Source organism: Actinoalloteichus sp. GBA129-24 (assembly GCF_001941645.1).
Lineage (GTDB): Bacteria > Actinomycetota > Actinomycetes > Mycobacteriales > Pseudonocardiaceae > Actinoalloteichus_A > Actinoalloteichus_A fjordicus.
In genome coordinates, this window is the sequence record NZ_CP016077.1 from 4,653,936 (window position 1) to 5,115,308 (window position 461,373).

Consider the following 461,373-nt stretch of genomic DNA (forward strand, 5'->3'; position numbering starts at 1 on the left):
GGGCGGACCCGGCCTGGTCGGACGCACTGCGCGACCTGGTCGTGACCGTCCCCGACGGCGGCGATGCCGAGACGGGCTTCCTCCGGGACGCCGATCCCGAACGCGGACTCGGCCTGGTCACCCTCGACGGTGACACCGTGCGGCTCCGCCCCGAGACGGTGTCGATCCCGCATCCCGTCCTGCTCGACGACCTCGCGGAGCTGCGGGAGTTCGGCGCCGAACTCGGCGTCGAGCAGCGGGTACAACAACTGTTCCGGCAGACCTTCGAACGCCCCGCCGCGTTCCCGACGGGCCGGACGTCCGTCGACGACTATTCCGGTGGGAAGTTCGAGCAGGTCAACCACGTGCTCAGCCGTTGTCGCACGCTCGGGTACCCGGTGCGGGGCGGCGACGCGGTGTACTCGGCGTTCGAGGGCGGCCGCACTCTGGAAGCCCGCTACTGGATCGGCGTGGAGTACCCCGAGGGCGAGGCCTGGACCGGGGATCTGCGCTGGATCGCCGACGGAGCCGAGGTGCCGCTCGCCGAGGTCGGCCCGGTCGCCTGGTCGGAGGGCCTCCGGATGGCCGCCGCGATCTACTCCGCCCGCGTCGTCGAGGAAGCACAGGTGTCGGCATGAGCACGTCCAGTACCGAACGCGACCGGACCACCGCGCTGCTGACCGCAGGCGCGGTGCTGCCCGGCAGGGCCGACCTCGGCGCGGATCGCGACGTCCTCACCGCCCGGCGCTACACCCATCCCGCGCTCGGCGATCGCGCCGTGGTCCGACTGGTGCCCGCCGTCCTCGGCCGCGCGGAGGACCTCACCTGCGAGTATCTGGGATTCGACGAGCCAGAGCGCACGTCAGAAGTCGGCACCGCGCGCCGCAGCGCCCTCGGCTTTCCCGCCTGGGCACTGGTGAACGACCCCGCCAACGGCCATCACGCGCTCAACCTGGTCAAGCAGGTCGAACGGCTCGCCCGCACCGCGAAATCCCGCGCGGGTGCGGCCAAGGACGGATTCACCGAACTAGGCGCGATGCTGGGCCGCTCCGCTCCGCACTTCTTACCGACCTTCTACGAACAGGCCGCCCGGATCTTCCTTCAGCACGGCAACACCGCCTATGCCGCCACCATGTTCGGCAAGGCCCGCGAGGCCGAAGAGGTCCATGATCTCGCCGTCGACCCCGACCGCACCCGGGAGGTGTTCCTGGAGTTCGCCTTCGCGGGCGCGTTGACGGCCAAGGCACTGTCCGCCCAGGCCAAGGCCCTGGCCCGCCGGACGGACCCCGACGGCGCCTATGAACTGTTCCGCACCCTGTGCGTCGAACGCACCCGAGGCGGTCTGCCGCCGTACACCGGGATGCCCGAGGATCTGCGGCGGCTGGCCAGGGCCGCGAAGCGGGACCTGCCGACCGAGGACGAGCGGCTGCTGCTCGACGTCCTGGGCACTTCGGCGATCAGCCGGGCGAGCATCTCCTTCTGGAAGTCCTATCGGGTCGCGTTGACCACGCTGGCGCGGCGGGACGCCGCCGTGCGCGGGCTGCTGCTGTCCTTCGTGCCCGGTTCGACCGGTGCGCTCGACGTCTGGCTGGAGATCCTGCACGACTGCGGGTCGACCCGTCTCCTCGTCGATCCGGCCGAGACGATTCCCGAGGGGACGCGGTCGGCCGCCGCGTGGCTGTCGGCGGTGCTCTCGGTCCGGTTCGGCGGCTGGCGCTCCGTCGACCGCTCCGAGGCCCTGCTGGACCTGGTGGAGGCGATGGCGGCCCGGCTTCGCGCCGACGGCGAGCCGGTGGCCGCACTGCGGGGCAGCAGCCAGGGTGAGGTGGATCTCGTCGATCTGCTCGTGTCGCACGACGTGCCGATCGTCGTCGACGGCAGGCTCCCCGAGCAGTTCGACGTCACCGACTGGATGTCCGACGAGGCACCGGGTCGACGCGATCTCACCGCTCTCGCCGAATCCGAACAGTTCGGTCCGGCCCTGGGCCAAGGGTTCGCGCAACATCTCCGAAGGCACACGCGCGGCGCGGTCGCCGAGGCCGACGTCCTGCTGACCGGGATGAGCGTGCCCGGTCTGCGCGACGCGCTGCGCCGTTGGGTCACCGATCGGGCGTCCGCCGTCACCGCCATCGGGCTGCCCGGTCTCACCGACAGCCTCAAGACGCTGTCGGTCGTGCGGCTGCCCGAGGCCTTCACCGACGTCCCCGAGTCGGCCGAGGCGCTCGCCGACGTCGACGTGGCCGCCGCCCTGCACGGGACGCTGCGGGCCGGTCTGCTGGACGAGCTGGGCTGGCCCGCGTTGGACGAGGCCGTCACCCGCCTGTACTCGGCGGGCGGCGCGAAGGACGACGACGTGGTGGTATGCGGGGAGGGCTGGCCCGCGCTGGTCCTGCGCAGGGGCGAGACGTTCGTGGTGGTCGGCCCGGACGGCGTGCTCGCCGAGCACGTCGCCCGGATACCGGCCGATGCCCGACCACGCTGGCGCCTCGAGCCGACCGCGTCCTGGTTCGACGGGGTGTTGCTGATCCGCTGGGACGGACCCGACGGAGGGCTGGCCTACTGGAGTGACGCGCCGGAGCGGATCTTCGCGCCCGGCAGCAGTCTGCGGCACTACCGACACCACCCGATCTCGCCGTCCATCGCGCTGTCCGACGGATCTCGGTTCGAGGGAGTCCGTGCGCTGCGGCCCGGCGACTCGGACGTGCCGCCGCCGACCTCGGCGCTCGGCGACGGCACGACGGTGTGGTCCAGGACGTACTGGCGCGGGGCTACCCGATGGGTCGAGGTCGATCCGGCGACCGGTGAACAGGGCCGGGTCAGCCTGCCGAGGTTCCTCGACGACTTCGCCGCCGACGGCACCTCCCTCGCGTTGAAGAACTGCGACCTGCGACCGGCCGTGCTCGCGACCTCGGCGAGTCCGTTGGGCACTGCCGACGGACTGCACGGCTGGCGAGTGCGGCAGGAGGCCGACGGCTCGTGGCTCGGGGAGGGCGTCGACGGTCGTCGGGTGCTGCTGGCGCAGGGAGGTCGGCGCCCGACCGGTGTGCTGCGGCTGCCCGGCGGGGCGGAACTCGTGCTCGCCGATGGCGGGTACCTTCTCGCGCTGCTCGACGAGAACGGCGCCGACCTCGGCAGGTTGTCCACCACGGCACGTCACCCCGAGTACGCCGCAGGCACGCCGATGGTCGCGCCGACACACTGGTGGCACCTGCTGCGACCTCGGGACGAAGCCGGGTCCGCCGCACTGCGCGGCGTGACCAGGCAGACGGTCGAGGACCTGCTCGCCGCCGCAGCAGCCGAGCCCGCGGCGGCCGAGAAGACCCGAAGCGAACGGCTGATCGCCGTGGCTCGGGGGGTGCGCACCGGTGAACAGGACGGCCTCGTGCGTGCCGTCCTCGCCGCGCTCCCCGGCCTCAGCCATCCCGGCCTGCTCGCGGGCGTGCTGAGTCTGGTCTACCGCGCCGCCGATCTGCTGCGCGAGTTCCGCGGCTATGCCGAGATCGCCGCGAGCGCGCGCACCGTCGACATCGACGCGCTGACCGCCACCGGTCCTGTCGTGAGCGAGGGGGTCCTCAACCTGGCGCTCGACTGGTTCGGGGGCTATCGCTCGCGTCGCGCTGCGGCGGAGGGTGCTCGCCAGACCAGGCTGCCTGCGCTGGTAGCCGCGCTCGGTGTGGCCGCCGTCGAGGCGGACCCCTCGGGTCGGGCACTGCCCGAGTCGAACTGCCCGGACTGGTTCGAGTCGCTGCCGTCGGTCGCCGCGTTGGCACACCGCGCCGCGTCCCCGCTGATTCCGGACGACCAGCGCGCCGCACTGCTTCTGCTGCTGCGATCGATCGCCGGAGCGGGCCTCACCGACGGCGGCGGGCACTGGCGAGTGGTCGACCTGCTGGTACCCGACGGCACCCCGCATCCGAGGCATCGAGTCCTGCCCGTGGGAGACGGCTTCCTCGCCCTGTTCGAGCATTACCGGAACCACCGCATCGGCGATCAGTACGAAGGGCTTCAGTTCACCCGAAACCCGGGCAGGTTCGCCGTCCCCGACGGCTGGCGGCTCCGAAAGTCGACGGAGATCCGCTCGTCGTTCGGTCCGGAGCGCATCACCCGGTTCCTCGACACGCTCGCCAAGGAAGGTCCCGCGCCATGGTTCCCCGACGCGGTGTCCGAGCTGGTGCAGCGCACCGGCCTGGGCACCGCCGAGGCGACCGTGCTGCTCGCCGGGATGCCCGGCGTGCAGAACTGGGGGGCGAACTACCTCGGCGCATCCGAGCGGCAGTTGCTCGGTCTGTCCGGCGCGGGAGCCAAGGCCGCGCGGGAACGTCTCCGGCCGCTGCCCGCCCCCTTCCGCCGTCGGCTGCTCGCGGCGGCGCTGCCTGCCGACCCCGCCGAGCTGTGGACGCGCGGGGCCGACGTGGCCGCCGTCGCCGAGGTGTGGATCGCCGAGCACGGGCAGCGCACGCCCGTCCCCGACGACGTCCTGCTCGACGCCTCGGCGCAGCTGCCCGTGCGGCAGGCGAGCGACGTCGTCACCGGTGTCGTCACGCCGGGCACCTCGTGGCTCACCACGGACGCCGACATGCGGCTCAACGGCACCACGTTGGAGACTCGGCGCAGCGAGGGATTCGACCAGACCGCGCTCGTGGCGGTGCCTCAGGCGCTGCTGTGGCTGGCCCACCGGCTGCCTGCCGCCTCGCCGCTGCGGGCCCGTCTTCCGGAGGCGCTGTCGGCCGTCCGCAACCGGGCGAGTCATCCCGGCTTCGCCGTGGCGATCGGCGGCATGATGTCTGCCGACCAGCTGCGGGCGCTGCTCGGCGTCGAGATTCCTCCGAAGGGGACGGCGGTCAAACACCAAGGGTGGCTGACGCTGCTGAGCGACCACGAGGGCTGGGCCCGCCTGATCGTGCGGCCGGGACTCGTCGGCCCGCAGGATCGTGATCTGCTGCGCGCGGTCCTCGCGGAAGGCCACGATCGGCGGCTGCTCCCCGCCTTGGCCCTGCTGGCCGAGGACGGACTCACCTCGGCGTGCGCGGTGAGGGCGCCCGAGGACACCGACCCGGCGGCCTGGTTCCAGGACCCGACGGTGTCCGTGCCCGCCCTGGTGGCCGAGGTCGCCGAGCGCCTCGGCCTCGACGCGGACGCCGCGACGCTGTACCTGCAACTGCTCGCGCTGCCGGACCCCACCGATGCCAACGTCACGCGGTGGACCGGTTGGAAGCCCGCCCGGCTGCGCAGGGCGCGGGCGGCGCTGGCCGAGACCGACCTGGTGCTGACCGCGAAGCGGGCCAGGGCCGGGCGTTCGCTGTTCCTGCCCGGCGGCTGGCTGACGCTGAAGGCCCCGCATCTGCCGCTGGAGTCGTGGAAGGCGCCCATGTTCGGCTTCAGCACCACGCCCGACGTGGTGATCGCCCCCCGCGAGCCCGTCGCCGAGCTGTTCGCCCGCGCCTGGCGCCGGGTGCTCGACGGCGACGCGCCCGCTTACGAGGAACTCAAGACCGGAGGACGTCGGTGACCGCCACCGTGCGCAGGCAGGTCGAGCCTGCCGAGGATGCCCACCGCGAAGAACTCGCCTTCCTCGCCCTCCAGGACGCCGGGGCCCGGCCGCCGGGCTGGCGGCTCACCCCGCGCGCCGTGGTCACGTTCGTGATCGGCAGCGGCGGCGAGAGCCTCGCCCTGCCGAAGGGCGTGTCGGCGGACGGCGTGCCCGCGCGCATGGTGATCAGCCCGAAATTCGTCGGCGAGCGGGCCCTGGTCGAGCGGGCGGTGGTCACCCTCGCGGGCGAGCGCGGCCTGCTGCTCGTCGGCGAGCCAGGCACCGCCAAGTCGATGCTGTCGGAACTGCTGGCCGCGGCGGTGTCCGGCAGCAGCGAACTGGTGGTGCAGGGCACGGCGGGCACCACCGAGGATCAGCTCCGGTACGGCTGGAACTACGCGCTGCTGCTGGCCGAGGGCCCCAGCCCGAGGGCGTTGGTCCCCTCCCCCGTGCTCACCGCGATGCGCACCGGCGGCGTGGTGCGGGTCGAGGAGGTCACCCGCTGTCTGCCGGAGGTGCAGGACGCGCTCGTGTCGATCCTGTCCGATCGGCGGATCGCGGTACCGGAGCTCTCGGGCACCGAGGGCGCGACCGTCCCCGCCGCGCCGGGATTCACCGTGATCGCCACCGCGAACCTGCGGGACCGGGGCGTGTCGGAGATGTCCGCCGCGCTCAAGCGACGCTTCAACTTCGAGGCGGTCGGGCCGATCGGCGACCTCGACACCGAGACCGCGCTGGTGCGCAGGCAGGCCCGTGCCGTCCTGGACCGGGTGAACGCGCCGTTCGGCATCGACGACGTCGTGCTGGAGGTGCTGGTCACCGCGTTCCGCGACCTGCGTAACGGTGTCTCGGCGGAGGGCTGGGCCGTCGAGCGGCCGTCCACCGTGATGAGCACCGCCGAGGCCGTGTCGGTCGCCGCAGCACTCGGTCTGGCCGATGCCTACTTCCCCGGCGACCGCGATCCGTTGTCGCTGCTGCCCGGCCACCTGTTGGGCGTGGTCCGCAAGGACGATCCCGGCGATGCGGCCCGGCTGCTGGGGTACTGGGACGGTCCGGTCCGCAGGCGGGCGGAGTCCGGCGCGCACACCTGGCGGCGGCTGTGGGAGCTTCGGGACGGCCTCGATGGATGACGGCGATCTCGCGGTGGTCCGCCGCCTGGCCGACCACCGCGAGCCTTACCTGATCGGGGTGCGGCACCACTCCCCCGCGCTGGCCGCCGCCATGCCCGCCCTGCTGACCGCCGCCGACCCCGAGGTACTGCTGGTGGAGCTGCCCGAGGAGTTCGGCGACTGGCTGGGACACCTGGCCGATCCCGGTCTCACCGCCCCGGTGGCCCTGTCCGGCGCCGCCCGCGACGGCGGCGGTCTCGCGTTCTACCCGTTCGCGGACTTCTCGCCCGAGCTGGCCGCCGTCCGATGGGCGTTCCGCCACGGCGTGGAGGTCCGGCCGTGCGACCTGCCGCTGGCCCGGCGCGCCGAGCGCGAGCACGCGGCGGGCGACCGGGGCGGTTCCCCGCTGACCGACGCGCTGCGCCGCGCCGCCACCGGGCGGGACGGCGACGACCTCTGGGATCGGCTGGTGGAGGCCGCCGCACCGGGCCAGAGCGCGGAGGCCGTTCGCCGCGCCGGTCTGCTCGTCGGCTGGGCGATGCGGCGGGACGCGACCGGCCCGGCAGGCGACGGTTCCGAACGGGACGGCTCGGCACGGCCTGTCTCCGGAGCCGAGCGGGACCCGGCCGGGGACCCGGCGGCCTGCCGGGCGTCGCCGGGCCGGCCCGGCGATCCGACCGAGGGCCTCGACCTCGGGATCGACCCCGTCGATCTGCGGCGGGAGGCCTGGATGCGGCGGAGGATCGCCGAGGCGGGCGAGCGCCGCTGCGTCGCCGTCGTCGGCTCGTTCCACGCCTCGGCCCTGCTGCGCGGCACCCGACAGGACGCCGCCGACCCGGTCGGGCCTGCGGAGACCGGCCGGGAGGTCGTCACCTCACTGGTGCCCTACGGCTTCGCGCTGCTGGACGAACGCTCGGGTTATCCGGCGGGCATCCGCGACCCGGAGTGGCAGCAGGCCGTGCTGGCGGCGGCGGGCGATCCGGTCGCCGTGGAGGCCGCCGCCGCCTCGGTGATCGTGCGGATCTGCGGCCGGATCAGAGAACTCGGTCATCCGGCCGGCCCCGGCGAGGCCCGCGAGGCGCTGCGGCTGGCCGTCGACCTCGCCCGCCTGCGTGGCCTGCCCGCACCCGGCCGAGGCGAGATCGTGGAGGCGGTGCAGACCGTGCTCACCCATGCCGAACCGCTGGGACGCGGCCGGATCGTGGCCCGTGCCGCCGGGGAAGTCCTGGTGGGGCATCGCATCGGGCTGCTCGCGCCGGGAACTCCTCGGTCGGGGCTGGCTCCGGCGGTGGAGGGTCTGCTGGCCGAGCTTCGGCTGCCCGGCCCGGACGCCCGCGAGCCGGTGACGCTGCGGCTGGACCCGCTGCGCTCGGCGCTCGACGGCAGGCGGGAGATCACGCTGCGACGGCTGTGCGTCCTCGGCGTCGCCTACGCCGAGGCGACCGACACCGCAGGCGTCGGCGCCGGTGAGGCGCTCACCACCCGCTGGCGGGCGGCGTGGACTCCGTCGACGGCGGCGACGCTGCCGGTCGCGGGGCGGTGGGGCGCGACGCTGTCTCTGGCCGTCCACGGCCGCCTACGGGCCCGCCGCGCCGAGCGCGATCAGCGGGGCGGCCCCACCCCGGCGGACCTGTCGGCCGACCTGGTCGACGCTGCGGAGTGCGGACTTCCGGAACTCCTCGGCGAGGTGTTGAGCGACGCCGGGACGGTGCTGCCCGCCGCCGCGACGCTGCACGAGCTGCTCACGGCACTGGAACTGCTCGACCGTCTGCGGGCCGGGCACCTGCCCGGCACGCCCGGCGACGTCATGGACGCCCATCCGCTGCTGGTGCGCGAGCTGACGGACGCCGCGATCGCACAGCTCGACGGGCTGGGCGGTTCCGACGACCCGGCCGACGCCCGGTCGCTCGTCGAGCTCGGACTGCGGCAGGACACCCAGGGCACCGGGCTTCGACTCGCCGCGATCCTGCGGAGGCTGGTCGACGACGGCGCCCCGATGATCGCGGGCGCCTCGGGGGCCGCCCGGGTCCTGCTCGGGCTCGACTCGCCTGCGAGCCTCGGGGAGCGGATCGCCTGGTGGATCGACGATGCAGGCACCCGCGAGCGACGGGAGGTGCTGCGGCGCGGGCTCGTCGGCGTACTCGCGGCGGCCGGGGCGCTGGTGGAGACGCCGGAGGCGTTGAATCCGCTGTTGGAACGGGTGGAGGCGCTGGACGATCAACGGTTCCTGGACCGGCTGCCCGCGCTGCGCGGCGCGTTCACCTCGATCGGGCCCGCCGCGCGGTCTCGCATCCTGGCGGTGGTCGAGGAGCGGACAGGTGATCGGGTCGACGCGGTCGGCGCACCCGATCCCGAACTGCTTGCGGCATGGCTGGCCGCCGACCGCGCGGGTTCTGCGGTGCTGGCCGCCCACGGCCTCGGGCCTGCGGGCGCGGCGGCACGGCACGACGGTGCCGAGGACCCGGCCACGGGCCCGGGCATCGCCTCGACGGAAGACTCGGCCGCCGGAGACGGCTCACGTCGATCCACTGTGGACGCGGGTCAGGAGTCGGAGGACGCCGTGCCGGTGACGTCCGCAGGCAATGGGAGCCTGTCGGCCGCCGTGCGGTGGCGACTCGTGCTGGGGGCGCGGGGTGAGCGGCCCGCAGGCGCGGCCCGCTACTCCGCCGCGCTGGACGAGCTGTACGGACTCGATCACGGCGAGGGTGCGCTGCGCGGGGACCTCGGCGCCGACCGCTCGGCCCCGTTCCCCGATGTGCGGGAGTGGTCGACGGAACTCGCCGAGCTGTTCGGCGAGCGGGTCCGCGAGGAGGTCCTGGCCGCTGCGGCCGAGGGCGGCAGACTGGAGGCCGCCCTGGAGATCGACCCCGCCTCGGTGCGGCCCTCGGTGGAGCTGCTGCGCACGGTGCTGTCCCTGGCGGGCGGGCTGTCGGAGAGCGCACTGGCCCGGCTGCGGCCCCTGGTGGCCCGGCTGGTGCGCGAGCTGACCGCGCAACTGGCCGATCGGGTGCGGCCCGCGTTGACCGGCCTCACGCTTCCGGTCCCGACGCGACGGCCCGGCGGTCGGCTGGACCTGCCGCGCACCCTGCGGGCCAACCTCGCCACGGCACGACGCGACGCGGCGGGCCGGGTGCTCGTCCTGCCGGAGCGACCGGTGTTCCACACCCGAGGCCGCCGCCGATCCGACTGGCGGCTGGTGCTCGTCGTGGACGTATCCGGGTCCATGGAGGCCTCCACCGTGTGGTCGGCGCTCATCGCCTCGGTGTTCGCGGGCGTGCCGTCGCTGTCGACGCACTTCCTGGCGTTCTCCACGGAGGTCGTCGATCTCACTGAGCGGGTCGCCGATCCGCTCTCGCTGCTGTTGGAGGTGCGGGTCGGCGGCGGCACGCACATCGCGGGCGCACTGCGGCACGCGCGCTCCCTCGTGACGGTGCCGGAACGGACGATGGTGGTCGTGATCAGCGACTTCGAGGAGGGCGGCCCCGTTGCGCCGCTGGTCGGCGAGGTGACCGAACTCGTCGCCGCCGGCGTCACGGTGCTGGGCTGCGCGAGCCTGGACGACAGCGGCGTCGCCCGGTACTCGGCCTCGATCGCGGGGGCGCTGGTCGGCGCGGGCATGGACGTGGCCGCGCTCAGTCCTGGTGAGCTGGCCCGCTGGGTCGGAGAGAAGGTGCGCGGATGACCGGACTGCCCGCCGTCGCGCCCGCCGTGCCTGCGGACGTGCTCGACGCGCTCCCGCCGAGGCTACGCAGGCGGGTCGACACGGCACTGAGCCGCGCCGCCGAGTGGGCGGTGACCCGCGACAGGGACACCGCCCGTGCCGAACTGGACGAGGACACCGCGCTCGGCTGGACGCTGCGCGGCGGCGTGCTGGCGACGGCCGACGACCTGACGTGCAGTTGTCTGCTCGCTCCGAGATGTCTGCATCGCGGCATCGCCGTCGCGGCAGCCGAGGTCGTCGAGGTCGCCGAGGTTCTCGACGGCACGGGGGAATCCGGCGACGCCGAGATCCCCGACGGCGTGAGCGCCGTGGAGGCCTCGGCGGACGGCGCCGCTGGGACGGCCGAGCCCGGCATGCCGGCCGGCATCGCGGCCGGGAGCATCGAAACGAGCGGCGTCGCCGCCGAGACGGCCTCGGCCGCACGGTCCGCCGTGGACACGTCGAGCACGCCAGCGCCGCCGTCGGCCGCCTCGCTGCGGACGCGCGATCAGGAACACGCCGCCGTGACCGCGCTGTGGGATGCCGGTGTGACGGTGCTGCGGTCGGGTGCCACCGGCAGCGGCACGGTAGTGCGGGCGGAGCTCCTCCGGGCGGTGCACACCGCGCGACTCGCGGGTCTGCATCGCGCGGCCGCCACCGGCCTGCGCATCGCCGCCGCGCTGGTCTGGGCCCGGACCGGCGACTCCTCGTTCGATCGCGCGCAGCTCACCGCCGAGCTGGTGGACCTGCTGCTGCTGTGTCACGACCTGCGGTCCGGGACCGCCGTCGCAGATGCGGCCGAGCTGCGGGGCACGGCTCGCCGCGAGTATCGCCCGGTCGGCACGCTGCGGTTGTTCGGTCTGTGCACCGAAGCGGTGGTGGCCGCCTCCGGGTACGCCGGGGTCGTCACCCATCTCGTCGACGAGACGGGGGTGCTGTGGACGGTCCCGGCGATCCTGCCCGGCGGCGTCGAGCGGGTCACGGCCGCCGCGAACGGGCCGGTCGCCGTCGGCGAGTCCGGTCTCTCGCACCGCGAGCTGGGCAGGGCCGGGCTGCTGCTGTCCGGCGGCACGGCCTCGCCCGACCATCGGCTGGGCGCGGGCCAGGCCGTGCGGGCGGTGGCCTCGGCGGGCGGTGCGTGGACCGACGCACCCCTGTCCGGGTTGTGGGCGACGCCGCTGGCGGACCAGACGGCGCGCGCGTTCTCCGCCATCACCCGGCCGGAGACGCACCGACCGGCGGGCGGCGACCTGCTCTTCCTCGACTGCGTGACGCTGGGCGCTGCGGGCGACGCACTGCGCGTCTCCTCGGCTCAGCCGGACGGGCCGGACGTCCAGATCGACCTCGTCGGCGAGGGGGATCGGGCGCGGGAGAATCTCCGGGTGCTGAGCGACGCCGCAGGCCTGCGGCTGCGGGTCGTCGCCCGGCTGCTGCCCGACCGCGCGGGCACGGCGGTGGCGCTGGCCGTGGCCGGGGAGCCCGAGGAGCTGACGCTGCCCGCCGCGTACGCCCACCATGTCGATCTCGGCCTGGATCGGCTCCAACACTCCCATGTCGTCGGCGGCCGGCCGGTGCGGCTGCCGCCGAGAGCGGGCGGGGGCGATCGGACGCCGAGCCCGATGCACGCCGTGGAGTCCACGCTGCACCGGGTGACGCTGGGCGGGCGGGCCGTCGGCGCCGTCGCCGCCACGGACCGCGCGGCGGCCTCGCTGCGTAGGACCGGTCTCGCCACCGCCGCAGGCCTGCTCGCCGACCTCGCCGCCGCCTCGCGGGATCGGGAGCGAGACGCCTTCGGCCGGGTGGTGCGCGAGGCGGGCGACGACTTTCCGCTGGCCTGGCTGCGGGCGGGCGTCTACGTCCGCGAGTTCGTCCACGCCTCGGCCCGCCGGGCATGGCTCCAGCCGCCGGACACGCACTGACCCCGCACCGCCGCTCAATCGCGGTCGGGATGCGATCTTCCGACGGGGGTGTGCTTGCCGGCCCGAGCTTCTGCGGCGGGCGGTCCAGCCTGCGCCCGATCGACCGGCCGCCGGGCTCCTGTATCCAGCCCCACACCCGAGCACCCAGTGCCCGAGCACCCCAGCTCGACCGGCTAGGGCGCCGGAGCCCGGCGTCCGGCCGGGCCCGCTGAGCCGCGCTGCACGCGAGCGGCGCACTCTTCAGAGCCCATACCGCGAGACCGACGCAGCGTGTCCGGCCAGGGCGGCAGGCAGGCCGGGCGGTACACGCCCGTGCTCGGCCCCAAGCACGAATGAGCCCGCCCGCCGTGGTCAGAGTTGCCCTTTCGCCGGACAGGCCGCAGTTTGGGCTGGTCACAGTCGCGCTCAGACGCGAGATCGGCGCACGCGCCCCGCCGTGCCCGCCTCGCGAGGGAAAGCGGAGGCAGACATGACCGAGGCGATCCGAGCCGACGGCCTGGTGAAGGTGTACGGCAGCGTCCGCGCACTGGACGGGCTCGACCTCGTCGTCCCGACCGGCACGGTCCTCGGGCTGCTCGGACCCAACGGCGCGGGCAAGACCACGGCGGTGCGCATCATCACCACGCTGCTGCGGCCGGACGGCGGTCGGGCTCGAGTGGCGGGCGTCGACGTGCAGACCGACCCGCAGGGCGTCCGACGGCGCATCGGCCTGTCGGGGCAGTACGCGGCCGTCGACGAACACCTCACCGGCTTCGAGAACCTGGAGATGGTGGCCAGGCTGTACGGGATGGACCGACGGGCCGCCCGGGTTCGGGCGCGGGAGCTGCTGGCGCGCTTCGACCTGGCCGACGCGGGCAACCGGCCGTCCAAGACGTACTCCGGCGGGATGCGTCGCCGCCTGGACCTCGCTGGGGCGCTGGTGGCATCCCCGCCGGTCCTCGTCCTCGACGAGCCGACCTCCGGACTCGATCCCCGGAGTCGCCTCCAGATGTGGGACGTGATCCGCGAACTCGTCGCGGGCGGCACGACGCTGCTGCTGACCACGCAGTATCTCGACGAGGCCGATCAGCTCGCCGACAGCATCGTGGTGATCGATCACGGACGGGCCATTGCCAGAGGCACCTCGGGCGAACTCAAACGGCAGATCGGCGGCGAGCGGATCGAACTCTCGCTGGCCGAGGTGACTCAGAGCGACGACGCGGCGGCGTGCCTGGCGGAGGTCGCCTCCGCGCAGGTCCAGCGCAGCGAGGACGGCCGGGAGCTGACGGCCGCCGTCGACGGCGGCTCGCAGTCGTTGATGGCCGCCCTGCGCTGCCTGGATCGAGAGCAGGTGGACGTGGTCGACATCGGACTCCGCCGCCCCACCCTGGACGACGTGTTCCTCGCGCTCACCGGGTACTCCGCCGAGGAACGACCACCCGACGACGCGTCCTCGGCCGGTTCGGAGGCATCCCCATGAGCGCGATCCCGCGTGCGCTGAGTGACGGCTGGGTCATCGCCAAGCGCAACACGATCAAGATCAAGCGGGTGCCGGAGGTACTGGTCACCGTCCTCATCTCGCCGATCATGTTCGTCCTGCTGTTCGCCTTCGTCTTCGGCGGAGCCATCGACCCCGGCAGCGGAGTGAACTATCGGGAGTTCCTGATCGGCGGCATCTTCGCCCAGACGGTGGTCTTCGGCTCCACCTTCACGGGGGCGGGCCTCGCGGAGGACATGCAGAAGGGCATCATCGACCGCTTCCGATCGCTGCCCATGTCTCACTCGGCGGTCCTGGTGGGGCGGACCGCGTCCGACGTGATCTACAACGTCCTGTCGGTGCTGATCATGGCGCTGACCGGCCTGCTCGTGGGCTGGCGCATCCGAGGCTCCGTCCTGGAGGCCGTCGCCGCCTTCCTCCTGCTGCTGCTCTTCGCCTATGCCTTCAGCTGGGTGATGGCCTACGTCGGTCTGATCGTGCCCAGCGTCGAGGTCATCAACAACGCCTCGTTCATCGTCATCATGCCGCTGACCTTCGTCTCCAACGCCTTCGTTCCGCTGGAGTCCTTCCCGGCCGGGCTGCGGCATGTCGCGGAGTGGAATCCGGTGTCGGCGCTGACGCTGGCCGTCCGCGAGCTGTTCGGCAACACCAACTCCGCCATCCCGGCATCCGATGCATGGCCGCTCCAGCATCCGGCGCTGTACACGCTGATCTGGATCGGCATCATCCTGCTGATCTTCGTGCCGCTGTCGACCCGACGGTATCGGCGGACGGCGAGCTGACCAAGCAGCGGCATCCGACAGGTCCGGGGCCACGACCTCCGGCGGCGAATTTGCGGGCCACACCCGGTTCCGGCCGCGGCCGAAGCGACTGCGCACCGCATCGACCATCGAGTCGACTGACAGTCCGACCGCCCCCGTGCCATCGGAGCTTCCGCTGCGCACAAGACGGTCCTGCCGCCTCGACCTCGGCAGTCGAGGTCCGCCCGCGTCATCGGGTTCGCGGCGGAGTCGGCATCCCACGCCGGTCAGGTCACTCGAGCCTGCCTCGGCAGGGCCGATCACGCGGCTCGACGATCGAGGTGTCGGTGATGCTCGGCGATCTCGTGGCTGGTGGTCAGCCAGAAGTCCGGCTGAGCTGCCAGCCAGCCCAGCGCCTCGTCCAGGTATCGGTGCCGGAACGGCTGGTTGACGACGAAGGGATGCAGCGCCAGGTCCGGAATGCTCAGAAACTCACACCAAGGTGAAGGTCAAACTCGAGCAGCGTGCAGCGGATCACCATCTGCTGTCGGGCCCGCTCAACCCCCGGTCGTCCGGCGGCGGCGTTCGGCGCGGCACGGGAACGGGGTCGAGGGTCACGAACGCGGCGCCGTGGCGCCCGACAGCTCCACGACACCCGAGGCTCCCGCATCACCGGCCGGGCGCTCGGCGAGCCTGCCCGCCATCGCGACCGGCTCGATCCCTTCCCCGCCGGGTCCCGGTCGCCTCGGCGAGGTCGGCGGCCCCGAAGGCCCCGGCGAGGCCAGCGATCTCGGCGATCTCGGCCGCTCCGATGTCGTCGGCCACCTCGGCGATCTCGGCGCGGAGATCCGGGGCACGGGTGTCTGCGAGGGCACGCCGCAGATGCGTCCGCGCCGCCGCCCGGTCGCCGTCGTGGTGGGCGAGGCGAGCCAGCCCGAGCTCTGCCTCCGCCCGGCCACGGGGGTAGCAACGCTCGATCGCCACTCGCAGGGCCCGCCGATACAGCAGACCTGCCTGGTCCGCGTCGCCGCCTGCGAGGCAGGTCGCGCCGAGTCTGCACGACGTGTCGACGACCTCGGTCCACAACCCCAGGTCCTCGGCCGTCCGCACGGCCTCCCGGTGCAGGCGCGTCGACCGGGGGCGGTCTCCGTCGCGCTCGGCCGCCGACGCGAGGGCGCGGAAGGCGCGCAGCAGGCCCCAGCGGTCCCCGAGGTCCTCGAACAGTGCGGCGCCCCGTTCCGCATCAGACCGCGCGCCGCCGAGATCGTCCCCAGTCTGCCGATCTCCCGCCTGCTCGACGAGCACCGCGGCCTCCGTCCAGCGATCCCCTTCCGCACGGGCACCGGCGAGGCTCCGGGCCAACAGCCGTCGTCCCGCAAGGCCCCGGCCGTCGGCGATGAGGGCGGCGCCGAGGAACCAGCGGAGCCGGGCGCGCAGCGCAGGATCGTCGACGGCGGCCGTGGGGTCGTCGTAGCCGGCCTGATCGTGATCGGTGGTCCCGGCCTCGCCGCGCTCCTCGCGGTCGGTCCGGTAGGAGGGCGTCCCGGCCCTGCAGCCCGCCGCCGACGAGGTCCCGGCTCGGCCGACCCTGTCGCGGCCTGCCCCGGCGCGACCCGGTCCGACCGGTGGCGTACGAAGCTCGATCCCGGCGAGCCAGGCCCGCGCCGTGGCCGACAGGTCCGCCGGGCCGCCCTCGACGGCGAGGGCACGCCGGAGGGAACGGTCCGCCTCGACCAGCCGACCGCGCAGGACCCAGTACCAGGCCAGGGCGGTGACCAGGCGCAACGCCAGGCCCGCCTCGCCGATGCGCCCGGCCGTCTCCAACGCTCGCCGCAGGCTCACCGTCTCGGCGTCGAGCCGATCGAGGTGGCGCCGCTGCTGCGGACCGCGTAGTCCGCCGTCGGCCGCCTCGGCCAGCGCGACGTGGGAATGCACGAACCGTGCCGCCACGGCCTGCTGCTCGCCCGCTTCGGCGAGGCGTTCCGCTGCGTAGGCCGAGACCGTCTCCAACAGCCGGAACCGGTCGCCCTCTCGGACCACCAGCGACCGATTCACCAGGCGTGCCAACAGGTCCAACACCCGTTCGCCGGGGAGTTCCTCGTCGGAGCACACCGCCTCGGCGGTCGTCAGCGTGCCGCCGTCGGCAAGCACCGACAGCCGTCGCAGCACGATCTGCTCGGCCTCGGTGAGCAGCTCCCAACTCCAGTCGATCATCGCGCGCAGCGTCGCCTGGCGGGCCGATCGGCCGCGTCCCGATCCCGTGGGCAGGCCGAATCGATCGTCCAGGCACTCGAGAAGCTGCTCCGGAGCCAGCACCCGCAGTCGGGGTGCGATGAGCTCCAGCGCCAACGGGATGCCGTCGAGCCGACGACAGATCGCCGCGACGGCCGCCAGGTTCTCGACGTCGAGCACGAACCCGGGAACTGCGGCGGCGGCGCGGCTCACGAACAGCTCGACCGCGCTGGAGCGGGCCGCCGTCGCCGCGTCCGGGGCGTCCGAGGCGTCGGCGTGCGTGGGCAGCGCCAACGGCGGCACCGCCAACACCACCTCGCCGGGGATGTCGAGTATCTCCTGACTGGTCACGAGCACTCGCGCCTCGGGGGCGGCGGCCGACAGCGTGTCGACCAGCTCGGCGACGGGCTCGATCACGTGCTCGCAGTTGTCCAACAGCAGCAACAGTCTTCTGCTCGCCACCGCCTGGCAGAGCCAGCCGAGCAGGTCGACCGCGCAGGCCTCCGACGCCACCGTATCGCAGAGTCCCAGGGCGGCCATGACCCGGTCGACGACGTCGTCCACCGTGCTCCGGCAGCTCAGGCCCGCCAGCTCGACCCACCACACGCCGTCGGGGAACGACCCGTCGAGCCCACTCGCCGCCGCCACCGCCAGCCGGGTCTTGCCCACTCCGCCGGGCCCGGTCAGCGTCATGACCCGGGGGTCGGCGGCGGTGCTCAGCGCCTCGCGCACCTCGCGGACCAGCGCGTCGCGACCGATCAACGGCGTCGCCGGGGTCGGCAGAGGGGGACGAGCGGGCGCGCGCGACGTCGACACGGGCGCCGCCAGGGCGGGTTCCTGGCGCAGCATCGCCTCGTAGGTCGCGACCGTCCCCGGCCCTGGTGTCGTCCCCAGCTCCTCGGCCAGCAGCCGCCGCAGTTCGTGGAAGCTGTCCATCGCCTCGGTCTGGCGGCCTGCCCGGTACAGGGCCCGCATCCGCGCCGTCCGCAGCCGTTCCCGCAGCGGATGCCGGGCGACCAGGTCGGCCAGTTCCGCCGCGAGCGCGTCGTGCTCCCCGAGTTCCAGCCGTGCCTCGGCCAGATCCTCCAACATCGTCAGCCGCAGTTCCGTCAGCCTGGTGATCTCCCCCTGCGCGAACGGGGCGTCGGCGACGTCGGCGTAGGCCGGTCCCCGCCACAGCGCCGCCGCCTCGGCCAGCAGCGCAGCCCGCGCTCCGGCGTCCTCGGCCTGCCTGGCCCGGTCGAGGAGTCGTTCGAAGTCCCGCGCGTCCAGGGCCTCGCCGGCGGCCACCAGGCGGTAGCCGGCGGGCTGGTGGACGACGGCGTCCCGGCCCAGGACGCGCCGGAGCTGGGAGACCTTGGTCTGCAGCGCGTTGAGCGGCCTGCCGGGCGGGTCGCCTGCCCAGAGGTCCTCGACGAGGCGATCGACCGACACCGGGCCACCCCGGTGCGCCAGCAGGTTCGCCAGCAGCGCCCGCACCTTCGCCTCGGGAACCCTGATCTCCCGCCCGTCGGCGGCCCAGACGGCCATCGGGCCGAGCACGCCGAACCGCATGCCGTCAGCGTAACCACAGCGAACCGTCAACGACTCGTGCGTGCCGAGGGACAGGCTGACCCCGAACCGTCCGCGACCTGTTCGCGGGCGAACGCCTCTCGCCCGAAGTGAATGGAGCCCCATGAGCACCCCGATCGCCCACCGAGCAGGCCCGCGAGAATGGGCTGGCCTCGCGATCCTGGCACTGCCCACCATGCTGCTCGGCCTGGACGTCACGGTGTTGTACCTGGCGCTGCCCGCGTTGGCCGCCGACCTGCGCCCCGACGGCATCGAGACGCTGTGGATCATGGATTCCTACGGCTTCCTCATCGCGGGCTTCCTGATCAGCATGGGCACCCTGGGCGACCGGATCGGCAGGCGCAGACTGCTGATGATCGGGGCCGTCGCCTTCGGACTCGTCTCGATCCTCGCCGCGTATGCCACCAGTCCGTTGATGCTGATCGCCGCGCGGGCCGCGCTGGGGATCGCAGGCGCCACGCTGATGCCGTCGACACTGTCCCTGCTCAGTGCCCTGTTCCTCGACGCGAGACAGCGCGCGGTGGCGATCGGCGTCTGGGCGACCATGTTCGCGCTGGGCATGGCGGCGGGCCCCGTGGTCGGCGGCATCCTGTTGGACCATTTCTGGTGGGGCTCGGCGTTCCTGGTGGCCGTGCCGATCGTCGCCGTGCTGCTGGTGCTCGGACCGCTGCTGCTGCCGGAGGCCCGCGATCCGCAGGCGGGCCGGTTCGACCTGCTCAGCGGGGCGCTCTCGCTGGCCGCGATCCTGCCCGTGATCTACGGCGTCAAGCACGCCTCGGCCTACGGCGTCGACCTCGTCACGATCCTCTCTCCTGCGGTGGGCATCGCCTTCGGCGTGCTATTCGTCCGACGTCAGCGCAGGCTGGCCGACCCGCTGTTGGACCTGACCCTGTTCGCGAATCGAGGTGTCGGCGCGGCGCTGAGCCTCCTGCTCGTCGGGCTGATGGGCGTGGGCGGCGTGATGTACCTGGTCACCCAGTACCTCCAGTTCGTCGAGGGCCTCACCCCCTTCGAGGCCGGGCTGTGGATGGGGCCGCCCGCGCTCGCGATGTTCATCGCGGCGATCGCGTCCCCGCTGCTCGCACGGCGGATTCGGCCGGGACTTATCGTCGCCGCCACCCTGGCGGCCGCGACGGTGGGATACCTGCTGCTCACCCAGGTGGATGCCACCGGAGATCGCGGTCTGGTCGTGACCGGGTTCGCGCTGGTGTACCTCGGACTGGGCGCCATCGCCGCGCTGGGCACCGACCTGGTCGTCGGGTCCGCCCCGCCCGCCAAGTCGGGTTCGGCCGCCGCGATGTCGGAGACCGTGCAGGAACTCGGGGTCGCGGCGGGCGTCGCGATCCTGGGCAGCCTCACCGCCGTGATCTATCGCGATCGGATCGCCGATCACCTGCCTGCCGACCTGGCAGGCGAGGTCGCGGCGACCGCGGGCGACAGCCTCGCCGGGGCCGTCGCGGTGGCACCCGACCTGCCCGAGGCGGTGCTGCACGAGGCAACGGCGGCGTTCACCCGTGGCATGAACGTGGCCGCGCTCATCGCCGGCGTCTGCATCCTGGCGCTGGCGATCGTCGCCGCCACGGTACTGCGCCACGTCGGAACGATCGGCAGCGCCGGATACGCGGAGGTCGAGCCGCCGGAGCGGGCGGCAGGCTGAGACCGCCGCGTGCACGGGGAGCCCGTCGGCCCGAGCGGCCGATCGGCTCCCTGGCCTGCGGCGCCCCTGCGGCCAGCGGAGATCCGCACCGGGGCGAACCCGGTCCTCGGTGCCTGCGGCTGCTCACGTCGCCGCAGGCATCGGTACGACGCCGTGCGTCCGCGAGATCGACCGGACCGCGCAGCCCGCCGATCCGGTTCCCGCAAGCCTCGGCCGGGGCGGCCTGCCGACAGACCGTCCCGGAACGAGCCGCCAGCGTCGATTGACATGATCATCGATGTCGGTCGATAGTGAGTGTCGTGACCGCTCCCGCCGCATCACCGGCCACGCTGCCCGCAGCGGACGCCGCCACTTATGCCGACTGGTTCGCCTGCCTTGCCGAGCCGACCAGGGTCCGGCTGCTGCACACCGTCGCGATCGCCCCGCGTCCGATGACCGTGGGCGAGCTGACCACGACGCTGGGCATCAGCCAGTCGACCTGCTCGCACCACGTGCGCAAACTGGCCGAGACGGGCTTCGTGACGCTCGTGAAGGAGGGCACCGCGACGCGTGTGGCGGTCAACCAGGCCTGCTGCACGGGACTGCCCCATGCCGCCGACGCCGTCATGGGCCTGCTCGCCCCGCGCCCGTGCTGCCCGGAAGACGTGCCTGCCGACGTCGACGTACGGCCGCTGCGAGACGAGGACTGGCCCGCCGTGCTGCGCATCCTCGGCGAGGGCATCGATTCCGGTGACGCGACCTTCGAGACCGAACTCCCCACGGCGGCGGCGCTGGACGCCCAGTGGCTCGCGGGCCACCGCTGGGTCGCGGTGATCGACGGCGCCGTCGTCGGCTGGGCGGCGGCGAAGCCGGTCTCGTCCCGGCCCTGTTATGCAGGCGTCGCCGAGACCTCCGTGTACGTCGCCGCAGATCACCGAGGCCGGGGCGTCGGCAAGGCGTTGATCCGCCATCAGGTGATCGCGGCCGATGACGACGGACTGTGGACCTTGCAGACCTCGATCTTCCCGGAGAACCGGGCAAGCCTCGGTCTGCACCGCTCAGCAGGCTTTCGCACGCTCGGCGTCCGGGAGCGCATCGCCCGACACCACGGAGTCTGGCGCGATACCGTGTTCCTGGAACGCCGCCGCGACGTCGATCCGCCCGTGGCGCAGGGTGGGACCGACGACGCCCCCGGCGGCGATACCGCCGGGGGCTGAGGCCGACGGCGCGGCAGGCGGGCCGGGGCTGCCCGACGGCGGGACGCCCGCCGCGCGCCCGGCCCATCGAACATCCCAGCCTGCCGAGCTGATCTCGGCGGACTCCCGCATCGTCGGAGCAGCTCACCGAGACGACCGCGCCCCGCTCAGCTCCCCGTGGCCACCAGTTCGGCGAGCAGCGCACGGACGCGGGCATCGATGTCGTCCCGGATGGGCCGGACGGCCTCGATGCCCCGACCGGCCGGATCAGGCAGCTCCCAGTCGAGGTAGCGCTTGCCGGGGAAGATCGGGCAGGCGTCGCCGCAGCCCATCGTGATGACGACGTCGGCGGCCTCGACCGCCTCGGTGGTCAACGGCTTGGGGAACTCCTGCGTGAGGTCCATGCCGATCTCGGCCATGGCCTCGATGACGGCCGGGTTGATGGTGTCGGCTGGGGCGGACCCTGCGGAGCGGACGGTCACGCGGCCTTGGGCGTGGTGGTGGAGCAGGGCGGCGGCCATCTGCGAGCGGCCTGCGTTGTGGACGCAGACGAAGAGGACCTCGGGGATGCTGGACACGATGGCTCCTCGGGTGAGTGCGACGGCGCGCAGCCTGTCGTGGGCGAAGCGAGCGGACAGTATCGGCAGGTGGGTGCGGACGGTGGCGTGCGCGGCGAGCAGGTCGTAGGACTCCCGCACACACGCCAGTACGGATTCAGGCGAGAAGACGCCGGGAAAGGTCTGGGTCAGTCTGCTCGCGGCGTCGCGGAGAAGTCGGTCGACTGGTGGCCTGTCGAGCCGACAGTCTTCCCAGTCCTGGCAGGAACGCTGGTCACGTGGTTCGGGTCGCGGAGTCATGCGCGTCCTTCGTGGAGGAGTCGTCAGGTTCGGGATCGCCTGCTGCTGGGAAGAACCGACGGGCCCAGAGCGAGACGTAGACCAGGCCCACCAGGACGGGAACCTCGATGAGCGGCCCCACCACACCGGCCAGGGCTTGTCCGGACGTGACTCCGTAGGTCGCCACCGCCACCGCGATGGCCAGCTCGAAGTTGTTGCCCGCTGCGGTGAACGCCAGGGTCGTCGCCCGCGCATAGCCGAGGCCGACGGCCTTGCCCATCAGGAACGATCCCGCCCACATCACCGCGAAGTAGACCAACAGCGGCAGGGCGATGCGGACCACGTCCCACGGACGCGAGGTGATCTGCTCACCCTGCAGGGCGAAGAGCATCACGATGGTGAACAGCAGCCCGTAGAGCGCCCAGGGTCCGATGCGGGGCAGGAACCGAGACTCGTACCACTGCCGCCCCTTGGCGCGCTCCCCCAGCCTGCGCGTGAGGTAGCCCGCCACCAGCGGAATGCCCAGGAAGATCAGCACCGAGCGCGCGATCTGCCATGGCGAGACGTCCAGGCCGTCCTGGGACAGGCCCAGCCAGCCCGGCAGGACGTCGAGATAGAACCAGCCCAGCCCGGCGAAGGCGATCACCTGGAACACCGAGTTCAGCGCCACCAGGACGGCGGCGGCCTCCCGATCGCCGCAGGCGAGGTCGTTCCAGATGACGACCATCGCGATGCAGCGGGCCAGCCCGACGATGATCAGGCCCGTCCGGTACTCGGGCAGGTCGGGCAGCATCAGCCAGGCCAGTGCGAACATCAACGCGGGCCCGAGTACCCAGTTGAGCACCAGCGACGAGACCAGCAGCCGCCGGTCGCCGGTCACGGTGTCCAGCCGGTCGTAGCGGACCTTCGCCAGCACCGGATACATCATGATCAGCAGGCCGAGGGCGATCGGCAGTGAGATCCCGTCGAGCTGGATCGACTCCAGCGCCACGTCCAGGCCGGGAATCCACCGCCCGGCCAGCAGCCCGAGCACCATGGCCGCCCCGATCCACACCGGCAACAACCGGTCGAGCGTGGAGAGCCGAGACGCCACACCTCCGTCGAGGGTGTCCTGGGCGGCGCTCATACGCCGGCCTCCGACAGATTCGTAGGAGCCAGGACCTCGGAGAGTCGCGTCAACATCTCGGGGCGAACGCGGTAGTACACCCACGTCGCGCGCCGCTCGCCGGTGATCAGCCCGGCCTCCCGCAACACCTTCAGATGATGCGAGATCGTCGGCCCGGTCAGATCGAAGGCGCCGGTGAGGTCACAGACACAGGCCTCGCCCCCGGCATGGGAGGCGATCAGGGACAGCAGCCGCAGCCGGATCGGATCGCCGACGGCCTTGAAGACCTTGGCCAGTTCCGACGCCTGTTCGGCCGACAACGGCTGCCCGATGACGGCCGACTCGCAGGTCGGCAACACATCGAGCAGCCGTCCCGACAGCTCTTGGTTTGACATGCATCTATCTTTACAGACATCAATCCAAGCTGGCAAGCACCGTGTCCTCACCGGAGGAGGCAGCACGCCACGCCCTAAAGAGCCTGTCTGTGATCCCCACTCTCCTGTTGCGCGGGGCAGGCAGCGGCGATCTGCGACGTTGTCGTCAGTCGACATGACTCCGTCATGTCTCCTTCCTCCGCCCGGCAGCTCATCCACGCCGATCCCCGCTCACGACTCCAGGGGGATCAAAGACAGGCCCTAAGGGCCGATCTCGGCGCAGCGCCGGACGGGCCCGCCGTACCTGCATCCCACGTAGCGTCGTCGATGTGCCACCCATGGTGATGCGCGCTGCCTGCGGGGCCGGTGCTCACCGGATGCCGCAGCCTGCGCCTGCCCAGCCCCGTGTCGGCGAGCGACAGGAGCAGCGGACGTCGCAACAAGGCGTGGCCGCCGCGCTGCCCCCCGGTGAAGCGCCGAGCCTTCGAGTCTGGTGAGCGTCGGCGCCCGCTCTCCTGCCATGGTCGCCGACACCTGGTGGTCGGCTGCCGCTCTCGGCCCGGGCCGCCTAGAAACCCACCGTCTTATGTGCTTGGCGGACGTGCGCCGCGAGAACGGGGACGACGTGGTCGACATCGTGACGAACTCCCCGCAGGGTGTTGGAGGAGAACGAGCGTTGGAGCTCCAGCCCCACGTAGACGAGGCCTGGGCAGGCGGTGGAGATTCCGCCGATGTGGAGCGGTGACCCTGATGCGTCCAGGGCGCCGATCGGTTCGAGATATCGGAGGTCGGGCCGGTACCCGGTGGCGAGCAACACGGCGTCGATCTGTTCGGCGGTGCCGTCCGACCACCTGACGTGGTCCCCGTCCAGGGCCTGAAACATCTCCTTCCTCGCGATCCGACCCGACTCCAGCGCGGCCCGGTAATCACCGATGTCCACGACCAGCGTGCCGCCGACGACGGGAGCGAGCCAGTGCGCAGGAAGCAGGTCGAAGCCGCTGGCGGCGATCCAGTCGTGGAAGTCGCGGCCGTCGCGAATCTGTGGCAGGAAGGCGAGCGGTGCGCGGGTAGCGAGGGTGACTGCGGCCGAGGCGGAGAGCTCGAAGGCGATCTGGACCGCCGAGTTTCCGGCGCCGACGATGACGACCCGCTTGCCCGCATACCCTGCGGGGTCCCGATAGTCGGCGACGTGGCTCAGCTCTCCGGTGAAGGTCTCCTGACCGGGCAGTTCGGGGCGATGCGGGTTGCCGAAGGAGCCGCTGGCGGCCACGACGCCTGCGGCACTGATCGTCTCTCCCGCCGTCGTGTGCAGGACGAATCCGCCGTGTCCGTCGGGGTGGACCGCCTCGACCCGCGTCTGGGTGCGGATCTCCACGTCGAGCCGAGCGGCGAACCGACGCAACTGTTCGACGACCTCGTCTCGGTGCGGATAGCGGTCGCCGTCACCGAAGAAGGGCAGACCCGACAGGCCGCTGTGCCGGGCGGGGGAGAACAACGTGAGGCTGTCGTAGTAGTGCGGCCAGGACCCGACGGGTTCGGTTCCTGCCTCGAGGACCAGCGGCGTGACGCCGAGGTCTCGCAGGGCGGCGGCGGCGGACAGACCAGACTGGCCTGCGCCGATCACGACGACGGTGGTGGTCATCGGTTCTCCTCGGCGAGTAGTGGTGTGCTGATTCGTGGTGTGCTCGCCAGGCTGAGTGCCGAGGCGATGATGCTCATGACGGCGAGCAGAAGGAACATCGGTGCGTAGCCGCCGAGCAGCTCCGCCATCGCCGCGCCCGCCCACGGTGCCAGGGCGGCGGCAATGGTCAGTGGAGCGGATAACAGGCCGGTCAGCCTGCCGTACTGAGCGTGCCCCCATCGATCACTGACGGCGGAGGCCTGCACGAGAGTCAGAACGCCGCGGGTCACCCCGGCTGCCACCGACGCTGCGATCAGCGCGGCTGCAGTGGTGAACACGCCGAACAGAGCAGTCGTGACCCCGCAGGCCAGCAGAATCAACGCGGTCCGCATCCGCACGCCGACATGCCGACTGAGCACCGAGTATCCGAGGCGGCCCGCCACCTGCCCGACACCGCCCAAGCCGAGTGCCAGTGCCGCGAGAGTCGTGTCCACTCCCCGTTCCACCAGCAACGGCACCAGGTGAACCACCACCGCGAAAGACCCGAAGGTCGCGAGAGCCAGCGAGGTCGTCAGCGCGAGGAACGCCGGGCTACGCGGAACCGACGATCGCACCTGGCCGTCGGGTCGGGGATCGGCCACGTCGGGCCACCGGCCGCGTAGTCCGGCCCAGTGGCCGGGGACCGTCACGACGGCGAGAATCAGCCCGAGCATTAGATAGGCCCGCCGCCAACCGAACTCCTCGGCCAACACGGCAGTCAGCGGTGCGAACACGGTGCTGGCACATCCTGCGGCCAGGGTGAGGATCATCAGTGCCCGGACACGATCCCGCCCGTGCCACCGCGTGAGCGCCGCGAAGGCAGGCGGGTACAGGACAGCCCCCATCGCGACACCGGCGGCGAGCCACGCCACGACGAACCACGACAGGCTCTGGGCCGTGGCGATCCCCGCCACCGCCACGGTCGCCAAGATCGATCCCGCTGTCATCACGGCACGGGGGCCGTGCCGATCAAGACGACGGCCGACGGGAATCCCGATGAACGCGGCGACAAGCTGCCCCACGGAGAAGGCCGCCGTCACCGCAGGCATCGACCACCCGGTGGACCGAGCGATCTCGGCGCTCATGACCGGGAACGCGTAGTACAACACTCCCCAGCTGGTGGTCTCGGTGACGCACAGAGTGATGAGCACGCGGCGCAGGCCGGATGGTGTCAAGGCCTCGGCCTGAGTCGATGCACCGGCGGCGGCCCGTCCGTCGTATGCGGTGACCACGCCGTCAGCACGACGTCGTGAGCGGCACCGCAGCATCCTGCTCCGAGGTCGGCGGCCCGCAACATCCCTGCTCCGCCTCGGGAATCGCCTCGGAGACCGTCTCGGGTTCGTCGAACAGCCCGGCGCCGCCGCACACCCCGGTCTCGGCGGTCGTCATCTCGACGCGCGCGGCGGCGGCGTGATCGCCGGCGAGGGCGGCGACGACGCTGCGGGCCTGTTCGTAGCCGGTCATGGCGAGGAAGGTCGGCGCCCGCCCGTAACTCTTCATCCCCGCGAGATAGACGCCCGACTCCGGGTGCGCGAGTTCGGCGGCACCGTGCGGGTAGACCGTGCCGCAGGAGTGCACGTTCGGATCGATCAGCGGGGCAAGGGCGAGCGGTGCCTCCAGCCTCGGATCCAGCGCGATCCGCAGTTCGGAGAGCAGGCTCAGATCGGGACGGAAGCCGGTGAGCGCCACGACCTCGTCGACGGCCGCAACCCGTTCGCCCGCCGCCGAGACCAGCGTGAGTCGACCCTGCGGGTCGCGCTCGACCGCCTCGGTCCGGAAACCGGTCACGATCCGGACCAGCCCCGCGTCCACCGCCTCCTGCGCCCGCAGTCCGAGTGCACCTCGGGCGGGCAGTTGGTCGGCCGCGCCGCCGCCGAAGGTCGTCCCGACGGCAGCGCGACGGAGCGCCCAGGTGATCCGAGTCGGACCGGCGTCGGGGTCGCCGGAGTGGTCGGCGGCAAGGCGGGCCAGCGTCGCCAGGGCCGTCAACGCCGAGTGTCCGCTGCCCGCCACGACGACGTGCCGCCCCCGGTAGCGGGCCCGCACCGCCTCGTCGGTCAGGTCCGGAAGCCGATAGACGATTCGATCTGCCGCCGCCCGCTCCCCCATCGCGGGCAGGCCTTCGCCGCCCAGCGGATTCGGGCTGGACCAGGTCCCGGATGCATCGATCACCGCACGGGCCGTGATGCGCTCCTCGCCGCCCTCGTCCGTGCGGACATGCACGGTGAACGGCTCTACGTCGCGGCCTGCGTCGACCACCCGGTCCCGGCCCCGCCGGGCCACGCCGACGACCTCGGCGCCGAACCGCACCCGCGAGCCCATGGCCGCCGCCAGCGGGCGCAGGTAGCGCTCGACCCAGTCCAGTCCGGCCGGAAACGCGTCGTCCGCAGGCGGGGACCAGCCCGTCGTCGACAGCAGCAGGCGGGCCGCGGGATCGACCAGCTCCGACCAGGGGGAGAACAGCCGGACGTGGCCCCACTGCGCCACGCTCGCACCTGCCGTCGAACCACGCTCCAGTACGAGCGGTTCGAGACCGCGCTCCAAGAGCCGGACCGCCGCGGCCAGACCGACCGGGCCCGCGCCGACCACGACGACGGGAGACTCGTCCATACCCACACCTTTCATCGATTTAGATCGATCAATGGGCAGGACTCTATCGACGGACAACGATGAAGGCAACCATCGATTTCTATCGATTATCGCCGGGCGCGCAGGGACGGTTCCGCGCGAGATCCCGCATCGCGAGCCGGTGCGGGAGGGCACGAGGACGGGAACGGTGGTCGCCGGACCGACCCGCCGCGACGGCCGAGCGGGCGACCGTCGTGCCGCGACGTCCGCTCCGGGTCCGTCCCGCGACGGAGACGCCCGTTGCCGCCCCACGGCAGATATCCGTGGCGGGCAGGGTGGCGGCTGCCCAGCCCCCGAAGAGCGAGCAGCCGCCCGTTGCCGACGTCGACAGCCGCTGCCGACAGCCGCCGCCTCAGCCGCGCAACGCGGCGTCCAACTCCGCCAGCAGCTTCGCCTTCGGCCGTGCGCCGACGAGGGCCCGCACGGGCGTGCCGTCGACGAAGAGCAGCAGCGTGGGCAGCGACATCACCTGATACGTGCGGCCGACCACGGGATTCTCGTCGTGGTCGATCTTGCGGATGCTCAGCGAGTCGGCACGCTCCTGCGCGATCTCCGCCAGCACCGGGGCGATCATGCGGCAGGGCGGGCACCAGGTCGCCCAGAAGTCCACCAGGACGGGCTTGTCATGCCGGAGGACCTCCTGTTCGAACGTCGCGTCGGTGACCACCGACACCGCACCACTCAGTTCTGTCGACGACATCACGTCTCCTTCGTCTCGGTCGCCTCGACGGCGGGCCGATCCGCCACCCGGCAGGGATCGGGCTGTCGGGCCAGGGCCGTGTCCAACTTGGCCAGCAGGCTCGACCGCACCGCGCCCAGCCGCGCCAGGCAGGCGTCCACCTCGGCGAGCTTGCGTTGATAGACCTCGATCGAATCGGCGCAGGCATCCCCGGCCTCGTGACCGGCCCGCAGGCATTCGACGAACGGCCTGGTGTCGTCCAGCGTCAGTCCGACCGCCTGGAGGGTGCGGATCTCCTCGAGCAGGCGCACGTCATCCTCGCCGTACTCCCGGTAGCCGTTGGCCGCGCGGGGCGCGGCGAGCAGCCCCTGCGACTCGTAGAAACGCAGGGCACGTGTCGTCGTTCCGGCCCGCCTGGCCAGTTCGCCGATTCTCATACCACCGACCGTAAAGCTTGACCTTGACGTCAAGGCAAGCCTCACCGCCCGGTGAGACGTCACGCGCGCGGCGATCCGCCCCCGCATACCGCGCCCGGACGGGGGCGCCTCGACGCCGCACCCGGCGGCGACGCCCTACGCCCTACGCCCTACGCCCTACGCCCTACGCCCTACGCCCTACGCGATGATCGTCGGGGGCGATGCCCCTGGCCTTTCCGCGACGCCGTGCCGGGGTGCGGCTGCGGCATCGGAACACGGAGTTCCGGCGATCGGGCTTCGACGGACGTCGTACCTCATTCTCATTCTCCGCGACCTTTCGGCGCTCTCCTCGGCTCGATGATACGACGGTCCGCGTTCCTGCTCAGAGCAGCAGTCAGCAGCGTCGCACAGCACGACCGTGCAGGTCGGCGGGCGCGAACCGAGTCGTCGCCGCATCCACAGACGTCTCGATCGTCGTCACCATCGGACGGCCGCCGAAATCGGCATCGAAAATGTCAGGGTGTCCCATTAGCCTGGCGAGGGACTCACCACAAAGGCCTGACACCACCGAACGTGGGGGCTGCGTCATGACGACTCGGGTGATGTACACACCACAAGATCGCGTGCTGGACCTGTCGAGACTGACCGCCGACGATTATCAGGTCATCAGTTCGCTGCATTCGAAAATTCAGCGCCGAGATCGCGTTCTGCTGTGCTTGGAGCCTGCCGTTCCGGGCGAGGACGAGATGTTCGTCCGGGAGATCCGAGGACGGTATTTCGCGGTGCACTTTCCCGGCGGCGGGCACGGCAGCCACGAGATCATGCGGGAGAGCGACGAGCATCGGCGACAGAAAGAGTACTGGCAGCGCGCCGCCGAGGACGCAGGCTATCCCGTGCAGCAGGAATTCGCCACGGATTCCGGCACCGTTCTCGACGTCGCCATCCACGGCCCACGAAGGACCGGTGTGGAGGTACAGCGGTCGCATCTGACCGGGCGAGCGGCGGCGACGCGCACGACACGATCGTTTCGGGCAGGCTGGTTACCGGTCTGGTTCGCCGACTCCGACCGGACGCCGCAGTGGTTTCATCGGGTGCCGTCCGTCGGGTGCGTCACCATCCCATGGCGTGATCTACCGCCGCGACGCGCGGCGACGGCCACCGGTCTGCGCACACTGGAGGCCGAACGGTGCACCGCAGACACCTCGACAGGCTGCTACGACCGCAGACGGCGCCCCTGCGGGCGGTATCACCCGAAGCCGGTCCCCTGGCGAGGTCTGACCGTCGATGACGTCGCCACCCTGGTGCCCGCCGAAGAAGCCGTTCCCTTGACGATGCGTGGCGGGTCCGTCTATCTCGTTCCGCCACCCAGCGTCGAGCTGTTTCGGGAACTCACCGGAGACGAAGGCGAATATCGTCCCGGCAGCGGACGACGATCTGTCCCTCCGTCTCGATCAGGTGTACGGGACTGTCGCAATCCGTCCCATGTCGGCGACCCGCCCCCCGGTCGATGGCCTCGCTGCCGACAGTGCGGTAAGGAGATCTATCTGATCCGGGAAGGCCGCGATCATTGCGAGGGCTGTGTGCCGATGCCGCGAGCCGCTCATTGGCCGTTTCAACCAGTCTGGCCCGCTGGCAAACGGCGCTAGGCCCACCAAATCATCTGGCCGGTGAGCTGTCTCGGGGGTGCGACGGACACCAGGCAGGCCCGGAGGTCAACCGGCCTTGCACCCTGTCTCTGCCCCAACCCCTCACCCCGCCATCGTCACCAGGATCTTGCCCTGGCCCGGCGTGGGCGTGCAGGCGGCGTCGAAGGCGCGCTGGGCGTCGGCGGCGGGCAGCACGTGGGTCACGAGGTCCGCCGCCAGGCGGGGGAACTCGCTGAGCAGCGTGAGTGCCCGGCCGAGCACCTCCCGCCGCCGCAGGGTCATCCCGCCGGTGATCCGCAGGTTGCGGCGCACCAGGGCGTGCACGTCCACCGGATAGGCCTCGGTGAGCGGGATGCCGAAGCAGTAGACGGTGCCCTCGTCGGCCACCGCCCGCACGGCGTCGGCCGTCGTCGCGGCCTGATGTCCCACCGCCTCCACGACCACGTCGGGCCGATCGCCGGTCAGCGAGTCTGCCCAGGTCCCGCTGTCGGCCACCACGATCTCGTCGAGGCCGAAGTCGGTGGCCGCCGCCCGCCGGTCCACCGGATCGACGCCGACGACCCGCGCAGCACCGCGTCTGCGCAGCTCCCACCCGAAGAGCAGTCCGATCGGACCCAGCCCGAGCACGGCCACGCTCCGGCCGCGCAGGTCGCCGAGCTGATCGACGGCGTAGAGGACGCAGGCGAGCGGCTGGGCCACCACGAACCCGGCCTCGGGGGCACCGCCGTGGCGGGGCCGGGGCAGCGGGTGCAGCGCGGTGTCCGAGGCGACGACCTGTTCGGCCAGTCCGTCGGAGGCCGCCGCCCAGCCGACGACCTCGTCTCCCGGTTGCAGGCTCCCACTTCGGGACACCAGCACCCGGCCGACGATCTCGTGCAGCGGGAAGCCCGGCCGCGCGGGTCCGGCCGCGCCGGGCCTGCCACCCGCCCGGAAGTACGGGAGGTCGCTGCCGCAGACGCCGCCGTGTCGCATCGCGAGGATGACCTCGCCTGCCCGCAGGTCCGCCGGGTCGGGCGCGGCGACCTCCGCCATTTCGATGACGCCGGGCGCGACCAGGCAGCCCGCCCACATCGACCCGCCGCCATGGGGGCTCATCCCTTGACCGAGCCCGAGGCCATGCCCTTGACCAGGAAGGGCTCCAGGAAGAAGAACAACACCAGCATGGGCCCCATCGACATGATGCCCGCCGCCATCAGTCCGCCCCAGTCGACGCTGAACTCGCCGATGAAGGACGCGATGCCGACGGTGATCGTCCAGTCGTTCGGGTTGGGCATCAACGTCCTGGCGAAGAGGAAGTCGCCCCAGGCAAGGATGCACGCGTAGGTGAACGTCGTCGCCAGGCCGGGCCGCAGCAGCGGCAGCACCACCTGACCGAGGGCGCGGAGTCTGCCGCAGCCGTCGATCATCGCGGCCTCCTCGATCTCGAAGGGCACCCCGTCGACGAAGCTCTTCATCAGCCAGGTCGTGAAGGGCACCGTCGCCGCGACGTTGACCAGGATCACCGACCAGAGGTTGTTGATCATCCCGACCGAGGCGAAGATGACGAACACCGGGATGATCAGCAGCGTGCCGGGCAGCATCCGGCTGAACAACAGGGTGAAGCCCATGACCTGCTGGGCGCGGGTGCGGAACCGGGACAGGCTGTAGCCGCCGAGGGTGCTGACCACCAGCGAGATGATCGCCGTGCCAAGGGTGACCAGTGTGGAGTTCCACATCCACCGACCCACCGGCCTGCTCTCCAGCACGGCGCCGTAGGCGTCGACGTTCGCCGTGTCCAGCGGCGGCACCAGCGGCGGCGAGGAGGTGAGCAGCTCCCGGGAGGGCACCAGGGAGGTCATGATCATCCAGTAGACGGGGAACAGCAGGACGAGGAGCACGGCCCCGCTCAGGGCGAGCAGCCACCACTGCCCCCTCGTCACGGGTGGCCGCCTGCGGCGTTCTCGGGGGGCGCGTCGGCCTCGGGTGGGCGGAACGGCGGTGGGGACGGTGACCATCAGCGCACTCCCTGTCCGATGGCGCGGTTGGCCGCCAACAGCAGCGCGCCTGCGATGAACATCGTGACGACCCCCAGTGCCGCCGAGACTCCGAAGCTGAAGAACTCGAAGGCCTCGTTGTAGATGCGGACCGCGAGCGTGCGCGTCGCGTTGTCCGGGCCGCCGCCGGTCAGCGGGAAGATGAAGTCGAACTCGCGGAACACCCCGACGCCGGTGATGACGATCGCCAGCGCCGCAGGCGCCCGCAACGCGGGCCAGGTGACGTGCCGGAACTGCTGCCAGCTCCGCGCGCCGTCGATGCGCGCCGCCTCGTAGAGGTCGTGGGGAATCGCCTGGAGCGCGGCGACCAGCACGATCGTGAAGAACGGGTAGAACTTCCACACCGTCGGGATGATCACCGCCGTCATGGCGGTGCTGCTGTTCGCCAGCCAGGCCACGTTCTGCTCGATGAGCCCGACCGATCGCAGCAGGTAGTTGATCACGCCGAACGACCCGTCGAGCATCCAGCTGAACGCCGCGCTGACCACGACGCCGGGCACCGCCCACGGCAGCAGGGCCAGCGGTCGCACGATGCGCCTGCCGGGGAACGTCCGGTTCAACAGCAGCGCCAGCCCGAGCCCGATGGCGAAGGCGGGCGCAAGTACCCCGACCGTGTAGACCAGGGATCGCCAGATGTCGGCGAGCAGCTCGGGGTCGGTGATGACCTCGACGTAGTTGGCCAGCGTCAGCGGGTACCGGCCGAGGTTCTGGAGGTCGGCGATCTCGCCGCCCCGGAAGCTCAGGTTGATCGCGACGTAGATGGGATAGGCCGTCAGGAGTCCGACGACGGCGAGCGTCGGCGTGAGCATCCCGTAGGCGAAGATCTTCTCGCGGCGCGCGCGGGTGCGGGGGCTGCGATCGCCGCCCCGCCCCGGGGTCCGGGTGGCGGCGTCGCTCGGGCGCACCTCCGTGTCACCGGCCATGGCCGACTCCTTCGAGTTCCCGTTGCAGGTTCCGGGCCACGTCGTCGACCGTCGTGTCGGTGGCGAAGAGGCGGACGGCGGCCGAGGCGACCGTGTCGCCGACGCGGCCGTACTCCTGGCGCAGCCCCGGTGCCGTCGGGAAGATGTCCACCGCGTCGTCGGCGAGCGTGCCGAACAGCTCCAGCTCCGGGACCTCCGCGAGCGCCTCCTCGGTGACCGAGCCCTGTCGCGGCGCGGGCACGGCGGCCAGCTCGGTGTAGCGCTCCTGCCATTCCGGTCTGGCGGCCAGCTCGATGAGGTTCCAGACGGCGTCGGCCGTCTCGGGGTCCGCGTCGGCGGGGACGTGCAGGCCGTTGCTGACCCCGCCCGGCACCACGTCGAACGGCGGCGCGGCCACCTTCAGGTCGTCCCGGACCTCCGCCGGGGCGCCCCTGACCTCCGACAGCAGGAAGGGGCCGTCGATGAGCATCGCGATCTGACCGTTGAAGAACAGCTCGTTGCGCTGCTGAGACTGGATGCCCGGCGGCGCGGTGGCCAGCACGTCCCGATACTGCTGGAGGGCCTCGCGGGCGACGGGCTCGTCGGCGGTGATCGCACCGTCCGGGTCGGACCAGGAACCCCCGCCGCCGACGACGAACGACGTCAGCTCGGTGTAGTTGTCCGGGTTCTGCACGGTGGTGGCACCGAAGCCGAACACGTCGTCGGAACTCGCCGAGACGGCCTCGGCGGCGGCGAGCAGCTCGTCAGGGCTCGTCGGCACGTCCACGCCCGCCTCGGCCAGCAGCGCCTCGTTGTAGAAGAGCGCATAGCCGTAGCCGAGCAGCAGGACGCCGTAGTAGTCCTCGCCCCACTTCATCTGCTCCTGCAGCGGCGTCCACTCCTGGAGGATGTCGGTCTCGGCGAGCCGCTCGTCGAGCGGTTCGAGCCAGCCGCGCGTGGCGAAGGCGACCGCGTTGCTCGATGGCAGGTGCACGACGTCGGGCGGGTCCCCGGCGGCGAACCGCGTCGTCTGCTGGGCGACGAAGCTGTCGAAGGGCACCTGATAGAAGTCGATCTCGACGCCGGGATTCTCCTGCTCGTAGGCGTCGATCAACTCCAGCCACCACGCGGAGAACGACTCGTCGGCCGCCTGCCAGGACGGGAATTCCAACACCAGCGTCCCGTCGAGCTGCTGGGGTCCGCACGCCGAGCCCGCGGCCATGGCGAAGGCCGCCGCGGCGGCCACGGCGAATCCTCGGTGTGGCCGCATCAGGGTCTCACCTCCATCGGGGCCGCAGGCCGACGCCGGGCGGCTCGCCTGCTGCGCTGCTTCGTTGCTCTGTCTGCGAACACATTCACTCCGTTGTGGAACGTGGGGTCAGGGGGCGGCGGGCTTAGGCGACGGCCAGGCACGGACGAAACGGTCGGCCCGCTCGGTGAGGGCGGCCCAGTCGCGGGCGGCCGCCAGGTCGGCGGAGACCAGGGCCCCGCCCGCCGCCACCGCGTGGGCCCCGGCCGCCGCCCACTCCGCCACGTCCTGCGGCCGGACGCCGCCCGTGGGCACGATCCGGAGTTCGGGCATCGGGGCGAGCACCTCCCGCAGGTATCGGGGCCCGACGGCCGAGGCGGGGAAGAGCTTGAGGTAGTCGGCACCCGCCTCGGCGGCGGAGTCGAGTTCGGTGGGCGTCATGGCTCCGCAGACGACGGGCACGCCTGCGCTGCGGGCGACGTCCAGCACGGCGGGTCGGAACGTCGGGGTGACCAGGAAGCGGGCGCCCGCCCGCACGGCCGCCGTCGCGTCCGCCGGGGTGCGCACGGAGCCCGCGCCGACCACGCGGCCGTCGGCCTCGTCGTCGCGCAGGGCCCGGATCGCGTCGAGCGCGCCGTCGGTGGTCAGGGTGATCTCCATGGCGCGGACGCCGCCCGCGCGCAGGGCGGTCGCGACCGGACGGACCGTCCTCGCGTCCGGCAGCCGGATGATGGCGATCACCGGAACCGCCGCCAGCGCCTCGGCCAGTCCGGCGGCGCTCGGCCGGGTGGCGCTCGCGGGCGTCACGGCGTCTCCTCGCCAGGGTCGGTTCGATGGCTCGGGCCGATGTAGCCGAGGCCGTTGCTGATCGAGTCGGCCGCCTCGATGACCCGCCGCCCCAGTTCGCCCTCGCGGGAGGCCAGGTCGATCGCCGACAACGGGCCGGAGATGGAGAGCGCGGCGACGACCGAGCCGGTGTGATCGAGCACCGGGGCGGCGACGCAGGCCCGGCCGAGCGCCAACTCCTCGTGCTCGGTGGCGTAGCCCCGCGCGGCGACGGCCTCCAACGCGGTGTCGAGTTCGTCGTGCTCGGTGATCGTGTGCTGGGTGAACCGGGAGAGCCTCGGCACGAGTTCCCGGCGCTGCTCGGCGGACAGCCCGAGCAGCAGACACTTGCCCAGCCCGGTGGCGTGCAGCGGGTTGCGCTGTCCGAGCAGCGTGAACGACTTGGGGGCGAGGCTGCCCTCGAAGTTGCACAGGTAGAACAGCGACGCGCCTCGGCGCACGGCGACGTTGGCACCGAGCCCCAGCGAGCCCGCGAGGTCCTGGGCTCGCTGCCGCGCCTCGCGATGCACGGGGTGCTGGTTGACCGCGACGCCCGCCAGGGAGATGACCGCCGGGCCGAGTCGATACAGCGAGCTGACCTCGTCGCGTTCGACGTAGTCGAGCTGTTCCAAGGTCGCCAGCAGCCGCGAGGCCGTCGACTGCCCCAGCCCCGCACGCTGCGCGACGTCGGAGACCCGTAGGTCGCCTCGGCCGTCCAGGAAGGTGGCCAGCACCGCCATCGCCCGCTCGACGCTCTGGTTCGTGCCCTGCTCGGACGCCATTACCACCCCACGGATCTCGAAATATTGCAATCGTCATGCAGCATGTGGAAGTCTCACCCACATGTCGCATGACGTCAACCACATGGTGAATGCCACATGAGAATCTCGGCCGTGGAGACCTACGTGCTGAAGCTGCCCGCCGAGGCGGCCTACCTGGGCGCGCTCGCCGACGGGAGCCCGCCCGCGCGCGGTTACGCCGTCCGGCCGCCCTACCGCAGCCTGTACTCCGACCGCTACGAGACGCTGCTGGTCCGGGTCGTGGCCGAGGACGGCACCGCAGGCTGGGGCGAGGCACTGGCGCCGGTGGCACCGGAGGTGCCCGCGCAGGTGATCGACCTGCTGCTGGCTCCGGTGCTGATCGGCTCGGACGCCCTGTCGCCCAGGCCGAACTGGACGATGCTGCGGGAGCTGATGCGGGAACGCGGTCATCTCGTCGGGCATCAGGCCGACGCGCTCGCGGCCGTGGACATCGCCCTGTGGGACCTCGCGGGCAGGCTGACCGGGCGGCGCGTCGTGGACCTGCTGGGCGGCGCGTTCCGCGAGCAGGTGCCCACCTACGTCTCCGGGCTGCCTCGACCCGACGACGCAGGCCGGGCCGAGCTGGCCGAACGCTGGGCCGCCGACGGCGCCACCTCGGTGAAGCTGCATCTCGGGAACGGCGTCGCGGCCGACCTCGCCACGATCGACGCCGTCCGGTCCGCCGCACCGGGGCTGCGCCTCGCGGTGGACGCCCACTGGGCCTACTCCGTCGACGACGCCCTACGGCTCGCCGACGGCCTGGCCGAGCGCGGCTGCTGGTTCCTCGAGGCACCGCTGGCCCCGGAGGACCTGACCGGACACGCCGAGCTGGTCTCCCGCGCCCGGCTGCCGGTGGCCGTCGGCGAGACGCTGCGCAGCCGCTTCGAGTTCGCCCAGTGGCTCGCCGCTCGCGGCCTGCGCATCGCCCAGCCGGACGTCGCGCGCACCGGCATCACCGAGGCGGTCACGGTCGGCGAACTCTGCTCGGCGCAGCACGTGCCCGTCGCCCCGCACCACTCCGTCGGCCTCGGCATCTCGCTGGCGGCGGGCCTGCACCTGAGCGCCTCGATCGCCGACCTGACCGCCTTCGAGTACCAGCCCACCTCGGTCGCCGTCGGCGAGCGAATCCTCGCAGGCCCGCTGGCGGTCGAACCGCACTCGATGTCCCTGCCCACCGGCCCCGGCCTCGGCGTCGAGATCGACGCCGAGGCGGTCGCCGCACTCGCCAAGGAGTCCTGACCTGATGCAGCACACCGTTGCGGGCCTCGTGCCGATCCTCGCCACGCCCTTCCACGCGGACGGCTCGCTGGACCTCGCGGGTCTCGCGCGTCTGACCCGCTTCCAGCTCGACTCCGGGGTGGACGGGGTGGCGACCTTCGGCATGGCCAGCGAGGGCTTCGCGCTGACCGCCGAGGAGCGCGAGCAGATCATGACCACCATCGTCGACGTCGTCGCCGGGGCCGTGCCGGTCGTGGCGGGGGTGAACGGCACCTCGACCGTGACCGCCCTGGAGCAGGCCCGCGCCGCCGAGGCGCTCGGCGCGCAGGCCCTGATGGTCCTGCCGCCCTTCATGGTGAAGCCGAGCCCCGCGCAGCTGGTCGACTTCTACGGCGACCTCGCCTCGGCCGTGTCGACCGAGATCATGGTGCAGGACGCGCCGGGGGTGACCGGCGTGGCGATGGCCCCCGCACTGGTCGCCCAGCTCAGCGCGCTGGACCGCGTCACCTCGGTCAAGGTGGAGGCTCCGCCGACCGCGCCGAAGACGAAGGCGATCGCGGACCTGGTGCCCGCCGAGTTCGCGGTGCTGGGCGGCCAGAACGCCCAGTTCGTCATCGAGGAGTACGCCCGTGGCGCGGTGGGCACGATGCCCGCCTGCGAGTTCCCCGACCTGCTGCGTCCGGTGCTGGCCGACTTCACGGCGGGCCGACGCGCCGAGGCGCGGGCCGCGTTCGCGCGGCTCACGCCGCTGATCCTCTTCGGACTGCAGCCGGGCATCGCCTGGGCGGTACACAAGGAGGTCCTGGTGCGGCGCGGGATCATCGAGCACACCACCGTGCGCTCCCCCGCCGCCGTGCTCGATGAGGCCAGCCGCGAGAGCCTGCACGCGATCCTCGACGAGCTGGCGCTGCCGTCGGTCGCGGTCGGGGCGCGCTGATGGACACGGCTGCGGCGACGGGACGACGCCGATGACCGAGCCGCCGCGTCTCGTCGCCGCAGCCGAGGCCCGACCCGACGTCGTCGGTTTCGGCGAGGCGATGGTGCTCCTCCAGCCGCCCGCCGCCGAGACGCTCGATGAGGCCGCTGCGCTGGAGGTGCACTCGGCGGGAGCCGAGCTGAACGCCTGTGCCGCCATCACCGCCCTCGGCCGCCGAGCCACGCTGGTGACCCGGCTGGGCGACGACGCGTTCGGCCGCCGGATTCGGCGGGCGGCCGGGCACCGGGGAGTCGGGCTGGCCTGCGAGACCGACCCGACCAGGCCGACCGGCGTCTTCGTGAAGGACGTGCGGCCGGACGGCGCCCGGCGAGTGAGCTACTACCGGGCGGGTTCGGCGGCGTCGGCGATGGACGAGGGCGACGCGGAGCGGGGACTACTGCTCCGGCCGCGCGCCGTCCTCGTCTCCGGACTCACCGCCGCGCTGGGACCGGGGCCTGCCCGGCTGGTCGAGCACATCGGTCGGCACGCCGCCGACCACGGATCGGCGCTGGTCCTGGACGTCAACCTGCGCCCGGCCCTCGGCCGTCTCGACTCGACCGTGCGTCTCCTGCTGGCGATGCTGTCCCGCGTCGACCTGCTGGTCCTGGGCACGGACGAGTCCGAACCGCTGTTCGGCACCTCGGACCCCGCCGAGATCGTCCGCCGGGCACGCCAGGCCGGCGTCCGGGAGGTCGTGGTCAAGGCGGGCGAGCAGGGCTGCTGGTGGACCGACGCCGACGGCGAGAGCAGGCCGATGCGGAGTCTCGCGGCCCGCGTCGTCGATCCGGTCGGCGCCGGGGACGCCTTCACCGGCGGCTATCTCACCGCCCGGCTCGCGGGCGCGGACACCCGACAGGCCGCCGCGCTGGGCTCTCGGCTGGCGGCGGGCGTGCTGGCCGACGTCGGCGACACCACCGGGCTGCCGCGCCGCGCGGAGGGCGTCCGACTGCTCGCGGCGGCAGTGGCCGACTCCGCAGGGGCCGGGGTCGCGGCTCCCTTCGGCGTCGGCCGATCGCGTGCCGACTGAGCCGAGCCGGACGATTCGGCGAAATCGGATTGTTCGCTTTTCGGCGGAGCACGGTACCGTTCTTCGTCGGCGATTCGGCGCACTTCATCGATTCCGGAGCCGGGGCGCGGAAAACGAACCGCAGTGCCGATGTTGAAATGCAGATCATGTTCCGTGGCACTACAGCGATTCTCCACGCCGGACCGGCAGAATCGGCGCTACTCGACCAATGGAGGTCCGAGTTTCACACGAGGAGCAGCCGTCATGCGACGAATCATCATGGTGATCGCGGCGACGATCATGGCTTCGGGTCTCGCGGGGGCGGGGGTCGCCCACGCCGGATCGGATCGGCACACCACGGGGTCCGTCGAGCAGGCCGTCGTGCAGGAAGTATCGAAACAGGACGTCGGCGTGCTCGCCGTCGCACAGAACGGTCTCTGCGAGGTGGGCGAGGTCTGCCTGTTCTACAACGCGGGCTGCTCCGGCTCGTTGGCGGACTTCAGCTCCTTCATCCCGGACTTCGCCGGATACCGGTTCCTCTCGCCGGGTTCTGGTCAGGGCCAGGCAGTGAAGAACAATGCGGCGTCGGCGCGTAACCGGGATGCCGTCTGGATCGCCAGGATTCACTACAACGAGAACTACGGGAGCGTCTACGACGACGTGCTCCCCGGCAACGCGTCCAGCTGCCGGAACCTCGTGAACACGCTGAACGACAACGCCTCGCTCACCTGGCGTCAGTAGCCGCCATCGGATCGTCCGACCCGCCGGACGATCGGGGAGCGCCGCCGACGTGCACACCGTCGGCGGCGTCTTCCTGTGTCGACAACGTGTTGTTCGGCGAGCCCGCCGACGAATCGGCGCATCATCCCGGATCGGCATGCCCGCGCCGGCGGACCGGGACGCACCGATCGCAATCGGATCCGGAATTCCCATCTGCGGTCGGATCTTCGATCCTGCGATGCGAGATCCCCCGACGCGGGAGCGGGTGCTTCCACCTCGGCTCGCGCTCGAATGAGAACGGCATCGAATCCGATCGACCGGCCGGTCGAATCGATTCCGACGCGCGCACCTGAGCCGTTCCTCGGTTCGAGTCGCCCGCCGCACCCGGCTGGTCCGCATCGACTGATTACCGGCGTAGCAGACGCATCGTCGTGATCGGCGGTCCCACTGGCACCCGCAGAATTCTCCTCGATCGGCCGGGCAGCCTCGGAGCCGAGAACCGAGAACAGCGAATCCGCCCGATCCCGAGAAAAAGCAGCACCGGCCTGCGCACGCAACCGGCCGTGATAGTCAAGCCGACGAACGGCTGCCCACGAAATGCCCCCGCGTGCCGTTCGTCGTCCCCACGACGCACGCGATCGAGTGATCGTCTCGCGCTCGGCAGGCTCTGCTACCGTGGCCCTCATGAAGCGCGCTGGTCTGACGACGACGCCGGAGACTCTCCCGGCGCGCTGAAAGTCGACTTGGTCGAGAAGCCCCGGGGCGAGTGCCCCGGGGCTTCTCTCTGTGGTCACTCGCCTCACCACTCGTGAGGAGACCACGATGCACGATCACCGCAGGCTCGGCCGCGAACTGCGGCTCTTCGACACCGACCCCCTGATCGGCGCCGGTCTGCCGTACTGGCTGCCCGACGGCGCCGTCGTCCGGCACGCCCTGGAGGAGTACGTCCGCGACGCGGAGCGCCGGGCGGGCTATCAGCACGTGTACTCGCCGGTGCTGGGCAAACGCGAGCTGTACGAGATCTCCGGCCACTGGTCGCACTACCGCGAGGACATGTTCCCGCCGATGGATCTGGGCGGCGAGCAGGTCGTCCTGCGCCCCAGTCTGTGCCCGCATCACGCCGTGATCTACCGATCACGGGCGCACAGCCATCGTGAGCTGCCGCTGCGGATCGCCGAGCTGGGCGGCATGTACCGCGCCGAGCTGTCCGGCGTCCTCGGCGGGCTGACCCGAGTGCGGGCGATCCAGCTGAACGACGCACACGTCTTCTGCACCCCCGATCAGGTCGCCGAGGAGGCGCGGGCGGCCCTGGCGATGATCGTCCGGGCGTATGAGGTCCTCGGCATCCGCCCGGCCCGCTACCGGCTCTCGCTGCCGGGACCCGGCGGCAAGTACGTCGCCGCGCCGGAGATGTGGCGCCGCGCCGCCGCCATGCTGACCGAGGTGCTGGACCGCTCCGGCCTCGACTACGAGAGGGCCGAGGGCGAGGCGGCGTTCTACGGGCCCAAGATCGACGTGCAGATCGCCGACGGCGCGGGCCGGGAGGCCACCCTGTCCACCGTGCAGGTCGACTTCCACCAGCCTGCGCAGTTCGACCTGCACTACACCGGTCCCGACGGCGCCCGGCACCGCCCGGTCATGATCCACCGCAGTGTCATCGGCAGCGTCGAGCGCGCGGTGGCCCACCTCATCGAACTGCACGGCGGCGCCTTCCCGAGCTGGCTCGCCCCCACCCAGGTCGTCGTCCTGCCGATCTCCGACTCGGAGCTTCCCCAGGCCGATGACCTGGCACGACGCTGCACCGAGGACGGGCTGCGCGCTCGGGTCGCCGGTCCGGAGCAGGGCAGCCTCGGCGCACGCATCCGAGCCGCTCGGCTCGTGCCCTACCAGGCGGTGATCGGCGCGCGGGAGGCCGAGGTCGAGAACGTGGCCCTGCGACTGCGGGACGGGCGGCGGCTGGACGCCCTCCCCGTCGTCGAGGCAGTGCGCCGGATCAACGCGCTGGTGACGAGCCGACGCGCCGAGCTGTGGGAGCAGGCGGCCCCCGGCTGATCCGTTGCAGCGGGAGCTGCTGGGCATCCCGTCGGGATGCACCACGAGAATGCCCCGGCGGGGCGGCCCCTCGCTGGCCGTCCCGCCGCCGCACCGCGACCCGGTCAGGGAAAGATCAAGCGCAACCGACCGTCCGCCCTGTCCCCGTCAGGAGATGTCATGCCCTTCGCCGACCAGCTCATCGGCCCCGAGGTCGCCGCCGACCTGGTGCAGGCGGTGCGGGCCGCCGCGCCTGCGGCACCGCTGTCCGCACTCAACGCCGCGCAGCACGCCCTGACGCCGCTGCCGCTGCGGGAGCGCAGCGATCTCCTGCGCGATGCCCTGATCACGGACCTGCCGGGCGACTACGACCACTTCGCGGGCGTCGTCCGGGCCGCCCGGGACGCATCGCCCCTGCTGCGCGGCTGGATGATCTGGCCGGTGACCAGCGCCGTCGCCGCCAAGGCCATCGCCGAGGGCACCGAAGAGGCCTTCGACGACGCGCTCGCACTGCTGGCCGATCTCACCTCGCGGCTCAGCTCCGAATTCGCCATCCGCGCCCTGCTGGACCACGACCTGGACCGGGCACTGACCACGATCCAGGGCTGGACGGCGGCCGAGGACGTCGACGTGCGGCGGCTGGCCTCGGAGGGCACCCGCCCGTTCCTGCCCTGGGCGACCAGGGTGGCGGGCATCCTCGAGGCACCGCATGCCACGCTGCCGATCCTCACTGCGCTGTACCGCGACGAGAGCGACTACGTGCGCCGCTCCGTGGCCAACCACCTCAACGACCTCAGCAGGGAGCAGCCGGAACTCGTCGTGGCGACCGCCGCCGAGTGGCTGGCCGATCCGGACGAGAACACCGAGTACGTCGTCCGGCACGGCCTGCGCACCCTGGTCAAGAAGGGGGATGCCGACGCGCTGCGGTTACTCGGGTTCGGCCCCGCCACCGTCGACGTCACCGGCCCCGACCTCACCGAGGTGGACGTCCCCTTCGGCGGCACGGTGAGCTTCGCGGCGACGATCCGCAACACGGGGCCGGAACAGGCCCGCCTCGTGATCGACTACATCGTGCACCACACGAAGGCCGACGGCCGTCAGACCGGGAAGACCTTCAAGCTCACGACCAAGACCCTGGAGTCCGGCGAGTCCGTCGACATCGCTCGTGACCACTCGTTCCGGGAGATCACCACCCGGCGGTACCACCCCGGCGCGCATGCGATCGAGCTCCAGATCAACGGAGTCCGCAGCGGCCGGGCCGACTTCATGCTGCTGCCGGGAGACTGAACGAGCGAGGCGGCGGGCCGGCGCGCGGCGGTTCGTCGCAGCCGACAGCACCATGCTGCTCCCGACGTCCGTGCAGACCAGATCAGCAAGGCGTGGCTGCACGCCTTGCTGACGGCTTACCTCGGACAGCCCGCCGCGACATCTCTCCGGAGGCGGTCTCCTGCCGGGCCGTCGGCTGTGTCGCGATCGGCGCTGTCTCGACGGGTGCCAGACGGCCGCAGGCATCGACGGTTACCGCAGCGGCAACCCGTTCTCCCTCTCCGGTTGGGCCGTCCAGGCCCGACCCGCGAAGGCCCGCGCCTGAATCACTGCCCGCTCTCTCAATCTCGCGGGAGGCCTCGGGCCGCTCACGGCGGCGGAGAAGACGGAGACCCCGAGACGGCGGACCGGGATCACCGCTGTCAGCCTGCCGTCCCCAACAGACAGAACTCGTTGCCCTCTGGGTCGGCGAGGACGGTCCAAGACACGCCCGACGGCTGCCCCACGTCCACCCGACGGGCGCCGAGATCCAGCAACCTCGCCAACTCGACCTGAGCGGGGACGCCCTCGGCACGCAGGTCCAGGTGCAGCCGGTTCTTCTGCGTCTTGGCCTCGGGGACCGCGAAGATGTCGATCCGCGATTCGGACTCGCCCTTCGGGGCGATGCCGATGCCCTCCTCGACGTCCTCCACGATCTGCCAGTCCAGCACGCGGCACCAGAAGTCCGCGACGACTCCGGGGTCGGCGGCGTCGATCGAGATCACCGCGATTCTGCTGGTCATGGCGCGACTCTAAACGAGATCGATGCCGACGGCGTGCCGTTATTCGCCGAGCCGTACCCCCCTGCGCCTCGGCGGCTGACCGGAGGTCAATGGGCGGGTGTCGACGAGAACGGCGCTCGATCGCCGCAGCCCGCTCCGTATCCGGTGGCCCCCGAGAAAGCAGCGCGCCCCGGCTCGGCAGGGCCTGCACTCAGACTGCCGGTCTCTCCGTATTCCGACACCCAGACCTCACGATGCAGCAGTCGCCCACACCACCAAGCACAAACCGGCGGTGTGGGCCCCATGCATGCGGACAGCAGACAGCCTTCGGCATGGACCGGTCACGGCGGCAGGGGCAGGCGGGACGACGGTCGGCCGACGGGCCGGATCGCACCGACGTCAGTCGCCCATCCCCAGCAGGCAGAACTCGTTGCCCTCCGGGTCCGCGAGCACGGTCCAGGAGGCATCCGACGGCTGTCCCACGTCCACCCGACGGGCGCCGAGTTCCAGCAGCCTCGCCAACTCGGCCTGGGCGGTGATGCCGTCGGCAGACAGATCCAGGTGCAGTCGGTTCTTCTGCGTCTTGGCCTCGGGGACGGCGAAGATGGCGATCCGCGACTCGGACTCGCCCTTCGGGGCGATGCCCACGCCCTCGTCGACGTCGTCCATGATCTGCCAGTCCAACACGCGGCACCAGAAGTCCGCGAGGCCACTCGGGTCGCGGGCATCGATGGTGAGCACGGTGATTCGGCTACTCATGGCGCGACCCTAGTAGAGATCGACGACAGGACGCGGTCGCCGAGCCCGGCGGCCCGCGTACCGACGGCTCGGCGCCGCGGCCCGGCCGCCGAGGTCGGCGGTGGGCGGCTGTCTCGTCCGTGCCGAAGCCGGCCGAACACCGGGGGACAGGCTCGACGCGCGCGGAGACGGCGGTCGCCGCGATGATCATCCGGCAGGCACAGTTCTGGGCTTCGCTCACGGGCGTCCTCGCGAGACGAGCGATGCTCGGCCGCCGTCGCGGCTCCGACGCCCCCGCCCACGCCGCAGCCGCGCCGTCCTCAGATCACCGGCGCCGAAGCGGTCCGCACCGTCCTCCTCGGCCCGAAGAGGACGGTGCGGACCCCCGATGTCACCCGCCGCGATGCGGCGTCGTCAGCCCAGCACGCCGCTCAGCTCGTTCGGTGCGGCGTCCAGCGAGCCGGTGGCGGTCGTCGTCCCGGTGGCGAGATCGACGGCGTGGATCTCATTGCCGCTCGGGTCGCTGACATAGGCGACGTCGTCCCGGACGAAGATCGACGGGCGAGCCTCCTGCCACTCCAGCGGCTCCTCCCAGGAGTCGATCACCGGGATGGTCTCGGTGACCTCGGCCGCCGCCGGGTCGATCACGTGGATCTGGCCGTCGGTGCCCAGCACCAGCGCCTCCCCCGCAGGACCCCTGGCCAGCGAGCGGAACGTGTAGCTGGTGCCGATGTCGAGCAGCGTGATCGTCTCGGCCTCGGTGTCGATCAACGACACCTGGGTGGGCCGCTCCAGCTCGGCCTCGGCGTCCTGCTTGTAGTCGCCGAGGGTGATCGGCGAGGCCTCGGAGCCTGCCTGGTTGCCGATCCGCCCGTACTCGGTGGGGCTGTCGACCTTGGTGATGGCCCCGTCCCGGTAGATGAGCACGCCGGTCTCACAGCCGATGACCACCGCCTCGCCCTGAGCCGTAGCCTCGCCGTGCACGCCGGGGCAGTCCTCGTTGCGGGCAATCTCCTCGCGGTCGGCGTCGAGCACGATCATGCCGGGACGCTCGTCCTCGTTGCCGATCGTCGTGACGAGCTCACCGTTGGACAGCTCGACGGCCACGCCGTGGTGCGCCTCGGGCGTCGTGTACTGCTCGGTCGCCGGCAGCTCGGTGCCCAGCGCGTTCGAGTCGAAGATGGTCACCTCGCCGGTTCCGTCGGCGAACAGCACGGTCTTGCCGTCGTGCCGCACGACGTGGCCTGCCTTCTCGGCGGGGAACTCCAGGTCGGTCAGGGCCGGGCCCGCCGCGTCGAGGACGCGGAAGCCGGTTGACGTGGAGACGAAGAGATGCCGGTCGTCCCCAGCGGGGTTGAGGCGGTTGAAGCCCTCCAGCGGGATGTCCTCGACGACGTCGAGGGTCTGCCCGTCGAGCACGTAGATCCCGCCGTCGTAGGTGGCGGCGATCGGGTCGGTCACGGTGGCGGGCGGCTGCTCCGAGGAGCCGGACGAAGCCGACTCTGGCGCGTTCTCGGCGGCGGTGTCCTCTGCGGCCGTGCCACAGCCGCTCAGCGCGAACGCGGCGACGGCGGCGGCTGACATCGCGACGCCCCGGCCCACGCGCCGGGACAGGAATGGCGATTTCGCCATGGACGGTACCTTCTGTTCTTCTCGATTGATCAGCGAGACATCACAGGCATCTCGCTGATCGCGGGTGATCATTCAGGTCGGATTCGCGGTCCTCAGTACTCGCCGAGCAGACCGTCGCTGATGGCCTCGGTATTGCTGCGCATCATCTCCAGATAGGTGGCCGCGCCCTGGTCGACGGCACTCAGGGACTCGGAGAACAACGGGATGACCGCGACGTCGACTCCCGCCTGATCAGCGAGGACCTGGGCCAGGCGGTCCGGTTGCGAGGAGTCCGCGAAGATCGCGGGAACGCCTGCGGCGTGGATCGTGTCGGCGAGCGACGCCAGATCCGAGGCACTGGGCGAGGCCAGGGTGGTGCCGCTGGGAATCACCGCACCGACCACCTCGAAATCGAACCGTTCGGCCAGATAACCGAAGACGTGGTGATTCGTCACCAGTTTGCGGTCCTCGGCCGGAATGCGCTCGAAGGCCGCGTTCATCGCCGCGTCGAGTTCGTCGATCTCGGCACGGTAGTTCTCGGCGTTCTGCCGGACGGCCGCCTCGTCCACGCCGTCGACGTGCGCGATCACCGCGTCGGCGATCGTCTCGACGGCATCGCCGACGCGACGCGGGTCCGTCCAGAAATGCGGGTCGGGCTGACCGGCCGACTCGTCCGAGGTGTAGTTCAGCGGGTCGGCCTGCTCGCCGACCGCCAGCGTCGGGACGCTCGCCTCCTCGGCCGCCTCGACGTTGCGCAGCACACCCTCCTCCAGGCCGAGCCCGTTGTAGACGACCAGCCCTGCCTGCTCGATCTCGGCGGCCTGCTGGGCGGAGATCCCGAAGGAGTGCGGGTCGGCATCCGGCTTCATCAGCACGGTCACCTCGGCCTCGTCGCCGACGATGTTCCTGGTGACGTCGCCGAGGATGTTCGTGGTCACCACGATCGCCGCGCGGGGGCGGTCCGCGCCGGCACAGGCGGTGGCGAGCAGCAGGACGAAGGCGAGGGAGGCGGTCAGTGCGGTGTGGAACCAGCGTCGGGTTGATACCCGGCCTGCACGGATGTCGGTCATCGTCCGGTCTCCACCATGTGGTCGGCCCTGCCGTCGACGGCGAAGGTCCTGGCGAGCCGTAGGTCGTCGCCATAGTCGATCTCGTGAATCTCGCCTGCGGACGGGTCATTGACGTAAGCACGTGTGGTGTCGACCTGGATCACGGGAGCGGGCTCGGCCGTTGCGGCCTCGGCCGACAGCAGCGCGCTCTGGGCGGTCTCCTCCCCCGTCTCCGGGTCGAGCGCGTGCAGGACGCCGTCGTTGGTCAGCGTCAGCACCGGAGCGCCCTCGCCGACCGCGTTCACCGCGACGACCGGGCCGGTCGCCAGGTGACGCCACTCCCGCTCCGTGACGTCCAGGACCCACACGCCCTCGTCGCCAGCCGCCCCCACGAGCGTCGTGCTCAGGGGCCGATGGTGGAACTCGACGGCCCGCTCGGCCGCCGACTCCGACTGGGGATACGGGATCTTCTCCCCTGCGAAGGCGCCGTCGTCCTCCGTCACCAGCAGCGCGCCGTCCGCGCAGCCGAAGACCACGCCCCGGCGGGTCGTCGCCTGCCCCCGGAGGTCCGGGCAGGGCTCCTCGATCCTGGCGACCGGCTCGCCGTCGCGGCTGCGAACCTCGACGCCGTCGGCGACGCCGGAGCCCGCCTCGGCCTTCGAGGTCAGGAGGTGTTCTCGGTAGGCCACCGTCGCGGCGGAGTGGGGCTCGCCGGTGATCGTCTCGAGCCGGTCGACGGCACCCTCGTCGAGCCGGGCCCGGTCGAGCAGCTCGGCGGTGCCGTCGGCGAACGAGACGGCCGAGACGACCGGATCGCTGGACACGTTCGTCGGCTCCTCGCCTGCGATCGGGCCGACGTCGCGCGCCTCGGCGCGGTAGTAGTGCACGTGGTCGCCGTGGTCGACCATCCAGGAGCCGCCGTCCACCACGTGGACGGACTCCTCGCCGGTCAGATAGCCGAATCGGCCGTCGCCGAGGATGCCGCGCACGCCCTCGACGCGGCCGACGTCGAACACCTCCTCGGTGATGAGGTCGACGACGCGGACCGCGCCGGTCTCCTCGTCGGCGACGATCAGGCGGGACTGGGCCTCGGCCGTCTCCTCCGCGCCTTCGACGTAGCCGTGCGGGACCTCCTCCTCGGCTGCGTCGGTGGCGGTGGTGACGTCGTCGGCCGGGCCGCCGCCGCAGGAGGCGATGAGGGCGGCCGAGGCGACCAGGGCTGCGGCCCGGCCGATGACCCGGTTGATTCTCGATTTCACGATGCGTACTCGATCTCGTCGTCGTGGCGGACGGTGGGCAGCGAGGGGTCCGGGCGGCCGCGCCGGAGGAGGCGGACGGCGAGCGCCGAGACGAAGAACAGTGCGACGGCGACGGCGGCGATGGTCGCGCCTGCCGCCGTGCCCCAGTGCCAGGAGACGAGCAGCCCGATCGCGGTCGACGCGCTGCCGAGCAGCGCCGCGCCGAGCATGATCATCGGGATTCGCCTGGCCCAGAGCGTGGCGGTCGCCGCAGGGGCGATGAGCAGACCGAAGACGAGCAGCGTCCCGACCACGTGGAACGAGGCGACGATCGCCAGGGTCACGAGGCCCAGCAGCAGGCCGTCCGCGAGGCCGGGCCGCAGGCCGAGGGTGTGCGCCTTGCGCCGATCGAAGGTCAGCGCGACGAAGGAGCGGTACCCCAGCCACGAGACGACGACGGTGATCGCCAGGGCGACCAGCAGGCCGAGGAGATCACCCTCGCGCACCCCGAGGACGTCGCCGAACAGGAAGCCGGTCAGGTCGACCGCGAAGGACTGGGAATGCGACACGATGATCACGCCGGCCGCGAGCATTCCCACGAAGAGCAGTCCGATGGTGGTGTCCTGCGAGAGCCTGCGGGACCGCCCGAGCGCCGTGACCCCGAACGCCATGAGGCCCGCGCTGAGCGCGGCGCCGATGAGCAGGTTGCCGCCCAACAGCGAGGCGAGCGCGACGCCGGGGAGCATCCCGTGCGACATCGCGTCGCCCAGGAAGGCCATCCCACGCAGCACCACCCAGGTGCCCGCGAGCGCACAGATCAGCGAGACGAGGACGCCCGCCGCCAGCGCGCGCTGCACGAAGGACACCTCGAAGGGAAGCAGCAACCAGTCCACGCCGGGGACTCTATAGTGACAACGATTCTCATTGTCGACACCAGTGGAAGGTTGTTCGATTCAGTGTCTGAGGTCACCATGCGCGACGTCTCCGCGAGCTACGGCAGCCGCCGGGTCCTCGTCGACGTCACCGCCCGAGTACCGCGATCGCAGGTCACGGCCGTGGTCGGCGCGAACGGGGCAGGCAAGTCGTCGTTACTCAACGTGATCGCCGGGACGCTGCCGCCGACGTCCGGGACCCTTCGGCGGACCGGTTCACGTCGCCCGGCCTACGTGGTGCAGCGCAGCGACGTCTCCGATGCCCTGCCCATCACCGTGCGGGGCACGGTCGAGATGGGGCGCTGGGCACACCGTGGTCCGTGGCGGAGGCTGACGGCGCGGGATCACGCGGTCGTCGCGGACTGCCTCGCCAGGCTGGACATCCGGGACCTCGCCGAGCGGCAGCTGGGCGCGCTGTCCGGGGGGCAGCGGCAACGCGCGCTCGTCGCGCAGGGCCTGGCGCAGGAGGCGGAGCTGCTCCTGCTCGACGAGCCGGGCGCGGGCCTGGACCTCGCGGCGCAGACCCGTATCGAGGACGCGCTGGCGCAGGCGTGTCGAGACGGAGTGACGGTGCTCCGGGTCACCCACGATCTCGACGTCGCCAGGCGTGCCGACCACTGTCTGCTGCTCCGCGACGGACGGCTTGTCGCGGAAGGCCTGCCCGAGGCGGTGCTCACGCCGGAGCGCGTGCGGGCAGCGTGGGGCGTGCCCGACCTGGCTTGAGCCTGCCTACGGGTCCTGACGACGGGTTGCGCCTCGGCTCTGGCGGACGTCGCGGCGCGAGGTGCCGTCGAGCCGGGCACGCGTGGCCCGACGCCTCGGGCGCGATCGGCGAGGCGGCCCGGTCCGGCCGGACCGGGCTCGGGCGACCCGCCCCGCCTGCACCGACCCGCCGCCCCCGAGGGCGAGCGAACCGGTAGGTCGCCGGACCGCAGTCCGCTCGGCTGCCGGCCGCCGAATCAGTCGAACAGCCGCCGGAACACGTTCGTGCCCGCCAGGTCGACGAGTTCGTCCCCGCGTCCCGACATGATCGTGCGCAGCGCGTAGAGGGTGAAGCCCTTGACCTGGGCCGCCGTGATCGCGGGCGGGACCGAGATCTCCTGGCGCGCGGTGACCAGGTCGACCAACGCGGGCCCGTCATGCGCGAAGGCGGTCCGCAGGGCGTCCGCCACGTCGTCGGGCTGCTCGACCCGCTGCCCGTGGATGCCGAGCGCCGTGGCGAGGGCGGCGAAGTCCGTCTGCTCCAGCTCGGTGCCGAAGTTCACCAGCCCGGCCGCCTTCATCTCCAGCTCGACGAAGTTCAGCGAGGAGTTGTTGAAGAGGACGATCTTCACCGGCAGCCGATGCTGACGGATCGTCAGCAGTTCGCCGAGCAGCATGGCCAGCCCGCCGTCCCCGGCCAGCGCGATGACCTGTCGTCGGGGGAACGCCGACTGCACGCCGATCGCCAGGGGCACCGCCGCAGCCATCGTCCCGTGCGCGAACGAGCCGATCAGCCTGCGGGAGCCGTTCATCTTCAGATAGCGGCAGGCCCAAACGACGGGCGACCCGACATCCGGGATGACCACGGCGTCTTCCGAGGCGAGTTCGCTGACGAGCCTCGCGACGTACTGCGGGTGGATCGGGGTGCGGTTGCGGTCGTTGTCGGCGAGCGCGTCGAGTTCCCTGCGCGCCTTCGCGTAGTCCGCCAGCGAGGAGTCCAGGTGTCGTGAGCTGCGTCCGTCGGCGAGCAGGGGCAGCAGACCGTCGACCGTGTCTCGGATGTTGCCGACGAGCCCGACGTCGATCGGGGTGCGGCGGCCCAGCTGCTCACCTCGGATGTCGACCTGCACGATCTTCGCCTGCGGTGGGAAGAACTGCTGGTAGGGGAAGTCGGTGCCGAGCATGAGCAGGGTGTCGCAGTTCTCCATGGCCTTGTAGCCGGAGCTGAAGCCGAGCAGTCCGGTCATTCCGACGTCATAGGGGTTGTCGTACTCGATGAACTCCTTGCCGCGCAGCGCGTGCACGATCGGGGCCTGGAGCCGTTTCGCGATGGCCAGCAGCTCCGGGTGGGCGCCCTGCACGCCCGCGCCGGCCAGGATGGTGACCTTGCGGGCGGCGTTCAGCACCTCGGCGGCGGCGTGCAGCTCGCGATCGGTCGGGCGCGTGATCCTTGGAACGGCCCGGATGGGTGCCGAGCTGCGTCGATCGGGGGCGTTCCGGAGGAAGACCTCGCCGGGGATCACCAGCACGGCGACGCCGTGTCGTTCGACGGCCGTCCGCATGGCGATCTCCAGCAGCCGGGGAAGCTGATCGACGCCGCTGACCAGCTCGGTGTAGACGCTGCATTCGCGGAACAGGTCCTGCGGGTGCGTCTCCTGGAAGTAGTTGCTCCCGATCTCGGCCGCCGGGATCTGTGCGGCGATGGCGAGCACCGGGACGCGGCTGCGGTTGGCGTCGAAGAGACCGTTGATCAGGTGCAGGTTGCCCGGTCCGCAGCTGCCCGCGCACACCGCGAGCTCCCCGGTGACCGCCGCCTCGCCTGCTGCGGCGAAGGCCGCCGCCTCCTCGTGCCGCACGGGCTGCCAGGAGAGGGTGCCCGCCCGTCTGATCGCGTCGGTGAGTCCGTTCAGCGAGTCGCCTGCGAGTCCGTAGACCCGCTCGACCCCCGATTCGTGCATGATCTCGACGACGCGGTCCGCGATGGTCGGCATCTTCAGTTCCCTCCTGCGTGTTTCGACGGCTCTCGGGCGGCGAACGGCCGGTTCCCGCCTGCCTCCGGGCAGCCCGCCCTCGGTCTGCACCGTGCAGAGGGGGAGTGCCCGGCAGACCCGGGATCGGAACCCGCCGAGGCAGGCGTGTCTCGCTGCGATCAGCAGCCGCAGGCCACGGTGGCCGTATCCGTGAGCGACGCGACCCGGTCTGCGGCTATCGCAGGTCCGCCGGAGGCTCCACGGCCGACCTGCGGTCCGAGCACTCCCGCGTTCTTCAGAACTCCTGGTAGACGGCCGGGTCCTGATCGGCCAGCCTGCCGTCGGGACGGCCCAGCCCCGTGATCGCGGCGATCTCGTCCTCGGTGAGGCCCACTCCGGCGATGTCGAGATTCTCGCGTTGACGTTGCGGTGCGGCCGCCTTCGGCAGCGGGATCGCCCCGACCGCCACGTGCCAGGCGAGCACCACCTGACCCGGGGTCACCTGGTGCGCCTCGGCGATGCCGGTGATGGTCGGATTCCCCAGGAGGTCGTTTCCCCTGCCGATCGGACTCCATGCCTCGGTGCGGATGTCCTGATCGCGGTGGTAGGCCAGCGCGTCCTGCTGCGGGAAGTAGGGGTGCAGTTCGATCTGGTTGACGACCGGGGCCACTCCCGTCTCCGTCTTCAGCCGCTCGATGTGCTCTGGCAGGAAGTTGCTGACGCCGATGTGCCGCACCAGCCCTCGGCGCCGCGCGTCGATGAGCGCCCCCCAGGCCTCCACAAAGCGGTCCTCGCGGGGGTTCGGCCAGTGGATGAGGTAGAGATCGAGGTGGTCGAGGCCGGTGCGGAACACACTCTCCTCGATCGTGGTCTTGGCCTTCTCGGCGGCGTGATGCCTGCCCGGCAGTTTCGAGGTGATGATCAGCTCGTCCCGGGGGACGCCTGCGCTGCGGGCCGCCGCTCCGACCGCGCCTTCGTTCTCGTAGTTCACCGCCGAGTCGATGAGCCGATACCCGTGCCGGATCGCGGCGGCGATCGTGTCGACGCCTGCCGCGCCGTTCAGGCGATAGGTGCCGAAACCCACGGCAGGCAGTGGTGCGCCGGAGGCGGCGGTCAGCTCGGGAATGGTCATCGGGACGTCCCTTCCGGTCTGCGTCGTCAGCAGGCAGGCCCCGCCCGGGGTCGAGCGGGGCGACCTGATCATGACGATGACAGACGGGGCGACGGCGGGCAGGACGAGCGACCGGCGTCGGGCTTCGCGGGCGGGGTGTTCGATCCTCGGCCGTCGGCCTCGGCGGCCCGGCTGCCTGCGCGGACACCGCCCGGTGTTCCCGCCTTCGCCGCCGCCACGACGGCCTCCCCCGGTGTGCCGGGCGGACGTGGCCGGAGTGACGACGCCACGCCCGCCGCCGGGGTCGCAGGCGCCGACCGGTGCTGTCCCCGATCCCGAGTGTCGTAGGCGACGACACCCTGCTCAGGTCGCGGTCTGGCGGTCCCGAGTCGCCCGCAGCGCCTGCACCAGGTGTCGGACGCCGAGAGACTGTGCGCTCACCTTCGCCGACGAGGTCCGGCCGATCGCGAGATCGCCCCTAGGGTCGGGTCGTGCAGGCCTCGACCCGCCGAGCGAGCCCCGCACCGGCGGCGGTGGTCGGCGTCTCCTCCGACAGCAGGCGCGAGGTCCGTTTCCGCACCGTATTCCGGCCTGCCACGGCGAGACCGTCTTCGGCGACGACGCGGGGCGAGGAGGTCAGCAGGCCCGATAATCCGGCTTCCGCCGTCCACTGTCGACTCCTAGCGGCCGCAGGCGACCGGCGGGAAAATATCGAACACAATCCACGATTCGTCATTCGCCGTCCACCGACAACGGGCTGATCCCGGCGCGGCCGGCGCCGACACGGCCGCGCCGGACGCCATTCGCGAGGCGTCGGCGCGGCTAGGCCGATCAGGTGGAATCAGCCCTCGACCGTTGGTGGAGACCACTGCGTCGACTTAGGTTTTCCAGGAGATCAGAGTTCTGATACGACTGGGGAAATCGTATTCACGCCGTTGCAACGTGGCGCTGATCCGTGCTGGTGTAATGATCTCGTCGATCCGACCAGAAGGTGATCGGATGTTCATTGCCGGGCCGCGAAAGACGTCGAAGCGCACTTCCGTGAATACCGTCGGATGGGCGCGGCTTTCCCATCGCAGTTCGCCCGTGATCGGGGTTCCCGCATTCGCCGCGCACGACTCCGGTCGCGCCGCACAGATCCGGGAGGTCGACGGCAGACCGCAGGCCGTGGCCTGGGACGTGCGTTCCGATCGGCATCGCATCGTCACCGCCGCCCCGCAGGGCGTCGACCTGTGCGAGATCGAGCCCGACGGCAGCCATCTGTGGTGGTTCGACGCGGCGGAACGCGGCGTCGGCCGGTGGCTGCGGCAGCCGTTCGGCGGCGGGCGGACGACGCCCGCGATGTCGGACGTGCCCGAGGGGCGGATGTACGGCATCGCCTTCGACCATACGGGCGCCACCAGCGCGGTGACCATCGGCAACGGCGAGCAGTCCCAGTGTTACCTGGGCGTCCCCGGCAGGCAGGCCCGGCTGGCGATCGCCGCCACCGGCTTCCTGGGGCTGGTCGACATGACGCCGTCGGGCGGAACGCTGGCGATGGCGGGGCGGCCGGACGGACCGAACGCCGTGTGTCTGCGCACGCCGGAGGCGCTGGTCCAGCTGCCGGGCGAGCGCGGCCGCGCGTTGTGGCCGCTGGAGTTCCAGCCGAATCCCGACGTCGAGCCGGAACTGCTGCTGGCCGTCGAATCGGTAGCGGGCTACACGGTCGCGACCTGGCAGCCCGACACGGGCGTCCGTCGTCACGACTGGCTCACCTTCGACACCGAGATCACCGCCCGCTGGCATGGTCCCCGCACGGTGCTCGTGCAGCAGGACCGGGCGGGCCGGAGCACGGTCTGCACGGTGGACCTGGACACGAGGAAGATCCGCCCGGTCCCCACCCCCGAGGGCACCATCCTCGATCTGACCAGCTCGCCGGACGGACGACTGCACTATCTGTGGAGCCGCACCGACCTGGCCCCGCGCCTGCTCGTGTCCGATCCGGACAGTCCGGCGACGGTCCCGGAACCTGCCGGCCGGCAACGGGAGATCTGGACCGGCTCGATTCACAGCTTCCTCGCCACCCCGACCGGAGCAGGCCCGTGGCCGACCGTGTTCCTGGTGCACGGCGGCCCGGCCACCCACGACCGCGACTGCCACGACCCCAGGGTGCGGGTCTTCACCGAGGCCGGGTTCGCGGTGGTGCGCACCAACTATCGGGGCTCGACCGGGTACGGACCGGCCTGGCGGCGCGACTTCGGCCATCGCGTCGGGCTGGCCCAACTCGACGACCTGGCGGCGGCGCGGGCGCACGTGATCGAACTCGGCGTCGCCGATCCCGACCGCATCGGGTTGGCCGGGTATTCGTGGGGCGCCTACCTCGCGCTGTTGGCGATGGGCGTGCAGCCATCGGAATGGGCGGTGGCCATGGCCGCGTTTCCGGTGGCCGACTATCCGGCCGCGCACCAGGGCACCACGCCCGCGCTGCGCGAGGTCGACGAGGAGCTGTTCGGCGGCACCCCCGAGGAGTTCCCGGAGCGCTATCGGGCGGCCTCGCCGATGACCTATGTGAACCAGGTGCGCGGCTCGGTGCTGCTGGTGTCCTCGCCCACCGACGAGAAGTGCCCCGCCGAGCAGGTGGAGCGCTACGCGACGGCCCTGCGGCGACGTCGAGTCCCGCACGAACTGGTGTGGGTCGGCGGCGGTCATCACAGCCGCGACTCCGCCGACCACGCCTCCGTGATGGCCACGATGCTCCGGTTCGCCACCGAGGTGCTCACCCCCCGAGTTCCGTCGCTCCCCGAGGACAGCGGGGACCGATCGAGTCCTTGACCGAGTCGAGCAGCAGAGAGGAGGTGTACGTCATGAAGAGACGCAGTGTGCGAAACGACCCGATCAACACGCCAGAGCGCGATCGCGGCGCGGTGGTGGTCAACTTCGCCGTGAACATGGACACGGCGGTTCCCGCCGCCCAGTCCACGCCGCCCGGCAGCACCGGCACCAGCACCACGCCCGCCGCCGAGAAGTGACCGCTCCCGCTCGACGCGCGTCGTTCCGGGGCGGTCGTCACACATCCGCCCTAGAACGGCGCTGCGGCGGCGGGCCGCCCAGACGACCCCGCGGCGAGCCGCCCAGAAGATACGACGGCGGGCCACTCAGAAGACACAGCGGCGGACCACCCCGGCAGCTTCAGCGGCGAACCGACCGGACCCGGTGGACTCGGCGACGACCGTTGTCCGCAACCGCGCCGGGATCACCAGAGCAGGCACCGGATCGACCATCGAGAACCGAGGCGAGGCGACCATGCGAATAGTCCTGGTGCACATGCCCTGGGGCGCGATCGACGTGCCCTCCCTCGCGTTGGGCATCATGCGCACCGCCGCAGAACGAGACGGGCATGACGTCGAGGTGCGGTACGCCAATCTCGACTTCGTGGACTGGGTCGTCGATCGCGCCGAATTCGGCGTGACTCAGTACCAGTACTACTCCGAGGAATCGTATTTTCAGGGCGCGGGCGACTGGGTGTTCTCCAGCGCCCTCTACGACGGCGAGATCCGGGAGGGCGGCGCCGCCGACTATCTGCGGTTCCTCACCGACAGCGGCGCGAGCCAGGCCGAGATCGCCACCACCCGCGCGCTGCACACGCTCGCCCCGGAGTTCATCGAGTGGCTGGCGGCCGACATCGCGAGGCTGCGACCCGATCTCGTCGGCTTCACCAGCACCTTCCAGCAGAACACCGCGAGTCTCGCCGCGGCGCGGGCCCTGCGCAGGCTCCTGCCCGGGGTTCGCCTGGTGCTCGGCGGCGCGAACTGCGACGGCGCGCAGGGCGCCGCGCTGCACCGCAACTTCCCGTTCCTCGACTTCGTGGTGCGCGGCGAGGGCGAGGCGGCGTTTCCGCTGCTGCTGCGCGCGCTCGCGGCCGACGAGATCGACCTGTCCTCGGTGCCCGGCCTGTGCTGGCGGGAGGGCTCGCTCGTCTCCCAGGCCAACCCGATCTCGCGGCATCCGCTGCCGCCCTCGGCGATCCTGCCACCCACCTACGACGGGTTCTTCGATCGGATCGAGGACTCGCGGGCGGCGGGCTGGGTGGAGCCCAAGCTCGTGGTCGAGGGCTCCCGAGGCTGTTGGTGGGGCGAGAAGCACCACTGCACGTTCTGCGGGCTCAACGGCTCGTTCATGGAGTTCCGCAGCAAGCCGCCGCAGGCGTTCCTCGCCGAGGTGCTCGGGCTGGCCCGCCGCCACCAGCTGCTCGACTTCTACGTCGTGGACAACATCCTGGACATGGGTTATTTCGACTCGGTGCTCCGCGAGCTGACCGAGACCGAGGTGGATCTGCGGCTGCACTTCGAGGTCAAGTCCAACCTGCGCCGTCATCAGTTCCAGCTGCTCGCCGACTCGGGGGCCGTGCAGGTCCAGCCGGGCATCGAGAGTCTCAGCACCCATGTCCTCAAGGTGATGGACAAGGGCGTGACCGGCTGCCAGAACGTGCGGGCGTTGCGGGACGCGCAGAGCGCGGGCGTGACGGCGAGTTGGAACTATCTCTACGGCTTCCCCGAGGAGACCGACGAGGACTACCACTCGGTGATCCGCCAACTGCCGATGCTGCATCATCTCGACCCGCCGATCGGCACCTCCCGCATCGTCCTGGAGAGGTTCAGCCCGTACTTCGACCGACCGGAGCTGGGCTTCGCCGAGCGGGCGCCCGCACCGCAGTACCGCGACATCTATCGGCTCCCCGAGGCCGAGCTGGCGGACCTGGCGTACGTGTTCGCGGCGCCGCCGAGGGGCATCGGCCGGGACCTGGCGGGCGAGCTGTCGGCGGCGGTGGACGAGTGGGTGCGGGCGTTCCCGGTGAGCAGGTTGAGCTGGGTCGACCTCGGCGATCGGATCGTGCTGGTCAGCGAGCGGGCCGGGTACGACTGGTCGGTGCTGGAGTTGGCCGATCCGACAGAGCTGCGGCTGTTCCGCCTGCTCGACCAGCCTCGGTCGGCGCGCACGCTGGCCGAGCGGGTGGACGGCGGCGCCGACGTCGTCGCCGAGGTGCTGGCGCGGTGGGCGGCGCTGGGCGTCGTCTTCACCGACGCGGGGATGTTCGTGCAGGTCGCCGTGGAGGCCCGGAATCAGGTGTTGATGCGGGTGCACCATCGGCATTCCGCCGCCGCCGAGGAGGTGTCGCATGTCCTCGTCGGCGACTGAGCGGACGGCCGCTCGGGATCGGCGGTCGGGCGCGGCAGGCGAGGCCGTTCCCGATGCGCAGGTTGGGCGCGCGGCCGACGACTGGGCCGCCGCGACCATCGAGATCGAGTCCTGGCGGGACTACTCCCCCGTGACCCGCGCAGTGCCGGGCATGGCCCTGGGCAGGCTGCGCATCGAGGGCGACCGGCGGGACCTGGCCCGCCGTCTCGACGCCGACGGCGTCCGCGCCGTGCGGATCGCCGAGCCGATCGAGCTGTGCGCGGGTGCCCGCGCGCGGTCCGCGCGGGCGTTGGTGCTGATCAGGGAGCTGACCGCTCGGGGTGTCGCGGTCGACTGGACGGCCAGCTGCGACGACGGGTGCGCGGCCGCTCGTCGTTGGGCGCACCTCTTCCCGCCCGTGGCGGTCCGGGGCGCCCCGGCGTCGGTCGCGACGGACTGGCGGCGGACGTTCTTCCCGTGCAAGTGCGTGTATCGCCGAGGCCCCGGCTTCACCGAGGTGCGCGACCGCCGGTTCGGCACGCTGGAGATGTTCACCATCGACGATCCCGAGCAGCTGACCGCCATCGAGGCGATGGCCGAGGGGACGCCCGTCGCGGCGGTGCCCGCCCACGTCCGGCGTGACCTGTCCGAGGCGGGCCTGGTCGCCGCGCAGGCCGGGCATCTGTGGTGGCTGCCCGTGCGGGTCCATCGCTGGCCGTTCCCGCCGTTGATCGTCTGAGCCCGCAGCGCCGCAGCCGAGCCACCGCCGAGCGAGGAATTCGGGAGAAGAGGCCCATGTCGAGCACGGAACAGGCCACGCCTTCGTTCGTCACCGACCCGTATCCGACGCTCGCCCGGCTGCGGGCGGCGTCTCCGGTGTCGATCCTCAACAGCGAGGGCGGCGTGCCGCTGTGGCTGATCCCGCGCTACCGAGACGTGCGAGCCGCGCTGGTCGATCGGCGTTTCGGCCAGGACGTGCGGCGGGCGCAGCGGCTGGCCGACAGCCGGGTCGCAGGCCTCGAACTCGGCACAGACGTCGTGCACATGCTCAACAGCGACCCGCCCGACCACACCCGGCTGCGCGGGCTCATCCAGGGCGCCTTCACCCCGCGCAGGCAGGCGGCGATGCGCCCCACCGTCGAACGCATCGCCACCGGCATCCTCGACGACCTGGCCGACCGCGACACGGTGGACCTGGTGCACGACTTCGCGTTCCCGCTGCCGATCGGGATCATCTGCGAGCTGCTCGGCTTCCCCACCGAGGACCGCTACGTCTATCGCGAGTGGTCGACGGCGATCCTGACCCACGGCTCCGACGGCGACTTCGCCAGAGCCATGGCGGAGATGACCGCGTACCTGACCGAGCAGCTGGACCGGCGGCGCGTCGAGCCCGGCGAGGACATGCTGACCGACCTGCTGCACGCCAGCGAGGCGGACCGACTCACCGTCACCGAGGTCGTGTCGATGGTCTTCCTGCTGCTCATCGGCGGCCATGAGACCACAGTGAACCTGATCAGCACGGCGGCGCTGGCGCTGTTGCGCAATCCCGATCAGGCGGCCTGGCTGCGAGCGAACCCCGCCGAGATGCCCACGGCCGTGGAGGAGTTCCTGCGCTTCGACTCGCCGGTGCGAATGGCGACGCTGCGCTTCACCACCGAGGAGGTCGACGTCGACGGCGTGCGCATCCCGCCGGACGAGCTGGTACTCCTCTCCCTCGGCAGCGCCAACCGCGATCCGGAGCGCTTCCCCGAGCCCGACCGGCTGATCCTGAACCGGGGGGACGCGGGACACCTGGCGTTCGGCCACGGCATCCATCGCTGTCTCGGCTCCTTCCTCGGCAAGCTGGAGGCCGAGGTGGCGATGACCGGTCTGCTGACCCGGTTCCCCAAGCTGGCTCTCGCCGCCGACGAGCGCGAGCTGACCTGGCGGAACACGATCATGCTGCGGGGCCTGGAGACGCTGCGGGCGGCCCTGCATGGCTGAGCAGCCGCCGGTCGCCGAACAGGAGGGCACCCGCCGGGGCTTCCGGCTGCGGATGAGCGTCGCGCCGCTGCGGGTCCGGGGCTATCGCCTGCTGTTCGTCGCCCAGGCCGCCTCGGAGTTCGGCAACGCGTTCCACTTCGTCGCGCTGCCCTGGCTGGTGTATCAACGGGGCGGCGACGCGGCCGAGCTGGGCCTCATCGTCGCCGCCTACGGGCTCTGCCGGCTGATCACCACGCCGCTGGGCGGGGTGTGCACCGACCGGTTCGGTGCCTGGCGCGTCATGATGGTGTCGGATCTCGGGCGGACGACCCTGACTGCGGCGCTGGCCGTGATCGCCGCGCTGGACGTCGGCGGCTTCGGCCTCATCAGCGCGCTGGCGGCGGCGACCGGCCTGTTCGCCGGGCTGTTCCAGCCCGCGGCCTGGGCGATCACCCCTCGGCTGCTACCGCCGGAGCAGTTGCAGTCGGGCATGGCGCTGCTCAGCACCGCCACCTTCGCGGCCGGGCTCGCCGGTCCCGGCATCGCCGGGCTGGTGGTCCTGGTGCTCGATCCGGCCTCGGCGCTGGCCGTGGACGCGGCGACCTTCGCGGTGTCGGCGGCGTTCCTCGCGGCCGTCGGCAGCGCCCTGCGCGGCGCCGCCCCCGCCACCGCGCGATCCTCGACGGACGGCGGATTCCTTGGGCTGCTGCGGGAGTCGCGGCTGCTCCGCGACGTCCTGGTGGTGACCGCCGCCGCGAATCTGACCATGGGCGGCATGTCCCGGGTGGGGCTGCCGTCCCTGGCGGAGGGGGAACTCGGCGCGGGCGCCGTCGGCCTCGGCGGGCTGCTGGCGTCCTTCACCGGCGGCTGTCTGGCGGGCGGGCTGCTCGCGGCGGGCGTCACCGGCCTGCGTCGTCGCGGCCGGGTGGCGATGATCTCGGGGCTGGTGCTGGCCGTCTCGGTGTTCGCGGTGCCCTTCGTCGGGCTGTTCGGCGCGCTCGCGGTGCTGTTCGTCGCGGGGGCGGCGAGCACCGTCACCAACGTCATGATCGTGACCGTGATCCAGCACGGCACGCCGGCCCCGTTGCTGGGCCGGGTGATGGCGGCGGTGCTGTTCTGCGGGCTCGGCCTGTTCCCGGTGTCGGTGGCGGTGTCCGGGTTCGTCGTCGAGCGTTTCGGCACCACGAGCATCTTCGTGATCACCGGAGTGCTGCTGCTCGGCGCGTTCTCCTTCGGTCTGTCCCGCCGGGAGATCACCGGCCGGTGACGGCGAGCCGGAGACCGCTTGCGGTGCGCTCGGGGAGGGCCACGGCGGGGCGGAGCCGATCCAGCGTGGCTGCCCGTGCTCGCGCGCGGGGGCGTCCGCACGCTCCACACCGCCCTGCGGCACCATGCATCGAACACGAACAGTAAGGAGTCGAGCATTGTCGGTCACCGAGGTGATCGCCCAGCTCCGCCAGGCACACGCCCTGCTCACCCAAGCCCGCCAAGCCGCCCGCTCGGCCGACGCCGCGATCACCGACGGCGCAGACGTGTTCGCCGCCGCCACCCTCGGCTCGACACAGCCCGAGGTCGAACAGATCAACCACCTGGCCCGTGCCTCCGGCGAGGACGTCCGCACCGCACATGATCTCCTCGGCGGAGCACAGGAGATCATCGACGGCTACTGCCACCACCTCGCCGGACCCGGCATCGGCGACGCCGGCGGGCCGCCGCTGGTGGCACCGTCCACCGACGACACGACCACCCGACCACCGCCGTCCACTGGACCGCCGCCGACGGCCGACGAGCACACCGACCCGCAGATCCGCTACGCCGAGGAAATCGCCGAACTCCGACGGCGAGGGTCAGCGGTCAATCCTGACGACGTCGTGCGAGCGGAACGCCTCGACGACGGACGGATCACCTGGATCGAGAACGGCAACGACAAGACCGGGATGAGACATATTCTCCTGCCGAAGCGTGTCCGAGACTTCGAAGGGGTGCACATCCCGCGGGAGGAGATCGAGAACCTGCTCTTCGCGGCCATCCGACGCGGTACCGTGGTCGGTCACTGCGGAACCGACCGCCCGGTATATGAGGTGGAGTACCTCGGCGAGCGGCGTCGAGTCGCAATCAGCACCACGTCAGAGGGGAAGATATACGGCGCCAACCCCGTCTCCCGTAAACAGAAGATCCGCCGTGCTCTGCATCGAAAGTGAGCTGAGATGACCGTTGACGTCGCCATCCTCGTAGGATGGCAGGAGAATTATTTCTACTACGAAAGCGGGTACGAGGACGACACACTCAACCACGACGTCGAGGAGGCCACAGAATTCCTTGATCTCAATGCAGACCTCGTTCGAGACCTCGAAGCCTGGGACGCGGAATACCAGGCCACCTATAACCCGATAGACGATCGAAAGTCCGGCTTCGCCACGGCCGAGGCCGAGCGCGACTGGATCGAGCGAGGCAAGGAGTTGTCGGCGCGACTGAAGCGGGAGTCTCCGATGGTCGCCAGCGTGGACTACCTGGCCTGGGGCAACATCCCGGAGGGCACCTGCGTCTTCTAGGGCCGTGTCCTCGCGTAGGCGGTTGCCGCCTTGGCGCTCCCGCCTTGGTACTGGCAGGACGCGCCCCGTCCCCCGACAGCGGTACAGGTCGACCAGCACGCCGATCCCTCGGCGGCGGTGCGCTCAGGCCGAGTTCGAGCCCCCCCCCGACGCCGCCCCCGCACGCCTCAGCGCTGGAGGAACTCGAGCACCAGCGGGCTCGCCACGGCCCGGAACTCGTCGAAGTAGGCGTGCCGAGCACTCTCGATCATCCGCAGCTCGGCGCCCGGGATGCGCTCGGCGAGCAGCGGCGCGTTGGCCGCCGGGTTGAAGACGTCCTGATCCCCGTGCACGACCAGCGTCGGCGCGACGATCTCGGTCAGCGCGTCCCAGGCGTCATGATCGGCGCTGGCCACGAAATGCCGCTTCTTCGCCCGCGCGGACATGTCCGGATCGCCGAGCACCGTGTACGGGCCGGGATGCGCCGCCAGCCACGCCGGGGTGTACATCAGCTCCAGCAGGAAACGGCGGGCCTTCGCCGGGTCGGGGTCGGTCAGGCCCGCGTGGACGGCCGCGTCCCGTTCGAGGCTGTGCGCCCCGCCCGGCGAGGTGCAGCCCAGGACGAGCCGTCGCACCCGGTCGGGATGCCGGGCCGCGACCCACTGGGCGACCCGGCCGCCCATCGAGGTGCCGTAGACGTCGGCGCGCTCGACCGCCAGCGCGTCGAGCACGGCGATCACGTCCTCGGCGAAGCCCTGGGTGCTGTAGCGGTGGTCGGGCGCGTCGCTGTCACCGGTTCCCCGGTAGTCCAAAGTGATCGTCTGTCTGGCGGTGTGGAAGTCGTCTCGGACGCCGTCCCACCAGTGGTGATTGTTGGCCTGCCCGGTCAGCAGGACCAGCGGCGGCCCGTCGCCCTGGACCTGGAAGGCGATCCGACAGCCGTCGACTCCGTTCGCGTGTCGCACCGGGTCATGCAATCACGCCGACGAAGGCGACGGCTGTCGGCAGGCGGGAGTCAGCCTCCGACATGGCCCGCGATCCAGTCGCGGAACTGCGCGACGTCGGTGTAATTGGAGGGCGCGGTGCCGCACACGCCGGGGCCGCTGCTGGTCACGCCGACCAGTTCCCAACCGCCGCCCACGGCACGGATCGCGGGTCCGCCCGAGTCGCCGAAGCAGGCGCCGCTGTTCCCGCCGGGATTGTCGATTCTGAGGTAGTACCCGTTGAAGCCGACGATGGAAGTGTCGAGCTGCTGGAGGACGGGCGGCGGCGGGCAGCTCTCCGGGGAACAGGTCGCGCCCCAGCCCAGCAGCCGCAGCGGCGTGCCCACGGGGCCTGCGGAGGTGGCGGGGGCGATCGGCGCGGCCGAGACGGCCCGGTCGAGTTCCAACAGCGCGATGTCGGCCTGCGGATTGGGGATCTTGCGAACGACCGCCGCCGTCTCGCCGCCGCTGGTGTTGCTCAGCGAGCCGACCCGCACCCCGTCGATGGGTCCGAGGCAGTGCTCGGCGGTGACGACCCACGTCGGCGCGATCAACGTGCCGCCGCAGTAGGGGCTGCCGCCCGCCGTCGGCGAGACCATGAACGAGTAGACCTGGTCGGCGTCCTCGCCCCCGACGATCAACGTCTCGGCGGGCGGCGGGCTCGCCGGGCTCGGGGCGGCCGTCGTCGGCCCCGCCCAGGCCGTCGCCGCGCTCGCCGCCATCATGACCCCGGCGCACAGCGCCGCGATCAGTCCGGCCTGCCGTCGTGTGCTCGTTCGACCCACTGCTGGTCTCCTTCTCGACGAGAGCGGCCCTCGGCCCGCGTCCCGACGGCAGGCCGATTCGTTGGAATCGAACGTAAAACGCGACAAGACGGTGAGGCACCGCCGAACGGCCCTTCCCGATGCGCCTTTCCCACGGCGTCGCGTAGGCCGGGCGCCGCACCGGACAGCACGCCGGTCCGGTCGAGTATCGAAGGGATTCGCGCGGCCGCTGGCCCCTTGGTAGGAACGGCTTCTTCGCGATTGCGGACCTCCGCGCACGAACGATCCGATTCGTTCGCATCCCGGTTAACGTGGGTTCGCCGAATGGCCGGTCTTCGGCGAAACCGCGTCCGACGAAGAACACCGGTCACTGTTCTCCACCGGGCGAGCAGGCATTCTCCACATCGGTCTGTCCGCTGCTGCCCGCACATCGTCGACGGCGCCGACCTGGACCGATCCGATTCCTCCCGAGGAGACAAGGATGGCGCAGTTCGGAACGTCCCACGATCGCCCTCCCCCGAAGGCGGCGGCCACCTCGACACTAGTCAACGGACATTTTCCCCGCCCGTCGCGAGATCATCCCGTGGTATCCCGTCGCACCGTGGGCGGGTCAGGCGCCGATTCGCGCCGAAGAACAGGTCCAGCCCACCGTGCGGCACCCGGAGGTCTCCCGATCGGCGCAGAAGCCATCGGGAGGTCTTCCGGCGGCAACACGGTCGACACGAGCGAGTGATGCCATGCCGTCGCGGCGGGCACCTCCGTCGCAAGTCGACGAGAGGGCAGGTGTACTCATGTCGCGGATCGAGGGTGCGCGGGCGGACCGAACACTGCGCGACGGCCTGGGACGGCGGACCTTCTTCCTGGCCACCGCTGGTCTGGCGGCGGGCGCGGGTGCGTCGCTGGCGAGCCCGGCGGCACTCGCCACGCCCGGCGACCCCGCCGGGCCCGACGCCGCCCGGTCGGATCTGACGATCCTCCAGCCCGGCGGACGCCACCAGGGCACCTACGTCCCCGCCGACGCGGACTCCGTCCTCTGGGGACGACTGCCCAACCGCGCGACCGCACCGGTCGCCACGATCGACTCCGGTTCCGTGGTCACGGTGGACACCATCTCCCACGAGGGCATCCTGGCGGACCAGGGCCGGGACCCGCGCGGCTACTTCGGCGAGTTCGGTGTGTCGTCGCGGGAGGTGCTGCGGGACGCGGTGGAGATCGCCCGCCGGACCCCGCAGGACGGTCCGGGGCCGCACGTGATCACCGGACCCGTCGCCGTGCGCGGCGCGGAACCCGGCCAGGTGTTGAAGGTGGAGGTGCTGGACCTGCGACTGCGGGTGCCCTACGGGGTGATCTCCAATCGCCATGGTCGCGGCGCGCTGCCCGGCGAGTACCCGGAGGCCTGGGTCGGCGACCCTGCCCTGCGCCGCTATTTCAATCAGGGCGGCGAGATCAGCATCTTCGTGCGCGCGGAGCGCCGAGGGAAGGGCCTGGTCGGCGCGCTGCCCGGACCGGTGTCTGCCCGGTTCCCGCTGCGTCCGTTCCTCGGGGTGATGGGGGTGGCTCGGGACACCGGGGACGTCGTCGACTCGGTGCCGCCGACCGATGCGGGCGGCAACATCGACGTCAGCCTGCTCGGCGTCGGCAGCACCCTCTACCTCCCGGTGCAGGTGGCGGGCGGGATGTTCTTCACCGGCGACCCGCACATGGCGCAGGGCGACGGCGAGGTGGCGCTCACCGCGATGGAGGGTTCACTGCGGGCGACGCTGCGCCTGACGGCCGTGTCGCCGGGCGGACCGGCCCCGAAGGCCGCGTTCGGGTACCCGTTCGCGGAGACGGCGGAGCACTGGATTCCCCTCGGCCTCAGCGACGCCGAGGGCGGCGCGGATGGCGGACTCGACGCCGCGATGCGCACCGCCGTCCGCCATGCGATGCAGTTCCTCACCGAGGATCTCGGCATGGCGGGCCCGGTGGCCTACGCCTATCTCAGTGCGGCGTCGGACTTCGCGATCTCCCAGGTGGTGGACCGCACCACCGGCGTCCACGGCCTGATCCGCAAGGCGGACTTCGACTGACTTCCCGGCCGGGCCTGCCCGACGACGTCCGCCGGGCAGGCCCGCCCTTCTCGCGCGCTTCGGGCTCAGCGGGCCTCGCGGGCGATCTCGGCGAGCAGGTCCATGCCCGCGCTCATCGTCTCCGCCATCCCGGGCTGCACCCAGGCGTCCCGTTGCTCGACGGAGGAGAAGACCGAGACCTCGCGGTAGGCGGTGCCGCCGTCGGCAGCGTCGAAGGTGAAGACGCCGAGTTGCACGGCTGCGGGCATCCCCTCCATCTCGCAGGTCTGCACCAGGCGTCTCGGGGCGTCGACGGCGTGGCAGACACCCCGGAAGACGAACTCGCCCGCGCTGTCCGGGTCACGCACGATGTAACGCCAGAGTCCACCGGGCCGGATCTCCAGCGTCTCGACCTCGGTGGCGAACCGACCACCGCTCCACCAGCGGGGCACGAGCGTCGGATCGGTGACCCCCCGGAACACCGCCTCGGGCGGGGCGTCGAAGAAGCGGGTCATGATGATGTCCTGCCGTCCCGGCGCGATGATGATCTCCGCCTGTGTCACGGTGTCCGTCCCCTTCCGCTCGTCCGGCACGACCGGGCCCGGTCCGGGAGATGCGATCGACGGCGCCGCCCGAGGACCGGGCCGCAGCACGGGTCCTCCAGCGGTGGTCTGCCGTCCGCACCCGCCCGGCGGTGCTCGCACCGGGAGGCCTGCCGGGGCCGCCGGGGGCGGCCTTGAAAGTCATCGTTCCCGAGGCGACGCGGCAGCCGGGCGAGGCGACACCGGCACCATCAGGTGGTTCGCCCGCCGCGTCGCGGCACGATCATCGGCCCTGCCTGCCAGAGTGGTCCGATGACGTCTTCTGTCGAGGGAACCGTCGCGGCCGGGTACGAACGCGTGGCCGAGGTATTCGAGCAGTCGCTGTCGGCCGACGGCCCGGAGACCGCGCAGGTGTGCGTCCACGTGGCAGGCGAACCGGTGGTGGATCTGTGGAGCGGCGCGGCGACGGCGATCGAGGTCGTCTTCTCGGCCACCAAGGGCGCCACCGCCGCCTGTGCGAACCTCCTCGTCCAGCGCGGCCTGCTCGACCTCGACGCCCGCGTGGCCGACTACTGGCCCGCGTACGGCGTCCGGGGCAAGGAGTCGACGCTGGTCCGCTGGGTCCTCAGCCATCAGGCGGGGGTGCTCGCGCCGAGGGAGCGCCTGACGATGGACGACCTCGCCGAGTGGGACACCGTGGCCGCCGCGCTGGCGGCGCAGACGCCTGCCTGGGAGCCGGGCACCGCCTACGGATACCACGCGCAGAGCTTCGGCTGGCTGGTCGGCGAGCTGGTGCGCCGGGTGGACGGCCGCCCGCTGGGGACGTTCTTCCGCGAGGAGCTCGCCGGACCCGCGGGCGCCGACTTCTGGATCGGCCTTCCCCAGGACGAGGAGCCGAGAGTCGCCGGGGTGGTGGCCGAGGAGCCGCCGCTTCCGCCGGGAACGGACCCGGCCTCGATCGACCTGTCGTCCTTCTTCGGCCCGCACCACCTCGACGCGTTCACCCTCGGCGGCGCCGTGCCGGACGACGTCGTGCAGGCCTCGGCCGACCGCCGCTACCGCGCCGCCGAACTGGGCGCCTCGGGCGGGGTCGCGAACGGGCGCGGCCTGTCGCGCCTCTACCGCCTCCTGCTCGACATCTTCACGCCCGCCACGATCGCCGACGTTCTCCGGCCGGAGACCGACGGCGCCGATCTGGTCCTGTCCAGCCCCGCCATGACGATCAGTCAGGTCTTCGGCCGAGGCTTCGAGGTCTCCCCGCCGATGGGGACGCCGGACGGCGTCCGGGCCTTCGGACACGGCGGTGCGGGCGGGACGGCCGCGTTCGCCGATCCGGACCGGCGGCTGGCCTTCGGCTACGCGACCACCCGCCTCGTGCCCGGCCCGCCCGGCATGGACCCGCGCACCGCCGCCCTGGTCGAGGCGGTCTACGCGGCGAGCGCCGCCTGACGGGCCTTAGAGCCTGTCGTTGACCCCCTGGAGTCGTGAGCGGGGGTCAGCGTGGCTGAGCTGCCAGGCGGAGGAAGGAGGCATAACGAAAGTGATGTTGACTGGCGACAACGCCGCAGATCGCCGCGCTGGCCCCGCGCAACTCCGAAAGTGGGGATTAAAGACAGGCTCTTACGGCGTCGGCCAAGGATCGAACAGAACCGACACACGTGATCTGGGCAGCCCCAATGACCGTCATCCTCCGTGGCGGCTGCCCGTTCTCCGCACTCGACCATCCATGATCCCGCTGCCCGCCCATCCGCGATGACGCCGAGTCGACTGGCCGAGGGAAACGGGCTGCGGTACCGCCGCAGCCGGTTCGCATCCGCACCGGTCCGCGTCGCGGTCACCGCGCGGCGGGCACTCCGAGTTCCACCGCCAGCGCGGCGAGCCAGCTTCCGGTGCCCTCCTCGCGCCAGGCCGCGTCCTCGTGACCGTCCAGAAAGGTGCCCTGTTCGGTGAGCAGCAGCCGGGTCCCCCGGCCCTCGGGCCGGAACTGCACGGTGGTCAGGGAGGCCGTCACGGGGTTCTCCTCGACGGACAGCACGGAGCTGTAGACGATCCGCTCCCCCTCGACGATGTCGTGATAGCGAGATTCGAAGGTCAACAGAGGACCGTCCGCCCGGCGGCCTCGGTTGATCTCCGACCCGCCGGGCCGGAAGTCGAGTTCATGGTGCTCGGCCTCGTCGCCTGCGAACCAACGCGCCTTTGCGGCCGGATCGGCCCACGCGGCGAACACCCGAGCGGGCGACACCGGATAGTCGCGCTCGATGCTGAAGCTGGCATGGATGACCGATCGATCAGTCATGGCTGGCCTCCCTCGGTGGCATGGTCGCCCTCGTCGCGCAGGCTCTCGTCGAGGCGATCGAGACGACGTTCCCACCCCGTACGCTGCTGCCCGAGCCAGTCCTCCGCCAGCCGAAGGCCGGCGGCCTCGATGCGGCAGGTGCGAACGCGGCCGATCTTCTCGGTGCTGACCAGCCCGCTGTCCACGAGCACCTGAAGATGCTGCATCACGGCGGGCAGCGACAGCTCGAACGGCCGGGCGAGATCCCCGACCGACGCAGGCCCGCGCCGCAGCCGCTCGACGATGCTGCGTCGGGTCGGGTCCGACAGCGCCTGGAACACCCTGTCCAGCGACCCGGAACGGCGGCATCGTCGCCGCGGATTCCGGCTCGGACTGGTCAGCAGCCCGCGCCCCCGTCAGAGTGTCCTTCGAGCACCATCGCCCGCCGGAGAGGATCAGACCGCCGTGTACATCAGGATCGTCGGGGCAGGCGTGATGGGCCGAGGCATCGCGCAGTGGGCCGTCACCGCAGGACACACCGTCGAGCTGGCCGACGCCCGGCCGGAGTCGGTCGACGAGGCCGTGGCGTTCGTCGAGTCGATGCTGCGGCGGGCCGAGGACAAGGGCAGGCTCACCGCCGACGAGGCTGCGGCGGCGCGGTCCCGGCTGTTCCCGCTGGACTCGCCGTGGGCGGCCGGCCGCGACGTGGAGCTGGTCATCGAGGCCGTCCGGGAGGATCTCGCCGTCAAGTCCGAGGTCTTCACCAGGCTGGCCGAGGTGCTGCCCGCCTCGACGGTCTTCGCCACGAACACCTCCTCGATCCCGGTCACGCAGCTCGCCGCCACCCTGGCCGATCCGACCCGGTTGGCCGGTCTGCACTTCTTCAATCCCGTGCCGCTGATGCGGATCGTCGAGATCGTGCCGGGCAGGCTGACCCGGCCCGAGATCCCCGCGCTGCTCTTCGACCTGGTGCGCGCCACCGGCCACCGGGCGGTCGTCGTCGCCGACACCCCCGGATTCCTGGTGAACCACGCCGGCCGCGGGCTGATCACCGAGGCACTGGCACTGCTGGAGGAGTCGGTGGTCGAGGTGCCCGACCTCGACCGCATCGCCCGCGACGTGCTGGGCCTGCGCATGGGCCCGTTCGAGCTGACCGACCTGACCGGCCTGGACGTCTCCGCTGCGGTGATCGACTCGGTGTGGACGGGGTTCCGGCACTCCGATCGGCTGCGGCCGTCGTTCCTCACGCCCAACCGGGTGGCAGCGGGCCTGCTCGGCCGGAAGACCGGCCGGGGCTATTACGACCACTCCCCCGACGCGGCGCCGCCCGCCGCCGAACCGCCGATCACCGGCGATTCCGGCCGCGCGATGCGGGTCGTCGGCGCCGGGCAGGGTGTTCAGTCCGATGTGGACGCCGTGCGGCGGGCGGTGCTCGCGGCGGGCGGGATGCTCGGCGAGGAGGACATCGAGGGCGATGCGAGTCCGGTGATCCTCGTCCCCACCTGGGGGACCACCGTCGCCGCCGCCGTCCACGAGCAGAGCCTGCCCGTCGATCGGACCGTCGGCGTCTGCCCGCTCTCGCTCGACACCCGGCGCGTCGTGCTCGCCGCGACGCCCGCCGTGTCACCGGCTGCGGTCGCCGACGCCCGTGCCGTGCTGGCGGGCGGCCGGGAGGGCGGCGAACCACGAGCGGTGTCGGTGGTGCGCGACACCGCAGGCTCGGTCCCGCAACGTCTGCTCGCCTCGATCATCGGCGTCGGCGCCTCCATCGCCGAACGCGGCCTCGCCGCCCCGGGCGACGTCGACCTGGCGGTGACCACCGCGCTCGGCTATCCGCACGGCCCGCTGGCCTGGGGCGACCGCATCGGTGCAGGCAGGCTGCTCGCCTTGCAGGAGGCGCTGCTGGCGAGCACCGGCGATCCGCGCTACCGGCCGACGCGGTGGGTGCGGGAACGAGCCCAGCTCGGGCTCTCGCTGACGGCGCCGCCGTTCGAAGCGCGGTGAGGCGGTCCGGCGCGTCATGGGTGCGTCCCGCCCCGGCGCCGTATCGCCCCGGCGCCCCGGCGCCGTGCCGACATCGCACCCGCCACAACCGGGCGCCGCCGCGACCTGCTGCTCGGCGGCCGTGCCCCCTGCGTGACAAGCACGCCGCACTCGTCCTCGGCCCCTCCCCGGCCTGCCGCAGACGCCCCCACTGCTGATCGGCACCGCCCATCCGGTGAACGCCGGCACCGCCCCCGCCGCCGCCGCCGGACTGCTGCCTGTCCGAGGCCGCGCCGAGCACATCCGAGGTGCAAGGCAGGGGCGGCTCGACGCGGTGCGCGTCCGGCTGTGGCGGGCGTGGCCGCCGCCTCGGTCGCGGCTACCAGTAGCGCTGCTGCCTCACGTCGGTGTCGGCGATGAAGACGACGGCATCGGCGCAGGCCAGCTCGGCGGGCGCGAGGGGGAGATGGCCGGGCACGATCGGGGCGTCCGCGCCGATCGTCGTGGGCAGCGCCGCGCGCAGTTCCGGTGCCGGGAACAGGGCGCGTCGGGTGGTCGCCCCGGCCAGCACGCCCTGGAGGGTGGCGGGATCGCAGGCCGGGCTGCCGTCGGCCGCCACGAACACGTAGCGCTCGCCGAGGGTGCGCGCGACGAGCGCCCCGGCGCCGTCCCAGCTCGCCTCCTGCCCGTCGACCGGCATCCGAGCCTGCGCCCGCCGGAGATGCACGTTGTGCGCGAACACCAGGCTCGGCCCGCGTCGCTGCTCCCGAGCGAGGATCGCCAACAGGTTCTCGGCCATCATCTCGGCGCGCAGGCTGAGCAGGGTCACGATGCGATCGGGCGTGTCGCGCGCCATCGCCGCGTGATAGCGCAGCAGCCCCAGAGCGGTGCGCGCGTGCGCGACGGCGTGGTCGTAACCCGCCGGGTCGGCAGGCCGCAGGGTCGGTGCCGCCCGGCGCAGCGTGCTGGCGAGGTCGTCGGCGACGATGCGCAGGGCGCGTGCCCGGTCGGAGTCTCCGACGGAGGCCGAGGGCTCGAACATGGCCGCCGGATTCGACCAGTCCTCGTCCGCCCCGAGCAGCGCGTCGAGGTCGCCGAGCGGTTCGGGCCGCAGCGCGGCGGGCAGGTGGTCGGCCACCGAAAAGAGCGCATGTCGCGGGCTCGGCGCACCGGCGAACTCCAGCGGCGCGTCGAAGCCGTAGCAGCGGATTCGGTCCTGCGGCGCGCGGCCCGCGTTGTGGTCGCGGAGCTGGTCGAGGAGTTCCCGATTGCCCGGCACAGCGCCGAATCCGTGGCTGAACCCGGCGGCGAGCACCGTGTCGATCTCCGTCTCCGAACCGCTCACGTAGTCGTCGACGATCGACGCGGCGAAGAAGTCGGTCTCCAGCACGATCGACCGGTAACCCCGTTCGACGAGGTGGCCGAGGATCTCGTTGCGCAGCAGCGGGAACGCCGCGATGCCGTGGGTCGGCTCCCCGAGGCCGAGCAGGGCAGGCGGTTCGGCCCTCGCGTCGAGCAGTGCGTCGAGGGCACGGCCCAGGCCCGCCGGGTCGTCGAGCGGGCGGGCGAGGGCCCGTAGTGCGGTGGCAGTGGACATGGTCGATCCTTCCTGAGGAGGCTGCCCTCGACAGTATCGTTGAAGGATCTGGTGAGACTTTCCTCGAACACTCGCTGATCACGCAGATCAAGCCTCAATCGGAGGTGAGGGGTGCGCCCCGTCGACCTTGCCAGGGAACACGGCTTGTCCGCCCAGGCGATCCGCAACTACGAGGAGGCAGGCGCGCTCCCGCCCGCCGAGCGCAGCAAGACCGGCTACCGGCGCTACACGCCCCGGCATGCGCAGGCGCTGCGCGCCTTCCTCGCGTTGCGCAGCGGCCACGGGCATCAGCAGGCGCTGGAGATCATGCGGGCGATCCACCGAGGCGACACCGAGTCCGCCTATCGCCTCATCGACGCCGCGCACGTCGCACTCCTCGCGGAACGCGACACCCGCGCCGAGGTCGCGGCGTCCCTGGACAGCCTGGCCACCACGACACCCCGGCCGATCAACGGCCGATCGCTGACCGTGGGCGAACTCGCCCGCAGGCTCGACCTGCACCCGGCGACGCTGCGCACCTGGGAGACCGAGGGCATCCTGCACCCCGAACGCGACCGGGCGACGGGCTACCGTCGGTACGGCCCCGACTGCGTGCGCGACGCCGAGATCGCCCGGCAGCTGCGCCGGGGCGGCTACCGGCTGGAACAGGTCGCGCAGTTCCTCGATTCGCTCCGCGAGGCGGGCGGAGCAGAGGCGTTCGCGGCGTTCCTGCGCTCCTGGGCGGACCGGCTGACCAGGCGCAGCCGCACCCTGCTCGCAGGCGCAGGCAGGCTCGACGGCTACCTGACCATGCTCGACGAGGCGCGACAGGACCAGCAGACGACCGAGCAGGCGGGCGGACGACGCTGACGGATCCCCCCGGACCGTGTCCCGTCCGATGTCGATGCCGGGCAGGCACTACACCGACGTCGTGGCCGGAGATCCCGCCGACGGGCCGAGGCTCGCGGCACACCCCCTGAACCGCCGCGAGCCTCGGCCCGCCTGCCGAGCTGCGCACCGCCCCGACTACGGCGACGGTGCGCTGGTCCCACCCGGCCGAGTGGGAACCGGGGGCAGGCGCGATCCGCGCCTGCCCGTGCCGATCAGTCGCAGAGCGCTGCATCCAAGACCGCGTCGGCCCTCGTCGTCGCAACCTCGCTGGTCACGAAGGTGTTCGTGACCAGCGAGGCGAACCGGCCGTCGTCGGTCGCCGCCGTCACAGACGTGTGCCCGGTCGACAGGGCGCCGTGCTTGAACCAGGCAGTGCCACCGCAGGAGAGTTCCCGTTCGGTGAGGCCGAGGCCCATGCCGAAGTCATCCAGGTACGGCACGGTGTCCCGCATCTCCGCCAGTGCACTCTCCGAGACCACGTCCCCGTCGAGCAGCGCCCGGAAGAACGTCGCCGAATCCTCGAGCGTGGACTCCATCCCGCCTGAACCGGACCAGACCGACAGCTCGACCGCTGTCGTGATCTCCGTCCAGAACACGAGCGGCGGAATCCGGACGATGGCGTACCCGGGCACGAACGGTGCCCGCAGCGCACGGTCTCCCCGCTCCGGGAACGACGTACCCTCGAGCCCGAGCGGTTCGATGATCCGTTCGGTGACCGCATCGCCGATGGAATCGCCGGTGACCTGCTCGATCAGCAGAGCGAGCACCAGGTAGTTGACGTTGGAGTAGTGCACCCCTTCGCCGGTTGCGCCCTGCGGAGGCTCGTCCATCGCGGAGCGGACCAGCTCCGCCAGCTCGTACGTGCCGTCCGGGGCCTGCTGCGCGTCGCGGACATCCCGCACCATGCCACTCGTGTGCAGGAGAAGCTGCCGCGTCGTGATGACGTTGCCGTCGTAATTGCCGGTCACCACGCCGGGCAGGTAGGTCTCGATCGGCGTGTCCAGCGCGATCAGCCCCTCGTCGACCAGCTGCATGATCACCGCCGCCGTGAACGTCTTCGTCTGGCTCCCGTGCCGGAAGTGGTCGTTCGCCGTGATCGGCTGCTGCTGCCCGAACCTCGCCGTTCCTGCGGTCAGCGTCCACGCCGAGTCGGCATCGCCCGCATAGACGGCCGCGCCCGGCCCGCCCACCGCCTGGTACTGGTTGAGCGCCTCCTGAGTCGCCGCGTGCTCGTCCTGCGCCACGGCTGCGGGCGATAACCCGGTCGCACTGAGCACGAGCGTCAACGCGCCCGCGACTCCGATGAGTGCCCGTCGATTCGTCGTCACGCTCTTCGCCTCCTGATGAATGATCAATTCGGTCAGGCCACGGTATCGACGACGCCGTTCACCGAGGAGATCATTGAGCGGTCATCGGGCGGTCATTGATGACCGGTGGCCCTGACCAGTGGAAACGCCGGAGAGGTCGGACTTTTGGAACCTTGCAGGCCACTGTGGTCAGCTGCTGTCGGGATTCCCCGGACGGATGCACACAACGGGATTACCGGCATTTCTCCGCCGATCGACCGCCCGCTTATCGGCTTTACAAGACGGTTGGCGATCCCGCCCTCACCATGCCGGTATGGCGCCAGGTTGAGGTGGCACACTCGTCAAGCAGTACATCGACGGCGTCCGTAAGGTGGTCGCTCGTCACCACGAACTGAAGGAATAATTCAGTGATCGATACCGCACTCGTCACCGAGCTGACCGATCAGGCCGCAGCCGATGGCATCCTCCAACTCGTGGTCGGCGCCGTCGTCGACGGTAAGAAGGCACTGGTGCTGCGCAGGCCGCAGGACGACTTCATGGGCGGCATCTACGAGCTGCCCGGCGGCAAGGTCGATCCCGGCGAAGCACTCGACGACGCGCTCACCCGCGAGGTGCAGGAAGAGACCGGGCTCGACGTCACCAGCATCGACCGATACCTCGGCCACTTCGACTACACCTCAGGCAGCGGCAAGCCGAGCCGCCAGTTCAACTTCGCCGTCACGGTCAAGGCAACCACGCCGGTGGAGCTGACCGAACACGACGATCATCGGTGGGTACTCATCGATGGCGACCTGCCGGTCACCGAAGCGGTCAAGGGCGTCTTCGCGACCTACCGGAGGCAGGATCTGTCGTAGTCCGCACGATGAGCCCTGGTCAGAACACGCGGGTGCCCTGCGGGATACTGCCGTCGGCCTGATAGTCGACACTGGCAACCCTCGGACACTCCCGACTCATCCGAGCGGCCAACTCCTTGCCGCGATCCACCCATGCCTGCGCTTCCTCACGGGACGGGAACTCCGACCCCATGGGGTCGGCTGCGTTGTAGATGGCTTGGAACTTGGCGGAGTTCTGATTCTGCAGTGCGAGGTGCCGAATAGGGAAGCTGCACGGACTGTTGAAGACTTCGTGCTGAGTGCGGTGCGGGGAGTTTCGAGCGGTTGCACGGCGCAGCACTTCCCGCAGGGGTATAGATGGTTCGTCAACCCAGTTAAGCTAGCAGACACTTCCAGATTCTGCCATTGGGGCAAATGGCCTAAACCTCTACTCCATGCGACAGATAATCAACGTGACTCCCGTCACTATTCCCTCTTGTCACCCATATGGCTGTCGAGCTCATCGTCGCTGAAGATATTGTCTCAATAGACCCTGGATGCGGCGCCGAAGCAAGCAAGTCGCCGTATCGTCATATATCAATCCGACGAGGAGAGACATTGGAACCGAGAATTCGTTCAACCATCGGCAGGACCATTACCATCCTGACACTGCTCCTTGCCTCACTGCTTGGTTTAGGGATCACCAGCGCGTCAGCCAGCCCCCAGCCAACGGTTCTGGGATCTCAGCCGACCCCTGTCATCACAGAATCCACAGCCACAGTCCAGGCTGAATACGCAACGGATGAATCCGATTTAGTAGTACCCTTAAGGACACTACACTCCATCTGGCCATCGATTGAGGCCTGCGCAACGCACGGGGCTGTTGGTGAGGCAAACGGGGGTTGAGTCGATGAACGGTGCTCAGGGCTTCATCAATACTTACTGTATCGGCATTGCCGGATACGGACTCGGTGACTCGATGGCACTAGACGCCGAAGATGCGATCACGCCTGGTGCGGCTGAGCGTCTCGCACACGACGACATCGACAGGGAATCCTTCTCCGATGAAGAATGGATAGCCAGGGTACGTCGAAGCTATCCCGATGTGGACCCATCCGCCGTGGTGCGAATCAGTCGCGACCGTGATGGCCGACCTGTCCGATTGGAAGACAAGACTGATCGAGAGGGCGTCGGTCACATACTGGGAAAGTCGCGGATCGGCGACTTTGAAGCGATGGGAGTACCTGCCGAGCGGGTCGTCGATCTGATCTTCGCTGCGCTCGCCTATGGAAAAATCGTCGGGTATGTCGCTACCGATCGGCCCGTGTATGAGTTGGAATTCGATGGTCGAATCCATAGGGTGGCTATCACGGTGATTAACGGTGCTATCGTGGGAGCCAACCCGGTTCCCGTGAGGCGAAAGATTCGCCCGAACCGGTATCGTTTCGACTCGCCAAGGAGGCGACATGGCCGTTGATGTGTCCATCGTAGTCGGGTGGGAAGAGGACTTTCTTTTCTACGACAGTGGAGTGGAGGACGAAGCCTACTGTCACCCTTTGGACGAGGCGCGGGATTTCCTAGGGATCAGTGGTGACCTGCTGCGAGAGCTGGAAACTTGGGATGCGACGTTTCAATCCATCCTGGACCGTACGGACCTGGATGCTTCGGGATTCTCCACTCCAGAAGCCGAGCACGCCTGGTTTGAGCGAGGAAAGGAGCTGGCTGCCCGGATGAAACGAGAGTGCCCGAGCGTTGCGAGCGTCGATTACCAGGCAGACGGCAGTATTCCGGCGGGCACGTGTGTTTTCTGAACGTGTCCATAGCTCAATCGGCCGGGCAAGAATCCGGAGCTGTGATCGGTCAGTCGGGATCGACTCTGTGGTTGAGGGATAAGTTTACCCGAGTCGGTGCAATGGTTCGAGGGAAAATTGATCGTGATGGGGTGCTCTCTTCAAGGAAGGCGTTCATGGGTCAGGGAGGCGAACCTGTGAACCTCGCCATCCTTACGGGGTACACGATGCCGCCGATGTACTTCGACGCCAGGGATGGTGAGTACTACAATCGAACCGTCGATGAGGCGGCTGATTTTTTCGGCCTCAGTAGGGAGCTGGCCCGAGAGCTTAATGATTGGAATAGGGAGTACCAGAAAACCTTCAATATCGATGTTCCGCAGGATTCAAAATTCGAATCCGAAGAATTGTTTGTCGACTGCATGTTCTTCTGACCTCCCGGCGGCCACCTTGGACCTCGGGCCGTAGCGCGGTCGGTGGTTCCCGGGAGCCGAAGGATTTGCCGGAACCGCTATCGTTTCGACTTGCTGGGGAGGCGACATGGCAGTTGATGTTTCTATCGTAGTCGGGTGGGAAGAGGATTTCCTCTTCTATGACAGCGGTGTGGAGGGCGAATCGTACTGTCATCCGTTGGAGGAGGCGCGGGAATTCCTGGGAATCAGTGGTGACCTGGTGGCGAGAGCTGGCAGCGTGGGACTCGATGGTTCAGGACATTCTCCGACCGTACGGACGTGCGTGCCTCGGGGTTTTCCACTCCGGAGGCCGAACGCATCTGGTTCGAGCGCGGGAAGGAACCGGCTGCCCGGATGAAGCGAGAGTGTTCGAGCATTGCGAGCGTCGATTATCAGGCGGACGGCAGCATTTCGGTTGGCACGTGTGTTCTCTGAAACAGATCCAGATTTCACGGCTGAAATGCCCCCTATCCTGCCGGCTGGGCTGCTGCTCTCTAGGACTTACTGAAGTCTTCCGGACCCGGCTTGGATATTACTGAGGCTTCTGAGTCATGCTCGATGGAAAACGGATGCGGTCGAACAGTGTCCAGCGGTCATATATGACGCTATCTGTTATGCTTAATGCAACGTATGGAAGTGAAACTGGCGGCGTTGTGAATTCCGTGACAGTGCAGGGCGGAGTCTGGTGGGTTTTCCGGGAATCTCCCTGCGGGGTCGCAGCCATTGCTATCGTTACGGCAGGGGCTGCTTCCTGGATTTTTCCGGAGAAATCTTTCGTTTTAAGCGTGGCGTCCAAGGAGGATGCTAGTGTCTTCCTCAGGTTGGTTATCGCTAAGGGGTCTTTCAGGATTGCCGCCACCGATCGTGTCGTATGTCGCAATTCTTTGAATTGAACAATCGGGTGCTCCGTGTAGTTTTCCGATATTACGAATCGGACCGTGTCCATGATTCTGATAAGATTGTGATGGCAAAGTCCGGAATTGTCTGATATCTCAAGTAGGGGAAGGTGCAAGTGGGCGGGATCGAATAAATCCAGGTCAGCTGAGTTTCGAATATCGTGAAGGTGCTTCGCTATTGAAGGATAAAAATTTTCACTGTCCGATAGCGGAAAATGGAGGATGTAAGAACGACTTGTCATGTGTTACCTCGGTGGGTCGATGGTGGTAGTCGGCGCAGCTTCCATGATACACGCCTTGGTGGCAGAGGTGATCTCCTGCCACCAAGGCGACGATGCTCAATCGCAGCAGGGCGAGGCTTATCTCGCCTCAATCGGGTCCAAGATGTAGAGGCCGACGGACGTTCCCCAGGAGACACATTCCCAGCGATCCCAGACTCCCGAGTCGCACGTCCTCAGCAGCGTCGGCCGCGCACTGACGGGCAGCCGCCACTTGAGGCCAGACCGACGTTCTGGTCACGGCATCGAAAATCTCGGCTCCATCGGAAAGCGCCACTATCGCCCGCGCTGCCGCTGCCCGCGCCTCGTCCAGTTTTGCATTGGCGATCCTGAGGCGCTCGACCACATCGGTCACTGACAAGATCCACCTCCTCACCCTCCGTGCTCGATCCATGATGGCACAGCGCCATCCGGCCTAGACCACGGAGCGCGATCACGGACCCGGCGTCCCGACCGCAGAAGAGCCGGGACACCTGGTGCGTGCTCGGAACACACACCACGATAGGGGCGACCAGCTCAGCCGAGTCGATCTTCCTTCACTCGGCCCAGGAACGCATTGAACGCCGTCCGCCCGACGACGAGCGTGCCGCCGTCGCGGTTCTTGGTGTCCCGGATGCCGACTAAGCCGGGGGCAGCACCGATCTCGACGCAGCCGCCCTGCCCGCCGCTGGCCGTCGCCTTCCGCCATCCGGTGAACATGGTCATCCCGCCTGCCTCTCGTGCTGCTGTTGGTGGTGTGCGATGACCTCTGCGGACTTGTCCGAAGGCAGCGCCACATCGTGAAGACTAGCTAGTACAGGCCCGTAGGGGTCGGTGTCCCTAGGCTTGTCGAGGTAGGTTCCAGTAGCGAAGTGCTCCAGATAGACGACTGGGTCTGCATCGGGAAACGAGAAATGGCTGAAACTCGACACCATGCTGACGTAGGGACCTGCGGAGACTGGAATCACCCGAATCGTGACTCTCGGACGGGTCTCAGAAAGTCGACGAAGTTGAGCCGCCATCACATCGGGTGAACCCACTGGCCGTTGCAGTGCCGATTCATCCATGAAGGCCGTGTAAGCGGGCACGTCCGACGTCGAAGAACCGAGTACGCCCTGCCGGGCCAACCGAGCCTCGACAAGCTCTTCCACATCGTATCGACCGGGGCCCGATGATTCGACCATGGCTCGGGCGTAGTCGCGGGTCTGGAGCAAACCAGGGACCACCCGAGACAGCTCGGTGATCGCTGTGGCCTCACGCTCGTACCCGATCAGCGTCGAAAGCTGATCTGGTAGATCTGTTCCGGGAGTGAACGGTGAAGCGCCCAGATCTCGCGCCCGCTCGACCAAGCGCTCGCGTTCGGCATGCGGCAGTCCAATCGCGACAGCGGCCGCTGAGACCACATCCGGCGTGATCAGGAGTTCTCCGCGCTCCAGCGTCAGGACCCACGGCGCACTCCGGTCGAGTCTCCGACCGAGTTCTCGGTGGACAGACCCGCAGCCTTCCTCGCCGAGCGAAGCGCATTGCCCAGCGATCGGGCACCCGGCGTGCGAAGTCGTCCGCTGCGTGGTCTAGCCATGACCAGAGCATAACCACAGCTCGATCACTCGATTGGCGGATGTTGCTTGTTAGGCCTAACACTGCACCCTACCGTTAGGCCTAACACTATCCCGCCATCTGAGGAGGTCACTGTGGACCACCCGTTGATCATTGCTGGGGCCGCGCTCTGCGCAGGAGGCGTGGCGCTCCATCGCTGGTGCAACCGCACCTGGACGAACCGCCGCCGCCCGCCCTCTCGCCGTCGCATGGCCGAGATGCAGGCCATCACCGCCGAGGCGATCCGGCAGGCCGCCGACTCGACACCGTCCACTTCGGCCCCGGCCCGGCGCGCGCCCGTCCCCTATCGGCCGGCGCCGCCCTGCCCGCCGCTGATCGGCACGCTTCCTCGGCATCTGCGGGTCTCGCCGTGAACGCGGCGGACTCCGTGTCGGCGGAGTGGCTCAGTTACCTCGGGCGGCACGTCGTCGCGCTGTCCATCGAGGTCGCCGGGGAACGGATCGCGGTGGTGGGCGGCCGTACCGGCTCCGCCGAGGCGGTACGGGTCGAGTCGGCCAGGACCGACATGACGGATCTGCTCGACACGCTGGGGCGGGGCCGGTTCCTGGAGGTGCCCGCCATACAGGACGGCGAACCGCGCCGGATGCGGCTGGAGCGGCAGGCCACGGGCATCGAACTCGCCGTGCTGCGGCTCCGGGGCGTCGACCTGGTGGCCCGGTGGTGGATCGCCTCGGCCGACGTGCCGACGCTGATCGCGGCGCTGCGCCGGGCATTCACCGAGCTGGACACGCGGGAGGCCTTGGCCGGAATGGAGGCGTCATGACCGAGCCGCGCTCGCCGTCGGGCCCGTGGTTCGTCCGGTCGGTCTCCGTCGGCGACACCCACCTGTGCAGCGCGGCGAACCTGCCCGCGCCGCAGGTCGCGCCTCGCTGCGCCCCCGACGCCGTCTTCCACCCGCTGAACCGGCGGCCCTTGGAGTCCTGCTTCTTCGACTGGCAGACCTGTCCCGACTGCCTCGCCCCCGTGCACCACCCCCGCGCCATCCGGTCGCTGGTGGTGACCCGGTGATCGGCGGCAGGCGACGCCCGTGGCTGCGGCTGGTGTCGGGCCGTGCCCCGCGACTGCGGGTGGTCGCGCAGGCACCTCGCCTTCGTGTCATCGGGACGGCATCGAGTCCGACCCGGACGTCGTCACCGCTTCGGACGTCGGCGCCGCCGATGCAGTGGTGGCCGATCGGCGCCGTGCGCCACCTGCACGCCGCGCGGGTCCGGCCGTATCTCGGCCGTCCATTGTGGCCGGTCGGCGGCAAGTCATGACGGCCTCCTGCGTCGCGGGCGTGCCCGCACGGGCGGCATCCGGACAACCGATGACGCTGGTCCTGGTCGCCGACCGGGCGAGCCGCTCGGTGTCGTTGGCCTGTCAGGGTCGCGGATTCGCCGCGCTGAGCGCCCGATCGACGGGCCTGCTGCTGAGCACGGTGACCACCGAACGCCCGGCGGCGGCCATCGAGTTCGGCGTGGTCGGCCGGTCGCTGCGCACCTGCGTGCTGCGGGTGAGGGTCCTCGGCCCGCAGGCCACCGTGACCCTCACCGCCGATCGCCTCGTCCTGCACCGCCTCACCGTGGTGCCCCGCAGCGCCCTCGCCACCGCTGCCGCCCGCGCCGTCGCCCACCTGACCGGACCCGACATCCGCTGACGACCTCGCGTCCGTCACCTCGGAGTGCTGCCCGCGCCGTCGCAACGCTGTCGATCGCGGTGTCGCACCGCACGACCGCCCCGTGTTCCACCCCGCAACCCGACACGTCGCCGCTGGAGACCCGCCATGTTGAAACCCTGGATGAAGAAGCGCCCGGACGAGACCGAACAAGAAGCCTTCAATCGCCGATCACGAACCTGCTATTTCTGCCCGCGAGAAGACAAGACCGTCGCGGAAAGTCTCGAACACGAGAAGGAACACGAGACGCCCCGCAATCAGAAGACGGATCACCACCCGGAAGCCTGATCTGCTCGACAGCAGCACCTACCGGTCATTCCGCACCGAATCCGCACCGTCATCAACCCCAGTGGACACCCGGCGGCCGCTCGGCTGCGGGATCACGCTGCCCGCACCCGCCGCCGGGCCACCGGAACCTTTTCATTCCCCGACACCTCAGGACATCCGCATGTCGTATCGACATCAGGTTCCGCGACCCGACCTCGACGACCGAGAACCCGACCCGGCCCACGGCAGCGCCGCCGCACCGGGGCGGCTGCCGATCCCGCAGCACGCTGGCCGCGACCGCCCCGACGCCGAGAGGAGCATCGATGTCCCGATGCGATGACGCGACGACCCTCGGCGCGGAGATCATGACGCACTGGCCCACCATGCTGCGGACGGCCAGAAGCCTGGTCGCCGACACCGCCACCGCCGAGGACCTGGCCGCCGAGGCGGTGGCCCGCACCCTGCGGCGCTGCCTGAACGAGGGGCCGCCCATCCGCCACCTGCGGGCCTACCTCTGCACGGTGGTCCGCGCCATCGGCATCGATCACCACCGCCGCGAACAGCACATCACCTGGGTGGCGGAATTGAGCGACGCGACGCATCCGCGTGCGGTCGCCGCAGACACCTCCCTGCTCGATCGCGTCGTCCGGGACGAGGAGTACGCGAATCTCGCCCGCGCATTCCACGGCCTGCTGCCAGGTTGGCAGGACGTCCTGCACCGCGTCCACGTCGAAGGACACCGGCCCAAGGAGGTGGCGACCGATCTCGGCCTGACACCCACCTCCGTCTCGGCGCGCGCTTGGCGAGCGCGCCGGGCGCTGCGCGAGGGCTATCTCTCGGGTTGACGGCGGTAGACGGCACGCGGCTGAGGCCGGGGTCCGGGGTCACGTGCGTGGCGGGCGGCGCAACGGGCTCGGCGCTGCGAGACAGCGACTCGGCGGGGTCAGGCACCGCCGACTCGTGATTCGAATCCGGCGAAAACTCGAAGCTGCGGTAGCTGCCCGCGCACGCGGCTCGGCCGGGAAGCAGTCGAATCAGGCGGAGATTCGACCCGGACACCGGACCCGAGACGGCGTTCTCCGCCGACCGGACGCACAACGACAGTACGGCCGAGCAGTAGGGGCACTTCGATCACGCCCTGCGACGAGGTGGACAGCCGTCGACCCACCAGGCAGGGCCGCTGCCGTCGACAACCGGTTTCACGCCACCTCAATCGTGATCCGGCAGGCCGTGAAGATGGTGGTCCGCCGCGTTGGCCGCCTCGGCCAACAACCGTCCAACATGGCCGCCTCGGGCCTGGTAGAGGACACGGCGGCCTTCTCGCCGATGGGTGACCAGGCCCGCGAGCCGGAGCTTCGCCAGGTGTTGGGACACCGCAGGACGCGCGGCGTCGACCAGGCCCGCGAGGCTCGCGACGTCGAACTCACCGCCGCAGAGCAGCCAGAGCAGCCGCATCCGGGTCGGATCGGACAACATGCTGAAGGCGGTGACCGCGACGTCGACGTGGTCGGGCGAGGGAAGCCGGTCCCACTGCCCCGTAGAGTTCTCATGTGCGTACACAAGCACCTATAGTGCCGCACGGGTACTCGAGACGGGGGAAGTGGTGCGGCATGACGTCGTTGTTCGCGCAGCGGGACTACCGACATCTGTTCGGCGCGCAGCTCGTGGCGCTCTTCGGCACCGGCCTGACGACGGTGGCGCTGGGACTGCTGGCCTACGAACTCGCCGGGGCCGATGCGGCCGCCGTCCTGGGCACGGCTCTGGCGATCAAGATGATCGCCTACGTGGTGGTCGCCCCCGTCGCGGGCGCCTATGCCGGGCGGCTGCCTCGGCGGGGAATGCTCGTGACGCTGGACGTCGTCCGGGCCTCGGTGGTCCTGGTCCTGCCGTTCGTGGATCAGGTGTGGCAGATCTATGTGCTGATCGTGGTGTTGCAGTCCGCTTCGGCCGCGTTCACCCCGACGTTCCAGGCGGTGCTGCCCGACATCCTGCCCGACAAACGCGACTACACCCGTGCCCTGTCCGCCTCACAGCTCGCCTCCACGATGGAGAGCCTGCTCAGCCCGCTACTGGCCGCCGCGCTACTCGGCCTGCTGAGCTTCCACTGGCTGTTCACCGGCACCTCGATCGGCTTCCTGCTCTCGGCGCTCCTGGTCGTGACCGCCCGCATCCCCCGCGCGGCACGCAGCGGCCGGGGCGGGGTGTGGCGTCGGACCTTCGCAGGCATGCGCATCTACGCGGCCACGCCGAGACTGCGCGGCCTGCTGGGCCTCAACCTGACCGTCGCCGCCGTCGGTGCAATCGTCATGGTGCACACCGTCAACTACGTCCAGGACGCCCTCGCACGCCCGCAGGCCGACGTGGCGTGGCTGCTGGCCGCCAACGGAACCGGCACCATCCTGGTCGCGCTGCTGCTGCCTCGGGTGCTGGCGCGACTCGGGGAACGCACGGTGATGCTCGCAGGCGGCGGAGTCCTGCTGTCCGGGGTCGCGTGCGCGATCGCGCTGCCCTATGACGGAGGCGGCGCCGGACGCTGGGCGGCGACGCTGGGCGTGTGGGCGATCATCGGCGTCGGCACCGCGCTGGTCCTCACCCCGGTCGGCCGCGTGCTGCGGCGGTCCAGCCGTCCCGAGGACCGACCGGCGGTCTTCGCCGCGCAGTTCTCCCTCTCGCACGCCTGCTGGCTGATCTCCTACCCGTTGGCGGGCTGGCTGGTCGCCGACGCGGGCTTCACCGCGACGTGGGCCGTGCTGGCGGGACCCGCGCTCGCGGGCTTCGGCATCGCGCTGCGGTGCTGGCCACGGCACGATCCCGAGCTGCTCGAACACGTCCACACCAGCGCAACCGCCGATCCTGACCACCTCACCGACGCCGTCGAGACGTCGACCGGCACCCACCGCCACGCCCATGCCTTCGTCATCGACGAGGACCATCCCCGCTGGCCGACGCCCGTCCTGCCGGGCAGGCCCTGATCCTGACGCCCACGCGCGGCACGCGGTCGTTCACTCCCCCGGATCATCGGCTCCGCGCGCGAGCAGTTGGGCCAGGTGGACGCCGCGCACCCCGGCGAGCTGCTCGGCCTGGGTCCGGCAGGAGAACCCGTCCGCCAGGAACACGGTGTCCTCGGCGCGCTCGCGCAGCGCGGGCAGCAGGGCGTTCTCGGCGACCGCCACCGACACGTCGTAATGCCCGCGTTCCATGCCGAAGTTCCCGGCCAGCCCGCAGCAGCCCGCGAGCCTCGTGGTCTGGGCGCCCGCCTTCGCCAGCAGGGCCAGATCCGTCTCATAGCCGTAGACCGCGTGCTGGTGGCAGTGCGGCTGCGCGAGGACGGTGACGCCGGTCAGGTCCGGCGGCTGCCACGGCTGCCCGCCCGCCGATCGGTGGGTGAGCAGCTCGGCAAGGCTGATCGCGGCCTCGGCGACCTGCCGGGCGCGCGGGTCGGTGGGGAGCAGCTCGACGAGGTCCGATCGCAGCACGGCCAGGCAGGACGGCTCCAGCCCGACGATCGGGACGCCCTGGGCCGCATAGGGACCGAACACCGACAGCAGCTCCCGCAGTCGGCGCCGGGCGCCGGTCAGCTGGCCGGTGCTGATCCAGGTGAGCCCGCAGCAGGCCTGCCGCGCGGGCACGATCACCCGATAGCCCGCGCTGCCGAGGACCTCGACGGCCGCCTTCGCCGCCTCGGGGCTGAATCCGTCGGTGAAGGAGTCGGCCCACAACACCACCGGCGGCCGGGCGTCGTGCTCGGTCGAGTCGACCGATCCCCGGCGGCCGCCCTGCCGACGCTGCTCGCCGCGCGACTCGACCGACTCGCGTGCCGAAGCGGACCGGACGGGGCTCGATTCGACCGGGCCCGATTCGACAGAACTCGGTTCGCCAGAACGGGATTCGCCAGGGCCGCCTTCCCTGGTGCGCGATTCGGCAAGGCCTGCCCCGGCAGGACCAGACCCGACAGCCGAGCCGGGCGCACCGCCCGAATTCGCCGCCCCGGCCGCCGTCGAGCCCGCCGCCGCACCGAACCGCAGGGCATCCCCGGCCTTCCGCCGCCACCACCGAGTGAACGGCATGGCGGCGAATCGGGGAACCCGCCGACGGCCGTCGACACCGGCCAGCGCCAGCAGCGGGCGCCGCAGCGGCCTCGCCTGGAACACCGCATTCGCCAGCGCGGGGCCGATCCGACCCAGCCTGCGCAGCAACGACATCCAGAGTGGCAGCCTGCCGAGGCTGTAGTGACTGATCGGCCGCAGCCGCCCGGCATACCTGCGGTGCAGCACCTCGGCCTTGTACTGGGCCATGTCCACCCCGGCCGGGCAGTCGCTCGCGCAGGCCTTGCACGACAGACAGAGGTCCAGCGACTCGTGGACCTCCGGCGCGGCCCAGCCGCCGGTGACGAGCGAGCCGTTCGCCAGGTCCTGCAAGACCCTGGCCCGGCCGCGCGTGGAGTCCTTCTCGTCCCGGGTGGCCAGGAACGACGGGCACATGAACCCGCCCGCCGCGCCGTTGTCCGCCCGACACTTGCCCACCCCGACGCAGCGGTGCACGGCGCGGGTCAGGTCGCCGTCGTCGTGGGTGAAGGCGAAGCCGTCGGCGGCGAGCAGCGGCATCGCCCGGGGCCGACGCAGGTCGGCGTCGAGCGCACGGGGTCGGACGAGCACGCCCGGATTGAGGACGTCCTCGGGGTCGAGCAACCCCTTGAACGCGGCGAAGGCGTCGATGGCGCGCTCGGAGTACATCAGCGGCAGCAGCTCGCCTCGGGCCCGGCCGTCCCCGTGCTCGCCGGAGAACGACCCGCCATGCGCTGCGACGAGCCGGGCCGCGTCGGTGACGAAGGCACGCAGCACCGCACCGTCCCGTTCCAACGGCAGGCCGATCCGTACGTGCACGCAGCCGTCGCCGAAATGCCCGTAGGGCAGGCCCTCGACGCCGTAGGAGTCCATCAAGGACTCGAACTCGCGCAGGTAGGCGCCGAGCCGCGCCGGCGGCACTGCCGAGTCCTCCCAGCCGGGCCAGGCCTGCTTACCGTTCGGGGTCCGGCCCGCCAGCCCCGCGCCGTCCTCCCTGATCCGCCACATCGCCGTCGCCTGTGCCCCGGAGGGCAGCACGACGGCGTCCACCGCGTCGGCATCGGCGAGCAGCGCGCGGGCCGAGGCCTCGGCGGCGGCGTGGTCCGCGCCGCCGACCTCGACCATCAGCCAGCCGCCGCCGCGCGGGAGTTCGGGCACGTAGGCCTCGCCCCGGTGTCGACGCACGACGTCGACCAGTCGCGCGTCCAGCCCCTCCACGGCCAGCGGCCGATGGGCGAGCAGACGCGGCACGGCGTCGGCCGCGTCGGGCATGGTCGGATAGCCGAGGACGAGCAGGATGCGGGCCGGGGCGATCGGAACCAGGTCGACGGTGGCGGCCAGGGTGAGGGTGACGGTGCCCTCGGTGCCGACGAGCGCCTTGGCCAGGCTGTGTCCGCGTTCGGGGAGCAGATGTTCCAGCGAATAACCCGAGACCTGGCGGGGGAAGCGACCCAGTTCGGTCCGCAGCACGTCCAGTCGGGCACCGACCAGCCCGCGCAGGCCGGGGACCACGTCGAGGTCGTCGGCGGCGGTGAAGTGTCGCCCCGCTCCGTCGACGACGTCCAGCGAGCGCACGTTGTCGGCCGTGCGCCCATAGGCCACCGCGTGCGGGCCGCAGGCGTTGTTGCCGATCATGCCCGCCAGGGTGGCGCGGGTGTGGGTGGAGGGGTCGGGGCCGAACCGCAGGCCGTGCGGGGCGGCGGCCCGTTGGAGATCGGCCAGGACGAGACCGGGCTGCACGGTCGCGGTCCTGGCGTCCGGGTCGAGCGAGAGGACCCGCCCGAGGTGGCGGGAGAAGTCGAGCACGATGCCGGGACCGATCGCGTTGCCCGCGATCGAGGTGCCGCCGCCGCGCGGGGTCAGCGGCACGCCCTCGGCCCTGGCGATCTCCAGTGTGGCGAGCACGTCGTCGACCTCGGCCGGGAACACGACGACCTCGGGGACGACCCGGTAGTTGGAGGCGTCGGTGGAGTACTCGGCGCGACGACGGCTGCCGTCGTCGACCTCGCACGTCACCGCGCGACGCAGTCGGGCCGCGAGGTCGGTCGCCCGGGTCCGATCCTGTCGGGCCTCGCTCACCGGCCCGCCCTGCCGGCCAGCGCAACGCGACGGGGGCGAGCAACTCGCGCGGCCCCGGGCAGCTCGTCATGGCTGAACATGTTCTCCAGACAGTAGTCCAGGTCCACGGGCGCTGCCGAGATGCGCGAGGACGGAACCGGCGCCGGGGCTGCCGCCGTCGGCGCGAAGGCATCCACCGTTCGAGGGCCGCCACAGCCGTCTGCTCCTCCTCTCCTGGATCAAGCTCGACGACCGATCACGCCTCGAAGGCCGCACCCCTGCGGGCAGCGCTGGGAGGCTTGGGACAGCTCTGCTCATCGTCTTTCCAGGATTACCGGCAGCTTTCGCGCGAGCACCACGCGGTTCGGCGACGTCGATCCGAGCCGCTCGCCGCGTGAATGACCATGCCCGCGAGTTCCGCAGCGGGGGTCGAGACAGCCCGTGCCGAACGGGGGAAATCCCCGGCCGTCGGCTGCCGTTCGGGCGGTACGAACGGCCGGGGCGAGGCGTTGAAGTCCTGTCCTGACCCTACTACGCTCAACACTGAGCGTGTCTGATCGAACACGAAGGGCGTTCGATGCCGAACGATGGTGAAGGTGATGGACAATGAAAACGATGCGTTTCTATGACGACCCACTCGCCCCGGTGAGCGCGCAGTTTCCGCTGACCAGGCCAGGATTAGCGGCGGTGGACAACCCGGAGGCAGCATCCGGACCGGCCACGCGGCCGTTCGGACTGAGGCACATCCGTGCCATGCCGGAACAGGTGGTTCCGGCATACGCATACAGCCACGAACAGCAAGTGTCGGTGGCCGACGACGGCAGCGAAATCCCGATGGTCACACTGTCACCGAACATGGAGTGGTCGTCCATCAGCGACAACGACGGCGACGAGGGTCCATCCGAGGACTGGGGAAACGACTTCGCTCCGGACTACCCGGTGCAGGTATGACGGTCCTCATCTTCGCTCAAGACTTCGACCGAAGCGCGGATCAGGTTGTGCTCAAACTCAATGAGCGCGAGGTTCCGGTATTGCGGATTGACACCAGTTGGTTCCCGCAACAGCTCACCATGGACGCCGAGTTTGACGGCGGCCGATGGGTGGGGGAACTTCGGACTCCACACCGGTCGATAGCACTGGAATCGCTGCGGTCGGCGTGGTATCGGAGCCCTACGGCGTTCGAGTTCCCGGCGGGCTTGAGCCGGGCCGAGCGCGAACATGCCAACCGGGAAGCGAAACTGGGATTGGGGGGTGTGCTCTCCTCCCTGCCGTTGTGCTGGGTCAACCACCCAAACCGGGCGGCTGATGCGGTGTACAAGCCGTTGCAACTTGCGGTAGCCGCCCGATGTGGACTCACCGTATCGCGCACGTTGATCTCCAACGATCCCCACGCCGTTCGTAGATTCGCCAGGGACAGCAGGACCGGAGTCGTCAACAAGGCATTGGGCACTAGCCGAGTTTTGGAAGAGGGTGTTCGGAAGATCGGATTCACTCGTCGGCTGACCGACGAGGATTTCTCCGACCTTCGCGGAATCGATGTGACCCTTCACCAGATGCAGGATTGGGTGGAGAAAGACCATGAAGCACGTGTAGTGGTCATCGGTGACACGATGAACGCCGTCGGTATCTACGCGGGCAGCGAGGCCAGTCATACCGATTGGCGGTCCGACCACGATGCGCTGACCTACAAGGTTCTCGACCTGCCGCCAGGAGTGAGAAGAGGACTCCAGGCGTTCATGGCCGAGTTTCGCATCACGTATTCCGCGTTCGATTTCGTCATCACGCCGTCCGGGCAATGGGTTCTGCTGGAGTCCAACCCCGGCGGGCAGTACGGGTGGTTGGAGGCCCGGACTGGTGTTCCGCTCACGGACACGCTGGTGGACCTTCTCATGCACGGTGTGCCGACGTGATCGAGGAATGGCAGACCCGCGCGGAGAGGTTGGCCGACAAGCTGGCCGCAGACGGCGACCTGCACTACGACGAGTGGCGGGCGGCCGTCTGTGCGGTGCCGAGGCACGAACTGGTCCCCCGGTACTACGAACAGGAAGGCCCGACATATCGACTGGTCACGCCCGACGACGATGCATCGCGCCGGGCGTGGCTCGACCTGGTGTACTCAGACACCACGTTGACTACCGCCGTCGTGGCCGACTCGTTCGGCCGTCAGGTTCCGGTGTCGTCCAGCACGAAACCGGACCTCATGGTGCGGATGCTGGAAGCGCTGGACGTGCACGATGGACACACGGTGTTGGAAGTCGGCACCGGCACCGGATACAACGCGGCCTTGCTGTCCCACCGGCTAGGGGCGGATCGGGTGTTCTCGATCGACCTTCGCCCTGAACTGGTGGACGCAGCGGCCGACCGGCTCGCCACGATCGGCTATCGGCCCGTGCTCCGCGCCGTAGACGGAAGCGGCGGCCTAGCCGAGCACGCACCGTATGACCGGATCATGGCCACGTGTTCGGTGGCCGCCATTCCCGGCGCGTGGATCGAACAGGCCGTACCTGGTGGTCTCATCCTGGTGGACGTGGAAGGGCAGCTGAGCGCGGGCAACCTCGTTCTCCTTCGCCGGGGCGACGAGCTGATGGCGGAAGGAAGATTCCTCGACTGGTACGGGCGGTTCATGCCGCTACGGCACGACGCGACAGGTGTCGGACAGCCGTGGCCCACGGTGGACCGGTCCGGCGGCGACGAACGCACCACGGCCGTGAATCCTGCGGAGTTGGACGGCGAGTTCCGTTTCCTGGCTCAGTTCCGGCTGCCTGCGGGCACGCGACACACCCTCACGGTGGACGACGGCGCGCCGACCGCAACGTGCCTGACCCACCGTGACGGCTCCTGGTGTTCGGTGGACCGCACAGGCAGCGAGTCGGGACGGTATCGGGTGCATCACGCCGGATCGCGTGATCTGTGGGCCGATGTGGAACACGCACACGACGAATGGGCGACGATGGGTGCCCCCGCGTGGCACCGGTTCGGGCTCACGGCCACGCCGACCACCCAGCGGGTGTGGCTGGACAGTCCGGACAGCGAACACACGTGGAACCTGACGATCTGACCGGGACCGCTGCGACACGGCCGGTAGTCATCGCATTCGGCGTCTCGGTCGCCTGTTCGATCAACTCGACGACAATCGTGAACAGAATTGTCGATTGATTCGACTGCACCGCCGAGAACGGGGCTGATTGGGTTCTTGTCCGGCTGCCGGTAATTCGCTATGAATAGTCTTTCACGGATCACTCTTCGGCTCGCGCTGAATCGCGCGGTCGGCCGACGGCGATCCACCCCGCCAGCATCGTGAGAAGGCACCACTGTCGTTTTGTGTTCCTCGGCGGGAACGACAGCCGGATCGACAGCCCGTGCAGCGTCGCAGGGAGAAGACCGTGACATCACTCAGGAACCTTCCGAGAGGACGACGGCGGGCCGCGATCCTCCTCGCCGCCACGCTCCTGGCAGGCAGCACCACCTCGACCTTGCCGCCTGCCGCGACGGCGGCCGTCGTCGATCCGGCCGCGTCCTACGTCCTGGTCAACCGCCACAGCGGCAAGGCACTGGACGTCTACGACCTGGCCACCGGCGACGGCGCCCGCATCGCGCAGTACACCCGCAACGACGGGGCCTGGCAGCAGTGGCAGTTCGTAGACTCCGGCGGCGGCTGGTACCGGCTGAAGTCGCGCCACAGCGACAAGGTCGTGGAGTTCACCTCCACCGCCGACGCGGTGGACCTGGTGCAGTACACCGACGCGAATCGGGCGAGTCAGCAGTTCCGATTGGCCGACTCCCCCGACGGGTTCGTGCGGCTCGTCAACCGGGCCAGCGGCAAGGCCGCCGACGTGTGGGAATGGTCCGCCGAGGACGGCGCGCGCGTGGTGCAGTGGCCCGACACCGGCGGCGCGAATCAGCAGTGGCAGCTGGTCAGCGTGGGAGCGACCCCACCCGGCACGGTCAGCAACCCGATCAAGCGCAACGGCCCGGACCCCTGGTTGCAGTACCACGACGGCTACTACTACCTGGCCACCACGACCTGGAACTCCACCATCACCATGCGCCGGTCGCGCACGCTCGCCGGGCTGTCGAGCGCCGCCGACCAGGTGGTGTTCAACCTGGCGGGCCGTCCCGACGGCTGCTGCAACATGTGGGCGCCGGAGTTCCATCTGATCGACGGCCGTTGGTACCTGTACTACGTGGCCGGGCAGGACGTCGAGGACTTCAACCCCACCCAACGCCTGCACGTCCTGGAGAGCGCAGGCTCCGATCCCCTCGGGCCCTATACCTTCAAGGCCGACCTCGGGAACACCTGGGAACTCGATCCCAGCATCCTTCGGCACGGCGGCAGGCTGTACCTGATGGGCAGCGCGACCGACGGTACGCAGAGCCTGACCATCACCCCGCTGAGCAACCCGTGGACGATCAGCGGCGCCCGGCGCACCATCTCGCAGCCCACGCTGTCCTGGGAACGGCAGACCCATCCGGTCAACGAGGGCGCGGAACCGCTGTACCACGACGGCCGCACCATGATCGTCTACTCCGCCAGCGCCTGCTGGGGTCCGGACTACAAGCTCGGGCTGCTCACCCTCACCGGTTCCGACCCGCTCAACCGGTCGCACTGGACGAAGTCGCCGAACCCGGTGTTCCAACGACACGACGGCAACGGCGTGTTCGCCCCCGGCCACAACGGATTCTTCACCTCGCCCGACGGGACCGAGGACTGGATCGTCTACCACGCCAACGACTCCGCGAGCGGCGGTTGCGACATGAACCGCTCCACCCGCGCGCAGCGGTTCACCTGGAACGCCGACGGCACCCCGAAATTCGGCGTCCCCGTGCGGCTGGGCACGACGCTGCCCGCGCCGTCGGGCGAGCCGACCTCCTGATTCGCCCCTCCGACTCGGGCGGCCTGCGGGCACGTGCACCGCAGGCCGCCTGCCGCAGACCAGAGCTGTTCTTCGGCCCGGGCTTCGACGTCCTCGACACCCACGCCGGGACGCACTGCCTGTACGACCGGAGCTTCGTCGACGGCCGGCTCGCCACCGAGACCGACCGGCGCGACGCCGCCTTCCGCATTCGGGCACTGATCGAGCACCCCCGACAGGACCGGCACACCTCGCCACGGCGGCGCCGCCCGCCGGTCCCGCTCTCCTCGGAGTGCCCCCGCCGGGTCTCGGCCGCGCGGTACATTGCCGGGACTGACGCGGGTGCGGCGAGGGGTGGACGCTGGTGGATCGGCACGAGCGGCTGAACGCGCTGCTGGACATGGTGGGACAGCGCGACAAGATCGACGTGGACGCCACGGCCGCCGAACTCGACGTCTCCCCCGCGACGGTGCGGCGCGACCTGCACCATCTCGCCGAACGCCGCCTGCTCACCAGGACGCGCGGCGGCGCGGTGGCCAGCAACGTCGCCTACGACCTTCCCTTACGCCACAAGGCCGCCCGCAATGCGCCGCAGAAGCAGCGCATCGCCGCCGCGGCGGCCGACCTCGTCGAGCGCGGCATGGTGGCCGGTCTCAACGGCGGCACCACGATCACCGAGGTGGGCCGGGCCATCGCCACCCGACAGGATCTCGCCGACCGCAGCGACTCCCCTGCGTTGACCGTGGTCACCAACGCACTCAACATCGCGGGCGAACTCGTCGTCCGGCACAACATCAAGACCGTGGTCACCGGCGGCGTCGCCCGCCAGCAGTCCTTCGAGCTGACCGGTCCGCTGGCCGTCCCGATCCTGGAGGAGATCACCCTGGACCTGGTGCTGCTCGGTGTGGACGCCGTCGACCCGGTCCGGGGCGCCTACGCCCATCACGAGGGCGAGGCCAGCATCAATCGACTGATGGTCTCCCGCGCGCGGCATGTCGCGGTGGTCGCCGACAGCTCCAAGCTCGGCGGCTACGCCTTCGCCAGGATCTGCGCGACCGGTGAGGTGCACACCCTGGTCACCGACGCCGAGGCCGACCAGTCCGTGCTCGACGCCTTCGAGGCGGAGGGGCTGCGGGTCATCACCGCCTGAGGCCGCGCGTCCGGCTCGGCGATCCCCACGGCGCGCGGAGCCGCCGCGCGTCGATGCGAGTCCGCTCGGGCCCGGCGGGAGTCGGCTCGGCGGCCAGGGTGATCGATGCAGGACGATGGCGGCGGGCTGCGGGCGGTGGCGCATCGAGGAGCGCGCCCGCCTCCCCGGACTCCCCTACCGAACCGCTCGCCCGGCCCATGGGGCTCGACCGGTCCACAGCGGACCGACGACGTCGGGTCGTGGTGCGGAGACAGCGCGACTCGGCTCAGCGTGCGCCGCCGTCCCGGCTGCCGACCGCCCCGTCACACCCGGATCGAGAGCAGCCCCAGCAGCCGGGAGACCTCGGCGGCCACGCGCTCCCGACCGGCGCCGAGGTACCTGCGCGGGTCGATCGCCTCGGGCCGCTCGGCAAGGTACCCGCGAACCCCCTCGGTGAAGACCCGGTTCAACTGCGTCGCGATATTGATCTTCGTCATGCCGTGGCGGACGGCCTCGGTGAGGTGCTCGTCGGACACCCCGGACGAGCCGTGCAGCACCAGCGGCACGCCGACCCGCGCCCGCAGCGCGGTGATCAGGTCGAAGTCCAGCCGCGCATCACGGGTGGTCATCGCGTGGGAGGTGCCGACGGCCACGGCGAGACAGTCGACGCCCGTCTCGGCCACGAACGTCTTGGCCTCCTCGGGGTCGGTGCGCACCCCGGGAGCGTGCACGCCGTCCTTCCCACCCACCTCGCCCAGTTCGGCCTCCACCCACACCCGGTTCGAATGGCAGTGCTCGACCACCGCTCGGGTGGCCCGCACGTTGTCGGCGTAGTCCAGCGTCGAGGCGTCGAACATCACCGAGGTGAACCCGAGCGCGACGGCCTCCCGCACCAGCTCGGCGGACTCGGCGTGATCCAGGTGCACCGCCACCGGAACGCGGGCCGCGCGGGCGGCGGCGACCAGCGCGCTGCCGATCGGACCGAGGGCCCCGTGATAGCGGACCGCGTTGTGGCTCACCTGGAGGATGACGGGGGTCCGCACCGCCTCCGCACCCGCGATGATCGCGCTCACGTGCTCGAGCGCGACGGCGTTGAACGCCCCGCAGCCGGTGCCCTCGCCTGCGGCCGGGATGACGATGTCACACGTCGACACGAGCGGCATGGATCTCCTCCACGATGACGGCGCCGTGCTCGCGCCGATGGTGATCGAGGTCGACGTCACCGGCGTAGGCGCCCAGCACCGAGGCCGAGGACACCGAGACGGCACTGCGCAGCACTTCCGGCCAGGGACTTCTGGCGGCCAGTTCCAGGGCGGCCCCCGCGACGGCCGCGTCCCCGGCTCCGGTGGTGTTGCCTCGCAGCCTGCGCGGGACGCCTGCCCGCCACGCCGCGCCGTCAGTCACCGCGAGCATCCCCTCGGCGCCCAGGGACACGAACACCGTGCGGGCGCCCAGCGCCCGCATCGCCAGCGCGCCGGTCAGCGGGTCGGCCGTTCCGGTGACGGCCCGCAACTCCTCCGCATTCGGCTTGACCAGCGCAGGACCAGCCGCGATGCCTGCCAGCAGGGCCGCACCGGAGGTGTCCAGCACGGCAGGCACCCCGGCGCGCCGGGCGAGGTCGATCAGCTCGGCGTAGCCGTCCGCCGGGACGCCGGGCGGCAGGCTGCCCGCGCAGACCAGCACCGAGGACCGGCTCACCCGCCGCCGCACCGCCGAGACCACCGCATCCCACTCGCAGGCGGAGACGACGGGTCCCGGTTCGTTCACCAGGGTCACCGTGCCGTCGGCGGCGGACAGGATCGTCACGGTGCGGCGGGTCGGTCCCGCGATCGTCGACAGTTCATGGGGCAGCCCGGCGGCGGCCAGATCGGCGCCGACGAGTCTGCCGTCGGCGCCGCCGCAGGGGGCCAGCGCCAACGTCGGCGCGCCGAGGGCGTGCAGGACCCGGGCCACGTTGATGCCCTTGCCGCCCGCGCGGCGGTGTACGGACGAGACGCGTGACATCGCGCCGGGAATCAGCGCGGGCACGGTGTAGGTGACGTCGAGGGCCGGGTTCGCGGTGACGACCAGGATCACGGCAGACCTCCAGTGGAGGGGTTCGCGGCGGCCGACGCCACGCCGACGGCCGGGTGGGCCTGCGCCGTCGCGACTGCGGTCCGCCCCGAGGGGCCGGGCAGGAGAAGCGCCGATCGATCCGATTCGGACGGCGCGCGGCGAGCCGGTGCGCGTTCGGCCACGGCACTCGTCAGCACGGCCGCGTGCACCGCGACCGAGCCGGTGCGCCCGGACTCCAGCAAGCCGTGTTTCGCCGGGCTCTCCTGCCCCGGCGCGGAGCGGACCACGTCGGATCTCGTCCGATCCCGCAGGAGGCCGCTCGGTCGCCGCAACCTCGCCCTCGTCGAACCGAGCCTCATCGGACCGGACTCGACCGGACGGTGTCCGAGCGCGACACCCGGCCGAACCTGACCCGCCGCAGGCCCCTGCCTCGCCGGTCCCACGACGTCCGATCCCTCCGTGCGCGGCGTCATCGCGGGTCGCTAGGCCAGCACGACGGATCGACTGAGGTGACGCGGGGCGTCCGGGTTCAGCCCGCGATCGGCGGCCAGCGCGCTCGCCAGCCGATGCACCCGCACCAGATCGGCCATCGGATCAAGGTCGTCGTCCACCACGACCGCCCCGGTCCGGCGCACCTCCTCGACCAGGCCTGCGGGCGCGGAGCCGAACACCCAGGTCACGCGGCCGGGCTCGGCGATGCTGATCGGCCCATGCCGGTACTCCAGCGCCGGATAGGACTCGGACCAGCACACCGCGGACTCGCGCAGCTTCAGGGCGGCCTCGGAGGCGATGCCCACGGTCCAGCCGGTGCCGAGGAAGGTGAACTGGCCTGCCGCGCGGACCTCGTCGGGCACCGGGGCCGCGAGCGCACGTTCGGCCTCGGCGGCGACCGGCGTCAGATCATGGCCGAGATGAGCCCGCAGCAGGGCCAGGGCCGATGTCGCGAACCGGGTCTGCACGACGGACAGCTCGTCGCAGAAGGACAGATCCACCACGGCGTCGGCGGTGTCCCGGATCGCGGCGGGCACCCCGGTGACGACGACGCTGGGCGTGTCGACGAGCTGCGTCAACAGCCGGTGGATCTCGGTGGTGGTGCCGGAGCGAGTGATCGCCAGCACCCGGTCGTAGCGACGGCGCGTCGGGAACTCGGAGGCGGCGAACGCATCGGTATGGCCGAGCCCCTCCGCCTCCCGCAGCGCCGCGTAGGCCTGCGCGATGAACCAGGACGTGCCGCAGCCGACGACCGCGACCGTGCTGCCGTGCTCCGGCAGCCGATCGGCGAAGGCGGGCACGAGTTCCGCCGCCTGTCGCCAGTGCTCGGGCTGACTCGCGATCTCCGCATCCATCATCGACGGCGACATGCGCGACTCCCCATCTCCCGCGTGGTGTTGACGTCCGCAGCGTGATCACGCGACGTGACCACCAGACCATCTGGCGAGTGATCCTGATCGATACTAGTCATTCTCGATCAGTTCTGCGCAATACCGATCACATCGGATGATCGACCGGCGAGCCGCCGCGAGGTCCCGTCGCAGGCCGCCGCCACGTCTCGATGCGACGCCGAGACGGGCAGGAGACCGGCCGAACACGGGCGCCTCGACAGCAGGCAGCAAGGATGTCCACCCGAACAGCCGAATGCGGTCGATACCCACCGACCAGTCGGACGAATCGATCCAGGTCCACAAGAGCAGCAGGTAGATCCGTCTGCGGTGGCCGGACCGGCGATCGGCTGCGGCGTCGCCCGCTCGACGTGCCCGACGGAACCGTCCACACGGGAGACCGAGGCGGACCGACCAGAAGGACCGCCTGCCGCTGCCTCGATCAGCCGAGCGCCGTGGTGCCTCCGGCCGAACAGGACCCGGAATCCGCCGAACACCGGGGAACATCCACGAGCCGCACTGATCATTCATGCGCATAACTCGCGTTGACAGCGCATGATTGATCACTTAACGTCAAGTGACGATCAAAGTACTCCGCGGTGGGCAGGAGTGTTGATGACTCAGTCGTTCGTCCCGGCGCGGATCAATGGTCGGTCTGTCGAGGACAGGCGACATTCCGGACGATGGTCGGCAGCCGACAGCCCGGCCGTGATCAGTCCGCACTCGACATCCCGTCCTCGGGCGCGGCGGACGGCTGCCCGGCCGAACTCGGTCGCCCCATTCGACGAGCGGTCCACGACCCTCTCGACCGGCGCGACGCCGATGGGGCGAGGCACCGAGCAGGCAGGCGTCGCCGCCGGGACGGGACGACCGGGCGGGCCGTCGGCCGAAGCCGGTTTCGCGGACGCCGCTCTCCCCACCCCCCGCAGGACACCTCGGCCCCGTCCTGCCGTCGGCGCGAACGACGGATGCGGACCCGGCGATGGCTGAGCCGTCGACCCCCGGCCCGTCGATTCCCCGCCCGCCGATCCCCCGCCCATCGATTCCCAGCCCGCGACGACCCACCGGCTCGAAGGCCGATCCGAGGGTTCGAGGCAGGTCCCCGCATCGACGCCGAGGAACGGACCTCCCAGGTCCACCGCGTTCCTCCCGCGTCCGGCCTCGGCGCACGCCGTGGCGGGCCGAGTTCCGGCCCTGAACGTCGACGAAGATCCCCTGACGTCCCGATTCGTCCACGGGCATCCGCGCCCAGCCTGCCTGGCAGTGCGAGACGCGGCACACGATGAGGAGAGAGTGCCATGTCTCCATCCCCTGCACCCCCGAGAACCTCGGCCGTCGGCCGCAAGATCGCCATCGCCGCCGCCGCGATCGGAGTGATCTACGGCTACGACATCGGCAACATCGCGGGCGCGCTGCTGTTCATCGGTGACGAGATGGACCTGTCCACCGCGGAGCTGAGCAGCATCACCACGGTGCTGGTCGCCGGGAACATCGTCGGCGCGCTGGTCGCGGGCAAGCTGGCAGGCGCCATCGGCCGGCAGAAGTCGATGGTGCTCGTCGCGATCGGCTACGCGGTGTTCGCGGCGGCGTCCGGCCTGGTGTCCGACGTGGTCAGTCTCGACATCGTGCGGTTCTTCCTCGGCGTCACCATCGGACTCTCCCTGGTGGTGGCCCCGGTGTTCGTCGCCGAGTCGGCGCCCGCCGCCATCCGAGGCGCGCTGGTGGTCTGCTACCAGGTGGCCACGGTCACCGGCATCCTGCTCGGCTATCTGGTCGACTGGTCACTGGCGGGCTCGGGGAACTGGCGGCTGATGCTCGCGATGTCGGCGCTGCCCTCGGTGCTGGTGCTGCTGTTGCTGATTCGACTGCCCGACACCGCGCGCTGGTACCTGATGAAGGGACGCCGCGAGGAGGCCAGGGCCACGCTCGCCCTCACCGATCCCACGGTCGACGTCGACCGGGAGCTGGCCGAGATCGACGCCGACATCGCCTCGCAGCGGGGCGGCGTGATCCGGGAGATGTTCCGCAAACCGTATTCGACGGCCACCGCGTTCGTGCTCATCCTGGGCTTCCTGGTGCAGATCACCGGCATCAATGCGATCACCTACTACAGCCCGATGATCTTCCAAGACATGGGCTTCACCGGCTACGGCGCGCTGCTCGGACTGCCCTCGGTGGTGCAACTGGCCGCGTTGATCGCCACGATCGGCGCGGTGTTCGCCGTCGACCGGATGGGTAGACGGCCGATCCTGCTCGGCGGCATCGGCGCGATGGTGGCCTCCTGCGTGCTGATGATGATCGTCTTCGCCTCGGGGTCGTTGTCCGAGGACGGCTCGCTGTGGGGCTTCCTCGGCATCCTCATCTTCACCGCGGCCTTCAACTTCGGCTTCGGCTCGCTGGTCTGGGTCTATGCCTCGGAGAGCTTCCCCGCCCGGCTGCGAGCACAGGGCGCCTCGCTCATGCTCAGCGCCGACCTCGTCGCCAACATGATCGTGGCGCAGTTCTTCCTGCCGGTGATGGACGGCATCGGCGGTACGGGGACCTTCGGCATCTTCCTGGCCCTGTCCGCCTTCGCCTTCGTGTTCGTGTTCCGCCTCGCCCCCGAGACCAAGGGGAGGCCGCTGGAGAGCATCCGGCACTACTGGGAGAACGGCGCGCAATGGACGAAGAAGGAGCCCCATGGACATGCATAGATCGATAGCTGTCGTGCTGGTGGCGAGCCTGCTGCCGCTCGGGCTCGACGGCCGGACGGCCTCGGCGGACGGCGGATCTGCCCAGGACGCGGTGAATCCCGCGCCGCTCACCGTCCCGGCGATTCAGCAGTGGGCTGGCAATCGAGGCAGGCTGCATCTCACCGAAGGCTCCTCGATCGTGATCGAGAGCCCCGAGCTGCGCGCCCTCGGCGACCAGCTGGCCGAGGAGCTGGCCGACGACGGACTCCCCTCGATGGAGGTGACCGACGGTCCGGCGACGGCAGGAGACATCGCGCTGCACGTGGAGCCGGGCTGGGGCATCCAGGAGGACTCCTATCGGATGGAGATCAGCGACCGGGTCTGGATCTCCGCAGGCCACGAGCGAGGCGTCTTCTACGGGACGCGCACGCTGCTCCAGGCATTGCGCAGCTCGGCGGAGTTCGGCACGCTCCCTCGGGGGCGGGCGCTGGACTGGCCGCTCATCAGCGGTCAGCGCGGCCAGATGCTCGACATCCGCAAGTTCTTCTCGCTGTCCTATCTGAAACAGCAGATCCGACAGATGGCCTGGTACAAGCTGAACACCTTCCATCTGCACCTGACCGACTGGAACTCCTTCCGCATCGAGAGCAAGCGGTTCCCCGGTCTGGCATCGCCGCAGTCCTACAGTCAGGCCGAACTCCGCGAGTTGCAGGACTACGCGGCGCGATACCACGTCACGATCATCCCGGAGATCGACATGCCGGGGCACGCCTCGCACATCGGCTCCTACCGGCCCGACGTCGCCTTCGCCTGCCGCTCGATGTCCTATCCCGCGAACATGCCGTGGGAGGGCTCCGGCACCGGGAACTGGACGATGGACGTCACCAAGCCAGAGACCATCGAATTCGCCACCGAACTGCTGGAAGAGATGATTCCGCTGTTCGACGCGCCGATCTTCCACATCGGCGGCGACGAGATCCCCGACGTGTCCGACCAGGAACAGTGTCCCGAGCTGGTGGCCTACCAGCACGAGCAGGGTTACGCCTACACCACGGACGTGTTCGTCGAGTTCATCGACACCCTGAACGAGGTGATCCGCGCGCACGGCAAGACCACCGAGGTGTGGCAGTGGTGGGACTTCAACCGCGAGACCAGCATCTCGCCCTCGCGGGACGTCATCGTCGACGAATGGCTCAACGCCCCCGACGGCCGCGTGGCACAGGGCTATCCCACGGTCGGCACCGAGGAGGCCGACCTGTACGTCAGCCCGGGCTTCGGCACCCGACCCGGCCAGTACGCCTACTTCGATCCCCGCGAGGTCTACCACTACGAGTTCAAGAACGACCCCGGATTCCTGGGCTACAAGGTCTCCCGCTGGGCCGACCGCGCCCACGAGCACACCGAGAGCTGGTTCGACTTCTACGCGCGGCGGCCGCTGGCGACCCTGGGCGACCGGACCTGGGGTGCCCCCGGTGACAACGTCGTGGCGTTCCTGGACCGGTACGACCAGGTCGGCGACTCCGATCCCGGGGCGATCGGGTTCGGCGAGAACACCGGAATGCACAGCCACGTCGGCTGGCGGGCGGTGCAGGGCCGCAACAGCGGACAGCGAGCCGTCGACGGCGACCCGTACACCGGATGGGAGGCGTTCCCCGAGAGCGAGCCGCTGTTGGAGATCGACCTCGGCCGGGAACTCGACGTGGCGGGCATCCGCTATCTCCCGCCGCCGGAGGGCGAGGGCAACCCGGTGCGGGACTATCGGGTGCTGGCCTCGGACGACGGCACGAACTGGGAGCCGGTGGCCAGGGGACGCTTCGACGACACGGCGGTGGAGACCGTGGTGCGCTTCGATCCCGTCGTGACGCGGCATCTCGGCCTGGAGATCCTCAGCGGGCACGGTCCGGTGCCCTCGGCGAAGTCGGCGGTCAACGAACTCGACGTGCTCCGGGTCCGGCCGTAGCCCCGACGTAGGCGGCTCGACGCGCGCGGGACACTCGGGCGCCCCGAGGGGACGGGGACTTCGGTCTCCTCGGGGCGTCGGTCTGCCTGCGGGGGTGTGGTGCGGCGGGCGGGGCCGCTCGGGTGCGGGGCGGGCGTTCTCGCCGGGATCGGGCCGGCTGGATCGGCGTCGACTGGACGGGTCGGCTGGATCGGCGTCGAGGTCTGCTGGGCCAGGCTCTTCGGGGTAGCAGGCGCGGTGGGGTCGCGCGGCAGTCTGTCCCGCCGCGGGCTGCTCCTCGGCGGCATCGGCCCATCGGGACGGGACGGGACCGGCCGCCGGCATCGCCGGGCACTGGCCACCGGCCCGGCCCGGCAACGGGATCAGGCCGGGTCGTGCGTCTCGGCGAGCCACCGCGTCCACGTCGGGATCTCGGTGAGCGAGGTGTGCAGGTCGGCGAGGAGTTCCAGGGCGTGCTCGTGGGCGGCGGCGCGCTCGGGCGGCGTGACCGGGCGGTGGCCGAGCGCACGGAAGAGCATCCACGCCGCACCGCCGAGCTGGGTGCGGAGCAGTCCGGCGAAGGCCTCGGCCGTCGGCGCGATCCGCCGCCCGCCAGCTGCGGTGTACGACCGCAGCACTCGGCTGAAGACATCGACGTTCCCGGCGGCGGCCGATCTCATGGCGGCCGATCCGGCGAGATGCGAGCCCGCCGAGTCCGACCCGGTGGAGTCCAGCCCAGTGGAATCCAGCCCGGCGGAATCCAGCCCGATGGCGGAGCCGCCGGAGTCCGGCCCCGCCGAAGGCAGGAGAGCCGGGCCCGCGCCTGCGGCGGCGCGCCTGAAGGCCGAGGCGGCCCGGACCGCCTCCCATTCGGCGACGTCCAGGCCCGCGCCGTCCCAGTCGACCAGGATCGGGGTGCCCGAGGTCCGCAGGACGTTGTCGGGTTTGAGGTCGCGGTGGGTGAGAACCGGGGTCGGTCCGTCGCCCACCCGCACCAGTGCGGCAGCCACGATCTCCGTGGCCCGCGCGACATCGGGCAGGTGTACCCGGACCGAGTCGACGAAGTCCGGCGCGGTGTCCCCAGCCGCATCGTCAAGCCAGTCACGCCACTCGTCGACCGAGTGGACCGCGTCCGAGGGTGCCTCGGCGGGGCGGACGTCGAGCGGCAGCGAGTGCAGGGCCGCCAGGGTCCGCCCCACCCACTCCGCCAGTTCGGGCGTGATGTCGGCGGCGGTGAGGGCGCTGCCCGCACACCACTCGTGCACGAGGAAGCTGACGGACCCGCCCTCGATCGGCAGGTCCGCGAGCAGCGGCGCGGCGGGACTTCGGGGCGGCACCGGACGCGGCATCGAGATGCCCTGCCGGAACGCAGCCTGCTCGATCTCGGCCGCGATCCGATGATCATTCAGCCACCACGACTCCCGCGAGCGGTTCAGCTGTTTGACGATCCATTCGCCGTCGGACGTCGAGAGCCGCCACGACCGATGCGACCGACCACCGTGGACCGGTGTCCATTTCGTCGAGCACCGTACCCAGGTCGAAGGCCTCCGCGACGGCGCGGGCGGTGTGCGAGGCATCAGCCATCCGTTGAATCCCATCCGCGCTGCCGAAGGCCGTTCACCCGCGAGGCACGCGGGGTCCCTTCGCCTGAGCACGAGGTCATCGCAGGCAGGGAACTAAGCGGTCGGCGGACCGGAGTAGTCCAGCGCGAACATGGCGGACAGGTCGCGCAGGCATTCCTCGAAGACGGGCTCCAGGTCGGAGTAGGCGAAGTCCAACTGGTGCAGGACCTCCATACACAGCAGGCCGTACAGCCTGACCCAGGCGGCCAGGAAGACATGGACGGCAGCAGGCGGTAGCCGTCCGTCGATGGCGGCGGAATACGTGGTCAGCTGCGCTCGCAATGACTCGGGCAGGCAGGCAGGCTCCGGCACCGGAAACGGTCGGGTCTGCCACAACTCGACGGTCAGGTCCAGCAGGACCTGTTCGAAACGGACCGCCGCCTGATGACGTTCCGAGTCCTGCTGCCTGTTCGGCGGCGCGATCGGGCTGGCGAAGATCCAGCCGAACTCGGCGGGATGAGCGACTGCCCAGGCGCGCATGGCACGGCAGGCGGCCAGCAGCCGATCGCCGACCGGCGCGTCGGCCTCGCCTGCCTGCTCCATCGAAGCGGCCAGCTCACGAAAGAAGCCCGCCGTCACCGCCCCGACCAGGGCGTCATGACTGGCGTAGTAGTGGTACAGCGCCGGGCCGCTCATGCCGATCTCCCGAGCCACCGCGTTGATGGTCACCGCCGCCGATCCCTGCGTGACCAGCAGGTTTCGCACCGCCGCGTGGATCTCCTCCAGGGTGGACTGACGCAGCCTCTCCCGCCTGCTCGGGACCCGTGCAGCCATCGTCAGCTCCTCACTCGGTTCTCGACTTGGACACCGTTGACATCCTAGACCAACTATGATTACTTAATAGCTCTAAGTAAACCGAGAGGCAATAGGAGTTAGCATGAGGTCTCGCTGGTGGATCTTCTTCGCGGCAGCGCTGCCCGTCACGGCCGTCTGGTGGGGGCTGTCCAGGTCCGCTCACGTGCAGCGCGGAATGCGCTCGCCGGACGGCGAACAAGGGCAGGCCTGACATGCCGTCCACGACACGCAATCCGCTCGCCCGGATCTTCGGCAGGTACGCGATGGACGCGGAGATCACGCTTGTCGAACCGGTCACGCCGACGATGCGACGGATCAGACTGGCGACGGACGAGCCCATCGCCTTCCCCTACACCCCCGGCCAGCACATCCGAATCCAGCTGAGGGACCCCCTGTCGGTGTCGGGCATCCTGCGCCCCGCCGAGACACTGCGTACTTACACGATCTGGGAACTCCGTCCCGATCGACGAACTCTCGACGTGTACGTCCATCTGTATGCGGGCGACGGCATCGGACTGACGTGGGCACGCGAGGCGCGTGTAGGCGACGCGGTGACCTTCTGGTGGCCGCAGGGCGACTTCTTCACCCGCGAGGCTCCCTATCAGGTGTTCATCGGCGAGGAGACCGCCTGCGCCGCCTTCGCACCGATGATCCGGGCCTTGGCCCCCGCCACCGAGGTGTACGGGGTCCTGGAGAGCGAAAGCCCCGAACACGACGTCCCCGTGCCGGGAGACCACGCCCTGCGCCGCGTTCACCGCCGTGGCGCTCCTGCCGTCTCCTCACAGGTTCTGCTGGCGGCGGTGGCCGAACTCGATCTGCCGGGCACCACCGGGGCGGTCTACCTGGCAGGCGAGGCGAAGACCTGTCAGCTGGTGCGGAACCTCCTCGTCCGCGAGCGCGGCTGGCCGAGGACCGCCATCAAGGTCAAGCCCTTCTGGGCGCCGGGGAAGCGAGGGCTGCATTGAGCAGGTCCGCCACGGTCACACAGCAGACTGGACGGCGACGGTGATCATCGTGGGCCGGCACCGGCAGGCTCACCGCCACGTTCCGGCAGCGCGGCAGGCAGACGAGTTCTCGACGGGCTTCCGAGTTCACCGAAGTGGGCGCGGGAGTGGTGATCCAGCCGAGCCGCTGCGCGCCGGACGCCTCGACGACCCGCCACGCACCCACGGGCAGACCGATCGCTCCCGGGCATCCGGCATCAGCGCGGACGCTGATTGACGTGTCCCCCCACGTCGACGGCCCGGAGTTCCGGTTCGGCCACGGGCCATGCGCCGCGGCACATCGGGCAGAGCCAGGGTTGATTTTGTTCGACACTGAAGCAACAGTGGACTCCGTTCCGAGAGTGAAGGTCGGCCGTCTCGCCCACGGTCGGTTCACGACATCGTGATCAGCAGACGACGGATCCGGCGAACTCGGCGTCCCGCGCTGTGCCGGACGGCGAGGAGCCGTCGCCCGGCCTGCGACCGCAGGAGTCTGCGCCTGGCGCGGGCGAGCGGCCGGGCGTCGGAGGGGCAGCCTTCACCCGGTCGCACTCGGCATCCATGCCGACAGCGTGACGATCTGGGCGGACGGTCGACCGGCGCCGGTCTGGTGTCGGCTCGACCCGTTAACCTGCCGGGCACATTGATCGACGAGCCGGGGATCATGAACGCCCTCCCGCCGGTCGGCCCGCCCGAGCGAGAACGGGCGCCGGTCGACCGCCTCGGCCGCCCCGCGGCAGCGCCGGGCCCTCCCCGCCCGACAGCCGAGGAGTCGCCATGGCCGACACGACGCCACCCCGACGAACCGACGAGGACGAGTTCGTCATCCCCCGTAGCTGGTATTCGATCCCCCGTGGCTGGCAACCGCCGATCACTCCTCGCCGGGGCGGCGAGCCGCGTGCCGTCACGGTCGACGCCGACGCGTCGGCCGACCTCAGCCTGCGCATCACGAGGGCGGGGAGGCTCCTGGATGTGGCGCTGAGCGAGCCGGGAAGCCCCGGCGAACTCGTCGAAGCAGCCCGCGCGACGCTCGCGGGACGGGCCACGCCGCTGGGCGCTGCGGTCGTGGCCGCTGTGGTGACCAGGTTCAGCATCCACGGAACACGGGGCGCCTACGCCGAGATCGCCGATGCCTGGACCCAGGAACACGGGATCGTCTTCGCCGCCGAGGCCGCCTGTCTGCTGGCCCGCATCGCCGTCAGCGACGAGGGTGTGCCGCTCCGGCTCCGCACGGCCTCCTCGGAGCCTGCCGAAGTGGAGGCAGCCGTGGACGACGCGCGGTCGGTCCTGCCTGTCCTGGTGCGGATGCGTGCACTGCTGGCCGGTGCCGAGGACGGGGACTATGCGAAGGTCGTCGAGACGCTGTCCGTGCTCCGGCAGGAGGAGGCGGCCCGCGTCCTCGTCTCCTTTCTCGTGCCGACCCTGCTCGACTGGGTCGACGCAGACTGCGCGGCGAGCGCGACCTCGTGGTGGCCGCTGCTGATTCGCGCGGTCTCGACCAAGGAGCAGCTCACCACGCTGGCAGCCCGCGTCGACCCCGCCATGCTGTTGAGTGACAGGAGCAGCCTCTTCACCGTCGTCTCCGCCGTCGGGCCTGCCGCGGCCTCGGTGATCGCGGCGGCATTCGACAGCGGCCGCCGACTGGACCAGCCCGACCGACAGCGGCTCGTCGACACGCTGGCGCTCCTGCCCTCCGACGAGGCATTCGATCTGATCTTCGCGCGCGGAGACCAGCGCCGGACGCACCCTGCGCTGTCCGCGATGATGCGGCGGTTCCCGGCACGCGCGGTGCGGCGTCTCGCCGCTGCGGCGACGGGCGAGTCGACGAGGGCGGGCGACGCCACGAGGCTCCTCCGACGACATGTCGTGACGGCGCGGTCCGTCGTCGAGTCGGTGCTGCCGGAACTGCCTGCCGCCGGCCGTGCTCTGGTCGAGTCCGTCATCGCGGCCGTCGCGGCGGCGGAAGCCGCCCGTCCGGCGGCCGCGCCGGACTCTGCGCTGCCCGATCTGCTCATTGATCCGCCGTGGCGCCGACAGCGCGACGCCGTGGCACCGGTGGTGCAGGTGAGCCTGACATCTCCTGCGCCCGCCGTCTCCTGGGCCGACGGCGAGCAGCAGGAGTGGGCGGCCACACCCCTGCCTGCGGACGAGCGACGGTGGCCGCCCGACACCGACTGGGCTCGCGAGATCGAGACGCTACGGGCCGGGAGACTCGACCGCAGCGAGGTGGCAGCCTTCTTCGTCCAGGCGCCACGGGAACAGGTGGCGCCGCTCCTGCCGCGCTGGGACTTTCGGTGGCGGATACGAATCGGCACGCTGCGTCTGCTCGCCGCCGCATACGGCCCGGCCGCCACCACGCATGTCGTCCACCACGCCCGAGGGCGGCCGGACTTCGACTCCGGTCTGCTCCTCCTGCCCTTCGTCAGCGGGCAGGCGGCCGAGCTGGTGGCGGCCTGGCTGTCCCGCACCGAGATGCGCCCCCATGCCCTGACCTGGCTTGATCGGCACGGAGCGGCCGCCGTCCTCGCGCTGGTGCCCGCCGCACTCGGCCCGGCAGGCACCCCACGCCGCCAAGCCGAGCAGGCGTTGCGCATCGCCGCCGCCGGACGGATCGAGGAGTCCGTCACGATGGTCGAGGCCGAGTTCGGCGCGCAGGCGGCCTCGGCGGTGCGCACGCTCATGGAGATCAGCCCCCTAGACGACCTGCCCGACTGGCTGCCTGCTCTCCCCGGCTGGCTGCACCTGCCGTTGCTGCCCCCGATCCTGCTGCGCGGGCGGGCCGATGCCCTCCCCGCGTCGGCGGTCGAGCACGTGCTGACCATGCTGGCGATGTCGCACTTCGGCTGGATCTATCCCGGTGTGGAGGAGATCCGCCGAACCTGCGATCCCGTCTCGCTCGCCGAGTTCGGCTGGGCGGTCTTCCTGGAGTGGCAGCGCACTACGCAGCCAGGGGAGGGGAGCTGGGTGCTCCCCGCGCTGGGTGCGATCGGCGATGACGAGACGGTGCGGCAGCTCGCGCCGCTGATCCGCGAGTGGCCCGGCGACGGCTGGCACCTCAGGGCGGTGGACGGCGTGAACGTGCTGGCGGGCATCGGCACCGACCTGGCGCTGCTGCACCTGCACTCGCTGTCGCAACGGCTGCTGTTCGCGAAGCCACGCGGCGGAACGGACTGACGAGCGTGGACAGCGTGCGGGCGCCAGGACGGAGCAGCGATCAGCGCCCGGTGCTCGGCCGATCACGCACTGGCTGCGCACCCCGGCAACGGGTTCGGCCCCGGCCACGGCTCTCGCTGCCACCGTCGGCGTCAACGGGGCGCTCGTCGGCGTTCGTCCCCGCCGGACAGACTGCCCGACACGTCACCGCGTGAGTCCGGTGCTCACGACGGATCCGTCGCCTCGGCCTGCCGCGCCCGAGCAGCCGCTCCGGCTCGACTCGATCGAGCCCGTCGCCCACGCCCGGACGCATGGCCGCGATGACGGAGACTCGACCGTCACCGGTTCGTGTCACAGCACTCTTCTAACCTTCACGACGACTCACCGGCTTCGGCGACCACCGACATGCCCCGTATGACGGCGAATGCCCCCAAGAGTCTGTCGTTGGTCCCGCTGGAGTCGTGAGCGGGGATCGGCGTGGCTGAGCTGCCAGGCGACAGGAGCGAGCCATGACTCCCGTCATGGCGACCGACGACGACGCCGCAGATCGCCGCGCCTGCCCCGCGCAGCTCCGACAGCAGGGACCGAAGACGGGCTCCGTAGACCACTAAGGAGCGGCAATGCCCGAGACGGCTCTCGCGCAGCCGGACGACGACACGTTCGTCGTACCCGATTCCTGGCACGCGTCGATCGATCCGCGTCGCGGCGCCGTGCATCGTGCCGCCGAGGTCGATCCGCGCAGTGCCGAGCAGGCCCGCGGGCTGATCGAACGAGCGAGCAGCAAACTGGCGACCACGCTCGACGATCCGAGAAGCCCTGCCGACCTCGTTGCGGCGGCCCGCGCGGCGCTGGCGGGAGAGCCGACCCCGTTGGGCGTCGCCACCGTCGCGGCCGTGGTGAGCAAGCCCGAGACCTACATTCTGGGCACCACCGCCGACGCCGCGTTCGCCGATGCCTGGACCCACGAGCACGGCATCGTCTTCGCCGCCGAGGCGGCGTGCCTGCTGGCCTGCATCGTGGTCGGGGGCGGCGGTCCGCGGCGGGAACCCCTCTACCTCAAGGGGATCTCCTTCTCGATGACGGCGGAGGAGGCGGAGCACAGCGTGTGGCGGAGCGTGTCATCCGCCCTACCCGTCCTGGCGCGGGTGCGCGCGTTACTCGCCAGTGCCGATGAGCGGGACTACGAGACGGCGACCGAGACGCTGTCCACACTGCGCCGCGACTTCCCCGGCCGCGACACCACCGCCTATCTTCTGCCGACCCGAACCGACTGGGTCGACGAGGCCTGCGCGGCGACCACCCGGTCGGAATGGAAGCTGCTGATCCGATCGGTCTCCACCGAGCAGCAGCTGACCACGCTGGCCGCCCGCTACGCCCCGGCCATGCTGCTGAGAGACGAGGTCGACCTCACGACCGTCGTCGCCACGGTCGGGTCAACGGCGACCCCGGTGCTCGCGGCAGCCCTGGCGAGTGACAGCAGGCAGACCGAGAAGGAACGGGAGCGCCTCGTCGAGGCGGTGGCACTCCTGCCCACGGATCAGGCCTTCGATCTGGTGGCGCTGCTGGGCGAGCGGCACAAGCCGCATCCCCGGCTGCGCCCGATGATCCGCCGAGCGCCTGCCCGCGCGCTGCGCAGGCTCGCTGCGATGGCGACGACGAGCGAGTCGCCGAAGGCGGACATCGCCGAAGAGCTGCTGCGACGACATGTCGTGACGACGGGGTCCGTCGTCGACGCGATGCTCCCCGAGCTGCCCGCCGCGAGCCGCGCCCTTGTCGAGTCCATCCTCGCGACGACCGCGCCCCGACCGGCGGTCGCACCCGACTCGGCGCTGCCCACCCTGCTCGTCGACCCCCCGTGGCACCGACGACGCACCACCGATGCACCGGTGGTGCTGAAGAATCTGACACCGCCCGACCCCGTCGTGTCCTGGGCCGACGGCGAGCAGCAGGCGTGGGCGGCGACCCCGTTGCCGCCAGGAGAACGACGCTGGGACCCCGACACCGACTGGCCCCACGAGGTCAGGCAGCTGCGGACCGGGCGACTCCGTTCCGATCAGGAGGCGGCCTTCTTCGTTCAGGCGCCCCTGGAACTGGCGGCCCCGCTGCTGCCGCGCTGGCACTTCTCCAGACGGCTGCCAATCGACATGGTGCGGCTGCTCGCGGCCAGATTCGGGCAGGCCGCCGTCGGGCACGTCGTCGACGAGATGCGTGGGCGCTCGGAGTTCGACTCGACGCTGCTGCTGCCCTTCGTCGACGTGCGAGTCGCCGAAGTGGTGGCAGGCTGGCTGCCGCCCCGCACCTCGATGCGCGCGTTCGCCCTGACCTGGCTGGACCGGCACGGCCTGGACGCCGTTCGTGCCCTGGTTCCCGCCGCTTTCGGCAAGGCGGGGACGAGACACTCCCATGCGCAGGAGGCGCTGCGGGTCGCCGCCGCAGCACGGATCGAGGAGGCCGTCTCGGCGGTCGAGGCCGAGTTCGGCGGGCGGGCGGCCTCGGCGGTACGCGGGCTGCTGGAGACCAGTCCGCTGGACGAACTGCCCGACCGGCTGCCCGTGCTCCCCGACTGGCTGGAGCCCGCGCTGCTGCCTCCGATCCTGTTGCGCGGGCAGGCAGGCGCACTGCCGACCTCGGCGGTCGAGCATGTGGTGACCATGCTGGCGCTGTCCCCGCCGGGCAGGCCGTACGCAGGCGTCGAGGTGGTCCGGCAGGCCTGTGATCCGGAGTCGCTCGCGGAGTTCGGCTGGCAGCTCTTCCGGGAGTGGCGACGAGACGGGATGCAGGCGGCGGACGGCTGGGTGCTCACCGCACTCGGCGGGATCGGGACCGACGAGACGGTGCGGCGGCTCACCCCGCTGATCCGGGTGTGGCCCGGCGAGTCGCTCCATCACCGGGCGGTGGACGGCCTGGATGTGTTGGCGGGCATCGGCACCGACCTGGCACTGACGCACCTGCACGCCCTCGCGCAGAAGGTGAAGTTCAAGGGGCTGCGTGCCAAGGCGGAGCTGAAGATCGCCGAGGTCGCGGCGGCACGTGGGCTCGGCATCGAGCAGCTCGCCGATCGGCTCGTCCCCGACTGCGGGCTGTCCGCCGACGGCAGCCTGGTCCTCGACTACGGCCCCCGGCGGTTCACCGTCGGCTTCGACGAGTCGCTCACCCCGTTCGTCCTCGACGAGAGCGGGAAGCGGCGCAAGTCCTTGCCCAAGCCCGGTGCCCGCGACGATGCCGAGCTTGCCCCCGCCGCGTACGCCCGGTTCGCGGCGATGAAGAAGGACGTCCGGACCCTGGCCGTGGACCAGCTCCGCAGGCTGGAGCGCGCGATGGTCGCGGGGCGGCGGTGGAGCACGGCAGAGTTCCACAACCACCTGCTGACCCACCCGCTGGTCTGGCACCTGGTGCGCAGGCTGCTGTGGCTGATCGAAGAGGGCGGAGCGGTCACCGGATTCTTCCGCGTCGCGGAGGACCGGAGCCTGGCCGACGTCGACGACGAGGCGGTCCTCCTGCCGGCGGGCGCGACCGTCGGCGTCGCCCATCCGCTGCACCTGGCCACGACCGAGGCCTGGGCCGAGGTGTTCGCCGACTACGAGATCACCCAGCCGTTCCCGCAGCTGGGCAGGCCGGTGCATCGGCTGACCGAGGCGGAACGGTCGGCTCGGGAGCTGAGTCGATTCCAGCGGGGGCGTGCCGTGCCGCCCGCCACGATCCTCGGCATGGCCTCGCGCGGCTGGGAGCGCGCCGAGCCGCAGGGCAACGGGGAGATGCCCTGGATCTCGCGACCGGTGCCGGGCGGCAGGCGGGTGGTGATCGAACTCGAACCGGGGCTCTCCGCCGGAGACCCGGGCGCGATGGGCGATCAGACCCTCGAACGGATCTGTTTGACCGAGGGCTCGCCCCAGCACTGGTTCCACGGTCGGGAGGGCAGCCTGCCGTTCGGGGAACTCGACCCGATCACGGCCTCCGAGCTGGTCACGGAGTTGACGGGCCTCACCGAGGTGCCCGAGTAAAGGGAGCGGGTCGGCCTGACGGGGGCCTCGATCAGCCTGATGTCGGCATCGTCCGCGTCCGGCGGTCAGGCCGCCGGGGGCGGGCGCACCGGGTGTGCGTCGCGGATCGCGCCGTCGGAGTCCACCGTGACCGCCACTCGACGGCGCGTCTGCTCGAAGTCGACCTCGAGAACCAGCCTGCCCGGGGCGCCGTCGCCCGGCCGAGGCGCGACCATCCCGAAACCTGCGGCACCGAAACCGTCCACATCGGACCTATCGGCGTCGGGATCGGCGACGGTATCTCCTACGTCGAGCGCGCGGAAGACCAGGTCGACGATCCGATCGGCACCGACACCTGCCTGCTCGAACTCACGGATCTGGTCGGCGTCGAAGCCGTTCCCCGAGCGGGATTCACCGTCCCTGGTCCGCAGCCAGACGATTCTCCCGTTGCGCAGTCGAGTCATCCGGAGCACGCGCTCGGGGTCGATCGGCGTGCCGTTGCGACGCACCTCCGCGATCCAGCCGGGATATCTGGTCTCCGGATCGATCGTCGTCCCGGCAGGCACGGCGGGCGGGGACGGTGCGGGCTCCGTGGACAGGCCCGCGACGGCGGCGGCCGACACACCCGCCTCGCCGATGCCGTGGCCCGCGACGACCTGGCAGTAACCGTCGATCAGCTCCCGCACCTGATCTAACAGCAGGTGGGCGGCTCGGAGGTCGTCTCTGGCCGCGTCGGCGTGCTGCGCGACCTGCTCGACCTGAGGTTGTGTGGAGCCGATGGTGGCGGAGCCGAACAGCGTGGCACCCGCGACGATCGCGGCATCGGCCTCGGTCGTCGCCTGGAGGGCCTCGGTCAATCGGGCGTGCGCCCGCCGAAGCTGCTCGACGACATCGGCGACCCCCAAGTCAGCACTCCTCACTGCTCGCGCTGCCCCCATGGTGCCGTAGACCCCCTGGTCCACGCCGGCCTTCCGGCCGGTTCGGCACCGTAATCGTGTGATCTCGTTCGTCTCGGCGTGACCATCTCAGCCCGCGACAGCCCGGTGATGAACCCGAATCGGACGTCACCCGTCTGGGTTAACGTCTCGACATCGTTGACCAAGGAGGACCCGTGAGCACCGCTGAGACGCCCACACGAGACGACGAGGCCTTCCTCGTCCCCGAGGAATGGGCGACGCGGATCGACCCGCGTCGAGACGGCAGACTTCGGCCGTCGGTGGCACTGGATCGGGGCGCACGGGCGAAGGTCAAGCGGCTGCTCACGAAGGCGGAGAACGCCCTGACCACGACACTCGACGCGGCGGGGCAGGGTGACGCCGAGCTGGTGGCGGCGGCCGTCGGGCAGCGGGCGGGCGAGCCGACCCCGCTGGGCGCGGCGGCCGTGCTGGCGATCGTCGCGACCACTGTGGAGTACAAACGCATCGCGAGTCTGACCGCGTTCGCCGACGTCTGGACGAAGGATCACGGGGCCGCCTTCGCCGCCGAGGCGGTCGTTGAACTCGCAGGCATCCGGGTGGCATCACGTGACCAAGGTCGCGGTTCCTCGTCGTCGTGGGACCTCCGCCGCCGCTGTGCTGACTTCGCGCTCGCGGCTGCCTGGCGGGGCGAGCCAGTGGCACGCCGGGTGCGGGCGCTGCTGTCCGCGGCCTCCGACGCCGACTACGCGGCGGCTCGAGACGCACTGGCGACACAGCTCGGAACGAAGTCCGACGCAGCCCTCGCCGGGGAGTGTTCCGACGCCGCCGCGCCTGCGGAGGTTCGGCCGGCGGACTGGATGCGAAGCCTGGTCGCGGCCTATCTGCTTCCGAGCGAGGTGGATCGCGTCACGGCACTGTGCGCCGCACCGTGGATCGCGGTGGCGCTGCCCACGCAGTGCGGGCTGGTGCTGCGCTCGGTGAGCACGGCGGAGCAGCTCGCGGCGCTGCCGCTGACGGACCCGGGGGAAGTGAGCGTCCTGCCGATCAGTGCCGAGGACCTCACCACGCTGGCGGAGCAGCTCGGGCCGGGCGTGGTGCCCCTGGCGACGACGCTGTTGGACGTCCCGGACAGCACGGGTCCCGACGAGCACGCCCTCCTCGACCTCCTCGCCGGGCTGCCCGGCGACGCGGCGTTCGACGCGGTGGCCGCCCGGCTCGGCCGCAGGCACGCCTACGCGGCCGCGCTGGCCGCGACGCGCCGAGACCCCGAACGGACCTGGCGGCGGCTGCCCGTGATCGCCGCAGGCGGCCCGATCGTCATCGACGGCGAGGAACACGACCCGGCGGCAGGCGCGGCCCGCCTGCTGTGGGATCTCGCACCGGCCGAGCACACCTCGGCCGAGGACACGGCGACGGGCTCGGCGGACCCGTCCCTCCACGAGGCTCGCCGCGCCGCGCTCACCGCCGTGCCTCGGCCTGCGGACCATCGACCGTCTGCCACCGACGCCGAACTGCCCGCTCTCCTCGCCGAGCCGCCGTGGCGTCCGGGGGGAACGGCCGTCGAGCCTGCCTGGCTGCCAGTCCATGCGCCTGCCGATCGCGGCCCGATCTGGCGGCCGGGCGAACGCGAGGAATGGGCCGCGACGGAGACGGGGCCCTCCCCGCTGGGGCCGGACCCGGACTGGGAGGCCCTCATCACGTCCTTCCGCAGCTATAAGCTCGAGCCCGGCTCGGCCGTCGCGCTGTTCACGGAAGGTCCGATCGAGTTACTGAGCCCACAATTGCGGTGGTTCCGCCCCCAACCGGCCGGGGTCGACCCGGGGTGGCTGCGGCGACTGGCAGCCCGACACGGGGGCCTCGTGGCCACAGCAGTGCACAGAGGGGCCGAAGCCGCACCGCACACCCACTCGCCCGCCCTGCTGCCGTATGTCGATGTCCGCACGGTGGGTCATTTCACGAAGATCGCGGCGAGTGGTCCTGCGCTGGCCGAGGCCTACCTGGATCGGCACGGCACGGTTCTCGTCCCGTTCCTGACGTACCTGGTGACCACCCAGTGGCACTCGGAAGGGCATCCAGCTCGACCTACCGCCATCGAGTGGCTGCGCCGCCTCGCCGCGCGCACGTCGACGGCCGAGGTCGTGACCCAGGCGCAGGCGTGCGGTGATCAGGCGGCGGCGGCGATCGGCGAGCTGCTGGCCCTGCACCCCCACGACGTGCTTCCCCGTCCCGTGCCGGTGATCGGCGGCTGGGTGGACGCCGCGCTGCTACCCCAGATTCTACTGCGCGGCGGAGACCACGCCCTGCCTGTCGATCTCGTTCCCGCGCTGCTCGCCTGTGTCGGTTCCGCCGGTCTCCGCCGGGAGTACGCGGGCCTGAAGGTGATCGAGGAGACCTGCGATCCGGCCTCGCTGACGCGGTTCACTCTCGCGTTGTTCCAGGACTGGCTCCCGTCCCGCCGATCGTCCGACTCCGGCTGGGTGTTCGCCATGCTCCGGTACTTCGGCGACGACGAGGCGGCGCGGATGCTCGCCCGCAGGCTCCCGCACTGGGCGAGCTACGGCGAGCCCACCCTGGCCGAGGGCGGATTGAGCGTGCTGTTCCGAATGGGAAGTGACACCGCGTTGCGGCTGGTCCGAGAGATCGCAGAAGCACCGAAGCCCGCCTCGCTCAAGAGGTCGGCCGGGTTCACGTTGTCGGCGGCGGCACGCGATCGAGGTCTGGACACCGAACAGCTCGCCGATCGGCTGGTGCCGGACCTCGGGCTCTCCGAGCAGGGCACCCTGGAGCTGGACTACGGCTCCCGCCGGTTCCTGGTCGGCTTCGACGAGGCGCTCACGCCGTTCGTCACCAACGCCGACGGCACCGCTCGCAAGTCCCTGCCCACACCGGGCGTGCAGGACGATGCCGAGCTGGCGGCCGCCGCCCGGCGGCGGTTCACCGAGCTGAAGAAGTCGGTGCGCAAGATCGCCGCCGAGCAGGTGCGACGGCTGGAGTCGGCGATGATCGGCGGGCGCCGGTGGCGACGGTCGGACTTCGAGGCGCTGATACGGCATCCGGTGCTCGTGCACCTGGTCCGCAGGCTGGTGTGGCTCGTCGAGCGAGACGGCCGGGTGGTGGCGACCGTACGGGTCGCCGAGGATCGCACGCTGGCCGACGTCCACGACGACGTCGTGGCGATCACGGCGACGCCCGCCGAAGCCGACGGCGTCGCGTCCGTCGGGACTGACTCCGACGGCGAACCGAGCCTGATCGCCGTGCCCGCCGACGTATGCTTCGCGATCGCCCATCCCCTGCACCTCGGTGCGGCGGCTGCCGACTGGGCCGCCGTCTTCGCCGACTACGAGATCACGCAGTCGTTCCAGCAGCTCGGCAGGCCGGTGTACGAGCTGGCCGAGGAGGAGCGGGCGGGCTGGGACCTGTCGCGGTTCGAGGGCAGGCAGGTGCCGACCGGCCGAGTGCGGGCCTTGGAGCGGCGCGGTTGGACCTTGGAGAAGCCCGAGGCGGGGACTCGCGGCTCTCGAACGATCATCTCCTCGACGATCGGTCGGGTCGGCGTGAGTCTCCGGCTCGATCCGGGCTTCCCCATGTTCGACACCCCGGAGCCGGTGCAGGAGCTCAGCAGAGTCTTCGCCTGGGCAGGATCCGGACTGGGCACGGCGGGGAAGCCGACCCTGGGCGATCTCGACCCGATCGAGGCCTCGGAGCTGCTGGGTGCGCTCACCGACCTGACCGCAGTCGCAGGCTGACCTCGGCGGCGCCGCGCCGGCCGCAGCGGTCCACCGCCGATCGGCGGCTGCGGCCGGCAGGCAAGGTCACTCACCGCCGATTCGCCCGACCACATCGACCGACCCGAGAGAGACCCCCGACACCGATGTCCCAGGACAGCCTGCAACGACCGCCCGCCGAGATCCGGCACGCCGACGAACTGACTCGGCTGCGCGCCGAGGACACCAGGCATCGGCCGCCCGGCTGGGCGCTGAGCCTGTCGGCCGCCCGCCGGTTCATCGTGGGCGACGAGCGCGCCCGCATCAGCCGCAAGTTCGTCGGTGACCCCTCGCTGATCGATCGCGCCCTGGTCACACTGGCCACCAGCCGAGGCCTGATGCTGGTCGGCGAGCCGGGCACGGCGAAGTCGCTGCTCTCGGAACTGATCGCGGCCGCGGTCTGCGGCGAGTCCACGCTGACCATCCAGGGCGGCGCGGCCACCACCGAAGACCAGATCAAGTACTCGTGGAACTACGCGATGCTGGTCTCCGACGGCCCGTCGCCCCGGTCGCTGGTGCCCGCGCCGATGCTGCGCGGCATGGCGGAGGGGAAGATCGTCCGCTTCGAGGAGATCACCCGCTGCCCGCTCGAAGTGCAGGACTCGATGTTGTCGCTGCTGTCGGAGCGGGTGGTGGCCGTCCCCGAGCTGCCGGGGGCGGACTCGATGGTCTTCGCGCGGGAGGGTTTCAATGTGATCGCCACCGCGAACACCCGCGACCGGGGCGTCAACGAGATGAGCGCGGCGCTCAAGCGTCGATTCAACTTCGAGACCGTGTTCCCGATCGCTGACCTGCGCACCGAACTGGACCTCGTCGAACGCGAGGCCACGAACCTGCTGCGCCGATCCGGTGTCGAGATCGTGCCCAGCCGGGACGTCCTCGAAGTGCTGGTGACCACCTTCCGCGAGCTGCGCAACGGCAAGACCGCGCAGGGCCAGTCGATGGACCGGCTCTCCACCGTGATGAGCACGGCAGAGGCGGTGTCGGTCGCGCACGCCGTCGGCCTGCGCGGCTGGTTCCTCCGAGGCGAGGAGGGCAACGCCGCCGACGTCGTCGAGTGCCTGGCGGGCACCGCCGCGAAGGACGGCGGCGAGGATCTGGCTCGGCTGCGACGGTACCTGGAGCAGCAGGTGCCGAAGAAGTCCGGCGGCCCGCAGTGGCAGGCGTTGCACGACGCCCGGCACCTGCTGCCCGGCTGATGCCCGCCACCTTCCTCGGGGTCCGCCACCACAGCCCGGCCTGCGCCCGGCTGGTCGCGTCGACCATCGCATCGCTGCGGCCGGCGATCGTGCTGGTGGAGGGGCCTGCCGACGTCAACGACCGGCTCGACGAGCTGCTCCTCGGCCATCAGCTGCCGATCGCGATCTTCAGCTACTACCGGGACGCCCACCGAGCGCAGTCCTCGTGGACGCCGTTCTGCGAGTACTCGCCGGAATGGGTGGCGCTCACCGCCGGTCGCGCACAGGGCGCCGAGGTCCGGTTCATCGACCTGCCCGCATGGCACTCGGCGCTGTCCGACCGCCGCAACCGCTATGCCGACGCCGAGACCCGCTACTCCGCCGTCGTCGACGAGCTGTGCCGCCGGTTCGCCGTCGACAACGTCGACACGCTCTGGGACCACCTCTTCGAGGCCGAGGCCGACGACGGGCTGGCAGACCGGCTGGCGGCCTACTTCGACCTGCTGCGCGGAGAGCCCGCCCTCGGCGCGGCCGCCGACTCGGGCAGCGGTGCTGCCGAGGCGGGCGGAGTGGATGCCGCCCGCATCGCCGAGGCGGGCGAATCGGACACCGCCCGCGAGGCGTACATGGCCGAGTGGGTGCGGGCGGCGGTCGCCGAGGCGGGCGACCGACCGGTGCTGGTGATCACCGGCGGCTTCCATCGGCCCGCGCTGGTCGCCGCCGCCGCGACGCCGGGCACGAGCACCGAGCCGCCGGAGATCCCCCGCCCGGCCTGCGACGCGGTGAGCGGCAGCTACCTGGTGCCGTACTCCTTCACCCGGCTGGACTCCTTCGTGGGCTACGAGGCGGGGATGCCGTCACCGGAGTACTACCAGCGGCTCTGGGAAGACGGCCTGGATCGGGCGGCCGAGACGGCGATGGCGGCGGTGATCGAGCGGCTGCGGAAGCGCAGGCAGCCGGTGTCCACCGCGGACCTGATCGCGGCCAGGGCGGGGGCGGACGGGCTGGCCCGGCTGCGCGGACACCGCTCCCCCACGCGGACCGACATGCTCGACGGGCTGGTCACGGCGCTGGTGTCGGAGGACCTGGCGCATCCGCTGCCCTGGACGACCCGTGGCCTGATCGCACCGGGAACGCATCCGGCGGTGGTGGAGATGGTGGCCGCGTTGCGCGGCGACCGCGTCGGCGTCCTGCACCCCGACACCCCGGCGCCGCCGCTGGTGGCCGCCGTGTTGGCCGAGCTGGAACGGCACGTCCTCGTCGACGGCATGGTCACCCTGAACCTGGTCGAGGACGGTGACCGGGAACGCAGTCGGGTACTGCATCGCCTGCGGGTGCTGGGAATTCCCGGCATCGAACGGACCGCCGGGCCTGCGACCGGGGCCGATCCGGTCGCCGAGGAGCGCTGGGAGCTGACGGACGGCGAGCAGCGGCTGACCGCGTTGATCGAGGCGGGCGCCTACGGTGCCACGCTCGTCGACGCCGGGACCGCGCTGCTGACGGAGCGGGCGGGCTCCGCCGGGTCCGATGTGGACGAGCTGGCCGCCGTGCTGTTCGACGCGGCGCTGTGCGGGCTGGCGGAGTTGACCGAGAGCGTCATCTCCTCGGTCGAGGCCGGGGTGGCGGGGGCGACGGATCTCGGTGCGCTGGGCCGGGTGCTGGCCACGGTGCTCGGGCTGTGGCGCCATGACCGGCTGTTGGGCTCGGTGCGCAATCCCTTGTTCGGCGCGGTCGTCCATGGCGCCCTCACGCGGGTGTTGTGGCTCGCCGAGGGAATCCAGGCCGGTCCGGCGCCCGCCGACCTCCCCCGGATCGCGGCCGTGGCCGCCGCCAGGGACGCCCTGCGGCACGCCGAGGTCGAACTCGACCTGGACCGTGCCTCCGCCGTGGCGGTGATGCGCCGGATCAGCGTGGACGACGCGGCGCCACCGGACCTGCGCGGCGCCGCCGTCGGCTTCTGCTGGTCGGTGGACGGCGGCGTCCGCGATGCGGGCGGCGCGGCCAGAGCGGCGGCCCGGCCGCACACGCTCGGCGACTGGCTGGCCGGGCTGTTCGTCCTCGCGCGCGACGAGGTGCTGACCGACGGCGAGGCGGATCGAGGATCCGAGGTCGATTCCGCCGGAGCCGACGGTGCAGGCCGCTCCGATGTGCTGAGCGTCCTGGACGAGATCGTCGCCGCGATGACCGAGGACGACTTCCTCGTGGCACTGCCCGCACTGCGCGGTGCCTTCGAGTTCTTCCCGCCGAGGGAACGGGAGACGATCGCCGAGGGTCTGCTGGCCCGGCGGGGAATGCGCGGTTCGGCACGGGGGCTGCTGCGTACGACGGCGGACCCGCTGGTGATCGCGGAGGCCTCGGCCTTGGAGGCGCGCGTGTCCCGGCTGTGTGCCCGCGAGGGCCTCGTCTCGGCGGAGGGGCGACGATGACCGAGGAGAACCCGGATCTCCAGCGCTGGCGGCTGATCCTGGGCGCCCCGGCCGAGAAGCACACCGGGCCGCCGATCGGCGACGGTGCAGGCCGCGACGAAGCACTGAACTGGCTGTACGGCCGCGACCCCGAACTGGCCCGGCGCGGTGTCCGGCGCGGCGGCTCGCCAGGGAGCCGGGAGGGCGGCGACGGACCGTCCGTGCTGACGACAGTGGACTGGCTGGACGCGGTGCACCGACTCTTTCCCCGGGAGACCGTCGAACGACTACAGCGGGACGCCGTGGAACGCTTCGAAATCCTCGACGTCGTCACCGACCCCGAGGTGCTGGCACGGATCGAACCGAGTCAGAGCCTGCTTCGCGCGGTGCTGCGCACCAAGCACCTGATGAATCCCGACGTCCTGGCCCTGGCCAGGAAGCTCGTCGAGCAGGTGATCCGGGAGCTGATGGCGAAGCTGGCCACCGAGGTGCGGCAGTCCTTCACGGGGACCAGGGCTCGCAGGCCCAGCCGCTTCAAACAGGCTCGGAACTTCGACTTCCGGAGCACGATCCGCGCGAATCTGGGGAACTACCAGCCGGAACAGCGGAGGGTCTCCATCGAGGAGCCTCGGTTCTACTCTCGCACCCGCCGCGCGATCGATCAGTGGCAGTTGGTCCTGCTCGTCGATCAGTCCGGCTCGATGGCCGGATCGGTCATCCACACCGCCGTGACGGCAGCCTGTCTGTGGGGCCTGCCGGGGCTCAGGACGCACCTCGTCGCCTTCGACACCTCGGTGGTCGACCTGACCGACGACGTGACCGATCCCGTGGAGCTGCTGATGAAGGTTCAGCTCGGCGGCGGAACCGACATCGCCAAGGCGGTGCGCTACGGGGCGGGCCTGGTGGACAACCCGCGTCGCTCGATCGTCGCGGTCATCACCGACTTCTACGAGGGCGGGGACGCGCATCAGCTGATCCGCACGGTGCGCGCCCTGGTGGAGCAGGGCACCGTGGTGCTGGGCCTGGCCGCGCTCGACGAGGACGCGAACCCGAACTACGACCGGACGACGGCCGGCCGGCTGGCGGACGTCGGAGCCCAGGTCGGCGCGATGACACCCGGTCAGCTGGCGAACTTCGTCGCGGAGAGGATCGGCCGATGACCCGCTCCGACCTGCTGGCGCTGTCCACCGAAGCACTGGCGGCGCTGGCCAACCGAGGCCTGGTCAAGCGCGCGGCCAAGGACTTGGACGCGGGCGTCGTCCCGGCGGTGACGCTCGACGCCGACGGCACCGTGCACGGTCGCTTTCCCGACGGCGTCGGGACGGCGCTGCCCGGTGGCGTCGGGCTGGACGGCGCGCGCTGCGACTGTGCCTCGATCTCGATCTGCCGACATCGGATCGGGTTGGTGCTGGCGTATCAGCGGCAGGCGGGGGCGGGCGACGACGGGGCGGCGGGGGCCGAGCCGACCGGGGCCGGGGTGGCGGCGGCTGGTTCGGCCGGCCACGGCGGCGCGACGACCGACGTGGCGAGCGAGGTGGGCGTCCTGACAGCGCAGGCGGTTCCCGACGCTCCGACCGCCACGGAAGGCCCGACAGCTGGCGGAGACGCACGAGAGCAGCCTGCGTCTCCACGGTCGACGACATCCGGAGACCCGAGGGCTCGGGAGGACCCGGGAGATCCGGTGGCCGGGGACGCCGACCCGGCGGGCTCGGTGTCGGCGACCACCGCGCCCAGGCGCGCCCAGTGGTCCCCCGGCGACTTCGAGGACGAGGCGGTGCGCGAGCTGATCGGCTCGCGGGCGATGACCACCGCCCGCCGCCTGCACCGGGCGGGCTATTCGGCCAGAGTCCGCCGGTCCACCGAATCCGATCCGGTGGCTCGGGTCGAGCTGGCCTCCTGCACCGTGCGGTTCCTGGTTCCCGGCGAACCTGCCTATGTGCACACCGACGCGGCCGGGGCAGACCGAGGCGAGTTCATCGCGCTGGCCGTGTGGGCCTTCCGGGCGGCCGACGAGCGAGGACTGACCGAGGACGACGTCCGGCTGGACGTCGGCGACCGGGCCGACACCGCGACCTCCGGGATCGAGCCCGCCCTCGCACTGACGGACCGACTGCTCCTCGACGGTGCCATGCACGCGGGACCCGCCTCCGTCGCCGAGCTGCGTCGCGCCGCCGCGACCCTGCAGAGCGGGAATCTGCACTGGCCCGCCGCCACGCTGAGCGAGCTGGTGGAGCAGCTCACCGCCTATGCCGATCGCAGCGCTCACCATCGGAGCCTGCGGGTCGCCGAACTCCTCGTCGAGCTGCATGCCCGGCATCGGGCCGTCGTCAACGGCGGCGCCAGTCCGCGCTCGCGCGTGCTGGGCACCGACGAGCCCGCCAAGACTCCGTTGCGGCGAGTCCGCCTGACGAGCCTCGGCGCCAGGGTCACCGGAACGGCCGCCGACCGCACCGTGGAGGTGTTCCTCGCCCACATGGACACCGGTACGGTCCTGGTGCTGCGCCGCCGGTACGAGGTCGCGGAGGGCGAAGATCCGACCGGACACGATCTGGCGCCGCGACGGGTCGCGCGGGCGTCGCTACGGGCGCTGGCCGCCGCCGAGATCGTGTCGGAGACGGCATCGCGGACCGCGGACAGGCTCCTGCACATCGCGGACGGCCGGGTGGCCAGGACGACCGTGCTGCCGCTGGGCACCGCGTGGAACCGCCTGCCCGATCCGCTGCTCATCGACGACTTCGCGGCGGCGGCACGGGCGCGCGAGGGCCTGCCGCCCCGGCTGATCCGGCCGCGGGTCGAGGCCGAGGACGTGCACGTCGTCCGGGTGGCTCGCGTGGTCGAGATCGGCTACCACCCCGGCGACCAGCGGCTGGATGCGGTGATCGCCGATGCGGCAGGCACACCGATGACCGTCTCGGCGACCTACCGCACCTCGGCCCCCGGTGCGCTGGACGCGCTGGCCGAGGCGCTGCGCAGGCAGGACGGCGACGACCTGTCGATCAGCGGCCTGCTGACCAGGGTGCGGGGCGGGCTCGTCCTGGAACCGATCGCCGTGCTGGTCGGGCCGGACGTGGTGCTGCCCGATTTCGCGCCGGGCGACGGCGGGTCCGCGCTGGCGACGGCGATCCACACGCGGCCCGCACCACTGGACTCGGCATTGGAGACGGCGCTCCTGGTGCTCGCCGAGGCCGCCCATCGTGGTCTACGGCATCCCACGCCGGGCCTGCGCCGCCGGATCGAGGATGCGGCGACCGGTCTGAACCGGGTCGGCCTGCGTACCGGAGGGGCGTTGACGGCCGAGTTCGCGACCTCGCTGGCGGCCGAGGATCTTGTCGCCAGGGCCGAGTCCTGGCTGGCCGCGCACCTTCGCCTGCTGGTGACGACCGAGATCCGGTGACGACGGGCCGGATCGTGCCCGGTGCGGGTTCCTCGCCGAGCCTCTTCTGGTCGTCGCCGGGCGGGGCTCTCTGGTGGCGGACCGGGACTCGGACGAATCGCGCAGCCGGCCGGGCCGCCTGCGCGGGGCAGGAGGACCCGACCGCGTGCTCGGTTTCGCGGCGGCCGTGGTTCCCCGGCCGACCTCCCGCCAGGCGACGCGCGCCGGCTGTGGCACCAGCTCCTCCCGCGCTTGATCGGCACCGCCGAGGACGGAATGCGCGACACCGGGCTCGTGCTCCACCCTGTCCCGAGGCGATGTCGGGTCACGACAGGCGAACTGAGCGATCCCGGGCACGTCGAGCGAGCGCGGCGACGAGGACCGCTGCACAGCCACCGGCTGCGAGGGCCGCGTAGACGAGGATGAAGGCGACACCGGCAGGCGAGGTCGACGTGAAGATCAGCGCTGTCAGTGCGGACCGCCCACTCAGGTGATCCGCGCCCGCTGATCGACCAGCACCGCCTGGGTTCGATTGGCGCAGTCGAGTACGAGCAGGATGCGCGAGACGTAGCCCTTGATCGTCGGCTCCGAGAGGTGCAGTCTCCGCCCGATGGCGGCGTTGGTGAGCCCCTCGCCCATGAGGGTGAGGATCTCCCGTTCTCGTTCGGTGAGTCCGTCGAGCAGCCGCACGGCGGCCCGTCTGCGCTCGTCGGCGGCGGCGGTCGGCCGGAGCAGACCATGCATCGCCTGCGAGGAGAGCACCGCGTGTCCGTCGGCGGCGACGCGGACCAGGTTGAGCAGGTCCTCCGGCGGAGTGGTCTTGGCCAGGAAGCCCGCCGCGCCCGCACGCAGCGCGTCGAGGACATGGGCGTCCGAGTCGAAGGTGGTCAGGACGATCACGGCGGGCGGCTCGGGGAGGGCGCGCAGGTGCGGGAGCGCGGTGAGCCCGTCGACACCGGGCATCCGCAGGTCGAGCAGGACGACGTGGGGCCGTCCCCGTACCGAGGCCTCCACGGCCTCGGCCCCGTCGTGCGCTGGCGCGAGGACCTCCACATCGGCGCCGTCGGCAAGGATCGCGCCGAGATAACCACACACCATCGGCTCGTCGTCGACGACGAGGACCCGGATCACCCGACCACCCTAGAGCCTGTCGGTGCTCCCTGTTGTCCTGTTGCGTGGGGCAGGCGGCGATCTGCGGCGTTGTCGTCGGTCACCAGGACTTCGTCCTGGCTCCCTCCGGGCGCCGTGCAGCTCGTCCACGGCGATCCCCGCTCAGGACGGAGCGGGATCGACGACCGACTCTCAGCCGGCGGTTCCGACCCGCCGGGTGTGGCCGATCCGGCTGTCGGCAGGGTTGCCGACACCCGGAAACCGCCGTCGGGCAGCCTGCCCGCGCGGAGCGTGCCGCCGAGGAGCCCGACCCGGTGCCGCAACGCGGCCAGGCCCCGGCCCGACCCGGTACCGGCCAGCCTCGCCTCGGCGTGCTGGGCGCCGGTCGGCTCCGCAACGGCCTGCCCGGCGCAGGCTCGCCCGGCGCCGTTGTGGTCCGCCCCTGCCGATCCACCGCTACTCACCTCGACAGCGCCGGGTTCGGCACCGCTCGACCCGACGCCTGCCCGCCCGGCGTCACCCGGCTCGACCTCCGCCCGGCCGGTGCCTGCCGGGCTCGCATCGGCCTCCTCGACGCCGGGCCGGACCCCGCCCTCAACGCGGGTCTGCTCGACGCCGGAGCACCCGACCTCAGCCCACTCGGCGTCGCTCGACCCGACTGCAGTGTCCCTGCCTGCGGCCGCCGCGCCGAGGCTCTCGCAGGCGGAGTGCTCCCCGGCACCGCGCTCCGCCGCGCCTGCCGCCTCGGCATCGCCCGGCCCGCGACGATCCGGCTCGGCGAGCCTCGGCGTGCCTGCGGCGGCGAGGTGATCCGGCGCAGTGGCGACAGCGGTCCGCCCCGGCGCGGCGGTGCGGATCTCGACCCGCACGCGATCGGAGTCGTACCGGAGTTCGACCCGGACCGCCGCGCCCGCCGCGTGCTTGCGCGTGTTGGTCAACGCCTCCTGCACGACGCGCGCCACGGCCCGTCGCACGGCCAGCGGGACCGCCCTCGGCTCACCGTCTCGGTCGAACCGCACCGACGTCCCCGCCGACTCGGCAGCCGCGATCAGGTCCTCGACGTCCGGGTCCGGTGCGACGCCGCCCGCCCTCGGTCGAGGCTCGACGGCCGACCGGGCAACGACGTCGTCGGCCGCCGGATGTCCACTGTGGTCGAAAGCCGTGTCGGGGCCGGAATGCCGGACTTGATCGGCATGCAGCAGACCGAGGAGTTCCCGCAGCTCGTCGAGGGCGGCCACCCCGTGTTCCCGGACCACCCGAGCCGTTGCGCGGCTCCGCTCCTGGTCCGGAGCTCGCCGCAGCGCGTCGGCGGCCAGGACCATCAGGCTGACGCGATGCGTGACGAGGTCGTGCATCTCATCGGCCAGGCGCGTCCGTTCGGCCTGCCGGGCCGAGGCCAGCGCACGACGGTGGTCGCTCTCGACTCGACGGGCCTGCTCACGCAGCGCGGCCACCAGCCGCTCCCGCGTCGCGAGGAACGCTCCCAACAGTCCGGGCAGCACGGTCCGCAGCACCCCGGAGACCACGGTGCTCGTCGACGGCTCCCAGACCCGGACCGCCGCCAGCACCGCGACACCGATCACACCCCAGGCCACCAGGACGTCCGTACCCCGGCCGCCCTGCCTGGTCGCCATCCCCGACGCGATGAGGATCGCCAGGGGCGGCCATGGGTTGATTCCGCCGAAGTAGCCCGCCGTCTCACCCATCTCGCCGGTCCAGATCGGGAGCAGCACGGCGACCGCGGCCGCCAGGGTCGCGGCCGCGACCGCCCGAGGTCGCAGCAGCACGGCCAGGCTGCCCGCCAGCTGGACCGCCGCCGAGTACCAGCACACCAACGCCTCGGTGCTCTCTGCCGCGCCCGCCGCCGCGGCGAGCGGAACGGCCGGAGCAGCGGCGGCGACCAGGATCAACGCGGCGACGACCCGCGTCCGGGAGCGGGCGAGCCAGCCCCCGAGCCCGGTCGGTCGCCGCCGGGCGAGCAGACCCGTCACTTCCGGTTCCTCCTCATCGGTGTCGGTCGGCCGATCGGTGGCCCGGCCGTCGTCGATCGTCGCGCCGAACAGGCTGTCACCCGGCGGCCCACTCGCGGCAGGTCCACCTACGGCAGGCCCACTCCCAGCGACCCCATAGCCGGCAGGTCTACCCGCAGCAGGCCCACCCAAGCGAACCCATAGCCCGCAGGCCCACCTCCAGCGAGCCGGCAGGCGTCCGGTCCACCGACAGCAGTCCACTAAGGACATCCTTGTCCACTTGGGACGGCTGGCGGAGAAGCCGATCCTCCCCGATGAGCCCGCAGGCGGCTGGTTCATCGGCTGATCACCGCGACCCGGCCGACGTTCGGCGGCCGACGAGCCGGCTCACCGTGGCAGACCCGCAGGCGGCGGGCCGCACTCGGACGTCGTGATCCGGACGTGCGACTGCCGGACACTGGGCGACCACCCGCGATCGACGCCGGGGTTCCTCGCACGCCGTCACCCTCGCCCGACACCCCGCCGACCAGCCGAGCACACCTCGTCACCCGGCCGCTCCGCAGGTCCGGAACGGCTGCTCCCCGCGACAGTCCGTGGTGCGGCCGCCAAAATCCGCCAACCGAGACACGAGCATCACAGACGCCTCGCCCGATCCGACAGCCGCCGAAAGGTCCCGAACACCCGGACGAAGGTCGCCGCCTGCCGCCGTCCGTCATCCGATCGTCGGGCCTCCGGTGACCGATCGCCCGGTGCGGCGGACGCCCGGCCTGCGCTGCACTGAACGGGCTGTCCGTCCGCCGGTCGAATCGACCGCGCCGCCGAGAGGAATCCCCTTGTCGAACACCCGTCTTCACCCCGATCGCCGACGTCGCCGCCTCGCGGCATTGACCGCCGGGCTGATCCTCTGCGCGCCCCACGCCACCGCGAGCGCCACGACCGAGGCAGGCGCGCCTGCCGACCGCGCGACCATCGAGGCCGAGCTGGCCCGCATGGTCGAGGCGGGCGCACCCGGCGTCGCGGTCACCATCGCCGACGGCGCGCGACGATGGCAGGCCGCCGGCGGCCTCGCCGACCTCACCTCGGGCACGCCGATGCCTGCGGAGTCGACGTTCCGCGCGGCCAGCCTCACCAAGAGCATGGTCGCGGCCGCAGTACTCCGGCTCGTGGACCAGGCCAGGCTGTCGCTGGACGACACCCTCGACGAACTCGTGCCCGGCCTGGTGCCAGGAGAGGACGTCATCACGGTCGAACACCTGGTGCGGCACACCTCAGGACTCGCCGACTACACGGTCACGCTGGAACAGGAGACGCCCGCCGAGTACGGGAGTCGCACCTTCGCGCCTGCCGACCTCGTCGAGATGGGCGTCGCACTCGGTGCGGTCAGCCGCCCCGGCGAGGCGTTCCACTACTCCAACACCGGATACGTGCTGCTCGGCATGATCGTGGAGGCGACCACCGGACAGCCGCTGCCCGAGGTCCTACGGGACGAGGTCTTCACACCGGCGGGGATGGCCGACACCTTCCTGCCCGGCACCGAGCCGCGACTGCCCCAGCCTCATCCGACCGGCTACGTCGTGCTCGACGGGCAGCGGCACGAGGTCACCGAGATCAATCCGTCCTTCGCCTGGGCCGCCTACGGAGCGGTGTCCACCGCCGAGGATCTCCAACGGTTGTTCGCGAGCCTGCTGACCGGCGGGCTGCTCTCCCCCGAGCTGACCGCGCTGCTGCGCGACACCGTGCCCACCGGCCACGAGCTGTGGCCCGGTTACGGGCTCGGCATCGAGGAGATGACCACCACCTGCGGCGTTCGGCTGTGGGGGCACACCGGCAGCATCCCCGGCTACACGACGATGTCCTTCGCGACCGACGACGGCGCACGGCAGGTGAGCGTGCTGTTCAACCAGCAGGATGTGAGTCCCGACGCGGCGCTGATCGCGATCGGCTCAGTCAACATCGTCAATCTCGAGATCTGCGGCGAGCCCGCCGTCGACCTGTCGGAGTCGCCGACGACGTGATGCCGCCCGCTGTCCAATAGGCGCGGCGGACGCTGGCCGACAGCCGGTATCCGCCGCATCGCCGGACCAAACCCGGCTCAGGACGATCGACGCAGCGGCAGCATGGTGGGCACCGGATCGCAGGTGAGGAAGTCACGCACGATGCCGGTGCCCACCGCAGGCTTCTCGACCAACAAGAGGTGCGAGGTGCCGGGGACGACGGCCAGTTCGGACTCGGCGACACCCCGGTACAGCGCAAGCGTGTGCTCCAGTGCCACCAGGTCGTCGTCGCCGGTCATCACCAGGGTCCGGCTGCCGACGCCGCCGAGGTCGGCCGCCGTGAGCGTCGGGCCGGCCGCCGAGCAGCGCGCCATCTTCTCGGCCACCACGGGAAAGTGCTCGATGCCGTCGGGCGACACCTCGCCGTAGGAGTCGACCACGTCCTGCGGCATCTCGCCGTCACCGTCGAACGACACGGCGAAGCCGTCGCGGTGGAACACACCACTGACGAGGACCAGCCTGCGCACCAGGTCGGGACGACGCAACGCGACCAGCAGTGCGACGGCGGCGCCGTCGCTGTAGCCGACCAGGTGCGCGGGACCGCCGACGACGGTCGACAGGAAGCCGATCGTGTCCTCGGCCATCAGCTCCAGGGTGATGGGCCCCTCGACGTCGGGGGTGTGTCCGTGACCCCGCCGATCCGGGCTCAGGACCCGGAAACCGTCGGCGAGCGCGTCGAGGTTGCCGTGGAAGTCCCGTGAGTCGCTGAACCCGCCGTGCAGCAGAACCACCGGCTCACCACTGCCGTGCTCGTCGTACCAGGTGCGCACGCCGTCGATCTCGCTGTACTCCGCCATGTCGTCGGCGATCCTCTCGTCGTGGGGGGTGCGGGCTGACGTCGCGCCGGTTCGGGGCACCGACTCGACAGACACCGCAGCCGAACAGGGCTGCCCCGGCGGGCAGACACCCGATGATCGGCACCGACCGTCGACGTCGCAGTTCGACACGACACCGACCGCCGCCGGGATCGGTCGGCGGCGCAGAGCGGCAGCCGCCCGACGCGGCGCCGTCATCCAACCCGAGGCCACCGACAATCGGCCGGTCGCATCGGGCACACGACAGCCGGCCAGGACCGCCGTCCCCGTCGTCCGCCTCCGAAATTGCTCCCCACCGGCAACGGATCTGCCGTGCGGTCAGATCACGGGATCGGGGCGGACCGCGCGACAGAACGAGTCCGCAAGCTCGGTCGCGGTGCGCAGCCGGGCAGCCTCATCGGGGCGCCCGCCTGCCGCAGCCTCGGCAAGCACCTGCACGGCGATCGGCCCGATGAATAAGACGATCGCCTGCCGCAACCGCATCGGCCGAATGGCGCCTGCCAGCCGATGCCCCGCGAGCCACCGGGCGAGGAGCAGGCTGACGGCGCGGACGCAGCCGGTGCGCACGTAGCGGGCCAGCCCGCTGTCCGGCCGGGCGAGCGCCTCGGTGAGCAGCGCCGGAATCACCGGCATTCCCAGCACCGCATCGACCACGGCCGAGTAGACGCGCAGAACGGCCCCGCCGAGGTCGGCAGGCGGTTCCACGAGTGCGACGGAGATCCCGGCGAGCGGGCTGTAGCGGGCGAACGTCTCGATGAGCACCGCGTCGCGTCCGCCGACCTGCACGTGAATGGACTGGACACTGCACTGTGCCCTGGCTGCCACATCGTCGAGCGTCACCGCGCCGACGCCCCGTTCACTGATCAGCACGGCGACGGCGTCCACGACGCGGTCGGCCACCGGAGGCCGCAGCACCGAGCGTGCCCCCAGTTCCATCAACGCGGCATCCAGTTCACGTCTACTGCCGATCCGGCGAAGCAGCGTCGACCTCGACACGCCGAGCAGCACGGCCAGTTCGGTCAGTCCGAGAGACGACAACGGACCTGCTCGCGCCACGTCGGCGCGACGCAGCAGCTCCACTGCGGTCCTGACGAGCTGGCTCATGCCGTGAGGGTAGGAGAACGCCGTCACGAAAGTAGGCGAACGGGGGAAGCCGAACGGCCGAACGGCCCACACCTCATCGTGCAGCATGCGCACGGCCGTCAGCCCGGTGGCCGGGGCGCGGCTGCTGCTGATCATCGCGCTGCGCATCGCCCCGAGACACGACAGACTGCGCTTCGCAGGCAGCCTGTCGCGGCGACGACGAGCGCATCCGAGAGACCAGGAGGAATCGTGAGCAGACCGACTCTGGTGACCGGCGGGACCGGCACACTGGGACGCGCCGTGGTGCGACGGCTGCAGGCCCGAGGCCACGCGGTGCGGGTGCTCAGCAGGCGACCGCAGTCCCCCGATCAGCCTGCCCACGACCGGGTGGTCGGGGATCTCGCGACCGGTAGTGGCATCGCCGAGGCCGTGGCGGGGGTCGACACGATCGTCCACTGTGCGACCACCTCGGGCCGAGGCGACGTACAGGCGACCCGGCGGCTGACCGAGATCGCGCGGGACTCCGAGCATCCCCCGCATCTGATCTACGTGTCCATCGTCGGCATCGAGACCGTGCCGCTGCCGTACTACCGGATCAAGCTGTCCTGCGAGGGCATCGTGGCAGGCGCGGGGGTGCCGTGGACGATCCTGCGGGCCACCCAGTTCCACGATCTGGTGGCCCGACTGGCCGCCGTGCAGGAACGGTCGCCGGTCGTCCTGGCTCCCGCCGACGTCGCATGTCAGCCGATCGACGTCCGCGACGTCGCACGCAGACTGGTCGAGCTGGTCGAGACCGGGCCCGCCGGGCGGGTGCCGGAACTGGGCGGTCCGGAGGTGCTCGGTCTGGCCGAGTTCGCTCGACGCACCCTGACCGCCGAGGGCAGGGCTGCCCGGGTGGTGACACTGCCGGTGCCCGGCGCGCTCGGGCGCAGCCTTCGCGCGGGCAGGCAGCTGACGCCGAGACATGCCGTCGGAGAGATCACCTTCGATCGATTCCTGGCCGACCGTACGGCCTCGACACGTGAGGGCCCTCGCTGACCGCGCCTCGGTCGGCGGCCATGGTCGGACCGCGGCCCCGCTCGGCAGGCCGGGTGCCTGCATCGGCGCGCTCGCGTTCCCCCCGCACGTCGGGTTCGCCCTGCGGCGGCCCAGACCGGGCGGCGGCCGAGGGCGCCATCGACCCAGCAGTCGGACCAGGCCGCGAATGATGCGCAGCGCCCGACTCGACGGCGTCGCCAGGCGGCGGCACTCGGCGGCGACGACCGCCGAGCCGTGGTCGGCGGGTCGGTTTCGGATCGCTCCGAGGCCGGGCGAACGGGAAGTCTGCGTCTGCGTGGTCATGTCGTAGATCCTGCGCCAGCGCTGATCATCGGCGGTAGTCACAACTGTCATGACTTCTTCTGACAACTGTCATGGATTTCGGATGACAAGTGTCACTGATCGCAGCCATGAGTCACGCCGACGAGGCGAGCGCCAGGCACGCGTCGCGAGCCGGTACCGGCGTACGCCGCGCCAACTCTCGGACGCGGCGCGCACGATCTCCTCAGAAGTGGCGATGCCGCCTGCCGGGCCCTCGACGGGCGGCCACCGCACGAGGTCTCCCGCGCGGACCGGGTGCGGTCGGCCGTACAGCGGCCGCCCGACGACGGAGGACGCCGAGGACGCGTATGCGCGGGACGAGGCGGGTGCGGTCAGCGCCGAGTGGGTCGTCCGGAGAAGCGGCGGGCCAGATTGTGGCTGGGTCGCTCCACGAAGCGGTAGCACAGCTCCACCGCCACCGCGGTGGCGGCGACGCCCGCGAGCAGGGTCACCCACAGCGGCGTCACGTCCACCAGTGCGCGCAGCACCGGGAACGCCACCACGGCGTGCATCAGGTACAGCGAGAAACTGCGTTCGGACAGCCAGGTCCACACCGCCCGCTGCCGGAGCCGATTCTCCATCCCCAGCCCGACCAGCATGATCAGCAGACCGAAGGCCAGCGGGGCTGGTCGCAACACGAAGTCGTCGGCGAGGTCGAGGTGCGAGGACCAGACGTAGAGCCCCCAGCAGATCGCCAGGAAGAACCCGGCGAGCCACCCGTGGATCTTCTTGTTCCACCCGGCCCAGATGGCCTGTCCCATGACCGGGATCAGCAGATACGGCAGCTCGGAGGCCACCACGCCGAAGGTGCCGCCGAAGTGGTTGCCGAGCAGGATCAGCACGAGCAGGATCTCGATCTCGACCGCGATGGCGACCCAGATCCAGCGACGCAGCAACGGGAGCATCGCCGCGAGGAGCAGGCAGAACAACAGCTCCACCGCCAACGTCCACCCCACTCCGACGAAGGCGCCGAGCGGCCGTTGGAAGAAGTTGATGAGGGTGATGTTGGTGAGGATGTTCCCCAGCGTCACGTCGGGCTCGCTGCGCAGGACCAGCGGATGCAGGCCGACCGCCACGGCCGCAGCGCCGATCAGCACCGCGACGATCAGCGGCGGATAGAGCCGCATCAGCCGGTTCAACGTGAACCGGCCGGTGCCCATCTTCAGTGCGATCGGCGTGATCACGAAGCCGCTGACCAGAAAGAACAGCGGGACCGCCGCAGCGCCGATCCCTTCCTCCCCCAGGTGCAGCGGCGGACCGATGAAGTAGTTGAACGCCGTGGTGAACCACGTCGGCCCGACCTCCTCCTGGAGAAAGAGGATGTCGACGTGTCCGTAGAACACCCAGAGGGCCGCTATGGCGCGGACGATGTCGATGAACACGATCCGGCGGGGACGCTTTGGTGCCGGGGGCGGTTCGGCGCCCTGCGCGGTGCCGGTCTCCGAGGGCTCTGGGACCGCCTTGAGCTGGACCGTCTCGTCGGCGGGCTCGGGCGGGGCGGGCTTGGGCGGGGCAGGCTTCGGCGGCGGCGCGGGCGGCGGATTCCTCGACTGCGGCGGCGCCTTCGGACCCCCGTTGATCTCCTGGGTCTGGTCGAACTGCACGGTCTCCTCGACCGGCGCAGGCCGGGGCGGCAGCGGTTGTCGGCCCGCGCCGGGCGACGACGGCGGCACCACGCCGGGCTCCCGCGCCAGGCCGGGTGATCGAGACTCGCCGAGGCTTCTGGACGTGTCGGGCGCGTTCGGAGTCCGGGCAGCGGCGGGATTCCGGGGCACGTCAGGACCTCGAGGCGGCCCCGGCGGCGGAGCCCCACCGGGCTGCCGTAACGCCTCGGTCTGCGGCGGGCCGGTCGCCGCCCGGGGGCCTGCGGGTGATCTGCTCGCGCCGGTTCGCGCGTCGCCCCCGCCCGGTGCCGGTCCTCGATCGGGAAGCAGGCCGTCCGGCCGAATCGTCTCGACCCGCTCCGGCCCGTCGCCACGACGGGAGGCGGCGCCGCCCGGCCCGGCCTCGGATTCGGCGGGCCAGGGCACCCCGTCGAACTCGCGCACCGCACCGAGTTCGCGAACCGCCGGAGGACGATGGGCGCCTTCGGGCACGGAGTCCGGTCGGCCCGGTTCGCGAGGCGCGGCCCGTCGCCGAGTCCTGGCAGGCGCGGCTCCGTCCGGTTCGCCCGGACCGCCTGCGGTCTCCCGTCGTCCCGACGACTCCGGCCCACGCGAGGCAGCCTCGCTCGGCCAGGCCTGCCGGTCGATCTCCCGCCGTCCGACCCGGCCGTTGCCACCGGAGTCCGGCGCCGGTGCCCGTCGTCGCCGTCCCCCCGTCTCGCCTGCCGAGACCGGATTCGGCAGTACGGCCCCGCCGGGCAGCAGCGGGTCGCCGGGCTCGACGAACCCGCCCGGCCCCGCCGAGCCTCCCGACGGACCCACGGGCTCGCCGGGCGGAACGAACTCGGCAGGCGCGACGAACCCGCCAGGTGCGACGACCTCACCGGGCGGAACGAACTCACCGGGCGGAACGAATCCGCGCGGGGCGGGCTGCCCGTCCCGACGGGGTCTGCCGCCCGATGCCGTCGAGGTGTCCGTTGCGCCTACGACGTCCGGTTCAGGCCCATCGGGTCGACCACGGTCCGCCGTCTGCCTGCGCGCCGATCCCGGCAGGGGTCTGTCAGCCATCTCAGCCATTTCGGTCTTCTCGGCGGGTGGGCCTGCACGAACGACCGTCACGGTAACCCATTTCGACCATTCCGTTACCCCGAACGTCCGACGCCGTCGGAGCCCGTACGGTGCGCGATCACCTCAGCCGCACGCGGGTTCGACGCTCGATCACAGCTCCACGTAGACGCGGCCTGTCTGGTCCGCCGGGTGCCCGTGGGAGGTGAGGAAGTAGTTCGGTCCTCGACGCCGCACCTCGGCCGGTGCCGGGAACCGCCCGGCCTGATCCGCCCGGACGAAGAAGGCGTTCACGCCGGCAAGCTCGCAGTGCACGAGGCGATATCCCTTGCGCTCGGCCAACTCCACAAGCGCCCCGAGCGAGGCGCCGAAGTAGTCCGTGCCGTCCCAGCCGGGTGCGTCGCGCGGCTGCACGAGCGCGCGATCCGGGTCGAGCGCGGAGTTGTACTCGATCACCACGACGCGCGGCCGATAGTCCGCCATGGCGTCCCACACCCAGTAGTCCCCACCGTCGATGTCGATCGACACGACGTCGGGTTCGGCCGGAACCTCGCCCTCGCGGAACAGCTCCTCGATCCGCTCCGGGGTGACCATGGCGTGCAGGGTTCGGACGCGGTCGTTCCAGCGGTATTTCTGGTGCAGGTGGTGATTGTGCGCCCCGTCGGCCTCCATGAACAGGCCGCGCCAGCCCAGGACGTCGGCGAGCGCGATGCAGTTGCCCTCGCGGCCGGTCTCGACCCCGAACTCGACGAAGAAGCCGTCGGTGACGCCGATGCGGCGCAGGATCTCCAGGATGACGCCGTCCTCGCCATTCTGGGAGAGCAGCTGGAACTCGTGTTCACTCAGGTCCGCCGAGCCCTCGACGACGCCGGGACCAGTGTCCAGCTCGCGAAGCCGTCTGCGGTACTCCGGCAGTGCCGCGTAGACCTGCGAGCGCCGAGCAAGATCGAACTCGGTCAACATCGAACGAAGATAGCAGCAACATGGTGGCCGGGAACCGAGTATGGACCACTACCCGCCTGCATCGCGCGGACGCGGGCGGGCGGGTCCCGGCTCTGCCGCAGCCGGGGCGAGGAGGCAGGACTCGTCGCCCGTCGCGTCGACGAGGCACATCGAACCGGCCCGACGGCTCGCCGGTCGGCGCACGTCTGATCCGAACAATCGCGCCACCGTGCCCGGACAGATCGGGGGCGACTTCACCTCGGTCTGAGGACCGGACGAGGACACGCTCGCGGCCCTCAGTCGAGACAGAACTCGTTGCCCTCGATGTCCTGCATCACGATGCAGGACTCGTTCTCGCCGTCGGCAAGCAGCGTGCGCACGTGTACCGCGCCGAGCGCGACCAGCCGGGCGCATTCGGCATCGAGGGTGGCGAGTCGCTCTGCACCCACGAGTCCGGCGCCTGCCCGCACATCGAGGTGCACCCGATTCTTGACAACTTTGCCTTCGGGAACGCGCTGGAAGTACAGCCTCGGCCCCACACCGGTGGGATCGATGCAGGCGAACGACGCGCCCTGCTGTTCCGGCGGCGACGAGCGGTCGAGATCGTCCCCGGCAGCAGGCTCCTCCGTCGGCGGTACGACGTACCCGAGCACGTCGCACCAGAAGCGAGCGAGGCGCTCGGCTTCTGCGCAGTCGAAGGTGACCTGGAACTGTCGGACCGCCGCCATCGGGCCATCCTAGGGACGCCTGCTGGTCACCGAGACCGATCCTCGGTGATCATCGGGGCAGGGGCTCCCGCGCGATGAGTCGGCGATGCACTCGACCCGGGTCGCATCCGGTCACGGCATGTCGCGGGATGCCGGGCGGCCGCCGACGGAACGGGACTCCGCGTGGCTCACCGGGATGGAAGGCCCGTCCTAGCCCGGCTGATCTCCGGTCGCCGCAGCGCCTCCGGCGCCGACTCCGGGGGCCGTGCCTGCGGGCGTGATGGCGTTCGCGACGCGGCGACCCGCCGTCCGCATGTGCTCCCCCATCGCCGCCGCTGCGCCGTCGGGGTCGCGGGCGGCCATCGCCGCGAAGACCCGCTCGTGCTCGGCGACGGCGAGGCGAGCGTGCCGCCCGTCCCGCAGCGCCCGTTCGACCCACACCCGCAGCAGCGACCGGGTGCTCTGGAGCAGCTCCTGCAACACCAGGTTGCCCGCCGCCTCGGCGATCTCCAGGTGGAAGAGCATGTCGGCCTCGACGAAGGCCTTGAGGTCGCCATCATCGTCCTGGTTGTCGCGCATCACCGTCAGCCTGCCACGCAGCCGTCCGACGCCCGCGTCGTCGATCCGTTCCGCCGCCAGGCGGGCGCAGTAGACCTCCAGGCCGTGCCGCACCTCGATCAGCTCACGGGTGCGCGGTTCGCCGAGCATCAGGCCCCAGCTCAGCGTGCGCGGCAGCAGTTCGGACACACTGCCCCGCAGGTAGGTGCCCGACCCGGGGCGGACGATCACGATCCCGAGGATCTCCAGGGCGGCCAGTGCCTCGCGGACGGCGGAGCGCCCCACCCCGAGCGAGGTGGCCAGCGAGCGTTCCGGGGGCAGTCGCGTCCCCGGCTCGATCTGGCCGCTGGTGAAGAAGTCGAGCAGCCGCTTGGCGACCTCGGAGACGACCGATCCCGTGGGCATGGCGCCGAGCGTGGTGCTCAGGTGCGCGGCGGAATCGTCAGGGTACGAGGGCACGAGCAACGATGCTACCAAGATCGATCCGCTCGGCTGCGCCTCCGTGGACTCCGTGGGCGGCGACGGCGCGCAGACACCGCACCCGTCGAGAAAAATTGGTCAACCGGTTGACAGGTTGACCGGAGCGCTCCAATACTGGCTCCCAGCACGCCCCGAACCGTCTCCCCCGGCCGCAGGCACGGGTGAACGGGAGCACGGCGGCACGCGAGAGCAGACAGCGTTGTCGGAACTCACGCGCGCTTCCTCCTCGCCCGAGGCATCTCGTCGCCGGGCCCGATCTCGATCGGGTTCGCCTCGGGACTCACCCGGCGAGAAGCGCGCAAAAGGAGTCAGTGTGGACACCATGAGCACCGCGCGTCACGGCGAGAGCGACGTGGCGAGATCGGCGATCCGCAAGGTCGCCGTTCGACTTGTTCCGTTCGTCGCCCTGATGTTCTTCATCAACTACCTGGATCGCACGGCGATCGGGTTCGCGGCGCCGAACGGCATGAATGACGATCTCGCCCTCTCGGCGGCTCAGTTCGGCTTCGCCTCCGGCGTGTTCTTCATCGGCTACATCATCTTGGAAGTGCCGAGCAATCTCGCCCTGCACCGCTTCGGCGCCCGCCGATGGCTCGCCAGGATCATGGTCACCTGGGGCATCGTCGCGCTGCTCTTCACCTGGGTGCAGAACTTCACCCAGCTCGCCGTGCTCCGGTTCCTGCTCGGCGTCGCCGAGGCAGGCTTCTTCCCCGGCGCGATCCTGTTCCTCAGCCTCTGGGTCCCCGCCCGCTATCGCAGCCGCATCCTGGCGCTGTTCTACCTGGCCCAGCCGCTGACCACGGTCATCGGCGCCCCGCTCGCCGGCCTGCTGATCCAGCAGGACGGGACGTTCTTCGGCCTCGAGGGCTGGCGTTTCATGTTCTTCGCCGTCGCCCTGCCCGCGATCATCGTCGGCGTCATCGCCTGGTTCTACCTGGCCGACCGCCCCGCCGACGCGAAGTGGCTCACCAAGGCGGAACAGACCTGGCTGACCAGGGAGCTGGAGGCCGAGCACAAGAGCAAGGCGCCCTCCGACGGCAGGCATCCCGGCATGCGGTCCGTGTTCGGCAACGGCCGGGTCTGGCTGCTCTCCCTGATCTACTTCGGCTTCATCTACGGCCTCTACACGCTGGCCTTCTTCCTGCCCGCGATCATCGCCGAGTTCGAGGCGCGGTTCGGAACGACGTTCAACGTCCTGCAGGAAGGCCTGATCACGGCGATCCCGTACCTGCCTGCCGCGATCGTCCTCTACCTGTGGTCGAGGGACGCGACCCGACGCGGCCTGCGGACCTGGCACATCGCGGTGCCCGCCTTCGCAGGCGCGGTCAGCATCCCGCTCGCGTTGTTCGCGGGCTCCCCGGTGCTGACGATCGCGATCATCACGGTCACCGCCTGCGCGATCTTCGCGGCACTGCCCAACTTCTGGACGCTGCCGACCCGGTTCCTGACCGGGGTGGCCGCAGCCGCAGGCATCGCGCTGATCAACACAATGGGCAACCTCGCAGGCTTCGCCGCGCCCTACATCACCGGAGCGCTCTTCGACTGGACCGGCGGCTACGTCCTGCCGATGTTCGTCGTCGGCGGATTCATGCTCCTCTCCGGCGTCCTGATGGTGGTCCTGGCCCGTCGAGGCCAGATCGACGAGCCCCCGAGCGTCGCCGCGTCGTCGCACGCGGACGGGCCGACGGCCGACCGGTAGCCGCGCGACCGCCCATCCGACGTCTCGCCGTCCCGACGCCGCCGTCAGGAGATCATCGTCATGACCCGTCTCTTCAACGACCCGACCGACTTCGCCGAGGAACTCGTCGACGGCCTGGTCGCGGCGCACCAGAACCGAATCCGCCGCGTACCCGGCGGCGTGGTGCGCGCTGACCGCGCGGCGCCGGGCACGGTGGCCGTCGTCATCGGCGGCGGCTCCGGGCACCATCCCGCGTTCGGCGGGCTGGTCGGCGCCGGGCTCGCCCACGGCGCGGCGATGGGCGATCTCTTCGCCTCGCCGTCCGCACGCCAGATCCGGTCGGTCGCCGAGGCCGTCGACTCCGGCGGCGGCGTGCTGCTCTCCTACGGCAACTACGCGGGCGACGTCCTGCATTTCGGCCTGGCTCAGGAGCAGCTCCGCGCCGCAGGCATCCCGTGTCGCTCGGTGGCCGTGACCGACGACGTCGCCAGCGCCGACGAGGCGCGGCGAGCCGATCGGCGCGGCATCGCAGGTGACCTGGTGGTGTTCAAGGCGGCATCGGCCGCCGCCGAGGCGGGCTACGACCTCGACGAGGTCGCCCGCGTCGCCGCCCACGCCAACGACCGCACCCGCTCCTTCGGCGTGGCCTTCACCGGCTGCACCCTGCCCGGCGCCGCCGAGCCGCTGTTCACCGTTCCGCCCGGCCGGATGGCGGTGGGGATGGGCATCCACGGGGAGCCGGGCATCGGCGAACAGGACGTCCCGACGGCGGACGAGTTGGCCGAGCTCTTCGTCACCACCCTGCTCGCGGAGATCCCCGCCGACGTCACCGAGACCGGTGATCGACGGGCGGCGGTCCTGCTCAACGGCCTGGGCTCGGTCAAGTACGAGGAGCTGTTCGTCGTGTATCGGCGGGTGGCCGCGCTGCTGGCCGAGGCCGGGGTGGAGATCATCGAACCCGAAGTCGGCGAGCTGGTGACCAGCTTCGACATGGCCGGGGTCTCCCTCACGCTGACCTGGTTGGACGACGAGCTGGCGCGTTTCTGGCAGGCACCCGCCGACGCGCCCGCCTATCGCAAGGGCGGCGCGACGCAGGCGGGCGGGACGGCGCCGACCGGCCCGGCCGCCGGGACGGCGGTGCACGTCACCGGCTCGGCCGCGCAGGCGGGGACGACCGACTCCGCAGGCTCGGCCGGAACCACGCCGGGCGAGCAGGTCGGGGCCACGGCCGCCGAGCAGGCAGGCTCCTCGGTGCCCGCCACCGAGGAGTCGCGCGCCGCCGCCGTCCGGGTGCTCGCCGCGCTCACCGCCGTCCGCGACGCGATCGAGGACGCCGCCGAGGAGCTGGGGCGGATCGACGCGGTGGCGGGCGACGGCGATCACGGCATCGGGATGACCCGAGGAGCGCGAGCCTGCGTCGACGCCGCCGAGGCCGCCGTCGACTCTGGCGCAGGCGCGGGCACCACGCTGGGTCGGGGGGCCGAGGCCTGGGCGGACCGTGCGGGCGGCACCTCCGGCGCCCTGTGGGGGGCGGCCCTGACGGCGCTCGGCGCCGCACTCGGCGACCAGTCCCGGCCCGACGGACCCGCCGTCGTCACCGGGGTGACGGCAGCCGAGACGGCCGTACGCCGGTTGGGCGGCGCCGAGGTCGGCGACAAGACCATGATCGACGTCCTCACGCCCTTCGCCTCGGCCCTGAGCAGCCAGATCACCGCCGGAATTGCAATGCCGGACGCCTGGGGAAGCGCGGCCGTCATCGCAGACCAGGCCGCCGCCGACACCTCGGCTCTGCTCCCCAGACGGGGCCGTGCCCGGCCGCTGGCCGAGAAGAGCCTCGGGACGCCCGACGCGGGAGCGGTGTCGCTCGCACTGATCGTCCGGGCGGTGCACGGCGTGCTGACCGACCGCTGACCCCCACACCGTCTCATCGCGAAGGAGGAAACGATCATGACCGACAGGCTCCGCATCATCGTGGGATCGGACGACGCGGGTTTCGAGTACAAGGAGGCCCTGAAGCAGGATCTCGCGGCCAGCGATCTCGTCGAGTCCGTCCAGGACGTCGGCGTGGACGCCGAGAGCCGGACGGCGTATCCGCATGTCGCCGTCGCGGCAGCGGAACTCGTCGCGTCCGGGGCGGCGGATCGGGCGCTGCTGATCTGCGGCACCGGTCTCGGTGTCGCCATCGCCGCGAACAAGGTCTCCGGCATTCGCGCGGTCACCGCTCATGACAGCTTCTCGGTCGAGCGGTCGGTGCTCAGCAACAACGCCCAGGTGTTGACCTTCGGGCAGCGCGTGATCGGCCTGGAACTCGCACGCAGGCTGGCCAGGGAGTGGCTGACCTACCGCTTCGACGAGGACTCCGCCTCGGCGGCGAAGGTCCGGCTGATCTCCGACTACGACCAGGGCGGGTCGGCCGCCGGGAGCCGGGCGTCATGACCACGGCGGACGAGGCCGCACCGCTGACCATCGGCATCAGCCTCAAGATGTACTTCGGCCACCGGCACACGCTGGCCTGGAGTCGCGAGGTCGTGGCGATCGCCCGCCGTCATCGTGCGGTGCGGGACGGGCTCGCGACCCTGGTGCTGCTGCCCTCGTTCCCCGCTCTGACGTCGGTGCTGGACGAGTGCCGGGACTCCGGCGTCCAGGTCGGCGCCCAGGACCTGTCCTGGGCTGATGCGGGTGCCTTCACCGGCGAGGTCAGCGGGACGCAGCTGCGCGAGATCGGCTGCACCCATGCCGAGGTCGGCCATGCCGAACGACGCAGACTGCTCGGCGAGGACGAGGAGATGATCGCCGCCAAGACCGCCGCGGCACTGCACAACGGGCTCGTGCCGCTGCTGTGTGTCGGGGAGGCCGAGCGAGGCTCGGCGCGGGTCGCGGCGTCGACCTCGGTGGCGCAGGTGGAGTCGGCGTTGAGTGCGGCCCGCCGCGCCGAGATCCTCGGCCCGATCACGGTGGCCTACGAGCCGCAGTGGGCGATCAGCGCCGCCGAGCCCGCCGACCCCGCGCACGTCCGAGAGGTCGGCACGGCCCTGCGCCGCCAGCTGGCCGCCGACCCGATGCTGACCGGGAGCCGGGTCGTCTACGGCGGCAGCGCGGGCCCCGGTCTGCTGACCGAGCTGGCCGACGGGGTGGACGGGCTGTTCCTCGGACGGTTCGCGCACGACCCGGCGGCGGTGGAGTCGATCCTCGACGAGGCGGCGGCGCTGGGAGCCGGGCGGGGGGTGCGGGCATGACGATCGGCCTGAGCACCTACGCGTTCTTCTGGCGGCTGTCCGATCGGATGCCGCGACCGCTGTCGTTGACCGAGGCGCTGGCGGAAACCCGCGCGCTCGGCGTCTCGCTCTTCCAGATCTGCGACCATCCGGAGCTGGAGCGGATGTCGACGGCCGAGCTGCGCGAACTGCGGACGGCGGCCGACGGGCTGGGGCTGACGCTCGAACTCGGCACCAGGGGTCTGCATCCGGATCACCTCCGCCGATACCTGGAGATCGCCCGCATCCTCGGCGTCCGGCTGCTGCGCTCGATGATGAACTCCGGCGAGGACCGACCGTCCCTCGAGACGGCGGAGGACCGGCTGCGCACGGTCCTGCCCGAGTTCGCGGCGCAGGGCGTGACGCTGGCGTTGGAGACCTACGAGCAGGTGCCCACCGCCACCCTGCTGCGGCTGATCGAGCGCATCGACAGTCCGAACCTCGGCGTCTGCCTCGATCCCGCCAATGTCGTCGCCGCCCTCGAACACCCGGTGAGCGTCGTCGAGACCACCGCGTCCCGCGTGGTCAACGTGCACGTCAAGGACTTCGCCTTCAGCAGGCAGGACGGCTGGGTCGGCTTCACGCTCGCAGGCGCCCCGCTCGGCACCGGCCTCTTGGACTACGACCACCTGATCAGGACGGTCGACCCGGAGGCACGGGGCGTCAACCAGGTGATCGAGCACTGGCTGCCCTGGCAGGGCGACCCGGCGACGACCCGACTGCTGGAAGAGCAGTGGACCAGACACAACATCGAGTTCCTCAAGGAGCGGACATCATGACGGCAGCACCAGCAGGACCCTTGACCATCGCCGTCATCGGCGCGGGCGGCAAGATGGGGATGCGCGTCTCGGACAATCTCGTCAGGACCGATCACCTCGTCCGCTACTGCGAGACCTCGGAGGCGGGCAGGCAGCGCGTGCAGCAGGCGGGCCGGGAGGTCACCGACGCGGTGACCGCCGTCCCGGACGCCGACGTGGTGATCCTCGCGGTACCCGACATCGCGCTGGGTCCGGTGTCGGCGGACCTGGTTCCGCAGCTCAAGGCGGGCGCAGTGGTGCTCACCCTCGACCCGGCTGCCGCCTACGCCGGGCTGCTGACCAAGCGGTCGGACCTGGAGTACGTCGTCGCCCACCCGTGCCATCCCTCGGTGTTCCTGGAGCGCACGACGCCCGAGGAGTACGCGGACACCTTCGGCGGCATCGCGGCCCCGCAGGACGTGGTGGCGGCCATCGAGTCCGGCGACGAGGCCAAGCGGGCGCTCGCCGAGTCGGTCGTGCGAGTGATGTACGCCCCGGTGCTGGACGTGCACTGGGTGACGGTCAAGCAGCTCGCCTACCTGGAGCCGACGCTGGTCGAGACGGTGGCGTGCATGGTGGGCGACCTCCTCAACGAGGCGCTCAAGGAGACCGTGCACACCGTCGGGGTCCCGGAGGCCGCCGCCCGCGCGATGCTGCTCGGGCACACCCAGGTCGCGCTGGCCAACACGCTCAAGGGCGACAACCCGTTCTCCGACGCGTGTCTCATCGCGATGGACTACGGACGCGAGACGATCATCAAGGACGACTGGAAGAAGATCTTCAACGACGAGCAGCTCGACACCGTGATCGCCAGGATGCTGCATCTGAACGACAAGGGCTGATCGTCGGATGTGCAGGCGCCCGGCGGGCCGAGCGGTCTGCCGGGCGGCTGGCGTGTTCGGATCGTCGGCGACCCGCGTGGTGCGCGCGTCGACGTCCTGCGGTGTCGCCGATCTGTTGAGCAGCGGCGGGATCACGGTCACCGCTCGGCTGGTCCGCGAACCCGACGAACGGTGGGATCGGGTGCCGCAGGCGTATCTGCCGGCGACGAAACCGGACGGCCGTGATCGACCGTTTCGCGCCCGTCCGTTCGCGACCGGGATCTGGGCCGGGCACCGGGCACCGGGCACCGGGCACCGGGCACCGATCGGAATATGCAGGCAGCCGGGAAGGCCGCCGTGGTCGGAAAACGGCCTGGAGACGGCAGCGGCGCTGCGGCAAGAACGGCGCTGCGCTGAGAAAGGGCAGTGCCCGAGAACGACAAGTGCCTGCGAGCGGCAGTACCCGCCACCGCGACGCCGATCGGCGAACAGCAGGGCACGAGCCCCCGCAGCGCCCGGCCCCGTGACCCGGAGCCGGGCGCAGGTACGGCCTCAGGCTGCCGGCTTCACAGCCGATCGAGGACCCAGGTCGCGAGTTCCTCGGTGATCACGCAGTGCGGGGTGTTCATGCTCGAGTAGACGAAGTCGTCGAACGCGCTCTGCTCCCCGGGGAGACCGGAGACGTCGACGAACAGATCACCGGCGCCGTCGAGGTCCCCGAAGCCGAGAGCGCTCAGGGTGGGCACGAAGTTGACCGAGCGGTGGAAGACCTCCGCTGCGCCGTATCGGTTGAGGACGTCGGCGAGGATGCCGAAGGACTCCAGGGTGCCGCCGGGTGCGCCGTCGATGGCGGGGAGGTCGCTGGTGACGATGTCCTTCGGCTTGCCGAGCGCCGCACGCAGCTCCGCTACGAGGACGTCGCTGCCTTCCGCCTGGGTCAGGAGATTCGTGCCCTTGAACAGCGGACCGGTGACCTTCAGCGCCACCTCGCCCGGCGGGACCCCGTTGCCTGCGCCGTTGCCCGCGCCGTTGGCGACGACGAGCTTGCGGGGGCGGGCGGGCCAGGCACCGAGGCGATTCAGATCAGCGAGGAGTTCCCTCCGGAGGGCGCCTGTGGCGGGCACCTCGTCTTCCGAGCCGATGTGGCGCCACAACAGCTGCCGGGCGGCCGGACTGTTGATCTGGTCGGCGAAGGCCGGGCTGCGGTAGTGCGCGAAGGCCTGGAGGGCGATCGGGATGGCGGCACCACCGTGCGGGCCGTCATAGGAGAGATAAGTGGCGGTCTGATGGTCCAGCCGCATGTGATGGCGTTCGCAGGTCGAGCTGCTCACGCCGCGGTCGTCTCCACTGTGGACCGCCGTTCTCCCGGGACGTCGACTGCGCGGGAAGCAGCTGCCCACAAAGGATTCCTCGGCCACGGGTGCGGCACCGAGACACCGCGCGAGGACGCGACCGGCAGCGGGGTCCGGCACCCCGACCGTCCGAGCGGACCGAGCCCGATGCCGAGGATTACCCCGATATGGTCTATACCACTGCGGTCTCCGCTGGACACACTGACCGGGCACTGACAACGACGACGATGGCGGTGGATCACGATCATGCGAGACAGCGACACGACGCGACGCCGGTTTCTCGCGGCGCTGGGCATCACCGGGACCACGGCGGTGCTGGCCGCCGCGACGGGGGCGGGTGCCGCTGCCGCGACGACCGCAGGCGGCGGGCACCCCGCGGGCGGCCCGGGCGGCGCGGCGTCCGCGGCCGCAGCGTCCGCAGGCGCGACGGGCAGGCAGCCGCAGCCGGTGTACCTGGGCAGCTTCGGGTGGACCGATCCGCCGGGGCGCGGCCTCGACGTCGCGAGCCGGGACTCCGACGGGCGGATCACGCTGGTCGGGACCGTGGCGGACGTGCCGGACGCCTCCTCGCTGGCGTTCTCGGCCGACCGCCGGTTCCTCTACACCGTCAACGAACTCATCCCCACCGGTCGGGTCACCGCACTGAGCCTGGCCGACCCGTTCTCGCCCACGATCGTCAACAGCAGATCCACGCTAGGCGCCGGACCCACGCACCTGAGCGTGCATCCCGGCGGGCGCTTCCTGCTCACGGCGAACTACACGGCGGGTTCCGTCGTGGTGCATCCGCTGGCCGAGGACGGGTCGATCGGCGAGGCCACCGATCTGGCCCAGCACGTCGGCGCCGAGCGGGACCCGCACGCCCACCAGGTTCTCGTCGACCCGTCCGGCGAGCATGTGATCGCGGTGGACCTCGGGGCGGACTCCGTGTACGTGTACTCACTGGACCTTCAGGCAGGCACCCTCGCCGAGGAGCAGCAGCTCGTCCTCGCCTCGGGCAGCGGGCCGCGTCACCTCGCCTTCCACCCCGACGGCGGACACGCCTACGTCCTCGCCGAGCTGGCCTCCACGATCACCGTCCTCGACTGGGATGCGACCACGGGGCGCTTCACCGAGGGGCCGACGCTCAGCAGCCGCGCGGCGGACGCGACCGGCGAGAACTTCCCGGCCGAGATCGCCGTCTCCGCCGACGGCCGCTTCGTCTACGCCTCCAACCGAGGGGACGACGACATCGCGATCTTCGCGGTGGCCGAGGACGGTGCGTCGCTGCGGCTGCTCGAGACCGTCGCCACGGGCGGCGCCTGGCCCCGACATTTCGCGCTGGACCCCGGAGAAGACGGGCTCTTCGTGGCGAACCAGAACTCCGGCACCCTCACCCGGCTACCGCGCGATGCGGCGACGGGGCTCCTGTCGCCCGCCGAGACGGTCGTCGAGGTGCCGGGCGTCTGTGTGGTGGCCTTCCTCGGCTGATCCCGCATGCCGGCCGATCGTCTGTGGGGCGAACGGAGGGCCGTCCGCGTTCGGACGCCGCTCCGTTCGCTCCCCGCGCGAGGTCGCCTGCCGAGGTATCCAGACGAGGTCGGCGACGGCCGGAGGCTGCGAGTCAGCTCCGGCGCACCGCCACGGCGTCGATCTCGACCAGGATTCCCGCCAGCGTGCTGCCCACCGTGGTCCGCACCGGATGCGGTGCGGTGAAGCGCCGCCCGTAGACGAGGTCGTACGCGGCGAAGTCGCGGTCCAGGTGTTGCAGGTGGACGGTCGTCTTCACCACGTCGGACAGGCCGAGGCCCACGGCGGCCAGCGCCCGCTCGACGTTGTCGATCACCTGCTCGGTCTGGGCCTCGACGCCGTCGGGGATCTCCCCGGTGGCGGGGTCCTGTGGGCCGAAGCCCGCCGTGAAGACGAGCGTCCCGGTGTCGATCACGTGGCTGTAGGCCCCGGCGGGCTTGGGCAGGTCGGGACTGGTGATGGCGGTCCAGGTCATGCAGGCACTCCACTCTCTCGATGGTCGGTTCTTCGGCGCGGTCATCGGGCAGTTCAGCAGGCGACGCCCCGGATGTCGACCTGTTCCCGAGCTGCCTATCGACCGGGGCTCGGCGACCGAGTCCGGCGATCCCCCGCCGCGAGCACCTCCCGCACCGCGTCGAGCACCAGCCGGTCCTCCCCCGGTTCCAGGGTCTGCGGATTCAGCGCGACGGCCTCGCCCGCCACGCCGACGGCGATGTGCGGATCGCGATCCCAGAGCGCGTCGACGAGCGAGTCCCTGGTCCAGCCCGATGCCGGTTCCAGCCAGAGCAGGGCCCGGCCGTGCGGCTGGCCCGCCTCGCTGGGATAGCCCCGCACCACCCGCACACCCGTGATCCCGGCCAGACCGTCGATCCAGCGCCGCACCGACTCCTCATACGCCGCCAGCAGCGCCGTCTCGTCCTGGGCCAGCGTCCACTCCAGGGCGGCGAGCACCCCGAGCAGCTCCTCCTTGCCGACCTTCATGCCCCGGCCGAACGCGTGGTGCGGACTGCCGTGCAGGCGAGCCCCCTCGACGATCTCGCGGCGCCCCAGCACCAGGCCCGCCGACTGCGGGCCGCGCAGTCCCTTGCCGCCGCTGAGGATCACCGCGTCGGCACCGAGTTCCGTCGTGTAGTGCCACAGCGAGGCGACCGGCGGAAGCTGGGCCGCCGCGTCCACGATCACCGGCACCCCCGCCGCCTGCGCCGAGGCGATGACCTCGGCGAGCGGCGGGGCGCCCGAGGCGTAGTGCTCGCCCGCGAACCACAGCAGGCAGGCGGTGTCCGGCCCGAGCGCCCGCCGGAGCGAGCCCGAATCCGCGCCGAACTCGACGACCGCCACGCCGAGCTGCCGGACGGCGTAGTCGTACGGGTTGCGCTGACTCGCACAGATCGCGACCCGTAGGCGCCGCCCGCCGACGGGCGGGAACGACTCGCGGGCCGTCGGCTCCGGCCCGGTCACGCAGCCCGCGACGCTCAGGGTCAGGCCCGAGGCGGCGCCGGAGGTGACGTAGGCCGCCTCGTTCCCGGTGAGCATCGCCAGCCGCTCACCCACGCTGCGCTGCAATTCCGTCAGGTCGACGAACTGTCGAGACGCCAGGGCCATCGCGTCGATCACCGGCGGCGCCAGTAGCGAGCCGCCGAGCCGGGTGAGGGTGGCCGCGGCATTGATCACCGGCCGCAGCCCGAGTGCCCGGTAGACCGAGGCGGCCTGCCCCGGCGAGTCGACACCGGTGCAGGCCGGGGCATCGACCGCCGGGAGCCCGCCCGGCCCGGCGCCGCCCGGCACGCTGCCCGCTCGCCCGCTCACGGCAGCTCCGAGACGAAGCGGGCCAGCGTCTCGACCCCCAGCCGCTCGGCCAGCCAGCCGTCCATCGCGACCGCGTCGGCAGCGTCCTCATCGGTGAGTCGGTAGGTCTCCACGTCAGGCCCGAGTGCCCGCACCAGCTCCGCCGTCCAGGGTGCCGCGCCGCTGGGCACGCTCAGCAGCGTCGCCGCCCGGACGGACTCGGCGTGCCGGGCGGGATCGAACAACGCCAGCGTCCTGGTCACCAGCGGCTCATCCTGCGGACGGAGGCGGAGCAGGTCGTTGAGCTCCTCCAACGGGTATTCGCCGGTGGTGTGCCGCCGGGCCTGCGCATCGTGCAGCAGGGCGCCGGTGACCCGCGCGGCGGTGAAGACCGGCCTGCGTGCGGCGGTGGTGAGCACCAGGTCGTCCCCGGTGATGCCGATGCGCGCCGGATCGACCTCCGGCCGGGCGGCGAGCACCTCGGCGGCCCGCAGGCAGTCGGCCAGGATCGCGCGGTAGACGAACGTGATCGGGTCCTCGATGCCGAGGGTGAACAGCCCCGGATACCGGGCGCGGAAGGGACTGTCGGCCCGGCGCTGTCCCCGATGCATGGGGGTGAGCACCACATAGCGCAGTCGGTCGTTGTAGTGCGGGGCGTGGTTGACGCTGCCATGACGCGGCAGTTCCAGCAGGCCCGGGAACGGGCCCGGTCCCGTCGGCACGCTGAGGTAGCCGAAGAGCCGATGGGAGTCCAGGCTGCTGAACCGGATCTCGTATCCGGTGAAGTGCTCGGTGGACCTCGCCGGGACCGGGTCGAGCACTGGTCGGGCGGGGAAGCCCGCGAGGTCGGCGTCCAGTTGCGTCCAGAAGGTGTCGAACTCGCTCACGCGTGGGCTCCGTCCCTCGTGCCTGCCGGATTCAGGTGTCCGTCGAGGAACCTCTCCACCTCGGGGATCACCCAGCGCAGTCCCGCGTCGTGTCCGCAGCGCGGGAAGGTGTGCAGCTCCTTGACGCCGCCGAGGGCGCGGTAGACCGCGAAGCCGGTCTCCGGCGGGCAGACGTCGTCTTCCAGCCCCAGATACACCAGCGAGGGCGCCTGCACGGCGGGGGCGAAGTTCATTCCGTCGTAGTAGGCCACCGTCTCGGTGACGGCGTCCGTCAGGTCGGGGTGGACGCGCAGGAACTCGGTGATCTCCTCGTAGGGATAGGAGTGCGTCAACCGGGTGGCGTCCATGATCCCGCAGAGGTAGGGAGCACCGGCGGCGAAGGCCTTGACGACTCCCGGCCGCAGTGCGGCGGCGATGATGCCGAGGCCGCCGCCCTGGCTGGACCCCCAGATGCCGATGCGCTCGGTGTCCACCTGCGGAAGCGCGGCGACCACGTCGAGGGCTCGCACCACGTCGAGGTAGAAGCCCCGGTAGGCGTAGGCGAATCGATCGGTGATGTCGGCGGTCAGCAGTCCCGGATAGCCGGGATTGACGACCTCGTTCGACCGCAGCTTGCCTCGGGGCGCCAGGCCGAGGGTGAGGTAGCCGCGTTCGGACCACGACTTGAGGATCGAGGGCTCGGAGATGTAGCCGGGAATGTGCACGACGGCGGGCAGCGGGCCGGTTCGGGCCGCGTCGACGGGCATGGTGCACCAGGCCGCGACGCGCACGTCCTGGAAGCCGGTGTAGTGCAGTTCGTAGACGTCGACGCGGTCGGTGGAGCGCTCCGGCAGGTGCGTCAAGGCCGGTCGGGCCGGGACGTCGTCGAGCAGGCGCAGCGTCTCGGTCCAGAAGTCCTCGAAGTCGGCGGGGCGTGGCACGTCGACACTCGCCGCCTCGAGACCTCTCGATCGGCTGTTCCCAGTCATGGTCAGGATCGCCTTCCTGTAGTCGGTCCGCACGCGTGGCGGTCGGTTCGCGGATCGGCCGCCTCGTGGGGTCGAGCGGTTCGTGGGGTCGATCAGCAGGCGGGGATCGGCGCCGACACGTGCGGTGCGTACAGCGAGGTGCCGGTGTCGGCTGCGAAGAAGTGCGCCCGCTCGGACCGCAGGACCACCGAGACGGCGTTGTCGATGCCGACGCGGAACGGCGCGGGCACCCGGGCCTTGAGCAGCTCACCGCCGAGATCGACGGTGACCAGCACGTCGGCGCCCAACGGCTCGGCGACGAACACCGTGCCGCGCAGGCCCGCATCCTCCGGTTCGTTCTCGGCGGCCGAGGCGGGGCGAAGCAGCACGTCCTCCGGCCGGATGCCCAGCACCACCCGACCGGCGGGGAAGTCCGACGCGGCCCGCGCCGCCTCCTCGGTGAGGACGACGGCCGCTCCGGCGCTGTGGAAGACCCGGTGCCCGTCGACGTCGCGCAGCTCGCCGGTGACGAAGTTCATCGGCGGCGAGCCCATGAAGGAGGCGACGAACATGTTCGCCGGCCGGCCGTAGATGTCCTCCGGCGGGGCGCACTGCTGGAGCACCCCGCCCTTCATCACGGCGATCCGGTCCGACATCGTCATCGCCTCGACCTGGTCGTGGGTGACGTAGATGAAGGTGCGCGAGAGATCGGCGTGCAGGCGCTTCAACTCGACGCGCATGTCGCCCCGCAGTTGCGCGTCCAGATTGGACAGCGGCTCGTCGAGGAGATAGGCGCCCGCGTCGCGGACGATGGCCCGGCCCAGCGCGACCCGTTGTCGTTGACCGCCGGACAACTCCCTCGGCTTGCGGCCGAGCAGCTCGGAGATGCCCAGCGAGGCGGCGGTGCGGGCGACCCGTTCGCCGATCTCGGCCCTGGGCACCCGCATCATCTGCAGGGCGAAGCCGATGTTCTGCTCGACGGTCTTGTGCGGATAGAGCGCGTAGCTCTGGAAGACCATCGAGACGTCCCGTTTGTTGGCGGGCAGGTAGCCCACCGGCTCGTCGTCGAAGTAGACCTCGCCCGCGCCGACCTTCTCCAGGCCGCAGATCATCCGCAGCGTGGTGGACTTGCCGCAGCCCGACGGGCCGACCAGGGTCAGGAACTCCCGATCCTCGATCGTCAGGTCGAGGTCGTCGACGACGACGTTGTCGCCGAAGGCCTTGTGCAGGCTCTCCAATCGGACCTGAGCCATCTCTCGTCTCGTCGGCGTCGCGTCGGCGGGCCCGGAGGCCGCCTGGCCGGTCATCCCTTGACGGAGCCCGCCGCCATGCCCTGCACGATCAGCCGCTGGAAGATCAGCACCAGGATCAGCGGGGGCACCACGGCCACCACGCCCGCCGCCGCCATCAGGGTGAACTGGGTGTTCATGTCCGTGGCGAAGTTGGCGGCGACCACCGGGATCGTCTTGGCCGCCTCGGTGGACGTCATGAACAGGGCGAACATGAACTCGCTCCAGGCGGTCATGAACGAGAACACCGCCGCCGCGACCAACCCCGGCGCCGCCACCGGGAGGAACACCGACCACATGGTGCGGAACCAGCCGCAGCGATCGACCCTGGCGGCGTCCTCCAACTCACGCGGCACCGCCCGGAAGAAGTCCTTGAGCACCCAGATCGTCACCGGGAGCGAGAACGTCAGGTAGGACAGGATCAAGGCCCAGTAGGTGTCCAGCAGGCCCATCGAGCGGATCATCAGGTAGAACGGGATGATGATCGCGATGCTCGGCACCATCCGGGTGATCAGGTAGCCGATGAGCAGCAGCCGCCCGCCGATGAAGCGCAGCCGGGAGAACGAGTAGGCGGCGGGCACCGCGAGCACCAGGTTGAGCAGTGCCGTCGCGGAGGCCACGATCATGCTGTTGCCCAGCGCGAACGGCGTCTCCCTGATGGCCCGACCGCCGACCAGCGCCTGACTCTCGTCCGGTCGCAGGAAGCTCAGGTAGTTGTCCAGAGTGGGGTGCGGCGGAATCCAGTTCGGCGGCACCGAGATCGCGTCGACCTCGCGCATGAAGCTCATCGCGAAGATCCAGTAGAACGGCAGCACCAGATACAGGACGAAGAACGCGGCTAGCGTGTAGACGACGATCTTCTTCCAGGGGACCCGATATCGGAGCGGGACGGCCCGGCGCGGTCGGGACGGCCGCGGGCGCGGCGGCCGCACGTCCGGCGGCGGCACGTTCGGCGTGGTCATACCTCGAAGCTCCCCTTCCGATAGAGGGCCGCGACGTATCCCACGGAGATGATCAGCGTGAAGGCGGTGATCACCCAGGAGTAGGCGCTGCCGAGGCCGAAGTCGGTGTAGGTGAGGGCGGTGCGCACGTTGAGCACGGCGATGATGCTGGTGGCGTCGCCCGGCCCGCCGCCGGTGAGCACGTAGATCGTGTCGAAGGCCCGGAAGGCGTTCATCGTCTCCAGGATCAGGACGATCAGCAGCGGATGCAGCAGCCACGGCAGCGTGATCTGACGGAAGCGCTGGAACGCCCCGGCGCGGTCGACCTTCGCCGCGTCGTAGAGATCCGACGGGATGGTGGACAGCCCGGCGAGCAGCAGGATCACCGCGAACGGCAGTGTGTTCCAGACCTGCGCGAAGGCGGTCAGGAAGAACGCCCCCGACGGCGAGGACAGCCACGCCTGATAGCTGTCGATCAGGCCGAGGTCGGTGAGCAGGCCGTTGAGCGCCCCGGTGTTGGCATCGAAGATGGTCCGCCACATCAGGCCGTTGACCACGCCCGGCATCGCCCACGGCAGCAGCGCCAGACTGCGCAGCACACCCCGCCCGAGGAAGCTCTCGTTGAGCACCAGCGCGAGGATCATCGCCAGGACGACGGTCATCGAGACCACCAGCACCACGAACAGTCCGGTGGTGCGCAGGGAGCTCAAGAACGTCGGGTCCCGCCACAGCGCGAAGTAGTTCTCCAGCCCGATGAACCTCGTGTCGTCGGGCCGCTTGAGGTTCTGCTGGTGCAGGCTCACCCAGAACGAGTAGCCGATCGGGTAGGCGACCAGGGAGAACAGGACGATCAGCGCGGGGCTGTTCATCGCGTAGGCACGCAGCGTGTCACTGGCGGCGTTCCCGAATCGGCGGCGTCGTCGCCTGCCCGCGGGGGCCGGTGGCGCTGCCGGTGGCGCGGGGCTGGCCATCATCGCCTCCTACTCGTAACGGCGGGCGAGAGATCGGGCGGCTCGCTCCAGCTCGGCAGAGCCCTGGGCGGGGGTGCGGTCCCCGGTGAACACCTGCTGCACGGTGCGCTGCAACGTCGCCTCGAACTCCGCGTACCAGGGCACCGCGACGACGCTGCGCGCCCGCGCGACGCTCGCCAGGTAGGCGTAGATCTCGGGATCGGCGAAGGCGCTCAGGGACTCGACGATCTCGGGATCGTCGGCCAGGTCGGTGAAGGCGAACCCGAGACCCCGCTCCAGGAACCAGAATCGCGCCGTATAGGGCGATCCGTCGTCGTCGAGCCCGCCCATGTAGTGCAGCAGGCGCTCCGCCTTCTCCTGGACGTCGGTCTCCAGGTTGAGGCAGTACATCCGGGAGTTGCTGACCGTGCCCTCGGTGCGGCCGTCGATGCTGGGGATCGGGGCGAGTCGCATCGCCCCGGCCGTGTTCGACACCGCAGGATCGTTGTAGTTGCGCAGCGAGTACCGGGGCTGGATGGTGAAGGCGTACTGGCCCGCCATCATCGCGTTGTCCATCGGCACCGGGAGCGTCTGCACGGAGGCCGGGTCGAGCACCTGGGAGTCGGCACTCACCCGCAGCAGCCAGTCGAGTACCGCCGTCGTCGCCGAACCGGGCAGGTTCATCACCGGCTGGAAGTCCTCGTCGAACAGGTCGGCCTCGTTGGCGTAGACCAGCGCCCAGATCCACATCAACGCGGTGTCGGAGAGCTGCGCAGGCAGGCCGATCGGATGTTCGAGCAGCCCGGCCCGTTTGACGGCCAGCGCCTGCTCCTCCAGCTCGTCGAGCGTGGTGGGCGGGGTGTCGTAGCCTGCCTCGGCGAGGATGTCGGCGTTGTAGATCAACGCCTGGGAGTCGGTGTAGTAGGGCAGTCCGTACCGCCTGCCCTGATACGTCATGGCCTGGGCGACCGACGGGTAGATCGCCTGATATACCTCGTCGATTCCGGCGAGTTCGTCTAATGGCTGGAGATATCGCGCTTCCACCGAACTGGCCAACGAGTCGTCGTACATGTAGAGCACATCCGGACCGCCGCCGCCCATGAACTCGGCGGTGAGCTTCTGAATGAACTGGGCACTGGTGATGGGGGCATAGTCCACTTCGACATCCGGGTTCAAGCGGATGAATCGATCAACGTTCTGCTGCACGAGCTGCGCCTCGTAGTCCCAGCCCTCGAATCGGACGGCACCGCGCCGGGTCGGCCCCGCGCAGCCCGCCAGCGGCACCATCGCGGGCAGCGCGAGCCCCAGAACAGCTGTTTTCAGCAGACTTCTTCGGTCCATGCCACCGCTCCTCCTACGAGAGTCCGGCCGAGGGAGGTGACCGACTCATCGATAACGACCGAGGTTCGTTAATGGTCCGTTTGTGGGTTGCGAGTGACGATGCCCGATGGTTCGAGACAAGTCAACGGGGCAGGGCGAATATGTCCGATAAAGTCGGGGCAGGGCGAGCTGCCACGATTCAGCCGAAACGGGACGGTCACTCCCGGGCAACCGGACCGTTCATTCACTAGACCATTCGGGGCGGATCGAGCATTTATGTCACCCGGTTCGTATCGTCCGCCAATGACGAGTCGCGAATCCGGTATGCGGGAGTCCGGGAGCGCCCGGGCTGTCCGTACCGCCGCTGGCGCACGGGTGCCGGGCTCGCTGCGGGCGCCCACACTCGTGGGCGGGCCGGACCTCGTCGACCTCAGTCGAGGTCGTGGCGAGGATCGACGACGCCGGAGCTGCCCGCGCCGCTGTCGGCCTGTTCCTCGGGAATGGACGATGCCTGCGCAACGCCCCGGGCCGCCAGAGGCGAGGCGACGCTCTCTGGCGCGGTGAGCGCGGCCGTGCCCTCGATGACCGCAGCAGGCGGGGCCCCGGAGTCGCCGGGCGTTTCAGCTCGGCCGGGCCGCTGGCGCAGACGGCAGCGCCTCGGCCGGGGCGGGTGGTCCGGGCTGGTCGGACGTCTCGGACGTCTCGGCAGGCGCTGGCTCCTCGGCATCGATGTCGGCATTCGCGCCGTGTGCCGCGGCGGCGAGTGCCGCGTCGATGCCCAGCCGATAGAGCCGGGTCGGCCTGCCCTTGCGGTGGGTCTGCGCGGTGCCGTCGGCGGTGACCAGTCCGCGCTCGCTGAGCCGACGGATCAGCCTGCGGCCGCTCGGATCGGTGATGCCCAGGACGTTGGCCAGCTCGCCCGGCGAGACCGCCTGTCCGTGCAGCGTCCGCTCCACGGCGGCCAGCCGGGAGATCGTCGCCGGGCTCAGCCCGACGCTGCGCGCCAGCCGCTCGATGTGCACGCCGTGATCGCGATAGGTGAAGGCCACCGGGCTGCCCTCCTGCCCCATCGGGCCGATGATCACCCCGGTGTCCTCGATGAGGTATCCGCAGGGCCTGCCCTCCGCCTCCGCGCGCGAGGCGGCCCGCTCGGCCAGGGAGACGCTGGTCCGCGCCGATCCGCCGATCCCGAAGCCCGCCGCGACGCGGACCCCCAGCAGTTCCTCGGCCTGGCTCAGCACCGGCACGCCGATCCAGTTGTTCGTGATCCGTTCGAATAAAGCCTTGTGCGCGAAGACGACCAGCCCGCGCCGTCCCCGGTTCTCCACCCAGGCCTCCGCCAGCTCCGGGGTGTTGAGCAGCAGGTTCATCAGGCCGACCCTGGCCCGATCGACGTCGACCTCCCTGGACTGTTCGGCCACCACGAACACCCCGGCGGCGAACCGGGAGGCGTTGGCCCGGTGAGACTGGATGCGCAGGGCCAGCTCGTGCAGCTCCGCGCGAATCGTCGACGGGACGGGTTGACTGCTCAGCACCTTGATCTCGCCGTCGAGTCGTCGCCGGACCTCCATCCGCATGGTGATGACCACCCCGTTCGCGTCGTCGTCGAGGACGCGGCGGTGGTGCTCGACGATGTCCGAGGTGCGCTGGCCGGGGGCGTAGGGCAGCGCGGTCACGTCGTCGGCGGTCAGGCCCAGCGCCGTGCGCACCTCGATCACGGCATCGAGATCGAACGTGTCGACGCTGACTCGGCCCATTCCGGGAAATCGGGACCGGGCGGCGGAGAACGCCAGGGCCAGATCCAGCGCCGAGGGCCGGATGACGACCACGGGCAACGACTCGGGCAGCACGTCATGGCTGGCGTCGTAGGGCACCGGCCCGAGCAGCACGCCGTCGAGGTGCCGGGTGGCGATCAACGCGGCGACCAGACCGCGGATCTCGGCCTCCTCGTCGTAGATCACCCATTCCCAGGACACGCCGGTGAGCATCCGAGTCGCCTGCTCGAACACGGCACGCCGCTTGACGTGCACGATCAGACCGAGGACCACGCTCATGCCGCCACCAGAGAAGAGATCGTCGGGGGACCAGGACCGAAAATGGTTCGTTGACCCTACGCGGGTGTGCTTGCGGGACGAAAGGTCTGACCGAGGGACGCGGGGTCGGCGGCGACCGGTCACGCCGCAGGAAAGGCGTGCCGCGTCGCTCTCGGAGCGGGCTCGTCGCGAGTGGTGTGCCGGTCGGAGTGGACCAGGATCGCGAGCGGCCCGGTGCGGCGCCGACGACGTGGGCAGGCCTGCACTGCGAGCGCGCCGCCGTGTTGATTCGCCGCTCCGGCATAATCGCGCGCCCGCGCGCGGAGACACGACCGCAGCGTCAGATACCTCGCGATCCGGAATGTGAACATGATCGCAAGGAGTCACGCGAAGGCGACACCGCGTGAGCCCACTGTTAGCTTGCCGATCATGACTTCTCCGCCCTTCCGCGCAGGTGACCCGATCGCCGGGCTCCGACGTTCCCTGGAAGACACCGTCGGCGACCTGACCCGGATGCAGGAGACGATCGACGCCCAGCTCGCCGAGGTCCGCTCCCGAACCGAACTGCTGCGGACTCGACGATTGGAGGGCACTTCCGACGCACGCCGCGTACACGCGGTCGTCGATGGTGAAGGCCTCCTTCAGGATCTGCGGATCGAGCCGGGAGCACTGCGCTCGTCGCATCCCGGACGACTCGGGGGCGAGATCGTGCAGGCCGTCAGCCGGGCCCGTGCCGCAGCCTCGGAGGAGAACCGGAAGGCCTTCCACGATCTGATGCCCGCGATGTTTCCCGCAGAAGGAGAATCCTGATGGCCGCGAGCGCCGAGATTCGCGCCCTGGTCGCCGAGATCGAGGCGGCCACGGCGGCCGCCCAGGCCCGAGCCGTCGAGCGGCAGAACGCCACCTACTCGGAACCGATCGGCTCCGAACTGGGCACCGTCACCGTCGGCGGACAGGGCGAGCTGCGAGCGGTCGACCTCGACACCCGGTCGCTCCGCTACACGAACGAATCGGCCCTGGCCGACGCGGTGAAGACCGCCGTCCAACGCGCCGAACGACGAGCCAGAGGAATCTAGGAGAAACACGATGGTCGACTTTCAGGTGGTGCCGGAGGCACTACGAGATAATGTTCGAAAGATATATGATATCGCCGACTCATGGAGCGGGGCGAAAGATCTCGCCACTGGACAATACATGGCCGCCAGGGATCTCGGATTCCTCGGCGAGCATGAGAACGTGCCAAGCACATACAACGACGCAGTTGATACGATCATTGAAAAGTTAACACTCGGCTTCGAGGCACTCAACAACGCTGGCGACGCACTCGGAGACGTGGCCGACGATTACGAGAGCCGGGACGCCGAATTCTACCAAGAATTCGGATACATAAACGAATCACTCGACGAGAGATGAAGACCAATGGGCATCTTTGAAACTGAAGTTCCCGGATATGCCAAGCCCATCGACGCCGACTCGTCTTCATTTCCCTACGAATCGGCTGCGATTGTCAACAATTGGGGAAGCCTGGCCGGAATGATCCTGGTCAAGGAAACCCTCCGGAAGATTGAGGATTGTCTCGGAGACACAGGGAGGATGTCCGAACTAGCTGAAACCTGGTTAGACGCATCAGCGCCAATCGAAGACGCCAGAAATGGCATACTGTCCACAAAGGGAGACCTGGCCGCCTACTGGGAGGGCCGGGCGGCAGATTCATTTCAATCATATATTGAGCACGTTATCAGCATAATGAATGACACCAGTAAAACTTTTGTCGAGATGTCACAGCTTGTCGTCGGACTTCGCGAATTGGTCACCGGTACATATATTTCCGGCATCTCGTTAATCGGAACCTGCGCAGCACGCCTCATAGAGGCAGCTGGAAACGCGGCGATGAACTGGTACAAACTTTGGGGAGCGGTGGCCGGAGGAATCCTCGAAGCACTTGCTGGATTCATTGACGCCACCACCGAGCTGATCAACAATGCGCTGCGGACGATGGACCGGTACGCCCGAACGGCCCTCGATATCAAGCGGCACGCCATTTCAATGCAGGTACCAGACCCAATGCCGAAATCTGCCACAGAGCCCGGGAACTGGAAGGTGAGCCCGCAGTGACTGACCAGTCGGTCATGAAGAATGAAACTACCTCGGTAGGCAACCGCCATCGACAGCCTCCGAAGAATCAGACCAGTCATCGACTGATCCCTGCTATCATTACAGTGGTTGTACTCTCAACCAGTGCGTGCACATCCGAAGTCGGAACCGGGCCGGTTGACACATACCAAGCGATACCCGGGCCGTGTTTTGAATCGATCGAGACGTCTTTGGCGGAGGTCGTCGGAGACCTTTTCGAACAAATACGATTCGACAATCAGGCCGGTCCGAACATCGCACCGGGTGGAGGCATCACCACGACCTGCTCCGTTGACTTCAGTCAAGAAACCTCGGGATCACCCGGCAACCCCGCGAACAGAAGCATCACCGTAAGATACGATCTCCGGTCCGATCCGAACAGTCCGGCAACATCGGTGCGGAACGCACAAACAGCCTACGAACAGGCGGCCAACCTTGCCACCGGTCCTACCGAGCAGTTGTCCGCCCCTATTGGAGTCGAAGGCATCGCCTGGTACAACGACGCTCAGATGCGAGGCGGGCATGTCCTCTTCATCGACCGCAATTTGCTGGTGACCGTGTCATTGGATGGCAGGAATAATTCAACGAACGAAACGAAACAGCAAATCTCCCGCGAGGATGCTATTGACGAAGCTATTCGAATCGCCGAAGCCATCGCCGAGGACTTGTGAAGCGCGTCCAATCGACAGCTGGACCTGCGAGAGAATCAGCAGCATGCGCAGCCCGACTGGATCTACCTCCTTGAGAAACAAGGAAATAGTTGCCTCGGAAACCCAGACCGCGTCATGGAGTTAGCCGAAAAATGGGACCCCCGACGCGTGTACTCCCATCCAGGACTCCAAAAGCGGACTACTGGCAGCCAAAGCGGATCTCTCGGCGTACTGGGAAGGTCCGGCCTTCGAGTCGTTCAAGACCTATGTGGACCATGTCGCCGACATCATCGACAGCACCCATGGAATCCTGGAAGAGATGGCAGACCTGATCGCAGGAACCCGCGCCACCATCACCAAGACATATCAAGCCGGGGTCACGTTCATTGGAAACTGCGCGCAGAGCATCCTCAACGCTGCTGGCTCCTTCGCGCAGAACATAGCAAACATAGTGGGAGCGGTCTGTGGCGCAATACTTCAGGCCGGATTCATCGGCGCCACCACCGATACCATCAATAGCGCGTTAGGCGCCATGGAGGACCACGCACAGAATAGCACCGAAATCAAGCAGCGGGCGACGCGTTTGAGGATCCCGGACCCAATTCCGGCATCCGCGACGGAGCCCGGGAATTGGCAGGTAGTCCCCAAATGAAGAAGTCGGCGACACCTCTTATCATTCTGGCTCTATTCGTCACGGGGTGCACCGGAAGCGATGACCTCGCGGCTCTCGAACTACATCCGGCCACTCCCGCACCCTGCTTCGTCGACGTCGAGGAAACGCTGGCTGACGTTGTAGGGGTTCTGTTCGAACAGCGGCGCACGGACAGCGGCCTCGGTCCGATCGATTCACCCAGCGGTGGAAGTGTAGCGACCTGCTCGGTCAGGTTTGTCAGCGAGCGGCTGGAGGCACCGGGTGAACCCTGGGAGCGGAGCATTTCGGTGCAGTATTCGCTCGCCTCTACGGCAGGCTCACCGGCAGAGTCTGTCGAGGAGGCTCGACAGAGCTACCGACGGGACCTCAACGCCGCACCGGAGGCAGCCCAGCTGCGCACGATCGCGGCAGGTGACGAAGGAACATCGTGGAACCAGGACGGAACCTTCGCAGGCGGACATGCCGCCTTCGTCCACCGCAACCTGGCCGTCAAGATTCACATCGAAGGCAGTGACAGCGCCGACAGCGCCGACAGCAATCTACGGCCGATGTCGCAGGAGGACGCCCAGGGCGACGCGACACGACTCGCGGAGGCTATCGCCAACAGCCTCTCGGAAACCCCTCCACGCTGACGGGGTGTTCGCGAAAAGCGAAAGATCGATTGTGAGCAGTGGTTCAAGGGCACAGATCTCGCTCTCACCTACGAATTCCACACCGACGCCGCATTGACAGGTTCCCTCCCATTGAGCAATCAGGCGAAGAAGAGACAAGAGAGAAAGAATCGCGCCGAAGATTCTCGGCACAACATCGACCGATCTACTCTCGGTTGAACTCCGAGTAGCGGAACGAGTTGCCCGGCTCCCGCCGGGCGGCGAGCACGAAAAACCCAGGAGAAACCGTGGTCACTCTCATGTACCGAAGAGAGAATCTAAACAGCTCGGAAAGGTAAAGTCAAGACAAGCAACCAATATCCTAAAGAAGACATTCGCAGGAATCGCGATCCTCTTCGCAAGCTCTTGTTCAGGAAATCAATTCCAGCTTGACGAGAACTATCATGAGAGCCTTCCGGACTCCTGCTCAACCCAACTGGAAGAAGCCACCGAATCGTTCGCCGGAGAACTTTACAATCAGACACGATATGAGACCGACAAGGATACCGCCGACCGGGATGACGACCTGCGAACCCTCGGACTAGTGCATTGCTCGGCCACCTTCTTCGCCGAAGATTTCCTAGGCGCCCATGGTCCCTTCAGTCGACACGCAAGTTTCTCTTACCGGATCGTCACAGATGAACAGAGCATCATCGGAAACCCAACGGAAAAGGCAGCCGAAAGCTATGCCGATCAAATCGACAGCGTACCGAGTGCCGCAACCGTGCTACCTGCGCCAGAATTGGGGCCGGACGCACACTACTGGTATCAGGAACAGACACCCAGTGGAGCGCACGCCACCTCGCTCCAGCATAACCTCATAGTCCAGGTCATCGTAGACGGAAAGGACCGTAATGAGAACGGCGAAGAAGAGCCTATGACGACAGCGGAGGCCGAGCGAGAGGCGCGCAAGCTCGCCGAAGCCATGATTGAAAACCTTTAAGCAGGGCCGGATGTCGCGGGGAACGGCGTCACCGAGCCGGTCTTCCCCGACCACATCGCCGAAGCAGCTCGGATTTCCGGGGTCGCGCGGAGGCCGGTGCGCAATCCCGTCGATCGGGCCGGCCCAGTCGACTGCTCCCCCAACGCCTCCCCCACCAGCCGGCGCAGGCTGCTGGGCCACGAGCTGACCGGCGTGCGGGTCGGCGTGCCCCGCGACTTCTTCTTCGATCACGTGGACGTCGAGGTCGAGCGCGCGGTGCGGGCCGCCGTCGAGACCCTCGGCGAGCTGGGCGCCACGCTGGTGGAGGTGACGATCCCGATGGGCGAGTATCTGCGCTCCGTCCACTCCGGACTGTTGTTCACCGAGGCGGCCGCCTATCACCGGCAGCTGCTGCGCACCCGCGCGGCGGATTACGGCGAGGACGTCCGCACCGTGCTGGAGGCGGGCGAGCTGATCCCGGCCACCGACCACCTCCGGGCCCAACGGGCCCAACGGGCCAGGCGACTGCTGCGGCAGCGATGGGCGACGCTGTTCGAGTCGGTCGACGTCTTGGCCGCGCCCACCGTCCCGGTCACGGCCGTCGCGCAGGTTCGGGGCGGACCGCCGAGCATGCAGGACCAGATGACCCGTCGGCCTCGGGACAGGTCGTTGCGGGGGCGGGATGCCCGCAGCTCCGACCCCGCCACCCGACCAGGCCGGCGCGCTCTCGCCTCGGTGATCGCCGGCCCGGAGTTCGGCTCGGCGCGGAGACTCGGACGAGGGACCCGGCTGGGTGTGCGGCCTGCGGATCTCCCGTGCAGGCGGCAGACGCCATCCCCTCGGCCTGCCGGAGGACACGGCAACCGGTTGCCCGGTGATCCGTCGAGGAGCTCCGCTTGCCGGCGGGTCTCACGGCTCTCTCGCGGCGCCGATGCGCCGATCGTGGTGGTCCAGCAGCCTGGCCAGCAGCCCGGTCAGCCGCCGTCGCTCCTCGGCGGACAGCGGTTCCAACAGTTCGTCCTGGGTCTCGGCGAGCCGCTTCTCCAGTCGCCGCAGCTGCCTGCCGCCCTCGGCGGTCAGCGAGATGATGTTGCGCCGTCGATCGGCGGGGTCCGGCGCGCGCTCGACCTGCTCACGGTCGGCCAGCTCGTTGATCGTCGCGACCATGTCGCTGAGGTGGATGCCGCTACGCCGCCCCAGCGCGGCCTGACTGGCCGGGCCGAACTCGTCCAGCGTCGCCAGCAGTCGGTAGTGGTAGCCGCGAGCGCCCGCTGAGGAGAACCCGTCGGACACCAGGCGGTGCGCGTGGCCCGCGGTCTGGGTGAGCAGCCAACTGGGCAGGCCCGTCCACCTGGCGGGCGGCTCCTCTGCCGGGCTCGTCATGCGGGAAGCCTATCGAACCGTTGGGACCACTAACGATTCTGCTATCGTTTGGAGCATAAACGTTAGACGGACGAACGTTCAGTCGCCGAATCAGTCCCGGAGGGCAGACCATGATCACGCCGTTCCGCATCGCCATCCCCCAGGCCGACCTCGACGACCTGACCGATCGGCTCTCCCGCACCCGCTGGCCGAACGAGATCGCCGACGCAGGCTGGGACTACGGCTTCCCGCTGGCGCGACTCAAGGAGCTGGCCGAGTACTGGCGCACCGGCTACGACTGGCGGAAGCACGAGGCGGAACTCAACGAGCTTCCGCACTTCACCACCGAGATCGACAGCCAGAACGTCCACTTCGTCCATGTCTCCTCGGCGCGGCCGGACGCGCTCGCGCTGATCCTCACCCACGGCTGGCCCGGCTCGTTCCTGGAGTTCCTCGACGTGATCGAGCCGCTGTCCCGCGACTTCCACCTGGTGATCCCGTCCATCCCCGGCTTCGGCTTCTCCGGGCCTACGCACGAGCGCGGGTGGGACGCCGTCCGCGTCGCGCGGGCCTGGGCCGAGCTGATGCGCCGCCTCGGGTATGAGCGCTACGGCGCGCAGGGCGGCGACTTCGGCTCGGGCATCTCCACGGCGCTCGGCGCGGTGGCCCCCGAGCAGGTCGTCGGGGTGCACGTCAACTACCTGCCGACCAGGCCGGTCGCCGACGCCGACATCGCGCTGTCCGAGACGGACGAGGCCCGGCTGGACAAGGTCCGGCAGCTGATGGCGAACCGTCCCCCGTACCAGGCGCTCCAGGCCCGCACCCCGCAGACCATCGGCTACGCGCTAACCGACTCGCCGGTCGGCCAGCTGGCCTGGATCGCCGAGCGCTTCGCCCAGTGGACGGATCCCCGCACCCCGATCGACGACGAGCGGATGCTCACCGACGTCTCGCTGTACTGGCTGACGGCCACGGCGGCCTCCTCGGCGCGGCTGCACCGCGAGACTCCTCGGCGGGTCGAGCCGTGCCCGGTGCCGCTCGGCGTCGCGGTGTTCGCGCACGACATCACGCAGTCGGTGCGACCGCTGGCCGAGCGGCTGTACGACATCCGGCACTGGTCGGAGTTCGAGCGCGGCGGCCACTTCGCCGCAATGGAGGTGCCGGAGCTGCTCGCCGAGGACGTCCGGAGGTTCTTCCGCTCCCGCATCACCGACGAGGACCGGGGCGCCGCTCGCTAGGCGACGTCGCCTGCCGCGCGCTACCGGGAATCCGACAGCTCGCGACCGGCGGACCGGTCCGGTCCCCGATCAGCCGAGAGCGCATCGCGAGCGCGCGTCCCCGGCTCCGCTCCGCCGATGCCCGCCGGCCGCTGCCGCCCTCGCGTCCGAGGTCGACGACCAGTCCGCGTTCTTGATCACGTCCATTGCGGACGAACGGCTGCCGTCTTTCGGATGGGATTGGCCAGGGTCTCCCCGAGTCGCCGAGGGTTCGGCGGCTCGGGTGCTTCGCCTGCCACGCGGGGTGCGGACTCGACGCGCGCTCAGCCCGCCTCGTCCCCGGTCGCCCACTCGACGAGTTCGACGGAGACTCCGTTGGGGTCGGTGATCATGAAGAGGCGCTCGCCCCAGGGCTCCTGCCGCAGCGGGAGGGTGATCTCGACGCCCTCGGCGCGCAGGCGGTCCTGCTCGCCCGCGAGGTCGTCGACGACGAAGGCGACGATCGTCCCGGCGGCCCGCTGCGCCCGCAAATGTGCGGGCAGCACCTCGATGCCTCGGCGCAGGAACACCAGGTTGACGGCGGCGTCCTCGCGGGTCAGGGACACGAAGCCGTCGGCGGCCATCGCCTCGGTGAACCCGAGGTGGCGGCGGAAGAAGTCGCGGGACGCGTCGACGTCCTCGACGGTGAAGGAGATGGCGGTGGATGAGATCTGCACGGCTGCTCCCGATGTCGTTCGCTGATCGCGAGGGGCGACGCCGCAGCCTCAGCAGCGTGGCACCATGACTACGTACAAAGTACACTATACCTTGTACGGAGTATGCCGTGAGAGGATCGCGCCATGGCCGAAGATCGCAGCGGCACGACCGATCCGGCCCGGACGCTGGCACTGCTGTGGCGGGAGCCCGGCACCGGGCGGCCCGCGCGGGGACCGCGGCAGGGGCTCACCGTCGACGCCGTGGTCGACACCGGGATCACCCTCGCCGACGGCGCCGGGCTCGACGCGCTGACCATGCGCCGCGTCGCCCAGTCCCTCGGCGTGGCGCCGATGTCGCTCTACACCTATGTCCGCAGCAAGGCCGAGCTGCTGGATCTGATGCTCGACGCCGTCTACCTGGCGATGCCGAGGCCCGACCACGTGGACCGGCCGTGGCGGGAGCGGGTGACGGCGGTCGCCGAGGGCAATCGCGCCCTGCTCGCCCGGCATCCCTGGGTCGCCGCCGCCTCCACGACCCGGCCGGTGCTGGGGCCGGGTCAGATGGCCAAGTACGAGCATGAGCTGCTGGCCTTCGAGGGCATCGGTTTGACCGACGTCGAGATGGACGCCGCCCTGACCTATCTGCTGGGCTTCGTGCACAACGTGGCGCGGCTGGCCATCGATCGAGAACTCGCGGCCCGCGACACCGCCATGAACGACGAGCAGTGGTGGGCGGCCAACGAGCCGCTGCTGGCGAAGGTCCTCGACCCGAGCCGCTTCCCGACGGCGGCGCGGGTCGGCACCGCAGCGGGTGAGGAACATCAGGCCGCCGCCGATCCCGACCACGCCTACGACTTCGGTCTTCAGCGGGTGTTGGACGGCTTCGCGGCGCTGCTCGCGGATCGCTGAGGCCGCTGAGGCCGCTGAGGCTGGTGGGGCTGGTGGGGCTGGTGGGGCCTGAGTCCGCTGAGGCCTGAGGCCTGCCAGCGGAGATCGGCGCCGGGCGGGCCAGGGCCGTGACACCGCGGGCCGGCCCGGCCCGCCCACACCGTCGGAGCGGGCCGCCGCCGGATCTCGGCTGAGAAGGCGGCCGACGCGGGCGAGGCGGCAGCCCGGCCGCCACCTCGGCGACCGGACGACGACCGGCCCGCGGCCGCTGCCGCCCTGCCGCGATCTGGAGGTGAACTACCCGTCCCGCAACGATTCACAGCGGCCCGAAGACGACCTGGCAGCGACCTACCATGACTGGCAGCGAGCTGCCACGACCTGACGGCGACCTACCGCGACCTACCGCGACCTCCGGCGACCTGCCGCCGCACCGCCGCACCGCCGCACCGCCGCACCGCCGCACCGCCGCACCGCCGCACCGCCGCACCGCCGCACCGCCGCACCGCCGCACCGCCGCACCGCCGCACCGCCGCACCGCCGCACCGCCGCACCGATCAGAGCATCACCAGCAGCATGGCCCCCATGCCGATGCTCATCACCGCATGGCAGCCCGCGTCGAAGGCCTCGAACCGCAGCACCCGCGCCGAGCCGGTCGCCGCGCCCGCACCGTCGGACCTCTCCCCGGCGACCGTGGCGAGCCCGCCCCCACCGGCCCCGGCCGTGCCGTCCCCGCCGTCGACCTCGGCCGTCGCCCGGCCTGCCCACTCGGCACGGACCCACCCTGCGGCGGGCCGGGTCCCGGATTCCACGGCGAGGACGCCCTGCGCGGCGTCGACCGCTCCGGCGATCCAGCGCAGCGACGACAGGATGAGGTACAGCCCGATCAGTCCGGTGAGCACGGCGACGAGGGCGGACAGGCCCAGCCGCTCGGGGGCGACCGACACCGCGCCGAGGGTCGTGATGCCCTCGGCGGGCGAACCCAGGGCGGCGAGCGCGTGCACGTGGCCGCCGCTACTCGAGGGTGCCGTCATCGCGGCGGGCATGATCGCCAGCATCCACACCATCGCCGCCGCCATCAGCGTGTGATGGACGTGCGCCGACGGCCCGGCGGCCTGCTCACGGCCCGCCCGCAGCCGCCCCACGGTCAGCGCGAGGAACCACGCGGTGGCGAGCGAGAACACGACGAGCTGTGGAGTGAGGGGGATGCTCATCCCCCACGGCCAGGCCATGGCGACCATCGCCGCGCACATCAGCACGTGGGCCAGGGCCGAGATCCGCGCGGGCAGACTCGGGCCGTCCGCCGGGCGTCCCACGAGCTGCCGCAGGAAGCCGAGCAGCGCGACGGCGAACCCGATGGTGAACAGCCAGCGCAACAGGGGTCCGTCGACCATCAGGCACCTCCGGCGGTGTCGGTGTCGGTGCGGCCGGTTCGACCGGCCCCCGTGGTGGCGTGGTCGGCTGCGACCCCGCTCGGCGCCCCGACCACGGCCGAAGCCGCGTCGGCCTCCGCGAGCGCGCCGATCTCCGTGCCGTCGTCAGGACCCGGTGGCGCCTCGATCGGCGCGGCGCGACGGCGGTCTCGGCGGCCGAGCAGGATGTCGATCAGCAGGAACACCAGCAGCGAGGCACCGAGCAGCGGCAGGAAGTAGGCGATGACGACGCCGAGGAGGATCACCGGCGCCAGCACTCGGCCGGGAATCCGCCGCCAGGCGCCTCGGGCGGGCGGCCTGCCGAAGGAGGACGCGGCGGCCCGCGTCGGCCTGCGCAGCCACCACATCCGGTAGCCCCAGAAGATCACGCCGAGCAGCGACCCGGCCAGCAGTACCAGCACGGCCTGGTTCACCCAGCCGAAAAGGAAGCCCATGTGGGCGTCGATCCCCCAGCGGGCCAGCTTGGCCGCCAGCGGATAGTCGTCGAAGCGCAGCACCTCGAGGACCTCGCCGGTCGCCGGGTCGACGGCGGCCGAGTCCTGCTCGGTGGGCCAGACGCGGCCCTGTTCCGCCACCCGGTAGGCCGTGCCGGGCTCCTCGGGCGGGGTGATCTCCACCGGCCCGGTGAGCCCCGCCGCGACGACGGCCGCCCACACCTGGTCCACGCCCACGTCGGCGCCGCCGCCCGGCGGGCCAGACGTGTCGACGCCCGAGGCGGGCAGCTCGGTCGACACGGCGGGCGTGTCCCAGGACAGCGCCGCCCGGAGCTGATTGACGTTCTCGCCCGCGAAGGTCGACCAGGTCAGCCCGGTGGCCGAGAGCAGGACGAGCCCGCCCGCCGCCCAGATGCCCACCGAGCCGTGCCAGGACAGGGTGCGGCGGCGGCCCGCCGGACCACCCGAGGGCGCCAGGACGGCACGGGCCCGCCGGTCGGACCGCCTGCGCAGCACCCACAGCACGGCGCCCACCGAGACGATCAGCCACAGCCAGCTCGCGGCGAGTTCACTGTAGAGCCTGCCAACGTCGCCGAGGTGCAGTCCTCGGTGCAGCCAGTCGATCCAGCCGCGCACGGGCAGGGCCTGCCCGCTGCCGTAGGTCTCCAGGACTCCCCGGACCTCGGTCGTGTAGGGGTCGACGAAGACCGTGCGGTGATAGCTCTCCGGCAGGTCGGGGGCATGGAAGATCACTTGGGTGGTGTCGGTGGCCGTCGGGCCCGGCCGGACGGATCTCATCTCGTCGTCGGGGCGGACGAGGCGGGCGGCCTCGACCTGATCCGCGAGCGGCTGCGCCGTTCCGGCGGGGGACACGTGCAGTTCTCGGTCGTAGACGGCCTGCTCGATCTGCGGGCTGAAGACGTAGAGCAGCCCGGTGAGCGAGGCGATGATCAGCAGCGGCGCGACGAAGACGCCCGCGTAGAAGTGCAGCCGCAGCACCAGGGGACGCAGGTGCGACCAGGCCGACGTCGTGGCGTCGCCGCCGCTCGCCGCCGCTCGCGGGCCCGAGCCCGCGTCGAGTGTCCCCGGCGGTTCGCCCGGCGGCGCGGCATCGGCGGCGGCCCGATCCGGCCCGCCGCCCTCCGACGCAGACCTGCCACGCCCGATCCCCGCTGAATTCGTGCTCATCGACGCTCCGTCCGCCTCGCGACGCCGACCGCCGTCGTCAGACCGCACGGACCCTCGTCGCCGGGCGGACTCGATCTCGAACGGCGGGAGATCGTCACCGCACAGGTCGTCGAACGGAGCCGGTTAGTTCCCGACGACCGATCGAGCGTGTCGATGACCCGCCGCCGAGGCGGCCGAACGACCGACCGGACCCCCACGCCGGTCGAGTACCGAGCACGGCCCGACGACGGCGGATCGACGACGGCAGGCCCGGACGAGCCCACGGGCAGGCGTCCGAGGGCCGGGCGGCTCAGCCCAGCGAAGCCTGGGCGCGCGCCACGGGCTCCCGCTCCGCGACGACCTCGCGAGTCCGGTGGCCGATCACCGCGACCACGACGGTGGCCACGACGGACAGCATCAGGGCGGCGGCGATATGCCACAGCAGCAGGGCCGCGCCGACCAGCGCACCGAGCAGGATGAGGCCGACGGCGCCCACCCGGCGGGCCCACAGTCGCCCGTCCCCGCCCGCGAGTCGGGAGTCCGACGCGAGGCCGGTCAGCGTCGAGGTCACCACGACCGTGGTGACGTCCTTGACGGCGAGCCGTCGGGCCGCTGCGGCCTGGATGCCCATCACCACGGCCGTGCCGGTGGTGATCACGGCGCCGAGCGGGTCGGCCGGGTGCGCCCCGGTGAACAGCAGGGCGCCGCTGAGCACCAGCAGGACGCCTGCGACGACCCCGAGCAGGGCGGTGGTGTGCGTCGTCCAGCCGGGTGCGGCCCTGCGCAGCACGCGGCCCGCGATGACGGCGCCGACGAGGTAGCCGACCAGCGCCAGCGCGGGCCGCAGGACGGGCAGCGGCTCGCCGCCGACGGTGACGCCGCCCTCCCCCGCGACGCCGTCGACCACGCCCATGCCGAGCAGCACGACGTTGCCGGTCATGTTGCCGACGAAGACCCGGTCGAGGCCGAGGTATCCGACGGCGTCGACCACCCCGGTGGAGAAGGTGAGCACCAGCATCAGCATCAGGTGGGTGCGTGCCCGACTGTCAGGCGTGCGACTCGTCAACTCGGTCGTCCTGTTCTCGTCTGCTCCCGACGGGGCGGGAGGCATGGATATGCTTGTCCTCTGCCGTGCCGGACGTCCGCCGTTCCAGGCATCTGCCCGCAGGAGGGTGCTGCCGTTCCCGACGGCCGCCGTGGCAGGGGAATGCCGCATCAAGGGTCAGGAGCGCACCGTGACCAGCCTCAGCGAGCGGGTCGCAGGCCGAATCCGGCGCGACATCATCCGGGGCACCCTCGCACCGGGAACGCGGGTCACCGAGGCCGCGCTGAGCGAGGCCTACGGCGTCTCGCGGGTCCCGATCCGAGAGGCGTTCCGGGTCTTGGAGACCGAGGGGTTCGTGGTGTCCCGCCCCTATGCGGGCTCGACTGTCGCGGCCCTGGACACGGCGGACGCCGACGACCTCTTCGCGGTGCGCGCGACGGTCGAGGAACGCACGGCGCGACGGGCTGCGGGCCGGGCCGACTCGGCGGCCGTGGCTCGGCTGATGGCCGTCGTCGACGCGGGAGACTCCGCGCTGGCGGCGGGCAGGCGGCAGGATCTGACCGATCTGAACACGGCGTTCCACCTCGCCATCGCCGAGATCGCGGCGAATCCGAGCCTGACCGGGATGCTGCGCCAACTCGCGGGCAAGATCGAGTGGATCTACGCTGCCGACGTGGCGGTGCGGGCGGAGAGCTCGTGGATCGAGCATCGACTGATCGCCTCGGCGATCGAGACGGGCGACGTCGATGGTGCGGCCCTCCTCATGCGCCGTCATGTCGAGAACTCCCGGCACGGATACCTGCTCCGCCACGGCTGACCCCGACGCGGTTGACCCGGCGAGGCGAGTCGCCGTCCTGTGACGTAACCCGGCACCGACCGGTCTGCCACGACTCCCGCTCGGCCGCGCCGCCCAGGCGATGACGAGACCGGCACGAAGCGGGCGCTCCCGTAGCGCAACGAATCGTATACAAAGATGACGCAGTCGGGAAGTCGCCGTCCAAATGGTGCGACCGAACCCATTGCACCTGCGGAAACATCATGGAAACATCGTCCACCTAAGGTCTAGGATCGTATACATTCCTGATGTTGTAGCGAGGTCCCCACATGACTCACCCGGATTTGCGCCCCGCCGCGCCTTCGTGGCGTGACGGCAGGCGTGCCCGGCGTCGAGGCCGCGTCTGCGCGGCGGTCGGCGCGGCGCTGGCGACCCTGGTCGCGAGCGCCTGCGTCCCGGTTCAGCCGCCGCCGCCCGCAGGCGAGCGTTCGGACGTCACCGGGTCGCCGGTGGGCGACACCCCGGTGCGCGAAGGCGGCGATCTGGTGATGGGCCTCTCGGCCGAGCCGGACCAGCTCGACCCGACGACGTCGACCTCGCTCTACACCCGGTATGTCATGAGCAGCGTCTGCGAGAAGCTCTACGACCTCGACGCCGAGGGCGAACTGATCCCGCAGCTGGCCACCGAGCTGCCGACGGTCTCCGACGACGGACTCAGCGTCACCATCCCGCTGCGCACGGGCGCCGTCTTCGCCGACGGCGCGCCCTTCGACGCCGAGGCGGTCCGCACGACGCTGCTCCGTCACCTGGAGAAGGAGGACTCGGCCCGGCGCGCGGAGCTGGGGCCGATCGAGTCCGTCGAGGCACCCGACGCCGAGCACGTCGTGCTGCACTACGCCGAGCCCTTCGCGCCGATCACCGGCGCCCTGGCCGACCGGGCGGGCATGATCCTCTCTCCAGAGGCGCTCGCCGAGCGCGGCGACGACTTCGGCGGCCACCCGGTCTGCGTCGGCCCGTTCCGCTTCGTCGACCGCATCCCGCAGACCTCGATCCGGGTGGAACGCGATCCGCTGTACTACGACGCCGACCAGGTCCGCCTCGACACGATCACCTACCGGATCATGTCCGACGCCTCGATCAGGGCGGCGAACCTGCGCTCCGGCGATGTACAGGTGATCGACCGGGTCTCCACCACCGAGGTGGACGCGCTCTCGCTCGAAGACGGCATCGACGTGCTCCAGATCGGCTCGCTGGGCTATCAGGGCGTCACCTTCAACGTCGGCAACGTCGACGGAGTGGGCGCCGAGACCGGTGAGATCGACACGCCGCTGGCCGCCGACCCTCGGGTGCGGCAGGCGTTCTCCCACGCCGTCGACCGGGACGCGCTGGTCAACTCGGTGTTCAACAACTGGTTCGAGCCCGCCTGTTCCCCGATCTCCCCGGCGAGCCCGTTCACCAGCGAGGCGAGCGAGGCCTGTCCGGAGCACGATCCCGAGGAGTCGCGCAGGCTGCTCGCCGAGGCGGGCGTCGAGACGCCGTATCGGATCAGGCTTCAGGCCGCCAACAACCCGGACACGCTGCGGTTCTCCCAGGCCTTGCAGGCCTCGGTCGGCGAGGGCGGCTTCGAGATCGAGATCGTGCCGGTGGAGTACTCCACCCTGCTCGACGTCCAGGCCAACGGCACCTTCGACGCCGTCCAGCTCGGCTGGTCCGGGCGGATCGACCCGAACAACAACATCAGGACGTTCATGGAGACCGGCGCGGGCAGCAACTACGCAGGCTACAGCACGCCGGAGGTCGACGAGCTGCTGGCCGAGGCGGCCGAGGTCGACGACGTGGAGCGACGAACCGAGCTGTACGGGGAGATCGTGACGATCCTCCAGCAGGACAACCCGATCGTCTACCTGTATCGCGAGCGCAACCTCACCGCGCACAGCGAAGACCTCGTCGGCGTGGAGGTCTACGCCGACGGCGTCGTCCGGCTGGGCCGCGCCGCCTTCCGAGCTGAGGAGGACTGACGTGGGCCGCTATCTGCTCACCAGAACCTGGCAGTCATTGGTCACCCTGCTGTTGGCCTCGATGGTCGTCTTCCTCGGCGTCCGCGCCCTGCCCGGCGACCCCGCGCTGGCCATGGCGGGCGAGGAGGCGAACCCGGAGCAGCTGGCCGCCATCCGGGCGAACCTCGGGCTGGACGACTCGCTGCTCGTGCAGTACTGGCGGTTCCTCACCAACACCCTGAGCGGCGATTTCGGCGAGTCGGTCCGCACCGGCACGCCCGTCACCGAGCTGATCGCCACCACCCTGCCGGTGACCATCGAGCTGTCGGTCTACGCACTCATCGTGGCGATGCTGTTCGGCATCGGCGCCGGGGTCGTCGCGGCGGTGTTCCGTGGTCGCTGGCCGGAGTGGACCGCCAACGGCTTCGCCCTGGTCTCGCTGTCGGTGCCGAACTTCTGGCTGGGCATCCTCGCGATCCTGTACCTGGCGGTGGGCCTGGGCTGGTTCCCCGCCTCCGGCTACGTCTCGCCGTGGGAGGACCCGCTGCGCGGGCTGCTGCACCTGACGCTGCCCGCCATCATCCTGGGCACCGGCATCGCCGGGGTGGTGATGCGGCAGACCCGCGCCTCGATGCTGGAGACGCTGACCGCCGACTACGTCCGCACCGCCAGGGCCAAGGGCCTCAAGCGCGGCACCGTGCTGATGCGGTATGCGCTGCGCAACAGCCTCATCACCGTGGTCACGATCGTCGGGCTTCAGCTCGGCGGGCTGATCTCGGGCGCCGTGGTCACCGAGCGGATCTTCGGTCTGCCCGGCTTCGGCAAGCTCACCCTGGACTCCGTCTTCAGCCGGGACTACCCGGTGATCCAGGCCGTGGTCCTGGTGGTGACGGCGGCCTACATCCTGATCAACCTCGCCGTGGACGTCCTCTACACGCTGATCGACCCGCGAATCCGAGTGGGAGGCAGGGCCTGATGTCCACCGTTCCCGAACCCGTGCAGGTGGACCTCGCCCAGGTGCGAGGGCGCGTGCTGCGCGACATCCTGCGCAATCCGCTCGGCGTCACCGGCGGTGTGCTGCTGCTCGTGGTGATCGCGGCGGCGCTGCTGGCCCCGTGGATCGCGCCCTACTCACCCGCCGAGGTGCACTTCGACGCACCGTTCCAGCAGCCGCTGACGATCGGCTACGCGCTGGGCACCGACGATCTCGGCCGCGACATCCTCTCCAGGCTCCTGCACGGCGCGCGGACGTCGTTGCAGGTCGGCGGGCTGTCGGTGCTGCTGGCCATCGTGATCGGGACCCCGCTGGGGCTGCTGGCGGGCTTCTGGCCCGCGCTGGACGCGATCGTGTCGCGGCTGACCGACCTGATGCTGGCCTTCCCGTTCCTCGTGCTGGCCGTCGGCCTGGCCGCCATCAACGGCCCGAGCCTGACCAACGCGGCGATCGCGCTGGGCGTCGCGCAGATCCCCACCATGATCCGAGTGGTCCGGGCCGAGACGCTGCGGTTCAAGGGCAAGGACTTCGTGCTCGCGGCCCGAGGCCTGGACGCCTCGGGGCCCCGCATCCTCGCCCAGCACATCCTGCCCAACGCGACCTCGGCGATCATCGTCCAGGCCACCGTGATCATGCCCGTGGCGGTCATCGGCGAGGCGACGCTGTCCTTCCTCGGCCTGGGCATCCAGCCGCCCACGCCGAGCCTGGGCGTGATGCTCGCCGACGCCCAGCAGTACCTGGTCCGCGCCCCCACGGCGGCGATCTTCCCCGGCCTGGTGATCCTGCTGATCTGTCTTGGCTTCAACCTGTTCGGCGACGCCCTGCGCGACGCACTCGACCCGACCACTCGACGCTGAGGACCTACTCGTGACCTTCGTCCCCCCGCCCGCGATGACCAGCCGCCCCACCCTCCAGGGCACGTTCGGCATGGCGGCGACGACCCACTGGACCGCCTCCGCCACCGCGCAGGCCGTGCTGGAGCGGGGCGGCAACGCCTTCGACGCCGCCGTGGCCGCAGGCTTCGTCCTGCACGTGGTGGAGCCGCACCTCAACGGTCCCGGCGGCGACCTCACCGGGGTGTTCACCACAGCGACGGACCCGAGTCCGCAGGTGCTGGTGGGTCAGGGACCTGCACCGCAGGGCGCGACGATCGAGCACTACCGCGCGGAGGGGCTCGATCTCGTCCCCGGCGCCGGGGCGTTGGGCGCGGCGGTGCCCGCCGCCGTCGACGCCTGGTTCGTGCTGCTGCGCGACCACGGGACGTGGGAACTCGCCGACGTCCTGGAGTTCGCGATCGGCTACGCCCGCGACGGCCACCCCGTGCTGCCGCGGGTGTGCGCGACGATCGCCGGGGTCTCGGAGCTGTTCGCCAAGCACTGGCCGACCTCCGCCGAGCTGTGGGCGCCCGAGGGCCGGGCTCCCGAGCCCGGTGAGCTGGTGCGGCTGCCCGCCTATGCCCGCGTGCTGCAACGGCTGGTCGAGGCCGGTGCCGACGCGACGGATCGAGTGGGGCGCATCGAGGCCGCCCGGTCGGCATGGCGAGAGGGCTTCGTCGCCGAGGCCGTCGAGGAGTTCGTGCGCACCCCCCACCGGCACGCCTCGGGCACCGACCACGCCGGGGTGATCACGGCGGCGGACTTCGCCGGGTTCTCGGCGGGCTACGAGCCCGCCGTGACGGTGGAGTTCCGTGGCCACACGATCGCCAAGACCGGCTTCTGGGGCCAGGGGCCCGCGTTGTTGCAGACGCTGGCCATCCTGGAGGGCTTCACCGACGACGAGATCGACCCGAGCACCGCAGCGGGCGCCCACCGGATCGTCGAGGCGATGAAGCTGGCGCTCGCCGACCGCGACGCCTACTACGGCGACGGCGAGGGCGCGCTCGCCCCGCCCGCCGAGACACTGCTGTCTGCGGAGTACGCCGCCGAGCGGCGGGCGCTGATCGGCGAGACCGCCTCGGCCGAGCTGCGCCCCGGCGTGCTGCCCGGCCGCACGGCCTACCAGCCGCCGCTGCGCGTGACCTACGACGTCTCCGCAGCGGGAGCCGCCGCAGGCGAGCCGACCGTCAGCCGCGCGGGCGAGACGAGAGGCGACACGTGTCATGTCGACGTCGTCGACAAGTGGGGCAACCTGGTCTCGGTGACGCCGTCGGGCGGCTGGCTCCAGTCCTCCCCCACCATCCCCGAACTCGGCTTCTGCCTGGGCACCCGGCTGCAGATGACCTGGCTGGACGCGGACTCGCCCTCAGGCCTGCGCCCGGGGCAGCGGCCGCGCACCACGCTGACGCCGACCCTCGTGCTGCGCGACGGCGTGCCGGTGACCGCGCTCGGCTCGCCCGGCGGCGACCAGCAGGATCAGTGGCAGCTTCTCTACCTGCTGCGGACCATCGTCGGCGGCTACACGCCGCAGCAGGCGATCGACGCCCCGGCCTTCCACACCACCTCGATGCCCGGCTCCTTCTGGCCGCGCACCTGGACCCCCGGCGAGATCGTCGTCGAGGACCGCATCGGCGAGGAGGTCATCGCGGAGCTGACCCGCCTCGGGCATCTCGTCACCAGGGCCGGTGACTGGGCACTGGGCAGGCTGTCCTCGGTGTCCAGAGACCCGGCCACCGGAGTGCTGACGGCGGCGGCGAACCCCCGCGGCATGCAGGGCTACGCCGTCGGACGCTGATCGAGGCGCGCGGGCGGACGAGGGGCTCCGCCCGCACGCACCGGTTCGACGGCACGACGGCACGAGGCCGTGGCGCGAACACCGAGAGCCCCACACGACGGCAGCCCACCGGGCAGCGGCGCCCCGCGGAATGCGACGCAAGAAGGCAGTCGACCCAGAAGCCGGCGCACCAGAAGACTCCAGGAGCTTGAGGACGATGACCGAGACCGACACCGCCGCACCGCTTCTCGAACTACGCGACCTCGAGGTGTCCTTCTCCACCGCACCGGGCGCGACGCCCGCCGTGCGCGGAGTCGACCTCACGGTGCGGCCCGGCGAGCGGGTCGCCATCGTCGGCGAGTCCGGCTCCGGCAAGTCCACCGCCGCGATGGCGGTCCTGGGCCTGTTGGCGGGCCGGGGCCGGATCACCTCGGGCAACGTCCTGTTCCGAGGCGAGGACATCACCACGGCGAGCGAGTCCCGACTGCGCAGGCTGCGCGGCCGCGAGGTGGGGCTGGTGCCGCAGGACCCGATGTCCAACCTGAACCCGGTGCGCCGGGTCGGGGATCAGGTCGCCGAGACGCTGCGCGCCCACGGACTCGCCACGGGCGCGGCGGCGCGCAGCCGGGCGATCGAGCTGATGGGCGACGCGGGCATCCCCGACGCGGCCCGGCGGTCGCGGCAGTATCCGCACGAGTTCTCCGGCGGGATGCGGCAGCGGGTGCTCATCGCGATCGGGCTGGCCTGCCAGCCGCAGCTGCTCATCGCCGACGAGCCGACCTCCGCACTCGACGTCACCGTGCAGCGGCAGATCCTGGACCACCTGGAGACGCTCGTGTCGTCCCTGGGCACCTCGCTGCTGTTCATCACCCACGATCTCGGCCTGGCCGCCGACCGGGCGGACACGGTGTTCGTCATGTCGCAGGGCCGGGTGGTGGAGTCCGGCTCGGCGCGCGGCCTGCTGGAGGGCCCGCAGCACGAGTACACCCGGCGACTGGTGGCCGCCGCGCCGTCGGTGGTGACCGCCCGACGATTCCTCGGCGGCACGACGTCGACCGCGACCACCGTCGCCGAGCGGGAGACACCGGCCGAACTCGGCGCGGCGGACCGCTCGGCCGCACCGGCCGACCCGGCTGCTCGGAAGGACGATGACGTTCTCGTCGTCGACGGGCTGGTGAAGGACTACCGCCTCCGGGGACGGCTCTCGGGGACGCTGCGCGCGGTCGACGACGTCAGCTTCGGCGTGCGTCGGGGCTCCACCACCGCGATCGTCGGCGAGTCCGGCTCCGGGAAGTCCACCATCGCCAAGATGGTGCTGGGCCTGGAGACGCCCACGGCGGGCACGGTGCGGCTCGACGGCCGCACGGTGCAGACCGCGCGCGGCGCGGAGCGGCGGGCGATCCGCCGAGCGATGCAGCCGGTGTTCCAGGACCCCTACGGCTCGCTTAACCCGATGTTCACCATCGAGCGCATCGTGGACGAGCCGCTGCGGGTGTTCCGCACGGGTGACCGGCAGAGCCGCCGGAAGCGGGTCGCCGAGCTGCTCGATCACGTCGCGCTGCCCCGCAGCGTCGCGCAGCGCCACCCCAACGAACTCTCCGGCGGACAGCGGCAGCGGGTCGCGCTGGCCAGGGCGCTGGCGCTGGAGCCCTCGGTGGTCATCTGCGACGAGGCGGTGTCCGCATTGGACGTCCTGGTCCAGGATCAGGTGTTGCGGCTGCTCGCCGGGTTGCAGCGGGATCTGGGGCTGACCTACCTGTTCATCACCCACGACCTCGCCGTGGTGCGGCTCATCGCCGACGACGTCCTGGTGATGCGCGCGGGCCAGGTCGTCGAGCGGGACACCGTCGATCGGGTCTTCGAGAACCCGGAGACCGACTACACGCGCAATCTGCTCGACGCGATTCCGGGGGCGGGGTTCTTCGGCTGAGGGCCCCGAGTCTCGGGCAGGGCGACCGGACGGTGGGCAGTGCGGGCCGTCGCCGGTCGCGGCGGGGCTCGATGTCGCTCCGGGGCTCGATGCTGCTCCGTCCGATGCTGCCCGACGCCCGGTCGGCGAACCGGCTCGTCCAACGTCCGTCCGGCCGATGTGCACACATCGGCCGGCGGCGCGACGCCCTGGGCACCGGGTGGCGACGAACTCACGGAGCAGTCCTCTAGGCCGTTCGGGCGATAGAACGGGGAATTCGGGGGATCGAGGTCGGCAGGTCTGGTCATCGCGCTCGGAAGGGCCTTAGCTGACCGGGCGCGAGAGGCGCACCGCAGCGGCAAGAGGTGGCAGCCCAGTGATCGACCAAGCCGGCATCGAGGCGTTGAAATTCCACGGCGACCCGCTCGCGGACGACGTGATCACCGATCTCGTGGCCACCGACCAGGTGGGCGCGGTGAACGAGGTCCTCGCTCAGTTCCGCGCCAACGACCAGCCCGTCCCCGAGGAGTTACCGCCGTCGGTGCGGGCGTATCTCCTCGCCACCGACACCGTGCCCGACTGGACTGACCTCGATCGCGTGGCGGGCGCGTACGACTTCTTCATCGACGACGGCGTGCACGTCGCCTCGGTCCTGTCGTTCGGTGCGATGGTCAACTGCTACGCCCAGCCGAGACCGTCCAGGGTGCTGGCGCTGACCCACAGATTGAATCAACCGCATCGACGGCTGTCGGAGACCTCGCAGTTCGTGCTCAACATGATGGGGCCTGCACCGTTCGGGGCCGGTGGAGCCTTCATGCCCACCATCCAGAAGACCCGGTTGATCCATGCCGCCGTGCGGTACTTCATCACCCACTCCGGTACCTGGGACGTCGAGGCCGACGGGGTACCCATCTGCCAGCAGGATCTGCTCGGCGCGCTGCTCATCTTCTCGGTACAGGTGATCGACGGCATGCGGCGGATCGGGGTCTCGGTGACCGAGAAGGAAGCCGAGGACTACTACTACGTCTGGCGGGTGACCGGCGCCTTACTCGGAATTCCCGCCGTTGCGATGCCGGAGACACTGGCCGAGGCACAAGAACTCAACGCGACGCTCGTCGAAGCCTCGTACGCGCCATCGGCCGAAGGTGTGGAGCTCACGCGGAATCTGCTCGACCTCTACGAGAAGATGGTCCCCGGCAAGGTTTTCGACGGCGTCGTCGCGGCGATGGTCCGCCAGACGGTTCATCCGCACGTGGCCGACTGGATGGGCGTGCCGCATTCCCGAGGCTGGCGCCGTGCCGTCCGCGCCGGAGCCCGGTTGATGCGTGTCCTGGAACGGGCGGAGGACCGCAGCAGGCTCGCCACGACCGTCCTGGACAAGGCGGGCAGCCTGCTGCTCAGTGGCAGCGCCCGCGTCCTGTGCGACGGGCAGCCCACCACGCTGAACATCCCCGCCGGGCTGAAGGAGAAGTGGCTCGCGGCGGGTACGTGCCCGGCCGGTCGCGGGTGAACGGATTAACGCTGCCCCGGTGACGACGGGCTGACTAAGCGCGTGGCGGCTGCGGGCGCGGCGCCGACTGCGTCCTGAGTCCTGACGTCTGTCGCGCTCTGGCCTCGCACCCACTCGACCGGCGAAACTCTGTGTCCGGCATGATCGGACGATCACCGATAGTGAGGAGTCGAGCCGTGTCGGTCACGGACGTGGTCGAGCAACTGCGTCAAGCCCATGCCCTGCTGACCGAGGCCCGGCGGGCGACGGCCGAAGCCGACGCGGCGATCACCGACGGCGCGGCCGTCTTCGCCACCGCCACCCTCGGTTCGGCGCAACCCGAGGTCGAGCAGGTCAACCACCTGGCCCGCGCGTCCGGTGAGGAGGTCCGCGCGGCCCACGCCCTGTTCGGCCAGGCGCAGGACCTCATCGACGGCTACTGCCACGAAATCGCCGGACACGGCGTCGGCGACGCCGGGCCACCGGTGGTGGTGTCGCCGTCCGCAGACGAGACGGTTCGGTCGCCGTCGACAAGCTCGCCGCCTCCCGACCGGGTCGCGCCCGAAGTCCGCTACGCCGAGCAGATCGCCGAACTCCGCCGCAACGGCGTCAAGATCAGCGTGGAACGTATCGTGCGCATGACCCGGCATCGTGACGGCCGTATCGTCTGGTTGGAACTGGGCGATGAGGGGTCCGGCCTCGGCCACATCAATCGGCCCTTCCGGAAGGGGAACTTCGAAGACCTCGGCACGCCACCACACCGCGTGCCGGGTCTGATCTTCGCCGGTATCGAGCGCGGCGACCTGATCGGCTATACCGGCAGGGATCGAGAGGTCTACGACGTCGAGTTCGACGGGTCGATGCGCCGATTCTCGGTCCTGTTCGGCAGCAACGGCTACATCGTCACCTCGCACCCCATGAACCGGGACGAGCCCGGCCGCGTCCGCCCGCACCTCCGCAGGAAGTGAGACACACGATGAAACCCGTACAGGTGGGCATCCTTGCCGGATTCGATGAGGGCCCGTTCTATTACCACGTCCAGAAGGGACGCGGTACGAACTGGACGATCGAGGAAGCCGCCGAGCACCTCGGGTTCAGCGCCGACCTCGCCCGCGAGCTGACCGCATGGGACGACGAATACCAGGCGACCTTGAACCTTGCCGTCCCGCAGGACTCCGGATTCCCGACCCCCGAGGCCAAGCAGGCATGGATCGAGCGCGGTAAGAACCTGGCCGCCCGGCTCAAGCGCGAGTGCCCGAACGTTGCCAGCGTGGACTACCAGGCCAACGGCGCGATCCTCGACGGTGAATGCGTGTTCTGACACCCCTGGACGACGAGAAGACTGTGATCAGGCGAGGGTGACCCATGCGAGGTACCCGGCGTTGTGGGTAGCAGTGAGGGCGGTCGCGTCGAGCGTGGTCGGCAGCAGGCGGCTCGCCCAGTCGGTGATCGCGCCCGCGCAGAATTGCGGGCGTACCGGCGCGGCGTCGAGGTACAACGGCCCCGATGCCAGCGTGAGCGCTACCAGGACTACGACATGCGCCCCGACCGGGATGGTGATCGACCCGCCCCCTTCGGCGGAACCGCCCGGTGCGGAGCGGGGTGCCGGTGCGAGCGTCGACACTGATCAGCGAGTGAGACGGGTCTCCCTCGCGTGGTGCCGGGTCTGACGAGGGCGATGCAGACCGTCTGCCTGCTGGATTTCACTCTTCTTCTGGCAGATTTCTTGGTCGACACCTCCAAGGCGCTATGTAGGCGCGCTACTCCTTGACGCTAGTTGATCACAGCCAGGTACGGCGAGCCACCCGCGAGATATGCCGGTGCCGGTGAACACCGGGTCCGAGAGAAGGTCGCCGTGAGCATGGGGTGTCGTGACTGCCAGTTCTACACTGGGCCGGGCATCGTCCAGTCGGGTCGGCGGTTCGCCTTCGGCGCCCGGATCATGGCCGCGCAGGCGCGCGACAGCCGGGCGGTTCACATCGCGGTCGGGTGCACGGGCGGGTGGCACCGATCGCCCGCAGTGGTCCTGCTGCTGGCCGATCTCCTCGGCGCCGCGCACCCGCGCTGCACGCTGACCATCACCCACCGCGATCTCACCCGTTGTGGGATCGGCGTTTCCGCAGTCTGACGTTCCGCCCCCGTGCCCCGGCCGCGCACCCGTGCGACCGGGGCATGGGGGCGTCCGGCATCATCACACCCATCACCGGTTACCAGCAGTGAGGAGTCGAGCCGTTTCGGTCACGGACGTGGTCGAGCAACTGCGTCAAGCCCATGCCCTGCTGACCGAGGCCCGGCGGGCGACGGCCGAAGCCGACGCGGCGATCACCGACGGCGCGGCCGTCTTCGCCACCGCCACCCTCAGTTCGGCGCAACCCGAGGTCGAGCAGGTCAACCACCTGGCCCGCGCGTCCGGTGAGGAGGTCCGCGCGGCCCACGCCCTGTTCGGCCAGGCGCAGGACCTCATCGACGGCTACTGCCACGAAATCGCCGGACACGGCATCAACGACGCCGGCGTACTGCCCTCGGTGTCATCCTCCACCGAGGAGACGACGACTCGGCCGCCGTCCACCAGTCCCCCGACGGACACCGACCGGCAACCCGCACCGGAAGTCCGCTATGCCGAGGAGATCGCCGAGCTTCGCCGCAAGGGAACGAAGATCAGCCCCGAGAAGGTCATTCGCATGGGCCGCCACCAGCAAGGCCACCTGGTATGGCTGGAAACCGGCGACATCGACTCCCGCGGAAACGCCCACATTCTGCGGCCGAAACGGGCGCGGCAGTTCGCCGATAAGGGTGTGCCCCAGCATCGCGTGGTGGACCTGATCTTCACGGGCATCGAGCACGGTGAGCACGTCGGCTACGTCGGAGTAGATCGTGAGGTCTACGAGGTGGAGTTCGACGGTGAACGGCGACGGTTCGGCGTTTTGATCTCCTCCAATGGCTACATCGTCACCGCCCATCCCCTCAGTATCGAGGATCAGAGGAAGATCCGCTCACACAAGCACCGGAGGCAGACACCATGACGCTCGATATCGCGATTCTCGCAGGCTATGAACAGGGCCCCTTCTTCTACACATACGAGGGTGCCATGGAGAACTGGTCGGCGGAGGCAGCGGGAGAGCATCTCGGACTCAGCGCTGGTCTCGTTCGCGACCTCACCGTCTGGGACGACGAATGGCAGAACACACTCGACCTCGCCGACGGCCGGAACTCCGGCTTCGACACCGATGAGGAGAAACACGAATGGATCGAACGGGGCAAGGCCCTGGCCATCCGCATTAAACAGGAATCACCACTTGTCGCCAGCGTGGACTACCAGGCCAACGGCTACTACGAAGACGGCACCTGCGTGTTCTAGCTGCCACACGACGGCGGCGATGAGAACAAGATCCGCCCGCACAAACACCAGAGGAAGACAACATGACGATCAGAATCGGGATACTCACTGGATGGTTCCAGGGACCCTTTTACTACAAGCGCGACGACAGCGAGGGATACAACTGGTCTATCGAGGAGACGGGAGAATACCTCGGGCTCAGCGAGGGTCTCGTCCGCGACCTCACCGCATGGGACGACCACTGGCAGGCCCAAATCGACCTCGTCGAAGGCCAGAACTCCGGCTTCGACGACAAAGATGAAGAACACGCCTGGATCGAACGCGGCAAGAAACTCGCCGCCCGCATCAAACAGGAGTCCACGATCGCCGTCAGCATCGACTACCAGGCCAACGGCTACTACGAAGACGGCACCTGCATGTTTTGATCAGCCGACGACGAGAGGTCGTGTCGGCAACCAGGAGACGGTGATCCGCTCGGGAATTAGAAGACACATTCGCCAGGCTGGTACTCGCCTCGGGCCTGGTAGCCGACACGGCCGACGTTAGGGGATTCGCGCTTGATACGCGAAGCGAGCTCTCTCCCCTTATTCAGCCAAGTATGATAGGCATTTTCCGAGGGGAACCTTGATTCCCTGGGGTCGTCGATATTCAGCGTATCCTGATATTCATGGTCCCATGCTTCAAGTTCCCGAACCAGGCCTTCGCTGAGGTGGAAAAAATCCCCCGCTTCTTCCGGAGCATGGTACCAGGCGTCATCATCCTGCGCATCGAACAGGAGCGGATCTTGACTGTATCCCACAAGTATTTCCAGATCAACTTTTTCAGAATTCACGCGACAGCTTCCTTTTTCTTCCGAAGAAGTAGGCAGTTACAAGACACCCGTTGCTACCCACCACGATGGCGATACGTCGAATTTCACCATCGCGCTCAAACTCGTACACTTCGGCATCCTTATGGCGCCCCACGCATTTTTCCCGTTCGAGACAGCTGAAGACAAGATCGGTGATATCTTCACGACTTATCCCACCTTTCTCAAATTGCTCAACTCGACTTGGCTTCAAGATATGCGCTTGTCCCGAAAAATCCTCGTGTCCAAGTTCCAGCCACACCAGGTGGCCGCGTTGGTGCCGGGCTACTCGGACGACTTGGTCGGGGCTGATCTTGACGCCGCCGCGTTGGAGTTCGGCGATCTCGGCGACGTAGCGCTCTGCGGGGGTGCGGGGGCGCTCGGCTGGTTCGGCGGGGATGTCGCGGGGGGCGGTGTGGGTTTCGTGCCGGTTGGGCCGGTGATCGTCGTGCCGTCGATGATGCCGTGTCCGGCGATCTCTTGGCAGTAGGCGTCGATGACGTCTTGCGCGGCGACGAGGGCTGCTCGCGCGGCGCGGATGTCGTCGGCTGCGGCGAGGGCACAGTGTCGGGCCGAATCGACTGCGGGTTGAGTCGAGCCGGTGGTTGCGGCGTCGAAGGTGGTGGAGCCGTCGTCGATCGCCTGTTCGGCATGGGCGGTGGCGGCGAGGGCATCGACGAGTAAGGCATAAGCACGGCGCAGCTCCGCGACGACCTCGATCACGGACACGATCCGACTCCTCACCATCGGTGACATTGCCTATGGTGTCGGACCGCACGACGCCCCCGACAGCCGGGGCGGTGCATGTTCTGCGCGAAGCAGCGAACGGGCGGTGTCGAGCGAAGGGGTCACTCGACACCGCCCGTGGGCACGATGGTCAGCCGAGCCTGTCGGCCTTGACCGCGCGGAGGAAGCTGCTGAAGTCGGCGCGACCGACGATGAGGGTGCCGCCGTCGCGGTTCTTAGTGTCGCGGATGCCGACTCGGCCGGGGGTGCGGCCGATCTCGACGCAGTTGGTTGTGTTCTGCGATCGGCTCGACTTCCGCCAAATGGTTGGCTGCTGCGGTCGCGTCATGACGTCCTTTCCAGTGCAGTGGCGATCTCGGCGATGAGCGTGACGGACTCGGCCGGGCTCATCGCCACGTCGGCGACGACGTCTGCGGCGTTTTGATAAGCCGCGACGTCATCAACCTCGTGGAAGAACAGGCCGCTTCGTCGGTTCTCGACGTGTATGAGGGCCTGCCCGTCCGGACGTTCATAAAGCTCGAATGGTCCCTCCAGCCCAGGGTGCCACCCAGACCCGAGCGGAATGATGCGGATCTCAATGTTGGGCCGCTTGGCCATGTCGAGGATCACCCGTAGCTGGTCAGCCATCACCTCGCGGTCCCCGATGCCTCTGTGTAGGGCACTCTCGTCAATGAGCGCGAGGTAAGCGGCTGGATGTCGGCGACGCGTGAGGACGTCTCGGCGGCTGACCCTCGTTGCAACTCTGGCACGAACTTCGTCGGCACCAAGCCCACCCCCACCGATGATGGCCTGGGCATACTCGCGCGTCTGGATGAGTCCAGGAATGAGGGTGAGCGCCAGGCTCGTGATTCGGGTGGCCTGCTCCTCGGTCTCCAAGATCGCGGCCATCTGCCTCGTCTGCTCAGGCAGCCCGACGGCGACCCATTTCGTGCCGTCGGTGTCGCGTGCTAGTTCGACTAGTTCGTCTCGCAGTGCGCTCTCAACATCGAGGATCGCCAAAGCAGCAGCTAGATCGACGGGCTTCGGCGCACGCTCGCCGGATTCCCAACGTCCGACCGTCGTATGCGCTTTGCCGAGGCGAAGCGCAAGCTGTCGGGCCGTAAGCCCGGCATCTTCACGGGCACGGCGGAGTTCTCGCCCAATCGCGGCTGCACGTGGTGTGGCACCGACCATGTGCCAGAGGGTAGCCGGGACTGCACGCCTGAGTGTCCACCCGATCAGGGCATTGTGCCGAACGGTGCGCCATGCTGATACTCAACCGGCACAACTTTGCACCACTAGTCCTTCTTCCCGCTAGGGAGGCTACTCATGTCCCTTAAGTCCCTGATCATCGATCTGCCGACCCCCACTGCTGTCCTCGTGGCGGTCTGGGCGACCACGCCCGACTCCCGGCGCGAGAAGAGCGCGTCAGGGAGGTCGCCGGTTCGGCTCCACATTGCGACAGTCACGGGCTGCGGCGAGAACAAGCAGCATGCGGCCGCTTTCGACCGGACGCGGGCACTCGGTCATCACCGCCAAACGCAGGGAGGTGGTGTCGTGTGATCGGCCTCGTCGCGCTCGGCATGTTCCTGTTGGCCACCGGGTTCCCGCTGACCGTCTGGGGTTACCGCACTCCCCCGACCCGCGAACACGCGCACCTCCGCACGGTCGCGCTCTCCTCGATCCTGGCCCGGCTGGCCGAGGAACGACTCGACGCCGTGGCGGTGCGGCCATGACGACTCTCGCCGCGTTGTTCCTCGACACCCATACCCATACCGACCCCGACACCGACGTCAGGAGCGGCATCATGTTCGTCACCTCGGGCGCGCACGGTGTGCTCGTCGAGGGCGTCCGACCCGGTCACGATCCGATCCGGGCCGCCATCAGCCCGACCGACGCGGTCGACGTCCTCGACGCGCTCTGGGCCGGGCGCGCGATCGACCTGCCCGCGATCGACGGCATCACCGGCATTCGACGGCTCCAGTTCCGTCCCCGGCCGGACGGCGTGGAAGTCTCCATCCGCAGCCGCACCTCGACACGGGGCCGCTGGCTCGTGCATGCCGATCGCGTCCCCGAGCTCGGCGACGCACTTCGCCGGGCGCTGGCCGCCGCCCGCGCGGCCACCGACACCGCGATGGGCGGCTCGGTCGCCGAGGTCAGCCGCGACGACGTCGGAAGCGCTGCCGACCTCGGTACCGACGTTCGCGCCGGGAGTTCCGCTCTCGCCGCCGCCCTCCAGGTCATCCCCGGCGGCCGCCGATGACCGGGCTCGGCCCGTGGTTCGTCCGCACCGTCGACGACGGCGGCACCCACCGCGCCGACCATGAGCACTGGACGGCCGACGGGCGCGCTCGCATCCGTCCGATCTGCGAGCCCACCGCCGAGTTCACCGCGATCAACCGGGAGCCGATCGCGGTGCCCTACTTCGACGAACACCGCTGCCCGCGCTGCCTCGCCGACGCGCTCGACCCCGCCGCACCACGCCCGCGACACCTGGTGCTCGTGCGATGAACACCCTGACCACGCGCAAGGTCGTCCGGGTCGTACACCGGTTGCAGGCAGCCAGAATTCGGCCTTATGTCCTGGTGATCACCGGCGGCAGGACATGAGCGGCGAGCGCGAGATCGCCGCCGAACCGATGCTCGTCGAGCAGGACGTCCTTCCCGCAGCGGGGCTGTTCCTCGACCGCCATCAGGTCCCGGTTCCGGCGGGCGATCCGATGCCGGTCGACGGCGAGCAGGTCGCCGCCCTCTGCGGCGCGCTGGTGGTCATCGGGCCACCGCCCGCCGAGGTCCTGCTGGGCATCCCCGCCACCCACACCGCCGACTGTCTCGACTGTCGGGCCGTGATCATCGGCGTCGACACCGCTCCGATGACGGAGGACGACGCCGAACCCGTTGCGCGGGCCTACGTCCGCCGGCCCGGCACCGTCCCGGTGCACGTCATCGAACTCGGCCCCGCCGCCGAGCCGCCCGCCGCGCTCATCGCCCGGTGCGGGCAGGTGTTCCACGTCGGTGACCCCGTCGACCACCTCCGGCCCGGCGACGGCGCTCCCTGCACCCTCTGCCTGCTCCGCACGTCATCGAGCCCGTTCGGCAGGTCGGCTGTCTGCTCCGCCGATGCGACCGAGGACGGCACGACACCCGAACCCACCACGGCTATCCGAAGGAGAGAACGGCGAATGTCCGTCACCAGGCCGACCGATGTTCCAGTGCTGTCCGGCCCTCCGGCCCACGGCTCGACATCCGACGGGACGCGCTCGACACCGGCGGCGATCACGCGGGCGGGAGCAGCCTCGCCGCCGCCGATCGCGCCCGGTACGGCGAAGCCCGCAGGCCCGCCCGTTCCGCCGGTTCCCCTGGATGTCGCCGTCGGCGCGGGCACCGTGGCGGCCGAGCCCTGGGTGATGTGGGAGACGCTGATCGCCGCCGTCCAACGCTGGACCGTGCAACCCGCCGACGCCCTGCGCAACAACCACGGCATCACCGTCTACGACTACCGACTCCTGCGCCTGCTCGCCCGCGCACCCCGACCCATGCGCAAGGCCATCACCAACACCGCACTCGACCTCCCACCCCGCAGCCTCGACCACAGCGTCACCCGCCTCGCCGACCGCGGCTACCTCACCGTCACCGGCCGAGGCAACGAGAAACGACTGGCACTCACCGACCCCGGCATCGCCTTCCTCGAAGAGGTCATCGACACCCTCCGGACCGCGACGGCCGACAGCCTCCCCGCCACCGCACTGGCACCCCGAGACCGCACCATCCTCGTCACCCTCCTCAACCGACTACGCCGCTGACCAACGAGTCGGGTCCACGTACGCGGGCCGATGTCGGTGCGGCGATGGGTGCTGCGGTCGACTACGAGACATCCCCGCATGCGCGGGGCCGATACTTGTTGACCAGGGAGTTTAGGGCGTCGGAACCCCGCTTTCGACCACGTGATCCAGGTCACTCCAGAGTGGAGGGTCTCCAGCCCGCCCTCGGCCGGAGCGGCGAAGTCCGTCACGGGGTTGACCTGCCGCCCCCGCACCGCACTCCGCCGGTCACACCGACGACGAGACGACCGCCCGCAACCCGCCGAGGCGAGGCAGCGAAGTCCTCAGCTCCGGCACGGCACAGCCTCCGGCAGACTGCCCGCCGCGAAGCGGCCCGGCGTCACCTGCATGACCTCGCGGAACTCCGCCGTCAGGTGCGACTGGTCGTAGTAGCCCGCGTCGGCGGCCAGCCGGGACCAGGAGCCCACGCCCGCGCCGGTGGCGGCCAGGACCGTCCGCACCCGGGTGACGCGGGCGAAGCGACGCGGGGAGAGGCCGACGGCCCTGGTGAAGACGGTGCGCAACTGCCGCTCGCTGAGTCCCAGATCGCGGGCGGCGTCGCCGAGTCGCTCAGGGGTCCGGCGCAGCCCGCCTGCCAGTCGGGCGGTGGCCTCCCGCAGGAGACCCGCCCGATCGAGCCCCGGCCCGGCCCGGCTCGTCAGGCGGCCGAGCAGCGTCGTCTCCAGTCGATGCAGCACGCCGGGCGGGTCGACGCCGAGTTCGGTCAACTCCTCGGCCAGCAGCGCGGCCTGCCTGCCCCACAGCGTGCGCAACGGCACGGTGCGGTCGGCGATCTCGTCGACGGCCACGCCGAGGAGCGTCTGAGCGTGGCCGGGCCGAATGCGAAGCTGCACGCACAGCGGCAGCTCCTTCCCTGCGCGGTAGGCCGCGTGGGTACGCGGGCCCAGCACGAGCAGGTCGCTGTCACCTTCGGCCGTGATGCGCCACACCAGGGCGGTGGCCGGGTCCGGCGGCTGGGTGCGGCGGCGTCGCGGGCCCGTCATGCCGCCGACGTCGTCGAGGCTGACCGACTCGATCCACGGGCGCAGCGCCGAGTGCACGGGCAGTGTCTCCCGGCGACCCGCCTGCACCGGAGCCGCCTCGACCACAGGCGGCGCTGGCATCGCGCTCATACCGGCACGTTAACCGCCCCGGCCCGGACGCGGCACCGCAGCCGACCGCCGAATCTTCCTATAGTTCCTCGCTCCTGCCCGACAGGGTCGTCGCCATGATCCTGATCACCGGTGCCACCGGCACCATCGGCAGCCTGGTCCTGTCCGCTCTCCGCCAGCACGGCGCCGAGGTCCGTGCGATGACCCGCGACCCCGAGCGGCTCGCGGCGACGTCCGCCCTGTCCGCCGAACAGATCGTGCGCGGCGATCTCGACCAGCCCGAGTCACTGCCCGCGGCGCTGGCAGGCGTGGACACGGTCTTCCTGCTCACCGCCTTCGGCCCTCGCCTGCCGGAACAGGAGCAGAACCTCGTCGCGGCGGCGACCACGGCGGGGGTGCAGCGCATCGTCAAGCTCTCCGCGATCAGCACCGGCGAGGACCCCACCGGGACCCGCCCCGCCGACTGGCATCTTCCCGGCGAGCAGGCGGTGCGGGGCAGCGGGCTGGCCTGGACGGTGCTGCGCCCGGCGGGCTTCGCCTCCAACGCCCTGCAGTGGGCCGAGTCCGTTCGCGCGGGACTGCCGGTGCCGAACATGTCGGGCACCGGCGCCCAGGGCGTGGTCGATCCCCGCGACGTGGCCGAGGTCGCGACGACGGCGCTGCTGTCGCCCGAGCACGACGGCACGGTCTACACCCTCACCGGCCCCGAGACGCTGAGCGTTCCCGACCAGGCTGCGGTGCTCGCGGCGGAACTCGACCGGCCGGTGCCCGTCGTCGAGGTCGACCTGGCGACCGTTCGGCAGCAGATGCTCGCCGCCGGGATGGACGAATCTATCGTCAAGGTGACCGAGTACGGCCTGGATCAGTTCCGCCGGGGAGACGCCGACTTCGTGACCGACGACGTGCAGCGGGTCCTGGGGCGGCCAGCGCTGAGTTTCGCCGCGTGGGTCCGCGAGCACCGCGCGGCCTTCGAGAACGGCGACTGAGGACGTCGAGCAGGCACCCGCCGCGATTGATCGGCCCAGAACACCGCTGCCGATGCCGTCCGCACCTCGCCGACCGGACGGCATCGGCAGCGGCACGCTCACTCCACGGTGACCAGGTTCGCCATCATCATCATGTCCTCGTGCTCCAGGTTGTGGCAGTGGAACACGTATCGCCCCGCATACCGCTCGAAGCGCACGATGATCGCGGCCTCCTCCGCCGGGCGCACGTCGATGGTGTCCTGCCAGCCGTGGTCGTACGGGCCGGGGCCGCCGGTGCCGCGTGAGAGCACCTGGAACGGGCTCAGGTGCAGGTGCACGGGGTGATGGAAGTCGGAGATCAGCCGCCAGATCTCCACAGTGCCCAGCCGGGGTTCGGCGTGGACCTCGTCGGGGTGGAACGGCCTGCCGTTGACCGTCCAGCCCGACATCCCGTGCAGTCGCGTCGACTGGAAGCGCAGGGTGCGGGTGACGACCGCCTCGGCCGGGTCCAATGGAACGATCTCGCTGAGCCGCTCCGGAATCGCGGTGTCGTCGGCAATGCGCTCGCCGACGCGGAACCGCAGCACCGACGCCGTCGACCCGGCGCCGAACTCGTTGATCAGCGTCACCTCGGTGCCCGGTCGATACCGTCCGAAGTCGACGATCACGTCGCAGCGTTGGGCCGAGGCCAGCTCGACGGCGTCGTGCCGGACCGGCGCGGCGAGCAGGCCCGCATCGGTGCCGATCTGGACGAGGCCGCCGCCGCCCGGCGGGGGCGGGTCCAGGGCCAGCCGATAGCGGCGGGCGTTGGAGGCGTTGAGCAGGCGGAGCCGATACCGGGCCCCGCGCACCTCCGCCAGCGGCCACGGCACGCCGTTCACCAGGATCACGTCCCCGAGCACGCCGCCCGCATAGGGCTCCTGGACGCCCGGCCGGCCGGACAGCGTCGGGTCGAGGCTCGGATAGTGCAGCGTCCCGTCGGCCGCGAAGGACCGGTCGGCGATCATCAACGGCAGATCGCGCTCGCCACGGGGCAGCGGGAGGGCGTCCTCCTCGTCGTCGGTCACCAGGTGGAAGCCCGCCAGGCCACGCCAGACGCTCGGCGCGGTGAAGTCCATCCGATGGTCGTGGTACCAGAGGGTCGCGGCGCGCTGGTCCAGCGGATAGTCGTAGCTCCGTTCCCCCTCGGCGAGCACGCCGCCGCCGCGATGCGGCTCGGCGGACGTCCCGACCGGCAGGATCAGGTCGGTGGGGTAACCGTCGTGCTCCGGCGGGGTGTGGCCGCCGTGCAGGTGCACCACGGCGGGCACCGGCAGCTCGTTGCGATGCCGGACCACGGTCCGCCTGCCCCGCCGGGAGACGATCGTGGGGCCGGGGAATCGGCCGTCGTAGCCCCAGATCTCGGTCGAGACGCCCGGAATGATCTCCACCCGGGCGGCGCGCTGGGTCAGCTCGTAGTGATCGGCCGCCGCGTCGACCCGAGTCGGAGCGAGCACGGGCGGGATCACGGCGGGCAGGGTGAAGGGCGTGGGCAGCGGGAGGCGGCTGGTCAGCAGCAGGCCCGTCGAGTCGGACCCGGCGATCCCGGCGACGAGCGGCACGCCGATCGCCGCGCCGACCGCCCCGAGTCCCAGACCGCGCAGCAGATTCCGTCTGGTCAGCGAGGTCATGCGCTGCTCCTCGCCGTGGTCGGGGCCGGGGCGGTCTGCGCCGTGGTACGGGGCCGGTCGGCGTCGGCCGGGGTCTCGGCAGACGCGCCCGTCTCCGGGGCAGGCCCCTGATGCGGGACGAGCCGCCAGGACCGCACCGCCAGCAGCGCGGCGAGCAGGATGATCGTCACCCCGAGCGGGATGTGCACGGTGAGCACCCGTTCGAAGCCCGCCACGTTCTGGGCGATGGTGAGACTGAGCAGACCGAGCGGCGCGAAGATCGGCCAGCGGGGGCCACGTCCCGGCCACCGCAGCGGGATCGCGACCAGGATCGCGGTGATCAGCAGCATGTCGGTCAGCGCAGCGCCGTCCTGATGTCGTTGCAGGGAGCCGAACGTCCCGGAGAGGAACTGTCCGGCCAGCACCGCCTGGAGGAAGACGGCCACGGCGACCGCGCTCGTCAACAGGCCGTAGGGCAGATACATCCAGCGGCGCAGCGCGCCCCGCACCCCGGCACCTCCGTCCCGGTGCGCCGAGGATCGTTCCGGCCTGTCCCGCGTCCCCATCCGAGCCCTCTCGTTGATTTCTACGCCGTAGAGTAATTTTCTACATCGTAGAACACGGCAGACGCCGCAGGACGGACCGGCCGAGAGCAGGCGGCCCGCCGCTCCGACAGCGCGACGGCGGCGGGCCCGCATGGCAACTCAGGACGCGCAGGGGACTCGGACATGGCGAACAGACCGGACATCGACGTCATCGAGGTGGACGGCGGTGTACTTCACGTCGAACGACGCGGCAGCGGGCCCGCGCTGCCGCTGATCGCGGGCGGGGGCGGCGACGCAGGCTCTTAGAGCCTGTCTTTGATCCCCCTGGAGTCGTGAGCGGGGATCAGCGTGGATGAGCTGCCAGGCGGAGGAAAAAGACATAACGGAGTTATGTCGACTGACGACAACGCCGCAGATCGCCGCGCTGGCCCCGCGCAACAGGACAGTGGGGATCAAGGACAGGCTCTTACTCCGCGGTCGGCGATCGTCTCGCCGAGACCCACACGGTGCTGACCTACGACCGGCGCGGCAACTCCCGCAGCAGGCTCGACCGGGACGACGGGGCGCCCCTGAGCCTGCCCCAGCAGTGCGGCGACGCCAGAGCCGCACTGACCGCCGCAGGCGCCGACGCAGGTCTGGTGTTCGGCAACAGCTCCGGCGCGACCATCGGCCTCGAACTGGCGCTTCGGCATCCGGCGTCGGTCAGCGGTCTCGTGGCCCACGAGCCGCCGATCATCACCGTGCTGCCGGACGCCGAGGAACAGGCGGCGTTCTTCGTCGAGATCGATCGCGTGACCCGCGAGGAGGGGGCCCTGCCCGCGTTCCTGTTGTTCAGCTCGACGATCGGCAGGCACCGGCCGCCCACGCTGCTCCGACATCCGGCCGGACGTCGGACGGCCGCCGCCGCGCTGCCCGTCGCCCTTCGACTCGCGGACCGGTGGTCACGCAGGCGGTCCGCCCCCGCCGCCGAGACGCCGGAGGGCAGGCATCGGGCACGGCTGCTCGGCAACGTCGAGTTCCTGATGGCCAGGGAGGTCGCGCCGCTGGTCTCCCACGTCCCCGACGTCGCCGCGCTCCGCGCCTGCGGCGTGCCGATCCTGTTCGCGGGCGGCCGGGAGAGCAGATCCTTCTACTACCACCGCGCGGGCGAGGTCCTGGCGGGACTCCTCGGCGTCGAGTTCGTCGACTTCCCCGGTCATCACACGTCGTTCCGCACCCATCCCGACTCCTTCGCCCGCGCGCTGCGCCACGCCGTGGCAGCGCTGCCTCCTCGGGGCACCGGGAGCAGGCCGGACTCTGGTCGGTAATCTGGCGGGCCATGGCCACCCGCAGGCCCGTGCTGAGCCGCGAGCGCATCATCCACACCGCCCTCGCCGTGATCGACCGAGACGGACTGGACGCGCTGTCCATGCGCAGGCTCGGCGCCGAACTCGGCGTCGACGCGATGGCCGTCTACTACCACCTGCCGGACAAGGCCGCCCTCTTCGACGGCGTCGTGGAGGCGGTGTACTCCGAGGTCGACGTCGACGCGGCCGCCCTCCCCGGCCCGTGGCCCGAGATGCTGGCCGTCTACCTGCGACGACTGCGCGAGGTGCTGCGGCGGCATCCCCATGCCGTTGCGGTGATCGCGACAAGGCCCGCCTACACGGCCTCGGTGCTCGGGCCCGCCGATCGGGCCGTCGGCAGGCTGCGGGAGGAAGGCCTCACCGCCAGGTCCGCCATGGAGATCACCCACGCCTGCCGCGCGTTCACCATCGGCTTCGTCCTCGCCGAGGTGGGGGCGCCGCTGGGCGGGCCAACCCGGGCACCGCGCGAGGCGATCAGCCCGGCCGACTATCCTCATCTCGTCGAGGCGATGGCCGAGGGCTACCGACCAGACGAACAGTACGAGGCGGGACTGCGGGCGATGCTCGACGGCTTCGCGCGGCAGCAGGCCGCCGCCGGCCACGTACCGTAGTACCGGGGCCGACGATGCGGTGCGACCGTCCTCGTCCGGCGCGCGAGTCGCCGGAATGCCCAGGGCGGCACGTGCGACGCGGACTGCGGCCGGGCCAGGACGACGACAGCCCGACGCAGGCACGGCTCCTCCGACGACCGGTCGAGATCAACGGGGTCGGGGCACGCACGGGGCTCGGCCGGAAGATCACGGACAGGCCACACCAGTGATCGACGCCGGATCGCCTCCTGTCAGACTCTTCGAGCCGATCGACCCAGGGCGACCCCCTCGGGTGCGAGTCGGGACACGGCGAGAACCAATGCGCTTTCGTGGTCACGGAGCGACGTACGGAGGAACGGGTGGATCAGGAAGGGCGGCTGGTCGCGGGACGCTACCGCCTGCTGGACCGTATCGGCAGCGGTGCGATGGGCGTCGTCTGGAAGGCACAGGACGAGCGGCTCGGTCGCGTCGTGGCGGTCAAGCAGCTTCTCCTGTCGCCCGGCCTGGAGGAGTCCGCTGCCGAGGAGGCTCGGGAACGGGCCTTCCGCGAGGGGCGGATCGCCGCTCGGCTCCAGCATCCCCATGCGATCTCGGTCTACGACGTCGTCGAGCACGACGAGCAGCCGTGCCTCGTCATGGAGTACATGGCCTCGCGCAACCTCTCGGCCACCATGGCCGCCGAAGGCCCGATGGACATCCGGGAGGTCGCCAGGATCGGCACCCAGGTCGCCTCGGCGCTGCACGCCGCACACGTCGCGGGCGTCGTGCACCGGGACGTCAAGCCGGGGAACGTGCTGCTGGGCGAGGACGGCATCGTGAAGATCGTCGACTTCGGGATCTCGCGCGCGGCCGGTGACGTCACCGTCACCAAGACGGGGATGCTCGCGGGCACCCCCGCGTATCTGGCGCCCGAAGTGGCCAAGGGACGTCCGTCGCTGCCCGCCTCCGACGTCTTCTCGCTCGGCTCCACGCTCTACGCGGCGATCGAGGGGTTGCCGCCCTTCGGCACCAGTGACAACGGCCTGGCCATCCTGCACGCCGTCGCGGCGGGCGACTTCAAGCCGCCGGAGCGGGCAGGCGAACTGACCCCGGTGCTGATGCACATGCTGGCGGCCGATCCCGAACAGCGGATCACCATGCCCGAGACGCAGCGTGTCCTCGCCGAGGTGGCGGGCGGCGGCACCGCGACCGGGCTGACGCCGCTGCACGACTCCGGCGACGGTGGGCACACCGTCTTGGCCCCCACCGGGCCGACCACCCCGCCCGGAGCGCAGGCGACCACCATCGCCGCCGGGTCCGCCGCAGGTGCCCAGGCAGGCGCGACACGGCTCGACGCCCGCCCCGCCCGCACCCACGCCGGTCAGTCTCCGCCCGGCCACACCCACCCCGGCTACGCAGAGCCCGGCGAGGTCCGACCGGGAGCGGCCCGGCCGTCGAGGCGTACCCCGCCCCCGCCGCCGGAGCCCTTCTGGCGCAAGCCCGCCGTGCTGGCAGGCGGCGGCGTGCTCGCGGTCGCGGCGGTCGTGCTCGTCATCAGCACGCTGCTCTCCGGGAACGACGCCGACGATGCCCGGGTGCCGTCGGGTTCAGATCCGGATCAGACCACGGAGCAGCACACACCCACCAACACCACCGAGTCCAGCACCCCGATCGACGAGGGCGCCGATCCGGGCGGTGCTGATCCGGGGTATCAGCCCGCCCCACCGCCGCAGAACGGCCGGCCCGACGGGAGTGACGCCACGACCGTCCCGGAGCCGCCCCCGTCTGAGCCCACCGAGCCGCCGGAGACCACCACGCCCGCCGCCCCGACCCCGTCGCCCACCGAGGCCCCCGCTCCGACTGACGACACCCCACCAGGCGGCGGAGACGACGACGGTGGTGGCGACGACGGCCAGGACCCGCCGCCGGACGAGGAGACCAGCGGCTGAGGCAGGCCGATCGGGGCAGGCGCCGATCCGTCCCGGACGTCCGTCGCGACGCTCGGGCCGGGATGCGGGCAGACCCCGCCTGGGCGGGGGATCGCAGTCGCGCGCTCGTCCGTCGGCCGGACCGCCGACCGGAGCGTCATCCGTCGTTGCGGCCCGGCAGGGCGGCCTGCGGCGAGCACACTGCGGCGAGACCTGCGGCGGCCTGATCGCCTGAGCACGTCACCGCCGAGTTGGCAGGCGGACGGCACCGACGCGGATCTCGGGCGGGTTCGGCCCACCTCCTCCTTCGTCTGCCACGCCGGCGCCTGGTATCGCCGCCGAGGCATCGCAGGACGACGGCTGAACGACCGGCAGCGGGCGTCCGCGTCGACGACGCCGGGTTGATTCGAGCCTGCCGACGACACGAATGACCGAGGCGCGAAATCGACGCGGCGAACCGACAGTGAACAGTGGCTCGCCGAGATTCCCGTCGGCAGTCGGAGCGACCTTTCGCTCCACTCCGCCTGCACCCTGGAAATGCATACGCACCGTGCAATTCCGGTGACCGGACCTTCGGTGACCGGGCGCCTCCGTCGCGTTCCCCAAGCACCGAACCGGGTATCTCCATTCCCGTCGCCCGATCCGCTATTTCCCCGGATCACCCCCGGTCCAGCGGGGCCGTGTATCTACTTTTTCGGCGGGGACCGAATCGGTTATGCCGCCAGCCCGAGTGACCACCCGGCCCCGATATCCGCACGCAGCCGGAACACGCACGGTGACGACATCGACCACCCGTCGCCAGCCGCCACGCACTGGACCCGACACCGCCGTTCGGCGCAAGCCCCGTGAGGCTCGCGCAATCCGATTCAGCCGAATGGGTGAAGTTGGTTGTCACGCTCCGCAATAGTCTCGGGCGTCTCGCACCCGGTGGCACCACATGAATGTGACGTCGATCGCCTGCGCGTACTGAATCGACTCACCTCCGACGCCATTCACCTCGATACGACAGCGTCGACCGGACGCGGGACTTCGATCCGAGCCCGGCCTGGCGGTGATCAAATCGACGCCGAGGACACGTCGAGGACCGAAGACGAACACTCCGTGGGCAGTCGGAGATATCTGTGGCAGTATCAAGCGCGCTCGACGCGGCTGACCCGAGGGCAGTGCACGGCACTGGGCGATCGCCGCTGGTCAGCATGGTAGGAGCGGCGTTGTCGACGCGGGAGGGAGATCCGCCGATCATTGACCGAACCGGCGGCACGGCAATGCCGATCCTGCCCGCTCCCTATCGCCCCCGACCTGCGCGGCACTTCGCATCGACCGCCGCCGTGATGCTGGTGAGATCCGAGAGAACACTCGACCGAGAATGGAACACGGCCGATGACCCGGAAGCTCGACGGCACCGAGCCTGCCAATTCTCCGACCGAGGACGACGGCCGGAATCAGGCCGCACGCCGACGCCTACAACCGGCGGAACTAGTGATCGATCTCGGCGTCGTCGCAGGACAACGGCCCGGCCGCGCGTCGATGCAGTCGGCGACGACGGCACAGCGACCCGCGCGGCCGACGCGCGAACTCCGCACGGTCTGCGGCACCGGTCCCGGCTGCCCCGTCCCGGGAGCGATATCCGGGGTGGAGCGATCGAATACTCGGGCCCCGAGTCTCGGCGCTTCCACTTCAGTGCGGCGACGACTCGGTCGACTGCCACAACGAGTGGCAAACCTCGCGGGCGTACATTCGACGGGCTCCGATCAGCGGCCTCGGAAGGTGCTGCCACACCGCAGCCTTGCCCGACCTGTGATACGTGCAACAATCAACGGGCGCACCCCCTGGGCATTGACACCAATGTGCGGCTGTGTAGGGTCCCAGAGGAGCTGATCATGAAACAGGAGAAGACCAGCAAGAACTCGCGGATGCCGCCGGCATGACGCAGGGAGGCGCACCAATCCCATAAGTCGTCATCGATCGAAGCGCAATCGTGCAGCCGGGTGAATATCCGGCGGGCTCGATGGCGCGGTCCGTTCCCATCCGCCCCGTTCACGAGGATCTCATGGAACAACAAGTGCTGTTGACCATCGCGTTGTGGTGCTTAGTCGTCGGCGCGCTCGCGCTGGTGATCCTGCTGGTCCGCCAGCAGCAGATCTCCACGCAACTGCGCGCACGCAACACCGCTCTGGAGGACGATCTGCGGGCGCGCGACGAGGAGGCCCGACACCTCGTCTCCGCTCGGCTGCCCGCGCTGGTGGACGCGCTGAGCCACATGGCCGCCGACGTGCCGGGCCCCCTGCACCCGCACCTCGCGAACACGCCGTACGGACAGAACCTTCAGCTCGTGGTGGCCCTGGTCACCGAGTCCGTCGAGAAGGCGATGAGCCGGGTCGACCAGTCGGCCAGGACCACGCTGAAGGCCATGATGCGCACGGTCCAGAGCCTGGCCAACGAGCAGCAGCTCGCGATCTCCACCATGCAGGACCGCCACGACGACCCCGACGTCCTCGAGGACCTGCTGCGGATCGACCACGCGAACTCCCAGCTGGGCCGCCGGGTCCAGGCCACCGCCGTGCTGTGCGGCTCCTGGCCGGGACAGCAGCGCTCCGCGTCCTCCCTGACCGACATCGTGCGCGGTGCGACGTCGCGGATCAGGGACTACCGCCGGGTCGACGTGCACGCCCAGATCGACAACGCGGTCATCAGCCGCGCCGTGGAGCCGGTGGTCCTCACGCTGGCGGAGATCCTGGACAACGCCGCTCGACACTCGCAGCCCAACACCTCCGTCGAGGTCAACTTCCGACACGCCCACAACGGCACCGCGATCGTGATCGACGACGCGGGCGTCGGCATGAACGCCGAGGAGATCCGGCGGGCCGCAGGCCTGCTGGCGGGCCGAGAGGTGGCCGACATCAACCGACTCGGCGACCCGCCGCAGATCGGCTTCGCCGTGATCGGCGTACTCGCCGCCCGGTACGGATTCACCGTCTCGGTCGACACGACCTCCCCCTTCGGCGGCGTTCGCGCCGTCGTCTTCCTCCCCACCGCGCTGCTCACCCGGATCGCACCGCCCGCTCCCGCACGGCAGGAGCCTGCGCCGACACCCGTCGTGACACAGGCTCCCTCGCTCACCACCCCGTCGCACACCCCCGCGTCGACCGCGGGCGGACTGCCCAAGCGCCGTCGGCACGCACCACGCACCGGCGTCCGTCCGCCCGCCACCGAGCAGACCCTGCCGCCGTCCGCACCGTCGGCTCGCCCGGCGAGCGAGACCGCGGCGGGCATGGGCGCGTGGCAACGCGGCACCCGGTCCGGCCGTGACACCGAATCGTCTGACAGTGAAGGGAACCCCCAGGCATGACCGACCCCGTGCAGAACAAGCTGGGCTGGATGCTCGACGATGCGCTGAGAGTCCCGGAGACCCGTCACGCGATCCTCCTCTCGGCGGACGGCCTGCTCATGGCCCACTCGGAGCGCATCGATCGCGACGATGCCGAGCGTCACGCGGCCGGGATGTCCGGTCTGCAGGCGCTGGCCCGCAGCACCGCGGAGTTCTGCGGCGACCCGAACACGCCGTGGCAGCAGACGGTGAACGAGTTCCAACACGGCTACGTGTTCCTCGTCGCCGCGGGCCCGAGGGCCTACCTCGCGGTGTCGACCACCGAGAAGGTCGACATGGAGACGGTGTCCTTCCGCCTTCAGGAGCTGGTGCAGCGGCTGGGCAAGGAGTTGACCAGCCCGCAGCGGTCCGATTCAGGAAGTCCGGTGTGAACCCGCCCCGCAACGAGCGGGCGCTGGTCCGGCCCCATGTGGTGACCGGTGGTCGAGCGCACCCGACTCGAAACACGTTCGGACTGATCACGCTGGTGAGCGCGGCTCGGGACCAGTTGACCGGACTCAGCCCCGAGAAGCGCCGCCTGATGGAGCTGTGTCGGGGCGGCTCGCTGTCGGTCGCCGAGATCGCCGGTCACCTCGAGCTCCCCGTCAGCGTCACGAAGGTCCTGCTCAGCGATCTGGTCGACAGCGGCCACATCCAGACGACGGCGCCCGTCCCGACGACCGATCTGCCCAGCATGAAGCTCCTTCAGGAGGTGCTTGATGGACTCCGCGCTCGCCTCTGATCGCGTCTATCTGCGCGAGACCGTGCGGACCGCGGTCAAGCTGCTGATCGTGGGCCACTTCGCAGTCGGCAAGACGACGTTCGTCGGCACGTTGTCCGAGATCCGCCCGCTGCGGACCGAGGAGACGATGACGCAGGCGGGCGCGCTGGTCGACGACCTCGCCGGGGTGCAGCAGAAGAAGACCACCACGGTCGCGATGGACTTCGGCAGGCTGACGCTCAACGAACAGCTTGTGTTGTACCTGTTCGGCGCGCCCGGCCAGCAGCGTTTCACCCCGATGTGGGAGGACCTCGCCTCCGGTGCGCTCGGCGCGCTCGTCCTCGTCGACACCCGCCGACTCGAACACTCCTTCGAGGTCATGGGCCTGCTGGAGGAGCAGGGTCTGCGCTACGCGGTCGCCGTCAACCACTTCGACGACGCGTCCTCCCATTCGGAGGAGGAACTGCGTGAGGCGCTGGACCTGCTGCCGTCCACTCCCCTCGTCATGTGCGACGCCCGCGATCCGGCGTCCTCCACCAGAGCACTGATCACCCTCGTCGAGTATCTCCTCGCCAGTACTGCCCAGGAGCAAGAGTGACCACACCGGACACGACCGACCTCCAGCCGCCGCCGGGCTGCCCCGCACACGGCCGGACTCAACCGGGAATGCCGCTGTACGGCGCGGATTACGCCGCGAACCCCATGCGCACCCTCGAAGCACTGCGCCGCAGCGGGCCGATCTCGCAGGTGGAGCTGGCTCCCGGCGTGTCGGCGTCGTTGGTCACCGACTACCGCATCGCGCTGGAAGTGCTGCGCGACTCCGACACGTTCCGCAAGGACGGCCGGACGTGGCAGGCGACGGCGCCCCAGGACAGCCCGATCATCGGCATGATGATGTACCGGCCCAACTGCTATCACGCGGACGGGCCTCGCCACGCCAGGCTGCGCGGCGCGATCACCGACAGCCTGGACCGGATCGAGCCGAACACCCTGCGCAACCACATCGAGCGCAGTGCCGACCGGCTCATCGACACCTTCGCCGGCGAAGGTGAGGCGGATCTGCTCAATCAGTACGCCAAGATCCTGCCGCTGATGGTCATCCAGCTCCTCATGGGCGTCCCCGAGGAGCCCGGCAGCAGGATGATCATCGCGATGACCAACGTCTTCGACGGCATCGAGCCGGAGAAGTCCAATGAGGAACTGCTGGGCATCCTCCTCGAGCTGATCGCCGCCAAGCGGGCGGAGCCCGGCCAGGACGTGACCTCGTGGCTGTTGCAGCACAGCGCACAGCTCACCGACGAGGAGATGATCCATGAGCTGGTCCTGTTGCTGGGTGCGGGCGTCGAGCCCACCCAGAACTGGATCGCCAACGCGCTGCTCCTGCTGTTGTCCGACGATCGGTTCGCGGGCGACCTCGCGGGCGGCAGCATGCCGGTGGAGGACGCCCTGATCGAGGTCCTGTGGACGACCCCGCCGTTCTCGAACTTCTGCATGACCTACCCGACCCGGAACGTCGAGTTCAACGGAATCGTCCTGGAGCAGGACAAGCCGGTGCTGATCAGCCTCACCGCGGCCAACACCGATCCGGCGCTGGCCTCCGAGACACGCTCCGGGAACCGCGCCCATCTGGCCTTCGGCGGCGGCGCCCACGTCTGCCCGGCACAGTCCCCGGCGCGACTGATCACCTCGGTGGCCATCGAGAAGCTGCTCGACCGGCTGCCCGACCTCGAACTGGCCGTCCCGGCCGATCAGTTGGCGTGGCGGCCGGGACCGTTCCTCCGAGCGCTGACCGCGCTCCCGCTTCGCTTCCCCTCGGTACCCGTCCGATCCGACGAGACCACTGGAGACAGCAGATGGAACGACAAGCCGGTTCCACCGTCATCGACCCCACCGGAACCGACATCCAGTCCGAAGCAGCAGCACTCCGGGCGGTCGGGGCGCCCTCGCTGGTTGAACTCCCTGGTGGGGTGGTGGCGTGGGCAGTAGCGGGGCATGAGCAGATCCGGGATCTGACCACCGACTCTCGGGTCTCCCGCAACGCCAGGGCGCACTGGCAGGCGTGGGCGGACGGGGAGATCACGCCGGACTGGCATCTGTACACGTTCGTCGCGGTGCAGAACATGATCTCCGCGTACGGTGCCGATCACACCAGGTTACGCTCGTTGATCTCCAAGGCGTTCACGCCTAGACGGGTGGCCGCGCTCGCGCCCAGCATCGAGAAGCTCGTCTCCGGGCTGATCGACGACCTGGGCGCCGAGGGCGGGAACGGTGCCACGGTCGACCTCCGTGCCGGGCTCGCCTACCCGCTGCCCATCGCGGTGATCAGCACCATGTTCGGCGTGCCTGCGGACTGGCGTGACGAACTGCATCACATCGTCGACGGCATCTTCGACACCACGCTGGGCCCCGACGAGGCACGGGCCAACCAGATGCAGCTCTACACGCTGCTCAACAAGCTGGTCGAGCTGAAGCAGGGCACGCCGGGCGAGGACATGACCAGCGCCCTGATCGACGCTCACGAGCAGGACGGAACCCGGCTCCAGGAGCACGAGCTGGTCGACACCCTGCTGCTGATGCTCGGGGCGGGCCACGAGACGACCACCAATCTCCTCGACCAGGCCATGACCGCGATGCTGACCAATCCCGATCAGCTGGCCATGGTGCGCTCCGGCGCGATCACCTGGGACGACGTCATCGAGGAGGCCTTGCGGTGGAACGCGCCGATCGCGAGTCTTCCGCTGCGCTACGCGGTGGAGGACCTCGAGATCGCGGGCGTGACGATCCGCAAGGGTGACGCGATCCTGGCGTTCTTCGCAGGCGCCGGGCGGGACCCGGCGCACTACGGCGAGGACGCCGATCGGTTCGATGCCACCAGAGCCGTCAAGGATCATCTCTCCTTCGGGCACGGGGTGCACTACTGCCTCGGCGCTCCCCTGGCCCGGCTCGAGGCCAGGATCGCGCTGCCCGCCCTGTTCGACCGGTTCCCCGACATCGCCCTGGCCGGCCGGCCTGACGAGCTCAGGCCGGTGCGGTCCTTCGTCTCCAACGGTCACCTCGGCCTTCCCGCGACGCTCGTCGCCGCGAAGGGCTGATCCGACCCGCACTTGGAGGTTTGCGCGCGCGGCTTCCGCGCGCGACGAGAGAGACCCTGGCGCGACCGCCCGGTCGCCCCACCAGGGACTGCGTCTGCGGTGCACGAGAACGCCGCCGCCGCCATGGCAGGTCGTGCGGCGACGACACCGTGATCCGGTGTCGTCGCCACGGCAGCGGCCACCCTCGTCGGACACCGCAGGCATCCGGCTGGATGCAACGCAGTAGGAGCACCGAATCGTGATCTCACCCGAGTCAGCGGCAGGCCCGGACTCGCCACCGCGGATCCGGGTGTCTCGCCGGGAGACGCCCGTCGTCGACGCGGGGCCCCGGGGCCAATCGACGTCGGCAGCGGAGCCCGGAGCCCGCACGGCGACCGCTGCGGCGGACGGCACGGTCTCGGCGGCTGCCACGGCGTGACCCTGCACTCCGAGGCGGGAGCCGGAATCACCCCGTCTGCCGCGATCTCGAGCGGCCTCGCCGTCACCTGCCCGCCGGAGGATCTCCGCCCGGTGACGTCATCTCTCTCCACCGGGGTCGCGGATCGTCCCTTGTCCTGCTTCGGACGACGACGGTTCGGGCTCGACCCTGCGCTGAGTGCTGGCGGGACGGGGGTGGAACCCGCTCTCGGCCAGGGTCGGCGTGTCCCGGTGCCGCTTCGGCGTTCGTCGACGCAGGCGGCGGTGTCGAGCCCGTCTCGTAGTGCACCGTCGGCCCGAGCGCCGGGCGGACACCGCCGGGCCGTCCCAGTCGAGACCCAGCCACGCGATCGTCGGCCGAGCAGGCACTCAGCTGCGCCGGGCGTGTCTCACCCGACGGCGCACCGGGTCCGCCGGGCCTGCCTTCGCCGTCACGAGTCCGACGACCAGATGCCCTCGCCACCGATGACCCCGGCAGGTCTCGGCGTCGAGGGCCTGTCCCGACAGCACCATAGGAGCACCCTGTGACCACCACCGATCCCGCGAGCCGCGACGGCGGTCCCCCGCCCGGCTGCCCGGCGCACGCGCCGTCCGCGCCCACCGGGCCGATTGCGATGCCCGCGCGCATCCGGACCGACACCGTCGCAGCCACCGCGCTCTACTCGGCCGCGTTCGCCGAGGACCCCGCCGCGATCTACACCGAGCTGCGCAGACAGGGCACGGCAGGCCTCGTCGAACTGAGTCCCGGGGTCACCGCGAGTCTGGTGATCGGCTATGAGGCCGCCTTGGCGGTGCTGCGTGATCCGGAGAACTTCCCGAGGGATCCCCGCCGATGGCAGCAGACGATGGCGCCGGACTGTCCTGTGCTGCCGATGATGCAGCACCGGCAGAGCGCGGTGTTCAACGACGGTGAGGTTCACCGCAGGCTGCGGTCCTCGGTGACCGACAGCCTGGACCGGATCGATCCGACCACGCTGCGCAAGTATGTGGAGCGCAGTGCGGACACCCTCATCGACGACTTCGCCGACAAGGGGGAGGCAGATCTACTCGCCGAGTACGCGCGGCTGCTGCCGATCCTGGTGTTCAACCAGCTGCTCGACTGCCCGCCACACCTGAGCGCCTCCCTCGTGCGCTGTCTCGCGGCGATCTTCGAGGGGGGTGCGGAGGCAGCCGAGGCCAATCAGGAACTGGGCCGCTGCATGCTGGAGCTGATCACCCTGCGACAGCAGAATCCCGGCAACGACCTGCTCTCCTGGCTGATCTCCCATCCTCACCGACTCGACACCCAGGAGCTGATGGACCAGCTCACGATGCTGCTCGCGGGCGGTATCGAGCCGGTGCAGAACCTCATCGCAAACGCCCTGCGCCTGCTGTTGTCGGACGCGCGGTTCGCCGGTGACCTCTCCGGCGGCAGCCTGCCGGTGGACGACGCACTCGTCGAGATCCTCTGGACCGACCCGCCGCTGGCCAACTTCGGACCCGCCTATCCCACCGAGGACGTCCGGCTGCCGGACGGGACGGTGCTGCCTGCGGGCAGGCCCGTGGTGGTCAGCTACGCCGCCGCCAACATCGATCCGAATCTGGCTGGGGATCGAGGCACCGGCAATCGGGCGCATCTCGCCTGGAGTGCGGGCCCGCACACCTGTCCCGGTCAGTCCCAGGCCCGGATCATCGCCTCGCTGGCGATCGAGAAGGTGCTGGACCGGCTCCCCGACGTGGAGCTGGCGCTGCCCGAGGAGGACCTGCGGTGGCGGCTCGGTCCCTTCCAGCGAGCGCTGACGGCGCTGCCCGTGCGGTTTCCCCCGGTGGCGGTTCCAGAGGACCCGGGCGGACCGGTGCCCACCGCGCCCATCGAGGCGCGCGCCGTCGGCGGCAGCAGCAGGCAGGCGGCAGACCCGCCGTCGGGCAGGCCGACGGCGACCGCACCGCAGGCGGGGGCGCCTGGCGGCCGCGCCCGCACCACCGGGCCGCGCTGGATGAGCGCGCTCGTCCGGTGGTGGCGCGGCCAGTGACCGCCGACCCGCCGCGTCGGTCTCGGCTCCTTCCGACTCCCGACGCCCGGTCGACCGGAACCAGATCGACCCGGCGGACCGGCACCGACGTCGGAGTCGGCAGGCCCGCTGCCTGCACACGAACACTTCCCGCCTGATTCTCGTCCCGTCCCACACCGACGACGCTCCAGGAGAACGTGTGACTCCCACCGATCCCCTCGGCCAGGACCACGTACACCCGCCGGAAGGTCGGCAGCAGCCGATGCCGCCACCCGGCTGCCCGGCGCACGACGGCGTGACTCGGTTGTACGTGCCGGAGTTCGCGGCCGATCCGAACGCGGTCTATGAGTCGCTGCGGGCCCAAGGGCCCGTCGCACCGGTCGAGATCGCCCCCGGCGTGCCCGCCACGCTCGTGACGAGCTACGCCACGGCGTTGGAGGTGCTGCGCGATCCGAGGAACTTCCCGAAGGACCCGCGACGCTGGCAGCAGACCATCCCGGCGGACTCCCCGGTGCTGCCGATGCTGATGTACCGGGAGAACTGTCTGTTCACCGACGGCGAGCTGCACCGCAGGCTGCGGAGCGCGCTGAACGACGGTCTGAGCGGGGTCGACTCCGGGACCCTGCGGGGCTATGTCGAGCGCGGTGCCGCCACGCTGATCGACGAGTTCGCTCCGGTCGGCGAGGCGGACCTGCTCACCCAGTACGGCAGGCTCCTGCCGATTCTGGTCTTCGACCAGATGTTCAACACCCCTCCTCATCTCAGCGAACGACTGACCAAGGCGCTGGGGACGATCTTCGAGGGGGTCGCGGCGGACGCCGAGCAGGCCAACACCGAACTCGTGCTCTGCACCGTCGAGCTGGTCGAGATGCGTCGTGCCGAGCCAGGCAGAGACATCGTCTCCTGGCTGATCGCCCATCCCGCCGAACTGACACAGGAGGAGCTGCTCAGCACGATCATGCTGCTCGTGGCGGCGGGCATCGAGCCGACGCAGAACCTCATCGCGAACGTGCTGCGGCTGCTGCTCTCCGACGACCGGTTCGCGGGCGGGCTGACCGGGGGCAGTGTCTCGGTCGACGACGCGCTGGTGGAGATCCTCTGGACCGACCCGCCGATGGCCAACTACGCGACCACGCACCCGATCCACGACGTCTACCTCGCAGGCGGCGTGCGCATTCCCGGTGATCGGCCCGTCCTGATCAGCCTGGCCGCCGCGAACGCCGACCCCGCGCTGTCCTCCGCCCGTGCCTCGGGAAACCGGGCGCACCTGGCGTGGAGCGCGGGCCCCCATGTCTGCCCCGCCCAGTCCCAGGCGATGACCATCGCCGCGGTGGCGGTCGAGACGCTTCTCGACCGCCTGCCGGATCTGGAACTCGCCGTCCCCGTCGATGACCTGACGTGGCGGCCGGGGCCGTTCCACCGGGCGCTCAACGCGCTGCCCGTCCGTTTTCCCGCAGTTCGTCCCTCCGCCCAGACCGACGAGAACCCTGGAGACAACAGATGGAACGTCAGTCCAGCCCCTACGTCATCGACCCCGCAGGCGCCGACATCCAAGGAGAGGCCCGGCTCCTCAGGGAGCGGGGAGCCGCGACGCTGGTTGAACTCCCTGGTCCGGTGGTGGCGTGGTCTGTGAACAGCCACGACCACCTTCGGAAGCTGCTGTCCGATCCTCGGGTGTCCAAGGACCCCAACCAGCACTGGCCCGGTTACGCCGAGGGCAAGGTGGTGCTCAGCTCGGTCCTGACGACCTGGGTGGGCGTCAAGAACATGTTCAACGCCTACGGTGACGATCACAAGCGGTTGCGCTCGCTGGTCTCCAAGGCATTCACCGCCCGGCGGGTCAACGCCCTCCAACCGTGGATCGAGTCGATCACCGAGCGACTCATCGCCGAGCTGGCGGCCGGCCCCCAGGACACGCCGGTCGATCTGCGCGAGGGCTTCTGCTTCCCGGTGCCGATCGAGGTCATCTGCGCGCTGTTCGGTGTTCCGGAGGAGCACCGGCCGGAGCTGCGTCGGGTGGTCGACGGCGTGTTCGACACCGCCGCGACCCCGGAGGAGGCCATGGCGCTGGGAGAGGACCTCTACAAGCTCATGGGCGCCTTCGTCGCCGACAAGCGGGCGAATCCCGGTGACGACCTCGCTTCCGCGCTGATCAACGCGCGCGACGAGGACGGTTCGCGGCTGGACGAGATCGAACTGCTCGACACCCTGGCCCTGGTGCTGTCCGCCGGTCACGAGACGACGGTCAATCTGCTGGACCAGGCGATCACCGCGCTGCTCACGTATCCCGACCAGTTCGAACTCGTCCGATCCGGCGAACGGTCCTGGGACGACGTGATCGACGAGACGATGCGCTGGCAGGCCCCGGTGGCGAACCTGCCGCTGCGGTACGCGGTGGAGGACATCCAGATCGGCGACATCCTCATCCGCAAGGGGGACCGGATCCTGGCCGCGTACGCGGCCACCGGCCGGGACCCGGAGCGGCACGGGGCCGACGCGGACCAGTTCGACCTGACCCGCGCGGCCAAGGACCACCTGGCCTTCGGCCACGGCGTGCACTACTGCCTGGGGGCGCCGCTGGCTCGCATGGAGGTCAAGACCGCCCTGCCCGCCCTGTTCGCCCGGTTCCCGAACATGAGGCTCGCGGTGCCTGCGGACGAGCTGGTGCCGATGTCCTCGTTCATCTCCAATGGACACCACGAGCTGCCGGTGATCCTGAACCCCGGCTCGGCGGGCTGATCGCCGCGACGGCGTCCGAACAGCAGCGCACGGCCTCGGGCCGGGTCCGTCACCTGGCGGACCCGGCCCGATCCGGCGGCGGCTGGTGGGATCGGATCTCGGTGACTGCTCAGGTCTGCTGCCTACGCCGGGTCTTGACGAACAGGTAGATCAGGTAGGGCGCGCCGAGGATGGCGGTGAGGACCCCGACCGGCAGGTGGGACAGGCCCGGGGTGATCCGCACGGCCAGGTCGGCGCTCACGGTGAGCAGCGCGCCGAGCACCATCGACGCCACCAGCGGAGGCTGTGCGGTCCCGACGAGCCGCATCGCGATCTGTGGAGTCGCCAGTGCGACGAAGGAGATCGGGCCCGCCGTCGCGGCGGCCACGGCGGCCAGGGCGGCGGCGAGCAGCAACAGCGTGCCGCGCGCGGCGTCGACCCGGATGCCCAGTGCCCGGGAGGTGTCGTCGCCGAACTGGAGTCCGCCGAGTACCCGAGAGCACACCAGCGCGGCCGGGATCAGGATCGCGACGGCGATCGCGAGCGGTCCGACGGCGTCCCAGCCTGCGTTGGTGAGGCTGCCGACCAGCCAGACGGTCGCCCGGCTCGCGTCGTCCACGTCTCCCACGGTGAGCAGCCAGTAGACGATGTTGCCGCCGATCGCCGACAGCCCGATGCCCACCAGGACCATCCGGTACCCGTCGATGCCCTGCCGCCAGGACAGCAGATACAGCAGGAAGCCCGCGGTGAGACCTCCGACGAGCCCGGCGGCGGGGACGCCGAGGGCGGCGACACCGCTGATCGTGCCGCGCGACCCGCCGAGCACGATGACGGCGACGGCGCCGACGCCCGCTCCCCAGGTGACGCCGAGGATGTCGGGACTGGCGAGCGGATTGCGGGCCAGGGACTGGAAGATCGCCCCGGACAGGCCGAGGGCGGCGCCGACGAGGATGCCGGTGAGGGTCCTGGGCATCCGCAGGCCGAAGATGATGCCGTTCTCCCGACGATCACCGCCGCCCGCGAGAGTGCGCAGCACGTCGAACACCTCGATCTGCGAGGTGCCCCGGCCGATGTTCAGCGCGGCGACCAGGACGAGCAGGGCGAGTGCGACGACCGTGACGATGACGACGCGCGGCCGCAGGATCATCGAGACCGGTCCGACGCGCAGTGAGCGGATGATCGGCTGATCGGGCTCGGCCGAGTGCTCGCTGCCCGCCGCGCCGCCGTCGGGGGCGCCGGGGCCGCCGGGCGCCTGCTGAGGCTGCCCGGGCTGCTGAGCGGATTCGCCCGCCCCGGCGGTCTTGTCGGCCGTGTCGAGGTGTCGATCGTGGACGGTCACAGCCGGATCAGTCCCTTCCGCCGGACGAGCCAGATGAAGACCGGCGCGCCGAGGACGGCGAGCATGATGCCCACCTCGAAGCTGTCGGAGGACACGACGCGACACAGCACGTCGGCGGCAAGCAGCAGGACCGCGCCGGTCAACGCCGAGACGGGCACGATCCAGCGGTAGTCCGGACCGGTGATGAACCGGGCCAGGTGCGGCACGACCAGGCCGAGGAAGGCGATCGGGCCGCAGGCCGCGACGACCGCGCCCGTGAGCAGCGTGATCGCCGTGACGCCGAGAATCCGGGTGAGCCGGATGTTCTGTCCCAACGCCCGCGCCATGTCCTCGCCCAGCGCGAGCACGTTCAGGCCCCGCGCGTTGAGCAGGGCGAGCACTATCCCGACCAGCAGGAAGGGCGCGACCTGCCCGGAGACGGAGTACTCGCGGGCGGCGATCGAGCCGACCTGCCAGAAGCGGTAGATCTCCATCCCGGCCCGGCTGCCCAGCACCACGGCGGCGACGAGGCCGCTGAGGAGCGCGGTGACGGCCGCGCCCGCCATCGCCAGCGTCACCGGCGTGGAGCCGCCGAGCGAGCCGAGGACGAACACGACCACGCTGGCGATCAACGCGCCCGCGAAGCCGAACCAGATGAAGCCCTGGAGGTCACGAATCCCGAAGACGACCACGGCCAGCACGGTCGCGAAGGCGGCGCCCTGCGTCACGCCGAGGATGCCGGGGTCGGCCAGCGGATTCCGGGTGTGACCCTGCATCAGCGCACCCGCCGCGCCGAGGCCTGCCCCGGCCAGCAGGCCGAGCACGGTGCGCGGGAGGCGTAACGACCGGATGATGTCGTCGAACTCGGTGCCCTGCGGGTCGACCAGTGCCGCCCACACCAGATCGAGCGGGATGGTTCGCGACCCGATCGAGACGCTCGCGGCGACGGCCAGTACCAGCGCGACGCAGAGCAGCGTCAAACCCGCCGCCCTGCGGCGGGCCCACCCGTCGGGCGCACGGCGCCGAACGGCATTGCTGGTCGCGGTCACCTTGGTCTCCTCACGACATCCGTCGGGATCGTCCGATCGCAGGCGGACCGTCGATGATCGTCTCGTGTCACGGCCCGCGGGCGAGGTCGACTCGGCATCTCCGGTCCGGCCTGCCCCGCCGCGCCGGTCCGTCCCCCCAGACGTCCCCCGGCCGCCCAGGCTGTCCGCCCGCGCGGAGGGATCTTAGAGCCTGTCTTTGATCCCCACTTTCCTGTTGCGCGGGGCAGGCAGCGGCGATCTGCGGCGTTGTCGTCAGTCGACACAACTCCGTTATGCCTCCTTCCTCCGCCTCACAGCTCAGCCACGCTGATCCCCGCTCACGACTCCAGAGGGATCACAGACAGGCTCTGAGGCTAGCCTTACCGATTCCTGCGGCGAGGCCAGCACCGCGATGCCTCGGCGCAGCCGTCGCATTCCTGCCGGGTCCGTCGATCGCGGTGCCGATTCCGGCAGGCTCGCCGGGCTCCTGCCGCCCCAGAGCCCCGGCCGATCAGCCGTCACCGCCGTTCACCGCCCGCGTCGCGCGACCAGGGCGGCTTCGCTCGCTCGCCACAGGCGACGCCGACGCCGTCCCGCCCGCCTCGTACCATGCTGAGGCAAGGCTAACCGAACAAAGGACGAGTGAGATGCCGAGTGCCGTACGTCATCGCTCCAGGGGGGCGGCCATCGCCGTTCCACTCGCGATCTGCCTGTTGGTCAGCGCCTGCGGGGGCGGGGAGGAGCCCGCCGGTTCCGCGCCGGAGGGCGCGAGCCAGGACGGGTTTCCCCGGACGGTCACCCATGCCATGGGCGAGACGACCCTGGAGACCCAGCCGGTGCGCGTCGCGGCACTCGACACCAGTTACATCGACGCCGCGATGGCGTTAGACCTGGACGTGGTGGCGCGGATCAACTACCACACCGCCGACGGCGCGCTTCCCGGATACCTGTCGGAGGACGAGCAGGCCCAGGCCGAGGCGGCTACCGTGATCGGCGAGATCACCGCCCCCGACGTCGAGATGTTGTGGGACGTCGAGCCCGATCTGATCGTCTCGGCGCGGGTGCGGCACGAGGAGATCTACTCGGAGCTGAACGAGGTCGCGCCCACTGTCTTCAGCGAGACCACCGGGGCGACCTGGAAGGACAACATCCGGCTCCTCGGCGAGGCCACCGGGCGTGAGGAGCTCGCCGAGGAGCGCATCAACGCTTATGAGAAGCGGGCGGCGAGCATCGGCGAGTCGATCCGCGAGGAGTTGGGCCGGGACGCCACCGTCACGATGGCCCGCTTCGTCGAGGGCGAGCCGACGGTCCGGCTCTACACCAGCGCGTCCTTCCCCGGCATCATCCTGGCCGACGCGGGACTAGCCCGGCCTGCGGGCCAGGCGGACTCCGAGGACGAGATCATGGTGAACCTCAGCCAAGAGGACATCACCGAGCTGGACGCGGACACCATCTTCGTGTCCACCTACACCGATCCCGCAGCGGAGGCCGAGAACCCGCAGGAGCAGTTCGAGTCGAACCCGCTGTGGGGCAGACTGGAAGGCGAGATCACCACGGTCGACGACGAGGTCTGGGTCACCTCGGTGAGTCTTCAGGGCGCCGAGCAGATGCTGGACGAGCTGGCCGCCGCCTTCGGCGTGGACGACGGCCGATCCTGATCGACGACCGCCCGACTCCGGTGCCCTCGGCCGATCGGTCGAGAAGGTGCCGGAGGCCGGGTCCGTCCACCGCGTAAGGGCCTATTGGTCGGCGAAGTTCGGCCGCGCGCGGGCCGAGTGATCATCGGGTGAACAGCCGAGGAACTGACCTTCGGCTCTGGTCGGACGCGCGAATGATCGAATAGATTTCTTCTCCGCAGAGAGAACGGCCGCGAAGGAGAACCCGGTGGCACGGACACTTCTGTTCAGAACGGGACGACGACGACACTCACGCGGGGTCGTGCTGGCATTGGCGGGCGCGCTGGTCGCCGCCGTCTCCACCTCTGGCGCGGCCATCGCCGCCGACGGCCCGGCCGACGTACCCCCACAGCCGATCGTGGCAGAGGCGGCAGCCGTCGCCGAGGCGGAGATCGCCGCCGCGCCCTCCCAGTCCGCACGAATCCTCTTCAACGGCGGCAATGAGTCCTTCAACGGACTCACCTACCACTCGTTCCGCATTCCGGCGCTGATCCGGACGAATCGCAACACCCTGATCGCCTTCGCCGAAGGACGCGCGGCGAACAATCGCGACTTCGGCAACATCAATCTGTTGTACAAGCGATCGACGAACAACGGATCGTCGTGGTCCGGACTGAGCGAGGTCGTCGGCCGAGGACAGGGCACCTGGGGAAACCCGACGCCCGTGGTGGACCGTACGAACAATCGGATCTGGCTGTTCATGAACCACCAGCCCGAGGGCAGCGGCACCGTGAACTCCTGGGACGACCGACAGGTGTGGGTGTCCTCCAGCAGCGACGACGGGGTGAGCTGGACCGCCCCCGTGAACATGTCCGACACGCTGAAGCCCCGAACGCGGGCCAACGGCTCCAGCTGGAACTGGGATGCCGTCGGCCCCGGCGTCGGCATCCAGACCACGGTGCGCAATCCCGGCAGGCTCGTCATCCCGGCCCAGCATCGCAACATCTACAGCGACGACCACGGCGCGACCTGGCAGGTCGAGGTCATGCGCACCACCGGCGGCGCCGCCATGGAGCAGACCGGCGAGTCCACGATCCTGGAACTGGCCGACGGCAGTCTCTACCGCAACGACCGGCCGACGACGGCGACTGCGGAGCGAGGGAAGCGCCGCTGGGTCTCGCGCGGGTCGATCGAGTCCGGTTTCAGTCCCTTCGCCCCCGCGAGCTGCCTGCTGGACCCGATCAACGAGGCGTCGACCATGCGCTACAACTCCGATGCACCCGCCCGGCTGGCCTTCGTGAACTCGGCCAGCACCGAGACGCGCACCAGGATGCGCATCCGGATGAGCGAGGACGAGGGACGCACCTGGAGCTACAGCCGACCGTTCTCCGACGCCCCACTGTCCGGTGAGAGCTCCACCTACCGCGAGGGCGGTTACTCCAGCATCGCCAAGACCGCCGACTATCACGTCGGCGCGCTGATCGAGGTGAACGAGAACACCGGGAGCAACTCGACCTCGAACCGCTCGATCGCCTTCCGCAAGGTGAACCTGCCGTGGATTCAGGGCGGTGTAGACGAACCGGGCTGCTCCGGCGGGTTGTGACCGGGGCACTCTCGGGCACGCTCCCGGTCGGGACGCCGTCGGCTCGGCGTTCCGGCCGGGGCGAGCGGGCAGCTGGGCTCGCCCGATGCATGCGCGTCCGCAGGCCGACCAGGGCCGGACCACCAGAGGAGATCGGGTGCTCGGCGGTGGCGGGCATTCCGGCAAGGACCGGTGCGACCCGCTGCGGGTCATCGCGGAGCACATGATCGAGAAGGCCGCCCGGCACGCCGGTCACGCCGACATCCTGCGGGAACAGGTCGACGGCGTGACCGGGAGCCGACGTACTCGAACCGGCCTCGCCCAGGGCAGCGCCGAGCGCCGCGACCGCCGGGACGGACTCCCCCGAACCTCGTCGCGCTTTCAGCGACCGGTGTGATCGGCGGACGTCTCCCCTGCCCCGGCCCTGCCCTCCGCCGCGCGGGCGGTCAGGCCAGGACGCCGCCGTCGATGGTGAGCACGCTGCCGGTAATAAAAGAGGCGCCGGGGCTCGCGAGGAAGACGATGCCCGCCGCGATCTCCTCCGGGGTGCCGAACCGTCCCAGCGCGACGGTGGCCCGCTGCTGGTCGGCCCACCCGCCCTGCGGTGGGTTCATGTCGGTGGCGACCGGGCCGACCTGCACGACGTTGACGGTGATCTCGCGCGCGGCGAGATCTCGTGCGGCGCCTCGGCTGTAACCGGTGACCGCCGCCTTGGTGGCCGCATAGTCGGCCAGGTTCGGGAACCCGGCGCGGGCGGCGAGCGTCGAGCCGACGGTGATGATCCGTCCGCCTCGACCGAGCACCCTGGTCGCCGCGCGGATGGCGGTGACCACCCCGCCGAGGTTGACGACGACCTGGCGATCGAAGGCGGCCGTGTCGGGCTCGGGATCGTCGACGGCGCCGTTGACCGCCACTCCCGCGTTGTTGACCAGGACGTCCAGCCTGCCGAACGTGGCCGCCACGGTGTCGACCAGCTCGGCGACCTGACGGGAGTCGGACTGGTCCGCACGGTACGCGGCGGCGCGGACTCCCCTGCTCTGGAGGTCGCGGACGACCTCCTGCGCCTTGTCTGCCGAGGCGGCGTAGCTGATCACCACATCCAGGCCCGCATCGGCCAAGGCACGGGCGGTGGCCGCCCCGATGCCGCGCGAGCCCCCGGTCACCAACGCGACCCTGGCTGCCTGCTGCGTCGTCATGAGTTCTCCCTCTCGACTTAAATACCGCTCGGTATACAACTGCGACGGTAGCCTATCGAGCAGTACAGAAGTAAGGAGGTCGGCCATGGCCACCGGACGCCCCCGCGAGTTCGACGTGGACGAGCGGCTGGACCGCGCACTCGAGGTGTTCTGGCACCAGGGCTACGAAGGCACGGCGATCACGGACCTGACCGAGGCGATGGGCATCAGCAGGCCGAGCCTGTACGCCGCGTACGGCAACAAGGAGTCGCTGTTCCACAAGGCGGTGGACCGCTACCTCGACGGACCCGCCCGCCACATCAGGGACGCGGTCGAGGCCCCCACCGCGCTGGCTGCCGCGGAGTGCCTGCTGCGCGGCGGCGCCACGGTCGCGACCACGATCCCCGGCCGAGGCTGTCTGGTCGTGCAGGGCGCGCTGGCCACCGGCGCGAACTCCGAGAGCGCCCGGCTGGAGCTGATCTCCCGACGCCGCGCAGGGGAACTCAGCCTCCGGGCCCGGTTCGAGCAAGCCAAGGCCGACGGCGAGTTGCCTGCGGAGATCGATGCCGCCGACCTCGCCCGCTACATCGCGATCATCTCCTACGGCATCTCCGTTCAGGCCACCGGCGGCGCCACCCGCGAGGAGCTGGATCGAGCCGTGGACGTGGCCCTGCGCGCCTGGCCGGTCGCACCGGCCCCGTCCGCGACCGCGTGACCGGCGGCCACCCACCCGGCGCATCGGTCGGCCACCGGACGGACCGGGTCGATCAGCCGGGCAGCATGTCCCGGCTCGCCTCCGCACCGTGCTTCGACGGCGGCTGCCCGGGGAACGACTGCTCGGGGACCGGCGGCCCGGACAGCGGCGGCCCTGGGTAGAGCAGCTGCCCCGGCGACTGTTCCGGCAGCGGCTGTTCCGACGGCCCCGGCCCCGGCGGCGGCGCGGCGGGCACGCGCAGCGGAACGAACCAGGGGATGGCGAGCAGCAGCATGGCGGCGGCCAGGAACGGCGCCCGGACACCGAAGGACTCCGAGATCAGGCCTCCGATGATCGCCCCCAGTCCGGTGGCCGCCAGCGTGCCGAGCCGATAGACGCTGGTGATCCTGCCCAGCAGCTCCGGCGGCCCGACCTCCTGACGAACGGAGGTCGACGTGATCACCCAGACCAGGAACGCCGCATTGCCCACCACGATGATGAGGAAGATGAACGGCACGCTGCGGGTGGAGATCTCCAACAGGTAGGTCAGCGCCATGACGACCGGCAGGATCCGGAACACCGACCGCCGCCCCACCCGATCCCGCAGCCGCAGGGCGACCAGGCTCCCGAGCAGCGCACCGAGGGACTCGCTGACCAGCAGCACTCCGTAGCCCACCGGCCCGAGCGCCAGGTGCCGGGTCGCGAAGAGGACGAAGATCCCGGTGACCATCCCGACCGAGAACGACACGGTGATGCCCAGCAGCGTCACCGAGCGCAGCACCGGGTGCCCGGCGGTGTAGGCGAGGCCTGCTCGAATGTCGGCCACGACGCCGGACCGGGGTGTCCGCCGGTCCGGCGGCTCGTCGAGCCGGGTCGTCGAGGATCGAATCCAGAGGATCAACAAGCCCGAGACGACGAAGGTCAGCGCGTTGACGAAGAACGGCAGGCTGTGGTTCCAGGAGAACAACACCCCGCCCAGCGCGGGCCCGACGAACGAGAATCCCAAGGTCAGCGCCGTCGTCAGCCAGCCGTTGGCCTGCACGAGGGCGCCCTTGGGCACCAGCTGCGGCAGCAGGGCCTGCGCCGAGCTATCGAAGAAGGTCTGGCTGGAGCCCAGGACGATCACCACGAGCAGGACGAACCACATCGACTGGACCTCGGCGCCGACCACGAGGGCGAAGGCCAGGACGGCCGCCGCCCGGACCGCGTCGGCAAGGATCATCAGCCTGCGACGGCGCATCCGGTCGGCCGCCACGCCTGCCAGGAGGATGAACAGCACCGGAGGCAGAGTCATCGCCACCCGGACGCCCGCGACGACCCGATCGTGCTGCGCGATCTCGGTGGCAAGAAGCTGGATCGCGGGAAGATACATGCCAGAGCCCAACGCCGATATCGCAGTGGAAAGCATGAGAAGAATGAAGCCTCGATCGCTCCGAAGCGCCGTGGAGGACCGCGCCGGTCTGTTCGTCATGAATTCGCTCGCCCGGTGGTTCGCAGGAGTTTTGATGATCTTGCGGTGGGAAGGTAACACAGAGACAGGCCCGGGGAACCCGATCAGCAGGGCCACTTCCTGCCTGGTCACAGCGTCGCGAACGGCGAGATCGCAGGCCGCGACCGGACTCGACGATCGCCGAGAAACCGGCAGCTGCCGCCCGATGACGAGCGCGGCACGGACTCGAGCAGGAATTCCGAGAACATCTCGATAGCAAGTTTCCGGCAGAAAAGGTGTTTCGATTTCCGGCAACTGCCGATCAGCCATTGTCGCCCGCGACCATGCCGGTCTTTCCCGGCCGGACGGCGGCCCGAGCTCGGCACGGGAAGCCCTCGCCCCGCCGGGTCTCGCCGGGCCCGGCGGGGCACCGGACAGTGGCGACGCGGGCACGGCCCCGCTCGGCAGGGTCTCTGCCCTCGGGAGCCCTCTCCCTGCTCGGCCCGACGCCTGCCGAGTGGGCACACCGGGCTGTCCCAGGGTCACGACTCTCGACCACGCCACCCGCCGCCACCAGCGCCGATGTCGCTGCTCACCCTGCTCGCCCGGCACCTTGGCACGCACAGTGCGCCTTCCCGTCGGCTCGATCGCCCTCGTCGGACTACCCGAGGTCGAACGGGGAACTCCTCTCCCGGCGGGTAACCGACCGGGTCCCGCCACCGACGTCGGCCCGACGGTCGGCACGGACGTCGGCCGGACGGCCACATGGCAGAGGGGGAGTCGGCGGATGACTGGCATCGACGTGCGGCGGGTGGACGCGGCGCTGTTCGACCTGGACGGCGTCGTGACCGACACCGCGCGGGTGCACGCCGCCGCCTGGCAACGACTGTTCGACGACTTCCTCACGGCCCGTCCCGCTGCTCCCGGTGAGGACCACCGGCCGTTCAGCACGCAGGACTATCTCCGCAAGGTGGACGGCAGGCCGCGAGAGGACGGGGCCCGGGCCTTCCTGCGGTCCCGAGGGATTCGGCTGCCAGAAGACCGCCCGGAGAGCGAAGGCAGCCGTGCGACCGAGGACGGCCGTGCCGACGAGCCCGAGACGCTGCGCGGCCTGGCCCGCCGCAAGGACGCCCACTTCCAGGCCGCCCTGGCTCAGGGCGTGCACGCCTATCCCGACGCCTGTCGGCTGCTGACGACCCTGCGCGGCTGCGGTCTTCGCACCGCCGTCGTCTCCGCGAGTCGCAACTGCGCGGCGGTCCTCGCCAGGGCCGGGATCGACGGGCTCTTCGACACCAGGGTCGACGGCGTCCTGGCCGCGCGGCGCGGGCTGCCCGGCAAACCGGCGCCCGCCGCCTTCCTCGCCGCCGCCGAACTGCTCGGGGTCGCACCCGCCAGGGCCGTCGTGCTCGAAGACGCCGAAACCGGTGTGATCGCAGGCAGGCGCGGCGAGTTCGCACTGGTGGTGGGCGTCGACCGGACCGGAGACGGCTCCCGGCTTCGCGAGGCGGGCGCCCACGTCGTCGTGACCGACCTGGACGGGCTCGCCGTCACCGGCTGTCCAGCGGCCGACCGGGCCGCATCCGGGCCCGAAGATCGGCAAGGCGGGCCCACCGAGCCCCAGCCGCCGGGCGGCCTCGGCAGCCGAGAGCGACCGGGCCGATCCGGCGTCGACGGATCGACGGCGACGGCGGCGGGGGCAGGCCCGGGCCGGGCCCGTCTCGGCAGCGCGACCGGCAGGCGGCGGCCATGACGGCGTGGGAACTGCTCTTCGAGGGATTCGACCCGGCCGACGAGGGCAGGCGAGAGGCATTGTGCGTCGTCGGGAACGGGTACTTCGCGACGCGCGGCGCGGCGCCGGAGGCCGTCGCGGACGACGTGCACTATCCGGGAACCTACATCGCAGGCTGTTTCAACCGCGTGACCAGCCGGATCGAAGGCCGGGACATCGAGAACGAGTCGATGGTCAACCTGCCGAACTGGCTGATGCTGACCTTCCGGATCGACGACGGGCCATGGTTCGCCCTGGACTCGGTCGACCTGCTGGACCACGAGCAGGAGCTGGACATGGAACGCGGCCTGCTGCTGCGCCGACTCCGCTTCCGGGACTCGCGGCACCGGACGACCCGGCTGGTCCAGCGCCGCTTCGCCCACCTCGGCTCGCCACATCTGGCCGCCCTGGAGACGACGATCGTCGCCGAGGACTGGTCCGGACGGCTGACCTTCCGCAGCGGCATCGACGGCCGGGTCACCAACTCCGGCGTGGCCCGCTATCAGGCGTTGAACGGCCGCCACCTGGTCGAGCACCACACCGAGGAGGTGCGTCCCGACACGGTGCTGCTGCACGCCAGGACCAGCCAGTCCGGCATCCTCGTCGCCGAGGCATGCCGCGCCACCGTGTGGCGCGACGGCGACGTCCTCGAACCGACGCGCTCGCTGGTCCGGCACGACGACCTGATCGCCCAGGACGTGGGCGTCGACCTCACGCCGGGCGGCCAGACGCGGCTGGAGAAGATCGTCTCGCTGCACACCTCACGCGACCTCGCCGCCACCGAACCGAGGGAGGAGGCCCTCGGCGACCTTGAGAACGCCGCGGACTTCGAGGAACTGCTGACCGCGCACATCATGGCCTGGGATCAGGTGTGGTCGCGTTACCGCTTCGGGCTGTCGCCCGACGTCGACGCCCGACAGGCGGTGAACCTCAACCTGTTCCACCTGGCGCAGACGCTGTCGACGCACACCGCCGATCTCGACGTGGGCGTCCCGGCACGCGGACTGCACGGCGAGGCCTACCGGGGACACGTCTTCTGGGACGAGCTCTTCGTGCTGCCCACGATCACGTTGCGCACGCCCAACCTGACGCGTTCGCTGCTGCTCTATCGCCACCGACGGCTTCCCCAGGCGCGCCTCGCCGCCCGGCACGCCGGGCTGACCGGCGCGATGTATCCCTGGCAGAGCGGCAGCAACGGCCGGGAGGAGAGCCAGTTCGTGCATCTGAACCCGGAGTCGGGTCACTGGCTGCGCGACAACACCCATCTGCAACGCCACATCGGCATCGCGATCGCCTACAACGTGTGGCACTACTACCAGGCGACCGGCGACGAGGAGTTCCTCAGTTCCTACGGCGCGGAGATGATCCTGGAGATCACCCGGTTCTTCGCCGCGCTCGCCGAGTACGACCACGGACGGGACCGGTACGTCATCCACGGCGTGGTCGGACCGGACGAATACCACACCGGCTATCCGGGCACCGATCGTCCGGGGATCGACAACCACGCCTACACCAACATCATGACGGCCTGGCTGTGTCGCATCGCGGTCGAGGTCGTCACCGCTGCGCTGCCCGCCGAGCGCAGCACGGAGCTGACCGAGGCGCTGCGGCTGGGGCATCAGGAGATCGACCAGTGGCGCTCCATGTCCCGCAAGCTGTTCGTGCCGTTTCACGACGACGGCGTGATCAGCCAGTTCGAAGGCTACGAACACCTCGCCGAACTGGACTGGGACGGCTACCGCCGCCGCTACCCCGACATTCGCAGGCTGGACCGAATCCTGGAGGCGGAGGGCAAGAATCCCAACGACTTCCAGGCGTCCAAACAGGCCGACGTGCTGATGCTCTTCTACCTGCTGTCGGCCGAGGAGCTGACCACCATCTTGGGGGATCTGGGCTACGACTTCACCGGCGAGCAGATACCGAAGAACATCGACTACTACCTTCGTCGCACTTCGCACGGCTCCACCCTCAGCTCCGTGGTCCACGCCTGGGTTCTGGCACGCAGTCACCGGGCACGGGCCGTCGAGTTCTTCGACCGAGCCGTCGTGTCGGACCTGCACGACGCCCAGAAGGGGACGACGCAGGAGGGCATCCACCTCGCGGGGATGGTCGGCGGCGTCGACCTGCTGCAACGGTGTTTCGCGGGGATCGAGGTCCGGGAGGGGATGCTGCGGCTCGATCCGCACTGGCCCGCCGAGCTGGGCGTCCTGGAGCTGACCATCCGCTACCACCATCAGCCGGTCCTGATCCGAGTGAGCGGCCGTACCGTCACGGTCCGCACCGCGCCCGGCCCGCGCAGGCCTGCGATCCGGTGCGTGTGCGGACCGGAGAGCGTCCTGCTCGGCCCCGGCGAGACCGCGCACTTCTCGACGAAGACCACCACCGACCCCGGCCTCAAGCCCACGGCGGCGCCCGCCGACGAGCTGTGACGGCGGGCGCCGAGCCTCCGCACGGCGCGACGAGCCGAGCCGCTCGCCGCGTCGTCGGGCTCGGGGCGGCCGGGCAGACGGGCCGGGTCGTCACGGTCTGCTCGGAAACCCGGAAGGGCGAGGGCTGCCGGTATCGGCATCGTCGAGCCGAGGCGGACACCTCCGGCCGAGCGGTAGGCCCGGTGGGCGCAGCCGTCGATGCCGTACTCCCCCGCCCCGATCATCGGCAGACCCTCCGCGATCACCGCCGTCCGCCGGGTCGAATCGCGGCGGGCACTCCGCTTCAGTCGGGTGCCTGCGCCGGGGCCTTCTCTCCAACCCGGCCGAGTTCGCGCAGCGCGGCACAGGTGAGGGTCGCCAGGCCTGTCGGCGACACCACGCTCAGCGCGATGTCCACGGCCTCGGCTCGCTGCTCGTCGTCGAATTTGGTGGCGGGGTCGAGGACCTCGGCGGCGGGGACGGCGAGATCCTCCAGCGCTCTGGTGCAGCGGTGGTAGGCCAGCCGGACGGGGTCGATCTCGACCGGACCGTACCCGTCGAAGAACCAGGACTGCTCCTCCGGCGTGACCTGTGCGAAGGGCAGCACCCCGCCGAGCACGAAGAGCAGGTCCAGCTCGCGGGGTGCCAGGACCGCGTCGTCCCAGTCGAGCAGCCAGACCTCGTCCTCGCCCGCCACCAGCATGTTGCCCAGATGCGGATCGCCGTGACAGACGACGCGGGGCGTCGACCGCGTGCGCAGCTCCGCAGCCAGGGCGTCGGCCTGGTCGAGCAGGGTCGAGATCAGTCCGGCCGAGGCACGCCAGCCTGCGGCCAGCGCGCGGACGAGCGGGTCGTCTCGGCGGTGGTCGGCGGCGATGCCCGCCTCGGGTACGGGACGGACCCGACCCGAGTCGGTGTCCGCGTACTCGGCCGCAGGCTCGCCGGAATCAGGCCCGCCGGACGCGGCAGGCGATTCGACGGTCCTCGCCACCGGCTCCGCGTGATCACCCGCCACGACGCCCAGCCTGCGGCCGACGGCCCGCGTCACGGCCGCATACTGCTCATGGGTCCGATGGTCCTCCTGCCGCAGCACCTCGGTCAGGGTCTCGTCCACCTCGATGGCGTGGGTCCGCCCGAGCAGTTCCCCATAGACGACCCACTGCCGTCGGGTCATCCCGCCGAGCGCAGGCTCGTGGGAGATCCACGGGACCAGGGACAGCCTGCGCCCCGCGCGGTCACTCCACCACCGCCCCGCGCGGGTCGGCACCGGCCCGACCACCCCGGCGATCCCCTGCTCCGCGAGCCGCGCCGAGAGGATCAACCCCGCCGGGCTGCCGCCGCCGCTCCATTTGACCGCATACCGTGCGCCGTCCGAGGCCACGGCGTGCCACACCTGCGCAGCCGCGTCCGCGCCTGCCGTGACGGGGTCGATCACCGTGAGGTCGACGGCGAAGTCCTCGCGGACCCAGGCGCGCAGTCGAGGGAGATCGATCTCGGTCCGTTCTTCCGCAGCGCCCTCGCGCCGCTCGGCACCCTGGTCCACTGAGCCGACCCCGCTCTTCTGCTCGCCCGCCGCACCGCGTGGGACCGGCGGCGGCTCCCGTCGTCCGACGCGCCGCGAGACGGTCCACGGTCGCGGTCTGGCGATCTTCGTGGCCGACCGCGCTCGGCGCAACCTGATTCCGCTCGCCCACTCGTCCGTGCGGTGGGTCCGCGTGCCGGTGTCGCGCGGCTGCGGCCGCATCGAGCGGTCGGCGTCGGCTCGCCCGGCAGCGGAGATCCGCACGACTGCGAGTCCGCACGCGTTCGAGTCCGCCGAATCTCGATCGGGTTCGGGCGACGAGGGTCCACCCCCGACCAGAGCACGGTCGCCCGCGACCCAGATCGCAGCCAGACCCTCTCGAGGCTGACGCCGGAAGCCCGCCGACCAGTCGAGTCGCCGACTCCGGCCGGCCGGAATCGGACATCGTGAAACACCCGATCCAGCGACGACCTGGTTACGGTCCGAAATGGACTCTGCATCGACGGGCGCGCTGGGACATGGCCAGCCGGGTCATCGCGGCCCGTCTTCCTTCTCTCCTCAATCAATGACGATCTTGGAGGAAGTCGATGGGCAAAGGCATGAATCGGCGGGGATTCCTGCACACGTCCGCGCTGGGGACCGGGGCGGGGGTGGCGGCGTTGTCGCTCTCCTCGGTGCCCGCCGAAGCGCAGGACGGCCACCACGACGACGAGCGGCGCTCGGCCGGGGGCAGGCCGGGGAGCCTGCGGGTCGAGCGCACGACCGTCGAGTACGCCGAGACCCTGCTGGGCACCGACGTCACGACGCCACGACTGTCCTGGGTGTCCGCAGCCGACGGCCACGGCGCGCGGCAGTCCGCCTACCAGGTCCAGGTCACCACCGACCCGGCGAACTGGGCGAGCGCCGACGCCTGGGACTCCGGCCGCGTCGAATCCGATCGCTCGGTCGGCGTCGACTACGCCGGGGAGCCGTTGCGCCCCCGCACCAGGTACCACTGGCGGGTCCGGGTCTGGGACGGCCGGGGCCGCCGATCGGACTGGAGCGCCGAGCGCTGGTGGGAGACCGCGATGCTCGGCGAGGACTGGCAGGCGCAGTGGGTCGGGGCGGCGACGCCGGAGGCTCCGCTGGAACTCGACGGCGCCTCGTGGATCTGGTCGGCCGACGCCTCCCAGGAGACCGCACCGCCCGGAGCACGCTGGTTCCACGGCGAGCTGCGCCTGCCCGCCGATGTCGAGGTCACGCGCGCGCGGATCGTCGCCACGGCCGACGACGACTTCACCCTGTATCTGAGCGGGGAGCAGGTGCTGCACGCCCCGGAGGAGGTGGACACCTGGCGGCGGGCGCAGCTCGCCGACTGCACGGCGGAGGTCCGCGCCGCAGGCGGGCGCGTGGTGCTCGCCGTCATCGCCCACAACCGGCCGGGGCCGTCGGTCAATCCGGCGGGCCTGCTGCTGCGGCTGCTGGTGGAGCTGGCGGACGGCCAGACCGCCGAGCTGACCAGCGGCCCGGGATGGCGGGTCACCGATACCGAGCCCGAGGGCTTCCCCGATCCGGACGTCGACGACGGAACCTGGACCGACGCGGCGGTGCTCGCGGCGTACGGGGCGGGGCCGTGGGGCAACGGGGTCGACGTCAGCGGTCCCGAACAGCCCGCGCCGCTGCTGCGCCGCGAGTTCGCCCTGCCGAGTCCGGTCACCCGCGCCCGGCTCTACCTCAGCGGCCTCGCCTACTACGAGGCCGAGATCAACGGTCGCCGCGTCGGCACCCAGGTGCTCGATCCCGGCTTCACCGACTACGCCGAGACCGTGCTCTACGCGGTCCACGACGTCACCGACCTGCTTCGGGCCGGTGACAACGCCATCGGCGTCACCCTCGGCCGAGGCTTCTTCGGGATGACCACGGGCAACGCCTGGAACTGGAACGACCCGCCGTGGCACGGGGAGCCGCGACTACTCGTGCGGATCGACGTCGACCACGCCGACGGCACGCAGACCACCGTCGTCTCCGACGCCGACTGGCGGATCACCGACGGCCCCACGGTGTCGAACTCCCAGTTCGCGGGCGAGACCTATGACGCCAGGCTGGCGCAGCGGGACTGGTCGTCACCCGGCTTCGACGACGGCGACTGGCAGGCCCCGGCGGTGGTGGCGGCACCAGCGGGCACGCTGTCGGCCCAACAGCACGAGCCGATCGAGGTGCTCGCGACCATCCGTCCCACCGCGATCACCGAGCCGAGTCCCGGCGTCCACGTCGTGGACATGGGTCGCACGATGGCAGGCTGGACGCGGCTGTCGGTCCGCGCGCCCGAGGGCACCCGTATCGGGCTGGAACACGGCGAACAGCTCGACGATGCCGGGCGGGTGATCGGCTCGAACGGACTCGTGCCGGGCAGGCATCAGTTCGACGAGTACGTCTGCGCGGGTGCGGGCACCGAGGTCTGGGAGCCGAGGTTCTCCTACAAGGGCTTCCGCTACGTCGAGGTGACCGGGCTGCCCGAGGCGCCCCACCCCGAGCAGGTGCTCGGCAGGCTCGTACACAGTGCCGTGCCCGAGACCAGTCGGTTCGCCTGCTCCGAAGGGTTCTACGAACAGTTGGACCGGGCGATGCGCCGAACGCTGCTGAACAACTTCCACGGCCTGCCCACCGACACGCCCATGTTCGAGAAGAACGGCTGGACCGGCGACGTCCAGGTGGCCGCCCCGACGATGCTGTTCGCCTTCGACCTGTCCCGCTTTCTCGGCAAGTGGATCGACGACATCGCCGACAGCCAGGACGCGGCGGGCCAGGTGCCGGTGATCGTGCCCAGCAGCGGCTGGGGCTTCACCGACCTGGCGCCCACGCCGGAGTGGACGACGGTCTATCCGTTCCTGCTGCGGGAGATGTACCGGGTGTACGCGGACGACCGGCTCGCCGCGCAGCACTGGGCGCCGCTGGTCCGGTACCTGGACTGGGAGATCGGTCGGCTGGTCGACGACCTGGCGATCACCGCGCTCGGCGACTGGCTGCCGCCCGGATACCAGGCGGGCATCCCGCCGGAGGACACCAGGCTGACCGCGACGGCGTACCTGTGCCGAGCACTGCTGAACACGGCCGAGCTGGGCGAGCTGCTCGGACACCACGAGACCGCCGCGCGGTATCGAGCGACGGCCGAGCGATGCCGGACCGCGCTGAACGCGACGTTCCTCGGCCCCGAGGGCCACTACCGCTCCGACCGCGACCCCGAATACCGGCAGGCCTCCAATGCCGTGCCGCTGGCCTTCGGGCTGGTCCCGCCCGAGTCCGAGGCGTCGGTGGTCGCCTCGCTGGCGGCCGACATCCGCGACCGAGGCGACCACCTCAACACCGGCTGTCTGGGGACGAGCGTGCTGCTGCCGGTGCTCAGCGCGCACGGGCATGCCGACCTCGCCCACGCCCTCGCCACCCAGCGCAGCTATCCGAGCTGGGGCTACTGGTTCGACAACGGCGCCGACACGATGTGGGAGATGTGGGAGGCGGACTCGCGATCCCGCGACCACTACTTCCAGGGCACCGTGGCGCAGTGGCTCTACGAGAACGTCGCGGGGCTGCGACCCGGCGACGCGGGGTATCGGGACTTCGTGGTGCGGCCGGACGCGCGAGTCGGGGTGGACTGGGCGCGCGTCTCGCTCGACACGGTGCGCGGGACGGCCGCCGTGGCCTGGGAACGGGCGGGCTCCGGGCTACGCCTGAGCGTCGGCGTCCCGGTCGGGTCCGTCGCCGAGGTGCACGTGCCCGCCGAGTCCGCCGATGACGTCGTCAGCACGCCCGAGGCCGAGTTCCTCCGCATGGAGGCGGGCCACGCGGTGCTGCGCGTCGATCACGGCGACTGGGAGTTCACCAGCCGCGTCGGCTGAATCGGGTCCGTCGCAACGTCGGGCGCGAACGGCTCGGCCGGGCTGGTCGGGCCGCCGGATCGGAGGAGATCGCGGCGGGCCGGCCCGGCCTGGCCGAGAGCCCGGGACTCGAGACGTCTGCACGACAGGACGGCGCGCCGTCTCGAGGCCGGTCCGCCGAGGTCGGGCGAGCACCGTGCCCGCCGAATGATCCGCCCGTCCCCGCGTCGGGCCGCCGACCGGCGCGGGGAAGCAATCCGGGCCCGGCCGCGTTGTGACAGGCGTCCGCCGCCCGAGGAACGACGAGTTCGGCGCCGGTCGCCGCGTCGCCCCGTGCACCGAGGCGATGCAGGCGTCGGCAGGCTCGCTCTTCCCGCCGGGTGCCCGCGATCGGTCCAGCGCCGGGACCGATCGCGGCCAGAACCGCAGCCGCGCGCACCGTGAATGGAGTCGCACCGTCCATGAGTGAGCCCATCCCCCCGAGTGAGCCCATCAAGGTCGACATCTGGTCCGACATCGCCTGTCCCTGGTGCTACATCGGCAAGCGCCGCTTCGAGACGGGCGTGGCGAAGGCGGGCGAGAACGTGGTGGTCGAGTACCACAGCTTCGAACTCGCCCCGGACACCCCGGTCGACTTCGACGGCAGCACCGTCGAGTTCCTCCAGCGCAGGATGGGGACGTCCGCAGCGCAGGTCGAGCAGCGGTTGCAGCAGGTGACCGACATCGCCGCAGCCGAGGGACTCGCCTGGGACATGGCGGCCGTCCGGCACTCGAACACCCGCAAGGCACACCGGCTCCTGCACCATGCCAAGGCGGAGGGACGACAGTCCGAGCTCAAGGAACGGCTGTTGCGTGCCCACTTCGAGCAGGGCCGCAACGTCGGACGCGACGAGGAGCTGGCCGAGTTGGCCGTCGAGGTCGGCCTCGATCGCGATCGGGTGCTGGCGGTGCTCTCCGGTGACGACTACGAGGACGCCGTGGAGCGGGACGTGCAGCTGGCGCGGCAGTACGGCATCCAGGGTGTGCCGTTCTTCGTGATCGACGGCAAGTACGGCGTCTCCGGGGCACAGGAGGCCGACTCCTTCGTCCAGGTCCTGCGCACGGTGCGAGCGGGCGGTGAGTGAGGGCATGGACGTCGAGTTGACGCGGGAGGACACGGGCTCGGCCGAAACGGCCCCGACCGGCCTGACGACCATCTCAGCCGCGCCGGGGCCGCTGCGGCTGCTGGGCGACTCCGATGCGATGGCCTGCGAGGGCGACGCCTGCCTGATCCCCGGTTCGACGGAGCCCACGGCGGGCGGGGCGGGTACCTCGACACGGTGATCGGGCGGTGGCCGTCCGGTGCGCCGAGCGCGGCCCTCGGGATCGGGCGGCCGCCCCGCCGTCGATTCAGGCCTGCGCGGCGAGATCGGGCGGGACACCCATCGGCTCGGCGGTGATCCCGCCGACGAACGCCCTGCCGCCGGTGCCCGGTCACCGACGGGATCGCAGCTGCCGGGAGTCCAATCCGTTCGCCTTTCGCGCGGCGACTCCAGCCCCGCGTCCGAACCGGAGGATTCCGGCCCAGGGGATCGAGACGCCGGCACGTCGAGCCGCTGATCACGCTGCGACACCGTCGAGAATCACCCGACTGCCTGCGCTCCGCCCTGTGTGGACCGTCGGGATGATCCGCTACCTTCGGTGCATGATCCGATCCGGCATGTCCTGGTCCGACGGTCCGTTGACGGCCTTCGATCTGGAGACGACGGGGGTGGACACGGCGACCGACAGACTCGTGACCGCCACCGTCGTCGCCATCGTTCCCGGCGCTGAACCGGTCGTGTCGACCTGGCTGGCCGATCCCGGCGTGGAGATCCCGGCCTCGGCCGCCGAGGTTCACGGGATCAGCACCGAACACGCCCGCACCCACGGTCGGGACGCCGCGACGGTCGTGGCCGAGGTCGCCGAGACCCTGGCCCGTGCCTGGTCTCCCACCACGCCGCTGTGTGTCTTCAACGCGAGCTTCGATCTCTCGCTGCTGCATGCCGAGCTGCGCCGCCACCACGGCCGGGATCTGGTGCTCGCCGGTCCGGTCGTCGATCCGATGTGCATCGACAAGCACCTGGACCGCTACCGCAGGGGCAAGCGGACGTTGGGCGCCCTCTGCGAGCATCATCAGGTGCGGTTGGAGGACGCCCACAGCTCCACCGGCGACGCCCTGGCGTGTGCTCGGCTGGCGTGGCGACTCGCCAGGAGTCATCCCGAGCAGGTCGGCACCGTCGACCTCGCCGAGCTGCACGACCGCCAGGCAGGCTGGTACCGGACGCAGACGACCGGCTTCGCCGACTATCTGGACAGGCTGGCCGATCGGGAGGCGGACCCCGCCGAGGCCGAGCAGCTTCGCGGTCGGGCGAAGGAGGTCCGCACCACGGCCGACCACTGGCCGTTGCGCCCGACCGCGATGCAGGCCGAGGTCTCGATCTCCGCAGGCTGAGCGCGGCGGGCGAGGGCGGGATCAGTCTGCTGTCAGCCCTGATCCGTCCGCCACGCTCGGGACCTCACCCGCCCTGGCTGAAGAGCTGCCCGAACCGGATGCGGTTGCCGAACGGGTCCCGTAGCCCGCAGTCGATGCCGTAGGGCCGTTCGGTCGGCTCGTCGGTGAACTCGACGCCCTTGGCGAGCAGCTTCTCGTAGGTCGCGTGGCAGTCGTCGGTGGTGAACATGAGCCAGCCGCCCATCGCGCCCTTGGCGACCAGCTCCCGCACCTGCTCGGCGGTCGCCTCGTCCATCGACGGCGGACCGGGCTTCTCCAGCAGGATCTGCCTGCCGGGCTCGTTCGGCACCGTGACGGTGAGCCAGCGCATGAAGCCGAGGTCGGTGTCGGTGTGCAGGTCGAGGCCGAGGACGTCCACGTAGAACGTACGGGCCTCGTCCTGGTCGAGGACGTAGATCTGGGACTGAGTGATCGCGGTGAACATGAGAAGGACGTTAATCAGCGGGCGTGGCGGTCGCTTCTCCGAAAGAACTCGGTCGCAGCCAGGACCTCGCGAAGCACGTCGGCACCGGGAGCAGGGCGACCCGACGCCGGTAGAAGGTGGGCGACTCGCCGACGATGTCCCGAAAGGTCCGGCTGAAGGTGCCGAGACTGGTGAAGCCCACGTCGAGGCAGACGTCGGTCACGCTGCGGTCGCTCTCCCGCAACAGGGCCATGGCGCGCTCGACCCGCCTGCGTTGCAGATAGCGGTGCGGCGTCTCACCGAAGGTCGCCCGGAAGGTGCGGATGAGGTGGGTCTCGGAGACGTGTGCGATCCGAGCCAGCGCGGGGATGTCCAACGGCTGTGCGTAAGCCAGGTCCATCCGGTCGCGGACCCGCAGCATCCGGCGGTTGGACTCCTCCACGGCACGACTCATGCGCGGATTCCATCACGCGCGTCGGACGAGGAGGGCCGTTGACCTCAGGGACTGGTTGAGCCGATCCGGTCCGGCCGAGCAGAGATCGATCTCCGATGGAGGAAGGTCGCAGGACCGTCGTGCTCGACCACACCATCGTCTGGGCCCCGGACCGACGGGCCTCGGCCGACATGCTGAGATCCGTGTTCGGCTTCGCGGCACCGGTCAAGCAGGGCCCGTTCCTCCCCGTCCGCACGGACAGCGACGGCATCCTGGACGTTCGCCGCCGGACCCGACGGCATCGGCGGCCGCAACCCGCAGCCCGCATGACGTAGGGTCAGTGCACCGAGACATCTCGTGCGTCGGCATTCGGTCCGACGCCGTCTCACGGCCCGCCGGTCAGACCGATCACGGATCGATCGACGGGGCACCGGAGACGGTCTCGCTCTCGTCGCCGTCGGGTGTGCGGGGCCGTCGAGCCCGCGCCTGAGACACCATCGGTCACCATGCCTGCACCGCCGGGCGCTCCTCCCGTCGGAGAGGCGCCGGACGCGCGATCAGCACGCACGACACGGCCGGAAGGCCGGTGTGTGAGCGCCGAGTCGAGCGCGGCCGAGCGAACGATGCACTCGAGTACGCGGGCCTCGGCGAGCCGTTCGACGGCACGATCCGTCGTCTTCGGGCCTGACGGCAGGCCGGCCTCGACGCGCCCGCACGCGGAGCCGGGAATCAGATCGGCACCGAACGGTTCGGATGAGCATCCCGACCGAGATGACGTGCGGGACGCACGGCGGGCCCACGGGCGCCGACAGCGGTGCCCGCGCCCGCCGACAGGCGTCGACTTCCAACGCCTCGCGGCGGAGCGAAGGCAGCGGACCGTACGTCGGGCCTGCCGCCCCACAGACCAGGGATCGACCAGCAGGGAGCACCGTGAGTCAACTCAGTCTCGGAGTCATGTCGGGGTCGCGCAAGGAGAACGAGCGCAGACTGCCGATCCATCCGCTGCACGTAGACCGGATCGAGGCGGGCCTGCGGGACCGGATCTTCCTGGAACAGGGCTACGGCAGCCGGTTCGGCGTGTCCGACGAGCAGCTGGCCGCGCACATCGGTGGAGTTCGGCCCCGTGATCAGCTGCTCGCGGAGTGCGACGTCATCCTCCAGATCAAGCCGCTCCCCGCCGACTTCGCCGAGCTGCGACGCGGCCAGGTGCTCTGGGGCTGGCCGCACTGCGTCCAGAACGAGGAGATCACGCAACTCGCGGTGGACGGCGGACTGACCCTGATCGCCTTCGAGGCGATGCACCACTGGCAGGCCGACGGCGGGTTCGGCCTGCATGTGTTCCACAAGAACAACGAACTGGCGGGCTACTGCTCGGTGCTGCACGCGCTGGAGATCATCGGCAGCACCGGCGACTACGGTCGCAGGCTCCGGGCCGTCGTCATCGGCTTCGGGGCGACCGCCAGGGGCGCGGTGACCGCCCTGAACGCCCACGGCGTGCACGACGTGGACGTCCTCACCAATCGCGGTGTCACCGCCGTCGGCTCGCCGATCCACTCGGCACGGATCGTGCACGTCGAGCACGACGGCGACGACCCGCGCGGCAGCCAGGCGGCGACCGACGGGGTCCGGGTGCCGCTGGCGGACTTCCTGGCCGAGCACGACATCATCGTCAACTGCGTGCTCCAGCAGACCGACTCGCCGCTGACCTTCCTCGTCGGGGAGGATCTGAGCGCCTTCGCGCCGGGGAGTCTGATCGTCGACGTCTCGTGCGACGAGGGGATGGGCTTCGACTTCGCGCGGCCGACGAGCTTCACCGAGCCGATGTTCACCGTGGGCGACGGCATCCGGTACTACGGCGTGGACCACAGTCCCTCGTATCTGTGGAACTCCGCCACCTGGGAGATCAGCGACGCGGTCCTGCCCTATCTGCGGACGATCCTGGCCGGGCCTGCGGCCTGGGAGGCCGACGAGACCGTGCGGCGGGCGGTGGAGATCCGGGACGGCGTCATCCGCAACCCCGGCATCCTGTCCTTCCAAGGACGGTCGCCGGACTACCCGCACGCGCGCAGCTGAGTAGGCGAGCCGCGCGCCGAGCCGACCGCAGACCCGTGGACTCATCCGCACGCGCGCGGCTGAGCCTCGGGGCGGCGGCAGGTTCGCGGCGGCAGGGGGCAGGGAGCGAGCCGCCCGGCGCCGAGTTCGGACGCGGCGATCGGCCTCGGGTCCGAGGGCACGGACCGCCCCTGCGGACGCGCTGCCCTGGGCGTCGAGGCGACGTCTAGGGCCTGCCGCCGAGAAACCCCGGAGCCCGCCGTGGCCGCGCAGGCACCCGGGGGAACACGCTCGAGGAGAAGTCGCCGTCCCGATCAGGGGAATCGATCCGCCCCGGGCCGAACACCCCGGCTGAGCTGCGCCGTCACCCCCTCGCCCCGCATCCGGCCGGGGCTGGCTCACGAGTTCTTCGCCCGCGCCGCTGCCGAGATGATCGTGACGTGCGACACTCTACGGCGTCGTGGGGAACTAATAGGCTGTCGATCGGGTTGGACAGGGTGGTCGTCAGCTTTGTGTTCGTGTTTCACCACGCTCGCGGAAACGATGTTGCGGGCGCGCCGTCTCTGTTCTTGCAGGCCAAGCTGGAGAAGTCGCCGTCTGAGACCCGACCCGGGAACCGCACGGTGCGGACCCGTTCTGGCCCTGCGAAGGAGCAGACATGGCACAGGGAACCGTCAAATGGTTCAACTCGGAAAAGGGCTTCGGCTTCATCGCTCAGGAGAGCGGCCCTGACGTGTTCGTGCACTACTCGGAGATCAGCGGTGACGGCTACCGCTCGCTCGAGGAGAACCAGCGCGTCGAGTTCGACATCAACCAGGGCCCGAAGGGCCCGCAGGCTGTCGCGGTCCGCGCGGTCTGAGAACTTCCTTCTTAGCTCCGACCAGCGGTTTCGCTGACGCGGACTTCGAAGTGCCGATGCCCCCGACCCGGCTGGGTCGGGGGCATCGGCGTTTCCTGGGGCCGGGTGCGCGGCGTTGGTCGCCGGGCGGTGCACCGGACGACGTCTGCCATCACGACTACCGGCGCATGGCGCGAGACCCGCCGCCGAACGGGCGTGCTCTAACCCGCCGCTTTCGCCCTCTTCGTCTCATCAGACCGGCCGCGCCGGTCGGCCGGACATGACGACCCGCCCGTCGGTGATCGGCAGTGCCGATCTGACGGACCTTGCCGACGCCTCCAGTGCGCAGCCCCATGGTCGCCTCCTGACCTGCGCCCCATGAGCAGGAGGAACGACCCGCGCGCTGGGGAACCGCCCAGCACAAAAAAATAATACCGTGTTATTTTTACCCCATGGCACGAACCGCAGACACCGAAGCTCGACGCAGGCAGGTGGCCGAGGCCCTCCTGCGCGTCATCGCCCGAGACGGGCTCGCCGGGGCGAAGCTGGCGAGCGTCGCCGCCGAGGCTGGAGTGTCGATCGGGTTGGTGCAGAGCTACTTCCGGTCCAAGGACGAGCTGCTGCGTTTCGGGATCGAGCACATGTGCACGCGGGCCCTCGAACGCATCGCAGAGACGCCCCACGGGCAGACGGTCCGCGAGACGCTCCTCTCGGTCATGGACACGCTGCTGCCGCTGGACGAGGACCGCAGGCACGAGCTGGCGGTCTGGCTCGCCTTCCTCCCGACCACGCTGATCGATCCCGAGATGCGCCGTATCCACCAGGCCAACAGCAGGCAGTTGCTCGACGCGCTCGCCGCGGGCTTCGCCCACGCCCAGGAGATCGGCGAACTCGACGAGCGACGCGATCCGCACGACGAGGCCGCCGCGCTGGCGGCGTTCACCGACGGCCTCGCCGTGCACCACCTCGCCACCGGTGACGACTTCGACCGCGACCGCATCCAGCGGCTGCTCACCAACCACCTCGACCGCGTCTTCTCCGAAGGAACCCGCACGCCATGACCACCGCACTCGCCTTAGGGCTGATCGGCCTCGCCCTCGTCGACAGCACCAGTATCGGCACGCTGTTCATCCCCATCTGGCTGCTGCTCGCGCCCGGCCGGGTCCGGCTCGGCCGCTTCGCCGTCTATCTCGGGACCGTCGTCCTCTTCTACTTCGCCGCCGGGCTGTTCATCATGCTGGGCGCCGATGCCGCCCTGTCCCTGCTCGACACGCTCCTCGCGGGCATCGATCAGACGGTCCTGCGCAGTGTCCAGCTTGCGGCGGGCATCATCCTGCTGATCCTCAGCTTCCGCATGACCTCCAAGCGCCGTCAGGAGAAGGGTCCCGGCCGTATCACCCGCTGGCGGGAGCGCGCGCTCACCGAGGAAGGCCACGCCCCGTCGCTGATCTCGCTCGCCCTTGCCGCCGCAGGCATGGAACTGGCGACCATGCTGCCCTACCTCGCGGCCATCGGGCTGATCGTCACCTCCGGTATCGGCTGGGGCGGCATCACGATCAGCCTCGCCGTGTACTGCCTGGTCATGGTGCTTCCGGCCGTCGTGCTCGTCGTCGCCAGGCTCCTCGCCCACGAGCGGATCGATCCGCTGTTGCAACGGATGAACGCCTGGATGACCAAGAACGGGAACGAGACCATGAGCTGGATCGTCGGGATCGCCGGGGTCCTGATCGCCCTGAACGCCGTCGAGGCGCTCTTCGGCGGGTGAGCGGCCTGCCGCGAGGTCACGGGCACCGTCGGCGCCGGTGGAGCTCCCTGCCGGACCGCCGTCGGATCGGCCTAGCCATGCCGTCGGGCTCACCGCATGCGCCGCCTGCTGTCTGTCGCCGACGCCCGAGACGCGCGATGAGACACCCGCAGGCGGCGCATCCGCCGGGCAGCCCATCGACCCCGGCTCCTTGACGCCGAGTTAAATGCAGTGTGCGATATACCGCATGCCGGTACCCCAGGTTCACCACGTCATGGCGAGATCGCTGCTGCGCGACGAGGCGTACCGGGCGATCCGCGACGCGATCGTCGACGGCACCCTCGCCCCCGGCGAGCGTCTGCTGGACACCGAGCTGATCGACTGGCTCGGGGTGAGCCGCACGCCCATCCGGGAGGCGCTGGCCCGGCTGGAGCAGGCCGGACTCGTGCGATCCAAGCCGGGCCGCTACACGATCGTCGCCCCGCTGGACGTCCGGGCCACCCGCGAGGCTCAGTCGGTCGCCGCGGCCCTGCACGAACTGGCCGTCCGCGAGTCGGCGGCCGCGCTGACCGACGTCGAGCTGTCGCTGATGCGTGCGGCGAATCAGCGACTCGCCGACGCCCTGCGCGCCGAGGACGTCGACGGCGCACTGACCGCCGACGACGAGTTCCATGCCGTCCCGGTGATCGCGGCGGCCAACGAGACGCTGCGCTCGATGCTCGACCAGGTCACCCCGCTACTGCGCCGGGTGGAGCGGGTGCGGTTCTCCTCGTTGGCGGGCCGGGGCTCGGTCGCCCAGCACGCCAGGATCATCGAGCTGTGTGCCTCGGGCGACGTCGAGGGCGCGGCCGCCGCCACCCGCCACAACTGGGAGACCCTCGAACCGCTGCTCGCGGCCCACGAGGACGGCGAGGACGCGGCGATGTCGTGATCGGCACGACGGCCCTGGCCGCCCACGATGCGCCGCAGCCGACGCCTTCGCAGCCGGGCCGCCGCCTGCTGCCCGGTCCGGCGATCGATCGGAAGGCCCGGCGGTCCGGCGGCAGCACCCGACACTCGTCCTCGACGCCGCAGGAACTCCCATCGGGAACAGCCCCGGCGCCGCCAGCCCGCTCACACCCTCCCCTGTCCCCGTCCCGTTCCCCACGAGACCGTCATCGACCCGAGGAGCGTCAGCCATGTCCATCGAGGACTTCCCCCGGTATCCGCTGCTGTTCGGCCCCAGCCCGGTGCACCCGCTGGAACGACTGACCGAGCGGCTGGGCGGGCCGAGGATCTGGGCCAAGCGCGAGGACTGCAACAGCGGGCTGGCCTTCGGCGGCAACAAGACCCGCAAACTCGAGTACCTGGTGCCCGACGCGCTGGCGCAGGGCGCGGACACACTGGTCTCGATCGGCGGCATCCAGTCCAACCACACCCGCCAGGTCGCGGCGGTCGCGGCGCGGCTCGGGCTCAAGGCGCGGTTGGTGCAGGAGAGCTGGGTGGACTGGCCGGACCCGGTGAACGACAAGGTGGGCAACATCCTGCTGTCGCGGGTGATGGGCGCCCAGGTCGAACTCGTGACCGCCGGGTTCGGCATCGGGTTCAAGGAGAGCTGGGAACAGGCGCTGGCGGACATCCGCGACCAGGGCGGCACGCCGTACGCGATCCCGGCCGGGGCCTCGGATCACCGGCTCGGCGGGCTGGGTTTCGCGAACTGGGCCGCCGAGGTGCAGCAGCAGGAGCGGGAACTCGGGGTCTTCTTCGACACCGTCGTCGTGTGCAGCGTGACCGGCTCGACGCAGGCGGGCATGATCGCCGGGTTCGCCGGGCAGGACCGCCCACGTCGAGTGATCGGCATCGACGCCTCGGCCAAGATCGACGCGACGCGGGCCCAGGTCGAGAAGATCGCCCGCGCCACGGCGGAGCTGATCGGGCTCGGCCGCGAGCTGCGCGACGAGGAGATCGAGGTGCGGGCGGGCTGGGCGGGCGAGAAGTACGGCATCCCGGTCGACTCGACGCTCGCGGCGATGCGACTCACCGGCAGCCTGGAGGGCATGATCATCGATCCCGTCTACGAGGGGAAGTCGATGGCCGGACTGATCGACCTCGTGCAGGAGGGCGACATCCCCGCCGATGCCACCGTGCTCTACGCGCATCTGGGCGGGCAGCCCGCCCTTAACGCCTACAGCGGACTCTTCTCCTGACGCCGGGCAGGCCCGATCGTGCCTGGGCCGTCGGCTCCCGGCGAGCCGTGCCGCAACCACTTAACGCCGCACGCCCCGTGATCGGGGCTGGGCGGGCCCGAGGCCGTCGAACTGCGGTGCAGTCATCGGTCTCGGTCAGCACCGGTACCCGGACAGCGTCGATCCGTGTCATGGGAGCCGAGCAGGATCGCAGCCGCCGCCCCTACGGTGATCGGACGCCGTGGGACCGGTGATCGCCGGATCGCCCGATTGCCGCCTTGTGGGCCTCGGGCGGGTGATGTTTACCTGCTGTGAGGTCGAGTAGGTGAACAAGAACCTTTCTAGCCGGGGCGCCGAGTGGCACATCGCGACGACGTGCGCACCGCCGCCGCACGGAAGGGCACAGCGCGGGCAGGGAAACGCGTGCGAGGGCGGAGCGGCGCGCGGGTGCGGCGGCGCGTCGTCAGCCGAGCCGACGCACGGGAACGCGGTTCGACGTTGTCCACCGATTCACCCACCTGGGGCTTCTTCGAACGGAATACCGCACGGGGCCTCGGGGTTGCCGTACCCATGACGGACATCGGGTTCATCGGAGCGGGCCACATCGGCGGCGGCCTGGCGCGACGCGCGGTGGCAGCCGGCTACGACGTGGTGATCAGCAACTCGCGGGGTCCGGAGACGCTGCGCGACCTCGTCGCGGAACTGGGCGAGCACGCCACGGCAGGCACCACGGCGGAAGCCGCGGCGGCACCGATCGTCGTGGTGAGCATTCCCCTGAAGGCCTACGTGGCGGTGCCGCCCGCCGCCGTGGCAGGCAGGATCGTGATCGAGACGAACAACTACTACCCGCAGCGCGACGGCCGGATCGCCGAGCTGGAGGCGCGGGAGCTGACCAGCTCCGAGCTGCACGCCAGACACTGGCCCGCCGCCAGGGTGGTCAAGGCCTTCAACGCGATCCCGGCGGCGGAGATCGCGACCGACGCGAGTCCGACAGGCGCGCCGAATCGCCGGGCGATCCCTATTGCGGGCGACGACGCGGCGGCCAAGGCCGAGGTCACCGAGTTGATCGACCGGCTCGGCTTCGACGTGGTCGACGTCGGGACGCTGGCGGAGAGCTGGCGGATCGAGCCCGGCACCCCGTGCTACGGCGTCCGCGAGAACGCGGCACAGGCCGAGGCGAGCATCGCCGCCGCTCGACGACTCTGATCGTCGCCCGCCGGGCGAGTCGACATCGGACAGTCGTCGACACGCCCCGGCAACACCGCGCCGGATGCGGACGTGGCAGCGGGGCGACGGGCCGGTGCACCCCCAGAACCTGCACCGGCCCCCCGCAGGCGCGACGACTCAGGAGGCGGGCAGCAGCAGGCCGTTGCGGCCGGCACGAGCGTCGACGAACCGGCGCTCGACCTCTGCCCAGTTCACGACGTTCCACAGCTTGGCGATGTAGTCGGCCTTGACGTTGCGGTACTGCAGGTAATAGGCGTGCTCCCAGATGTCGAACACCAGCAGCGGTGTGGTGGTGATCGCCAGGTTGGAGTGGTGGTCCTTGAGCTGCTGGGTGATCAGCCGCTCGCCCACCGGATCCCAGGCCAGCACGCCCCAGCCGTTGCCCTGGATGGAGGCGGAGACGGCGCTGAGCTGGGCGCGCAGGCCGTCGAAGGAGCCGAAGTCCTCGTCGATCGCGGCGGCCAGCTCGCCGGTGGGCTTGTCGCCGCCGTCCGGGCCCAACACCTTCCACCAGATCAGGTGCAGCGAGTGGCCCGCGAGGTGGAAGGCCAGCGTGGTCTGCAGGCCGACGATCGAGCTGAAGTCGCCCTTGTCCCTGGCCTCGGCGATCTTGTCGATCGTGTCGTTGGCGCCCGTGACATAGGCGGCGTGGTGCTTGCTGTGGTGCAGCTCGTTGATCTCGCCCGCCACGGCGGGTTCGAGGGCCGCATAGTCATAGTCGAGTTCGGGCAGTACGTAGCGGGCCATGGAGAAGCTCCAGTCTCGTGGTGTCGATTCACCTCTCAGCCTCGAACCTCTACCGTTGTGGAGGTCAAGTCCGCAGGCATGTGAAGCCGATCACCGGCCTTCGGCGGCACGCAGGGCCGCCGTATCCGCCTGCGGCGGCTGCTCCCCGGTGGCGGCTCTCCCGGCGTCCGATCCTTTCGGCCGCCCCGGTCGTCCACCCCGCAGCCTGCGGCGGACGCTGCCGGCTGCGGACGGCGACCACCGCGAACAGTAGGCTTCCCACCTGCGCCTGGGCCGTCGTCTCCATCGCGGCCGAGGGGTCCCAACGAGGAGGGAGCCGTATGAGGGCCGTCCCCGACGTCTCGCTGACCCAGCTCCGATACTTCGTGCGGGCGGCCGAGCGGGGCAGCATGACGCGCGCCGCCCAGGACCTCATCGTCGCGCAGTCGGCCGTCTCCACCGCCGTCGCCGCGCTCGAACGAGAACTCGGTGTCCAGCTCTTCATCCGCCAGCATGCGAAGGGACTGATCCTGACCCGCGCGGGCACGCTGATGCTCCGACACAGCAGGCTGCTGCTCGGCGGGCTCGCCGAGGCGTTCGAGGAGGTCAGCGGGGAGGCGGCCGCCGTGGCAGGTCCGCTCGCCGTGGCCTGCTTCAGCACCCTCTCGCCGTTCTACCTTCCCTCGCTGCTCAGCGATCTGAGCGACGCCTACCCCCGGCTCGACGTCAGCGTGCACGAGATCGTCGCCGACAAGGTGGAGGAGTCGCTGCGGTCCGGTGCCGTGGAGATCGCCTTCACCTACGACCTGGCGCTGGGCGACGACGTGGCGAAGGAGGTGCTCACGACGATCGCCCCGTATGTCGCCCTGCCGATCGATCATCCGCTGGCGACCGGTGCGAGCGTCGCCCTCGCGGATCTGGCCGAGGAGCCGATGGTCCTGCTGGACCTGCCGCACAGCCGCGACTACTTCCTGTCGATGTTCTCCTCGCTCGGTCTGAGCCCGACGATCCGCTACCGCTCGCAGAGTTTCGAGACGGTGCGCGCGCTGGTGGCTCGACGGCACGGCTTCGCCCTGCTCAATCAGCGTCCACAGTCCGACCTGTCCTACGACGGCGAACGGGTGCTGTGCGTCCCGGTGGCCGACGACGTTCCCGCGCTGCACATCGTGCTCGCCTCCCTCGGCTCGCTTCGGCAGACTCGGCGAGCGGCGGCCTTCGCCGAACGCGCCCGCGCGGTCGTCGCCGCACTGGCCGATCGCGACGGCACCACCCGGTGATCACCCGTCCCCACGGGAGGTGACCGGCAGGCAGGCGAGGTCGTGGCGCAGGCCCGCGCCGGAAGGACCCCGGAGCGCGTCCGCGTCCCGCAGGCTCATCGAGCCGGGCCACCATCGTGACTGCGCTGGCTCGGCGAACACGGCCAAGACGTGACATCGCGATGAACAATGCATCTGGCTCGCAGATTCAATGATTCGCATTCCTGTTCTTGCATCGAATCCTCGCTGAATCAAGGATGAGAAGAGAACACCGCCGCCGGACCCAGCCGACAGCCGATCGACGCGAGACCGCCTTGACCCTGACACCGAGATCCGAGACGTCGATGCAGGTCGGCAGGCCGACATCGCGTTGGTCGGTGGGCGGCGCCGCTCCGGCGCGTAACCGCCGTCTTCGCCGACCCCGCCCACGAAAACAGCCGGGAATGGCGGCCGGATCGGGTCCGACGACCACCGGGACGACGACGTCCCCGAATTCCCGCGCCGGGCCGATTCCCTCGGCCACGCCGCTGCGGCAGAGAGGACACCCGCACTCGTGATCCCGGAAGCGTTCCGCCCCGCCTATACGCAGACCCCGGTCGGGCGGGTGCACCACGTCGCCTACGGCGAGGGTCCGCCGCTGGTGCTCATCCACCAGACCCCGAGGTCGTGGACGGAGTTCGGCCTTCTCATCCCGGAACTGACCGGACACACGCTGATCGCGCCGGACCTGATCGGGTTCGGCCAGTCCGCTCCCGCAGGCGAGCACTCGATCGCCCGCTATGCCGCAGGCGTCCTCGGGGTGCTCGACTCCCTGGGAATCGAGCGATTCGACCTGCTGGGACACCATCTCGGCGGACTCGTCGCCTACCACCTCGCGGGCACGCACCCGGATCGCGTGCGCCGTCTCGTGCTGTCCTCCACGCCCTACCTCGACGCGCCGGAGCGCGAGCGACGCGCGAGCAGGCCTGCGGTGAACTACGTGCCGCCCCGCGAGGACGGGGGACACCTCGCCGACATGTGGCGCCGACGTGCCGCCTACTCCCCCGCCGACCGACCGGACATCCTGACCGCCTACGTCCGCGAGGCGGTCGAGCACGGCGACCGCGCCGAGGTCGGGCATCACGCCGTCACCGCCTACCACTCCGAGGACCTTCTCGGCCGCTTCCGAGGCCCGGTGCTGTGTCTGGCCTCGGCCGCCGACCCGTTGGCCTTCCCCCGGCACGACCGCATCCTGGCCGCCTTCCCCCAGGCACGGGAGGTGATCTTCCCGAGCGGCACCGTCTCGGTGATGGAGCAGCTCCCCGCCGAGGTCGCCGACGTGGTCCTGCCCTTCCTGGCCGAGTCGGCCTTCGACGGCGACCCGGCGTCCCAGGGGGAGGCGCTGCCTGTCGGGGACCCGACGGCTGCCGACGACGCGGTGCCCCTCGGCGACACGGCACCCCTCCGCGACACGGCGCCCGACCGTCGACAAGGGACGGGAGCGGAGCCGGGAGACGCTACTCGGCCCGAGGTCCCACGGTCGGCGCAGGCGAGAGCCGCGTACGGCTCGGCGGGCGTCTCATGAGCATGATGCGCGCGGTCGTGGCCACCGGGGCGGGCGGCCCGGAGGTCCTGGAGATCCGGGAACTGCCCCGCCCCACCCCCGGACCGACGGACGCCCTGATCGAGGTGATCGGGGCGGGGATCAATCGGGCGGAGATCCTGCAGCGCTCCGGCGTCATGCCGTTGACGGGCCCGAACGCCGTGCCGGGGTTGGAATGCGCGGGCGTCGTCCGGGCGCTCGGCGCCGAGGCGGCCCGCGAGGGTCGGCTGCGGATCGGGGACCGGGTCGGCGCGCTGACCGCGTCCGGGTCCTATGCCGAGTTCGTCAGCGTCCCCTCGGGCGCCTGCCTGCGGCTGCCCGCGTCCCTCGAGGACACGGTCGCCTCGGCGCTGCCGGAGGCCGCCGCCGCAGCCTGGTGGAACCTGATCGCGCGGGGGCGGCTGCGGGCAGGCGAGTCGGTGTTGATCCACGGTGCGGCGGGCGGCGTGGCAAGCCTCGCCGTGCCGCTGGCCTGCTCCGTCGGAGCCCGCGTCCTCGCGACGGCGCGGGGTGCGACGCGACGTGCGCACTGTCTGCGGCTGGGCGCCCAGGCCGCCTTCGACCCCGACGACCCCGAGCTGGCCGCCCAGATCAGGGCTGCGGCACCGGGTGGCGGGGTGGACGTGATCCTGGACAACGTCGGCGGACCGACGCTGCGTACCAATGTGGAGCTGCTGGCCTCGGGCGGCAGGCTGGTGGTGCTCGGAGTTCAAGGGGGCGGGATCGGCGAACTCGACCTCGGTGCGCTGATGGCCCGAGGCGCCGAGGTCTCCTCGAGCAGCCTCGGCAGGCTCTCCTCGCGGCAGCGCGCCGACATCTGCGCACGGGTCGAAGACGAGGTGATCCCGCTGGTGGCGTCGGCCGAGGTGCGCCCGGTGGTAGCCGCCGAGTATCCGATGACGGCCGTCCGGGCCGCGCACGAGCACTTCGAGCGCCGGGATCGCGTCGGCAAGGTCGTGCTGCGCATGCGGTGATCCGCACCGACGCCCACGGCGGCGCGGGCCGGGGCAGGCACGGCGGGCGGCACCGCACAGCACCCGCCGAGCCGAACCCCCGCGACCCATTGAATCTGAATTTCAGATCTACCAATACTGAAAGACCTCTTTGCTTTATCCAGCGAGGCCGCACACAGTCGTTTCGACACCGCGAGCAGCCCATCGCGGGCCAGTCCCAGCTGAGGAGTGAGCCGGTTGACCGAGATGCTGACGACCGATGCACCAGCGGAGACGATCGCGGCGGCGTTCTCCCGCGCGATGGGGTGCTCCGCGACGCCCGTGACGATCGTGACCACCGACGGACCCGCAGGCCGCTTCGGCCAGACCGTCAGTGCGATGACCAAGGTGTCGGAGGCCCCGCCGATCGCGATGATCTGCCTGCACCGCAGGAGCCCCGCCGTCGACGCGATCCTGCGCAACGGCACCTTCTGCGTGAACGTGCTCGCCGACGACCAGGATGCCGTCGCCGACAGCTTCGCGGGCAGACCCCGGGCGGGCGCGGGACGCTGGGACTTCGACTGCGCCGAGTGGGCGTCGAGTCCGCAGGGCGGCCCCCGGCTCGTCGGCGCGCTGTCCGCGCTGCACTGCACGGTCCACCGCGTCACGGAGATCGGCTCACACCGAGTCTTCTTCGGCGAGGTGGTCGACGTCGCCCGTGCTCAGGCCGACCCGCTGGTCTACCTCCGGCGCGGCTATCACCGAGTCGCCGAACTGGACACCGCGATCGGCGACCCGCGCTCTCGGCCGACGTCGCACTGACCCCTGGCAGGGCCGACCGCAGCCCCGAGAGGGCCCGCCCGCGCCCCGCCGCCCCGGCCCACGACCGAGCAAGGTCGGCCACCCGACCTGCCGCCCCACCTGATGAGGAGAACTTCGATGATCCGCACCGGCGACGAATACCGGGACTCGATCCGGCAGGGTCGCGAGATCTGGATGGACGGGGAGCGTGTCGACGACGTGACCGTGCACCCCGCGTTCAAGCCGATCGTGGACCTGCGCGCCCGCATCTACGACATGGCGCACGAGGAGGCGACGCAGGACGTCATGTCCTATGTCGACCCCGAGACCGGCGACCGCAACTGCATCGCCAACAAGCTGCCGTTCACCCGGCAGGACTGGCAGGACAAGCGACAGGCCGTGGACCGGGTGCTCGACGAGGCGCGCGGCGTGATCACACGCGTCGGTGACGAGACCATCGGCGAGATGTGGTCGCTCTACGACGGACAGGACGTCCTCAACGAGGTCAACCCCGACTTCTCGGAGAACATCCGAAGGCACATCCGTCGCGCGGTGACCGACGACCCGTTCCACATCTCGGCGAACACCGATCCCAAGGGCGACCGCTCCAAGCGACCGCAGGACCAGGACCCGGACATGCTGCTGCACGTGGTCCGGGAGACCGACAACGGCATCGTGGTGCGGGGGGCCAAGTACGAGACGGCGGCGCCGTATGCCAATCAGGCCTTCACCAAGCCGACCATCGCCAACTGGGGTGACAGCGCGCTGTCGGACTACGCCGTCGGGTTCGTAATGGACATGAACTCGCCCGGCCTGCGGTACATCTGCCGGACCGGATTCGCGGGCCGCCGACCCGCCGTCGACTACCCGCTGGCCAACCGGGTCGACGAGGTCGAGGCGCTGGTGATCTTCGACGACGTCGAGGTGCCGTGGGAGAACATCCTGTTCTACCGGCACACCGCCGCCGCGACCTTCATCCGCAGCACCCTGCACCGCTACAGCGCCTTTCCCTACGTGCAGCGCAGCGTCCGCATGGCCGATCTGATGATCGGCGCGGCGCTGTGGAACGTGCGGCAGACCGGACTGGAGCGGAACCCCGCCGTGCAGGAGAAGCTCGCACAGCTCGCCTGCTACCGGGAGGGGATCAACGCTCACCTGACGGCGGCGATCGCCAACGCCGAGGACAGCCCCGGCGGCCTGCTGATGCCCAACCAGTCGCTGCTCTACGCCGGTCGGGTCTGGGCGCAGACCCAGCTCCCGCAGATGATGCACCACGCCCGAGAGCTGTGCGGCGGCCAGATCTGCATCACCCCCGACGCCGCGTCCTTCGCCGAGCCGGGTCCCGGTGAGTGGCTGGACAAGTACTACTCGATCAACGACGACTGGAACTCCGACGACCGTCGCAGTCTGCTCGCCTTCGCCCGCGACCTGCTGAACAGCGACTACGCCGGACATCGGCTGACGTTCCAGCTCTTCGCCCAGGCGCCGCCCTTCGCCCACTACCAGGCCGTCTACCGGAACTTCGACTTCGACGGGCCGCTGGACCTGGTCAAGAAGGCCGCCGAGCTGTCAGAAAACGTGCTGGGGTCGGGGGCCGCCCGATGAGCGTGCATCGACGAATCCGCCCGTTCAACACCCGCGACACCTATCCGGAGCAGGATCTCGACAACGACCTGTGCCAGGCGGTGGTGGCGGGCGACACGGTCTACGTGCGCGGCCAGATCGGCCAGGACCTCGACACCTCGGCCAGCGTCGGGATCGGCGACGTCACCGCGCAGACCGAGCAGGCGATGCACAACATCGACCTGCTGCTGCGAGAGGCAGGCTCGGAACTGAGCCACATCGTCAAGATCACCGTGTACCTCGTGGACGTGCGTTATCGGGAGTCGGTGTACCGCACCGTCGGACGGTGGCTGACGGGCGTCTTCCCGGTCTCCACCGGAATCGTGGTGCACGCGCTGGCCCGGCCGGAGTGGCTGGTGGAACTCGACGTCACGGCCGTCATCCCCAGAGAGGATCGCGCATGACCTTCTCCCTCGCGGCGTTCGACGCCGACACCGGCGCCTTCGGCATGGTGATCTGCTCGTCCTCCCCCGCCGTCGCCGCCCGCTGCCTGAACCTTCGAGTCGGGGTGGGCGCGGCGGCCTCGCAGAACGTCACCGATCCCCGGCTCGGCCGCGAGCTGCTGGACCAGCTTGAGGCGGGACGCTCCGCGTCCGAGGCGATCGACGCGGTGACCACCGGACGCGTCGACATCGAGTATCGGCAGCTCACCGTCCTGGATCGGACCGGTCACGCGGCGGCCTACTCGGGGGCACGATCGCTGGGCAGCCACCAGCATGCCGTCGGCCCGGGTGCCGTCGCCGCAGGAAACATGCTGGCGAGTCCGGCGACCGTCACCGAACTGCTGCACGGCTACCTGGAGTCCGAGGGGGCCGGGCTCGAGGACCGGCTGTTGTCGGGCCTGCGCGCCGCCATGGCCGCAGGCGGCGAGGAGGGCCCGGTGCACGCGGCCGGGTTGGCCGTGGTCACGGACGTGGCGTGGCCGGTCACCGACCTGCGGGTGGACTACGCCGACGACCCCGTGACCAACCTGACGACGCTGTGGGACCGGTGGCGGCACCAGCGGGACGACTACCGTCTGCGGGCGTTGAACCCCGGTGCGGCACCCTCCTATGGCGTGCCGGGCGACCGCTGAGGCGCGACCGGGACCGTAGGGCAGCAGGACGACGGTCCGGGGCCGGGCCGCCGTCGCGATGGTCCACGGCCCGGCGCCGAGCCGCCCGTGACCGGGATCGACGGGCGGCTCGGCGGACGCAGGGCAGACGACACAGTCCATCCGAATCAACCCGAAAACGGGTTTCCGTCGTGTTTCCAAGAATGACCGGACAATGAATTACGGCAATGTTTCCCATGGATCGCCTATCGCGATGGACTAGCCCGGAAATCTCTGTTTGACAGGCGCGACCAGGTCCGGAAAAGATGAAGTCACCAGCCGCGATCGGCCCGGCAATACCGGACACACACCACGACGCCTCGACCACTCGCGCAGCCGAATGAATTCGTCGATCAAATTCGGAAAGTAGCCGGTCGAATACGCCGAGGACAGCGGGTTGACCCGTGCCGTCGCCGCCCGGCGAGCCCGGATCACCCGCGATCCGACCGAACGAAAGAGAGTTGAACGTGACTGTCGTCTCCGCCCGGTTGATCCGCGCCGTCGTGCCCATGAGCGTCGGAATGCTTGCCCTGAGTGCCTGCGCGACCGCAGCGCCGAGCGGACCGCTGGAGGTCAGCGCCGAGAGTCCGCTGGAGATCGTGCTGGCGGTCGAGACCACCGCAGGCGATCCGCTGGCCGACATGCTGAACCTCTTCGCCGACAAGCTGGAGGCGGAACTCGGGGACCAGGTCGAGGTCACTCGGCATCTCGGCGGCGCGGTCGGCAACGAGACGGCCACCCTCGAGGCGCTGCGGGCAGGCACTCTCGACGTCGTCGTGGTCGGTTCAGACATCAGCAACCTCGATCCGACCTTCGAGATCATGGAGATCCCGTTCCTGTTCTCCGATCGGGCGACCGTCGGCGAATTTCTGGACGGCGAGTTCGGCACCGAGCTGAGTGAATCACTCACCGAGAGCACCGGCCTCCGAGTGCTCTCATTCGGTGAGAACGGATTCCGACACGTCACGAATAATCGGCGTCCGATCGAGACGCCCGCCGATCTGGCAGGCTTGAAACTCCGGGTGCCGGAGGTGCCCGCCAGGGTGACCACGTTCACGAGACTGGGCGCGGTGCCCACCCCGATGAGCATCAATGAGATCTACATCTCGCTCGATCAAGGGGTGCTGGACGGGCAGGAGAATCCCTTGAAGGTCATCGACGGCTTCTCCTTCGATGAGAAGCAGCAATACCTCTCGCTGACCGGACACATCTACAGCCCCGCCTATCTGACGATGAATGCCGAACTCTTCACCGCGCTGCCCGAGGACGTCCGCGCGGTCGTGCAGACCGCCGCCGACGAGGCCGCACAGGAGAGCCGGGACCTCGGCGAGGCGGCCGACGCGGAACTGATCACGCAGTTCGAGGCGGGGGGAATGACGGTCAACGAGATCGACACGGCGGCCTTCCGATCAGCGGCCGAGGAGATCTGGACCGAGTTGCAGGCGGGCATTCCCGGCGACTACGCGGGCCGGGTCCTCGACGCCTACGCCGCCGAGTGAGCACGTCCGCCACTTTCACGTCAATCGATGTCAGGAGAGAACGCGTGAGACCAGTCTTCGCGCCGGACGCGATCCCGGCGCACCATCGGGTCGGACTCGTCTACATGGCGTCGAGCACGGTGATGGAGCCCGAGATGTACGCCATGGCCGCGCGGGGCGTCTCGATCCACACCAGCAGGCTGACCCTGCCCGCCGTCACCGTCGAGGGCATCGACGCGATGATGCGATCGCCAGAACTCGAGACCGCCGCGCGACTGGTGGCACAGGCTCCGCTGGACGCACTCGTCTTCGGCGGCACCAGCGCGTCGTTCCTGCACGGCACCGCCTGGGATCGCGCCCTGGTGGACCGGATGACGGAGTGGAGCGGGCTGCCCGGCCGAACGACCACCACCTCCACGGCGAGCCTCGCGGCGCTCAAGGCCGTCGGCGCGGGCCCGATCACGCTGGTCACGCCGTACGTGCCCGAGGTCATCGCCCGCGCGGAGCGCTTCTTCGGCGAGAACGGCCATCCGGTGCTCGCCAGCCGAGGCCTGAGCGTCACCGACGATCACGCCCTCGCCGAGATCCCCTTGGAGCAGGTCTTCGAACTCGCCGTGGAGGTCGACGTCCCCGAGGCGAGCGCCGTGTTCATCAGCTGCACGAACCTGCACAGCGTCGGCGTGATCGCCGCGCTGGAGGCGGAGTTGGGCAAACCGGTGATCAGCGCCGTGCAGGCGTCGTTCTGGCACTGTCTCGAACTCGTCGACGTCGACGGGGCCGCACCCGGCTACGGCAGCCTGTTCGACGGCAGACTCGCTCACGGCGCGGACGGCGCGCCGTGAGCGGCGACCGCGCCGGGTCGCCCGAACTCGTCGAGACCGAGGCGGACGCGGTCACCCGGCCCAGCCGGTTCCGCACGGTGCGGATCATCGACCACACCGTGGAGGCGCTCGCGGCGGCCTGCCTGGTGGTGATCACCCTGATCCTCTTCTGGAACGCCACCAGCAGGTACCTGTTCGACAGCCCGATCGGCTGGGCGGAGGAGATCGTCACCGGGATGCTGCTGTGGCTCACCATGCTGGGCCTGGTCATCGCCGCCCGCCGCAACGATCTCATCGTCGTCCGCGTGGTCGTGCGTCGCTTCAGCACCTCGGTGCAGGTCTGGCTGAAGCTCGCGGCGGACACGGTGTCCGCCGTGGTGTTCACCCATCTCGCCTGGGTCGGCTGGCAGTACCTGCTGGTCTTCGGCTCCGATCGCAGCGCCTACCTGCGGCTGCCGAGGGGATTCTTCGTCGCCGCGCTGCCGATCGGCGCGCTCGCGGTCGCGATCGTGCTGCTGCTGCAACTCCGCTCGGCACACGAGGCCGTCGAGCGATGGACCTCCGAGTCGGCATCGGAACCGCGCGACGGCGCCGGGATCGACCGGAGGACAGGCCGCCGCGCAGGAACCGGGAGCGGCTCCGACCCCGGCGACGGGGTACAGCCCGACGCGCGCGCCTCGTCGAGCCCGGCAGGTCCCGCCGCCCGTTCCGACCCGGCCGCCGGCCCTGCGCCGAACCCGGTTTCGGACGGCGCGGGATCGACCGCCCGGCAGGCGGCCGACCCGCCGCAGACCTCGCCCCCTGCGTCATCCACCGGATCGGCAGGTGACCCCGAATGACGGTCCTCATGGTGATTCTGCTGCTGCTCGGGCTGGCGGCGCTCGGGGTGCCGCTGATCGTGTCGGTCGCGGGCAGCGTCGCGGTCTACATCGCGCTCGAAGGCGAGTGGATGCTGTCCTATCCGCAGCAGGTGATCGCCGGAATGGACGGGTTCATCCTGTTGGCGATGCCGCTGTTCATCCTCGCCGGGGTGGTGATGAACTCGGGCGGGATCTCCACCAGGATCTTCGAGTTCGCCCGCGCACTGGTCGGCCCGCTGCCCGGCGGCCTCGCCCAGGTCAACGTGCTGACCAGCGTCTTCTTCGGCGGCATGGTGGGCACCTCGGTCGCGGATCTGGCAGGCACCGGCTCGGTGGTCATCCCGCAGATGAAGCGCAACGGCTATCCGGCGAGCTTCTCGGCGGCGGTCACCGCCTCGTCCTCCGGCATCGGCCCGCTCCTGCCGCCGTCCTCGCCGATGATCCTCTACTCGGCGGTCACCGGGACCTCGCTCGGCGCGTTGTTCCTGGCCGGGATCATTCCCGGCGTGCTGCTGGCCGTCGTGCTGATGATCCTGGTGGCCGTCCAGTCGAAGCGGCACGGCTGGGGTTCGGTACAGCACTTCCGCCTCCGCGAGGTGCTGCGCACCCTGCGCGGCTCGATCCTCGCCTTCGGCACGCCGCTGATCATCGTGGGCGGGCTGACCCTCGGCGTCTTCACGCCGACCGAGTCCGGGGCCTTCGCGGTGATCTACGCGGTCGTCGTCGCGATGTTCGTCTACCGCTCACTGAGCCTGCGCAGGCTCTATCGAGCCCTGGTGTCCTCGGCGGTCCTGACCGGCGAGGTGATGCTCATCGTTGGCGTCTCAGTCGCACTGGGCGCTGCGCTGTCCCGCGCCGGAGTCCCCCAGGCCCTGAGCCGGCTGATCACCTCGATGGCGCCGGACGGCTCGCAGATCGTGGTGCTGCTGATGCTCGCCGCGATCTGTCTGATCGCCGGGATGCTCCTCGACCCGCTGATCCCGGTGATCATGCCGGTCCTGCTGCCCACCCTGCTGATCGCGGAGATCGACCTGATCCAGTTCGGCGTCATCGCGGTGCTGACCGTCGTCATCGGTCAGGTGACCCCGCCGGTGGCGATGTCCCTGGTCGTCGCGGGCAAGATCGGCAAGGTCGACGCCTGGGACGTCTTCCGCGCCAACACCCCCTTCCTGGTCGCCACGCTCGGCCTGCTCGCGCTGGTGATCATGCTGCCCGGCCTGTCGACCTGGCTGCCTTCGCTGCTGGGGAGTTAGGCGGCCTGCCGCGAGAAGTCACGAACACGAACACCCTGACCGACGCGCTCGCTCCGCGTCGCCCGATGTCTGCCGTCGAACGGCATCGACGGCCCTGCCGCCGGTAAGGCCTGTTCGCGACCGCCGGTTCCCACCCCAGGATGCCGCCGGGCGTCGCGGTGGCGACGACACCGGCGATCCGGCTTTTTCGCGGTGCATCGTGGGACTACCGCGATATTCGAGAGCCGAGCCGAGGCCACGAATTCGACGGCCCCGGTGCCGGTCATTCGACGCACCATCCCGGCGGGCGTGCCTCGGCAGGCCCGCCGGGAAGGCCGCGCTCGAGCCGGGCGCCCCGATTCATCGAGACGACGGCGGCGAAACCGCTGCTCAGAGAACCAGGGGCCCCGGATCGAGCAGCGAAGACCCGGTGAATCGATCCCTGGAAAGCTCTCACCCACTGCGGCAGCACGGTATTTCGGTGACGTTCCCCGGAAAGCGTTACAGGATAGAGACATGGATCACGACCATTGTCTTTTACCGCGATCATCCGACTATCTTCACCGGCGATAAAGAAACGCCAGATCGTCATTATCGCGTACCTCGGGCGGCATTCATCGAATGGCGAGCCCGCGCGCTCGTGGTCGCCCGCTCGCGGTGGGGAGAAAGATGCAGACAAGCACAAGAAAGGCCGTCGGGGTCGCGCTGGGCATGACCCTGTGCGCAAGCCTCGCCGTCGGGGGGCCGGTCACGCCGAGCCCGCGACAGCCGCGCCGACGGCAGGATACTTCGGCGCCACATCGACGATCACCCTGATCACCGGGGATCGCGTGCGGGTGCAGGAGACGCCGGACGGCCGATCCGGCGTCACCGTCCTGCCCGCTCCCGGCAGGGAGGACCTGTCGTTTCACCAGATCGCCGACGACGGCGAACTCTCCGTCATTCCGACCGATGCGTGGCCGCTGGTCCGACAGGGCCGATTGGACGCGCGTCTGTTCGACATTCCCGGCCTGATCGAGCAGGGCTTCGGCGACGCGGGCCCGCCGTCCCTGATCGTCTCCTATCGGGACGACGTCGAACGCCCACTCGAGGCGGCATTCCCTGCCTCGACGGCACAGATCGGCCGAGAGCTGCCCAGCGTCAACGGCGTCGTCGTGGAGCCCCCGGACGATGCCGTCGAATTCTGGTCGACGCTGACCAACCCGAACACCACGCTCGACGCCGGGGTGGACCGGATCTGGCTCAACGGCCGCGCCAGGATGCTCGACGCCGAGAGCAACGACCAGATCGGTGCTCCCACTGCCTGGGCGGCCGGGTTCACCGGCGAGGGCGCCACCGTCGCGGTGCTGGACTCCGGCTATGACCCCGACCATCCGGACCTAGCCGAGGTCGTGGTGGGCGCGCAGGACTTCACCGACAGCGCCGGCGGCGTCCGGGACGTCAACGGCCACGGCACCCACGTCGCGTCCACGGTGGCAGGCTCCGGAGCTGCATCCGACGGGGCACAGCGCGGTGTCGCGCCCTCGGCGAAGATCCTCGCCGGGAAGGTCTGCGACGACACCGGAGCCTGTCCGGACGATGCGATCATCGCGGGAATGGAATGGGCGGCCGAGCAGGGCGTGGCCGTGGTGAACCTCAGTCTGGGCAGCGAGCCGACCGACGGCACCGATCCGTTGTCGACAGCGGTGAACCGTCTCACCGAGAGCACCGGCACGCTGTTCGTGGTGGCGGCGGGAAATTTCGGCGGTCCCGAGACGGTGTCCGCACCCGCCGCCGCCGATGCCGCCCTCGCCGTCGCGAGCGTCACGAAGGACGACGAGCTCAGCTACTTCTCCAGCCGGGGTCCCCGCGCCGGTGACCAGGCGATCAAGCCGGATCTCGCCGCGCCGGGCTCGGACATCGTCGGCGCCCGTGCAGGGCACGGGGGCGAGCCTTACACGACGATGAGCGGCACCTCGATGGCCGCGCCACACGTCGCGGGCGCCGCCGCGCTGCTCGCCGCACGGCATCCTGACTGGACGCAGGCAGACCTGACCTCGGCCCTCCTCGGCTCGGCAAAGACGATCACGGGCCTGAGCGTCGCCGAGCAGGGCGGCGGCAGGCTCGACGTGGCCGCAGCCGTGCGATCACAGGTGCGGGCGCACCCTGCCTCGGTCGACCTGGGCAGGCTCGCCTTTCCAGCGGAGCCCGACCCGGTCGCTCAGACCCTCACCTATCGCAACGACGGCGAGCAGGAACTGGTTCTCGACCTGGTGCTGGACGCGGTCGACGAGACCGGACAGCCGCTGCCTGCGGACGTGTTCACGCTGGACGCCGACCAGATCACCGTGCCCGCAGGCGGTGCGGCCGGGGTCGAGGTCGCCATCGACCCCTCGGCAGGTGATCAGACGGGCTTCCTCAGCGGCTCGATCACCGCTACCGCGATCGGCGACGGCGACGGCGACGGCGACACCACCGTGACCACCGCCGTCGGCGCGTTCGTCGAGCCGGAGAGCTACGACCTGTCGATCGAGGCGGTCACGCACTCGGGCACCGTCGACGACGACCCGCTGGTGTTCGTGATCAACAGGGATACCGGCGAGCCGGTGCAGGCGAGCACCGGCCCCGACGGATCAGCCGTCGCGCGGGTTCCCGTCGGGCGCTATCACGTCCTGAGCCACCTGTCGGAGTACACGATCGAGGACGGGGAGATCACCAGCGAGAACCTGACCACGGCCGCAGCACCGGACGTACTGGTGACCGCCGATGCCCACATCACCTTGGACGGAACCCTCGGCGAGCCGCTGCGGGCTCAGACCGAGCGGGAGACCGTCTTCGACTCGGCCATCATGCGGATCTCCACCGACACCTTCGAGTTGTCCGCAGGCGCAGGCCCCGAGACCGCAGTGTATGCAGTGCCCACCGGCGAGGTCGACGGCCTCGGCTTCGCGGTCAAACCGACGCTTCGAGCCCCGGAGGGCACCGAGGAGGACTACCGCTACCACCTCGTGTTCGACCACGACCGGGGCATCCCGGACTCGCTCGTGTTCCCCGTGTCCGATGCGGATCTGGCACAGGTTCGGGCCGAGTATCGCGGTCAGGGAGTGGCGGCATCGGCGTACAAGGAGGCCACGGGCATCCTGCCGAGCGACCTCGTGCCCGGAGGCATCTTGCGACCGCTGGCGGTGCCCGGCACCCGCCTGGAGCTGTTCACCGCCGCCGGAGTCGAGTGGCGGGAGAACCTGAACCTCGGCGACCGGATCGACACCGACGAGGACTACATCCGGACGACCCGTCACGAGCCGGGGCGGTCCGAGACGAGCTGGAATCGTGCTCCGTTGGGGGTGTCGATCGGGTCGGCCGCGCTGCCGGGCGCGGTTCGCGTGGACGACATGATCTTCATCCAGATCGGGGCGTTCGCGCCCGCCGACGAGGAATCCGACTACGTCCACCTCAGCACGTCGCTGATCACGGGCAGCACGATGCTGTCGCGCGACGGCACCGTGCTCGGCACCTCCCCGGAGGTCGGATCCGCACAGTTCGACGTGCCGCAGGCGGAGGGCGATTACACCCTCGAGGTCACCGGGACCCGAGAGGTGCCCTGGTCGACGCTGGGCCGTCGAGTCGACGCGAGCTGGTCCTTCTCCACCGACACCCCGCAGGGGGGCGAGGAGGCGCTGCCGCTCCTGGCCGTCCGATTCGACGGCGAGTTCGACGAGCTGGGCCGGACGCAGGCAGGCATCGAGCAGGAGTTGGAACTTCGGGTGGACCGGCTTCACGAGGCCGAGATCAGCGAGTTGTCCGTCGAGGCGTCCTACGACGACGGGGCCACCTGGGAGCCGGTGTCGGTCGACGACGTCGACGGCGGGCGGCGTGTCGCGCTGGACCACCCGGCCGAAGACGGCTTCGTGTCGCTCCGGGCCGCCGCCGTGGACGCGGACGGCAACAGCGTGGAGCAGACCATGATCCGGGCCTTCGAGATCGTCCTGGACTGACCCGGCGCATCGAAGCGGCGGGGCTGCCTTGCACCGGTAGTCCCGCCGCTCAACCGCGCAGGCTCGGCGACCCGCCGACCGGTTCCCGACGAGAACCGGTCGGCGGGTCACTCCGGCCCGACGGGCTCCGCTGTTCGCCCCCGAGGGACGGTCACCCGACCCGGTCACGGGGACGTCATCCGACCCGGTCGTTCGACCGAGTGGCCGCCGGACCCGGCGAGAGATCACGACGACGCCGCGCGGGGAATCCGATCGCGTGACCAGTGTGAACGCCCGCCCATGGCAGGCCTTTAGCAAGGACGCCCAGGTCCGGCAACATGATCTTCACGTCATCACCGGATGGTCAAGGAAAGACAACGTATCGGGTGTCAACGGCGTTTTACCTGATGTGAAGAAGACAACGCATCGCGTCACCCTGGCCCTGGCGGCGCTCGGCATGGCAGCCGCCACCGCTCTGCCCGCGTCGGCTGCCGAGCCGGCCGAGACGACCAACTGGGTCGGCGAGTCCGTCGTCGTCAGCATCAAGCCCGTCTCCGAGGAGCGCCTCGGGGCGAGCTACCGCGAGGGCTGTCCGGTCGGCCCGGAGGATCTCCGGCTGGTCTCGTTCCCGCACCTCGGCTTCGACGACCGGACTCATCGGGGCGAGCTGATCGTCCACGCCGACGTCGCCGAAGAGGTGCTTGGCATCTTCATCGACCTGTATCGAGGCGGCTTCCCGATCGAACGAGTCGAGACCGTCGAGAAGTACGACGCGGACGACGACCTGTCGATGGCGGCGAACAACACCTCGGCGTTCAACTGTCGGCCGATCACCGGCGGCGGCGGCTGGTCGAACCACTCCTACGGCAAGGCCATCGACATCAACCCGGTGCAGAACCCGTACGTCAGCTCCAGCGGGCTCGTACTGCCGCCCACCGGGGCACCGTATGTGGACCGGGATCAGGATGCTCCCGGCATGATTTACGCGGGCGACCTCGTCGAGCAGAGCTTCACCGAGAACGGCTGGGAGTGGGGCGGCTTCTGGACGACCCCGCTCGACTACCAGCACTTCGAGAAGCCCTGACCGGAGGCAGCAGGCAGGGGCAGGTCTGCTCGCCGCGCGCGTCCGGATTCCGGGCGCCACCGGAGTCACTCGCGCGTGGCGGGCGGGCGGAGGCCTGCTGAGCTGACGGCCTCCGCCGGGATTCCGCATCGGCGATCAGGGCGGGGGGCTGCCGTCGCCGGGCCTGCGGGCGCGGCCGTCGATCACGGTGCCTGCGATCGTCGCCGACGAGCCGGGCGCACTGCCCGACCGTCGGTGACTGCGGAGTTCGACGCGGGGAGCGGAGAATGTCCTCCGCTCCCCGTGCCCGCCATCGCTTGAGGAGCGGCCGACAAGGGTTCCGGGAGATCCGCCGAGATCCCCGGCAGGAGACGTCCCGGGCTGAGACGTCCGAGATCAGCGGGAGACCACGGTGGACAGCAGCGTCGATGAGCGCCAGTCGCTGGTGACGATGCTCGCGTTCGCCGCCGCGAGCTGCGCCACCCGATCCAGCGCGGCCTGCTCGTCCGGGGCCACGGCGTCGATGGCCGGGGCCACCTCGTGCGCCGCTGTCATGATCAGCAGGTAGTTCTGTTCGCGGTACCAGTCCGTGTCGATGCCGCCCGTCACATAGGCGTTGGCGCTGCCGTCGTAGACGACGAACCACGGACGCAGGCTCTCGTCCTCGTACCGGTCGCGGGGGTCGCCCGACTCGGCGCCGAGCACCGACGGGAAGGCCTGTGCGGCGGCGATCTCACCGGCGGCGGCGAGGTCGCGAAGGTGCCGCGAGTACTCCTCGTCGGTCCACAGGGTGTCGAAGGGATTGCCCTGCTCGAAGGTGCCGGGAATGAGTTCGATCAGGATTCGGCCCGCCAGCGCGTCCCGGCTGGGCCAGCCCGCCGAGGTGACGGCCTCGTCGAGGTCGGCGGCACCACCCGCATGGGCGAGCAGGTCCGAGGGCGTGAACACGGCGTCGCCCAGGCGACCGGCCACCAGCGCGTCGAAGGCGGCGGGGCCCATGCCGCCCCGGTCGTAGAAGCCGTCCTTCATCTCGACCTTGAGCACGATGGGCCGGTGGCCGGGATTCACCTCATGCCAGGTCCGCAGGTCGGTGAGACACCCGAGAAGATCCTGATCACGGTTCCCGGTGCGCAGGTTCGCCGGGTCGGTCGCTCCCACGCAGTTGCTGCTCGCACCGAACAGGTCGTGGCTGACCCGCCACCGCCCGATCAGCTCGTCCGTCCACACGTCGAGTTCGACCAGGCCCGCGCCGGAGTCCAGCACGTCGGCGAGATAGGGGAACCCGCCCTTCTCGTAGGCATTGTGCAGGCCGACGCTCGTCGAACTCGTGAACGCCTGCGGCGCATCGGGATCGGCTTCGGCGACCGCCGAACCCGCAGTGGCCCCCGTCATCAGCGCCGCCGCCGTCACCGCCGCCGTGGTCAGGGCAGCCGCTCGCTGCCCCGCCGTTCGCCGCCCGGCTGTTCGCCGGGCCCTCGTCGCCACGGCCGCCGATAACCGACCGACCGCTGATACCGGATGAGAAGACACGTCGCCTCCGTGATCTCCGTGGCCCGGCGACCTCCGTTGTTCAGCCGTCGCCGAACCGGCGAAACCTCAACGGAGGGAGTGTAGAAGCGGATGGTGAATTTCCGAGATCCACTGGGGGAAGCGGGGGCACGTCTCCGGTGGAATTGCGATGGCCGACCGGGCAGGGCGATCGGCCGCACCGCCTCTTTCGTCAGAAATAGCCGAACTGCTCCAGGCGACGTCGAGCCGTCTCCACCTCGACGTCGGGGAACCACCTGCGATGACCCGGCTCGATGATCAACGCCTCCACCGTCAGGTCCAGCCTGCCGCGCTCCCACATCGCGGCGAAACCGTCGGAGACGGCGGGAGCCCGCAGGATCTTTCGCGCCGTGGCGACGCCCCCGTACTCCGAGATCATGCGCAGGAGATGGGACGCGTGGTAGCCGGCTTCGCTGCGGGCGCGTTCGTACAACCTGCGGATCGCGGCGTCGAAATCGGCGGCGTCCTCGACGCCGTCTATGGCGGCATCCGCCGGTCCGGAGACGATGTGATCCACCCCCGATGCGCTCTCATTGCGACGGGTCACGAAGCCACGCAGGGCGTCGACGGAGGTGAACACCTCCATGCCCAGTTCTTCCAGTCTGGGGATGTCCGCCGCCTCGTGGTCCAGTTCGAGGACCACCGGCCTGCCCTGACCGGGTTGCAGGCCCGCAGGCCAGTAAGCCTCGGCGACGGCCAGCTCTCGCCCGGTGTCCGGGTCTGAGATCGCGGCGTCGAGGTCGGGCTCGACGCAACCCGCCGTGAGAAGCTCGTCGATCAAGGATCGAACCTGGATCGCGCGGGGATCGTTCTCCTCCGCTGCGACGACCTGGATCGGGGCAAGGTCGTGCTCGACGTCTCGAGCTCCCGTCCGCAGGCCGGTCAGGAAGGATTGTGCCGATTCCGCGAGGAGCTCCCGCCGGGCGGCCAGGAAGTCCTCGTATCTGTCGACCTCCCACAGGGCCGGATCCTCCGGAATCCACTGAGAGGCGAGCACACCGGGATGACGTTGCTCCGCCTCGGCGAAGTAGTCCGACGGCTGTCGCTTACCGATCGCCAGGTTCGTCTCCTGAGTGAGGAAGCAGAAGTTGGCGATGGCATTGACGATCCCACGATCACGACCAGCCTTGTACAACAGTGCCTTGGGGAAGATGTGGTGCACTTGAAGCGAGGTGAGCCTGCCCAGCATCTCTGACTTCAGCTCCAGACCGCTGCCCAGATCGCGGGCCCCCTTCGCCCTGGTGAGCAGGTACAACAACGGATAGAACCGAGATCCCGTCGTCGCTCCCTCGAAGTCGTGGGATGCGACGTCCAACCGCCCGCCACGCCAGCGTTCCAGGTTCGCGATGAGACCGTCGATCCCGGCTCGTTCGACGACCTCGTAATCCTGTTGCAGGACGGTCTCCGTCGAGCCGGCGAAACGTCCCCATAACGCACAGTGCACGTACCAGAAGAGAACCTTGTCTCGTTGAGCCGCGTCGGCGAAGCTCCCACCCATCAGGTGGAGGAGTCGAGTGATCACCGGAATGCCGCCGCGCCCCATCAACACTCGATCGTGATCGAGACCGAGCCGCGCGGACACCGCGTCGAGGAACGTCGACACATGATTCCCCGCCGCCTCGACGCCGTCTCGAAACACGTCCGGGTCGACCTTGTCCAAGGCGGTGAACACCGAGCGACCCGAGGCGACGGCCGTGGCATTGCGCAGCATCCAGTCGAGACTGAACTTGAAGCCTGCCTTCTCCCACTGGTCGAGCTTCTGCCGCATGACCTGGCGAGCCGCAGGCCACTGGGCACAGATCTTCGCCAACGCCAGGTCGCCCTTGGACAGCACCGTTCCACCCGAGTTCACCCGGTTGAAGATGTCCACCACGACATCGATGGTCTTGTCCCGCCCGGTGATCTTCTCCTCGTGGAACTCCCGACCGGTGATCTGGTGAACCCGGTTCAGCCGGTCCAGATAGGCGTCGGCCTGGTCATCGGCGAACCGACGCAGGTAGGGAACAAGGCCCTTCTGGAACAGTTCGGTCACCCGAATCCAGAGGGGGTCGCCTGCCTTCGTGCTCGGTGCATGGAACTCGAACACCTCGTCCTCGACGTGGAAACACAGGTCGGTGAACGCCTGTGCGTTGCCCTCGAAGAACTGTGGGGCCCGGCCTCGGATGACCCCGTAGAGCGAGGTGATGCGTTGCTGGCCGTCGAGTAGCAACAGTCGGGCGCCGCCGCCTGCCGTCGATCCACGCACATCGGTGCCCTCGCCTTCGGTCTCCCAGACCAACAAGCCGCCGACGGGGTAGCCCCGGTACAGCGACAGCATCAAGCCCCGCACCTGATCTCGGTTCCAGACATAGCCGCGCTGGAACTCCGGGAGCAGTAGCGCGCCCGTGTCGATCTGGTCGAGCAGGGTGGAGAGCTTGGTCACGACGACCTCTTTCTGCGAGTCATCATCACTGCACTGCGGTCAGGAATCGGCTGGGTGTCCCGGTCCAGGAGACGTAAAGCTGTTCGCGTGCTCGGGTACAGGCCACGAACAACAGGCATCGTTCGCGCTGAAGGTCATGCCGGTGCGCGACCTCGTCTTCGGACTCGGGAGTGACGGCGGGCTGGAGAGGCATCTGTTGATCACGAACGCCGACGACCGCGACGCAGCGAAACTCCAGGCCCTTCATCCGGTGCATCGTTCCCACGGAGACCGCGTCCGGGGCGGGCGGTGTCTTCCTGTCGAGCAGTCGGACCGGGACGCCCGCCGTCGCGAGCGAGTCACGAACGCCCTCGCCTGCAAGCTTCGACCTGGTGGCGATGCCGATCTCCTCGGGTTTCACACCCGCCGCGTGCCACTCCTCGATGACCGAGCAGAGCTCGGCCAGCTCGACGGTGCGAGAGGAGTGGCCCGCGAGAACCGGCATAGCGCCGTGCACCTGCGAGCGATAGCCTGCGATCGTCTCCAGGCCGTCGTCCATGTCGTCGATGCGCTCGCCACGCAGCATCCCCAGGCTCCAGGCGAGGATCTCGGCAGTCGTCCGGTAGTTCACCGTCAGCCGCGTGGAGCGTCCCGTGATCTGCACGCCGAGCTCGCGCAGGGTGACCCGGTGTTGATAGATCCGCTGATGGGTGTCACCGGCGATGAACAGGTCGTTCGAGGCGACCGGCACCGCCGCGCGCAGCAGTCGCCACTGCATCGGGTTCAGGTCTTGGGCCTCGTCGACGATCACGTGACGGTAGGGCTTGTCGGCGCGCCCGGCGAGGATCGCGGCCGCCGCCGCGCACACCGTCTCGTAGGTGTGCACCCGGCGGCGGCGGAGCTCCTCGGTGAACTCGTGCATCGCCTGCCAGACCAGCGCCTTCTGGATGTTCCCCAGCTTGCGCCCCCTGCCGTCTCGCTTGGCGCGGAGGTAGCCCTGCGCGTCGAGCACCTGTTGGCCCAGGACGACCTGTCGCCACTCCTCGGCGAGGAAGGCCTCGGAGAACGGCAACGACAGCGTGGTGATCACGTCTCGCCACAGGTTCTGCTGCTCCTGCGCGTCGATCATCGTCGGCCTGCCATGGGTCTCGGCGAAGATCCGATGGGCCAGGCTGTCGATGGTCTGCACGTCGACGTGACTCTCGCGCGGTCCCAGATCCGGCAGCTGCCGAAGTCCCTCCTGAAGCGAGTCGGTCAGCGTCGAGGTGAAGGTGGTGACCAGCACGCGCCCGACGCCGCCTGCGGCCAGGTGGTGAGCGCGGTGCAGGGCGACGACGGTCTTGCCGGTGCCAGGGCCGCCGGTCACCCGCGCCGATCCGCTGAAGGAGCCGTAGGCCATCCGATGCTGCGTGGGGTGCAGGTAGATCCGCCAGTGCGCGAGCGACTCCTGGAAGACCTTCATCAGTTCATCGGGGCCGTTGACGAGGACCAGCCGGTCCCCGCCGCGTTCCACGGCAGCCACGACATCGTCGGTGTCGTAAGGCTCCGCCGTCGCGACGGCGCCGAGTTCGGTCCAGACGCTCTCCACCGTCATCCCGGCGGCCAGTCCGTAGAGGACCTCCCACTGCCGCTCGGGCAGGAAGGCCTTCGAGGCCTCCAGAGTCAGCACGTCGGTGAGGGTCCTGGCGAAGGCCAGTGTCTGGTCGTCGATGCCGAGCCTGCCGAGATCCGCGTCGTTGACCTGGGCAAAGAGCCGCTCGGGACGGCGCTCCGCCATCCTGCTCAACTCGGGATAGGTGGCGTCGATGGCAGCGACGTCGCGCAGCTCGATCGAACCGGTCGCCGAGTTGACGCTCGCCCGGTGCCGGACGGCCCACGTGTACGCGTCATCGTGCGGGAGCACCCGGAGCAACGTGTAGAGGTCACCCCGTTCCGGAGCGAGCACCACACCGCGCCAGAACAGGTCGATCCTGATGGTGTGCATTCGACGATCCCGAGCGTTGCCCACCCGCTCCAGATGCCTGCCGGTGTGCGTCGCCTGCCGGAACCGATCGAGGACCTCGATCACCTTGGTCTGCACCGAGCGTTCCAACCGGGCGTATTCCTGCATGAAGTCGGCGTGGATGGCCAGCCGTGCCATCAAGAGTCCCTTCGTGAGGTGGTGTCGTCGGCGTCCGGCTGCGGCATCAGCAGCCTGCGGGCCCGCGCGACCTCGGGGTGACCCGCCCCGTGAATACGGACGAGGTCGGAGAGCAGTGTTCGGAAGGTGGCCCGTGCCGCCTCCTCCCGGCCCGCGCCGCGCTGGAGGAGTCCGAGCTGTCGGCGGAGATCCAGCGGCCGGGGGTCGTCCGGCTGGAGTTCGGCTCTCTCTCGGACGAGCAGTTCCGTCAGGCGATGCATCGCGGCGTCCAACTCGCCGACGAGGCCGAGGCAGACCGCCTCGCGACGCAGACACTCCAGGGCGTCGTCGAGCCTGCCGCCCACCCGATCGAACTGCTCCGCCAGCTCGCGGTATCCGGGAGCGGCTCCCCGATAGTCGCTGCTCGCGAACAACTCGGTGACGGCGGCCAGCTTGTCGTCGAGATTCTCTCTCGATTCGACAACCGGCGTCGGGCGCTCCGGTCGCGGCGGGTCGCTCTCCGTCGAGCCCCACGAGGTATCCCCCGCAAGATCAGGGGTCTCGATCCAGGAGCGCGGGTAGGCACCCGACGTGTCCCGGCCGCCCGTGCCCGAGGGGTCCGACACCTCCGACGCCCGCATCGCCCGCCCGACATCGGTTTTTCGGACCGGCGACGCCGTTGACGCGTCCTCCTGCTTCTCGGCGCGGTGCACCGAAGTGGAATCTGACGACTCCTTCGGCGGAAAGACCCGGCTGAGAACCCTGGCGTACATTCGGACGTGGTTGGGCAGGACCGGGGGATTCACCATGCCGGGGAGCTCGGTGAGATCGGTGACGAACGGCAGGAGCCGACCGAAGACCGCCTCGGCATCCGGCGGCCGATCCGCGGGAGACTTGGCCAGTAGATGACGCACCAGCTGATCGAGTTCCGGGGGAACATCGGCACGGAGTTCCCCGGTGGGCATGGGTTCCTCACGCAGGTGTCGCTCCATCACGCTGAAGTTGGAGCCGCCCGCGAAGACCTGCCGCCCGGTGAGCATTTCGTGCAGCGTGCAGCCTAAGGAGTACAGATCGCTGCGCGGGCTGCTCTTGTTGTCCTGCACCTGCTCGGGAGCCATGTACGCCGGGGTGCCCAACGGCTGGCCCGTGCGAGTGATCCTGGACTGCTCGGGAAGGTCCATCGCCACCGCGAGTCCGAAGTCGAGCACCAGGACGGTCCCGTCCGGGGTGAGCATGAGATTGCCGGGCTTGAGATCGCGGTGCACCAAGGAGGTCTGGTGCGCGGCCGACAACACCGCACAGGTCTGCGCTGCGACGGCGGCGGCCCAGCCGATGGGAAGCGGCTCGTGTTCGACGATCAGGTCGGCCACCGTCACGCCGCGCATGCGCTGCATGACCAGGTACGGACGCGCACCGTCCGTACCCACGTCGTAGACGGCGGGGACGCCCGGATGCTCTAGCCGAGCCGCCATCCGCGACTCGCGGGTGAACCGCCGGATCAGCTCCTCGTCCGGCTCCCCATCGGGGAACCGGATGAACTTGACCGCGACGTCCCGTTCCAGTCGAGTGTCACGCCCGAAATAGACCTCCCCCATGCCCCCTTTGCCTATCGGGTGCCGGTCCAGCACATATCGGCCGTCGCCGATCACTCGCCGCCCTGCCACGGCCTCCCCTGTTCCTGTCGTCCGTGAGCCTCACCGGGCGGACCGGAGAGTGCCGTCGGCAAGTCCGGTGAACCCCCGTCGCACCAATGACTCGCCCAGCCTTGCAGTCTGACGCAAGGCATCCTCGAATGCCGTCATCCGATCGAATGCTTTTCCATACTGTTGCTGTTCCTGCAACGATATCCGGGGAATCGGCGTGCGCCGGACCTCCGGCCTGCTTCCCGTCGTCCCGGCCCGGCCTCCTACGGTGTTAGCAGCGAACCGCAGGTGGGCAGCGAGAAAACCCGGAACGATTCGATCCTGATTCGCCCGGAACAGCAGTAGTCGCGGGCCGAGAGCGGCTCCGGCCTCGACTGCCAGCCGAACGAGCGGTTCCCTGGGGATCATCGGGACGATCACGTCGCCGGGCTGGATGAGGACGGTGTCGCCCGTCTGTTCGCAGTGCCCCGACGGTACCGTCCCCCTGTTGAGGTCGTCGAGAGTCAGGACGGGCAGGCTGCCTGTGTCGGTCGGCATTCTCGTCGGGGCTTGGAACATCGTGATCAGCCCCGATCTCACGAGCTCGCCGACCGTGGTCATCGCGCGCTCCGCGGTATCCGAGTGGACGTCGAGATCGGGAAGAGCATCGGTGAGTCGGCCGAGGGCGGCGCGCAACTCTGCGACCACCGGAGTGAAGCTCGCGGCGACGGCGGTGTCCGGTTCGACGGGCAGCCACCGGGTCGGGGTCAGATCCACCACGTCGTCGAGCAGGTCGATGATCCGGACGGCCCGACAGGACTCCGGCAGATCCGCCGCCGGATCTTCGGCGAAGGCCTGCCAGGCCTGTTCCGCGTCCTGGGACCGGCCGACCATCAGCACATGGGACGGCGTGGTCGACTCCGTCCCCTTCCGGAACACCCACAGGTCCGGTTCCGTGGCAGTTCCGTCGGCCGACATTCCGAGTTCGGCAGAGCTGATCACCGCGCGGAGCACTCCGGCGCGAAGCAGGTTTCCTCGAATCCGCCTGCCCGATCGACGATCCGCCACCGCGCCCGGCATGGCGGCGACCACGATCCCGGCTGAATCGACGTGTGCGAGGCAGTGCTGCACCCAGGCGAGCTCCGACTCACCTCGGGGAGGTTGACCGTACTCCCAGCGCAGATCGCCGACGAGTTCGTCGTATCCCCAGCTGCGTTCGTTGAACGGCGGGTTGACGACCACCGCGTCCGCCCGTCGGTCACCGTGGGCGTCGGCGCGAAGTGCGTCGCCGACGACGATGTCTGGTGCCGCGCCCCGCAGCAGAAGCCGGATGCGAGCGAGCGTCGCCACGACGTCGTCCGGCTCCTGACCGAGAATCTCACTCGCCCCGCAGTCATACGCGGTGAGCAACAGGGTGCCGGTTCCGCAGGAGGGGTCCAGCACGGTGCCGCCGTCGATTCCTGCCACTCGGACCATCAGCTCTGCCAGTTCGGGACTGGTGTAGACGGCACGGCGGGCGTGCGCGTCGCGATGTCGTTCGTAGAGGAAGTCGAAGGCAGCGACATGGCCTTCGCTCTCGACCAGTTCGACGAGAGTCCGCAGCACGTCCTCCTGCGGTCCCTGCCAGAGCGCTCGCACCGTCTCCGACAGCTCGGGTGCATCGGCCAACACCGCGTCGAGCAGACCGACTTCGTCCGTCGGTCGCCAGGTGTGACCGGCTCGTTGGTGAAAAACCAGGAAGGCACCGAGCGAGGCCACGAACGCCCCGAGCCGAAGATCGTCGGCGGCGCCGCGCACCCGAGGCCAGAGCTGTTCCCGCAACGGGACCTCGAAGTTCTTCCCGTGTCGTCTCAACCAGTTCTCGACGTCGGCCAGCGCGTACAACGGGCTCGCCGCGCTGCCGCCGACGGCATCGGGGAAGTCGTCGAACCGCCGTCGCCAGTTGCTCACCGCAGCCTTGCCCACCCCTGCCAGCCGGGCGATGTCGCCTGCGGCGACGGTGGCGGCCTCCGGCGGCGGGGCCCCCGCATCGCCGGGCCCGACAGCGGGTTCCGACGAGTCTCCCGCCGGATGTCGGCGCCTGGGCGAGATGTCCTCGGTCATGTGCTCACTCCGGTCTCCAACCGGGTCAAGACCCCGTTGGCCTGCAACTCGGCGATGTGCTCTGCGGCCCTTCTCGGCGGGGTGCCACCCCGGACGACTAAACCTGCTTCGATGTTCCCGGCCGCCCCGGAGTGGGTGAGGTTGGCACTGGAGAGCAGCAGTATCCGCCGATCGGCGATGACGATCTTGGCGTGCATCTTCGCCCGTCGATCTGGTCGCAGGCCGCTCGGCCAGTGCCAGAGTCGCGCGGTGGGCACGGCGGCGAAGGCCGCCGCAGGCTCGTCCCCGCCGAGGGCGCCGCCCGCCCCCCGCAGAGTCTCGACGACGACGGCGATCCGCACCCCGCGCCCGGCGGCTGCGGTCAACGCGGCGATCGCGGGCGGATAGGCCTTGGCCGAGTAGGTGACCAGCACGAGTTCGGCCTCCGCCTCGTCGATCACCTCGACGAGAGCCTGCGCGGTGGCCCGGACCGGGACGGAGTGCGTGGTGGGCCCGCTCCACACCGACTCGACTCGCATCAGATCAGCCTGCTGCACACAGCCTGCCGCCACGCCACGCAGATAGGCGGCGGCCTCGACGTCCGGCACCGCGTCGGCGGTCTGCGCGGCCAGCACCGCGCGGGCCGCCTCGGCGAAACCCGGCACCGGGACGAGCCCCGGCAACGCCGCCCGGGGGCCGCCCTCGCGAATTCCGGCCGCCAGCGACCGCAGCCGGACCGCGCCGAGTTCGCTCGCGGCGGCGGCCACGGCGCGTTCGAAGCGTTCGGCGGTCACGGCAGCTCGGTGAACAGCGCGAGCCTCGGATCGTCGATCGGCACGACGAAGCGGCGGTCGAGGAATCGATTGCCCCGCTCACACGTCGTCTCGGAGACGAACAGGCAGACGTGGCAGGCGGCGCCGTGCAGGAAGTCGGCCGGGGCGTGCGGCAGCCGCTCCGCGCACAACGGATCGGAGGAGCAGTGCACGGCCTCGGCCAGCGCCCGCCGGGTCAGCCGGACGAGCTGATCCGGCTCGGCCAGTGCGGACAGCCCGCCGAGGGTGCCCTCGGCGTCGGGGACGGCGGTGTAGATCAGGATGCCCGCACGCGGGTCGTCACCCCCCGAACTGGCGTAGATCCGTTCCGACAGGCTCGCCGAGTTGTACCCGCATTCCAGCGCGATCGTGCGGATCAGCAGGTGCGACAGCGTGTGCAGGGCGAGGTATCGCACGCCGGGCCAGTTCTGCATCCGGTCGAACGGTCCCGCGATCCGATCCGAGTAACGGTTCTCCCGGAACCGGCCGTAGGCCTCGCGATGCTCGGCGACCGCCGCCGAGCCGGCGACCCGCCGTTCCCAGTCGACGAGCGCCTCCTCGGGAACCCGCAGGAAGATCCCCTCCCCGCGCACCTCGCTGGCGGGCACCCAGGTGGGGTCGGAGCGGGACAGCGCAGCCCTGGTGACCAGATCTGGATCGTCCGGATCGGGCGCGTCGAGTCTGGTGAAGCCGATCAGCGCCCGCACCTCGCGCAGCCGCTCCGCCTGCACCACGTCGGAATAGCAGCCGCGCAGGGCCTGCGGCACGCCCGCCGGGTCGCGGCGCAGGGTGAAGTCGGTACTCGGTTCGGGGAGTTCGACGGCCGAGAACGCCTCCCACTCCGGGGTGCGGAGATCGGGGTAGCCGTCGTCGTCGTCCACCTCGGTCTCAGCGGTCCGGTGCCGTTCGATCGCGGCCCAGAGGACGTCGTCGGAGTAGCTCACGAACTCGGCGAGCGACGGCGCGACCTCGCGGGTGAAACCCAGCATCGCCTTGCCGGGGATCTTCTCCAGGACGACCCAGTTCCGATCGACCTTCTCGTCCAGCTCGCCTCGGGCCGCGCCGGGCGGGATGTGGAGCGCCGAGAGGGTCTGGGCGAACCACTGATTGGAGGCGCCGACCACCAGCAGCTTGTGCCGTCGATCGCAGCCTGCGGTGAAGGTCCCCAGATGCGGGTTCCGCCCCCGGCAGGCGGGCAGGAGCTGTTCGCCCCGCTCGCCCTGTGCCTCCCGGATGTTGCGACGAGCCCGACACACCTGGCAGATGATCTGCACGTCCGCCCCGAGGTTACCGCCGCGATCCTGCATCTGAAGTCGGGGATGGGTGGCCTTGGGGCACGGTCCGCCGCGATGGACGAAGAGCGTGTACGGAAACTCGTCGAGGTGACCGTTGGTGCAGGACAACACGAAGCGGGCGGCCACCGCGAGCGGTTTGCGGCCCGACTTCTTGACACCGCAGTCCCGGTGGAAGAACCGGGCGTCCTGGGGCCTGCGGACCGCGTTGTTCTCGAAGCCGAAGGCGGAGCCGCCGTGGATCGACGCAAGCTCGTCACAGGCGGTGCAGCGCAGCCAGCTGGGAAACGGTGCGGTGGGTACGCCGACCGTGGAGGCGAACCCACCGGGGTCGCTGTTGTCCTCCGCCAGCCACGGCGCAGGCCGCAGCCGCTCCACCCCGCGCAACAGTGTCGAGACGGCCCGCAGCAGCCGAGGCTCGGTGATGTCGTCGGCGACCACCTGCCGGTGGTCCCAGTCGTCGAGGCCGCTGACGAGCACGGAGAAGTTGGGCAGGTCGACCAGTGAGCCGACACCGCTGGTGAACATCAGGTGGCTCGGTCGCACCGATCCCACCCGAGGCCGATACGACTGACTCATCCGGTCACCTTCTCCAGTGGGGGCGGGTATCGGAGCGGGCTCGGCGCTGCGGCCTGCCTTGGCGTGGGCACGCGGGAGACGACCCCGCCTGCGACGTCGGGGAGAGCAACGCCCGGACCCGAGCCGCCATCGGCTCGGCTCGACGCGGTGTCGACAGTGGACACGGTGCTGCTCCTCGGCGCCGTCATCGGTCGCCGCCTCGGCCTGCGGACTCCGCGCCCGTGGCGAAGCCGGAGCCGCTGTCTGCGCCGTCCAGGTCATCGGGGTCCTCGCCGCCTGCCTGCGTCGGGGCGAAAGACCAGGCGGGCTCCTCCAAGGACTGGCGGAAGAGCCGGTCCTCCCTGGGCAGCAGCAGGTTGATCTCGTGCTCCGTCTCGCGCATGGACATGCCGACGGTGCGATCGGTCCACCGCCCGTTGCCCGGCCGTTCCAACAGGCCGACCAGGTTCTGGGTGCGGTCCTTCTTCTCCTCATAGGCCAGCCGCGCCGCGCCGGTGGTGTGCCGGGCCCACTCGTCCTTGAGTCGCCGGATGCGTTCGGCCAGATAGTCGCGGGCGCGCTCGCCGCCGATCGCCTCCGCCCGCCGCAGCAGCCGCTCGTCGATCCGACGCACCGCCTCGCCGCCCAGGGCGACGTCGTGGGCGTCGACGTTGCGGGAGTGGGCGTCCACGGCGTGTCGGACGGCCGCCACGTACATCGCGGCCGTGGAACGGTCCAGCGATCGACGCGCGTACGGCGTGACCGAGAGCGCCTCCACCTGCCGATAGAAGGTCGCGTGGTAGTGCTCGAAGTCCTCGAAATGGGCCAGGTCGCGGGGCCGGGACCAGTTGTAGAGGGTGACGACCAGGCCTGGGCGATCGACGGAGCGGCCGACTCGGGAGGAGGCCTGGATGTACTCGGCGGTGTTCTTCGGCTGGCCGGTCATCACCATCAGCCCGAATCGGGAGACGTCGACGCCGACCTGAAGCATCGAGGTCGCCAGCACCGCGTCCACCGGCATCCGCCCCTGCCGCGCCCGCTCCGCCGCCCGCTCGGCCAGCGGATGTCCCGGCTTCCTGCCCGATCGGGAGGCGTCGCGGGCCTTGGCCGCCGCCTTGTTGTCCTTGCCGACGGCGTCGTGCCTGCTCGAGGTGTCGATCTCGGGGTCGAAGCCCAGCTCCAGTCGCTTAAGGACCTCGCTGATGTCGCCGGAGGAGATGCGCGAGGTCAGCTCCTGAACGGTCAGCAGCCGTGCGTTGCGCAGCACCCGGTCGGACAGGCCCTTGAGCCTGCCGTTGCGCTTGACCCTGGTGGCGACGTCGTCGTCCAGGTAGCGCCGCATCCCGGCGAGTTCGCGGGTGGCGTTGAAGTAGCCGACGAGGGTGAGGTACGGATCGGCGGCTTCGCCGTGTCGGTCCAGGAGGGTCTGCGCGGCGATCAGGAGGATCTCGGCCAGCCGGATCTCGGCGGACTTGAACCGGGTGCCGTGCGCGCACACGCCGAGGTAGCGCCTGCCCGGCGTCTGCGGTGTCACGGGCACCTGCCGGGAGAAGAACGTGTCGGCGACGTCGACCACCTGGGGCGGGAACACCTCGAGGCGCCTACCGAACACCCCCAGCACCTGCTGGCGGGCCCGCTTGGTGGTGGCGGTGGAGGCGACGATCTTGGGGCCGGTGTCGCGATCGAGGGCGGGCTGCCAGGTGCACAGCTCGTCGACGGCCGCCTCGAAGACGCCGACGGTGGTGCCCAGTGCGCCGGAGATCAGGTGCAGCTCGTCCTGAATGATCAGGTCCGGCGGCCGAAGCCTGCCGACGACCGTGGTGGCTGCGGCGGGCAGCGGGCCCTTGGCGTTGTGTCGATCGGCGCACTGCGTCTTGGCGTCCATGTCGGGGTGCCGGAAGCCGTGCCGGGGACACCAGCGGGTGGTGCGGCCGAACAGCAGTCCGGCGAAGCCGCGCCAGGGCAGTTGCGCGAGCTTGTCGACGGTGGCGATGACCAGGCTGGGCGTGTACCGGTAGATCTCCTCGTCCACGGTGTGGATCGGCAGCCCCTCGGCGCACCGGCGCTCGGAGAACGGGCAGGCGTCCGGCCCTTCGCCCTCCGGGCAGAACAACAGCACCCGCCGATCCGCCGCCCGGGAGCGCAGATCTCGTTGTGGTCGCAGTGTCGCTCCGCACCACGGGCAGCTCAGCGTCTGCAAGACGTTGGTGCGTCTGCCGTCGCCGTTGTCCCGTGCCTCGCCGATCTGCTTGTCGGCGTCCTCGAACCAGTTCGGCGACACGCCGCTGCCCACCCAGAGACCGATGCGAAACCGCTCCCGACCCCAGACGGTCTCGTCTTCGGTCCGCAGCACCTCGGCGGCGCAGACCAGCGCGGCGGCGCGTTGGAACTGCTGCGCGGTCAACAGCCGGAGCGTGTAGCGCATCAACACGGCGACGCCGCCCGCCCCGCTGCGGGCCTGGTCGCCGTCGCCGAGGATGCCCTGGAGGCGGCGGATCGCGAAGGTGTAGGCGGTCAGGCCGAGATAGGCCTCGGTCTTGCCGCCGCCGGTGGGGAAGAACAGCAGGTCGACAGTCGCGGTGTCGTCGGCGGCCCGTTCCGGGTGCAGCGGGTCGGTGATCGCAGGCAGATTCAGCAGCACGAAGGCCAGTTGGAACGGCCGCCAGGATGCGGCGGCAACACCACGATCGCGCACGGCGTCGGCGGCCTGCGCGGCGGAGAGCCCGTGCTCCTCGCGGAGCGCGGCGGCGGTGGTGTTGCGGCGTTGGAGGGCCATGGCCCGGTTGGCGAACCGGAAGGCCCGCAGGGCGGTGTCATGGCCAAGGCTCGCCGAGTCGGCCAGCAGCGCGATGCCTGACCGCAGCCGCTCGGCGGCGCGGCGGGCGGTGTGCAGGGCATGTTCGGCGATCGGCCGCAGCGACTCGGGTACCAGCGTCGGGTCGGCGGCCTCGGCGTCCCGACCGTCGAGCCACGCGGCGTATCCCTCGACCAGCGGGGACAACCCGGCCGCCAGCTCCGCAGGCTCGGCGACGGCGAGGGCGTCCATGGCCAGCATCGCCTCGGCGAGCGGGGTGCCCGCGCCGACGGGAGCGACGGTGGCGGGCACGTCGTGGACGGGCAGCCAGGTGGTGGCCAGCCGATGGGCGTGCCTGCTGTCCTCGCGGCGCTCGGCGTGCACGGCCACGTTGCGGCCCGCGGCGTAGCGGCGTTCGTTGCGGTAGAGCAGCCGCAGGTGCAGTTCCTCCACGTCGTCGTGGTCGCGGCCCTCGCGGTCGTCGAGCGGATCGTCGATCGGCAGGAAGACCTCGGCGGCGCCGTCGGCGGCCGTGACCTCGAGTGCGGTCTGGAACAGCCAGGCGGTGTCGCGTTGGCTGGCGGGCTCCGGCTGGGCGTTGATCAGCGTCAGTTCGACGATCCGATGCCCGGCCCGCTCGCGGACGTCGACGGCCAGCAGCACCCCCGCCTCGGGGGTGCCTGCCAGCACCAGCCGGGTGGTGCGCCCGCCGTCCAGCCGGATCTCGGGTTGGTGTCGGGCGGGCTCCCTGGTCCAGGCCCGGCGCTTCCGGCCGTCCTCGGCCTCCACCTCCGCAGGCCGGTAGGCACCCCAGGAGGCGGTGACGGCGAGGACGTCGACGTCGAGCGGCACCGCGAAGGACAGCCCCATCGAGGAGGCCCAGATCCGGCCGAGGTTCTGGGGGGTCGACACCTCGGGCAGCTCGCCGTCACCGCCGTCGTTGATGCCCGCCTCGGTGTCCGGCAGCTCGCTCGCGGCGGCGGCCACCGACCGAGGCAGGCGCGTCGGGCCGAGCATCCCGACCAGATACCGCTCCCGGGGCCCCGCCGCGCCGGGCCGGAACTGCTCCGTCTCGCCCTCCCACGGGCCGAGCAGGTCGTCCCGCACGATCCGCTCCAGCTCGTCCCGCACCTCATAGGAGGTGGCCGGGATGAACTGTTGGGGGATGTCCAGCGGGTGGATCGGCGATTCGGCCTGGTGATCTGCGTCGGGGGTGTTCGCGGTCCCGCCCGCTTGTGCCGCACCGCCGGGCAGCCGGAGCTGCTCGCCGTTCGGATCGGAGAACAAGCCGTCCTGGTCGGACATCAGAACAGCCCCTCTTCCTGCGGCGGTGCCTGCTTCTTCGCCTTGGCCGTCTGCTTCTGCTTGGCCGACTTCTTGTCGTGCAACCCTTCGGCGACTTCCTGGGCGTACCGCTCGTGATTCAGCTCCAGCAACCGATCCAGGACCTCCCGCTGCGCGGCCGGGCCGATGGTGTAGCGGGTGTCCTTGCCCGCCGGGTGGAAGCCGTGGTCGAGCTGATCGAGCAGGTCGTCCCAGCCGTACGCGCGGACGGTGGCCTCGTCGATGGCCCGGTGGATGCGTCGCAGCTCTGTCAGGTCGTCGTCGACGTAGTCGGCGCTGAAGACCTGGTTGTACAGCTTGGTGAGCCCGAGCTGCCTGCCGAGCATGACCGAGCGCCGGAAGGTGTCGAGACGGTCGCCGAGGTCACGCATTTCTTGCGTGAGGGTGGGGAGGGGGAGGGTCTCGAAGACATCGGAGGGGGTGTAGCGGAGATCGGCCTTCATCGACGAGGCGCGGGCGACGGCCCACCAGTAGTGCGGGGCGCTGCTGAGCAGGGCGAGCATGGCGGTGTCGTCGGTGGCGAAGACGACGATTGCATCACTAATGACCTGGCGCGCAGACACAATAACCGGCACCACCGTACTGCTAACACGAGTAATGACCACTATTCGATCAAGTTGATTAATTGCAGCATACAAATCACCCCTAGGCCTCCAATAGCGCCACCAGTTAACCGCAGCGTAATCAGAACCCGAAGCCAAACGATCAGATTTTACATGATCAACCAACCATTGGTAACAGGACTCATAGCTTTGCGCCCTCGCCTCCGACCAGTCTCGGAAATTAACAGCCCACCGACTCGCCAATCCGCACGGACTCGAATTCAGATCCTTTCCATTCAAATAAGGGAAAAGAACATCGGAGCTCGCCGGGTCAACCTTTACTATCTCGGCAGCAATAGCAGGCGCCATGGTGAATCCGGTGCCCAGCAGAGTGGAACCCTGAAAAGAACGACCCGCACTCTGCGCCAACGTGAACGCCGGAAGACTGCCACGGGACTCTACCGCAAGAGAGGATGTGATTCCATCAACCCTTCTTCCGTCTAGCCACCTCTCAAATTTCATTGCATGACTGGAGCGACTCAGCCAAACAACAGAATACTCAATTGCAGCCGACTTCGACGGCCATGGGCGCCCCGTCACCGCAGCACGAATAGAGAACCTTGCGTCAACAATTTGATCCAATCCCACCTCCCGAGTCTCCCCCTGAGCCAGGGTATTAGTGCCTATCAAGCCACTTTGCCCAGGATCACCCAAGATCGAGTGAGTGCGAAGAAAGAAATATGCGATAAGATCGGCGTTTCCCTTTCTTCCCGATGCAAGATCAGCTACCAGATACTCGCGGTATGCACCTCCCGACGCACCACTGATCTTTTTCCCACCCAAAAACGGCGGATTCCCCACCACCGCGTCGAACCCGCCCCCCTCGAACACCTCCGGAAACACCAGCGGCCAGTGAATCGGCTCGCGATCGAACGACCCCGGAACCTGATCCGTCGCCAGCCAGTCGGATCGCTGCTGCTCGGCCTTCTCGAGCGCGCCCGGCTCCCCCGCCGCGACGCCCGCCGCCAGCTGGGCCGCTGCCACCGAGGCGGCGGCCACCGCCCGGTCGCCCTTGCCCGCCCGCGACAGCGCGGCACCCACCGTCAGATCCGCGAACAGCCGGACCTGCTCGGTCCGCCGGGCGGCCTCGGCCAGTAAACGCCGCTTCTCCGCCAGCGCGGCCAGGGGATCCGAGCCGAGTTCGATCTCGGTGAGTCGGCGCCGGGCCGCCGCGATCTCGGCGACCAGTTCCCGCACGCCCGCCGTCCAGCCGAAGACGTCGTCCTCGTGGATCTCCCGGCCCTTCTCCGGGTCCAGGTGCAGGTATTCCAGCTGGTCCAGGCTGGTGATGCCGAGCAGCGAATCGCCCGCCACCAGCCGGTCGTCGAGGAAGGTGAACGGCCGGGTGGCGTCCATCGAGACCAGCCACAGCGACAGCTTGGCCATCTCCACGGCCATCTCGTTGATGTCCGCCCCGTAGAGACAGTGCTCGATGACCAGCCGCCGGGCCGTGATGCGCACCGGGTCGGAGTCCGGGTCGGTGACGTGGTCCTCGGCGCGGTAGTCCCGCACCAGTTCGTGGCCCTCGCGCGTCCAGGCCTCCACCAGTCGGTCGCCGAGGTAGCGGGCGGCGGCGACCAGGAAGGCCGCCGAGCCCATCGCGATGTCGGCGACCCGCAGGCGCAGCAGCTCCGCGCTGGTCTTGGGCTGCCAGGTGCTCTCGTCGGCGGTCTGCAAGGGCCCGTGGGTGTAGACCAACGGCTGCAACGCGCCCTCCACGACCTCCTCGGCGAGGAACCGCGGGGTGTAGTGGGTGCCGGTGTTCTTGCGCAGCGAGGACTCGGTGACGAACAGCGCGCCGGGCAGGATCACCGTCGGCAGGCCCCGCAGGTCGGGCCGGATCAGCTCGGCGAAAGGCAGCAGCCGCTCGGCGAGTTCGTGATCCTTGCCGTTCACCGCGAGTAGCCGCTTGCGTTGTTCCTCTCGCGCCACCCCGGTCACGGGCGCCAGCTTCTTCGCCAGCGCCGCCGCCGAACCGATCTTGGAGGCCTTGAACAGCTCGGCGAGCATGGCTGCCAAGGCAGACACGTCCTCGCTCTGGGCGGCCAGCTCCTCCAGATCGCTGAGGGCGACCTCCTCCTCCATGCCCTCCTTGCCGATCAGGCCGATGACGACCTCGTCGGCGCGCAGGCCCTCAAAGGACAGCAGGCCCTCGTAGACGTAGCCGATCTGCTCGACGTCCAGCGAGCGGAAGCTGACCGACCGGGTCTCGGCCTTGCGCCCGCGCCCGATCGTCACCTCCTGCACCGCCGAGAGCATGTGCAGCACGGTGCGGTCGTCGATGCGCCTCGGCAGGGTGGCGTAACCCGCCGGGTCGAAGATCGAGCCGTCGTGGGCGTGCATCGTCAGCCGGGGGTGCTCCACCCCGGAGTAGACGGCTTCGAACAACGCGAGCAGCCGATGCCAGGCCGCATAGCCGTGCTCCAGGACGTTCTCGCCGCTGTCCCTGGCCCGCTCGGCCAGTTCGGCCCGCAGGCCCCCGGCCGAGTACGACTTCATGTACAGGTCGTTGTCGGCGGGCAGCAGGCCGCGCTCCTCGGCGAAGAGCAGGAACACGATCCGCATCATCACCATCACCGAGGCCCGATAGACCTCCTGCGCCGAGCGCGGCTCGACCTCCCCGGTCCGGCGTTCCTCCAGCTCGGCACGGCCGACGGCGGCCACCAGCAGTTCCACGGCCTGGCGGACCTGGACGCCGAGCCGGTCGGTGATGTCCTCCTGGTTGTCCTTGCTCCGCACCAGCAGGGGGATCAGCTGCTCGCCGTCGGGGACGCCGAAGAACCGGCGTCGACACAGCAGCGAGCGGAAGGCCCGCACCACCTGGCGCTCGGCGGCCTCCGCCCAGGGCACGGCGTCGAAGACGGCGGTGCCGGTGGCCCCACCGCGCGGCGCCCACACCAGCGCCCACCAGCGGCCGTCGGTGACCAGGCCCAGTTCGACGCCGTGCTTGCGGCACAGCGTGGCCACCCGGTCCACCGGGGTTGCGGCCCACGGCGAGCCCGCGATCCGCGAGGTCGGCACCTGGCCGGGCGCGCATCGCAGCCCGATCAGCCGCACCTGCTCGCCGCGCGGCTCGGCACCGGGTTCGGCGAGCACGAAGTCGGGGGTCAGGGTCGTGTCGTGCTCGCCGACCTCCATCCGCAGCGCGTCGAGTTCCTCGGTGTGCAGGGCGTCGCCCCAGCCGAGCAGGTCCCGCAGTACGTAGTCGATCCAGTCCCCGGCGCCCGACGCGCCGTCGGCCTGCCAGCGTGTGTGCCGCTGCCGCAGGACGGGGAGCTCGGTCTTGTCCAGGGCGTCCAGGGTCGGCCAGGTGTCGATGAGCACCGGCAGGCTCAGGAAGGGGCCGTTGACCTCGACGAGGCTGAGCCAGTCGCGGTGCTGGGCGGCGCCGTCGACGGGGCGAGGGCCGCGGAATCGGGTGTTCATCGGGTGGCCTCTCGCTTGGGCACGACGAAGACGACGGCGACGGGGAACAGCTGCGGGCGGGGGTCACGGTAGCGCTGTTCGACGAGCGCGAGCTCCCGGTCGCGCTCGTCGGTGAGCCGCTGCAGGCGGTCCTCTCCCGCCTGTCGGTCGCGCCGATACTGGGCCAGCTCGTCGGGGCTCTTGATGTCGGCTTCACTGAACAAGGTGCCGTCCTCGGGTTCATCCTCGGCGGACAGCGCCTTACGCAGGGAGTGGGCGAACTGATCGAGGTTGGTGACGATCCGACGCTGCTCGGCCTCCCGCCGTTCGCCCAGGATGCGTTCCAGCGACTCGCGTCGGGTTGCGGCGCGGGCGTCCACCGAGGCCAGCAGCGCGTCCCGGGCCTTGGCATCCCACCGGTGCCGTAGTCGGTCCTCCACCACCCCGGAGGCCCGCCGCCCGCCGTCGAGCGCGGTGCTCAGGTGGTTGCGCAGCCTGCTGAGGCTCTCGACGCGGCGGAACCGGCCGCCTGCGGGCAGCCAACCGCCCGCGAACAGCACCTCCTCGTGCAGCCGGACACCGTCGCCGCCGACCAGGACGAATCGGGAGTACGCACCGACCAGCACCTCCTCCATCGCGGGGTCGTCGCTCACCACGGCGGTGACCCGACTCAGCCCGATGTCCTCATTGGACACTGCGGCCCGCAGCAGTTCGGTGGACATCGACACCAGCGGATGATTCAGATGGGCGAGCACCACGTCGTCGCGGCCCTTGGCCACCGCCTGGTCGAAGGTGATCGGCAGCTGCCGGGGTTCACTGTCCGGTTTAGGGAACCGCTCGGTCAGTCCGGCGGTCGCGCGCGACCACGACCCGCCGAGCACCGGCACCTCGAACAGGCCGTCGGCGTGGTGCAGCTCGTCGCGAACGGGCCGAAGCGGGCGCTCGCGAGACAGTTCCAGCGCGGTGTCCACCACGCGACGCACCGAGGCCGGAGTGATGCCCATCGACTCGACGGTGGCGTCCAGGTTCGACCGCAGCCGGGCGATCTGCTCCCCGAGGTCGGTCTCCGTCGCCGAGAGTCGCTCCTGACCTCGGGCGGTGCCCTCCCCGGCGTGATCGACGTCGATCACGACGTGCCTGCCCAGCATCTTGTTCTGGACGGCGTCGGCGAGTACGGCGTTGACCGTCCCGAGGTCGGCCTGCATCGCCGAGACCTTGGTCGCCACCCTGGACAGGAACTCCAGGTCCGCCTCGAAGGCGTCGACCTCCCGGCCGAAGCCGGTGCCGACGAAGTGCCGGACGTCGGGGGTCTCGGTCTGCCCGTATCGGTCGATGCGCCCGATCCGCTGTTCCAGTTTGTTCGGGTTGAACGGGATGTCGTAGTTGACCAGCCGGTGACAGTGTCGATGCAGGTCGATCCCTTCGCTGGCCGCGTCGGTGGCCAGCAGGATGCGCACCGGGTACTCCGTGGGCGCCTTCTGGAACGCCTCGCGCAGCCGCTCGCGGTCGGCGGTGGCCATCCCGCCGTGCAGCAGTTCCAGGCGGTCATCGCCCAGGCCCTCCTGCCGCAGCAGTGCCGCCAGCCAGAGCTGGGTGTCGCGGTACTCGGTGAACACCACGACCCGCTCGTTCGTCCAGTGCTCGTCCGGACGGCAGACCGACCGCAGGTAGTTGACGAGCTCGCGGGCCTTGGCATCGGGGCTGGCCTCGTGTTCCCGCGCCCAGCGGTGCATCCGCTCCAGCAGGTCTGTCTCCTGCGTACTCGGGTCGGGCTGGAGCGGGCGAGTCCGGTCCAGGATGTCGTCCTCGGCCTGGGCGAGCTGCTCGTCGTCGTAGGCGTCGATCGAGTCCTCATAGTCGTCCAGCCACTCCGGCTCGTCGAGGTCGAGGTCGACGTCGACGGGCGCCGATCGGGAGCGCAGGGTGTTCAGGTAGACGCCGACGGTGTGGGCGAAGGCGGACGGGCTGGAGAAGAGCCGCTTCTTCAGCAGCAGGGTCACCAGGTCGGTGGCGCGCTTCCCCCGCCGAGTGACCAGCTTCTTCTTCCGCAGCGTGGCGAACTCGACGAGCAGCGCGTGAATCTCCCGCTCGTCGTCCGGGTAGTGCACCGGGATCGCCCCGGTATGCCGCTCCGGGAATCGCGGAGTCCCGTCGGGATTGCGGATCTGCCGCTTGAGCCTGCGGATGACCGTGTCCTTCACCGCGGCCCGGTCCGGCTCGAACCCTCGAAGGAAGCGCTGGTCGTCCAGGATCTCCAACAACGCGGTGAACGAGGCCTGATACCCGTTGTGCGGGGTGGCCGACAGGAACAGCCGGTGGGTGAAGTGCGGGGCGAGCCGCCGGATCAGCTTTGTCTGCTGCGAGTCCACGGCGTAGACCTGTTTGGGCGCGGCCGGGGCGACGTGGTGCGCCTCGTCCAGGATCAGCAGGTCGAAGGTCCTCGGGTAGGTGGGGCCGTCCGGCGGCAGGATCTCGTCGAGCAGCCGCTGTGCCTTGGCGGTGCGCAGCCAGGGCAGGCTGACGATCGCCTTGGGGAAGACCTCGAAGGGGTTGGCCGAGGAGCCGTAGGTGCGGCGGACCTCGGCACAGCGTTCCGAGTCGATGATGGTGAAGTCGAGACCGAACTTGGCGGCCATCTCGTCCTGCCATTTCAGCGTCAGCCCCGCCGGGCAGACGATGAGGACGCGGTGTCCTCGGTGTCGCAACAGGAGTTCCTGAACGACCAGCCCGGCCTCGACCGTCTTGCCGAGGCCGACGTCGTCGGCGAGCAGCAGGTTCACCCTCGGCGCCCCGATGGCCCTGGCGACCGGCTCCAGCTGGTAGTCCTCGATCGCCACCCCGGACCGGAAGGGCGCCTGGAGGGTCTTGACCTCCGCCGAGGTGATCGCCGACCAGCGCACGGCGTCGAGGAAGGCGGCCAGTCGTCCGGGTTCGTCGAAGCCGTGCCGGGCGACCTCGGGCAGGACCCCGCTGGGCAGGGTGCGGCGGCCGGGCTCGATCTCCCAGATCACCTCGAGCGTGTCGCCGAAGCGGCCGTCCTCCACGCTCTGCAAGGTCGTCAGCGTGTGTCGTCCGCCGGGCTCGATCGCGCTGACCACCCATTTCTGGCCTCGCACCGACACCAGCGCGTTGAGGACCGGCTGGTCCGTCGTCGAACTCGACACCGCGAGCTCCCCCTTCTCCGTGTTCCCCGGTTGTGCGTTGTTCCGTGGTGCGTGATTCCCCGGTGTGCATCGTCGGCTACGGGCGGTTCATCACGTTGTTCGGGGCTACGCAACCGGACCGTAAGCAACGACGGGAACGGTATCACTTCCGGGATCGTAGTTGTGTACCCGGTTCACATGTGCTTTGATTCTCGCAGTGCCTGGCGAGTATGTGAACCAGCTCCCAGGTCATGGGGATTCACTCGCTTGGCGTGGCTCGGGGGCCGCCGCTCGGTACGACCCACGAGCCGGGGCCTCGTGCACTTCATGTCGACCCGGCAATCGGCCGCGCCGTCGGCAACGACGGACGAACCGCCTGCCCTCTGCTGCCTGCCAAGACACCGACGCGAGCGCAGCCGCCGTGCTCGTTGAAACATCCCGGCCCGCCGTCGACGGTCCCCGTTCCGATATCCGTGCGACGGCCCCACCTCCACCGAAAGGCCCACCATGACCTCCCGCCGTCCCCGACTCCTCGGCGCGCTCGCCGTCGCCGCTCTCCTCACCGGCTGCGCCACCGAAGACCGCGCAGCCGACGTCGCCGCCGCACACTCCGCCAACCTGGTGGCGCCGACGACGACCGGCACCACCGCCGCGCCGACGTCAGACACGGAGGAGGACGACCGGTCCGCCGAGGACGACTCCTCCTCGGAACTCACGGTCTCCGAACGGGGCCTGGGCGTGAAAGAGATCGGCGAAGCAGCAGGTTTCGGCGAGCCGGACCGACTCAAGGCGACCTTCACCGTCGACGCGATCACCGTCGACGCAGGCTGCACCGACGAGTGGGCGACCGCTGCGGAACACGGCCGCTTCGTCATCCTGGACATGACGATCGCCACGACGGCGGAGTTGACCGCCTCCGACTACTGGGCGATCAGCACGCATGACTTCGGGGTCATCAGCCCGGACGGCGTCGCGGCGCCCAGCCCGAGCACGGTCGCGGCGTACAGCTGCCTGACCTCTGCCGAGCAGTTCCCCAGCGGCCCGCTGCTCCCCGACACCCAGTACCACGGCCGCATCGCGCTCGACACCGCCCATGAGTCCGGGATCATCACCTATCGCCCGGCGGGTCTGATCGTCGGAAACGGCGGCTGGGAATGGGAGTTCTGACGACCGTGCACCATGATCGGACGCCGTCGCCTGCCACACCGGCGCCACCGTCTGCTCGCTGCTCGCCCGCGGGGACGGATGACGGCGGCGCTGATCCCATCGATCAGTGCACTGGGTCGGGAACAATGACGTGGTGACATCGGAAGCCGCCCCGCGTCGACGACCTCGGACCCGGCCGTCGCCGAAACACCCAGCTGAGACCCACCTACGCCCGCTGCGCTGGTGGGTGGTGGCCTGCTGTGCCGCGCTGGTGCTGGCGGCCGGGTTCGGGCTGGGCGGCTGGGGCTGGCAGCGAGCGGCACAGTTGACCGGCAATGATCGGGTCGCCGCGCAGAACGAGGCCGTCCGCACCGGACTCACGGCGGCGGGCGGTGTCGGGGCGGCGCTGGCCCTGCTGCTGGCGTTCCGGCGGCAACGCGCCACCGAGGCGGCGGCCGAGGAGACGCGCTACGACGCCGCCGAGCGCCGGGTCACCGAGTTGCAGCTCAAGGCCGTCGAACAGCTGGGGTCGGACCAGGCGCCGGTCCGGCTGGGCGGGCTGCATGCGCTCGACCGGCTCGGCGACGGCAGTCCCGAACACCGCCAGACCGTCATCGACCTGCTGTGTGCCTACCTTCGGATGCCGTTCCTCGAACCGGGCCTGCTGCCGCCGGACCCCACCGCCGAACAGATCGCCGAGGATCAGGAACGGGCGCAGGAGCGCGTGGTCCGGCTCACCGCCCAGCGGCTGCTGGCGGATCGGCTTCGCGGGCGCGACCGTTCAAACGCCGCGGGGCCAGCAAATCCTCGGCACTGGCCGGGAGAGTTCGACATCGACCTCAGTCGGGCGAACCTGATCAATCTGGACTTCGAAGGCTGCGTCTTCGGCCGGGCGAACTTCTCCACGGCCCGGTTCCTCGGGCAGGCCCGATTCGGCCGGGCCGTCTTCACCGGCGATGCCTGGTTCACCAAGGCCGAGTTCACCAGCGATGCGGCTTTTCCCGATGTCGTGTTCGCCGGCTTCGCTTCCTTCGACACGGCATCCTTCCGTGGCGACACTCAGTTCGTCCGAACGCGATTCACCGGCAGTGCGGGGTTCGCAGGCGCCTCGTTCCACAAACCTGTCTCGTTCCTGAGCCCGACATTTCAGGGTGCGGCCTCGTTCTCCAGCACCGTGTTTCCCACACACGAAGAAGTCAGCAGGTCGTTCCCCAGGACGGTGCAGCCCGTCGAACCGGTCGAGTTCCTCGACGCCTCGGTGCGGCTCGACGGACGGAGGCACGCCGTCTGGTTGGAAGACGTACCCGACGAGTCCCCTGACAGGGGCCGATGAACGGGGCGGGATCTGGGGAACGCTGCTCGTCGCGGAGAAACCGAGCGACGCAGGCTCCACGATCACCAGGCAGGCCGACGGGGACGGGGAGTCGAAACCCTGATCAGGCGCTCGTTCAGCCACCGAGAATGCTGACGCACACCTGCGCCGACACCGGCACCGACGGGCGACCACCACGCCGGAGGCCGGGGAGTTCGGGTGACCACCGCGCAGTCGGACCCCCGCCACGACACACTCACACAGGCGCCAGGCACGCCTCTTCCGATCGAGGCCTGCGGCATCAGCACCGACCCCCGATCCGCCGCCGCCGACCCCGGCCGACCCCGACGACGGTGCCGCCCCGCCACCCCCGTCCGGCAGGATGGCCCCGGTGAAGTGGACCCGTGCCGTCTGGCATCTCGAGAGCCTCGCCCAGAGCTGCGCCGACATGGCGACGCGCCCCGCGTCGATCTTCCCGCTGCGGGTCGAGCAGCTGTGGGTGTTCGGGGAGGTCCTCGGCGCGGAGCGGGATCTCGACGACGTCTCCGTCGCGCTGGCGGTCGACCTGCCCGTCGAGGCGGTGCCGTGGCTGGACGAGCCGTCCGGTTCCCAGCACTGGGGCGGGGCCGTGCGGCTGCCCAAGAGCCCGATCGTGGCGCGCTGGCGCTCGGTGCACGCCCCGGTGTGGAATCACCGCATCGACCGGCCCGCGCTGCTCTGGGACTCCGCGAACGGAATCGCCGAGGAGACCCTGGCCGCGCTGCGCGAGGGGCGGGGCGAGTCGGTGCGTACGGCGGCGGAGTCCGCCGAGGCGGTGCGCGCCCGGCTCGACGCGGAGCTGGCGCTGAGTCTGCGCGCCCTGCGGGATCGGAGCGAGGCCTATGCGGATCGGCGGTGGAAGCCGGGAAAGCTCGAACCGGTCTCCGACGCGTTGTGGCGGGTGGGCGCCGGGTATCTCGACGTGCTCGACGCGGTGCGGGCCGCCGACGGGCGTTGATCGCACGGTCGCGGAACCGCCGCAGCCGGGAGGAGCGTCGATCGCCTTGATTAGAGTGCGAAACGTCGATCGCACGAGCCGGTGAGGCGGTGATTCTGGTGACCATCGGCGGAATCGGTCTCGGCACCGCACCACCGCCGCGCTCGGCGAGATCGGGACGACCGGCGGAGTCTCCCCCGGCCTGCCCCCTGCGCCCCGCAGTCGATCACCTCGAGGCAGGACGGCGGGCGACGGGTCGGCGGCAGCCCGGTCGCCGCGACGCAGGGTCTCGGCGCGGCGAGTGCGGCTCGCCGGGTTCCGACGCACTCGGCAGGGTTGTGCCGCCCCGAACCGACCCGCCTGCCGGCACGAGGACCGCGCGCAGGCACGTCCCGCGCCCGGCGGACCGCCTCGCCACCACCGCACCGCCCGCCCACGGCCTCAGGCGGGACCGTGCCGCGCGTTGATCCCCGGCACGGCCCTGCGGCGGCGGACGGCGCGCGCTGGCAGACGTATCGCCCCTGCCGCACCGTCCTCGCGGTGGCCCGCACGCTGACCTCGGCCATCCGGCTGTTGGAGGCCACGACCGTCTTCCTCGGCGACCCCCGCGTCCAGGTGGTCTTCACCGTGCACGCGGGCTCCCGCTTCTCCACCGGGGTCGCCGAGCTGCTCCGCGCGCTGCCGGTTGCGGTGGTGCCCTGGGACGCCGTCCCCGAACTGCGGTGCGACCTGGTGATCACGGCCAGCGAGAAGGTCGACCTGGCGCAGGTCGGCGACGCCCCGGTCCTGGTGCTGCCGCACGGGATCGGCTTTCACAAGTACGTCCCCGAGGTCGACGCGCCGACCAGCAGGCTGTCGGGTCTGGTGCCTGCCGACCTGCTGGACTCCGGTCGGGTCACGCTGGCGATCACCCACCCCGACCAGGCCGAACAGTTGGCAGCGGCCTCGCCCGCGACGGTAGGGCGAACGGCGCTGATCGGGGACACCAGCCATGACGCGGTCCTCGGCAGTGTGGGACGGCGGGACCGGTATCGGGAGCTGTTGGGCGTGTCGCCCGCGCGGCGGCTGCTGGTGGTGTCGTCGACGTGGGGCGAGCAGTCGTTGCTGGGCACCCGCCCCGAGCTGCTCGATCGCCTGCTGGCCGAACTGCCGGTGGACGAGTACCGGGTGGCCGCCGTCGTGCATCCCAACGCCTGGACCTGGCATGGCGGCTGGCAGCTCGACCAGTGGCTGGACTCCGCGATGCGGGCCGGGCTGCTGCTCCTGCCGCCGACGCGCGGCTGGCACGCCGCGCTGGTGGCCGCCGACCTGCTGATCGGCGATCACGGCTCGGTCAGTCTCTACGGCGCCACCGTGGGCAGGCCGGTGCTGCTCGCGGCCTTCGGCACCGAGGTCGTGCCGGGGACTCCGCTCGCCGAGTTCGGGCGGACCGCAGACCGGCTCGATCCCGCGACGGGGCTGCGGGAACAGGTGGACAAGGCGATGGCCGTGCATGATCCGCTGCGGTTCCGCCCGCTCGCCGACGCCGCCTTCGCCGCGCCGGGTCGCGCCGTCGACCTGCTGCGGACGCTGTGTCACGAGCTGTTGTCCCTGGCCGAACCCGCAGCCGAACCCGTCCTGGACGCGGCGCCGGACCCGCTCCCCGCTCGTCGCCCGGTTCATTCCCTGGAAGTGGCCTCGACCTTCGTCGCGCCGTCCACCGTGGTCCTGCACCGCGTCCCCGCAGCGGTGCGGGGTCGCCGAATCGACGTGCCCCACAGCGGATCGCGACACCTGCTGGTCGATGCGGAGGAGCCGAACCTGCGGCTCTTCGGCGATGCGGCCGTCCTGACCCGCTCGCGGGCGCCCGAGGCGGCCGAGCCGACGGCTGCGCACCCGAGCGGTGGGGCGGAGGCGGCGGTCGAGGCGGCGGCGGCGGCCTGGCTCGCCGAGGCACTGCGGCGCAATCCCGGCGCCCGACTCGCCGCGACGGCCGTCGCCGGGGGCACGCTGCTGGGGCTGCGCGACGGACGCCGCCTGCGGATCGCCGCCGACGACGGTGGCAAGCCGGACACGATGCTCGCGGCCTCGGCCGCCTATGCCGCATTGCTCGCGGGCGTTCTCGGTGCAGGCAGGCTGTTCGTGCGCGTCGGCGCGGCCGAACGGGTCCTCACGATGACGCTGGTCGAGCCCGCCTGATCGGCGGCGGGCCGCCCGGCCGGCCCAGCGGCGGCAGGACGGCCCGACGATCGCGCGACGCGGGCGAGGCCCCGCCTGCCGAGGATCGGCTCGATCAGTCCTCGAGCGCCGCCAGCCGCTCCCGCAACTCGGCCACGGCAGGCCCGCCGGTCTCGACCTCGACGGCCAGCACCCGGCTCAGCTGAGCCCGTGCACCCTGCCGATCGCCGCGCGTCTCGGCGAGGTCCGCGAGCGCCCGCCGCGCCTGGGCCTCGTAGTGGATCGCGCCGCGCTCCTCGAACAGCTCGACCGCCTCGCCGAGCTCCTCGGCCGCCGTGTCGTGCTCGCCGAGCAGGCGGTGCAGCGAGCCGAGGGCGATGAGCACCCGCCCGACCATCCGCCGATCGCCCAGCGCAGCCAGCTGGTCGGCGGCCCGACGCAGCTCGGCGAGCGCGTCGGCAGGCCGGTCGGCCGCCGCGAGGGCGCAGCCGAGGAAGTAGGCGCCCAGCGCGGCGCCTCGGGACTCGCCTGCCTGCTCGTTCAGCTCGATCGAGCGGCGGTAGGCCGTCAGCGCGCCGGGCGGGTCGACGACGTCGCGATGTCGGCCGATGAATTCCCAGACCGAGGCGAGCAGCGCCGGTCGGCCCGCCTGCTCTGCCAGCCGCAACGCCGTGTCCAGCTCTGCCCCCGCCCGGTCGTGCTCACTGAGCTCGGTGTAGGCCCGAGACACCAGGCTGCGCAGTCGCGCCTCGGCGGCGGGGTGGCCGGCCCGCCGCGCGGCGGTGGCGCCGAGATCACTGGCCTCGATCCAGTCCGCGAGGTAGCGACGGTGCAGGTAGAGCGGGACCATCGCCTCGGCGAGCTGCCACGTTCGCTCATCCCAGCCCTGTTCCGCGACGGCACGCAGCAGGGCGAGCAGGCAGGCGCGTTCGCCGGTCAGCCAGTCCAGCGCGAGCGCGGCGCCGCGCGGTCCGGTGAAGGGGTCGTCGACGTCGGTGAGCAGTGCCTCGTGATCCGCGATCCGGGTCCTGGCGCCCATCACGGCGCGGTCGGCCGCCGCGACCAGCCCGAGCCGCTGCCCGACCAGCCTGTCCAGCAGCTCCGCACGCGCCGAGGCGGGCTCCTCCCCCGCCGCGCGCTCCCTGGCATGGAGTCGGACGAGGTCGTGGAGGCGGTATCGCTCGCCGGGCTCCTCGGTCACCAGGTTCGCGTCGACCAGGACGGCCAGCGCCGATCGGGCCGTCGACTCGTCGACGTCGGCGGCCAGGGCGGCGGTGTCGACGGAGGCGTCCGGGCCGGGCAGCAGCCCCAGCCTGCGATACACCAGGGCCGCCTCGGCGGGCAGGCTCCGGTAGGCGTGGTCGAACACGGTGGACACCGTGCGCTCTCCTCTCGACGACAGGGCGCGCAGCCGACGACGCTCGTCGGCCAGCTCCGCCACCAGCGAGGCGACGGTGGCGTGCGGCCGGGCCGTCAGCCGAGCGGCGGCGACCCGCAGCGCGATCGGCAGGCCGCCGCACAGCCGGACCAGCGCGGTCGAGGCCGAGGGCTCCCGGCCGATGCGCTCCTCGCCGCAGAAGCGCGTCAGCAGCTCCGCACCGCCCGCGTCGTCGAGCGGATCGAGGACCACCATCCGGGCGTCGGTCTCGAAATCGGCCTCGGTGAGCCTGGCGTTGCTGGTCACGACCACGGCACTGCCCGGACTGTTGGGCACGAGCGGTTCGACGTGAGCCGCCTCGGTGACGTCGTCGAGCAGCACCAGCACCGGCTGCGTCGCGGTCCGGGTCCGGAACAGGGCCGTGCGCTCGGCCAGCTCCGCCGGGATGTGCTCGCGGTGCACGCCCAGTCCCCGCAGGCATTCGGCCAGCGCGTCGCCGACGGCGGTGCCTGCCTCGGTGCGTCGTGTCGAGTAGTCGATGTAGAGCTGCCCGCCGGGATACCGGTCCCCGGCATCGCGCGCCCAGCGACGCGCCAGCGCGCTCTTGCCGACACCGGCCAGCCCGGTCAGGACGATGATCCATGTCGAGTCTGCGCCCGCATCGCGCAGCAGCTCGTCCACGGCGGACAGCTCGGCGACTCGATTGACGAACCGGCCCGGCCCGGCGGGGATCTGATGCGGCACCGGGCGCTGCTCGGTGGGAAGCAACCACGTCACGTCGCCGTGCACGGTGCCCACCTGCACCACCGAGCCGCCCACGTCGGCCGCGTGGTTGCCGACCGCAGGGTCTCGTCCCGATCGGTCCGACCAGGCTCCGCCCATCGCCGACTCCGCCTCCGCTCGCCCTCGCAGACTGTGATCGAAAATACTCTACGGCGCGAACTCGACGCCCGGCACCGGATCGGCGGAGCCCGCGCGAGACCGGCAGGTCCCTGCCCGCCGTGGCGCTCGCGCCGTCCCTTGCGGGCGGCGGAGAGCCCGCCCCTGCCTGCGACACGGGGCGCCAGCCGTCTCCCGGCCCCTGGGCGACGCCGGACGCCTCGGCTCAGCGGAAGTCGGCGACGTGATCGGCGACCCACTCGCGATAGGTACGCGCGGGACGACCGACGATGTCGGACACGGTGGACTCGATCTTCTCGACCGAGGTGATCGTCTCGGCATGGGCGGCGAAGATTCCGTCGACGACGTCGACCGGCCAGCCCTGCGCGACCATCTGCTCGCGCGCCTGGGCAACGGCAAGCTCCTCGAACCGGGTCGGCCTGCCGAGCACCTCGCCGATGATCGCGACCCGCTCCGCGTTGCTGAGCACCTCGGGACCGGTCAGGACCGGCTTGGTCCCCACGTGTCCGTCGTCAAGGAGCGCCCGGACTCCCACCGCTGCGATGTCGGCCTCGTGGAGCATGGCCCCGGCGGCCTCGGCGAAGGGCGCCCGGACGACTCCGTCCGCCCGGATCTCCGCCGCCCATTCGAGATCGTTGCCTGCGAAGCCGCCCGCACGGATGAAGGTCCACGCCAGATCGGTGCGCTGGATCTCCTGTTCGACGTCGGCGTGGAACTGGTTGATGGGATCGGACTGCCGTTCGGCGTCCTCGCGAACACCGCTCGACGAGAGATAGACGATTCGATCGGCCTCGGCGTCGATCGACGAGATCACGGCGGGCGCCAGCTCGGCCGTGAGAAGCGGCCAGACCAGGAACACCGATCGCACCCCGGCCAGCGCGGCCGTGAGGCTCGTCGGGTCGGCGAGATCGCCACGAACGACGTCGACGCCGTCGGGCAGTCCCGCCGCCTCGGGAGCCCGCGTCATCGCCCGCACGGCGACGCCCTCCTGATACAGCTGGGCGACGACGTTCCTGCCGACCTTGCCGGTGGCGCCGATCACGAGGATCGGATGCTGCGCAGTCATCGTGAGCTCCTTCGTCTGTCCCATCGTGGTGGGACGTCATCGTCGATGACCGGGACGCTAGAAGCTCAACAACAGTCAAGGTCAAGTCCGCCGAGGCGCAGGTGATCGAAGGAGACACCGCCGGGCGGGCGGCACCCGTGACGTCGGCCGGGGAGGCCGATCGGCTCGCCCGGCGGCGAGAGCGCGCAGCGGGCGGCCGCTGCGCCCAGACTCACCCCAGATGGTCGGCGCGCTCCGGCTCGCTCACTCGGCGGGACCGGCCCGCGACGGTGACCTTCACCGGCGAGGTGATCCACGGCGTGGTCGACGTGTCGGCCGGGCTCGCCAGCCGCCGTCCCTCGCCGGACGGGGCGGGCAGCTCCACGCCTGCGGCGACGGGGCTGCCGAAGTCGGGGGTGCCGTCCCGGTTCCACTCGAAGGGCTGAGCCCGGATCGTACGGCCCTGGCCGCACCCGCCCGACGCGGAACCCTGAGCGTGATAGACGATCCAGTCCTCCCTGCCGTCGGGAGAGGTGAAGAAGCCGTTGTGGCCGGGGCCGAACACGCCTGCGGAGTCCGATCGCTCGAACACCGGGTCCCGATGCTTGGTCCAGGCGCCGGGCAGCATCGGGTCGCTGCCGCGCAGGGTCAGCAGGCCCAGCTTGTAGTCGGGCGTGCCGCAGTAGCTGGCCGAGTAGACGATGTGGGTCTGACCGTTGCGCTGCAGGGCCACCGGTGCCTCGTTCACCCGCAGGCCGCTCGTCTCCCAGGGGTGCTCCGGGGTGGACAGCAGCCGCTTGGCGCCGCTGATGGTCCAGGGATCACGCATCGGGGCGATCCAGTTCTCCTGGGCGACGTCACTCCACTGCGACCAGAGGAAGTACAGGCCTCGGCCGGGGATCTCCAGGTAGCTCCCGTCGATGGACCACTGGTCTTCGCCGGGCGGGTTGAGCTGCGCCTTGTAGGTGTAGGGGCCCATCGGGTCGGTGCCCGCGCTCTCCAGGACGTGCATCCGCTGGTGGTCGGCCGAGCCGCTGACCCCGGCGCTGTAGTGCAGGTACCAGCGGCGCCCGTTCGGCCCGTTCAGCAGCCGGAACTCGGGCGCCCAGAAATAGCAGCATCGGGAGGGATCGTCACCACGCCACACGACCACGGGTTCGGCCTCAGCCAGGCCCGCCAGCGTCGGGGATCGACGCATCACGATCTCGGAGGAGTGATAGGTGCCGGTCAGGTAGTAGTTGCCGTCGTGGTAGGTCAGCCACGGGTCGGCGCCGTCCTGGGCGTACAGCGGATTGCGGAACGTCCCGTCCGCGCCGAAGGCGGGCACGCCGCCGAGCAGCAACGCGACCATGGTGCAGACCGCAAGGCCCGCCCGACGAATCCAGCGTGATCGACCACCACTCATCCCCGACTCCCTCGGTCCCCCACCACCGCAGCCGAGATCGACACGACGGTGCTGTGATCAGCCGCCGACCAGCGGCTTTCCAGCACCGTATGCGAGGGCCGGACGACTCGCCGGGAGTCGGTCACCCGATCAGACGGCCCCCGATCGCGGGTAGACGATCACGAGATCCGTCCCAAGCGGAGAGATCGTCGATCACCACCGCACGCGGCGGCCGACCCACGAGCCTGCCCGTTCGACGCCGTGCGGGCGGAGCGGAGTCGTGTCGCCGTCGAGTCGCCGCGACGGGGTCGACCTCAGTACCCGCGCGGTGCCGCCACGCTCGGCACCCCTCGGCATGCGGGTGACTCGAGGCGAGACGACGGTCGGTCGCCCGCACCGATCCAGCGGGTCGACGGCGGGCAGCCCTTGATCGTCTACAACGGATCGGCCTCATTTGCCGTCTGGCATATCAGATCCAATTCGCCGCCACGCACGATGGAAAGACGGGAGACAGCCGCGAACAGGCCCCCGATCAGCACTCCCTCATCGAACCCGAATCACCCCTTCGGAGCTATTCGTCCGACATATCGGACGTCACGGGCCGGAATCAGCCATTCCGACACAGATCGACGTCGATGAATCTTGACTGTGACCCGGGTCTCTCAATAATGGGCGAACGCTTCCGGCTGCAGACCGACCATCGAGGCCGGTCGTCGGGGGCCGGGCGACATCCACGACGGGGAGGAACGACAGTGACGTCGACTTCGCAAGGACCGAGACGCCGGAGGTCCGCAGGCCTGACAGCCGGGCTGATGAGCGTGGCGCTGGTGGCGGCGGGTTGCGGAGGCGCCGCGGGCGATGACGGCCCGGTGAATCTCACCTACACCTTCTGGGGCAACACCGATCGTGGTGACCTGACCACCGAGGCGATTGCGATCTTCGAGGAGAAGAACCCGGACATCACCGTGGACATCACGTTCGCCGACTTCGAGAGCTATTGGCAGAAGCTGGCGACCGAGGCGGCGGGCGGCAACCCGCCCGACGTCGTGCAGATGGACTACACGTACCTCCGCGAATACGCCGATCGCGGCGTCCTGCTGGATCTGGCCCCGTTAGTGGGCGAACAGATCGACACCGACGACCTCGTGGGCGGGCTGAGCGAGGCGGGCCGGGTGGACGACGGCTACTACGCGATCCCCATCGGCAGCAACATGATGTCCTTCCAGTACGACGCCGCCGTCTGGGACGCCGCAGGCGCCGTCCGGCCCGAGACGGGCTGGACCTGGGACGACTACGCCGCCGCGGCGGCCGCCGTCACCGAGGCCAACGGGGGCGACCCGTGGGGCGGCATGGACATCGGCGAGCATCTGCACATGCTCGACGTGTGGCTGCGGCAGAACGGCGGCCAGGTGTACACGGACTCCGGCGAGCTCGGCTTCACCGAGGCTGACCTGATCGAGTTCTGGGAGCTCAACGAGCGGTGGCGCGACGCGGAGAGCGTCATCCCGCTCTCCGCCGTGGACCAGGCCATCGCCGACACGTCGCTGGCCGTCGGCGCCACCGCCTCGGAGTTCGCCTGGGACAACTTCCTGCCCAGCACCGAGAACACCTACGGCAGCGAACTGGCCCTGGCGCCCTTTCCCAGCGACACCGACGAACTCGGCCTCTACGCCAAGCCGTCCATGCTGATGAGCGTGACGACCCGCACTGATCATCCTGAGGAGTCGGCGCGGCTCATCGACTTCATGATCAACGATCCCGACGCCGGGCGGATCTTCGGCGCCAACCGGGGTCTCCCCGCCACCACCACCCAACGGGAGACCGCCGAATTCGAAGGCGTGAACGCCCGGATCGAGGAATACGAGAACAGCATGGAGGGCTTGCTGGGCGAGACCCCCGCCCCGCCGCCGCCCGGCGGCGCAGGCGTCGAGCGGTTGATGCAGCGGCTCAACGAGGAGGTCGCCTACGACCGGGCCACCGTGGCCGACACGGCCGCCCGCTTCATGACCGAGGCCGAGCAGATCCTGGCCGACGCCGCCTGAGCAGCTCCTCGCCGCGCAGGCCGGGGCGGTCGGTCGATCGACGAGGATCGTCCGACCGCTCCACCGCTCCCTCGCCGACGCGTGGCCGCCGACGGACGGCCACGCCCCGGATCTCCGCATACCCGCAGATCCCGCGAGAGTCTGCCTCGGTCGGGGCACCCACGGCCGTTGATCATCTGCTCCGTCGGCGCCCGGCCGCATCACGTGCGAAGGCCACGGCCGCAGGCGGCCAGCGCGCCGTCGGCCGTCCCGCCACACGAACGGTCGGTCCCTGGTCGCCTCGGGCCCGGACCGGCTCTCCCCCGGCCGTGTGATCGCACCGTCTTTCGCCCCCTTGCCACTCGCCCGGCGGTTGCCTGCCCATGGCCCGGTCCGCTCCACTCGATGAGGACTCGACGATCTTCGTCTCGACGACTGCGGGCAGGGGCTTGGCATGGCCGATCCAGTGGCAGGATCTCCGGGCAAGGCGGCAGGCGGGCAGCCGCCGCCCGCACTCGCCCGCACCCCGCCGATGGGCTGGAACAGCTGGGACTGCTACGGCGGCTCGGTCCGGGAACACGAGGTGCTCGCCAACGCCGAGTACCTCCGCGATCACCTGCTGCCGCACGGCTGGGACCACGTGGTGGTCGACATCCAGTGGTACGAGCCGACCGCCGACACCAGCGGATACCACGAGGGCGCGATGCTGGACCTCGACGAGCACGGCAGGCCGATGCCCTCCCCGAACCGGTTCCCCTCCTCGGCGGGCGGTGCGGGCTTCGCACCCCTGGGCGCACGAATCCATGCGATGGGGCTGCGCTTCGGTCTGCACATCCTTCGCGGCATCCCCCGGCAGGCCGTCGCGCTGCGGCTGCCGATCCTGGGCACCGAGTGGACGGCCGCCGACGTCGCCGATCACGAGAACGTCTGCCCGTGGAACCCCGACAACCTCGGGCTGAACCACGAGCATCCCGGCGCGCAGGCCTACTACGACTCGCTGCTGGCCCGCTTCGCCGAGTGGGGCGTGGACTACGTCAAGGCGGACGACATGCTCGTCCCGTACCACCGATCCGAGATCGAGGCCTTCTCTCGGGCGATCGAGGCCAGCGGCAGGCCGATGACGCTCAGTCTCTCCCCCGGCACCGACCTGGCCGTGGAGCACGTCGATCACCTCACCCGGCACAGCAGGCTCTGGCGGATCTCCGACGACCTGTGGGATCGGTGGCCCGACGTCCACGCCCAGTTCGACCGCACGGCGCGCTGGGTCGCGCACGCAGGCCCGGGTCACTGGCCCGACGCCGACATGCTGCCGCTGGGCCGGATCGGCATCCGGGCCCACGGCGGCGACGACCGCGCCTCGCGGCTCACCCGCGACGAGCAGCGGACCCTGATGACGCTCTGGGCGATGGCCCGCTCGCCGCTGATGTTCGGCGGCGACCTGCCCTCCACCGACGAGTGGACGCTCGGCCTGCTCACCAACGACGCCGTCCTGCGCATCACCAGAGACAGCGTCGGCAACCGCAGGCACCGACAGGACGGCGACCTCGTCGTCTGGACGGCGCAGAGCACGGACGGCCTGCTCCGCTATGTCGCGCAGTTCAACCTGGGCGACGAGGCCGCCGAGTCCCGCGTGACGGCGGCCGAGTTCGACATCGAGCCCGACGAACTGGTCGTCGACCTGTGGTCCGTCGCCGAGCCTGCCCGGTTCGGCACGACGCGCACGGTGTCCCTGCCCGCGCACGGCTGCGTGCTCTGGTCGATCACGGCGGTCCCGTGAGCCGGGGTCTCGGCCCGGCGGGGCCGGACAGGGACCCGGGCCGCGCGCGGCGGGCCCGGCCGACGCCGCCCGGCGTCGATCCGACCACGCGGCGCGGCGGCTCCTTCGATCGGGTAGGTGGGGTCGGTCGACGGGGTGAAATCCCTGGCATCGCGGCGGGAATGACGAGAAACCGGGGGTGGCGACGAGAAAGTCGGGGGGATGACCGATAATGACGACGCGTCCACGGGCGCAGTGTTGCGTTGGCTGCTCCGTTGAGTGGCCGGGGGTCGCCTTCTCTTCCGGCGGCCCCTTTTCCCGTAGAGAGGGCTGCTGATGGATCGATGTGCGATCTTCGTCGACGCAGGCTATCTCTACGCGGAGGGGGGCAGACTCTGCCGACAGACCACGTCGCGCTCGGCCCTGCTGCTCAAACCCGAGCCGTTCCTCAGCCTGATGACCTCGGTCGCCGAGGAGCTGACCGGCATGCCGGTACTGCGGACCTACTGGTACGACGCGGCGCGGGGCGGCCATCGGACGAGCGAACAGCGGGCCATCGCCGTGCTGCCGGACGTGAAGCTGCGGCTGGGCAGGCTCAACGGCAGCGGCCAGCAGAAGGGCGTCGACGCCCTCATCTACCGCGACATGATCATGCTGGCCCAGTTGGGCGCGGTGAGCGACGTGCTGCTGGTGAGCGGGGACGAGGATCTGCGGGAGGGTGTGCGCACGGCGCAGGATCACGGCGTGCGCGTCGTGCTGGTGGGCATCGAGGCCGAGAGCGGCAAGTACAACCAGTCCGAGGAGCTGGTGTTCGAGTCGGATCGGCTGCACAGCCTCTCCAAGGACGAGCTGACCCCGGTGTTCGACCTCCGGCCGCCGTTGCCGCCGCCCACGGTGCTTCCGATTCCCGTGCAGATCGAGTCGGGGGAGGACGCCGACGGTGAGCAGGCGACGCCCAGCCCGATTCAGGCGATGCTGACGCCGAGGGCCGCCTCGGCCGAGTTCACCGCGCGCTGGCTCGCCAACAGCTCCAGCTCCGAACTGGCCGACCTGCTGGCTCGTCGACCCAGCATTCCGCACGCGTTGGACCAGGGGCTGCGCGCCCATGTCGAGCAGGCCCTCGGCATCGACCTCCAGGAACAGGAGCAGATCCGCCGCGACGTGCGGTCCGCGTTCTGGGGCGTCGTCGCGGCGAGCGTCGACTCTCGGCAGCTATGAGAGCCGGTCGGTGCTCCCTGCCGTCGGAGTTGCGCGGGGCAGGCGGCGGCGTCGGTCACCATGACTCCGTGCAGGCGCCCTCCGCTCGCCGTGCGACTCGTCCACGCCGATCCCCGCTCACGGCGGAGCAGGGCCGAGGACAGGCGCTGAGCAGGCGGCATCGGCTCGCAGCACGGAGCGCGGGCCGAGCCTGCCTGCGACCTCGGCACGACGAGCCGGGCGAGCGGGCCGCCGACGGGCCTGCGGTCAGCCGCCGGTGGTCGTCAGGTCGATGATCACCTTCACGTCGTCCTCGTGGTGTTCGAAGGCCTCGTGGAATCGCGCCAGCGGGACGCGCCTGGTCACCAGTCGGGCGAGCCAGTCCCGGTTCGCCGCCGCCAGGGCGTCGGCGGCAAGCGTGTAGTGCCCCAGGTTGGCGTTGACCGAGCCGAAGACGGCGTCGTTCTCCAGGACGATGCTCCGGTTGAGGCTGCCGAGGTCGGTGGGCAGCACCCGACCCGGCGAGGAGACGCCGGTGAGACAGACGATCCCGTAGGCGGCGGTCACCGCCATCGCCTCGCACACGAGCTGATCGACGCCCGTGGCCTCGATGACGATGTCCGGGCGCAGTCGCGTGCCGAATGCCGACACGCCGTCGTGGTGATAGGTGGCCCCGAGGTCCCGGACCAGGGCGACCTTGGGTCCGTCGACGACCCGGTCCAGCACGTGGACGTCGAGGCCGCGTTGGACGCCGATGAGCGCGGCGAGCAGGCCGATCGGCCCGGCGCCGGTGATGAGGACGCTCTTCGGCTCGTACCAGGAGCGCTGCCCGATCCGCTCGATCTGATCCCAGGCCTTGGCGACCACGCTGGTCGGCTCCAGCAGCATGCCGACGTCGGAGAGCCGGGGGTCGAGCCGGACCGCGTACTCGGACTCCACCGTCCAGGCCTCGCTCGCGTAGCCGTCCAGGCCCTTGATGCCGCGCTCGGTGTAGCGGCCGTTGCGACACATGTCGAAGTACCCGCGCGCACAGGCGCCGCAGGGCTCGGGGTCCGGTCTTCTGACGACGCCCACGACGAGGTCGCCTTCGGCGAAGTCGGAGTCCGCGGGCGCCTGCCGAACCCGGCCGAGGGACTCGTGCCCGATGATCAGCCTCCTGCGGCCCGGCACGGCCTCCCCGAACTGGGCGTCCACGATCTCCCGGTCCGTTCCGCACACCCCCACCGCGAGGCCGTCCACGAGCAGCTCGCCCGGTCCGGGTGTCGGGTCGTCCACCTCGTCGACTCGCAGCGAGTCCTGCTCGCCCGGCGTCACCGTCAACGCACGCATGTCCGGTCCCCTCCCGCTGCCACGGCTCGTTTCGAACCCTGATCAGACAAGACCATGACACGAACGGCCCTCGCCCCGCTGCCGTGCCACCCACACCCGTCCCACTGCCACCATCCGACTCGCTCGACTCGCGCGGGTCTGCTCGGCGTGGGAGGGAGGGAGCCTGCCCACGAACGGCCCGTGGTGCGCTGAGACGATCCTGATTGCGACGAGACCGGCCGAGCGCGGAAACGGCGGAATCGGGCGCGGGCGACGCCGCCGGAGCAGGCACGGCGCTGGTCGGCGAGGACACCGCCGGGCCTGCCGGCCGGTTTCAGCCGTCGATTTCCGGCTCGGGGTGCACGCATCGCCCCGCCCGGTCTGACAAGCTCGGAAGCACCGGCATGGCGGCGGAGGAACAAGGGGGCTGGTGGTAGTGCGGGTGGCGCTGTTCGCGACGTGCGTGACCGACACGTTGTACCCGCGCACCGGGCAGGCCGTGGTGCGGCTGCTGGAGCGGCTCGGCTGCGAGGTCGACTTCCCGGCGGCCCAGACCTGCTGCGGGCAGATGCACTACAACACGGGATATCCGAAGCACGCGGCGGCGCTGGCCGCCGACTACGAGCGCATCTTCACCGAGTACGACGCGGTGGTGGCGCCGTCGGGCTCGTGCGTCGGCATGGTCCGGGAGATCTACCCGAAGCTGCTCGACTCGACGCAGGCCGCCATCCGCAGCCATGAGCTGTCGGAGTTCCTGGTGGACGTCCTGGGCGTCACCGACGTCGGCGCCTACTTCCCCCATCGGGTCACCTATCACCCCACCTGTCACTCGCTGCGGATGCTGAAGGTCGGCGACCGACCGATGCGGCTGTTGCGCGCGGTGCGGGGCCTGGAGCTGGTGGAGCTGCCCGAGGCCGAGTCCTGCTGCGGCTTCGGCGGCACCTTCGCCATCAAGAACGCCGACACCTCCAGCGCGATGCTGACGGACAAGATCAAGGGCATCACCGAGACCCGCGCCGAGGTGCTCACCGCCGGGGACAACTCCTGCCTGATGCACATCGGCGGCGGGCTGTCCCGGCTCCGGGCAGGCGTCAGTCCTGTTCACCTCGCGGAGATCCTGAGCAGCACGGAGGAGGAGCCATGGCAGGCCGTGGCGTGACCTGGCTGGGCACGCCGACCTTCCCCAAGGCGGCGCGCACGGCCCTGGCGGACACTCAGCTGCGCACCAATCTGCGCAACGCGACGACCACGATCCGAGGCAAGCGGGCAGGCGCCGTGGCCGAGCTGCCCGACTGGGAGCCGCTGCGGCTGGCAGGCGAGGCGATCAAGGACGAGGTGCTCGCCGACCTCGGCACCTACCTGGAGCGACTGGAGGCCGCGGTCACCGCGCGCGGCGGGGTCGTGCACTGGGCCCGCGACGCCGTGGAGGCCAACGAGATCGTCCTGCGCCTCACCCGCGAGGCGGGCGCCGACGAGGTCGTCAAGATCAAGTCGATGGCGACCGCCGAGATCGGGTTGAACGAGGCGCTGGCCGAGGGCGGCGTGCAGGCGGTGGAGACCGACCTCGCGGAGCTGATCGTGCAGCTGGGCGAGGACCGTCCCTCCCACATCCTGGTCCCCGCGATCCACCGCAACCGCTCGGAGATCCGGGAGATCTTCCGGCGGGAGATGCCCGACGTGCCCGAGGACATCACCGACGAGCCCAGGGAGCTGGCCGAGGCGGCCCGCAGGCACCTTCGGCAGAAGTTCCTCACGGCGAAGGTGGCCGTGTCGGGGGCGAACTTCGCGGTGGCCGACAGCGGATCGGTGGTGGTGGTCGAGTCCGAGGGCAACGGTCGGATGTGCCTCACCCTGCCGGAGACGCTGATCACCGTGATGGGCATCGAGAAGGTGGTGCCGACGTGGTCCGATCTGGAGGTCTTCCTCCAACTCCTGCCCCGGTCGTCCACTGCGGAGCGGATGAACCCCTACACGTCGGTGTGGACCGGGGTGACGCCCGGTGACGGGCCGAAGAACTTCCACCTGATCCTGCTGGACAACGGTCGCACCGACACGCTGGCCGACACGGTGGGCAGGCAGGCGCTGCGCTGCATCCGGTGTTCGGCCTGCCTGAACGTGTGCCCGGTCTACGAGCGCACCGGCGGCGCGGCCTACGGCTCGGTGTATCCGGGTCCGATCGGCGCGATCCTCACCCCGCAGCTGCTCGGGGAGGACGTCGACAAGCAGGCGAGGTCGCTGCCCTATGCCTCCTCGCTGTGCGGCGCGTGCTTCGAGGTCTGTCCGGTGCGGATCGACATCCCCGAGGTGCTGGTGCACCTGCGGGCCGAGGCGGTTCAGGCCAAGAACAAGACCTCTCCGGAGGCGGTGGCGATGGCCGCGCTCGCCTGGGCGATGGGCGACGCCCGCCGCTGGGCCGCAGCCCAGAAGGCCGCCGGGATCGGCAGGCTGCTCAGTCGGGGCGGGCGGATCACCAGCCTGCCGTGGCCGGGATCGAAGTGGACCTCCTCGCGGGACCTGCCCGCGCCGCCCAAGGAGACGTTCCGCGCGTGGTGGAGGAGGACCCGTGGCTGAATCCGAGCGCGCGGCGGCCAGGCAGGCGGGGACCCGGCAGGTGGGCTCGGCACGCGAGGCCGTGCTGGGCCGCATCCGGGCCGCGCTGGCCGACCGGCCCGGCCCGGTCACGGTGCCCAGGGACTACGACCGCACCCGCGAGGCGGCCGATCCGCTCGCGCTGCTCGCCGAGCGGATCGAGGACTACCGCGCGGTGGTGCACCGGGTCGACGCCGCCGGACTGCCCAGCCGGATCGCGACGTCGTTGGCGGCACGCGGCGCCCGGCGGATGGCCGCCCCCGTCGACCTGCCCACGAGCTGGCTGGCACCCGAGGTGACCTGGCGACTCGACACGGATCAGTCGTTGACCATCGACGAGCTGGACGGCATCGACGGCGTGCTCACCGGCTGCGCCGTGGCCGTGGCCGAGACCGGCACGCTGGTGCTGGACGCGGGCGAGGCGCAGGGCAGGCGAGTGCTCACCCTGCTGCCCGACTATCACCTGTGCGTGGTGCGGGCCGATCAGGTGGCGGTCTCGCTGCCCGAGGCGCTGGCCCGGCTCGACGGCACCAGACCGCTGACCTTCGTGAGCGGCCCGTCGGCGACCAGCGACATCGAGCTGAACCGCGTCGAGGGCGTGCACGGCCCCCGCACGCTCGAAGTCGTCATCGTCACGGGCGGGTAGATCCCGCCCCCGCAGGGATCTGGGCGAGTCGTTAAACGACCGGAGGAAGATCTGCCAGCACCGCGGAGCGGTTCTCCAGCACGAAGTCACGCAGAACGGTGGGCTTGAGGTCATACTCGGCCAACTGCTCCAGCGGGATCCGCTCCATCTCGTAGCCGCCACGGCTGACGTCGGTGTGCTCGTCGCCGGTCCGCGCCGACTCATCAAGGCTGACAAGGGTGGCGGCGAAGAAGTACTGGACGCTCTGCCCGCCCTCGGCAACGGAAGTGATTAGGGTCAGCTGCTGCCCGATAACTGCCTTCGCGCCGAGTTCCTCGAGCAACTCGCGCTCCAACGCGGCCTCACGGCTGGGATCCCCGGGTTCGATACCACCGCCCGGCGTCGTCCAGTACGGAGCTACCCCAGCCTTGGTGCGCTTGATCGCCACCAGCTGACCTTCATGATCGATCAGCACAGCACGAGCCGACCGCCGCACGATCGGCACCACCGATGACGTCACGATGATCTCCCTGGCTGAAGAAACAGTCCACCCCCATTGTCATCGGATGCCGCGAAACCTCCAGCACTGCCCACCGGGCCCTCGCGTCCCGATGGGGCGAAGCGCGCGCGGTTCCCTCGCACAACTGCCAGCGCGGAACGTCAACGGACTGGATGAGTCGCTCCTCCACCCGACCACACGGGCCGTCCGCACCCGTCTGTCGATTCGGTGTCCACTGACGACTCTGGTCGCCCGGCCGCCGGTCTTTCGGATCGTTCCATCAGGCAGAGCGCCGGCACCTCAGCCCCGGCAACCGGTCCGCCGTGGGCAGGTCTCCTCGGGCGTCCGGACCACGGCGCCGCCTGCGGCGAATGCCGACCGCGGGCCAGGTCCGCCGACCGCGTGCGGTGTACGTTCACACAGTATTGACATGAAGGACCGGCTGTACTTAACTGATTATGCTATCCGCCATCTTCCCGGGCAGGCGGCGCCTGGGTGTTAGCGGTCGTTTGATTAATGACCGACGACGCACCACGTCGCAACAGCACGATGACGCCCGTCGGCGTCGAATCATTCGATTCGACGCGGGTTGATCATCGGGAGAGGTTGGCCGATTTGTCAGTGCATCGATCCGGCAGCCCGAGGCAGCGGACCACCAGGCCCGACGCAGGCTGACCGCCTTCCACGACCGCTCGTCCCCCGACTCCTCCGGCTGGGACCCTTCGCGGCCGATCCGAATCCTGACCTGCACCGATCGACCAGCACCCCTGCCTGAATCGTTCTAGCCCGGCAGGGTGAGGTCGCTCGCGGAGACGGCCGAGGATCGCGACTGCGACGGTCGTCGAGCACCGATCCCGCAACCGACCGTCCCGGCGGTCGGCCCCTGACGCCCGACCGACGGGAAATCCGGCGGCCGGCCATCGACCCTGCCCTGACGAGTTCCTGCCAGCACCTCGAATCGTGTTCGCGAGAACGCGGGAAGGAGCCTGCCGAAAGAACCGGTCGCAGTGTGCCGACCGACGCATTTTGCCACCCGCTGAACAAGGAGCAACAAATTGCATCGCATCAGACGCGCGATGGGATTACTGATCGCATCCGCTCTCGCCGTTCTGCTGACCGGGCCGGTGCCCCAGGCCCTCGCCCAGGAGTCCGAGCAGCCCGAGTTCCGTGCCCTGCTGTTCACCAAGGCCGTCGGATACGTGCACAACTCGATCCCGAACGGGATCGCGATGTTCGAACGGCAGGCCGCCGAAGAGGGCTTCGAGCTGGTCGAGACCGACGACTCCAGCGTCTTCAATGACGAGGACCTCGCCACCTTCGACGCGGTGATCATGCTCCAGAACTCGGGCATGGTCTGGGAGACCGAGGAGGAGCGGGAGGCGATTCAGACCTACCTGCGCAACGGCGGCGGCATCACGGCCGTGCACAACTCCCTGGACATGGGCATCGAGAACGACTTCCCCTGGTGGGACGACACCATCAACGGCGGGGCGCACATGCCGACGCACTCGCCGGGGACCCTGGACGGCACCGCGTGGACCCTGGACCGGGTGCACCCCTCCACCGAGCATCTGCCGCAGGTGTGGGACCGGGCCGAGGAGTGGTACAACTTCGACCCCAACCCGAGGGGCAACGTCCACGTCTTGGTCGCCGCCGACGAGCGGACCTACAACCCGGGTAACGACGCGATGGGGCCGGACCACCCGATCTCCTGGTGTCACCGGCCCGAGGGCGGGCGCGTGTGGGCCACCGCGATGGGCCACGAGCCCGACTCCTACGACAACGAGCCGCTGTTCCAGCAGCACGTGCTCGGCGGTCTGAAGTGGGCGGCGGGCGTCGCGGAGGGCGACTGCGGCGGCACCGTGTGGAACAACTTCGAGAAGATCACCCTGGACGGCGACACCGACGACCCGATGCAGCTCGACGTCGCCGACGACGGCCGGGTCTTCGTGGCCGAGCGGGGCGGCGACCTGACCGTCTTCAAGCCGGACACCAACACCACCGTCACCGCGGGCTCGCTGGACGTCTACACCGGCGGCGAAGACGGTCTGGTCGGCATGACGCTCGACCCGGACTTCGCCGAGAACGGGTGGGTGTACCTGTACTACTCCCCCGCCGATGCCGACGAGGACATCAACAGACTGTCCCGCTTCACCATCGAGGGTGACACGCTCGACCTCGCGTCGGAGTCGGTCGTGCTCGACGTGCCCGCCTACCGCAGCCGGACCTACCCGGAGCCGGGCCACACCGGCGGCGCGCTGGACTTCGGCATCGACGGCTCCCTGTTCCTCGGCGTCGGCGACGACGTCCCGCCGAACCTGTCGTCGCACTGGCAGGGCTATGCGCCGATCGACTGGCGGCCCGGCCAGGAGATGCTGGACGCGGCGCGCACCTCGGGCAACACCAACGACCTGCGCGGCAAGATCCTGCGGATCACCCCGCTGGACGAAGGCGGCTACGCCATCCCCGAGGGCAACCTCTTCGAAGAGGGCACCGAACTGACCCGACCGGAGATCTACGGCATGGGCTTCCGCAACCCGTTCCGATTCCGCGTCGACCCGGAGACCGGTCACCTGCACGTCTCCGACTACGGGCCCGACCGGCACGGCCAGCCCGACGAGCGGGGACCACAGGGCTTCGTGGAATACGACGTGCTGACCGAGCCGGTGAACTCCGGCTGGCCGTTCTGTCACGGAAACAACGAGCCTTACGCGCCGTACAACCCGGACACCGGCGAGGTCGGCGAGAAGTTCGACTGCGACAACCTGGTCAACGAGTCGCCGAACAACACCGGCCTGACCGAGCTGCCGCCCGCCGAGATGCCGCAGGTCTGGTACGACTACGCCATCTCGCCGGAGTTCCCGGAACTGGGTTCCGGCGGCAGCGGGCCGATGAGCGGGCCGGTCTACCGCTTCGACCCCGACAGCGAGTCGGAGACGAAGTTCCCGGAGTACTTCGACGGGGTGCACTTCTTCTACGAGTGGACCAGGGACTACATCAAGGAGTTCCACCTCGACGAGGACAACCAGTTCCTCAAGAGCAACGACTTCCTCGCCAACGAGACGTTCAACAAGCCGATGGACATGGAGTTCGGCTCGGACGGCTCGCTCTACCTGCTGGAGTGGGGCAGCGGGTTCGGCGGCGGCAACAGCAACTCCGGCCTCTACCGGATCGATTACAACCAGGGGCAGAGCCGACCGGTCGCCGTGGCGACCGCGAGCGCGACCAACGGGCCGACGCCGCTGGAGGTGACCTTCTCCAGTGAGGGCAGCGCCGACCCCGCCGGTGGTGACATCACGCTGGGCTGGGACTTCGACGGCGACGGCACGGTGGACTCCACCGAGGCGAACCCGACGCACGTCTACACCGAGCCGGGGGTCTTCACCGCTCAGCTGCGGGTCACCAACGTCGCGGAGCAGACGGGGTACGCGAACATCGAGATCACTGTGGGCAACACCGCGCCGACCGTGGTGTTCGACGCCCCGCCCAACGGCGGACTGATCGAGTTCGGCGAGGACGTCTCTTACGAGCTGACCGTCACCGATCCCGAGGACGGCGAGGTCGACTGCGCCGAGGTGCTCGTGCGGCCCGCACTGGGCCATGACGACCACGAGCACGACACGAGCGACATCGCGGGCTGTTCGGGGACGGTCGACACCGCCGACCTCGGCGGACACCCGGAGGGCGCGAACCTCTACTACGTCCTCAACGGGCGCTACACCGACGGCGGCGGCGAGGGTGTCGGCTCGCTGACCGGCTACGACCGCCGGGTGTTGCAGCCGAAGAACAAGCAGGCGGAGTACTTCACCGACTCCTCCGGGGTGCGGGTCGTCAACGACGCGGGCGCGGAGAGCGGCGCCAGAATCGGGGACGTCAGCGACGGCGACTGGATCGCCTTCGATCCGCTCAGCCTGGAGAACATCGACTCGGTGAGCTACCGGGTGTCCTCGATCATCGAGGGCGCCTCCATCGAACTGCGGGCGGGCTCGCCGGAGGGTGAGCTGGTCGCGACCACGTCGGTGCAGAACACGGGCGGCTGGTCGAACTACGAGCAGACGGAGTCCGTCGACGTCGAGCTGGCGGGGAGCCACACCGTCTATCTGGTGTTCCGTTCGCCCGCGAACAACTCGCTGGATCTGGACTCGGTCCGCTTCGAGGGTGCGGGCTTCAGCACGCCGCCCGGCGGCGGTGAGGACACGACGGCTCCGGTGACCACGGCGAGCACCACGCCGAGCGAGCCCGACGGCCAGGAAGGCTGGTACACCACCAGCCCCGTCCAGATCACCCTCGAGGCCACCGACGACGCCGGCGACGTCGCCACCACCGAATACCGCATCGGCAACGGCGACTGGACCACCTACGAAGAACCCCTCACCCTCACCGACGACGGCACCCACACCGTCGACTACCGCTCCACCGACACCGCAGGCAACACCGAAGACACCCAGACCCTCGACATCGCCCTCGACACCACCGCACCCACCACCGAGGTCGTGCTGCCCGAGAGCGGGGGGCAGGGTTGGCATGACGGGGAGGTGACCGTGGAGCTGACCGCGTCCGATGAGGGCTCCGGGGTCGCGAGAACGGAGTGGAGCCTGGACGGCGGCGACTGGACCGCCTACACCGAGCCGGTCACCGTGACCGGCGAGGGCCCGCACTCGGTCCTCTACCGGACCGTCGACGTGGCGGGCAACGTGGAGGACGAGAAGGCCGCCACCATCCTCATCGACCCCACCGCACCCACGCTGCTGGTGGCCGGGGTGGCCGACGGACGGGTCTACGGCGACGCCACCGACCTCGTCCTGAGCTGGCACGCGGAGGACGCGACCTCGGGGATCGACTCCGTGGTGGGCACGCTGAACTCGACGGAGCTGGCCTCCGGGGAATACGTGCCGCTGCACCGGCTGTCGCTGGGCATCCAGGAGCTGTCGGTGACCGCCACCGACCGCGCGGGCAACACCACCGAACAGTCGGTCTCCTTCGCCACCACCACCTCCACCCGCGACATCAGCCAGCTCATCGACCGATTCCGCGCCACCAACCGACTCTCCCTCACCGCCACCACCCAACTCCGCACCCAACTCACCACCGCGCGGCTGGCCGAGGCAGGAGGCGACGACTTCGCGACCATCGCGGAACTCCAGACGCTCCAGACCCTCGTCGGCGACACCAGCCTCGTCACCGCAGGCGACGTCCGCAGCACCCTGGACCGCGACATTCAGGCCGTGATCGACGCGATCGAGGGAGGGTGAGTACGCATTGATCCGTTGATCCGTTGATCTTCGGACCCATCACGACCTCGGGGTCGGCGGCCGCGCAGACCGGGCCGTCGACCCCGAGGCGTCTGAAGGACAGCCCCGGAATCGACAGCTCTCGTGGTGCACAGACGACGTCGAGTGGTTGCCGTGGGACCGGTGGCCCGAAACAGTGGCCGTCGGCATGAGCGCTCAGACGCGAGGCCGGTCGGCGCGCACCTCGCCGTCGGCGTCGCCACGGCGGTCCAGCACTCCACCGTCGATCAGCGTCGGCATCGCCCGTTTCACAACCCGACGGGCAAGGCAGCTGGTCAACAGGCCCCGAAGTGCCCGTCCGCGGACCAGCCTGCGTTGGCCCAGTCCTCGGCGGCTGCCGGTGTGAAGCCGGGGAACTGATCCGCCAGTTCGGCAAGCAGCCAGGCGGTGAAGCGAGCGGCGCCCTGCGGGCAGGTATGGATGCCGTCGGCGTTGCGGTCGGCCGTGCCGTCCCGGATCTCCGTATAGGCGGTGCCCCATACTTCGCCCGCGTCGAGCACCCTTGCCTGACCGGACGACTCCGCCGCGACCGCCCTGGCGGCGTCGGCGGTGCGATCGAGATCTGCCATGTGCGGTTCGTAGAAGTCGTCGGGCCTGATCGGCGGCACGGTGACGAAGACCAGTTCCGCGCCTGCCTCGGTGACCGTGGTCGACAACCGGTCGTAGCCTGCCTCCTGCTCCGCCTGGGTGCCCCAGTCGTAGGTGGTGATCTGGTAGACGACCGCGTCTGCCTCAGCAGTGGCGATCTGCTCGGGAAGCTCCGTCCAGTGCTCCTCGGCGAACGGCCCGACGACATTCCCGCCGCCCTCGGAGGCCAGGGATTCGAACTCGACGCCGCTGGCCTCGAACGCGGCGGCCAACGGCAGCGCCTCGCCGACCGCGATGGAGTCGCCGATGAACAGCACCTTGGACAGTCCGGGCTCGGTGGCGGCGTCCGCCGCCGTTGCGTCGGTCGCCGCCGTTGCGTCATTCGCAGTGGACTCGCCGGAGCAGCCGGCAGCCAGCAGGAGCAGGCCGCTCAGGCCGAGGACGAGGCTCGGTGTCTTGGTCATGGCGTCGACTGTGCCGAGGCCGTGTCCTGCCGCCGCCCCCGCTGTGTCCCAGTTGCGTCGCAGGGGACCCGTCGCAGGCGCGGGGCCGTCGCTGCCGGGTCGATACTGGGCGGGTGGCCACGCTTCTGCTCATCGAGGATGATCCCCTGGTCCGACGCGGGTTCCAGCTGGCGCTGAGCAGACACGGGCATGACGTCCGCACGGCGGACTCCGGCGAGGAAGGGTTGCGAGAGTTCCACTCGGCCAGGCCGGACCTCGTGGTGCTCGACCTGATGCTGCCGGGCATCGACGGATTCCAGGTGTGCCGCCGTATCCGGGCCGTCGGTGATGTACCAGTGATCATGCTGACCGCGATGGGCGACGACTTCGACGTCGTCGGTGGTCTGGCGGCAGGCGCGGACGACTACGTCGTGAAGCCCGCCCAGCCCTCCGTGCTCGACGCGCGGATTCGTGCCGTGCTGCGCCGCAGCGCGGGTCACGACGGCGTGCGAGTCCATCGCGACCTGCACATCGACACCACGGCGTTGACGGTGTCGCTGCATGGCAGGCCGGTGCCGCTCTCACCGACGGAGCTGCGACTGCTGCTGACCCTGTCGCGCGCCCCTGGGCGGGTGTTCAGCAGACAACTGCTGCTGGAGGAGGTCTGGGAGCACGACTACCTCGGCGACTCCCGCCTGGTCGACAACTGTGTGCAGCGGCTGCGGGCGAAGATCGAGGACGTTCCGGCCGCCCCGGAGTACATCCAGACCGTGCGCGGGTTCGGGTACCGGTTCGGGCCGGTATGACGAAGAGGGCGCGGGCAGTGCCGAGCAGGCAGCGAACGAGGGAACTGCGGCGGACGCTGTGGCCGCGTGGGCTTCGTGCGCGATTGCTGGTCGCCTTCGTACTGGTCACGGTGCTCGGTGCCGCTGCGGCGGCCTGGTCGAGCGCAGGCTCGGCGAGCACGGCGCTGGTCACCTCGACTCAGGCGCGGCTCGCCGAGACCATCGCGGGCCAGATCGGTGCGATCACCCCGGAGCTCACCTATCCACCGGACCAGGAGTCGCTCGACAGGCTGCGCGCGGCCGTCGGACCGAACACGCTGGTGACGTATCAGAACCTCCGATCGGTGAGCGGCGACGGCACCGAGCTGATCACCGACGCAGTGCGCACCGAGGTGCGCGGCGGGAACCGACTCGTCACACAGCGGATCGTCGCCGAGGGCACGCCATGGCTGCTGGTCGGCACCCCGGTCGTGATCACGCAGCCGGACGGGGACAGTGCGCCTTCCGGCATCGAGGTGTACGCCGTGCACGACCTCACCGATGTCGAGCAGCAGATCGAGGGCTTCACCAGATCCGCGGCAGGCACCGCCGCGCTGGCACTGCCGCCTGCGGTGCTCCTGGCGCTGGTGGCCGCGCGCAGCGTGCTGCGCCCGGTCCGCGAAGTCCGGGACACCGCGCGGCGCCTGGCTGCAGGCGACCTCGACGCGCGGTCGCCGCCCAGGGGCGCCGACGAGTTGGCGGAACTGACCGTCACTATCAACGAGATGGCCGAGTCGGTGCAGACGTCGATGGCGGCGATGCAGCGAATGCAGGCCGACGCCAGGAGGTTCGCCGCCGACGTCTCGCACGAGCTGCGCACGCCCCTGAGCACGCTGACGGCGGTGGTGGAGGTGCTGGCGGCCACGGCCGACGAGATGGCGGCGGATTCCAGGGAGTCCGCGCAGCTGGCGATCACCGAGACGCACCGGCTGGTTCGGCTCGTCGAGGACCTGATGGAGGTCTCGCGATTCGACGCGGGCAGCGCCCGACTGCACAGCGAGGAGGTCGACGTCGTCGGTGCCGTTCGGGACTGCCTGCGCGTCCGTGACTGGCTGAACCGGGTCGAACTGGTGGCGCCGGAGGAGATCCGGCTCAGTCTCGATCGACGCAGGCTGGACGTCATCGTGGCGAACCTCGTCGGCAATGCGCTCCGGCACGGCGCACCACCGGTGCGGGTGCGGGTGCTGACCTCCCACGAGCAGGTGTGGATCGAGGTCACCGACAGCGGGCCAGGCATACCCCAGCGGGTGCTGCCGCATGTCTTCGACCGCTTCTACAAGGCCGATGCCGCTCGCACCCGTACTCCAGGCAGCGGACTGGGGCTGGCGATCGCGCTGGAGAACGCCCGTCTGCACGGCGGCGAGCTCGCTGCGGACAACATCGACGGTGGCGGTGCGCGGTTCGTGCTGCGACTGCCGGTCTCCATTTCGGCGCCGTGAGCGACGCTTGCGGAGCGAACCGAAACTACCGCGCGACACCTGCGGAGCGAACCGACACCACAGAGCGACACCTGCACAGCGAACCCACACCACCGAACGACACCTGCACAGCGAACCCACACCACCGAACGACACCTGTGCGCCGAACCAGCCCATAGCACCACGCTCGGGGTCGCCGAACCAACCAGCGCGAACACTGCGGACACCGTGATCAGCTGAGCGGATTCGCGCATCGAAGACAGGCGCAGGGCGCACCGAGCCGAGCGACCAGCGTGCGCCGACCGAGAACACCAGGCGACCGGGAACGGCGCCGCCGAGGCATTCGAAGGGACGTCGTGAAGCGGATCTGGTCGGCGGCAGCGGTTCTGCTACTGGCGGGCTGTGGAGTCCAGCCTTCGGGGGTGGTCGATGGAGGCGAGGCCCCGACCGGCCTGGCACCCGGTGTGACGCTGTACTTCGTCGATGCGAACGATGAGCTCCAGCCGCAGCAGCGAGACACGGGCCGCCTCGGGACGATCGCCGAGGCGATGTCCCTGCTGCTGTTGGGGCCCGGACATTCGGCGGTGTACACGGGGATCGCGCCGATCTCGACACCCCGCGTCGTGGTGACCACCACGACGGAGCTGATCGAACTGACGGTGCCGTTCACCATCGACGATGTCACCCCGGTGGGCCTCGACCAGATCGTGTGCACGGCGCTGGGCGTCCACGTGCAGGGCGGCGGGTCGAAGACCACCCAGGTGCAGGTCCGCTTCGTCCAGCCGACCCCGGAGTCGGCTGAGCGGCGGACCTGCCCGCTGATCAACTGATCAGATCAGCTTCGTGATGTCGATGGCGGGCGGGGCCGGGGCGGGCAGCGCCAGCCACAGGGCGGTCAGACCGATCACGAGCGCCACGAGCGCGAGCAGCCCGCTTTGTCCCTTCGCCCACCTGGCGTGGAACCGAATCGGGTCCTCGACCAGGTATTTCGACAGCGCCGCCATGCCGATCGACACGGCGAACACCACCGCCGTCCCGGCCCACCCGTCCAGTCCCGTCCGCTCCGGGGAGAGCAGCACGATGACGGGCCAGTGCCACAGGTACAGGCTGTAGGAGATCAGTCCCAGCCAGCGGAGCGGCTGCCAGGCGAGCCCCGTGGCCACCCAGGAGCGCGGCGTCTGCGCACACAGCACGATCAGCAGTGCGGAGGCCGCCGAATGCACGAAGAGCCCGCCGGTGAACAGCCACGAGGAGCCGACCCCGTCGACCAGCAGCCATGCCATGCCGAGCCCGACCGCCAGCAATGCCGAGAGGACACCGCCCCATCGGCCGACCACCCTGGTCAGCAGGGCCCGTACCGGTCGCGCGGCGACCACGGCGCCGAGCAGCAGGGAGAACGCCCGAGTGTCGGTGCCGGTGTAGACCCGCGTCGGGTCCGCCGGGTCGAGCAGCGTGATCATCACTACCAGCGACAGGACCGAGGCCAGCGCTGCGGCCACCGCGACTCGGTGGTCCACCCGCCGTGTGCACCTGGCGATGATCAGCAGGAGCATCGGCCAGACGAGGTAGAACTGCTCCTCGACCGCGACGCTCCACAGGTGCTCGAACACCCGGGCCGCCCCGAATCGGTCCCAGTAGCTCGCCGACTCGGCGAGCAGATGCCAATTGACCAGGTTCAGCAGCACCCAGGGGCCGTCCGCGAGCGTCGTCCGGACCAGGTCCGGCGGCCCCACCGCCCAGACCAGCACGGTGACGCAGGCAAGCATGACGGCCAGCGCCGGCAGCAGTCTCCGGAGCCGCCGTCCCCAGAACGGGACCAGCGACACTGCGCCGGTCGCCTCGATCTCCCGCAGCAGCAGGTCGGTGATGAGGTAGCCGGACAGTGCGAAGAACAGGTCCACGCCGAGGAAACCGCCGGACAGGTGGCCGGTGTGGAACAGCAGTACCCCCAGGATCGCGACACCCCGCACGCCGTCCAAGGCAGGCACGTGGGACGTGCGTCCCGTGGCCGACTCGGCGGCCTTGATCGGTTGAACTTCCGTCATGGCGCCGACTGTGTCGAGCCCGTGTCCGGGCGCCTTCCGAGTCTTGTCGCAGCCGGGTCGTGACCGACGGGCCGGACCCGGATCGCCACCGCCGACGACGTTCGCTGGGATGTGGCGGACGTCGATGGCTGCCCACCTCGACGACGACAGCGGAAGTCCTGGGCGAGACGGCGTGGTCGGTGCGGTCGGTGCGGTCCGAGCCGCTGAACCGCGAGGTCTGTTCGTGCCGGTGCAGGCCGACCGGTCCTGCGCGGGCGGTCGGGTCCGTCCAGACGGTCACCGTCGCTGAGACCGACACCGTCATCCGTTCGGCCCCGCAGCCGGGTCGGCAGGTGCCCAGCGCTCGGCCGCCTACAGCGCACGGGGCCCGAGAACCCCGCCGCCGAGACCGGTGATTTCGCCGATGCGGTGCGTACCGAGCCGCGGCGATGATGGCCGCGGAACGTGATCGATGGCATCGCCGGAGTGCACCGGCCCTCCCCTCTCGACGCGGGCGTTCACCAGGACGCCGACGTCGACCGTGCGCACTCCCGGCGGTTCCGCTTTCGATGAACAGGAGTACAACGACGTGCAGTCATCGAGCATCACCTCCCGCAGCGGCCGGTCCGCCCGCCGCACGACCCGATCGCGGCTGGCCGGACTGGTCACGGCGCTGACCATGGTCGCCACCGGCCTGGCGGTCGCGCCCGCCGCCTCGGCCCAGCAGAATCCGCACGAGCGGGGTCCCGCCCCCACCGAGAGCAGCATCGAGGCGGTGCGCGGCCCGTTCGCGGTCGCCGACACCCGCGTTTCCTCGCTGGTGTCCGGCTTCGGCGGCGGCACCATCTACTACCCGACCGACACCAGCCAGGGCACCTTCGGCGCCATCGCGATCTCGCCCGGCTACACCGGGACGCAGTCCACGATGGCCTGGCTCGGCCCGAGGATCGCCTCGCAGGGCTTCGTGGTCTTCACCATCGACACGATCACGACCCTCGACCAGCCCGACAGCCGGGGCAGACAGCTCCTGGCCGCGCTGGACTATCTCGTCGAGGACAGCAGCGTCCGAAGCAGGATCGACCCGAACCGGCTCGGCGTGATGGGCCACTCGATGGGCGGCGGCGGAAGTCTTTCTGCGGCGCAGAACCGGCCCGCGTTGCAGGCCGCCATCCCGCTGACCGGCTGGCATCTCTCGAAGAACTGGTCGCGGGTCACGGTGCCGACGCTGATCGTCGGCGCCGAGAACGACTCCGTCGCCTCGGTGCGGACGCACTCGATCCCGTTCTACGAGAGCCTGCCGTCCTCATTGGACAAGGCCTACCTGGAGTTGGACGGCGCGTCGCACTTCGCCCCGAACGTCTCCAACACGACGATCGCGAAGTACAGCATCTCGTGGCTCAAGCGCTTCATCGACGACGACACCCGCTACGAGCAGTTCCTCTGCCCCGCACCCGACGACCGGGAGATCTCGGAATACCGGGACACCTGTCCGCACTCGTAGGGCGGCGGTCGCGCGCTGCACCGATCCGGCACGCGCGACGCGAGAGGCCTCGCCGCCGACGGCGGTCGCCACCAGGCGGCCGCCGTCGGCGTCTGCGCGGTTCCGCGGCAACGACCGGTCGTCCGGGACGGAGACCCGGCCCTGCCGCGAAGTCGGTCCGGCGGCGGACGGACCCGGCGGACCGGGTTCGGTGTCCGCCGGGAACGCAGGCAGGCCGCCGAGAGGCAGGCAGGCCCCGGTCAGCTCGACTGGGCCGACCGCAGGAAGGCGAGCCCGTCGACGGCGATGGCGTCCTGTGTCTCGGCCAGCGGACGCCAGACCGAGGCGGCCACCGCGATGGCGTCGTTGTGCGCGGTGAAGGACTCGATGCACAGGGTGCCGCGATATCCCGCCGTCCGCAGCGCGCCGAGGAAGGCCTGCCAGTCCAGGTGATCGGTCCCCGGCGTGCCCCGGTCGTTCGCGCACACCTGGACGTGCGCGATGCGTTCGCCCGCCGCCAGGATCGGCGTGACGAGGTCGTGTTCCTCGATGTTGAGGTGGTAGGTGTCCAGCATGAGCCCGACCGAGGCCGAGGGCAGCCCGTCCACGGCGGTCATGGCCTGCTCGACGGTGTTGATCACGCTGGTCTCGTAGCGGTTGAGCGGTTCCACGGCCAGCCGCACGCCGCGCTCGCCCGCATAGTCGGCGACGGGGGCGAGGTTCTCGCGGAACTGCCGGAACACCGAGTCCCGCTCGGCGGAGTCCATCCGCCAGGCGCGACCGACCTCGGCGTACATCGGCCCGCCCACCACCCGACTGCCCAGCCGCACCGCCACGTCGACGCAGTGCCGCAGATAGTCCTGGGTGGCGGCGATCTGCTCGTCGGGCGCGGCGACGAGGTTGCGGCCCGCCGAGGTCACGACGCACACGCTCGCTGCGGCCAGCCCGTGTTCGGCGAGCAGCTCGGCGGTCCGACCCACGTCGATGTCGTCACGCTGTTCGACCGGCAGCTCCACCGCGTCGAATCCCCAGGCCGCGATCCGGGGCACCAGTCTCGTGAGCGCCGCATCGCTCAGCGGCGACTCCCAGACCCAGGTGTTCACTCCGATCGGGAACATCGATCTCCTTCACTCACGACGTCGGTCGCGGCAGCCCTGCGCCCGCCCTCGGCGCCGCGACGTCCACCCGCTGTCGCGGGCGTCGACGAGGGCGCGGGATGCGGGCGGTACGAACGGGGTCGGGCAGGACGGCCGCGGATGGTCTTCCTCGGGGCGAGCGGGCCGGACGTGATGGCGGCAGCGGTCACGTCCGGCCTTTCATCGGCGCACGGCGGTCCGACACACGGGAGCCGGGCCGGGGCACCGCCTACGGCAGCGCACCGGCCGGGCAGGCCCGCGGTCGGCTGGTCGGTCGAAGGAATTCAGCCGGTCCGGCCTGCTCGGCCGAGCGGCGATCGTCGACGGCCAAGACGGCCGCCGGATCGGCCCGAGCGAGCGGGTCAGTCCGGGCAGCGGTCGTCCCCCAGCAGCACCTCACCCCCAGGACGGCGATCACGGCGCGTCGCCCGCCGACGCCGACAGCGGTCGGACTCGGACGGTTCGCGTGCGCACGTGGTCACAGGCGGCGTGACGACGATCGGCGAACCGGCGACGCGGTCTGAGAGCCTGTCTTTAATCCCCACTTTCCTGTTGCGCGGGGCCAGGGGGATCAAAAACAGACTCTGAGCGTCGGCGCTACAGCGGGAGTGGTCGCCACGGCGGCGGTGGGCGACCACTCCCGCTCCCGCGCCCCTACGTCAGCCTCCCCACTCCTCGGGGAAGCCGGGCAGGTCCTCGCACCCGCAGAGGGCGTAATGCTGTGGCGGCATGCCCTCCTGCAGGTAGGAGTCCAGGTTGTCCTCGGTCACGACCGGCTGCGGCAGCCGCCATTCCCGAGGAACCTCCTCGCCGTTCAAGATCCGCAGGGCGGCGATCACGGGCGTCCGCCACTGGAAGGTCGGGTAGCCGGGTGCGATCGCGGTCAGGTCCTTGTCCTGCCAGGCCTGGAGGAAGTCCTGCTGGTCCTCGCCGACGATCGGCGGGATCTCCATCCCGGCGTCCTCGAAGGCCTCGGTGACGGCGACCGACGTGGCGCCCGCGTCCATCCACACCCCGTCCAGGCCGCCCGTGCGCTGGATGTAGTCGGAGACGATGTTCTTCGCCGTGGCCGGGTCGTCCTCGGTGAACTGGACGCCGACGATCTCCAGGTCGCTGTCCTCGAAGACGCGCTCGGCGGCGGCCCACCGATGCTCCAGCACGTCCACGCCGGGTGCGATCCGCAACGCCAGCACCGAACCGCCGGGCTCGACCTCGTCCCGCAGGAACTCCGCGCCCGCCGCACCGTAGGCGTAGCCGCCGATGGGGCTGATGAAGGTGACCGGGCAGTCCGTCTCCACTCCCCGGTCGAAGACGATGACCGGGACCTCGCCGCAGGCGGCCTCCACCGCAGGGGTCAGCGTGGCGGTGGTGTTCGGCGAGACGATGAGCGCGTCGCAGTCCTGGGCGGCCAGCGAGCCGATGTCGGAGATCTGCTTGTCATCCTGGCCCTGGCCGTCGAGAGCGGTGAAGTTCTCGATCTCCGGGTGCAGGGCGACCTCGGCCTGCATGGTGCGCCAGCCGACCGCGCGCCAGGAGTTGAACAGTCCGGCGTTGGAGAAGCACAGGTTGTGCGGGCCGTCCTGCTGATACTCGCTGGTGTCGATCATCTCCGGATCGATCATCTGTTCCCAGGGCCGGTCGTCGGGGCCCTCGGGAGTGGCCTCGCGCAGCGCCATCTGGGCCTCGTAGTCGGACTGGACGAAGAACTCCGACTCACCGGCCGCGTCGGCTCCCGTGGTCTCCGTGCCCAGATCGGTGTCGGCGGGCACCTCGCTGGTGCACGCGCCGAGCACGAGCAGGGTCGACACCGACATGATCGTCAGGGTCGACCGGATTCTGGCTCTCATCGCCTCTCCTTCGTCGAGTTGGGAACGCGTCGACGCCGCGACCACGAGACCGCCCCGAGGGCGACGGCGGCGATGACGATGACGCCCTGCACGGTGGACTCCAGTGCACCGGAGACGCCGAGCATGGTGAGCAGGGTGAAGAGGGTCTGGAGGGACAGCGCCCCCGCCATCGCGGCCACCACGGAGCCTCGGCCGCCGCCGAGGGCGACGCCGCCGAGGACCACGGCAGTGATGGCCTCGAACTCCATGCCGTTGCCCGCCTGCGCCGAGATGCCGGTGAAGCCGCCGACGAGCACGGCGGCCATCGCCGCCGCGAGTCCGGACAGGACGAATGCCGACACCCGCAGCCGGTGCACCCGAACGCCGGACAGCGCGGCGGCGGCGTCGTTGTCGCCGGTGGCGACCAGGGTCCGGCCGGTGTCGGAGCGCATGAACAGCACGGCGGCCACCGCGATGACCACCAGCACGACCACCGCCCACGGGAGCCAGGGCAGGCCGGGCACCATCCCTCGGCCGAGGGTGCGGTACCCCTCGGACAGATAGCCGCGCGGGGCGCCCTGGGTCCAGAAGAACACCGCGCCCTGGAGGATCAGCATCATCCCGAGCGTGGTGATGAACGAGGGCACCGCGAGCACCGTGGACACCAGGCCGTTGAGGAGTCCGACGACCATGCCCGCGACGAGCAGGATCAGGACCGCCACCGGCCACGGCATGTCGGGGACGATGTTGAACAGCTCGGCGGCGACGACCACGCCCACCGTGACGATCGAGCCCACCGAGAGGTCGAAGCCGCCGGAGACCATGACGAAGTACTGACCGGCCGCCAGGATGATCAGCGGGGCGGCCCGGCGGATGAAGGCCAGCAGTCGATCCGGTTCGTAGAACCCGATGTCGACGAAGGCGAGCACGATCAGCAGCACGCCGAGCAGGACGAACACCGGGGTGCTCGCCGACAGGGCGGCGGGCAGGCGGAGTCCGGCCCGCCGCGCCTCGGGGGCGACGGTGTCACTCATCCCGACCTCCGTTGGTCCTGCTGCCTGCGGCGGGCGACGCTCTGCCTGGCGTAGAGGGCCACCGCAGCGATGATCACCACGCCCCGGACGACGTTCTTGAAGAAGGGATCGACGCCGAGCTGGTCGAAGACGTTGTCCAGGACCGAGAGGATCAGGACGCCGCCGATGGTGCCGATCACCCCGCCTCGCCCGCCCGCGAGCAGACTGCCGCCGAGCACCACGGCGGCGATCGACACGAGGTCGTACTGGCCGTCGGTGCCCGCCAGCGGCGCCCCCGCGCCGAGCCTGCTCGCCAGGAAGACCCCGGCCAGGCCCGCGCACAGGGAGCACAGCACGTGCGCGGCGATCACCGTGCGATCGGTGCGGACGCCGGAGAGCCTGGCGACCTCGCGGTCGCCGCCGACCGCGTAGATGTGATGTCCGAGGCTGGTACGCCGCAGCACGAACCAGGTGAGCGTCGCGACGGCGGCGACGAGGAAGACCGACACCGGCAGCGGCCCGATCCGGTCGTAGCCCAGCCGCTGGAACTCGGTGGGCACGTCGCCTGCGGGCCCGGTGTAGGTGTTCTCCAGATAGCCCCGCAGGATCAGTGCCACGCCCAGGGTGGCGATGAAGGCGTTGACCTTGAGCTTCGTGACGATCAGCCCGTTGCCCAGGCCGACCAGGCCCGCCAGCAGCAGGGCGGCGGCGACGCCCGCGACGATGCCCGCCGCCTCCATCACCTGCGCGGTGATCAGGGTGACGAGGCTGATCAGGTAGGCCACCGAGAGATCGAGGGAACCCGCGAGGATCGCGTAGGTCTGACCGATCGCGACCAGGCCCAGCGCGGCGGAGTTCTGCAGGATGGTCACCGTGTTGGCGACGGTGACGAAGTCCCCGCCCCGCATGCCGACGATGATCCAGCCGATCAGGTAGACCGCCACGAGTGCGAGGTAGACCAGCACGACCGGATCGGCGAGGCCCGCCCGCGATCTGGCCGGGGCGACCCTCGATAACGGCGGCGGAGCGGTCGTGCCGCTCAGGGGCGTCATGCGGCGCTCTCCGCGCCGGTGCTCAGTCTCATGATCTCTTCCTCACCGACGCCCGGAGGCAGCTCGCCCGCGACGGCGCCGTCTCTGAGCACCACGATCCGATCGCTCATCCCGATGAGTTCCGGCAGTTCCGAGGACACCATCAACACCGCCATGCCCTGTCGGGCCAGGTCTCGGACGAGTTCGTGAATGGCGGCCTTCGCGCCGACGTCCACGCCTCGGGTCGGCTCGTCCAGCACGAGGACCCCCGGGCGGACGGCGAGCCACTTGGCGAGCACCACCTTCTGCTGGTTCCCGCCGGAGAGCAGCCGGACCTCCTGGCCGCTGCCGCGCGCGCCGATCCGCAGGTCGTCCAACAGCTCGGTGACGTCCACGGTCCCGGCCCGGCGGCGGCCGGTGAACACTCCGCGCACCACCAGCAGCGCGTTGTCCCGAATGGACTGGCGCAGGGCCAGGCCCTCGGCCTTGCGGTCCTCGGTGACCAGGCCGATGCCCGCGCGGATCGCGGCGCGTGGCGAGGCCGGTCGCAGCGGCGCATCGTCCAGGGTCATCTCGCCCCTGGTGAAGGGGTCCGCCCCGAAGACGGCGTGTGCCAGGGAGCTGCGGCCGGAGCCCTGCAGTCCGGCGACGCCGACGATCTCGCCCGCACGAACCGCCAGGTCGATGTCGCGCAGCCGGGCGTTGCCCGCGCCGCGCAGTCGCAGTCGCACGGGGCCGAGGTCGGCGGGCTCCGCCCGATCCGGGTAGTAGTCGCCGAGTTCGCGACCGACCATCAGCCGGATCAGGTCGTCGGCGGTGACCTCGTCGGTGGGTCGGCAGGCGGTTCGTCGGCCGTCCTTGAGCACCGTCACGCGGTCGGAGAGGTCGAAGATCTCCCGCATCCGGTGGGAGATGTAGAGGATTCCGATGCCGCGTTCGATCAACCGTCGAACTAACGAGTACAGCAGTTCGACCTCGTGATCGGCCAGCGCGGCGGTGGGCTCGTCCATCACCACGATGCGTGCGTCACCCGCCAGGGCCTTGACGATCTCGACGACCTGCTGCTGGGCGACGGAGAGCCTGCGCACCGGTGTGTGCGGGTCGATGGACATCTCGCCGATGTCGGCGAGCAGCGCGGCGGTCCGGTCCGCCATCGCCCGGCGATCGACGACGCCCGTGATCCTGCCGAGCAGGCCGCCGCGCCTCGGTTCGCGGCCGAGGAAGACGTTCTCGGCGACGGTGCGATCCGCCAGGAGCGTCAACTCCTGGTAGATGATGGCGACGCCCGCGGCCTGCGCCTCGACGGGGTGGGCGAAGGAGACCTGTTCGCCGTCGATGCGGACGGTGCCCGCCTCCGGTTCGTGCACCCCGGCGAGCACCTTCATCAGGGTGGACTTGCCCGCCCCGTTCTCACCGACGACGGCGTGCACCTCGCCCGCGCGGAGCTCCAGGTCCACTTCGGTCAGCACGGGGACGCCGACGAAGCTCTTCGAGATTCCTCTCATCTCCAACAGGCACGGCGACTGGTCCCCCACGCTGCCCTCCGATACGCCGATGTAATTCAGGTCACTGTATGGACTTTCGCCCACTTTGACCAGAAGGTTGTTTGGCCGGAATGAAAGTTGTCCGACTTGAGACAAGTCCGGTACGTACCGTAACGATCACCCTGCCCGACGGACACCACCGTTCGCCGGGTCGTCGACACGCCGTCCGGCGCGACGAGACCCCGGCGTGGCGCGTGCCGTCGGCCAGTCGCCGCAACCGGCGCGGGGCATCGGTCGCGCGGGTTCGGGACGGCCGTTCGCCGTTGCCTGCATCACCGATGCCCTGCGCCGCAGGCGATCCGGCTCGAGCTCGGTGGTCCGATCCGGTAGGCACGGCAGGGCGGATCGTCCGGGCCTCGGGCCGATCACGGCCGGGCCGTCCGGCGGTCGGGGACTCGCCTCGCTCGACCGCGGCGGGGGACGTCGCGAGCGCGCGACGGCCTGCCGCGCCGGAGCCGTTGGGCTACGAGGCGAACGCCGCAGGCAGCGGGCCCGAGACAACCGGGAACACCCTCGGCGACCCCGAACCCGTGCCACCGCCGAGCCGAGCCGATCAGCGTCGGGCGAACAGCTCGATCTCCCCGAGGGCGACCGGGTCACCGTCCGTCGCGCCGTGGGCGCCGCGCACCGTGACGCGCACGCGCTCGACGTCGCTGATCCCCGTCCTGGTCTCCTGTGGACCAGGCCGGTCCGCGAGCGTGACGTCGACGGTCTCGGTCTCGCCGGTCGAGCTGATCGCGGTGATCTCCAGTTCGGCCGCCCTGGCCTGGCAGGCGAAGTCCGCAGGCTCGGCCGAGCAGCCGGTGTGCGCGATGACGGCCAGCAGCCGGACCGGACCGTCCAGCGTCAGCTCGACGGAGTCGCCTACCCGCGCCGACCAGAACTGGTTGCTGACCCCGTCGGCGACAGCGGACGGGGGATGCTCGGCGTCCGCCCCCGCCGAGCCGGCCACGCTCACCACGACCACGGGGAAGGGGGTGGCCAGCCGGTCTCGGACGTCGTCGACCGCCGCCCGCCCGAGCGGATACAGCAGGACGCCGCCGATGATCAGGGCGGCGACCACCAGCAGCAACAGGGCGATCCGGCCGAACGGCGCGCCGTCGGCACGGCGGCCCCGCCAGGGCAGCCGCAGCCAGGACCACCGCGAGCCCCGCCGCGCCTCGGGCGCCGGGGTCAGCGGCAGAGCGCAGCGCCGACAGAAGCTTCTGGTGGGCGGGTTCGCCGTGCCGCAGCGCGGGCACGGCTCGCCGTCGAACTCCTCCTCCGTTCGTGGCGTGTCGGCGGGCAGCGGTCGGCGCGGCACCGCTCGGCCGGGCTGCACCGGCGCGGGCTGGATCGACTCCGGCGCCGGGCGGGACGCCCCGGCCGCTCGCCTGGTCGGCTTCGGCGCCGTGGAGTCCGAGGCCGTGGCGTCCGAGACAGTGGCGTCCGGAGCCAGGAGGCCGGGCGCCACCGGGCCCGGCGCTGCGGGGGCCTGCCCGATGGGATTCGGTGCTGCGGGATTCGCTGCACCGGACTTCGGCGCGGCGCGTTCCGGCGCGGCGCGTTCCCGCACAGCAGGGTCCGGCACAGCAGGCCCCGGCACAGCAGGCCCCGGCCCCGGCCCGCCGGGTTCCGGCGGTGCGCCGCCGGGCATTCCGATCGGCGGCGCCTGCGTCCCGGGCCGGGCGGTGGTGTCGGTCGGATCGGACGGCGGCACGTCGGCGAGCCCGGCCCCCGACGGTGCAGGCTCCGACGGCCCGGAAACGGACGGCGGCCGATCGGATCGAGCCGGGTCCGCCGCCAGCCGCCGGAACAGTCCGGGTCGCGCCGGGTCCGCTGGGGCCGAGCCCGCCGCCCCCGGATCGGAAGGCGGGACCTCGGGTGCCGCCGTCGGCGTCGAGGCGGCACCGGGCTCGGGCTGCCCGGCGGTCCGATCCGCTGCGGCCGGGGTGTCCCAGGCCAGGTAGGCGCCGCAGGCGACGCAGAACGTCTCCTCGGGTCCGTTGAGGACCCCGCATTGCGGGCAGGCACGCACTCCCGATCACCCCTCGTCCGGTCGCGGTCCGCCGACCGGCGGGCCTGCCCGATCCGGCGATCCCGGCCGCCCGCTCGGCTCGACGCCTCGATCACCGGCCGGACCGGCGGGCACCGTCCCGACGGCCGCACCGCCGCCCGGCCCGACGGCCGCACCATCACTCGGCCCATCACTCGGCCCGCCGCCCGGGCCCCCACCGGTAGGCGGCGGAACGACCCGCACGGTGCAGACCAGGTGCGCGGGCCGGACGGACTCCACCATCGAGCGCACGCGGTCCACCGGTACCTCGCCCCCGTCGGGCCGCCACACACTGATCAGCACGCGATGTCCTCCGGTACCCGGCAGTGCCGCGCCCGTGGTCGTCGACCAGGCGGCCCCGCCGCCGTCGGCGATGTCGGCGCGGACGCCGAGCAGCAGCCACAGTCGCTCGGCCAGTCCCCGACCGGTGCCGCGACTGCCGTGCAGCGCGACCGCCCTGGCGACCACGGCACGCCGCAGCGGCTCCGGCCAGCTCGGCTCGATCTCCACCGCCAGCCACGAGGCGAGCCAGTCCAGGAAGTCCGGCGGAGCCAGCTCGGGGTCGAAGTAGGCGGGCAGGTTGTCCAGCACGGCGAGCACCGGCGCGAGCACCGAGTCCAGCCCCTGCGTGAGTCGCTGCGCGAGATCGTCGTCGGCGTACATCGCGGGGAGCAGGTCGCCGAGTCGATGGCGGGACGCGAGGCCGGGCAGGGCCCGGCGGCTCACCGGGCACCGCCGCTGCGGTGGACCACCGTGACCTGATGCTCATAGCTGAAGACCAGCGCACCCTCGTCGAGGTCGATGCGGTCCACCGGCGTGCCGCGACGGCCGGTGATCGGGTCGGCGGGCAGCAGCCGCACGTCCTCCACCAGGTTCACGCCGGGCACCCGTTGCAGGACCGAGAAGACCTCCCCGAACTGCACCGGCCTGCCGAAGGGCCAGCCCGTCCCGTCCGGGCCGCCGCGCAACGGGTCGAGATGCCGATGCAGGGCACGCAGCGCGGCGCGACTCACCTCCTGGACGTCCTCGGCGAGGCTGACCAGCCTGGCGACGACGGTGAGGCCCTGGTACCTCGGCGGTTCGACGATCAGCCGGGTGCCCAGCAGCCTGCGCTCGTCGAGCCGCCGGGTGATCACGGCCAGCAGGGCGGGCGCGGGGACGAGCTGTTCGAAGCGCAGCCGGTCGTCCTCGTCCGCGACGGCGTCGGGCACCACGAGGACGCGAACGCCGCCGAGGTCGGCGGCGGCCGATGCGGGCGCCGACTCGTGATCCGGATCGCCCGCGGACAGGCAGCGCACTCGCGCGGTGGGGGCGGCGAGGCGGGCGATCTGCTCGAAGTCGGCGGCGGTCACCGCCCGGTCCTGGGTACGCAGCTGGTTAGGGGCGCGCAGCCGTGCCTCGGCGACCGTCTCGCCGTCGACGCCGCCCGCCGCGGCCGCCCGGTTGACCACCGAGGCGATGTAGGGCACCGAACTGCGCAGCACCGTCAAGGCGCCCGCCGCGAGGTTGCCCGCCCGGCCGCCGCCCGTGCGATAGCGCGGCACCCGGATCGGAGCGCCTTTGGGCGGCACGGCACCGAACTGGCGCAGGCTGCCGTCGGGCTCCCGGACGGCGGGCGGGAAGGTGAACTCGCCGGTGGTCGCGTCGAGCACGACATGCCGGTCCGTCGGCGAGGAGCGGCCGAAGTGCTCCACGACCGTCCAGTCCTGCCAGTCCCGACCGTCGTGGACCTGCACGATCACGGGATCGGCGTCCAGCAGCACCGGCACCTGATCGAGGCGGAAGCGTTGGCCCGCAATGCCTTCCGACCGACCGAGGAGGACGTCGGTGACGAGCTCGGCGTGCTCGGCGGTCCCGGTGCCGCCGATGGTGACTGCCTCGGCCGAGTGCACCGTGGGCGACTCGGCGTAGAACGGCTGGCCCGGCGCGGGCTCGGTGACCCGGCAGCGCAGCCACCCCGCTCGCACGCCCGCCACCACCGAGCGGCGGTGGCTCGTCGGCACGTGCAGCACCACCTCGCCGGGTCGGTTCAGGCCGCCGGTCGTGTCGTGGTCCACCTCGCACTCGGCCCAGTCCGCGCCGTCCCACGCCTCCCAGATCAGCGGCGGCTGCCGGGGATCGACGCCGACGCCCTCCACCCGGCTGTCCAGACCCACCGCGACCGCGCAGCCGGGCACGGCGTTGGACAGCCCCAGCAGCATCGTGTCGCCGACGGCAGGCGCGGGCTGGAAACAGCGGACGTCCCGCCCGGCGGTCAGCTCCGGGGTGTGGTCGACGGGTTCCGCCCCCACCGCGCGGGTAACCAGCCGGTCCAGTGCGCAGGGCACGATCGCGAGGTCGGCGACGGTGGCGAAGAGCATCGCCTCCTCGGTCTCGGTGCGCACGGTGGCGACCTCGGTGCCCGCCCGCAGCGCGACGACGTCCGGCTGTGGCGCCGAGAGCCAGAAGGTGATCTCGGCGCGGGCCGGGGCGGGCGGGAACAGCGTGATGCCCAGCAGGTCCAGGAACGCCAGGTAGTTCTTCTCCGGCACCCGGTTGAGCCGGTAGACGAGCTGGTCGACCATGTGGGCGAAGGTCTCGATGAGGGTCACGCCGGGGTCGGAGACGTTGTGATCCGTCCACTCGGGACAACGCTGCTGGACGTAGCGCTTGGCCTCGTCGACGAGCTGTTGGAAGCCCCGGTCGTCCAGGTTCGGTGCGGGCAGGGCCATCAGTCGCCGCCTTCCGCTCGGTCGGAGCCGGTCAGTCGGCCGGGGTCGCCGTCACCCGCCTCCCCGGCGGGGATGACGTAGAACGGGAACACCAGGTTGCGGCGGTCGTTGGTGCTCCGGATCCGATAGCGAATGTCGATGTAGAGGGTGCCGTCCTCCACCGCGTCGAAGGCCACCACGACCTCGCCGACCTCGATGCGCGGCTCCCACCGCTCCAACGCGGCGCGGACGTCGAAGGCGATCCGGCCCGCCGTGGCACCGTCGGCGGGCGCGAAGACGTGGTCGTGGATGCCGCAGCCGAACTCCGGGCGCATCGGCCGCTCGCCGGGCGCGGTTCCCAGGATCAGCCGGACGGCCTCCTCGATCTCCTGTTCCCGCTCCACCATGCCGATCCCGCCCGTCGGCCCGATCCGCAGCGGGAAGCCCCAGCCCCGTCCGATGAATCGGTCACTCATCGCGCACCGCCGAAGAAGACGTCGGGTGAGCCGCCCGCCACCGAGGCCTTGCAGGTCGTCTGATCGCCGACGCGCGCGGCGGGAACTCCCGAGATCAGCACCGGGCCGAGGAGCGCGCCCGGCGCGGGCAGCACCACGTTGCCCGGCCCGAGCGCCGCGTGCGGGGGCGGCGTCGTGCAGACGTTCAGGCTGCCCACGACGGCGGCGGGTCGACCGTTGATCAGGACCGTCGGCAGGCCCGCCCTCGGCGCGGGCGCCAGCGTCCCGGTCTTCACCGGGGGCGGCGCGGGCACGCCGGGAACCGACGGCGGCACGGGCAGATGCGAGGTCGGATCGCCGATCCGAGCGGCTGCTGGCATCGCGCTGACTCCTTGGCCGGTGGGTCGAGGCGGGCGGAACGGGCGGACGTGGGCGGATGCCTGCGCACGGCGGACCGCAGGCCGGTGGCGGGCTGCTGCGGGGACGGCCGGACGCGACGCCGGGCCTGCGGCGAGGGGACCGATGCTGAGCAGGCCGCCGACGCGAGATCGGACCCGGCGACGACCGCCCCGTCGGAGACGGCCGGGCAACGCGGCGACGACGGGGCGCCCGGCAGGACTCGGCGTGGAGGCCGACCGGCGACACGGCGCCTCGGACTCCCGGTCGTATCCGCTCAATTGAGCCGCACCACCCGTCCGTTGATTACGGCCTCGGTGCCGCCGTCCATCCGCAGGCCAGCGGTGGCGTCGATCGAGACCCGGCGTCCCTTCATGGCGAGGTCGCCCCGGCCCGCGTCGAGGGTGATGCCCTGACCGGACACGGTGACCTCGCCCTTGGCCTCGATGCTGACCGTTCCGTTGCTGTGCACGGTGATCTGGGTCTGCTGCTGGTCGAGATGCACCTCCAGCCGTCCGTCGCCGGTCCGCAGCCGGACCCCGCGCGGGCCGCCGGTCTTGTCCAGCAGCTCCAGCCGGTTGCCGCCGCGCGACACGAGGGACCGTCGATCGACGGTGCCTCGGGTGCCGTCGACCAGGGGCACGTCGTGGCGGGCGGGCAGGTCGACGCCGTTGTAGAGGGTGCCCAGCACGTAGGGCCGGTCCAGGCAGCCCTGCTCGAAGCCCACCAGGACCTCGTCGTCGACCTCGGGACTGCACACCCCGCCGCCGCCGAGCTGCGCGGTGCGGACCCAGTCGGTGACGTAGTCGTCGGACAGCCACGGAAGCCGCAGCCGGACCTCGCCGCGCCCCCGGCCGCCGGGCTCCTTGGTGTCGGTGACGATGCCGACGGCCAGGCCGTTGATCCGCTCGCCGCGCGCCGGGGCGTTGGCCCCGGTGACCAGGCCCGCGAGCGAGCGATCCGAGGAGGCGCTGACGACGACGGTGGTGCGGTAGCCCCCGCCGGGTTCCAGGACGTGCTGAGCGGCGGTGACGGTGAACCGACCGGAGAACGCCGGGCCGACGTTGCCCAGGGCGACCGGGACGCCCGCGCGCAGCCTCGGGTTGCCCAGCACCACCGCCTCCAGCTCGCCGAATCCCGCGCTCGCCGAGGCGGCCAGCGCGCGGACCGCCGCGCCGGTCTCGGCCTGGGTGCGATACGGGGTGTCGGTGACCAGCAGCCGGGGCGACCCGCCGAAGGCCGCACTCGCCGTCGCCGGACTCAGCCCCGGCAGGACGGTGTCACTGGTGACGGCGGCGGCACGGCCGACGAGCGCGGTCTTGGTCTTGACGTCCCAGCCTCGGACCTCGACCCCGGTGACCTGATCGGCGCTGGTGACGGCGGCACGCAGCGCCACGAGGTTGCGGCCGTACTCCAGCACCAGCGGGTCCCGCAGCGAGGACGTGGTGGGCGACGGAGCGCGAGCAGCCGGATCGAGCCGGACGAACTCCAGCCGCTCCTCGTCGTCCATGGTGACCATCGCGCCGTGCTCCCGCGCGAGATCCTGGAGGAAGTCCCAGTCGGAGACGCCAGCCTGGCTGAGGTGCGGATAGGTGATCGAGTCGGCCTGGATGCGGCCGACTCGCAGGCCCGCGCCCCTGGCGACCTTGCGGATGATGTCGCTCGCGGTCATGTTGCGGAAGGCGACGACCTTGCGGCCTCGGAACAGCCGGTGCACTCGGCTGGTGGCGCGGACGACGGTGAACGAGCCCGTCTCGTCGCTGTCCAGTTCCAGTGCGGTGACCTCGCCCGCGAACAGGGTCGTGCGACCCCGGTCCCGCACGGTGCTGACCGAGACGGTCAACCGGGTGCCGATGGTGATGCCGGTCTTGACCAGCAGTTCGTGGTCGGGGTCGCGATAGGACAGTTCGGCGGTGTCGGGCAGATTGACGCTCTCGTCCACCACGCAGCGCACCAGCTGAGCAGCCCAGGCGGGCGGCAGCTCGTCGGGCGCCGCGATGATCGGGTCGGCGGCGAAGGAGCGGCCGGAGGTCTCCTCACTCGTCCCCATCAGGCCGCGCTCCCGTCGCCCGTGCGCGGGCCTTCGTCGTAGGCGGGCAGCAGCAGCTCGGTGCCGGGCGGCAGGACCATCGGATCGTCGATCTCGTTGGCGGCGGCGATGACCCGCCAGATCGTCGCGTCGCCGTACTCGCGCCAGGCCAGCAGCGGAAGGCTGTCGCCCGCGACGACGGTGTGGGTCCGGCGGGCCGCCTCGCCGCCGGAGGTGGGGTTCTGGCCGGGAGTCTCGCCTGCCGCCTCCTCGATGCTCAGCGAGCAGGTGGCGCGCAGCGGAGTGCCGTCGACGTCGAACAACGAGTACTCGACGGAGAAGCCGGTGAGCACCCCGTCGAAGGTGGTGGTGCGGGCGGTGCCCCACTCGAAGCGCACCCACGGGCTGGCGGGCTTCCTGCTGCCGAGGCTCTTGGGGGTGGGGACGCAGGCCAGCATCAGCTTCTCCACCCGGTCCTCCACCGACTTGTCATGGGTGGCGGTGGCGTCCATGAACACCGCCACGGAGAGGCTGCGCGGGCCGCTGCCGACGAACTCGGGCAGCGCCGACTCCCCCGCCATCCGCGAGGGCGTCCGCCGCCATTCCGTGCTCTTGGTCAGCGAGAGCCGATTCGGGTTGAACTGGAACGGAACGCGGGCGATGGTGCCGCCTGGTCCGGCCCCCACCGAGGCGGGCGGCTCCATGATCAGCAGGACGGCGTGCACCAGGTTCACCCCTGGCGTCGACGACATGGCGGGTCCTCTCCTCCCCTCGATCAGCTCGCCAGCAGGCCCTGGTGCGCGATCTCCAGGGTCTCGACGGCCGGTTGCGAGGTCGACGGATCGAACGACGGCCCCGCCCAGCGGACCGGGATCGCGCCCTGGACCTGCCAGCGGGCGATGGGAGTGCGATCCGGGCGCAGCGCGACGATCTCGCCGTTCTTGGGCACCACGCGGCGCACCAGATCCGTGATCCAGCGGGTCACCTTTGTCGTGTCGGCGGTGACCGGCCTGCTCAGCGTGATGTTGGACCAGGTGATCCTGGTCGGCAGCTGCCAGGTGTAGCCGTTGTTGCCGCCCTCGGCGAACTGCTCCACCTCGACCTGTGCGCCCAGCCCGGAGCAGGTGTGGAAGGCCCCGAGGTCGTTGCCGCCGATGCTGAGGCGGAAGAAGACGCTGGTGGCGAAGATGCGGTCCGTCATCGGATGCCTCTCTGCGGTGTCGACCGTCTCGGCCGGAGCGCTCGGCTGCGGCCGAGACGATGTCGGCCTCGGTGGCCGGGGCGGGCGGCGCCGTCGGCGTGGGGCGGAGGTGGCGGTGGCGAGGTCGGGGTGCCGTGGTGGCAGGTCGGTGGTGGCGAGGTCGGGGTGCCCGTGGTGGGGGTCGGCGGTGGGCGTTGCGGTCGTCACGGGTCGGCGGCTGCGGGTCGGCGGTCGGCGGGTGGTCAGCGGGTGGTCAACGTCGGCGGTCGTGCAGGCGGCCGATGCGTTCTCGGCCGTGGCGGAGTTCGGCACGCAGCAGCCGGCTCACCGGGTCGAGCAGTCGGCGCGCCAGGTCGTCGAGTTCGGCGCCGGAGCGGGCGGCGGAGCCGCCACCGGGACCTGAGGCCATGCCGAGCCCCGAGGCCACGCCGGTGCCCGACGCCGCTCCGGTGCCCGCGAGGCCCGGCGGGGCCGCCGGTCGCCGGTCGTCGGCGACGTCGGGCCCGACGTCGGGCCCGACGTGGCGCGCGAGCTGCGGGCTCCGCGACACGGTGATCGGCACGCCGGGGATCGGCACTGGCTGCGGGGGCGGCAAGCCTGCAGGCACGGCGCGGGCGCGCGCCACCGGAGCCGCCGGGCCCGACTGGTCGGCAGGCGGGGCGGGGAGGACCACCGCAGGACGAGACACGGTCGTGCCGTCCACGGCACGAGTCTCGACCGGTGCGGTGCGGAGGGCCTGCGGCGCCGCGCCTGCGCGAGCGGCGGAGACGGTCGCGGCGGCCTGCGCCGAAGGCCGGGCCCACGCCTCGGAACGCCGCTGGAGGATCGAGCCCGGTCGACCCGGCGAGACCGGCGAGACCCGCGAGATCGGGGCCTGGGAGATCGGGGCCTGCCGAGTGAGCGGCGGCGTGCCTGCTCGCGCAGACCCGGCAGCGCCGCTCGCGTCGGGCGGCTTCGTGCCCTTCACGGCGGGCGGTTTCGCGCCCCGCTCAGCGGAAAAACCTGCACCGCCTGCGGTGGAAGAACCTGCGCCGCTCGCGGCGTTGGAGTCTGCACCGCTCGCGGCGAACGCATCTGCTCCGCGCGCGGCAATAGAGTCTGCACCGCTCGCGGTGGTCGCCCCCGCGCCCTCCGCTCCGGGCCGGAGGTCACGAGCACCGGCCCGTCCGCGCCGAGCCGCCCTTCGTCTCTCGGCTGACGACGAGGAACGCCCCGAGGGGCGGGCGGGTGCGGGGTCTGCCGTCGCGTCCGCGACCGGATCGGCAGGCACCGCAGACTGAGCCGATCGCGTCCACCGCAGCGGAACCACCGGGGCGGGCGGCCTCGTCGCCGTCTCGTCCCCGCGTCCGTCGCCGGTCGGGCCCGCCACCGCGCGCTGCACCGCCGAGGGAACGGCGGGCCGCAACGGTCGATCGCCCAGGAGGCCGACCCGCCGGGTTCGGGAGACGGCGGGCCTGCCGAGTCGAGCAGCCTCTCCCGAGGCGGCGGAGGGCGGCGCCGCGCCGTGGTCGGGCGGCGCGGGCGGCAGCGTGGCCTGGCCGGCACTCGGCCCGCCGGGCCTGCGGCGACCGCCCGATTCTTCGCTGACGGCGGTCGGCCTCGGCTCGCCCGCCTGCCCGCCCGCAGCGCGGTCGGCCGCGGGGTGCGACGTCGAGGGGCCTGCGGCGGTGTGGAGCGGCAGACCTGCTGCGGTGCGCACGGCCGATCCGGTGGCGATCTCGCTTCGCTGGACGGGCTGGACCACCGGCAGCGACGCGGGCTCGGTTCCCGACTCGCGGCCGAGAGGCTCGGCGATCGGCTGCCCGGCGCCCGCTGCGCCGACGTCGGCACCGAGCAGCGACCGGTCTGTCTGCAAGGCCCCCGAAGCTCCGGAGGATCCCGAGTCGACAGTGGACGGATCAAGGGGAAGACGGTCGCTCACATCGCGGCGGCCGTCCGAGCGCCGAGGATCGGAGCCCGCAAGCCGGGCGGAAGCATCCGTGCCTGCAGTCTGCTCCGGCGTCGGGCCCTTCGATGATCCGCCGTCGGCCGGGACGGGCGCGAGCCCGGAACCCTCGCTGCCGGTCGGCGCGCCCCGTGCCGGGCCTCGACCGTGTCGAGCACCGTCCGAGGCCGAGCCGCCCGCCTCGGCCCCGGCACGCTGCACGATCGGGCCGGGGCCGTCGCGGTCCGGCGGGCTCGCGGCGGACCGGTCCTCGCCACTCGGTCGTGGGTCGGGCTCTCGGCCCAGCAGCGCTGCGGTCGGCCCGTCGGCGGCAGACTCGATCCGCGGCGCAGGCGACCGGGGCGAGTCCTGGGTCTCGGCCTCGTGGGCAGCCGTCCCCGACGTCTCCTGCCGGGTCGGCCGTCGGTCGGCTCCCGACCCGAGCGGGGCGGCCTGTTCCGACGGCCCGGCGCTCGATGACGTCGGACCGGTGCGGCCGGGCTGCGGCAGCTCGGCGGCGTGCTCGACTCCGGACGGTCGCGGCCCGCGCTGATCCGCCGTGGCAGCCGGCCTGCCTGCCGAGGTCGGGCTCGACGTGACGGGCAGCGCCGAGGGCGGCAACGCGGTGAGCGGCGACCCGAGACCGACCCGCGAACGGGCAGGCGACGACGGAGCCGCGAACCGCCCGCGCACGGCGTCCGCTGCCGTCCCCGACGGTCCGAGGCGCCCCGAGGTCCGCTCGGCACGCTGCACCGCCGTCGGCGGATTCGACAACGGGGCACCCAGCCCCCGGCGCGTTCCGTCCGCCGGGCTCGCCGAGCGCGCCCGCACGACAGGCGTCGAGGGCAACGGGTCCGAGTCATCGGGCCGACCGCCGGCGCCGCCCGAGTCGGTCGGTGGGACGGGGGCCGACCCGGCGTTCGCGTCGGCAGCGGTCCTCGGACCACCATCGCGGCCGAGGGTCGGGGCCGCCGCCCGGTCGGGACGGCCTACCGCCGGCGGCTCCGCCGACCCGCGAGCCGCCGCGGCGGTCGAGGCCGAACGGACCGGGACGTCGACGGCAGGCAGGCTGCGCAGGGGCCGGATCGCCCGCGCGACGATCAACGACGGCCCGACCGGCCGGGCCCGGACCGGTTCGGCCGCGACCGCGGAGTCGTACCGCGCAACGGATGCAGCGTCGCTCGGTGAACCTACGGACACCGCAGGACCGGACACCCCAGGGTCGGACACCGCAGCGTCGGACACCGCAGGCCCGGCCGGCCGCCGGACGACGGCCCCGGCCGAAGGACCGGACTCCCCCGAGGTGGGCGCCCGCGACAAGAGCGGCGCCGAGCGAGCGGCTTCGGTCGCGTCCCGTGGCACGGTGGCAAGCCGCACCAGCGGCGGTCCCCCGGCGGTTCGCTCGGCCCCGCCCTCGGCGCGGTCCACCGGACGCAGCAGTCCGCCGATCAGCCCGGCGGGCGCCGCAGGCGAGACGAGATGACCGAGTTCGCCGCCGAGGCGGGGGTTCTGCCAGGCCGCGAGACCGGTCCGGAAGCGAATCCCGTCCGAGACGCCCGCCGGGGAGCGCTGGATCACGCCGGACAACGGGGCGAGCGCCCGCCAGCCGCCGTCCCAGGCCGCCGCCGAACCCGATTCCACCCCGGCCGGGCCCGCCGAGGCGAGATCGCCCGAATCAGCGCCGGAATCGGCGACGGAGCCGACGTCCGCCGCGAGTCCCCGAGCGGGCTCCCAGGTTCGGTTCGACGCCGCCCCGGTCTCGGCGGTCCCGCTCGACCGCCGACCGGCACCGTCGGCCCGCGCCCGGCTGCGCAGCAGCCTGCTCCACCACGCCACCCGGTCTCACCCGCTCTCGTTGATCCTGGTGTTGATCCGCGCGATCTCGTGCACCCAGCGCCGACGCTCGTGGTGTTCGAGATCGAGGATCTGAGCGCGCGACCAGTGGAAGTGGTAGGCGATGTACGCGACCTCCTCATGCAGGCGGTCGGCCGCGTACGTCACGATTCCCCCAGGCGGCCGCCCGCGAGGTCGACCTCGAAGCTCGTCGAGCAGGCGGGACAGGTCACGCCCGCCCTGGTGTGTCCCTCGCTGTTGATCCGGCGGTAGAAGTCCTGGAGGAAGGCGACGTCGGTGGCGTACATCTGCTCCACCACCCCGGCGTGGATGTCGGTGACCGTCCCCAGCTCGGTGATCACCAGGCTGAGCAGGACCACCCCGAGGTACGCGGGGTTCTCCTTGACCCGCAGGTCGGTCTGCGGGCGCAGTTCGTCGCGGGCGGTGGCCAGCCGCATCCGGCCGTGCCGGTGCAGGACGCCGTCGCCGTCGAGATAGCCGCGCGGCAGCTCGAACTCGAACTCGGTGCGCAGGCCGTCCCCCGCAGGGGTCCGAGGGACGGCCCGCGCGGGCTCCGGTTGTCGATCGGCGTCCTCGATCAGCTCGTCGAGGGCGCCGATGCCGACGGTTCGGCGTCTCATTGGACCTTGATCTCCTCGAACACGATGGTCACTCGTTCGGTGGCCGCCGCCGACTCGCCCGCCTTGAACGAGGGCCCCTCCCATTTGCTGGCCCAGCAGCCGAAGAGGTTGATCCGGCGAACCGTCTCCTTCTTCGTGTCCTTGATCTCGATGGTGAGCTCCTTGCGCGCCTCGTCGACCTGCCCCTCGTTGAGGGTGAGGTCGATCCACTTGGTGAAGGCGTCGCTCTTGTCCAGGCCCCGCGTGATGACGACCTCGCCGCTGCGGCGGGCGCCGGGCTGCTTGCGGATGACCTGGATGCCCTGCGTGGTCACGAAGTTGCTCTCGACGACGTCCTCTTCGACGGACAGCCCGCTGACCTCCTGGACCGACTCGACCTGGATGCCGCCCATCTCGAGGCCGAAGATGTGGGTGGAGAGTGAATCGCCTTGTGCCATCGGGACTCAGCCGCCTTTCTCATCGCCGAGGTGGGTCGCGGCGGTCATTCGTCGACCACGCTGGTGCTGTCGGAGAACTGGGCGAGCCGGAAGACGACGAACTCGGCAGGCTTGACCGGGGCCACGCCGATCTCACAGATCACCTGGCCGAGGTCGATGGACTCCTGCGGGTTGTTCTCCGCGTCGCACTTGACGTAGAAGGCCTGTTCCGCCGTGCGGCCGAACAGCGAGCCGCGCCGCCACTCCTCGGTGAGGAAGGCGGAGACGTTGCGTCGGATGCTGGCCCACAGCCGATCGTCGTTGGGTTCGAAGACCACCCACTGGGTGCCGAGCAGGATCGACTCCTCCAGGTAGTTGAAGAGCCGACGCACGTTGAGATAACGCCAGGCGGGGTCGGAGGACAACGTCCTGGCGCCCCAGATTCGGATGCCCCGGCCGGAGAACGCGCGGATGCAGTTCACCCCGATCGGATTGAGCAGGTCCTGCTCGCCCTTGCTCAGCGGGTTCTGGAGATCCACCGCGCCCCGGACGACCTCGTTGGCGGGCGCCTTGTGCACGCCGCGCTCGACGTCGCTGCGAGCCCACACCCCGGCGACGTGTCCGCCCGGCGGGACGGGGATGTTGCGCCCGCTCACCGGATCGAACACCCGGATCCACGGGTGGTAGAGCGTGGCGTGCCGGGAGTCGTAGCCCGCCTCGTCCTGTCGCCAGGTCCGCACCTGCTGTGCGGTCAGGTCGGGCGGGGCGTCCAGGACGGCCACCCGGTCGCCCATCTGCTCGCAGTGCGAGATCACCGCGAGCTGCACGGTCCGCACGCCCTCCGCGTCGACGAGGCCCCGGCGGTAGGCGCTCATCAGGTCGGGGACGGCGACCATGGTGATCTCGTCGACCGCCTCCAGACCGCCGAGGCCGGTGCGATCGCCCGCGTCTCCGACGTACTCCTGCGGCGACACCGTCGTGGGCGGGTCCTCGGCGGGCGGGAGCAGTGCGGCCTTCGTCCGCTCTGGACGCGCCAGCGTGCCGGCGGGCTCCACGACGCCGATCAACGCGGAGCGTTCCCTGACCTGGGCGACGACGTAGTTCTTGGTGTTCTTCTTCGTGGAGACGTCGAAGGTCTCGGCGATGCGCCCGCCCTGGCGCACCACGAGCTTGAACCGGTCGTCGGGCGGATTCTCCCCGTCGGCGTCGGCGATCTCGACCTCGATGTCGCCTGCCACGTCGGGCAACGCCTCGATGCGCAGGCCCGCCACCTCGGCGGCCGAGGTGCGCGGCGGTGCGGCGTCCCTGGACGGGACCCCGCCGACCCGCACGACGTAGGCGAGGCCGCCGCCGTTGGCGAAGTAGCCGTAGACGGCGTGCGCCAGATAGGCGCCGTCGACGAAGCCGCCGAAGTGCTGAACATACTGGTTCCACGAGGTCACCAGCGTGGGAGTGTGGAAGGCGCCCTTCTCGGCGAAACCGACGAAGGCGGCGACGGCGGTGCCCACTCCCTCGATCGGTCGAGATCCGCCCTGGACCTCCTCGACGTAGACGCCAGGGGAGAGGTACGTCGGCATGCTCGCTCCTTCGCCGTCCGTGACCGCGTGATCACTGATGAGCGTTCTCTCGCCTGACCGACCCTGCCAGGCCGCACACACCCGACACGGGGGCAGCACGGGTGCCCGAGTGGGCAGCGCGCCGCCCGGTGCCGGCCGTGTTCCGCCGCCGCCCCGGCGACTCCGGCTCGGTCGGTCAATTCATCGGGTTCCTCCTGCGCGCCGTCTTCATCACGACGAGGTCTTCCGGCCTGCCTGGCTGCAGGAATGGTGAGCGGCTGTACGTCGCTGAGCGCGGCGCCCGGACCGCCCCAGGTGGCGTGGAAGGACTCCGTGCTGCTGCCGACCGTGTAGACCCGTGGCCGCCCACTCTTCGAGGGTCACGCGATCGTTGCCGTCCACGCCCACCACGGCGGCCGCGTGGTACGGGAAGAAGTCGAAGGTGACCTCGTCCGCCATCTTGGTGCTGATGATGAGGAAGCCCTCGCCGAGGCCGGGGGCCGCCGCGTCGTCGCGCGGCCCGGCGAAACTCCGGGCTGCGTCGATGTTCTGTCGGTCCCCGGCGACCCCGGCACGGGTGGCCGATCGGCCGAACGGCAGGCGGCGCAGGCCTCGCCCACCCCGACCCGGTCCCCGGCCGACGATCACCACGGCCGCCCTCGCGTGGTCCCGGCGCCGCAGCCCGCCGCGCGTACGATGTGTGCTCGCCTGGGCAGCCGAGTGACGAGCGGGCAGCCCGCCGTGCCGGTCACGTCGAGCCCGTCGCCACATCCAGAGTCATCGAATGATCGAGGTGCAACCCGCGTGCCTGTGAACACGCCGAACATGCCGGAACGGCCGTCTCTGGACGGTCTCGAGGCCAAGTGGACGGACCGATGGGAGCAGACCGGGGTATACCGGTTCGAGGCGCCCGGCGATCGGGCCTCGGTGTTCTCGATCGACACCCCGCCGCCCACGGTCAGCGGCTCGCTGCACGTCGGCCACGTCTTCTCCTATACCCACACCGACATCGTGGCGCGGTTCCAGCGAATGCGCGGCAAGCACGTCTTCTACCCGATGGGCTGGGACGACAACGGCCTGCCCACCGAACGCCGCGTGCAGAACTACTACGGAGTGCGCTGTGAGCCCTCGCTGCCGTACGACCCGGAGCTGCCGGTGCCGGAACCGGTGGTCAAGAAGGGCGCCCGGCCGATCCTGAACGTCTCGCGACGCAACTTCGTCGAACTGTGCGAACGGCTGACCGCCGAGGACGAGCAGGTCTTCGAGCAGCTGTGGCGACGGCTGGGTCTGTCGGTGGACTGGTCGATGACCTACACGACCATCGGCCGCGACGCGCAGCGCATCTCGCAGCTCGCCTTCCTGCGTCTGCTGACGAACGGCGAGGCGTACCAGAAGGAGGCGCCGACGCTGTGGGACGTCGGTTTCCGCACCGCGGTGGCGCAGGCCGAGCTGGAGGACCGGGACCACGCGGGCGCCTGGCATCGCATCGCCTTCACGGGCCCGGACGGCGAGCCGGTGTTCATCGAGACCACCCGGCCCGAGCTGCTGCCCGCCTGTGTCGCGCTGATCGCGCACCCGGATGACGAGCGGTACCAGTCGTTGTTCGGCCGCACCGTGACGACGCCCGTGTTCGGGGTGGCGGTCCCGGTGCTCGCCCACCCGGCCGCTGAGCCGGATCGCGGCGCGGGCATCGCGATGTGCTGCACCTTCGGCGATCTCACCGACGTCCTGTGGTGGCGGGAGCTGAACCTGTCCGCCCGCACGGTCGTCGGCCGCGACGGCCGCATCCTGCCGGACCCGCCGGCAGGTCTCGACGACCCCGAGGGCCGCAAGGCCTATGCCGAGCTGGCGGGCGCCACCGTGCACACCGCGCGGGAGCGGGTCGTCGCGATGCTGCGCGGCAGCGGCGATCTCGACGGCGAGCCGCGTCCCACGGTGCGGCCGGTGAAGTTCTACGAGAAGGGCGACAAGCCGCTGGAGATCGTCTCCAGCAGGCAGTGGTTCATCCGCTCCGTCGATCACCAGGAGCGCCTGCTCGAACGCGGCGCCGAGCTGACCTGGCACCCGTCGTACATGAAGGCCAGGTACGACGACTGGGTGCGCGGGCTCACCAGCGACTGGCTGATCAGCAGGCAGCGCTTCTTCGGCGTGCCGTTCCCGATCTGGTACCCGCTGGACGAGCACGGCGAGCCGGACCTGTCGGCGCCGATCCTGCCCGCCGAGAACGCCCTGCCCGTCGACCCCTCCTCGGACACGCCGCCCGGCCACACCCCCGACCAGCGCGGCGTGCCCGGCGGCTTCGTCGGCGAGAACGACGTGATGGACACCTGGGCGACGTCCTCCCTGAGCCCGCAGCTGGTCTGCGGCTGGGAGTCCGATCCCGAGCTGTACGCCCAGACGTTCCCGATGGACCTGCGGCCGCAGGGTCACGACATCATCCGCACCTGGCTGTTCGCCACCGTGCTGCGCGCCGAGCTGGACGCGCACACGCTGCCGTGGCGGCACACCGCGTTGTCCGGCTGGATCCTCGACCCGGACCGCAAGAAGATGAGCAAGTCCAAGGGCAACGTCGTCACGCCGATGGGACTGTTGGAGCAGTTCGGCTCCGACGCGGTGCGGTACTGGGCGGCCAGCGGCAGGCCGGGGACGGACACGGCCTTCGACGAGGGCCAGATGAAGATCGGCCGCAGGCTCGCCATGAAGCTGCTCAACGCGGGCAGGCTCATCCTCGGCTTCCCCGCCCCGGCGGCGGACGCGGTGGTCGACCGGCCGTTGGACCGGGCGATGCTCACCGCGCTCGACGAGGTGGTGCGCTCGGCCACCGAGGCGCTGGAGGACTTCGAGTACACGACGGCGCTGGAGAAGACCGAGCGCTTCTTCTGGTTCTTCTGCGACGACTACCTGGAGCTGGTCAAGCAGCGCGCCTACGGCGATCTGGCGGAGGACGGGGCGCCGGGCGGCGCGGAGTCGGCCCGGCTTGCGCTGCGCACGGCGTTGTCGACGCTGCTGCGGCTGCTCGCGCCGTTCCTGCCGTATGCGGCGGAGGAGACCTGGTCGTGGTGGCACGACGACTCGGTCCACGCCGCAGGCTGGCCTGCGGCGGACGCGGCGGGCGCCGCCGTCCGGTTCGGCCCGCCCGCCGCCGGGCAGGAGGGCTCGGACGCGGCCGAGGAGGTCTCCGCCGACGAACTGCTCACCTCGGCGAGCGCGGTGATCACCGCGATCCGTCGGGCGAAGTCCACGGCGAAGCGGTCCATGCGCACGCCCGTCCGGCTGGTCCGGGTGCAGGGACCTGCGCTGTCGCTCTCGGCGCTGCGCGCCGCCCAGGACGACGTCCGGGCGGCGGGCACGGTGCGGGTGCTGGAGATCGGTCCGGCCGAGGGCGCCGAGCTGAGCATCGAGGTGACGCTCGAAGCCGAGGAGTGATCGGCCTCGCGCCGACCTCGGATCGCGCCGGGACCTGACTCGACGTCGGGTGCCGGCGCGGCTCCTCGACCGGTGGCCGTCTCCCTGCCGGGGCCTGGCTCGGACGCCGTGATCGCGTCGGCATCAAGGGGCGACGGAAGCGAGACGAACCGCGCCGGGGAGTCGCTGTGGCGGTGTTCCGGGCGATCCCCGGCCCACGCCACGGGCGCCGATCGACGGCGGGACCGAGCAGGCTCGGCGGGCCGAGACCGGGCGCTCTCGATCGACGAGCCGGAAGCGGCGGAGGCGGGTCTCCGGACGAGTGGTCCGGTCCTGCGTTCGAGCGGGTCGGTGTCCGATGTGGACGGCGGTCCCGCTCATCGGCCGCCGATCCGACCCGGGCGGCCTCCAGACGGCGTCGACGCGCCGCCGCCCGGCCCCGGGCCTGCTCGTCGGCGCTCGTCGACGCGGAGGCAGGTGCATCCCGGCATCGCCTCGACATCAGCACCCGCGAACACCGGCTCAGACGCGGACGATGCCCCGGCGCCGAGGGCGGCCGGGGCATCGTGCGACGAGCGCTGCCGTCAGGCGCGCATCACCGTGGCGATCGGGATGCGGGCGGCCCGGATCGCCGGGATCAGCCCGCCCAGAATGCCCGCGATCAGCCCCGCGACGACACCGGAGACTCCTGCCTGCCAGGGGAAGGCCAGATCGGCCAGCGCGGGATTGCTGCCGCCCATGATCATCGAGATGGCCTGGATGCCGACGGCTCCCACACCGATCGCCGCAGCTGCGGTGATGAGCCCGGTCAACAGGGTCTCCGCGAGCACGATCCCGGCAAGCAGCATGCGGGAGGTGCCCACCGCTCGTCGGAGCGCGAACTCCTCGATCCGCTCCCCGACGGTCGCCAGCCCGACGTTGAGGATGCCTGCGATGCCGATGAGCAGGACCAGCGCCGCGAGTCCCAGGAACACCATCTGCATCATCGCCAGCTGATCCTCGGCGTCGGCGCGCGAGGTGATCACCCAGGAGCCCATCTCGTCGGTGTTCGCACCGGCGGCCGAGAGCCTGCTGCGCAGCAGCTGCTCGACGTCGGCGGCCGCGGGCGACAGGTACACCTCGACGTTGCCGGGCTCGGTGCCCGCCGCGTCGTCGCCGGTCGGCTGCCAGTTGAACATCTCGTCGGCCCGGACGTAGGCGGCGGGGCCCCAGCCGCCGTCGTCGACGACGCCGACGATCTGCGGGGTCAGGTTGGCGGTCGCGCTCGGCACCCGCATCTCACCGGGGATGTCGTGCATCTCGAAGCCCTCGGCGGCGTGCTCGTTGAGGACGATGCGCGGCGCGAAGGAGGGTTCGCCCTCGAAGTCCAGCCAGTCGCCCGAGATCGGCCGGAAGGGCCGGAACGTGGTGAGGTCGCCGGACAGCGAGGTCAGCATCAGCTCGATGGCCTGGCCGGTGGGCAGACCTGCGTTGGGATCGGGCTCGTCGTAACAGCCGGAGGCGTCGCAGTAGGTCATGCCGCCGTAGGAACCCGGCATGTCGAGCGGGGTGGCACCCGGATTGATCGGCGCGACGCCCGGCTCCCCGATGATCGCGCTCTCCGAGCTGACGGCCACGGCGTCGTCGCGCCCGGCCAGCAGGTCCTGCGCGATCCCGGTGCTGCTCTCGTGCCGCGGCAGGTAGACCCGCGTCGTGCCGTCCACACCCTCCAGCAACTCGATGTCGGCGAGCATGGCTCGCTGCGCGATCTCCGCGCCTGCCTGCACGGCGACGACGGCGAGCACGCCGAGGAACAGGCTGACCATGGACAGGAAGGTGCGCAGCTTGCGCGCCCGGATGCCCTGCCCGCCAATGATGAGCGACGACCGCAGCCGCCCCGACGTACCGATCACGCGACGGCCTCCCCGCTCGACTCGACGAGCCTGCCCGAGTCGAGCTGGACGATGCGCCCCATCCGGGCGGCGTGCGCGTGGTCGTGGGTGACCAGGACGAGGGCGCAGCCTCGGTTGGTCGTCTCCAGCAGGGCGTCGATGACGATGCGTCCCGTCTCGGTGTCGAGGGCTCCGGTCGGTTCGTCGGCCAGCACGATCCTCGGCTCGCGCACGAGGGCCCGCGCGATCGCCACCCGCTGCTGCTCGCCGCCGGACATCCGGGGCGGCTTCTGCTTGGCCAGATGCGCGATGCCGACCTGTTCGAGCGCGGCCTCCACCTTCGCCCGCCGCTTGCGACGCGGCAGCCAGCCCTGCCCGTTGACCAGCGCCATCGCGACGTTCTGGGCCGCAGTCAGGTGCTTGAGCAGGAAGAAGCGCTGGAAGACGAAGCCGAACTCGGCGCTGCGCAACGCGGCGGCCCTTCGCTCGGGCAGTCTGGTGATGTCCTGATCGCCCAGGTGGTAGGTGCCGCCGTCGGCCCGGTCGAACAGGCCGATGAGGCTGAGCAGCGTGCTCTTGCCGGAGCCGGAGCGGCCGAGGATCGCCACGCTCTCCCCGCCGTGGACCGTGAGGTCGACGTCCGTGAGGATGTTGCGCGGCTCGCCCTGCCCCTTCAAGGTCTTCGTGAGGCCGGCGAGGTGGATCAGTCGGGGGTGGAGCTGCCCGGTCAACGGTTCCACTCGCGGCAGCTGCTGGGTCACGTCGTCCGTGATCACGGCTGCGGCGCCCCGCTCTCATCCGGGCTCGCACCCTCGCCACCGGGCAGGTCCTCGCCGGGCGGGATGCTCGGTCCGGGCACGGCCAGCGTCTCGTCACCGGTGAGACCGGAGACGATCTCGATCACCTCGCCGTCGCTGAGCCCCAGCTCAACGTCGGTGGTCCGTCGTTCGCCGTCCGCGTCGAGCACGTCGACGCGCCCCCGGCCCTGCGCACCCGCGACGGCCTCGACCGGAACCACCAGGGCGTCGGTGACTCGCTCGCTGATCAGCTCCAGCGTCGCGGCGGCGCCGTTGATCAGCTGCACGTCGTCGGGGGCCGCGCACACGACCTGCATCGGCGTCGCCTCGGACGGCTGCTGACCGGGACGCAGCTCCGGGGCGCCAGCGCCTGCACCGGCGCCCGCACCCGCGTCGTCCCCCGGCGCCTCGGCGTCTCCGGTGTCTCCGCTGTCCTCGGTGTCGTCCGACTCCGGCTCCGGGATCGTCCCGGCGGGCAGCGCGGCGATCGTGCCCAGCACCGTGCAGGGAAACGGGCCGGGGCCGTTCTTGATCTGTGCCTCCACCGAGGCGAGCGCGTCGCTGATCTGATAGGCCTGCTCACCGGTGACCTCGGCGACGATGCCGTAGCCGCCCAGCCGCGCCGACACGATCGGCATGTCCGCTCTGACGTCGGCGCTCTCCTCCACGAGCCTGCCCGCGAAGGCCGCGCCCGCCGGGATGTCGACCGGCGTGGCTCCGTTGCCGTTCCAGATGTTGGCCACCCGCGTCGCGATGGTGGGCGTTCCCGTCACGGGGACGAGATCGAAGAATCGCACCTCGCCGTCCACGGGGGCGACCAGACCGAAGACGGGATTCATCGTGACCTGAGCGTTCAGGCTGAGCTGGCTGGTGAGGTCCTGTCTACTCGGCGTCGCAGTGGTCATGATCGTGCCGCGCTGGGCTAAATCGGGATTCTGTGCGTCCGGTGTGGACGACGAGCATGCCGTCGTCACCGTCACCGTCACGACTCCGAGCGCGAGAGCGCTGAAGAAGCTGTGCTTGCGCACCATCTGCCCCCAAATTCATGGATGGGTATCGCTCACCTAGACGCCTGTCTCACATCGCACGTTGCATGACACCGCGAGGAACAGGCCGGAAAGACGATCTTTCGCCGATGCCGCCGCCGTGATCGAACCGTGGACGGCATCGGCCGTTCGGCCGCCAGAGAGAACCGCAGGCCACCGCGGTGTTTCGCCGGGGATGCCTTCGCCGCCCCCGACGGTTCCGAACTAGCGTCGAGCTGACTATACACCTGAGTTATACACCGGATTCACAGTGCCCGTCCGAGTCCGTTCTCGGCAGAACGCGACCGGGCGAGGATCGACGACGGTGTGGCAGTCCCAGAACAGGCTGGCGGGGTCTTTGCGGTGCCTGGCTGGGATTCCCGGCTGGGATTCTCGGGAGAACGGCCTGCCACACGTTCTCCGAACGGCGCGCGGACGCGGTCCCCGCCGACATCTGCGCGAGGCCGGGGCACGAATTCGACGTCGGCGACTCGAGGTCAGCGGGTCGGGAACATGCCGGGATCGACTGGGCAGTCAGCACAGAACGAAAACACGGACGCTGCTTTGTCGAGCCCGGCAGCAGCACAACCGGAACAGCCCCGCGTACGCGGGGAGGACTGCCCTCGATCAAGGTTCGAGAGCTTGGTGTCTGGAACACCCCCGCGTACGCGGGGAAGACCAGACGCTGACCGCCTCGACCACCCAGGCCGACGGAGCACCCCCGCGTACGCGGGGAAGACATGTTCCGTCAGCTCATCCCTGCTGGCGCAGCGGGAACACCCCCGCGTACGCGGGGAAGACACCGCCGGTTCGCGGACGCGCACCTGCTGATCCGGAACACCCCCGCGTACGCGGGGCAGACAAGCCGGAGCAGCGCGAAGGGATCGAGTACGAGGGAACACCCCCGCGTACGCGGGGCAGACGCTTCCTGACCAGGCATTCTACTGGCCGGTAACTGAATTCTCCTTCACTTGCGATCAGTCTAGGCCGCGATCAGCAGATCGATCTCGCGGTCGTCCGCCCACGACCGCGCAAGCGGACGAACAGAGAGCCGCCGGATTCAGCTCAGCCGCCCCGCACGATCAGCAGCACGCCCAGCGTCAGCATCGTCGCCGCCACCAGGGAGTCGAGCACCCGCCACGACGCAGGCCTGGTGAAGAAGCCGCGCAGCAGGCCCGCACCGAAGCCGAGGGCGACGAACCACAGCACGCTGCCCGCCATCGCGCCCGCGCCGAACCACCAGCGCTGGTCCTGCCAGCTGTTGCCGACGGTGCCGAGCAGCAGCACCGTGTCCAGGTAGGTGTGGGGGTTCAGCCAGGTCACGGCGAGGCAGGTCAGGACCGCGACCCGCCAGGACTCGACGGGGGCGGCGTTCGCGGGATCGAGCGACGCCGGGCGCAGGGCGCGGCGGGCGGCCAGCAGGCCGTAGCCGAGGAGGAAGGCCGCGCCCAGCCAGCGGACCACGGTCGCGGCGGCGGGGATCCGTTCCAGCACGGCGGTCACCCCGGTCACGCCGAGGGCGATGAGCACGAGGTCGGAGGCGATGCAGATCGCGACGATCGGCAGGACGTGCCTGCGGAGAATGCCCTGGCGCAGCACGAAGGCGTTCTGCGCACCGATGGCGACGATGAGGGACAGGCCGGCACCCAGGCCGGCGACGACGGGAGTCACGACGGGCATGGGTCGACGCTAGGTCGACGGCTCGCATCAGTACAGCTAAGGATTCTTCAGTATCATCAGCGTTCGTGATGCCTGATCTGCCCGCCGAGCTGGTGCACACGCTCGTGACGGCCGTCGACGAGGGCACCTTCGACGCGGCGGCGCGGGTGCTGCATCTGACGCCGTCGGCGGTCAGCCAGCGGATCAAGCTGCTGGAGCAGAAGACCGGCCGAGTCCTGCTCATCCGGTCCAAGCCGGTCCGGCTGACCGAGTCGGGCGCGATCGTCGCCCGGTACGCCCGGCAGCTCACGCTGCTCGCGGGCGACGCACTGGCCGGTCTCGGCACGGCGGGCAGCGGTCAGCCGACCACGATCTCCGTCGCGGTCAACGCCGACTCGCTGGCCACCTGGTTCCTGGACGCGCTCGACCCCGAGCCCGCCGGGATGCGCATCCGGTTCGACCTCCGCCGCGAGGATCAGGACCACACGGCCGAACTGCTTCGGCAGGGGGTGGTGATGGCGGCGGTCACCTCCTCGGCCCGGCCCGTACAGGGCTGCACGGTCCGGCTGCTGGGGCACATGCGGTATCAGGCCATGGCGTCCCCCGAGTTCGTCGCGCGCAGGCTGGCGCACGGGCCGCTCGAGCAGGTGCTCCCCGAAGCGCCGATGATCGTGTTCGACACGAAGGACGACCTCCAGGACGGTTTCCTGCGCAGGATCACCGGACAGGAGATGCGGGGTCCGGTGCGACACGTGATCCCGGAGTCGGCGGTGTTCTGTCAGGCCGTGGTGAACGGGATGGGCTGGGGGATGCTGCCGACGATGCAGGTCGCGGCACTCCGCAGGCCTGCGGCGCTCGTGGAGCTGGCGCCTGAACACCCGGTGGACGTCGCCCTGTACTGGCAGCACTGGCGGCTCGACTCCCCGCCGCTGGCCGCCGTGACGGACGCGGTGGTGCGCGCCGCCGCCCGCACGCTGGTTCCCGGCCGCCCCGCCGCGCCGGGAGCCGACGTGCGGCGGGACTGATCCACGACGGCGGCTCGTCCGCAGGCCCGGAGATTCGGTCCCTGCCCTCCTGTTGCGCGGGCCCGCGCGGCGATCTGCGGGGGCATCGTCGGTCACCATCACTCCGCCATGGCTCTCGCCGGTCGCCGTGCAGTTCGGCCACGCCGATCCCGCTCCCGACGGAGCAGGATCACGGACCGGCCCTCAACTCGACAGCCACGGCCCGAACTCGGCGTCCAGCAGCAGCCTGCCGAGTTTGCGGTACTCCCGGCGGACCGCGTTGATCAGGTCGGCCATGCGCACCGGCCGGTCGGCCTCGGCGGCCAGATAGGCGGCGCTGATCGCGCAGGCGCGAATCGAGCCGCCGGACAGTTCGAAGGACTCCGCGCAGAACGGCAGGTCGATGTCGTCGGCCCTGGGCAGTCGGGTGCCGAGGCAGCGATCCCACAGGGCGAGCCTGGCGCTCGCGGCGGGCATCGGGAAGTCGGCGACCACGTCGAGTCTGCGGATGAAGGCCTCGTCCAGGTTCGCTCGCAGGTTCGTGGTCAACACCGCGATGCCGTCGAAGGACTCCATGCGTTGCAGCAGATAGGCCGATTCCATGTTGGCGTGCTTGTCGTGCGAGTCCTTGACCTCCGATCGCCTGCCGAAGATCGCGTCGGCCTCGTCGAACAGCAGGACGCCGTTGACCCCCGCCGCCTCGGTGAAGATCCGCTCCAAGTTCTTCTCGGTCTCCCCCACGTACTTGTCCACCACCGTCGCCAGGTCCACCACGTAGAGGTCAAGGCCGAGCTGCGCGGCGAGCACCTCCGCCGACATCGTCTTGCCGGTGCCGGACTCGCCCGCGAACAGGGCGAGCACGCCGCGCCCGCGCCCGCCGCCGGGGCGCATCCGCCAGCGACCCAGCACCGTCTCGCGGTGGGCGGCCCGCAGCGACAGCTCGTGCAGCCTGCTGCGGGTCGAGTCGGCCAGGACCAGATCGTCCCAGCCGACGTCGGGAGTGATGCGCCGCGCCAGCCGTTCCAGCCCGGCGGCGTTCTGGGCGCGCACCCCGGCCCGCAGGTGCGCCGGGGTCAGCGGGCCGCCGTCGACGACGGCGAGCCCGGCGGCGGTCCGCGCGGCCTGCCGCACCTGCTCGGCGCCGAGTCGGTAACCCGCGAGCAGGCCGCCGGGCACCTCCGCTCCGGTGAGTCGGCCGCCCGTGATCTCGGCGACGGCGTCGCGCCACAGTGCCGCCCGATCATCCGAGGTCGGAACCGGAACGGCCACGGTGATCGGCGAATCCTCCGTCCACTGCGGGTCCCAGCCTCGAACACCGTGCAGCAGCACCGGAATCCACTCGGCGAGGGCGGCGAACGCGGGCAGCAGCGGGCGGCGCTCCGGGCGGGCGGGGTCCAGCGTCTCGACCGGGCCGAGGATCAGGCCCGCACCCCGCAGCCGCGCCTCCCTGGCGACGAGCAGCAGCAGGTCTCGCAGCGCCGAGGACTCGGTGACCTGGATCAATCGCGTCGCATCGATCACCAGCGCGTCCCGGCGGGCTGCGGCGAGCGTGGCGACGGCCGATGCGGCACCGTCGCCGTCGGGGGCATGCAGGTAGAGCAGCCGCGTTCCGGTGGCGAGCACGGCGGCCAGCCGGGCGGGCAGCGCATCGGGTTCACCGCCGCCGGTCCGGCGCGAGTCCGTGGCGACGAGCCGCAGCAGCCCGGCGAGGTCGGCGTCCAGGGCATCGTGCCCGAGCAGGTGGGCGACCACCCGGTCCGGCACCCGCAGCGATCGGCTGAGCATCGGCCGGTCGGTCTCCTCGACACGGAGCAGCCCGCCCGCGATCAACGGCGCGTCGGGGGCGAGCCGGAACCGGCCGCGACCCGCCTGCGGCAGGTCGGCGAGCTCCAGCGCGAGCGCGACGGTGGCCCGCCTGCGGGTGACGTCGTCGTTGAGGTAGGCATAGAGCCGCTCGAACCGACCGTCCAGATCGGGGGCGAGCGCGATCAGCAGCAGGTCGACGTCGAGCCGGGAGAGGCCGAATCGCCGGGCCAGCACTCCCAGTCTCGTCGCCGGAAGTTCGTCGTCCACAGTCGACGGCCGATCGTCCCCGTTCGTCCCGGCGGGCGGTGCAGGCCGGTCGGCGAGGATGCGCAGCACGGCCTCCTCCGAGAGATACAGCCCTCGGTACGGGTCGGCGGGCTCGGGGTCGGCCGCGCGTCGAGCTGCCACCAGCCCTCGGACCTGCTCCTCCACGGCGGCGAGTCTGCGCAGCAGGTCGCGCAGTCCCCGCTGCTCGGCCGCCGCCGAGCCTGCCCCGTCGTTCGGTGCGGGCTCGGCGGCGGCGGACCTCGGCGTCCCCGCGTCCGCGTCGCGGCCGATCTCGGCCGAGGCTCCGTCGTCGACCGCAGGCGCGGCCGCATCGGGCAGCTCGCGAGCCCGCACCGTCGGGCCAGCCGCCTCGCCCCGGCCGGTCACGGGGCCGCCGCCGAGCAGGACGCGCAGGCCCGATCGCCGCCCGCCCCGGTCCGGTCCGGGGCCTGCCCGGTCAGGTTGCGGGCCGCATCGCCGTGGCAGCCGGGCTCGCCGGGCGGGATCCCGGTGCAGGCTCCGCGAATCTCCGGCACGGTCATCGGAGGCGGCCCCTGCGTCGCCTGCTTCGGGAGCCTTCCGGTCGGGGTCGGGTCGGCCCGAAGCCGTCGCCCTGCTCGACCGGCGTGACGACGTCGGGTTCGGCCATGTCCTGGTAGCGCAGCCTGCGGATGCGCGCGGAGTCGGTGTCGCCGTGCACGTCGCGGGTGCGGATGATCAGCCCGTCGGTCACCGGCGGCGCCGTCGTGGTCTGCTCCCCGGCCATCGGAGCCAGGACGCGGAGGTCGACGGCGGCCTTGAGCTCACCGCCCAGTGCCGACCAGAGGTCGGCGGCCGATCGGTTCTCCCCCACCGGTCCCGCCGCGTCGAGCGACACTCCCAGCCCGAGTTCGGCCAGCGTCCCGCCGAGGTGCGCGGCGGGGAGCACGTCGTGTCGGATCAGGCAGCCCAGCACCGCCGACAACAGCCGGTGCTCGTCCTGCGGCCGGGTGGTCCACGCGCTCACCAGGTAGGAGAGCTGGAACCAGCGCGGCGGTTCTCGGCGGGTGATCGTCAGTCCGTCGGCGGCGAACTCCGCCGTCGGGTTCGATCGACGGCGGGTGGCGTCTTCGCGGATGTCGTAGAGGAAGACGTTGATCGTGGGCGACGTCCGGCGCGCCGCCCAGTCCCGCGTCGGCGCGTCGAAGGCCACGTCGATCTCCCCACCGGGGAAGACCTCGGCGGTCAGCAGCCTGCGCAGTCCCTCGTCGACCTCGTGGATCACCGTCGCGCCTCTCCTGCCCTCGGCGAGGCGGGCGGTTCTGCCTGCACTCGCAGTGCCGCCGACCCGACCGCGGCCCGGCAGGCACCTCGGTCCCGCCACCCCGCCCCGCCGGGCGAGTCGCCGGGCAGGTCGGCGGACGAGCTGGTCACACCGCGCCCGACCGGCAGCCGCCCGGTGATCGGACTCCTCACCGCCGCCTGCCGAGGTCGGGCGGACTCATCGTGCTCGCCACGACCAGGAAGTCCGTGGTCACCGAGCCGAATCCCGCCCCGGCGGCGGTGATGACCCTCGGCCCGAGCAGGTCCTTGGGCACTACGAGAAGCTGAGCGGCGAACGTGCCGTCGCCGCCGGGGACGGTCGGCGCCGCAGGGGCGGTCTGTCCGGGGTCCCAGGTCAGCTCGACCGGAGTCCCCGGTGGGAAGTCGACGCCGCGCACCGAGGTCACGAAGCCGGGATCGCCGACGTCGGGCACCGCGACGATGCGCGGCTGCAGCACTCGCAGCAGGGCGTCGTCTCGGTTGTCGGTCGGGTCGTCGTCGGTGCCCGTGGTGGTCAGCACGGCCGCGACGGGGGTGCGTATCGCCTCGGTCGGCGCGAGGGTCACCCGGACCATGATGGTGACGCCGGGCATCAGGTCGCCGAGCAGGCACTCCGTAGCCGAGCAGCCGGGCCAGCCCCGCTCCAGCGGAACCGAGGCGGGCAGGCCGAGCGCCAGCCGCAGCCCGGTGGCGGGGATCGGACCTCGGTTGCCGACGGTGTAGGTGACGACGGCCGTACCGCCCACATAGGACGGATCGGGGTCGATCGCGACGGACACCCGAGGCCCGGCCGCCACGGGCGCCGACGGCGGGACACCCGACGGCGGCCCCGACGGCGGGCCAGGGGGCGGTGCAGGCGGCGGGCCGGGCGGCGGCTCCGGAGGCGGCTCCGGCGGCGGCGAGGTGTCGGGCGGCTCGACGACGACCCAGACGCCTGCGGTGTCGTCGGCGGGATCGGCGTCGAGCACGCTCCCGCCGACCGTCCAGTCGACGCGGTGCGTGCCCTCGTCGAGCCCCGCCACCTCGACGACGACCGGCACCGACTCCCCCGGCCCGAGCAGCCCGAGATCGCAGCGAGCCGTCACGAGCACGCACTCCCCGCGCGGGGCGGTCAGCCCGACGGGGCGCAGTCCGGGCGGGATCGTCACGATCAGTTCGGTCGTCGGCGACGGCGACGGGCCCTCGTTCACCACCGGGACGAGGATCTCGACCTCGCCGCCCGCCTCGACGGGTCCGGGCGGCGGCGGCGCACTGGTCGAGAGGTTCACGCTGCGCCGCCAGCCGGGCTCCTTCTGTCTGCCCGGCAGATCCCAGGCGAGCGGGGTCAGCTCGCCGGTGGTCAGGCTGAGGATCTGCAGGCCCTCCGGCGTCTGCGGATCGCCGTCCCGCCTGCTGGTGAGCACCAGCGCCCCGCCGTCGGGCGAGAAGGAGGCGTCCCTCGGCTGGAAGGGGCCGGTCGTCGGCCCGGTGACCAGCTCGGTCTGACAGGTGGCGCCCGCCGCAGGCAGCAGCACCGCGCAGTCCGTGCCGTCGACGTCCACGGTGAGCAGTGCGTCATGCTCCCGGTTGAACACGATCCGCGAGCCGTCCGGCGAGAACGCGGCGCTGTCGTCGGCGACGTCGCAGTCGAATCCGCAGGCGAGTGCCGAGAGATCGGTCTGTGCGTCCGGATCGGCGACCGAGGCGGTCCAGATGTGCCCGTCCCGCTCCTCGTCGTCGAAACCGCCCGTCACCAGGCCTCGGGTGAAGGCTAGCGTGCTGCCGTCCGGGGACCACGTCGGCTGGGTGTCGTCCTGGTCGGCCTGCTCCGGCGGCGGTGTCACGACGAAGCGCACGGCGCCGGTGTCCACCGCGACGACGACGATCCTGGCAGGTCCGGCATCGGGGCGGAGGCCGCCGGGGCTGCGCCGGGCGAAGGCGACGAACCGACCGTCCGGGGAGAAGGTCGCGTCGGTCTCCCAGTCCGTCGCGGCGCGGTCGGCCACCGGGAGCGGCCGAAGGTTCGTGCCCTCGGCGTCGACGAGCCAGAACCGTTGGACCCGTCCGGCGGGGCCGTCCTCGAATCGAGTGAGGACGAGCTGTCGACCGTCCGGCGAGTAGGCCTGCCGATGCGTCCACGGATCGAAGCCCGGGTTGGGATACCACATGCGGCGAGCGTCCTCGGTGATCGCCGGGTCCTCCCGCAGGACGGCGACGCCCAGGTCACGGGGGTCGGCGCCGGTCGGCCGGACGTCCTGGAGGGTGGCGGTGTGCTGGTCGACGGCGCTGGTGCGGGCGACGACCAGCCGGGGTCCGTCCGCCCCGCCGAGCCAGGCGGGCGAGTCGGCGGCCCGGTCCTCCTGTAACAGCAGCTCCGGCGCTTCGCAGACGGGCAGGCAGCCGCCGAAGGGCACCCGGTAGACGCGGTCGACGTCGTCGAGCTCCGGTTCGCCCGGCGTGTCGGGCACCCGGTTGCGGCTGACGAACAGCACGGCGCCGCCGTCGGAGTCCCAGGCGGGCTCCCGGCTCGTCCAGGATGCGTAGTCGCCGCCCAGCAGCGGAATCACCTCGCGCTGGGTCACCTCGACGAGCCGGACGCTTCGATCCTCGGTCGGGGAGTCCAGGGTGTAGGCGATCACGTCGTCGACGGGATGCCAGCTCGGTTCGACGGCGGCCCCGGTCGGCTCGTCGGTGACCGGCAGGACCGCCCCGCCGGTCGCGGGCAGGCGATGGATCTCCCGGCCGCGCCCGTCCCCGAGGTCGGCGCTGAACGCGATCGTCGCACCGTCCGGCGAGAAGGTCGGGCCGGTCTCGTCGGCGGGCGTGTCGGTGAGGCGACGAAGGCCGCCGCCGTCGGTCCCGACCACCCACAGGTCACGCTGGACGCCCGTCCCGTCGCCGGTCGGCTCGGCCGACTCGAAGACGACCCGGCCGAGATCCGGCGACAGCTCGGGCGCGGCGGCGTCCCGACCCTGGGTCAGCCGCCGGACGCCGCCGTCCGGTGCCCGCAGGTAGACCTGCGGCCGGGCCTCGTCTCGTCGGCTGGTGAACACCAGCCACTCGCCCCGCGCCGCCGGGTCCTGATCGAAGTGGGCCGGGCCGGGGCCGAACAGAGGTTCGGAGGCGGCTGTGCCGCCGGGCTGCGGATCGAGGACCGCGCCGAGGCTGCGGTGGTCGGTGCCCGCGAATGCGATCCGGTCGACGAGGTCGTCCGCAGGCGGTTGCTGTGCCTGGGCCGGGCGTTGCGGCGGGGCCACGGCCAGGCCGAGCAGCAGCAGCCAGATCACGGGCACGACTCGACCGCGAGATCGGTCGCGTGCACGGGATTTCCGGATCACCGTCGCCGTCCTCTACCGATTCGAGCAGGCTCTCGTCACGATCGATTCTCGTCCCGGCGGCACTCGGCCGCCGAGACGCCGCAGGCAGGGCACGGGGTAGTCATGTCGAGACTTTCGGGCACCGCGAGATCAGATCAGTCCGTGCCGCATGACATAGGCGACGGCGTGGGTTCGATTGCGCAATTGGAGTCGCGTAGTGACCTCGTAGAGGACGTTCTTGACCGTCCGTTCCGAATAACAGAGCTTGGTGGCGATCTCGCCGGTGTCGAAACCCTCCGAGATGAGTTGCAGAACGTCGATCTCCCGAGCGGTCAGCGCCGACATGGTCAGTCCGCGCGGATCGAGGACCTTGCGCTGCAGCTGACCCATCTGTTCGAGGAGCCTGCCGAGGAGGTCGCCGGGCAGCACACCCTCGCCTCGGGAGGCCGCCGTGATCATGTCCACCAGTCGGTCCTGGCTGGCGTCGACCCGCCGGAGCACGCCCGCCACTCCGCACTCGATGGCCAGGGACAACGCGTTCTGCTCGACCTGACCGACCACCAGGCCGGTTCTGCTCGTCCCGGACTGCCGCAGCCGCCGCAGGAGTCGGGTGGCGCCGTCGTCCAACCGGTCGACGACCACCAGGGACACCGCCGCCCGCGACTCCTCCTCCGGCAGTCGCAGCACCTCCACCTCGGGGCGTGACCGCAGCTGAGAGGTCACGCCCGCCTGGGAGATCGGGTCCTCCGCGTACAGGGCCACCGGGACTCGTTCGATGCTCATCGGTCTTCCTCCTCATGAGGGTCCTTCGGCGCCGCGACGGGTCGCCCGGGCTGATCGACGTCGGCAGGCGGCCTTCCCGGCCGCAGGGGGCAGGGCCGGGCGGCAGAACGGGCACCATGAATGCCCGGCAAGCAGCGCGATCTGCCCTGCCAAGCACGCGACCTGCGGCCTAGCGTCGGCACTGTGACCACCTCAGCGGAGTTCGAACCACTCATCGTGGTCGTCACCCCCGGTGAGGAGGCGACCGCGATGCTCACCGTGCGCAACGGCGGCGACATCGTCGAGGCGTACGAGTTCGAGGTGGTCGGAGCGTGCGCGCCGTGGACGACGGTGGAGCCCGCCCGGCTGTCGCTCTATCCGGGGACGTCGGAGACCGTGCGGATCGTCCTGCGTCCGCCCCGGTCCTCGGAGGTCCCGGTCGGCGAGATTCCGCTCGCCGTCCTGGTGACCCCGGCGGAGCGGCCGGAGACGAGGGCCGTCCCGGAGGCGACGGTGGTCGTCCGGGCCTTCCGGGAGCTGACCGCCGAGTTGGTGCCGCAGGTCCGGCGGGCCCGTCGCCGCGCTCGTCACCTGGTGGTCGCCCGAAATCGGGGCAACACGCCGCTGCTGATCGCGCCGGACGATCTGCGGTTCGTCGATGGCGAGGAACAGCTCCGGTTCGCCACCACGTCGGCGCCGACGACCCTCGACGCGGGAGCGAGCGCGGAGATCGCGCTGCGCGTCTCGGCCCGGCGGCTGAGGTGGTTCGGCCGACCGGTCGTCCGACCGTTTCAGGCCGTGGTGACCGCATCGGACCCCCCGAGCACAACGGAGGCAGCGGACACCGCCGAGACGATCGTCGAGACCGCCGACGCGGCTGAACCGGTCGATGCGCAACCGACGTCGGTCACGATGGACGGCCAGTTCGTGCACCTCGCCGTACTGCCGCGCTGGCTGTTGTGGCTGTTGGGCGCGCTCCTGGCCCTGCTGCTGCTGTGGTTCGGCCTGGTCCGGCCCGCCGTGCAGTCGGCCGCTCGCGAAGCCGCCCGGGAACGCACCGAGGAGATGGCGGAGGCGGGCGAGATCCCGCAGGCGCCGCCCGGCCCCGACGCGGGTGACGAATCGAGCCCTGGCACGGGCGGCGATCCGGACTCGGAGGCTGACAGCGGGTCGGAGACCGACGGTCGGCCCGGCGGGTCCGAGGACGGCGACGACGGGCGTGGGCCCGGTCTCGGCGAGGGCGAACAGCTCTCGGTCACGATCGAGGTCGAGACCGACGAGGGCGACGTCGAGACGGGCGTCCACACCGTCGCGGCGGACCGATTGTTCCGCGTCACCGACGTCCTGGTGTCGAACTTCCAAGGTGACGAGGGGATCGTGACGATCACTTTCGACGAGACGGTGGTCGCGACGATCGCCCTGGAGACCTTCCGCAATCAGGACTACCACTGGGTGACGCCGATCGACGTCCCCGAGAGCGCCGACATCGCGGTACGCGTGGAGTGCGACCAGCCCGGCACCCCCGCCTCCGGCGAGCAGGCAGCAGGCTGTGTCGAACTGGTGCACGTCAACGGAAGCGTCGTGATCCTCGACGACTGACCGGACTCGCCGCGACGACGCCGAGCCGATTGCCAGGTGAATCGCTCGCATCCTCGCTCCCGTCCGAAGGCACCGTCTCCGCGCCGTCGCGGGGCGGAGGCTCCCACCCCCCACCCAACCGCCCCGACCGCCCGCAGGCCATGAAGATCCACCTGCGGAACTGTGTACTTCCGCCGGTTCTGCCGGACTGTCGGTCAGGAACCCACATGATCGCGCCCTTCGTCGTGGCTCAGCCGAGATCCGCCCAGCCCGGCCGGGCAGGCGTCCCACGAGCCCGACTTCGGCCGCACCAGCGCGGCAGGCGCGTCGCAGACAAGTTCGAACAGCAGATGGTCGACCTCGATCTCCACCGCGGCGCCGTTCACCAGGGCGCGACGCGGTGCCGCCTCGGACGCCGCGATCCGCAGGCGCCAGCCGTGTTCGGCGGCGAGATCGCCGAGCACGGCCCGACCGCCGATGTCGTCGAACCCGAGGAACGCCCGGCCGCCCTGGGCAAGCCGGGAGCGGACCCCGCCGACGAAGGCACGCACGCCCCGCAGGCCGGGGTCGAAGTAGGCCGCGCTGAGCGCGCCGTCGTGCACATGGTCGTCGGCGACCTCGATGAAGGGCGCGTTCCAGAACACCAGGTCGAAACGATCGTCGGCACCCAGCGGCTCGAAGACCGAGCCGCGCAGGACCGTCAGCTGCTCGGTGACCCCGTGCAGTTCGGCATTCAGTCTCGTGTTGGCGACGGCCTGCGGACTGATGTCGACGGCGACGGCGGTGGCGAGGCCGTGGAGCAGTCCGTGCACGGCGGTGATGCCGCAGCCGCTGCCGATCTCCAGCAGGGTCCCGCCCGTCGGATACGGCAGCGCGGCCGTACTGACCTCTGTGGACGGTGAACAGGCAGGCGAGTACACCTCGTCCTGCACCACCCACGTTCGTCCCAACAGGACGACCATCCGTTCGCCCGCCGTTCTCGATGCGACCAGCGATTGTCTGCCGATCGCCTGGCCGAGTCCCCCCCAGGACGGCTTCATCCGCTCTCCTCTCCCTCGTCGCCGTGCATTCGGACTCACCCCTCGGCACGCCGAGGGCCGCCGAATGCCGAAGTCTGCTTGCGCTCGCAATCACGTGACTGCATCGCATTACGCTGACTGCCGCATCGGAATGAGCCCGATGGCGGCGCTAAAATGGGTTCCATGCAACTCGGTGGCTCCCTGAATGACCAGGAAGGAGGACCGGCAGAACTCCGAGGGCACTTCTGCCGGTGATCCACGCCGCAGAAGTGCGCGAGACCGAACACCGACCATGCTGCCGACACCGCTGCCGGCAGGATCATCGGCGGCGGCCTCGCGTCGGAAAACGCCGAAGTCTCCGTCCGCGGGGATGTCCACGAGAGTCGAGCCGACACGAGCAGCCCGTACGTGGCGTCCGGATGGTGAGCGAAGAATGCCGAACGCGGGCGCGTCCGCGGCAGGTCGTCCTGCCGTCTTCGGCGACCTGCTGATCAGTCGTCGCCGCGCCGCACAGCTCACCCAGGAGGAGCTGGCAGCACGCTCGGGGCTGAGTGTCCGCGCGATCAGCGACATGGAACGCGGGCGGGCCCTGGGCCCGCAGCGTCGCACCGTCGCGGCGCTGACCGACGCCCTCGAGCTCGATCCGGCGGCCGCCAGGGAGTTGGAGGCGGCGGCCAAGGCCGGGAGACACCGGTCCTCCGGTGCCGCGACCACCGGCTCGGCGACCGCAGGCGCCGCCGTGTCCGCAGGTGCGGAGGGCCCGGCGACGACGGCTCCGCCGACCGGGCGTTCCCGCCGGACGTCCGGCGCCTCGGCGGACGACACGGCGGGACAGCAGTCGACAGTCCCCCTGCAGACGACCGAAGGCAGGTTCCGCTGTGATCTGCCACCCGAGGTCGGCGACCTGACCGAACGCGGCACCGAACTGCGCAGACTGCGGCGGCTGGCGGCGGCCACCGCCGCGGAGACCCATCGGGGCGCCACGATCGTCGTCCTGTTCGGCGCACCGGGCGTGGGCAAGACGACCCTGGCCGTGCGGGCGGGCCACGAGCTGGCCGAGGAGTTTCCCGACGCCCGCTTCTTCGTGAACATGCGAGGCATGGACGCCGAGCGGCTGACGCCGGGGCAGGCACTGGGCAGGCTTCTGCTGGCGCTCGGCGTGGAGCAGGCCCGGATTCCCGACGACACCGACGATCGGGCGGGTCTCTATCGATCTCTGCTGCACGACCGCCGAGTGCTGCTCGTGCTGGACAACGTCGGCGACGAGGCACAGATCCGGCCGCTGCTGCCCAGCGGCCCCGGCTGCATGGTGCTGCTCACCAGCCGTCGGGTGCTCTCCGGGCTGGAGTCGGTGCACCGGCTGCTCCTCGACGTCCTCTCGCCGTCGGGCGCCGTCGAACTGCTCGAATCGATCATCGGACCGGAGCGGGCCGCACGGGAGCCCGCGGCGACGACCAGGGTCGCGCAGCTGAGCGGCTGCCTGCCGCTGGCGCTGCGGATCGCGGGCAATCGACTGGCCAGCAGGCCGCGATGGAGCGTCGGCTACCTGGTGTCGGCGTTGTCCGATCAACGGCGGCGGCTGACCGCGCTGACGGCCGGGGATCTCCAGGTGCGGGCGGCATTCGAGGTCTCCTATCGGCAGTGTCATCACTCGGTTCGCCGGGTCTTCCGCAGGCTGTCCCTGCTGTCGGGGTCGGACTTCGACGTCGATCAGGCCTCGGTGGTGGCCGAGACCGACCCGGATGTCGTCGAGGTCGTCCTGGAGGAACTGGTCGACGCGAGCCTCCTCGGCACGGCACCGGTCGGCGACCGCTACGTGCTGCACGACCTGCTGCGGCTCTTCGCAGGCGAGCGGCTGGCCGAGGAGGAGGCGCCCGGCACCGTCGGACGGCTGGCGGGGCTGGTCACCGGCTGGTTCCTGCACAGCGGGGTGCTCGCGGGGGGATTCTTCGTCCCGGAGGGTTTCGACGGCCATCCGGCCCCGAAGGCGCCGCAGCCGGTGGCGGTGATCCACAGCCTGGACCAGGCACGGAACTGGCTCGACGCCGAACAGCCCAACTGGCTCGCCGCCCTCCGCCACGCGACCGACACGGGCAGGCACGCCGAGGTACTGGCGTTATGCCGCGCCCTGCACTGGTATTCCGACGTCCGTTCGGAGAGCGGCCTGTGGCAGGAGGTGTTCGCGCGAGGAGTCACGGCGGCCCGTGCGCTGGGCAGCAGGCTGGACGAGGCGGTGCAGCTCAACTACCTGGGCTGGGCGCTCAATCGAGTGCCCGGCAAGCAGAATCAGGCCTACTCCGTGCATCAGGAGGCGTTACGCGCCTCGCGTGACGTCGGCGACGAGCGGGAGGAGGCCTGGTCGCTCCAGTACTGCGGGCGGACCAGGCTCACCGCCGACCGGCCGATGGCGGCCGTCGAGTTCTTCGAGTCCGCGATGGCCCTGTTCCGCCAGGTGAACTATCGACTCGGCGAGCACATCACCGCGTCCTTCCTCGGACTCGCCCTGCGCAGGCTCAAGCGGCTTCCCGAGGCGATCCGGCTCCTGCACGAGGTCACCGAGTACTTCCGCGAGGCGGACGACGGGACCCAGGACAACTCCCTGGCCGTCTCCCTGATGCGGCTCGGCGACACGCTGGAGATCGCGGGGCAGTTCTCCGAGGCCTATGACGCCTTCCGGGAGGCCGAGGCATTGTCGACCCGACTCGACGTCCCGTTGTGGGCGGCCGAGGCGGCATTCGGCTGCGGCCGGACGGCCGCCGAACTCGGCGAGCCCTCGGCCGCGCACCGTCATCTCGTGGTGGCCGCATCGGGCTTCGCCGCGTCCAACGACGACACGAGCCGAAACCAGGTCCTGCGTCGTCTCGCCACGCTGATCGAGACGGCGGACCCGCCCGTCGGCTGGACGGCGAGGCAGGACACGCTGGCCCTGCTCGACGGGCTGGACGGCGCGGCGGCTGCGGAGCTGACCGCGCTGATCTCCGGGAATCGGACGCAGGCGGCGGCACCACACGAATCGGCCGACGTGGAGACCGGCGAGGAGACGGCGAGCTGACTACGGGGCGACCGGGCTGACGGCACGGCGAGCAGGCACCGGCTGCGGAGGCGGCAGGCCTGTGCGTGCCGTACACCCTGGCACGGTCGGTGCCCGAGTCCGCCGACGTCCGCTTCCTTGGCGCCGCTGGACCGGGCCCGCTGCTGGGGCGTCTCCCAGGCCGGGGCCTGTCCTCGACTGCGCGGCGCCGCGCACCGGGCCCGCGATCGACCCGAATCGGTTCCCGGCACCGGGTCGCCCTCGTCCCGGTCTGCCTGCGCCGATCCCGCTCCACAGCCCGACTCGGCTCGACATTCGGTGGGAAGGCGCATTCCCGCTGAGCAGCCAGGACGAGTACCCTCCTCGCACATCCGGCCGATCCGGGCCGGGTGCGCCATGCCGACGCCGGGTTCCGCCCGGCAGGCCGAGACCGTCAGGACGGCGGTCGCCCTCCCCACGTCAGTGGGGGTGTTCCAGGGTGGGTCGGGGCTCTCCTCGACGTTCCTCGCAGACCCTCTCCCCACTGTCGTGGGGGTGCTCCGGTCTCGCCGAGCGCACCGTGGATCCGTCCACACTGCCCTCCTCACGGCGGTGAGGGTGCTCGGCGGGCGACGAGTTCGTCGCCCGCCGAGCCGGTCGGCACGACGACGCCGGGCAGCCGGGCCGTCTTTCGCCGACGCACCTCACGAGATCGCGGCCGAGGGCGGCCGAGCGTCGGTCGATCACGGCGGCCTGCCTCGCGGTGGTCGCGAGCGCGGGCGGCCGTCGCCGCACGGGTCTCGCCGCGGGCACCGGTGCTCGCCGACCGGCCTCGGCGCGCAGTCGGCCACCACCGTCCCTCATCGGGCGAAGTTCGCCCTTAACCCGGTCGAGGAGCCGGATTGACCGGGCTGCCGTCGACAGAACCGGACATCACCGCCGGACACACAACGAATCGGGGCTCTCCGGACGTGGTGATCACGGGTTTCCGGCGCACCGCCACGCGGCACCGAATGCGAGGGGCGCACCCGTGATCGCCCCCATCGCAATCGACGCTGCGTCACGAAAACCCGGCTAGGCCATTCCCCCGAACGAGCACTGGCCCGGAAGGACCACAATCAGTACCCTCCGTGACAGAACATCATCAGGAGGTCACCGTGAGCAAGGTTTCACCGAGCTGGCGCACGTCCACGCGAAGTGGCCAACACAACTGCGTCGAGGTGCGACACGGGTGCGACGCCATCGTGATCCGCGACACGAAGAACCGCCGAGGCGGCACCTTAGTACTGGGCACGGCGGCCTTCCACGCCTTCCTCACCACCGTCAAGAACGAGCAGATGCACTGAATCCGACTTCGGTCCTCGCGGTGCAGGCGACCGGACTGCCCGAGGAGCCGACGCGACCTCGATCGGCGGGTCACCGAACGACGGACACGGGTTCGGGTTCCGGCACACCGCCGAGGAAACGGACATCACGATGACTTCGCGCTCCACCATCCGGCAACCTCGCAGGCCTCGGACAGGGCCCGCCGTCTGGGCCGCGCTGGAGGTCGACGACCGAAGCCTGTTCGAGCACGAGTTCCGCGCCGCCCTGGAAGAGGTCGCCGAGACCTTCGATGTCGGCAGGCTGACCGAAGTGGTCCACCGCTGGCGGCCGCACACCGTGGTCACGGGCTGCCCGCCGCCGAACACCGGGCAGCGCCGAGCACCCGTCGTCCAGCACGACGAAGCCGACGGCATCGACTGGCCGCCGGAGGCACCGGACCGGGCCTGAGCCCGCCCTGTTTGCCCAGGCCGCCGGGCCGACAGACCACCGCCCTGCGCACCGAGGCCGCCGCAGGTGACCGCTGCGTCACGGCCCGGCCGAACCGATCGAGGGCTCCGGTGTCCGCCTGCCGTGGCGGGCTGCCGTCTCCCGCCGAACTGATCTCCGGCCGAGGCCCGGCAACGCTGTCCGCCGACCACGTCCCGTTGCGTGTGCTCGCCTCGGTCCGCTGGCTCCGCCGGGCTGACGGTCCTCGGGGCTCGGCCCGTCCGACGACGACCCCGGCTGCGGCCCACCACGATCGCCCTCGCCCTCGCCGTTCCCGGGGCGATCAGGGCGTCGGTGGTCCGGAGTCGGACCGCCGATGGACAGCCCAGGACAACGCGTACGGCGCACCCTCCGGGCCGGCCCGCCGGGTCCGAAACTCGTCCACGAGCGCCGCGATGCGCAGGCGCATCTCGGCCAGGTCGGGCTCGGTCAGCCGGAGAGCGAGCCGCGCCTCGCCGAACCGATCCGCCGCCGGGGCCTCCTGGTACTCGGCATAGGAGGCCGCCGTCATCGGACTCGGCAGGTGCGCGTCGCCGTCGCTGAAATCGAGGACCCAGCTCTTGCCCGTCGACAGATAGGGCACCTCACGCGAGCCGCGCGTGCCTCGGCGAACCCCGGTGGACTCCAGGAAGCCGTGTTCGGTGAGCAGCCGGACATGATGCAGGGTGGTGCCGGGACTCACGTCCAGACTCTCCGCCAGCTCCCGGTTGGTCTTCGGAGTGTCCAGCGCAAGCCGGAGGATGCGCAGCCGGAGCGGATGGCTCAGCGCCTTGGCCTCCTCGACGGCGGTCATCCGGCTCCTCACTGACGTGGGAGTAGCCGCAAGGATTCGCGCCACTCCTGTGCCAGCTTCTTCTGCAACAGGGCATGACGAAACTGGTACACGGGCCCTTCCGCCCGGAGAAGCCGGTGGCGGTAGGCCTTCGCGAGAAAGCGCATGCCTCGGGCCGGGAGCAGGCCGCGGCGGCTCAGCTGGAGGAAGACCAGGGTCGTTCGACAACTGTCGGAGACGGCGGCCATGCAGGCAAGGCTGACGAGCAGGGCGATGCCGAGGACGACCGCCGGAAGGCGCAGGCCGTCCAGATTGCCGTCGAAACCCCAGGCCAGTCCGAGGCACAGGCCGGGCCCCACTGCGAGGACGGCCGCTCGCCGGAGGTCCTCCCGCCAGGCCGTCGCCGGGTCGATGAGGCTTCTCGCGCGGGGCGACGGACGGGTGGCGCCGACTAGAAGCCCGATCGCGAGGGTGCTCACACATCCCGCCCACAGCCCGTCGGCGAGGGAACGCTCGTACCAGAAGGCCAGTCCGACGGGCAGCCCGGCGGCACCACCGGCGACCAACGCGAACCGCACCCGCAAGGACGCCCACCAGCCGGTTCCGTTCGGAAGCCCGCGGACCGGGACGGCAGTGACGGCGGCGGTGCCACCAGCCGCCAGCCCGGCGAGCAGGCCGAACCAGTAGTTGCTCAGGTTGGCGACTGTGGGGGTGACAGCGAGGCCGACGACGAGTCCGATTGTCGGGTTGGTCCGGCGTGGCCGTGTCTCGCCGGAGGGCGTGAAACGTCGCTCGCTGGAGGCGCGGAACTCGTTGACGGCTCCCGCCGCGAGGCCGAACAGTAGGCCGAGTAGGCCGAGGTAGGGGACCCCGAAGGCCAGATCGTTCCGGCCATGCACCCTGTAGTGGACCGCAGGATTGAAGAGCGCCACGCCGCAGAGGGCGGCGGCGAGCATGCCGAGGGCGCCGAAGGCGGCGATCCGGGGTAGCCGAGGCGCCCACTGGTGCAGGAGCCGCCAGTCCAGGGCGGAGGAGCGCCGATCGTCGAGACCGGCGGCCAGATAGCACAGCCACCGCCGGGCCGGCTCCGGCTGGTCGGTGCTCGGTACCTTCCCCGAGACATCGCGATAGGTGATGTCCACCAGCCGGTCGAGGAGATGAGCAACGATCTCATCGCGGGTCGCGAATCGGCCCGGTTCGAGTAGTTCTTGCACGCCTGCGGGGTCCTGCCGGAAGCCGTCGCGGACGAGCGTCAGGGTGAGCGGTGAGTCCAGGGCGTTGGCGAGCGGCCCGTCCGGCTCCGCACCCAGGTGAACGATCAGCCGATGCCAGGGCTCGGGGGCTGGTTCAACCTGGCAGTGTGCGAGGAACGCGGCCGCGTCGTCCCCGCTCACCGGCAGCAGTTCCAGGGCGGCGGCCCCGTTCAGGGGGCCGCAGGCACGTACCGTCTCCGCGTAGTACTCGGTGCGGGAGAAGATCATTACCCGGTGGGTGGCGTGCTGGTCGATCTGGTGGAGGACGGCGGTGCGTAACCCGAGCGTCAACTCGTCGAAGCCGTCGAGGAACAGGGCGATGCGCCCCTCCTCTACCAGCCGAACGGCGGCGTCCCGACCGTAGACGTTCGACCGCAGGAAACGGTGGTCTGCGGCGAGCCGGACGGCCAGCCAGTCGCTCAGTCGCTGGCGCGCCGGGTCCCAGCCTTCGACGCTGAGTAGCACGGGCACGGGAACCCGGACCCGGTCGGCGACGTCGAGTGCCGCCCGGTGCTTCAGGGCTTCCAGCACGGTCAGGGTCGCCGTGTCGGACTTGCCCCTGCCCGGACCGCCGAGGACGATCACCCGCCCCGATCGCAACCCCGCGTAGACAGCGAAGAGTTCGGGTATGCCGCCCGCTGCGGAAGAGGTGGCGTCCGCCGCGGTCACGCCGGGCAGCGGTTCGAATCGGGTCGCCCGCCGGGCGTCTCCGAGCGCCGCCGCGATCGGCACGGCCACCCCTCGGGCGACCGACCTGCGCCACCGGACCGGAATCGGCGCCGGAGAGTAAAGCAACCGTTGTGTCGCGGTCTTCGTTCTCTGTAGTGACATCGCCGCCGCCAGGCGATCGGCCGCCAGGTCGAGCGGTGACTGCGGGCCATCGGCCCGAGCAGCCACCGCGATACCCGGCCCGGGGGCGGGAGGCGGCTGGACCCACGTGCCGGGCCCCGAGGGCTGCAATCCGATCCGCGCCCGCTCCGGTGGCAGCGTGGAGGCGCCCCGGCCGCCGAAAGGGTTGCGCGCCAGCCAGATGCGGCCCTCCCCGCTGATCAGCGACCGCTGCGGGTTCTGCTCCCCGTTCCTGTCCTGCACATGGCCGCGGGCGTGCTCGTAGGCGTCGTCGACCGACACCAGCCCGTCGTGATCGGTGTCGGCGGCCCCGGTGGCCAGCCCGTGGACGAGCCCGGCGGTGAACACCGAAGGCAAGGCGCTGCCGTCGTCGACAGCCGCCGAGGAATCGCCTTCGAAGGCGTACTCCCCGGCCCGGGAGGCGGTCAGGATCGCCAGCCCACGCCCGGCGTCCGCCGCTCCCAGCCCGAGCGGTAACTCGTCCACGCCTGCTTTCGCACCACTGATGAAGGCACCGGAGAAGCAGCAGTCCAAGATCAGCACCTTCTGCCGGGATCGACACTCCTGGAGCAGGCGCCGCAACCACTCGTCCTCGACCCCGGTTGACGCCAGCCTGTTCTTCCGCGTGTCCTTGGCGGCGTAGAACAGCCGCCCGCGCAGGTCCCGCACCCCGTGGCCGGACAGGTACACCAGTACCAGCTCCTGAGGCTCACGGTCGTGCAGAAAGTTCTCGAGGCGCTCCCGCAGTTCTTGCACAGGGGGATCGTCCAGACTCTTCACCCTGAACCCGCCGATTCGCGGATCCGCCAGCACCGACGTCAGTTCCCGGACGTCGACAGCCGGCGACTGCAACGGCGGCAGCGCGGGATCCTGGTAGGCGGTGGTTCCCACCACCAGTGCGGAGCGTGGCCCGCTGGGCAGTTCAGGAATCGGAATGGTGGCGTCGAAGCCAGACATCGATCAGCTGCTCCTGCCGTTCGGCCGAAATCCCCTACACCTGGAGAACGTGGTCGCCGAAGCTGATTTCCACCGAACGCGCCGTGTCCCGGGCAGCCCACCGGCGCGCGGCATCCACCAGCTTGCGCAGTACGGCGGTGGCCGGCACCCGCACCGCCGGCATCCCGGCGATGCCCCCAACCCCTTTGCCCCTGCGGCCGACTCCGACGCAGCCACCTGCTCTACTGCCGCTACCTCGTCCAGTTCAAGCAGGTCTGTGTGCAGTTCGCGGGTCAGCGAGTCCAGTTCCTCGGCGTCAAAATCCAGATCTGTGCGCACACGCACGAGAACGACGTCCATGCGATCAACCCAGCCCTTCCGGCCCCCACCGGGCACACGGCCGACACACGATATTGTGGACCGAAATTCTTGGACAGCAAAGGCCGTTACGAATCTGGGCATCCTGCGAATGAAGAGCCCGGACCACACCGGCACCCTGGAAACTGCGCTACGACCGGACCGATTACTCCACCCGCAGGCAGAATCCCGCACTGTTTGTCGCAATCCGGCAGCGCATCAGCACCGTGAGCTCCGAACGCCCGCTCCCCACCACACCCTGATCCCTGCGGCCTTCGACCGGCGCCGCGTGCCGCCGAGGCGCGCGACTGCGAGCGACAGGCGAGGTGCGTGGTGTGCCGCACCGCCAAGCGGCCCTCGCCCGCTGACATCCCACCTGTCGGCGCGCGCTGGTGGAGTTCGAATCGGGACCGCGCTGGGCAGCGGCGTCGTGCCGCTGATCGAGCCGCCCCCGGGACGAGAACGGGCGCTGCGGGCACCGAATCCGCTGGCAGCATCGGTCTGTCTGCTGCTGATCACCGCCGGGCTGCGCAGCCTGAACACGCAGGCCGTCCGGGCTGCCGAGACTGGCTGCCGAGAGGGATCCGGTGGTGCGGCGGGGGGCCGAACACGCCGAGGATCTGCTCTGCCAGACTCGACGGCGACGATCGCGGTGGTTGAGGTCGCCGCCGTCGCCACCGCCTCACGCCCGTGGGGTATACGGACGAGTCCGCTCTCCCCACGACAGTGGAGGTGCTCCGGGCTGACGCGCTCGTTGCAGGGCCGACCGCGTCCTCCTCACATCCCCGTGGGGGTGCACCGCCATCGGGCTCCGAGGAACTCGGTCACCCCTGGGCCTCCCCACACTCGTGGGGGTTCACCCACCTAGGTGTGCGCGAGCCGGCTGGCTCGGCCGTTCTCCCCACCCGCGCCCGTGGGGGTGTTCCACACTGCTCGCCTGGTTGCCGCTAGCGATGAGGACCTCCGACCCCGTCGGGGGTCGCCTGCCGAGGAGCACGACGTCCATCGTGTACCCGAGGACGCAGCCCTCGGGTACACGATGGAGCTGCGCTCGTCTCGGCGGACCTGTCCGCGATCCCGGCCACGTCCGGGTGGGATCACGGATCTTTCGGTCGGTGACCGCCTGGCCGACCTCGCTCATCAGCAGGGCCGCATCCACCACCGGACCGGCACACCCGTCGACCTCAGGCTCAACGACTGCAACGCCTCGTCGACCGCGACCACCTCAGGACCACGACCCCAGACGAAGCACGCGCTCACCGGCGGGTCCTCGGTCGTTGCAGGCGATACCAGGTCGGGCGTGCTGCTGACCCGCATCCCCGAGCCTTCGGCCGAGGACGGGGCGCATCCCGCCAGCGCCAAGGCGGAGAACCCCAGGACGACCAGTAATCGCCTACGCGAGGACACGGCTCTAGAAGACGCAGGTGCCCCTCGGGATGCTGCCGTTTGCGAGGTAGTTGACGCTGGAAACCAACGGAGACTCGCGCTTGAGCCGCGCCGACAGTTCCTTGCCTCGCTCGATCCAGTCACGCTTGGCGTCGGGAGTGGCGAAACCAGACTCATTGAATCTCACGGGGTTGTAGGTCGCCTGGTATTCCGCGTCCCAGGCTTCGAGGTCCCGAACGAGGTCTGCATTGAGGTCAAGGAACTCCGTGGCCTCCTCGATGTCGTGGCTGAGCGTATCCCCCTCGTACCCGGTTCGGTAATAGAAGTAGTCCTCTTTCCATCCGACGAGGATGGTCACGTCCACAGTCATCTCAACTCACTTCCGATGCAGGTCACGGCGAAGCTTTCGTCTACGGGAGATGGGGTTCGCACCGTAGATCTTCCCCTCTGCGGTGGTGTTGATCGCGACGCGGCGTCGCTCGCCGAGGTATTCCACTTCATACACTGGCCGGTCTCTTCCGCAGTGCCCGACCACGGTACCGCTCCGGATGGCTGCAAAGAGCAAGCCCTCGATCTCCTCTCGTGGGATGTGCACCTCTTCGAAGTTCCGGACACGGTCCGGCAAGAAGATGTGATTTCGCCCGCTATCGTCGTCGCCGTTCTCGATCCAGATGATCCGTCCGTCGTCGAGGCGTTCCGCTCGCACGACGTCGTGAGGTTTGACCGCTGCACCCCGTCGTCGGAGTTCGGCGATCTCGTCGGCGTAGCGGATCTGTGGGTCGGTGTGCTCGTCGACCGTCGTCGGCGGTCCGGTGGGCGGCGGCGGCCGAGTAGCCGTGTCATCGGTGGCCGGTGCCGCCAGCAGCGGCCCGCCTGCGACGCCGATCCCGTGTCCGGCGATGTCGTGGCAGTAGCCGTCGATGATCTCCTGTGCTCCGCCGAGGAGAGCGTGTGCGGCGCGGACCTCCTCGGCGGACCGGGCTGCAAGATGGTTGATCTGGTCGACCTCGGGCTGTGTCGAGCCGAGGGTGGCGGCGGCGAAAACGTCCGCGCCGTCGGTGATCGCGGCGTCAGCTTGGAGGGCGGCCTGGCGTGCTTGGGTGATCAGGGCGTGTGCCTGGCGTAGCTGGGCGATCACCTCGGTGACCGACAATGCTCGACTCCTCACTGTGTGTGTTCGACCATGGTGACGGAACAGCGCCTCGTGGTCGAATGAGTTCTCGTCAGTTCGTCGGGACGCTGTCAGGCGTGGCGGCGTGCTGTGCGTGCTTGCGACCAGGTGTGGGCAGCGCGGGCCATGTCTCGCGTCCAGGCCCGGTGGTGGTCCTGGTCGGCGATCTCCTGCCACAGACGTGTGGAGGCGACGGCGAAGGCGTCGAGGTCACGTGGTGTGGCGGTGTGCCAGGCGGGAGCGCGGCCCACCCAGTGTTCTGCCGAGGCGGGGCTGTGACCGGTGGTGATCATCCGGAGCAGCAGGCAGCACGGGTCGATCCAGGGTGCCCCGCGCGCGGCCCAGGCCCAGTCGATCAGCCGTGCAGTTCCGTCCGCGCCGATCAGCACGTTCTCCGGGTTGTAGTCGGTGTGCAGCAACGCATCCCCGGCCAGCAGGGCGATCTCGGCACCGTCCGGGAGGTACGGCCCCCATCGCCGGACGGCATCGGTGACGGCTGTCTCCTGCGGTGGGCAGGGGATCTCGCCGACCGTCTGAAGGAGTTCCACGACGGCGGGCAGGTCGGTCGAGTCCGGTCGGTAGTCGGCGTGCCGCGCGTCGAGGGCGTCCAGGCCCAGCACGTCCCACCCTCCCGTATCGGGCAGCCGCCACCGCAGCGCGGGCGCGACCTTCGCGACGTGCGGGGTGACGGCGGCTTCACGTCGGTGAGCGGTGATGCCGGGGTGGGCGTGGCGGACGCCCTTGACGAAGACTCGCCCTCCGTCGCTGTCGAGCAGGGCGGCAATCGCGGAGTTGCTGCCACCGGAGGGGATGCGGACGCAGGTGATCGGCCCAGTGCGAGCCTCGATCGCGGCCCGGACCTCGGCGGGAATGTCATGCCACTCGATCCGTTGTTGCATGGGGCCTCATCGTCCGTGCCGGGCAGGTCGTCGAGGACGGTAATTCTTGAGAAATCGACTGGCCATCAGGGAATGCATGGCGCTACCTCCGAGGTAGGCGAGACCGAGGACCATACCGGGTCGTCAGCGCCCCATCATTGCGGACGGTCTCGATTCGCACAAAGAGTCTGTTCAGGTGAGGGCAACCGAGCATTGACGAACTCGAATACGGGAGACGACAGAACACATTCGACATTCCGGATCGAACCGCTGTTCCAGGTGACTAGTTGACCTCCCTGACCGTGGCGACGTCGCCGCACACTGTGCGGAGCGCGGCGTGTGCTCCGGCGGCGGCCTGGGCGTGGACGGGGGTCGTGAGCGGCGGCGTCACGGGTTCTCCGGCGGGTTCCGGGCCGTCGCGGTGAGCACGCGGTCGAGACCGGTGAAGGGGCTCGCGGGGTCGTCGGGCAGGGCGAAGGGCGGGATGTCGTAGGGGATGGAGATCGTGGCGACGATGGCGGTGATGCAGTCGCGGCGCAGTCGATCGCCGGTGGGAGTGACAGCCGCATGTCGTCGCCTCGATCGGGAGAGGGTGATCAGACCGTGCGCTCCGAGGCCGAGTGCGCCGTCAAGGGTGTCGGCGGGGTCGCTGCGGACCTCCTCGGCGAGATCGGTGAGGCGTCGCTCGGCGCGTCCGCAGGCGAGCAGCACCGCGTAGGCGGTCCGCGTCAAATGCTCGGGCCGGGCGCCCTCGATCACCGCAGTCGACACCAGGTCGGGCGTGCTGCTGACCCGCATCCCCGAGCCTTCGGCCGAGGACGGGGCGCATCCTGCCAGTGCCAAGGCGGAGAGCACCAGGACGACCTAGAAACCGTCCACGCGTGGACATGGCTCTAGAAGACACAGGTGCCCTCCGGGATGCTGCCGTTTGCCAGGTAGTCCACGCTGGCGACCATCGGAGACTCCCGCTTCAGTCGCGCCGCCAACTCCTTGCCCCGCTCGATCCAGTCACGCTTGGCCTCGGGGGTGGCGAAACCGGAATTATGATATTCCACGGGGTCATAGGTCGCCTGGTACTCCGCATCCCAGGCTTCGAGGTCCCGGACCAGGTCTGCGTTGAGGTCAAGAAATTCCGTAGCATCTTCGGTGGTGTGGTTGAGCGTGTCCTCCTCGTCCCCGTTATCGTAGTAAAAGTAATTTTCCTGCCATCCTACGAGGATGGCGACGTCAACGGTCATCTCAGCTCACTTTCGATGCAGAGCACGGCGGATCTTTTGCTTACGGGAGACTGGGTTCGCACCGTATATCTTCCACTCTGAAGTGGTACTGACCGCCACCCGGCGTCGCTCGCCGAGGTACTCCACCTCATACACCGGCCGGTCCGTTCCACAGTGCCCGACCACGGTACCGTTCCGAATGGCGACGAAGAGCAGGTCCTGAATCTTCTCTCGCGGGATGCGTACCCCTTCGAAATCTCGGATACGTTTCGGCGAGAGGATGTGGTCTAGCCCGCCGTCCTCGTCACCCCTTTCGATCCAGGTGATCCGTCCGTCGTCGAGGCGTTCCGCTCGCACGACGTCGTGAGGCTTGACCGCCGCCCCCCGCCGTCGGAGTTCGGCGATTTCCTCGGCGTAGCGGATCTGCGGGTCGGTGTGCTCGTCGGCCGTCGGCGGTGGTCCGGTGGCCGGCGGCGGTCGGGTGGTCGTGTCGTCGGTGGACGGTGAGACCGAGACCGGCGGTCCGCCCTCGCCGATGCCGTGTCCGGCGAGGTGGTGGCAGTAGCCGTCGACGATCTCCTGCGCGCCGCCGAGGAGAGCGTGTGCGGCGCGGACCTCCTCGGCGGACCGGGCGGCGAGGTGGTTGATCTGCTCGACCTCGGGCTGTGTCGAGCCGAGGGTGGCGGCGGCGAACACGTCCGCGCCGTCGGTGATCGCGGCGTCGGCCTGGCGGGTGGCCTGGCGGGCTTCGGTGATCAGGGCGTACGCCTGGCGGAGTTGGGCGATCACCTCGGCGACCGACAATGCTCGACTCCTTACTGTTCGTGTTCGACGCCATGGTGCCGTATCGCCGGTGTCAGGGTGCTGGCCGCAGGAGAGATCGGTGCGCCCCGTGAAGAACACGGGGGCACGGTGGTCGCGTCTGCTCCGAGTCAGGAGGGCTCGAGGAGGCAGTGGGTTCCGTCAGACCGCACGTGAACTCGGTGACGTTCCGGTGCGGGGCGCCCTTGGTAGTCCCAGCGTTCGAGGAAGGCGGTGATCTCGGCCCAGAGCGCCTGATCGCCGGTCACCTCTACCGTGCCGTCGTCGCGTTCGGCGGCCTGGCATTGCGTTCCGTCGGCGGTGTCGGTGAGCAGGTGGACGAGGCGTCCTTGCTGGTCGCGCCGTGAGGCGCGGTGCAGTCCTGGGCGCGAGACGGAGAGCAGAGCCCGTCCGTCCGGGAGGTCCAGGGCAGGCGGCAGTGTGGCCGTCGACGTCGGCGCGGCGGTGATCGTGGTGGCGTTCTGTTTCGGGACGGCGGGCGCGTCGGGTGACGGGCGTCGGGACATGAACCCGGCCTGCTGCGGCAGGATCGGTCCGTCGGCGGTGCCGTCGGCGTGCACGGTGAGGCGGGCCAGGACGAAGCCGAGGTTGATCAAGATCATCCCGCCGGGGCGGACTTGGTTCAGCCAGGCGGTGGGGATGTGGTCGAGGCCGCACGTGGTGATCAGTCGGTCGAATGGGGCATGGTCGGGAAGGCCCGCAGCCCCGTCTCCGGCGGCGAGCACGGGGGTGAGGCCGAGCGCGGCGAGTCGACGTCGGGCCGTGGCGACCAGGCCGGGGTCGACGTCGACGGAGAACACCCGTTGGTCGCCGAGCCGGTGGCTGAGGAGGGCGGCGTTGTAGCCGGTTCCGGTGCCGATCTCCAGGACTCGGTGGCCATCGTGGATGTCCAGAGCGTGGAGCATGAGGGCCATCAGTCCGGGGGCGGTGCTGCTGGAGATCGGGCTGCCGTCGGAGTCGAACTCGGTGATCAGTGTGGTGTCGCTGTAGATGTGGGCAAGCCTGTCGGGGTCGTCGGCCGCGACCGGGGTGAGGGTGGCCGAGCCGGGACGGGCCACGGAGAAGTCGGTGACGAAGGCATCGCGTGGCACGCTGCGGAAGGCGGTCTGCCACGCGGGCTCGATGAGGTGCCCTGCGGCGGTCAGATCGGCGACGAGTTTCTGTCGTAGGTCGGTATCGGTGTGGGTCACGTAGTCGTCCTTCGAATGGTGAGTGCGTCGACCAGTGCCGACGTGAGAGGCAACCCGGTGTGTTGTTCGAGCCAGGCCCACTGACCGTTGGGGTTGTTCTCCAGAAACGTCCACGTGCCGTCGGGGGTGACGATCCAGTCGGAAGCCGAGTAGACCAGGCCGAGTTCGCGGTTGAGTGCCGCGAGGCCGGCGGCAGCCTCGGCGGGTATCTCGATCGGCGAGTAGGACAGCCGATCGTGGTCAGCGCGCCAGTCCAGGATCTCGGAATCCTGGGTGTCGATGCGCACTGCGAAGACGCGGTCACCGATGGAGGTCACCCGCACCGAGAAGGCACAGGGCACCCGTTCCTGGAACAGGTGAGTGGTCGTCCGCACCCCGTCGTTGATCTGGTCCACAGTGACGAGTTCGGTGTGCAGCAGGAGGCGGTCGCCTTCTGGAGTGCGAGGTCCTCCACGCAAGGGCTTGTAGACGGCTCCGTTCGTCTGGCGTGCAACAAAGATTCGAGCCGCAACAGGGTCGTTGGTGATCAGCGTGGCGGGCACGGCGAGTCCGGCCTTAGCCGCAAGGCTCAACTGGCGGGGCTTGTCGTCGGCCAGACGGTTGCGGTGTGGATGGTTGATCCACCTCACGTCAGGCAGCGCCGCGAGGAGACCGCCGAGGCCGAATTCAGCCTCGGCGGTCATCCATGCCTGCTCCGTGCCGTCGCGGCTGCCATAGTCGCTCGGCTTGCGCCACCACGCCGCGCTCACCGAAGAGAGATCGGTATCGCGGTGCCCATCCTGAAGACTGCCGATCCACCGTCGGCCCGTGCCGGCAAGCTCGGCGGTCACCCGAAGCGATCCGGCACGCAGGTCCGCGAGATCGAAGCGGTGTACCGGAACGCCCCGTTCGTCGAGCTGTCGGATGACGAGATCAGCGGTGATGTCGCCGACCCTGGTGATCACGAGTACGGAGTCAGGCATCTCGGCGGAATCCTCAGTCGTCCTGGTCGACGAACCACTGGTTGTCATGCTTGGTGTCGCACGGGGTGGAGGAGCGCATGACCGCCGGGTCGTCGATCGCCGCGAGCCCCTCCCCGGTGAGGCTGATCTGCCGGACCGGGTCGTAAGAGAGGACAGGAAGTACCGGAGTCGCACCACTCGGCGAAGCCGCGCGCGCCAGGCCCAGTGGAAGAACATCGGGTGACATGATTTCTCCATTCCAGTCGATCGAAATCACATTCGAGGCGAGAAAGGGAAATCTCGCCCTGGCCACCTTGCCATGCGAACACCCGACAGGAGAATGATCCAATCGAGTGACAAGGAATCAGGCAGTTGAAAGAAAAAGGCGTGGCCAATTCGGCGATCCCCTTTCTCGGTGGAACGCCGTTTCATCAGGTTTGATTGCCTCTCTCTTTACTGCACCTCCCCGACCGTGGCGACGTCGCCGCACAGCGTGCGAAGTACTGCGAGTGCTCCGGTGGCCTGTTCATAACGGCGCAACGTCGGCGTGCCGACCAGGGAGACCGGTCCGTCGATCCCGGCGGCGATGGGGGCCAGTGTGCTGATGATCTCGGTGGCGGCGGCACGGGCGGTGGCGGTGGCGGTGTTCTGAGTGTGCTGGAGTGCAGAGGGGAGGTCGACGCGGGTCACGGTGGGAGTCCTCCGGGGTTGCTGGTCGGTGTCTCGCGGATGCGGGTCGCGAGGGCGATGAAGAGTCGGCGTTCGTCGTCGGGCAGGTGTCCGATGCGTTGGGCGAGGAAGCTGCGGATCGGGCGTTGCACGGACCGGGTGCGGTCTCTGCCGTTGAGGGTGAGCGCGCAGTCCTGGTGGTCGGGATCGGTGAGGAGGAGGCCCTTGTCCTGCAGTGCGCGCACTGTGGCGGTCAGGGTGTTCTCGGGTACGGGGACGGAGAAGCGCAGGAGCCCCAGCGAGCAGCGGCCGAACTCTCGGTCCACTGAGGACAGGATCATGTACTCGGTGACGGAGAGGTCGGCATCCGACAGCGTCGCCGCCACGCCGTCTTCGAGGAGGGTGGTGAGTTGGAACAGCAGTCGCCACATCCGATCGGCGTCCGTCAGTCTGTTCACCGCTCACCGGCCGCAGCCCTGGTGCTGGCGAGCAGGCGATCGAGGTAGTTCGTGGCGTCATCGAGTCGTCGGGTCAGGCTCGTGGGGCTGGCACCGACCGGGGCGGGGGTCGTTCCGGTGAGCTGCGCAGGCAGCGTGAGGGCGTGGGCGATCCTGACCTGGCGTTCGGCGTCACCTCGGGGGGTGGTGGCGGTGGTGCGCCACCGTCGTTGCCGCCTGCGTCGTCGGTTGGCCGTGCCCATGGTCACTCCTCGATGGTGAAACGGACCTGTTCGGTACGAGGTGGCACGGACGCGCGGGCTGGTATCGCGCGCCCGTGCCACCCCTGATGACCGGCCGATCCCGTCGGGGGTCGGTGATCGACCGGCCGCCCCGAAGACACCACCGTGTCGCGCGCGGTGCCGTCTGCGGGGAGTCGGATCAGCCGGTGCCCGCGCCGGTCAGTTGATCGGCGTCGGTACGGGGTTGGGCGGTGCGAGTCGGGGCGAGGTCCCAGGCCGCCGTCACGTAGTCGTGGTCGGAGACGGCCTCGGCATCCGACGGCCGGTGCACCTGATACGAGCCGGGCACGAGCGCGCCGGGAGTGGCGTAGGAGGCCATGATCCGGTCGATGCGCATCGAACAGTTCTGCTCGTGCGTCGTGGGTGTCGGATCGTCGGCCAGCTCGCCGAAGTCCCGGAACTGCAGGTCGTGGCGCAAGTAGTCAAGCTGGGCGGTGTCGACGACCCACCGCCCGGACGTGGTGTCGTAACGGCCCTTCTGCAGCGGCTTCCACCACGATCCGCGCTCGAGATGCGCGGCGCCCCAGTCGGCCGGGCGGATGTCCTTCTCCCACGAGCTGGTGGCGTTGAAGTCCCCGGCGATGATCGTGGGCTTCACCGACCGCTCGGTCAAGATCGCGGCCTGCCGGTCGAACTCGGCCCGGCCGGCGCCGCCGGGCCAGTGGATCGACGACAACCACATCGGCACGCCGAGCACCCGAGCACGGAGGAATCCGGCCACGGAGTAACCGGTGTCGGCCACCATCGGGTCGTGCCACTGCACGGGCTCCACGACATCCGAACTCACCAACAGCATCGAGTGGTTCTTCCGTCCGACGCGCTGAGAATAGAACGGCAGATAACGAGCCGAGCCGCCGAGGAGTTCCGACAGTCGGTTGGTCGCCTCCCACAAAGGCCGCTCCCCGTCACGGCGGTACTGAGGACACTCCCCGAGCATCAACACATCCACCGGATGTCGAGCAATCGTCTCGATCAACGGACCAAGCTCGATACGGCCGTCCTCCCGCAACCCGCCGTTCTCGTAGTTGAACGTACCGATGCGGACGACACCACTCATAACGTTCCTTTCTTCGATGAACCCGAGGGGCGGTGGTGCGGGCGGTCGTATACCGCCCGCACCACCTCGTGACCCGACCTACGCGGTATCCCGCGCCGGGAGTGGATCGGGCCACCCGTCCCGCGCGGCGTGCTCCGCGCGGGACGGGAGTTCAGAGACCGGCACCGCCTGGTGCGGGTATCTCCTCGGATGACAGCGACTCGCCCAGACACGCCCCGCACACCGGAACCAGACCGACGATCAGCTGCCGATCCAGACACAACCCCGCTTCCGGAACGGTGTCCTGCGTGAACCACGGCCACCCGCTCACCGGACAACCGCCAACGGCGGGCGGGCGAGGTGCCCAGGCACGCCGACATCCGCCAGACAGTCAGTACACGGCTGATCCTCGTAGTAGAGGTCGACCAGCGGATTCCGGTTCATCGGAACGAACAACGCCGCAGGGGCACAGACCGGCCGGACGCGACCGCCGTCCCAGTCGGCATCGGCCAGGTGGGTATCCCCCATCCGCACCGACTGAACGAACCACGCCAGCCCGTTCACGACCCCGCTCCCGTCGGGAAGCACGTGCGGCACGACGGGAACCTGCTGTACTCCTCGGCGGGCTCGACCGCACACCCGCATATCGACACCGCCGAATCCCGATAATCCGGATCACGCCGATGCTCGATCCGCCGAAACCGACCCACCCACCGAACAACCGTCGGAACCGGCTGCTCCGACTCGTCCACCGGCCAGTCCGGTGCCTCCACCGCCGTCACAAGACCACCGCCTCGGAGGCGACAGCGGCGGCGCGCTGCGGAACCCCACCGGTCAGCACCGACCGGTCCACGGTCCACGACCCGGTAGCCCGTGATCGGCACTCCGCCTCGCGAATCCGCGCCCAATCTCGACGTGACGGCGGGCGGCGCCGGGGATGCCGCACACGCCACCGGGAGGCGATATCACACACGGCGATTACCAGAAGCGCCAAGCCGGCGCCCATCAGGACGAGCAAGACCTGGCTGCCCTGATTGCTCGGGTACTCCATGGCTAGGATCGCCACGGAGTGTGATGCGAAGGCCATTCCTTCGCTCCTCTCCATTGTGAGGGGCTGGGCCGACCGGCCAGTCGGCCCAGCGCTCCCTCTTCTCCCAGTGCTTTTCGTTGTGTTGACTACGACCGCGCGCCAAGAGCCGCAGGCAGTGATGACTCCCGCTTGCCTCCAGTGCCAACGATCGGTGGCTTCCTAGACGACCGCCGCAGAGCCGTGGCAGATGCATCAGAGCCTCGGGCTGCGGAACAGTGCCCTGCGATGCCCGAGTGGTGATCGTTCGAGGGGCATCTCCACCGTCTTCCGCGTGCCAGTCTCAACCCAACCTCCGCGAGCCGTAGGAAGTGAGCGTACAAGTTACATGTAGGATTTACGATGACTCTTTTGGGTGACTTGTGTGGTCGGTGTTGGCGATAGGGTCACCTGACACATCAGGAACCGCGCAGGAGATGCAGATGTCGCTTGGTCCCACAGCTCGCCGACGAAGGCTCGGGTCGTTGCTCACGGAGGTGCGAACTGCGGCGCACCGCAGCGTCCAAGACGCTGCCGACCAGTTGGACTGTTCGGAAGGAAAGATCCGCAACTGGGAGACTGGCCGCTCCGGAATCAAGAAGGTCGAGCTGAGCGCCCTACTGGACTACTACGGAGCGCCTGAGGATGTCCGGGGTCAGCTCGAAGAGCTCCGACGCGAAGGCGCAAAGCGCGGATGGTGGTCGACGTACCGCCTACCTGATTGGTTCAAGCCCTATGTCGGTCTCGAACAGGCAGCGTCAGAAGTGCGGAACTTCGAGATCGAACTTGTCCCAGGGCTGCTCCAAACTGAGGCTTACGCTCGGGAGATCCACTCGACCGGTCGGCACATCACCGACCCTGCCGACATCGACAAGCGTGTTGCGGCGCGGATGGCACGACAACAACGGCTGACAGCGGAGCCGCCACTAGAGCTCCGAGCCGTCGTCGCTGAGGCCGCACTACACCGCCGCGTCGGCAGTGCCGACGTCATGGCGGAGCAGCTCGATCATCTGATCGCGCTGAGCAAGCTGCCGAACGTGATCGTCCAGGTCTTGACCTATGAAGCAGGCACCCATCCGAGCATGACTGGCGGGTTCACCGTGCTGTCGTTCGCTGAGCCGACCGACCCCGACGTCGGCTTCGCGGACAACCCGCTGGGCGGGCATGTCATCGATGAGGCAGCCGACGTAGCGGCCCTGAACTTCATGTTCGATGAGCTTCGGAGTCTCGCTCTACCGACGCAGGACTCACTGCGGCTCGTGACTACGATTCATGGTGAACACGCATCCCGCTGAGAGTGGAAGGAGACGGCATTGGCACGCTTGAAGCACTGGCGAACCAGCAGCCGCAGCGGCAACGGCGGCCAGTGCGTCGAGATCGGTCACGCTCCCGGCCTCGTCGGCATCCGCGACACCAAGAACCGTGACGGCGGCACGCTCGTCGTGCACCAGGCGGCCTTCGACGCGCTGCTACACACACTCAAGAGCGGCCGGGCTGTTCGCTGAACACGCTTTGAGGAGCCCTTCCCCGCCACCGGGCGGGGAAGGCCCCACAACCTCGCACGATTCCCGCAGGTAAGCGGGCATTATCCTGAGTACCGTCTGTCGGAACTCGACGTCGGTCACGCTCGCCCGGCTGCCGCCGCGCCGACGGCGGCGGGTCCGGCTGTAGTCCAGGCAGCTCGCCCGAGGTCGTCGCGCCGCACTGACGGCGGACGGTCAGCCCTCGCCCACCAGCTCCGTCAGGCCGCCCGCGAACGGCTGGGCCCGCCACTGGTCGACGCCCTCCTTCACGGCATCGACGAGCATGGGCAACTCCGGCGAGAGCGCGAGGCACGCGATCGTCCTGGACATGCCGACGGCGTTGACGAAACGCAGCATGCGCTCGTCCAACGGACGCAGGCCCCGACTCCGGGCGGCCTCGTCGTACGCGGACTCGGACTCGGGCCCGAAGGCCGCCAGGTCCCATTCGACCGGCCCGAGGGTGACCAGTTCGAAGTCGGAGTACAGCACGCCGTCCGTGGTGGCGACGATGTTGTACGCGGGTGCGTCGCCGTGGATCGGCTGAAGATCGATTCCGGGGAAGGCCGCCTCGAACTCGGCACGGGAGCTGACCAGTGGTTCCAGGATCGCCCACTCCCGCCGCGCGCGGTCGAGATCGGCGGCGTCGATGAGGTCGGGCCGGGTCGCCAGATCCGTCAGCGCGTCGCGCACCATCCTCGGTTCGGCCGCCGACAGGAAGGGCAACTCGCCCGGATAGTCGCGCAGCGCCGCGTGCAGGTCGGGGACCAGGCGCGCGTTGTCGACATAGTCGGGCACTGCGCTCTCGTCGATCGCGACGAGCTGCCAGAACGTCATCGAGAAGCCGTTCCGGCGCACGGGCTCTCGCGGGACGAGCGGGCTGGGCGGGATCACCGGGGTGCCCTGCTCCGCGAGCCAGGCCACCACGTCGAGTTCGATCTGCTGCCGCGCCGACTGGATGTCGAGATCGGCGGAGGGCGGCACGACGACGGGCACCCGGACCACCACCGGCGCAGGCGCCAGGTGCACGACGACGGAGAACATGTCGTGGAGCACGGCCGGTTCGGTCACCGTGAGTCCGAGGTCCCGGCCCGCGGCGACCGCAGCGGCGACGGCCCTCGACGTGCGGTCCGCAAGCTGCTCGGGCGTCATGACTCCTGGCATGGCGGGCATCGTGCCACGGCGGGCAGCACCGCGCGACGGATTAATCGTTCTCCCCTGTCTCTTCCCCGCGTCGCCGGGGGCTGGCGCACCGGAGGTCGAGTGCGTCCCGGAGTCGCAGGCGCCCAGCCCCGAAACCCGCCCCGCTGATCGTGGTCGCGGGCGGCAGACGAGTGCGTCGCCTGCCGCAGGCGGGTCGTCGAAGCGGCCCGGACCACCGCGCGACGCCGCCGAGGCCCCGGCCGCCTCCGGACCGTCTCGGGTGCGCCGAGGCTCCCGACCGCGACCGGGAGAGGAGGGTCCGTCGAGGTCCGGTGGATCGCGCCCGCCGCCCGCCGCCCGCACGACACGGCAGGCCGGACCCGCTCGCTCGCCGTCGCAGCAGGGTCGCATCCGCGCCGTCGATGCGGGCCGAGAGATCGTCTTCGCTGGTCACGACGTCGATCCTGCGTTCGATGCCCGCCTCGCCCGCACCATGGACGACGGACGAGCGCGGGGCGGCAGCCGTCGCGACCTCCGATCGCCGAGACCGGGTCCGGAGCGAGACCTGGCGTAGGGTAAGCGCATGTCCCGGCCGACACCGACCCCTGGGCACGGCATGGACGGCCTCGACGGGCCCGATGCCACTCCCGCGAACTCCCTTGCCGAGACGAGGCGAGGTGAAGCGGGGCGTCCGGCTCCACGACGTCGGACGCGCGAGCGAGCCGACGCGGCACGCAACCGTGCTCGGGTGCTCGCCGCCGCCGAACGACTGTTCTCGACATCCCGCGCCGACCCCGTGACCATGGGCGAGATCGCGTTGGAGGCGGGTGTCGGCCGCGCCACGCTGTACCGCAGATTCCCCGATCCGGCCTCCATCGCGGTCGCCCTGCTCGACGAGCACGAGCAGGCGCTACGAGACCGATTGTCGACCGGCGAGCCGCCGTTGGGGCCGGGCGCGCCGCCTGCCGAACGGCTGGCCGCCTTCTACGCGGCGATGATCGACATCCTGGAACGTCATCTGTACCTGGTGCTGGGTGCGGAGGCGGGCACGGCCCGCTTCGAGGCATGGTCCTACGAGTCGTGGCGCGCCCATGTGCGCGGGCTGCTCGTCGACGCCGACGCGGCAGACCCGGACGCCACGACGGACTCCCTCCTCGCCCCGCTCGCCCCCGAGGTCTATCAACACCAACGACACCAGCAGGGAATCAGTCAGCAGCGGATCACCCAGGCGTTGGAACGTCTCGCCCGGCAGGCGCTGGCCAGGCGCTGACGTCCTGAGTGGACGGTGATCCCTGCCGATCACCGGCGGCCGGGCCGCAGGCCGCCGCAGGACACGGCAGGCCGATCCGCACAGCACACGGCGGGTTCCTCCACCGAGTCGACGGGATCGGGCCGAGGGGCGGCGCCGGTCAGCCGCAGGCGGGAGACGCGAGCAGGCCGGCCGCCGAATGAACGGTCAGCGTCGCGGGCTGCCCGGTCGCGGAGGCCGCGGCCGTCTGAATCCCGGCGGGCCCGTCGGCGACCAGCACGGTGAAGGACTCCGGAGTCGGGAGCGCGGCGGCGTGCGGCAGGTCTGCTCCCCGGCCCAGACTCAGGACGGCGGGCGGGGCGCCGGGGCCGCTCACCACGACCTGGTCCATCGGCATCGCCAGTCCCACGCCCACCGCCTTGAGGACGGCCTCCTTCCGGGTCCAGTAGCCGGTGACCAGCTCAGCCCGGTCCGCGGGCTCCGCCTCGTCGACCCTGGCCCGTTCTCGGGGCGCCAGCGCCGAGTCCATCAGCGGCCCCCAGTGCCGCCCGCTCGTCGGGGGCTCCGCGTCGATGCCGATCGGAGCCGAGGTCGATAGGGCGAGCACCGCCCACTCCCCCGCATAGGCCAGCGAGAACTCCAGTCCGTCGCCGGGCCCGACGGCACGGGGCTTGCCGTGCGGACCGCCGCAGTGTCCGCAGTGTCGGGCGAAGCGGAGTTCCCCGGCGGGCAGGCCGGTGTGCACGGCGAGCAGCGTCCGGACCAGCGCCCGGCCCAGGAGATAGCGCCGCCGATCCTCCACTCTGCGCAGGGCGTGATACCGGCCGGTCTCCTCGACGTCGAACAGACCGGTCGCCGTGTCTCCGACGTCGGCGGTCGTCGCCCACCAGAGCTGCACCTCGCCGTCGGCGGGGGCGGGCACGCCGACTCCGACGGCGCCGTGCCGAGGCGAACTCGGCTCCGGCCGCCCTCGGATCAGACCGCCACCCCGGAGTGCGGGGGCGGTTCGAGGCAGGTCGGCGTCCGGCGGGACGCGGCCCGCGGCGGCGAGCAGGGCAGCCGCGCCGCGCTCGACGGCACGGAGTTCCTCGACGGAGAGTTGAGCCAGGAGCACCTGACGATGGTCACGGCCCGCAGTGGCAATCTCGTCCAGAAGGGTGACACCTGCCGGTGTGAGCGACAGGCGTCGGACCCGGCGGTCCCGAGTATCGGTGACCCGGCTGACCAGTCCCCTGTCGAGCAGCCGGTCGATCATGCCCATCGCGGTCGCCAGGCTGACGCCGAGCTGCTCCGCCAGGGCGTGCCCGGCGACGCCTCCCTCGACCGCCAGACAGAGCAGCACCCGAAACTGCTGCATGGTGATGCCGCTGTCCAGCAGCGGATGCGATCTGACTCGGACGGCCCCCCGCATGAGGTCGTCGTGATGCCGTTCGACGGCGTCGATCAGCCGGTGCCGTTCCTCGTCGATCCGCACCGGACGATCCTGCCCCATCGACCCGGTTCTCCACGAACTCTCCGGTGCGGGTAGATACTATGCGTGAAGCTAACTATTCACCCGTTCACCTCCTGATCACCACCCGAACGAAGGAACCACCCGTGACCTGGCTTGCTCGCCTCAGCCTGGCCAACCGAGCCCTGGTCGCGCTGGCATCGGTGCTCATCCTGGGCTTCGGCGTCATCGCGACCACCTCACTCAGACAAGAGCTCATCCCCTCGATGGAGATCCCGGTCGCCGCCGTGGTCGCCCCGTACCCCGGCGCCGCACCCCAGGTGGTGGAGGACCAGGTCACCGAACCGCTGGAGACGGCGGCGACCGGTGTCCGAGGCGTGGTCGGCACGTCGGCGACCAGCAGCGGCGGGATGTCGGTGGTCAACGTCGAACTGGAGTTCGGCACCGACCTGAGCGGCGCCCAACAGGACCTCCAACAGGCGGTGAACCGGGTCGCGAACGGACTTCCCGACGCGGTCACGCCGACCGTCATGACCGGCAGCGTCGACGACCTGCCGGTACTCCAGCTCTCGGCCGCCTCCGCCGCCGACGAGCAGGACGCCGCCGCGCTGCTGCGCGATGAGGTCGTCCCGCTGCTGGAGGAGGTCGCAGGCGTCCGTGAGGTGAGTCTCACCGGCGTGGCCGATCAGGTGGTCACCATCGACGTGGACTCCGCCGCACTGGCCGCACAGGGCATCCCACTGCCGTCGGTGCTCCAGGCCCTGCAGACGGCGGGCGCGAGCGTGCCCGCCGGGACGCTCACCCAGAACGGGGAGACCCTCTCGGTGTCCGTGGGCGCACCCGTCGACACGGTGGCCGATCTTCAGGAGATCCGGCTTCCGCTGACGGACGGCGGCTCCGCACGGCTGGCCGACGTCGCCGAGGTGACCAGCGCGCCCGCAGAGGCCACCGGCTACTCGCGCACCGACGGGCTGCCCAGCATCGGCATCGGCGTGACCAAGACGCCCGAGGGCAACACCGTCGAGATCTCCGAGCAGGTCCGCGAGCTGCTTCCCGAGATCGAGCGGCTGCTCGGCGAGTCCGGTCAGGTCACGGTCGTCTTCGACCAGGCGCCGTTCATCGAGCAGTCGATCCACGACCTCACGGTCGAAGGGGCCCTCGGCCTCGTCTTCGCCATCGTGATCATCCTGCTGTTCCTGCTCTCCCTACGGTCGACGCTGGTCACCGCAGTGTCCATCCCGATGTCGGTGCTCATCGCCCTGATCAGCCTCTACGTCACCGACTACTCGTTGAACATCCTCACCCTCGGCGCGCTCACGGCGGCCGTCGGGCGGGTGGTGGACGACTCGATCGTCGTCATCGAGAACATCAAACGACATCTGGGCTACGGCGAGCCCAAACGGCAGGCGATCCTCACGGCGGTCCGCGAGGTGGCAGGCGCCATCACCGCGTCGACCATCACCACTGTCGCGGTGTTCCTGCCGATCGCGCTGGTCGGCGGCCAGGTGGGCGAGCTGTTCCGGCCCTTCGCCGTCACCGTGTCCGTCGCGCTGCTCGCCTCGCTGCTGGTCTCGCTGACGATCGTGCCGGTGCTGGCGTACTGGTTTCTCAAGGACCGCCGCGAGGCAGGCGAGGGCGAGCCCGACGAGGCGGCCATTCGGGAGAAGGAGGAGCGCGGTCCGCTCCAGCGCACCTACCTGCCGGTGCTGCGCGGTGCGCTGGCGCACCCGGTCATCACCCTCGTCATCGCCGCCGGACTGCTCGGCGGCACGCTCGCCCTGGTGCCGCAGCTCCAGACCAACTTCCTCGGCGACAGCGGTCAGAACACCCTGTCGGTCCGGCAGGAGCTGCCGCCCGGCGCGAGCCTGGAGACCGCCGACGCGGCGGCCCGGCAGGTGGAGGACGTGCTGGCCGACACCGACTCGGTCGAGGGGTATCAGGCCTCGATCGGCTCGCAGGGCGGCATGGCCGCCTCCTTCGGCATGGGCGGGTCCTCGGGAACCACGACGTTCTCCGTGACCACCGACTCCGAAGCCGATCAGGCAGCGGTGCAGTCCGAGCTGCGGGAACGGCTGGCCGAGCTGTCGGACGCCGGCGAGATCACCGTCGACGCGGGCGGCATGGGCTTCGGCGGCGCGAGCGGGCTGGAGGTGATCGTCAGCGGCGACGACGAGGCCGACCTGGCCGACACCGCGACGCGGGTGACGGAGTTGGTCGCCGACACTCCCGGTGCCACCGACGTCAGCAACAACCTCGCCGTGGAGGCACCCTCGGTCGAGGTGACCGTCGACCGGGAGGCCGCCGCAGCCATCGGCATGGACGAGGCGACGGTGGGCCAGGTGGTGGCGGGCGCGATGCGCGGCACCCCTGCGGGGAACCTGACGCTCGACGGCACCCGGCAGGACATCGTGGTGCGCAGCGGTGCGGCGCCTGCCGACGTGGCGGCGCTGCGCGAGTTCCCGCTGGGCGGCGGACCCGCCGGAGTGATCACGCTGAGCGACATCGCCACCGTGGAGGAGGTCTCCGAGGCCACCAGCATCACCCGCCAGGACGGACAGCGGAGTGCGACGGTGACCGCGAGCCTCGAGGCGGCGGACCTGGGCAGCGTCAACACCGAGCTGCAGACCCGGATCGACGGGCTCGACGTGCCACCCGGCATCGAGGTCGCGATCGGCGGCGTGAGTGCCGATCAGGACGAGGCCTTCGCCGATCTGGGCCTGGCGCTGCTGCTGGCCGTCGCCATCGTCTACGTGGTGATGGTCGCGACGTTCCGCAGCCTGCTCCAGCCGCTGCTGCTGCTGGTGTCCATCCCGTTCGCCGCGACCGGCGCGCTGGGCCTGCTGGTGATCACGGGCACTCCGCTCGGCGTCCCCGCGCTGATCGGGATGCTGATGCTGATCGGCATCGTCGTCACCAACGCCATCGTGTTGATCGACCTGGTCAACCAGGTCCGTCAACAGGGCCGATCCGTCGCCGAGTCGATCATCGAGGGCTCGCGGCAACGACTGCGGCCGATCCTGATGACGGCGCTGGCGACGATCTGCGCGCTGGTGCCGATGTCCCTGGGCATCACCGGCGGCGGGGTGTTCATCTCGCAGCCGCTGGCGATCGTCGTCATCGGTGGTCTGTTCTCCTCGACGCTGCTGACGCTGGTGCTGGTCCCGGTGCTGTACTCGCTCACCGAGCGGGCCAGGGCCGCGATCGGCGGCCGGTCCCGCAGGAGCAGGACCGCCGCCGAGAGTGCGGCGAGCCCGTCGGCGGACTGAGCCGAGCCGAGCCGGGCCCGTCTGCTGGTCGTCGACCAGCGGGCGGGCCCGTCGTCATGTCTGGAGCAGGTCCACCAGGCCGCGTCACGGCCGGGCGGCAGGGGCTGGTCAGCGGCGAGAGGCCAGACCTGCCGGCCGGCCAGGTGCGAACACCTCGGCGCACGAGCACCTTGGGTGCACGGACCTCGATGCCGGATCTCCACGCCGGGGGCGTCGATGCCGGATGTCGGACGCCATTCGGACGGCTCCGAAGGCCCACCGCTCGGACCCGAGGCGCGGTCGTCGACCGGTCACCGGGCCCGTCGGCGATCAACCTCGACGATCTTTCCGCTCGTTAGACTGACACCTGTTCGACGGGGACTCGGCGCGGCGGGCTCGTCGCCGCGACTCCGAGTCACCGAAGACCGAGTCCGCCCGGCCGAACCGGTCGGCTGCACGTCCGACGACACCCGGCCCGCCCAGCCCCGGAGGACCCTCGTGATCACGCCCCGTCGCCGCAGGCTCCGCACGCTGCTCGCCTCGGGCGGCGCGCTGCTGGGCATCACCGTCCTGTCCGGTTGCGCGGACGTCGTGGACGCGGCGGACCCCGAGATCCGAGGCTTCGGCCCGGCCGCCGAGCACCTCGTCATCTCCGTATCCGACGTCGAGCACCTGGATGTGCGGTCCGCCGACGTCGACGAGATCGAGGTGACGCGCTGGTTCGCGGGATCGTCGTTCATGGGCAGCACCGATGCGATCTGGGAACTCGACGAGGACAGGCTCACGCTGGCCACCGACTGCTCGCCCTTCGTCATCGGCCGGTGTGACGCCCGGTACGAGGTCCGGGTGCCCAGTGGGGTGAACGTGACGATCGAGGGCGACAGCGGGGAGGTCAGCGCGTCGGGCTTCGATACAGACCTGACGATCACCACCAGCAGCGGCCGAATCCTCATCGACGACGTCGGCGGGGCGCTCGCCCTGTCGACCGAGAGCGGCGAGCTGCCGGGCGCCGGAATCAGGTCGAGCCAGGCGGACGTGACCTCGGCGAGCGGTGAGGTCGAGCTGTTCTTCGCCGAGGCACCCGAGGAGCTGACGACGACGGCACAGAGCGGCGAGGTGACGATCGTGGTGCCCCTCGCCCCGTACCGGGTCACGACCACGACGGGCAGCGGCAACGTGACCACCCAGGTCCCGACCGACCCGAACGGACCGCACTCGATCACGGTGGAGACCGACAGCGGGGAGATCACGGTGACCTCCGTCGGCAGCTGAGTCCGAGCACCTGACCAGCGAGATCTCTTCCCCACCCGACAGGCGGCCCCGGCAGATGACCGAGGAGCCCCTGCGAGCACGGCGACGCGGCCGCCCGAGCGCAAACCACGGGCGGTGCCGGGTCACGTGCTCCTGATCTGCCTCCTGCCTGCGCACCGCCGACGAAGCCGACGGCCGCACCGGGTGAGCAGGGCACGCCGAGACGTCAGATCCGACCGACCGTGTCTGCATGCCTCCCCGTGGTGTCCCGACGAGGGCGGCCTGCGAGTTCGTTCGTTCGGGTGGTCGCCCGGGGCTCCGGTTGACGTCCGTTCCCACCACTCACAGCATTGGCCACGGCTCCGGCGCAGACGCGGCGCGCCGCCGGATCGGCAGCGGGCGGCTGACCTGGGATTCGGAACCGACGCACTCGCCTCGGACGGCCGGGGCACACTCGCCACGTCCGGCGCAGACGCGGCCGCCCGCGAAGCGCCGGATCGGCGGCGGGGTGGGCCTGGGGCGGTGCGGGCCGGTCGGCCACGCCATCATGCGGCCCCGGCCGCCAGGAGATCGGAGAGTCGATGCCGACCCCAGTCTGGGAGATCCGACCCGGCGCCGATACGCCGAGGCTGCTGCACGTCAACGCGACGGCGACCGGCGGCGGTGTCGCGGAACTGCTGCGGGGCCTCGTCGAGGAGCAACGCGGCGAGGGGATCAATGCCGGTTGGGCGGTGATCGGCGGCACGGCCGAGTTCTACGCGATCACCAAGTACCTGCATCATCTCCTGCACGGCAGGGCCGTCCCGAACCGGATCGCCGATCCGGCGACCCTGCGGACCTACCGGGAGGTCCTGGTTCCACAGGCGGCCTGGTTCCGGAGTTCGCTCGGCATCGGCGACGTCGTGGTCCTGCACGATCCGCAGACGCTCGGCCTGGCTCCCGCGCTGCGTGCCACCGGCGCCCGAGTCGTCTGGCACTGCCACGTCGGCGCGGAGGTGCCCCCGGAACGGGGCCCCGCCGCCGTCTGGCAGGCGATGGCCCCCGAACTCGCCGCGATCGACGCGGTGGTGACGACCCTGCCCGCGTTCGCCCCGCCGACGGTGCCCGCCGGGAACCGATTCGTCATCCCGCCCGCGATCGACCCGAGCGCCCCGAAGAACCGGGCACTGACCGAGGCCGAGATCAGCAGCCTGCTCGACGGGATCGGGCTCACCGCGCCGTCGGGGCGCCGGGGACGGGCCGACATCGTCCAGGAGGGTGTGCTGCCCGCCGAAGCACGGGTCGTGCTCCAGGTCTCGCGATGGGACCCGCTGAAGGGCATCCCCGACGTGGTGCGCGCCGTCGAATGCCTGCCGCCGGATGTGCACCTCGTGGTGGCGGGGGCGGACCCTCGGGAGATCCCGGACGACCCGGAGGGCGCCGCCGTGCTGGCCGAGGTGCTCGACGTCCTCGCCGGACTGGCACCGGAAGATCGCGCCAGGGTCCACCTGATCAGCATCGCGCAGCAGCCTGCCGAGGTCAGTGCGCTGCTGGTCAACGCCCTGCAACGCCGGGCGGACGTGGTGGTGCAGAAGAGTGTGGCGGAGGGCTTCGGGCTCACCGTCACCGAGGCGATGATCAAGGGCCGCGCGGTGCTCGCCACCGAGGTCGGCGGGATACGACTGCAGATCACCGACGGGCGGGACGGCCTGCTCGTCGACGCGACCGATCACCAGGCCTTCGCGGCGGCGCTGCTGCGGCTGCTCGCCGATCCGGAGCTGAGGGTGCGGCTCGGCGAGAGCGCACGGCAACGGGTGCTCGACCACTACACGCTGCGCAGACTCGTCGCGGACTACCGAGGGGTCACCGGCCTTGCCGATGCGGCGGGCGATCTCCTCGACGGCGCGACGGCCTGACCCGTCGGCGCAGGCCGCGCCGGGACCACACCGGAGCCCCCGCGACCACGACGGCGACGCCGTCCCGGTGATCACGAGCGGCCTCTCGACGCCGATCACCTCCCCCGGGCACATCGGCCGCCGTCCCCGTGTCGTCGGTTCTCCGCCAGAGTCCGAGCGGCCCCCGGCAGCCCGGCGACACAGGCGGCGGAGACTCGCGACCGGGCCGGACAGCGGCGGAACCACGGCGCGGTCGCGGGCAGCCGTCGGGCGGCTCCCGCGAACGCGCCCCGTCCGGGCCGGGTGGCGATCGAGCCGCAGACCAGTAACGACGGCGGACGGCGGGCGATCCCTTTCCCGCGAAGATCGTCGATCCCGCGTCTCGCCGCGCCACGGATATCGATCCGGCGATTCCGTTCGCCGTGACGGGCGATCCCCTCGGCGGAGTCGCCGGGCTGTGCTCTCCCGTTCCTCCGCCGCCGCGGACCAGGGCCGAAGTCGACGGATCGACACGATCCCACCGGCCGCGAACGCGCAGCCACCACCGGGAACATCGCCGTCGACCTGACCGGAGGCGCGGGAGACGCCCGCATCCCGACACGTTCTCGGCGACGACGGCGGAATGATCGTCGGTGCCCGGCCTGCTCATTTCGTGGTCCTGCCGAAGCCGCCGACCCGAATTAACATGCGTGATCGAGCGTGTACATCGTCACCGTACGGGGGTCCCTGCTGTGTCGAACGTGACCGCACGCCCGATCACGGTCTTCGACGTCGGCGGAACGCACCTGCGGCGGGCGAGCTGGACCGAGCGGCACGGGCTGGCCGAGATCCGGCGGACGCCGTCGCCGAGCCGTACTCGGCACCCCGGCGTGGCAGCGGCCGACCTTCGAACACGGTTGATCCGGGCGATGGCCGATCAGGTGCCGCCGGACGGCGTCGCAGGCGTCTCCCTGGGTGCGGCGCTGGACCATCACACGGGCACCGTCTACGCCTCGGCGCCGTTGTGGGGTGCGCACACCGACTCGTTCGACCTCCGGGCGGCGCTGCGCACCGCGCGCCCGGACGTGCGCTGGCATGTGCTGAACGACGTCACCGCCGCGCTGCTGCATCTCGCCTCGGGCCCGGCGGCCCGGGACTGCCGCAAGGTGCTGCTGACGACCGTCAGCACCGGGATCGCCTGTCGCATCCTCGATCGGCGGACCGGGGAGATCGCCGTCGACGGCTGCGGACTTCAAGGCGAGATCGGGCACCTGCCCTCGACCCTGCTCCTCGACGGCGTGCCGGTCGAGCTGACCTGCGACTGCGGTGTGGCCTGCCACCTGGCAGCCTTCTCCTCCGGCCCCGGCCTGCGCAGGCTCGCGGAGTTCCTGCACACCCGAGGGGCGAGGGCCGGGACGAGGGCCGGGCGCGTGGTCGCGGCGCCAGGAGATCACCGGGCGGATCTCGTGCCCGGATCGGCACGATTCGCCGCAGGTGGCCCCTGGGCGACCGGCGACCGGCGGGCGGGGATCACGACAGCGGCTCAGGGGACGTCGGGCTTCGACGCGGCGACGGTCGAGGCGGCGTCCGAGGCGGCGGCGCACCTCGCGGCAGCGGACCACACCGGCTCACCACTCGCCGAGGCCGCCCGCACCCGGCCGGATCGCAGAGGGCCGGATCGCATGGGTCCGGGTCACAGCGGACCGAACCCCACCGGATCAGATCGCACGGAACCGGACCACACCGCACCAGCCCAGGACCAGGAGGCAGCCGCATTCGAGACCGCCCTGTCAGCCGCACTCGACGCGGGTGACCCCCTCGCCTCGGAACTGCTCGCGGCCGCCACCCGTCCCGTCGCCGACGTGGTGCGCACCGCCCTGTGCCTCGATCCGCAGCTCGACCTGGTGGCCTTCACCGGCGGCGTCGCGGTGGGCCTCGGCAGGCACTATCGGGCCGCGTTGCTCGCCCATCTCGCCGCCGAAGGGCTCTACATCACCGGCGAACGCGCCCCCCGCTGGATCGCCGACCGCATCCACGTCTGCCTGCCGACCGAGGCCGACGGCCTCGTCGGAGCGGGCCTCGCCGCGCTGGCAGCGGAGTCGGGCCGACCACTGCACCGGCTGCGAGACGGCGAGATGGTCCGGACGTGAACCGGGCAGCAGGCATCGATCCCGTCGCGACGAAGCCCGCCGCCGTCTCGATCAGCGGGACGGGCACCCATCGCGCGATCGTCCGCACCGCCACCGCCACCGCCCTCGCCGTCGCCGACCGACCGACGATCATCCCCGGCCCCGGCGAGCTCAGCATCGCGACCGAGGTGGCAGGCGTGTGCGGCACCGACATCCAGCTCCTTCGCGGTCTCCGTGCCGACCCGGCGACGGTGATCGGCCACGAGGGGATCGGCCGGATCGCGGCCGTCGGCGTCGGGACGGATCCCGAACTGACCGCCGGAACGCTGGTCGTGATCAACCCCACCCATCCGACGGAGCCGTCCTTCCTGCTCGGGCACAACATCGACGGCCTGTGGCAGGAACGCACCCTCGTCCCCGCGACGGCCGTGCGCGGCGGGCTGGTCCTGCCGTTGCCCGCCACCACCGATCCCGGGCTGGCGCCCCTGCTCGAGCCGCTCGCGGTGGCCGGTTATGCGTTGGAGGCGTTCGCCCCGTTCGACGTACGCACCCTGGTGATCATCGGGGATGGGACCGTCGGCCACCTCGCGGTCCGTGCGGCCCGCCGCAGGCTCGGCCCGGCGGTGCGCACGGTGCTCGTCCACCACACACCGGCGGGCCTGCGATTCAGCGAGGCGGGGAGGCATCGCGCCGACGTGCTGGTCGACCACGGGCGGCTCACCGATCTGCGGCCCGGTCCAGGCGGCGTCGCGGTGCTGTTGGCGACCCCGCGCGATGCCACGATCCGCGCGCTGGACGCCGTGCTCGCCATGCCGCTCGACGGCGGTCTCGTCATCGACGTCGTCGGCGGTCTGCCGCCGGGCACGCGGAGCGCCATGCTGCCCGGCGTCGACCTCGTGGCGCTACGGGCCGCCAACTGCGGCGGCCTGCCGGACCCGATCGCGATCGCGTCGGTGACCAGCGCGGCGGGACGACGAGTCCGCATCCTCGGACATCGCGGCGTCGCCAACCGCCACCTGCTCGACGCCGCGGCAGAGCTCGCCCGCGACCCGGAGCGCTATCGGGAGCTGGTGACGCACGAGACCGATCTCGACGGCGCCGTCGGCGTGCTGCGGCTGCTGGCCCGCTCGCGGAACCGCGTCGTCGACGGCAGGCGGCTCGTGAAGCTCGCCATCAGATTCACGGCGGGTCGGGTAGCGGGACGTCATCCGGACGTCCCACGGTGAGACGAAAGGACAGCCAGATGATCAGTCCGAACGAGAACCCGCTAGCCGGACGGCGTGCCGTCGTCATCGGCGGCTCCACCGGCATCGGGCGCGGCATCGCCGACGCCTGGGCCGCCGCAGGCGCCGAGGTGATCGTCGGCAGCCGCACCCGACCGATGGGGCCGGGATCGGAACTGCTGTCCTGGCAGCGGATCGATCTCACCGAGACCCGCGCCGCGCGCGAGCGCCTCGCCGCGCTGAGCGCGAGTCCGCTCGACGCGGTGTGCTTCTCCTCGATCTACTACGGCGAGCGCCGTGCCCTGTTCTGCGACGTCGGCGAACGGGAATGGCGGGAGCAGCTCGACGTCAACGTCACCGGGTTGTGGCTGACGCTGGCGGCCACCCTGCCTGCGCTGCGGGCGGCGGACCCCGGGCTCTTCGTGGGCGTGTCCTCCGAGGTCGTGTTCAACGCGGGCCCCGGCCGCTCCGGTTACACCGCGTCGAAGGCCGCGGCGAAGGCACTGCTGGACTCGGTGGCCAGGGAGGAGGACGCCGAGCGGGTCCGCATCGTGCAGGTCCTGCCTGCGGGCATGGTCGACAGCCCCGGCATCCGACGGCGCAGGCCTGCCGACTTCGACTACAGCGGATACATGCAGCCCTCGGACTTCGCGGGCGTGGCCCGGCAGCTCGCGGTCACCGCGGGCGCGGGCTACCACGGCGACAGCCTCGTGGTGAACGGCGACGGCGACTGGTGGTCGGCCTACGACCGGCTGCCGGTCTCGCAGAGCAGGCCGGTCTCGGCGTGAGTCCAGCGCGACGTCACCGCGACGGCTGCGCGGTCGGCCTGGTCGACTGGCGGCTTCCGGAGGCCGGCCCCGACGCGGTGCGGCGCGCGGGCGAGGTCGGGGTCGACGGCGTGCAACTCGACCTCGGCGGGCCGGGTCGCGGGCCGCGCCTGGACGCCCCCGGGCGCCTCGATGCCGTCCGGGATGCCGTCGAGGCAACGGGAGTCCGGGTGCTGGCCGTGGCAGGAAACCACCTCAACGACATCGGGCTCACCGCGCGGGCGGACAGCCACGACGCCACCCGAGTACGGCTGTTCTTCGAACGGCTGCTCGACGCCGCACAGGCCCTCGGTGCGCCACTGGCCTTCGCACCGAGCTTCGGGCGCAGCGTCATCGACGGTCCGGAGGCCTTCGCCCGCACGGCGGCGGTGCTGCGGGCGGCCGCGCGCGCGGCGGCGGAACGGGGCCTCCTGTTGGGCAGCGAGAACGTCCTCGGCGCGCACCAGGCGCGGCGGCTCGCCGAGGCCGTCGACTCCCCCGCGCTGCGACTGGTGCTCGACCCGGCGAACCTCGTCGCGGCGGGCCTGCACCCGATCGAACTGATCGGTGCGACCTCGGAGCTGCTCGCCGACCAGGTCCATCTCAAGCCCCCACCCGATGCGGGCCCGTCGGGTGCGGACCTCGACTCGACCATGGTGACCGAGACGCTGGTCGCCCTGCGGGAGCAGCACGTCCCCGTCCGAGTACTGGTGTCGGAGAACGACTACCGGGACGGCGACGCGGACCGTCTCGCCCGCGAGGTCGATCAGCTGCGACGGCGGGCAGCCTGGTTCGTCCCGAGCACGATCGAGACGACATGACGAACCGGTCAGAACCGCAGGAGACGACGACTCGGGCGGCGACGGACGCCGACCTCGGCCATGTCGTGTCCGCCCTCCTGATCGACATGGACGGGACGCTGGTCGACTCGACGGCCGTCGTGGAGCGGACCTGGCGCGACTTCGCCGAACGACACGGCCTGGACGTCGAACGGATCATCGCCGTCTCCCACGGCCGCCGCACGATCGAGACCGTCGCGATGTTCGCCCCCGACGGCGTCGACGTCGCGGCCGAGGCGCGGTGGATCGACATCGAGGAGACGGAGGACACCGAGGGTGTCGTCGAGGTGCCGGGGGCGGGCGCACTGCTCGCCTCGCTGCCCGAGGGGAGCTGGGCGCTGGTGACCTCGGCGGGCCGACGGCTGGCCGAGCGCCGAATGGCCGCCGCCGGGCTCGGCCTGCCGTCGATCGTGATCACCTCGGAGGACGTCGCCTCGGGAAAGCCCAGCCCGGAGGGGTATCTCGTCGGCGCGCACCGGCTCGGGGTGCCCGCAGACTCGACACTCGTCTTCGAGGACGCCGAGGCGGGTGTCACCGCCTCGCTCGCCGCAGGCGCCCGCACGGTCGTGGTCGGCGCGCTGGACGCGCCGGTGACCGCAGGCCTGGATCGGGTGCCCGACCTGCGCGCCGTGCGGGTCGATCCGATGCCGGGCAGCGCGCTGCTGCGCGTGCGCCTCGGCTCGCGTCGCGGCACCGGCGGCCGGTCTGTCGGCCGGCGTCTCGTGGGGTCGGATGCCGATCTCGGGCCCGACGCCGTCCGATGAACGGCCCGGCTGGTGCCCGATGCTCGAGCCGGGACGGGCAGGCGGGCCAGGCCTGGGCCTCGTCGAATCGACTCCCGGACCACATCGCCTCGCGACTCTCCCCGGCGATGCCGGGCACTGCCTGCGGGGCTCGTGCCGCTCACGATGCCCGCGTCGGCGGACCCGGCGTCGGACGCCTCGCTGCCGCGTGGTGGGGAACCGCAACCGACCGGAACGGTCCCGGCGGGCCGGGGATGCCGGAGTTCACGGCTGCCGAGCGTCCACCCCGCCGCCGTCCACCGCCACCGCACGTCCACGCCACCGCATCGAGTCGGCCTCGGCGGCCGCGCCCCCGGCCGAGGCTCAGGCATCCCGTTCGCTCCGACTGGAGGTCGACAGCCCCATGAGCGTCTCTCCCGAACACATCAGACCGGGCCTCGCCACCGGCACCCACCACGACGACGCGGTGCCCTTCCCCCGGATCGAGGCCGATGGGCCGGTCGCGCACGGCGAGCGCGACTCGTGGCTGGTCCACGCACACCGGTCGGTCCGTTATGAGGTGCGCATCCGAGACCGGGTCTTCGACCTCGACCACACCGACGTCCTGGAGGCGGGCGGCCGAGGTGACGGCGGCAGTCCCCGCCGCTTCGTCGTGGTGGACGACGAGGTCGACCGGGTGCACGGGGAACGCATCCGCGGCTATCTCGATCACCACGGCGTCGACTACGCGATGACGGTCCTCGCGGCGAGCGAGGCGAGCAAGGAGTTCGACACCGCCGCCCGCGTGCTGGAGCGACTGGACGCCTTCGCCATCGCGCGCCGTTCGGAGCCGGTGATCATCATCGGCGGCGGCGTCCTGCTGGACGTCGCCGGGCTCGCCGCGAGCCTCTATCGGCGGGGCACCCCGTTCCTGCGGGTGCCGACGACGCTCATCGGACTGGCGGACGCCGGGATCGGCGTCAAGACCGGGGTGAACTTCAACGGACACAAGAATCGGCTCGGCACGTATGCACCGGCGGACCTCACGCTGCTCGACCGGACCTTCCTCGGCACGCTCGACCGCAGGCAGATCAGCAACGGGCTCGGCGAGATCCTGAAGATCGCGTTGATCAAGGACCTCGCGCTGTTCGAACTGCTGGAGCGCCACGGGGCGGCCCTGCTCGACGAGAGGTTCCAGGGACTCACTCCCGCAGGCGACGACGCCGCACGAACAGCGCTGCGCCGCGCCGTCGACGGCATGCTCGCGGAACTCACCCCGAACCTTTGGGAGGACGACCTCGAACGTCGGGTCGACTACGGCCACACGTTCAGTCCCACCCTGGAGATGAGTGCGCTGCCCGCCCTGCTGCACGGCGAGGCCGTCTGCGTCGACATGGCGCTGACCACGGTGCTCGCCTGCCGTCGTGGCCTGGTCACCGTCGCCGAGCGCGACCGGGTCCTCGCGATCATGCGGACGCTGGAACTGCCCTGCTTCCATCCGCTGCTCGACTCGGAGCTCCTCGTGCGCGCACTGGCCGACACGGTCCGCCATAGAGACGGCAGACAGCGGCTTCCGCTGCCGCTGGGGATCGGCGAGGTGTGCTTCGTCGACGACGTCACCGCCGAGGAGCTGGCGACCTCGGTCGAGATTCAGCGGGATCTCTGCGCACCGGCCCTGGTCGCAGGCAGGCTCGGCAGGCAGACCGAGGACGTCGAGACTTCAGGGCGTGGGTGAGTCGAGCCGCCCTTGCTAGGCTTGGAGGCCCTGATCGTGTCGGTTCGCGACGGACCGAGCCTGCACGTCGGGCAGCCGCGGCGCACTCGACCCTCGTGGAGGAACACGGATGACCTCCGACGGGCCGGGCCGACAGAATCCCTCCCCGCTCGCCACGCGCCCCCGCGAAGGCGATCCGATTCGCGGCGAATCGGCCGATCTGCTGCCACCCGCCTCGCCGCGTCCCGAGAAAGGCCCGTCGATGGCCGCAGCGGCCCGTCAGACCGTCGAGGACGACACCCGGGCCGGGATCATGGTGGTCGGCGAGTCGGTGACGAGGCACCGGGCCATCGCGAGGAGACTCGGGCAGGCGGGCCACCGGGTCGCCGAGGCACGAACCGGAGCGGACTGTCTGCGGCTGTTGGAGCAGCGGCGTTTCAGCCTGGTCGTCCTCGCCGTCGACCTGCCGGACATGAACAGCGCCGACATCCTCAATCGGATCAAGACCGACCCCTCCCACGGCGACACCGTGGTGATCCACGTGGCCTCGGAGGCCACCACCGGCGGCGAACGCGCGCAGGGCATGACCCGGGGCGTAGACGCCTATCTCGCCGAGCCCGTCGACCCCGACGAGCTGCTCGCCACCGTGGAGGCGGCCCTGCGGCGGGCGGGCGCCATGGCCGTCGCCGAAGGGCGACACTCCAGCGAACTCGCCCTCGCCGAGGAACGCGTCGACCGACTCGGCGGCCTCACCCAGGCGATGGCGGCGATCAACTCGGCCACCGACTTCGACGGCGTGGTGGCGGCGGCCGCGCTCGGTCTGACCGCGATCTTCCCCGGTCGGGCCTCGGCACTGGCGCTGCGGCCGGACGGCTGGTGCAGGCTGGCAGTCGTCGACGGCGCCGGGGGCGCGGTCACCACCCGTATCGTGCCGTCGGACCTCCTGGAACGACTCGGCGATCACGCCGAGCAGGCTGCCGAGGACATCGCGACCGTCGTGCTGGACGGCGCGACGTGGTCGGCAGAGGTGCCCTCCACTCCCACCGAGGACGACACGCGGGTGATGCTCTGCCAGTGGCAGCCCGACGGCCCCCCGGTGTGCCTGGCGATCACGGCGGTCCGGGGTCACGGCATCGAGGAGCAGGAGCTGTTGTGGCAGCTCGGCAGGACCTTCGCCCTCGCCGTCGGCGGGCTGCGCTCCTTCGCGGCGGAGCACAGCCTCGCGCTGACCCTGCAGCGCAGTCTGCTGCCCACGCTGCTGCCCCGGCGGCCTGACTTCGACATGGCGGTGCGCTATGTGCCCGCCACCAGCAACGCCGAGATCGGCGGCGACTTCTACGAGGTCACCGAGCGAGGCTCCGAGCTGCTCGTCGCGATCGGCGACGTCACCGGCCACTCGATCAAGGCGGCCACGATCATGGGCGAGGTGCGCCACGCCCTGCGGGCCTTCGCCGTCGAGGGTCATCCGCCGGATGTGATCCTCGAGCTGCTCAACCGGATGATGCTGAAGTACCACCCCGACTTCTGCGTCACCATGTGTCTGCTGCTCATCGACACGGAGACCGGCGAGACCGCGGTCGCCAACGCCGGACACATCCCGCCGCTGCTCGTCGACGCGGACGGCGCCAGGTTCGCGCCGGTCAGCGGCCCGCTGTTGGGAATCGCCCTGGACCGCCCCGGCTCGACGAGCGTGCGCATCCCGGTGGGCACGACGGTGATCCTGCTGACCGACGGCCTGGTCGAGGACCGGGTCACCGATCTCGACGAGGCGATGGCCGCGTTGGCGGAGGCGGCCGCCTCCGCCGCCGAGAGCGAGGACCTCGACGACCTCTGCGAACATCTGATCACGGAGTTCGGCACCGGCAAGGACGACGACATCGCCCTGTTGGCGCTGCGGCGCACCGGGGAGACCGCACCGGACCCGGCCGACGGGGCACCCGAGCGCCGAGGCTGAGCGGCGGAGCGGCGGCTCGGGCCGACTGCGGAGGGCGCAGCCGGGCAGGCCTCGACTGCACCGAGGCGAGGGCGTGGAACGAGCCCGCCCCCGCACAGCAGGCCACACCGCGCAGCGCACGGAAACCGGCCCCGCACATGGCGCGGAGTGCGGGGCCGGTCCTTTCCCTCGGCTCGGCCGTCACCCGTCGGCCGCACCGAAGTCGCTCACCTCACCTCATTCGGCGGCGCCGAACAGCTCGGCGTGCAGCGCGAAGGCCGTGGCGATCTCGGCCTGCGCCCAGAATCGGTGATAGGTGAAGGTCGGCGCGTCGCCGCCGTCCAGGTAGGCCTGCACCTGCGGCCAGTCCGGGTCGTCCTCGTAGAAGGACCGGATCGAGCCGAAGGTGGCGTCCGAGTCGATCACGTCGCCGTTGGGCATGGCGCCCGTCCAACCCTCCGGGACGTAGAGGCCCTGGTCGGTGCCCGCGTCGTAGGCGTCGTCGAAACGCTGGTAGTCGGTGCGGGTCTCCGGGACCGAGATGCCGATGTCGGTCTCGTTGGCCAGCAGCGCGTCGAGCAGTGCCTCGCCGGTCGCCCGTGCCTCGGCGTCGCCGGACTCCGCCGCGTAGTGCAGCAGGGTCTTGACGTAGGAGGCGGTGACGCCGACGTCCTGGGTGTGGTTGAGAACCTCGACGCTCAGCCCGGAGTTGTCGCCGGGGTTGTCGGGGTTCCAGTCGTCGGGCTGACCGCTCCAGTCGAGATCGGACGGGACGGCGAAGTCGCCGCCGGTGCCCACCTCGGTGTTCGCGATGGCCCAGTCGACCCAGTTGGCGACGATCTCACCGGCGCGCTCGTCACCGGTGACGTCGTAGAGCTGGGCGATGCGCTCCATGCCCCAGGCCTGGAAGCCGAACCACCGGTTGCTCGGCGGGTCGTTCCAGACCGGCTGCCAGTCGTAGTACATCCCGTAGAAGGTGGCGCTGTTCGCGGGCGGCTCGGCGTACCGGCCCTCCCAGTTGTTCGTCGCGCCGCCCGCGATGCCGCCCTCGGGAGCCTGCAGCCACTGGATGAACTCCAGCTGCCGGTCCAGGCTCTGGGCCCAGTCCTGCTGAGCGCTCGGCGACTGCGGGGCCATGCCGTCGGCCTCGGACAACGCCCAGGCCGCCATGGGGTTCTGGTAGCCCTGGTGCACGCCGGAGCCGCCGATGCGGAACGACCACGGGTACTCCGCACTGGCCAGCGCGCCGCCCCAGGAGTAGTACCAGGACAGCAGGTAGTGGGAGCTGTTCTTCCCGCTGCCCGCCGGGCAGGTGATCGGGTCGGTGCAGTCGCCGATCTCCTTGAAGTACTTGTCGTACATCGAGTACCGGAGGTAGTCGCCCATCTTCACCGCGTCGGCGACCGTGTCGGCGACGGCGTCGCCCTGGCCCTGCGCCTCGGCCCAGGACTTCGCCAGGTAGGCCACCTGCACCACGCGGGCGTCGGCGTCCGGGGCGGCGGTGTAGCGCCACTGCTCGGAGTACTGCTCGTCGCCGGTGAACAGGTCGAGGTAGCCGTTCTCCCCGCCGAAGTCGAACGTCTCGCAGGAGGGGTGCGGCACCGTCTCCCAGACCGACTCGTTGGAGCCGCGCTGGTAGGAGTTCATGAAGACCGGCTCGTCACTGCTGCCGTCACCACAGAAGCCGAAGCCGTAGACGTTGTCGACGTCCAGCAGCCATGCCATCCCGTAGACGTCGGAGTCGCCGTAGGTGGAGGTCAGCTCGGCACCGAGCGGATCCTCGCCGACGGGCACGTCCGCGTCCAGCGGGGAGGGATAGTCGCGGGGCGTCGGCGACTCGCCCGCGTAGGTCGCCGGGGAGCTCGGGTCGTAGGCCGCGTTCGTCGGCTGGTCCTCGGAGCCGGGGACGATGAACGTCTCCAACGACTCCCAGGCCCGATTGAACGGCTCCCAGTCCTCGGTGATCCTCGCGTAGGCCGCCTCCAGCCACAGGTAGTAGCTGTAGGCCTCCGAAGTGGTCTGATGCCCGTGGTCCGGAGCCTCGACGATCAACGTCTCGACCGAGTGATACGGCACCAGCAGCCCGCCGACGTCGCGGAAGTATCCGCTGGCCGGGTCCTTGATCTTCTCGTACTGCTCAAGGAAGGCTGCCTCGTAGTCGGACTGTGCCGCGCCGATCTCGCGCACGACGATCACGGCCGGGGCATAGCCGTCGGCGGTCGCGGTGAAGGTCGCGGTGCCGGGGGCGGCGTCGGAGTCCGCCGAGGTGACGGTGACGGGCCTGCCGGTGTTCCAGTTGCCGGGGCCGAAGCTCAGCGAGGACGATCCCAGCGACAGGTTCGCCGTGCCCGAGGTCCGAGTCAGCTGGACGTTCACGTTGTTCTGCGGCGCTGCGGCCAGCGACAGCGCGAAGGACGCCGACTCGCCCTGCCGGACCGACAGCGAGGAGCGGCTGCTGACGATCGTTCGCTCGTCCACGGGCGGCTCGCCGAGATCACCACAGGTGGCGCCGTTGACGGCGAAGTCGACGGGCGCGGTGTTGGTGCTCGCCTTCGAGGCGTTGAAGCCGAAGGTCGCCGAAGCGCCGGGCGCCACGGTGCCGTTCCAGGACACGTTGCGGGCGGTCACCACCGCGCCGGACTGGGTGATCTGGCTGTTCCAGCCCTGGGTCACCCGCTGGCCGTCGGGGTAGGTCCAGGTCAGCGACCAGCCGTTGAGTGGGGTGCTGCCCTCGTTGGTGAGCGAGACCTCGGCGCCGAAGCCGCTGTTCCACTCGTTGGTGATCTGATAGTCGACGCTGCACTGCACGTTCTGCGCGGCTCCGGCGGGCGCCGTGATCGGCACGATCACGGCGGCCAGCAGCGTCGCCGCCGCAGCCGCGGGCAGTGGTCTCTTCGACCACCGCGTCAACCTGTCGGATCTCATGGTCTCCTCGTTTCTGCGCTACAGAGTTCCGCATGGCCTGGTGGGGAGACACCGCGGTCGAGCCGTGGTCCGCCCACTACCGATCGGGTTCGGCAGGCGACCCGGTGAACGAACCGGGGCTCGTTCACCGGGTCCGCCGCTGTCCGCATGTCTGGAAGCCGGGACGGACAGTGTTCCTTCGCTGAAAAGGGGCATCACCTCCGTTCGAGTGGACACGGCAGGGGCCGGTGCGGGACGCCATTGGGAGCGCGGTCGCGTCCCGCACCGGGGTCTTGCAGGGGAGGTTCGCCGAGCGAGGAGTTCAGTCGGCGGGTGTCGACCCCAGCCGTCGTCTGCCGGTGGTGGCACCGGGCAGACCGAGCAGGCGGGGACGGAGGCGACGAAGACCGTCGAGGTCGACGCCGACGTCCACGCCGATCTCGGCGTCGATCAGCAGGCCGAGCGTCGCCTCGACTCGGCGCCGCCCGCCGAGGAGGAGCAGGGGTCCGTCGCGCCGCGCCTGCCTGGTCGCCGAGTCGCGGTCGGACGGCGCCGGGCGTCTGCGCAGGTTCAGTCGCTCGTCGACGGGGAGCGCCGTCTCAGACGGCCGGTCGTCGCACCAGGGCGTCCCAGGGCCGTTCCCGAGGGCCTGGCGGGGGGCGGGTGCAGGTCGGGCGCCCGCCTGTCCACCCGCCGCGCCCGCCAGGGTGGTGGCGGTCGTAACCCGCACACCCGCCGGTGACGTCGGGGTTCGTAACACGCCGTCTCGCACGGCTGCCTCCTCGTCGAAGCACGAACCAGAGTCGATTCTCACCGGTTCTCGCAACGTGATGTCGCTTACCTGTGAGCGCTCCCAAATGAAGGGTAGCCAGCGCGAAATACAAAGTAAAGACTTGGCTGCTTTTCCCGACCTTCAGCAGTGTCCATTCCACCGAATGCCGTCGAGAAACCTCCGACGAACGGCCCAGTCGCGACGGGAAGGCCGCATTCGACCCTCGAATTCGACCATCCTATTCGATGATTCGCCGCCCTGAAATTTCCCGAGAAAAGCTCGATGGGAGCGCTCCCGCATTCCCCGTCACACGGCGGTCCTGCCGTATCGGCGCGGCCGTGCATCCGGAGGTCGTTCCATCCCCGCGTCAGACCGACGACGAGCGTGCCGGTGTGAGCGGATCGCTCACACCGGCACGGAACTGCACAGACGCCTCTCAGAGCCTGTCTTTAATCCCCACTTTCCTGTTGCGACGGAGGAGGATCAAAGACAGGCTCTCAGAGCTCGAGCAGGCGCCGGAAGGCGAGCCGCCGCAGCGGCGGCCGGGAACTCACTGCTCGTCCGTCGCCTGCACGGCAGGCACCGCGTTCTCCTGCATCACGGCGGACAGCCACTTGGCCGAGTTCTTCGGCGTTCGCACCTGCGTCTGGTAATCCACATGCACCAGACCGAAGCGCTTCGAATAACCCCACGCCCATTCGAAGTTGTCCAACAGGGACCAGCAGAAGTAGCCCCGTAGATCAACGCCTGCGTCGATGGCGGCCAGCGCCGCCCGCAGGTGGCCGTCCAGGTATTCGATGCGATCCTGATCGTCGATCTCACCGGCGTCGTTGATCACGTCCGGGCAGGCCGCGCCGTTCTCGTTCACATAGATCGCGCTGACCGCGTATTCCTCGTGCAGCCTGCGCAGGACCCTGGTGAGTCCGTCCGGGATCACCTCCCAGCCCATGTCGGTCACCGGCAGGCCCGCGTCGGCGAAGCGCAGCTCGCCCGCGCCGACCCAGGCCGAACCGGCAGGAGTGTGCGGCGCCGAGTTCTCCGCGTTCGCCGTGTCCGCCCCCACCAGGTGGTGGGTGTAGTAGTTCACCCCGAACATGTTCAACGGTGCCGCGATCGTCGCCATGTCGCCGTCCTGAATCCGCTCGGCGAGCGCGAACGGGGCCAGGTCCGCCACCACGTCGTCCGGATACTGACCACGCAGCAGCGGGTCGAGGAAGACGCGGTTCTGGAGGCCGTCCACCCGGCGGGCCGCGTCGACGTCGGCCGGGTCGGCCGGATTGATCGGGTCGACCGGATACAGGTTCAGCGTGATGCCCAGCTGAGCCTTGGGGTCGCGGGCACGGATCGCCGAGACCGCGAGGCCGTGTCCCAGCAGCAGGTGATGCACGGCGGCCACGGCAGCGGAGGGCTCCTGCCTGCCCGGCGCGTGCACCCCGGCCGAATAGCCCAGCAGCGAGGTGCAGTACGGCTCGTTGAGCGTGGTCCAGTGCTCGACCCGGTCACCGAGTGCGGCGTGCACCGTGTCGGCGAACTCGGCGAACCGATACGCCGTCGACCGCTCCGCCCAGCCGCCCCGGTCCTCCAGGGTCTGCGGCAGATCCCAGTGATAGAGCGTCAGCCAGGGCGTGATGTCGTTGGCGAGCAGCTCGTCGACCAGCCTGCGGTAGAAGTCCAGGCCCGCCTCGTTGACCGCGCCGCCGTCCGGTCGGACCCGAGGCCAGGCCACCGAGAACCGGTAGGCCTTGAAGCCGAGGTCCCGCATCAACGCGACGTCCTGCGGCATCCGGTGGTAGTGATCGACGGCCGGGTCTCCGGTGTCGCCGTTGAGCACCCGGCCGGGCGTGCGACTGAACGTGTCCCAGATGGAGTCGGTGCGGCCGTCCTCCGTGGTGGCGCCCTCGATCTGGAAGGCCGCCGTGGAGGAGCCCCACAGGAAGTCGGCGGGAAAACTCCGCTGCCGTGTCGCCGAGATCTCCTCGGCCTGCCCGTTCACCTCGTATGTCGTCATCCCTTGACAGCTCCCTGCATGATTCCGGAGACGATCTGCTTCCCGAGAACGATGAAGATGAACAGGATCGGCAGAGTCGCCAGCGTGGTACCCGCCAGGACCAGCGAGTAGTCGACCGAGTAGCCGCTCTGAAGCTGTTCCAGGGCGAGCTGGATGGTCGGGTTCGAGGGGTCGAGGACCACCAGCGGCCAGAGGAAGTCGTTCCACGAGGTCATGAACGTGAACAGGGCCAGAATCGCCGCAGCAGGGCGGGCGGCGGGCAGCACCACGTGCCAGAAGGTGCGGATCATGCTGCACCCGTCCACTCTGGCCGCCTCCAACAGCTCGGTCGGCACGGCGGCGATCAGGTACTGCCGCATCCAGAACACGCCGAGCGCGGTCACCAGGTTGGGCAGGATCACCGCGACCAGTTCGCCGGCCATCTCGAGTTCGGCCATCGCCATGAACATCGGGATGACGCCGAGCTGCGTCGGCACCAGCAGCGTCGCGATGACGAAGGCGAACAGGGCGTTGTTGCCCCTGAACTGCAGCTTGGCGAACGCATAGCCCGCCAGCGTGCCGAAGAAGACGACCGACACGGTGACGATGGCGCCCACGAGGAAACTGTTGCCCAGCGCCAGCCAGAACGGCGCGGTGTCGAACACCCGCGCCGCGTTGGCGAAGAAGTTCCCGCCCGGCCACATCGGCGGGAGCTGCTCCGCGGTGAAGGAGCTGTCCCGGCTGGCCACCAGGAACGACCAGTACAGCGGGAAGGCCGAGCCGAGGATGAAGGCGATGAGCAGCCCGTAGGTCAGGAATCCCGGTTTGCCGATGATCGACCCGGGGTCCTGCCCTCGTCGCCTGCGCGCCGGCTTCGGCGCACTCAGGACGCTCATCGTGGACCCTCCGTACTCGATATGCGGCGCGTGAGCCAGAAGTTGATCAAAGCGAAGATCACGATCACCAGGAAGAGCACCCAGGCGGTCGCCGACGCGTAGCCGAGATCGAAGTTCTCGAAGCCCTGCTGATACATGAACAGCGTGACGGTCTGGAACTGGCCGGTCGAACCACCGTTGTTGGAACCGGGGACGACGGCGAACAGCTTGGGCTCGGTGAAGATCTGGAGACCGCCGACCGTCGCGGTGATCACCACGAAGATCATCGTGGGTCGCAGCATCGGCAGGGTCACGCTGACGAAGCGTCGCCAGCGACCGGCCCCGTCCACCGTGGCGGCCTCGTAGAGGTCGCGGGGAATGGCCTGCATCGCGGCGAGGATGATCAACGCGTTGTATCCGGCCCACCGCCAGTTGACCATGCTGGCAATGGCGACGTGACTGGCGAACCGGTCGGAGTGCCAGTTGATCGGGTCGATGCCGACCAGTCCCAGCAACCCGTTGATCAGGCCGTACTCGCTGTTGAACAGGTTGCCGAAGATGATGCCGAGCGCCACCAGGCTGGCCACGTAGGGCAGCAGGAGCCCGACCCGGAAGAGGGTTCGAGCCCGCAGGTGCGCATCCAGCAGCACGGCGAACAGCAGGGCCATCGCCAGCTGCGGGGCGGTGGAGAGGATGAAGATGCTGATCGTGTTGACCATGGCCTGCCAGAACCTGGCATCGCCCATCAACGCGACGTAGTTGTCGAGCCCGATGAAGACGGGGTCGTCGGCGACCAGGCTCCAGTCGAACAGCGAGACGTAACTCGTGTAGAGCAGTGGGAACAGGCCCACGATGGCGAAGATGACGAAGAACGGCGCGATGTAGAGGTACGGCGAGTAGCGAACGTCCCAGCGGTTGAGCCGATCCCGCAGGCTCTGCCGCCCGCCACCACCGGGTGATGCTGCCGGGTCGCCGTCCGCACCTCGGCCCTCCGAGTCCGTCGACCCGGATGTTCCGACGGTCAGGCTGGACACTCCCCCTCCTTCATGGGGTTCCGGCACGACCGCGGACGCTCGCCGAAGATCACTTCGGCGAGGCCCGCGGCCGGCCTGATGGGGTTCGTCTTCGGTCAGCCTGCGAGGTTCTCCGCGCCGCTGACGACGGCGTCCCACGCCTCGTCCGGACTGGCGGTGCCCTCCTCGACCGAGGTCAACGCGGGCGTGAGCACGTTGGTCTGAATCTGACCGTCACGCGGACCCTTGAACTGCGCGGGTCCGACGGCCGCCGCCTGCTCGGCGTACAACGCGCCGGTCTCGACGTCGAAGTACTCGTTCGTCAGCGCGAGCAGCTCATCGGACTCCAACGCCTCCACCTGGCTCGGGAAGGGGCCGGAGGCGACGAAGGCCCTGGTCTGCTGCTCGGGCGCGGTCAGCCACGCGGCCAGCGCAGCGGCCTCCTCGGGGTGATCGCTCTGGGTGGGCACGGTCAGCCAGGTGCCGCCCCAGTTGCCGCCGCCCTCCGGGAAGCCCTCGGCGACCCGCCAGACCTTGTCCTCGCCCGCGAGACCCTCGATCTGGCCGAGCATCCACGGCGGGCAGGTCTTGGTCGCGAACGCGTCGTCGCCGAAACTGGTGTCCCACGCGGGGCTGAAGGCCTCCAGGCCCGCGGACTGGCCCCCCTCGACCGCCGCGACGACCTGATCCCAGTTGTCCTTGATAGCGGTGTTCGACTCGATCACCACGTTGCTGTCGGTGTCGTAGTAGCCGGTCTCCAACTGGTTGTGCATGGCGTTGAAGACCTGGGCACCGGTGTCGAACCAGGCGGAGTCCTGGTTCGCCGCGACGAACTCGTCACCGGCGGCGAAGTAGGAGTCCCACGTCGCGAACAGCTCGCCGACCTCGGCGGGGTCGCTGGGCAGGCCCGCGTCCTCCAGTAAGTCGGCGCGGTAGCACATGGCCAGCGGACCGATGTCGGTCCCGTAGCCGATGAGCTTGCCATCGGGGGTCACGCCTGCCTCGTACTTCCAGTCCAGCCAGCGGTCCGGGCTCACGTCGTCCGGTCCGATCTCGGCCAGGTCGTTGAACCGGCCGGACGCCTCCATCGCCTGCGCCATGTAGCCCTCTTCGACGGCCTCGACGTCGGCCAGACCGGAGCCCGCGTTGATCCTGGTGAACAGGCTCTGATGGTGGGACTCGGCGGCGCCGGTCTTGCGGTGGGTGACGGTGATGCCGGGATTGGCCTCCTCGTACTCCTCCAGCAGCTCCTCGTAGCCCATCTCGTTGAACGTCGCCACCACGAGCTCGATGTCGCCGTCCTCCCCGCCGCCACCACAGGCGGACAGGGTCAGGGCGGCGGTGAGACCTATCGGCAGGGCGAGCATTCTCCGTCTCGGATGACGCACGTCGACTCCTCATCGGTGGTACTGGCTCGGGAAGGGCTCGGACCGAACCCGCTGAACAGCGAAAGAACCTGTGAGCGCTCCCAAATTCTTGGGCAACAGTGTCGAAGGCCACAGTAGCGAAGTCAAGGGGACGTTTCCATGGTGTTACCTGAGACATCGGGGCCCACAGCGGACATCGAGGGCATTTTTCGCTTCTGACCTGTACTTACTCGATTCCGAGGATGGTGCGACGATGCCGTCGCCATGTTGCCGAACTCCCGGCACGCCCGACTCACGCCACGACGGCCCCGCACTCGCATATGGGAACGCTCCCAGAGATTTCTCGTCCCCCTGAACAGCGCCGACGGTCAAACCAGGAACCCGACCAGGTACTTTGGACGCGAGTGCGGGGAAAGAACCGACGATGTCCTACCATCAGGGGCCGGGAGCGCTCCCAACACTGGGGGAGGCGTGTGCATCGTGTGCGGTTCGACCAGGTCCGGACACGAGCTCCCTCCTCGCCACAGTACGGAGGTGTTCAGACAGTGGCCGAAGCCAACCACGGAAACGGAGCGGGCAGGCCCACCTTGGAGCAGGTGGCCGCCGCCGCCGGCGTCTCACGCGGCACCGTCTCGCGGGTGGTGAACGGCTCTCCCCAGGTCAGCGAATCGGCCAGGGCCGCTGTACTCCAGGCGGTGCACGAGCTGGGCTACGTACCGAACCGCGCGGCCCGCAGTCTCGCGAGCCGACGGGCCGACTCCGTCGCCTTCGTCGTCTCCGAACCGGAGACGAGGGTCTTCGGCGAACCGTTCTTCGCGAGCCTGCTGCGCGGCGCGAGTCGCGAACTGTCCAACAGCGGACTCCAGCTCGTCCTGGTCATGTCCTGGACCGCCCGCGAGCACGCTCAGGTGGAGCAGTACGTGCACAACGGGCACGTCGACGGGCTGATGCTCGTCTCGGTGCACGGCGACGATCCGCTGCCCGCCAGGCTCTCCTCCGGCGGCATCCCCGTCGTGATGGCGGGCAGACCGCACGTCACCACGCCCGAGATCCCCTACGTCGACTCCGACAACGTCGGCGGGGCGCGCAGCGCGACCAACTACCTCTACGACCAGGGGCGTCGCCGGATCGCGACGATCACCGGGCCGCAGGACATGTCGGTCGGCGTGGACCGACTGGCCGGTTACCGCTCGGCCCTGCGCGGTCGCCGAGGCGTGCCGAGAGACCTCTACGCCATCGGAGACTTCGGTCGGGAGAGCGGCGAGCGGGCGATGCGCCAGCTCCTGGAGCGTGAGCCCGCCCTGGACGCCGTGTTCGCGGCCAGCGACCTCATGGCCGCAGGCGCGCTCATCGCCCTGCGTGCGATGGGACGCCGGGTGCCGGAGGACGTGGCCGTGATCGGCTTCGACGACTCCGAGGTCGCCGGGCACACCGATCCGCCGTTGAGCTCGGTTCGCCAGCCCGTGGAGTTCATGGGCCGCGAGATGGCGCGAATGCTGCGCGCCATGATCGAGGGCGGTGACCGCAAGGTCGCGCCGCTGATCCTGCCCACGGAGCTGGTGCTGCGCGGCTCGACCTGAGTCGCTGTCGGCGTGACAACCGGCCTCCTCTGTCATCGACAGTCTCGCCTCTCGCAGGCCGTTGCATCGGAGCATGGTCGCGGCCGGGTCCGGAAGCGGTCGGCGATGTCGGCCATGACACGCCGGTCCCTCCCGCGTGCGACACGGGAGGGCACCTCGGCGGGCTCCGACGTCAGACGGTGCCATCCGACGGCCCGGCGCGGGTTCCACACGGGCCGATGATGCCCGCGAGGCAGGTGATCTCTGCCCGAACGGGCAGGCGTACGCAGATCGCACGGGCCACGCCCGTCGACACCCGCACACGCGGCTCCGGGAATGGAATCCGAGGACTTCGTGGGGGCCGGTTCTGGCCAATCCCGCCGGCATCACTCGACGTCGACGACCTGCCCGACATCACGTCGCAGCGGCGGAGCCGTGTTCGGCGGCCCGATGCGGCGGCGAGCCGACTACCGACGAAGTCAGGCATTTCGGGCAGGCCTCAGATCGCAGGCTAACAGGTTACGCCACCGTAGGTTCGAGCCCCATGGCTGGTCAGAAGGGTCCTGCGCGGGGGTTACTGTCTGGTCATGCCGGAACTCGTGTATCCGCCGATCGTCTTCGCCAGCAAGACCATGTTTCGCATCCTGGATCTGCGGCTGACGGTCACCGGCGCCGAGCACGTGCCCAGGACGGGCGGGGCCGTGCTCGCGGCGAACCACGTCAGCTATCTCGACTTCATCTTCTGCGGCTACGGCGCACAGCCGTCGCGCAGGCTGGTCCGGTTCATGGCGAAGAAGGCCATCTTCGACCATCGGATCGCCGGACCGCTGATGCGCGGAATGCGGCACATCGCGGTGGATCGCGCGGCAGGGGCCGAGTCCTACGACCAGGCCTTGACGGCGTTGCGAGCGGGAGAGGTCGTCGGCGTCTTCCCGGAGGCGACCATCAGCCGTTCGTTCACGGTGAAGGACCTCAAGACCGGCGCCGCCCGGCTGGCCGCCGCCGCGGGTGTCCCGCTGATCCCGGTATCGCTCTGGGGGACCCAGCGGCTGTGGACCAAGGGCAGGCCGCGCACCCTCACCCGACGACACGTGCCCGTCTCGATCAGCCTCGGCGAGCCGATGCACCCCTCCTCTGCGGACTCGCCGGAGGAGGTCACCGCCGACCTGCACACCCGGCTGAGCGCGCTGCTCGACGCGGCGCAGCGCTCCTATCCCGACCGTCCGGCGGACCCCACGGACAACTGGTGGCAGCCCGCCCATCTGGACGGCTCGGCGCCGACGCCGGAGGAGGCCGCCGAACTCGACGCGCAACGCCCGGAACATCGCTGATCGAGTGGGCCCCGGCGTGGTCGGGTCGAGCATCCGCCGTCATCGAGCCGCGTGAGCGGGGGCCGCGCAGGCCGTGCCGAAGCCTCGACCCGAGACCGGCGCACGACGGATCACCCCCGGTGCTCGCGAGCGCCCCGTCCGTCGGCAGGCCGCCGGACGCCACCGAGAACCGGGCGCCCTGCGGATCGGCTCGACGAACGGGACGCTCCCGGCGTCACTGCGGAATCATGCCGGTGAAGACGGTGGCCTGGAGCAGCGCGATCACGCCGACGGCGAGCGTCAGCAGCACGGACCAGAGGAAGGTCTTGCGCAACAGGAGCGACTCCTTGCCGCTCTGGCCGATCGCGGTCGCGCCGACGGCCAGGTTCTGCGGCGAGATCATCTTGCCCATTACGCCGCCGGAGCTGTTGGTGCCGCCCGCCAGCGTGGGATCGATGCCGAGCTGCTGCGCCGAGATCACCTGCATCGGTCCGAAGAGACTGTTCGCGGACGCGTCGGAGCCGGTGAGGAAGACGCCGAGCCAGCCGATGAACGCCGAGAACAACGGGAAGAGCACCCCGGTCGTGGCGAACGCCAGCCCGAGCGTGGACGTCGCGCCGGAGTAGTTCATCACGAAGGAGATCGACAGGATCATCATGATCGTCGCCAGCGCCCAGCGCATCTGCACGATCGTCTGCCCGTAGACCCGCAGCAGGGAGACGGGCCGCGCGCCCATCAGCAGACCGGCCAGGATCGTGGCGAACAGGGCCACCGAGCCCGGCGAGAAGAGCAGGTCCAGGGTCAGCACGGCCGGATAGTCGGCGTTCTCCGGAGTGATGGGCGGCACCCGGACCACCGCCTCGTGCAGGCCGGGCCACGGGATGTCGACCGTGGCACGTTGTAAGAGGGCCGTGACGTCCAGCCAGCCGGGCAGGCCGGGGAACAGCGTCCCGATGCGAGACAGGACGATGACCGCGATCAGGATCAGATAGGGCATCCAGGCGTAGAGTCCGCCGCCGACCGAACCCGACCTCGTCGAGGCCGCCGCAGCAGAGGCCTTCGAACCGCCGTCCGCCTCGGCTCCGGTGGCGCCCGGCACGGACGTCGCGTCCGCGCGGGTCCTTCGCGGGCCGGGGCCGGTGGACTCCGCCTGCCGGGCCGCGTCGGCGCCCTCGGCCTCGGCGTCTTCGGCGGCGAAGCGCCAGACCTCCCTCGGCCGCCAGAATCGGGTGAGCACCCACAGCGAACCCATCGCGGCCAGCGCGGCGCCCACGTCGACCAGGCTGGGGCTGACGTAGTTGGAGATGAGGAACTGGGTGATGGCGAAGCTGCCGCCGGTGACCAGCAGCGCGGGCCACACCTCGACCATCCGCCGCCAGCCTGCGAGCACGACCACCATGAACGCGGGGATGATCAGGGCGAGGAACGGGAGCTGGCGGCCGGACATCGCCGAGAACAGCTGCGTCGCCTCCTCCGTCTCGACGCCCAGCAGCGGTGCCGTGACGCTGCCGAGCACGATCATCGGATTACCGAGCCCGCCGAAGGCGACCGGTGCGGTGTTGGCCAGCAGTGCCAGCACGACGGCCTTGATCGGCGGGAAGCCCAGCGCTGCCATCATGGCCGCCGTGATCGCGATCGGCGATCCGCCGCCCGCGACGCCCTCCAACAGGGCGCCGAAGCCGAAGGCGATCAGCAGGGCCTGGATGCGGCGGTCCGGGCTGAAGCCCGCGAGCGCCGCCTTGATGCTCTCGAATCGCCCAGTCGCCACCGTGACGTTGTGGAAGAACACGGCATGGAAGGCGATCCACGCGATGGGCCAGATGCCGAAGATCAGCCCTAACAGCGCGGCGTTGCCCGCCAGACCGACCGGCATCCCGTAGGAGAACACGGCGATGCCCAGCGCGGTCAGCAACGCCAGCGCCGCGGACAGGTGCGCCGATCTGCGGAACACACCCAATGCCGCCAACAACACGACGATCGGTGCGGCTGCGAGCAGGGCGGACACCCACAGCCCGCCGACCGGTTCGTAGTCTTGGACCCAACCCACGGTCAACTCCTTCGTCTTCGCAGGTCGCGGCGGCCAGCGGGTCGCCGCCCTCGGGACAGGCACTCGTCGCGTGCCCCGAGGCGTCACCTAGAGACCTGTCCTCGCACCGCTGCGCGGCAGGCGATCCCGAAGAGAAGGAGGATCGAAGACAGGCTCTACCGTGCTCCGGGGGGCAGGTGATGGCCGAGCCTGCGAGACAGGCCTGCGGCGGCCAGTGCCACCGCCCGACCCAGCTCCTCGACCCTGGGCAGCACCCGATCCGCCGGTCCCGCGATGCTGATCGCGGCCACCGGTCGCCCGGTCCGATCCCGGACGGGGGCCGCCACGCAGCCGACCTCCGGTTCGTTCTCGATGTCGTCGATCGCCCAGCCGCGACGCGCGGTCCGGTCCAGCTCGTCGAGGAGACGATCCCGGTCGACGATGGTGTTCGGGGTGAGTCGGATCAGGTCCATCCGCGCCACCCGCTCGGCCCGTTCCGCCGGGGGCAGGGCGGACAGCCATGCCTTGCCCAACGAGGTGACGTGCTGAGCGCGACGACCGCCGAGCCGACAGTTCAGCGTGACGGCGCGGACGCCCTGTTCCTTGGCGAGGTAGACCATGGAGTCGCCGTCGGGCACGGCGAGGTAGACGGTCTCGGTGGACTCCTCCGCCAGCGGCGCCATGAACTGCGGGGCGCTCTGATGCAGGTCCACCGAGGACATCGCCTGCACGCCGAGCTGTACGAGCCGGGTGCCGAGCCGAACCCGGCCGGTGACGTGATCGGCCTCCAGGTAGCCGAGTTCCTTCAGGGTGTTGACGATGCGGTACACGGCACTGCGGCTCAGCCCGAGCTGGGCCGCGATGGCGTTGGTGGAGATCTCCTCGGCGGCGCCGACGTGTTCCAGCACGGCGAGCCCCCGTTCGAGGGTCCCGCTCTGGTCCGGCCTGCGCGGCTGTCCCGTCGTCGCGTGCATGGAGTCCTCCCAGAGACGTCGAACCGGAAGGCCACAATGTACCGATGAGCGGGACATCCGCGCGGCGGGCGGCGCCGAGGGCGCCTCAGCGGGCCAACCAGCCACCGTCCACCGCCAGCACCTGCCCGGTGACGTAGTCCGACGCGGCGGAGGCGAGGAACACCACCGCGCCCGCGAGATCCGCGCCCTCGCCCCATCGACCGGCGGGAATGCGGGCGAGGATCGCGTCGTGGCGCTGCGGGTCGGCGCGCAGCGCCTCGGTGTTGTCGGTCGAGAAGTAACCCGGCGCGATCGCGTTGACCTGCACGTTGAAGGGCGCCCACTCGTTGGCGAGTGCCTTGGTCAGCCCCGCGACCGCGTGCTTGCTCGCCGTGTAGCCGGGCACGGTGATGCCGCCCTGGAAGCTCAGCAGCGAGGCGATGTTGACGATCTTCCCGGACTGCCGGGACACCATCGGCCGCGCCAGCGCCTGGGTGAGCAGGAACAGCGAGTCCAGGTTGACGGCCAAAACCTCGTCCCAGTCGCGACGCCGATGTTCCAGTGCGGGAGCCCGGCGGATGATGCCGGCGTTGTTCACCAGGACGTCGATCCGATGATCGGCGAGCAGTGCCTCGGCGGCCGGGACGACCGAGTCCGGGTCGGCCAAATCGACGGTGACGACGTTTGCCGTCCGGCCCAGGGCCCGCACCTCGTCGGTGACCGGTGACAGATCGCCGCCGTGTCCGAGCAGCAGCAGATCGGCGCCCGCCTCGGCGAGTGCCACCGCCATCGCGCGGCCGAGGCCGGTGCGGGCCCCGGTCACCAGGGCGGTCCGGCCGCGCAACGAGAACAGCTCGCCCGCCGTCATCGCAGCTCTGCCATGTCGACGTGATCCATGTCCTCGAAGCGGTAGTTCTCCCCCGCCATGGCCCAGACGAACGAATAGCTCGCGGTGCCGACTCCCGAGTGGACGGACCAGGACGGCGAGATGACGGCCTGCTCGTTGGCGACCACGAGATGTCGGGTCTCCGTCGGCCTGCCCATCAAGTGCACGATCCTGGCCGATTCGTCCAGGTCGAAGTAGAGGTAGCACTCCGTGCGGCGGACGTGGGTGTGGCAGGGCATGGTGTTCCACACGCTGCCGGGCAGGATCTCGGTGAAGCCCATCATGAGCTGACAGCTCGTCACGAGGGTGCCGTCGACGTAGCGGCGCAGGCGTCGCCGGTTGGCCTCCTCGGCGGTGCCGAGGTCGACCGGTGTCACCTGATCGGCACGGACCAGCACGGTCGGATGGGTCTCGTGCGCGGGTGTGGAGAAGAGATAGAGCCTCGGCGGCTCGCCGCCCGCCCGCGCGGCAAGCGAGATCTGCCTGCTGCCTCGGCCGATGTAGAGCAGATCCCGGCCTGCCAGGTCGTGCACGACGCCGTCGACGGTGACCGTCGCCTCGCCCGCGATGCAGAACACCGCGAGCTCCCGACGCTCGCAGAAGTAGTCGGTGCGCACGGCGTCGTCGACGCCCAGCGCAAGCGGCCGTTCGGCGGGCATCGCCCCGCCGAGCACTACGCGATCCTGATGGCTGTAGGTGAGCCGCAGCTCGCCGGGAACGAACATGTCCTCGACCAGGTATCGGCTCCGCAGCTCCGCTGTTCCATAGGACCGTGCGTCGTCCGGGTTGGTGGCGTACCGGACGTCCATCGACCTCATGACCCCCACCGCTCCCCTCATGTACCGATAGTCGGTACATATTTCCGATCAGTGGGAACTGAGCTAACATCATGATCACTCGAACGGAAGTGGTCGATCGGGCCGTCCGCACGCGCCCGATGAAGGCGACGAAGCGGCCTACCGGAAGGACGACGACGTGACACACGTGATCGACGTGGTGACCGCAGGCGAGGGCCTGATCGTGTTCGACCCGGCCCATACCGGGCCCCTGCGTCACGTGCACACCTTCACCAAGCGCGTCGGCGGGGCCGAGGTCAACGTGGCGACCGGGCTGGCGAGGCTGGGCCTGCGAGTCGGGTTCCTCGGCCGGGTCGGTCAGGACGAGTTCGGCGAGCAGGTGTCGTCGTTTCTGCGCGGGGAGGGCGTCGACGTCACGGGGCTTCGCCGGGACCCCGGCGCGAACACGGGAATGTACGTCAAGGAGTGGAGCGCACCCGAGCAGCTGACGGTCCGGTTCTACCGCGACGACTGCGCGGGCTCCCGGTTCACGCCGGAGGACGTCGATCTGGACCTGGTCCGGCGCGCGCGGCTGCTGCACCTCACGGGCATCTCGGTGGCCCTGTCCGACTCCTCGGCCGCCGCCGTCGAGGCGATGGCCGACGCGGCGGAGGAGGCGGGCGTGCCGCTGTCCTTCGACGTCAACATCCGTCGACGGCTGCTGCGAGATCGCGATCCCTCGAAGCTGCTCGGCGCACTGGCCGCCCGCGCCGACGTGCTGTTCCTCAGCGACGCCGAGGCCGAGGTGCTCACCGGGTCGAGCGTGCCGGAGGCCGTCGCCGAGTACCGGTCGACGATCCGCGCCTCCGTGGTGGTGGTGCACACCGAGGCGGGTGCCTACGCGGTGCACGAGGGCGGCGTGGTGCTCGCCGACGGACATCGCGTCCGCGTGGTCGACCCGGTCGGCGCGGGCGACGCCTTCGCGGCGGGCTTCCTCGCCAGCAGGCTCGGTGGCCGTTCGCTGCGCCGCTGCCTCGAATCGGCCAACGCGGCGGGCGCCTGCGCGGTGACCGTTCCCGGCGACGCGGAGAGTGCCCCCACCGCCGAGGCCGTCGCCAGGCTGCTCGACGGGGCGGACCACGTGGAACGCTGATCACGTCCGGGTTCACCTCGGATCAGACGCCCTGGCGGGATCGCATCGGGCCCGGTGCCATCGGCCCCGCACCGCTTCCGGGGAAGCACCGTAGCGGCAGGTACCACGTCCGGATTTCGCCGGTTCCCGAAGTCTCACGCCGTTACCGTCCATCGGTGAGCACAACGACCTCCGCTGCATCCCCGGCCGGACCCGACCGGACAGGACGGGCGCTCGGCGCCGCAGCCGTGACCGTCGTCGCCTGGGCCTCGGCCTTCGTGGCGATCCGCTGGGTGGGCGAGACCTTCTCTCCCGGCCCGTTGTCGCTGGGCAGGCTCCTCGCAGGCTCCTTGGCGCTCGGCGTCCTCCTCCTCGTCCGCCGCTCGTGGGTGACGCCCAGCCGCCGGGAATGGACGTTGCTGGCGCTGTGCGGCGTGTCCTGGTTCGCGATCTACAACATCGCACTGAACGCGGCGGAACGTTCGCTGGACGCAGGCACCACCTCGATGCTGGTCAACATAGGCCCGATCCTCATCGCGCTGCTGGCGGGCAGCATTCTCGGCGAGGGCTTCCCCCGGTGGCTGCTGATCGGCGCGACGGTGGCGATGGGCGGGGCGGTGATCATCGGCGTCGGATCGGCCGGGGCCAGGGAGGTCGAGCTCGGCGGGGTGCTGCTCTGCGTCGTGGCCGCGATCACCTATGCGATCGGGGTGCTCGCCCAGAAGCCCGTCCTGCGCAGGCTGCCCGCGCTCCAGGTGACGTGGCTGGCCTGCACGATCGGCGCCGTGGTCTGCCTGCCCTTCGCACCCGGACTGATCGGGGAGTTGGCGGGCGGGACACCCGCCGAGATCGGCGGGCTGATCTACCTGGGGCTGGTGCCCACCGCACTGGCGTTCAGCACCTGGGCGTACGCCCTGGCCAGGATGAACGCCGGGCGACTCGGCGTCACGACTTATCTGGTGCCGCCGCTGACGATCCTCGGCGGGCTGCTGCTGCTCGACGAGGTCCCGCCGCCCCTCGCGCTGCTCGGCGGCGCGCTCTGCCTGATCGGGGTGGCGCTCTCGCGCCGCCGAGACGGACTACCGGCACCTACGCCAGATCCGGACGCCGCGCCACCCGCTCCGCCGCTCCCGCCGAAGATCCGGAGCTGAGCCGACGACACGCGAGGGGCGGACCTGCGGCCGCTCAGCCTCGGACGCCCACTCCGATCAACGAGTCGCCGCACAGGGTGTGCTGCTCCCGACGGGCCAGCTCGGCGAGGTAGTCCGCCTTCACCCTGGCCAGCGCGGCCTCGTCGAGACCCGTGAACACGCCGCGCAGCGCCGATCCGGCGGCCATCGCCCAGGCGAGGTCCGGCGTCAACGCGGTCCGGAAGGGCACCTGTTCGACGGCCACGTCCCGCAGGCCGAGCCCGGTGAGCCAGTCACGCAGCTTCGCCGGGCTGTTCACCCGCCCCGCCGGATTCCCGGGCGAGGTCACGGGCGCGGACAGGTCCCGCTCCCGCCGCACCGCCGCCATCGCCACCTCGGGCAGCGGGCTGATCGCACCCTCGTCCCAGGTGCTCACGACGATCCGGCCGCCGGGCCGGAGCAGGCCGACGAGCCGCGTCACGTCGCGGTCCATGTCCGGCAGGAAGAAGATCCCGTAGGCGCACTGCACGACGTCGTATCCGCCGTCAGGAGCGGGCCAGGCGGTCACGTCGGCGGTCGTGAAGCGGATGTTCGACAACCCCAGCTCCGCCGCGCGAGCGCGCCCCTCGGCAAGCAGGCGCTCGGCGAGGTCGACCGCGTCGATCGAGCCGTGCTCGCCGACGGCCCTGGCCGCCGGGATCGCCGAGGCGCCCGCACCCGCGCAGGCGTCGAGCACGTGTTCGCCCGGCTGCGGCGCGCTCACCCGCACCAGCTGCTCGCCCAGCGGCTCCCAGAGCAGGGGCGACCAGCGGCTGAACTCGACATGCCCGGCGCTGAAGACCTCGCCCATGCTCATGTTCGACACCTGCGTCTCTCCTGGCCCCGACGAAAGCTTTAGCGCCAACGATAGTCATTACCATTCTGGTGGAACACCCCGACCTCGTCTCCCGAGCGAGACCGAGCCGAGCAGGCTCGGTCCCACGCCAGACGACGTCGGACCGACCGCCGAATCCATCGGTGCCGCCGAGTTCCGAGCCCCGATGGCCTGCGGACCGGCACGGCGGCGACGACGACGCTGGGGTCACCGGCGGTGGGGTTCGAGAGCAGGCAGGGTCGAGAGCGGCAGGGCCGAAGACGAGTTCGGACGGCGATCCGGCGACGGGATCGACGGCAGACCCCGTCACACGTCTGCGGGGCCCGGCCGTCTCGGCCGGACCCCGCAGGCGGCGTCCTCGCTGGAGTTCAGGACTGCCGGTGGAGATGACGCATCAGGTTGCGCGGCACCAGGACCCGCTTTCCCTCGATCACGACGGGAACCAGGTCCGGCACGGCCGCCTTCCACTGCGAGCGGCGATGCCGGGTGTTGCTGCGGGACGTCTTCCGCTTCGGAACCGCCATCAGGAGTCCCCCGACTTCGGCCTGGCCCGCTCGCCGTAGCGTCGACGGAACTTCTCGACCCGACCGGCCGTGTCGACCAGCCGCTGCGTTCCCGTCCAGAACGGATGCGACGAGGAGCTGACGTCGACGATCACCAGTGGGTAGGTGTTGCCGTCCGACCACTCCACCGTGCGCTCCGAGGTGATCGTGGAGCGGGTGAGAAACGCGTCTCCCGTGGAGGAGTCCCGAAAGACCACCGGGTGGTAGTCGGGATGAATATCCTTCTTCACCTCTCGTCCTTCCTCTCGACGGCCACGACGTCGATTCCGTCGCGGCCGGTGTCGTCGTCCTCGCACGGATCGCTGTGCCAGGCTCCGAACGGATCTTCGTAGCGCTGCCAGGCCTCCGCGCCCTCGGCGAGTTCCACGTCGGTGAGCAGGGCGTTGCGCAGCGCGGCGCAGATCTCCTCGGGGTCCGCGCGATGGGTGATGACGACGAACTCCTGCACCCGATCCCCGTAGACAGCGTCCCACCGCAGTGCCGCCGCCGCCTGTCGCTCGGCAGAGGCAGCCGCCCAGGCCTCAGCGTCGACGGCGGCCAGCCATGGGCCCGCGGGCGCCACCCGCAGGCCGCCGCCCGCCGACTCCAGCCAGAGCATCTCGCCCGGCCGCGTCGCCAGCCACAGCCTGCCCCTGGTGCGAATCACCCCGTCGAGCAGGACGTCGATCGCCTCGTGCAACCGGTCCGGGTGAAAGGGCCTGCGGTCCTGGAAGAGCACCGTCGCGACTCCGCAGTCGGAGTCCAGCGGCGGCTGCCCGCGCAGCAGCGGGCCGTGCGCGTCGTCGACCATCCCGCGCCGGGCCCCCGACGGCACCCTGGCCAGCAGGCTCTCGACGTCGAGCCCGGACAGCGCCGCTCGGGGCGCTGTCGGAGCCAGTCGGTCGAGCACTGCGGCGGTCCGCGCGGCGGCCCAGGGCTCCTCGGCCTGGTGTGCCCGGACGAGCGCGTCGGCGAACTCCACCTGCCCGACGAGCACCTGAGCCACGGTCCGCTCGTCATCGACGCTCGCTGCCATGCCGCGCTCGGCGATCGGCTCGTCGCCTCCCGCGTCGTCCAGCCAGCTCCGTTCGTCGAGAACAGTGAGGACACCCGCCACCTCGACATCGGCGAGGATCGGCCGGTCGTCGACGAGGACGTGGTGCAACGCCCAGCACACCGCCTCCGGCTCCAGCGCGGGGTCCAGGTGCAGCACGATGCGGGAGAGCCCGCCGCCGTCGATCAGCCTGCGCACCAGCGGCAGCAGGTCCTCGCGCAGGGTGCACGACACACAGCCGTGCGCCAGTTCCACGGCGGTGGTGACATCGGCGCCGAAGGCGCGAAGCCTGCGCCGCACCACACCCTGGGTGATCAGCCGAAGATCATGATGGATCACCGCCGTGGTCGGTCCGCACAGCTGATCGGCGACCTGCGCCGCGCCGTCGGCCGCGAACCCCGCGACGACGACCAGGGACGGATTCCGCTCCGCCGCAGTCAAGGACCTCCACCTCACCCTCTCGTTCGGTTCCCGGCTCAGCCGTCGACCGGCCGGGAGGCGAAGGTTAGTAGATAATGGCAATCATTACCAATAAATGACGGCGCATGTCGCCCGAGAACTCCACGGCGGCCCCGGCGAGCCGCCCGACGACGGCGAACCCCGCCGATCGCCCGCCCCGCAGGCCGGACCGCCTCGGCACCGACCCCCCGTGACGTTTATTGAAAATGGTTGTCATAGTCTCGAAGCGCTCGGTCGTCCGCACGGGCCGACCGACGCCGAGCGAGGAGAGGGAGGGAAGCGATGTCCGCCGTCTGTCAGGTCACCGGCGCCAAGCCGGGCTACGGCAAGAAGATCTCGCATTCGCACGTTCGCACGTCCCGACGATGGGAACCCAACCTGCAGCGCCGCCGCTACTGGCTGGCGAGCGAGAACCGTTGGATCCGCCTGCGACTGTCGACCACGGCGATCAAGATCGTCGATCGCCGTGGGATCGAGTCCGTGGCGGCCGAGCTGAGGAGCAGAGGGGTGGCGTTCTAGATGGCCCGCAACGACACGCGTCCGATCATCAAGCTCCGGTCCACCGCAGGCACCGGCTACACCTACGTCACCAGGAAGAACCGGCGCAACGATCCCGACAGGATGCGCATCAGGAAGTACGACCCGGTCGTCCGCAGGCACGTCGAGTTCCGGGAGGAACGCTGATGGCGAAGAAGTCCAAGGTCGTCAAGAACGACCGGCGCCGGGAGATCGTCGCGCGACACGCCGAGCGGCGAGCCACGCTGAAGGAGACCATCCGATCGCCTCGGTCCAGCACCGAGGAGAAGGACGCGGCGCAGCTCGCCCTGCAACGCCTGCCGAGGGACGCCAGCCCCACCCGAATCCGGAACCGGGACGTCTCCGACGGCAGGCCGCGTGCCTACCTTCGGACCTTCGGGCTCTCACGGATCCGGTTCCGGGAGATGGCACACGCGGGCGAACTGCCCGGCGTGCGGAAGTCGAGTTGGTGAGGTCTGCGATGCCACCGAAGCCGAAGAACGGCAAGCTTCGCCCGCTCAAGCGCAAGGTCAACCTGTTGAAGCGCGAAGGGGTCGAGCACGTCGATTGGAAGGATGTCGGGCTGCTCCGCAAGTTCCTGTCCGATCGAGGCAAGATCAGGGCTCGGCGGGTCACCGGGTTGAACTCCAAGCAGCAGCGAGAGGTCGCCAGGGCGGTGAAGAACGCGCGGGAGATGGCACTGCTGCCCTACCCGAGCCAACAGACCCGCTAGACGGTGCGAGTCCAGGCACGGGCCGCCGTCATTCGGCCGGGCGGGCGGCGGCCAGTGCTGGGAGACTGGTCGGCGGCAGCCGAGCCCGACGTCCTTCGACCGGCGCGGCAGGCTCGGCTCGCACCGTCTTCGAGCCAGGAGGTCGACAGACCATGCCGCAGGTTCCCTCCATCGCACTGAACAACGGAGTGCAGATCCCGCAGCTGGGTTTCGGCGTCTTCCAGATCCCCGACGCCGAGACCGAGGCCGCGGTCACCGCCGCGCTGGCCGCGGGCTACCGCAGCATCGACACCGCCGCCGTCTACGGCAACGAGGCGGCGGTGGGTCGGGCGCTGCGCGCCTCGGGCCTGCCGAGGGAGGACGTCTTCGTCACGACCAAGCTCTGGAACGACGACCACGGCTATGCCAGCGCGCTGCGCGCCTTCGACGAGAGCATCGAGAAGCTGGGTCTGGACTACGTCGACCTGTACCTCATCCACTGGCCGCAGCCCAAGCGCGGGCACTACGTCGACACCTGGCGGGCGTTCGAGAAGCTGCTCGACGAGGAACGGGCCCGTGCCGTCGGCGTCTCCAACTTCCACGTCCCGTACCTCGAACGACTCCTCGACTCCAGCGCGGTGGTGCCCGCGATCAATCAGATCGAACTGCACCCCAACCTGGTGCAGGCGGAACTGCGCCGGTTCGACGCGAGCCACAACATCATCACCGAGGCCTGGAGCCCGCTGGCCCAGGGCGGCCTGCTGACCGACCCGACGATCACCGCGTTGGCCGAGAAGCACGGCAAGACCCCGGCCCAGGTCGTGCTGCGGTGGCACATCCAGCTCGGCAACGTCGTGATCCCCAAGTCCGTGACCCCGTCCCGGATCGCGGAGAACATCGACGTCTTCGACTTCGCCCTCACCGAGGACGACATGGCGGCGGTTACCGGGCTGAACTCGGATACCAGGATCGGCATGAACCCCGACGACTTCGGCTGACCTCGGGCTCGCCTCGATCACCAGACGGCCTCCGTCGCCTCGCCGCGACGGAGGCCGTCCGTGATGACGGGGCGCCCTCAGGCCGGCCCGCTGAGTGCGGAGGCGGCGGGAGCCCGCGCCCGCCCCGCCGCGCAGGCGGCTCAGCTCGGCGAGGAGAGCAGCATCAGGCCGCCGAAGGCCAGCGAGCCGATCGCGACGAGGAAGAAGACGACGGTCCACAGCAGGGCCGAGCCGCCCGCCAGGCGGGCGAGCTGGTCCGGGTCGGAGTCCCTCGGACCGGGCCCCCGGCGCAGCACGCGGAGTTCCAGCACCGGGCGCACACCGCCGAACAGCAGGAACCAGCTGAAGGCGTAGCCGAACGCCACCTGGACCGATTCGGGGGCGAACCAGGAGACGCAGAAGACCAGGGCACCGGTCAGCACCAGTGAGACCACGCCGAAGAGGTTGCGAATGAGCAGCAGCATCGCCGCGAGCAGCCCGACCGTCACCCAGAGCAGCACGACGTGACGCTGCGAGACCATGGCGGCTGCGGCGGCCAGCCCCAGCAACGGGGAGGCGAGGTATCCTGCAAGGACGGTGAACACCATCCCAGGACCGTTCCGACGTCCCCGCGAGACCGTGACACCCGAGGTGTCGGAGTGCAGCCGGATGCTCATGAGCCTGCGGCCGGTGATCAACGCCACGAGGGCATGGCCGCCCTCGTGCACGATCGTCACCACGTTGCGGGTCACCCGCCATAATCGCCGCTGGGCCACCAGCACCAAGGCGAGCAGGCCCGTTCCCAGCACCAGCGTCAGCTCAGAGCTCAGCGGTGCCTCGACCAGTTCCCGCCACTCGATGTCCAGCGTGCCCACCTCCGGGTCGACTCGAAATCCTCGGTTGTCCGTCACCCATCAGACACGACTGCCTGCCGGACCCGACGAGCCGCCCCGACGGGCGTCTGAGGATATCGCCGTGCGGGTGGTCGCGAAGATCGCCCGGGCGGCCTTGGGCTGACATCCAGGCCTCGGGGCCGCGAACGACGAATGAACCCGTCGGGCAAGCCCTGAGACGACCCTGGTTTCACCCCGAAAACATCACTTCACAATTGAACCGTCGGCCAGGGTGTGTCACCGTTTCGACAACGACGGCGGAGCGGGCGCCGCCCAGGCGTGGTCCGCACCGGCAGCGCGAGCAGGAAGAGTCTTGGAGACATGTTCGAACCAGCAAGCCGACGATCGGCGAGCACGCTCCGCTCGGCACCTGTGCGATCCGCCGTGCAGCTCGGCTCGGTATCCATGCCTTCGATCGACGTCCTCCGCCGGACATCTCGACGATCGATCGACAAGCTCTCGCGGGTGACGTCAGGCATCACCCGTCGGCTCGGCACGATCGCCGAACACAGACGCAGTGGAATAGCAAGTCCGACTCGCCCGTTTCGACGGGAGTCGGCCTGGCCGGCATCCGACATGAGAAGCTCTGCTGCTCCCTGAGGGTGACGAACGGGACACTCCGACCAGCCGTCGGGAAAGGTTCCCGCCAGACCTCGGCGCCCCGTATTTTGGGTTGTCCACATCCACTGGATCAGTGTTCCTGCATGGAAGGATCAGAAAGATTTCCCCGCTCCTGAGGCGCGCAGGCACGAGACGAAGCAGATTTCGCCTTCGACGACGAGCACTGCACTTTCCGCCGATGATCCCGGCGCAGGTCGGCACGCACGACTCCGGTCATCGGTCCCGGCAGTTGCGCGTGCTGCACTTCAGCGACACCTACCTGCCGCGACGTGACGGAATCGTCACCTCGGTGCGCACGCTGATGTCGAGCCTCGCCGCCGCAGGACATCCCAGCATGCTGGTGGTGCCCCGGCACCCGAAGCAGGAGAACGAACCCGGCGTCCTACAGCTCGGCTCGATGCCCTGCGGCGTCGCGGGCCTGCGGCTCACCTGGCCGCGCAGCAGGCACGTCGCGCAGCTCGCCGAGTGGAAGCCGGACCTCGTCCACGTGCACACGCCGGGACCCATGGGACTGCTCGGCCTGTTCGTGGCGCGGTCGCTGAACCTGCCCATCGTGCACACTTACCACACCGACCTGCACGCCTACGTCGATGCGTATCGCATCCCGGCCATCGGCCTGCGGACGATGATGCGCCTCTACGCGCGCAGGCTCGGCACCCCGCCGCCAGAGGTCGAGGAGGACGTCGAACGACGCGGCGCGCTCATCGACGCCATCAACCAGCTGTTGCTGGGCGATGCCGACGCGATCGTCGCCCCCACCGCGGCGATCCTCGACCGGGCGAAGCTGACGACGCACAGCGACCGCCTCTTCGTCGCGCCCGCCGGGATCAATCTGCCCAGGACCGAGCCCAAGGCCGCCGAGGAGCTGCGGGCCGCGTGGGGCATCCCCCCCGACGCACCCGTGGCGTTGTTCGTCGGCCGGATCAACCGGGAGAAGGGCATCGGGCTGCTCGCCCCGGCCTTCGCCAAGGTGGTCGAGAAGCTGCCGTCGGCACGGCTCGTGCTCATCGGGGCCGTGTACGAGCGACGGTGGTTGACCAAGCTGCTCGCCGAGCACGGCATCACCGACAACACGATCATCCTCGGGCAGCAGCCGCCGGACGTCGTTGCGGCGGGCTATGCCGCCTCTCAGGTCTTCGCCTTCCCGTCCATGACGGACACGCAGGGCCTGGTGCTCCAGGAGGCGGCGCTGGCAGGCAGGCCGTCGGTGCTCTGTGACCCGGCGCTGCACGCCTCCGGCCCGCTGGGCGAGGACGCCGTGCTGGCCGAGAACACCCCGGAAGGCTTCGGCGCGGCGCTGCTGCGGCTGCTGGCGGACCCGGCGGCCACCGAACGGCTCGGCGAGGCAGCCCGGTCCCGGGTGCAGTCGCTGACCCCGAACCGCTATGCCGAGGCGATGCGGCAGATCTACGAGCACGCCCTGCGCTGAGAACGGGCCTGCCCCGCCCGGACGGGCGGGGCAGGCCGGTAGGCGGTCGGTCTGATCGCCTGCCGTAGGCAGGCCCGCGCCGCGCGCCGGCCCGACGACGCAGGCCCTGACACCGACTGACGGGCAGCACTCACCGGCAGCCGACCAGGGCTCTCGGCGGGTCAGATCACTCGTCGGCCTCGGATGCGCCGTCGCCGGGGGCGTGTCGTGGGTCCCCGACCACCGGTAGGGCTGCCTCCCGAACCGGCCCGGCCGCGTCCTCAATCGACAGGTCGTCCGCCGACGGCGCCGGGCGGGCGTCCTCATCGGCGGGCTGCCTCGGCCGGACCGTCGGCAGGCCGTCGGCGACATCGACGTCCGCAGGCGCGGTGTCCCGCGTGAGCAGCCCGTCGAAGAGCAGGTTCAGGTACTGCTCGGTCAACTCGGCGGCCGTCGTCCGCCCTCGGGGATTGAACCAGTGGGCGGCGTTCCACACGGCCTCGTGCGCGAGGCGGTACAGCACCGAGCCGTCCAGGTCCTTCCGGAAGGCACCGAGCTGTTGTCCCTCGCCGACCAGCGTCGTCCACTGCCGCTGCACCCAGCGGCGATGCCGATCGAGGTAGGCGAAGCGATCCACCCGGGCCAGGTGCCTCCGCTCCGCCTGGAAGACCGCGACGGCCTCCAGATGAGTGTCCAGGAGCGCGACATCGGCGCGCAGCAGCCCCGCGAGCACCTCCCGAGGATGACCACCCACGTCCAGCACCTGCTGATAGCCACCTCGCTGCGCCGCCAGCAGCCCGCGCAGCAGCTCGTCGGCCAGTGATTCCTTGGAGTCGAAATGGTGGTAGAGGCTCCCGGACAGGATGCCTGCCTCGTCGGCGATCTCCCGGACGCTGGTGGCGAGATAGCCCTGGGTCGCGAACAGGCGGGCGGCGATGCCGAGCAGCTCCTCACGACGCCGAGACGACCCGTCGGAACGCCGTCTGGGCGGGCCGCCCGACTGCCCGGCGACTCCCGGTCGCTTGCTGCTCACGCTCTGCCTTCCACGCTGCGATGGACGAACACCGACGATCACCACTATGCCCAAATCAAGATCACAAAGCCACCGGGCGACGGTCGGACGCGCGTCGGGAACGCGCCTGTCACGGCGTCGAAGACGCGCTTCGGCCCCGCCGGGGCCTGCTCGGGCGACCATGGGACCCTGCCCTGGTCTGCCGGGTCGAGAGTCGGACCCGTATCGGACGTCGAGGCAGGTCAGCCCTCAGCTCCAGTGATCGAGAATGGTGATCTCGATCAATGGCTAAGCTCGAAGCGTGCTTGAGGTAAGCAATCTCGTCCGCCGGTTCGGGACGAACACCATCCTGGACGGTGTCAGCTTCACGACCGCTCCCGGCAAGGCCACCGTGCTCGTCGGGGCCAACGGCGCGGGCAAGACGACTCTGCTGCGGTGTGTCGCCGGGGTCGATCACGCGGACGAGGGCGAGGTTCGCTGGGCGGGCCGCGAGATCCGCGAGAGCGATCCGCTGATCCGCGCGGCGATGGCGGTGGGGCTGGACGACGTCGACTTCTTCCCCGACGTCTCGGTGATCGAGCACCTCGACCTGCTGGCACGGGCGCACGGCGACGCGGAACCCGAGGCGATGCTCGACGACGTCCTCGACGAGCTGGGGCTAAGCCCCGTCGCCGACCGACTTCCCGGCGCGCTGTCCTCCGGCCAGCGGCGCAGGCTCGGCCTGGCCTCGTGCCTGGTCCGACCTCGGGAGCTGTTGGTCCTGGACGAGCCGGAACAACGGCTCGACGCCGAAGGGAAGCAGTGGCTCGCCGAACGCCTGCTCGCGGAGAAGGCCGCCGGGGTGGCCATCCTCCTCTCCTGCCACGACGCCGAGATGGCCTCGGCCGTGGCCGACGAACAGCTACAGGTGGCCCGGTGAGCACGATCTCGACAGCGGCGACCGCGCCACACCCGCCAGAACAGGCCCCCGTCTCCGCGCGGACCCTGCGGCAGCTGCTGCGGTCCCGACGGCGCAGACGCTCCTCGACGACGACGGTGGCGGGGCGGATCTACGAGGGTCTGCTGTACGCGGTGATCCCCGGCGGCCTCCTCGTGCAGACGGTCTTGGCGGCCTTGGACTGGTCGCAGGCCGCAGGCCCGCCCGCCGACCCGGCGGCGACCGGCTGGCTGGTCGTCGCCGCCGTCCTCGCCTGTCTCGGGCTGGCGCTGCGCGCGGCGGCCGAGCTGGGTCCGCTCTCGGCCTCCTCGACCAGCATGACCTGGCTCTTCTCCACTCCAGTCGACCGAGGCGCCCTGCTGTGGCGCAGGCTCGCGGCCTCGACGGCGGTGGCAGCGGCGCTGTCCCTGGTGGTGGTCTCCGGCGCGGCCCTGACCGTCGGGGTCGCCGATCTCGACCTGCTCTGGTCGGCCGTGCTCGGTGCAGCGATCGGCGTGACCGCCCTCAGTCGGGCCGCTGCGGCGCAGACGCACCGGGCAGGCCCGGCCGGGGTGGCCAGGATCGGCATCCTGACCGCCGCGCTCGGCGGTCTCCTCGCCACGCTGGCGGGCCTGTCCACGATGCTGGACGTGACGTTGCCCGCTCCCCCCGCGCTGCCCCTGGCGGCGCTCGCGGCGCCTGCCGCGCTCGCTGCGTCCTGGAGTCTCATCGCGGCACGTCGAACCGCAGGCCGGATCGATCGGGGCGCGCTGAACGAGGCGGCCGAGGTGACCGGGGCGGTGCGCCTGACCGTCGGCTGGCTGGACGTGTCGCTGTTCGCGGACCTGCTGGACCAGCGGCGCTGGCGGCGCAGGGCCACGGTCCGCAGCACCCTGCTGACGGGGCGGGGCGCATCGACACTGGTCCGCGCCGAGCTTCGACGAGTGCTTCGTCGCCGTTCGTCGATCGGCTGGTGGGCCGCGCTGGGAGTGCTGCCCTACGTGACGGCCGCCCTGCTCCCCTCGTTGTGGACGATGCCCGTCACGCTGATCATCGGATACCTGGCACTCGGCAGGCTCGCGAGCGGGTTGCGACTCACCGCGCGCAGCGCGGCGCTGCGACGCATGCTGCCGTTCTCCGACGTCACCATCCGCCTCACAGTGTTGGTGGTCCCCGCCTCTGCCGCGCTGCTGTGGGGGGCGGCCACCGCACCGGCCGTCGCTGGCACGTTCTGGGCCGGCACCGCGGCGACCATCGGACTGGTCTGCCTGGCCGGGCTGCTGCGCTCGGCGAAGCGCCCGCCGATCGATTACCACACCGGCGGGACGCTCGACCCGGTCAGCGGCGCCGTGCCCATGGGGCTGATCCTTCAGGTGGTGAGCGGGCCCGACGTGGTGCTCGTCGCCGCCGTGCTGTGGGCGGCGGGGGCGGCACTGCCCTGGTGCGCCCTGTTCGCCGCGACGGCGATCGCCTGGAGCCTGTGGCAGGACCGCCTCGGCTGAGCCGTCACACGATCGGCCGCAGGCCTGCCGATCCGGCCGCACGCCCTGCCCCGCCGGTCCGGCCTGGGACCGACCGTGACTCACCCGGCGCATCGGTGTCCCGGGTCCGTCACGGATCGCCGATCGGCGGGGCGGGGCGCAGCGGCCACGGCCTGCGACCTGCGACCTGCGCGGAGAACCGACCGGTGGGCGTCGGTGACCTCAGAGCCTGTCTTTGATCCCCCTGGAGTCGTGAGCGGTGATCAGCGTGGCTGAGCTGCCAGGCGGAGGAAGGAGGCATAACGAAAGTGATGTTGACTGACGACAACCCCGCAGATCGCCGCGCCTGCCCCGCGCAACTCCGAAAGTGGGGATCAAAGACAGGCTCTCAGATTCGGATGCCCGCGCGGACCTTGCGAGTCACGATGTGCTCGGCGACGAAGGAGAGGAACGGGACCGTGCCCGCCAACAGGGTGAGGATCGTCGCCTTGATCGACCACTTCGCCTTGAGCGCGAGATCGAAGCACAACAGCAGGTACACCATGTAGAGGAAGCCGTGCAGCGGTCCGATCAGCGCGACCAGGAACGGGTCACCGGCGATGTACCTGACGGGCATCGCGACCAGTACTAACGCCACCAGCATCACGCCGACCACGTAGGAGATCACCCGGTACCGCAGGAGGGTTCCGGAGGGCACCGTCTGGACGGGCGGGGTCGCCGCCGTCTCGGTCACGTCTGACACGTCATCTCCTAAGCCTGCCGCGCCCGCTCGGCGTCCGAGTCGGACAGCTCGGCGAGGTAGCCGTTGTACTGGGACAGTGCGTCGCCGGGCGTGCCGACCGCGCCGTCCGCCACCGTCTCACCCCGGGTCCGCAGCCGGTCGAGCTGGCGACGCCTGGCGGCCGCCCTGGCCGATTCCGGCGGGGCCACCGAGGGCGTAGGCCCGAGTGTCGACGCCGAGGGCGTAGGCCCGAGTGTCGGCACCGAGGGCGTAGGCCCGAGCGTCGGGGTCGAGGGCGTAGGCCCGAGCGGCCCCGAAGGCAGAGACTCGAGCACGGGAGCCGAGGACTGCGAAGGCGCCGTGCCGGGGTCCGGGGCGGCCGAGCCTGCCGTGTCGGGCTCGCGCCGCTGAGCGCTCTGCTCCAGCTCCAGACGAGTCCACCGCCACCACACATAACCGACGAACACGGCGATAGCGGGCCACAGTGCCGCGTAGCCGAGGTTCTGGCCGTCGCCGCCCACCGCCTGCGACCGTTCCCACTGCCACCAGCCGAGCCGAAGGCTGACGAGAATGACCAGCACGGTCACGACGTGCAGCAGGATCCACCGAGGCCGCAGCAGCTCCGAACGCACCCTGCGACGCTAGCACCAGCCGTCGTCGCGACCGCAGCCCGCATCGCCGCCCGGCCACGCCTCGGACACGGGCCGGAGCAGGACGATCACGCACCGCCGATCGAACAAGGCCGGGCGGCCGCCGGAGGATCGGCGGCCGCCCGGCGGAGCGACGGCGGATCAGCTCGGCTTGGCGATGGAGAACTGGGCGACGTCGAGATAGCCGACCCGGAAGCCCGCCTCCGAATAGGCCAGGTAGAACTCCCACATTCGGTGGAAGGTCTGATCGAAGCCGAGCGCCGCGACATCGGACCACCGGTCGAGGAACCGCTCTCGCCACCGCCGCAGCGTCTCGGCGTAGTCGGTGCCGAAGTAACGGGCCTCTCGCACGCGCAGGGCGGTATGCGTCCGCAGGTTCTCCTCGATCGCCTGCGTCGAGGGGATGAGCCCGCCGGGGAACACGTACTTGTGCACCCATCCGTAGCTGTGCCGGGTGGCCAGCATCCTGTCGTGCGGCATCACGATGGCCTGGAGGCCGAACCGGCCGCCCGGCCGCAGCAGTCGATCGACCGCCCGGAAGTAGTCCGGCCAATACCGCTCGCCGACGGCCTCGATCATCTCGACGCTGACCGCCGCGTCGTACTCGCCCTCGGCCTCGCGATAGTCCTGAAGCAGTACCCGAACCCGATCGGCCACCCCCTCGGCCGTGATGCGCTCCTCGGCCGCCCGACGCTGCTCCGCCGAGATGGTGAGTGAGGTCACCCGCGCACCGCGCTGCGCGGCGCGGACCGCCAGTGCTCCCCAGCCGGTGCCGATCTCCACCAGCTCGGTACCCGGCCCGACCCTGGCGTGATCGAGGACCGCGTCGATCTTTCGCAGCTGCGCACTCCGCAGGACCACCATCGGGTCGGCGTCGGGATGGGCGAACTCGGCCGCCGCCGACGTCTCGTCGAACAGGGCTGAGGAGTAGCTCATCGTCTCGTCGAGGAACGTCTCGAACAGCTCGTTGGACAGGTCGTAATGACGATGGATGTTCTCGCGAGCCCCCCGCAGGGTGTTGCGCTCCTCGACGGGCTGACCGCGCTCCACCCAGCGACGCAGGGTCTGCAGCCTCGGCGGGATCAGCACGGCGAGCCGTTCGGCGAACACCGTCAGCAGGTCGGCCAGCCGGTCCGACGTCCAGTCTCCGACGAGGTAGGCCTCGCCGAAGCCGATCTTGACGTCCACACCGAGGCGATGGAAGAACGCCCTGGGCCGGACGACTCGCATGACCGGGGCGTCGGGACCGCCGGTCCCCAGCCGTGTCCCGTCGGGCAGCTCGACCCGCAGCGCCAGGGAGCGGACCGCGCGACGGAACAGCAGCTCGGCGACTCGTGCTCGTAACGGCGACTCCGGCGCGACCGCCAGTCCCGGCCAGCTGCGCTCGTTCGGACGCGGCACCGCTCTGGCATGTGCATCGGCGACGAGGCGCCGAGGAGTCTCCTGTGGCGATGGACGCATCACTGCCCACCTTCCTCGGTGAGGTGCAGGCGTCTCGAGACCACCGGCACTCGACGAAGCCACAGCAGCACGCCGTGGCGACGGATCAACAGTGCAACCCACCTGGTGACCAGTGGTCGGGTCACCAGCATTCGGACCACTCCGACGATTGTCACGGGGCGACGGCCCGCCCGCAGTGTCGCCAGCAGCGGCGTTCGCCCGTCCTGGCGTACCGCGATGGTGAGACTCACTCTCGGCCCCGGGCCGCTGACCCGGAACAGGTAGCGGCCTCGAACCGGCAGGAACGGCGAGACGTAGAACTCCTTGTCCAGCTCGGCCCGGCCGGACTCGTCGGGCCGCAGCAGGTAGGCGTGGCGTCCGCCGTAGGTGTTGTGGACCTCGGCCACCACGCAGGCCAGTGACCCGTCCGAGCGGTAGCACCAGAAGACGCTGATCGGGTTGAAGACGTGACCGAGCACGCGGGCGCTCGCCAACATCAACACCCGGCCGCCCGCCAGGTCGACGCCCTTCTCGGCCAGCCAGGCGTCGAGGTTCGCCCTGATCGAGGCCTCGGGCGATCCGAGGTGGTCTCGCGCCTCGAAACGGGCGAAGGGCCGCAGCACGGCGGGCAGTCTCGGCAGGTCGTCGAGGTCGACCAGCCACAGATAGATCCGATGCCGGAAGGAGTGGCGCACCCGTTCTCGCCGATCGTGCCGGACCTCGGCCCAATACAACGCCGGAGCCACCTTGCCGGGGTCGCGACCGACCGGGATCAACCCGGCCGCCGTCACCAGCGGACTCCCAACGACGCGGCGGCGCGCACGCCGGAGGCGCAGCCGTCCTCGTGGAAGCCCCAGCCGTGGTAGGCGCCCGCGTAGGCGGTCCTGGCGTCGTCGAGCAGCGGCAGCTCCCGCTGCGCGGCGACCGACTCCGGCGTGTGGCTCGGATGCTGATAGACCATGCGCTCCAAGACCGAGGACTCCCGGATTCGATCCGTCGCGTTCAGCGTCACGACCGGCCGGATCGCCAGGTCGAGTCCCATCAGCCGGGTGAGGTCGTAGCTGACGAAGACCGCGTTCTGCGGTGCGTCGCAGGCAGGACTCAGGTAGTTCCAGGACGCCCTCGCGCCCCGCGCACGCGGCAGCAGGCTCGTGTCGGTGTGCAGCCACGTCTCGTTGACCGAGTAGCGGAAGGCGCCGAGGACGCGGCGTTCGGCGTCGGTCGGGTCCGTCAACAGCCGCAGGGCCTGGTCGGGGTGCGTCGCGATCACCATGCCGTCAAAGTGCTGCGGACGATCGTCCTCGGTACGCACCTGCACGCCGTCGGTGGTCCGCCGGACGCCGCGCACCGGAGTGGACGAGCGGACCGAGGCGAGGCCCTTCACGGCGCGCTCGACGTACTCCCTGGACCCGCCGACGACGGTCTTCCACTGGGGAGACCCGCCGATGCCGAGCATCCCGTGGTGGTGGAGGAACTCGAACAGGTAGCGCGCGGGATAGCGCCGGGCCAGCGCCGCGTCGACCGACCAGACCGCCGAGACCAGCGGCAGGATGAAATGCTGCACGAAGTAGCGGGTGTAGCGCCCCTCCTCGAGGAAGACGGACAGCGTCGTGCCGTCGGCCCTGGTGTCTTCCTTCGTGGCCGCCAGGACCCGCCTGGCGTGTCGATGGAATCGAGGGATCTCGGCGAGCATCCGCAGGTAACGGGGTCGCGCGAGGTTGTCCGGTCGGGCGAAGAGCCCGGCGGCGCCCTTGGCTCCGGCGTACTCCAGGCCGCAGCCCTCGCATCGGATGCTCATCGACATCTCGGTGTCCCTGGTCAGCACGCCCAATTCCCGGAACAACCGCAGCAGCGAGGGGTAGCTGCGGTCGTTGTGGACGAGGAAGCCGCTGTCCACGGCGGCCGTCGTGCCGTGCGCGTCGGCCAGGTCCCGCGTGTGCGCGTGGCCGCCGAGCCGGTCGTCGGACTCGAAGAGGGTGACGTCGTATCGCCGTTGCAGCAGGTAGGCAGCGGTCAGTCCCGCCACCCCGGCGCCGATCACGGCGATCTGACGGGGCGTCATCGGTCCCCGCCGTCGCGCGAGGGTCCGGGTCGGTCGGCTGGATGAAGGCTCGTCATGCTGGTGACTCCCACGGTCGACGTCTCATAACGGGACCCGCAGTCCGATCGGCGCGGGTGCTCGATAGGCGTTCGCGATGCCGGTGCGGTGCGGTTCGAGTCCGAGGACGCCCAAGACGAAGTCGCGCACCAGCCGGTGCCAGTCAGCGGCACGTCTGGCCATCGCGTGCCCCTCTCCGTGGACGTCGAAACGCGCGACGTCGTCGGTGACCACGACGGCCCGCGTGGCGAGCAGGAAGGACTGCCTCGGATCGGTCAGCTGATCTCGGTCGCCGTGGGCGATCAGCACCTGGCGACCGCGTAGCTGCGCCACCGGCTCGCCCTGCTCAGCCCACGGCGCCAGGGCGCCCACCCCGAGCACGGCGGGGTCGTCGGCGATCCGCAGCGCGACCCGACCGCCCATCGAGTGACCGACCAGGACGACGCGGGCGCCGGGGTGGCGGGCGTGGATCTCGGCGAGGGCCCACCGCGCATCGGACACCGGATCGAGATCCGGGGCGTTCCAGCCGCGCACCCGGTAACCGAGCAGCCATACGGCGACGCCCCGGTCTCGCAGGACACGGTGCAGGACGCGGGCGAAGGGGATCATCCGCAGGTAGGCGAGCTGAGTTCGCCGTGCGGGGCGGTAGCTGTCGGCGCGACCGCCGTGCAGCAGCAGGACGACCGCGCGCACCGGGCGGTCCGGGGTCGGACGCCAGACGGCGACCCGAGGCGAGGTGCCTGCGAAGAACCTCGTCGATCCCGTCATCCGGCCTCCCACCCGTCCCGCCGATCACGGCCTGCCCGGTGTCGGGCAGGCCGGTGGTGGTTCGCACCGCGCCGCGGGTTCGGATCGAGGTTGCGACGGGGATCACAGTGCGACGGACCCGCGTCGGAGAGGTTCTGGGACTCGGGACAGATCCCGGTCGCCGACGAGGCGCGGTCGTCGGGGGCTCGGCGGCGGATGACACGGCGACGTCCCCGCCGCTGATGCGAGGGCGACGGGGACGCAGAAGGTGGAGCAGGAGGGCACACCCGCACACGCAGGCGCCCGCCAGGGTGACCTGACGGGCGCCTTCAGTGCGAGCTGCGGGGGGCGGTCGGTTCTTACTGGACCGAGATGCCCCGCGCGGCGAGCCACGGCTGCGGGTCGATCTTCTGTCCGTTGACGTGCACCTCGAAGTGCAGGTGCGGGCCGGTGGACTGACCACGGTTGCCCATGGTGGCGATCTGCTCGCCTGCGGCGACCTGCTGGCCGACGCTCACGGAGTAGGTGTCGATGTGACCGTAGACCGTGATGGTGCCGTCGTCGGCCTGGACCCGGACCCACTGACCGAAGCCGCTGGCCGTGCCCGCGCTGATGACGGTGCCGCTGGTGGCCGACACGATCGGCGTGCCGATCGAGTTGGCGATGTCGATGCCATAGTGCGTGGTGCCCCAGCGTGCCCCGAAGCCCGAGGTGAAGGTGCCCTCGGTCGGCTTGACGAAGTCGGCAGTGGCCTGGGCGGGAGCGGCCTCTTCCTCGGCGGCGGCCTCGGCAGCGGCCTCTTCCTCGGCGGCGGCGGCCTGCTCCTCAGCAGCGGCAGCCTCAGCAGCGGCAGCCTCAGCAGCGGCAGCCTCAGCAGCGGCAGCCTCAGCGGCGGCCTGCTCCTCAGCGGCAGCGGCCTCTTCCTCGACGGCGGCGGCCTCGGCGGCGGCGCGCTCTTCCGCTGCGACGCGGTCGGCCTCCACCTTGGCGGCGCGGACCAGCTTGCTCAGCTCCAGGGTGGGGTTCACGTCATGGAAGATCGGGAGCACCGACGGGGTGATCCTCGGCAGCTGACGCTGCTCGCTCAACTCGGCCAGCGTCGCGGCGTGCTGCTCGGCGGCGCTGGACTTCTCGCCCTGCTCGGCGCTGGCGCCCGCGAGCAGCGGCTGTCCGCCCAGCAGGAACGCACCCGCCAGTGCGGAGGCGATGACGGCCTTGCCCGTGCCTCGGCGGCCGGGGGCGGCGCGGTGGGCGCCTCGGGCGGACTCGGAGGTCGTGCGGTGTTCCGTGGGCGCCGAGGTGCTGAGCTGCCCGGCCTTTCTGTGGTGTCGGGGCATTTCGAGCCTTTCCTGCGTCTCGGGGACGGCACGGCCACGCATCTGCCGGTGGGGGAAGTCCGACAGGTGCTGTCCACTCCGACAGGCACCTCGTGTTGTTCTTGTGACCGAACCGTGACGAACAAGCCAGACCGTAATCGGCCGTCACCGAGAGCTTCAACCAGGTGTGACCCAGCACCCAATTGGCGGATATCAACTAGAGGAATTATCTACAAAGAGTCACAACCGCAGGTCGAGATGGTGGCCAGATCCCCGAGACCTCGGAGCAATTGGGCCTGATCCACAAAAGGAGCGACCAGCGAGCGGCGGCGCTCGCAGCCGGGGGCCACGGCCTCGCCGCGGTCACCCGCGCCCGCTCAGCATGCTTTGCCGCGCAGATATCGCCGGGAGGGAGGCTGATCGAATAGCGTGAATCGCACAAGCCCGTGCAGCCTGCATCGGGCGACTGCCTCACCGGGAGCGATCATGCAGCCGTGGCCGGGTACCGCCTATCCGCTGGGCGCGTCCTACGACGGTGCCGGCACCAACTTCGCCATCTTCTCCGAGGTGGCCGACAAGGTGGAGCTGTGTCTCTTCGACGAGGACGACAAGGAGACCCGCATCGCGTTGTACGAGGTCGACGGCTTCGTGCACCACTGCTATCTCCCCGGCATCGGCCCCGGTCAGCGGTACGGCTACCGCATCAGCGGGCCGTACGATCCCGCCGCAGGCCTGCGCTGCAACCCGAACAAGCTGCTCATCGACCCCTACGCCAAGGCCGTGGAGGGGACGCTGGACTGGCACGAGTCGCTCTTCGGCTACCACTTCGACGACGGCGATCGGCGTAACGACCTCGACTCGGCCGCCTACCTGCCGAAGTCGGTGGTCATCAACCCCTTCTTCGACTGGGGGATGGACCGCTATCCCAAGACGCCCTACAACGAGACGGTCATCTACGAGGCTCATGTCCGGGGCCTGACCATCTCCCACCCGGAGATCCCGGCCGAGCTGCGCGGGACCTATGCCGGGCTCGCCCACCCGGTGATGATCGACCACCTCACCCGGCTGGGGATCACGGCCGTGGAACTGATGCCGGTGCATCACTTCGTGGTCGATCACCACCTCGTGCAGCGGGGGCTGACCAACTACTGGGGTTACAACACGCTCGGCTTCCTGGCTCCGCACAGCGGCTACGCCTCGGCGGGCGGGCGAGGAGCCCAGGTGCCGGAGTTCAAGGCGATGGTCCGCTCCCTGCACGACGCGGGCATCGAGGTCATCCTCGACGTCGTCTACAACCACACCGCCGAGGGCAATCACCTCGGGCCGACGCTGTCCATGCGAGGCATCGACAACGCCGCCTACTACCGGCTGATGGAGGACGATCCGCAGTACTACCGGGACTACACCGGCACCGGAAACTCGCTGAACGTCCGGAGCCCTCACACCTTGCAGCTCATCATGGACTCGCTGCGCTACTGGGTGGAGGAGATGCACGTCGACGGCTTCCGTTTCGACCTCGCGTCGACGCTGGCCAGGGAGTTCTACGACGTGGACCGGCTCAGCTCCTTCTTCGACCTCGTCCAGCAGGACCCGTTGATCAGCCAGGTCAAGCTGATCGCAGAACCGTGGGACGTCGGGCCCGGCGGCTATCAGGTCGGCAACTTCCCGCCGTTGTGGACCGAGTGGAACGGCAAGTACCGAGACACGGTGCGTGACTTCTGGCGCGGGGAGCCCGGCACGCTCGGCGAGTTCGCCTCCCGGTTCACCGGCTCCAGCGACCTCTACCAGGACGACGGACGCAGGCCGTATGCTTCGATCAACTTCGTCACCGCGCACGACGGCTTCACCCTCAACGACCTCGTCGCCTACAACTCCAAGCACAACGAGGCTAACGGCGAGGACGGCCACGACGGCGAGAGCGACAACCGCTCGTGGAACTGCGGGGCAGAGGGCCCGATCGGCGATCCGGCGATCAACGAGCTGCGGGCGCGGCAGCGCCGCAACTTCCTCGCCACCATGCTGTTGTCCCAGGGAACCCCGATGCTGCTGCACGGCGACGAGCTCGGTCGGACCCAACGCGGCAACAACAACGCCTACTGCCAGGACAACGACGTGTCCTGGGTCGACTGGTCACTGGCCGACGTCCACGAGAACCTCATCGGGTTCGTGTCGGCGTTGAACCGCCTGCGCCGCAATCATCCGGTGTTCCGCAGGCGCAAGTTCTTCGCGGGCCGCCCCATCCGCAAGGGCGACGAGCTGCGGGACATCGCCTGGTTCACCCCGTCGGGGGACGAGATGACCGAACACGACTGGGACGTGCCCTTCGGCAGGGCGGTGACGGTGTTCCTCAACGGCGACGGCATCCCCGACCGGGACCGGCGCGGCGAGCCGGTCACCGACGACTCGTTCCTGCTGTGCTTCAACGCCCACGGGGAGGACCTGGAGATCACCCTGCCCGGCTCGGACTACGGCATCGAGTGGACCGTCGTGGTCGACACCGCCACCGGGGAGGTCTTCGGCACGGCGGCGGACACGGTCAGCGGCGCGATGGCAGGCTCGGTTCCGACGAGGGTCCGTTCGATCCTCGCCGGGGGCGTGCTCACCGTCCCGGCCCGATCCCTGATCGTGATGCAGCGTACGGAGGAGAACACGTGACGGTCCCGACCTCGACCTATCGGCTCCAGCTCGGGCCGGACCAGACCTTCGACCAGGCACGGGCGCTCGTCGACTACCTGCGCGACCTCGGGGTCGGCGCCCTGTACGTCTCCCCCGTACTGACGGCCGCTCCAGGCTCGACGCACGGCTACGACATGGTCGATCCGACGCAGGCCGCCGCCGTCCTGGGCGGCGAGTCCGCCCGACACGCCCTCGCCGAGCGGCTGCGGGCTCGCGGCCTCGGCCTGGTGGTCGACGTCGTGCCCAATCACATGGGCGTGGCCGTGCCCTCGGCGAACCCCTGGTGGTGGGAGGTGCTGCGCGAGGGTCGGGCTGCCGTGCACGCCGACTACTTCGACATCGACTTCTCGCGGGGCCCGATCCTGCTGCCGGTGCTCGCCGACGACGGCGACGGCGGAGCGGCGGCGCTCGCGGACCTGCGGGTGGTCGACGGGGTGCTGCGCTATCACGAACACGAGTTCCCCCTGGCCGAGGGCTCCGCCGAGACGCCCGACGCCGCGACGCCTGCCGAGGCGGCCGCAGTGGTGCACGCACGACAGCACTATCGGCTCGTCTCCTGGCGACGCGGCGGCGCGGAGCTGACCTACCGGCGGTTCTTCGACATCAGCACGCTGGCGGCGATCCGGGTGGAGGACCCGACCGTGTTCGCCGCCACCCACGGTGAGCTGCTGCGGTGGGTGGAGGAGGGCGAGGTCACCGGCCTGCGTATCGACCATCCCGACGGGCTGGCCGATCCTGGCGAGTATCTACGCAGGCTGCGCGAGGCGGCCCCGGACGCCTGGCTGGTGGTGGAGAAGATCCTGGCCCCCGGCGAGGCGCTGCCCGCCTCCTGGCCGGTCGACGGCACCACCGGTTACGAGGCGTTGCGGGAGGTGTGCGGGCTCTTCGTCGACCCGGCGGGCGAGGCGCCGCTGACCGCACTGGCCCAGGAGCTGTCGGCGCCGGAGTCGGCGGCGGCCTGCGCCGACCCGCACGGCACCGAGTCGGCCTGCAAGCACTTCGCGGCCGCCGAGGTGCTGGGCGCGGAACTGGACCGCATCGCGGGGCTGGTCACCGCGCTGCCCGCAGGCCCCGACCGCGAGACCGCCCGGCTGGCGACGGCGGAGCTGCTGCGGTCGTTCCCCGTCTATCGCAGCTATCTGCCGGAGGGGCGGGAGGCACTGGACCAGGCGGTGGCCACCGCACACGGCCATCGCCCCGAAGTGCGCGGCGTGATCGACGCGATCGCCGCCGAGATGGTGGCCCGGCCACACGGCGAGCTGGCGATCCGTGTGCAGCAGACCTCGGGCATGGTGACGGCCAAGGGCGTGGAGGACACCGCCTTCTACCGGTTCAACCGCTTCGTGGCACTCAACGAGGTGGGCGGGGACCCGGCGCGCTTCGGGGTCTCGCCTGCCGAGTTCCATGCCGCCGCCCAGGGCAGGGCGGCGGGGCTGCCCTCGATGATGACCTCGCTGTCCACCCACGACACCAAGCGCTCCGAGGACGTCCGGGCGCGGTTGGCCGTGTTGTCGGAACTGCCGTCGGAGTTCGCCGAGGCGCTGCGGCGCTGGACCGCTCGTCATCCGCTGCCGGAGGCGAGCCTGAATCTGCTGGGCTGGCAGTGTCTCCTCGGCGCCTGGCCGATCACCGAGGACCGACTGCGCGACTACCTGGCCAAGGCGGCCAAGGAGGCCAAGCTCGGCACGAGCTGGACGGCGCCGGACCCCGACTTCGACGCGGCCGTCGCCGCCTGGCCCGCCTCGGTGCTCGGCGACGAGCAGACCGCCGCCGAGGTCGCGGCCTTCGCCGACCGCATCACCCGGCCGGGCTGGTCGAACTCGCTGGGGCAGAAGCTGGTCCAGACGGCGGGACCCGGCGTGCCGGACGTGTACCAGGGCACGGAGCTGTGGGACCTCTCCCTGGTCGACCCGGACAACCGGCGACCGGTCGACTTCGGGGCCCGTCGAAGCCTGTTGAGCCGCCTGGACCAGGGCACCCTGCCCGAGATCGATCACTCCGGGGCCGCGAAGCTGCTGGTGACCTCGCGGGTGCTGCGGCTGCGCCGCGACGAGCCTGCGCTGTTCACCGGCTATCGGCCGCTCACCTCGGACGGACCGGCCGCCCGGCACGCCGTCGCCTTCGCCAGGGGCGGCAGGCACGCCGAACTCGTCGCGGTGGCCACCCGACTCCCCGTCGCGCTGGCGAAGTCCGGCGGCTGGCGGGACACGATCCTGGCCATGCCCGACGGCCGGGCCTCCTGGATCGACGTGATCAGCGGCGACCGGGTCGACACCGCGACGCCGCTGCTGGGCGACGTCCTCTCCCGGTATCCGGTGGCGCTGCTGCGGCGAGACTGAGGGAGGCATGGGGCGGCTTCGGCGCCGTCGACGGCGCTAGCCGAACACCACCACCAGGCACGCCGACAGGAACCCGAGCTGCATCAGCGTGCGCGGCAGCAGCGGCGTCGCGGGCCTGCCTGCGAACACCACCTCACGCCGGGCGCGGAGACGTCGGCCGGGAAACATCACGACCAGCAGCACCGCGGGCCCGGCCGCCGCCCAGCGCGCCGTCGGCGACCACAGCAGGCCGGGCACGGCGAGAAGCTCCAGCACGCCGGTCGCCGTCGCCAGGAGTGCGGGGCGGGGCAGGCTCGGCGGCACCATCGCGATCATGCTCGCGCGGCGCGGCTCGACGAAGTGCGCGAGGCCGGTCAGCAGCACCATCGCCGCCAGCCCGAGCCGCAAGGCGGCGGGCCGTTCGTCGAGGGCCTCGACGCCGAACAGGCCCGCCGTCCTCCCGAGCAGGGTCGCCGCGATCAGCATGATCAGCGGAGCCATCGACTCTCCTCTCCTCGGGAGCCGTCCGACACCCCACCGGCGGTAACACTGTTACAGAACAGTGTTTCTCCTCGGTGGCTGGGCAACGACGCACCATCGACGCCAAGATGATCCACATGGCGGACTTCGCGGTCTGGGCACCGCAGCGGCAGACGGTCACCCTGCACACCGAGGATGCCGAGCATCCGATGCGGCGCACCGACGGCGGCTGGTGGCTGGCGTCGCTCCCCGAGGCCGGGCACGGCACCGCCTACGGATTCCGGCTCGACGACGAACAGCCGCTGCCCGACCCCCGTTCGCGCTGGCAGCCCGACGGCGTGCACGGCCTGTCGCGGGTCTACGACCACGGTCGATTCGACTGGCAGGCCGAGGGCTGGACGGGACGGCCACTGCCGGGCGGAGTGGTCTACGAGCTGCACATCGGCACCTTCACCGAGGCGGGGACCTTCGATGCCGCCGTCGAACGCCTCGATCACCTCGTGGCGCTGGGCATCGACTTCGTCGAGGTGCTGCCGGTCAACTCCTTCGACGGGCCCGCAGGGTGGGGGTACGACGGAGTCGCCTGGTCGGCGGTCCAGGAGAGTTATGGCGGCCCGGACGGCTTCAAGCGCTTCGTCGACGCGTGCCATGAGCGAGGACTCGCCGTGCTGCTCGACGTCGTCTACAACCATCTCGGCCCGTCGGGGGCCTATCTCGATCGCTTCGGCCCCTACTTCGCGGGCAGCACGGTGTGGGGACCGTCGGTCAATCTCGACGGCGCCGACTCCGACGAGGTCCGCAACCTGATCATCGACAACGCGCTGGGCTGGCTGCGCGACTTCCAGGTGGACGGTCTCCGACTGGACGCGGTGCATGCCCTGCGTGACCAGCGGGCGATCCACCTGCTGGAGGAGCTGTCCGTCGCCGTCGAGGGGTTGTCGGCCCATCTGGGCAGGCCGCTGACGCTGATCGCCGAGTCGGACCTCAACGACCCTCGGCTGATCACGCCTCGCGAGGCGGGCGGCCACGGACTGCACGCCCAGTGGGACGACGACCTCCACCACTGCCTGCATGCCGCGCTGACCGGCGAACGCCAGGGCTACTACGCGGACTTCGGCTCGCTGCGGGCCCTGGCCGACACGCTGCGCGGCGTCTTCTTCCACGCAGGCACGAGGTCCTCGTTCCGAGGACGCGACCACGGCAGGCCGGTGGACACCCACCGCGTGCCCGCACATCGATTCCTCATCTACCTCCAGAACCACGACCAGATCGGCAACCGCGCCGCAGGCGATCGGATCTCGGCGAGCCTCTCCCCCGGCCTGCTGGCCTGCGGTGCCGCGCTGGTGCTGTGCACGCCCTACACGCCGATGCTGTTCATGGGTGAGGAATGGGGCGCGGGCACGCCGTGGCAGTTCTTCGCCTCGTTCCCCGACCCGGCACTGGCCGAGGCGGTGCGCACCGGGCGCCGCGCGGAGTTCGGCGCCCACGGCTGGGACGAGGCCGACGTGCCTGATCCGCTCGACCCCGCCACCGTCACCCGGTCGACGCTGGACTGGTCGGAGCCCACGCGTGCCGGGCATCGCGAACTGCTCGACGTCTACCGGCGGCTGATCGCACTCCGCCGTGCCCACCCCGAACTGACCGATCCCCGGCTGGACCGCTTCGGCGTCGACGTCGACGAGGCGGCCCGCTGGATCATGCTCCGGCGGGGAGACCTGCGGCTGGTCTGCAATCTCTCGGACACGGCCCGACGGATTCCCTCGGGCGGCCAGATCGAGGAGGTCCTGACCGCCGTCCCCCCACTCGGGCCGCAGCAGGCCGCCGAGACCGCGGACCATCTCGACCTCGGGCCCGAGTCCTTCGCCCTGCTTCGCGTCGCCCGGCGACAGGCCTGACGACGACAGGACTGACGACGACAGCCGCTCGGCGGCCGACCGAGCAGCGGGATCGCCGAGGTCGCCGGGCCTGCGGGCCTGCTCCTCAAGCGGTGTCCGCCGTCGTCACCCGACCCCCGGCTGCCGACCACGGGATCAGGGCGAGCAGGACTCGGTCAGTTCACCACCAGCGGCAGGCCGAACATCGAGAGCAGGCCCGCCTCCGGCAGCTCCGCAGGCATCGGGGCGCGCACCGGGCCGCCCTGGGTGCCGCGCTTCGCCGCCTCGTCGTCCAGGACGAAGTTCGGCCAGAGCTCCTCGGTGTCGTAATAGCGGTGGAAGACCGGCGTCAGCGAGCCCGACAGCGGCGGCACGATCCAACTCCAGTCCGCCGGGCAGCTGCGGCCTGCCTTCTCCTCCCGGCTCACGTGGGTCAGGAAGCGCTCGGACTCGGTGTGGTGGTCGGTGATCGTCGCCTCGGCCTTGGCGAAGGAGTGCAGCACCGCCCGGTTCAGCTCCACGAGCGCACGGTCCTTCCACAGCGTCTGCTCGCTGGAGGTGTCCAGCCCCATTCGCCGCGCCACCTCCGGCAGCATCGCGTAGCGGTCGTGGTCGGCGAGGTTGCGCGCCCCGATCTCGGTGCCCATGTACCAGCCGTTGAAGGGGGCGGCCGAATACGAGACGCCGCCGATCACCAGGCTCATGTTCGAGATGGCGGGCACCGTGTGCCAACGCAGTCCCAGCTCGGCGAACCACGGCAGCTCCGGATGGCGCAGCTCCACCTCGTGCACCACGGACCGGGGCAGCTCGAACCAGCGGGTGCCCTCCTCCGGGCTGTCGATCACCAGCGGCAGGACGTCGAACGCGCCCGGCTGCGCGGGCGGCTGCCAGCCGAGGGCCTGCACGGCCTCGGTGAAGTCCAGATATCGGGGATCGCCGAGCACCCCGCCGTCCTCGGTCCGATAGCCCGCGTAGCGGATGAGCTGCTCGTTCCAGATCCTCGGCCCCGGCCGGTCCGGCGCGTCGGCCGCGAACACGCTGATCGTGGGACGCACCCGCCCGTTGTTGGTGGCGGAGCGAAGGTGGTCGACACACCGTTCGGCGACGGCGGCGGAGCCCCGCACGGCCCGGAAGTCCCGCACGCGCAGGCTCTTCCAGTACAGCCTGCCGATGCAGCGCGCGCTGTTGCGCCAGGCGACCCTGGCACCGAAGACGAGTTCCGCCGTCGTGTGCACATAGGTACCGGTGGCCTCGATCTCGGCGCGAATCCAGCGTCGCCGCGACTGGAGTGCCCCGGCCATGTCGTGTTCCTTCTCGAACAGATCGAGGAACTCCTCGGCCTGAGCAAGGACGTCCGGCTGCTCCGGGCGCTGCGGGGCGGGCTGCTGATGCCAGACCTGGGGATCGGCGACGGGACAACCCTCGCCGGAGGACACTCTGCCGGGGGAAAGAGTCACGGGGCAACAACCTAGTGCCACCGGGCCGCGACGGGTAGCCACTCCGACGATGATGTGATCTTCCTCGGACGACGGGACGAGCCGCGTCGGCGGTCGCCCACGACGCACCACAGTGCCGCCCCTGCCGCGTCGGCGGCCGCGCGGGGGGCGGGAACGGACGCCGACGGGGCTCGGTGCGAGGCCGAGGCCCCGTCAGCAGCGCCTGCTCCTCGGTCTGCCTGGTACGGGCTCCTTGAGTGCTGCCGCGTCCGGTCGACCCGTTCGCGATTCGCCGCCTGCTCCTCGAATCCATGGCTGAACCCGATCAATGCCGCCAGGCGGTCGGTCTCCATCGCGAGGAGCGTTGACGCCCGTGCTCGACGGTGTCGGCCGCGAGCCCCGCCGGGTCGCGAGCGGCGCTCACCCCCGGCGGCGACCGCGATCACCCGCCGACAGCGGCGGCGACGAACTCCGTGACGGCGGCGGTGTCGGCGTTGCCGCCGACGTCCCCGGTGCGGGTGGCGGCATCGGCGAGGCTTCGCTCGATGGCGCCCATCAGGTCCGAGGCGGCCTCGGCGTGCCCGAGCTGCTCCAGCATCAGCACCACGGACCACAGGGCGCCCACCGGATTGGCGATGCCGCGCCCGGCGATGTCGGGTGCCGAGCCGTGCACCGGCTCGAACATCGAGGGATGCTCGCCGCTCGGATTGAGGTTGGCGCTGGCCGCCAGCCCGATGGAGCCCGTCGCGGCGGCGGTCAGGTCGCTGAGGACGTCGCCGAACAGATTGGAGGCGACGATCACGTCCAGCGAGCTCGGCGCGAGCACCACTTTCGCGGCCAGGGCGTCGATGTGCTCACTGCGCCAGCTGACCTCGGGGAAGGCCTCGGCGCGGGAGCGCACCACCTCGTCCCAGAACGGCATGGTGTGCACGATGCCGTTCGACTTGGTCGCCGAGACCAGCCTGCCGCTGCGAGCGCGGGCGGCGGTGAAGGCGTAGTCCGCCACTCTGGTGATGCCCTGGCGGGTGAAGATCGCCTCCTGGACGGCGGCCTCCTCGGCAAGGCCCTGATTGAACCGGCCGCCGATCTGGGAGTACTCGCCCTCGGTGTTCTCCCGGACCACCAGGATGTCGATGTCGCCCGGTCCCACCCCGGACAACGGCGAGGGGACGCCCGCGAAGGTGCGGGCGGGCCGGTGATTGACGAACTGGTGGAAGGCGCGACGGATGGGGATCAGCAGGCCCCACAGCGAGACGTGGTCGGCCACGCCGGGCCAGCCGACGGCGCCGAGCAGGATCGCGTCGAAGCCTCGGAGGGTGTCGATGCCGTCCTCCGGCATCATCTCTCGAGTCTCCGCGAAACGGGCGCAGGACCAGTCGAACTCCTGAAAGGCGAGATCGAGGCCGTGCCGGGCGGCCACCGCGTCCAACACGGTCCGAGCCGCGCTGGTCACCTCGACTCCGATGCCGTCGCCGGGGATCACCGCAATGCGTTGCGTCATCTCGCTGGACCTTCCCGAGGGGGTGGGACGCCGGTCAGCGTCTCATCCCCTCGGGGGGTCTTCAACAACCCGGGTCGATCAGGAGTAGCGAGGATCGGCCGCGGGCAGTGGTGCGTCGGGCAGACCCTCGTGGAGCGGGGTCATCGTCTGGAACCAGGTCCTGGCGGGTGCGTGGCCGCCGTACATGTTTCCGGACCCGCACTGCACCGGGGGCGTCCCGTTGCAGATCGGCCCCGGCCGGGAGCTGTCCCCGAAGACCATGTTCGCCCCGGCCCAGTGGGGGGTCGCCCCCATGAACGCCGCCGAGCGGTAGTTCTGCGTGGTACCGGTCTTGCCCACCATCGGACGAGACCAGCCCGCAGCGGACGCGGCGTTCGCGGCGGTGCCGCTGCCCGTCGTGTCCCGGCTCATCGCCTGGGCCATGGAATTGGCCAGGCCCTCGTCGACCGCCTGCTCGCACGGCGCCTCGTCGATCGGCACGACCTCGCCGTTGCGATCCCGGATCTCCTCGATCGGGCTCGGCGGGCACCACACGCCGCCACTGACCAGCGTGGCACTCACGTTGGCCAATTCCAGCACGCTGGTCGGCCCGGCGCCCAAGGTGAACGAGCCCTGGTTGCCCTGGGTCACCGCCTCACCCTGTGACCTGTTGAGCATCCCGTTGTCGGAATCCGGCTGAATCGCGGTTCCCGACAGGTTGACCTCGTTCATGCCCCGGCGCAGCCCGAGACTGGAGGCCATGTTGACCACTGAACCGACCCCGACGGCCTCCTGCATCGGGAGGAACGGCGTGTTCGGCGAGGTGGCCAGCGCCTCGGTGAACGACATGGTCTCCGGATAACCGTTACCAGAGTTCCGAACCTGGTAAGGCCCGCCGTCGCCCCGATAGACCGGCGACGTGTAGACATCCGGGACATCGAGTGTCTGGTTGATGTTGTAGCCGTTCTCCAACGCGGCGGCCGCGGTGAAGACCTTGTAGATCGAGCCCGCCCCGAAGGTGGTGACATAACTGGGCAGGTCGATGGTCGTCTGGAACTGTTCGCTGTCCAGGCCGTAGTCCCGGTTGGCGACCAGCGCCCGCACCTTGTGGGACTCGGTGCCGGGCTCCACGATCGCCATCACGTTGGCGATCCCGTCCGCGTTCTTCGGGACATGGTTCTCGGCCGCCTGCTTGGCGAGCTCCGTGGCCCTCGGATCAAGCGTGGTCTTGATCGTGTATCCGCCGCGCTTGATCTCCTCCAGATCGAAACCGTGACTCAGGAGGTAGTTGATCACGTACGAGCAGAAGAAGCCGTTGACGGTTCCTTCTCTCGCCGGGACACAGCCGTGCGAGGTCTGGTTCAGCGGGTTGAGCACCCCGAGCGGCTCCTGCTTGATCTCGTCGCCGATCTCCTGGTTCGCCTCCGCACCGTCTTCCGAGAACCGACCCTGATCCGCCATGAGCTGGATCACCAGGTTGCGTCGTTCGATGGCCTGCTCGGGACGACGGATCGGGTTCAGCGTCGAAGGCTGGTTGACGATGGCGGCCAGCAGGGCCGACTGAGCCACGTTGAGCTGATCGGGCGTGGTGTCGAAATAGGCGTCGGCCGCCTGGTGCACGCCGAAGATCTCGTTGCCGTAGGGCACGACGTTGAGATACCCGGCGAGGATCTCGTCCTTGGTCATCCGTTCTTCGATGTCCAACGCGATCCGCGCCTCGCGGAGCTTCCTGGCGATCGTGGTCTCGGTGGCTGCCTGGAACTCCGGATCCTCCGAGTCGCCGTCGGCGACGACGAACGCCAGGTAGTTCTTCACGTACTGCTGGGTCAGCGTCGATCCGCCGCCCTGAACGTCACCGGCCATCTGGTTCTGGAGGGCGACCCGGATGGTCGCCTGCCAGTCGACACCCTCGTGGTCCTCGAATCGATGATCCTCGACGGCCACGATCGCCGCCTTCATCTCCTCGGAGATGGCCTCCGGCGGAACGATCACCCGATTCTGGTGATATAGGTGAGCAATCGGGGTGTCGTGCATGTCGGTGATGGTGGAGATGGTGGCGGGCATCCTCTCCTCGAACTCGGCAGACGTGTTGTTCACCGTCTCCGCCGCCTGATTTGACACGGCACCGAAACCTGCGGCCACGGGGAACAGCACCGCAGCCACCAAGACGCCCGCGATGAGACACAGACCTAAGAGTTTTGACAGGCCCTTCGCCCGAGCCAGGAACACGGCTGGCACAACTCCTTCCTCCGGCGGTCGAATGCGACCGGACCGGCGTCGATGATCGGCGAACGCCGAGCACAGCGCACACCGCTGCCGCTTCGGAAGACGTCGGTGATCGAGACCACGTTGCCTGGCGGGGGAGTGAAGTGACTCACCCCAGCTGCGGTCCCGCCCAGAGCGGACGCTCCGGCGAGATCAGCACGGTGCTAGTCACCAACGCCGCATCCGTTCACCATTGTGCCTGAAACCGCGTCGCCCGATCGTGACAAGGACCGGGCGCGATCTCCTTGACAGCAACGGAGATTCGCCCGAGATCAGAGCGAGCGCGCCTGCCTGCGTCCTCGACCGTCAGGACACCGGGTCCAGCGAGGCCGGCTCCTCCGGGTCCCGCGCGTCGGACCCGGCGGGCTGAGACGTCTTCGGGGTGTCTGCCGTCGCAGCGTCGTCCGGGCGACGGGCGGTCTCCGAGGGCCGGGAGTCCTGCGGAGCACTCGCAGGCATCGGCTCCTCCGGCCGAGCACCGCTCGTCGCGGGAGTGATACCCGAGGTCGCCGCGTCGCCGGTGTCCGCCGCCGTCGAACCCGTGGCGGTGGCCGCCGCGCCCGCGGTCTTCCTGGCCTTCCTGGTCTTGAGCAGGATCACCAGGACCACCAGGACCGCGAGGGCGATCAGCAGAATCCAACTGGCCCGACCGAGCCGGGCCTCGATGAACTGCGCGGAGGCGCCCGCGCCCGCGCCGATGCCGACGTGCAGGACCGACCAGCACGCCGCGCCCGCGATCGAGCCGGGCAGGAACCGGCGATAGACCAGCCCGGAGGCGCCTGCGGCGGCGGGCGTCAGGGTGCGCACCACCGGGAGGAATCGGGCGAAGAACACCGCCCAGACGCCGTGCTTGCGCAACAGCTCGCCCGCCCGATCCCAGTGCGCCTGCCCGATCTTGCGGATCAGCTTCGTCTCTCGAATCCTCGGGCCGAATCGCTTGCCGAGCAGATAGCCGATCGAGTCGCCGAGGGAGGCACACACGGTCACGACGATGCACATGATCGCGAAGGCCCACGGGTCACGGACCGTGGTGGCCGCGATGAGCAGTCCGGTCTCGCCGGGTGCGATGAACCCGAGGCCGATCGTCGTCTCAGCGAGCACGAGAAGCCCGGTCGCCGCTATCACTGCGGGCTGCGGAAGCTCCGCCAGCGCATTCAGAGCTTCCGTGAGCGGACCCACCCGAGACACTCCCCCTTGATGTGACGTGCCCGTCCGGGCATACGCCGTGCTGACAGCAACGGACCCACCCGTCGGGTAATCACCCGACCGGGTTCTTCAGTCCCAGCCGCCCCGTGCCGTTGCGGTTGGCGACGGGCATCACTCGGACGGTGTCGACCCTACCGAAGTTCCCCGCACCCACCGATCGGCTCCTCACCTGGGCATTACCCGACCGGATGATTCTCTTTGTCCGATCAATCCTATTTGGTGATGATGGTTCTCGGGGTGGCGACCATCGGCCGATCGTCGACCCGATCCCGTACACCGACCCCTCGGAGAGCACCTCGTGGAACCATCCCGAGTACCCGTCCGGGAGCGAAGACGTCCGGCAGGCGCAGTCCGGGTCCGGACTCCCGCCGCCCACGCCCGCACGGTCGCCGATCACCGCAGGCGAGGCCGCCCGCCGTGTCACGCAAGGCAGAACGGCCGCGCGGCTTGATCGACCCGACCGGCCATCGAACCTGATGCCTGCCCGCTGCTCCGCCTTCGCTCCGCGCTCTACGCCGTCCGTTCCCCGGCCGGTCTGCCCGTGCCAGTCCCGGTTCGCCGCCCCGGCCTCTCCCGCCTGCGATCAGGCAGCACCGATCCCTCGGCCGTCGACGAAAGACCCCGCGACCGGCGAGGTCGATCCGCGCTCGGAATCCCCGGCGACGCCTGCGCCGACCCGGGAGCCACACCGGGGCCGAGCGGCCCCTGACCCGTACCCGTCCAGAGGAGTGCCCATGAACAAACGATCCGAGCCACGCCCGCACGGCGGCGAGCACACCACCGTCGACCCTCCAGCGAGCCCGCCCACAGGACGATGGGGCGAGCTCCTCCGTCACGACCTGCCCGCATCCCTGGTGGTGTTCCTGGTCGCCGTGCCGCTGTCACTGGGCATCGCGGCCGCGACCGGAGCGCCGATCATGGCGGGGCTGATCGCCGCCGTGGTCGGCGGTGTCGTCGCCGGGGCATTCGCGGGCGCCCCCCTCCAGGTCAGCGGCCCGGCGGCAGGCCTGGTGGTGATCGTCGCCAGCCTGATCGAGCGGCACGGCTGGCCGGTCACCGCAGCCATCACCGTCGGAGCCGGCCTCCTCCAACTGCTCTTCGGCGTCTCGAAGGTCGCCCGGCTCGCCCTGTCGCTCTCCCCGGCGGTCGTCCACGGGATGCTCGCGGGCATCGGCGTGGTGATCGCCATCGGTCAGGCCCAGGTCATGCTCGGCGGCCAGTCCCGTCCCGAGGCGCTGGAGAACCTCGATGCGATGCCCGAGGTCCTCACCGGTCTGCACACACCGACCCTGCTCATCGGTCTGGCAGCCGTCGTGGTGCTGATCGCCTGGCCGCGTCTGCCCGTGCTGCGGGCCGTGCCCGCGCCGCTGGCCGCCGTCGCCATCGCCACGCTGCTGGCCATGGGCAGTCCCGACGTCGTGACAGTCTCGCTGCCGGACGATCCGCTCGGCGCGATCAGCCTGCCCGCGCTGCCGGACTCCGATCTGCTCGCCGTCGGAGTCGGCGTGCTGACCGTCGCGCTGGTCGCCAGCGTCGAGTCGCTGCTGTCGGCAGTCGCCGTCGACCGAATGCACGACGGCCCTCGTGCCGACCTGAATCGCGAGCTGCTCGCGCAGGGCGCGGCCAACATCGGCTCCGGTTCCCTCGGCGGGCTGCCCATCACCGGCGTGATCGTCCGCAGCTCGACGAACGTCTCCTCTGGTGCCCGCACCCGCGCATCCAGCATCCTGCACGGCGTCTGGGTGGCAGGTGCCGTCCTGTTCCTCGGCGCCCTGCTGGAGATGATCCCGCTGACCGCGCTGGCCGCCGTCCTGATCGTGGTGGGCGTCAAGCTGGTGGACCCGGCCCGGATGCGGCTGCTCTGGCGGCAGCGGGAGTTCCTGCCCTACGCCGTGACCATGGCGGGCGTGGTCTGCTTCGACCTGGTCGTCGGCGTCCTCGCGGGGCTGGCACTGGCCATGGTGCAGACCCTGTGGCGCCTCGCCAGGCACAGCATCCAGGTGGTTCCGCTCGGCGACGACCGCTGGCGAGTCACGGTCGGCGGGTCGCTGGTCTTCCTCGGCGTCAGCTCCCTGACCTCCCGGCTGAACACGGTGCCTGCCGGGCAGGACGTGACCGTCGAGCTGCACCTGGACTGTCTAGACCAGGGCGCCTTCGAGGCGCTGCGTGACTGGCGGGTCGGCTACGAACGGGCGGGGGGCACCGTGCGCGTCGACGAGATCGGCGCCGCCTGGTATCACCGGGCCGTCCGAGGCGGCAGGCCCGCGACGTCGCGGAGTTCGACGGCCCTGGCACCGCACTGGTTCGCTCCCTGGCAGCACTGGCAGCGACATCGTGATCAGCGCACCGACATCGAGTCCGCCATCCCCCGACAGCGCGACGAGGCCGATCCGATGATCCTCGGTGTGCAGGAGTTCGAGCGGCGATCCGCTCCCCTGCTGCGTCCGCTGCTCGCCGAGCTGGCCGAGCACGGCCAACGCCCCGCCCGGCTGTTCGTCTGCTGCGCGGACTCCCGCATGGTGCCCAACGTGATCACCACCAGCGGGCCTGGCGACCTGTTCACCCTGCGCAACGTGGGGAATCTGGTGCCGCCGAGCGACTCGCTGGGCGACAGCTCGGTGGGCTCGGCCGTCGAGTTCGCCGTCGAGCGCCTCGCCGTCACCAGCATCGTGGTCTGCGGCCACTCGCACTGCGGGGCGATGCGCTCCCTGCTCGAAGACGACATGAATCCGAGCAGTCATCTGGCCGACTGGCTCGTCCACGCGGAGCCGAGCCTGCGGCGCTTCCGCTCGCTGCCGCCCTCGGATGCCGGGCAGGACGAGGGGGCCGGTTCGGCGGCGGACTCGGTCGCTGTCATCAACGTCCGGCAACAGCTGACGAACCTGATGACGTACCCGCTGGTCAGGGAGGCGGTCCTGGCGGGGCGGCTGACGCTTGCGGGCATGTACTTCGACCTGGCCGAGGCACGGATGTACCTCGTGGACGAGCACGACGGCACCTTGCGGGCCCTCTCCGAGCCGCTCGGCCAGGTGTGAACGGCAGATCCTCCGGGTAGTCCGTGCCCCACGATCAGCCGAAGGAGGTCCCGCCGTGACGAGGATCGAGGAATCGGTGGACGTTCGGGTCCCGATCAGCGTCGCCTACGCCGGGTGGGCACGCATCGAGGACTTTCCCCTCTTCATGGAGGGCGTCGAAGAGATCACTCCGGTCGACGGCCGGGCCAGCCATTGGGTGATCGAGATCGCCGGGGTCCGTCGGGAGTTCGACGCGCGGGTCGTCGAGCAGCGTCTCGACGACCTGATCAGCTGGCAGGCCGACGGCGGCCAAGACCACGCGGGAGTAGTCACCTTCCGGGCCGTCGACGAGGACACCACCCGCGTTCACCTGCGCATGGACTACGAGCCGACGACGCTGGTGGAGAAGGCAGGAGGCGCGCTCGGACTCATCGCCCAACGCGTGCGCGCCGACCTCGAACGGTTCAAGGAGTTCCTCGAGGCCGACATCTTCGAGCTCTTCGACGAGGACCCGCAGCCGATCGACTCGGCAGCCGAGGACGACTCGGACCGGGCGGACGCGGCGGGCCTCATCGTCGAGACCGAGATCGCGGCGGACATCGACGCCGGGGTCGAACCGGCGATGGCCGACCGGATCGAGGCCGAGATCGAGGCGGAGACACCGCCGCCGTCGACGATCGACCTGGTCGCGCCGCGCACCCACAACTCGGCCGCATCGGCGACGGAGGCACCACCCCAGGCGGACCAGCCGCAGGCGGCCGCCGTCCTGGAACGCGAGGACGCGGACGACGTGCCGTCGCAGGCATCCGCACCGACCGACGTGCCAGGCCAGAAGGACGATCCGGTGATGCCGCGACGCGGCTCATCCGGGAGGGTCTGATCCACCCGAGGCACGGTGCCGGTTCGTTCCGGCGAACCGGCACCGTCCGGCCCGGCGGCGCCTACGGCAGGCAGCACGGCGTCGGCATCCAGCCCCACGGCGTCGGCATCCAGCCCGACGACGTGGCTGTCCGACCGAACGGGCGTCGCTCGTTCCGGCCGTCCACTCCCTGCCGCCTGCCCGGTCCGCACGACGAGCAGGAGGGCCGGAGTGCAGGCAAGCTGGAGCACGTGGAATCGCAGAGACGGCGAGCGGGCGCGGCGTGAGCCGAGGGGCCCGTCCGGGTGCTGCCCGGCCAACAGGCGGCGAGCGGGATGCGAGCGACGACGAGAACGTCCGCTACGGGCATCTCGCTCCGCTGTTCGCCGAGCTCGCCGCGCTCGCCCCCGACTGTCGGGAGCACACGGCGCTGCGCGAGCGGCTGGTCACCGAGCACCTCCCCCTGGCCCGGCACGTGGCCAGGCGGTTCGCCAATCGAGGCGAGACGCAGGACGACCTGGTCCAGGTCGCCACGATGGGCCTCATCAAGGCGGTGGATCGCTTCGACCCGGAGCGGGGGGTCGACTTCCTCTCGTACGCGGTGCCGACCGTGATGGGGGAGGTGCGCAGACACTTCCGCGACACCGGGTGGACGGTGCGCGTGCCGCGCAGGCTTCAGGAGCTGCACCTGGCGCTCAACTCGGCGAACGGCGAGCTGTCCCAGACGCTGGGGCGGGCCCCCACGCCCCGCGAGCTGGCGGAGCGGCTGAAGGTGCCCGTCGAGCAGGTCTACGAGGGTCTGGCGGCAGGCCACGCCTATCGGAGCAGTTCACTAGACGAGATGCTCATCGACGACGAGAGCCTGGCCCTGGGTGACACCCTCGGAGTAGTCGAGCCGGAGATGGAGAGCGTGGAGAACCGGGAGGTGCTCCAGCCGCTGCTCGCAACCCTGCCGCAGCGGGATCGCACTGTGCTGCTGCTGCGGTTCTTCGCGAACATGACCCAGACTCAGATCGCCGAGCGCATCGGCATCTCGCAGATGCACGTATCGCGCCTGCTGGCGCGTACGCTGCGCAAGCTCCGCGAAGAGGCACGCTAGAACCCGGCCGAGTCCCGCCCCGCAGCACCGGATCGCAGGAGATCGCGCGGCGGACCCGCCGCCTGCGGCACGGACGGCCGTCGGGCCCGGCGGCCTGAGGCAGGCCGGTAGGGCCGCTCAGAGCCTGTCTTTGGTCCCCCTGGAGTCGTGAGCGGGGATCAGCGTGGCTGAGCTGCCAGGCGGGGGAAAGAGACATAACCGGGGTCATGTCGACTGACGACCGCCGCAGATCGCCGCGCCTGCCCCGCGCAACAGGAAACTGGGGATCAAAGACAGGCTCTCAGATGCGCCCGAGCAGCTCGGCCTTCTTCTCCTCGAACTGCTCGTCGCTGAGCAGGCCTGCGTCGCGCAGGTCGCCGAGCTTGCGGATGGTCTGGAAGATCTCGTCCACATCCACCGCGCCACGGGGCGACATCGGCGGCGAACTCGGCTCCGCGGGCGAGCTTGCTGAGGGCGGGAGGTCGGTTCCGAGCAGTGCGGCCGGGGTCGAGACGACGTCGTCCATCGCGACGCGCACCGCGCACGCCACGGAGAGCGCGGCGGTCGCCCCGTACAGGACCACGGCCGCCAGATCGAGGGCGGGCTTCGGTCGCACGGCGGTGTTGGTGTCGTCGGTGGCGACTCGGAGATGGCCGTAGCCGCCGTACTCCGGGCAGACCCACTCGATGTCGCGCAGTCGCTCCACCGGGTACACCGCCGAGCCGACCTTTCGCTTGGACCGGTGGGCCTGGATGCCCCACCGCATGGTTAGCACCCGGCCGTCGAAGGCCACGGTGCCGTCGAAGCCCTTCGCGGTGAGTGGCGGCGGCGGAAGGCGTACCAGGAAACGCGGGGCGGGCACCTCGGAGTCCGGATTGACCGCGACCCGGTCCTCGATCTCGGAGGCGTAGTAGCCCGCCAGATCCTGCTGCGCGGAGTCCAAGGTCAGGCGATACGGCTCGGCCCCGTCGGGCAGTCCGCCCGCCGCGACGGCCAGGACTGGCTCGGCGCGGGGACGCAGCCGGAGGTCGAGACTCGGCCGCCGCTTCTCGGTCAGGGTCACCCCGGCCAGCGCCTCGTTGGGCACGAAGACCTCGCCGAACTCCCGGAGCAGGGCGTGAGTCCGCCGTCCGGTGCCGTACCGGATTCGGATGCCTGCGGCCTCGAAAGACCACCGCGCGTTGCGCCCGGACAGCTCTAACCCGAAGTCCACGGCCAGAGGATAGCCTGCGCCGTCGGGGTGGACGCCGAGATCGCTCTCGTCTGAGAGCCTGTCTTTGATCCCCACTTTCGGAGTTGCGCGGGGCCAGCGCGGCGATCTGCGGCGTTGTCGTCAGTCAACATAACTTTCGTTATGCCCCCTTCCTCCGCCTGGCAGCTCAGCCACGCTGATCCCCGCTCACGTCTCCAGGAGGATCAAAGACAGACTCTGAGAAGTCGTCACGTCCACCCCTCGGCGAGGGGCTCTGATCAGGCCTCGACCTCGTCCCGGCCCTGGCCCCACCGGGTGTGGAAGCTGCCCGGCCGGTCGACCCGCTGGTACGTGTGCGCGCCGAAGTAGTCGCGCTGGCCCTGCACCAGGGCGGCGGGCAGCCGCTCGGCACGCAGCGAGTCGTAGTAGGCCAGCCCGGAGGCCAGGCCCGGCACCGGCACTCCTGCGGCGGCGGCGGTGGCGACCACCCGCCGCCATGCCTCCTGCGCACGGCCGATCTGCTCGGTGAAGTACTCGTCGACCAGCAGGTTCACCAGGCCGGGGTCGGCACGGTAGGCATCGGTGATCCGGTTCAGGAATCGGGCGCGGATGATGCAGCCGCCACGCCAGATCCGCGCCGTGGCACCGAGGTCGATGTCCCAGCCGTACTCCCGACCCGCCTCGGTGATCATGCTGAAGCCCTGGGCGTAGGCCGCGAGCTTCGCGCCGTAGAGCGCCTCGCGCAGGTCGTCCACGAAGTCGTCGCCGAGCTTGGGCGGCGCGGCCGGACCGGGCAGGTTCGCGGCGGCGGAACGCTGCTCGACGTGACCGGAGAGCGCCCTGGCGAACACGGCCTCCGCGATCCCCGCCACCGGCTCGCCGAGTTCCAGTCCCTCCCGGACCGTCCAGCGACCGGTGCCCTTCTGCTCCGCACGGTCGGCGACGACGTCCACGAACGGCCTGCCCGTGGCCGGGTCGACGTGGGCGAGCACCTCGGCGGTGATCTCGATCAGGTAGGACTCCAGGTCGCCCTCGTTCCAGGTGCGAAACACCTCGGCGATCTCGGCGGGCTCTCGCCCGGCGGCCCGGCGCAGCAGGTCGTACGTCTCCGCGATGAACTGCATGTCGGCGTACTCGATGCCGTTGTGCACCATCTTGACGAAGTGGCCTGCGCCGTCGGGGCCGAGCCGCACGCAGCAGGGGTCGCCGTCGACGACGGCGGCGATCGACTCGAGGATCGGACCGACCTGCTCGTAGGCCTCGGCGGAGCCGCCGGGCATGATGCTCGGGCCGAGCAGGGCGCCCTCCTCGCCGCCGGAGATTCCGGTGCCGACGAAGTGCAGGCCCTTCTCCCGCATGGCCGCCTCCCGCCGCCGAGTGTCGGCGAAGTGGGCGTTTCCGCCGTCGAGCAGGATGTCGCCGGGTTCGAGGAGTCCGGCCAGCTCGTCCAGCACCGCGTCGGTCCCGGCGCCCGCCTTGACCATCACGATGATCTTCCGAGGCCGTTCGAGGACCGCGACCAGATCGGCGAGGGTCGCCGCCTCCACGAAGGCACCCTCGTCGCCGTGCTGATCAAGCAGTTCGCGCGTCTTGGCCTGGGTCCGGTTGTGCACCGCGACCGTGTATCCGCGCCTGGCGAGATTGCGGGCGAGATTGCTGCCCATCGTGGCAAGCCCGGTGACCCCGATCCGTGCGGTACGCGCAACATCATCCGTCATGTCCACAGCCTCCCCCGAGAGGTGTGTCTCGCGCGAGTCGTTGTCGGCAACGCCTCGTCCGGGAATCTCCGCGTTCAGTGGGAACCGGCGGCCCCCGACCAGTGGGCAGACAGGTCGGTCCCGGCCCGATGCCTGTTCCGTCGCGCGACGGCAGGCCTGCGGCTCGGGGACTAGCGTGGGTGTTCGTGCCCGGTACCGAGATGACCTCCGAGGAGTTCCGCGAGTTCGGCCACGCCGTCGTGGACTGGATAGCGGACTACCGCGCAGGCGTGGCCGACCTGCCCGTGCGTGGCGAGATTCGGCCGGGACGACTGTGGGAGCAACTGCCCGATCGGCTGCCCGAGGAGGGCGAGTCGCCTGCTGCGTTGCTGGCCGACCTCGACCGCGTCATCGTGCCCGCCCTGGCCCACTGGCAGCATCCGGCCTTCTTCGGCTACTTCCCGGCGAACTCCTCACTGGCCTCGGTGCTGGGCGACCTGCTCTCCAGCGGCCTCGGCGTCCAGGGCATCTCGTGGACGACCGCCCCGGCGTCGACCGAACTGGAGCAGTACCTGCTGGACCGGCTCGCCGAGGAGCTGGGGCTGCCCGCCGAGTTCACCTTCCCCGGCGGCGGAGGCGGCGTCATTCAGGACTCGGCGTCCTCCGCCGTCCTGGTCACGCTGCTCGCCGCACTCCACCGCGACTCCCTCGGTGCCTGGCGGTCGAGCGGACTCACCGGCGGGGAGGTCGTCTACGGATCGACGGAGACGCATTCCAGCCTGGCCAAGGCGGTCCGAGTGGCCGGTCTCGGCCACGACGGGCTGCGGCTGGTGCCGGTCGATCCCGTCACCCTGGCGATGCGGCCCGACGAGCTGGCCGAGGCCGTCGCCGAGGACGTGGCCGCCGGGCGCAGGCCGGTGCTGGTGTGCGCGACGGTGGGCACCACCGGGACCGGCGCGATCGACCCGCTGACCGAGATCGCCGCGATCTGCCGCGAACACGGGATCTGGCTGCACGTCGACGGCGCGTGGGCCGGGGTGGCCGCCCTGTGCCCCGAGCTGCGCGCGTTGTTCCCCGGGGTCGCCGAGGCGGACTCCTTCTGCACCAATGCGCACAAGTGGCTGATGACCGCCTTCGACTGCAGCCTGTACTGGACCCGCCATCCGGGAGTACTCGTCGACGCCCTGTCGATCCTGCCGGAGTATCTGCGCAACGCCGCAGGCGAGAGCAGGGCGGTCGTCGAGTACCGAGACTGGCAGATCCCCCTCGGCAGGCGATTTCGAGCGTTGAAGCTCTGGGCCGTGCTGCGTTGGTTCGGACTGCGGGGTCTGCGGGAACACCTTCGCCGCCACGTCGCGCTCGCGGCGGAACTGGCGGATCTCGTCCGCTCCGACGATCGGTTCACTCTGGTCACGGAGCCGTCCTTCGCCCTGGTCTGTCTCCGGGCGCACACCGGGAACGGTGCGGCGGCCGACGACCGCCGCACCGAGCGGCTACTCGCCTCGGTCAACAAGACCGGTCAGGCGTTTCTCAGTCACACGGCGGTGGATGGGCGCCCGGTGATACGGGTGGCGATCGGCGGCGTCACCACCGAGAGCAGACATGTCCTGGAGCTCTGGCGCCTTCTCCGGGAGGAGTTCGATCGGGCGTAGTCGAGGCTCGGCCTGCCTTCGCCACCGTCGGCCGGGGCCCGGCGTCAGCGGCCGGGTGTTCCTCGACCCACCCCGCCGCACGCTTTCCGCACATCCGGGCCCGACCGGCAGGCGAAGGGGTCCGCCGAGCTCAACGCCCTGCCTGCTCTCCGCGGTCGCCGACGACGGCGATGCCCCCTGGCGGGCACCCGCCCCAGGAGATCAGCGTCGGATGCGCTCGGTGGGTTCGTCCCCACTCGTCCGGGGGATGCGCATCGTCTCCTCATTCGGGGACACCGCAGCGTCCGCTCCCGCCTGCTCGGCGGCCTCGGCCGCCCGCTTGGCCGCGACCTGCTGCTCAGCGAAGACCAACACGAGCACCACGCCCGCCCCGGCGAGAGCGAGCAGGAGAACCGGGATCAGGTCTCCATCGGGTGACTGGGCCGCGCTGTCGGCGTCCTGCCACGGCCAGAGCGCACGCAGCGAGCCGATCATCAGGCCGGTCATGACCGCGAGAGTCGCCCGCCGACGATGCTCCAACAGCCACTGGAGGACCTTCACAAAGGTCCCAAGGCCGATCACCGCACCGAGCATGAACACGCCGATGTAGGTCAGGTCCCGCGCGTTGAGCGCATCCAGGGTCGGCTCGTAGAGCCCGACCACCATCATCAGGAACGATCCGGAGAGCCCGGGGAGCACCAGGGCGCAGACGGCGAAGGCCGCGACGATCCCGACCAGCCACAGCGGCGGGTCCTCGAACGCGCCGTAGGGCAGCCCGGTCAGCAGCAGCGCCGCCACGGCGGTGCCGATCAGCAGGACCCAGTGCAGCGGTCGTCTCAGCCCGCCCATCATTCGGACCGGGACCAGGATCGAGGCCGCCACCATGCCGATGAAGACCGCCCGCGACTCGACCGGATAGTCGTCGAGGATCGGGGTGAGCAGACGGGCCACCGTCACCACGGCGATCGCCATGCCCGCCAGGACCGCGCCCAGCAGCGCCCAGTCCGCTTTGGCGGCCTCGGCCTTCATCGGGGCGAAGTCCCGCCTGCGCAGCCCGGAGACCAGCAGTCGCATCATGGTCACCAGGTGGCCCGCTGAGGCGATCAGCCGTTCGTAAAGCCCGGTGACCAGCGCGACCGTGCCGCCACTGACTCCGGGGATGATCTCCACGGTGCCGATGAGGCCACCTGCCAGGAAGTTCAGCGGAGCCGATCTCCACGTCGTCGGTCGGAGCCGCGATCGTGGCTCCGGTGGGGATGTCGGCGAGGACTTCGGCGAGGGCTTCGGTGAGGGCACGGTAGGCACGATATCCGCCCGCCGTGCCGCACCGAATCACCGCGGTCTGCGGCTCCCCGGGTCGACGCAGCACTCCTGCCCCTGCCGGAACCATCGGCGACGGTCGCCGACGGAGCGGAGATCACGGGGAGACGCGGAGCAGCCCCTCCTGGACCACCGAGGCGATCAGCCTGCCGTCCCTGGTGAAGAAGCGGCCCGTGGCCAGGCCGCGCCCGCCGGATGCGCTGGGCGAGGCGCAGTCGTACAGGAACCACTCGTCGGCGCGGAACGGCCGGTGGAACCACATCGCATGATCGAGGCTCGCGCCCGCGACCCGATCGGTCCCCCAGTAGACGCCGTGGCGGGCGAGCACCGAGTCCAGCAACGTCAGGTCCGAGACGTAGGCGAGCAGGCACACGTGCAGCACCTCGTCGTCGGGCAGGCTCCCGGCGGCGCGCATCCAGACCTTGTTGTGCGCCTCCCTCGGACCGCTCTCCCTGGACAGCCACGGCGGGTCGTTGACGTAGCGCAGGTCGAACGGGCGGGGGGTCGTGGCGAACACCCCGAGCTTGTCCCGATAAGCCGCGACCCGATCCGCCCAGGTGGGCAGCGTCTCCGGGGCAGGCACCTCGGGCATCACCTCGGCATGATCCAGTCCGGTCTCGCGCATCTGATAGGAGGCCGAGAGGGAGAAGATCGCCTTGCCGTGCTGAACGGCGACCACACGCCGAGTCGTGAACGACCGGCCGTCGCGGATCCGGTCCACCTCGTAGACGATCGGGACGCTCGGGTCGCCGCCGCGGATGAAGTAGGCATGCAGCGAGTGCACATAACGATCGGCGGGCACCGTTCTGGTGGCGGCCACGAGGGCCTGCCCGGCGACCTGGCCGCCGAAGACCCGCACCGGGGACTCCGCCGGGCTCACGCCTCGGTAGAGGTTCTCCTCGATCCGCTCCAGATCGAGCAGTGTCACCAGCCGGTCCAGGACCGGTTGTCCGGACGCGACGTCGTCGCCCCCGACCTCGGCACGCCCGGCGGCGGCCGTGGACCGTGGCACGGCGTCCGAGCCGACTCCGGTCGGATCGGACGCCGCGTTGCGGTTCGTCTCGGTCATGCGGTCGTCTCGCGATCGACCGGCGGTGCGCCTCGCATGACTCGGAACGCTACCCCGCGAGACGGCGGGGCGGGCCCGGAAGGGCTCAGGCGTGGTCGTCCTCACCGAGCCGGTGAACACGGATCAGATTGGTGGAGCCGACCGTGCCGGGAGGCGAGCCCGCGACGATGACGACCAGGTCGCCGCGCTGGTAACGACCCATCGAGAGCATCGCCAGGTCGACCTGCTCCACCATGCGGTCGGTGGAGTCGACCTTGTCCACCAGGAACGTCTCGGTGCCCCAGGTCATGGACAGCTGCCTGAGCACCTCCGGCTCCGGGGTGAAGGCCAGCAGGGGCAGCGAGGTGTGCAGCCGGGCCACTCGGCGCACCGTGTCGCCGGACTGGGTGAAGGCGACCAGCGCCTTGGCGTTGAGCCGCTCGCCCACGTCGCGGGCCGCGTAGGAGATGACGCCCCGCTTGGTCCTCGGAACGTGGGTCAGCGGCGGGACCACGGTCGTCTCGGTCTCCACCGCCTCGATGATGCGGGCCATGGTCAGGACGGTCTCGACCGGATAGCGCCCGACGCTGGTCTCGCCGGACAGCATCACCGCGTCGGTGCCGTCGAGCACGGCGTTGGCCACGTCCGAGGTCTCGGCGCGGGTCGGCCTGGAGTTGTTGATCATCGATTCGAGCATCTGGGTGGCCACGATGACCGGCTTGGCGTTCTCCCTGGCGATCTGGATCGCCCGCTTCTGCACGAGCGGCACCTGCTCCAGGGGCAGTTCGACGCCCAGGTCGCCTCTGGCGACCATCACGCCGTCGAAGGCCAGCACGATGGCCTCCAGGTTCTCCACCGCCTCCGGCTTCTCCAGCTTCGCCACGACGGGGAGTCTGCGGCTGCCCACGCGGTCCATTACCTGATGGGCCAGGTCGATGTCGGCAGGCGAGCGGACGAAGGACAGCGCGATGAAGTCGACTTCGAGCGAGAGCGCGAACTCGAGGTCCGCGATGTCCTTCTCGGAGAGCGCCGGGACGCTGACGTCCATGCCGGGCAGCGAGAGGCCCTTGTTGTCACTGACGGGGCCGCCCTCGGTCACCTCGCAGACGACGTCCGACCCCTCGACGGCCGTGACCACCAGGCCGACCTTGCCGTCGTCGACCAGCAGACGATCGCCCACCTTCGCGTCGTCGGCCAGCCCCTTGTAGGTGGTGGACACGCGGTCGTGGGTTCCCACCACGTCCTCGACGGTCACGCGCACCGTCTTGCCCGTCTCCCACTCCACCGGGCCGCCCGCGAACCGACCGAGTCGGATCTTGGGTCCCTGGAGATCGGCGAGCACTCCCACGGCGCGTCCGGACTCCCGGGCGGCTTCACGGACCAGCTCGTACACGCGCTTGTGCTCCGCGTGCTCGCCATGACTGAAATTCATCCGGGCGACATCCATGCCCGCACGAACGAGGTCCCGGATCTTCTCCGGGGTCGCGGTGGCAGGGCCCAGCGTACAAACGATCTTCG

General features: G+C 70.6%; 371 protein-coding genes, 2 pseudogenes and 1 CRISPR repeat array (2 of these 374 running past the window's edge). Of the genes and pseudogenes, 191 read left to right on the plus strand and 182 right to left on the minus strand.

The features are described 5' to 3' along the window. The 7 genes from UA75_RS19980 to UA75_RS20010 form a co-directional block, all read left to right on the plus strand. A protein-coding gene (locus UA75_RS19980) for a DUF4132 domain-containing protein (RefSeq protein ID WP_075741554.1) crosses the window boundary here: on the plus strand, nucleotides 1-617 show its 3' portion. 247 nt of this gene lie to the left of the window's left edge; only the last 617 of its 864 coding nucleotides appear in the window; the start codon falls outside the window, past its left edge; the stop codon is at nucleotides 615-617. Then, nucleotides 614-5,488 (plus strand): hypothetical protein, encoded by a 4,875-nt coding sequence (locus UA75_RS19985; RefSeq protein WP_075741555.1) that lies wholly within the window; start codon nucleotides 614-616, stop codon nucleotides 5,486-5,488. The genes UA75_RS19980 and UA75_RS19985 overlap by 4 nt, the downstream gene beginning before the upstream one ends. Next, entirely contained in the window at nucleotides 5,485-6,639 is a 1,155-nt protein-coding gene (locus UA75_RS19990) for an ATP-binding protein (RefSeq protein WP_075741556.1), read from the plus strand. The genes UA75_RS19985 and UA75_RS19990 overlap by 4 nt, the downstream gene beginning before the upstream one ends. Then, nucleotides 6,632-10,300 carry a DUF5682 family protein gene (locus tag UA75_RS19995; protein ID WP_075741557.1) on the plus strand — a complete coding sequence of 1,223 codons (3,669 nt, stop codon included), beginning with the start codon at nucleotides 6,632-6,634 and terminating at the stop codon, nucleotides 10,298-10,300. The genes UA75_RS19990 and UA75_RS19995 overlap by 8 nt, the downstream gene beginning before the upstream one ends. Then, on the plus strand, nucleotides 10,297-12,237 hold the full coding sequence (locus UA75_RS20000) for a hypothetical protein (RefSeq protein ID WP_075741558.1): 1,941 nt from the start codon (nucleotides 10,297-10,299) through the stop codon (nucleotides 12,235-12,237). Before UA75_RS19995 ends, UA75_RS20000 begins: the two co-directional genes overlap by 4 nt. Before the next feature lie 469 nt (nucleotides 12,238-12,706). Beyond that, nucleotides 12,707-13,696: an ATP-binding cassette domain-containing protein gene (locus UA75_RS20005; RefSeq protein ID WP_075741559.1), complete on the plus strand. Its 990-nt coding sequence runs from the start codon at nucleotides 12,707-12,709 to the stop codon at nucleotides 13,694-13,696. Beyond that, nucleotides 13,693-14,496, plus strand: coding sequence for an ABC transporter permease (locus UA75_RS20010; protein WP_075741560.1), 804 nt, complete (start codon nucleotides 13,693-13,695; stop codon nucleotides 14,494-14,496). Before UA75_RS20005 ends, UA75_RS20010 begins: the two co-directional genes overlap by 4 nt. A gap of 627 nt (nucleotides 14,497-15,123) precedes the next feature. Here the strand turns inward: UA75_RS20010 and UA75_RS20015 are convergent. After that, nucleotides 15,124-18,240, minus strand: a complete 3,117-nt coding sequence (locus UA75_RS20015) for a BTAD domain-containing putative transcriptional regulator (RefSeq protein ID WP_075741561.1) — start codon at nucleotides 18,238-18,240, stop codon at nucleotides 15,124-15,126. 121 nt (nucleotides 18,241-18,361) lie between these two features. Between UA75_RS20015 and UA75_RS20020 the strand changes: the two genes are divergently transcribed. Both UA75_RS20020 and UA75_RS20025 read left to right on the plus strand, forming a co-directional pair. After that, entirely contained in the window at nucleotides 18,362-19,915 is a 1,554-nt protein-coding gene (locus tag UA75_RS20020; RefSeq protein WP_075741562.1) for an MFS transporter, read from the plus strand. Nucleotides 19,916-20,205: 290 nt separating this feature from the next. After that, nucleotides 20,206-21,111 carry a helix-turn-helix domain-containing GNAT family N-acetyltransferase gene (locus tag UA75_RS20025; RefSeq protein ID WP_075741563.1) on the plus strand — a complete coding sequence of 302 codons (906 nt, stop codon included), beginning with the start codon at nucleotides 20,206-20,208 and terminating at the stop codon, nucleotides 21,109-21,111. 146 nt (nucleotides 21,112-21,257) lie between these two features. Here the strand turns inward: UA75_RS20025 and UA75_RS34675 are convergent, their stop codons facing one another. From UA75_RS34675 to UA75_RS20100, 15 genes are all read right to left on the minus strand, one after another. After that, entirely contained in the window at nucleotides 21,258-21,947 is a 690-nt protein-coding gene (locus tag UA75_RS34675) for an arsenate reductase ArsC (RefSeq protein ID WP_075741564.1), read from the minus strand. Then, nucleotides 21,922-23,052, minus strand: coding sequence for an ACR3 family arsenite efflux transporter (arsB, locus tag UA75_RS20035; RefSeq protein ID WP_075741565.1), 1,131 nt, complete (start codon nucleotides 23,050-23,052; stop codon nucleotides 21,922-21,924). Before arsB ends, UA75_RS34675 begins: the two co-directional genes overlap by 26 nt. After that, nucleotides 23,049-23,426: an ArsR/SmtB family transcription factor gene (locus UA75_RS20040; protein ID WP_075741566.1), complete on the minus strand. Its 378-nt coding sequence runs from the start codon at nucleotides 23,424-23,426 to the stop codon at nucleotides 23,049-23,051. The genes arsB and UA75_RS20040 overlap by 4 nt, the downstream gene beginning before the upstream one ends. A gap of 547 nt (nucleotides 23,427-23,973) precedes the next feature. Continuing rightward, entirely contained in the window at nucleotides 23,974-25,047 is a 1,074-nt protein-coding gene (locus UA75_RS20045; protein WP_075741567.1) for a flavin-containing monooxygenase, read from the minus strand. Then, entirely contained in the window at nucleotides 25,044-26,297 is a 1,254-nt protein-coding gene (locus UA75_RS20050; RefSeq protein WP_232251099.1) for an MFS transporter, read from the minus strand. Before UA75_RS20050 ends, UA75_RS20045 begins: the two co-directional genes overlap by 4 nt. A 4-nt stretch (nucleotides 26,298-26,301) precedes the next feature. Continuing rightward, nucleotides 26,302-27,675, minus strand: a complete 1,374-nt coding sequence (locus UA75_RS20055; protein WP_075741568.1) for an FAD-dependent oxidoreductase — start codon at nucleotides 27,673-27,675, stop codon at nucleotides 26,302-26,304. Nucleotides 27,676-28,045: 370 nt separating this feature from the next. Next, a complete protein-coding gene (trxA, locus tag UA75_RS20060; RefSeq protein ID WP_075741569.1) occupies nucleotides 28,046-28,393 on the minus strand; it encodes a thioredoxin in 348 nt (115 codons plus the stop codon). Continuing rightward, nucleotides 28,393-28,809 (minus strand): MerR family transcriptional regulator, encoded by a 417-nt coding sequence (locus tag UA75_RS20065; protein ID WP_075741570.1) that lies wholly within the window; start codon nucleotides 28,807-28,809, stop codon nucleotides 28,393-28,395. Before UA75_RS20065 ends, trxA begins: the two co-directional genes overlap by 1 nt. 524 nt (nucleotides 28,810-29,333) lie before the next feature. Further along, entirely contained in the window at nucleotides 29,334-29,774 is a 441-nt protein-coding gene (locus UA75_RS33185; protein ID WP_157434308.1) for a hypothetical protein, read from the minus strand. Between the two features lie 762 nt (nucleotides 29,775-30,536). Then, nucleotides 30,537-31,529, minus strand: a complete 993-nt coding sequence (locus UA75_RS20075; RefSeq protein ID WP_198044185.1) for a zinc-dependent alcohol dehydrogenase — start codon at nucleotides 31,527-31,529, stop codon at nucleotides 30,537-30,539. Beyond that, entirely contained in the window at nucleotides 31,526-32,428 is a 903-nt protein-coding gene (locus tag UA75_RS20080; RefSeq protein WP_083690792.1) for a carbohydrate ABC transporter permease, read from the minus strand. The genes UA75_RS20075 and UA75_RS20080 overlap by 4 nt, the downstream gene beginning before the upstream one ends. After that, entirely contained in the window at nucleotides 32,428-33,390 is a 963-nt protein-coding gene (locus UA75_RS20085) for a carbohydrate ABC transporter permease (RefSeq protein ID WP_075741574.1), read from the minus strand. The genes UA75_RS20080 and UA75_RS20085 overlap by 1 nt, the downstream gene beginning before the upstream one ends. Further along, entirely contained in the window at nucleotides 33,380-34,639 is a 1,260-nt protein-coding gene (locus tag UA75_RS20090) for an ABC transporter substrate-binding protein (protein WP_083690794.1), read from the minus strand. Before UA75_RS20090 ends, UA75_RS20085 begins: the two co-directional genes overlap by 11 nt. A gap of 108 nt (nucleotides 34,640-34,747) precedes the next feature. Beyond that, the gene (locus tag UA75_RS20095; RefSeq protein WP_083690796.1) at nucleotides 34,748-35,425 is read right to left on the minus strand and encodes a bifunctional 4-hydroxy-2-oxoglutarate aldolase/2-dehydro-3-deoxy-phosphogluconate aldolase; all 678 of its coding nucleotides are present in this window, start codon (nucleotides 35,423-35,425) and stop codon (nucleotides 34,748-34,750) included. Continuing rightward, entirely contained in the window at nucleotides 35,422-36,225 is an 804-nt protein-coding gene (locus UA75_RS20100) for an IclR family transcriptional regulator (RefSeq protein ID WP_075741576.1), read from the minus strand. Before UA75_RS20100 ends, UA75_RS20095 begins: the two co-directional genes overlap by 4 nt. A 96-nt stretch (nucleotides 36,226-36,321) precedes the next feature. Between UA75_RS20100 and UA75_RS20105 the strand changes: the two genes are divergently transcribed. From UA75_RS20105 to UA75_RS20130, 6 genes are all read left to right on the plus strand, one after another. Continuing rightward, nucleotides 36,322-37,482 (plus strand): mandelate racemase/muconate lactonizing enzyme family protein, encoded by a 1,161-nt coding sequence (locus tag UA75_RS20105; protein WP_075741577.1) that lies wholly within the window; start codon nucleotides 36,322-36,324, stop codon nucleotides 37,480-37,482. Between the two features lie 4 nt (nucleotides 37,483-37,486). Continuing rightward, nucleotides 37,487-38,398, plus strand: a complete 912-nt coding sequence (locus tag UA75_RS20110) for a dihydrodipicolinate synthase family protein (protein ID WP_075741578.1) — start codon at nucleotides 37,487-37,489, stop codon at nucleotides 38,396-38,398. Nucleotides 38,399-38,429: 31 nt separating this feature from the next. Next, complete coding sequence (locus UA75_RS20115) at nucleotides 38,430-39,464, plus strand: sugar kinase (RefSeq protein WP_075741579.1); 1,035 nt, start codon at nucleotides 38,430-38,432, stop codon at nucleotides 39,462-39,464. A 243-nt stretch (nucleotides 39,465-39,707) separates the two neighbouring features. Further along, nucleotides 39,708-40,184: a peptidase inhibitor family I36 protein gene (locus tag UA75_RS20120; protein ID WP_075741580.1), complete on the plus strand. Its 477-nt coding sequence runs from the start codon at nucleotides 39,708-39,710 to the stop codon at nucleotides 40,182-40,184. A gap of 765 nt (nucleotides 40,185-40,949) precedes the next feature. Further along, nucleotides 40,950-42,215, plus strand: coding sequence for a threonine--tRNA ligase (gene thrS / locus UA75_RS20125; protein ID WP_257787608.1), 1,266 nt, complete (start codon nucleotides 40,950-40,952; stop codon nucleotides 42,213-42,215). Nucleotides 42,216-42,374: 159 nt separating this feature from the next. Next, the gene (locus UA75_RS20130; RefSeq protein ID WP_075741581.1) at nucleotides 42,375-43,481 is read left to right on the plus strand and encodes a DNA alkylation repair protein; all 1,107 of its coding nucleotides are present in this window, start codon (nucleotides 42,375-42,377) and stop codon (nucleotides 43,479-43,481) included. Between the two features lie 401 nt (nucleotides 43,482-43,882). On the opposite strand, the gene UA75_RS20135 is transcribed toward UA75_RS20130, so the two are convergent. The 6 genes from UA75_RS20135 to aztB form a co-directional block, all read right to left on the minus strand. Further along, nucleotides 43,883-44,242: a VOC family protein gene (locus tag UA75_RS20135; protein WP_075741582.1), complete on the minus strand. Its 360-nt coding sequence runs from the start codon at nucleotides 44,240-44,242 to the stop codon at nucleotides 43,883-43,885. 378 nt (nucleotides 44,243-44,620) lie between these two features. After that, the gene (locus UA75_RS20140) at nucleotides 44,621-44,980 is read right to left on the minus strand and encodes a VOC family protein (RefSeq protein ID WP_075741583.1); all 360 of its coding nucleotides are present in this window, start codon (nucleotides 44,978-44,980) and stop codon (nucleotides 44,621-44,623) included. A gap of 393 nt (nucleotides 44,981-45,373) precedes the next feature. Beyond that, complete coding sequence (gene aztD / locus UA75_RS20145; protein ID WP_075744002.1) at nucleotides 45,374-46,591, minus strand: zinc metallochaperone AztD; 1,218 nt, start codon at nucleotides 46,589-46,591, stop codon at nucleotides 45,374-45,376. Between the two features lie 92 nt (nucleotides 46,592-46,683). Further along, nucleotides 46,684-47,640 carry a zinc ABC transporter substrate-binding protein AztC gene (gene aztC / locus UA75_RS20150; protein ID WP_075741584.1) on the minus strand — a complete coding sequence of 319 codons (957 nt, stop codon included), beginning with the start codon at nucleotides 47,638-47,640 and terminating at the stop codon, nucleotides 46,684-46,686. Then, nucleotides 47,637-48,878 carry a hypothetical protein gene (locus UA75_RS20155; RefSeq protein ID WP_232237341.1) on the minus strand — a complete coding sequence of 414 codons (1,242 nt, stop codon included), beginning with the start codon at nucleotides 48,876-48,878 and terminating at the stop codon, nucleotides 47,637-47,639. Before UA75_RS20155 ends, aztC begins: the two co-directional genes overlap by 4 nt. Then, nucleotides 48,875-49,750 carry a zinc ABC transporter permease AztB gene (gene aztB, locus UA75_RS20160; protein ID WP_075741585.1) on the minus strand — a complete coding sequence of 292 codons (876 nt, stop codon included), beginning with the start codon at nucleotides 49,748-49,750 and terminating at the stop codon, nucleotides 48,875-48,877. The genes UA75_RS20155 and aztB overlap by 4 nt, the downstream gene beginning before the upstream one ends. 63 nt (nucleotides 49,751-49,813) lie before the next feature. Here aztB and aztA point away from each other — a divergent pair, with 63 nt between their 5' ends. After that, on the plus strand, nucleotides 49,814-50,512 hold the full coding sequence (gene aztA, locus UA75_RS20165; protein ID WP_404799946.1) for a zinc ABC transporter ATP-binding protein AztA: 699 nt from the start codon (nucleotides 49,814-49,816) through the stop codon (nucleotides 50,510-50,512). A gap of 236 nt (nucleotides 50,513-50,748) precedes the next feature. On the opposite strand, the gene poxB is transcribed toward aztA, so the two are convergent. Together poxB and UA75_RS20175 are read right to left on the minus strand one after the other, a co-directional pair. Next, entirely contained in the window at nucleotides 50,749-52,482 is a 1,734-nt protein-coding gene (poxB, locus tag UA75_RS20170) for a ubiquinone-dependent pyruvate dehydrogenase (RefSeq protein WP_075741586.1), read from the minus strand. Between the two features lie 274 nt (nucleotides 52,483-52,756). Then, on the minus strand, nucleotides 52,757-53,593 hold the full coding sequence (locus tag UA75_RS20175; RefSeq protein ID WP_075744005.1) for an aldo/keto reductase: 837 nt from the start codon (nucleotides 53,591-53,593) through the stop codon (nucleotides 52,757-52,759). Between the two features lie 1,065 nt (nucleotides 53,594-54,658). Between UA75_RS20175 and UA75_RS20180 the strand changes: the two genes are divergently transcribed. From UA75_RS20180 to UA75_RS20215, 8 genes are all read left to right on the plus strand, one after another. Continuing rightward, a complete protein-coding gene (locus UA75_RS20180; RefSeq protein WP_075741587.1) occupies nucleotides 54,659-56,383 on the plus strand; it encodes an alpha/beta hydrolase family protein in 1,725 nt (574 codons plus the stop codon). A gap of 32 nt (nucleotides 56,384-56,415) precedes the next feature. After that, nucleotides 56,416-56,580 (plus strand): hypothetical protein, encoded by a 165-nt coding sequence (locus UA75_RS20185; RefSeq protein ID WP_157434310.1) that lies wholly within the window; start codon nucleotides 56,416-56,418, stop codon nucleotides 56,578-56,580. Nucleotides 56,581-56,764: 184 nt separating this feature from the next. Next, nucleotides 56,765-58,747 carry a RiPP maturation radical SAM C-methyltransferase gene (locus UA75_RS20190; RefSeq protein ID WP_198042788.1) on the plus strand — a complete coding sequence of 661 codons (1,983 nt, stop codon included), beginning with the start codon at nucleotides 56,765-56,767 and terminating at the stop codon, nucleotides 58,745-58,747. Further along, nucleotides 58,728-59,465: a DUF5825 family protein gene (locus UA75_RS20195; RefSeq protein WP_198044186.1), complete on the plus strand. Its 738-nt coding sequence runs from the start codon at nucleotides 58,728-58,730 to the stop codon at nucleotides 59,463-59,465. Before UA75_RS20190 ends, UA75_RS20195 begins: the two co-directional genes overlap by 20 nt. Nucleotides 59,466-59,521: 56 nt before the next feature. Continuing rightward, complete coding sequence (locus UA75_RS20200) at nucleotides 59,522-60,709, plus strand: cytochrome P450 family protein (protein ID WP_075741589.1); 1,188 nt, start codon at nucleotides 59,522-59,524, stop codon at nucleotides 60,707-60,709. Further along, nucleotides 60,702-61,955: an MFS transporter gene (locus UA75_RS20205; RefSeq protein WP_075741590.1), complete on the plus strand. Its 1,254-nt coding sequence runs from the start codon at nucleotides 60,702-60,704 to the stop codon at nucleotides 61,953-61,955. The genes UA75_RS20200 and UA75_RS20205 overlap by 8 nt, the downstream gene beginning before the upstream one ends. 157 nt (nucleotides 61,956-62,112) lie before the next feature. Continuing rightward, nucleotides 62,113-62,889, plus strand: a complete 777-nt coding sequence (locus UA75_RS32030) for a hypothetical protein (protein WP_083683374.1) — start codon at nucleotides 62,113-62,115, stop codon at nucleotides 62,887-62,889. 6 nt (nucleotides 62,890-62,895) lie between these two features. Continuing rightward, nucleotides 62,896-63,240, plus strand: coding sequence for a hypothetical protein (locus UA75_RS20215; protein ID WP_075741591.1), 345 nt, complete (start codon nucleotides 62,896-62,898; stop codon nucleotides 63,238-63,240). A gap of 167 nt (nucleotides 63,241-63,407) precedes the next feature. On the opposite strand, the gene UA75_RS20220 is transcribed toward UA75_RS20215, so the two are convergent. Further along, entirely contained in the window at nucleotides 63,408-64,184 is a 777-nt protein-coding gene (locus UA75_RS20220) for an alpha/beta fold hydrolase (RefSeq protein ID WP_083683375.1), read from the minus strand. Nucleotides 64,185-64,234: 50 nt separating this feature from the next. Continuing rightward, a complete protein-coding gene (locus tag UA75_RS20225; protein WP_232237342.1) occupies nucleotides 64,235-64,987 on the minus strand; it encodes a S1 family peptidase in 753 nt (250 codons plus the stop codon). Nucleotides 64,988-65,757: 770 nt separating this feature from the next. Here UA75_RS20225 and UA75_RS20230 point away from each other — a divergent pair. Next, entirely contained in the window at nucleotides 65,758-67,035 is a 1,278-nt protein-coding gene (locus UA75_RS20230) for an acetamidase/formamidase family protein (protein ID WP_075741593.1), read from the plus strand. 65 nt (nucleotides 67,036-67,100) lie between these two features. Here the strand turns inward: UA75_RS20230 and UA75_RS20235 are convergent, their stop codons facing one another. Next, a complete protein-coding gene (locus tag UA75_RS20235) occupies nucleotides 67,101-67,577 on the minus strand; it encodes an SRPBCC domain-containing protein (RefSeq protein ID WP_075744010.1) in 477 nt (158 codons plus the stop codon). A 291-nt stretch (nucleotides 67,578-67,868) separates the two neighbouring features. Between UA75_RS20235 and UA75_RS20240 the strand changes: the two genes are divergently transcribed. Beyond that, on the plus strand, nucleotides 67,869-69,005 hold the full coding sequence (locus UA75_RS20240; protein WP_075741594.1) for a serine hydrolase domain-containing protein: 1,137 nt from the start codon (nucleotides 67,869-67,871) through the stop codon (nucleotides 69,003-69,005). A 385-nt stretch (nucleotides 69,006-69,390) separates the two neighbouring features. Here UA75_RS20240 and UA75_RS20245 read toward each other — a convergent pair whose 3' ends face one another. Continuing rightward, nucleotides 69,391-69,852 carry an SRPBCC family protein gene (locus tag UA75_RS20245; protein WP_075741595.1) on the minus strand — a complete coding sequence of 154 codons (462 nt, stop codon included), beginning with the start codon at nucleotides 69,850-69,852 and terminating at the stop codon, nucleotides 69,391-69,393. Next, the gene (locus UA75_RS20250) at nucleotides 69,849-70,181 is read right to left on the minus strand and encodes an ArsR/SmtB family transcription factor (RefSeq protein ID WP_075741596.1); all 333 of its coding nucleotides are present in this window, start codon (nucleotides 70,179-70,181) and stop codon (nucleotides 69,849-69,851) included. Before UA75_RS20250 ends, UA75_RS20245 begins: the two co-directional genes overlap by 4 nt. A 115-nt stretch (nucleotides 70,182-70,296) precedes the next feature. Between UA75_RS20250 and UA75_RS20255 the strand changes: the two genes are divergently transcribed. Then, nucleotides 70,297-71,835: a 3-hydroxyacyl-CoA dehydrogenase NAD-binding domain-containing protein gene (locus UA75_RS20255; RefSeq protein ID WP_075744011.1), complete on the plus strand. Its 1,539-nt coding sequence runs from the start codon at nucleotides 70,297-70,299 to the stop codon at nucleotides 71,833-71,835. 358 nt (nucleotides 71,836-72,193) lie between these two features. On the opposite strand, the gene UA75_RS20260 is transcribed toward UA75_RS20255, so the two are convergent. Next, a complete protein-coding gene (locus UA75_RS20260) occupies nucleotides 72,194-73,411 on the minus strand; it encodes an erythromycin esterase family protein (protein WP_075741597.1) in 1,218 nt (405 codons plus the stop codon). A 111-nt stretch (nucleotides 73,412-73,522) separates the two neighbouring features. On the opposite strand from UA75_RS20260, the gene UA75_RS20265 reads away from it, so the two are divergent. Beyond that, on the plus strand, nucleotides 73,523-74,260 hold the full coding sequence (locus tag UA75_RS20265; RefSeq protein ID WP_075741598.1) for a MerR family transcriptional regulator: 738 nt from the start codon (nucleotides 73,523-73,525) through the stop codon (nucleotides 74,258-74,260). A 233-nt stretch (nucleotides 74,261-74,493) separates the two neighbouring features. Here the strand turns inward: UA75_RS20265 and UA75_RS20270 are convergent, their stop codons facing one another. Further along, on the minus strand, nucleotides 74,494-75,609 hold the full coding sequence (locus tag UA75_RS20270; RefSeq protein ID WP_083691049.1) for a serine hydrolase domain-containing protein: 1,116 nt from the start codon (nucleotides 75,607-75,609) through the stop codon (nucleotides 74,494-74,496). A 386-nt stretch (nucleotides 75,610-75,995) separates the two neighbouring features. Between UA75_RS20270 and UA75_RS20275 the strand changes: the two genes are divergently transcribed. After that, on the plus strand, nucleotides 75,996-76,442 hold the full coding sequence (locus UA75_RS20275; RefSeq protein WP_075741599.1) for an NUDIX domain-containing protein: 447 nt from the start codon (nucleotides 75,996-75,998) through the stop codon (nucleotides 76,440-76,442). 19 nt (nucleotides 76,443-76,461) lie between these two features. Here UA75_RS20275 and UA75_RS33190 read toward each other — a convergent pair whose 3' ends face one another. After that, complete coding sequence (locus UA75_RS33190) at nucleotides 76,462-76,761, minus strand: hypothetical protein (RefSeq protein ID WP_157434311.1); 300 nt, start codon at nucleotides 76,759-76,761, stop codon at nucleotides 76,462-76,464. A 549-nt stretch (nucleotides 76,762-77,310) separates the two neighbouring features. On the opposite strand from UA75_RS33190, the gene UA75_RS33195 reads away from it, so the two are divergent. From UA75_RS33195 to UA75_RS20290, 3 genes are all read left to right on the plus strand, one after another. Continuing rightward, nucleotides 77,311-77,877 (plus strand): hypothetical protein, encoded by a 567-nt coding sequence (locus UA75_RS33195; protein WP_157434312.1) that lies wholly within the window; start codon nucleotides 77,311-77,313, stop codon nucleotides 77,875-77,877. Further along, nucleotides 77,867-78,211: a hypothetical protein gene (locus UA75_RS20285; RefSeq protein WP_075741601.1), complete on the plus strand. Its 345-nt coding sequence runs from the start codon at nucleotides 77,867-77,869 to the stop codon at nucleotides 78,209-78,211. Before UA75_RS33195 ends, UA75_RS20285 begins: the two co-directional genes overlap by 11 nt. Nucleotides 78,212-78,282: 71 nt before the next feature. Beyond that, entirely contained in the window at nucleotides 78,283-78,624 is a 342-nt protein-coding gene (locus tag UA75_RS20290) for a hypothetical protein (protein ID WP_157442284.1), read from the plus strand. A 1,708-nt stretch (nucleotides 78,625-80,332) separates the two neighbouring features. On the opposite strand, the gene UA75_RS20295 is transcribed toward UA75_RS20290, so the two are convergent. Both UA75_RS20295 and UA75_RS33200 read right to left on the minus strand, forming a co-directional pair. Further along, nucleotides 80,333-80,521: a DUF397 domain-containing protein gene (locus UA75_RS20295; RefSeq protein WP_075741603.1), complete on the minus strand. Its 189-nt coding sequence runs from the start codon at nucleotides 80,519-80,521 to the stop codon at nucleotides 80,333-80,335. Next, nucleotides 80,518-81,330, minus strand: coding sequence for a DUF5753 domain-containing protein (locus UA75_RS33200; protein ID WP_257787623.1), 813 nt, complete (start codon nucleotides 81,328-81,330; stop codon nucleotides 80,518-80,520). Before UA75_RS33200 ends, UA75_RS20295 begins: the two co-directional genes overlap by 4 nt. Before the next feature lie 270 nt (nucleotides 81,331-81,600). On the opposite strand from UA75_RS33200, the gene UA75_RS34040 reads away from it, so the two are divergent. From UA75_RS34040 to UA75_RS20315, 6 genes are all read left to right on the plus strand, one after another. Beyond that, on the plus strand, nucleotides 81,601-81,765 hold the full coding sequence (locus tag UA75_RS34040) for a hypothetical protein (RefSeq protein ID WP_157442286.1): 165 nt from the start codon (nucleotides 81,601-81,603) through the stop codon (nucleotides 81,763-81,765). Next, nucleotides 81,762-82,175 carry a hypothetical protein gene (locus UA75_RS20300; RefSeq protein ID WP_075741604.1) on the plus strand — a complete coding sequence of 138 codons (414 nt, stop codon included), beginning with the start codon at nucleotides 81,762-81,764 and terminating at the stop codon, nucleotides 82,173-82,175. Before UA75_RS34040 ends, UA75_RS20300 begins: the two co-directional genes overlap by 4 nt. Further along, nucleotides 82,172-82,420 (plus strand): hypothetical protein, encoded by a 249-nt coding sequence (locus UA75_RS20305; protein ID WP_075741605.1) that lies wholly within the window; start codon nucleotides 82,172-82,174, stop codon nucleotides 82,418-82,420. The genes UA75_RS20300 and UA75_RS20305 overlap by 4 nt, the downstream gene beginning before the upstream one ends. A gap of 298 nt (nucleotides 82,421-82,718) precedes the next feature. Beyond that, on the plus strand, nucleotides 82,719-83,048 hold the full coding sequence (locus tag UA75_RS20310) for a hypothetical protein (protein ID WP_157434316.1): 330 nt from the start codon (nucleotides 82,719-82,721) through the stop codon (nucleotides 83,046-83,048). 126 nt (nucleotides 83,049-83,174) lie between these two features. Continuing rightward, nucleotides 83,175-83,354 carry a hypothetical protein gene (locus UA75_RS33210; RefSeq protein ID WP_157434317.1) on the plus strand — a complete coding sequence of 60 codons (180 nt, stop codon included), beginning with the start codon at nucleotides 83,175-83,177 and terminating at the stop codon, nucleotides 83,352-83,354. Between the two features lie 302 nt (nucleotides 83,355-83,656). Next, the gene (locus UA75_RS20315) at nucleotides 83,657-84,178 is read left to right on the plus strand and encodes an RNA polymerase sigma factor (protein WP_075741607.1); all 522 of its coding nucleotides are present in this window, start codon (nucleotides 83,657-83,659) and stop codon (nucleotides 84,176-84,178) included. Between the two features lie 364 nt (nucleotides 84,179-84,542). On the opposite strand, the gene UA75_RS20320 is transcribed toward UA75_RS20315, so the two are convergent. Continuing rightward, nucleotides 84,543-84,893, minus strand: coding sequence for an ArsR/SmtB family transcription factor (locus UA75_RS20320; RefSeq protein WP_075741608.1), 351 nt, complete (start codon nucleotides 84,891-84,893; stop codon nucleotides 84,543-84,545). Between the two features lie 50 nt (nucleotides 84,894-84,943). On the opposite strand from UA75_RS20320, the gene UA75_RS20325 reads away from it, so the two are divergent. Then, nucleotides 84,944-86,305, plus strand: coding sequence for an MFS transporter (locus UA75_RS20325; protein WP_075741609.1), 1,362 nt, complete (start codon nucleotides 84,944-84,946; stop codon nucleotides 86,303-86,305). A gap of 30 nt (nucleotides 86,306-86,335) precedes the next feature. Here UA75_RS20325 and UA75_RS20330 read toward each other — a convergent pair whose 3' ends face one another. Continuing rightward, nucleotides 86,336-89,476, minus strand: a complete 3,141-nt coding sequence (locus UA75_RS20330) for an FAD-binding and (Fe-S)-binding domain-containing protein (protein WP_083690799.1) — start codon at nucleotides 89,474-89,476, stop codon at nucleotides 86,336-86,338. 594 nt (nucleotides 89,477-90,070) lie between these two features. Here UA75_RS20330 and tgmA point away from each other — a divergent pair. The 5 genes from tgmA (at nucleotide 90,071) to UA75_RS20355 (ending at nucleotide 95,458) form a co-directional block, all read left to right on the plus strand. Continuing rightward, nucleotides 90,071-90,406, plus strand: coding sequence for a putative ATP-grasp-modified RiPP (gene tgmA, locus UA75_RS20335; protein ID WP_075741610.1), 336 nt, complete (start codon nucleotides 90,071-90,073; stop codon nucleotides 90,404-90,406). Continuing rightward, nucleotides 90,403-91,365, plus strand: coding sequence for an ATP-grasp ribosomal peptide maturase (gene tgmB, locus UA75_RS20340; protein ID WP_075741611.1), 963 nt, complete (start codon nucleotides 90,403-90,405; stop codon nucleotides 91,363-91,365). Before tgmA ends, tgmB (UA75_RS20340) begins: the two co-directional genes overlap by 4 nt. Then, nucleotides 91,362-92,513, plus strand: a complete 1,152-nt coding sequence (locus tag UA75_RS20345) for a methyltransferase domain-containing protein (protein ID WP_075741612.1) — start codon at nucleotides 91,362-91,364, stop codon at nucleotides 92,511-92,513. The genes tgmB (UA75_RS20340) and UA75_RS20345 overlap by 4 nt, the downstream gene beginning before the upstream one ends. 325 nt (nucleotides 92,514-92,838) lie before the next feature. Beyond that, nucleotides 92,839-94,329: a family 43 glycosylhydrolase gene (locus UA75_RS20350; RefSeq protein WP_075744013.1), complete on the plus strand. Its 1,491-nt coding sequence runs from the start codon at nucleotides 92,839-92,841 to the stop codon at nucleotides 94,327-94,329. A 343-nt stretch (nucleotides 94,330-94,672) separates the two neighbouring features. Then, nucleotides 94,673-95,458 carry a DeoR/GlpR family DNA-binding transcription regulator gene (locus UA75_RS20355; protein ID WP_075741613.1) on the plus strand — a complete coding sequence of 262 codons (786 nt, stop codon included), beginning with the start codon at nucleotides 94,673-94,675 and terminating at the stop codon, nucleotides 95,456-95,458. A 302-nt stretch (nucleotides 95,459-95,760) separates the two neighbouring features. Here the strand turns inward: UA75_RS20355 and UA75_RS20360 are convergent, their stop codons facing one another. The 4 genes from UA75_RS20360 to UA75_RS20375 all read right to left on the minus strand — a co-directional run bounded on the left by UA75_RS20360 (nucleotide 95,761) and on the right by UA75_RS20375 (nucleotide 98,853). Continuing rightward, nucleotides 95,761-96,600 (minus strand): class II fructose-bisphosphate aldolase, encoded by an 840-nt coding sequence (locus UA75_RS20360; RefSeq protein WP_075741614.1) that lies wholly within the window; start codon nucleotides 96,598-96,600, stop codon nucleotides 95,761-95,763. Further along, on the minus strand, nucleotides 96,578-97,513 hold the full coding sequence (locus UA75_RS20365) for a 1-phosphofructokinase family hexose kinase (RefSeq protein WP_075741615.1): 936 nt from the start codon (nucleotides 97,511-97,513) through the stop codon (nucleotides 96,578-96,580). Before UA75_RS20365 ends, UA75_RS20360 begins: the two co-directional genes overlap by 23 nt. Then, the gene (locus tag UA75_RS33220; RefSeq protein WP_157434319.1) at nucleotides 97,510-97,779 is read right to left on the minus strand and encodes a hypothetical protein; all 270 of its coding nucleotides are present in this window, start codon (nucleotides 97,777-97,779) and stop codon (nucleotides 97,510-97,512) included. The genes UA75_RS20365 and UA75_RS33220 overlap by 4 nt, the downstream gene beginning before the upstream one ends. A 195-nt stretch (nucleotides 97,780-97,974) precedes the next feature. Next, nucleotides 97,975-98,853 carry an SIS domain-containing protein gene (locus tag UA75_RS20375; RefSeq protein WP_075741617.1) on the minus strand — a complete coding sequence of 293 codons (879 nt, stop codon included), beginning with the start codon at nucleotides 98,851-98,853 and terminating at the stop codon, nucleotides 97,975-97,977. Between the two features lie 1,316 nt (nucleotides 98,854-100,169). Between UA75_RS20375 and UA75_RS20390 the strand changes: the two genes are divergently transcribed. Together UA75_RS20390 and UA75_RS20395 are read left to right on the plus strand one after the other, a co-directional pair. After that, nucleotides 100,170-101,564, plus strand: coding sequence for a sugar porter family MFS transporter (locus tag UA75_RS20390; protein WP_075741620.1), 1,395 nt, complete (start codon nucleotides 100,170-100,172; stop codon nucleotides 101,562-101,564). Then, a complete protein-coding gene (locus UA75_RS20395; protein ID WP_198042791.1) occupies nucleotides 101,551-103,503 on the plus strand; it encodes a family 20 glycosylhydrolase in 1,953 nt (650 codons plus the stop codon). The genes UA75_RS20390 and UA75_RS20395 overlap by 14 nt, the downstream gene beginning before the upstream one ends. Nucleotides 103,504-103,865: 362 nt before the next feature. On the opposite strand, the gene UA75_RS20400 is transcribed toward UA75_RS20395, so the two are convergent. Together UA75_RS20400 and UA75_RS20405 are read right to left on the minus strand one after the other, a co-directional pair. Beyond that, nucleotides 103,866-105,080, minus strand: coding sequence for an aminoglycoside phosphotransferase family protein (locus tag UA75_RS20400; protein ID WP_075741621.1), 1,215 nt, complete (start codon nucleotides 105,078-105,080; stop codon nucleotides 103,866-103,868). Between the two features lie 78 nt (nucleotides 105,081-105,158). Then, nucleotides 105,159-105,878: a TetR/AcrR family transcriptional regulator gene (locus tag UA75_RS20405; protein WP_075741622.1), complete on the minus strand. Its 720-nt coding sequence runs from the start codon at nucleotides 105,876-105,878 to the stop codon at nucleotides 105,159-105,161. A gap of 103 nt (nucleotides 105,879-105,981) precedes the next feature. On the opposite strand from UA75_RS20405, the gene UA75_RS34945 reads away from it, so the two are divergent. The 4 genes from UA75_RS34945 to UA75_RS20425 all read left to right on the plus strand — a co-directional run bounded on the left by UA75_RS34945 (nucleotide 105,982) and on the right by UA75_RS20425 (nucleotide 114,036). Next, a complete protein-coding gene (locus tag UA75_RS34945; RefSeq protein WP_257787479.1) occupies nucleotides 105,982-106,110 on the plus strand; it encodes a hypothetical protein in 129 nt (42 codons plus the stop codon). A 1-nt stretch (nucleotide 106,111) separates the two neighbouring features. Continuing rightward, the gene (locus UA75_RS20410) at nucleotides 106,112-106,864 is read left to right on the plus strand and encodes a siderophore-interacting protein (RefSeq protein ID WP_075741623.1); all 753 of its coding nucleotides are present in this window, start codon (nucleotides 106,112-106,114) and stop codon (nucleotides 106,862-106,864) included. A gap of 795 nt (nucleotides 106,865-107,659) precedes the next feature. Next, nucleotides 107,660-110,056, plus strand: a complete 2,397-nt coding sequence (locus tag UA75_RS20415; RefSeq protein ID WP_075741624.1) for a hypothetical protein — start codon at nucleotides 107,660-107,662, stop codon at nucleotides 110,054-110,056. Between the two features lie 599 nt (nucleotides 110,057-110,655). Next, nucleotides 110,656-114,036 carry a DUF4132 domain-containing protein gene (locus tag UA75_RS20425; protein WP_075741626.1) on the plus strand — a complete coding sequence of 1,127 codons (3,381 nt, stop codon included), beginning with the start codon at nucleotides 110,656-110,658 and terminating at the stop codon, nucleotides 114,034-114,036. Nucleotides 114,037-114,101: 65 nt separating this feature from the next. Here the strand turns inward: UA75_RS20425 and UA75_RS20430 are convergent, their stop codons facing one another. After that, a complete protein-coding gene (locus tag UA75_RS20430; protein WP_157434320.1) occupies nucleotides 114,102-114,920 on the minus strand; it encodes a hypothetical protein in 819 nt (272 codons plus the stop codon). Between the two features lie 206 nt (nucleotides 114,921-115,126). Here UA75_RS20430 and UA75_RS20435 point away from each other — a divergent pair, with 206 nt between their 5' ends. The 5 genes from UA75_RS20435 (at nucleotide 115,127) to UA75_RS20455 (ending at nucleotide 125,673) form a co-directional block, all read left to right on the plus strand. After that, complete coding sequence (locus UA75_RS20435) at nucleotides 115,127-118,678, plus strand: DUF4132 domain-containing protein (RefSeq protein WP_075741628.1); 3,552 nt, start codon at nucleotides 115,127-115,129, stop codon at nucleotides 118,676-118,678. A 125-nt stretch (nucleotides 118,679-118,803) separates the two neighbouring features. Next, entirely contained in the window at nucleotides 118,804-119,895 is a 1,092-nt protein-coding gene (locus UA75_RS20440; RefSeq protein WP_075741629.1) for an ATP-binding protein, read from the plus strand. Beyond that, nucleotides 119,895-122,300: a DUF5682 family protein gene (locus UA75_RS20445; protein ID WP_075741630.1), complete on the plus strand. Its 2,406-nt coding sequence runs from the start codon at nucleotides 119,895-119,897 to the stop codon at nucleotides 122,298-122,300. The genes UA75_RS20440 and UA75_RS20445 overlap by 1 nt, the downstream gene beginning before the upstream one ends. Beyond that, nucleotides 122,297-123,439, plus strand: coding sequence for a VWA domain-containing protein (locus UA75_RS20450; RefSeq protein WP_075741631.1), 1,143 nt, complete (start codon nucleotides 122,297-122,299; stop codon nucleotides 123,437-123,439). Before UA75_RS20445 ends, UA75_RS20450 begins: the two co-directional genes overlap by 4 nt. Beyond that, on the plus strand, nucleotides 123,436-125,673 hold the full coding sequence (locus UA75_RS20455; RefSeq protein ID WP_075741632.1) for a hypothetical protein: 2,238 nt from the start codon (nucleotides 123,436-123,438) through the stop codon (nucleotides 125,671-125,673). The genes UA75_RS20450 and UA75_RS20455 overlap by 4 nt, the downstream gene beginning before the upstream one ends. A 465-nt stretch (nucleotides 125,674-126,138) precedes the next feature. Here UA75_RS20455 and UA75_RS20460 read toward each other — a convergent pair whose 3' ends face one another. Next, complete coding sequence (locus UA75_RS20460; protein ID WP_075741633.1) at nucleotides 126,139-126,783, minus strand: response regulator; 645 nt, start codon at nucleotides 126,781-126,783, stop codon at nucleotides 126,139-126,141. Next, nucleotides 126,780-128,753, minus strand: a complete 1,974-nt coding sequence (locus tag UA75_RS35210; protein WP_075741634.1) for a histidine kinase — start codon at nucleotides 128,751-128,753, stop codon at nucleotides 126,780-126,782. Before UA75_RS35210 ends, UA75_RS20460 begins: the two co-directional genes overlap by 4 nt. An 812-nt stretch (nucleotides 128,754-129,565) precedes the next feature. Between UA75_RS35210 and UA75_RS20475 the strand changes: the two genes are divergently transcribed. Then, the gene (locus UA75_RS20475) at nucleotides 129,566-130,747 is read left to right on the plus strand and encodes a serine hydrolase domain-containing protein (RefSeq protein WP_157434321.1); all 1,182 of its coding nucleotides are present in this window, start codon (nucleotides 129,566-129,568) and stop codon (nucleotides 130,745-130,747) included. Between the two features lie 77 nt (nucleotides 130,748-130,824). Here UA75_RS20475 and UA75_RS20480 read toward each other — a convergent pair whose 3' ends face one another. Together UA75_RS20480 and UA75_RS33225 are read right to left on the minus strand one after the other, a co-directional pair. Continuing rightward, on the minus strand, nucleotides 130,825-131,583 hold the full coding sequence (locus UA75_RS20480) for an alpha/beta fold hydrolase (protein ID WP_075744015.1): 759 nt from the start codon (nucleotides 131,581-131,583) through the stop codon (nucleotides 130,825-130,827). A gap of 336 nt (nucleotides 131,584-131,919) precedes the next feature. Then, complete coding sequence (locus UA75_RS33225) at nucleotides 131,920-132,705, minus strand: TetR/AcrR family transcriptional regulator (protein WP_157434322.1); 786 nt, start codon at nucleotides 132,703-132,705, stop codon at nucleotides 131,920-131,922. Nucleotides 132,706-132,790: 85 nt separating this feature from the next. Between UA75_RS33225 and UA75_RS33230 the strand changes: the two genes are divergently transcribed. Beyond that, nucleotides 132,791-132,937: a hypothetical protein gene (locus tag UA75_RS33230; protein WP_157434323.1), complete on the plus strand. Its 147-nt coding sequence runs from the start codon at nucleotides 132,791-132,793 to the stop codon at nucleotides 132,935-132,937. After that, the gene (locus UA75_RS33235; protein ID WP_075741638.1) at nucleotides 132,934-133,722 is read left to right on the plus strand and encodes an SDR family oxidoreductase; all 789 of its coding nucleotides are present in this window, start codon (nucleotides 132,934-132,936) and stop codon (nucleotides 133,720-133,722) included. Before UA75_RS33230 ends, UA75_RS33235 begins: the two co-directional genes overlap by 4 nt. Before the next feature lie 653 nt (nucleotides 133,723-134,375). On the opposite strand, the gene UA75_RS20500 is transcribed toward UA75_RS33235, so the two are convergent. The 4 genes from UA75_RS20500 to UA75_RS20520 form a co-directional block, all read right to left on the minus strand. Continuing rightward, nucleotides 134,376-136,715, minus strand: coding sequence for an acyltransferase family protein (locus tag UA75_RS20500; RefSeq protein WP_198044188.1), 2,340 nt, complete (start codon nucleotides 136,713-136,715; stop codon nucleotides 134,376-134,378). Nucleotides 136,716-136,865: 150 nt separating this feature from the next. Further along, nucleotides 136,866-137,675, minus strand: a complete 810-nt coding sequence (locus UA75_RS20505) for a hypothetical protein (RefSeq protein WP_083683384.1) — start codon at nucleotides 137,673-137,675, stop codon at nucleotides 136,866-136,868. Nucleotides 137,676-137,950: 275 nt separating this feature from the next. Then, nucleotides 137,951-138,382 (minus strand): VOC family protein, encoded by a 432-nt coding sequence (locus tag UA75_RS20515; RefSeq protein ID WP_075741642.1) that lies wholly within the window; start codon nucleotides 138,380-138,382, stop codon nucleotides 137,951-137,953. Between the two features lie 189 nt (nucleotides 138,383-138,571). Continuing rightward, nucleotides 138,572-139,378 carry a FadR/GntR family transcriptional regulator gene (locus tag UA75_RS20520; protein ID WP_075741643.1) on the minus strand — a complete coding sequence of 269 codons (807 nt, stop codon included), beginning with the start codon at nucleotides 139,376-139,378 and terminating at the stop codon, nucleotides 138,572-138,574. Nucleotides 139,379-139,721: 343 nt separating this feature from the next. Between UA75_RS20520 and UA75_RS20525 the strand changes: the two genes are divergently transcribed. Genes UA75_RS20525 through UA75_RS20550 form a run of 6 tightly spaced genes read left to right on the plus strand, consistent with a single transcriptional unit; the run spans nucleotide 139,722 to nucleotide 145,970 of the window. After that, nucleotides 139,722-141,098, plus strand: coding sequence for an MFS transporter (locus UA75_RS20525; protein WP_075741644.1), 1,377 nt, complete (start codon nucleotides 139,722-139,724; stop codon nucleotides 141,096-141,098). A 60-nt stretch (nucleotides 141,099-141,158) separates the two neighbouring features. Next, nucleotides 141,159-142,988 (plus strand): dihydroxyacetone kinase family protein, encoded by a 1,830-nt coding sequence (locus UA75_RS20530; RefSeq protein ID WP_075741645.1) that lies wholly within the window; start codon nucleotides 141,159-141,161, stop codon nucleotides 142,986-142,988. Nucleotides 142,989-143,024: 36 nt separating this feature from the next. Then, nucleotides 143,025-143,513, plus strand: coding sequence for a ribose-5-phosphate isomerase (locus UA75_RS20535; protein WP_075741646.1), 489 nt, complete (start codon nucleotides 143,025-143,027; stop codon nucleotides 143,511-143,513). Further along, on the plus strand, nucleotides 143,510-144,313 hold the full coding sequence (locus tag UA75_RS20540; RefSeq protein ID WP_075741647.1) for a triose-phosphate isomerase family protein: 804 nt from the start codon (nucleotides 143,510-143,512) through the stop codon (nucleotides 144,311-144,313). Before UA75_RS20535 ends, UA75_RS20540 begins: the two co-directional genes overlap by 4 nt. Next, the gene (locus tag UA75_RS20545; protein WP_075741648.1) at nucleotides 144,310-145,110 is read left to right on the plus strand and encodes a sugar phosphate isomerase/epimerase family protein; all 801 of its coding nucleotides are present in this window, start codon (nucleotides 144,310-144,312) and stop codon (nucleotides 145,108-145,110) included. Before UA75_RS20540 ends, UA75_RS20545 begins: the two co-directional genes overlap by 4 nt. Continuing rightward, nucleotides 145,107-145,970 (plus strand): phosphogluconate dehydrogenase C-terminal domain-containing protein, encoded by an 864-nt coding sequence (locus UA75_RS20550; protein ID WP_075741649.1) that lies wholly within the window; start codon nucleotides 145,107-145,109, stop codon nucleotides 145,968-145,970. Before UA75_RS20545 ends, UA75_RS20550 begins: the two co-directional genes overlap by 4 nt. A gap of 545 nt (nucleotides 145,971-146,515) precedes the next feature. Here UA75_RS20550 and UA75_RS20555 read toward each other — a convergent pair. Next, a complete protein-coding gene (locus tag UA75_RS20555; protein WP_075741650.1) occupies nucleotides 146,516-147,280 on the minus strand; it encodes a hypothetical protein in 765 nt (254 codons plus the stop codon). Between the two features lie 267 nt (nucleotides 147,281-147,547). Here UA75_RS20555 and UA75_RS20560 point away from each other — a divergent pair, with 267 nt between their 5' ends. Continuing rightward, on the plus strand, nucleotides 147,548-148,768 hold the full coding sequence (locus tag UA75_RS20560; RefSeq protein ID WP_075741651.1) for a lactonase family protein: 1,221 nt from the start codon (nucleotides 147,548-147,550) through the stop codon (nucleotides 148,766-148,768). A gap of 133 nt (nucleotides 148,769-148,901) precedes the next feature. On the opposite strand, the gene UA75_RS20565 is transcribed toward UA75_RS20560, so the two are convergent. The 9 genes from UA75_RS20565 to UA75_RS20605 form a co-directional block, all read right to left on the minus strand. Continuing rightward, nucleotides 148,902-149,282, minus strand: a complete 381-nt coding sequence (locus UA75_RS20565) for a RidA family protein (protein WP_075741652.1) — start codon at nucleotides 149,280-149,282, stop codon at nucleotides 148,902-148,904. Nucleotides 149,283-149,377: 95 nt separating this feature from the next. Continuing rightward, complete coding sequence (locus UA75_RS20570; protein WP_075741653.1) at nucleotides 149,378-150,613, minus strand: aminotransferase class V-fold PLP-dependent enzyme; 1,236 nt, start codon at nucleotides 150,611-150,613, stop codon at nucleotides 149,378-149,380. Next, on the minus strand, nucleotides 150,610-151,479 hold the full coding sequence (locus UA75_RS20575; protein WP_075741654.1) for an acetylxylan esterase: 870 nt from the start codon (nucleotides 151,477-151,479) through the stop codon (nucleotides 150,610-150,612). The genes UA75_RS20570 and UA75_RS20575 overlap by 4 nt, the downstream gene beginning before the upstream one ends. Beyond that, the gene (locus tag UA75_RS20580) at nucleotides 151,476-152,399 is read right to left on the minus strand and encodes an acetylxylan esterase (RefSeq protein WP_198042794.1); all 924 of its coding nucleotides are present in this window, start codon (nucleotides 152,397-152,399) and stop codon (nucleotides 151,476-151,478) included. The genes UA75_RS20575 and UA75_RS20580 overlap by 4 nt, the downstream gene beginning before the upstream one ends. A gap of 140 nt (nucleotides 152,400-152,539) precedes the next feature. After that, nucleotides 152,540-153,679, minus strand: coding sequence for an ABC transporter ATP-binding protein (locus UA75_RS20585; RefSeq protein ID WP_075744017.1), 1,140 nt, complete (start codon nucleotides 153,677-153,679; stop codon nucleotides 152,540-152,542). Nucleotides 153,680-153,729: 50 nt separating this feature from the next. Then, the gene (locus UA75_RS20590) at nucleotides 153,730-154,677 is read right to left on the minus strand and encodes a carbohydrate ABC transporter permease (RefSeq protein ID WP_083690809.1); all 948 of its coding nucleotides are present in this window, start codon (nucleotides 154,675-154,677) and stop codon (nucleotides 153,730-153,732) included. Continuing rightward, a complete protein-coding gene (locus UA75_RS20595; RefSeq protein WP_075744019.1) occupies nucleotides 154,674-155,525 on the minus strand; it encodes a carbohydrate ABC transporter permease in 852 nt (283 codons plus the stop codon). Before UA75_RS20595 ends, UA75_RS20590 begins: the two co-directional genes overlap by 4 nt. A gap of 111 nt (nucleotides 155,526-155,636) precedes the next feature. After that, a complete protein-coding gene (locus UA75_RS20600; RefSeq protein WP_083690813.1) occupies nucleotides 155,637-156,947 on the minus strand; it encodes an extracellular solute-binding protein in 1,311 nt (436 codons plus the stop codon). A 599-nt stretch (nucleotides 156,948-157,546) separates the two neighbouring features. Then, a complete protein-coding gene (locus UA75_RS20605) occupies nucleotides 157,547-158,980 on the minus strand; it encodes a MarR family transcriptional regulator (RefSeq protein ID WP_075741657.1) in 1,434 nt (477 codons plus the stop codon). Between the two features lie 408 nt (nucleotides 158,981-159,388). On the opposite strand from UA75_RS20605, the gene UA75_RS20610 reads away from it, so the two are divergent. The 9 genes and pseudogenes from UA75_RS20610 to UA75_RS35215 all read left to right on the plus strand — a co-directional run. Then, nucleotides 159,389-159,769, plus strand: a complete 381-nt coding sequence (locus UA75_RS20610) for a YbaB/EbfC family nucleoid-associated protein (RefSeq protein ID WP_075741658.1) — start codon at nucleotides 159,389-159,391, stop codon at nucleotides 159,767-159,769. Further along, nucleotides 159,769-160,035 (plus strand): YbaB/EbfC family nucleoid-associated protein, encoded by a 267-nt coding sequence (locus tag UA75_RS20615; RefSeq protein ID WP_075741659.1) that lies wholly within the window; start codon nucleotides 159,769-159,771, stop codon nucleotides 160,033-160,035. Before UA75_RS20610 ends, UA75_RS20615 begins: the two co-directional genes overlap by 1 nt. A 10-nt stretch (nucleotides 160,036-160,045) precedes the next feature. Beyond that, the gene (locus UA75_RS20620) at nucleotides 160,046-160,372 is read left to right on the plus strand and encodes a hypothetical protein (protein ID WP_075741660.1); all 327 of its coding nucleotides are present in this window, start codon (nucleotides 160,046-160,048) and stop codon (nucleotides 160,370-160,372) included. 6 nt (nucleotides 160,373-160,378) lie between these two features. Continuing rightward, complete coding sequence (locus UA75_RS33240; protein ID WP_157434326.1) at nucleotides 160,379-161,074, plus strand: WXG100 family type VII secretion target; 696 nt, start codon at nucleotides 160,379-160,381, stop codon at nucleotides 161,072-161,074. Beyond that, the gene (locus UA75_RS33245; RefSeq protein ID WP_157434327.1) at nucleotides 161,071-161,763 is read left to right on the plus strand and encodes a hypothetical protein; all 693 of its coding nucleotides are present in this window, start codon (nucleotides 161,071-161,073) and stop codon (nucleotides 161,761-161,763) included. The genes UA75_RS33240 and UA75_RS33245 overlap by 4 nt, the downstream gene beginning before the upstream one ends. 247 nt (nucleotides 161,764-162,010) lie before the next feature. Next, nucleotides 162,011-162,394, plus strand: a complete 384-nt coding sequence (locus UA75_RS20625) for a hypothetical protein (RefSeq protein ID WP_075741661.1) — start codon at nucleotides 162,011-162,013, stop codon at nucleotides 162,392-162,394. Continuing rightward, nucleotides 162,391-163,026, plus strand: coding sequence for a hypothetical protein (locus UA75_RS33250; RefSeq protein WP_157434328.1), 636 nt, complete (start codon nucleotides 162,391-162,393; stop codon nucleotides 163,024-163,026). Before UA75_RS20625 ends, UA75_RS33250 begins: the two co-directional genes overlap by 4 nt. Nucleotides 163,027-163,588: 562 nt before the next feature. Further along, nucleotides 163,589-163,987: a hypothetical protein gene (locus UA75_RS33255; protein ID WP_157434329.1), complete on the plus strand. Its 399-nt coding sequence runs from the start codon at nucleotides 163,589-163,591 to the stop codon at nucleotides 163,985-163,987. Nucleotides 163,988-164,191: 204 nt separating this feature from the next. Then, nucleotides 164,192-164,515 (plus strand): annotated as a pseudogene (locus tag UA75_RS35215) (amidase family protein); the annotation flags it as partial. Between the two features lie 360 nt (nucleotides 164,516-164,875). On the opposite strand, the gene UA75_RS20645 reads toward UA75_RS35215, so the two are convergent. After that, nucleotides 164,876-165,349, minus strand: coding sequence for a MarR family winged helix-turn-helix transcriptional regulator (locus UA75_RS20645; RefSeq protein WP_075744020.1), 474 nt, complete (start codon nucleotides 165,347-165,349; stop codon nucleotides 164,876-164,878). A gap of 110 nt (nucleotides 165,350-165,459) precedes the next feature. Here UA75_RS20645 and UA75_RS20650 point away from each other — a divergent pair, with 110 nt between their 5' ends. Further along, complete coding sequence (locus tag UA75_RS20650) at nucleotides 165,460-166,566, plus strand: epoxide hydrolase family protein (protein WP_075741664.1); 1,107 nt, start codon at nucleotides 165,460-165,462, stop codon at nucleotides 166,564-166,566. 302 nt (nucleotides 166,567-166,868) lie between these two features. Here the strand turns inward: UA75_RS20650 and UA75_RS20655 are convergent, their stop codons facing one another. Then, the gene (locus UA75_RS20655; protein WP_075741665.1) at nucleotides 166,869-167,261 is read right to left on the minus strand and encodes a VOC family protein; all 393 of its coding nucleotides are present in this window, start codon (nucleotides 167,259-167,261) and stop codon (nucleotides 166,869-166,871) included. 123 nt (nucleotides 167,262-167,384) lie between these two features. Here UA75_RS20655 and UA75_RS20660 point away from each other — a divergent pair, with 123 nt between their 5' ends. Beyond that, entirely contained in the window at nucleotides 167,385-168,149 is a 765-nt protein-coding gene (locus tag UA75_RS20660) for a TetR/AcrR family transcriptional regulator (protein WP_075741666.1), read from the plus strand. A 533-nt stretch (nucleotides 168,150-168,682) separates the two neighbouring features. Here the strand turns inward: UA75_RS20660 and UA75_RS20665 are convergent. The 3 genes from UA75_RS20665 to UA75_RS20675 form a co-directional block, all read right to left on the minus strand. Beyond that, nucleotides 168,683-169,519 carry a DUF5134 domain-containing protein gene (locus UA75_RS20665; RefSeq protein WP_075741667.1) on the minus strand — a complete coding sequence of 279 codons (837 nt, stop codon included), beginning with the start codon at nucleotides 169,517-169,519 and terminating at the stop codon, nucleotides 168,683-168,685. Continuing rightward, a complete protein-coding gene (locus UA75_RS20670; protein WP_083691055.1) occupies nucleotides 169,519-171,180 on the minus strand; it encodes a PepSY-associated TM helix domain-containing protein in 1,662 nt (553 codons plus the stop codon). The genes UA75_RS20665 and UA75_RS20670 overlap by 1 nt, the downstream gene beginning before the upstream one ends. 289 nt (nucleotides 171,181-171,469) lie before the next feature. Continuing rightward, entirely contained in the window at nucleotides 171,470-172,225 is a 756-nt protein-coding gene (locus tag UA75_RS20675; protein ID WP_232251100.1) for a YoaK family protein, read from the minus strand. A gap of 169 nt (nucleotides 172,226-172,394) precedes the next feature. Between UA75_RS20675 and UA75_RS20680 the strand changes: the two genes are divergently transcribed. The 9 genes from UA75_RS20680 (at nucleotide 172,395) to UA75_RS20720 (ending at nucleotide 183,338) form a co-directional block, all read left to right on the plus strand. Next, nucleotides 172,395-173,021: a GntR family transcriptional regulator gene (locus tag UA75_RS20680; protein WP_075744021.1), complete on the plus strand. Its 627-nt coding sequence runs from the start codon at nucleotides 172,395-172,397 to the stop codon at nucleotides 173,019-173,021. A gap of 287 nt (nucleotides 173,022-173,308) precedes the next feature. Next, nucleotides 173,309-174,997: an ABC transporter substrate-binding protein gene (locus tag UA75_RS20685; RefSeq protein ID WP_083690821.1), complete on the plus strand. Its 1,689-nt coding sequence runs from the start codon at nucleotides 173,309-173,311 to the stop codon at nucleotides 174,995-174,997. Between the two features lies 1 nt (nucleotide 174,998). Further along, nucleotides 174,999-175,952, plus strand: coding sequence for an ABC transporter permease (locus UA75_RS20690; protein ID WP_075741670.1), 954 nt, complete (start codon nucleotides 174,999-175,001; stop codon nucleotides 175,950-175,952). Next, a complete protein-coding gene (locus UA75_RS20695) occupies nucleotides 175,952-176,827 on the plus strand; it encodes an ABC transporter permease (RefSeq protein ID WP_075741671.1) in 876 nt (291 codons plus the stop codon). Before UA75_RS20690 ends, UA75_RS20695 begins: the two co-directional genes overlap by 1 nt. A 34-nt stretch (nucleotides 176,828-176,861) precedes the next feature. Continuing rightward, nucleotides 176,862-178,640: a gamma-glutamyltransferase family protein gene (locus UA75_RS20700; RefSeq protein ID WP_232251238.1), complete on the plus strand. Its 1,779-nt coding sequence runs from the start codon at nucleotides 176,862-176,864 to the stop codon at nucleotides 178,638-178,640. 196 nt (nucleotides 178,641-178,836) lie between these two features. After that, nucleotides 178,837-180,549 (plus strand): dipeptide ABC transporter ATP-binding protein, encoded by a 1,713-nt coding sequence (locus UA75_RS20705; RefSeq protein WP_075741673.1) that lies wholly within the window; start codon nucleotides 178,837-178,839, stop codon nucleotides 180,547-180,549. Nucleotides 180,550-180,904: 355 nt separating this feature from the next. Further along, nucleotides 180,905-182,038 (plus strand): oxygenase MpaB family protein, encoded by a 1,134-nt coding sequence (locus UA75_RS20710; protein ID WP_075741674.1) that lies wholly within the window; start codon nucleotides 180,905-180,907, stop codon nucleotides 182,036-182,038. A 176-nt stretch (nucleotides 182,039-182,214) separates the two neighbouring features. Then, complete coding sequence (locus UA75_RS20715; protein ID WP_075741675.1) at nucleotides 182,215-182,985, plus strand: hypothetical protein; 771 nt, start codon at nucleotides 182,215-182,217, stop codon at nucleotides 182,983-182,985. Nucleotides 182,986-182,993: 8 nt separating this feature from the next. Beyond that, nucleotides 182,994-183,338, plus strand: a complete 345-nt coding sequence (locus tag UA75_RS20720) for a hypothetical protein (protein ID WP_157434330.1) — start codon at nucleotides 182,994-182,996, stop codon at nucleotides 183,336-183,338. Nucleotides 183,339-183,365: 27 nt separating this feature from the next. Here the strand turns inward: UA75_RS20720 and UA75_RS20725 are convergent, their stop codons facing one another. Beyond that, nucleotides 183,366-183,641 (minus strand): hypothetical protein, encoded by a 276-nt coding sequence (locus UA75_RS20725; protein ID WP_075741677.1) that lies wholly within the window; start codon nucleotides 183,639-183,641, stop codon nucleotides 183,366-183,368. 237 nt (nucleotides 183,642-183,878) lie between these two features. On the opposite strand from UA75_RS20725, the gene UA75_RS20730 reads away from it, so the two are divergent. The 4 genes from UA75_RS20730 (at nucleotide 183,879) to UA75_RS20745 (ending at nucleotide 185,779) form a co-directional block, all read left to right on the plus strand. Then, entirely contained in the window at nucleotides 183,879-184,145 is a 267-nt protein-coding gene (locus tag UA75_RS20730) for an RNase adapter RapZ (protein WP_157434642.1), read from the plus strand. Continuing rightward, entirely contained in the window at nucleotides 184,120-185,040 is a 921-nt protein-coding gene (locus UA75_RS32050; RefSeq protein ID WP_157434331.1) for a hypothetical protein, read from the plus strand. Before UA75_RS20730 ends, UA75_RS32050 begins: the two co-directional genes overlap by 26 nt. Further along, the gene (locus tag UA75_RS20740) at nucleotides 185,037-185,375 is read left to right on the plus strand and encodes a hypothetical protein (protein ID WP_075741679.1); all 339 of its coding nucleotides are present in this window, start codon (nucleotides 185,037-185,039) and stop codon (nucleotides 185,373-185,375) included. The genes UA75_RS32050 and UA75_RS20740 overlap by 4 nt, the downstream gene beginning before the upstream one ends. Before the next feature lie 62 nt (nucleotides 185,376-185,437). After that, on the plus strand, nucleotides 185,438-185,779 hold the full coding sequence (locus tag UA75_RS20745; protein ID WP_075741680.1) for a hypothetical protein: 342 nt from the start codon (nucleotides 185,438-185,440) through the stop codon (nucleotides 185,777-185,779). Nucleotides 185,780-185,835: 56 nt separating this feature from the next. Here the strand turns inward: UA75_RS20745 and UA75_RS33260 are convergent, their stop codons facing one another. From UA75_RS33260 to UA75_RS20765, 5 genes are all read right to left on the minus strand, one after another. After that, entirely contained in the window at nucleotides 185,836-186,186 is a 351-nt protein-coding gene (locus tag UA75_RS33260; protein ID WP_157434332.1) for a hypothetical protein, read from the minus strand. Further along, nucleotides 186,176-186,463 (minus strand): hypothetical protein, encoded by a 288-nt coding sequence (locus UA75_RS33265; RefSeq protein ID WP_157434333.1) that lies wholly within the window; start codon nucleotides 186,461-186,463, stop codon nucleotides 186,176-186,178. Before UA75_RS33265 ends, UA75_RS33260 begins: the two co-directional genes overlap by 11 nt. Nucleotides 186,464-186,486: 23 nt before the next feature. After that, entirely contained in the window at nucleotides 186,487-186,930 is a 444-nt protein-coding gene (locus UA75_RS33270) for a hypothetical protein (protein WP_157434334.1), read from the minus strand. A 148-nt stretch (nucleotides 186,931-187,078) separates the two neighbouring features. Continuing rightward, nucleotides 187,079-187,276, minus strand: a complete 198-nt coding sequence (locus UA75_RS20760) for a DUF397 domain-containing protein (protein WP_075741683.1) — start codon at nucleotides 187,274-187,276, stop codon at nucleotides 187,079-187,081. After that, nucleotides 187,273-188,121: a helix-turn-helix domain-containing protein gene (locus UA75_RS20765; protein ID WP_075741684.1), complete on the minus strand. Its 849-nt coding sequence runs from the start codon at nucleotides 188,119-188,121 to the stop codon at nucleotides 187,273-187,275. Before UA75_RS20765 ends, UA75_RS20760 begins: the two co-directional genes overlap by 4 nt. Nucleotides 188,122-188,486: 365 nt before the next feature. Here UA75_RS20765 and UA75_RS33275 point away from each other — a divergent pair, with 365 nt between their 5' ends. From UA75_RS33275 to UA75_RS20780, 4 genes are all read left to right on the plus strand, one after another. Then, entirely contained in the window at nucleotides 188,487-188,663 is a 177-nt protein-coding gene (locus UA75_RS33275) for a hypothetical protein (RefSeq protein ID WP_157434335.1), read from the plus strand. Beyond that, nucleotides 188,660-189,190, plus strand: a complete 531-nt coding sequence (locus tag UA75_RS20770) for a hypothetical protein (RefSeq protein ID WP_075741685.1) — start codon at nucleotides 188,660-188,662, stop codon at nucleotides 189,188-189,190. Before UA75_RS33275 ends, UA75_RS20770 begins: the two co-directional genes overlap by 4 nt. Next, nucleotides 189,187-189,438, plus strand: coding sequence for a hypothetical protein (locus UA75_RS20775; protein ID WP_075741686.1), 252 nt, complete (start codon nucleotides 189,187-189,189; stop codon nucleotides 189,436-189,438). Before UA75_RS20770 ends, UA75_RS20775 begins: the two co-directional genes overlap by 4 nt. Before the next feature lie 94 nt (nucleotides 189,439-189,532). After that, on the plus strand, nucleotides 189,533-190,729 hold the full coding sequence (locus tag UA75_RS20780) for a MarR family winged helix-turn-helix transcriptional regulator (RefSeq protein WP_075741687.1): 1,197 nt from the start codon (nucleotides 189,533-189,535) through the stop codon (nucleotides 190,727-190,729). A 302-nt stretch (nucleotides 190,730-191,031) separates the two neighbouring features. Here UA75_RS20780 and UA75_RS20785 read toward each other — a convergent pair whose 3' ends face one another. Next, entirely contained in the window at nucleotides 191,032-191,880 is an 849-nt protein-coding gene (locus tag UA75_RS20785; RefSeq protein ID WP_083690825.1) for a helix-turn-helix domain-containing protein, read from the minus strand. Between the two features lie 95 nt (nucleotides 191,881-191,975). Here UA75_RS20785 and UA75_RS20790 point away from each other — a divergent pair, with 95 nt between their 5' ends. Next, on the plus strand, nucleotides 191,976-192,845 hold the full coding sequence (locus UA75_RS20790) for an NAD(P)H-binding protein (RefSeq protein WP_075741688.1): 870 nt from the start codon (nucleotides 191,976-191,978) through the stop codon (nucleotides 192,843-192,845). Nucleotides 192,846-192,943: 98 nt separating this feature from the next. On the opposite strand, the gene UA75_RS20795 is transcribed toward UA75_RS20790, so the two are convergent. Continuing rightward, on the minus strand, nucleotides 192,944-194,494 hold the full coding sequence (locus tag UA75_RS20795) for a multicopper oxidase family protein (RefSeq protein WP_075741689.1): 1,551 nt from the start codon (nucleotides 194,492-194,494) through the stop codon (nucleotides 192,944-192,946). Then, a complete protein-coding gene (locus tag UA75_RS20800) occupies nucleotides 194,491-195,039 on the minus strand; it encodes a hypothetical protein (RefSeq protein WP_075741690.1) in 549 nt (182 codons plus the stop codon). Before UA75_RS20800 ends, UA75_RS20795 begins: the two co-directional genes overlap by 4 nt. Nucleotides 195,040-195,201: 162 nt before the next feature. On the opposite strand from UA75_RS20800, the gene UA75_RS34960 reads away from it, so the two are divergent. From UA75_RS34960 to UA75_RS20860, 13 genes and pseudogenes are all read left to right on the plus strand, one after another. Further along, on the plus strand, nucleotides 195,202-195,324 hold the full coding sequence (locus UA75_RS34960; RefSeq protein ID WP_257787480.1) for a hypothetical protein: 123 nt from the start codon (nucleotides 195,202-195,204) through the stop codon (nucleotides 195,322-195,324). A gap of 179 nt (nucleotides 195,325-195,503) precedes the next feature. Next, nucleotides 195,504-196,325, plus strand: a pseudogene (locus tag UA75_RS20805) (alpha/beta fold hydrolase); the annotation flags it as partial. 11 nt (nucleotides 196,326-196,336) lie between these two features. Then, entirely contained in the window at nucleotides 196,337-196,975 is a 639-nt protein-coding gene (locus tag UA75_RS20810; protein ID WP_075741692.1) for a TetR/AcrR family transcriptional regulator, read from the plus strand. A 338-nt stretch (nucleotides 196,976-197,313) separates the two neighbouring features. Then, a complete protein-coding gene (locus tag UA75_RS20815; protein ID WP_075741693.1) occupies nucleotides 197,314-198,882 on the plus strand; it encodes a serine/threonine-protein kinase in 1,569 nt (522 codons plus the stop codon). Between the two features lie 2,029 nt (nucleotides 198,883-200,911). Then, complete coding sequence (locus UA75_RS20825) at nucleotides 200,912-202,210, plus strand: ATP-binding protein (protein ID WP_075744025.1); 1,299 nt, start codon at nucleotides 200,912-200,914, stop codon at nucleotides 202,208-202,210. Next, nucleotides 202,207-202,620, plus strand: a complete 414-nt coding sequence (locus UA75_RS20830) for a roadblock/LC7 domain-containing protein (RefSeq protein WP_075741695.1) — start codon at nucleotides 202,207-202,209, stop codon at nucleotides 202,618-202,620. The genes UA75_RS20825 and UA75_RS20830 overlap by 4 nt, the downstream gene beginning before the upstream one ends. Beyond that, a complete protein-coding gene (locus tag UA75_RS20835) occupies nucleotides 202,617-202,970 on the plus strand; it encodes a DUF742 domain-containing protein (RefSeq protein WP_075741696.1) in 354 nt (117 codons plus the stop codon). Before UA75_RS20830 ends, UA75_RS20835 begins: the two co-directional genes overlap by 4 nt. Next, nucleotides 202,948-203,547 carry a GTP-binding protein gene (locus UA75_RS20840; RefSeq protein ID WP_075741697.1) on the plus strand — a complete coding sequence of 200 codons (600 nt, stop codon included), beginning with the start codon at nucleotides 202,948-202,950 and terminating at the stop codon, nucleotides 203,545-203,547. The genes UA75_RS20835 and UA75_RS20840 overlap by 23 nt, the downstream gene beginning before the upstream one ends. Then, entirely contained in the window at nucleotides 203,544-204,935 is a 1,392-nt protein-coding gene (locus UA75_RS34690) for a cytochrome P450 (protein ID WP_232237345.1), read from the plus strand. The genes UA75_RS20840 and UA75_RS34690 overlap by 4 nt, the downstream gene beginning before the upstream one ends. Continuing rightward, a complete protein-coding gene (locus UA75_RS20845; RefSeq protein WP_318533258.1) occupies nucleotides 204,920-206,041 on the plus strand; it encodes a cytochrome P450 family protein in 1,122 nt (373 codons plus the stop codon). Before UA75_RS34690 ends, UA75_RS20845 begins: the two co-directional genes overlap by 16 nt. 941 nt (nucleotides 206,042-206,982) lie before the next feature. Then, entirely contained in the window at nucleotides 206,983-208,470 is a 1,488-nt protein-coding gene (locus tag UA75_RS20850) for a cytochrome P450 (RefSeq protein WP_083683399.1), read from the plus strand. A gap of 178 nt (nucleotides 208,471-208,648) precedes the next feature. Then, nucleotides 208,649-210,082, plus strand: a complete 1,434-nt coding sequence (locus tag UA75_RS34695) for a cytochrome P450 (protein ID WP_232237347.1) — start codon at nucleotides 208,649-208,651, stop codon at nucleotides 210,080-210,082. After that, the gene (locus tag UA75_RS20860; RefSeq protein ID WP_075741699.1) at nucleotides 210,064-211,188 is read left to right on the plus strand and encodes a cytochrome P450 family protein; all 1,125 of its coding nucleotides are present in this window, start codon (nucleotides 210,064-210,066) and stop codon (nucleotides 211,186-211,188) included. Before UA75_RS34695 ends, UA75_RS20860 begins: the two co-directional genes overlap by 19 nt. A 109-nt stretch (nucleotides 211,189-211,297) precedes the next feature. Here UA75_RS20860 and UA75_RS20865 read toward each other — a convergent pair whose 3' ends face one another. Next, entirely contained in the window at nucleotides 211,298-212,314 is a 1,017-nt protein-coding gene (locus UA75_RS20865; protein ID WP_083684105.1) for a FecCD family ABC transporter permease, read from the minus strand. A gap of 188 nt (nucleotides 212,315-212,502) precedes the next feature. After that, entirely contained in the window at nucleotides 212,503-213,534 is a 1,032-nt protein-coding gene (locus UA75_RS20870; RefSeq protein WP_075741700.1) for a FecCD family ABC transporter permease, read from the minus strand. Between the two features lie 626 nt (nucleotides 213,535-214,160). On the opposite strand from UA75_RS20870, the gene UA75_RS20875 reads away from it, so the two are divergent. The 3 genes from UA75_RS20875 (at nucleotide 214,161) to UA75_RS32055 (ending at nucleotide 217,108) form a co-directional block, all read left to right on the plus strand. Next, on the plus strand, nucleotides 214,161-215,171 hold the full coding sequence (locus UA75_RS20875) for an ABC transporter substrate-binding protein (RefSeq protein WP_083690829.1): 1,011 nt from the start codon (nucleotides 214,161-214,163) through the stop codon (nucleotides 215,169-215,171). A 226-nt stretch (nucleotides 215,172-215,397) separates the two neighbouring features. Next, a complete protein-coding gene (locus tag UA75_RS20880; protein WP_198042796.1) occupies nucleotides 215,398-216,732 on the plus strand; it encodes a sialidase family protein in 1,335 nt (444 codons plus the stop codon). Between the two features lie 85 nt (nucleotides 216,733-216,817). Next, nucleotides 216,818-217,108: a DUF664 domain-containing protein gene (locus tag UA75_RS32055; RefSeq protein ID WP_083683406.1), complete on the plus strand. Its 291-nt coding sequence runs from the start codon at nucleotides 216,818-216,820 to the stop codon at nucleotides 217,106-217,108. A gap of 49 nt (nucleotides 217,109-217,157) precedes the next feature. On the opposite strand, the gene UA75_RS20890 is transcribed toward UA75_RS32055, so the two are convergent. Continuing rightward, nucleotides 217,158-217,907 (minus strand): SDR family NAD(P)-dependent oxidoreductase, encoded by a 750-nt coding sequence (locus UA75_RS20890; protein WP_075741701.1) that lies wholly within the window; start codon nucleotides 217,905-217,907, stop codon nucleotides 217,158-217,160. Between the two features lie 85 nt (nucleotides 217,908-217,992). Here UA75_RS20890 and UA75_RS20895 point away from each other — a divergent pair, with 85 nt between their 5' ends. Further along, a complete protein-coding gene (locus UA75_RS20895) occupies nucleotides 217,993-218,601 on the plus strand; it encodes a TetR/AcrR family transcriptional regulator (RefSeq protein WP_075741702.1) in 609 nt (202 codons plus the stop codon). A gap of 52 nt (nucleotides 218,602-218,653) precedes the next feature. Here the strand turns inward: UA75_RS20895 and UA75_RS35095 are convergent, their stop codons facing one another. After that, nucleotides 218,654-220,807 carry an MFS transporter gene (locus tag UA75_RS35095; RefSeq protein ID WP_083690831.1) on the minus strand — a complete coding sequence of 718 codons (2,154 nt, stop codon included), beginning with the start codon at nucleotides 220,805-220,807 and terminating at the stop codon, nucleotides 218,654-218,656. On the opposite strand from UA75_RS35095, the gene UA75_RS20905 reads away from it, so the two are divergent. Together UA75_RS20905 and UA75_RS20910 are read left to right on the plus strand one after the other, a co-directional pair. Then, nucleotides 220,797-221,759 carry an HAD family hydrolase gene (locus UA75_RS20905; protein ID WP_083691059.1) on the plus strand — a complete coding sequence of 321 codons (963 nt, stop codon included), beginning with the start codon at nucleotides 220,797-220,799 and terminating at the stop codon, nucleotides 221,757-221,759. The two genes, UA75_RS35095 and UA75_RS20905, sit on opposite strands and share 11 nt — an antisense overlap. Continuing rightward, the gene (locus UA75_RS20910; protein WP_075741705.1) at nucleotides 221,756-224,206 is read left to right on the plus strand and encodes a glycoside hydrolase family 65 protein; all 2,451 of its coding nucleotides are present in this window, start codon (nucleotides 221,756-221,758) and stop codon (nucleotides 224,204-224,206) included. Before UA75_RS20905 ends, UA75_RS20910 begins: the two co-directional genes overlap by 4 nt. A gap of 283 nt (nucleotides 224,207-224,489) precedes the next feature. On the opposite strand, the gene UA75_RS20915 is transcribed toward UA75_RS20910, so the two are convergent. Further along, on the minus strand, nucleotides 224,490-225,971 hold the full coding sequence (locus tag UA75_RS20915; protein WP_075741706.1) for a phosphotransferase: 1,482 nt from the start codon (nucleotides 225,969-225,971) through the stop codon (nucleotides 224,490-224,492). Between the two features lie 323 nt (nucleotides 225,972-226,294). Between UA75_RS20915 and UA75_RS20920 the strand changes: the two genes are divergently transcribed. The 4 genes from UA75_RS20920 (at nucleotide 226,295) to UA75_RS20940 (ending at nucleotide 232,031) form a co-directional block, all read left to right on the plus strand. After that, nucleotides 226,295-229,579, plus strand: a complete 3,285-nt coding sequence (locus UA75_RS20920) for an alpha-L-rhamnosidase (RefSeq protein ID WP_075741707.1) — start codon at nucleotides 226,295-226,297, stop codon at nucleotides 229,577-229,579. A 440-nt stretch (nucleotides 229,580-230,019) separates the two neighbouring features. Then, nucleotides 230,020-230,682, plus strand: a complete 663-nt coding sequence (locus UA75_RS20930) for a DsbA family protein (protein WP_075741709.1) — start codon at nucleotides 230,020-230,022, stop codon at nucleotides 230,680-230,682. Then, nucleotides 230,675-230,881 (plus strand): hypothetical protein, encoded by a 207-nt coding sequence (locus tag UA75_RS20935; protein WP_075765228.1) that lies wholly within the window; start codon nucleotides 230,675-230,677, stop codon nucleotides 230,879-230,881. Before UA75_RS20930 ends, UA75_RS20935 begins: the two co-directional genes overlap by 8 nt. A 361-nt stretch (nucleotides 230,882-231,242) precedes the next feature. Then, nucleotides 231,243-232,031: an exonuclease domain-containing protein gene (locus tag UA75_RS20940; protein WP_075744031.1), complete on the plus strand. Its 789-nt coding sequence runs from the start codon at nucleotides 231,243-231,245 to the stop codon at nucleotides 232,029-232,031. A gap of 64 nt (nucleotides 232,032-232,095) precedes the next feature. Here the strand turns inward: UA75_RS20940 and UA75_RS20945 are convergent, their stop codons facing one another. Further along, entirely contained in the window at nucleotides 232,096-232,515 is a 420-nt protein-coding gene (locus UA75_RS20945; protein WP_075741711.1) for a VOC family protein, read from the minus strand. A gap of 10 nt (nucleotides 232,516-232,525) precedes the next feature. Further along, on the minus strand, nucleotides 232,526-232,948 hold the full coding sequence (locus UA75_RS20950) for a helix-turn-helix domain-containing protein (RefSeq protein ID WP_075741712.1): 423 nt from the start codon (nucleotides 232,946-232,948) through the stop codon (nucleotides 232,526-232,528). Between the two features lie 95 nt (nucleotides 232,949-233,043). Here UA75_RS20950 and UA75_RS34700 point away from each other — a divergent pair, with 95 nt between their 5' ends. The 8 genes from UA75_RS34700 to UA75_RS20990 all read left to right on the plus strand — a co-directional run bounded on the left by UA75_RS34700 (nucleotide 233,044) and on the right by UA75_RS20990 (nucleotide 240,932). Next, nucleotides 233,044-233,262: a hypothetical protein gene (locus tag UA75_RS34700; RefSeq protein WP_075741713.1), complete on the plus strand. Its 219-nt coding sequence runs from the start codon at nucleotides 233,044-233,046 to the stop codon at nucleotides 233,260-233,262. A gap of 595 nt (nucleotides 233,263-233,857) precedes the next feature. Beyond that, the gene (locus UA75_RS20960; RefSeq protein ID WP_075741714.1) at nucleotides 233,858-235,000 is read left to right on the plus strand and encodes a N(5)-(carboxyethyl)ornithine synthase; all 1,143 of its coding nucleotides are present in this window, start codon (nucleotides 233,858-233,860) and stop codon (nucleotides 234,998-235,000) included. Between the two features lie 637 nt (nucleotides 235,001-235,637). Then, nucleotides 235,638-235,838 (plus strand): cold-shock protein, encoded by a 201-nt coding sequence (locus UA75_RS20965; protein ID WP_075741715.1) that lies wholly within the window; start codon nucleotides 235,638-235,640, stop codon nucleotides 235,836-235,838. 431 nt (nucleotides 235,839-236,269) lie between these two features. After that, the gene (locus tag UA75_RS20970; RefSeq protein WP_075741716.1) at nucleotides 236,270-236,878 is read left to right on the plus strand and encodes a TetR/AcrR family transcriptional regulator; all 609 of its coding nucleotides are present in this window, start codon (nucleotides 236,270-236,272) and stop codon (nucleotides 236,876-236,878) included. Next, nucleotides 236,875-237,582 carry a GAP family protein gene (locus UA75_RS20975; protein ID WP_075741717.1) on the plus strand — a complete coding sequence of 236 codons (708 nt, stop codon included), beginning with the start codon at nucleotides 236,875-236,877 and terminating at the stop codon, nucleotides 237,580-237,582. Before UA75_RS20970 ends, UA75_RS20975 begins: the two co-directional genes overlap by 4 nt. A 226-nt stretch (nucleotides 237,583-237,808) precedes the next feature. Continuing rightward, a complete protein-coding gene (locus UA75_RS20980; RefSeq protein WP_075741718.1) occupies nucleotides 237,809-238,492 on the plus strand; it encodes a GntR family transcriptional regulator in 684 nt (227 codons plus the stop codon). 247 nt (nucleotides 238,493-238,739) lie between these two features. Then, nucleotides 238,740-239,747 carry a 1-aminocyclopropane-1-carboxylate deaminase gene (locus UA75_RS20985; RefSeq protein WP_075741719.1) on the plus strand — a complete coding sequence of 336 codons (1,008 nt, stop codon included), beginning with the start codon at nucleotides 238,740-238,742 and terminating at the stop codon, nucleotides 239,745-239,747. 549 nt (nucleotides 239,748-240,296) lie between these two features. Continuing rightward, the gene (locus tag UA75_RS20990; RefSeq protein WP_075741720.1) at nucleotides 240,297-240,932 is read left to right on the plus strand and encodes an NADPH-dependent F420 reductase; all 636 of its coding nucleotides are present in this window, start codon (nucleotides 240,297-240,299) and stop codon (nucleotides 240,930-240,932) included. Nucleotides 240,933-241,070: 138 nt separating this feature from the next. Here the strand turns inward: UA75_RS20990 and UA75_RS20995 are convergent, their stop codons facing one another. Continuing rightward, nucleotides 241,071-241,700, minus strand: coding sequence for a superoxide dismutase (locus UA75_RS20995; protein ID WP_075741721.1), 630 nt, complete (start codon nucleotides 241,698-241,700; stop codon nucleotides 241,071-241,073). A gap of 320 nt (nucleotides 241,701-242,020) precedes the next feature. Here UA75_RS20995 and UA75_RS21000 point away from each other — a divergent pair, with 320 nt between their 5' ends. The 13 genes from UA75_RS21000 to UA75_RS21060 all read left to right on the plus strand — a co-directional run bounded on the left by UA75_RS21000 (nucleotide 242,021) and on the right by UA75_RS21060 (nucleotide 258,394). Then, nucleotides 242,021-242,956, plus strand: coding sequence for a LysR family transcriptional regulator (locus UA75_RS21000; protein WP_075741722.1), 936 nt, complete (start codon nucleotides 242,021-242,023; stop codon nucleotides 242,954-242,956). Nucleotides 242,957-243,488: 532 nt separating this feature from the next. After that, nucleotides 243,489-244,499, plus strand: coding sequence for an alpha/beta fold hydrolase (locus tag UA75_RS21005; RefSeq protein WP_075741723.1), 1,011 nt, complete (start codon nucleotides 243,489-243,491; stop codon nucleotides 244,497-244,499). Next, a complete protein-coding gene (locus UA75_RS21010; protein ID WP_083690833.1) occupies nucleotides 244,496-245,491 on the plus strand; it encodes a zinc-binding dehydrogenase in 996 nt (331 codons plus the stop codon). Before UA75_RS21005 ends, UA75_RS21010 begins: the two co-directional genes overlap by 4 nt. Before the next feature lie 225 nt (nucleotides 245,492-245,716). Next, the gene (locus UA75_RS21015) at nucleotides 245,717-246,271 is read left to right on the plus strand and encodes a flavin reductase family protein (protein ID WP_075741724.1); all 555 of its coding nucleotides are present in this window, start codon (nucleotides 245,717-245,719) and stop codon (nucleotides 246,269-246,271) included. A 117-nt stretch (nucleotides 246,272-246,388) separates the two neighbouring features. Further along, nucleotides 246,389-247,855, plus strand: a complete 1,467-nt coding sequence (locus UA75_RS21020; protein ID WP_075741725.1) for a 4-hydroxyphenylacetate 3-hydroxylase family protein — start codon at nucleotides 246,389-246,391, stop codon at nucleotides 247,853-247,855. Further along, nucleotides 247,852-248,277 carry a RidA family protein gene (locus tag UA75_RS21025; protein ID WP_075741726.1) on the plus strand — a complete coding sequence of 142 codons (426 nt, stop codon included), beginning with the start codon at nucleotides 247,852-247,854 and terminating at the stop codon, nucleotides 248,275-248,277. The genes UA75_RS21020 and UA75_RS21025 overlap by 4 nt, the downstream gene beginning before the upstream one ends. Continuing rightward, nucleotides 248,274-248,948 (plus strand): DUF1028 domain-containing protein, encoded by a 675-nt coding sequence (locus tag UA75_RS21030; RefSeq protein WP_075741727.1) that lies wholly within the window; start codon nucleotides 248,274-248,276, stop codon nucleotides 248,946-248,948. The genes UA75_RS21025 and UA75_RS21030 overlap by 4 nt, the downstream gene beginning before the upstream one ends. 485 nt (nucleotides 248,949-249,433) lie before the next feature. After that, nucleotides 249,434-250,465, plus strand: coding sequence for a TRAP transporter substrate-binding protein (locus UA75_RS21035; protein ID WP_157434336.1), 1,032 nt, complete (start codon nucleotides 249,434-249,436; stop codon nucleotides 250,463-250,465). Between the two features lie 44 nt (nucleotides 250,466-250,509). Then, nucleotides 250,510-251,286: an Asp/Glu racemase gene (locus UA75_RS21040; protein WP_075741728.1), complete on the plus strand. Its 777-nt coding sequence runs from the start codon at nucleotides 250,510-250,512 to the stop codon at nucleotides 251,284-251,286. After that, nucleotides 251,283-252,104: a TRAP transporter small permease gene (locus UA75_RS34050; RefSeq protein ID WP_075741729.1), complete on the plus strand. Its 822-nt coding sequence runs from the start codon at nucleotides 251,283-251,285 to the stop codon at nucleotides 252,102-252,104. Before UA75_RS21040 ends, UA75_RS34050 begins: the two co-directional genes overlap by 4 nt. Next, nucleotides 252,101-253,378 (plus strand): TRAP transporter large permease, encoded by a 1,278-nt coding sequence (locus UA75_RS21050; RefSeq protein WP_075741730.1) that lies wholly within the window; start codon nucleotides 252,101-252,103, stop codon nucleotides 253,376-253,378. The genes UA75_RS34050 and UA75_RS21050 overlap by 4 nt, the downstream gene beginning before the upstream one ends. 698 nt (nucleotides 253,379-254,076) lie before the next feature. Continuing rightward, on the plus strand, nucleotides 254,077-257,331 hold the full coding sequence (locus tag UA75_RS21055) for a S8 family peptidase (protein ID WP_075741731.1): 3,255 nt from the start codon (nucleotides 254,077-254,079) through the stop codon (nucleotides 257,329-257,331). A 256-nt stretch (nucleotides 257,332-257,587) separates the two neighbouring features. After that, on the plus strand, nucleotides 257,588-258,394 hold the full coding sequence (locus tag UA75_RS21060) for a M15 family metallopeptidase (protein WP_232237349.1): 807 nt from the start codon (nucleotides 257,588-257,590) through the stop codon (nucleotides 258,392-258,394). 375 nt (nucleotides 258,395-258,769) lie between these two features. Here the strand turns inward: UA75_RS21060 and UA75_RS21065 are convergent, their stop codons facing one another. The 11 genes from UA75_RS21065 to drmD all read right to left on the minus strand — a co-directional run bounded on the left by UA75_RS21065 (nucleotide 258,770) and on the right by drmD (nucleotide 282,116). Beyond that, entirely contained in the window at nucleotides 258,770-259,765 is a 996-nt protein-coding gene (locus UA75_RS21065; RefSeq protein WP_083691063.1) for a phosphatidylinositol-specific phospholipase C domain-containing protein, read from the minus strand. 328 nt (nucleotides 259,766-260,093) lie between these two features. Then, nucleotides 260,094-262,343: a DUF262 domain-containing protein gene (locus tag UA75_RS21070; RefSeq protein ID WP_075741733.1), complete on the minus strand. Its 2,250-nt coding sequence runs from the start codon at nucleotides 262,341-262,343 to the stop codon at nucleotides 260,094-260,096. Between the two features lie 25 nt (nucleotides 262,344-262,368). Continuing rightward, the gene (locus UA75_RS21075) at nucleotides 262,369-264,462 is read right to left on the minus strand and encodes a UvrD-helicase domain-containing protein (RefSeq protein ID WP_075741734.1); all 2,094 of its coding nucleotides are present in this window, start codon (nucleotides 264,460-264,462) and stop codon (nucleotides 262,369-262,371) included. Continuing rightward, entirely contained in the window at nucleotides 264,462-266,105 is a 1,644-nt protein-coding gene (locus UA75_RS21080; RefSeq protein ID WP_318533338.1) for a serine/threonine-protein kinase, read from the minus strand. Before UA75_RS21080 ends, UA75_RS21075 begins: the two co-directional genes overlap by 1 nt. Before the next feature lie 30 nt (nucleotides 266,106-266,135). Continuing rightward, nucleotides 266,136-268,166, minus strand: coding sequence for an N-6 DNA methylase (locus tag UA75_RS21085; RefSeq protein ID WP_083690835.1), 2,031 nt, complete (start codon nucleotides 268,164-268,166; stop codon nucleotides 266,136-266,138). Next, a complete protein-coding gene (drmC, locus tag UA75_RS21090) occupies nucleotides 268,163-268,939 on the minus strand; it encodes a DISARM system phospholipase D-like protein DrmC (RefSeq protein WP_075741735.1) in 777 nt (258 codons plus the stop codon). Before drmC ends, UA75_RS21085 begins: the two co-directional genes overlap by 4 nt. Continuing rightward, on the minus strand, nucleotides 268,936-270,828 hold the full coding sequence (drmB, locus tag UA75_RS21095; protein ID WP_075741736.1) for a DUF1998 domain-containing protein: 1,893 nt from the start codon (nucleotides 270,826-270,828) through the stop codon (nucleotides 268,936-268,938). Before drmB ends, drmC begins: the two co-directional genes overlap by 4 nt. Beyond that, nucleotides 270,825-270,992, minus strand: a complete 168-nt coding sequence (locus UA75_RS33280) for a hypothetical protein (RefSeq protein WP_157434338.1) — start codon at nucleotides 270,990-270,992, stop codon at nucleotides 270,825-270,827. The genes drmB and UA75_RS33280 overlap by 4 nt, the downstream gene beginning before the upstream one ends. 20 nt (nucleotides 270,993-271,012) lie before the next feature. Next, on the minus strand, nucleotides 271,013-274,906 hold the full coding sequence (gene drmA / locus UA75_RS21100) for a DISARM system helicase DrmA (RefSeq protein WP_075741737.1): 3,894 nt from the start codon (nucleotides 274,904-274,906) through the stop codon (nucleotides 271,013-271,015). After that, nucleotides 274,906-278,973, minus strand: a complete 4,068-nt coding sequence (locus tag UA75_RS21105; RefSeq protein WP_075741738.1) for an Eco57I restriction-modification methylase domain-containing protein — start codon at nucleotides 278,971-278,973, stop codon at nucleotides 274,906-274,908. Before UA75_RS21105 ends, drmA begins: the two co-directional genes overlap by 1 nt. Continuing rightward, on the minus strand, nucleotides 278,970-282,116 hold the full coding sequence (drmD, locus tag UA75_RS21110) for a DISARM system SNF2-like helicase DrmD (protein WP_075741739.1): 3,147 nt from the start codon (nucleotides 282,114-282,116) through the stop codon (nucleotides 278,970-278,972). The genes UA75_RS21105 and drmD overlap by 4 nt, the downstream gene beginning before the upstream one ends. 486 nt (nucleotides 282,117-282,602) lie before the next feature. Here drmD and UA75_RS21115 point away from each other — a divergent pair, with 486 nt between their 5' ends. The 4 genes from UA75_RS21115 to UA75_RS21130 all read left to right on the plus strand — a co-directional run bounded on the left by UA75_RS21115 (nucleotide 282,603) and on the right by UA75_RS21130 (nucleotide 287,707). Beyond that, a complete protein-coding gene (locus UA75_RS21115) occupies nucleotides 282,603-283,262 on the plus strand; it encodes a hypothetical protein (protein ID WP_075741740.1) in 660 nt (219 codons plus the stop codon). Between the two features lie 133 nt (nucleotides 283,263-283,395). After that, nucleotides 283,396-284,574, plus strand: coding sequence for a pentapeptide repeat-containing protein (locus tag UA75_RS21120; RefSeq protein WP_157434339.1), 1,179 nt, complete (start codon nucleotides 283,396-283,398; stop codon nucleotides 284,572-284,574). Between the two features lie 370 nt (nucleotides 284,575-284,944). Then, on the plus strand, nucleotides 284,945-285,550 hold the full coding sequence (locus UA75_RS21125) for a hypothetical protein (protein ID WP_157434340.1): 606 nt from the start codon (nucleotides 284,945-284,947) through the stop codon (nucleotides 285,548-285,550). A 432-nt stretch (nucleotides 285,551-285,982) separates the two neighbouring features. Then, on the plus strand, nucleotides 285,983-287,707 hold the full coding sequence (locus tag UA75_RS21130) for a hypothetical protein (protein WP_157434341.1): 1,725 nt from the start codon (nucleotides 285,983-285,985) through the stop codon (nucleotides 287,705-287,707). A 94-nt stretch (nucleotides 287,708-287,801) separates the two neighbouring features. On the opposite strand, the gene UA75_RS21135 is transcribed toward UA75_RS21130, so the two are convergent. The 3 genes from UA75_RS21135 to UA75_RS21145 all read right to left on the minus strand — a co-directional run bounded on the left by UA75_RS21135 (nucleotide 287,802) and on the right by UA75_RS21145 (nucleotide 292,414). Further along, on the minus strand, nucleotides 287,802-289,946 hold the full coding sequence (locus tag UA75_RS21135) for an ATP-binding protein (RefSeq protein WP_075741744.1): 2,145 nt from the start codon (nucleotides 289,944-289,946) through the stop codon (nucleotides 287,802-287,804). Nucleotides 289,947-290,169: 223 nt separating this feature from the next. After that, nucleotides 290,170-291,030: an NAD(P)H-binding protein gene (locus UA75_RS21140; RefSeq protein WP_075744037.1), complete on the minus strand. Its 861-nt coding sequence runs from the start codon at nucleotides 291,028-291,030 to the stop codon at nucleotides 290,170-290,172. A 211-nt stretch (nucleotides 291,031-291,241) separates the two neighbouring features. Then, nucleotides 291,242-292,414 carry a family 43 glycosylhydrolase gene (locus tag UA75_RS21145; protein WP_083683418.1) on the minus strand — a complete coding sequence of 391 codons (1,173 nt, stop codon included), beginning with the start codon at nucleotides 292,412-292,414 and terminating at the stop codon, nucleotides 291,242-291,244. Nucleotides 292,415-293,205: 791 nt separating this feature from the next. On the opposite strand from UA75_RS21145, the gene UA75_RS21150 reads away from it, so the two are divergent. From UA75_RS21150 to UA75_RS21160, 3 genes are all read left to right on the plus strand, one after another. Further along, nucleotides 293,206-294,435, plus strand: a complete 1,230-nt coding sequence (locus UA75_RS21150) for an ABC transporter substrate-binding protein (protein WP_075741746.1) — start codon at nucleotides 293,206-293,208, stop codon at nucleotides 294,433-294,435. Between the two features lie 433 nt (nucleotides 294,436-294,868). Beyond that, nucleotides 294,869-296,191 carry a hypothetical protein gene (locus tag UA75_RS21155; RefSeq protein WP_198042799.1) on the plus strand — a complete coding sequence of 441 codons (1,323 nt, stop codon included), beginning with the start codon at nucleotides 294,869-294,871 and terminating at the stop codon, nucleotides 296,189-296,191. A 315-nt stretch (nucleotides 296,192-296,506) separates the two neighbouring features. Further along, on the plus strand, nucleotides 296,507-297,388 hold the full coding sequence (locus UA75_RS21160; RefSeq protein ID WP_075741747.1) for an NYN domain-containing protein: 882 nt from the start codon (nucleotides 296,507-296,509) through the stop codon (nucleotides 297,386-297,388). Between the two features lie 246 nt (nucleotides 297,389-297,634). On the opposite strand, the gene UA75_RS21165 is transcribed toward UA75_RS21160, so the two are convergent. Continuing rightward, complete coding sequence (locus tag UA75_RS21165; protein WP_075741748.1) at nucleotides 297,635-298,696, minus strand: glucose 1-dehydrogenase; 1,062 nt, start codon at nucleotides 298,694-298,696, stop codon at nucleotides 297,635-297,637. A gap of 406 nt (nucleotides 298,697-299,102) precedes the next feature. Between UA75_RS21165 and UA75_RS21170 the strand changes: the two genes are divergently transcribed. The 3 genes from UA75_RS21170 to UA75_RS21180 are packed head-to-tail and all read left to right on the plus strand — an operon-like array spanning nucleotide 299,103 to nucleotide 301,910. Beyond that, nucleotides 299,103-299,834, plus strand: coding sequence for a (Fe-S)-binding protein (locus UA75_RS21170; protein WP_232237860.1), 732 nt, complete (start codon nucleotides 299,103-299,105; stop codon nucleotides 299,832-299,834). Next, on the plus strand, nucleotides 299,816-301,246 hold the full coding sequence (locus UA75_RS21175) for a LutB/LldF family L-lactate oxidation iron-sulfur protein (RefSeq protein WP_075741749.1): 1,431 nt from the start codon (nucleotides 299,816-299,818) through the stop codon (nucleotides 301,244-301,246). Before UA75_RS21170 ends, UA75_RS21175 begins: the two co-directional genes overlap by 19 nt. A gap of 40 nt (nucleotides 301,247-301,286) precedes the next feature. Beyond that, complete coding sequence (locus UA75_RS21180) at nucleotides 301,287-301,910, plus strand: LutC/YkgG family protein (RefSeq protein WP_075744040.1); 624 nt, start codon at nucleotides 301,287-301,289, stop codon at nucleotides 301,908-301,910. Between the two features lie 31 nt (nucleotides 301,911-301,941). Here the strand turns inward: UA75_RS21180 and UA75_RS21185 are convergent, their stop codons facing one another. Then, the gene (locus tag UA75_RS21185) at nucleotides 301,942-302,409 is read right to left on the minus strand and encodes an NUDIX domain-containing protein (protein ID WP_075741750.1); all 468 of its coding nucleotides are present in this window, start codon (nucleotides 302,407-302,409) and stop codon (nucleotides 301,942-301,944) included. 1,034 nt (nucleotides 302,410-303,443) lie between these two features. Here UA75_RS21185 and UA75_RS21190 point away from each other — a divergent pair. Then, entirely contained in the window at nucleotides 303,444-307,640 is a 4,197-nt protein-coding gene (locus UA75_RS21190; protein WP_232251101.1) for a ThuA domain-containing protein, read from the plus strand. 314 nt (nucleotides 307,641-307,954) lie between these two features. Here UA75_RS21190 and UA75_RS21195 read toward each other — a convergent pair whose 3' ends face one another. Beyond that, a complete protein-coding gene (locus tag UA75_RS21195) occupies nucleotides 307,955-308,731 on the minus strand; it encodes an SGNH/GDSL hydrolase family protein (protein WP_157434342.1) in 777 nt (258 codons plus the stop codon). A 113-nt stretch (nucleotides 308,732-308,844) separates the two neighbouring features. Between UA75_RS21195 and UA75_RS21200 the strand changes: the two genes are divergently transcribed. From UA75_RS21200 to UA75_RS21210, 3 genes are all read left to right on the plus strand, one after another. Next, nucleotides 308,845-309,516, plus strand: coding sequence for a response regulator transcription factor (locus UA75_RS21200; RefSeq protein ID WP_075741752.1), 672 nt, complete (start codon nucleotides 308,845-308,847; stop codon nucleotides 309,514-309,516). Then, nucleotides 309,513-310,973: a sensor histidine kinase gene (locus UA75_RS21205; protein ID WP_075741753.1), complete on the plus strand. Its 1,461-nt coding sequence runs from the start codon at nucleotides 309,513-309,515 to the stop codon at nucleotides 310,971-310,973. The genes UA75_RS21200 and UA75_RS21205 overlap by 4 nt, the downstream gene beginning before the upstream one ends. Before the next feature lie 401 nt (nucleotides 310,974-311,374). After that, the gene (locus tag UA75_RS21210) at nucleotides 311,375-311,782 is read left to right on the plus strand and encodes a hypothetical protein (RefSeq protein WP_232251102.1); all 408 of its coding nucleotides are present in this window, start codon (nucleotides 311,375-311,377) and stop codon (nucleotides 311,780-311,782) included. On the opposite strand, the gene UA75_RS21215 is transcribed toward UA75_RS21210, so the two are convergent. Continuing rightward, a complete protein-coding gene (locus tag UA75_RS21215) occupies nucleotides 311,783-312,997 on the minus strand; it encodes an acyltransferase family protein (protein WP_075741755.1) in 1,215 nt (404 codons plus the stop codon). A 658-nt stretch (nucleotides 312,998-313,655) separates the two neighbouring features. Between UA75_RS21215 and UA75_RS21225 the strand changes: the two genes are divergently transcribed. Further along, a complete protein-coding gene (locus UA75_RS21225) occupies nucleotides 313,656-314,477 on the plus strand; it encodes a dienelactone hydrolase family protein (RefSeq protein WP_198043152.1) in 822 nt (273 codons plus the stop codon). Nucleotides 314,478-314,716: 239 nt separating this feature from the next. Here UA75_RS21225 and UA75_RS21230 read toward each other — a convergent pair whose 3' ends face one another. From UA75_RS21230 to UA75_RS21325, 19 genes are all read right to left on the minus strand, one after another. Further along, the gene (locus UA75_RS21230) at nucleotides 314,717-315,574 is read right to left on the minus strand and encodes a sugar phosphate isomerase/epimerase family protein (RefSeq protein ID WP_075741757.1); all 858 of its coding nucleotides are present in this window, start codon (nucleotides 315,572-315,574) and stop codon (nucleotides 314,717-314,719) included. A 677-nt stretch (nucleotides 315,575-316,251) separates the two neighbouring features. Next, nucleotides 316,252-317,439, minus strand: a complete 1,188-nt coding sequence (locus UA75_RS21240) for a substrate-binding domain-containing protein (RefSeq protein WP_083683423.1) — start codon at nucleotides 317,437-317,439, stop codon at nucleotides 316,252-316,254. After that, nucleotides 317,436-318,452: an ABC transporter permease gene (locus UA75_RS21245; RefSeq protein WP_075741759.1), complete on the minus strand. Its 1,017-nt coding sequence runs from the start codon at nucleotides 318,450-318,452 to the stop codon at nucleotides 317,436-317,438. The genes UA75_RS21240 and UA75_RS21245 overlap by 4 nt, the downstream gene beginning before the upstream one ends. After that, nucleotides 318,449-319,483 carry an ABC transporter permease gene (locus UA75_RS21250; protein WP_075741760.1) on the minus strand — a complete coding sequence of 345 codons (1,035 nt, stop codon included), beginning with the start codon at nucleotides 319,481-319,483 and terminating at the stop codon, nucleotides 318,449-318,451. Before UA75_RS21250 ends, UA75_RS21245 begins: the two co-directional genes overlap by 4 nt. After that, entirely contained in the window at nucleotides 319,480-320,967 is a 1,488-nt protein-coding gene (locus UA75_RS21255) for a sugar ABC transporter ATP-binding protein (RefSeq protein ID WP_075741761.1), read from the minus strand. The genes UA75_RS21250 and UA75_RS21255 overlap by 4 nt, the downstream gene beginning before the upstream one ends. Nucleotides 320,968-321,559: 592 nt before the next feature. After that, the gene (locus UA75_RS33285) at nucleotides 321,560-323,023 is read right to left on the minus strand and encodes an NADase-type glycan-binding domain-containing protein (RefSeq protein ID WP_157434344.1); all 1,464 of its coding nucleotides are present in this window, start codon (nucleotides 323,021-323,023) and stop codon (nucleotides 321,560-321,562) included. 6 nt (nucleotides 323,024-323,029) lie between these two features. Beyond that, on the minus strand, nucleotides 323,030-323,767 hold the full coding sequence (locus UA75_RS21270) for a phage tail protein (RefSeq protein WP_075741764.1): 738 nt from the start codon (nucleotides 323,765-323,767) through the stop codon (nucleotides 323,030-323,032). Then, entirely contained in the window at nucleotides 323,764-325,752 is a 1,989-nt protein-coding gene (locus UA75_RS21275; protein WP_075741765.1) for a putative baseplate assembly protein, read from the minus strand. Before UA75_RS21275 ends, UA75_RS21270 begins: the two co-directional genes overlap by 4 nt. Continuing rightward, nucleotides 325,752-326,207: a GPW/gp25 family protein gene (locus UA75_RS21280; protein WP_075741766.1), complete on the minus strand. Its 456-nt coding sequence runs from the start codon at nucleotides 326,205-326,207 to the stop codon at nucleotides 325,752-325,754. Before UA75_RS21280 ends, UA75_RS21275 begins: the two co-directional genes overlap by 1 nt. Beyond that, a complete protein-coding gene (locus UA75_RS21285; protein ID WP_075741767.1) occupies nucleotides 326,204-326,566 on the minus strand; it encodes a PAAR domain-containing protein in 363 nt (120 codons plus the stop codon). Before UA75_RS21285 ends, UA75_RS21280 begins: the two co-directional genes overlap by 4 nt. A gap of 293 nt (nucleotides 326,567-326,859) precedes the next feature. Then, nucleotides 326,860-328,632: a VgrG-related protein gene (locus UA75_RS21290; RefSeq protein ID WP_075741768.1), complete on the minus strand. Its 1,773-nt coding sequence runs from the start codon at nucleotides 328,630-328,632 to the stop codon at nucleotides 326,860-326,862. After that, nucleotides 328,632-329,363 (minus strand): LysM peptidoglycan-binding domain-containing protein, encoded by a 732-nt coding sequence (locus UA75_RS21295; RefSeq protein ID WP_075741769.1) that lies wholly within the window; start codon nucleotides 329,361-329,363, stop codon nucleotides 328,632-328,634. Before UA75_RS21295 ends, UA75_RS21290 begins: the two co-directional genes overlap by 1 nt. A gap of 23 nt (nucleotides 329,364-329,386) precedes the next feature. Continuing rightward, on the minus strand, nucleotides 329,387-329,812 hold the full coding sequence (locus UA75_RS21300) for a phage tail protein (protein WP_075744043.1): 426 nt from the start codon (nucleotides 329,810-329,812) through the stop codon (nucleotides 329,387-329,389). A gap of 253 nt (nucleotides 329,813-330,065) precedes the next feature. After that, entirely contained in the window at nucleotides 330,066-333,572 is a 3,507-nt protein-coding gene (locus UA75_RS21305) for a hypothetical protein (RefSeq protein WP_075741770.1), read from the minus strand. A 6-nt stretch (nucleotides 333,573-333,578) separates the two neighbouring features. Further along, nucleotides 333,579-333,737 (minus strand): DUF6760 family protein, encoded by a 159-nt coding sequence (locus tag UA75_RS34055; RefSeq protein WP_198042800.1) that lies wholly within the window; start codon nucleotides 333,735-333,737, stop codon nucleotides 333,579-333,581. Further along, nucleotides 333,734-334,210: a hypothetical protein gene (locus tag UA75_RS21310; protein WP_075741771.1), complete on the minus strand. Its 477-nt coding sequence runs from the start codon at nucleotides 334,208-334,210 to the stop codon at nucleotides 333,734-333,736. Before UA75_RS21310 ends, UA75_RS34055 begins: the two co-directional genes overlap by 4 nt. Continuing rightward, nucleotides 334,207-334,647 (minus strand): phage tail protein, encoded by a 441-nt coding sequence (locus UA75_RS21315; protein WP_075741772.1) that lies wholly within the window; start codon nucleotides 334,645-334,647, stop codon nucleotides 334,207-334,209. The genes UA75_RS21310 and UA75_RS21315 overlap by 4 nt, the downstream gene beginning before the upstream one ends. A 44-nt stretch (nucleotides 334,648-334,691) precedes the next feature. Further along, on the minus strand, nucleotides 334,692-336,203 hold the full coding sequence (locus UA75_RS21320; protein ID WP_075741773.1) for a phage tail sheath family protein: 1,512 nt from the start codon (nucleotides 336,201-336,203) through the stop codon (nucleotides 334,692-334,694). Nucleotides 336,204-336,413: 210 nt separating this feature from the next. Next, nucleotides 336,414-336,833, minus strand: coding sequence for a hypothetical protein (locus UA75_RS21325; protein WP_157434345.1), 420 nt, complete (start codon nucleotides 336,831-336,833; stop codon nucleotides 336,414-336,416). Between the two features lie 153 nt (nucleotides 336,834-336,986). Here UA75_RS21325 and valS point away from each other — a divergent pair, with 153 nt between their 5' ends. Then, complete coding sequence (gene valS / locus UA75_RS21330; RefSeq protein ID WP_318533262.1) at nucleotides 336,987-339,608, plus strand: valine--tRNA ligase; 2,622 nt, start codon at nucleotides 336,987-336,989, stop codon at nucleotides 339,606-339,608. A gap of 563 nt (nucleotides 339,609-340,171) precedes the next feature. On the opposite strand, the gene UA75_RS21335 is transcribed toward valS, so the two are convergent. The 4 genes from UA75_RS21335 to UA75_RS21350 form a co-directional block, all read right to left on the minus strand. Next, on the minus strand, nucleotides 340,172-341,479 hold the full coding sequence (locus UA75_RS21335; RefSeq protein WP_075741775.1) for an ABC transporter permease: 1,308 nt from the start codon (nucleotides 341,477-341,479) through the stop codon (nucleotides 340,172-340,174). Further along, complete coding sequence (locus tag UA75_RS21340; protein WP_232251103.1) at nucleotides 341,476-342,219, minus strand: ABC transporter ATP-binding protein; 744 nt, start codon at nucleotides 342,217-342,219, stop codon at nucleotides 341,476-341,478. Before UA75_RS21340 ends, UA75_RS21335 begins: the two co-directional genes overlap by 4 nt. An 11-nt stretch (nucleotides 342,220-342,230) precedes the next feature. Beyond that, the gene (locus tag UA75_RS21345; RefSeq protein ID WP_232251104.1) at nucleotides 342,231-343,286 is read right to left on the minus strand and encodes an efflux RND transporter periplasmic adaptor subunit; all 1,056 of its coding nucleotides are present in this window, start codon (nucleotides 343,284-343,286) and stop codon (nucleotides 342,231-342,233) included. A gap of 584 nt (nucleotides 343,287-343,870) precedes the next feature. After that, nucleotides 343,871-344,198: a CRISPR direct-repeat array (repeat unit 23 nt; unit sequence GGAACACCCCCGCGTACGCGGGG). Between the two features lie 147 nt (nucleotides 344,199-344,345). Further along, the gene (locus UA75_RS21350) at nucleotides 344,346-344,960 is read right to left on the minus strand and encodes a LysE/ArgO family amino acid transporter (protein ID WP_075741776.1); all 615 of its coding nucleotides are present in this window, start codon (nucleotides 344,958-344,960) and stop codon (nucleotides 344,346-344,348) included. A 65-nt stretch (nucleotides 344,961-345,025) separates the two neighbouring features. On the opposite strand from UA75_RS21350, the gene UA75_RS21355 reads away from it, so the two are divergent. Beyond that, the gene (locus UA75_RS21355; protein ID WP_232237354.1) at nucleotides 345,026-345,964 is read left to right on the plus strand and encodes a LysR family transcriptional regulator ArgP; all 939 of its coding nucleotides are present in this window, start codon (nucleotides 345,026-345,028) and stop codon (nucleotides 345,962-345,964) included. Nucleotides 345,965-346,147: 183 nt separating this feature from the next. Here the strand turns inward: UA75_RS21355 and UA75_RS21360 are convergent, their stop codons facing one another. From UA75_RS21360 to UA75_RS21380, 5 genes are all read right to left on the minus strand, one after another. Continuing rightward, entirely contained in the window at nucleotides 346,148-348,211 is a 2,064-nt protein-coding gene (locus tag UA75_RS21360; RefSeq protein ID WP_075744047.1) for an ATP-binding protein, read from the minus strand. Between the two features lie 188 nt (nucleotides 348,212-348,399). Further along, nucleotides 348,400-348,558 carry a hypothetical protein gene (locus tag UA75_RS33290; RefSeq protein ID WP_157434346.1) on the minus strand — a complete coding sequence of 53 codons (159 nt, stop codon included), beginning with the start codon at nucleotides 348,556-348,558 and terminating at the stop codon, nucleotides 348,400-348,402. Next, nucleotides 348,555-349,280 carry a DUF4255 domain-containing protein gene (locus UA75_RS21365; protein ID WP_075741778.1) on the minus strand — a complete coding sequence of 242 codons (726 nt, stop codon included), beginning with the start codon at nucleotides 349,278-349,280 and terminating at the stop codon, nucleotides 348,555-348,557. Before UA75_RS21365 ends, UA75_RS33290 begins: the two co-directional genes overlap by 4 nt. Nucleotides 349,281-349,467: 187 nt before the next feature. Beyond that, entirely contained in the window at nucleotides 349,468-352,584 is a 3,117-nt protein-coding gene (locus UA75_RS21375; RefSeq protein ID WP_232237355.1) for a hypothetical protein, read from the minus strand. Nucleotides 352,585-352,764: 180 nt separating this feature from the next. Then, nucleotides 352,765-353,397: a helix-turn-helix transcriptional regulator gene (locus tag UA75_RS21380; protein ID WP_083683427.1), complete on the minus strand. Its 633-nt coding sequence runs from the start codon at nucleotides 353,395-353,397 to the stop codon at nucleotides 352,765-352,767. 183 nt (nucleotides 353,398-353,580) lie between these two features. Here UA75_RS21380 and UA75_RS21385 point away from each other — a divergent pair, with 183 nt between their 5' ends. Then, nucleotides 353,581-354,975, plus strand: coding sequence for a hydrolytic protein (locus UA75_RS21385; protein WP_198042801.1), 1,395 nt, complete (start codon nucleotides 353,581-353,583; stop codon nucleotides 354,973-354,975). 194 nt (nucleotides 354,976-355,169) lie between these two features. Here the strand turns inward: UA75_RS21385 and UA75_RS21390 are convergent, their stop codons facing one another. Then, on the minus strand, nucleotides 355,170-355,994 hold the full coding sequence (locus tag UA75_RS21390; RefSeq protein ID WP_075741781.1) for a 50S ribosomal protein L11 methyltransferase: 825 nt from the start codon (nucleotides 355,992-355,994) through the stop codon (nucleotides 355,170-355,172). A 412-nt stretch (nucleotides 355,995-356,406) separates the two neighbouring features. Here UA75_RS21390 and UA75_RS21395 point away from each other — a divergent pair, with 412 nt between their 5' ends. The 3 genes from UA75_RS21395 to UA75_RS21405 all read left to right on the plus strand — a co-directional run bounded on the left by UA75_RS21395 (nucleotide 356,407) and on the right by UA75_RS21405 (nucleotide 360,756). Further along, a complete protein-coding gene (locus tag UA75_RS21395; RefSeq protein WP_075741782.1) occupies nucleotides 356,407-359,025 on the plus strand; it encodes a helix-turn-helix domain-containing protein in 2,619 nt (872 codons plus the stop codon). Nucleotides 359,026-360,140: 1,115 nt separating this feature from the next. Beyond that, nucleotides 360,141-360,329, plus strand: a complete 189-nt coding sequence (locus UA75_RS21400; RefSeq protein WP_075744049.1) for a DUF397 domain-containing protein — start codon at nucleotides 360,141-360,143, stop codon at nucleotides 360,327-360,329. 130 nt (nucleotides 360,330-360,459) lie between these two features. After that, complete coding sequence (locus UA75_RS21405) at nucleotides 360,460-360,756, plus strand: DUF6247 family protein (protein ID WP_075741783.1); 297 nt, start codon at nucleotides 360,460-360,462, stop codon at nucleotides 360,754-360,756. A gap of 322 nt (nucleotides 360,757-361,078) precedes the next feature. On the opposite strand, the gene UA75_RS33295 is transcribed toward UA75_RS21405, so the two are convergent. The 17 genes from UA75_RS33295 to UA75_RS21485 form a co-directional block, all read right to left on the minus strand. Then, nucleotides 361,079-361,588, minus strand: coding sequence for a helix-turn-helix domain-containing protein (locus UA75_RS33295; protein ID WP_075741784.1), 510 nt, complete (start codon nucleotides 361,586-361,588; stop codon nucleotides 361,079-361,081). Nucleotides 361,589-361,596: 8 nt separating this feature from the next. Then, complete coding sequence (locus UA75_RS21415) at nucleotides 361,597-364,626, minus strand: caspase family protein (protein WP_075741785.1); 3,030 nt, start codon at nucleotides 364,624-364,626, stop codon at nucleotides 361,597-361,599. Between the two features lie 1,476 nt (nucleotides 364,627-366,102). Then, a complete protein-coding gene (locus UA75_RS33300; RefSeq protein WP_157434347.1) occupies nucleotides 366,103-366,369 on the minus strand; it encodes a hypothetical protein in 267 nt (88 codons plus the stop codon). A 4-nt stretch (nucleotides 366,370-366,373) separates the two neighbouring features. Next, nucleotides 366,374-366,718, minus strand: a complete 345-nt coding sequence (locus tag UA75_RS21420) for a hypothetical protein (protein WP_157434348.1) — start codon at nucleotides 366,716-366,718, stop codon at nucleotides 366,374-366,376. 6 nt (nucleotides 366,719-366,724) lie between these two features. Further along, complete coding sequence (locus UA75_RS32080) at nucleotides 366,725-367,501, minus strand: hypothetical protein (protein ID WP_083683432.1); 777 nt, start codon at nucleotides 367,499-367,501, stop codon at nucleotides 366,725-366,727. An 89-nt stretch (nucleotides 367,502-367,590) separates the two neighbouring features. After that, nucleotides 367,591-368,418, minus strand: coding sequence for a hypothetical protein (locus UA75_RS21430; protein WP_075741787.1), 828 nt, complete (start codon nucleotides 368,416-368,418; stop codon nucleotides 367,591-367,593). Nucleotides 368,419-368,784: 366 nt separating this feature from the next. After that, the gene (locus tag UA75_RS21435; protein WP_157434349.1) at nucleotides 368,785-369,252 is read right to left on the minus strand and encodes a hypothetical protein; all 468 of its coding nucleotides are present in this window, start codon (nucleotides 369,250-369,252) and stop codon (nucleotides 368,785-368,787) included. 38 nt (nucleotides 369,253-369,290) lie between these two features. Continuing rightward, nucleotides 369,291-369,635, minus strand: a complete 345-nt coding sequence (locus tag UA75_RS21440) for a hypothetical protein (RefSeq protein ID WP_075741789.1) — start codon at nucleotides 369,633-369,635, stop codon at nucleotides 369,291-369,293. Between the two features lie 6 nt (nucleotides 369,636-369,641). Then, nucleotides 369,642-370,418, minus strand: coding sequence for a hypothetical protein (locus UA75_RS32085; RefSeq protein ID WP_083683433.1), 777 nt, complete (start codon nucleotides 370,416-370,418; stop codon nucleotides 369,642-369,644). A 128-nt stretch (nucleotides 370,419-370,546) separates the two neighbouring features. Then, nucleotides 370,547-371,626: a methyltransferase domain-containing protein gene (locus UA75_RS21450; RefSeq protein WP_075741790.1), complete on the minus strand. Its 1,080-nt coding sequence runs from the start codon at nucleotides 371,624-371,626 to the stop codon at nucleotides 370,547-370,549. Beyond that, nucleotides 371,623-372,636, minus strand: a complete 1,014-nt coding sequence (gene tgmB / locus UA75_RS21455; protein ID WP_318533339.1) for an ATP-grasp ribosomal peptide maturase — start codon at nucleotides 372,634-372,636, stop codon at nucleotides 371,623-371,625. Before tgmB (UA75_RS21455) ends, UA75_RS21450 begins: the two co-directional genes overlap by 4 nt. Beyond that, nucleotides 372,602-372,814 (minus strand): hypothetical protein, encoded by a 213-nt coding sequence (locus UA75_RS34060; RefSeq protein ID WP_075741792.1) that lies wholly within the window; start codon nucleotides 372,812-372,814, stop codon nucleotides 372,602-372,604. The genes tgmB (UA75_RS21455) and UA75_RS34060 overlap by 35 nt, the downstream gene beginning before the upstream one ends. A 206-nt stretch (nucleotides 372,815-373,020) precedes the next feature. Next, nucleotides 373,021-373,257 (minus strand): hypothetical protein, encoded by a 237-nt coding sequence (locus UA75_RS21465; RefSeq protein WP_075741793.1) that lies wholly within the window; start codon nucleotides 373,255-373,257, stop codon nucleotides 373,021-373,023. Then, complete coding sequence (locus UA75_RS21470; protein WP_075741794.1) at nucleotides 373,254-373,694, minus strand: MarR family winged helix-turn-helix transcriptional regulator; 441 nt, start codon at nucleotides 373,692-373,694, stop codon at nucleotides 373,254-373,256. Before UA75_RS21470 ends, UA75_RS21465 begins: the two co-directional genes overlap by 4 nt. Next, on the minus strand, nucleotides 373,691-373,936 hold the full coding sequence (locus UA75_RS21475) for a hypothetical protein (protein WP_075741795.1): 246 nt from the start codon (nucleotides 373,934-373,936) through the stop codon (nucleotides 373,691-373,693). The genes UA75_RS21470 and UA75_RS21475 overlap by 4 nt, the downstream gene beginning before the upstream one ends. Before the next feature lie 178 nt (nucleotides 373,937-374,114). Then, on the minus strand, nucleotides 374,115-375,032 hold the full coding sequence (locus UA75_RS21480; RefSeq protein ID WP_075741796.1) for an endonuclease/exonuclease/phosphatase family protein: 918 nt from the start codon (nucleotides 375,030-375,032) through the stop codon (nucleotides 374,115-374,117). 306 nt (nucleotides 375,033-375,338) lie between these two features. Continuing rightward, nucleotides 375,339-375,575 (minus strand): hypothetical protein, encoded by a 237-nt coding sequence (locus UA75_RS21485; RefSeq protein WP_157434351.1) that lies wholly within the window; start codon nucleotides 375,573-375,575, stop codon nucleotides 375,339-375,341. A gap of 945 nt (nucleotides 375,576-376,520) precedes the next feature. Here UA75_RS21485 and UA75_RS21495 point away from each other — a divergent pair. Together UA75_RS21495 and UA75_RS21500 are read left to right on the plus strand one after the other, a co-directional pair. Continuing rightward, on the plus strand, nucleotides 376,521-377,372 hold the full coding sequence (locus tag UA75_RS21495) for a helix-turn-helix domain-containing protein (RefSeq protein WP_198044191.1): 852 nt from the start codon (nucleotides 376,521-376,523) through the stop codon (nucleotides 377,370-377,372). Nucleotides 377,373-377,390: 18 nt separating this feature from the next. Continuing rightward, entirely contained in the window at nucleotides 377,391-377,582 is a 192-nt protein-coding gene (locus UA75_RS21500; protein ID WP_075741800.1) for a DUF397 domain-containing protein, read from the plus strand. Nucleotides 377,583-377,795: 213 nt separating this feature from the next. Here UA75_RS21500 and UA75_RS21505 read toward each other — a convergent pair whose 3' ends face one another. Next, nucleotides 377,796-378,761 carry a phosphotransferase family protein gene (locus UA75_RS21505; RefSeq protein WP_075744052.1) on the minus strand — a complete coding sequence of 322 codons (966 nt, stop codon included), beginning with the start codon at nucleotides 378,759-378,761 and terminating at the stop codon, nucleotides 377,796-377,798. Between the two features lie 562 nt (nucleotides 378,762-379,323). On the opposite strand from UA75_RS21505, the gene UA75_RS21510 reads away from it, so the two are divergent. Beyond that, on the plus strand, nucleotides 379,324-380,010 hold the full coding sequence (locus tag UA75_RS21510; RefSeq protein WP_232251105.1) for a TetR/AcrR family transcriptional regulator: 687 nt from the start codon (nucleotides 379,324-379,326) through the stop codon (nucleotides 380,008-380,010). 139 nt (nucleotides 380,011-380,149) lie between these two features. Here the strand turns inward: UA75_RS21510 and UA75_RS21515 are convergent, their stop codons facing one another. Then, the gene (locus UA75_RS21515) at nucleotides 380,150-381,481 is read right to left on the minus strand and encodes a MarR family transcriptional regulator (RefSeq protein ID WP_075741802.1); all 1,332 of its coding nucleotides are present in this window, start codon (nucleotides 381,479-381,481) and stop codon (nucleotides 380,150-380,152) included. A 104-nt stretch (nucleotides 381,482-381,585) separates the two neighbouring features. Here UA75_RS21515 and UA75_RS21520 point away from each other — a divergent pair, with 104 nt between their 5' ends. The 10 genes from UA75_RS21520 (at nucleotide 381,586) to UA75_RS21565 (ending at nucleotide 397,175) form a co-directional block, all read left to right on the plus strand. Next, a complete protein-coding gene (locus UA75_RS21520; protein WP_075741803.1) occupies nucleotides 381,586-384,705 on the plus strand; it encodes an efflux RND transporter permease subunit in 3,120 nt (1,039 codons plus the stop codon). A 477-nt stretch (nucleotides 384,706-385,182) separates the two neighbouring features. Continuing rightward, nucleotides 385,183-385,956 carry a DUF4097 family beta strand repeat-containing protein gene (locus UA75_RS21525; RefSeq protein WP_075741804.1) on the plus strand — a complete coding sequence of 258 codons (774 nt, stop codon included), beginning with the start codon at nucleotides 385,183-385,185 and terminating at the stop codon, nucleotides 385,954-385,956. Nucleotides 385,957-386,516: 560 nt separating this feature from the next. Then, a complete protein-coding gene (locus UA75_RS21530; RefSeq protein ID WP_075741805.1) occupies nucleotides 386,517-387,830 on the plus strand; it encodes a glycosyltransferase in 1,314 nt (437 codons plus the stop codon). A 719-nt stretch (nucleotides 387,831-388,549) separates the two neighbouring features. Then, on the plus strand, nucleotides 388,550-389,938 hold the full coding sequence (locus UA75_RS35040) for an ROK family protein (protein ID WP_269466406.1): 1,389 nt from the start codon (nucleotides 388,550-388,552) through the stop codon (nucleotides 389,936-389,938). Further along, on the plus strand, nucleotides 389,935-391,143 hold the full coding sequence (locus UA75_RS21540) for an alcohol dehydrogenase catalytic domain-containing protein (RefSeq protein WP_198042804.1): 1,209 nt from the start codon (nucleotides 389,935-389,937) through the stop codon (nucleotides 391,141-391,143). The genes UA75_RS35040 and UA75_RS21540 overlap by 4 nt, the downstream gene beginning before the upstream one ends. Before the next feature lie 17 nt (nucleotides 391,144-391,160). Further along, nucleotides 391,161-391,928: an SDR family NAD(P)-dependent oxidoreductase gene (locus tag UA75_RS21545; protein WP_075741807.1), complete on the plus strand. Its 768-nt coding sequence runs from the start codon at nucleotides 391,161-391,163 to the stop codon at nucleotides 391,926-391,928. Beyond that, the gene (locus tag UA75_RS21550) at nucleotides 391,925-392,767 is read left to right on the plus strand and encodes a sugar phosphate isomerase/epimerase family protein (protein WP_198042805.1); all 843 of its coding nucleotides are present in this window, start codon (nucleotides 391,925-391,927) and stop codon (nucleotides 392,765-392,767) included. The genes UA75_RS21545 and UA75_RS21550 overlap by 4 nt, the downstream gene beginning before the upstream one ends. Then, nucleotides 392,764-393,549 (plus strand): HAD-IA family hydrolase, encoded by a 786-nt coding sequence (locus tag UA75_RS21555; protein WP_075741809.1) that lies wholly within the window; start codon nucleotides 392,764-392,766, stop codon nucleotides 393,547-393,549. The genes UA75_RS21550 and UA75_RS21555 overlap by 4 nt, the downstream gene beginning before the upstream one ends. Nucleotides 393,550-393,931: 382 nt before the next feature. Then, the gene (locus UA75_RS21560; protein WP_083690844.1) at nucleotides 393,932-395,242 is read left to right on the plus strand and encodes a sedoheptulose 7-phosphate cyclase; all 1,311 of its coding nucleotides are present in this window, start codon (nucleotides 393,932-393,934) and stop codon (nucleotides 395,240-395,242) included. 109 nt (nucleotides 395,243-395,351) lie between these two features. Continuing rightward, nucleotides 395,352-397,175 (plus strand): fused response regulator/phosphatase, encoded by a 1,824-nt coding sequence (locus UA75_RS21565; RefSeq protein ID WP_157434353.1) that lies wholly within the window; start codon nucleotides 395,352-395,354, stop codon nucleotides 397,173-397,175. A gap of 216 nt (nucleotides 397,176-397,391) precedes the next feature. Here UA75_RS21565 and UA75_RS21570 read toward each other — a convergent pair whose 3' ends face one another. The 6 genes from UA75_RS21570 to UA75_RS21595 all read right to left on the minus strand — a co-directional run bounded on the left by UA75_RS21570 (nucleotide 397,392) and on the right by UA75_RS21595 (nucleotide 406,072). Then, the gene (locus UA75_RS21570) at nucleotides 397,392-400,079 is read right to left on the minus strand and encodes a glycoside hydrolase family 48 protein (RefSeq protein ID WP_075741810.1); all 2,688 of its coding nucleotides are present in this window, start codon (nucleotides 400,077-400,079) and stop codon (nucleotides 397,392-397,394) included. 301 nt (nucleotides 400,080-400,380) lie between these two features. Next, nucleotides 400,381-400,830 carry a hypothetical protein gene (locus UA75_RS21575; RefSeq protein WP_157434354.1) on the minus strand — a complete coding sequence of 150 codons (450 nt, stop codon included), beginning with the start codon at nucleotides 400,828-400,830 and terminating at the stop codon, nucleotides 400,381-400,383. A 550-nt stretch (nucleotides 400,831-401,380) separates the two neighbouring features. Further along, nucleotides 401,381-402,838: a GH1 family beta-glucosidase gene (locus UA75_RS21580; protein ID WP_075741812.1), complete on the minus strand. Its 1,458-nt coding sequence runs from the start codon at nucleotides 402,836-402,838 to the stop codon at nucleotides 401,381-401,383. Beyond that, nucleotides 402,835-403,713, minus strand: a complete 879-nt coding sequence (locus UA75_RS21585; RefSeq protein WP_075741813.1) for a carbohydrate ABC transporter permease — start codon at nucleotides 403,711-403,713, stop codon at nucleotides 402,835-402,837. Before UA75_RS21585 ends, UA75_RS21580 begins: the two co-directional genes overlap by 4 nt. Beyond that, nucleotides 403,710-404,717 (minus strand): carbohydrate ABC transporter permease, encoded by a 1,008-nt coding sequence (locus UA75_RS21590; RefSeq protein ID WP_075744056.1) that lies wholly within the window; start codon nucleotides 404,715-404,717, stop codon nucleotides 403,710-403,712. The genes UA75_RS21585 and UA75_RS21590 overlap by 4 nt, the downstream gene beginning before the upstream one ends. A gap of 104 nt (nucleotides 404,718-404,821) precedes the next feature. Further along, nucleotides 404,822-406,072, minus strand: coding sequence for an ABC transporter substrate-binding protein (locus tag UA75_RS21595; RefSeq protein ID WP_075741814.1), 1,251 nt, complete (start codon nucleotides 406,070-406,072; stop codon nucleotides 404,822-404,824). Nucleotides 406,073-406,617: 545 nt separating this feature from the next. Here UA75_RS21595 and UA75_RS21600 point away from each other — a divergent pair. Then, complete coding sequence (locus UA75_RS21600; protein WP_075741815.1) at nucleotides 406,618-407,652, plus strand: LacI family DNA-binding transcriptional regulator; 1,035 nt, start codon at nucleotides 406,618-406,620, stop codon at nucleotides 407,650-407,652. 566 nt (nucleotides 407,653-408,218) lie between these two features. Further along, nucleotides 408,219-408,962 (plus strand): lysophospholipid acyltransferase family protein, encoded by a 744-nt coding sequence (locus UA75_RS21605; protein WP_075741816.1) that lies wholly within the window; start codon nucleotides 408,219-408,221, stop codon nucleotides 408,960-408,962. Between the two features lie 214 nt (nucleotides 408,963-409,176). Here the strand turns inward: UA75_RS21605 and UA75_RS34710 are convergent, their stop codons facing one another. The 4 genes from UA75_RS34710 to kduI all read right to left on the minus strand — a co-directional run bounded on the left by UA75_RS34710 (nucleotide 409,177) and on the right by kduI (nucleotide 413,624). After that, nucleotides 409,177-410,988 carry an L-lactate permease gene (locus UA75_RS34710; RefSeq protein ID WP_075741817.1) on the minus strand — a complete coding sequence of 604 codons (1,812 nt, stop codon included), beginning with the start codon at nucleotides 410,986-410,988 and terminating at the stop codon, nucleotides 409,177-409,179. A 155-nt stretch (nucleotides 410,989-411,143) separates the two neighbouring features. Beyond that, nucleotides 411,144-411,941 (minus strand): IclR family transcriptional regulator, encoded by a 798-nt coding sequence (locus UA75_RS21615; protein ID WP_075741818.1) that lies wholly within the window; start codon nucleotides 411,939-411,941, stop codon nucleotides 411,144-411,146. 85 nt (nucleotides 411,942-412,026) lie between these two features. Then, nucleotides 412,027-412,788, minus strand: a complete 762-nt coding sequence (gene kduD, locus UA75_RS21620; RefSeq protein ID WP_075741819.1) for a 2-dehydro-3-deoxy-D-gluconate 5-dehydrogenase KduD — start codon at nucleotides 412,786-412,788, stop codon at nucleotides 412,027-412,029. Further along, nucleotides 412,785-413,624, minus strand: coding sequence for a 5-dehydro-4-deoxy-D-glucuronate isomerase (gene kduI / locus UA75_RS21625; RefSeq protein WP_198042806.1), 840 nt, complete (start codon nucleotides 413,622-413,624; stop codon nucleotides 412,785-412,787). Before kduI ends, kduD begins: the two co-directional genes overlap by 4 nt. Before the next feature lie 157 nt (nucleotides 413,625-413,781). On the opposite strand from kduI, the gene UA75_RS21630 reads away from it, so the two are divergent. Then, a complete protein-coding gene (locus UA75_RS21630; RefSeq protein WP_083683446.1) occupies nucleotides 413,782-414,735 on the plus strand; it encodes a sugar kinase in 954 nt (317 codons plus the stop codon). A 155-nt stretch (nucleotides 414,736-414,890) separates the two neighbouring features. Further along, a complete protein-coding gene (locus tag UA75_RS21635; RefSeq protein WP_083683448.1) occupies nucleotides 414,891-415,865 on the plus strand; it encodes a DMT family transporter in 975 nt (324 codons plus the stop codon). Between the two features lie 34 nt (nucleotides 415,866-415,899). Here the strand turns inward: UA75_RS21635 and UA75_RS21640 are convergent, their stop codons facing one another. The 4 genes from UA75_RS21640 to mrf all read right to left on the minus strand — a co-directional run bounded on the left by UA75_RS21640 (nucleotide 415,900) and on the right by mrf (nucleotide 418,755). Next, complete coding sequence (locus tag UA75_RS21640) at nucleotides 415,900-416,700, minus strand: class I SAM-dependent methyltransferase (protein WP_075741822.1); 801 nt, start codon at nucleotides 416,698-416,700, stop codon at nucleotides 415,900-415,902. Nucleotides 416,701-417,086: 386 nt separating this feature from the next. Then, nucleotides 417,087-417,242 carry a 50S ribosomal protein L32 gene (rpmF, locus tag UA75_RS21645; RefSeq protein WP_075741823.1) on the minus strand — a complete coding sequence of 52 codons (156 nt, stop codon included), beginning with the start codon at nucleotides 417,240-417,242 and terminating at the stop codon, nucleotides 417,087-417,089. Then, entirely contained in the window at nucleotides 417,242-417,511 is a 270-nt protein-coding gene (locus tag UA75_RS21650) for a type B 50S ribosomal protein L31 (protein WP_075741824.1), read from the minus strand. The genes rpmF and UA75_RS21650 overlap by 1 nt, the downstream gene beginning before the upstream one ends. Continuing rightward, nucleotides 417,508-418,755: a ribosome hibernation factor-recruiting GTPase MRF gene (mrf, locus tag UA75_RS21655; RefSeq protein ID WP_075741825.1), complete on the minus strand. Its 1,248-nt coding sequence runs from the start codon at nucleotides 418,753-418,755 to the stop codon at nucleotides 417,508-417,510. The genes UA75_RS21650 and mrf overlap by 4 nt, the downstream gene beginning before the upstream one ends. Before the next feature lie 300 nt (nucleotides 418,756-419,055). Between mrf and rpmB the strand changes: the two genes are divergently transcribed. From rpmB to UA75_RS21680, 5 genes are all read left to right on the plus strand, one after another. Continuing rightward, the gene (rpmB, locus tag UA75_RS21660; RefSeq protein ID WP_075741826.1) at nucleotides 419,056-419,292 is read left to right on the plus strand and encodes a 50S ribosomal protein L28; all 237 of its coding nucleotides are present in this window, start codon (nucleotides 419,056-419,058) and stop codon (nucleotides 419,290-419,292) included. Further along, complete coding sequence (gene rpmG / locus UA75_RS21665) at nucleotides 419,293-419,457, plus strand: 50S ribosomal protein L33 (protein WP_075741827.1); 165 nt, start codon at nucleotides 419,293-419,295, stop codon at nucleotides 419,455-419,457. It begins immediately after the preceding gene. Continuing rightward, complete coding sequence (gene rpsN, locus UA75_RS21670; protein ID WP_075741828.1) at nucleotides 419,457-419,762, plus strand: 30S ribosomal protein S14; 306 nt, start codon at nucleotides 419,457-419,459, stop codon at nucleotides 419,760-419,762. Before rpmG ends, rpsN begins: the two co-directional genes overlap by 1 nt. A gap of 8 nt (nucleotides 419,763-419,770) precedes the next feature. Beyond that, nucleotides 419,771-420,022: a 30S ribosomal protein S18 gene (rpsR, locus tag UA75_RS21675; RefSeq protein ID WP_075741829.1), complete on the plus strand. Its 252-nt coding sequence runs from the start codon at nucleotides 419,771-419,773 to the stop codon at nucleotides 420,020-420,022. A gap of 152 nt (nucleotides 420,023-420,174) precedes the next feature. Continuing rightward, entirely contained in the window at nucleotides 420,175-420,999 is an 825-nt protein-coding gene (locus UA75_RS21680) for an aldo/keto reductase (RefSeq protein ID WP_075741830.1), read from the plus strand. A gap of 140 nt (nucleotides 421,000-421,139) precedes the next feature. Here UA75_RS21680 and UA75_RS21685 read toward each other — a convergent pair whose 3' ends face one another. After that, nucleotides 421,140-421,889, minus strand: coding sequence for a M50 family metallopeptidase (locus UA75_RS21685; protein WP_232237357.1), 750 nt, complete (start codon nucleotides 421,887-421,889; stop codon nucleotides 421,140-421,142). 781 nt (nucleotides 421,890-422,670) lie between these two features. Between UA75_RS21685 and UA75_RS21690 the strand changes: the two genes are divergently transcribed. Continuing rightward, nucleotides 422,671-423,921 carry a glycosyltransferase gene (locus tag UA75_RS21690; RefSeq protein WP_075741831.1) on the plus strand — a complete coding sequence of 417 codons (1,251 nt, stop codon included), beginning with the start codon at nucleotides 422,671-422,673 and terminating at the stop codon, nucleotides 423,919-423,921. Between the two features lie 166 nt (nucleotides 423,922-424,087). On the opposite strand, the gene UA75_RS21695 is transcribed toward UA75_RS21690, so the two are convergent. Next, on the minus strand, nucleotides 424,088-424,933 hold the full coding sequence (locus tag UA75_RS21695) for a TetR/AcrR family transcriptional regulator (protein ID WP_075741832.1): 846 nt from the start codon (nucleotides 424,931-424,933) through the stop codon (nucleotides 424,088-424,090). A gap of 280 nt (nucleotides 424,934-425,213) precedes the next feature. Between UA75_RS21695 and UA75_RS21700 the strand changes: the two genes are divergently transcribed. Together UA75_RS21700 and UA75_RS21705 are read left to right on the plus strand one after the other, a co-directional pair. After that, entirely contained in the window at nucleotides 425,214-425,831 is a 618-nt protein-coding gene (locus UA75_RS21700) for an ABC transporter ATP-binding protein (RefSeq protein ID WP_075741833.1), read from the plus strand. Next, nucleotides 425,828-427,330, plus strand: coding sequence for a DUF6297 family protein (locus tag UA75_RS21705; protein ID WP_075741834.1), 1,503 nt, complete (start codon nucleotides 425,828-425,830; stop codon nucleotides 427,328-427,330). Before UA75_RS21700 ends, UA75_RS21705 begins: the two co-directional genes overlap by 4 nt. 367 nt (nucleotides 427,331-427,697) lie before the next feature. On the opposite strand, the gene UA75_RS21710 is transcribed toward UA75_RS21705, so the two are convergent. The 7 genes from UA75_RS21710 to UA75_RS21740 all read right to left on the minus strand — a co-directional run bounded on the left by UA75_RS21710 (nucleotide 427,698) and on the right by UA75_RS21740 (nucleotide 434,302). Then, complete coding sequence (locus UA75_RS21710) at nucleotides 427,698-428,051, minus strand: DUF3817 domain-containing protein (protein WP_257787483.1); 354 nt, start codon at nucleotides 428,049-428,051, stop codon at nucleotides 427,698-427,700. Between the two features lie 8 nt (nucleotides 428,052-428,059). Further along, complete coding sequence (locus UA75_RS21715) at nucleotides 428,060-428,662, minus strand: hypothetical protein (protein WP_075741836.1); 603 nt, start codon at nucleotides 428,660-428,662, stop codon at nucleotides 428,060-428,062. A 159-nt stretch (nucleotides 428,663-428,821) separates the two neighbouring features. Continuing rightward, entirely contained in the window at nucleotides 428,822-430,141 is a 1,320-nt protein-coding gene (locus tag UA75_RS21720) for an SAM-dependent methyltransferase (RefSeq protein WP_075741837.1), read from the minus strand. Continuing rightward, entirely contained in the window at nucleotides 430,141-430,911 is a 771-nt protein-coding gene (locus UA75_RS21725; RefSeq protein ID WP_232237358.1) for a DUF1365 domain-containing protein, read from the minus strand. The genes UA75_RS21720 and UA75_RS21725 overlap by 1 nt, the downstream gene beginning before the upstream one ends. Next, entirely contained in the window at nucleotides 430,908-432,182 is a 1,275-nt protein-coding gene (locus tag UA75_RS21730) for an NAD(P)/FAD-dependent oxidoreductase (protein ID WP_075741838.1), read from the minus strand. Before UA75_RS21730 ends, UA75_RS21725 begins: the two co-directional genes overlap by 4 nt. 81 nt (nucleotides 432,183-432,263) lie before the next feature. Beyond that, nucleotides 432,264-432,986, minus strand: coding sequence for an alpha/beta hydrolase (locus UA75_RS21735; RefSeq protein ID WP_075744060.1), 723 nt, complete (start codon nucleotides 432,984-432,986; stop codon nucleotides 432,264-432,266). 338 nt (nucleotides 432,987-433,324) lie between these two features. Next, nucleotides 433,325-434,302: a M23 family metallopeptidase gene (locus tag UA75_RS21740; RefSeq protein WP_083690848.1), complete on the minus strand. Its 978-nt coding sequence runs from the start codon at nucleotides 434,300-434,302 to the stop codon at nucleotides 433,325-433,327. Between the two features lie 465 nt (nucleotides 434,303-434,767). On the opposite strand from UA75_RS21740, the gene glgX reads away from it, so the two are divergent. Then, nucleotides 434,768-436,936 carry a glycogen debranching protein GlgX gene (gene glgX / locus UA75_RS21745; RefSeq protein ID WP_075741839.1) on the plus strand — a complete coding sequence of 723 codons (2,169 nt, stop codon included), beginning with the start codon at nucleotides 434,768-434,770 and terminating at the stop codon, nucleotides 436,934-436,936. Beyond that, nucleotides 436,933-439,296, plus strand: coding sequence for a malto-oligosyltrehalose synthase (treY, locus tag UA75_RS21750; RefSeq protein WP_075741840.1), 2,364 nt, complete (start codon nucleotides 436,933-436,935; stop codon nucleotides 439,294-439,296). The genes glgX and treY overlap by 4 nt, the downstream gene beginning before the upstream one ends. A gap of 36 nt (nucleotides 439,297-439,332) precedes the next feature. Here treY and UA75_RS21755 read toward each other — a convergent pair whose 3' ends face one another. Continuing rightward, entirely contained in the window at nucleotides 439,333-439,776 is a 444-nt protein-coding gene (locus UA75_RS21755; protein ID WP_075741841.1) for a MauE/DoxX family redox-associated membrane protein, read from the minus strand. Nucleotides 439,777-439,892: 116 nt separating this feature from the next. On the opposite strand from UA75_RS21755, the gene treZ reads away from it, so the two are divergent. Beyond that, complete coding sequence (treZ, locus tag UA75_RS21760) at nucleotides 439,893-441,650, plus strand: malto-oligosyltrehalose trehalohydrolase (RefSeq protein ID WP_075744062.1); 1,758 nt, start codon at nucleotides 439,893-439,895, stop codon at nucleotides 441,648-441,650. Nucleotides 441,651-441,805: 155 nt separating this feature from the next. On the opposite strand, the gene UA75_RS21765 is transcribed toward treZ, so the two are convergent. The 4 genes from UA75_RS21765 to UA75_RS21780 all read right to left on the minus strand — a co-directional run bounded on the left by UA75_RS21765 (nucleotide 441,806) and on the right by UA75_RS21780 (nucleotide 447,989). Further along, nucleotides 441,806-443,086, minus strand: coding sequence for a nitric oxide synthase oxygenase (locus UA75_RS21765; protein WP_083683451.1), 1,281 nt, complete (start codon nucleotides 443,084-443,086; stop codon nucleotides 441,806-441,808). Nucleotides 443,087-443,507: 421 nt separating this feature from the next. Beyond that, nucleotides 443,508-444,566, minus strand: a complete 1,059-nt coding sequence (locus UA75_RS21770; RefSeq protein WP_075741843.1) for a tartrate dehydrogenase — start codon at nucleotides 444,564-444,566, stop codon at nucleotides 443,508-443,510. 78 nt (nucleotides 444,567-444,644) lie between these two features. Next, nucleotides 444,645-446,783, minus strand: a complete 2,139-nt coding sequence (locus tag UA75_RS21775; RefSeq protein ID WP_232237359.1) for a transglycosylase domain-containing protein — start codon at nucleotides 446,781-446,783, stop codon at nucleotides 444,645-444,647. 333 nt (nucleotides 446,784-447,116) lie between these two features. Next, nucleotides 447,117-447,989, minus strand: coding sequence for a DedA family protein (locus UA75_RS21780; protein ID WP_075741845.1), 873 nt, complete (start codon nucleotides 447,987-447,989; stop codon nucleotides 447,117-447,119). Nucleotides 447,990-448,750: 761 nt separating this feature from the next. Between UA75_RS21780 and UA75_RS21785 the strand changes: the two genes are divergently transcribed. The 3 genes from UA75_RS21785 to UA75_RS21795 all read left to right on the plus strand — a co-directional run bounded on the left by UA75_RS21785 (nucleotide 448,751) and on the right by UA75_RS21795 (nucleotide 452,988). Then, complete coding sequence (locus UA75_RS21785; protein WP_083683452.1) at nucleotides 448,751-451,051, plus strand: SulP family inorganic anion transporter; 2,301 nt, start codon at nucleotides 448,751-448,753, stop codon at nucleotides 451,049-451,051. A 55-nt stretch (nucleotides 451,052-451,106) separates the two neighbouring features. Next, on the plus strand, nucleotides 451,107-451,910 hold the full coding sequence (locus UA75_RS33305; RefSeq protein WP_075741846.1) for an SRPBCC family protein: 804 nt from the start codon (nucleotides 451,107-451,109) through the stop codon (nucleotides 451,908-451,910). A gap of 262 nt (nucleotides 451,911-452,172) precedes the next feature. Further along, the gene (locus tag UA75_RS21795) at nucleotides 452,173-452,988 is read left to right on the plus strand and encodes a SigB/SigF/SigG family RNA polymerase sigma factor (protein ID WP_075741847.1); all 816 of its coding nucleotides are present in this window, start codon (nucleotides 452,173-452,175) and stop codon (nucleotides 452,986-452,988) included. A 280-nt stretch (nucleotides 452,989-453,268) separates the two neighbouring features. Here the strand turns inward: UA75_RS21795 and UA75_RS21800 are convergent, their stop codons facing one another. After that, the gene (locus UA75_RS21800; protein ID WP_198042807.1) at nucleotides 453,269-454,180 is read right to left on the minus strand and encodes a DUF4429 domain-containing protein; all 912 of its coding nucleotides are present in this window, start codon (nucleotides 454,178-454,180) and stop codon (nucleotides 453,269-453,271) included. 257 nt (nucleotides 454,181-454,437) lie between these two features. Beyond that, complete coding sequence (gene gndA / locus UA75_RS21805; protein ID WP_075744064.1) at nucleotides 454,438-455,877, minus strand: NADP-dependent phosphogluconate dehydrogenase; 1,440 nt, start codon at nucleotides 455,875-455,877, stop codon at nucleotides 454,438-454,440. Nucleotides 455,878-456,077: 200 nt separating this feature from the next. Here gndA and UA75_RS21810 point away from each other — a divergent pair, with 200 nt between their 5' ends. Continuing rightward, nucleotides 456,078-457,508, plus strand: a complete 1,431-nt coding sequence (locus UA75_RS21810) for an aminotransferase class V-fold PLP-dependent enzyme (protein ID WP_075744065.1) — start codon at nucleotides 456,078-456,080, stop codon at nucleotides 457,506-457,508. 201 nt (nucleotides 457,509-457,709) lie between these two features. Here the strand turns inward: UA75_RS21810 and UA75_RS21815 are convergent, their stop codons facing one another. The 3 genes from UA75_RS21815 to pyk form a co-directional block, all read right to left on the minus strand. Continuing rightward, on the minus strand, nucleotides 457,710-458,783 hold the full coding sequence (locus tag UA75_RS21815; RefSeq protein ID WP_198042808.1) for a DUF368 domain-containing protein: 1,074 nt from the start codon (nucleotides 458,781-458,783) through the stop codon (nucleotides 457,710-457,712). Between the two features lie 121 nt (nucleotides 458,784-458,904). Next, nucleotides 458,905-459,876 (minus strand): acyl-CoA thioesterase II, encoded by a 972-nt coding sequence (tesB, locus tag UA75_RS21820; RefSeq protein WP_075741850.1) that lies wholly within the window; start codon nucleotides 459,874-459,876, stop codon nucleotides 458,905-458,907. Nucleotides 459,877-459,961: 85 nt separating this feature from the next. Further along, on the minus strand, nucleotides 459,962-461,373 hold the 3' portion of the coding sequence (gene pyk, locus UA75_RS21825; RefSeq protein ID WP_075741851.1) for a pyruvate kinase. 13 nt of this gene lie beyond the right edge of the window; 1,412 of the gene's 1,425 nt are visible here — the last part of the coding sequence; its start codon lies off the right edge, out of view; the stop codon is at nucleotides 459,962-459,964.

Bases quoted from the DNA above. Each gene is read 5' to 3' on its own strand.
- UA75_RS20480 (WP_075744015.1), bottom strand. From the start codon at position 131,583: ATGGCGGAGTACAGCGAGATCGACGGCGTGCGCACCTGGTACGACGAG.
- UA75_RS20240 (WP_075741594.1), top strand. From the start codon at position 67,869: ATGACGTCTTCTGTCGAGGGAACCGTCGCGGCCGGGTACGAACGCGTG.
- UA75_RS21475 (WP_075741795.1), bottom strand. From the start codon at position 373,936: ATGGGCACGGCCAACCGACGACGCAGGCGGCAACGACGGTGGCGCACC.
- UA75_RS20135 (WP_075741582.1), bottom strand. From the start codon at position 44,242: ATGACCAGCAGAATCGCGGTGATCTCGATCGACGCCGCCGACCCCGGA.
- UA75_RS20775 (WP_075741686.1), top strand. From the start codon at position 189,187: ATGACCGGGCTCGGCCCGTGGTTCGTCCGCACCGTCGACGACGGCGGC.
- UA75_RS21440 (WP_075741789.1), bottom strand. From the start codon at position 369,635: ATGACCGTTGACGTCGCCATCCTCGTAGGATGGCAGGAAAATTACTTT.
- UA75_RS33250 (WP_157434328.1), top strand. From the start codon at position 162,391: ATGAAGAAGTCGGCGACACCTCTTATCATTCTGGCTCTATTCGTCACG.
- UA75_RS21415 (WP_075741785.1), bottom strand. From the start codon at position 364,626: ATGTCTGGCTTCGACGCCACCATTCCGATTCCTGAACTGCCCAGCGGG.
- UA75_RS20075 (WP_198044185.1), bottom strand. From the start codon at position 31,529: ATGAGCCCCCATGGCGGCGGGTCGATGTGGGCGGGCTGCCTGGTCGCG.
- UA75_RS20720 (WP_157434330.1), top strand. From the start codon at position 182,994: ATGAAACCCGTACAGGTGGGCATCCTTGCCGGATTCGATGAGGGCCCG.
- UA75_RS21285 (WP_075741767.1), bottom strand. From the start codon at position 326,566: ATGCCAGCAGCCGCTCGGATCGGCGATCCGACCTCGCATCTGCCCGTG.
- UA75_RS20930 (WP_075741709.1), top strand. From the start codon at position 230,020: ATGAGTGAGCCCATCCCCCCGAGTGAGCCCATCAAGGTCGACATCTGG.
- UA75_RS21585 (WP_075741813.1), bottom strand. From the start codon at position 403,713: ATGAGCGTCCTGAGTGCGCCGAAGCCGGCGCGCAGGCGACGAGGGCAG.
- UA75_RS21480 (WP_075741796.1), bottom strand. From the start codon at position 375,032: ATGAGTGGTGTCGTCCGCATCGGTACGTTCAACTACGAGAACGGCGGG.
- UA75_RS21515 (WP_075741802.1), bottom strand. From the start codon at position 381,481: ATGGGGCAGGATCGTCCGGTGCGGATCGACGAGGAACGGCACCGGCTG.
- UA75_RS20670 (WP_083691055.1), bottom strand. From the start codon at position 171,180: ATGAGCACGAATTCAGCGGGGATCGGGCGTGGCAGGTCTGCGTCGGAG.
- UA75_RS21230 (WP_075741757.1), bottom strand. From the start codon at position 315,574: ATGTTCCCGATCGGAGTGAACACCTGGGTCTGGGAGTCGCCGCTGAGC.
- UA75_RS20610 (WP_075741658.1), top strand. From the start codon at position 159,389: ATGACTTCTCCGCCCTTCCGCGCAGGTGACCCGATCGCCGGGCTCCGA.
- UA75_RS21420 (WP_157434348.1), bottom strand. From the start codon at position 366,718: ATGACTGTGGACGTGACCATCCTCGTCGGATGGAAAGAGGACTACTTC.
- UA75_RS20325 (WP_075741609.1), top strand. From the start codon at position 84,944: ATGACGTCGTTGTTCGCGCAGCGGGACTACCGACATCTGTTCGGCGCG.
- UA75_RS20100 (WP_075741576.1), bottom strand. From the start codon at position 36,225: ATGGCGTCCGAGCAGGGCACGAACCAGAGCGTCGAGCGGGCGATGGCG.
- UA75_RS21020 (WP_075741725.1), top strand. From the start codon at position 246,389: ATGATCCGCACCGGCGACGAATACCGGGACTCGATCCGGCAGGGTCGC.
- UA75_RS20875 (WP_083690829.1), top strand. From the start codon at position 214,161: ATGCCGAGTGCCGTACGTCATCGCTCCAGGGGGGCGGCCATCGCCGTT.
- UA75_RS21065 (WP_083691063.1), bottom strand. From the start codon at position 259,765: ATGACGGGGGCCACTGCGGGTTCGGCGGTCGCCGAAGCCGATCCCGAT.
- UA75_RS21275 (WP_075741765.1), bottom strand. From the start codon at position 325,752: ATGGCCCTGCCCGCACCGAACCTGGACGACCGGGGCTTCCAACAGCTC.
- UA75_RS20310 (WP_157434316.1), top strand. From the start codon at position 82,719: ATGACGCTGGTCCTGGTCGCCGACCGGGCGAGCCGCTCGGTGTCGTTG.
- UA75_RS20405 (WP_075741622.1), bottom strand. From the start codon at position 105,878: ATGGCTGCACGGGTCCCGAGCAGGCGGGAGAGGCTGCGTCAGTCCACC.
- UA75_RS20390 (WP_075741620.1), top strand. From the start codon at position 100,170: ATGTCTCCATCCCCTGCACCCCCGAGAACCTCGGCCGTCGGCCGCAAG.
- UA75_RS20895 (WP_075741702.1), top strand. From the start codon at position 217,993: ATGGCCACCGGACGCCCCCGCGAGTTCGACGTGGACGAGCGGCTGGAC.
- UA75_RS20500 (WP_198044188.1), bottom strand. From the start codon at position 136,715: ATGGCTGACAGACCCCTGCCGGGATCGGCGCGCAGGCAGACGGCGGAC.
- UA75_RS20990 (WP_075741720.1), top strand. From the start codon at position 240,297: ATGACGGACATCGGGTTCATCGGAGCGGGCCACATCGGCGGCGGCCTG.
- UA75_RS20260 (WP_075741597.1), bottom strand. From the start codon at position 73,411: ATGTCCACTGCCACCGCACTACGGGCCCTCGCCCGCCCGCTCGACGAC.
- UA75_RS20645 (WP_075744020.1), bottom strand. From the start codon at position 165,349: ATGACGAGCCCGGCAGAGGAGCCGCCCGCCAGGTGGACGGGCCTGCCC.
- UA75_RS21740 (WP_083690848.1), bottom strand. From the start codon at position 434,302: ATGCCCCGACACCACAGAAAGGCCGGGCAGCTCAGCACCTCGGCGCCC.
- tgmB (WP_318533339.1), bottom strand. From the start codon at position 372,636: ATGACAACCAGTGGTTCGTCGACCAGGACGACTGAGGATTCCGCCGAG.
- UA75_RS20790 (WP_075741688.1), top strand. From the start codon at position 191,976: ATGATCCTGATCACCGGTGCCACCGGCACCATCGGCAGCCTGGTCCTG.
- UA75_RS20890 (WP_075741701.1), bottom strand. From the start codon at position 217,907: ATGACGACGCAGCAGGCAGCCAGGGTCGCGTTGGTGACCGGGGGCTCG.
- tgmB (WP_075741611.1), top strand. From the start codon at position 90,403: ATGACGGTCCTCATCTTCGCTCAAGACTTCGACCGAAGCGCGGATCAG.
- UA75_RS21025 (WP_075741726.1), top strand. From the start codon at position 247,852: ATGAGCGTGCATCGACGAATCCGCCCGTTCAACACCCGCGACACCTAT.
- UA75_RS20950 (WP_075741712.1), bottom strand. From the start codon at position 232,948: ATGAGTCGTGCCGTGGAGGAGTCCAACCGCCGGATGCTGCGGGTCCGC.
- UA75_RS20745 (WP_075741680.1), top strand. From the start codon at position 185,438: ATGACGATCAGAATCGGGATACTCACTGGATGGTTCCAGGGACCCTTT.
- UA75_RS20600 (WP_083690813.1), bottom strand. From the start codon at position 156,947: ATGGACCGAAGAAGTCTGCTGAAAACAGCTGTTCTGGGGCTCGCGCTG.
- UA75_RS20975 (WP_075741717.1), top strand. From the start codon at position 236,875: ATGACCACCGCACTCGCCTTAGGGCTGATCGGCCTCGCCCTCGTCGAC.
- UA75_RS21605 (WP_075741816.1), top strand. From the start codon at position 408,219: ATGCCGGAACTCGTGTATCCGCCGATCGTCTTCGCCAGCAAGACCATG.
- UA75_RS20015 (WP_075741561.1), bottom strand. From the start codon at position 18,240: ATGCGGTTCGGCGTGCTCGGCCCGATGGCCGTCTGGGCCGCCGACGGG.
- UA75_RS20865 (WP_083684105.1), bottom strand. From the start codon at position 212,314: ATGATCCTGCGGCCGCGCGTCGTCATCGTCACGGTCGTCGCACTCGCC.
- UA75_RS20585 (WP_075744017.1), bottom strand. From the start codon at position 153,679: ATGGCTCAGGTCCGATTGGAGAGCCTGCACAAGGCCTTCGGCGACAAC.
- UA75_RS21300 (WP_075744043.1), bottom strand. From the start codon at position 329,812: ATGACGGACCGCATCTTCGCCACCAGCGTCTTCTTCCGCCTCAGCATC.
- UA75_RS20740 (WP_075741679.1), top strand. From the start codon at position 185,037: ATGACGCTCGATATCGCGATTCTCGCAGGCTATGAACAGGGCCCCTTC.
- UA75_RS21640 (WP_075741822.1), bottom strand. From the start codon at position 416,700: ATGAGCATGGGCGAGGTCTTCAGCGCCGGGCATGTCGAGTTCAGCCGC.
- UA75_RS20985 (WP_075741719.1), top strand. From the start codon at position 238,740: ATGTCCATCGAGGACTTCCCCCGGTATCCGCTGCTGTTCGGCCCCAGC.
- UA75_RS20525 (WP_075741644.1), top strand. From the start codon at position 139,722: ATGAGCACCGCGCGTCACGGCGAGAGCGACGTGGCGAGATCGGCGATC.
- UA75_RS21565 (WP_157434353.1), top strand. From the start codon at position 395,352: ATGACCTCCGACGGGCCGGGCCGACAGAATCCCTCCCCGCTCGCCACG.
- UA75_RS20080 (WP_083690792.1), bottom strand. From the start codon at position 32,428: ATGGTCACCGTCCCCACCGCCGTTCCGCCCACCCGAGGCCGACGCGCC.
- UA75_RS33210 (WP_157434317.1), top strand. From the start codon at position 83,175: ATGTTGAAACCCTGGATGAAGAAGCGCCCGGACGAGACCGAACAAGAA.
- drmB (WP_075741736.1), bottom strand. From the start codon at position 270,828: ATGAGTCAGTCGTATCGGCCTCGGGTGGGATCGGTGCGACCGAGCCAC.
- UA75_RS20780 (WP_075741687.1), top strand. From the start codon at position 189,533: ATGAGCGGCGAGCGCGAGATCGCCGCCGAACCGATGCTCGTCGAGCAG.
- treZ (WP_075744062.1), top strand. From the start codon at position 439,893: ATGGCGGACTTCGCGGTCTGGGCACCGCAGCGGCAGACGGTCACCCTG.
- UA75_RS20970 (WP_075741716.1), top strand. From the start codon at position 236,270: ATGGCACGAACCGCAGACACCGAAGCTCGACGCAGGCAGGTGGCCGAG.
- UA75_RS20615 (WP_075741659.1), top strand. From the start codon at position 159,769: ATGGCCGCGAGCGCCGAGATTCGCGCCCTGGTCGCCGAGATCGAGGCG.
- UA75_RS34675 (WP_075741564.1), bottom strand. From the start codon at position 21,947: ATGACTCCGCGACCCGAACCACGTGACCAGCGTTCCTGCCAGGACTGG.
- arsB (WP_075741565.1), bottom strand. From the start codon at position 23,052: ATGAGCGCCGCCCAGGACACCCTCGACGGAGGTGTGGCGTCTCGGCTC.
- UA75_RS20215 (WP_075741591.1), top strand. From the start codon at position 62,896: ATGACCGTTGACGTCGCCATCCTCGTAGGATGGCAGGAGAATTATTTC.
- UA75_RS20565 (WP_075741652.1), bottom strand. From the start codon at position 149,282: ATGACCTGGACCGCCATCACCAGTCCCGACCTGCCCAAGCCCGCCGGG.
- UA75_RS20535 (WP_075741646.1), top strand. From the start codon at position 143,025: ATGACCGACAGGCTCCGCATCATCGTGGGATCGGACGACGCGGGTTTC.
- UA75_RS21050 (WP_075741730.1), top strand. From the start codon at position 252,101: ATGACGGTCCTCATGGTGATTCTGCTGCTGCTCGGGCTGGCGGCGCTC.
- UA75_RS21150 (WP_075741746.1), top strand. From the start codon at position 293,206: ATGAGCGTGGCGCTGGTGGCGGCGGGTTGCGGAGGCGCCGCGGGCGAT.
- UA75_RS20105 (WP_075741577.1), top strand. From the start codon at position 36,322: ATGAGAATCTCGGCCGTGGAGACCTACGTGCTGAAGCTGCCCGCCGAG.
- UA75_RS33230 (WP_157434323.1), top strand. From the start codon at position 132,791: ATGCGCACGGCCGTCAGCCCGGTGGCCGGGGCGCGGCTGCTGCTGATC.
- UA75_RS20205 (WP_075741590.1), top strand. From the start codon at position 60,702: ATGGCTGAGCAGCCGCCGGTCGCCGAACAGGAGGGCACCCGCCGGGGC.
- UA75_RS21115 (WP_075741740.1), top strand. From the start codon at position 282,603: ATGACCTCCCGCCGTCCCCGACTCCTCGGCGCGCTCGCCGTCGCCGCT.
- UA75_RS21160 (WP_075741747.1), top strand. From the start codon at position 296,507: ATGGATCGATGTGCGATCTTCGTCGACGCAGGCTATCTCTACGCGGAG.
- UA75_RS20285 (WP_075741601.1), top strand. From the start codon at position 77,867: ATGGCCGTTGATGTGTCCATCGTAGTCGGGTGGGAAGAGGACTTTCTT.
- UA75_RS21030 (WP_075741727.1), top strand. From the start codon at position 248,274: ATGACCTTCTCCCTCGCGGCGTTCGACGCCGACACCGGCGCCTTCGGC.
- UA75_RS21250 (WP_075741760.1), bottom strand. From the start codon at position 319,483: ATGACGCCCCTGAGCGGCACGACCGCTCCGCCGCCGTTATCGAGGGTC.
- UA75_RS34960 (WP_257787480.1), top strand. From the start codon at position 195,202: ATGGCGAACAGACCGGACATCGACGTCATCGAGGTGGACGGCGGTGTA.
- kduI (WP_198042806.1), bottom strand. From the start codon at position 413,624: ATGAGGTCGATGGACGTCCGGTACGCCACCAACCCGGACGACGCACGG.
- UA75_RS21735 (WP_075744060.1), bottom strand. From the start codon at position 432,986: ATGACGGGATCGACGAGGTTCTTCGCAGGCACCTCGCCTCGGGTCGCC.
- UA75_RS20185 (WP_157434310.1), top strand. From the start codon at position 56,416: ATGAAGAGACGCAGTGTGCGAAACGACCCGATCAACACGCCAGAGCGC.
- UA75_RS21595 (WP_075741814.1), bottom strand. From the start codon at position 406,072: ATGCTCGCCCTGCCGATAGGTCTCACCGCCGCCCTGACCCTGTCCGCC.
- UA75_RS21380 (WP_083683427.1), bottom strand. From the start codon at position 353,397: ATGAGCATCGAACGAGTCCCGGTGGCCCTGTACGCGGAGGACCCGATC.
- UA75_RS20945 (WP_075741711.1), bottom strand. From the start codon at position 232,515: ATGTTCACCGCGATCACTCAGTCCCAGATCTACGTCCTCGACCAGGAC.
- UA75_RS33185 (WP_157434308.1), bottom strand. From the start codon at position 29,774: ATGCGACCGCTGTACCTCCACACCGGTCCTTCGTGGGCCGTGGATGGC.
- UA75_RS33225 (WP_157434322.1), bottom strand. From the start codon at position 132,705: ATGAGCCAGCTCGTCAGGACCGCAGTGGAGCTGCTGCGTCGCGCCGAC.
- UA75_RS21010 (WP_083690833.1), top strand. From the start codon at position 244,496: ATGAGCATGATGCGCGCGGTCGTGGCCACCGGGGCGGGCGGCCCGGAG.
- UA75_RS20425 (WP_075741626.1), top strand. From the start codon at position 110,656: ATGCCCGAGACGGCTCTCGCGCAGCCGGACGACGACACGTTCGTCGTA.
- UA75_RS20765 (WP_075741684.1), bottom strand. From the start codon at position 188,121: ATGGTCGGTGCCACACCACGTGCAGCCGCGATTGGGCGAGAACTCCGC.
- UA75_RS20040 (WP_075741566.1), bottom strand. From the start codon at position 23,426: ATGTCAAACCAAGAGCTGTCGGGACGGCTGCTCGATGTGTTGCCGACC.
- UA75_RS21730 (WP_075741838.1), bottom strand. From the start codon at position 432,182: ATGACGCCCCGTCAGATCGCCGTGATCGGCGCCGGGGTGGCGGGACTG.
- rpmG (WP_075741827.1), top strand. From the start codon at position 419,293: ATGGCCCGCAACGACACGCGTCCGATCATCAAGCTCCGGTCCACCGCA.
- UA75_RS20605 (WP_075741657.1), bottom strand. From the start codon at position 158,980: ATGAGCGTGGTCCTCGGTCTGATCGTGCACGTCAAGCGGCGTGCCGTG.
- kduD (WP_075741819.1), bottom strand. From the start codon at position 412,788: ATGACGGCGGGCGAGCTGTTCTCGTTGCGCGGCCGGACCGCCCTGGTG.
- UA75_RS20830 (WP_075741695.1), top strand. From the start codon at position 202,207: ATGACCGACCCCGTGCAGAACAAGCTGGGCTGGATGCTCGACGATGCG.
- UA75_RS21785 (WP_083683452.1), top strand. From the start codon at position 448,751: ATGAACAAACGATCCGAGCCACGCCCGCACGGCGGCGAGCACACCACC.
- UA75_RS20795 (WP_075741689.1), bottom strand. From the start codon at position 194,494: ATGACCTCGCTGACCAGACGGAATCTGCTGCGCGGTCTGGGACTCGGG.
- UA75_RS21770 (WP_075741843.1), bottom strand. From the start codon at position 444,566: ATGACGCAACGCATTGCGGTGATCCCCGGCGACGGCATCGGAGTCGAG.
- UA75_RS21320 (WP_075741773.1), bottom strand. From the start codon at position 336,203: ATGCCGACGTACCTCTCCCCTGGCGTCTACGTCGAGGAGGTCCAGGGC.
- UA75_RS20540 (WP_075741647.1), top strand. From the start codon at position 143,510: ATGACCACGGCGGACGAGGCCGCACCGCTGACCATCGGCATCAGCCTC.
- UA75_RS21680 (WP_075741830.1), top strand. From the start codon at position 420,175: ATGCCGCAGGTTCCCTCCATCGCACTGAACAACGGAGTGCAGATCCCG.
- UA75_RS20415 (WP_075741624.1), top strand. From the start codon at position 107,660: ATGGCCGACACGACGCCACCCCGACGAACCGACGAGGACGAGTTCGTC.
- UA75_RS20175 (WP_075744005.1), bottom strand. From the start codon at position 53,593: ATGACCATTCCCGAGCTGACCGCCGCCTCCGGCGCACCACTGCCTGCC.
- UA75_RS20840 (WP_075741697.1), top strand. From the start codon at position 202,948: ATGGACTCCGCGCTCGCCTCTGATCGCGTCTATCTGCGCGAGACCGTG.
- UA75_RS21245 (WP_075741759.1), bottom strand. From the start codon at position 318,452: ATGAGTGACACCGTCGCCCCCGAGGCGCGGCGGGCCGGACTCCGCCTG.
- UA75_RS20705 (WP_075741673.1), top strand. From the start codon at position 178,837: ATGACCGAGACCGACACCGCCGCACCGCTTCTCGAACTACGCGACCTC.
- UA75_RS21085 (WP_083690835.1), bottom strand. From the start codon at position 268,166: ATGACCGAGGACATCTCGCCCAGGCGCCGACATCCGGCGGGAGACTCG.
- UA75_RS20695 (WP_075741671.1), top strand. From the start codon at position 175,952: ATGTCCACCGTTCCCGAACCCGTGCAGGTGGACCTCGCCCAGGTGCGA.
- UA75_RS21350 (WP_075741776.1), bottom strand. From the start codon at position 344,960: ATGCCCGTCGTGACTCCCGTCGTCGCCGGCCTGGGTGCCGGCCTGTCC.
- UA75_RS21155 (WP_198042799.1), top strand. From the start codon at position 294,869: ATGGCCGATCCAGTGGCAGGATCTCCGGGCAAGGCGGCAGGCGGGCAG.
- UA75_RS21015 (WP_075741724.1), top strand. From the start codon at position 245,717: ATGCTGACGACCGATGCACCAGCGGAGACGATCGCGGCGGCGTTCTCC.
- UA75_RS20305 (WP_075741605.1), top strand. From the start codon at position 82,172: ATGACCGAGCCGCGCTCGCCGTCGGGCCCGTGGTTCGTCCGGTCGGTC.
- UA75_RS20785 (WP_083690825.1), bottom strand. From the start codon at position 191,880: ATGAGCGCGATGCCAGCGCCGCCTGTGGTCGAGGCGGCTCCGGTGCAG.
- UA75_RS20450 (WP_075741631.1), top strand. From the start codon at position 122,297: ATGACCGAGGAGAACCCGGATCTCCAGCGCTGGCGGCTGATCCTGGGC.
- UA75_RS21205 (WP_075741753.1), top strand. From the start codon at position 309,513: ATGACGAAGAGGGCGCGGGCAGTGCCGAGCAGGCAGCGAACGAGGGAA.
- UA75_RS20375 (WP_075741617.1), bottom strand. From the start codon at position 98,853: ATGTCGCCGTCGATGATGGATGCGGAGATCGCGAGTCAGCCCGAGCAC.
- UA75_RS21165 (WP_075741748.1), bottom strand. From the start codon at position 298,696: ATGCGTGCGTTGACGGTGACGCCGGGCGAGCAGGACTCGCTGCGAGTC.
- UA75_RS21570 (WP_075741810.1), bottom strand. From the start codon at position 400,079: ATGAGATCCGACAGGTTGACGCGGTGGTCGAAGAGACCACTGCCCGCG.
- rpsN (WP_075741828.1), top strand. From the start codon at position 419,457: ATGGCGAAGAAGTCCAAGGTCGTCAAGAACGACCGGCGCCGGGAGATC.
- UA75_RS20115 (WP_075741579.1), top strand. From the start codon at position 38,430: ATGACCGAGCCGCCGCGTCTCGTCGCCGCAGCCGAGGCCCGACCCGAC.
- UA75_RS20315 (WP_075741607.1), top strand. From the start codon at position 83,657: ATGTCCCGATGCGATGACGCGACGACCCTCGGCGCGGAGATCATGACG.
- UA75_RS21505 (WP_075744052.1), bottom strand. From the start codon at position 378,761: ATGCCAGGAGTCATGACGCCCGAGCAGCTTGCGGACCGCACGTCGAGG.
- gndA (WP_075744064.1), bottom strand. From the start codon at position 455,877: ATGACGGATGATGTTGCGCGTACCGCACGGATCGGGGTCACCGGGCTT.
- UA75_RS20560 (WP_075741651.1), top strand. From the start codon at position 147,548: ATGCGAGACAGCGACACGACGCGACGCCGGTTTCTCGCGGCGCTGGGC.
- UA75_RS21295 (WP_075741769.1), bottom strand. From the start codon at position 329,363: ATGTCGTCGACGCCAGGGGTGAACCTGGTGCACGCCGTCCTGCTGATC.
- UA75_RS21720 (WP_075741837.1), bottom strand. From the start codon at position 430,141: ATGCGTCCATCGCCACAGGAGACTCCTCGGCGCCTCGTCGCCGATGCA.
- UA75_RS20515 (WP_075741642.1), bottom strand. From the start codon at position 138,382: ATGGCGGCGGTCCGACAGTTCCAGGTCACCTTCGACTGCGCAGAAGCC.
- UA75_RS20000 (WP_075741558.1), top strand. From the start codon at position 10,297: ATGACCGGACTGCCCGCCGTCGCGCCCGCCGTGCCTGCGGACGTGCTC.
- UA75_RS20120 (WP_075741580.1), top strand. From the start codon at position 39,708: ATGCGACGAATCATCATGGTGATCGCGGCGACGATCATGGCTTCGGGT.
- UA75_RS20545 (WP_075741648.1), top strand. From the start codon at position 144,310: ATGACGATCGGCCTGAGCACCTACGCGTTCTTCTGGCGGCTGTCCGAT.
- UA75_RS21810 (WP_075744065.1), top strand. From the start codon at position 456,078: ATGACCTCCGAGGAGTTCCGCGAGTTCGGCCACGCCGTCGTGGACTGG.
- UA75_RS20455 (WP_075741632.1), top strand. From the start codon at position 123,436: ATGACCCGCTCCGACCTGCTGGCGCTGTCCACCGAAGCACTGGCGGCG.
- UA75_RS20020 (WP_075741562.1), top strand. From the start codon at position 18,362: ATGAGCACCCCGATCGCCCACCGAGCAGGCCCGCGAGAATGGGCTGGC.
- UA75_RS21405 (WP_075741783.1), top strand. From the start codon at position 360,460: ATGACTTCGCGCTCCACCATCCGGCAACCTCGCAGGCCTCGGACAGGG.
- UA75_RS20130 (WP_075741581.1), top strand. From the start codon at position 42,375: ATGCCCTTCGCCGACCAGCTCATCGGCCCCGAGGTCGCCGCCGACCTG.
- UA75_RS20910 (WP_075741705.1), top strand. From the start codon at position 221,756: ATGACGGCGTGGGAACTGCTCTTCGAGGGATTCGACCCGGCCGACGAG.
- UA75_RS21215 (WP_075741755.1), bottom strand. From the start codon at position 312,997: ATGACGGAAGTTCAACCGATCAAGGCCGCCGAGTCGGCCACGGGACGC.
- UA75_RS33195 (WP_157434312.1), top strand. From the start codon at position 77,311: ATGAACGGTGCTCAGGGCTTCATCAATACTTACTGTATCGGCATTGCC.
- tgmA (WP_075741610.1), top strand. From the start codon at position 90,071: ATGCGTTTCTATGACGACCCACTCGCCCCGGTGAGCGCGCAGTTTCCG.
- UA75_RS20550 (WP_075741649.1), top strand. From the start codon at position 145,107: ATGACGGCAGCACCAGCAGGACCCTTGACCATCGCCGTCATCGGCGCG.
- UA75_RS20530 (WP_075741645.1), top strand. From the start codon at position 141,159: ATGACCCGTCTCTTCAACGACCCGACCGACTTCGCCGAGGAACTCGTC.
- UA75_RS20010 (WP_075741560.1), top strand. From the start codon at position 13,693: ATGAGCGCGATCCCGCGTGCGCTGAGTGACGGCTGGGTCATCGCCAAG.
- UA75_RS32055 (WP_083683406.1), top strand. From the start codon at position 216,818: ATGCATGCGCGTCCGCAGGCCGACCAGGGCCGGACCACCAGAGGAGAT.
- UA75_RS20770 (WP_075741685.1), top strand. From the start codon at position 188,660: ATGACGACTCTCGCCGCGTTGTTCCTCGACACCCATACCCATACCGAC.
- tesB (WP_075741850.1), bottom strand. From the start codon at position 459,876: ATGACCGAGACGAACCGCAACGCGGCGTCCGATCCGACCGGAGTCGGC.
- UA75_RS21140 (WP_075744037.1), bottom strand. From the start codon at position 291,030: ATGACTGCGCAGCATCCGATCCTCGTGATCGGCGCCACCGGCAAGGTC.
- UA75_RS21280 (WP_075741766.1), bottom strand. From the start codon at position 326,207: ATGAGTGACCGATTCATCGGACGGGGCTGGGGCTTCCCGCTGCGGATC.
- UA75_RS21075 (WP_075741734.1), bottom strand. From the start codon at position 264,462: ATGGCACGGCTGGCCATCCACGCCGACTTCATGCAGGAATACGCCCGG.
- UA75_RS20410 (WP_075741623.1), top strand. From the start codon at position 106,112: ATGCCGTCCACGACACGCAATCCGCTCGCCCGGATCTTCGGCAGGTAC.
- UA75_RS21560 (WP_083690844.1), top strand. From the start codon at position 393,932: ATGAGCGTCTCTCCCGAACACATCAGACCGGGCCTCGCCACCGGCACC.
- UA75_RS21545 (WP_075741807.1), top strand. From the start codon at position 391,161: ATGATCAGTCCGAACGAGAACCCGCTAGCCGGACGGCGTGCCGTCGTC.
- UA75_RS21580 (WP_075741812.1), bottom strand. From the start codon at position 402,838: ATGACGACATACGAGGTGAACGGGCAGGCCGAGGAGATCTCGGCGACA.
- UA75_RS21395 (WP_075741782.1), top strand. From the start codon at position 356,407: ATGCCGAACGCGGGCGCGTCCGCGGCAGGTCGTCCTGCCGTCTTCGGC.
- aztD (WP_075744002.1), bottom strand. From the start codon at position 46,591: ATGGCGAAATCGCCATTCCTGTCCCGGCGCGTGGGCCGGGGCGTCGCG.
- UA75_RS20505 (WP_083683384.1), bottom strand. From the start codon at position 137,675: ATGTTGACCGAGTTCGATCTTGCTCGGCGCTCGCAGGTCTACGCGGCA.
- UA75_RS21430 (WP_075741787.1), bottom strand. From the start codon at position 368,418: ATGCAACAACGGATCGAGTGGCATGACATTCCCGCCGAGGTCCGGGCC.
- UA75_RS20045 (WP_075741567.1), bottom strand. From the start codon at position 25,047: ATGACCACCACCGTCGTCGTGATCGGCGCAGGCCAGTCTGGTCTGTCC.
- UA75_RS20810 (WP_075741692.1), top strand. From the start codon at position 196,337: ATGGCCACCCGCAGGCCCGTGCTGAGCCGCGAGCGCATCATCCACACC.
- rpsR (WP_075741829.1), top strand. From the start codon at position 419,771: ATGCCACCGAAGCCGAAGAACGGCAAGCTTCGCCCGCTCAAGCGCAAG.
- UA75_RS20590 (WP_083690809.1), bottom strand. From the start codon at position 154,677: ATGACCACGCCGAACGTGCCGCCGCCGGACGTGCGGCCGCCGCGCCCG.
- UA75_RS21255 (WP_075741761.1), bottom strand. From the start codon at position 320,967: ATGAGAGGAATCTCGAAGAGCTTCGTCGGCGTCCCCGTGCTGACCGAA.
- UA75_RS20905 (WP_083691059.1), top strand. From the start codon at position 220,797: ATGACTGGCATCGACGTGCGGCGGGTGGACGCGGCGCTGTTCGACCTG.
- UA75_RS21225 (WP_198043152.1), top strand. From the start codon at position 313,656: ATGGTCGCCACCGGCCTGGCGGTCGCGCCCGCCGCCTCGGCCCAGCAG.
- UA75_RS20065 (WP_075741570.1), bottom strand. From the start codon at position 28,809: ATGAGAATCGGCGAACTGGCCAGGCGGGCCGGAACGACGACACGTGCC.
- UA75_RS21530 (WP_075741805.1), top strand. From the start codon at position 386,517: ATGCCGACCCCAGTCTGGGAGATCCGACCCGGCGCCGATACGCCGAGG.
- UA75_RS21105 (WP_075741738.1), bottom strand. From the start codon at position 278,973: ATGAACACCCGATTCCGCGGCCCTCGCCCCGTCGACGGCGCCGCCCAG.
- UA75_RS33295 (WP_075741784.1), bottom strand. From the start codon at position 361,588: ATGACCGCCGTCGAGGAGGCCAAGGCGCTGAGCCATCCGCTCCGGCTG.
- UA75_RS21755 (WP_075741841.1), bottom strand. From the start codon at position 439,776: ATGGCTCCGCTGATCATGCTGATCGCGGCGACCCTGCTCGGGAGGACG.
- UA75_RS20800 (WP_075741690.1), bottom strand. From the start codon at position 195,039: ATGGGGACGCGGGACAGGCCGGAACGATCCTCGGCGCACCGGGACGGA.
- UA75_RS21290 (WP_075741768.1), bottom strand. From the start codon at position 328,632: ATGGGGACGAGTGAGGAGACCTCCGGCCGCTCCTTCGCCGCCGACCCG.
- UA75_RS21315 (WP_075741772.1), bottom strand. From the start codon at position 334,647: ATGGCACAAGGCGATTCACTCTCCACCCACATCTTCGGCCTCGAGATG.
- UA75_RS20230 (WP_075741593.1), top strand. From the start codon at position 65,758: ATGTCGCGGATCGAGGGTGCGCGGGCGGACCGAACACTGCGCGACGGC.
- UA75_RS20660 (WP_075741666.1), top strand. From the start codon at position 167,385: ATGGCCGAAGATCGCAGCGGCACGACCGATCCGGCCCGGACGCTGGCA.
- UA75_RS20825 (WP_075744025.1), top strand. From the start codon at position 200,912: ATGGAACAACAAGTGCTGTTGACCATCGCGTTGTGGTGCTTAGTCGTC.
- UA75_RS20055 (WP_075741568.1), bottom strand. From the start codon at position 27,675: ATGGACGAGTCTCCCGTCGTCGTGGTCGGCGCGGGCCCGGTCGGTCTG.
- UA75_RS21310 (WP_075741771.1), bottom strand. From the start codon at position 334,210: ATGAGACGCCGAACCGTCGGCATCGGCGCCCTCGACGAGCTGATCGAG.
- UA75_RS20665 (WP_075741667.1), bottom strand. From the start codon at position 169,519: ATGGTCGACGGACCCCTGTTGCGCTGGCTGTTCACCATCGGGTTCGCC.
- UA75_RS21555 (WP_075741809.1), top strand. From the start codon at position 392,764: ATGACGAACCGGTCAGAACCGCAGGAGACGACGACTCGGGCGGCGACG.
- UA75_RS34700 (WP_075741713.1), top strand. From the start codon at position 233,044: ATGGAGGAAGGTCGCAGGACCGTCGTGCTCGACCACACCATCGTCTGG.
- aztC (WP_075741584.1), bottom strand. From the start codon at position 47,640: ATGACCGACATCCGTGCAGGCCGGGTATCAACCCGACGCTGGTTCCAC.
- UA75_RS20995 (WP_075741721.1), bottom strand. From the start codon at position 241,700: ATGGCCCGCTACGTACTGCCCGAACTCGACTATGACTATGCGGCCCTC.
- UA75_RS21175 (WP_075741749.1), top strand. From the start codon at position 299,816: ATGGCAGGCCGTGGCGTGACCTGGCTGGGCACGCCGACCTTCCCCAAG.
- UA75_RS20360 (WP_075741614.1), bottom strand. From the start codon at position 96,600: ATGCCGCTCGTGTCGACGTGTGACATCGTCATCCCGGCCGCAGGCGAG.
- rpmB (WP_075741826.1), top strand. From the start codon at position 419,056: ATGTCCGCCGTCTGTCAGGTCACCGGCGCCAAGCCGGGCTACGGCAAG.
- UA75_RS21195 (WP_157434342.1), bottom strand. From the start codon at position 308,731: ATGACCAAGACACCGAGCCTCGTCCTCGGCCTGAGCGGCCTGCTCCTG.
- UA75_RS33240 (WP_157434326.1), top strand. From the start codon at position 160,379: ATGGGCATCTTTGAAACTGAAGTTCCCGGATATGCCAAGCCCATCGAC.
- UA75_RS20620 (WP_075741660.1), top strand. From the start codon at position 160,046: ATGGTCGACTTTCAGGTGGTGCCGGAGGCACTACGAGATAATGTTCGA.
- UA75_RS20700 (WP_232251238.1), top strand. From the start codon at position 176,862: ATGACCAGCCGCCCCACCCTCCAGGGCACGTTCGGCATGGCGGCGACG.
- UA75_RS20085 (WP_075741574.1), bottom strand. From the start codon at position 33,390: ATGGCCGGTGACACGGAGGTGCGCCCGAGCGACGCCGCCACCCGGACC.
- UA75_RS20445 (WP_075741630.1), top strand. From the start codon at position 119,895: ATGCCCGCCACCTTCCTCGGGGTCCGCCACCACAGCCCGGCCTGCGCC.
- UA75_RS34040 (WP_157442286.1), top strand. From the start codon at position 81,601: ATGGCCGAGATGCAGGCCATCACCGCCGAGGCGATCCGGCAGGCCGCC.
- UA75_RS21615 (WP_075741818.1), bottom strand. From the start codon at position 411,941: ATGCACGCGACGACGGGACAGCCGCGCAGGCCGGACCAGAGCGGGACC.
- UA75_RS20005 (WP_075741559.1), top strand. From the start codon at position 12,707: ATGACCGAGGCGATCCGAGCCGACGGCCTGGTGAAGGTGTACGGCAGC.
- UA75_RS21510 (WP_232251105.1), top strand. From the start codon at position 379,324: ATGTCCCGGCCGACACCGACCCCTGGGCACGGCATGGACGGCCTCGAC.
- UA75_RS20920 (WP_075741707.1), top strand. From the start codon at position 226,295: ATGGGCAAAGGCATGAATCGGCGGGGATTCCTGCACACGTCCGCGCTG.
- UA75_RS33290 (WP_157434346.1), bottom strand. From the start codon at position 348,558: ATGACCGTGCCGGAGATTCGCGGAGCCTGCACCGGGATCCCGCCCGGC.
- UA75_RS20650 (WP_075741664.1), top strand. From the start codon at position 165,460: ATGATCACGCCGTTCCGCATCGCCATCCCCCAGGCCGACCTCGACGAC.
- UA75_RS21390 (WP_075741781.1), bottom strand. From the start codon at position 355,994: ATGAAGCCGTCCTGGGGGGGACTCGGCCAGGCGATCGGCAGACAATCG.
- UA75_RS21495 (WP_198044191.1), top strand. From the start codon at position 376,521: ATGTCGCTTGGTCCCACAGCTCGCCGACGAAGGCTCGGGTCGTTGCTC.
- UA75_RS20110 (WP_075741578.1), top strand. From the start codon at position 37,487: ATGCAGCACACCGTTGCGGGCCTCGTGCCGATCCTCGCCACGCCCTTC.
- UA75_RS20195 (WP_198044186.1), top strand. From the start codon at position 58,728: ATGTCCTCGTCGGCGACTGAGCGGACGGCCGCTCGGGATCGGCGGTCG.
- UA75_RS35095 (WP_083690831.1), bottom strand. From the start codon at position 220,807: ATGCCAGTCATCCGCCGACTCCCCCTCTGCCATGTGGCCGTCCGGCCG.
- UA75_RS20685 (WP_083690821.1), top strand. From the start codon at position 173,309: ATGACTCACCCGGATTTGCGCCCCGCCGCGCCTTCGTGGCGTGACGGC.
- UA75_RS20395 (WP_198042791.1), top strand. From the start codon at position 101,551: ATGGACATGCATAGATCGATAGCTGTCGTGCTGGTGGCGAGCCTGCTG.
- UA75_RS20730 (WP_157434642.1), top strand. From the start codon at position 183,879: ATGGGGTGTCGTGACTGCCAGTTCTACACTGGGCCGGGCATCGTCCAG.
- UA75_RS19985 (WP_075741555.1), top strand. From the start codon at position 614: ATGAGCACGTCCAGTACCGAACGCGACCGGACCACCGCGCTGCTGACC.
- UA75_RS21000 (WP_075741722.1), top strand. From the start codon at position 242,021: ATGAGGGCCGTCCCCGACGTCTCGCTGACCCAGCTCCGATACTTCGTG.
- UA75_RS34060 (WP_075741792.1), bottom strand. From the start codon at position 372,814: ATGTCACCCGATGTTCTTCCACTGGGCCTGGCGCGCGCGGCTTCGCCG.
- UA75_RS20245 (WP_075741595.1), bottom strand. From the start codon at position 69,852: ATGACTGATCGATCGGTCATCCATGCCAGCTTCAGCATCGAGCGCGAC.
- UA75_RS21135 (WP_075741744.1), bottom strand. From the start codon at position 289,946: ATGGGCGGAGCCTGGTCGGACCGATCGGGACGAGACCCTGCGGTCGGC.
- UA75_RS21145 (WP_083683418.1), bottom strand. From the start codon at position 292,414: ATGAGTGGTGGTCGATCACGCTGGATTCGTCGGGCGGGCCTTGCGGTC.
- UA75_RS19995 (WP_075741557.1), top strand. From the start codon at position 6,632: ATGGATGACGGCGATCTCGCGGTGGTCCGCCGCCTGGCCGACCACCGC.
- UA75_RS20595 (WP_075744019.1), bottom strand. From the start codon at position 155,525: ATGAACAGCCCCGCGCTGATCGTCCTGTTCTCCCTGGTCGCCTACCCG.
- UA75_RS34945 (WP_257787479.1), top strand. From the start codon at position 105,982: ATGAGGTCTCGCTGGTGGATCTTCTTCGCGGCAGCGCTGCCCGTCACG.
- drmA (WP_075741737.1), bottom strand. From the start codon at position 274,906: ATGTCCGACCAGGACGGCTTGTTCTCCGATCCGAACGGCGAGCAGCTC.
- UA75_RS20940 (WP_075744031.1), top strand. From the start codon at position 231,243: ATGATCCGATCCGGCATGTCCTGGTCCGACGGTCCGTTGACGGCCTTC.
- UA75_RS20295 (WP_075741603.1), bottom strand. From the start codon at position 80,521: ATGACCATGTTCACCGGATGGCGGAAGGCGACGGCCAGCGGCGGGCAG.
- UA75_RS20200 (WP_075741589.1), top strand. From the start codon at position 59,522: ATGTCGAGCACGGAACAGGCCACGCCTTCGTTCGTCACCGACCCGTAT.
- UA75_RS20965 (WP_075741715.1), top strand. From the start codon at position 235,638: ATGGCACAGGGAACCGTCAAATGGTTCAACTCGGAAAAGGGCTTCGGC.
- glgX (WP_075741839.1), top strand. From the start codon at position 434,768: ATGCAGCCGTGGCCGGGTACCGCCTATCCGCTGGGCGCGTCCTACGAC.
- UA75_RS20140 (WP_075741583.1), bottom strand. From the start codon at position 44,980: ATGAGTAGCCGAATCACCGTGCTCACCATCGATGCCCGCGACCCGAGT.
- UA75_RS20440 (WP_075741629.1), top strand. From the start codon at position 118,804: ATGTCCCAGGACAGCCTGCAACGACCGCCCGCCGAGATCCGGCACGCC.
- UA75_RS20090 (WP_083690794.1), bottom strand. From the start codon at position 34,639: ATGCGGCCACACCGAGGATTCGCCGTGGCCGCCGCGGCGGCCTTCGCC.
- trxA (WP_075741569.1), bottom strand. From the start codon at position 28,393: ATGTCGTCGACAGAACTGAGTGGTGCGGTGTCGGTGGTCACCGACGCG.
- rpmF (WP_075741823.1), bottom strand. From the start codon at position 417,242: ATGGCGGTTCCGAAGCGGAAGACGTCCCGCAGCAACACCCGGCATCGC.
- poxB (WP_075741586.1), bottom strand. From the start codon at position 52,482: ATGCCGACCATCGCGGACCGCGTCGTCGAGATCATGCACGAATCGGGG.
- UA75_RS21345 (WP_232251104.1), bottom strand. From the start codon at position 343,286: ATGGTGCGCAAGCACAGCTTCTTCAGCGCTCTCGCGCTCGGAGTCGTG.
- UA75_RS21240 (WP_083683423.1), bottom strand. From the start codon at position 317,439: ATGAGAGCCAGAATCCGGTCGACCCTGACGATCATGTCGGTGTCGACC.
- UA75_RS20980 (WP_075741718.1), top strand. From the start codon at position 237,809: ATGCCGGTACCCCAGGTTCACCACGTCATGGCGAGATCGCTGCTGCGC.
- UA75_RS20760 (WP_075741683.1), bottom strand. From the start codon at position 187,276: ATGACGCGACCGCAGCAGCCAACCATTTGGCGGAAGTCGAGCCGATCG.
- UA75_RS20400 (WP_075741621.1), bottom strand. From the start codon at position 105,080: ATGGGATTCAACGGATGGCTGATGCCTCGCACACCGCCCGCGCCGTCG.
- UA75_RS21690 (WP_075741831.1), top strand. From the start codon at position 422,671: ATGATCCCGGCGCAGGTCGGCACGCACGACTCCGGTCATCGGTCCCGG.